This window comes from Thermus parvatiensis (assembly GCF_001535545.1).
GTDB lineage: Bacteria > Deinococcota > Deinococci > Deinococcales > Thermaceae > Thermus > Thermus parvatiensis.
Genome location: NZ_CP014141.1, coordinates 997,451 through 1,444,240, shown reverse-complemented (window position 1 = coordinate 1,444,240; position 446,790 = coordinate 997,451). Strand labels below are relative to the sequence as shown.

353 protein-coding genes, 10 tRNA genes, 1 other RNA gene, 124 pseudogenes and 4 riboswitches (2 of these 492 only partly in view) are annotated in these 446,790 nt (G+C 68.8%); of the genes and pseudogenes, 195 read left to right on the top strand and 293 right to left on the bottom strand.

Annotated elements, in window-relative coordinates:
• The 3 genes and pseudogenes from AV541_RS13155 to AV541_RS07835 all read left to right on the top strand — a co-directional run.
• Positions 1-3,745, top strand: a pseudogene (locus AV541_RS13155) (translocation/assembly module TamB domain-containing protein); it begins 4,272 nt to the left of the window's first position.
• 12 nt (positions 3,746-3,757) lie between these two features.
• Positions 3,758-4,789 (top strand): L-threonine 3-dehydrogenase, encoded by a 1,032-nt coding sequence (gene tdh, locus AV541_RS07840; RefSeq protein WP_060384638.1) that lies wholly within the window; start codon positions 3,758-3,760, stop codon positions 4,787-4,789.
• Positions 4,790-4,852: 63 nt separating this feature from the next.
• Positions 4,853-5,910 (top strand): annotated as a pseudogene (locus tag AV541_RS07835) (PQQ-dependent sugar dehydrogenase).
• Here the strand turns inward: AV541_RS07835 and AV541_RS07830 are convergent.
• Positions 5,896-6,306, bottom strand: coding sequence for an Hsp20/alpha crystallin family protein (locus tag AV541_RS07830; RefSeq protein WP_060384637.1), 411 nt, complete (start codon positions 6,304-6,306; stop codon positions 5,896-5,898). The pseudogene AV541_RS07835 and the gene AV541_RS07830 overlap by 15 nt on opposite strands.
• Positions 6,307-6,324: 18 nt before the next feature.
• On the opposite strand from AV541_RS07830, the pseudogene miaA reads away from it, so the two are divergent.
• The 4 genes and pseudogenes from miaA (at position 6,325) to AV541_RS07810 (ending at position 10,449) form a co-directional block, all read left to right on the top strand.
• Positions 6,325-7,232, top strand: a pseudogene (miaA, locus tag AV541_RS07825) (tRNA (adenosine(37)-N6)-dimethylallyltransferase MiaA).
• 7 nt (positions 7,233-7,239) lie between these two features.
• Positions 7,240-8,653, top strand: a pseudogene (gene gatA / locus AV541_RS11695) (Asp-tRNA(Asn)/Glu-tRNA(Gln) amidotransferase subunit GatA).
• Positions 8,653-9,395 (top strand): annotated as a pseudogene (locus tag AV541_RS11690) (3'-5' exonuclease). Before gatA ends, AV541_RS11690 begins: the two co-directional pseudogenes overlap by 1 nt.
• 1 nt (position 9,396) lies before the next feature.
• The gene (locus AV541_RS07810) at positions 9,397-10,449 is read left to right on the top strand and encodes a hypothetical protein (RefSeq protein WP_060384636.1); all 1,053 of its coding nucleotides are present in this window, start codon (positions 9,397-9,399) and stop codon (positions 10,447-10,449) included.
• Here AV541_RS07810 and csaB read toward each other — a convergent pair.
• The 7 genes and pseudogenes from csaB to AV541_RS12560 all read right to left on the bottom strand — a co-directional run bounded on the left by csaB (position 10,427) and on the right by AV541_RS12560 (position 15,819).
• A complete protein-coding gene (gene csaB, locus AV541_RS07805; RefSeq protein WP_008631915.1) occupies positions 10,427-11,416 on the bottom strand; it encodes a polysaccharide pyruvyl transferase CsaB in 990 nt (329 codons plus the stop codon). The genes AV541_RS07810 and csaB overlap by 23 nt on opposite strands.
• Positions 11,401-13,099: pseudogene (locus tag AV541_RS07800) on the bottom strand (DUF5693 family protein). The gene csaB and the pseudogene AV541_RS07800 overlap by 16 nt, the downstream one beginning before the upstream one ends.
• Positions 13,096-13,733: pseudogene (gene udk, locus AV541_RS07795) on the bottom strand (uridine kinase). The pseudogenes AV541_RS07800 and udk overlap by 4 nt, the downstream one beginning before the upstream one ends.
• Positions 13,734-13,785: 52 nt before the next feature.
• Positions 13,786-13,953 carry a hypothetical protein gene (locus AV541_RS12575; RefSeq protein WP_244880504.1) on the bottom strand — a complete coding sequence of 56 codons (168 nt, stop codon included), beginning with the start codon at positions 13,951-13,953 and terminating at the stop codon, positions 13,786-13,788.
• Entirely contained in the window at positions 13,944-14,201 is a 258-nt protein-coding gene (locus tag AV541_RS12570) for a hypothetical protein (protein WP_244880658.1), read from the bottom strand. Before AV541_RS12570 ends, AV541_RS12575 begins: the two co-directional genes overlap by 10 nt.
• A gap of 291 nt (positions 14,202-14,492) precedes the next feature.
• Positions 14,493-14,914: pseudogene (locus AV541_RS12565) on the bottom strand (ABC transporter ATP-binding protein); the annotation flags it as partial.
• Positions 14,915-15,510: 596 nt separating this feature from the next.
• The gene (locus AV541_RS12560; protein WP_244880503.1) at positions 15,511-15,819 is read right to left on the bottom strand and encodes a hypothetical protein; all 309 of its coding nucleotides are present in this window, start codon (positions 15,817-15,819) and stop codon (positions 15,511-15,513) included.
• Positions 15,820-15,866: 47 nt separating this feature from the next.
• Here AV541_RS12560 and AV541_RS07780 point away from each other — a divergent pair.
• Positions 15,867-16,923: pseudogene (locus AV541_RS07780) on the top strand (pyridoxal-phosphate-dependent aminotransferase family protein).
• On the opposite strand, the pseudogene AV541_RS07775 reads toward AV541_RS07780, so the two are convergent.
• Positions 16,886-17,415 (bottom strand): annotated as a pseudogene (locus AV541_RS07775) (TIGR01440 family protein). The pseudogenes AV541_RS07780 and AV541_RS07775 overlap by 38 nt on opposite strands.
• A 197-nt stretch (positions 17,416-17,612) precedes the next feature.
• On the opposite strand from AV541_RS07775, the gene AV541_RS12555 reads away from it, so the two are divergent.
• Positions 17,613-17,945 (top strand): hypothetical protein, encoded by a 333-nt coding sequence (locus AV541_RS12555; RefSeq protein WP_244880502.1) that lies wholly within the window; start codon positions 17,613-17,615, stop codon positions 17,943-17,945.
• A 230-nt stretch (positions 17,946-18,175) separates the two neighbouring features.
• On the opposite strand, the pseudogene AV541_RS07765 reads toward AV541_RS12555, so the two are convergent.
• The 8 genes and pseudogenes from AV541_RS07765 to AV541_RS07735 all read right to left on the bottom strand — a co-directional run bounded on the left by AV541_RS07765 (position 18,176) and on the right by AV541_RS07735 (position 26,037).
• Positions 18,176-19,240: pseudogene (locus AV541_RS07765) on the bottom strand (branched-chain amino acid ABC transporter permease).
• 1 nt (position 19,241) lies between these two features.
• A pseudogene (locus AV541_RS07760) lies at positions 19,242-21,094 on the bottom strand (AMP-binding protein).
• 6 nt (positions 21,095-21,100) lie between these two features.
• Positions 21,101-21,850 (bottom strand): ABC transporter ATP-binding protein, encoded by a 750-nt coding sequence (locus AV541_RS07755; protein WP_014629969.1) that lies wholly within the window; start codon positions 21,848-21,850, stop codon positions 21,101-21,103.
• A 9-nt stretch (positions 21,851-21,859) separates the two neighbouring features.
• Positions 21,860-22,635, bottom strand: a pseudogene (locus tag AV541_RS07750) (ABC transporter ATP-binding protein).
• The gene (locus tag AV541_RS07745) at positions 22,635-23,510 is read right to left on the bottom strand and encodes a branched-chain amino acid ABC transporter permease (protein WP_060384635.1); all 876 of its coding nucleotides are present in this window, start codon (positions 23,508-23,510) and stop codon (positions 22,635-22,637) included. The pseudogene AV541_RS07750 and the gene AV541_RS07745 overlap by 1 nt, the downstream one beginning before the upstream one ends.
• 50 nt (positions 23,511-23,560) lie before the next feature.
• Positions 23,561-24,745 carry an ABC transporter substrate-binding protein gene (locus AV541_RS07740; protein ID WP_008631932.1) on the bottom strand — a complete coding sequence of 395 codons (1,185 nt, stop codon included), beginning with the start codon at positions 24,743-24,745 and terminating at the stop codon, positions 23,561-23,563.
• Between the two features lie 179 nt (positions 24,746-24,924).
• Complete coding sequence (locus AV541_RS11685; protein WP_156423371.1) at positions 24,925-25,077, bottom strand: hypothetical protein; 153 nt, start codon at positions 25,075-25,077, stop codon at positions 24,925-24,927.
• 28 nt (positions 25,078-25,105) lie between these two features.
• Positions 25,106-26,037 (bottom strand): annotated as a pseudogene (locus AV541_RS07735) (NAD-dependent epimerase/dehydratase family protein).
• Positions 26,038-26,085: 48 nt separating this feature from the next.
• Here AV541_RS07735 and AV541_RS07730 point away from each other — a divergent pair.
• The gene (locus AV541_RS07730; RefSeq protein WP_060384634.1) at positions 26,086-26,283 is read left to right on the top strand and encodes a hypothetical protein; all 198 of its coding nucleotides are present in this window, start codon (positions 26,086-26,088) and stop codon (positions 26,281-26,283) included.
• Here AV541_RS07730 and AV541_RS07725 read toward each other — a convergent pair whose 3' ends face one another.
• The gene (locus tag AV541_RS07725; protein ID WP_008631938.1) at positions 26,284-26,850 is read right to left on the bottom strand and encodes a thioredoxin family protein; all 567 of its coding nucleotides are present in this window, start codon (positions 26,848-26,850) and stop codon (positions 26,284-26,286) included.
• A gap of 68 nt (positions 26,851-26,918) precedes the next feature.
• Between AV541_RS07725 and AV541_RS07720 the strand changes: the two genes are divergently transcribed.
• The 3 genes from AV541_RS07720 to AV541_RS07710 are packed head-to-tail and all read left to right on the top strand — an operon-like array spanning position 26,919 to position 30,750.
• Positions 26,919-29,336, top strand: a complete 2,418-nt coding sequence (locus AV541_RS07720) for a cation-translocating P-type ATPase (RefSeq protein WP_008631939.1) — start codon at positions 26,919-26,921, stop codon at positions 29,334-29,336.
• Positions 29,333-29,770 (top strand): CBS domain-containing protein, encoded by a 438-nt coding sequence (locus tag AV541_RS07715; protein WP_038035245.1) that lies wholly within the window; start codon positions 29,333-29,335, stop codon positions 29,768-29,770. Before AV541_RS07720 ends, AV541_RS07715 begins: the two co-directional genes overlap by 4 nt.
• 2 nt (positions 29,771-29,772) lie before the next feature.
• Complete coding sequence (locus tag AV541_RS07710) at positions 29,773-30,750, top strand: sodium:calcium antiporter (RefSeq protein WP_008631947.1); 978 nt, start codon at positions 29,773-29,775, stop codon at positions 30,748-30,750.
• On the opposite strand, the gene AV541_RS07705 is transcribed toward AV541_RS07710, so the two are convergent.
• Together AV541_RS07705 and AV541_RS11440 are read right to left on the bottom strand one after the other, a co-directional pair.
• Entirely contained in the window at positions 30,735-31,175 is a 441-nt protein-coding gene (locus tag AV541_RS07705; RefSeq protein WP_008631949.1) for a universal stress protein, read from the bottom strand. The genes AV541_RS07710 and AV541_RS07705 overlap by 16 nt on opposite strands.
• A gap of 3 nt (positions 31,176-31,178) precedes the next feature.
• Positions 31,179-31,352 (bottom strand): annotated as a pseudogene (locus AV541_RS11440) (RNase J family beta-CASP ribonuclease); the annotation flags it as partial.
• Positions 31,353-31,681: 329 nt separating this feature from the next.
• On the opposite strand from AV541_RS11440, the pseudogene AV541_RS07700 reads away from it, so the two are divergent.
• Positions 31,682-32,757 (top strand): annotated as a pseudogene (locus tag AV541_RS07700) (TRAP transporter substrate-binding protein).
• Here AV541_RS07700 and galK read toward each other — a convergent pair.
• Both galK and AV541_RS07690 read right to left on the bottom strand, forming a co-directional pair.
• Complete coding sequence (galK, locus tag AV541_RS07695; protein WP_060384633.1) at positions 32,754-33,797, bottom strand: galactokinase; 1,044 nt, start codon at positions 33,795-33,797, stop codon at positions 32,754-32,756. The pseudogene AV541_RS07700 and the gene galK sit on opposite strands and share 4 nt — an antisense overlap.
• Before the next feature lie 7 nt (positions 33,798-33,804).
• Complete coding sequence (locus AV541_RS07690) at positions 33,805-34,650, bottom strand: metal ABC transporter substrate-binding protein (protein WP_008631957.1); 846 nt, start codon at positions 34,648-34,650, stop codon at positions 33,805-33,807.
• A gap of 87 nt (positions 34,651-34,737) precedes the next feature.
• Between AV541_RS07690 and AV541_RS07685 the strand changes: the two are divergent.
• Positions 34,738-35,963: pseudogene (locus tag AV541_RS07685) on the top strand (P-loop domain-containing protein); the annotation flags it as partial.
• A complete protein-coding gene (locus tag AV541_RS13595) occupies positions 35,949-36,398 on the top strand; it encodes a hypothetical protein (RefSeq protein WP_420855394.1) in 450 nt (149 codons plus the stop codon). The pseudogene AV541_RS07685 and the gene AV541_RS13595, both read left to right, overlap by 15 nt.
• A gap of 32 nt (positions 36,399-36,430) precedes the next feature.
• Here AV541_RS13595 and AV541_RS12550 read toward each other — a convergent pair whose 3' ends face one another.
• From AV541_RS12550 to hemE, 6 genes and pseudogenes are all read right to left on the bottom strand, one after another.
• A complete protein-coding gene (locus AV541_RS12550; RefSeq protein ID WP_244880656.1) occupies positions 36,431-36,556 on the bottom strand; it encodes a TrkA C-terminal domain-containing protein in 126 nt (41 codons plus the stop codon).
• Positions 36,557-36,819: 263 nt separating this feature from the next.
• Positions 36,820-37,095, bottom strand: a pseudogene (locus tag AV541_RS13150) (chloride channel protein); the annotation flags it as partial.
• A gap of 160 nt (positions 37,096-37,255) precedes the next feature.
• Positions 37,256-37,336, bottom strand: a pseudogene (locus AV541_RS13145) (hypothetical protein); the annotation flags it as partial.
• A gap of 174 nt (positions 37,337-37,510) precedes the next feature.
• Positions 37,511-38,883: pseudogene (hemG, locus tag AV541_RS07675) on the bottom strand (protoporphyrinogen oxidase).
• Positions 38,871-39,824 (bottom strand): ferrochelatase, encoded by a 954-nt coding sequence (gene hemH, locus AV541_RS07670; RefSeq protein ID WP_060384632.1) that lies wholly within the window; start codon positions 39,822-39,824, stop codon positions 38,871-38,873. The pseudogene hemG and the gene hemH overlap by 13 nt, the downstream one beginning before the upstream one ends.
• The gene (gene hemE / locus AV541_RS07665; protein ID WP_060384844.1) at positions 39,821-40,846 is read right to left on the bottom strand and encodes a uroporphyrinogen decarboxylase; all 1,026 of its coding nucleotides are present in this window, start codon (positions 40,844-40,846) and stop codon (positions 39,821-39,823) included. The genes hemH and hemE overlap by 4 nt, the downstream gene beginning before the upstream one ends.
• Positions 40,847-40,859: 13 nt before the next feature.
• Here hemE and AV541_RS07660 point away from each other — a divergent pair, with 13 nt between their 5' ends.
• Complete coding sequence (locus AV541_RS07660; protein WP_060384631.1) at positions 40,860-41,786, top strand: peptidylprolyl isomerase; 927 nt, start codon at positions 40,860-40,862, stop codon at positions 41,784-41,786.
• Here the strand turns inward: AV541_RS07660 and AV541_RS07655 are convergent.
• The 8 genes and pseudogenes from AV541_RS07655 to panD all read right to left on the bottom strand — a co-directional run bounded on the left by AV541_RS07655 (position 41,769) and on the right by panD (position 48,483).
• Positions 41,769-42,616, bottom strand: a pseudogene (locus AV541_RS07655) (nitrilase-related carbon-nitrogen hydrolase). The gene AV541_RS07660 and the pseudogene AV541_RS07655 overlap by 18 nt on opposite strands.
• A gap of 2 nt (positions 42,617-42,618) precedes the next feature.
• Complete coding sequence (locus tag AV541_RS07650; RefSeq protein ID WP_008631971.1) at positions 42,619-43,380, bottom strand: SDR family oxidoreductase; 762 nt, start codon at positions 43,378-43,380, stop codon at positions 42,619-42,621.
• Positions 43,380-44,993 carry a long-chain fatty acid--CoA ligase gene (locus tag AV541_RS07645; RefSeq protein ID WP_060384843.1) on the bottom strand — a complete coding sequence of 538 codons (1,614 nt, stop codon included), beginning with the start codon at positions 44,991-44,993 and terminating at the stop codon, positions 43,380-43,382. Before AV541_RS07645 ends, AV541_RS07650 begins: the two co-directional genes overlap by 1 nt.
• A gap of 37 nt (positions 44,994-45,030) precedes the next feature.
• On the bottom strand, positions 45,031-45,486 hold the full coding sequence (locus tag AV541_RS07640) for a MaoC family dehydratase (RefSeq protein WP_060384630.1): 456 nt from the start codon (positions 45,484-45,486) through the stop codon (positions 45,031-45,033).
• Between the two features lie 11 nt (positions 45,487-45,497).
• Positions 45,498-46,633 (bottom strand): annotated as a pseudogene (locus AV541_RS07635) (acyl-CoA dehydrogenase family protein).
• Positions 46,605-47,195 carry a TetR/AcrR family transcriptional regulator gene (locus AV541_RS07630; protein WP_008631976.1) on the bottom strand — a complete coding sequence of 197 codons (591 nt, stop codon included), beginning with the start codon at positions 47,193-47,195 and terminating at the stop codon, positions 46,605-46,607. Before AV541_RS07630 ends, AV541_RS07635 begins: the two are co-directional and overlap by 29 nt.
• A 50-nt stretch (positions 47,196-47,245) precedes the next feature.
• A complete protein-coding gene (gene mqnP / locus AV541_RS07625; protein WP_060384629.1) occupies positions 47,246-48,103 on the bottom strand; it encodes a menaquinone biosynthesis prenyltransferase MqnP in 858 nt (285 codons plus the stop codon).
• Between the two features lie 29 nt (positions 48,104-48,132).
• Positions 48,133-48,483, bottom strand: coding sequence for an aspartate 1-decarboxylase (panD, locus tag AV541_RS07620; RefSeq protein ID WP_014510033.1), 351 nt, complete (start codon positions 48,481-48,483; stop codon positions 48,133-48,135).
• Between the two features lie 98 nt (positions 48,484-48,581).
• Between panD and bioB the strand changes: the two genes are divergently transcribed.
• Entirely contained in the window at positions 48,582-49,571 is a 990-nt protein-coding gene (bioB, locus tag AV541_RS07615; protein ID WP_011228065.1) for a biotin synthase BioB, read from the top strand.
• A gap of 130 nt (positions 49,572-49,701) precedes the next feature.
• On the opposite strand, the gene AV541_RS07610 is transcribed toward bioB, so the two are convergent.
• From AV541_RS07610 to carB, 5 genes and pseudogenes are all read right to left on the bottom strand, one after another.
• Positions 49,702-51,252: an Rqc2 family fibronectin-binding protein gene (locus AV541_RS07610; protein WP_060384628.1), complete on the bottom strand. Its 1,551-nt coding sequence runs from the start codon at positions 51,250-51,252 to the stop codon at positions 49,702-49,704.
• Positions 51,237-52,004 (bottom strand): tRNA (adenine(58)-N(1))-methyltransferase TrmI, encoded by a 768-nt coding sequence (trmI, locus tag AV541_RS07605; protein WP_060384627.1) that lies wholly within the window; start codon positions 52,002-52,004, stop codon positions 51,237-51,239. The genes AV541_RS07610 and trmI overlap by 16 nt, the downstream gene beginning before the upstream one ends.
• A 19-nt stretch (positions 52,005-52,023) precedes the next feature.
• Positions 52,024-52,890: a DsbA family protein gene (locus AV541_RS07600; RefSeq protein ID WP_060384626.1), complete on the bottom strand. Its 867-nt coding sequence runs from the start codon at positions 52,888-52,890 to the stop codon at positions 52,024-52,026.
• Positions 52,887-53,216 (bottom strand): cyclic-di-AMP receptor, encoded by a 330-nt coding sequence (locus AV541_RS07595; protein ID WP_060384625.1) that lies wholly within the window; start codon positions 53,214-53,216, stop codon positions 52,887-52,889. The genes AV541_RS07600 and AV541_RS07595 overlap by 4 nt, the downstream gene beginning before the upstream one ends.
• A gap of 66 nt (positions 53,217-53,282) precedes the next feature.
• Positions 53,283-56,366, bottom strand: a pseudogene (gene carB, locus AV541_RS07590) (carbamoyl-phosphate synthase large subunit).
• 119 nt (positions 56,367-56,485) lie between these two features.
• On the opposite strand from carB, the gene AV541_RS07585 reads away from it, so the two are divergent.
• From AV541_RS07585 to clpX, 6 genes and pseudogenes are all read left to right on the top strand, one after another.
• Complete coding sequence (locus AV541_RS07585; RefSeq protein WP_060384624.1) at positions 56,486-56,770, top strand: rhodanese-like domain-containing protein; 285 nt, start codon at positions 56,486-56,488, stop codon at positions 56,768-56,770.
• Positions 56,771-56,798: 28 nt separating this feature from the next.
• Positions 56,799-56,875, top strand: a tRNA-His gene (locus AV541_RS07580).
• Between the two features lie 49 nt (positions 56,876-56,924).
• Positions 56,925-57,009, top strand: a tRNA-Leu gene (locus AV541_RS07575).
• A gap of 37 nt (positions 57,010-57,046) precedes the next feature.
• A complete protein-coding gene (gene tig, locus AV541_RS07570; protein ID WP_060384623.1) occupies positions 57,047-58,261 on the top strand; it encodes a trigger factor in 1,215 nt (404 codons plus the stop codon).
• 65 nt (positions 58,262-58,326) lie between these two features.
• A complete protein-coding gene (gene clpP / locus AV541_RS07565; RefSeq protein WP_008631995.1) occupies positions 58,327-58,911 on the top strand; it encodes an ATP-dependent Clp endopeptidase proteolytic subunit ClpP in 585 nt (194 codons plus the stop codon).
• A pseudogene (gene clpX / locus AV541_RS07560) lies at positions 58,898-60,096 on the top strand (ATP-dependent Clp protease ATP-binding subunit ClpX). The gene clpP and the pseudogene clpX overlap by 14 nt, the downstream one beginning before the upstream one ends.
• Positions 60,097-60,122: 26 nt before the next feature.
• Here the strand turns inward: clpX and AV541_RS07555 are convergent.
• Positions 60,123-61,642: pseudogene (locus AV541_RS07555) on the bottom strand (nicotinate phosphoribosyltransferase).
• Positions 61,643-61,684: 42 nt separating this feature from the next.
• Here AV541_RS07555 and metH point away from each other — a divergent pair.
• From metH to greA, 4 genes are all read left to right on the top strand, one after another.
• Entirely contained in the window at positions 61,685-65,242 is a 3,558-nt protein-coding gene (metH, locus tag AV541_RS07550) for a methionine synthase (RefSeq protein WP_060384622.1), read from the top strand.
• Between the two features lie 73 nt (positions 65,243-65,315).
• Complete coding sequence (locus tag AV541_RS07545; protein ID WP_008631999.1) at positions 65,316-67,178, top strand: aminodeoxychorismate components I/II; 1,863 nt, start codon at positions 65,316-65,318, stop codon at positions 67,176-67,178.
• Complete coding sequence (locus AV541_RS07540) at positions 67,175-67,915, top strand: aminotransferase class IV (RefSeq protein ID WP_060384621.1); 741 nt, start codon at positions 67,175-67,177, stop codon at positions 67,913-67,915. The genes AV541_RS07545 and AV541_RS07540 overlap by 4 nt, the downstream gene beginning before the upstream one ends.
• Before the next feature lie 57 nt (positions 67,916-67,972).
• Complete coding sequence (gene greA, locus AV541_RS07535) at positions 67,973-68,440, top strand: transcription elongation factor GreA (protein WP_011172708.1); 468 nt, start codon at positions 67,973-67,975, stop codon at positions 68,438-68,440.
• Here greA and recO read toward each other — a convergent pair.
• Positions 68,427-69,091 (bottom strand): annotated as a pseudogene (recO, locus tag AV541_RS07530) (DNA repair protein RecO). The gene greA and the pseudogene recO overlap by 14 nt on opposite strands.
• Positions 69,092-69,113: 22 nt before the next feature.
• Between recO and AV541_RS07525 the strand changes: the two are divergent.
• From AV541_RS07525 to AV541_RS07515, 3 genes and pseudogenes are all read left to right on the top strand, one after another.
• On the top strand, positions 69,114-69,344 hold the full coding sequence (locus AV541_RS07525; protein WP_008632003.1) for a hypothetical protein: 231 nt from the start codon (positions 69,114-69,116) through the stop codon (positions 69,342-69,344).
• A gap of 18 nt (positions 69,345-69,362) precedes the next feature.
• Positions 69,363-70,120 (top strand): annotated as a pseudogene (locus AV541_RS07520) (TIGR00282 family metallophosphoesterase).
• Positions 70,117-72,693, top strand: a complete 2,577-nt coding sequence (locus AV541_RS07515; RefSeq protein WP_060384620.1) for a phosphoenolpyruvate carboxylase — start codon at positions 70,117-70,119, stop codon at positions 72,691-72,693. Before AV541_RS07520 ends, AV541_RS07515 begins: the two are co-directional and overlap by 4 nt.
• A gap of 92 nt (positions 72,694-72,785) precedes the next feature.
• Here the strand turns inward: AV541_RS07515 and mscL are convergent, their stop codons facing one another.
• From mscL to AV541_RS07490, 5 genes are all read right to left on the bottom strand, one after another.
• Positions 72,786-73,157: a large conductance mechanosensitive channel protein MscL gene (mscL, locus tag AV541_RS07510; RefSeq protein WP_060384619.1), complete on the bottom strand. Its 372-nt coding sequence runs from the start codon at positions 73,155-73,157 to the stop codon at positions 72,786-72,788.
• Between the two features lie 52 nt (positions 73,158-73,209).
• Positions 73,210-73,285, bottom strand: a tRNA-Arg gene (locus AV541_RS07505).
• 35 nt (positions 73,286-73,320) lie between these two features.
• Positions 73,321-73,397 (bottom strand) — tRNA-Gly (locus AV541_RS07500).
• Position 73,398: 1 nt separating this feature from the next.
• Positions 73,399-73,475, bottom strand: a tRNA-Pro gene (locus AV541_RS07495).
• Between the two features lie 71 nt (positions 73,476-73,546).
• Complete coding sequence (locus AV541_RS07490; RefSeq protein WP_008630830.1) at positions 73,547-74,671, bottom strand: transposase; 1,125 nt, start codon at positions 74,669-74,671, stop codon at positions 73,547-73,549.
• 198 nt (positions 74,672-74,869) lie between these two features.
• Here AV541_RS07490 and tatA point away from each other — a divergent pair, with 198 nt between their 5' ends.
• The gene (tatA, locus tag AV541_RS07485; RefSeq protein ID WP_008632009.1) at positions 74,870-75,031 is read left to right on the top strand and encodes a twin-arginine translocase TatA/TatE family subunit; all 162 of its coding nucleotides are present in this window, start codon (positions 74,870-74,872) and stop codon (positions 75,029-75,031) included.
• Here tatA and AV541_RS07480 read toward each other — a convergent pair.
• The 6 genes and pseudogenes from AV541_RS07480 to AV541_RS07460 form a co-directional block, all read right to left on the bottom strand.
• Positions 75,028-76,094 (bottom strand): annotated as a pseudogene (locus AV541_RS07480) (tetratricopeptide repeat protein). The gene tatA and the pseudogene AV541_RS07480 overlap by 4 nt on opposite strands.
• Before the next feature lie 11 nt (positions 76,095-76,105).
• Positions 76,106-77,355 (bottom strand): annotated as a pseudogene (locus AV541_RS07475) (ATP-dependent protease ATPase subunit HslU).
• Entirely contained in the window at positions 77,352-77,918 is a 567-nt protein-coding gene (gene hslV / locus AV541_RS07470) for an ATP-dependent protease subunit HslV (protein WP_011172716.1), read from the bottom strand. The pseudogene AV541_RS07475 and the gene hslV overlap by 4 nt, the downstream one beginning before the upstream one ends.
• Positions 77,919-77,928: 10 nt before the next feature.
• Positions 77,929-78,078 carry a hypothetical protein gene (locus AV541_RS12530; protein ID WP_244880499.1) on the bottom strand — a complete coding sequence of 50 codons (150 nt, stop codon included), beginning with the start codon at positions 78,076-78,078 and terminating at the stop codon, positions 77,929-77,931.
• Complete coding sequence (locus AV541_RS07465; protein WP_244880498.1) at positions 78,045-78,296, bottom strand: nucleotidyltransferase domain-containing protein; 252 nt, start codon at positions 78,294-78,296, stop codon at positions 78,045-78,047. The genes AV541_RS12530 and AV541_RS07465 overlap by 34 nt, the downstream gene beginning before the upstream one ends.
• On the bottom strand, positions 78,293-78,676 hold the full coding sequence (locus tag AV541_RS07460) for a HEPN domain-containing protein (protein ID WP_060384618.1): 384 nt from the start codon (positions 78,674-78,676) through the stop codon (positions 78,293-78,295). The genes AV541_RS07465 and AV541_RS07460 overlap by 4 nt, the downstream gene beginning before the upstream one ends.
• 73 nt (positions 78,677-78,749) lie before the next feature.
• On the opposite strand from AV541_RS07460, the gene AV541_RS07455 reads away from it, so the two are divergent.
• The 5 genes from AV541_RS07455 to AV541_RS07435 are packed head-to-tail and all read left to right on the top strand — an operon-like array spanning position 78,750 to position 82,251.
• Positions 78,750-80,144 (top strand): sigma 54-interacting transcriptional regulator, encoded by a 1,395-nt coding sequence (locus tag AV541_RS07455; RefSeq protein ID WP_011228083.1) that lies wholly within the window; start codon positions 78,750-78,752, stop codon positions 80,142-80,144.
• Positions 80,134-80,436 (top strand): nucleotidyltransferase domain-containing protein, encoded by a 303-nt coding sequence (locus AV541_RS07450; RefSeq protein ID WP_060384617.1) that lies wholly within the window; start codon positions 80,134-80,136, stop codon positions 80,434-80,436. Before AV541_RS07455 ends, AV541_RS07450 begins: the two co-directional genes overlap by 11 nt.
• On the top strand, positions 80,421-80,807 hold the full coding sequence (locus AV541_RS07445; RefSeq protein ID WP_008632019.1) for an HI0074 family nucleotidyltransferase substrate-binding subunit: 387 nt from the start codon (positions 80,421-80,423) through the stop codon (positions 80,805-80,807). The genes AV541_RS07450 and AV541_RS07445 overlap by 16 nt, the downstream gene beginning before the upstream one ends.
• Positions 80,804-82,027 carry a vWA domain-containing protein gene (locus AV541_RS07440; RefSeq protein ID WP_060384616.1) on the top strand — a complete coding sequence of 408 codons (1,224 nt, stop codon included), beginning with the start codon at positions 80,804-80,806 and terminating at the stop codon, positions 82,025-82,027. The genes AV541_RS07445 and AV541_RS07440 overlap by 4 nt, the downstream gene beginning before the upstream one ends.
• Entirely contained in the window at positions 82,027-82,251 is a 225-nt protein-coding gene (locus AV541_RS07435) for a hypothetical protein (protein WP_008632021.1), read from the top strand. The genes AV541_RS07440 and AV541_RS07435 overlap by 1 nt, the downstream gene beginning before the upstream one ends.
• On the opposite strand, the gene AV541_RS07430 is transcribed toward AV541_RS07435, so the two are convergent.
• The 14 genes and pseudogenes from AV541_RS07430 to AV541_RS13140 all read right to left on the bottom strand — a co-directional run bounded on the left by AV541_RS07430 (position 82,248) and on the right by AV541_RS13140 (position 95,766).
• On the bottom strand, positions 82,248-82,616 hold the full coding sequence (locus AV541_RS07430) for a nucleotidyltransferase domain-containing protein (protein ID WP_050927512.1): 369 nt from the start codon (positions 82,614-82,616) through the stop codon (positions 82,248-82,250). The genes AV541_RS07435 and AV541_RS07430 overlap by 4 nt on opposite strands.
• Complete coding sequence (locus tag AV541_RS07425; RefSeq protein ID WP_238529979.1) at positions 82,534-82,926, bottom strand: HEPN domain-containing protein; 393 nt, start codon at positions 82,924-82,926, stop codon at positions 82,534-82,536. Before AV541_RS07425 ends, AV541_RS07430 begins: the two co-directional genes overlap by 83 nt.
• Before the next feature lie 17 nt (positions 82,927-82,943).
• Positions 82,944-85,402, bottom strand: a pseudogene (locus tag AV541_RS07420) (Wzz/FepE/Etk N-terminal domain-containing protein).
• A 17-nt stretch (positions 85,403-85,419) separates the two neighbouring features.
• Positions 85,420-86,043, bottom strand: coding sequence for an exopolysaccharide biosynthesis polyprenyl glycosylphosphotransferase (locus AV541_RS13410; protein WP_338064767.1), 624 nt, complete (start codon positions 86,041-86,043; stop codon positions 85,420-85,422).
• Positions 85,956-86,759 (bottom strand): nucleoside-diphosphate sugar epimerase/dehydratase, encoded by an 804-nt coding sequence (locus AV541_RS13405; RefSeq protein ID WP_338064761.1) that lies wholly within the window; start codon positions 86,757-86,759, stop codon positions 85,956-85,958. The genes AV541_RS13410 and AV541_RS13405 overlap by 88 nt, the downstream gene beginning before the upstream one ends.
• A 117-nt stretch (positions 86,760-86,876) precedes the next feature.
• Positions 86,877-88,001, bottom strand: a complete 1,125-nt coding sequence (locus AV541_RS07410) for a glycosyltransferase family 4 protein (RefSeq protein ID WP_060384615.1) — start codon at positions 87,999-88,001, stop codon at positions 86,877-86,879.
• Positions 88,002-88,010: 9 nt separating this feature from the next.
• Complete coding sequence (locus AV541_RS11175) at positions 88,011-88,940, bottom strand: glycosyltransferase family 4 protein (RefSeq protein ID WP_476756169.1); 930 nt, start codon at positions 88,938-88,940, stop codon at positions 88,011-88,013.
• A 59-nt stretch (positions 88,941-88,999) separates the two neighbouring features.
• A complete protein-coding gene (locus AV541_RS11435) occupies positions 89,000-89,440 on the bottom strand; it encodes a hypothetical protein (RefSeq protein WP_156423370.1) in 441 nt (146 codons plus the stop codon).
• Positions 89,441-89,469: 29 nt separating this feature from the next.
• Positions 89,470-90,306 carry a hypothetical protein gene (locus tag AV541_RS11430; protein ID WP_156423369.1) on the bottom strand — a complete coding sequence of 279 codons (837 nt, stop codon included), beginning with the start codon at positions 90,304-90,306 and terminating at the stop codon, positions 89,470-89,472.
• Between the two features lies 1 nt (position 90,307).
• Positions 90,308-91,135, bottom strand: coding sequence for a glycosyltransferase family 2 protein (locus AV541_RS07405; protein ID WP_156423368.1), 828 nt, complete (start codon positions 91,133-91,135; stop codon positions 90,308-90,310).
• Positions 91,114-91,998 carry a glycosyltransferase family 2 protein gene (locus AV541_RS07400; RefSeq protein ID WP_060384614.1) on the bottom strand — a complete coding sequence of 295 codons (885 nt, stop codon included), beginning with the start codon at positions 91,996-91,998 and terminating at the stop codon, positions 91,114-91,116. The genes AV541_RS07405 and AV541_RS07400 overlap by 22 nt, the downstream gene beginning before the upstream one ends.
• Positions 91,991-93,109 carry a UDP-galactopyranose mutase gene (gene glf, locus AV541_RS07395; protein ID WP_060384613.1) on the bottom strand — a complete coding sequence of 373 codons (1,119 nt, stop codon included), beginning with the start codon at positions 93,107-93,109 and terminating at the stop codon, positions 91,991-91,993. Before glf ends, AV541_RS07400 begins: the two co-directional genes overlap by 8 nt.
• Positions 93,099-94,388 carry a flippase gene (locus AV541_RS07390; RefSeq protein WP_060384612.1) on the bottom strand — a complete coding sequence of 430 codons (1,290 nt, stop codon included), beginning with the start codon at positions 94,386-94,388 and terminating at the stop codon, positions 93,099-93,101. The genes glf and AV541_RS07390 overlap by 11 nt, the downstream gene beginning before the upstream one ends.
• A gap of 5 nt (positions 94,389-94,393) precedes the next feature.
• Positions 94,394-95,766 (bottom strand): annotated as a pseudogene (locus AV541_RS13140) (phosphoglucomutase/phosphomannomutase family protein).
• A 176-nt stretch (positions 95,767-95,942) separates the two neighbouring features.
• Here AV541_RS13140 and AV541_RS07380 point away from each other — a divergent pair.
• Both AV541_RS07380 and AV541_RS07375 read left to right on the top strand, forming a co-directional pair.
• The gene (locus AV541_RS07380) at positions 95,943-96,275 is read left to right on the top strand and encodes a hypothetical protein (protein WP_420855373.1); all 333 of its coding nucleotides are present in this window, start codon (positions 95,943-95,945) and stop codon (positions 96,273-96,275) included.
• A gap of 14 nt (positions 96,276-96,289) precedes the next feature.
• Entirely contained in the window at positions 96,290-96,784 is a 495-nt protein-coding gene (locus AV541_RS07375) for a hypothetical protein (protein ID WP_038035261.1), read from the top strand.
• On the opposite strand, the gene AV541_RS07370 is transcribed toward AV541_RS07375, so the two are convergent.
• Positions 96,781-97,377, bottom strand: a complete 597-nt coding sequence (locus AV541_RS07370; protein WP_008632047.1) for a hypothetical protein — start codon at positions 97,375-97,377, stop codon at positions 96,781-96,783. The genes AV541_RS07375 and AV541_RS07370 overlap by 4 nt on opposite strands.
• Positions 97,378-97,450: 73 nt before the next feature.
• On the opposite strand from AV541_RS07370, the gene AV541_RS07365 reads away from it, so the two are divergent.
• From AV541_RS07365 to AV541_RS07345, 5 genes and pseudogenes are all read left to right on the top strand, one after another.
• A complete protein-coding gene (locus AV541_RS07365) occupies positions 97,451-98,503 on the top strand; it encodes an Mrp/NBP35 family ATP-binding protein (protein ID WP_060384611.1) in 1,053 nt (350 codons plus the stop codon).
• A 1-nt stretch (position 98,504) separates the two neighbouring features.
• Positions 98,505-99,109: pseudogene (locus AV541_RS07360) on the top strand (helix-turn-helix transcriptional regulator).
• Between the two features lie 3 nt (positions 99,110-99,112).
• Positions 99,113-99,877: a 50S ribosomal protein L11 methyltransferase gene (locus AV541_RS07355; RefSeq protein ID WP_060384610.1), complete on the top strand. Its 765-nt coding sequence runs from the start codon at positions 99,113-99,115 to the stop codon at positions 99,875-99,877.
• A 2-nt stretch (positions 99,878-99,879) separates the two neighbouring features.
• Positions 99,880-100,566, top strand: a complete 687-nt coding sequence (locus AV541_RS07350) for a 16S rRNA (uracil(1498)-N(3))-methyltransferase (RefSeq protein ID WP_060384609.1) — start codon at positions 99,880-99,882, stop codon at positions 100,564-100,566.
• Positions 100,567-100,595: 29 nt separating this feature from the next.
• Positions 100,596-101,024: a hypothetical protein gene (locus AV541_RS07345; protein WP_038035265.1), complete on the top strand. Its 429-nt coding sequence runs from the start codon at positions 100,596-100,598 to the stop codon at positions 101,022-101,024.
• Here AV541_RS07345 and AV541_RS07340 read toward each other — a convergent pair.
• On the bottom strand, positions 100,938-101,840 hold the full coding sequence (locus AV541_RS07340) for an AEC family transporter (protein WP_081481456.1): 903 nt from the start codon (positions 101,838-101,840) through the stop codon (positions 100,938-100,940). The genes AV541_RS07345 and AV541_RS07340 overlap by 87 nt on opposite strands.
• A 9-nt stretch (positions 101,841-101,849) precedes the next feature.
• Between AV541_RS07340 and AV541_RS07335 the strand changes: the two genes are divergently transcribed.
• Positions 101,850-102,671: a Rossmann-fold NAD(P)-binding domain-containing protein gene (locus tag AV541_RS07335; RefSeq protein ID WP_141607724.1), complete on the top strand. Its 822-nt coding sequence runs from the start codon at positions 101,850-101,852 to the stop codon at positions 102,669-102,671.
• A 2-nt stretch (positions 102,672-102,673) separates the two neighbouring features.
• Here the strand turns inward: AV541_RS07335 and AV541_RS07330 are convergent, their stop codons facing one another.
• Entirely contained in the window at positions 102,674-103,582 is a 909-nt protein-coding gene (locus tag AV541_RS07330; protein WP_060384608.1) for an NADPH:quinone oxidoreductase family protein, read from the bottom strand.
• 85 nt (positions 103,583-103,667) lie between these two features.
• Here AV541_RS07330 and AV541_RS07325 point away from each other — a divergent pair, with 85 nt between their 5' ends.
• Entirely contained in the window at positions 103,668-104,705 is a 1,038-nt protein-coding gene (locus AV541_RS07325) for an LLM class flavin-dependent oxidoreductase (protein WP_060384607.1), read from the top strand.
• A 227-nt stretch (positions 104,706-104,932) separates the two neighbouring features.
• On the opposite strand, the pseudogene sat reads toward AV541_RS07325, so the two are convergent.
• The 8 genes and pseudogenes from sat to AV541_RS07285 form a co-directional block, all read right to left on the bottom strand.
• Positions 104,933-105,984: pseudogene (gene sat / locus AV541_RS07320) on the bottom strand (sulfate adenylyltransferase).
• A gap of 2 nt (positions 105,985-105,986) precedes the next feature.
• Positions 105,987-106,709, bottom strand: a complete 723-nt coding sequence (gene cobA, locus AV541_RS07315; protein ID WP_008632061.1) for a uroporphyrinogen-III C-methyltransferase — start codon at positions 106,707-106,709, stop codon at positions 105,987-105,989.
• A complete protein-coding gene (locus AV541_RS07310; protein ID WP_060384606.1) occupies positions 106,702-107,442 on the bottom strand; it encodes a sulfite exporter TauE/SafE family protein in 741 nt (246 codons plus the stop codon). Before AV541_RS07310 ends, cobA begins: the two co-directional genes overlap by 8 nt.
• Position 107,443: 1 nt before the next feature.
• A complete protein-coding gene (locus tag AV541_RS07305; protein ID WP_060384605.1) occupies positions 107,444-108,112 on the bottom strand; it encodes a phosphoadenylyl-sulfate reductase in 669 nt (222 codons plus the stop codon).
• Positions 108,100-108,747: a precorrin-2 dehydrogenase/sirohydrochlorin ferrochelatase family protein gene (locus tag AV541_RS07300; RefSeq protein ID WP_060384604.1), complete on the bottom strand. Its 648-nt coding sequence runs from the start codon at positions 108,745-108,747 to the stop codon at positions 108,100-108,102. Before AV541_RS07300 ends, AV541_RS07305 begins: the two co-directional genes overlap by 13 nt.
• Positions 108,744-109,505 (bottom strand): uroporphyrinogen-III synthase, encoded by a 762-nt coding sequence (locus AV541_RS07295; protein WP_060384603.1) that lies wholly within the window; start codon positions 109,503-109,505, stop codon positions 108,744-108,746. The genes AV541_RS07300 and AV541_RS07295 overlap by 4 nt, the downstream gene beginning before the upstream one ends.
• A 10-nt stretch (positions 109,506-109,515) precedes the next feature.
• Positions 109,516-111,258, bottom strand: coding sequence for a nitrite/sulfite reductase (locus AV541_RS07290; RefSeq protein WP_060384602.1), 1,743 nt, complete (start codon positions 111,256-111,258; stop codon positions 109,516-109,518).
• Between the two features lie 160 nt (positions 111,259-111,418).
• Positions 111,419-111,841 (bottom strand): hypothetical protein, encoded by a 423-nt coding sequence (locus AV541_RS07285; RefSeq protein WP_244880495.1) that lies wholly within the window; start codon positions 111,839-111,841, stop codon positions 111,419-111,421.
• Positions 111,842-111,899: 58 nt separating this feature from the next.
• Positions 111,900-112,009, top strand: a riboswitch (TPP riboswitch).
• 69 nt (positions 112,010-112,078) lie between these two features.
• Here AV541_RS07285 and thiE point away from each other — a divergent pair.
• The 7 genes and pseudogenes from thiE to thiD all read left to right on the top strand — a co-directional run bounded on the left by thiE (position 112,079) and on the right by thiD (position 118,000).
• Positions 112,079-112,699, top strand: coding sequence for a thiamine phosphate synthase (thiE, locus tag AV541_RS07280; RefSeq protein WP_060384601.1), 621 nt, complete (start codon positions 112,079-112,081; stop codon positions 112,697-112,699).
• Positions 112,686-112,880, top strand: a complete 195-nt coding sequence (thiS, locus tag AV541_RS07275; protein WP_008632070.1) for a sulfur carrier protein ThiS — start codon at positions 112,686-112,688, stop codon at positions 112,878-112,880. The genes thiE and thiS overlap by 14 nt, the downstream gene beginning before the upstream one ends.
• A pseudogene (locus AV541_RS07270) lies at positions 112,881-113,677 on the top strand (thiazole synthase).
• 11 nt (positions 113,678-113,688) lie between these two features.
• Positions 113,689-114,618, top strand: a complete 930-nt coding sequence (locus AV541_RS07265; protein WP_038035281.1) for an NAD(P)/FAD-dependent oxidoreductase — start codon at positions 113,689-113,691, stop codon at positions 114,616-114,618.
• Positions 114,615-115,921: pseudogene (gene thiC, locus AV541_RS07260) on the top strand (phosphomethylpyrimidine synthase ThiC). Before AV541_RS07265 ends, thiC begins: the two are co-directional and overlap by 4 nt.
• A 4-nt stretch (positions 115,922-115,925) precedes the next feature.
• The gene (locus tag AV541_RS07255; protein WP_060384600.1) at positions 115,926-117,227 is read left to right on the top strand and encodes an MFS transporter; all 1,302 of its coding nucleotides are present in this window, start codon (positions 115,926-115,928) and stop codon (positions 117,225-117,227) included.
• Entirely contained in the window at positions 117,224-118,000 is a 777-nt protein-coding gene (gene thiD / locus AV541_RS07250; RefSeq protein WP_060384599.1) for a bifunctional hydroxymethylpyrimidine kinase/phosphomethylpyrimidine kinase, read from the top strand. Before AV541_RS07255 ends, thiD begins: the two co-directional genes overlap by 4 nt.
• A 52-nt stretch (positions 118,001-118,052) precedes the next feature.
• Here the strand turns inward: thiD and AV541_RS07245 are convergent, their stop codons facing one another.
• Genes AV541_RS07245 through AV541_RS07225 form a run of 4 tightly spaced genes read right to left on the bottom strand, consistent with a single transcriptional unit; the run spans position 118,053 to position 121,756 of the window.
• Positions 118,053-118,679 (bottom strand): hypothetical protein, encoded by a 627-nt coding sequence (locus AV541_RS07245; RefSeq protein ID WP_060384598.1) that lies wholly within the window; start codon positions 118,677-118,679, stop codon positions 118,053-118,055.
• Positions 118,676-120,280, bottom strand: a complete 1,605-nt coding sequence (locus AV541_RS07240) for an ExbD/TolR family protein (protein ID WP_209440253.1) — start codon at positions 120,278-120,280, stop codon at positions 118,676-118,678. The genes AV541_RS07245 and AV541_RS07240 overlap by 4 nt, the downstream gene beginning before the upstream one ends.
• The gene (locus AV541_RS07230; RefSeq protein ID WP_008632078.1) at positions 120,277-120,627 is read right to left on the bottom strand and encodes a MotA/TolQ/ExbB proton channel family protein; all 351 of its coding nucleotides are present in this window, start codon (positions 120,625-120,627) and stop codon (positions 120,277-120,279) included. Before AV541_RS07230 ends, AV541_RS07240 begins: the two co-directional genes overlap by 4 nt.
• A 46-nt stretch (positions 120,628-120,673) precedes the next feature.
• Positions 120,674-121,756 (bottom strand): 3-oxoacyl-ACP synthase, encoded by a 1,083-nt coding sequence (locus tag AV541_RS07225; protein ID WP_060384597.1) that lies wholly within the window; start codon positions 121,754-121,756, stop codon positions 120,674-120,676.
• Positions 121,757-121,826: 70 nt separating this feature from the next.
• Between AV541_RS07225 and AV541_RS11425 the strand changes: the two are divergent.
• Positions 121,827-122,729: pseudogene (locus tag AV541_RS11425) on the top strand (hypothetical protein); the annotation flags it as partial.
• 167 nt (positions 122,730-122,896) lie between these two features.
• On the opposite strand, the gene secD reads toward AV541_RS11425, so the two are convergent.
• The 6 genes from secD to rimP form a co-directional block, all read right to left on the bottom strand.
• The gene (gene secD / locus AV541_RS07215; RefSeq protein ID WP_060384596.1) at positions 122,897-125,104 is read right to left on the bottom strand and encodes a protein translocase subunit SecD; all 2,208 of its coding nucleotides are present in this window, start codon (positions 125,102-125,104) and stop codon (positions 122,897-122,899) included.
• An 86-nt stretch (positions 125,105-125,190) separates the two neighbouring features.
• Entirely contained in the window at positions 125,191-125,469 is a 279-nt protein-coding gene (locus AV541_RS07210) for a hypothetical protein (RefSeq protein ID WP_060384595.1), read from the bottom strand.
• 4 nt (positions 125,470-125,473) lie between these two features.
• Positions 125,474-127,189, bottom strand: coding sequence for a translation initiation factor IF-2 (gene infB / locus AV541_RS07205; protein ID WP_060384594.1), 1,716 nt, complete (start codon positions 127,187-127,189; stop codon positions 125,474-125,476).
• Positions 127,158-127,433 (bottom strand): YlxR family protein, encoded by a 276-nt coding sequence (locus AV541_RS07200; protein WP_008632084.1) that lies wholly within the window; start codon positions 127,431-127,433, stop codon positions 127,158-127,160. Before AV541_RS07200 ends, infB begins: the two co-directional genes overlap by 32 nt.
• A complete protein-coding gene (gene nusA, locus AV541_RS07195) occupies positions 127,430-128,593 on the bottom strand; it encodes a transcription termination factor NusA (protein WP_060384593.1) in 1,164 nt (387 codons plus the stop codon). Before nusA ends, AV541_RS07200 begins: the two co-directional genes overlap by 4 nt.
• Before the next feature lie 17 nt (positions 128,594-128,610).
• Positions 128,611-129,084: a ribosome maturation factor RimP gene (gene rimP, locus AV541_RS07190; RefSeq protein WP_011172800.1), complete on the bottom strand. Its 474-nt coding sequence runs from the start codon at positions 129,082-129,084 to the stop codon at positions 128,611-128,613.
• Between the two features lie 113 nt (positions 129,085-129,197).
• On the opposite strand from rimP, the gene ssrA reads away from it, so the two are divergent.
• The 6 genes and pseudogenes from ssrA to pdxT all read left to right on the top strand — a co-directional run bounded on the left by ssrA (position 129,198) and on the right by pdxT (position 134,968).
• Positions 129,198-129,546, top strand: a transfer-messenger RNA (tmRNA) gene (gene ssrA, locus AV541_RS07185).
• Between the two features lie 160 nt (positions 129,547-129,706).
• Complete coding sequence (locus tag AV541_RS07180; protein ID WP_082709694.1) at positions 129,707-130,846, top strand: M23 family metallopeptidase; 1,140 nt, start codon at positions 129,707-129,709, stop codon at positions 130,844-130,846.
• Positions 130,847-130,938: 92 nt separating this feature from the next.
• A complete protein-coding gene (pdxS, locus tag AV541_RS07175; protein WP_014510110.1) occupies positions 130,939-131,820 on the top strand; it encodes a pyridoxal 5'-phosphate synthase lyase subunit PdxS in 882 nt (293 codons plus the stop codon).
• A pseudogene (locus tag AV541_RS07170) lies at positions 131,801-132,171 on the top strand (ArsR/SmtB family transcription factor). The gene pdxS and the pseudogene AV541_RS07170 overlap by 20 nt, the downstream one beginning before the upstream one ends.
• Positions 132,172-132,202: 31 nt before the next feature.
• Positions 132,203-134,257: a heavy metal translocating P-type ATPase gene (locus AV541_RS07165; RefSeq protein WP_060384590.1), complete on the top strand. Its 2,055-nt coding sequence runs from the start codon at positions 132,203-132,205 to the stop codon at positions 134,255-134,257.
• Positions 134,258-134,389: 132 nt separating this feature from the next.
• Positions 134,390-134,968 carry a pyridoxal 5'-phosphate synthase glutaminase subunit PdxT gene (gene pdxT / locus AV541_RS07160; RefSeq protein ID WP_060384589.1) on the top strand — a complete coding sequence of 193 codons (579 nt, stop codon included), beginning with the start codon at positions 134,390-134,392 and terminating at the stop codon, positions 134,966-134,968.
• 156 nt (positions 134,969-135,124) lie between these two features.
• Here pdxT and asnS read toward each other — a convergent pair whose 3' ends face one another.
• From asnS to hisS, 5 genes and pseudogenes are all read right to left on the bottom strand, one after another.
• Positions 135,125-136,441, bottom strand: a complete 1,317-nt coding sequence (asnS, locus tag AV541_RS07155) for an asparagine--tRNA ligase (RefSeq protein WP_060384588.1) — start codon at positions 136,439-136,441, stop codon at positions 135,125-135,127.
• 63 nt (positions 136,442-136,504) lie between these two features.
• Positions 136,505-137,320, bottom strand: a complete 816-nt coding sequence (locus tag AV541_RS07150) for an HAD family hydrolase (RefSeq protein ID WP_008632098.1) — start codon at positions 137,318-137,320, stop codon at positions 136,505-136,507.
• Positions 137,321-137,334: 14 nt separating this feature from the next.
• Positions 137,335-138,227 (bottom strand): annotated as a pseudogene (locus tag AV541_RS07145) (PhzF family phenazine biosynthesis protein).
• A complete protein-coding gene (gene aspS / locus AV541_RS07140) occupies positions 138,220-139,965 on the bottom strand; it encodes an aspartate--tRNA ligase (RefSeq protein ID WP_060384587.1) in 1,746 nt (581 codons plus the stop codon). Before aspS ends, AV541_RS07145 begins: the two are co-directional and overlap by 8 nt.
• Positions 139,966-139,989: 24 nt before the next feature.
• A pseudogene (hisS, locus tag AV541_RS07135) lies at positions 139,990-141,254 on the bottom strand (histidine--tRNA ligase).
• A 44-nt stretch (positions 141,255-141,298) separates the two neighbouring features.
• On the opposite strand from hisS, the gene AV541_RS07130 reads away from it, so the two are divergent.
• Entirely contained in the window at positions 141,299-141,616 is a 318-nt protein-coding gene (locus AV541_RS07130) for a hypothetical protein (RefSeq protein WP_008632105.1), read from the top strand.
• A 454-nt stretch (positions 141,617-142,070) separates the two neighbouring features.
• Here AV541_RS07130 and AV541_RS07125 read toward each other — a convergent pair whose 3' ends face one another.
• The 5 genes from AV541_RS07125 to AV541_RS07105 all read right to left on the bottom strand — a co-directional run bounded on the left by AV541_RS07125 (position 142,071) and on the right by AV541_RS07105 (position 145,807).
• Positions 142,071-143,090: an ABC transporter ATP-binding protein gene (locus AV541_RS07125; protein WP_082709658.1), complete on the bottom strand. Its 1,020-nt coding sequence runs from the start codon at positions 143,088-143,090 to the stop codon at positions 142,071-142,073.
• Positions 143,060-143,734, bottom strand: coding sequence for a molybdate ABC transporter permease subunit (gene modB / locus AV541_RS07120; RefSeq protein ID WP_060384586.1), 675 nt, complete (start codon positions 143,732-143,734; stop codon positions 143,060-143,062). Before modB ends, AV541_RS07125 begins: the two co-directional genes overlap by 31 nt.
• Positions 143,734-144,606: a molybdate ABC transporter substrate-binding protein gene (modA, locus tag AV541_RS07115; protein ID WP_060384585.1), complete on the bottom strand. Its 873-nt coding sequence runs from the start codon at positions 144,604-144,606 to the stop codon at positions 143,734-143,736. Before modA ends, modB begins: the two co-directional genes overlap by 1 nt.
• A riboswitch (molybdenum cofactor riboswitch) is annotated at positions 144,597-144,721 on the bottom strand. (Overlaps the previous gene by 10 nt.)
• A gap of 103 nt (positions 144,722-144,824) precedes the next feature.
• Positions 144,825-145,442: a uracil-DNA glycosylase gene (locus tag AV541_RS07110; RefSeq protein WP_060384584.1), complete on the bottom strand. Its 618-nt coding sequence runs from the start codon at positions 145,440-145,442 to the stop codon at positions 144,825-144,827.
• Entirely contained in the window at positions 145,439-145,807 is a 369-nt protein-coding gene (locus tag AV541_RS07105; protein ID WP_008632112.1) for a hypothetical protein, read from the bottom strand. The genes AV541_RS07110 and AV541_RS07105 overlap by 4 nt, the downstream gene beginning before the upstream one ends.
• An 80-nt stretch (positions 145,808-145,887) precedes the next feature.
• On the opposite strand from AV541_RS07105, the gene AV541_RS07100 reads away from it, so the two are divergent.
• The 7 genes and pseudogenes from AV541_RS07100 (at position 145,888) to AV541_RS07070 (ending at position 152,313) form a co-directional block, all read left to right on the top strand.
• A complete protein-coding gene (locus tag AV541_RS07100; RefSeq protein ID WP_060384583.1) occupies positions 145,888-146,952 on the top strand; it encodes a hypothetical protein in 1,065 nt (354 codons plus the stop codon).
• Entirely contained in the window at positions 146,953-147,519 is a 567-nt protein-coding gene (locus AV541_RS07095; protein ID WP_060384582.1) for a DUF3108 domain-containing protein, read from the top strand.
• A gap of 30 nt (positions 147,520-147,549) precedes the next feature.
• Positions 147,550-148,787, top strand: a pseudogene (hisD, locus tag AV541_RS07090) (histidinol dehydrogenase).
• Complete coding sequence (locus tag AV541_RS07085) at positions 148,784-149,581, top strand: helical backbone metal receptor (protein ID WP_060384581.1); 798 nt, start codon at positions 148,784-148,786, stop codon at positions 149,579-149,581. Before hisD ends, AV541_RS07085 begins: the two are co-directional and overlap by 4 nt.
• A 35-nt stretch (positions 149,582-149,616) precedes the next feature.
• Positions 149,617-151,026 carry a S8 family peptidase gene (locus AV541_RS07080; RefSeq protein WP_060384840.1) on the top strand — a complete coding sequence of 470 codons (1,410 nt, stop codon included), beginning with the start codon at positions 149,617-149,619 and terminating at the stop codon, positions 151,024-151,026.
• 35 nt (positions 151,027-151,061) lie between these two features.
• Positions 151,062-152,211: pseudogene (locus AV541_RS13135) on the top strand (LCP family protein).
• A 14-nt stretch (positions 152,212-152,225) separates the two neighbouring features.
• A tRNA-Leu gene (locus AV541_RS07070) sits at positions 152,226-152,313 on the top strand.
• A 45-nt stretch (positions 152,314-152,358) separates the two neighbouring features.
• Here the strand turns inward: AV541_RS07070 and acnA are convergent.
• From acnA to AV541_RS07030, 8 genes and pseudogenes are all read right to left on the bottom strand, one after another.
• Positions 152,359-155,067, bottom strand: a complete 2,709-nt coding sequence (acnA, locus tag AV541_RS07065) for an aconitate hydratase AcnA (protein ID WP_060384580.1) — start codon at positions 155,065-155,067, stop codon at positions 152,359-152,361.
• 105 nt (positions 155,068-155,172) lie between these two features.
• Positions 155,173-155,526, bottom strand: coding sequence for a carboxymuconolactone decarboxylase family protein (locus tag AV541_RS07060; RefSeq protein WP_060384579.1), 354 nt, complete (start codon positions 155,524-155,526; stop codon positions 155,173-155,175).
• 4 nt (positions 155,527-155,530) lie between these two features.
• Entirely contained in the window at positions 155,531-156,277 is a 747-nt protein-coding gene (locus tag AV541_RS07055) for an alpha/beta hydrolase (RefSeq protein ID WP_008632122.1), read from the bottom strand.
• Between the two features lie 6 nt (positions 156,278-156,283).
• Complete coding sequence (locus AV541_RS07050) at positions 156,284-159,583, bottom strand: efflux RND transporter permease subunit (RefSeq protein WP_060384578.1); 3,300 nt, start codon at positions 159,581-159,583, stop codon at positions 156,284-156,286.
• On the bottom strand, positions 159,580-160,758 hold the full coding sequence (locus tag AV541_RS07045; protein ID WP_060384577.1) for an efflux RND transporter periplasmic adaptor subunit: 1,179 nt from the start codon (positions 160,756-160,758) through the stop codon (positions 159,580-159,582). Before AV541_RS07045 ends, AV541_RS07050 begins: the two co-directional genes overlap by 4 nt.
• Before the next feature lie 3 nt (positions 160,759-160,761).
• Positions 160,762-161,733: a TolC family protein gene (locus AV541_RS07040; RefSeq protein ID WP_008632131.1), complete on the bottom strand. Its 972-nt coding sequence runs from the start codon at positions 161,731-161,733 to the stop codon at positions 160,762-160,764.
• Positions 161,730-162,994, bottom strand: a pseudogene (locus AV541_RS07035) (TolC family protein). Before AV541_RS07035 ends, AV541_RS07040 begins: the two are co-directional and overlap by 4 nt.
• Entirely contained in the window at positions 162,987-163,421 is a 435-nt protein-coding gene (locus AV541_RS07030) for a MarR family winged helix-turn-helix transcriptional regulator (RefSeq protein ID WP_011172829.1), read from the bottom strand. The pseudogene AV541_RS07035 and the gene AV541_RS07030 overlap by 8 nt, the downstream one beginning before the upstream one ends.
• 158 nt (positions 163,422-163,579) lie before the next feature.
• Between AV541_RS07030 and AV541_RS07025 the strand changes: the two genes are divergently transcribed.
• Positions 163,580-164,914, top strand: a complete 1,335-nt coding sequence (locus tag AV541_RS07025) for a hemolysin family protein (protein WP_060384576.1) — start codon at positions 163,580-163,582, stop codon at positions 164,912-164,914.
• A complete protein-coding gene (cdd, locus tag AV541_RS07020; protein ID WP_060384575.1) occupies positions 164,901-165,269 on the top strand; it encodes a cytidine deaminase in 369 nt (122 codons plus the stop codon). Before AV541_RS07025 ends, cdd begins: the two co-directional genes overlap by 14 nt.
• Here the strand turns inward: cdd and AV541_RS07015 are convergent.
• From AV541_RS07015 to AV541_RS13400, 3 genes and pseudogenes are all read right to left on the bottom strand, one after another.
• Positions 165,266-165,939: pseudogene (locus AV541_RS07015) on the bottom strand (hypothetical protein). The gene cdd and the pseudogene AV541_RS07015 sit on opposite strands and share 4 nt — an antisense overlap.
• A complete protein-coding gene (locus tag AV541_RS07010; RefSeq protein WP_060384574.1) occupies positions 165,927-166,778 on the bottom strand; it encodes a dihydrodipicolinate synthase family protein in 852 nt (283 codons plus the stop codon). The pseudogene AV541_RS07015 and the gene AV541_RS07010 overlap by 13 nt, the downstream one beginning before the upstream one ends.
• A pseudogene (locus AV541_RS13400) lies at positions 166,775-168,698 on the bottom strand (hypothetical protein). Before AV541_RS13400 ends, AV541_RS07010 begins: the two are co-directional and overlap by 4 nt.
• Positions 168,699-168,715: 17 nt before the next feature.
• Here AV541_RS13400 and sdaAB point away from each other — a divergent pair.
• A complete protein-coding gene (gene sdaAB / locus AV541_RS07000) occupies positions 168,716-169,378 on the top strand; it encodes an L-serine ammonia-lyase, iron-sulfur-dependent subunit beta (RefSeq protein ID WP_011172835.1) in 663 nt (220 codons plus the stop codon).
• A 47-nt stretch (positions 169,379-169,425) separates the two neighbouring features.
• Here the strand turns inward: sdaAB and AV541_RS06995 are convergent, their stop codons facing one another.
• Together AV541_RS06995 and lepA are read right to left on the bottom strand one after the other, a co-directional pair.
• On the bottom strand, positions 169,426-170,403 hold the full coding sequence (locus AV541_RS06995) for a sensor histidine kinase (RefSeq protein ID WP_060384573.1): 978 nt from the start codon (positions 170,401-170,403) through the stop codon (positions 169,426-169,428).
• Positions 170,387-172,218: pseudogene (gene lepA / locus AV541_RS06990) on the bottom strand (translation elongation factor 4). The gene AV541_RS06995 and the pseudogene lepA overlap by 17 nt, the downstream one beginning before the upstream one ends.
• A gap of 97 nt (positions 172,219-172,315) precedes the next feature.
• A riboswitch (cobalamin riboswitch) is annotated at positions 172,316-172,474 on the top strand.
• 134 nt (positions 172,475-172,608) lie between these two features.
• Between lepA and AV541_RS06985 the strand changes: the two are divergent.
• The 7 genes and pseudogenes from AV541_RS06985 (at position 172,609) to AV541_RS06955 (ending at position 177,864) form a co-directional block, all read left to right on the top strand.
• Entirely contained in the window at positions 172,609-173,463 is an 855-nt protein-coding gene (locus tag AV541_RS06985) for an ABC transporter substrate-binding protein (RefSeq protein ID WP_060384572.1), read from the top strand.
• Positions 173,460-174,486, top strand: a pseudogene (locus tag AV541_RS06980) (FecCD family ABC transporter permease). The gene AV541_RS06985 and the pseudogene AV541_RS06980 overlap by 4 nt, the downstream one beginning before the upstream one ends.
• Positions 174,473-175,225, top strand: a complete 753-nt coding sequence (locus AV541_RS06975) for an ABC transporter ATP-binding protein (RefSeq protein WP_060384571.1) — start codon at positions 174,473-174,475, stop codon at positions 175,223-175,225. The pseudogene AV541_RS06980 and the gene AV541_RS06975 overlap by 14 nt, the downstream one beginning before the upstream one ends.
• Positions 175,206-175,538 carry a hypothetical protein gene (locus AV541_RS06970; protein ID WP_060384570.1) on the top strand — a complete coding sequence of 111 codons (333 nt, stop codon included), beginning with the start codon at positions 175,206-175,208 and terminating at the stop codon, positions 175,536-175,538. Before AV541_RS06975 ends, AV541_RS06970 begins: the two co-directional genes overlap by 20 nt.
• Positions 175,539-175,577: 39 nt before the next feature.
• The gene (locus tag AV541_RS06965) at positions 175,578-176,315 is read left to right on the top strand and encodes an SDR family oxidoreductase (RefSeq protein ID WP_060384569.1); all 738 of its coding nucleotides are present in this window, start codon (positions 175,578-175,580) and stop codon (positions 176,313-176,315) included.
• Between the two features lie 107 nt (positions 176,316-176,422).
• Complete coding sequence (locus AV541_RS06960) at positions 176,423-176,698, top strand: hypothetical protein (RefSeq protein ID WP_008632157.1); 276 nt, start codon at positions 176,423-176,425, stop codon at positions 176,696-176,698.
• A complete protein-coding gene (locus tag AV541_RS06955) occupies positions 176,698-177,864 on the top strand; it encodes a serine hydrolase domain-containing protein (RefSeq protein ID WP_060384568.1) in 1,167 nt (388 codons plus the stop codon). The genes AV541_RS06960 and AV541_RS06955 overlap by 1 nt, the downstream gene beginning before the upstream one ends.
• Here AV541_RS06955 and AV541_RS06950 read toward each other — a convergent pair.
• Both AV541_RS06950 and mntR read right to left on the bottom strand, forming a co-directional pair.
• Positions 177,846-178,867 (bottom strand): annotated as a pseudogene (locus tag AV541_RS06950) (threonine aldolase family protein). The gene AV541_RS06955 and the pseudogene AV541_RS06950 overlap by 19 nt on opposite strands.
• 4 nt (positions 178,868-178,871) lie before the next feature.
• Positions 178,872-179,531 carry a manganese-dependent transcriptional regulator MntR gene (mntR, locus tag AV541_RS06945; RefSeq protein ID WP_008632159.1) on the bottom strand — a complete coding sequence of 220 codons (660 nt, stop codon included), beginning with the start codon at positions 179,529-179,531 and terminating at the stop codon, positions 178,872-178,874.
• Positions 179,532-179,554: 23 nt separating this feature from the next.
• On the opposite strand from mntR, the pseudogene AV541_RS06940 reads away from it, so the two are divergent.
• Together AV541_RS06940 and AV541_RS06935 are read left to right on the top strand one after the other, a co-directional pair.
• Positions 179,555-181,125 (top strand): annotated as a pseudogene (locus AV541_RS06940) (gamma-glutamyltransferase family protein).
• Positions 181,126-181,134: 9 nt separating this feature from the next.
• On the top strand, positions 181,135-182,325 hold the full coding sequence (locus AV541_RS06935) for a serine hydrolase (RefSeq protein WP_060384567.1): 1,191 nt from the start codon (positions 181,135-181,137) through the stop codon (positions 182,323-182,325).
• Here the strand turns inward: AV541_RS06935 and AV541_RS06930 are convergent.
• From AV541_RS06930 to AV541_RS06895, 8 genes and pseudogenes are all read right to left on the bottom strand, one after another.
• Complete coding sequence (locus AV541_RS06930; protein ID WP_060384566.1) at positions 182,322-183,035, bottom strand: hypothetical protein; 714 nt, start codon at positions 183,033-183,035, stop codon at positions 182,322-182,324. The genes AV541_RS06935 and AV541_RS06930 overlap by 4 nt on opposite strands.
• 51 nt (positions 183,036-183,086) lie before the next feature.
• A pseudogene (locus AV541_RS06925) lies at positions 183,087-183,997 on the bottom strand (DUF72 domain-containing protein).
• Positions 183,998-184,006: 9 nt separating this feature from the next.
• Entirely contained in the window at positions 184,007-185,149 is a 1,143-nt protein-coding gene (gene metX / locus AV541_RS06920) for a homoserine O-acetyltransferase MetX (RefSeq protein WP_060384565.1), read from the bottom strand.
• A pseudogene (locus AV541_RS06915) lies at positions 185,146-186,410 on the bottom strand (O-acetylhomoserine aminocarboxypropyltransferase/cysteine synthase family protein). The gene metX and the pseudogene AV541_RS06915 overlap by 4 nt, the downstream one beginning before the upstream one ends.
• A gap of 137 nt (positions 186,411-186,547) precedes the next feature.
• Positions 186,548-186,684, bottom strand: a riboswitch (SAM riboswitch).
• Between the two features lie 58 nt (positions 186,685-186,742).
• On the bottom strand, positions 186,743-187,153 hold the full coding sequence (locus AV541_RS06910) for a SufE family protein (RefSeq protein ID WP_008632164.1): 411 nt from the start codon (positions 187,151-187,153) through the stop codon (positions 186,743-186,745).
• Positions 187,154-187,162: 9 nt separating this feature from the next.
• Positions 187,163-187,867, bottom strand: coding sequence for an SDR family oxidoreductase (locus AV541_RS06905; RefSeq protein ID WP_060384564.1), 705 nt, complete (start codon positions 187,865-187,867; stop codon positions 187,163-187,165).
• Position 187,868: 1 nt separating this feature from the next.
• Positions 187,869-188,958 (bottom strand): annotated as a pseudogene (locus AV541_RS06900) (zinc-dependent alcohol dehydrogenase).
• Positions 188,955-190,015: pseudogene (locus AV541_RS06895) on the bottom strand (class II aldolase/adducin family protein). The pseudogenes AV541_RS06900 and AV541_RS06895 overlap by 4 nt, the downstream one beginning before the upstream one ends.
• A 45-nt stretch (positions 190,016-190,060) precedes the next feature.
• On the opposite strand from AV541_RS06895, the pseudogene AV541_RS06890 reads away from it, so the two are divergent.
• Positions 190,061-191,055 (top strand): annotated as a pseudogene (locus AV541_RS06890) (P1 family peptidase).
• A 64-nt stretch (positions 191,056-191,119) separates the two neighbouring features.
• Positions 191,120-192,661, top strand: coding sequence for a S8 family peptidase (locus AV541_RS06885; protein WP_038035270.1), 1,542 nt, complete (start codon positions 191,120-191,122; stop codon positions 192,659-192,661).
• Positions 192,662-192,710: 49 nt separating this feature from the next.
• Here the strand turns inward: AV541_RS06885 and AV541_RS06880 are convergent.
• The 7 genes and pseudogenes from AV541_RS06880 to AV541_RS06855 form a co-directional block, all read right to left on the bottom strand.
• Positions 192,711-193,710 (bottom strand): annotated as a pseudogene (locus AV541_RS06880) (S1C family serine protease).
• 4 nt (positions 193,711-193,714) lie between these two features.
• Complete coding sequence (gene lon, locus AV541_RS06875) at positions 193,715-196,102, bottom strand: endopeptidase La (RefSeq protein WP_060384563.1); 2,388 nt, start codon at positions 196,100-196,102, stop codon at positions 193,715-193,717.
• A 58-nt stretch (positions 196,103-196,160) separates the two neighbouring features.
• The gene (locus AV541_RS06870) at positions 196,161-196,910 is read right to left on the bottom strand and encodes an ABC transporter permease (protein WP_060384562.1); all 750 of its coding nucleotides are present in this window, start codon (positions 196,908-196,910) and stop codon (positions 196,161-196,163) included.
• Entirely contained in the window at positions 196,895-197,641 is a 747-nt protein-coding gene (locus AV541_RS06865; RefSeq protein ID WP_060384561.1) for an ABC transporter ATP-binding protein, read from the bottom strand. Before AV541_RS06865 ends, AV541_RS06870 begins: the two co-directional genes overlap by 16 nt.
• Positions 197,634-197,789 (bottom strand): hypothetical protein, encoded by a 156-nt coding sequence (locus tag AV541_RS12475; protein ID WP_226980294.1) that lies wholly within the window; start codon positions 197,787-197,789, stop codon positions 197,634-197,636. The genes AV541_RS06865 and AV541_RS12475 overlap by 8 nt, the downstream gene beginning before the upstream one ends.
• 5 nt (positions 197,790-197,794) lie before the next feature.
• Positions 197,795-198,622, bottom strand: coding sequence for an ABC transporter substrate-binding protein (locus tag AV541_RS06860; protein WP_244880487.1), 828 nt, complete (start codon positions 198,620-198,622; stop codon positions 197,795-197,797).
• An 87-nt stretch (positions 198,623-198,709) separates the two neighbouring features.
• The gene (locus tag AV541_RS06855; RefSeq protein ID WP_008632177.1) at positions 198,710-199,231 is read right to left on the bottom strand and encodes a hypothetical protein; all 522 of its coding nucleotides are present in this window, start codon (positions 199,229-199,231) and stop codon (positions 198,710-198,712) included.
• A gap of 25 nt (positions 199,232-199,256) precedes the next feature.
• Here AV541_RS06855 and AV541_RS06850 point away from each other — a divergent pair, with 25 nt between their 5' ends.
• Entirely contained in the window at positions 199,257-200,294 is a 1,038-nt protein-coding gene (locus tag AV541_RS06850; protein WP_060384560.1) for a quinone-dependent dihydroorotate dehydrogenase, read from the top strand.
• On the opposite strand, the gene AV541_RS06845 is transcribed toward AV541_RS06850, so the two are convergent.
• The 16 genes and pseudogenes from AV541_RS06845 to AV541_RS06775 form a co-directional block, all read right to left on the bottom strand.
• A complete protein-coding gene (locus tag AV541_RS06845; RefSeq protein WP_060384559.1) occupies positions 200,284-200,760 on the bottom strand; it encodes a Uma2 family endonuclease in 477 nt (158 codons plus the stop codon). The genes AV541_RS06850 and AV541_RS06845 overlap by 11 nt on opposite strands.
• A gap of 4 nt (positions 200,761-200,764) precedes the next feature.
• Complete coding sequence (locus tag AV541_RS06840; RefSeq protein WP_060384558.1) at positions 200,765-202,045, bottom strand: dihydroorotase; 1,281 nt, start codon at positions 202,043-202,045, stop codon at positions 200,765-200,767.
• Positions 202,042-202,509, bottom strand: coding sequence for a PIN domain-containing protein (locus tag AV541_RS06835; protein ID WP_060384557.1), 468 nt, complete (start codon positions 202,507-202,509; stop codon positions 202,042-202,044). The genes AV541_RS06840 and AV541_RS06835 overlap by 4 nt, the downstream gene beginning before the upstream one ends.
• On the bottom strand, positions 202,481-202,630 hold the full coding sequence (locus AV541_RS11600; RefSeq protein ID WP_167345968.1) for a hypothetical protein: 150 nt from the start codon (positions 202,628-202,630) through the stop codon (positions 202,481-202,483). Before AV541_RS11600 ends, AV541_RS06835 begins: the two co-directional genes overlap by 29 nt.
• A gap of 19 nt (positions 202,631-202,649) precedes the next feature.
• A complete protein-coding gene (locus AV541_RS06830) occupies positions 202,650-203,555 on the bottom strand; it encodes an aspartate carbamoyltransferase catalytic subunit (RefSeq protein ID WP_008632182.1) in 906 nt (301 codons plus the stop codon).
• Positions 203,552-204,097 (bottom strand): bifunctional pyr operon transcriptional regulator/uracil phosphoribosyltransferase PyrR, encoded by a 546-nt coding sequence (gene pyrR, locus AV541_RS06825; RefSeq protein WP_060384556.1) that lies wholly within the window; start codon positions 204,095-204,097, stop codon positions 203,552-203,554. The genes AV541_RS06830 and pyrR overlap by 4 nt, the downstream gene beginning before the upstream one ends.
• Before the next feature lie 201 nt (positions 204,098-204,298).
• Positions 204,299-204,628: an SPW repeat protein gene (locus AV541_RS06820; RefSeq protein WP_008632190.1), complete on the bottom strand. Its 330-nt coding sequence runs from the start codon at positions 204,626-204,628 to the stop codon at positions 204,299-204,301.
• Between the two features lie 58 nt (positions 204,629-204,686).
• On the bottom strand, positions 204,687-205,436 hold the full coding sequence (locus AV541_RS06815; RefSeq protein ID WP_008632191.1) for a sulfite exporter TauE/SafE family protein: 750 nt from the start codon (positions 205,434-205,436) through the stop codon (positions 204,687-204,689).
• Positions 205,437-205,441: 5 nt separating this feature from the next.
• Positions 205,442-206,385 (bottom strand): annotated as a pseudogene (locus AV541_RS06810) (2-hydroxyacid dehydrogenase).
• Positions 206,385-206,786, bottom strand: a complete 402-nt coding sequence (locus tag AV541_RS06805) for a type II toxin-antitoxin system VapC family toxin (protein WP_008632193.1) — start codon at positions 206,784-206,786, stop codon at positions 206,385-206,387. Before AV541_RS06805 ends, AV541_RS06810 begins: the two are co-directional and overlap by 1 nt.
• On the bottom strand, positions 206,783-207,037 hold the full coding sequence (locus AV541_RS06800; RefSeq protein WP_008632194.1) for an AbrB/MazE/SpoVT family DNA-binding domain-containing protein: 255 nt from the start codon (positions 207,035-207,037) through the stop codon (positions 206,783-206,785). Before AV541_RS06800 ends, AV541_RS06805 begins: the two co-directional genes overlap by 4 nt.
• 43 nt (positions 207,038-207,080) lie before the next feature.
• A pseudogene (locus AV541_RS06795) lies at positions 207,081-208,389 on the bottom strand (TldD/PmbA family protein).
• Positions 208,386-209,779 (bottom strand): annotated as a pseudogene (locus AV541_RS06790) (TldD/PmbA family protein). The pseudogenes AV541_RS06795 and AV541_RS06790 overlap by 4 nt, the downstream one beginning before the upstream one ends.
• A 78-nt stretch (positions 209,780-209,857) precedes the next feature.
• Positions 209,858-210,756: pseudogene (gene holA, locus AV541_RS06785) on the bottom strand (DNA polymerase III subunit delta).
• A 3-nt stretch (positions 210,757-210,759) separates the two neighbouring features.
• Positions 210,760-211,914, bottom strand: a pseudogene (locus AV541_RS06780) (acyl-CoA dehydrogenase family protein).
• A gap of 9 nt (positions 211,915-211,923) precedes the next feature.
• Complete coding sequence (locus AV541_RS06775) at positions 211,924-212,550, bottom strand: GNAT family N-acetyltransferase (protein WP_041444442.1); 627 nt, start codon at positions 212,548-212,550, stop codon at positions 211,924-211,926.
• Between the two features lie 33 nt (positions 212,551-212,583).
• Here AV541_RS06775 and AV541_RS06770 point away from each other — a divergent pair.
• Positions 212,584-213,664, top strand: a pseudogene (locus tag AV541_RS06770) (PIG-L deacetylase family protein).
• Here the strand turns inward: AV541_RS06770 and scpB are convergent.
• Positions 213,608-214,140 (bottom strand): annotated as a pseudogene (gene scpB, locus AV541_RS06765) (SMC-Scp complex subunit ScpB). The pseudogenes AV541_RS06770 and scpB overlap by 57 nt on opposite strands.
• A 3-nt stretch (positions 214,141-214,143) precedes the next feature.
• Positions 214,144-214,730, bottom strand: a pseudogene (locus tag AV541_RS06760) (L-threonylcarbamoyladenylate synthase).
• Here AV541_RS06760 and pilC point away from each other — a divergent pair.
• Positions 214,729-215,948, top strand: a pseudogene (pilC, locus tag AV541_RS06755) (type IV pilus assembly protein PilC). The pseudogenes AV541_RS06760 and pilC sit on opposite strands and share 2 nt — an antisense overlap.
• Here the strand turns inward: pilC and AV541_RS06750 are convergent.
• Positions 215,923-216,375 (bottom strand): EVE domain-containing protein, encoded by a 453-nt coding sequence (locus tag AV541_RS06750; RefSeq protein WP_060384555.1) that lies wholly within the window; start codon positions 216,373-216,375, stop codon positions 215,923-215,925. The pseudogene pilC and the gene AV541_RS06750 overlap by 26 nt on opposite strands.
• 72 nt (positions 216,376-216,447) lie before the next feature.
• Between AV541_RS06750 and AV541_RS06745 the strand changes: the two genes are divergently transcribed.
• The 4 genes and pseudogenes from AV541_RS06745 to AV541_RS13590 all read left to right on the top strand — a co-directional run.
• On the top strand, positions 216,448-216,897 hold the full coding sequence (locus tag AV541_RS06745) for a protein kinase family protein (RefSeq protein ID WP_167345967.1): 450 nt from the start codon (positions 216,448-216,450) through the stop codon (positions 216,895-216,897).
• A 9-nt stretch (positions 216,898-216,906) separates the two neighbouring features.
• Positions 216,907-218,260: pseudogene (locus AV541_RS06740) on the top strand (FAD-binding oxidoreductase).
• A 52-nt stretch (positions 218,261-218,312) separates the two neighbouring features.
• Complete coding sequence (locus tag AV541_RS12470; protein ID WP_244880672.1) at positions 218,313-218,849, top strand: hypothetical protein; 537 nt, start codon at positions 218,313-218,315, stop codon at positions 218,847-218,849.
• A pseudogene (locus AV541_RS13590) lies at positions 218,800-219,261 on the top strand (GGDEF domain-containing protein); the annotation flags it as partial. The gene AV541_RS12470 and the pseudogene AV541_RS13590, both read left to right, overlap by 50 nt.
• Here the strand turns inward: AV541_RS13590 and AV541_RS06730 are convergent.
• From AV541_RS06730 to AV541_RS06690, 9 genes and pseudogenes are all read right to left on the bottom strand, one after another.
• Positions 219,246-220,325: a prephenate dehydrogenase/arogenate dehydrogenase family protein gene (locus AV541_RS06730; RefSeq protein WP_014629770.1), complete on the bottom strand. Its 1,080-nt coding sequence runs from the start codon at positions 220,323-220,325 to the stop codon at positions 219,246-219,248. The pseudogene AV541_RS13590 and the gene AV541_RS06730 overlap by 16 nt on opposite strands.
• On the bottom strand, positions 220,322-221,356 hold the full coding sequence (gene aroF / locus AV541_RS06725) for a 3-deoxy-7-phosphoheptulonate synthase (protein ID WP_014629769.1): 1,035 nt from the start codon (positions 221,354-221,356) through the stop codon (positions 220,322-220,324). Before aroF ends, AV541_RS06730 begins: the two co-directional genes overlap by 4 nt.
• 140 nt (positions 221,357-221,496) lie before the next feature.
• The gene (locus AV541_RS06720) at positions 221,497-222,270 is read right to left on the bottom strand and encodes a VOC family protein (protein ID WP_008632212.1); all 774 of its coding nucleotides are present in this window, start codon (positions 222,268-222,270) and stop codon (positions 221,497-221,499) included.
• A complete protein-coding gene (locus AV541_RS06715; RefSeq protein WP_060384554.1) occupies positions 222,270-222,824 on the bottom strand; it encodes a YceI family protein in 555 nt (184 codons plus the stop codon). Before AV541_RS06715 ends, AV541_RS06720 begins: the two co-directional genes overlap by 1 nt.
• Before the next feature lie 65 nt (positions 222,825-222,889).
• Positions 222,890-223,704: pseudogene (locus AV541_RS06710) on the bottom strand (menaquinone biosynthetic enzyme MqnA/MqnD family protein).
• Positions 223,701-224,819 (bottom strand): aminofutalosine synthase MqnE, encoded by a 1,119-nt coding sequence (gene mqnE / locus AV541_RS06705; protein WP_060384553.1) that lies wholly within the window; start codon positions 224,817-224,819, stop codon positions 223,701-223,703. Before mqnE ends, AV541_RS06710 begins: the two are co-directional and overlap by 4 nt.
• Before the next feature lie 10 nt (positions 224,820-224,829).
• Complete coding sequence (locus AV541_RS06700) at positions 224,830-225,495, bottom strand: hypothetical protein (protein ID WP_060384552.1); 666 nt, start codon at positions 225,493-225,495, stop codon at positions 224,830-224,832.
• Positions 225,495-225,935, bottom strand: a complete 441-nt coding sequence (locus AV541_RS06695) for a YqhA family protein (protein WP_060384551.1) — start codon at positions 225,933-225,935, stop codon at positions 225,495-225,497. The genes AV541_RS06700 and AV541_RS06695 overlap by 1 nt, the downstream gene beginning before the upstream one ends.
• Before the next feature lie 9 nt (positions 225,936-225,944).
• A complete protein-coding gene (locus AV541_RS06690) occupies positions 225,945-226,979 on the bottom strand; it encodes a substrate-binding domain-containing protein (RefSeq protein WP_060384550.1) in 1,035 nt (344 codons plus the stop codon).
• A gap of 92 nt (positions 226,980-227,071) precedes the next feature.
• Here AV541_RS06690 and AV541_RS06685 point away from each other — a divergent pair, with 92 nt between their 5' ends.
• The 5 genes and pseudogenes from AV541_RS06685 to purD all read left to right on the top strand — a co-directional run bounded on the left by AV541_RS06685 (position 227,072) and on the right by purD (position 231,438).
• On the top strand, positions 227,072-227,605 hold the full coding sequence (locus AV541_RS06685; protein WP_060384549.1) for a glycerol-3-phosphate acyltransferase: 534 nt from the start codon (positions 227,072-227,074) through the stop codon (positions 227,603-227,605).
• 9 nt (positions 227,606-227,614) lie between these two features.
• Positions 227,615-228,409, top strand: coding sequence for a fumarylacetoacetate hydrolase family protein (locus AV541_RS06680; RefSeq protein ID WP_060384548.1), 795 nt, complete (start codon positions 227,615-227,617; stop codon positions 228,407-228,409).
• A complete protein-coding gene (locus AV541_RS06675; RefSeq protein ID WP_060384547.1) occupies positions 228,403-229,305 on the top strand; it encodes an MBL fold metallo-hydrolase in 903 nt (300 codons plus the stop codon). Before AV541_RS06680 ends, AV541_RS06675 begins: the two co-directional genes overlap by 7 nt.
• A gap of 29 nt (positions 229,306-229,334) precedes the next feature.
• Positions 229,335-230,188 (top strand): annotated as a pseudogene (purN, locus tag AV541_RS06670) (phosphoribosylglycinamide formyltransferase).
• Positions 230,185-231,438, top strand: coding sequence for a phosphoribosylamine--glycine ligase (gene purD, locus AV541_RS06665; protein WP_060384546.1), 1,254 nt, complete (start codon positions 230,185-230,187; stop codon positions 231,436-231,438). Before purN ends, purD begins: the two are co-directional and overlap by 4 nt.
• On the opposite strand, the pseudogene AV541_RS13120 reads toward purD, so the two are convergent.
• The 15 genes and pseudogenes from AV541_RS13120 to AV541_RS06590 all read right to left on the bottom strand — a co-directional run bounded on the left by AV541_RS13120 (position 231,428) and on the right by AV541_RS06590 (position 248,158).
• A pseudogene (locus AV541_RS13120) lies at positions 231,428-233,301 on the bottom strand (exonuclease domain-containing protein). The gene purD and the pseudogene AV541_RS13120 overlap by 11 nt on opposite strands.
• Positions 233,301-233,663: a response regulator transcription factor gene (locus tag AV541_RS06655; protein WP_060384545.1), complete on the bottom strand. Its 363-nt coding sequence runs from the start codon at positions 233,661-233,663 to the stop codon at positions 233,301-233,303. Before AV541_RS06655 ends, AV541_RS13120 begins: the two are co-directional and overlap by 1 nt.
• Complete coding sequence (locus tag AV541_RS06650; protein WP_060384544.1) at positions 233,635-236,133, bottom strand: ATP-binding protein; 2,499 nt, start codon at positions 236,131-236,133, stop codon at positions 233,635-233,637. Before AV541_RS06650 ends, AV541_RS06655 begins: the two co-directional genes overlap by 29 nt.
• Complete coding sequence (locus AV541_RS06645) at positions 236,130-236,306, bottom strand: hypothetical protein (RefSeq protein ID WP_060384543.1); 177 nt, start codon at positions 236,304-236,306, stop codon at positions 236,130-236,132. The genes AV541_RS06650 and AV541_RS06645 overlap by 4 nt, the downstream gene beginning before the upstream one ends.
• Positions 236,303-238,059: pseudogene (locus AV541_RS06640) on the bottom strand (DUF294 nucleotidyltransferase-like domain-containing protein). The gene AV541_RS06645 and the pseudogene AV541_RS06640 overlap by 4 nt, the downstream one beginning before the upstream one ends.
• Positions 238,031-238,384 carry a hypothetical protein gene (locus AV541_RS06635; protein ID WP_060384542.1) on the bottom strand — a complete coding sequence of 118 codons (354 nt, stop codon included), beginning with the start codon at positions 238,382-238,384 and terminating at the stop codon, positions 238,031-238,033. Before AV541_RS06635 ends, AV541_RS06640 begins: the two are co-directional and overlap by 29 nt.
• A 54-nt stretch (positions 238,385-238,438) precedes the next feature.
• Entirely contained in the window at positions 238,439-240,112 is a 1,674-nt protein-coding gene (locus AV541_RS06630) for a sodium:solute symporter family protein (RefSeq protein WP_060384541.1), read from the bottom strand.
• An 11-nt stretch (positions 240,113-240,123) separates the two neighbouring features.
• Positions 240,124-240,381, bottom strand: coding sequence for a DUF4212 domain-containing protein (locus AV541_RS06625; protein ID WP_008632254.1), 258 nt, complete (start codon positions 240,379-240,381; stop codon positions 240,124-240,126).
• A 276-nt stretch (positions 240,382-240,657) separates the two neighbouring features.
• Positions 240,658-241,392 carry a YebC/PmpR family DNA-binding transcriptional regulator gene (locus tag AV541_RS06620; RefSeq protein ID WP_008632256.1) on the bottom strand — a complete coding sequence of 245 codons (735 nt, stop codon included), beginning with the start codon at positions 241,390-241,392 and terminating at the stop codon, positions 240,658-240,660.
• The gene (locus AV541_RS06615; protein ID WP_060384540.1) at positions 241,361-242,914 is read right to left on the bottom strand and encodes a cation:proton antiporter family protein; all 1,554 of its coding nucleotides are present in this window, start codon (positions 242,912-242,914) and stop codon (positions 241,361-241,363) included. Before AV541_RS06615 ends, AV541_RS06620 begins: the two co-directional genes overlap by 32 nt.
• A 46-nt stretch (positions 242,915-242,960) precedes the next feature.
• Positions 242,961-243,596, bottom strand: coding sequence for a DsbA family protein (locus AV541_RS06610; RefSeq protein ID WP_060384539.1), 636 nt, complete (start codon positions 243,594-243,596; stop codon positions 242,961-242,963).
• A gap of 35 nt (positions 243,597-243,631) precedes the next feature.
• Positions 243,632-244,575: pseudogene (speE, locus tag AV541_RS06605) on the bottom strand (polyamine aminopropyltransferase).
• An 11-nt stretch (positions 244,576-244,586) separates the two neighbouring features.
• Positions 244,587-244,988, bottom strand: coding sequence for an S-adenosylmethionine decarboxylase (gene speD / locus AV541_RS06600; protein ID WP_060384538.1), 402 nt, complete (start codon positions 244,986-244,988; stop codon positions 244,587-244,589).
• Between the two features lie 40 nt (positions 244,989-245,028).
• Positions 245,029-247,626, bottom strand: a complete 2,598-nt coding sequence (locus tag AV541_RS06595; protein WP_082709656.1) for an FtsK/SpoIIIE family DNA translocase — start codon at positions 247,624-247,626, stop codon at positions 245,029-245,031.
• 40 nt (positions 247,627-247,666) lie between these two features.
• Positions 247,667-248,158, bottom strand: coding sequence for an OmpH family outer membrane protein (locus tag AV541_RS06590; protein ID WP_060384536.1), 492 nt, complete (start codon positions 248,156-248,158; stop codon positions 247,667-247,669).
• Between the two features lie 97 nt (positions 248,159-248,255).
• Between AV541_RS06590 and AV541_RS06585 the strand changes: the two are divergent.
• A pseudogene (locus AV541_RS06585) lies at positions 248,256-248,701 on the top strand (hypothetical protein).
• Positions 248,702-248,790: 89 nt separating this feature from the next.
• Positions 248,791-249,423, top strand: a complete 633-nt coding sequence (locus AV541_RS06580) for a CBS and ACT domain-containing protein (RefSeq protein WP_008630611.1) — start codon at positions 248,791-248,793, stop codon at positions 249,421-249,423.
• A gap of 7 nt (positions 249,424-249,430) precedes the next feature.
• On the opposite strand, the gene AV541_RS06575 is transcribed toward AV541_RS06580, so the two are convergent.
• From AV541_RS06575 to AV541_RS11420, 3 genes and pseudogenes are all read right to left on the bottom strand, one after another.
• Positions 249,431-251,050 (bottom strand): hypothetical protein, encoded by a 1,620-nt coding sequence (locus AV541_RS06575; RefSeq protein ID WP_060384838.1) that lies wholly within the window; start codon positions 251,048-251,050, stop codon positions 249,431-249,433.
• A gap of 98 nt (positions 251,051-251,148) precedes the next feature.
• Positions 251,149-251,242: transfer RNA gene (locus tag AV541_RS06570), tRNA-Ser, on the bottom strand.
• Between the two features lie 59 nt (positions 251,243-251,301).
• Positions 251,302-251,947, bottom strand: a pseudogene (locus AV541_RS11420) (transposase).
• Here AV541_RS11420 and AV541_RS12450 point away from each other — a divergent pair.
• From AV541_RS12450 to AV541_RS06545, 4 genes are all read left to right on the top strand, one after another.
• Positions 251,889-252,074: a hypothetical protein gene (locus tag AV541_RS12450; RefSeq protein ID WP_223966770.1), complete on the top strand. Its 186-nt coding sequence runs from the start codon at positions 251,889-251,891 to the stop codon at positions 252,072-252,074. The pseudogene AV541_RS11420 and the gene AV541_RS12450 sit on opposite strands and share 59 nt — an antisense overlap.
• Positions 252,075-252,335: 261 nt before the next feature.
• Positions 252,336-254,792: a CBS domain-containing protein gene (locus tag AV541_RS06555; protein WP_060384534.1), complete on the top strand. Its 2,457-nt coding sequence runs from the start codon at positions 252,336-252,338 to the stop codon at positions 254,790-254,792.
• On the top strand, positions 254,767-255,372 hold the full coding sequence (locus AV541_RS06550; protein WP_060384533.1) for a zinc metalloprotease: 606 nt from the start codon (positions 254,767-254,769) through the stop codon (positions 255,370-255,372). Before AV541_RS06555 ends, AV541_RS06550 begins: the two co-directional genes overlap by 26 nt.
• The gene (locus AV541_RS06545; RefSeq protein WP_060384532.1) at positions 255,369-256,028 is read left to right on the top strand and encodes a site-2 protease family protein; all 660 of its coding nucleotides are present in this window, start codon (positions 255,369-255,371) and stop codon (positions 256,026-256,028) included. Before AV541_RS06550 ends, AV541_RS06545 begins: the two co-directional genes overlap by 4 nt.
• Positions 256,029-256,119: 91 nt before the next feature.
• On the opposite strand, the gene nfo is transcribed toward AV541_RS06545, so the two are convergent.
• From nfo to AV541_RS06525, 4 genes and pseudogenes are all read right to left on the bottom strand, one after another.
• The gene (gene nfo, locus AV541_RS06540; RefSeq protein WP_060384531.1) at positions 256,120-256,932 is read right to left on the bottom strand and encodes an endonuclease IV; all 813 of its coding nucleotides are present in this window, start codon (positions 256,930-256,932) and stop codon (positions 256,120-256,122) included.
• Between the two features lie 51 nt (positions 256,933-256,983).
• Positions 256,984-257,732 (bottom strand): annotated as a pseudogene (locus AV541_RS06535) (sulfite exporter TauE/SafE family protein).
• Positions 257,729-258,385, bottom strand: a complete 657-nt coding sequence (locus tag AV541_RS06530) for a rhodanese-like domain-containing protein (RefSeq protein ID WP_008630640.1) — start codon at positions 258,383-258,385, stop codon at positions 257,729-257,731. The pseudogene AV541_RS06535 and the gene AV541_RS06530 overlap by 4 nt, the downstream one beginning before the upstream one ends.
• A gap of 57 nt (positions 258,386-258,442) precedes the next feature.
• Positions 258,443-259,879 (bottom strand): rhodanese-like domain-containing protein, encoded by a 1,437-nt coding sequence (locus AV541_RS06525; protein ID WP_060384530.1) that lies wholly within the window; start codon positions 259,877-259,879, stop codon positions 258,443-258,445.
• Between the two features lie 168 nt (positions 259,880-260,047).
• On the opposite strand from AV541_RS06525, the gene pdo reads away from it, so the two are divergent.
• Genes pdo through AV541_RS06510 form a run of 3 tightly spaced genes read left to right on the top strand, consistent with a single transcriptional unit; the run spans position 260,048 to position 261,904 of the window.
• Positions 260,048-260,737: a protein disulfide oxidoreductase gene (pdo, locus tag AV541_RS06520; RefSeq protein WP_082709692.1), complete on the top strand. Its 690-nt coding sequence runs from the start codon at positions 260,048-260,050 to the stop codon at positions 260,735-260,737.
• A gap of 1 nt (position 260,738) precedes the next feature.
• Positions 260,739-261,113 (top strand): rhodanese-like domain-containing protein, encoded by a 375-nt coding sequence (locus AV541_RS06515; RefSeq protein ID WP_008630645.1) that lies wholly within the window; start codon positions 260,739-260,741, stop codon positions 261,111-261,113.
• On the top strand, positions 261,113-261,904 hold the full coding sequence (locus AV541_RS06510) for a TlpA disulfide reductase family protein (protein WP_060384528.1): 792 nt from the start codon (positions 261,113-261,115) through the stop codon (positions 261,902-261,904). The genes AV541_RS06515 and AV541_RS06510 overlap by 1 nt, the downstream gene beginning before the upstream one ends.
• Here AV541_RS06510 and AV541_RS12445 read toward each other — a convergent pair.
• The 7 genes and pseudogenes from AV541_RS12445 to AV541_RS06480 form a co-directional block, all read right to left on the bottom strand.
• Positions 261,901-262,272 (bottom strand): annotated as a pseudogene (locus AV541_RS12445) (SpoVR family protein); the annotation flags it as partial. The gene AV541_RS06510 and the pseudogene AV541_RS12445 sit on opposite strands and share 4 nt — an antisense overlap.
• 2 nt (positions 262,273-262,274) lie before the next feature.
• Positions 262,275-262,883: pseudogene (locus AV541_RS11155) on the bottom strand (PrkA family serine protein kinase); the annotation flags it as partial.
• A gap of 61 nt (positions 262,884-262,944) precedes the next feature.
• A complete protein-coding gene (locus AV541_RS06495; RefSeq protein ID WP_008630653.1) occupies positions 262,945-263,493 on the bottom strand; it encodes a CPBP family intramembrane glutamic endopeptidase in 549 nt (182 codons plus the stop codon).
• Positions 263,490-263,768, bottom strand: a complete 279-nt coding sequence (locus tag AV541_RS06490; protein WP_008630655.1) for an Lrp/AsnC family transcriptional regulator — start codon at positions 263,766-263,768, stop codon at positions 263,490-263,492. The genes AV541_RS06495 and AV541_RS06490 overlap by 4 nt, the downstream gene beginning before the upstream one ends.
• Entirely contained in the window at positions 263,765-264,079 is a 315-nt protein-coding gene (locus AV541_RS12440; protein WP_244880484.1) for an MBL fold metallo-hydrolase, read from the bottom strand. The genes AV541_RS06490 and AV541_RS12440 overlap by 4 nt, the downstream gene beginning before the upstream one ends.
• Complete coding sequence (locus tag AV541_RS06485; RefSeq protein WP_244880483.1) at positions 264,004-264,516, bottom strand: MBL fold metallo-hydrolase; 513 nt, start codon at positions 264,514-264,516, stop codon at positions 264,004-264,006. The genes AV541_RS12440 and AV541_RS06485 overlap by 76 nt, the downstream gene beginning before the upstream one ends.
• 15 nt (positions 264,517-264,531) lie before the next feature.
• On the bottom strand, positions 264,532-265,218 hold the full coding sequence (locus tag AV541_RS06480; protein ID WP_060384527.1) for a metallophosphoesterase: 687 nt from the start codon (positions 265,216-265,218) through the stop codon (positions 264,532-264,534).
• A 17-nt stretch (positions 265,219-265,235) separates the two neighbouring features.
• Here AV541_RS06480 and recX point away from each other — a divergent pair, with 17 nt between their 5' ends.
• The 6 genes and pseudogenes from recX (at position 265,236) to AV541_RS06450 (ending at position 269,072) form a co-directional block, all read left to right on the top strand.
• Complete coding sequence (gene recX / locus AV541_RS06475; RefSeq protein WP_060384526.1) at positions 265,236-265,664, top strand: recombination regulator RecX; 429 nt, start codon at positions 265,236-265,238, stop codon at positions 265,662-265,664.
• Positions 265,665-265,667: 3 nt separating this feature from the next.
• Positions 265,668-266,111 carry a type II toxin-antitoxin system RatA family toxin gene (locus AV541_RS06470; protein ID WP_060384525.1) on the top strand — a complete coding sequence of 148 codons (444 nt, stop codon included), beginning with the start codon at positions 265,668-265,670 and terminating at the stop codon, positions 266,109-266,111.
• An 82-nt stretch (positions 266,112-266,193) separates the two neighbouring features.
• The gene (locus tag AV541_RS06465) at positions 266,194-266,466 is read left to right on the top strand and encodes a stage V sporulation protein S (RefSeq protein ID WP_008630673.1); all 273 of its coding nucleotides are present in this window, start codon (positions 266,194-266,196) and stop codon (positions 266,464-266,466) included.
• Positions 266,463-267,659, top strand: coding sequence for an RsmB/NOP family class I SAM-dependent RNA methyltransferase (locus AV541_RS06460; protein ID WP_060384524.1), 1,197 nt, complete (start codon positions 266,463-266,465; stop codon positions 267,657-267,659). The genes AV541_RS06465 and AV541_RS06460 overlap by 4 nt, the downstream gene beginning before the upstream one ends.
• A pseudogene (proC, locus tag AV541_RS06455) lies at positions 267,656-268,440 on the top strand (pyrroline-5-carboxylate reductase). Before AV541_RS06460 ends, proC begins: the two are co-directional and overlap by 4 nt.
• Positions 268,441-268,539: 99 nt before the next feature.
• Positions 268,540-269,072 (top strand): annotated as a pseudogene (locus AV541_RS06450) (hypothetical protein).
• Here AV541_RS06450 and AV541_RS06445 read toward each other — a convergent pair.
• Genes AV541_RS06445 through rpsB form a run of 8 tightly spaced genes read right to left on the bottom strand, consistent with a single transcriptional unit; the run spans position 269,059 to position 275,346 of the window.
• A complete protein-coding gene (locus AV541_RS06445; protein ID WP_060384523.1) occupies positions 269,059-269,688 on the bottom strand; it encodes a glycosyltransferase family 2 protein in 630 nt (209 codons plus the stop codon). The pseudogene AV541_RS06450 and the gene AV541_RS06445 sit on opposite strands and share 14 nt — an antisense overlap.
• A gap of 1 nt (position 269,689) precedes the next feature.
• Complete coding sequence (locus AV541_RS06440) at positions 269,690-270,700, bottom strand: M50 family metallopeptidase (protein WP_060384522.1); 1,011 nt, start codon at positions 270,698-270,700, stop codon at positions 269,690-269,692.
• Complete coding sequence (dxr, locus tag AV541_RS06435; protein WP_060384521.1) at positions 270,697-271,800, bottom strand: 1-deoxy-D-xylulose-5-phosphate reductoisomerase; 1,104 nt, start codon at positions 271,798-271,800, stop codon at positions 270,697-270,699. Before dxr ends, AV541_RS06440 begins: the two co-directional genes overlap by 4 nt.
• Positions 271,797-272,621 carry a phosphatidate cytidylyltransferase gene (locus tag AV541_RS06430; RefSeq protein WP_060384520.1) on the bottom strand — a complete coding sequence of 275 codons (825 nt, stop codon included), beginning with the start codon at positions 272,619-272,621 and terminating at the stop codon, positions 271,797-271,799. The genes dxr and AV541_RS06430 overlap by 4 nt, the downstream gene beginning before the upstream one ends.
• Before the next feature lie 39 nt (positions 272,622-272,660).
• Complete coding sequence (gene frr / locus AV541_RS06425; protein WP_014510208.1) at positions 272,661-273,218, bottom strand: ribosome recycling factor; 558 nt, start codon at positions 273,216-273,218, stop codon at positions 272,661-272,663.
• Between the two features lie 12 nt (positions 273,219-273,230).
• Positions 273,231-273,932, bottom strand: a complete 702-nt coding sequence (pyrH, locus tag AV541_RS06420; RefSeq protein ID WP_060384519.1) for a UMP kinase — start codon at positions 273,930-273,932, stop codon at positions 273,231-273,233.
• A gap of 56 nt (positions 273,933-273,988) precedes the next feature.
• Positions 273,989-274,579: a translation elongation factor Ts gene (gene tsf / locus AV541_RS06415; RefSeq protein WP_060384518.1), complete on the bottom strand. Its 591-nt coding sequence runs from the start codon at positions 274,577-274,579 to the stop codon at positions 273,989-273,991.
• Positions 274,576-275,346, bottom strand: coding sequence for a 30S ribosomal protein S2 (rpsB, locus tag AV541_RS06410; RefSeq protein WP_060384517.1), 771 nt, complete (start codon positions 275,344-275,346; stop codon positions 274,576-274,578). The genes tsf and rpsB overlap by 4 nt, the downstream gene beginning before the upstream one ends.
• Before the next feature lie 184 nt (positions 275,347-275,530).
• Here rpsB and AV541_RS06405 point away from each other — a divergent pair.
• A tRNA-Ala gene (locus AV541_RS06405) sits at positions 275,531-275,605 on the top strand.
• Between the two features lie 37 nt (positions 275,606-275,642).
• Here the strand turns inward: AV541_RS06405 and AV541_RS06400 are convergent.
• The 3 genes from AV541_RS06400 to AV541_RS06390 form a co-directional block, all read right to left on the bottom strand.
• A complete protein-coding gene (locus tag AV541_RS06400) occupies positions 275,643-276,941 on the bottom strand; it encodes an acetyl ornithine aminotransferase family protein (RefSeq protein WP_014629716.1) in 1,299 nt (432 codons plus the stop codon).
• Between the two features lie 117 nt (positions 276,942-277,058).
• Positions 277,059-277,607: an NUDIX domain-containing protein gene (locus AV541_RS06395; protein WP_014629715.1), complete on the bottom strand. Its 549-nt coding sequence runs from the start codon at positions 277,605-277,607 to the stop codon at positions 277,059-277,061.
• Positions 277,604-277,990, bottom strand: coding sequence for a GatB/YqeY domain-containing protein (locus tag AV541_RS06390; RefSeq protein WP_008630698.1), 387 nt, complete (start codon positions 277,988-277,990; stop codon positions 277,604-277,606). Before AV541_RS06390 ends, AV541_RS06395 begins: the two co-directional genes overlap by 4 nt.
• A gap of 61 nt (positions 277,991-278,051) precedes the next feature.
• On the opposite strand from AV541_RS06390, the gene AV541_RS06385 reads away from it, so the two are divergent.
• From AV541_RS06385 to AV541_RS12430, 3 genes are read left to right on the top strand one after another with little or no spacing between them, the layout of a single operon-like run.
• Positions 278,052-279,641 carry an aldehyde dehydrogenase family protein gene (locus tag AV541_RS06385; protein WP_060384516.1) on the top strand — a complete coding sequence of 530 codons (1,590 nt, stop codon included), beginning with the start codon at positions 278,052-278,054 and terminating at the stop codon, positions 279,639-279,641.
• Entirely contained in the window at positions 279,638-280,309 is a 672-nt protein-coding gene (locus tag AV541_RS12435; RefSeq protein WP_244880482.1) for a WD40 repeat domain-containing protein, read from the top strand. The genes AV541_RS06385 and AV541_RS12435 overlap by 4 nt, the downstream gene beginning before the upstream one ends.
• The gene (locus tag AV541_RS12430) at positions 280,207-280,788 is read left to right on the top strand and encodes a WD40 repeat domain-containing protein (protein ID WP_244880481.1); all 582 of its coding nucleotides are present in this window, start codon (positions 280,207-280,209) and stop codon (positions 280,786-280,788) included. The genes AV541_RS12435 and AV541_RS12430 overlap by 103 nt, the downstream gene beginning before the upstream one ends.
• 105 nt (positions 280,789-280,893) lie before the next feature.
• Here the strand turns inward: AV541_RS12430 and AV541_RS06375 are convergent, their stop codons facing one another.
• Both AV541_RS06375 and aroH read right to left on the bottom strand, forming a co-directional pair.
• Positions 280,894-281,328, bottom strand: coding sequence for a hypothetical protein (locus tag AV541_RS06375; RefSeq protein ID WP_008630701.1), 435 nt, complete (start codon positions 281,326-281,328; stop codon positions 280,894-280,896).
• A 56-nt stretch (positions 281,329-281,384) separates the two neighbouring features.
• Positions 281,385-281,753: a chorismate mutase gene (gene aroH / locus AV541_RS06370; RefSeq protein ID WP_011172959.1), complete on the bottom strand. Its 369-nt coding sequence runs from the start codon at positions 281,751-281,753 to the stop codon at positions 281,385-281,387.
• A 69-nt stretch (positions 281,754-281,822) separates the two neighbouring features.
• On the opposite strand from aroH, the gene AV541_RS11150 reads away from it, so the two are divergent.
• On the top strand, positions 281,823-282,488 hold the full coding sequence (locus AV541_RS11150; protein WP_209440259.1) for a PIG-L deacetylase family protein: 666 nt from the start codon (positions 281,823-281,825) through the stop codon (positions 282,486-282,488).
• Between the two features lie 55 nt (positions 282,489-282,543).
• Here AV541_RS11150 and AV541_RS06365 read toward each other — a convergent pair.
• The 7 genes and pseudogenes from AV541_RS06365 to AV541_RS06335 form a co-directional block, all read right to left on the bottom strand.
• Positions 282,544-283,656, bottom strand: a pseudogene (locus AV541_RS06365) (chloride channel protein); the annotation flags it as partial.
• A pseudogene (locus tag AV541_RS13395) lies at positions 283,656-284,762 on the bottom strand (amidohydrolase family protein). The pseudogenes AV541_RS06365 and AV541_RS13395, both read right to left, overlap by 1 nt.
• Entirely contained in the window at positions 284,743-285,525 is a 783-nt protein-coding gene (locus AV541_RS06355) for a GNAT family N-acetyltransferase (protein WP_060384837.1), read from the bottom strand. Before AV541_RS06355 ends, AV541_RS13395 begins: the two are co-directional and overlap by 20 nt.
• A complete protein-coding gene (gene menC, locus AV541_RS06350; RefSeq protein ID WP_008630708.1) occupies positions 285,498-286,607 on the bottom strand; it encodes an o-succinylbenzoate synthase in 1,110 nt (369 codons plus the stop codon). Before menC ends, AV541_RS06355 begins: the two co-directional genes overlap by 28 nt.
• Positions 286,598-287,863, bottom strand: coding sequence for a serine--tRNA ligase (serS, locus tag AV541_RS06345; protein ID WP_060384514.1), 1,266 nt, complete (start codon positions 287,861-287,863; stop codon positions 286,598-286,600). The genes menC and serS overlap by 10 nt, the downstream gene beginning before the upstream one ends.
• 2 nt (positions 287,864-287,865) lie before the next feature.
• Positions 287,866-288,135 carry an Asp-tRNA(Asn)/Glu-tRNA(Gln) amidotransferase subunit GatC gene (gatC, locus tag AV541_RS06340; RefSeq protein WP_060384513.1) on the bottom strand — a complete coding sequence of 90 codons (270 nt, stop codon included), beginning with the start codon at positions 288,133-288,135 and terminating at the stop codon, positions 287,866-287,868.
• A gap of 10 nt (positions 288,136-288,145) precedes the next feature.
• Positions 288,146-288,889 carry a DUF554 domain-containing protein gene (locus AV541_RS06335; RefSeq protein WP_060384512.1) on the bottom strand — a complete coding sequence of 248 codons (744 nt, stop codon included), beginning with the start codon at positions 288,887-288,889 and terminating at the stop codon, positions 288,146-288,148.
• A 21-nt stretch (positions 288,890-288,910) separates the two neighbouring features.
• Here AV541_RS06335 and mnmC2 point away from each other — a divergent pair.
• A pseudogene (gene mnmC2, locus AV541_RS06330) lies at positions 288,911-289,563 on the top strand (tRNA (5-methylaminomethyl-2-thiouridine)(34)-methyltransferase MnmC2).
• Here mnmC2 and AV541_RS06325 read toward each other — a convergent pair.
• Together AV541_RS06325 and AV541_RS06320 are read right to left on the bottom strand one after the other, a co-directional pair.
• Positions 289,460-290,652 (bottom strand): annotated as a pseudogene (locus AV541_RS06325) (polysaccharide deacetylase family protein). The pseudogenes mnmC2 and AV541_RS06325 sit on opposite strands and share 104 nt — an antisense overlap.
• Positions 290,652-291,824, bottom strand: a complete 1,173-nt coding sequence (locus tag AV541_RS06320) for an MFS transporter (RefSeq protein WP_060384511.1) — start codon at positions 291,822-291,824, stop codon at positions 290,652-290,654. The pseudogene AV541_RS06325 and the gene AV541_RS06320 overlap by 1 nt, the downstream one beginning before the upstream one ends.
• Before the next feature lie 14 nt (positions 291,825-291,838).
• On the opposite strand from AV541_RS06320, the gene AV541_RS06315 reads away from it, so the two are divergent.
• A complete protein-coding gene (locus AV541_RS06315; protein ID WP_060384510.1) occupies positions 291,839-292,522 on the top strand; it encodes a glycosyltransferase family 2 protein in 684 nt (227 codons plus the stop codon).
• On the opposite strand, the gene AV541_RS06310 is transcribed toward AV541_RS06315, so the two are convergent.
• The 4 genes from AV541_RS06310 to AV541_RS06295 are packed head-to-tail and all read right to left on the bottom strand — an operon-like array spanning position 292,470 to position 296,366.
• A complete protein-coding gene (locus AV541_RS06310; RefSeq protein ID WP_008630716.1) occupies positions 292,470-293,672 on the bottom strand; it encodes a glycosyltransferase family 4 protein in 1,203 nt (400 codons plus the stop codon). The genes AV541_RS06315 and AV541_RS06310 overlap by 53 nt on opposite strands.
• Complete coding sequence (locus tag AV541_RS11145) at positions 293,673-294,752, bottom strand: glycosyltransferase family 4 protein (protein WP_082709653.1); 1,080 nt, start codon at positions 294,750-294,752, stop codon at positions 293,673-293,675.
• Positions 294,745-295,791 (bottom strand): glycosyltransferase family 4 protein, encoded by a 1,047-nt coding sequence (locus AV541_RS06300; RefSeq protein WP_008630717.1) that lies wholly within the window; start codon positions 295,789-295,791, stop codon positions 294,745-294,747. Before AV541_RS06300 ends, AV541_RS11145 begins: the two co-directional genes overlap by 8 nt.
• The gene (locus AV541_RS06295; RefSeq protein WP_060384508.1) at positions 295,773-296,366 is read right to left on the bottom strand and encodes a pyroglutamyl-peptidase I; all 594 of its coding nucleotides are present in this window, start codon (positions 296,364-296,366) and stop codon (positions 295,773-295,775) included. The genes AV541_RS06300 and AV541_RS06295 overlap by 19 nt, the downstream gene beginning before the upstream one ends.
• A 51-nt stretch (positions 296,367-296,417) precedes the next feature.
• Between AV541_RS06295 and AV541_RS06290 the strand changes: the two genes are divergently transcribed.
• The 5 genes and pseudogenes from AV541_RS06290 (at position 296,418) to AV541_RS06270 (ending at position 305,558) form a co-directional block, all read left to right on the top strand.
• Positions 296,418-297,254, top strand: a complete 837-nt coding sequence (locus AV541_RS06290; protein WP_060384507.1) for a DegV family protein — start codon at positions 296,418-296,420, stop codon at positions 297,252-297,254.
• A 27-nt stretch (positions 297,255-297,281) separates the two neighbouring features.
• Positions 297,282-300,215: pseudogene (mfd, locus tag AV541_RS06285) on the top strand (transcription-repair coupling factor).
• Positions 300,216-300,317: 102 nt separating this feature from the next.
• A complete protein-coding gene (locus tag AV541_RS06280) occupies positions 300,318-302,609 on the top strand; it encodes a 3-hydroxyacyl-CoA dehydrogenase/enoyl-CoA hydratase family protein (protein WP_060384506.1) in 2,292 nt (763 codons plus the stop codon).
• 10 nt (positions 302,610-302,619) lie between these two features.
• Positions 302,620-303,813, top strand: coding sequence for a thiolase family protein (locus AV541_RS06275; RefSeq protein WP_060384505.1), 1,194 nt, complete (start codon positions 302,620-302,622; stop codon positions 303,811-303,813).
• 11 nt (positions 303,814-303,824) lie between these two features.
• Positions 303,825-305,558, top strand: coding sequence for an acyl-CoA dehydrogenase family protein (locus AV541_RS06270; protein ID WP_060384504.1), 1,734 nt, complete (start codon positions 303,825-303,827; stop codon positions 305,556-305,558).
• Between the two features lie 55 nt (positions 305,559-305,613).
• Here the strand turns inward: AV541_RS06270 and cysS are convergent, their stop codons facing one another.
• Positions 305,614-307,059, bottom strand: coding sequence for a cysteine--tRNA ligase (gene cysS, locus AV541_RS06265; RefSeq protein WP_060384503.1), 1,446 nt, complete (start codon positions 307,057-307,059; stop codon positions 305,614-305,616).
• A 36-nt stretch (positions 307,060-307,095) separates the two neighbouring features.
• Between cysS and hslO the strand changes: the two genes are divergently transcribed.
• The 4 genes from hslO to AV541_RS06245 all read left to right on the top strand — a co-directional run bounded on the left by hslO (position 307,096) and on the right by AV541_RS06245 (position 309,664).
• A complete protein-coding gene (gene hslO, locus AV541_RS06260) occupies positions 307,096-308,121 on the top strand; it encodes an Hsp33 family molecular chaperone HslO (protein WP_060384502.1) in 1,026 nt (341 codons plus the stop codon).
• 19 nt (positions 308,122-308,140) lie between these two features.
• Positions 308,141-308,554 carry a universal stress protein gene (locus tag AV541_RS06255; RefSeq protein WP_060384501.1) on the top strand — a complete coding sequence of 138 codons (414 nt, stop codon included), beginning with the start codon at positions 308,141-308,143 and terminating at the stop codon, positions 308,552-308,554.
• Positions 308,555-308,734: 180 nt separating this feature from the next.
• Positions 308,735-309,415, top strand: a complete 681-nt coding sequence (locus AV541_RS06250) for a zinc metallopeptidase (RefSeq protein ID WP_060384500.1) — start codon at positions 308,735-308,737, stop codon at positions 309,413-309,415.
• Positions 309,416-309,664, top strand: a complete 249-nt coding sequence (locus AV541_RS06245; RefSeq protein ID WP_008630727.1) for a TFIIB-type zinc ribbon-containing protein — start codon at positions 309,416-309,418, stop codon at positions 309,662-309,664.
• 45 nt (positions 309,665-309,709) lie between these two features.
• Here the strand turns inward: AV541_RS06245 and AV541_RS12425 are convergent, their stop codons facing one another.
• The 9 genes and pseudogenes from AV541_RS12425 to AV541_RS06205 form a co-directional block, all read right to left on the bottom strand.
• Positions 309,710-309,907, bottom strand: coding sequence for a hypothetical protein (locus tag AV541_RS12425; protein ID WP_244880480.1), 198 nt, complete (start codon positions 309,905-309,907; stop codon positions 309,710-309,712).
• Between the two features lie 18 nt (positions 309,908-309,925).
• Positions 309,926-310,159: a redoxin domain-containing protein gene (locus AV541_RS12420; protein WP_238529925.1), complete on the bottom strand. Its 234-nt coding sequence runs from the start codon at positions 310,157-310,159 to the stop codon at positions 309,926-309,928.
• 84 nt (positions 310,160-310,243) lie between these two features.
• On the bottom strand, positions 310,244-310,570 hold the full coding sequence (locus AV541_RS06235; protein WP_008630730.1) for a nucleoside triphosphate pyrophosphohydrolase family protein: 327 nt from the start codon (positions 310,568-310,570) through the stop codon (positions 310,244-310,246).
• Positions 310,560-313,584 (bottom strand): annotated as a pseudogene (locus AV541_RS13390) (AAA family ATPase). Before AV541_RS13390 ends, AV541_RS06235 begins: the two are co-directional and overlap by 11 nt.
• A complete protein-coding gene (locus tag AV541_RS06225; RefSeq protein WP_060384499.1) occupies positions 313,581-314,078 on the bottom strand; it encodes a GerMN domain-containing protein in 498 nt (165 codons plus the stop codon). The pseudogene AV541_RS13390 and the gene AV541_RS06225 overlap by 4 nt, the downstream one beginning before the upstream one ends.
• Positions 314,075-315,229, bottom strand: coding sequence for an N-acetylmuramoyl-L-alanine amidase family protein (locus AV541_RS06220; protein ID WP_060384498.1), 1,155 nt, complete (start codon positions 315,227-315,229; stop codon positions 314,075-314,077). The genes AV541_RS06225 and AV541_RS06220 overlap by 4 nt, the downstream gene beginning before the upstream one ends.
• A complete protein-coding gene (gene smpB / locus AV541_RS06215; protein WP_011172991.1) occupies positions 315,226-315,660 on the bottom strand; it encodes an SsrA-binding protein SmpB in 435 nt (144 codons plus the stop codon). The genes AV541_RS06220 and smpB overlap by 4 nt, the downstream gene beginning before the upstream one ends.
• 1 nt (position 315,661) lies before the next feature.
• Positions 315,662-316,369 (bottom strand): carbon-nitrogen hydrolase family protein, encoded by a 708-nt coding sequence (locus AV541_RS06210; protein WP_060384497.1) that lies wholly within the window; start codon positions 316,367-316,369, stop codon positions 315,662-315,664.
• Positions 316,366-316,970 (bottom strand): annotated as a pseudogene (locus AV541_RS06205) (biotin transporter BioY). The gene AV541_RS06210 and the pseudogene AV541_RS06205 overlap by 4 nt, the downstream one beginning before the upstream one ends.
• Before the next feature lie 268 nt (positions 316,971-317,238).
• Here AV541_RS06205 and AV541_RS12400 point away from each other — a divergent pair.
• From AV541_RS12400 to rnr, 8 genes and pseudogenes are all read left to right on the top strand, one after another.
• Positions 317,239-317,856 carry a hypothetical protein gene (locus tag AV541_RS12400; RefSeq protein ID WP_244880477.1) on the top strand — a complete coding sequence of 206 codons (618 nt, stop codon included), beginning with the start codon at positions 317,239-317,241 and terminating at the stop codon, positions 317,854-317,856.
• Positions 317,811-318,362: a transposase gene (locus AV541_RS12395; RefSeq protein WP_244880476.1), complete on the top strand. Its 552-nt coding sequence runs from the start codon at positions 317,811-317,813 to the stop codon at positions 318,360-318,362. Before AV541_RS12400 ends, AV541_RS12395 begins: the two co-directional genes overlap by 46 nt.
• A gap of 45 nt (positions 318,363-318,407) precedes the next feature.
• Positions 318,408-319,403, top strand: coding sequence for a type I glyceraldehyde-3-phosphate dehydrogenase (gene gap / locus AV541_RS06195; protein ID WP_060384496.1), 996 nt, complete (start codon positions 318,408-318,410; stop codon positions 319,401-319,403).
• On the top strand, positions 319,404-320,576 hold the full coding sequence (locus AV541_RS06190) for a phosphoglycerate kinase (protein WP_060384495.1): 1,173 nt from the start codon (positions 319,404-319,406) through the stop codon (positions 320,574-320,576). It abuts the gene before it with no gap.
• Positions 320,577-320,719: 143 nt separating this feature from the next.
• Positions 320,720-321,007: a ribosome-binding factor A gene (locus tag AV541_RS06185; protein WP_011172996.1), complete on the top strand. Its 288-nt coding sequence runs from the start codon at positions 320,720-320,722 to the stop codon at positions 321,005-321,007.
• A pseudogene (locus AV541_RS06180) lies at positions 320,986-321,383 on the top strand (acyl-CoA thioesterase). Before AV541_RS06185 ends, AV541_RS06180 begins: the two are co-directional and overlap by 22 nt.
• Before the next feature lie 9 nt (positions 321,384-321,392).
• A pseudogene (locus AV541_RS06175) lies at positions 321,393-322,634 on the top strand (aspartate aminotransferase family protein).
• 1 nt (position 322,635) lies between these two features.
• Entirely contained in the window at positions 322,636-324,864 is a 2,229-nt protein-coding gene (gene rnr, locus AV541_RS06170) for a ribonuclease R (protein ID WP_060384494.1), read from the top strand.
• On the opposite strand, the gene amrB is transcribed toward rnr, so the two are convergent.
• Complete coding sequence (gene amrB / locus AV541_RS06165; protein ID WP_060384493.1) at positions 324,861-325,973, bottom strand: AmmeMemoRadiSam system protein B; 1,113 nt, start codon at positions 325,971-325,973, stop codon at positions 324,861-324,863. The two genes, rnr and amrB, sit on opposite strands and share 4 nt — an antisense overlap.
• Entirely contained in the window at positions 325,927-327,243 is a 1,317-nt protein-coding gene (locus tag AV541_RS06160; RefSeq protein ID WP_008630751.1) for an HDIG domain-containing metalloprotein, read from the bottom strand. The genes amrB and AV541_RS06160 overlap by 47 nt, the downstream gene beginning before the upstream one ends.
• Here AV541_RS06160 and coaE point away from each other — a divergent pair.
• Positions 327,223-327,834, top strand: a complete 612-nt coding sequence (coaE, locus tag AV541_RS06155; protein ID WP_060384492.1) for a dephospho-CoA kinase — start codon at positions 327,223-327,225, stop codon at positions 327,832-327,834. The genes AV541_RS06160 and coaE overlap by 21 nt on opposite strands.
• On the opposite strand, the gene AV541_RS06150 is transcribed toward coaE, so the two are convergent.
• The gene (locus tag AV541_RS06150; RefSeq protein WP_060384491.1) at positions 327,803-328,306 is read right to left on the bottom strand and encodes a glycerol-3-phosphate acyltransferase; all 504 of its coding nucleotides are present in this window, start codon (positions 328,304-328,306) and stop codon (positions 327,803-327,805) included. The genes coaE and AV541_RS06150 overlap by 32 nt on opposite strands.
• 51 nt (positions 328,307-328,357) lie before the next feature.
• On the opposite strand from AV541_RS06150, the gene AV541_RS06145 reads away from it, so the two are divergent.
• From AV541_RS06145 to purH, 4 genes are all read left to right on the top strand, one after another.
• Positions 328,358-328,434, top strand: a tRNA-Pro gene (locus AV541_RS06145).
• A 76-nt stretch (positions 328,435-328,510) separates the two neighbouring features.
• Entirely contained in the window at positions 328,511-329,026 is a 516-nt protein-coding gene (locus AV541_RS06140; protein ID WP_165738668.1) for an RsmD family RNA methyltransferase, read from the top strand.
• On the top strand, positions 329,027-329,509 hold the full coding sequence (coaD, locus tag AV541_RS06135; protein WP_014629670.1) for a pantetheine-phosphate adenylyltransferase: 483 nt from the start codon (positions 329,027-329,029) through the stop codon (positions 329,507-329,509).
• A gap of 10 nt (positions 329,510-329,519) precedes the next feature.
• Complete coding sequence (gene purH, locus AV541_RS06130) at positions 329,520-331,010, top strand: bifunctional phosphoribosylaminoimidazolecarboxamide formyltransferase/IMP cyclohydrolase (protein ID WP_060384489.1); 1,491 nt, start codon at positions 329,520-329,522, stop codon at positions 331,008-331,010.
• 3 nt (positions 331,011-331,013) lie between these two features.
• Here the strand turns inward: purH and mnmE are convergent, their stop codons facing one another.
• Genes mnmE through hemL form a run of 3 tightly spaced genes read right to left on the bottom strand, consistent with a single transcriptional unit; the run spans position 331,014 to position 334,791 of the window.
• Complete coding sequence (gene mnmE / locus AV541_RS06125; RefSeq protein WP_060384488.1) at positions 331,014-332,315, bottom strand: tRNA uridine-5-carboxymethylaminomethyl(34) synthesis GTPase MnmE; 1,302 nt, start codon at positions 332,313-332,315, stop codon at positions 331,014-331,016.
• On the bottom strand, positions 332,302-333,507 hold the full coding sequence (locus AV541_RS06120; protein WP_008630769.1) for a potassium/proton antiporter: 1,206 nt from the start codon (positions 333,505-333,507) through the stop codon (positions 332,302-332,304). The genes mnmE and AV541_RS06120 overlap by 14 nt, the downstream gene beginning before the upstream one ends.
• A gap of 9 nt (positions 333,508-333,516) precedes the next feature.
• Positions 333,517-334,791: a glutamate-1-semialdehyde 2,1-aminomutase gene (gene hemL / locus AV541_RS06115; protein ID WP_060384487.1), complete on the bottom strand. Its 1,275-nt coding sequence runs from the start codon at positions 334,789-334,791 to the stop codon at positions 333,517-333,519.
• A 48-nt stretch (positions 334,792-334,839) separates the two neighbouring features.
• Here hemL and AV541_RS06110 point away from each other — a divergent pair, with 48 nt between their 5' ends.
• The gene (locus AV541_RS06110; RefSeq protein ID WP_008630771.1) at positions 334,840-335,157 is read left to right on the top strand and encodes a DMT family transporter; all 318 of its coding nucleotides are present in this window, start codon (positions 334,840-334,842) and stop codon (positions 335,155-335,157) included.
• Here AV541_RS06110 and AV541_RS06105 read toward each other — a convergent pair.
• Complete coding sequence (locus tag AV541_RS06105; protein WP_060384486.1) at positions 335,154-335,789, bottom strand: CBS domain-containing protein; 636 nt, start codon at positions 335,787-335,789, stop codon at positions 335,154-335,156. The two genes, AV541_RS06110 and AV541_RS06105, sit on opposite strands and share 4 nt — an antisense overlap.
• 51 nt (positions 335,790-335,840) lie before the next feature.
• A pseudogene (locus tag AV541_RS11140) lies at positions 335,841-336,487 on the bottom strand (transposase).
• Here AV541_RS11140 and AV541_RS12390 point away from each other — a divergent pair.
• On the top strand, positions 336,429-336,614 hold the full coding sequence (locus AV541_RS12390; protein WP_223966770.1) for a hypothetical protein: 186 nt from the start codon (positions 336,429-336,431) through the stop codon (positions 336,612-336,614). The pseudogene AV541_RS11140 and the gene AV541_RS12390 sit on opposite strands and share 59 nt — an antisense overlap.
• A 275-nt stretch (positions 336,615-336,889) precedes the next feature.
• Here the strand turns inward: AV541_RS12390 and AV541_RS13585 are convergent.
• A pseudogene (locus AV541_RS13585) lies at positions 336,890-337,980 on the bottom strand (ISAs1 family transposase).
• Positions 337,981-338,208: 228 nt separating this feature from the next.
• Between AV541_RS13585 and AV541_RS06080 the strand changes: the two are divergent.
• Together AV541_RS06080 and AV541_RS13580 are read left to right on the top strand one after the other, a co-directional pair.
• Positions 338,209-339,333: a transposase gene (locus AV541_RS06080; protein ID WP_082367395.1), complete on the top strand. Its 1,125-nt coding sequence runs from the start codon at positions 338,209-338,211 to the stop codon at positions 339,331-339,333.
• Positions 339,334-339,387: 54 nt separating this feature from the next.
• Positions 339,388-340,478 (top strand): annotated as a pseudogene (locus AV541_RS13580) (ISAs1 family transposase).
• Between the two features lie 131 nt (positions 340,479-340,609).
• Here AV541_RS13580 and AV541_RS06065 read toward each other — a convergent pair.
• The 14 genes and pseudogenes from AV541_RS06065 to AV541_RS06000 form a co-directional block, all read right to left on the bottom strand.
• Positions 340,610-341,083, bottom strand: a complete 474-nt coding sequence (locus tag AV541_RS06065; protein ID WP_244880475.1) for a Uma2 family endonuclease — start codon at positions 341,081-341,083, stop codon at positions 340,610-340,612.
• Between the two features lie 74 nt (positions 341,084-341,157).
• Positions 341,158-342,135 (bottom strand): annotated as a pseudogene (locus tag AV541_RS06060) (alpha-ketoacid dehydrogenase subunit beta).
• Positions 342,135-343,174: pseudogene (pdhA, locus tag AV541_RS06055) on the bottom strand (pyruvate dehydrogenase (acetyl-transferring) E1 component subunit alpha). Before pdhA ends, AV541_RS06060 begins: the two co-directional pseudogenes overlap by 1 nt.
• Positions 343,171-344,288: pseudogene (locus tag AV541_RS06050) on the bottom strand (pyridoxal phosphate-dependent aminotransferase). The pseudogenes pdhA and AV541_RS06050 overlap by 4 nt, the downstream one beginning before the upstream one ends.
• Before the next feature lie 20 nt (positions 344,289-344,308).
• A complete protein-coding gene (locus AV541_RS06045) occupies positions 344,309-345,220 on the bottom strand; it encodes an ABC transporter ATP-binding protein (protein WP_060384485.1) in 912 nt (303 codons plus the stop codon).
• Positions 345,220-345,971: pseudogene (locus AV541_RS06040) on the bottom strand (ABC transporter). The gene AV541_RS06045 and the pseudogene AV541_RS06040 overlap by 1 nt, the downstream one beginning before the upstream one ends.
• Positions 345,972-346,215: 244 nt before the next feature.
• Entirely contained in the window at positions 346,216-347,175 is a 960-nt protein-coding gene (locus AV541_RS06035) for a hypothetical protein (protein WP_038035326.1), read from the bottom strand.
• A gap of 247 nt (positions 347,176-347,422) precedes the next feature.
• Entirely contained in the window at positions 347,423-347,686 is a 264-nt protein-coding gene (locus AV541_RS06030) for a hypothetical protein (protein WP_008632309.1), read from the bottom strand.
• Positions 347,687-347,733: 47 nt separating this feature from the next.
• Positions 347,734-348,858, bottom strand: a complete 1,125-nt coding sequence (locus tag AV541_RS06025) for a transposase (protein ID WP_008632315.1) — start codon at positions 348,856-348,858, stop codon at positions 347,734-347,736.
• Positions 348,859-349,072: 214 nt separating this feature from the next.
• Positions 349,073-350,113, bottom strand: a complete 1,041-nt coding sequence (locus tag AV541_RS11115; RefSeq protein ID WP_008632317.1) for a hypothetical protein — start codon at positions 350,111-350,113, stop codon at positions 349,073-349,075.
• Positions 350,114-350,226: 113 nt separating this feature from the next.
• Positions 350,227-351,378 carry a hypothetical protein gene (locus tag AV541_RS06015; protein ID WP_081481460.1) on the bottom strand — a complete coding sequence of 384 codons (1,152 nt, stop codon included), beginning with the start codon at positions 351,376-351,378 and terminating at the stop codon, positions 350,227-350,229.
• Positions 351,375-352,022: an MFS transporter gene (locus AV541_RS12365; RefSeq protein ID WP_244880648.1), complete on the bottom strand. Its 648-nt coding sequence runs from the start codon at positions 352,020-352,022 to the stop codon at positions 351,375-351,377. Before AV541_RS12365 ends, AV541_RS06015 begins: the two co-directional genes overlap by 4 nt.
• A 510-nt stretch (positions 352,023-352,532) precedes the next feature.
• Positions 352,533-352,724 (bottom strand): annotated as a pseudogene (locus AV541_RS06005) (hypothetical protein); the annotation flags it as partial.
• A gap of 323 nt (positions 352,725-353,047) precedes the next feature.
• The gene (locus AV541_RS06000) at positions 353,048-354,511 is read right to left on the bottom strand and encodes an ATP-binding protein (protein ID WP_060384484.1); all 1,464 of its coding nucleotides are present in this window, start codon (positions 354,509-354,511) and stop codon (positions 353,048-353,050) included.
• Between the two features lie 162 nt (positions 354,512-354,673).
• Between AV541_RS06000 and tnpA the strand changes: the two genes are divergently transcribed.
• The 4 genes from tnpA (at position 354,674) to AV541_RS05980 (ending at position 356,958) form a co-directional block, all read left to right on the top strand.
• Entirely contained in the window at positions 354,674-355,090 is a 417-nt protein-coding gene (gene tnpA, locus AV541_RS05995; protein ID WP_019550163.1) for an IS200/IS605 family transposase, read from the top strand.
• The gene (locus tag AV541_RS05990; RefSeq protein ID WP_008632327.1) at positions 355,083-356,213 is read left to right on the top strand and encodes an RNA-guided endonuclease InsQ/TnpB family protein; all 1,131 of its coding nucleotides are present in this window, start codon (positions 355,083-355,085) and stop codon (positions 356,211-356,213) included. Before tnpA ends, AV541_RS05990 begins: the two co-directional genes overlap by 8 nt.
• A gap of 128 nt (positions 356,214-356,341) precedes the next feature.
• Positions 356,342-356,566, top strand: coding sequence for a ribbon-helix-helix domain-containing protein (locus AV541_RS05985; RefSeq protein WP_008632330.1), 225 nt, complete (start codon positions 356,342-356,344; stop codon positions 356,564-356,566).
• Positions 356,563-356,958, top strand: coding sequence for a type II toxin-antitoxin system VapC family toxin (locus AV541_RS05980; protein ID WP_008632333.1), 396 nt, complete (start codon positions 356,563-356,565; stop codon positions 356,956-356,958). Before AV541_RS05985 ends, AV541_RS05980 begins: the two co-directional genes overlap by 4 nt.
• Here AV541_RS05980 and tpiA read toward each other — a convergent pair.
• From tpiA to AV541_RS05955, 5 genes and pseudogenes are all read right to left on the bottom strand, one after another.
• A complete protein-coding gene (tpiA, locus tag AV541_RS05975; RefSeq protein WP_060384483.1) occupies positions 356,955-357,707 on the bottom strand; it encodes a triose-phosphate isomerase in 753 nt (250 codons plus the stop codon). The two genes, AV541_RS05980 and tpiA, sit on opposite strands and share 4 nt — an antisense overlap.
• A gap of 7 nt (positions 357,708-357,714) precedes the next feature.
• Complete coding sequence (locus AV541_RS05970; RefSeq protein WP_060384482.1) at positions 357,715-358,752, bottom strand: fatty acid desaturase; 1,038 nt, start codon at positions 358,750-358,752, stop codon at positions 357,715-357,717.
• Positions 358,753-358,825: 73 nt separating this feature from the next.
• Positions 358,826-359,283, bottom strand: a pseudogene (gene dtd / locus AV541_RS05965) (D-aminoacyl-tRNA deacylase).
• Between the two features lie 3 nt (positions 359,284-359,286).
• The gene (locus AV541_RS05960) at positions 359,287-360,111 is read right to left on the bottom strand and encodes a DegV family protein (RefSeq protein WP_082709651.1); all 825 of its coding nucleotides are present in this window, start codon (positions 360,109-360,111) and stop codon (positions 359,287-359,289) included.
• A gap of 1 nt (position 360,112) precedes the next feature.
• On the bottom strand, positions 360,113-360,955 hold the full coding sequence (locus AV541_RS05955; RefSeq protein WP_060384480.1) for a DegV family protein: 843 nt from the start codon (positions 360,953-360,955) through the stop codon (positions 360,113-360,115).
• An 87-nt stretch (positions 360,956-361,042) separates the two neighbouring features.
• Here AV541_RS05955 and serA point away from each other — a divergent pair.
• From serA to mpgP, 5 genes and pseudogenes are all read left to right on the top strand, one after another.
• A pseudogene (gene serA / locus AV541_RS05950) lies at positions 361,043-362,607 on the top strand (phosphoglycerate dehydrogenase).
• A pseudogene (locus AV541_RS05945) lies at positions 362,606-363,019 on the top strand (ATP-binding cassette domain-containing protein); the annotation flags it as partial. The pseudogenes serA and AV541_RS05945, both read left to right, overlap by 2 nt.
• A gap of 3 nt (positions 363,020-363,022) precedes the next feature.
• Positions 363,023-363,787 carry a hypothetical protein gene (locus AV541_RS05940; protein ID WP_060384479.1) on the top strand — a complete coding sequence of 255 codons (765 nt, stop codon included), beginning with the start codon at positions 363,023-363,025 and terminating at the stop codon, positions 363,785-363,787.
• 95 nt (positions 363,788-363,882) lie between these two features.
• Positions 363,883-365,057: pseudogene (gene mpgS / locus AV541_RS13575) on the top strand (mannosyl-3-phosphoglycerate synthase).
• Positions 365,054-365,832: pseudogene (mpgP, locus tag AV541_RS05930) on the top strand (mannosyl-3-phosphoglycerate phosphatase). Before mpgS ends, mpgP begins: the two co-directional pseudogenes overlap by 4 nt.
• Here the strand turns inward: mpgP and AV541_RS05925 are convergent.
• Positions 365,804-367,176, bottom strand: a pseudogene (locus tag AV541_RS05925) (PucR family transcriptional regulator). The pseudogenes mpgP and AV541_RS05925 sit on opposite strands and share 29 nt — an antisense overlap.
• Positions 367,177-367,323: 147 nt before the next feature.
• Between AV541_RS05925 and hpaI the strand changes: the two are divergent.
• The 15 genes and pseudogenes from hpaI to AV541_RS11410 all read left to right on the top strand — a co-directional run bounded on the left by hpaI (position 367,324) and on the right by AV541_RS11410 (position 380,575).
• A complete protein-coding gene (hpaI, locus tag AV541_RS05920) occupies positions 367,324-368,223 on the top strand; it encodes a 2,4-dihydroxyhept-2-ene-1,7-dioic acid aldolase (RefSeq protein ID WP_060384478.1) in 900 nt (299 codons plus the stop codon).
• The gene (locus AV541_RS05915) at positions 368,220-368,960 is read left to right on the top strand and encodes a fumarylacetoacetate hydrolase family protein (RefSeq protein WP_060384477.1); all 741 of its coding nucleotides are present in this window, start codon (positions 368,220-368,222) and stop codon (positions 368,958-368,960) included. Before hpaI ends, AV541_RS05915 begins: the two co-directional genes overlap by 4 nt.
• A complete protein-coding gene (gene hpaE / locus AV541_RS05910; RefSeq protein ID WP_060384476.1) occupies positions 368,957-370,552 on the top strand; it encodes a 5-carboxymethyl-2-hydroxymuconate semialdehyde dehydrogenase in 1,596 nt (531 codons plus the stop codon). The genes AV541_RS05915 and hpaE overlap by 4 nt, the downstream gene beginning before the upstream one ends.
• The gene (hpaB, locus tag AV541_RS05905) at positions 370,516-371,967 is read left to right on the top strand and encodes a 4-hydroxyphenylacetate 3-monooxygenase, oxygenase component (protein ID WP_060384475.1); all 1,452 of its coding nucleotides are present in this window, start codon (positions 370,516-370,518) and stop codon (positions 371,965-371,967) included. The genes hpaE and hpaB overlap by 37 nt, the downstream gene beginning before the upstream one ends.
• On the top strand, positions 371,964-372,413 hold the full coding sequence (gene hpaC / locus AV541_RS05900) for a 4-hydroxyphenylacetate 3-monooxygenase reductase subunit (RefSeq protein ID WP_060384474.1): 450 nt from the start codon (positions 371,964-371,966) through the stop codon (positions 372,411-372,413). The genes hpaB and hpaC overlap by 4 nt, the downstream gene beginning before the upstream one ends.
• Positions 372,401-373,360 carry a 3,4-dihydroxyphenylacetate 2,3-dioxygenase gene (hpaD, locus tag AV541_RS05895; RefSeq protein ID WP_060384473.1) on the top strand — a complete coding sequence of 320 codons (960 nt, stop codon included), beginning with the start codon at positions 372,401-372,403 and terminating at the stop codon, positions 373,358-373,360. The genes hpaC and hpaD overlap by 13 nt, the downstream gene beginning before the upstream one ends.
• Before the next feature lie 126 nt (positions 373,361-373,486).
• Positions 373,487-374,661: pseudogene (locus tag AV541_RS05890) on the top strand (ABC transporter substrate-binding protein).
• A gap of 3 nt (positions 374,662-374,664) precedes the next feature.
• Positions 374,665-375,642 (top strand): branched-chain amino acid ABC transporter permease, encoded by a 978-nt coding sequence (locus AV541_RS05885; protein WP_060384472.1) that lies wholly within the window; start codon positions 374,665-374,667, stop codon positions 375,640-375,642.
• A pseudogene (locus AV541_RS05880) lies at positions 375,639-377,101 on the top strand (branched-chain amino acid ABC transporter ATP-binding protein/permease); the annotation flags it as partial. The gene AV541_RS05885 and the pseudogene AV541_RS05880, both read left to right, overlap by 4 nt.
• Before the next feature lie 156 nt (positions 377,102-377,257).
• Positions 377,258-377,395 (top strand): ABC transporter ATP-binding protein C-terminal domain-containing protein, encoded by a 138-nt coding sequence (locus tag AV541_RS13570; protein WP_420855393.1) that lies wholly within the window; start codon positions 377,258-377,260, stop codon positions 377,393-377,395.
• Positions 377,392-378,118 (top strand): annotated as a pseudogene (locus tag AV541_RS05870) (ABC transporter ATP-binding protein). The gene AV541_RS13570 and the pseudogene AV541_RS05870 overlap by 4 nt, the downstream one beginning before the upstream one ends.
• Positions 378,115-378,519 carry a hydroxyphenylacetyl-CoA thioesterase PaaI gene (gene paaI, locus AV541_RS05865; protein WP_082709650.1) on the top strand — a complete coding sequence of 135 codons (405 nt, stop codon included), beginning with the start codon at positions 378,115-378,117 and terminating at the stop codon, positions 378,517-378,519. The pseudogene AV541_RS05870 and the gene paaI overlap by 4 nt, the downstream one beginning before the upstream one ends.
• Positions 378,476-379,810, top strand: coding sequence for a phenylacetate--CoA ligase (locus AV541_RS05860; protein WP_060384469.1), 1,335 nt, complete (start codon positions 378,476-378,478; stop codon positions 379,808-379,810). Before paaI ends, AV541_RS05860 begins: the two co-directional genes overlap by 44 nt.
• Before the next feature lie 2 nt (positions 379,811-379,812).
• Complete coding sequence (locus tag AV541_RS05855) at positions 379,813-380,235, top strand: thioesterase family protein (protein WP_060384468.1); 423 nt, start codon at positions 379,813-379,815, stop codon at positions 380,233-380,235.
• Positions 380,236-380,407: 172 nt separating this feature from the next.
• Positions 380,408-380,575 (top strand): hypothetical protein, encoded by a 168-nt coding sequence (locus AV541_RS11410; RefSeq protein WP_156423365.1) that lies wholly within the window; start codon positions 380,408-380,410, stop codon positions 380,573-380,575.
• Between the two features lie 39 nt (positions 380,576-380,614).
• Here the strand turns inward: AV541_RS11410 and AV541_RS05850 are convergent, their stop codons facing one another.
• On the bottom strand, positions 380,615-381,712 hold the full coding sequence (locus tag AV541_RS05850; protein ID WP_008632375.1) for an RNA-guided endonuclease InsQ/TnpB family protein: 1,098 nt from the start codon (positions 381,710-381,712) through the stop codon (positions 380,615-380,617).
• Positions 381,678-381,803, bottom strand: coding sequence for a helix-turn-helix domain-containing protein (locus tag AV541_RS12360; RefSeq protein ID WP_238529991.1), 126 nt, complete (start codon positions 381,801-381,803; stop codon positions 381,678-381,680). Before AV541_RS12360 ends, AV541_RS05850 begins: the two co-directional genes overlap by 35 nt.
• Before the next feature lie 213 nt (positions 381,804-382,016).
• Here AV541_RS12360 and AV541_RS05845 point away from each other — a divergent pair, with 213 nt between their 5' ends.
• The 3 genes and pseudogenes from AV541_RS05845 to galT all read left to right on the top strand — a co-directional run bounded on the left by AV541_RS05845 (position 382,017) and on the right by galT (position 385,110).
• Complete coding sequence (locus AV541_RS05845; protein ID WP_008632378.1) at positions 382,017-382,502, top strand: thioredoxin family protein; 486 nt, start codon at positions 382,017-382,019, stop codon at positions 382,500-382,502.
• Positions 382,503-382,948: 446 nt separating this feature from the next.
• A pseudogene (locus AV541_RS13375) lies at positions 382,949-383,821 on the top strand (transposase family protein).
• A gap of 234 nt (positions 383,822-384,055) precedes the next feature.
• Positions 384,056-385,110, top strand: a pseudogene (gene galT / locus AV541_RS05835) (galactose-1-phosphate uridylyltransferase).
• A gap of 43 nt (positions 385,111-385,153) precedes the next feature.
• Here galT and AV541_RS05830 read toward each other — a convergent pair.
• Complete coding sequence (locus tag AV541_RS05830) at positions 385,154-385,906, bottom strand: LamB/YcsF family protein (protein ID WP_060384467.1); 753 nt, start codon at positions 385,904-385,906, stop codon at positions 385,154-385,156.
• 72 nt (positions 385,907-385,978) lie between these two features.
• On the opposite strand from AV541_RS05830, the gene AV541_RS12345 reads away from it, so the two are divergent.
• From AV541_RS12345 to AV541_RS12335, 3 genes are read left to right on the top strand one after another with little or no spacing between them, the layout of a single operon-like run.
• Entirely contained in the window at positions 385,979-386,467 is a 489-nt protein-coding gene (locus AV541_RS12345; protein WP_244880473.1) for an alcohol dehydrogenase catalytic domain-containing protein, read from the top strand.
• Entirely contained in the window at positions 386,407-386,736 is a 330-nt protein-coding gene (locus AV541_RS12340; protein ID WP_244880472.1) for an MDR/zinc-dependent alcohol dehydrogenase-like family protein, read from the top strand. Before AV541_RS12345 ends, AV541_RS12340 begins: the two co-directional genes overlap by 61 nt.
• Complete coding sequence (locus AV541_RS12335) at positions 386,733-386,954, top strand: MDR/zinc-dependent alcohol dehydrogenase-like family protein (RefSeq protein WP_244880471.1); 222 nt, start codon at positions 386,733-386,735, stop codon at positions 386,952-386,954. The genes AV541_RS12340 and AV541_RS12335 overlap by 4 nt, the downstream gene beginning before the upstream one ends.
• Positions 386,955-387,164: 210 nt before the next feature.
• On the opposite strand, the pseudogene paaZ reads toward AV541_RS12335, so the two are convergent.
• The 11 genes and pseudogenes from paaZ to fbp form a co-directional block, all read right to left on the bottom strand.
• Positions 387,165-389,164: pseudogene (gene paaZ, locus AV541_RS05820) on the bottom strand (phenylacetic acid degradation bifunctional protein PaaZ).
• A 14-nt stretch (positions 389,165-389,178) separates the two neighbouring features.
• Positions 389,179-389,634 carry a 1,2-phenylacetyl-CoA epoxidase subunit PaaD gene (gene paaD, locus AV541_RS05815; RefSeq protein ID WP_060384466.1) on the bottom strand — a complete coding sequence of 152 codons (456 nt, stop codon included), beginning with the start codon at positions 389,632-389,634 and terminating at the stop codon, positions 389,179-389,181.
• Positions 389,628-390,373, bottom strand: a pseudogene (gene paaC, locus AV541_RS05810) (1,2-phenylacetyl-CoA epoxidase subunit PaaC). Before paaC ends, paaD begins: the two are co-directional and overlap by 7 nt.
• On the bottom strand, positions 390,366-390,881 hold the full coding sequence (locus AV541_RS05805; RefSeq protein WP_060384465.1) for a phenylacetic acid degradation protein: 516 nt from the start codon (positions 390,879-390,881) through the stop codon (positions 390,366-390,368). Before AV541_RS05805 ends, paaC begins: the two are co-directional and overlap by 8 nt.
• Positions 390,882-390,890: 9 nt before the next feature.
• The gene (gene paaA / locus AV541_RS05800; RefSeq protein ID WP_060384464.1) at positions 390,891-391,862 is read right to left on the bottom strand and encodes a 1,2-phenylacetyl-CoA epoxidase subunit PaaA; all 972 of its coding nucleotides are present in this window, start codon (positions 391,860-391,862) and stop codon (positions 390,891-390,893) included.
• A complete protein-coding gene (locus AV541_RS05795; protein ID WP_014510310.1) occupies positions 391,849-392,433 on the bottom strand; it encodes a TetR/AcrR family transcriptional regulator in 585 nt (194 codons plus the stop codon). The genes paaA and AV541_RS05795 overlap by 14 nt, the downstream gene beginning before the upstream one ends.
• 107 nt (positions 392,434-392,540) lie before the next feature.
• A complete protein-coding gene (locus AV541_RS05790) occupies positions 392,541-393,482 on the bottom strand; it encodes a tyrosine-type recombinase/integrase (protein ID WP_060384463.1) in 942 nt (313 codons plus the stop codon).
• Positions 393,475-394,452, bottom strand: coding sequence for an ABC transporter ATP-binding protein (locus tag AV541_RS05785; RefSeq protein ID WP_244880470.1), 978 nt, complete (start codon positions 394,450-394,452; stop codon positions 393,475-393,477). The genes AV541_RS05790 and AV541_RS05785 overlap by 8 nt, the downstream gene beginning before the upstream one ends.
• A 9-nt stretch (positions 394,453-394,461) precedes the next feature.
• Positions 394,462-395,619: an ABC transporter permease gene (locus AV541_RS05780; RefSeq protein WP_209440252.1), complete on the bottom strand. Its 1,158-nt coding sequence runs from the start codon at positions 395,617-395,619 to the stop codon at positions 394,462-394,464.
• On the bottom strand, positions 395,616-396,863 hold the full coding sequence (locus AV541_RS05775; protein ID WP_060384462.1) for a mannosylglycerate hydrolase: 1,248 nt from the start codon (positions 396,861-396,863) through the stop codon (positions 395,616-395,618). The genes AV541_RS05780 and AV541_RS05775 overlap by 4 nt, the downstream gene beginning before the upstream one ends.
• Before the next feature lie 211 nt (positions 396,864-397,074).
• Positions 397,075-398,166, bottom strand: coding sequence for a fructose-1,6-bisphosphate aldolase/phosphatase (gene fbp / locus AV541_RS05770; RefSeq protein ID WP_011228346.1), 1,092 nt, complete (start codon positions 398,164-398,166; stop codon positions 397,075-397,077).
• Between the two features lie 109 nt (positions 398,167-398,275).
• On the opposite strand from fbp, the gene AV541_RS05765 reads away from it, so the two are divergent.
• Positions 398,276-398,599: a winged helix-turn-helix transcriptional regulator gene (locus tag AV541_RS05765; RefSeq protein ID WP_008632387.1), complete on the top strand. Its 324-nt coding sequence runs from the start codon at positions 398,276-398,278 to the stop codon at positions 398,597-398,599.
• 1 nt (position 398,600) lies between these two features.
• Here the strand turns inward: AV541_RS05765 and bfr are convergent.
• The 4 genes and pseudogenes from bfr to nadC form a co-directional block, all read right to left on the bottom strand.
• Positions 398,601-399,081: pseudogene (gene bfr / locus AV541_RS13370) on the bottom strand (bacterioferritin).
• Between the two features lie 13 nt (positions 399,082-399,094).
• The gene (gene nadB, locus AV541_RS05755) at positions 399,095-400,576 is read right to left on the bottom strand and encodes an L-aspartate oxidase (RefSeq protein ID WP_060384833.1); all 1,482 of its coding nucleotides are present in this window, start codon (positions 400,574-400,576) and stop codon (positions 399,095-399,097) included.
• Positions 400,576-401,499 (bottom strand): quinolinate synthase NadA, encoded by a 924-nt coding sequence (gene nadA / locus AV541_RS05750; protein ID WP_060384832.1) that lies wholly within the window; start codon positions 401,497-401,499, stop codon positions 400,576-400,578. Before nadA ends, nadB begins: the two co-directional genes overlap by 1 nt.
• Before the next feature lie 61 nt (positions 401,500-401,560).
• Positions 401,561-402,420: pseudogene (gene nadC, locus AV541_RS05745) on the bottom strand (carboxylating nicotinate-nucleotide diphosphorylase).
• 50 nt (positions 402,421-402,470) lie between these two features.
• On the opposite strand from nadC, the pseudogene AV541_RS13565 reads away from it, so the two are divergent.
• From AV541_RS13565 to AV541_RS05735, 3 genes and pseudogenes are all read left to right on the top strand, one after another.
• Positions 402,471-402,898 (top strand): annotated as a pseudogene (locus AV541_RS13565) (DUF255 domain-containing protein); the annotation flags it as partial.
• A gap of 284 nt (positions 402,899-403,182) precedes the next feature.
• Positions 403,183-404,397, top strand: coding sequence for a thioredoxin domain-containing protein (locus AV541_RS13560; RefSeq protein ID WP_420855397.1), 1,215 nt, complete (start codon positions 403,183-403,185; stop codon positions 404,395-404,397).
• Positions 404,398-404,506: 109 nt separating this feature from the next.
• A complete protein-coding gene (locus tag AV541_RS05735) occupies positions 404,507-405,712 on the top strand; it encodes a thiolase family protein (RefSeq protein WP_060384461.1) in 1,206 nt (401 codons plus the stop codon).
• Between the two features lie 70 nt (positions 405,713-405,782).
• On the opposite strand, the pseudogene pxpB reads toward AV541_RS05735, so the two are convergent.
• The 3 genes and pseudogenes from pxpB to AV541_RS05720 all read right to left on the bottom strand — a co-directional run bounded on the left by pxpB (position 405,783) and on the right by AV541_RS05720 (position 409,540).
• Positions 405,783-407,265 (bottom strand): annotated as a pseudogene (pxpB, locus tag AV541_RS05730) (5-oxoprolinase subunit PxpB).
• A gap of 4 nt (positions 407,266-407,269) precedes the next feature.
• A pseudogene (locus AV541_RS13090) lies at positions 407,270-409,136 on the bottom strand (MDR family MFS transporter).
• Positions 409,133-409,540: a MarR family winged helix-turn-helix transcriptional regulator gene (locus AV541_RS05720; RefSeq protein ID WP_060384460.1), complete on the bottom strand. Its 408-nt coding sequence runs from the start codon at positions 409,538-409,540 to the stop codon at positions 409,133-409,135. The pseudogene AV541_RS13090 and the gene AV541_RS05720 overlap by 4 nt, the downstream one beginning before the upstream one ends.
• Before the next feature lie 96 nt (positions 409,541-409,636).
• Here AV541_RS05720 and AV541_RS05715 point away from each other — a divergent pair.
• Both AV541_RS05715 and AV541_RS13365 read left to right on the top strand, forming a co-directional pair.
• Positions 409,637-411,867: pseudogene (locus AV541_RS05715) on the top strand (diguanylate cyclase).
• A 302-nt stretch (positions 411,868-412,169) separates the two neighbouring features.
• Positions 412,170-414,889 (top strand): annotated as a pseudogene (locus AV541_RS13365) (HD domain-containing phosphohydrolase).
• Here AV541_RS13365 and AV541_RS05705 read toward each other — a convergent pair.
• A complete protein-coding gene (locus AV541_RS05705) occupies positions 414,886-415,803 on the bottom strand; it encodes a PfkB family carbohydrate kinase (protein ID WP_060384459.1) in 918 nt (305 codons plus the stop codon). The pseudogene AV541_RS13365 and the gene AV541_RS05705 sit on opposite strands and share 4 nt — an antisense overlap.
• Positions 415,804-415,822: 19 nt before the next feature.
• Here AV541_RS05705 and AV541_RS05700 point away from each other — a divergent pair, with 19 nt between their 5' ends.
• Together AV541_RS05700 and AV541_RS05695 are read left to right on the top strand one after the other, a co-directional pair.
• Complete coding sequence (locus tag AV541_RS05700; protein WP_008632397.1) at positions 415,823-416,809, top strand: lipocalin family protein; 987 nt, start codon at positions 415,823-415,825, stop codon at positions 416,807-416,809.
• A gap of 36 nt (positions 416,810-416,845) precedes the next feature.
• Positions 416,846-417,544: pseudogene (locus AV541_RS05695) on the top strand (HD-GYP domain-containing protein); the annotation flags it as partial.
• On the opposite strand, the gene AV541_RS05690 reads toward AV541_RS05695, so the two are convergent.
• Positions 417,512-418,939, bottom strand: coding sequence for an NAD-dependent succinate-semialdehyde dehydrogenase (locus AV541_RS05690; RefSeq protein ID WP_060384458.1), 1,428 nt, complete (start codon positions 418,937-418,939; stop codon positions 417,512-417,514). The pseudogene AV541_RS05695 and the gene AV541_RS05690 overlap by 33 nt on opposite strands.
• A 264-nt stretch (positions 418,940-419,203) precedes the next feature.
• Here AV541_RS05690 and AV541_RS05685 point away from each other — a divergent pair, with 264 nt between their 5' ends.
• Entirely contained in the window at positions 419,204-419,389 is a 186-nt protein-coding gene (locus AV541_RS05685; RefSeq protein ID WP_060384457.1) for a hypothetical protein, read from the top strand.
• Here the strand turns inward: AV541_RS05685 and AV541_RS05680 are convergent.
• The 3 genes and pseudogenes from AV541_RS05680 to AV541_RS05670 form a co-directional block, all read right to left on the bottom strand.
• Positions 419,384-421,956: pseudogene (locus AV541_RS05680) on the bottom strand (UvrD-helicase domain-containing protein). The gene AV541_RS05685 and the pseudogene AV541_RS05680 overlap by 6 nt on opposite strands.
• Positions 421,953-424,162: pseudogene (locus AV541_RS13555) on the bottom strand (PD-(D/E)XK nuclease family protein). Before AV541_RS13555 ends, AV541_RS05680 begins: the two co-directional pseudogenes overlap by 4 nt.
• Before the next feature lie 47 nt (positions 424,163-424,209).
• Entirely contained in the window at positions 424,210-424,686 is a 477-nt protein-coding gene (locus AV541_RS05670; protein ID WP_060384456.1) for a PepSY-associated TM helix domain-containing protein, read from the bottom strand.
• Positions 424,687-424,810: 124 nt separating this feature from the next.
• On the opposite strand from AV541_RS05670, the gene AV541_RS05665 reads away from it, so the two are divergent.
• The 12 genes and pseudogenes from AV541_RS05665 to AV541_RS05615 all read left to right on the top strand — a co-directional run bounded on the left by AV541_RS05665 (position 424,811) and on the right by AV541_RS05615 (position 434,277).
• Positions 424,811-425,470, top strand: coding sequence for a response regulator transcription factor (locus tag AV541_RS05665; RefSeq protein ID WP_060384455.1), 660 nt, complete (start codon positions 424,811-424,813; stop codon positions 425,468-425,470).
• Positions 425,460-426,676: pseudogene (locus AV541_RS05660) on the top strand (sensor histidine kinase). The gene AV541_RS05665 and the pseudogene AV541_RS05660 overlap by 11 nt, the downstream one beginning before the upstream one ends.
• Positions 426,677-426,710: 34 nt before the next feature.
• On the top strand, positions 426,711-427,958 hold the full coding sequence (locus AV541_RS05655; protein ID WP_244880643.1) for a TolC family protein: 1,248 nt from the start codon (positions 426,711-426,713) through the stop codon (positions 427,956-427,958).
• Positions 427,955-428,515: a TolC family protein gene (locus tag AV541_RS12295; RefSeq protein WP_244880464.1), complete on the top strand. Its 561-nt coding sequence runs from the start codon at positions 427,955-427,957 to the stop codon at positions 428,513-428,515. Before AV541_RS05655 ends, AV541_RS12295 begins: the two co-directional genes overlap by 4 nt.
• Positions 428,475-428,978 (top strand): TolC family protein, encoded by a 504-nt coding sequence (locus AV541_RS12290; protein WP_244880463.1) that lies wholly within the window; start codon positions 428,475-428,477, stop codon positions 428,976-428,978. The genes AV541_RS12295 and AV541_RS12290 overlap by 41 nt, the downstream gene beginning before the upstream one ends.
• On the top strand, positions 428,978-430,291 hold the full coding sequence (locus AV541_RS05645; RefSeq protein ID WP_060384453.1) for an efflux RND transporter periplasmic adaptor subunit: 1,314 nt from the start codon (positions 428,978-428,980) through the stop codon (positions 430,289-430,291). Before AV541_RS12290 ends, AV541_RS05645 begins: the two co-directional genes overlap by 1 nt.
• A gap of 2 nt (positions 430,292-430,293) precedes the next feature.
• A complete protein-coding gene (locus AV541_RS05640; protein WP_060384452.1) occupies positions 430,294-430,980 on the top strand; it encodes an ABC transporter ATP-binding protein in 687 nt (228 codons plus the stop codon).
• Positions 430,973-432,232, top strand: a complete 1,260-nt coding sequence (locus AV541_RS05635; RefSeq protein ID WP_060384451.1) for an ABC transporter permease — start codon at positions 430,973-430,975, stop codon at positions 432,230-432,232. The genes AV541_RS05640 and AV541_RS05635 overlap by 8 nt, the downstream gene beginning before the upstream one ends.
• Positions 432,233-432,398: 166 nt before the next feature.
• A pseudogene (locus AV541_RS11075) lies at positions 432,399-432,554 on the top strand (helix-turn-helix domain-containing protein); the annotation flags it as partial.
• Positions 432,535-432,846: pseudogene (locus tag AV541_RS11070) on the top strand (ABC transporter permease); the annotation flags it as partial. The pseudogenes AV541_RS11075 and AV541_RS11070, both read left to right, overlap by 20 nt.
• Positions 432,843-433,636 (top strand): annotated as a pseudogene (locus AV541_RS05620) (hypothetical protein). The pseudogenes AV541_RS11070 and AV541_RS05620, both read left to right, overlap by 4 nt.
• Positions 433,633-434,277, top strand: a complete 645-nt coding sequence (locus AV541_RS05615; protein ID WP_060384449.1) for an outer membrane lipoprotein carrier protein LolA — start codon at positions 433,633-433,635, stop codon at positions 434,275-434,277. The pseudogene AV541_RS05620 and the gene AV541_RS05615 overlap by 4 nt, the downstream one beginning before the upstream one ends.
• Before the next feature lie 39 nt (positions 434,278-434,316).
• Here the strand turns inward: AV541_RS05615 and AV541_RS05610 are convergent.
• Positions 434,317-434,391 (bottom strand) — tRNA-Val (locus AV541_RS05610).
• Positions 434,392-434,532: 141 nt separating this feature from the next.
• Between AV541_RS05610 and AV541_RS05605 the strand changes: the two genes are divergently transcribed.
• Positions 434,533-435,390: a sulfurtransferase gene (locus tag AV541_RS05605; RefSeq protein ID WP_060384448.1), complete on the top strand. Its 858-nt coding sequence runs from the start codon at positions 434,533-434,535 to the stop codon at positions 435,388-435,390.
• Positions 435,391-435,392: 2 nt separating this feature from the next.
• On the opposite strand, the pseudogene sdaAA reads toward AV541_RS05605, so the two are convergent.
• Positions 435,393-436,246, bottom strand: a pseudogene (gene sdaAA, locus AV541_RS05600) (L-serine ammonia-lyase, iron-sulfur-dependent, subunit alpha).
• A gap of 34 nt (positions 436,247-436,280) precedes the next feature.
• On the opposite strand from sdaAA, the gene AV541_RS05595 reads away from it, so the two are divergent.
• Positions 436,281-436,859: a response regulator transcription factor gene (locus tag AV541_RS05595; protein ID WP_011228390.1), complete on the top strand. Its 579-nt coding sequence runs from the start codon at positions 436,281-436,283 to the stop codon at positions 436,857-436,859.
• 43 nt (positions 436,860-436,902) lie between these two features.
• Here the strand turns inward: AV541_RS05595 and rplS are convergent, their stop codons facing one another.
• The 14 genes and pseudogenes from rplS to AV541_RS05525 form a co-directional block, all read right to left on the bottom strand.
• Positions 436,903-437,343, bottom strand: coding sequence for a 50S ribosomal protein L19 (gene rplS, locus AV541_RS05590; RefSeq protein ID WP_008632435.1), 441 nt, complete (start codon positions 437,341-437,343; stop codon positions 436,903-436,905).
• A 56-nt stretch (positions 437,344-437,399) separates the two neighbouring features.
• Positions 437,400-438,118 (bottom strand): annotated as a pseudogene (trmD, locus tag AV541_RS05585) (tRNA (guanosine(37)-N1)-methyltransferase TrmD).
• Positions 438,118-438,606 carry a ribosome maturation factor RimM gene (gene rimM / locus AV541_RS05580; RefSeq protein ID WP_008632437.1) on the bottom strand — a complete coding sequence of 163 codons (489 nt, stop codon included), beginning with the start codon at positions 438,604-438,606 and terminating at the stop codon, positions 438,118-438,120. The pseudogene trmD and the gene rimM overlap by 1 nt, the downstream one beginning before the upstream one ends.
• 33 nt (positions 438,607-438,639) lie before the next feature.
• Positions 438,640-438,858, bottom strand: a complete 219-nt coding sequence (locus AV541_RS05575) for a KH domain-containing protein (RefSeq protein WP_060384447.1) — start codon at positions 438,856-438,858, stop codon at positions 438,640-438,642.
• 58 nt (positions 438,859-438,916) lie between these two features.
• On the bottom strand, positions 438,917-439,183 hold the full coding sequence (gene rpsP / locus AV541_RS05570) for a 30S ribosomal protein S16 (RefSeq protein ID WP_060384446.1): 267 nt from the start codon (positions 439,181-439,183) through the stop codon (positions 438,917-438,919).
• A 4-nt stretch (positions 439,184-439,187) separates the two neighbouring features.
• A complete protein-coding gene (gene ffh / locus AV541_RS05565) occupies positions 439,188-440,492 on the bottom strand; it encodes a signal recognition particle protein (RefSeq protein ID WP_060384445.1) in 1,305 nt (434 codons plus the stop codon).
• Positions 440,493-440,589: 97 nt separating this feature from the next.
• Positions 440,590-441,062 (bottom strand): annotated as a pseudogene (locus tag AV541_RS05560) (PaaI family thioesterase).
• Entirely contained in the window at positions 441,059-441,487 is a 429-nt protein-coding gene (locus tag AV541_RS05555; RefSeq protein WP_082709641.1) for a cobalamin B12-binding domain-containing protein, read from the bottom strand. Before AV541_RS05555 ends, AV541_RS05560 begins: the two are co-directional and overlap by 4 nt.
• A gap of 10 nt (positions 441,488-441,497) precedes the next feature.
• Positions 441,498-443,153, bottom strand: a complete 1,656-nt coding sequence (locus AV541_RS05550) for an acyl-CoA mutase large subunit family protein (protein ID WP_060384444.1) — start codon at positions 443,151-443,153, stop codon at positions 441,498-441,500.
• Between the two features lie 54 nt (positions 443,154-443,207).
• On the bottom strand, positions 443,208-444,083 hold the full coding sequence (locus tag AV541_RS05545) for a cation diffusion facilitator family transporter (RefSeq protein ID WP_008632450.1): 876 nt from the start codon (positions 444,081-444,083) through the stop codon (positions 443,208-443,210).
• Positions 444,084-445,562, bottom strand: coding sequence for a lysine--tRNA ligase (gene lysS / locus AV541_RS05540; protein ID WP_011173121.1), 1,479 nt, complete (start codon positions 445,560-445,562; stop codon positions 444,084-444,086). It lies immediately after the preceding gene.
• Positions 445,563-445,566: 4 nt separating this feature from the next.
• Complete coding sequence (locus tag AV541_RS05535; RefSeq protein ID WP_011173122.1) at positions 445,567-446,037, bottom strand: GreA/GreB family elongation factor; 471 nt, start codon at positions 446,035-446,037, stop codon at positions 445,567-445,569.
• A gap of 75 nt (positions 446,038-446,112) precedes the next feature.
• Complete coding sequence (locus AV541_RS05530; RefSeq protein WP_008632453.1) at positions 446,113-446,475, bottom strand: hypothetical protein; 363 nt, start codon at positions 446,473-446,475, stop codon at positions 446,113-446,115.
• 4 nt (positions 446,476-446,479) lie between these two features.
• Positions 446,480-446,790: the 3' portion of a diacylglycerol kinase gene (locus tag AV541_RS05525; RefSeq protein WP_014510351.1), read on the bottom strand. It continues 88 nt past the right edge of the window; only the last 311 of its 399 coding nucleotides appear in the window; the start codon falls outside the window, past its right edge; the stop codon is at positions 446,480-446,482.

Below are 446,790 nucleotides of genomic sequence, written 5' to 3'. Positions count from 1 at the left end.
CCATCGCCCTCACCCTGGAGGGGGAGGAGGGGAGGCTTTCGGGGCAGGCTTGGCTTTGGCCCCTCCGGGCCGAGCTTCAGGGGGAGGCCTACGGGGAGCGGCTGGAGGTGCTTTGGGCGGAGGGCCTTTCCCTCCGCTTCGCCGGCCCCCACCTCTTCGGGGAGGCCCGGTACGGGGAAGGGCTTTCAGGGCGGTTTGCCCTCCGCTACCCCCTTCCCGGGGGGGGCCTTGGGGGCGAGGTGGACCTGGGGGAGGGGCGCTTCCTCCTCCAAGGGGAGGGGGCCTGGGAAGGGGCGTGGACGGGGAGGTTCTGCCTCCCCGCCCCCTTGGGGGCCTGTTCCGGCCTCGCCCTGGAGGCCTCGGGAAGGCTCGCCTACGGGGGGCTGGCCTTCGCGGGAGGCTACCGGTACGCCGCGCCCGAGGGGTACCTTGGGGAGGTCGTGGGGGAGGGGCGGCTTTCCACCCCCTACGGGGAGGTGCGGCTTTCGGGGCGGGGGCTGGGCCTGGACCTGGAGGGGGAGGGCCTGCCCCTGGTGGGGCGGCTTGACCTCCATCCCTTCCGCCTCGCCTACCGGTACGCCGGGGCGCTTCCCTTGGGCCTCGGGGAGCTTCGCGCAGAGGGCGTCTACCCCGGGGCCTGGCTTTCCGGGACGTACCGCTACGGGGAGGTGGTCTTGGCCTTGGAGGGGCTTCCCGGGTTCCGGGTGGGCCTTTCCGGGGAAGGGGTGAGGGGAGAGGTGGGGCCGGAAAGGGTGGCCCTGGTCCTGGAGGGGTTCCGCTACGGGCCCCTTGCCCTCTTTGGACGGGTAGAGGGGGCCTGGGGGGAGGTTTCGGGGTCGGGGCGGCTTGCCGTCTTCGGCCGCGAGGCCCGGATTTCGGGGAGGTTCGGCGCCGAGGGGCTCCGCCTCACCTTCTTTGGGGACCTCGAGGGGGAGGTGGCCTGGAAGGGGGACTGGACGGGGAGGCTCGCCTTCCGGGAGGGGTGGGTGGCCCTCTCGGGGCAGGGGGTCCCGGAGCTTGAGGGGGAGGTCTTGGGGGAGGCGGTGCGCCTCCTCTGGCCCAGGCTTCAGGTGGGGGGGCTTTGGCTGGACCTTGGGGCGCGGGAGGCCGGGGGCAGGGCGCGGCTCCTTTCCCGCCTGGTCCCGGAGGGGGTGGAGGCCTGGGGGGAGGGGGGGAGCCTCCGCCTCGCCTACCGCCTTCCGGGCCTCGGCCTTCCCCTGGAGGGGGAGGTGGACCTGAAGGCCCTTGCCCTCACCCTCACGAGCCCGGAAGGGGAGGGGGCCTTGCGCTACGCCGGGGGGAAGGTGGAGGGGAGGCTCGTCCTCGGCGTCCACGGCTTCGCCCTGGCCCTCGAGGGAAAGGGGGATCGGGTGGCCGTCTCGGGGAACCACCCCGCCTACCCCTGGTGGACGGCGGGGGCGGGGAGGCTGGAGGGGGAGGTGGACCTCTCGGGGGCCTACCGGCTCGCTTACGCCGCCGGGCCCCAGCGCCTTACCCTCACGGGACGCCTCCTGGAGGCGGCCCTCGAGGCGGAAGGACCCTACGCCTCGGGGCGCCTCACCTACCCGGCGGGCGGGGACCTTCGGGTGGACCTCCCCCTCCCGCCCCTGGAGGGCCGCTTCCGGGGCCGGGTGGGCGGGGAGGGCTACGGGGTGGAGGGGGTCTTGGAGGCCGGGGGCGGCCGGGTCCTCGTGGAGGGAAGGCTTCTTCCCCTGCGCGGGGACCTCGTTCTGGAGGAGGCCGCTTTGGAGGAGTTCGTGGCCCGGTACGTCCCCCACCTCAAGGGGAGGGTTTCGGGGAGGCTTCACCTGGAGGGCCTGAAGGCCCAGGGCGCCCTCTCGGGGCGGGTGGAGGCGGCGGGGACCGCCCTACCCTTCAGCTTCTCCGGCGACCTGGGGGCGGGGCTTGCCCGGGGGGAGGGGCGCCTTGGGGAGACGGCCTTCCGGGTGGACCTGGAGGGGGAAAGGCTGGACCTCTTCGCCGCTCCCCGCGCCTTTCCCCTCCACCTCCTCCTCGCCGCGGTGGCGGGGCCCTTGGAGGGGGAGGCCTATTGGACGGGGGTTTTGCGCCTGCGGCTTCCCCTCGGGGATCCCTTGCGGGGAGAGGGGGTGCTGGTGGGGGAAAGCCTCCGCTTCGTGGGGGGCGGGGACGAGCTCCAGGGCCGGGCGGCCTTCCGCCTCGAGGGGGGCCGCCTCCTGGTGGACGCCCTCCGCCTCACGGGGAAGGGGACCTGGGAGGGGAGGGGCTACTGGAGCCCCGAGGGAAGCGACCTCTACCTCGCCCTGCGGGACACGGTTTTCACCCCCGTCCTCCAGGTGGTGCCTGCCCTCAAGCCCTATAGGCCCGAGGGCTCGGGGACCCTGGTCTTCCGGCTCGCCGGCCAGGGGTTCCGCCTGGAGCTTCAGGGCTTCCGCTTCCGCCTGGGGCCCGTGGCGGGCTACCTCTCCCAGGGTCTCCTCGCCCTGAACGGCGGGGCGGAGGCCCAGGGAGAGGTGGTGCTGGAGGCCCCTTTTTCGGGGAGGGCACGGCTCGGCCTCGAGGGGGACCTCCGGGCCTTCCGCGTGACCGCTACGGGGGCGGCCTCCCTCCCGGGCCTAAAGGAGGACACTCCTCTGGAGGCGGTTCTGCGCTACCCCGGTTACGGGGTGGAGGTGCGCCTCGGGGAGGCCCTGGCCCAGGGGACCCTCTTCCCCTTGCGCCTCGCCGGCTACGGCAAGCTTCCCCTCTACTACCCCCAGTACTACCTGCAGGAGGGCCTCCTGGACGTAAAGAGCTTCTTCCTCTACGAGGAGGGTGGCACCTACCACCTCACCGGGGAGGCCCAGGTGGTGCGGGCCCGGCTCGCCTTCCCCGAGGAGGCGGTGCGCCGCCTGGGGGAGGAGGGGGTGGCGGCCCAGGAAGGGGGCGGGGCCAAGGTCCCCCTCGTCTTTGACCGGGTCCACCTCTACGCGGAGCGGGGGGTCCTGGTGCAGGAGAGCCTGGCCCAGGGGGAGCTGGCTGGGGACCTCTACCTCGGGGGCACGTACGGGGACCCCTACCTCTCCGGTGAGGTCTGGCCCCTCTGGGGAAGCTTCCGCCTTTGGGACGCCCTCTTCTCCCTGGACCCGGGGCAAAGCCGCCTCTACTTCAGCCCCGACCGGGGGATCCTGCCCCGGTTCGCCCTCGCGGCCCGGGCGGAGGTCCGGGGGTATCAGGTGGGCCTTGCGGTGGACGGGGAGTTCCTCCGGGAGAACGGGCGCGTCAAGGTGCGGCTGGAGCCCACCTTCTCCTCCACCCCCCCGCTTTCCCAGGCGGAGATCTACGCCCTCCTCGTCCTCGGCACCCCGGATGCGAGCCGCCTGGGGGAGGTCTTCCCCCAGGTGGCCCTGGGAGCGGCGCTGGAGAACCTGGTCCTGGGCCAGCTGGAGCGGGAGCTTTCCCGGGCCTTGGGGCTGGACCGGTTCCAGGTGGAGGTGCCCGCCATCCAGGGGGGAGTCTGGAGGAGACCCGCTTTTCCGTGGGCAAGTACCTGACCCCGGAGCTCTTTCTGGGGTACCAGGTAGACCTGCGGGGGGAGCAGACCTTCGCCGCCGAGTACCGGGCAGACGGGATCACCTTCACCCTCTCCTCCTCCTTCGGGCAGGGGGTCCTTTCCCGCCTGGCCTTCGGCCTGGGCTACGACCTCACCGACGCCCTTTCCCTGACCCTCACCCTGGAGACGGGGGACGACACCCGCTTCAGCGTGGGCGCGGCCTACCGGTGGTAGCATGGCGCCGGTATGCGCGCTTTGGCCAAGCTGGCCCCGGAGGAGGGCCTAACCCTGGTGGACCGCCCCGTGCCCGAGCCGGGCCCGGGGGAGGTTTTGGTGCGGGTGGAGGCGGCGAGCATCTGCGGCACCGACCTTCACATCTGGAAGTGGGACGCCTGGGCCCGGGGGAGGATCCGGCCCCCTCTCGTCACCGGGCACGAGTTCAGCGGGGTGGTGGAGGCCGTGGGCCCCGGGGTGAAGTGCCCTCAGGTGGGGGACCACGTGAGCCTGGAAAGCCATGTGGTCTGCCACGCCTGCCCCGCCTGCCGCACGGGGAACTACCACGTCTGCCTCAACACCAAGATCCTGGGCGTGGACCGGGACGGGGGCTTCGCTGAGTACGTGGTGGTGCCGGCGGAGAACGCCTGGGTGAACCCCAAGGACCTCCCCTTTGAGGTGGCGGCCATCCTGGAGCCCTTCGGCAACGCCGTGCACACCGTCTATGCGGGAAGCGGGGTCTCGGGGAAAAGCGTCCTCATCACGGGGGCGGGTCCCATCGGCCTCATGGCGGCCATGGTGGCCCGGGCGAGCGGGGCGGGGCCCATCCTCGTCTCTGACCCGAACCCCTACCGCCTGGCCTTCGCCAAGCCCTACGCCGACCGCCTCATCAATCCCCTGGAGGAGGACCTCCTGGAGGTGGTGCGCGAGGTGACGGGAAGCGGGGTGGAGGTGCTCTTGGAGTTTTCCGGGAACGAAAGCGCCATCCACCAGGGCCTCATGGCCCTTATCCCTGGGGGAGAGGCGAGGATTTTGGGGATCCCTTCCGATCCCATCCGCTTTGACCTCGCCGGGGAGCTCGTGATGCGGGGGATCACCGCCTTCGGCATCGCCGGAAGAAGGCTTTGGCAGACCTGGATGCAGGGCACCGCCTTGGTCTACTCGGGGAGGGTGGACCTAAGCCCCCTCATCACCCACCGCCTGCCCCTAAGCCGCTACCAGGAGGCCTTCCAGCTATTGGCCTCGGGCCAGGCGGTGAAGGTGATCCTGGACCTAAAGGCGTAGCCGGGGCTTTCCCGGACGGAGGTGCGCCTTTTGGGCTACCTTGAGGAGGAAGGGAGGTAGAGCATGGACCGGAGGCGCTTTCTCGCGGGGCTTCTCGGCCTGGGCCTTGCCCGGGGCCAAGGCTTAAGGGCGGAGGAGGTGGTGGGGGGCCTCGAGGTCCCCTGGGCCTTGGCCTTCCTGCCGGACGGGGGGATGCTCATCTCGGAGAGGCCCGGCAGGATCCGGCTCTTTAGGGAGGACAGGCTTTCCACCTACGCCGAGCTTCCCGTCTACCACCGGGGGGAGTCTGGGCTTTTGGGCCTCGCCCTCCATCCCCGGTTTCCCCGGGAGCCTTACGTCTACGCCTACCGCACCGTGGCGGAGGGGGCTTGAGGAACCAGGTGGTGCGCCTGAGGCACCAAGGGGAAACGGGGGTCTTGGACCGGGTGGTCCTGGACGGGATCCCCGCCCGGCCCCACGGCCTCCACTCGGGGGGGCGCATCGCCTTTGGCCCCGATGGCATGCTCTACGTGACCACGGGGGAGGTCTACGAGCGGGAGCTCGCCCAGGACCTCGCCTCCTTAGGGGGGAAGATCCTCCGCCTCACCCCGGAAGGGGAGCCCGCCCCGGGAAACCCCTTCCTGGGGCGAAGGGGGGCGAGGCCCGAGGTGTATAGCCTGGGCCACCGCAACCCCCAAGGGCTTGCCTGGCACCCCAAGACGGGGGAGCTTTTCTCCAGCGAGCACGGGCCGAGCGGGGAGCAGGGCTTTGGCCACGACGAGGTAAACCTGATCGTCCCCGGGGGGAACTACGGCTGGCCGAGGGTGGTGGGGCGGGGGAACGACCCCCGGTACCGGGACCCGCTCTACGTCTGGCCCCAAGGTTTCCCTCCGGGAAACCTCGCCTTTTTCCGGGGGGACCTCTACGTGGCGGGCCTCCGGGGGCAGGCCCTCTTGCGCCTCGTCCTCGAGGGGGAGCGGGGCCGCTGGCGGGTTTCGCGGGTGGAGACCGCCCTTTCCGGCTTCGGCCGCCTTAGGGAGGTGCAGCTCGGCCCCGATCACGCCCTCTACGTCACCACCTCCAACCGGGACGGGAGGGGCCAGGTGCGCCCCGGGGACGACCGGGTGCTACGCCTCCTTTAGGGGGAGGGCTGTGGCCGGCTTCTTGCGGAAGCGGACCTCCAAGACCCCGTTCCGCAAGGTGGCCTGGGCCGTCCCCTCCTCAATGGGCCCGGGGAGGTCCAGGGTGCGGCGGAAGGTGCCCATGGGCCTCTCCTCCAAGAGGTAGGTGCCGGGCAGGGGGTGGCGCACCCCGGCCAGGGTTACCCGCTGCCCCTCCTCCAGAAGCTCCAGGTCCTCGGGGCGCACCCCGGGGAGGTCCACGAGAAGGACGTAGTGCTCCTCGGTTTCCAGGAGGTCCACCCCGGGGGTCCAGGCGGCGGGCTCCTCCCCGGTGAGGAGGTAGGCGAGCTCGGCGATGCGCTCCTGCAGTTCCTTCAGCTTTCTTAAGGTTTCCAAGCGGTCGCGGCGCTCCAGCATGCCCTTAGCATAAGGGACGTGGAGGCGATCCCCGTCCTCGCGGGCCCCACGGGAAGCGGCAAGACCCTCCTGGCCCTCCGCCTGGGGGAGGAGGTCCCCGTGGAGGTGGTCTCCGCCGACGCCACCATGGTCTACCGGGGCCTGGACATCGGCACGGACAAGCCCACGCCCGAGGAAAGGGCCCGGGTGCCCCACCACCTGGTGGACGTCCTCGAGCCCGACGAGGCCATGAGCGTGGCCCGCTTCCTCGCCTTGGCCGAGGAGGCCATCGCCCATGTCCTTTCCCGGGGGAGGCTCCCCTTGGTGGTGGGGGGACGGGCTACTACATCCGCGCCCTCTCCGAGGGGCTTCACGACCTTCCCCCGCCGGATTCCGGGGTTCAGGAGGCCTTGTGGGCGGAGCTTGAGGAGCGGGGCCTCGAGGCCCTCCTCGCCGAGCTGGCCCGGGCGAGCCCCGAGGATGCCCGCCGGGTGGGGAGAAACCCTCGGAGGCTCGTTCGGGCCCTGGAGGTTTTAAGGCGCACCGGAACCCCCCCGGCCCGGTTTCCCAAAAGGCCCCCCCGCTTCCGCTACAAGAAGCTCGTCCTCTGGCCCGACCGGGCCTGGCTTTTCCCGAGGCTGGAGGAAAGGGCCAAGGCCCAGTTCGCCCGGGGGCTCGTGGAGGAGGTGCGGGGGCTCCTTGCCCGCTACCCCAGGATGCCCACCGCCCTCCAGGCCATCGGCTACAAGGAGGTGGTGGGCTACCTCCGAGGGGAGTACTCCCTGGAGGAGGCTCTCCTCAGGGACATCCAGGCGGTGAAGGCTTACGCCAAAAGGCAGTACACCTGGTTCCGCCACGAGCCCGGGGACGTGGTCTACCTGCCCCGGGGGGGCGAGGAGGCCTATGTGGGCTTCCGGGACTGGCTTCGCCTCCACTTCGGGCTATAGTGGGGGCATGCTGGCCCACGAGATCCGCGCCCGCGTGGCCCGGGGGAGGTCTCCCCCCTGGAGGTGGCCCAGGCCTACCTGAAGCGGGTCCAGGAGTTGGACCCGGGCCTCGGCGCCTTCCTCTCCCTGAACGAGGGGCTTTTGGAGGAGGCGGAGAAGGTGGCCCCCGGGCTTCCCCTGGCGGGCCTCGTGGTGGCGGTGAAGGACAACATCGCCACCCGGGGCCTCCGCACCACGGCAGGAAGCCGCCTCCTGGAGAACTTCGTGCCCCCCTACGAGGCCACCGCGGTGGCGAGGCTTAGGGCCCTGGGCGCCCTCGTCCTGGGGAAGACCAACCTGGACGAGTTCGGTATGGGCTCCTCCACGGAGCACTCCGCCTTCTTTCCCACCAAGAACCCCTTTGACCCGGAGAGGGTCCCTGGGGGTTCCAGCGGGGGAAGTGCCGCGGCGGTGGCCGCCGACCTTGCCCCCCTCGCCCTGGGCTCGGACACGGGGGGAAGCGTCCGGCAGCCCGCCGCCTTCTGCGGCGTCTACGGCCTCAAGCCCACCTACGGCCGGGTGAGCCGCTTCGGCCTCATCGCCTACGCCTCGAGCCTGGACCAGATCGGCCCCATGGCCCGCTCTGTGCGGGACCTCGCCCTCCTCATGGACGCCATGGCGGGGCCCGACCCCCTGGACGCCACGAGCCTGGACCTTCCCCCCCGCTTCCAGGAGGCCCTGGAGGGGCCCCTTCCCCCCCTGCGCCTCGGGGTGGTGCGGGAGGCCCTTGCGGGGAATAGCCCCGGGGTGGAAAGGGCCCTGGAGGAGGCCCTTAAGGTCTTCCGGGGGCTTGGCCTTTCCGTGCGCGAGGTTTCCTGGCCTTCCCTCCCCCAGGCCCTCGCCGCCTACTACATCCTGGCCCCGGCGGAGGCAAGTTCCAACCTGGCCCGCTACGACGGAACCCTTTACGGGCGGCGGGCGGAGGGGGAGGAGGTGGAGGGGATGATGGAGGCCACCCGGGCCCTCTTTGGCCTCGAGGTCAAAAGGCGCGTCCTCGTGGGCACCTTCGTCCTCTCCAGCGGCTACTACGAGGCCTACTACGGCCGCGCCCAGGCCTTCCGCCGCCGCCTCAAGGCCGAGGCCCAGGCCCTCTTTCAGGAAGTGGACCTCCTTCTCCTCCCCACCACCCCCCACCCCGCCTTCCCCTTCGGGGCCCGGCGCGACCCCCTTTCCATGTACCGGGAGGACCTCTACACCGTGGGGGCAAACCTCACCGGCCTTCCCGCCCTCTCCTTCCCCGCGGGGTTTGAGGGGCCCCTGCCCGTGGGCCTCCAACTCCTCGCCCCTTGGGGGAGGACGAGCGGCTTCTTCGGGCGGCCCTCGCCTTTGAGGAGGCTACGGCCCGGGCCCACCTCAGGGCCCCCTTGGGGGAGGCCCTCTGATGGAGGCCGCCTTCCGCTACCGCATGGCCACCCGGCTCGCCCGCAGGCTCAGGGAGGCCGGGCGCCCCCTTCCCCTCCCTGCCCTGGGGGAGGCCCTGGGGCTTCGCGGCCCTGTGGAGCGGGTGGTACGGCCCCTTCTGGACGGGAGGTTCCTCCTGGAGGAGGCGGTGGGGCTTTGGGAGTGGCGCTACCCCTTTCCCCAGGAGGGGGAGGCGGTGGTGGTTCTGGACCTGGAGACCACGGGGCTCGCCCCGGGCCTGGACGAGGTGATCGAGGTGGGCCTCCTCCGCCTGGAGGGGGAAGGCGCCTCCCCTTCCAGAGCCTCGTCCGCCCCTCCCGCCCGCCAAGCCCTTTCGTGCAGCGCCTCACCGGCATCCCCCGGGAGGCCCTGGAGGAGGCCCCTTCCCTGGAAGAGGTCCTGGAGAAGGCCTACCCCCTTCTCGCCAACGCCACCTTGGTGATCCACAACGCCGCCTTTGACCTGGGCTTCCTCCGCCCCGCCCTCGAGGGCCTGGGCTACCGCCTGGAAAACCCCGTGGTGGACTCCCTGCGCCTGGCCAGACGGGGCTTACCAGGCCTTAGGCGCTACGGCCTGGACGCCCTCTCCGAGGTCCTGGAGCTTCCCCGAAGGACCTGCCACCGGGCCCTCGAGGACGTGGAGCGCACCCTCGCCGTGGTGCACGAGGTGTACTATATGCTTACATCGGGCCGTCCCCGCACGCTTTGGGAGCTCGGGAGGTAGTATGACCGCGCGGTATGTGCTCACCAGCGCCTGTATCCAGAATGGCACCATGGCCTTGACCGTATCCCTCCGCCAGCGCCTCCTCGGGCGGGAGCAGGTGCGCTTTGTGGACGAGGACGGCGAGGCCTACACGGTGGAGGTGGACTGGAAGGCCGGGGTCCTTAGGGGCCTCGGCCCCTACTACCAGAAGCGCCGCCTCTCGGCCAACGAGACCGTCCTCCTCCTCTTCCGGGGGGAGGAGGTGGAGCTTAAGGCGGCCCCGAGGCCGGGCCAGAGGTCCCCGGCCCGGGAGCGGGAGGCCAGGCCGGAGGAGACCTCCCCCCCTCCCGAGCCCCAGAAACGCCGGGTCCGGGTCGCCCCTTACCCCAAGGAGGTGCTTTTCCCCCACGAGCCCCTGGAGCCCCCGGGGGCCACGGAGGACCTCAGGAGGCTCGGCTTCCAGCTGGAGGGGGGACCGCCTTGGGTCTACCGGGCTTTTTCCGGGAGGCGGCGGCTCACCCTCGTCCTCCTCCGCCTGGGCGAGGGGGAGGTGGAGCGCCTCAGGCCCTACCGTCTCCAGGGGGCCTACACCGCCCTCCTCGCCCCGGAGTCCCAGCGGGACCGGGTTCCGGAGGGGGTGGGCTTCGTCTCCCCCGAGGCCCTGACCCGCCTCGCCCGCCTCAAGGGGCGGTTCCCCCTCACCCCCTGGGACCTGGAGGACCTCCTCAAGGAGGGCCGGGTGGACCTCGAGGCGGTGGAGGCCCTGGAGGACCGGCTGGCGGCGGAGCTTTCCGAGCGGGGGGCCTTCGCCGCCCTCCTCCTGCTCCTTGCCCGCAAGCCCCTCGGGGAGGTCTTCCTCCTCGCGGACCTCGAGGCGGAGGCCCTGGAGGAAGGCCTCGTCCCCGAGGTGGTCCGCCAGGGGGTGGAGGTCCTCGCCCAGCCGCCCTTCCTCCTCCTCAAGCGCCTCTCCCCCGGGGAGTTCTTGCTCCGCCAAAGCGTGGAGGAGGCCCTGGAGGACCTCAGGGCCTTCGCCGAGGGGCTTGCGGGCCGCCTCAGCCGCGCCCGGAGCCTTTGATGGGGACGCCCTCCCCCAGCGCCAGGTCAAAGCTTTTCCGCGCCCGCTCCTTCAGCCGGGCCACCTTCTCCCAGTCGGGGAAGCGGCCGTAAAGGGCGGCCTTGTAGAGCTTGATGGGCTCCCCGGGGAGCTCTTGGTAGTAGGCCCCCGTCTCCTTGGCGAAGGCGGCCACCTTGGGGTCGTAGGAGAGGGCGGCGAAGGGGGTGCCCGCGGCCGCGGCCAGGATTAGGCCGTGGAGGCGCATGGAGATCACGTACCCCGCCTGGGCCGCGAGGTAGAGGAGGCGGCGGGGGTCGGAGGTGCGCTCTATGCGGTGGAGGCGGAAGACCTCGGCCACCTCGTCGTCGTAGCCGGGCTGGAGGAGGAGGACGAGGACCTGCTTCCCCTCGTGGACCAGGTGGTTGGCGGCCACGTAGAGGGTCGTGAGGGCCTCCTCCCGCACCCCCGCCCGGGGGATGACGAGGACGAGGTCCTCCTCCCGCGGCACGGGGGGCGGCGGGAGGAGGAGGGCGGGGTCGGCCCCGAGGGCGGCGGGGATCCCCAGGCGCCGGGCGTACTCCAGGGAGTCCTGGTCCCTGAGGATCACCGGCACGCCCTTGAGGGCCTTTTGCACCCGCCTCTCCCCCCAGGGGGAGAGGGGGCCCAGGGACTGGTTGAAGACCACGACCCGCTTGCGGAAGAGGCGGGCGAGGCGGAGCACGGAGAGGTAGTAGGTGAGGCTTAGGGCGCTGGTGGCGTCCTGCAGAAGCCCCCCTCCTCCGAGGAGCCAGAGGTCCGCCCGGAGGAGGGCCAGGGGGTTCAGGCGGTGGTAGGCCTTGAGGCCGTGGTCCTCGCGGGTCCTTTTGGGGTCGCCGGAGAGGGCCACCACCTCGTGGCCGCGGGCCTTGAGCTCCCGGGCGATGGCCTCGAGGATCGCCTCGTCCCCGGCGTTCCTGAACCCGTAGTACCCCGCTACGCCGACCACCATGCCCTAAGCCTCCTTACCAGGATAACCCCGACAAGCCCGAGGGAAAGGCCGAGGAGGGCGCCGTTCAGCACCCGGAAGAAGGAGATGGGGAGGGGGGTGTGGTAGTGGCTGAAGGTGTTGAGGATGGAGGCGATGCCCAAGGAGGCGAGGAAGAGGAGGCCGTTTTGCACCCAGCGGGGCCAGGGGAGGAGGAGGGCCAGGGGGAAGAGGGCGTGGCCGAAGACCTCCTTGAACCGGGGGCGGACCATGACGTCCTGGAGGAGGGCCCTAAGCTTGAGCTCCAGCTCGGGGACGATGGGGGCGTCGTTGCCGCGGCGAAGGAGGGCGAGGGCCAAAAGCCCCAGGGCAAGCCCCCCAGGGCCACCTCCCCCAGGCGGACGGGGTGGAGGAAGAGGCGGGTGAGGGCCTCCTTGAAGTTTTTTTCCAGGAAGCTGTAGGCCACGAGGAGGGGGGCACGAGGAGGGTGAGGGAGACCCCCTTGAAGGGGGCGAGGCCGGCGATGGCCTCCTCCGTGGAGCCCAAGGCGGAGAGGAAGACCGCGCCCAAAAGGGCGTAGCCCAGGCTTCTCGCCCACATCCAAAGCCCGTTCCTCGGGCCCAGGAAGCCGAGGACGGGGAAGACCAGGGCGGCGAGCAAAGGCCCCGCCTGGCTCCCCGCGTAGCCCAAGGCGAAGAGGAGGAGGAGGAAGGCCACCAGGGGCCCGTACACGGGAAGCCCCAAGGCCAAAAGCCCAAGCCCCGCCAGCACCCCCACCCAGGCGGCGTACCTCAGGGGGCTTGGGGCGAGCGCCCGCGGGCTCGGCGCCCCCAAGGGGAGGCCGCTCGCCTTGAGCTCCTCCTGGAGCCTCTTTAGGAGGCGGGCGGTGTCCTCGGGGTAGGGGTAGGGCCGGAGGTAGAGGATCTGGTGGCTTCGCTCCCGGGCGGCGAGGCCGTACTTCTCCGCCGCTTCCTCGGGCTTCAGGGTGAGGAGCCACTCGTAGCGGAGGCTGAAGAGCCTGAGGATCCCCTTGTCCCGGAAGGCCCCTAGCCCCGCCTGGGGCGTGCCCTCAATGAGGGCCACGGGGACGGGGACGAGGGCCTTGGCCTCCCCGAGGCGGTAGGGGTAGCCCAGGGCCTCGAGGCCCTGGAAGACCACGGCGTCCGCCTCCTTCGGGACCAGGGGCAGGCCCGCCTCGAGGCGGCGGAGCCTGTGGTTCAGGGGCCGGACCATCACGTAGAGGCCCATGGCCTTGGCCTGACGGAGTTCTTCCAGGTTGTAGAAGGCGGGGAGGGCCTGGACGTCCACGGGAAAGCCCAGCCACTCCCCAAGCCTTTCTGAGGGCAGGTCGTAGGCCCGCTCTAGGAGGGCGAGGAGGGCCGGGTCCCCCTTCAGGTAGTGCCAGCCGGGCCTCGCGGAAAGCCCCATCTCCACGAGCTCCCGCCCTTGGCGGTAGAGGAGGACCCCTTCCCCTACCCAGTCCCGCACCAGGCGCTCGGGGAAGGCGACGCCGTTCACCCCGAGGGCCTGGTAGCGGGCGAGGGCCGCCATGAGGTCCTCGCCCCGCGCCCGCGCCTCCTCCCGCACCGCCTCCGCGTCCAGGACCAGGGCCACGGGCCCCGGGGCCTGGGCGCGGAGCCTCGGCGCGAGGGCGAAGAGGGAGGGGAGGAGGGCGAGGAAGAGGAGGAGGTGGAGGAAGGCCCTCACGCTGCCCCCATCCGGGCCAGGCGGGCGAGGGCCTTGGCCGCGAGCATCTCCAGGGCCACGGGGTTCTGGCCGCCCCTCGGCACGATCACGTCGGCGTACCGCTTGGTGGGCTCCACGAAGTGGAGGTGCATGGGCTTGACCTGCTCCAGGTACTGGGCCACCACCCCTTCCAGGCTCCTGCCCCTTTCCAGGACGTCCCGCTTGAGCCTGCGGATGAAGCGCTCGTCGGCGTCGGCGTCCACGAAGACCTTGAGGTCCATGAGGTCCCGGAGCTCCTCGGGTAGAGGGCGAGGATGCCCTCGAGGACCACCACCGGAGCAGGGAGGACCCGCTCGGTGGCTGGGCTACGCGTGTAGGCCTTGAAGTCGTAAAGGGGCATCTCCACCGCCTGCCCGGCGAGAAGGGTTCGGGCGTGCGTTAGGTAAAGGCCAAGGTCAAAGGCCTCCGGGTGGTCGTAGTTCATCCGGAGGCGTTCGGAAAAGGGCAGGTGGGAGAGGTCCCGGTAGTAATGGTCCATGGGGAGGAGGGCCACCCGTTTCCCCAGGGCTTGGGCCAAGGCCCGGGCCAGGGTGGTCTTGCCGCTGGCCGAGCCGCCGGCGATGCCGATGACGAAGGGCTTGGCAAACCCGCTCACCCCTCCATGATAAGGGGCGGGGAGGCCTCTCCCCGCCCTAGGGCCATCCAGCCTAGCGGGCCACTGCCGCCTTCTCTTGGGCGTGGCCGATGGTCTTGTCGGTTTCCAGGTCAAAGGCGTGGAGCCTTTGGGTGTCGGCGAGGAGCTCCACCTTGTCCCCGGGCTTCACGGGGGCGTGGCCGTCCACCTTGGCCACGAGGAGGGTGCCGTTCACCGCCACGTGGATCTCCGTCTCCGCCCCAGGGGCTCCACCACCTCCACCTCGCCCCGGAGGACGTTCTCCTCCTCGGGGATCGTCGTGTACCCCTTGAGGCCTAAGTGCTCGGGCCGGACGCCAAGCCACACCTCCTTCCCGGCGTAGGGCTTCAGGGCGCTTCCCAGCACGGCGTTCGCCCGGATGCGGAAGCCGGGGGCCACGAGGTAGACCTTCTCCCCCTGGACCTCCACCCCGGCGCGGACGAAGTTCATGGAGGGGCTGCCGATGAAGCCGGCCACGAAGCGGTTGGCGGGGAAGTCGTAGAGGTTCAGGGGGGTGTCCACCTGCTGGATCTCCCCGTCCTTCATGACCACGATGCGGTGCCCCAAGGTCATGGCCTCCACCTGGTCGTGGGTCACGTAGATGGTGGTCACCCCGAGGCGCCTTTGCAGCTTGGCGATCTCGGCCCGCATCTCCACGCGGAGCTTGGCGTCCAGGTTGGAGAGGGGCTCGTCCATGAGGAAGACCTTGGGTTCCCGCACGATGGCCCGCCCCATGGCCACCCGCTGGCGCTGCCCGCCCGAGAGCTCCCGGGGCTTGCGGTTGAGGAGGTGCTCAATCTTGAGGATGCGGGCGGCCTCCTTGACTCGCCGGTCAATCTCGTCCTTGGGGTAGCGTCGGAGGCGGAGCCCGAAGGCCATGTTCTCGTAGACGTTCATGTGGGGGTAGAGGGCGTAGTTCTGGAAGACCATGGCGATGTCCCGGTCCTTGGGGGGACGTCGTTCACCAGGCGGTCGCCGATGTAGATGTTGCCCTCGGAGATCTCCTCCAGCCCGGCGATCATGCGGAGGGTGGTGGTCTTGCCGCAGCCCGAGGGGCCCACGAAGACCACGAACTCCCCGTCCTCCGTTTCCAGGTTGAAGTCCTTGACCGCCACCACCTTGCCGAAGCGCTTCCACACGTGTTCCAGCCTGACCTTGGCCATGCGGTACCTCCACGCGAACCCCGCGCTTTGAGCGCCTTTGGCCCATCGGGGGTTCCCCGGCATTTTACCCGAGGTGGGGGCCTTCCCGCCACGGGGGCGGGTCCGGTTCCAGAAGAGGAGGCCCAGGTAGGCGAGGCCGAGCTCGGGCCTGACCTCCGTGGTCACGGAGAGGGCGAAGGCGTGGAAGAGGAGGCTTTCCAGGGCGTGGCGGGGGCTTTGCCGTAGGAGGTCCTTGAGGGCGGGGCCCTGCCTCAGGGCGAGGAGGGCGAGGTAGGGGAGGTAGGGCCAGGGCCCGGTGGAAAGGCCCAGGGCGGAGGCCCCGAGGCTCAGAAAGGCCAGGGCCCGGGCCGGGGGCAGGGGGTCTAGGCCCAGGGGCTTGAGCTCGCCCCAGAGGGGTTCCTCTTCCCCGGGCCAGGGGGTTTTGAGGAGGAGGAGCCTTTTTCCCTCGTGCCCGCCCAGGTAGCTCCTGGGGTCCGGGGCCACCCCCAGGGGAAGGAGGAGGGCGGGGTTTTCCCTTAGGGCCTGGAAGAGGAGGGGGTCTAGGGGAAGGCCGTCCACCAGAAACCAGGTATGGGGCCTGCCGGAGAGGAGGAAGCCTAAGGCGCGCTCCACCCGGTGGCCCCGGTGGGCCAGGATCCCGGGCCAGGCCTCGGGGGCTCCCGGAGGAGGGCTTCCCGCCAGGAGGGCTTGGCCTGAAGGGGGGTGGTGCGGAGGCGGAAGCGGGCCTCCAGGGCCTCGCCTTCCTCCAGGGCGAAGCGGGCGAGGAGGTTGCCTTGGGCCTCGTAGACCTCGAGGGGCTTGTGGGAGAGGAAGACCTCCCCCACCTCCTGCCCCGGGAGGGTTTGGGGCAGGGGGAGGAGGTACTCCCCGCTGGCGAGGGGGCGGAAGCGGAGGGCGTAGCGCACACGCCTAGGCTACCCCGTCCGGGCCCCCTTTCCGCTACACTTCTCCCATGGACTGGCTCCTCACCCCAGGACCCGTGCGCCTGCACCCCAAGGCCTTGGAGGCCCTGGCCCGGCCCCAGCTCCACCACCGCACCGAGGCCGCCCGGGAGGTGTTCCTGAAGGCGAGGGGGCTCCTGAGGCAGGCCTTCCGCACCGAGGGGGAGGTCCTGATCCTCACGGGAAGCGGCACCCTGGCCATGGAGGCCTTGGTGAAGAACCTCTTCGCCCCCGGGGAAAGGGTCTTGGTGCCGGTCTACGGCAAGTTTTCCGAGCGCTTCTACGAGATCGCCCTGGAGGCGGGGCTGGTTGTGGAGCGCCTGGACTACCCCTACGGGGACACCCCCCGCCCCGAGGACGTGGCCAAGGAGGGGTACGCGGGGCTTCTTCTGGTCCACTCGGAGACCTCCACCGGGGCCCTCGCCGACCTTCCCGCTTTGGCCCGGGCCTTCAAGGAGAAGAACCCCGAGGGCCTCGTGGGGGCGGACATGGTGACGAGCCTCCTGGTGGGGGAGGTGGCCCTCGAGGCCATGGGCGTGGACGCCGCGGCCTCGGGAAGCCAGAAGGGCCTCATGTGCCCCCCGGGCCTCGGCTTCGTGGCCCTCTCCCCCAGGGCCCTAGAGCGCCTGAAGCCCAGGGGCTACTACCTGGACCTCGCCCGGGAGCTCAAGGCCCAAAAGGAGGGGGAGAGCGCCTGGACCCCGGCCATCAACCTGGTGTTGGCGGTGGCGGCCGTCCTCGAGGAGGTCCTTCCCCGCCTGGAGGAGCACCTCGCCCTCAAGGCCTGGCAGAACGCCCTCCTCTACGGGGTGGGGGAGGAGGGGGCCTTAGGCCCGTCCCCAAGCGGTTTAGCCCCGCCGTGGCCGCCTTCTACCTGCCGGAAGGGGTGCCCTACGCCCGGGTGAAGGAGGCCTTCGCCCAAAGGGGGGCCGTCATCGCCGGGGGCAGGGGCCCTTGAAGGGCAAGGTCTTCCGCCTCTCCCTCATGGGGGCCTACGACCGCTACGAGGCCCTGGGGGTGGCCGCCATGTTCAGGGAGGTTTTGGAAGAAATTCTTCCAGCTTCTTGAGCATCTCCTCCCGCGTGTAGACCGCGCGGGCCCCGCCCACGAGCTTGGGCCTCGTCTTGGCGGCGAGGAGCACCGCCTCGCCGATCTTCCGCACGGAAAGCCTCAGGGGCACGGCCACGGGGCGGAGGTGCATGCCGATGAGGACGCCTCCGATGTCCATCCCCCCGTGGGCCTGGGCCTTGAGGGACTCCACCATGACGGGGTCTTGAAAGCGCAGGAAGGCCGCCGTGGCCAAGGCCCCCCCGCCTTGGGGTGGGGGAAGACGGTGACCTCCTCCAGGCCAAAGGCCCGGGCGGTCTCCCGCTCCACCACCAGGGCCCGGTTCAGGTGCTCGCAGGCCTGGACGGCCACGTGGACCCCCCTTTCCAGGAGGGGCGGGAGGAGGCCTTCCAGGAGGGCGTGGGCGGCCTCGAGGCTCGGCCTCGTTCCCACCCTCTCCCCCAGGACCTCGCTGGTGGAGCCCCCGAGGACGAAGAGGCTCCCGGGCCCCATGGGGAAGGCCTGGAGAAACTCTTCCACGGCCCGCTGCGCCGCGCGCCGGATGCCTTCCATGCCTCCATGGTAGCCCGAAAGGTGCCTTGGCCCCCTTTTCCCTGGGCAGGGCGGGGGTACCCTTAAGCCATCCCGACTCAAGGAAGGCCGTTCTGGGTTTCCGCTCCCGCGCCGTCAGGAAAGGTAGGGTGAGTACGGTGAAAAGGATCCTGTGGCTGCCCTTCTTGGGCCTCGCCGCCTGTTCCCAGTGGCAGGGGGCGGACGACTCCAGGTGGCTCCTGGAGCCTGCGGGCCTCTCCTGGGTGGACTGCACCCCGGGCCCCAGGGGGGAGGCCCTGGCCTACGACTTCGTCCACGAGGAGGTGGCCGGGCGAAGCTTCGCCCCGTCCCCGGACGCCTGCGGTGGGCATTCGGGGCTTCGCATGTCGGCCTTGGAGCTGGCCCAGCTTCTGGTCTACGCCCTGCACACCGAGGTCCTCCTCCCCAAGGGGGTGCGGGAGGAGATGCTCCTGCGGCTTTGGGGCTGGTAGCTGGCGGGGCAGGAGGGGCCCTACCCCGGGGACGAGGCCACGGCCCGGGTATGGCACCCCGGGGACCTCTACGCCTCGGCGGGCCCGGAGGAGCACACCTGCGTCCTCCGCTACCCCAGACAAGTGGAGGCGGTGCTCCTCATCAACTCCGACATCTACACGGCCTTGGCGGACGTGAAGCGGCCCTGCAAGCTCCTCCAGAAGGCCTACGCCAAGGCCTTGGTCGCCCCCTAGTAGGGCAGGGGCCAGGTGCGGAAGTAGTCCCGCACCCGCCCCCAAAGCCCGACCAGGCCCAGGGGCTCGAGGACCAGGAAGAGGAGGATGAGGCCGCCGAAGACCACGTTGCGCCAGGCGGCGAGCTGGGCGGCGTACTCCGGGCCCAGGGCCCCCACGAAGCTATTGAGCACCTCGGGGATGAGGAGGACGAAGAAGGCCCCCAAGACCGCCCCCAAAACCGTCCCCGCCCCGCCCACGATGACCATGGCCAGGTACTGGATGCTCACGGAGAGGGGAAAGTACTCCGGGGTCACCGCCTTGTAGAGCCCGGCGAGAAGCCCCCCCGCCACCCCGGCGTAGAAGGCGGAGAGGGCGAAGGCGAGGAGCTTGGTCCGGGTGAGGTCCACCCCGGCCACCCGGGCGGAGAGGTCGTTGTCCCGCACCGCCCGGAAGGCCCGCCCGGCGCGGGTCATGAGGAGGCGCTTGCCGTAGAAGAAGAGGGGGAGGGCGAAGAGGAGGACCAGGTACCAGAGCTTCTCCGGGGTGTCCAGGACGAGGCCCAGGACCTCGGGGGAGGAAGGGTCCGGCCCCGGATTCCCCCGTGACCGCCTCCCAGGTCTTGAAGACATAGTCCGCCAGGAACTGGAAGGCCAGGGTGGCGATGGCCAGGTACACCCCCTTGATGCGGAGGGAGGGGAGGCCGAGGAGAAGCCCCAAAAAGGCGGCGATCCCGCCCCGAGGAGGATCCCCAAGGGGGCGAGGGGGCCCGTGAGGTGGCTTGCCGCGTAGGCCCCCACCCCCATGAAGGCGGCGTGGCCTAAGGAGATCTGCCCCGCGCCCCCCACCAGGAGGTGGAGGCCCAGGGCGGAGAGGGCCCCGATGGCCACCAGGGTGGCCACGTACATGGGGTAGGGGCCGAGGAGGAGGGGCAGGAGGAGGAGCAGGAGGAGAAAGGCGTAGAGGGCGAGGCGGCCCAAGGGGGTGCTGGCGTAGGCCTCGTCCTCCCGGTAGGTCTCCCGCACCGCCCGGGCGAAGCGCAGGCTAAAGGCGTCGGTGAGGCGCTTGGAGAGGGCGAACATCTCAGACCTCCTGGACCTCGAGGGTGGCCTCCAGCCTGCCCTCCCCCTCGAGGTAGCGGATGGGCAGGGAGAGGCTCACGCGGCCGCCCTCGCCGTAGAGGGCCTGGATCACCGGGGCGTAGCGGGCCTCCACGATCTGGCGGCGCACCTTCCGGGTGCGGGTGATCTCCTCGTCGTCGGGGTGGAGCTCCTTGGGCAAAAGGGCGAAGCGCCGGATCCTGAGCTTCTCGGGAAGGGTCTGGTTCACCATGCGGATCTCCTCGGCGATCAGGGCCTGGACCTCGGGGCGCTCCGTGAGGGAGAGGTAGGTGGTGAAGGGGATGCCCCGCCTCCTCGCCCAGTTCTGGACGTTTTCCGGGTCAAGCTCTATAAGGGCGGTGACAAAGGGCCTCCCGTGGCCTAGCACCACGGCCTCCCGGATGTAGGGGGAGTACTTCAGGCGGTTTTCCAGGAACTGGGGGGCGAAGCGGGTGCCGTCCGCCAAAGCTCCCACCTCCTTCACCCGCCCGAGGATCACCAGGTGCCCCCGCTCGTCAAAGAAGCCCGCGTCCCCCGTGCGGAAGAAGCCGTCCTCGGTGAAGCTCTCCCGGGTGGCCTTCTCCTGCTTGAAGTAGCCCTGAAAGACCTGGGGGCCCCGCACCTGGATCTCCCCTTCCTCGCTGATGCGCACCTCCGTGCCCGGAAGAGGGGGGCCCACGGTCTCCGGGGGGCGTCCCCGGTGGCGTGGGCGGTGGTGGCGGCGGCGGTCTCCGACTGGCCGTAGACCTGCCGGATGTCCAGCCCCAGGGCGCGGAAGAAGGTGAAGACCTCCGGGCCCAAGGGCGCCCCCCCGGTGACGGCGATGCGGCAGGCGGCAAGCCCAAGCCTCGCCCTCAGGGGCCTGGCGATGAGGGGGTAGAAGAGGGCCCGCTTGAGGTTGAGCCAGAGCCCCACCCTTTCCCCCCTGAACTCCCGGTTCGCCCCCTCCAGAAGCGCCCCCATCCCGGTCCGGTAGAAGAAGGCCTTGACGGGGTCGGCGTCCGCCATCCGGCTTTGGATGAAGCTCGCCATCTCCTCCCAAAGCCTGGGCGGGGCCAGGAAGAAGTCGGGCTGGACCTCCTTGAGGTCCTCCTTAAGCGTGGTGGGGTCCTCGGGGAAGTGGACGGTGGAGCCCTCCACCAGGCTCTGCACCACGGTGAGCATCTGCTCCCCGATCCAGGGGAGGGGGAGGTAGCTGAAGACCCAGGCCCCCTTCTGGAAGCCCAGGGCCTGGCCCAGGGCCTCGTGCCCCGCCAAAAGGTTGCGGTGGGAGAGCATGGCCAGCTTGCTGCGCCCGGTGGTCCCGGAGGTGGGGGCCAGGAGGGCGATGTCCTCGGGGCGGCGCCGCCTCAGGGCCCCCTCCCCCACCTTGGGGTCGCCGAAGGCCTGGCTGAAGCGGCGCACCTTCCCCCGGAAGTGGCGGCTCATGCCCGCCTCCTCCCAGACCAGGACGAAGTCCACCAGGTGCAGGTGGGGGTAGACCTTGTCCAGCTGCTCCTCGTCCGAGACCACAACCCCCCGGGCCTGGGTGAACTCCAGGAAGTACCCCACCTCCTCGGGCATGGCGTCAGCGTAGATGCCCATGGGCAGGGCGCCCAGGGTCTGGGCGGCCAGCTCCGCCTCTATCCACTCGGGGGCGTTGTGGCCCAGGATGGCCAGCACCTCCCCCTCCTTGAGGCCCAAGGCGGCGAGCCCTCCCGCCAGGCCCAGGACCCGGTCCAGGAGGTCTTGCCAGGAGGTTTTCTGCCACACGCCCAGGCGCTTTGCCCTCAGGGCGGGGGCCCTGGGGCGCTCCTTCGCATGCCGGTAGAGGTGTTCCAGCAGGGTTCCTTCCATGTTGCCTCACGCCTGACCCAAATAGGCCTCCGCCACCTTGGGGTCCTGGCGCACCCCCTCGGGGGGGCCGTAGTAGAGGACCTCGCCGTAGGAGAGGACCAGGACCCGGTCGGAAAGCTCCAGGACGGCCCTAAGGTCGTGCTCCACCCAAAGGAGGGTCACCCCCCACTCCTCCCGGGCGTCCAGCAGGAAGCGGGCCAAGTCTTGCTTTTCCTCCAGGGAAAGCCCCGCCATGGGCTCGTCCAGGAGGAGGAGCTTGGGGCGGCCCGCCAGGGCCCGGGCCACCTCCACCCGCTTCTGCAGGCCGTAAGGGAGCATCCCCGCCGGGGCGTGGCGGAAGGGGGAGAGGTGGAGGTAGTCCAGGACCTCCTCCGCCCAGGCCCTTAGGCGCCACTCCCTTTCTGCCCGGGGTAGGGCCAGGGGATAAGTGGGGAGGGCCAGCTCCGCCCCCAGCTTGACGTTTTCCAAGACGCTCATCCCCCGGAAGATCTCCAGGCCCTGGAAGGTGCGCCCCAGGCCCATGCGGGCCCTTTCCTGGGGGCTTTTCCCCCGGAGGCTTTGCCCCAGGAAAAAGACCTCCCCCCTTTCGGGCTCGTAGACCCCGGAGAGGACGTTTAAGAGGGTGGTCTTTCCCGCCCCGTTGGGCCCGATCACCGCAAAGAACTCCCCCGGTTGCACCTGGAAGCTCACCCCGGTGAGGGCCTTCACCCCCTTGAAGGCGAGGTGCAGGTCTTTGGCCTCGAGGATGGCACCCATGGTTCCCCCTCACACCCACCGCTTGCGGCGGCGATAGCGCTTGGCCTGGCGGAAGCCCACCTCTTCCTTGCCCAGGTAGAACTCCAACACATCCTGGTCCTCCTGGGCAGCTTTGGCATCCCCCTCAAACACCACCCGGCCCCGCTCCAGCACGTAGACGCGGTCCACGATGGAGAGGGCGGCCCGGGCGTTTTGCTCCACCAGGAGAAGGCTCAAGCCCTTCTCCCGCCGGAGTGCGTCCAGGGTGCGCATCACCTCCTCCACCAGCTTGGGGGAAAGCCCCAGGGAGGGCTCGTCCACCACCAGCACCTTGGGGCGGGTGAGGAGGGCCATGCCCAGGAGGAGCATCTGCTGCTCCCCCCGGAGAGGTAGCCCGCTTGCTCGTGCCGCCGCTCGTAGAGGCGGGGAAAGCGGGCGAAGACCTCCTCCATGCCCGCCTTGAGCTCCTGGGGCGAGAGGCGGTGGCCGGCGGCCACCAGGTTCTCCACCGGGGTGAGGTAGCGGAAAAGGGGGCGGCCCTCCAGGACCGCTGTGAGGCCGAGGCCGGTGATGCGCACCGGGTCCAGGTGGGTCGCCTCCTGGCCCATGAGGCGCACATGCCCGTCCAGCACCCGCCCCTCAAACTTGGGCAAAAGCCCGGCCACCGCCCGCACCAAGGAGCTCTTCCCCGCCCCGTTGGGGCCCAAAAGGGCCACCGCCTCCCCGTCCCCAAGCTCCAGGGAAACCCCGTCCAGGGCCAGGATCACCCCCCGGTAGACCACCTTGAGGTTCTCCACGGAAAGCATCACACCCTCTCAATCTGGCGTTCGCCCAGGAGGCCGTAGGGCCTCACCAGGAGGACCAGGAGGACCACCACGAAGGGCAGGGCCTCGGTGAAGCCGGGCAGGAGGGGTTCTAGGTACCTCTGGGAGAGGGCCTCCAAGGCCCCCAGCAAAAACCCCGCCAAAAGGGCCCCGCCCACGGAGTCCAGTCCCCCCAGGATGGCCACGGGGAAGACCTTGAGGCCGAAAAAGACCAGGTTGTGGCCCACGCCGCTGGCCACGGCCAAAAGGGCCCCGGCCAGGGTGGCCAGGAGGGCCGAGACCCCCCAGACCCCGGCCAGGATGCGGGCGGTGGGGATGCCCAGGGCCAAAGCGGCCACCTCCCGCTCGGAGATGGCCCGCACCAGGATGCCGTAGCGGCTTCGGCGCAGGAGCCAGAGGAGGCCAAGCCCCAGGGGCAGGGCGAGGAGGAGGTTCCAGACGGCCCTGGAGGACACGAACACCTCCCCCGCCTGGAACCCCAGGTTGGGCAGGCTCCCCGAGAGGTACTTGAGGTCGGGGCCCCAGATGAGCTGTACCGCCCCGTCCAGGGCTGCGGCCAGGCCGATGGTGGCCATAATCACCGCCACCACGTTCCGTCCAAGGAGGGGGCGCACGAAGCCCCGTTCCACCAGGAGCCCAAAGAGGAAGGCCAGGGGCAGGGCGGCCAGGATGGCCAGGGGAAGGGGGAGGAAGAGGGCGAAGGTGTAGGTGAGGTAAGCCCCCACCAGGAGGAACTCCCCGATGGCGAAGTTCACCACGCTGGTGGCCCGGTAGACCAGGACAAAGCCCAGCGCCAGGAGGCCGTAAAGGGCCCCGTTGGCCAGGCCGCCGATCAGGTAGGGTAGGAAGTCCGCCATGGTGTTCCATTCCCCCGACCGGGCCAAGCCCGGCCAGGGGAAGTCCTGCTCTAGGCCAGCTTGATCCAGTCGGTGATGGCGTTGAAGCGCCTGTCCTTGACGCTCGCCCGGTAGAGCTTGGTGTAGGGGATGCGGTGGTTCACGAACTGGTAGCCCCGCACCAGGCCCAAGGCGTTGTAGTCCCCGATTTTCTCCAGGTACTCCACCACCCCCGCCCGGGTGAGCTTGCCCGCTGCCGCCGCCCGGCGCATGGCTTCGGCCACTCCCAGGGCCACGGCCAGGCTCCCCATGTAGTAGGTGGGGCGGTAGGAGGTATCCCGGCCCTTGCGCTGGCGGAACTTGCGCATCTCGTTCACTGCGGGCACCAGGGTGTCGTACCAGTAGGCGTTGTGGTAGGTGACGATGAAGCCCTCCGCCGCCGGACCGGTCCGCTGGATGAGGGCCAGCTCGGCCGAGTAGTAGGTGCCCATGAACTGGGCCTGCAGGCCCTGCTCCCGGGCGGCCCGCACGATGAGGGGCTCCACCGAGAGGGCGTACCCCTGGAGGATGACGAAGTCGGGGTTGGCCCGCCTTAGGTTCAGCACCACCGGGGTGGCGTCGGTAAAGGCGGGCGGGGTAACCTCCTCGTGCACCACCTCCATGCCCAGGGCCTTGGCCCGCTCCTTGGCGTAGGGGATGGGGTCGCGGCCGAACTCGGTGTTGGAGTAGACCAGGGCGATCTTGGCCCGCCCCTTTTGCAGGCGGACCTGGCGCAACAGGGCCTCCACCATGTCGTTGTAGGTGGGGCCGAAGACGAAGATGGTGGGGTAGGTCTTGGGGTCGGCGAGCTCGTTGGCGAAGCTGGTGGCGGAGTAGGGTAGGCCGATGCGGGCGATCTCCGGGGCCAGGGCCTTGGAGAGGCCGGTGGAGTCCCCGTAGACGAAAAGGAGCTCATCCGCCCGCTCCCGGGAGATCACCCGGTTGAAGGCGGCTGTCCCCCGGGCCACGTCGTAGCCGGTGTCCTCCACGATGAGCTCCAGCCTTCGCCCGCCGATGCCCCCTAGGACCTCGTTCACGTAGTCCACCCCGTCCACGAACCCCTCCCTTCCGGCGTTTCCCGCAAAGGCGAAGGGCCCGGTGAGGGGGAGAAGGGCGGCGAGCTTCACGGGCCTCGCCTGGGCCAAGGCGAAGCGGGAGAAGCCCATGGCCGCCAGCGAACCCACGCCAAGCCTCCTCAGAAACTCCCTGCGCTTCATGCACGCCTCCTTTCCGGTTGTGCTTGGGGCAAAAATAGCATGCCGCCTTCCTTTTGGCAAGACCGGGGGGCCCTTAAGCGCCCGCACCTTGGGCAGATACCCCACCGCGGCGAATGCGGTGGGGCCCCAAAAAGGCCTCCCCTCAGCCCTGGTTCGGGCCTCCCATGTTGCGCAACCGGTTAGCCGGCCTGGGGTTGGCGTGGCCCCGCCGGGGCCAGCACCTCAAGCCGGAGGAAGGCGCGGAGGGGGAAGCCGAAGGCCTTCAGGGCGAGGGCCACCCCGCTTCCCCCCACGGCGGCGAACCAGGCCGGATGGCGGAACCGCACGCCCACAGAGGGTGGCATACCCCTGGTGGGTATCTCAAGCGCCCCGGAAGTGGTCCACGGTGAGGCGGATGCCCTCCTGGAACCCCACCTTGGGCCGCCAGCCGTGGGCCATGAGCTTGAGGGGGGAGAGGACGCTCCTTTCCAGGTCCCCGGGGCGCGGGGGGCGGGGTTTACCTGGGGCTCCCGGCCCGCCGCCTGGGCCACGGCCAGGAGGACCTCCCTCGTGGTGTGCCCCTCCCCGGTCCCCACGTTGTAGATCCCTTCCAGGGAGAAGAGGGCGAGGGCGTGGGCCTCGGCCACGTCCCCCACGTAGACGTAGTCCCGCACGCACCCCTCGTCCCCGGGGGTCTTCCGGGCGTAGAGGGTCACGGGCAGGCCCTTGAGGACCCGCTCGGCGAAGATGGCCACCACCCCCGCCTCCCCGTGGGGGTCCTGCCTGGGGCCGTACACGTTGCCGTACCGCAGGGAGACCCACTTGAGCCCGTAGCTTTGCCCGTAGACGGAGAGGTAGTGCTCAAAGGCCGCCTTGCTCGCGGCGTAGGGGCTTTTTGGGCGGGGGGGCCAGGTCTCCTCGGCCCTTTCCCCCTCGGGCACCTCCCCGTAGATGGCCCCGCCCGTGGAGGCGAAGACGAGCTTCTCCACGCCGTACTGGCGGCAGGCCTCGAGGAGGTTAAGCCCCCCCAGGAGGTTCACCTCAAAGTCCAGGACCGGGTCCTCCACGCTCACCTTCACCGAGGCCTGGGCCGCCTGGTGGGAGACGTGGGTGGGGCGGAACTCCCGGAAGGCCCTTTCCACCCCCTCCTTGTCCCTTAGGTCCACCTGGAAGAAGGGGACGCCTTTGGGCACGTTTTCCCGCTTGCCCGTGGCCAGGTTGTCCAGGACCGCCACCTCCAGGCCCCTGGCGAGGAGGTCCTCCACGATGTGGCTTCCGATGAAACCGGCGCCGCCCGTCACCAGCACGCGCATAAAACCTCCCGGGCCGAAGCCCGGAGGCAGTATACCACCTGGGTTAGGATGGGGGGCGTGAGGTTTGTTTCCCACCTGGCGGCCCTCTTTGCCCGGGTCTTCTCCCGAAGGAGGGGGTGCCCCGTCTGCGGCCTGCCCGAGGCCTTGGCCCGGGAGGTGAAGGCCTACCGGCGGCACTGCCCCCGGGTGGCTTTCCGGGCCTGCCCCTACGACCCGAGGCGGGGCCTTTGGCGTCAGCGGCGGTGATCAGCCGATCCTGACCTCCGGCTCATTCCCCGGCTTCCACTTGATGGTGCAGCCGATGGCGGGGGCTTCCTTGAGGGGGGGCTCCTTGCCCTGGAGGAGAGCCTCTATGGCCGCCTCGAGGTCGTGGCTTTGCACCTCGTTGGGGAACTTGGGGTTGTCGTTCACCCGGCCGTGGTAGCGGAGAAGCCTTTTTTCGTCAAAGAGGAAGACCTCGGGGGTGCGCAGGGCCCGGTAGGCCTTGGCCACCTCCTGGGTTTCGTCCAGGAGGTAGGGGAAGAAGATGCCGTGCTCCTTGGCGAAGGCCACCATGCCCTCGGGGGAGTCCTCGGGGTAGCGCTCGTAGTCGTTGGGGTTGATGCCCACGAAGGCCACCTGGCCCCGGTAGCGCTCGGCCAGGGCCACCAGCTCCCGGATAGACCCCTTCACGTAGGGGCAGTGGTTGCACATGAAGACCACGGCCAAAAGGGACTCCTGGAACTGGGAAAGCCGGTAGCGGCCGCCCCTCGGGTCAGGAAGCTCGGCGTCAATCAGGGGGCTTTCCAGGGGAAGCTCCGGATACTGCAGCATACCCCCATGCTACCGGGGAGGGTCTAGGGGGGACAATAAGGAACCCTTCTTCCTTGTATTCTGGAGCCATGCAGGGTCTTTCTTCCGAAGAGGCCAGGCGGAGGCTTGAGGAATACGGCCCGAACGCCTTGCCCGAGAAGCCCCCGGAGCCCCTTTGGCGGAAACTGCTGCGCCAGTTTCAAAATCCCTTAATCTACATCCTTCTCTTTGCCCTTGGGGTGGATTTTTCCCTTTGGCTCTACGAGGGCGCCCAGGGGTGGCCCCTGGAGTCTTTGGCCATCCTGGCCATCCTCCTCCTCAACGCCGGGCTTGGCGCTCTGCAGGAAAAGCGCTCTGAAGAGGCCTTGCGCCGCCTCAAGGCCCTGGCGGAGCCCATGGTCTGGGTGCTCCGGGACGGCCAGTTCAGGCGCCTTCCCAGCCGGGAGCTGGTGCCCGGGGATGTGGTGCGCCTCGAGGCCGGGGACCGGGTGCCCGCGGATGGCTACCTCCTGGAGGCGAGCGGGGTTTTGCTGGACGAAAGCGTCCTCACCGGGGAAAGCGTGCCGGTGGAGAAGGGGGTGGGGGAGGAGGTCTTTGCCGGGACCCTTTTGGTGCGGGGGCGGGCCCTTATGGAGGTCACCCGCACCGGGGCGAGGAGCGCCATGGGGCGGATTGCCGGCCTGCTTGCCGAGATGGAGGAGGAGAAGACCCCCTTGGAGCGCCGCCTCGAGGCCTTCGGAAACCGGGTGGCCCGCTGGGTCCTCCTCCTGGCCCTGGCCCTGGTGGCCCTGGGCTTCCTGGTGGAGGGGTTTTCCGCCAAGGTGGTCCTCTTCGCCGTGGCCCTCGGGGTGGCGGCGGTGCCCGAGGGGCTTCCCGCCATCCTCACCCTGGCCCTGGCCCTGGGGGTGGAGCGCATGGCCCGGCGCAAGGCGGTGGTGCGGCGCCTGGCCGCGGTGGAGGCCCTGGGGAGCGTGACGGTGATCGCCACCGACAAGACGGGCACCCTCACGGAAAACCGCATGGAGGTGGAAAAGGTGGTGGGGCCCGACCCGGAAGGGGCCCTGTTGGCCATGGTCCTTTGCAACGACGCCGACCTGGCCACCGGGGCCGGGGACCCATTGGAGCTTGGCCTCCTGCGCTATGCGGCCCAGCACCTGGACGTGGAGGCCCTGCGCCGGGAAAACCCCCGCCTTTCGGAAAGGCCCTTTGACAGCGCCTGGAAGTTCATGCGGGTCACCACCCCCAAGGGGAGCTACCTCAAGGGAGCCCCAGAGGTCTTGGTTCCCCGCCTGGCCCTTCCCGAAGGGGAGAAGGTGCGCCTTTTGGAGGAGGCCGAGGGCTACGCCCGCCAGGGGTACCGGGTGCTGGCCCTGGCCTTTGGGGAGGGGGAGCGGGAGGAGGGCCTCCGGTTTTTGGGCTTTGCCCTCCTCCTGGACCCTCCCCGCCCGGAGGTGCCCGAGGCGGTCCGGCGCGTCCTCAAAGCGGGGGTGCGGGTGGTGATGGTTACCGGGGACCACCCGGCCACCGCCTTGGCCATCGCCCGGAGGGTGGGGATCCCCGCGGAGACCGTGGTCACCGGTGAGGACCTGGCGGACCTTTCCGACGAGGAGCTTCTGGAGGTGGACGTGTTCGCCCGCGTCCGCCCCGAGGACAAGCTGCGCATCGTGGAAGCTCTCCAGAAGGCAGGCGAGGTGGTGGCCATGACCGGGGATGGGGTGAACGATGCCCCGGCCCTGAAGCGGGCGGACGTGGGGGTGGCCATGGGCCAGCGGGGCTCAGACGTGAGCCGGGAGGTGGCGGACCTGGTCCTTATGGACGACAACTTCGCCACCATCGTGGCGGCCATTGAGGAGGGGCGAAGCATCTACGAGAACATCCAGAAGTTTATCCGCTTCCTCTTTTCCACCAACCTCTCCGAGGTGCTGCTGGTAGTCCTAGGGATGGTCTTTGCCGCCCTCTTGGACCTGCGGGACGCTTCGGGCCACCTCCTCCTCCCCCTCACCGCGGTGCAGATCCTCTGGATCAACCTGATTTCGGACGGCCTGCCGGCCCTGGCCCTGGCCTTGGACCGGAACCCCGGGGTCCTGGACCGTCCTCCAAGGCCTAAGGAGAGCCCTCTCCTGGACCCTCCTTCCTTGCGCTTCATCCTCTTCACCGGCGCCCTCAAGGCGGGGATGGCCCTCCTCCTTTTGGGGCTCCTTCCGGGGTGGGTGGGCCTCGAGGTCGCCCGCAGCGCCACCTTCCACTTCATGGCCATGGGCCAGCTCCTCTTCGCCTACGCCGCCCGCCACACCGACCTGGTGCCCCTGCCCAACCCCTATTTGCACGGGGCCGTGGCCCTGAGCTTCCTGGCCCAGCTCCTCGTGGGGGTTTTCCTGCCCAAGCCTTTTGAGGCCGTTCCCCTGCCCCTTGGGGTCTGGGCCCTGGTGCTGGCCTTGGCCCTTCTGGCGTGGTTGTTGGCGGAGGCGGTGGACCGGATAGTATGGCGGAGAGGGAGGTACCCGTGAAGGCCAGGGAAGTCATGGTGACCCCGGTGGTGACGGTGCCCTTGGGCACCACCTTGGACGAGGTGGCGCGGCTCATGGTGGAGAAGCGCATCGGGAGTGTGCTGGTGGTGAACGGGGAGGGAAGGCTTGTGGGCATCGTGACGGAAAGCGACTTCCTGAAGGAAAAGGGCATCCCCTTCTCCCTCTACCGCGCCCCCATGCTCCTGGGGCGTTTTTTGGCCCAGGACCAGCTGGAGCGCATCTTCCAGGAGGCCAAGCGCACCAAGGTGGAGGAGATCATGTCCCACCCGGTGCACGCCGTGGCCCCGGAGGACCCCCTTTCCCGGGTGCTGGAGCTCATGCTCCTTTACGACATCAACCACGTGCCGGTGGTGGAAGGGGGGAAGCCCATCGGCATCATCTCCCGCTTTGACCTCCTGCGGCTTCTGCTATGAGTATGACCCTCCTGGCCTTCTTGGCCGTGGCCCTGGCGGTGGTGTTTGCCGGGCAACGGGTGGCCTTTTATGGGGACGCCCTGGCGGAGAAGCGGGGTTGGGGAAGGGCCTGGGTGGGGCTCATTCTGGTGGCGGCCACCACCAGCCTGCCCGAGCTCATCACCGGGACCAGCGCCGTCCTTCAGGGCCTGGTGGACATTGCCGTGGGGGACGTGCTGGGGAGCACCCTGTTTAACCTCCTCATCCTTTCCCTCTTGGATGCCGTGGGGGGGAGGATTCCCCTTTTGGGAAGGCTCCATGCGGGGCACGCCTTGGCGGTTGGTTTTGCCCTCATCTTTTTGGCCCTGCAGGGCGCGGCCCTCTGGTGGGGGGGGCCCGGGCTGGGACCGGTTTCCTGGTACACGCCCCTGGCCCTCCTCCTCTACCTCCTGGCCACCCGCCTCACCTTCCTCTACGAGCGCAGGCGGCCCGTGGCCGAGGTGGAGCGGCTGGAGCGCCTTTACGGCCATCTGGCGGAGGACCAGGTGGTCCGGGGCTACCTCCTCTGGGGAGGGATGGTGGTGCTGGCGGCCAGCCTCCTGCCCACCCTGGCCGAGCGACTGGCGGAGGAAACCGGCCTGGGGGCCAGTTTTGTGGGCACGGCCCTGGTGGGGGCCACCACCTCCTTGCCCGAGGTGGTGGTCACCCTAGCTGCCGCCCGGCTGGGGGCCTTTGACCTGGCGGTGGGCAACGTCCTGGGGAGCAACCTCTTCAACGCCCTGATCCTGGCCTGGGACGACCTCCTTTACCCGGGGAGCTTCTTCGCCGCCGCCCATGAGAGCCACCTGGCCGCCGTCCTTGTGGCCTTCGCCATGTACGGGGTGGTGCTTATCGGCATGAGCTACCAGGCCCTCAGGAAGCTGGCGGTGCTTTCCTGGGACACCCTGGCCCTCCTTGGGCTTTACCTCGTGGGCCTCTTCTGGCTTTACGCCCTGCGGTAGGGGACCACCAGCACGGGCTTGGAGGCGCGGCGTACCACCTCCAGGGTCACGCTGCCCAGAAGGACCAGGTCGGCCCCCGTGCGCCCGTGGCTCCCCATGACCACCAGGTCGTGCTTGGCCGACTCGGCCAGGATGACCTCGGCGGCCCGCCCCTCGAGGAGATGGGCCTCAAAGGGTACCCCCAGCCCTTCTGCCAGCTGGGTGGCCCGGTCCAGGGCGGCCAGGCCTTGCCGGCGCAAATCTTCCACCAGGGCATGGTAGTAGGGAAGGGTTTCTGGGCCCAGGAGGAGCCGAGAGCCCAGGGGCTCCAGGACATGGAGGAAGGTCACCCTGGCCCCCAGGGCCTTGGCCAGGCGGAGGCCTTCCGCCACGGCCCTTTCCGCTGCCTCGCTGCCGTCGGTGGGTAAGAGCAGGCTTTGGTACATGGCTCACCCCTCAATCACCACGGGCAGGATTACCGGGTCGCGGCCCGTGGCCTTCTTCAAGATATCGTCCCGTATGCGCTCCAGGGGCTTTTTCTCCCGGACCCCCCTTGGAAGGGCCTCGAGGGCCATCCTCTGCACCTCGCCCCGAAGCTTTTCCTCGTCCTTGACGAACCCTTGAGGGGACAGGCATGGGCTGGCCTTGGCTACCGGTGGCCAGGGTGCGGACCTTGTGATGGGGTGGGGTCTTTGACCTCCTCCAGAGCGTAGAGGAGGTTCTTGAACTTGAGGTAGCCGAGCTCTAGGGGGATGTGGCTGAACTTGAGCGTGCTCCGCCGCTCAGATCACCGGCCGGATGCGGTGGATGTGACGAAATCGCAACGAAGACCCGGCCCGGGGGCCGGCAAGCTCGGCGTCCGTAAGGGGGCTTTCCAAGGGAAGCGTAGGGTACTGGAGCATGGCTCCATGCCCCTCGCAAAGTGGTAGACTGGGCAACGCCGGGGGCCACGATGAAAAGGCGGAGCTTCCTCAGAAAGATGGGCGTGGGCCTTGGGGCGAGCCTCTTCTACCGCGCCTTTGCCCAGGGAAGCCCCACGGTGCGCTGGCGGCTCGTTTCCAGCTACCCGAGAAGCCTGGACACCCTCTACGGCGGGGCGGAGGAGCTGGCGAAGCGGGTGGCGGAGCTCACCGGGGGGCGGTTCCAGATTCGGGTCTACCAGGCCGGGGAGCTCGTCCCTGGGGGGCAGGTGCTGGACGCGGTGCAGCAGGGCACGGTGGAGGCCGGCCACACCTACGGTCCCTTCTACGTGGGCAAGAACCCGGCTTTGGCCTTTGACGGGGGCGTCCCCTTCGGCCTGACCTACCGGCAGCACAACGCCTGGATGCTTTTCGGTGGGGGGCTTGAGCTTCTGCGCCAGGTCTACGCCGACTTCGGCGTCCTCCAGTTTCCCGGGGGAACACCGGGACCCAGATGGGGGGCTGGTTCCGCCGGGAGGTCCGCACCCTGGAGGACCTCAAGGGCCTCAGGATGCGCATCCCGGGCCTCGGCGGCCTCGTGATGGGGCGGCTCGGGGTGGTGCCCCAGACTTTGGCGGCCGGGGACATCTACCCTGCCTTGGAGCGGGGGGCCATAGACGCCACCGAGTTCGCTGGGCCCTACGACGACGAGAAGCTGGGCTTTTACAAGGTGGCCCGCTACTACTACTACCCCTCTTTCTGGGAGCCCAGCGCCCAGCTCTCCTTCCTCGTGGCCCAGAGGGCGTGGGCGAGGCTTCCCAAGGAGTTCCAGGAGGCCTTCCAGGCGGCGGCGAGCGAGGTGAACCTCACCATGATGGCCAAGTACGACGCCCTGAACCCGCCTGCCCTGAAGCGCCTCCTTGCGGCCGGGGTGCGCTTAAGGAAGTGGCCCGCCGAGGTCATGCGCAAGGCGGAGGAGGAGGCCCGGGCCCTCTACAAGGAGCAGGCGGCCAAGGACCCGGGGTACCGCCGGGTTTACACCGCCTACTGGGCCTTCCGGGAGGAGGCCTTCCGCTGGTTCGCCGTGGCCGAGCTGGGCTACCAGGCCTTCGCCTTCCCCTCGGTTTAGAGGATTTTGAGGTTCGGGAAGTGCCGGGCCAGGGCCTCCCTGAAGGTGGGGAAGCGGCTTTCGGCCACCAGGGCCACCACGGACCCGCCGAAGCCCGCCCCCGTGAGCTTGGCCCCGTAGGCCCCGGCCCGCAGGGCCTCCTCCACCAGGGCGTCCAGCTCGGGCAGGCTCACTTCGTAGTCTTGCGCGAGGGAGCGGTGGCTTTGCGTCATAAGCTCCCCGAAGGCCTGGGCGTCCCCCCGCCTTAGGGCCTCCACCCCCCGGAGGACCCTAAGGTTCTCGCTCACCACGTGCCGGGCCCGCCGGTCCAGGGGCGAAGGGAGGCTTTCCACCAGGCAGAGGTCGGCCACGTCCCTAAGGGACCGCACCCCGAGCCTCTTGGCCGCCTCCTCCGCCTCCTGGCGGCGCCGGTTGTACCCGGCCTCCGCCAGCCTGCGCCCAAGCCCGAGGTCCAGGACGGCCACCCGCACCCCCGGGGGAAGGGGAAGGTTCTCGTAGGCCAGGGTCCGGGTGTCCAGGAAGAGGGCCTGCCCCGGCTGGCCCAGGCTTGCCGCCATCTGGTCCATGATCCCGCACCGGACCCCCACGTACTCCACCTCCGCCTTCTGGGCGAGGCGGGCCACCTCCAGGTCGCTCAAGGGGAGGCGGTAGAGGGTGCGGAGGGCCCTGAGGGCCGCCACCTCGAGGGCGGCGGAGCTGGAGAGGCCCGCCCCCATGGGGAGGTCGCTGCGAACGTAGAACCTGGCCCCCGCCACCTCGTGCCCGGCCTCCCGGAGGGCCCGGACCACCCCGAGGAGGTAGTCCAGGAAGTCCCCTTGGGGCGGGGAGGAGAGGGGGCGGGCCCGGAGCTCCCCCAGGTTCTCGCTGAAGGCCTCCACCGCCCCCTCGAGGGGGGCGGCCTCCACCCGGGTGAAGTAGGGGATCGGGGTGGGGAGGACGTAGCCTTCCTGGTAGTCCGTGTGCTCCCCCAGGAGGTTCACCCGGCCGGGGGCCTGGGCGCTGGCCTGGGGCAGGACGCCGTAAACCTCTTGGAAGCCCATGCCTCCATTATGGGCAGAGGGCCCGCAGGTTGTGGCGCAGGAGGTCCAGGTAGGTCCTCACCCGGGCGTCCAGGGTGTCGGTGTAGAGGACCGCCACCCGGGCTCCTATGGCCTCGGCCAGGGTCTTCAGGGCCTTGCCCTGGAACTGGGGCTCGGCGAGGACGAGCCTGACCCCCTCCCTCTTGGCCTTCTCCAGGAGGGCGAGGAAGCTTTGGCTTCCCGCCTCCTGGGCCCCGCCCTGGCTCAAGACCCCCACCACCTCCAGGCCGTACCGCCTGGCGAAGTAGCGGAAGGCGTCGTGCTGGACCACCACCTTCGTTCCCTTAAGCCCACAGGCCCTATAGGCCCGGTCCAGGGCCTCCACCTCCTTTTTGAAGCGCTCCAGGTTGGCCCGGTAGAGGTCCCGGCCCCCGGGGTCCAAGGCGGCGAGGGCCTCGAGGATCCGCTCGGCGTAGCGGACGGCGTAGGCGGGGTCCAGCCAGAGGTGGGGGTCGCAGGGGCCGTGGCCGTGGTCCTCCTCCGCATGGTCCTCCCCGCAGATCAGGCCCGGCTGCCCCTCCCCGAGGAGGACCACCCGGGCGTTTTTGGGGAGGAGGGCCTGGAGCTTGGGCAGGTAGGGCTCGAGGCCGAGCCCGTTGGCGAAGAGGAGGCGGGTCTGGCTTAAGGCCTGGGCCACGGAGGGAGTGGGCTCAAAGGTGTGGGGGTCGGCCCCCGGGGGGACGACCGCCACCACCGCCACCCGATTTCCCCCCACCTGCCGGACGAGGTCGGCGAGGATGGGGGTGGTGGCCGCCACCTGGACCTGGGCCAAGGCGGCGGCGAGGAGCCAGGGAAGGAGGGCTAGGGCGCGCATGGCAAAAGTGATATTGCATTATCAAACTCGCTTTGTCAACCCCCCGCGGTTGCGCCCCCCGGGGCCTTCCCCGTAGCCTGGGGGGCGATGCGGCTGGAGGACCTTTTGGACCGCCTCGAGGCCCTGGAAGGCAAGCCCTACCCCTTCTACAAGGACCTGAAAGGGATCTGGCGGGGGAGGGGGTTCGCCCTCCGCTTTGTCTACGTGCAGGGGGACCCCTTCGCCACCCCGAGCGTCCTGGAGGCGATCTACCCGGGCGAGGCCTTGGAGGCCCTCCGGGTCTACACCCGGGAGGAGGGGCGGGTGGCGGTGGAGGACTTCCTCCTCCGGGCCCTCAAAGCGCGGCTACGGGACCTGCCCCGCCTTGCGGGCTCCGGCCACTCGGGGGCCGTGCGGGTGGAGGTGGAAAGCCCCAAGGTCCTGCGCCGGGCCGGGGCGCACCTCGGCGAGGGGGAGCTTCGCCTCCGCTTCCGGGTGGGCCTCCCCGCCGCGGGAAGGCGCATCCTCGGGCGGGAGGCCAGGCGGCTTTTCCAGGCCCTCTCCCGCCACCTGGAGGCCTTCCTTCAGGAGCTGGACCGGGAGGCCCTCCTCCGCCACGTCCGCCAGGCGGAGGACTTCGCCTTCATCCAGGAACGCCTCGCCGAGCGGGGCCTGGTGGCCTTCGTGGGGGAGGGGAGCCTCCTTCCCCGGGAAAGCGGGGTGAGCCAGAGGCCCCTGAAGGGGGCGGTGCCCTTCCAGAGCCCCCCTTCCCTCAAGGTGGCCTTCCGCACCCCCCACGCCGGGGAGGTGTGGGGGATGGGGCTTCCCCAGGGCCTCACCCTGATCACCGGGGGCGGGTTCCACGGCAAGACCACCCTCCTGGAGGCCCTGGTCCACGGGGTCTTCCCCACGTCCCCGGGGACGGGCGGGAGTGGGTGGTGACGGACCCCCTCGCCCAGAGGGTTCAGTCCGAGGACGGGCGAAGCGTGAAGGGCGTGGACCTCAGGCCCTTCGTCCACGACCTTCCCCTGGGCCAGGACACCGCCTTCTTCTCCACGGAGGACGCCTCGGGCTCCACGAGCCTGGCCGCGGCCCTCCTCGAGGCCCTGGAGATGGGGGCGAGGGTGCTCCTTCTGGACGAGGACACCTCGGCCACGAACCTCCTGGTGCGGGACGCCCGGATGCAGGCCCTGGTGCGGCGGGAGACCCTGACGCCCATCCTGGACCGGGTGGGGGACTTCAAGGCCTTGGGCGTGAGCCTCGTCCTGGTGGTGGGGGGCGTGGGGGACTACCTGGACCTGGCGGACACCGTGGTCCTCATGGAGGCGTACCGCCCCCAGGAGGTGACGGCCGAGGCCAAGGCCATCGCCCGGGCCCACCCCACGGGCCGGGCCTTCGGCGAGCCCCGCTACCCCTTGCGGGCCGTGCCCCGGGCTCCCTTGCCGGCGAGCTTTGACCCCAGGCGGGGGCGGAAGGAGAAGGTGAAGGGCCGGGGCTTGCGGGAGCTCGTCTACGGGGAGGAGACGGTGGACCTCTCCGCCTTGGACCTCTTTGAGAACGCCCAGGTTCGGGCCCTCGGGGCCCTGTTCAAGCGCCTAGGGCGGCTGGCCGACGGGCGGACGCCGCTTAAGGCCCTGGTGGAGCGGGCCCTCCTCGGGGTGGAGGACCTCTTCGCCCTGGAGGAGGCCCCCGAGCTCGCCTGGGTGCGCCCCTTGGAGCTCGCCGCCGCCGCCAACCGGCTCCGGGGCCTCGAGGTGGTCCAGGTCTGAGGCCGCCCCGTGCGGCGAAGCCCCCGCGCGGATTAGGACCGGGCGGCGAAGCGGGCCACCTCCTCCTGAGGCCCGAGGAGGAGGACCCGGTCCCCGGGCTCCAGCCGGTCCTGCCCCCGGGGGGCGAGGAGGCGGGCTTGGCGGAAGACGAGGCCCACCAGGACCCCGGGGGCAGGGCGGTGTCCTTGAGGGGCTTCCCCGCCCAGGGGTGCCCCTCCCGCACCTCGAGGAGGACCGCCCCCAGGTCCCCGAGGAGGAGGGGCCGGCCCGGGGGGAGCTGGGCCAGGCCCCGGAGGAGGTCCTCGGCGTGGGCGGGGCTCGCCTCGGGGCCCGAAGGCTGGAGGGGGAAGAGGGTCTCCCGGTTGAGGGCGAAGGCCCCGAAGGCCACGAGGAGGCCCGGGACCAGGAGGGCGTAGGAGCCCGTGATCTCCACCATCTGCACCACGGCGGCGAAGGGGGTGCGGGCCGCAGCGCTCACCAGGGCCCAGGCCCCGAGGGCGGCCAGGGGGGCAAGGGCCAGGGCGAACCCCAGGGGCGGGGCCTCGAGGCCCTGCACGGGGAGGAGGGGGCGGGTGCCGAAGAAGAGGCTCTGCAGGCCGTAGCCGGAGATGGCCGCCACCGCCAGGTAGCCGAGGAGGCGCCCCTCCAGGGCCGAGCCCTGGTAGAGGACCTCCGCGGCGAAGAAAGCTGCCCCCAAGGGGGTGTGGAAGAGGGCGGCGATGGCCGCCGCCCCCCGGCGAGGAGGACGGCCCGGGCCTCGGCGGGGTTGCGGGGGCGGAGGACCTGGGCCAGGGCCCCCCCGGCGTAGAGGAGGGGCCCTTCCTGCCCCCCGCTTCCCCGAGGCCCAGGGTGAGGGCGGTGAGGAGGGCCTTCAGGGGGCCGAGGCGGGGAGGGAGGCGGCCTTGGCCCAGGTGGTAGGCGAGGAGGACCCGGTCCACCCCGCCCCCGCGGAGGTCAGGGAGCCTGCGGTAAAGCCAGGCGCTGAAAAGCCCCACCGCCCCGCCCGCGAGGGGGAGGGCAAGGGGAGGTCCAGGAGGAGGCGGAAGGCCACCGCGAGCCCCCCGCCCAGGAGGCCGGGAAAGAGCCCGAGCCGGAGAAGCCTTCTTCCCTCCTCACCGAGAAGCTCCATGGGCCTCGCCTAGGGAGAGGTGGGCCAGGGCCCTTTGCGCCGCCCGCCTCCCCGAGCGCACCACCTCGGGCAGGCCCACCCCCTGGAGGTAGTTCCCCGCGAGGAAGAGGCCGGGCGCCTTGACCAGGGCCATCTCCAGCCGCTCCACCCGGTCCAGGTGGCCCACCCGGTAGGCGGGCATCCCCTCGGGGAAGCGGAAGGCCCAGGCCCGGTGGACCCGGGGAAGGTCCGGGAGGAGGCGGCTTAGGTCCTCCAGGGCGAGCCGGATGAGGGCCTCCTCGGAAAGCCGGGCGGCCTCCCCCGAAAAGTAGGCCCGCACCAGGCTGAACCCCTCCGGGGCCCGCCCCGGCCACTTCCGGTGCGTCCAGGTGAACCCCCGGGCCCGAAGCCCCTCCCCTTTGGCCACAAGCAACCCGTGCCCCTCCACGGGGAGCGCCCCGGGGAAGGCCAGGCTCACCGTGGCCGCCGGGGTGTGGGGGATCCCCTTGAGCAAAGCGGTGGCCTCCGGGAGGAAGGGCCTGAGGAGGCCCGCCGCCTGGGGGGCGGGGATGGCGAGGACCACGGCCTCGGCGAGGAGGGCCCCTTTAGGGGTGTGGAGGCGCCACCTTCCGCGGGCTGGCTCCAGGCCGAGGACGGGGGTACCCCGCAGGACCCGCTCCCCCAGGGCCTCGGCCATCCGCCGGGTGAGGGCCTGGAGGCCCTCGGCGAAGGAGAAGAAGAGGCTGCCCCCCTCCCGGCTTCCCCGCCCCTTCCGGACCCGCATGGCCCCGAGGAGAAGGCTCCGGTGCCTTCCCTCCAGCTCCCAGAGCTGGGGAAAGGCGGCCCGCATGGAGAGGTCGTCGGGCTCCCCCCCGTACACCCCCCCGGCCAGGGGGGCCACCAGGGCCCGGTAGACCTCGGGCCCCAGGCGCCTCTCCACGAACTCCCTCAGGGTCTCGTCCTCCTTCGCCCCCCGGGGGAGGAAGAGGTCGTAGAGGGCCCGGAGCTTCCCCGGGAGGGAGAGGAGGGGGGTGCGGGCCAGGGCCTTGAGGTCCCCGGGCACCACCTGGAGGAGGCCTTCGGGCAGGGGGTGGCGCTTCCCCCGGTAGAGGATGTAGGCCGCGGGCTTTTCCGGAAGGGTGCCGATGGGCTCGAGGCCGAAGGCCTGGGCGAGCTCCAGCACCTCCTTCTTGTAGCGGACGCTGGCGTCGGGCCCCCCTCCACCAGGAAGCCCTCCTGCCGGGCGGTGCGCACCTTCCCCCCGAGGCGGAGGCTGGCCTCCAGGAGGAGGAAGTCCGCCCCCGCCTCCTTCAGGACAAGGGCGGCGGAAAGCCCCGCCCATCCCCCGCCCACCACGGCCACCCCTACCTCGGCCACGCCGCCTCCACCAGGTCTTTGAGGACCTGGATGTAGTCCAGGTCCGCGTTCAGGCTCCGGGCCCTGAGGAGCCTCAGGCCGAGCTCCCTCGCCGTGGCCTGGGCCTCGAGGTCCAGGTCGTAGAAGACCTCCAGGTGGTCGGCGGGGAAGCCCACCGCTTGGACGGCAACCTCCTCATACCCCTCCTCCTTCAGTGTGCGCAGAAGCTCGTTTATGTCGGGGCCAAGCCAGGGCTCGGGGGTGCGCCCTGCCGACTGGTAGGCCACGTAGAAGCGGGGAAGGGCGAGCCTCTTGGCGATGAGCTCCGCCGTCTTCTCCACCTGCCTGGGGTAGGGGTCCCCCTTCTCCACAGCGGCCACGGGGATGGAGTGGGCGGTAAAGACATAGGCTGCCTTCCCCGGGTTCTTCAGGCGCCAGATCACCTCCTCGAGCCTCCGGGCGTAGGCGGCGATGAGGCCGGGGTGGGCCTCGTAGCTTTCCACCCATACGAAGTCTATGGGCTCGGGGAGGGCTTTTAGGGCCGAGTCCACCTTCTCCCGGTACTCGGCCACGCTCCTCAGGGAGTAGTGGGGGGCGGCCACGATGGCCACGGCCCGCCGCACCCCGTCCTCGTGCATGGCGGCCACCGCCTCCCCGATGGAGGGGTGCCAGTGCTTCGTCCCCACGTAGACCCGGGCGGGGCCGTGGGGGGCGCGGGGAGGGAAGGGGCCCAGGAGGCGCTTGGGGTAGGGAGGGGCCTCCAGGTTGAGGAGGGCCTGGAGGCGGACCGCCTGGGCCAGGGTGATCTCGTTCAGGGGGCTTTTGCCGATGGCCTCGTACCGCTCGGCGAGCTCCTTGAGGAGCTCCTCCGAGGGGCGGCGTCCCCGGCGGATGTCCGTGTAGTAGGGCTCCACCTCCTCGGGGGCATAAGGGGTGCCGTAGGCCATGAGAAGGACGTTCATGCCGCTACCTCCTGGATGAGTTCTACCACGTAGCGCACGTTCTCCTCGGGGGTCTCGGGTACGATCCCGTGCCCCAGGTTGAAGATGTGTCCGCTTTTACCCCCGTTCTCCTCCAGGATCCTCTGCACCTCGCGGCGGATGACCCCTTTGGGGGCGAGGAGGACGGCGGGGTCCAGGTTCCCCTGGACGGGGGTGGCCCCGAGGAGGGCGCGGGCCCAGGGGAGGGGGGTGTGGTGGTCCAGGCCCAGGACGTCCCCGCCTGCCTCCTTCATGTCCTGGAGGAGCCCCAGGGTGCCCACGCCGAAGTGGATCACGGGGACCCCCGCGGGCCTGAGCTTTTGGAAGAGCCTTTCCATATGGGGCTTGACGTAGCGGCGGTAGTCCGCTGGGCTTAGGGCCCCCACCCAGGAGTCAAAGACCTGAAGGAGGTCGGCCCCCGCCTCGGCCTGGGCCCGGAGGTAGCGGGCCATGGCCTCGGTGAGCTTCTCCATAAGGCGGTGCCACAGGGCCTCCTCCCCGTACATCAGGGCCTTAACCCGGAGGAAGCGGCGGCTTGGCCCCCCCTCCACCAGGTAGCTCGCCAGGGTAAAGGGGGCCCCGGCGAAGCCGATGAGGGGAACGGGAAGCTCCCGCTTGAGGATCCGGATCGTCTCCAGGACGAAGGGGACGGCCTCCTCGGGCACGAGGGGCCTCAAAGCCTCCACGCCCCTTTCGTCCCGGACGGGGTTGTGGATCACCGGCCCCTTGTTCTCCACCAGGGAGAGGTCCACCCCCATGCCGTAGAGGGGGGTGGTGATGTCGGCGAAGAGGATGGCCGCGTCCACCCCGAGCTCCCTAACGGGGAGAAGGGTCACCTCGGCGCAGACTTCGGGGTTTCGCACGATCTCGGGGAGGGTGTAGCGCTCGCGGAGCTTGCGGTAGGCCTTCTGGTAGCGCCCGGCCTGGCGCATGAACCACACGGGGGGCCTGGGGGTGGGCTCGCCCCTTGCGGCCCGGAGGATGAGGTCGTTCACGAGGTCCATGCTAGCATGGGGCATGCGCGCGTTTCTTTTGGCCCTGGCTTTGGCCCTCGCCCCCCTGGCCTCGGCCCAGGGGGAGGTGGTGGCCCAGGTGGGCCCCGAGGCGATCACCCGGGAAGCGTTTGAACTCCGCTACGGCCTCTTCGTGCGGAGCGCCTTGGCCCAGCTTGGCCTACCCGACACGGAGGAGGCCCGGGCCCTCCTCGCCGCCTACCGGCCGGCTTTCCTCGAGGCCCTCGCCCAGGAAAAGGCCCTCCTCCAGCGGGCCCGGAAGGAGGGGCTCTACCCGGACCCCGCCGCCGTGGAGGCCCGGGTCCAAGCTCTAAAGGAGGCCTTCCCCGAGGAGGGGGCCCTGGAGGAGGCGCTCCGCCAGGCGGGCGTCCCAGGGCTTGAGACCTACCGCAGGCTCGTGGCCGAGGCCATGGCCCTCGAGGCCCTGGAGGCCCGGTACCGCTCCCGGCTCGCTGTCTCCCAGGCGGCCCTCAAGGCCCTTTGGCTCCTCTCCCCGGAGTACCGCCACCCCACCCTCTACTGTGCCCGGCACCTCCTCGTCCCCACCCGGGAGGAGGCGGAGGAGGCCCGCCTGCGACTTGCCCGGGGGGAGGCCTTCGCCGAGGTGGCCCGGGCGGTCTCCCAGGACCCGGGCTCCAAGGAGGAGGGCGGGGACCTGGGGTGCGCCCCCGAGGGCACCTACGTCCCCGCCTTTGAGGAGGCTCTCGTTCGCCTGCGGTCGGGAGAGGTTTCGGGCCCCGTGCGGACGGAGTTCGGCTACCACCTGATCCTCCTGGAGCGGGTGGTCCCGCCGGGCCGCTACCCCTTGGAGGAGGTGGCCCCGCTTCTGGAGAAGGAGGTGGCGGACCGGGCCTGGGAGAGGCTAAAGGAGGCCCTGGTCCGGGCCGTGCCCGTGCGCCTCTACCCCGAGCGCCTAGAGGCGGAGGAGTAGGGCCTCGTCCCCGGTGGGGGCCTGGGCCAGGCGGAGGGCCTCCCCGGGGGCGTAGATCCCGCTTCGCCCTTGGAAGCCTAGGCCCGCCACCTCCCCGTTCAGCATGGGGTTGAGGAGGAGGCGGAGGTGCTCCCGGCCGAGGAGGCGCGCTTGGGCCGAGGCCACCCACACCTCCCCCTCCTTGCGGGCGGGGTCGGGGGCCAAGGCCTTTCCCAGGGGGCGGGGTTAGCAGAGGGCTGGAGGAGGACCTCCGCCCCCAGGGCGTCCAGGCGGGCGAGGTGCCGCTCGTAAAAGCCGTCCAGACAGATGAGGATCCCCACCCTCCCCGCCTCGGTCTCCACCAGGTGGGGGCCGAAATGGCCCCGCCGGAGCCACCTTTCCTTGGGGGTGAGCTCCATTTTGGGCACCTGGGCGAGGAGGCGGCCCTTGGGGTTAAAGAAGAGGGCGAGGTTCTGGAAGAAGGAAGTGCGGCTGAACCGGCCTCGGGCGAGCTCCTCCTCGTAGGGAGGGGAGAGGAGGGAGCCTGTGAGGAGGTAGGCGCCGAAGGCCTTTGCGGCCTCGGCCATGACCTCGAGGAAGACGCCGTAGGCCTGCCGGGCCCGCCGCCAGGGGAGGAGGGGGTCCAAGAGGAGGGCCTTGGGGGCAAACCCGCCTTCCAGGTGGAGGAGGAGGGGGAGGCCGAAGAGCTCGGGGAAGGCGGCGAGCCTAGGAGCGGGGGTGCCGCTTAGGGGCTCGAGGAGGGCGAAGACCCGCTTCTTAAAGGCCTCCGCCGTGCGGTAGTGCTCCGGCCTGGCCTCGGCCTGGACGGCGAGCAGGGTTCGGAAGGACATGGCTAGAGGGCCGTGGCCCCGCCGTCTATAGGGAGGATGGCCCCGGTGATGTAGTCCGAAGCGGGGCTCGCCAGGAACAAGACCGCTCCCCCCAGCTCCCCGGGCCTGCCCGCCCGGCCCAAGGGAAGGGTGGCCTTGAGGAGGGCTTCCGTCCGGGGAAGGACCTTCTCTGTCATCCGGGTGGGGAAAAACCCGGGGGCGAGGGCGTTCACCCTTATCCCCCACCTTCCCCACTTCACCGCCAGGTCCCGGGTCAGGGCGATGAGGCCTCCTTTGGAGGCGGAGTAGCCCACGGCGTCCAGGACCTCAGGGTACTCCCCTTTGAGCCCGGCCACGGAGGCGATGTGGACGATCTTGCCGTAGCCCCTTTCCTTCATGCGCCGGGCCGCCACCCGGCTCGCCAGAAAGGCCCCCACCAGGTTCACTTCCAAAACCTCCCGCACCTTCTCCACGGGCATCTCCAGGGAAGGCGCCCCCCAGGTGATTCCGGCGGCGTTCACCAGGATGGTGAGGGGGCCAAGCTTCTCCTCCACCTCCTGGGCGATGGCCTCGAGGCGGGCCTCGTCCCGCACGTCCCCTTCTAAGTAGAGGGCATCTTCGCCCAACTGGGCCCGGGCCTCCTCAAAAAAGCTCGCCCGCCGGGCCATCACCGCCACCTTAGCCCCCGCCTCCTTGAGGGCCAGGGCGGCCTCGAGGCCAAGCCCCCGCGACCCTCCCGTCACCAGGGCGGCCTTCCCGTCCAAGCGGAACTTTTCCAGGAACATCAGGCGCCTCCGTAGTAGTTCTTGTACTGCTCCCTTAAGGCCCGCTTGAGGAACTTGCCCGCGGATGTCCTCGGGATCTCCTCCACGAAGACGTAGGCGTCGGGAAGCTGCCACTTGGCGAAGCCGGCCTTTAGGAGGTGCTCGTTCAGCTCCTCCGGGGTGGGCTTCTCGCCCCTGGGCACCACCACCGCCAAGGGCCTCTCCTGCCACTTGGGGTGGGGGATGGCCACCACCGCCGCCTCCTTCACCTTGGGGTGGCCCATGAGGGCGTTTTCCAGGTCCACGCTGGAGATCCACTCTCCGCCCGACTTGATGAGGTCCTTGAGCCGGTCCTTGATCTCAACATACCCCTCCTCGTCCCAGACGGCGATGTCCCCGGTGCGGAAGAAGCCGTCCGGGGTGAGGGCACTTCGGCTTGCTTCCTCGTTTTGGTAGTAGCCCTTGGTGATCCAAGGCCCCTTGAGCTGTACCTCTCCCAGGGTCTTCCCGTCCTTGGGCACGGGGCGGCCCGCCTCGTCCGCCACCCTTAGGCGCACCAGGGGGATGGGGAGGCCGGTTTTGGCCTTGAAGGCGATGCGGGCCTCGGGGGTAAGATCTTTCTCCAGGTGGCTTTTGATGAAGTTCACCACCACCACGGGGGAGGTCTCGGTGAGGCCGTAGCCCTGGCGCACCTCCACCCCCATGGCCTCAAAGCGGGCGATAAGGCTCCTGGGCGCGGCGCTTCCCCCCACCACCAGGCGCTTTAGGGTCCTGAGGCGGTGGCCCGTGCTTTCCAGGTAGTCTGCCAGGGCGAGCCAGACCGTGGGCACCCCGGCGGTGAAGGTAACCCCCTCCCCGTCAAAGAGCTCCACCAGGGAGGCGGGGTCCAGCCTGGGCCCCGGCAGGACCTGCTTGGCCCCCACCATAGTGGCGGCGTAGGGCAGGCACCAGGCGTTGACGTGGAACATGGGGACCACCGGGAGGACCACGTCCGCCTCCGAGAGGGCGGTGCCGTCCGTGAGGCTGCCCGCCAGGCTCTGGAGGACCAGGGCCCGGTGGCTGTAGACCACCCCCTTGGGAAGGCCCGTGGTCCCCGTGGTGTAGGCCATGCCGCAGGCCGCCCGCTCGGGCACCCGCACGGGGTCCTGTTCCTCCCCCAGGACCTCCTCGTAGGCCAGGTAGCCCTCCGGGGCCTGCTCGTCCATAACCACGAAGTGCTGCACCGTTTTCAGTTCGGGCCGGATGGCCTCCACAAAGGGCAGGAGGTTGGGGTCAAAGAGAAGGACCTTGTCCTCGGCGTGGTTTAGGATGTAGGCGATCTCCTTGGGGGAAAGCCTTGGGTTGGCCGTGTGGAGGACCGCCCCCATTCCGGGGACGGCGAAGTAGGCCTCGAGGTGGCGGAAGTGGTTGAAGGCCAAGGTAGCCACCCGGTCTCCCACCCCCACCCCTAGGGCCTTGAGGCCCCCCATGAGCCTCCTGGCCCTTTGGTAGACCTCGGCGTAGGTGGTGCGGTGGATTTCCCCGGTGTGGAGGCGGGAGACCACCTCCTTCCTCCCGAAAAGCTCCGCCGCCCGCTCCAGGAAGTCCCAAAGGTTCAGCTCCTCGTCCATCATGGTGCTCGGGAACGCGTTCATCCTTTCCCCCTCCATTGGGTTAGACCCAGTATAACCCTTAGGCGCCCGGGGAGGGCCTCCGCCGCACCATGGTCACGAACTCCCCTTCCTGCACCACCTCGCCCCTTTGGTTGTAGACCCTCACCCGCTGCACCAGGATGCCCCGGTCGGGCTTGGAGGTCTCCCGCTTCTCCAGGATCTCGCTTTCCCCCCGGACCGTGTCCCCGATGAAGACGGGCTTCAGGAACCTGTAGTTCCGGATCTCCAGCCAAGCGATGATCGTCCCCTCAAAGTGGCCCGCGCGCTGCCTGAGCCCCGTGAGCATGGAAAGGACCAGAAGCCCGTGGGCAATGCGCTGGCCGAAGGGGGTGGACTTGGCGAACTCGGCGTCGGTGTGAATGGGGTTGTAGTCCCCCGAGACCCCAGCGAAGTTCACCACGTCCGCCTCGGTGACGGTGCGGGCCGGGGTGGTGAAGCGCTGGCCGACCTCAAAGTCCTCAAAGTACATGGGCATGGGTTCCCTCCTTAGGCGAAGGCCCGAATCCCCGTGAGGTGGGCCCCGATGATGAGCTTCTGCACCTCGCTCGTCCCCTCGTAAAGGGTGAGGATGCGGGCATCCCGATAGAGCCTCGCCACCTCGTACTCCTCAAAGAAGCCGTACCCCCCGTGGACCTGGATGGCCCGGTAAGCCACCCGGTTGGCGGCCTCGGAGGCGAAGAGCTTGGCCATGCTGGCCTCGAGGGTATACGCCTCCCCCCTCACCTTCTTTTGGGCCGCCCGGTAGGTGAGGAGGCGGCTCGCCTCGAGGTCCAGCTTCATGGCCGCAAGGTGCTCCTGGATGAGCTGGAAGGCCGCCAGGGGCTTGCCAAACTGCTTCCTCTCCCGGGCGTAGGCGAGGGAGAGATCCAAAGCCCTTTGCATAAGCCCCACCGCCCCCGCCGCCAAGGAGATGCGCCCCGTGTCCAGGGTGGAAAGGGCGATTTTGAAACCCTCACCCTCTTTCCCCAAGACCCGCTCCTTGGGGATGCGCACCCCGTCCAGGTAGACCATCCCCGTGTCCGCCGCCCTAAGGCCTAGCTTCCCTTTGAGGGGCGCCGTCTTCACCCCGTCCTTCCGCTCCACCAAAAAGCAGGTGATCCCCTTGGCCCCCTTCTCGGGGTCGGTCTTGGCGAAGATGAGGAAGACCTCGGCCACGCCTGCGTGGGAGATGAAGGTCTTCTGGCCCTCCAGGACGTAGAAGTCCCCGTCCCGATAGGCACGGGTTCTGAGGCTTCCCGCATCCGACCCCGCCTCGGGCTCGGTGAGGCCGAAGGCCCCGAGGACCTCCCCCCGGGCCAAAGGGGGGACGTAGCGCCGCTTCTGGGCCTCCGTCCCGTAGGCAAGGAGGGGCGTGAGGACCAGGCTCTGCTGCACCGAGAGGATGGAGCGCAAGGAGGCCCACCCCCCCATCTCCTCCAAAAGGGCCAGGTAGGCAAAGAAATCCAATCCCGCCCCCCGAGTTCCTCGGGCACAAAGACGCCGAGGAAACCGAGTTCCCCCATCTTTTCCACCAGGGGCCAGGGGAAGGCTTCCTTTTCCTCGTATTCCTTTAGCCTCGGCCCCGCCTCCTGCAGGAAGCGGCGGGCCACCTCCCTAAGCGCCTTGTGCTCCGGGATCTCCATTCGCTAACCCCCTCAGGATCAGGCCGCAGTAGCCCCGGGCCACCTCCTCAGCCCGCATGGGGCCTTCGGGGCGGAACCAGCGGATCATCCAGTTGAGCATGGAAAGCACCGCCCGCCCCGCCAGGGCCACGTCCACCTCCCGGAAGACCCCCGCCGCCATGCCCCGCTTGAGGATCGCCCGCAGGTTGGCCTCGTGCCGGTCCCTAAGGCGCACCGTCTCGGCCCGGTGCTCCGGGGAGAGGCTTTGGATCCCCTGGAGCATGGCCACGAAGAAGGGGCGGTTCTCCGCAAAGTAGCGGGCGTGGGCCTCCATGAAGCGGCATAGGGCCTCCTTAGGGTCCTCCACGTTCAAAGCCTTCTCCCCCGCCGCCACCAGGCCCTCCAGGGCGAGGAGGCTGATGGCGTAGAGGATCTCCTCCTTGCTACGGAAGTGGTGGTACAAGGCCGCCTTGGAAAGCGCAAGGGCCTGGGCGATGTCCTGGACGCTGGTGGCCTCGTAGCCCTTCTCCGTGAAGAGCTTGGCGGCCTCTTGGAGGATGCGCGTGCGGGTAGGGGTGCCCATGGCTCACCGACCGGTCGGTAAGCCTAGGCTACGCCCGCCCGCCCCTCCCGTCAAGCCCCGCGGGCGAGGAGGTCCAAGACGATGAAGAAGAACATCCCCAGGCTCACGCCCACGTTGGCCTGGAAGAAGGCCACCTCCACCTTGGAGAGGTCCTCGGGGGAGACGAGGCGGTGCTCCAGGAGGAGAAGCCCTCCCACCAGGAGAAGGCCCAGGTAGTAGAGGGGCCCGGCGCCGTAGCTCACCCCGGCCCAGAGGAAGGCGAGCCAGGCCAGGAGGTGGCTTGCCCGGGCCACCCGGAGGGCCTGGGGGATCCCGAAGCGGGCGGGGATGCTCTTTACCCCATGGGCCCGGTCAAAGGCGTAGTCCTGGGTGGCGTAGAGGATGTCAAACCCGGCGATCCAAAGCCCCACCCCCGCCCAAAGGGCGTAGGCCGTGGGGGCGAAGCTCCCCGTGACGGCGATCCACCCCCCGGCGGCCGCCGCCCCGATGGTGAGGCCCAGGACGTAGTGGCACAACCAGGTGAAGCGCTTTGTGTAGCTGTAGAAAGTGAGGAAAAAGACCGCCACGGGAAGAAGCCTCGCCGTCAAGGGGTTCAGGGAAAGCCCGGCGTAGGATAAGAGGAAAAGCCCCAAAAGGGCGAGGAAAAGGGTCTCCCAAGGCTTCACCAGGCCCTTGGGGAGGTGGCGGTTCTGCGTGCGGGGATTGAGGGCGTCCAGCCGCCAGTCAATGAGTCGGTTTAGGGCCATGGCCATGGTCCTTGCCCCCACCATGGCCAGGGTGACGAGGAGGAAGGTCGGCCACCCAGGCCAGCCTCCCGCCGCGAGGAGCATCCCCCCATAGGCGAAGGGGAGGGCGAAGAGGGTGTGCTCAAAGCGGACGAGCTCCAAGTAGAGCCTAAGGCGCCTCATGTCCTCTTCTTCCCCGCGGGCGCGAGGGGTTACCCTTTGCGCACCTCGAGGATCCGGTTCCTCTCGTCCACCAGGACCACGGTGGGCTTGAGGTTCCTCGCCTCCTCCTCGTCAAAGATCCCGTAGGCCACGAGGATCACCAGGTCCCCCGGCTTCACCAGGTGGGCTGCGGCCCCGTTGATCCCGATGACCCCGGACCCCCGTTCCCCGGGGATGGCGTAGGTGGTGAGCCGGGCCCCATTGGTGATGTCGTAGATGTCCACCTGCTCAAAAGGAAGGATCCCGGCGGCGTCCAGGAGGTCCTGGTCCACCGTCACCGAGCCCACGTAGTGGAGGTCGGCCTGGGTCACGGTGGCCCGGTGGATCTTGGCGTGGAACATCACCCGCTTCACGGGGTCTAAGTTTAGGGCACGGCCGTGATTTGGGCAACGCGCCCCTTGCTTTCGTAAACTTTCTTAGTTTATTTTGGTTTACGAACATGGCGTGGCCCGATCTGGACCCTCCTCGCCTGGCCGAAAGGCCCTTGAGCCTACAGGAAGCCCTTTTTGTCCTCGAGGCCCCACCCGAGGCCCTGCCTGCTTTGGCGGAGGCGGCCATCCGGGTCAAGGAGTACTTTTTCGGACGGCGGCTCAAGCTGGTCCGTCTTCTCAACGTTAAAAGCGGCTTCTGCCCAGAGGACTGCGCCTACTGCGCCCAGTCCGCTAGATCCCAAGCCGCCATCGCCCGGTACCCCCTGCTCTCCTTGGAGGAGATCTTGGAGAGGGCCGAGGAGGCCCAACGCCTTTCTGCCCGCCGCTTCTGCTTAGTGGCCGCCTTGCGGGGGCCTACCCCTAAGGTTTTGGAGCGCCTCGGTGAGGCCGCGCAAGCCATCAAGGCGCGCTTTCCCCTTGAGCTTTGCGCCTCCTTAGGGCTCTTGGAAGAGGGTATGGCGGAGGCCTTAAAGGCGGCGGGTTTTGACTACTACAACCACAACCTCAACACTGCCCCAAGCCTTTACCCTAGGATCGCCACCACCCACACCTACCAGGACCGCTTGTGGACCTTAAAGCGGGCTAGGGAAGCGGGGCTAAAGCTCTGTTCGGGGGTCATTCTGGGGATGGGGGAAGGTCCCAAGGAGGTGTACGAGATGGCTTTGGCCCTGAGGGAACTAGGGGTAGAGAGCCTTCCCGTGAACTTTCTCCTGCCCATCCCCGGCACCCCCTTAGGGGATGGCCGCACGGTGGCGGGGCTTACCCCCGAGCGTGCCTTGAAGGCCCTGATCCTCTTCCGTCTTTTGAACCCCAAGGCCGAGCTCCGCGCCTCGGCGGGGCGGGAAAGGTATCTGGGCCCGTACGAGCCCCTGGCCTTCCGGATGGTGAACAGCATCTTCCTCCAGGGCTACCTTACCCAGCCGGGGAGCCCTTGGGAGCGGGACAGGGCCCTGTGGGAAAGCCTGGACCTTGATGTGGAGGAGGGAGCGTGCGGCTAATACCACCCCACGCTGGTCCAAAGCCTGCGGTGCGGGGCGCCTGGAGGCCCTAGGGGTTGGCGCCCGCCCGTGTGCCTAGGTCGGCTTTGGCGGCGGGTCTTGAGGCCCAGGGAGGAAGTCTAGCGGCGGGCTAGGCTTCCTCCCTGGGCTCGGGGAGAAGCCCCTCCACGAAGAGGGTCTTGGCCTTTGTGTAGAGCACCTGGCCCGGGGCGGCCTTCCTGGGCCGCCACACGTGCTTTTTCCGGGTGTAGTCCACCGGGACCTGCCTCTCCCCCCGGGCCTTGGAGTGGTAGGCGGCGAGCCTTGCGGCGAAGAGGAGGTCCTCCAGGGGCGGGTTCTTGCCCTCGGCCTTCAGGATCACGTGGCTTCCCGGCACCCCTTGGGCGTGGAACCAGAGGTCCTCGGAGTGGGCGGCACGGGTGAGGAGGTCGTTCTCCTTGGCGTTCCGGCCCACCAGGACCAAAAACCCGGAAGGGGAGGTGTAGCGGAGGCCGATCCTCGGCCCCTTCTCCCCCTTGGGCCTTTGCGCGAGGGCGAGGAGGCCCTCCAGGTCCAGGGTCCTAAGCCTTTCCTTCTCCGCCTCCAGCTCTCGGATCCGGGCCTCGGTTTTGGGGATGAGGTCCAGGGCCCTTTCCGCGAGCTCCTCCAGGCGCCTTGCCCGGTCGTAGAGCTTCCGGGCGTTTTCTTGGGGGGAGAGGGCGGGGTCCAGGGGGATTTCCACGGGCTTCCCGTCAAAGCCCTCGAGGACCACCTTATCCGCCCCCTTGGGCACCTCCTTGAGCCGGGCGAGGAGGAGGTCGGCCCGCCTCCGCAGGGCTTCGGCCTCCTCCAGGCGCTCTAGGGCCTCGTGGTAGTCGCCAAGCCTCGCCTTGAGCGTCCGGATCTCCCGGTCCAGGGCCTCGAGGAGGGGCTTCCTAAGGGCTTCCTTCTCCTCCTCGGCCCAGCGCCGCATCAGTTCCTCGGAAAGCTCGGTGCGCAAGGAGGGGTCCTCCACCAGGGTCCTTAGGGCCTGGTAGACCCGCCTAAGCCCCGCCTCGTCCAGGGGGGTTTCGGGGGTGAGGCCCGCCCTCCGGGCCAGCTCCCGCATGAGCTCCTGCCCCACCCCGTCCACGTGCCGGATCACCTCCTTGAGGGGCTTGCCCAGGAGGACCCGGAGGTCTTCCTCGGTGAGCGTCCTCGGGTCCAGCTTCCGGTAGGGGGGTGGGGGGGTGTAGGGGAGGCCCGGCCTGAGCTCCCGGTAGCGGTTCACTTCCTTGGTGATGACCCGGTCCACCCCGAGGATCCGGCCCTCCTCGTCCAGGAGGATGAGGTTGGCGTTCCGCCCCGTGGCCTCAAAGACCAGCACCGAGGGGGGCGTGTCCACGAAGCCCTTCTCCCCGGCGAAGCGGAAGAAAACCACCCGGTCCAGCTTAAGCTGCTCCGCCTCCACCAAAGGCCCCTTGACCCAGGCCTGGAGCTGGCGCTGGAAGGGGGTCTTGGGCTCCCCCTGGAGCCTCCCCGGTTCCAGGGCAAGGCTCGGGGTGGGCGGGCGGTAGTGGAGGACGAGGTTGAAGAGCCGCCCCGTCCGGCCCTTAAGGAGAATGGCCACCGTCCCCTCCTCGGGGAAGGCGAGGCCGAGGTTCTGGGCGGGGAGCTCCTTCGCAAGCTCCCTCAAGACGGCGTGGATTAGAAGGCCTTCCATCGCCTAAGGGCCACGAGAAAGGCGGTGTGCCCCACCTGCTGGAACCGGGGGTGGGCCACGGGAAGTCTTACCTCCCACTCCCGCCAGCCCACCTCCAAGACCCTTTCCAGCCGGAAAGGGTGGGCCTCGGCGGCCCGGACGAGCTCCAGGACCTGGGTGATGTTGGGCAGGTAGGCCACGAGAAACCGGTCCGGCTTCAGGGCCAGGGCCGCCTTTTCCAGGACCTTCCAGGGCTCCATCAGGTCTAGGGCCACCCCGTCGTAGGCCGCCTCCTCCAGCTCCGCCTCCTCCAGCTTTCCCAGATGGAAGCGGACGTTGTCCACCTGCCAGAAGGCCCGCACGTTCCGCTCCGCCTGGGCCAGGTGGTGGGGCCGGGCTTCGTAGCTTTCCACCAGGCCCTTCTCCCCCACGGCCCGGGCCAGGAAGAGGGTGAGGCCTCCGGAGCCCGTCCCCGCCTCGAGGACCCGCATCCCCGGGGCGAGGTCCAGGAGGGTCACCATGGCGCTTGCGTCCTTGGGGTAGGTGGGGGTGGCGCTCCGCTTCATGTGGAGGAGGTACTCCTCGAGGGTCGGGCGGTGGACGGAAAGCTCCTCCCCCAGGTGGGTCCGCACCACTCCCCCGGGGCCCGCCTCGAGGAGGGCCTCGTGGGGGACGCTCCCCTTGTGGTGGTGGAAGACGCCCCCCTCCTTGGGGAAGACCAGGTAAGCCCGGCCCTTGCGGTCTTTGAGCAATAGCGGTCCCGGCCACGCCACGGCGCACCTCCTCGGGAGGCTACAGGGCCTCGGCGAGGGCCAGATAGTCCCGGTACCGCTCCAGGTCAAAGGGGTTTGGAAGGCGGAAGGGCCCCACGAAGACCGAGGGGGTGCCGGGCAGGCCGAGCCTCTCCGCCAGCGCCCGGTCCGCCTCCACCGGGGCCCGGGAGGCGGGGTCCTCGAGGCAGGCCTGGAAGGCCTTGGGGTCCAAGCCGAGCCGCCTCGCCAGGGCCGGGTAGTCCCACCCGGACCCCGCCATGAGGAGGTCGTGGTAGGCCCAGAAGGCCCCCTGGGCTGCGGCGCACTCGCTGGCCATCGCCGCGGGCACGGCCTCGGGATGGATCTCGTAAAGGGGAAAGTGGCGGTAAGCGAGGCGGAGCCGCCCCTCCCGGGCCATGGCCTTGAGGGCGGGGAGGACCTCCTGGGCGAGGCGCTGGCAGTAGGGGCACTGGAAGTCGGAGAAGACCCGGACCACCACCCCCTTCTCCCCGAGGACGTGCCGGTCTTCCCCGAAGAGGGCCTCCTCCGTGAGGAGGGGCCGCACCTCCATCTCGGCCCAGGCCCCCACGGCGAGCTTGAGGAGGAAGGCGCCCTCCACGTTGAGCTCCACAGGGCCCTGGCGGAGGAGGACCTGGTTCTTCCCGTACCAGGCCACGAAGCCCTGGGCGTGGCCCGGAACCCCCGTGGCCGAGGCGAGGATCCGGCCCATAAGGCTCGCGTTCACCGGGCCCTCGTAACGCACAGCGTAGAGGCGGCCGGACCGGGCCTCCGTCTGGACCCGGGCCCCTTCCGGGAGGGGCCCGGGGGAGAAGCGCTCCAGGGGGGCAGCGATCTGGGCCCAGGCGGCCCCCAGGTCGAGGAGGAGGAGGACGACAAGGCGCCTCATAGCTTGACGAAGTGCTCCACGGGCAGGACGAAGACCACGGCGCCGCCCACCTGCACCTCCACCGGCTGGACCAGGAAGGGGTCGAGGGCCTCGGCGAAGGGCAGGCCCCGGGAGACGAGGCGGGTGCGGGTACGGCACTTCTCCTTGATGAGCTCCAGCACCTCGGGGACCTTCTCGTCCTCCAGGCCGATGAGCAAGGTGGTGTTCCCCTCCCTCAGAAACCCCCCCGTGGAGGCGAGCTTGGTGGACCGGAAGCCCCGCTCCAGGAGGGCCTTGGTGAGCCCGGGGGCGTCCGTGTCCTGGACGATGGCGATGACCAGCTTCATTGGGGCCTATTGTACACGGAGGGCGGGGGTTTGGGGCCGGGAGGGCCTCGCCCCGGCCCCGAAAGCCTATCCCCCAAGGGCCTTCTGGTGCCAGTCCTGAAGGCTCTGCACCCTAAGGCCGCTTTCCCGCGCCCGCAGGATGGCCTTCAGGCTCCACCACGCCCCCTCCCGGGTGGTGATGAAGGGGAGGCCCCGCTCCACGGCCCGCCTCAGCTCGGGGTCGGGGACGAGGCTTATCAGGAGGTCGTAGTCCTGGCCCTCGGTGAGGGCGAAGCCCGCCTCCCGGTAGAGGGCCTTGAGGTCCTCCAGCCCCTCCCCGATGAACCGCACCCGGCCCGAGAGGGGGAGGCGTTGCCCGGCCCCGAGCTCCGCCTTGTAGTAGGCGAGGTAGGGGTCCTGGTCGATTCCCATGCTCTCCCCCGTGGAGCGCATCTCTGGCCCAAGCTCGGGGATGACCCCGGGGAACTTGATCCAGGGGATGACCACCTCCTTGGCGGCGTAGTAGGGGGGGACGGGGTCCAGGTCGCGCACGCCGAGCTCTTTTAGGGTCTTGCCCACGGCGATGAGGGCGGCGAGCTTGGCCAGGGGGACGCCGATGGCCTTGGAGACGAAGGGCACGGTGCGGGAGGCGCGGGGGTTGGCCTCGAGGACGTACACCTCTTCCCCCACCACGGCGTACTGCACGTTCAAAAGCCCCCGCACCCCGAGGGTGAGGGCCAGGCGGCGGGTGTAGTCCCGGACCTTCTTTAGGGCCTCCTCGGAGACGTGGACGGGGGAAGGAGGGTGGCCGAGTCCCCAGAGTGGACCCCGGCCCGCTCCACGTGCTCCATGATCCCGGCCACCATGACCTCCTGCCCGTCCGAGAGGGCGTCCACGTCTAGCTCTATGGCTCCTTCCAGGAAGCGGTCCAGGAGGATGGAGGGCCTCTCCTCCAGGGGGGCGTAGACCTCCTCCAGGTAGCGCTTAAGCTCCCCCTCGTCCCGCACCACCTGCATGGCCCGCCCCCCGAGAACGTAGCTTGGGCGGACGAGGAGGGGGAAGCCCACCTCCGGGGCGAGCCTTAGGGCCTCCTCAGGAGTCTGGGCCACCCGGCCCTCGGGCTGGGGGATGCCGAGCCTTTGGCAGAGGGCGTGGAAGGCCTCCCGGTCCTCCGCCTGGTGGATGGCGCTAAAGGGGGTGCCGAGGAGCCTCACCCCGGCCTCCTCCAGGCCCTTGGCGAGCTTTAGGGGGGTCTGCCCCCCAAGGTGGCGATGACCCCGATGGGCTTCTCGTGCTCCACGATGTTGAGGACGTCCTCCAGGGTCAAGGGCTCAAAGTAGAGGCGGTCGGCGGTGTCGTAGTCGGTGGAGACGGTCTCCGGGTTGGAGTTCACCATGATGGTCTCGAACCCCGCCTCCTTCAAAGCCCAGACCGCGTGGACCGTGGCGTAGTCAAACTCCACCCCCTGGCCGATCCTTATGGGCCCGGAGCCCAGGATCACCACCTTGGGCTTCGTGGAGGGCCAGACCTCGTCCTCCAGCTCGTAAGTGGAGTAGTGGTAGGGGGTGTAGGCTTCAAACTCGGCGGCGCAGGTGTCCACCGTCTTGTAGACGGGCACCACCCCTAGGGCCTTCCTCTCGGCCCGCACCTCCTTTTCCCCCTTCCCCAAAAGCTCCCCGATCCTCCGGTCGGTGAGGCCAAGCCCCTTGTAGAAGCGCCAGTCCTCCCGGTCCTTGGGGGGTGGGTTTTGAGCCACTCCTCCGCCTCCACGATCTCCTTCATCTGGTGGAGGAACCAAGGGTCTATCCGGGTGGCCTGGTAGAGCTCCTCCACGGGCATCCCCCGCCTAAGGAGCTCCATGACGGCGTAGACCCGGTCCGGGTTGGGGTAGAGCTTCTTCTCCAGCTCCTCCGTCCTGACCCCGGCCAAGGCCCGCACGTCCCGCTCCAGGCCCCTCAGGGCCTTCATCAGCGCCTCCTTGAAGGTGCGGCCGATGGCCATCACCTCCCCCACGGACTTCATCTGGGTGGTGAGCTCGTCCTTGAGCTCCCCCAGGGTGTTCCTCAAGGGGCGGAACTTCTCAAAGGCGAAGCGGGGGATCTTCACCACCACGTAGTCAATGGTGGGCTCAAAGGAGGCCGGGGTCTTGCGGGTGATGTCGTTGGGGAGCTCGTCCAGGCGGTACCCCACGGCGAGGAGGGCGGCGATCTTGGCGATGGGGAAGCCCGTGGCCTTGGAGGCCAAGGCGCTTGAGCGGGAGACCCGGGGGTTCATCTCAATGACCACCTGGCGGCCCGTCTTCGGGTCCACGGCGAACTGGATGTTGGACCCCCCCGTCTCCACCCCGATCTCCCGGATGATGGCCTTGGCGGCGTCCCGCATCCTTTGGTACTCGGCGTCGGAGAGGGTCTGGGCCGGGGCCACGGTGATGGAGTCCCCCGTGTGGACCCCCATGGGGTCCACGTTCTCAATGCTGGTGATGATGACGACGGTGTCGGCGTGGTCCCGCATCACCTCCAGCTCAAACTCCTTCCAGCCCAGGACCGACTCCTCCACGAGGGCGGTGTGGACGGGGGAGAGGGTGAGGCCGCGGGAGAGGACCTCCACGAGCTCCGCCTCGTCGTGGGCGATCCCGCCCCCCGTGCCTCCCAGGGTGAAGGAGGGGCGGACGACCACGGGGAAGCCCACCTCCCGGGCGAAGTGGAGGCCTTCCTCCACGCTTCCCACCATCTGGCCCCGGGGAACCTCGAGGCCGATTTTGCGCATGGCCTCTTGGAAGGCCTCCCGGTCCTCGCCCTTCCTTATGGCCTCCGCCTTGGCCCCGATGAGTTCTACGCCATATTTTTGCAGGATGCCCTCTTCGTAGAGGGCCATGGCCAGGTTGAGGCCCGTCTGGCCCCCCAAGGTGGGGAGGAGGGCGTCGGGGCGCTCCTTGGCGATGACCCGTTCCAGGAACTCCAGGGTGAGAGGTTCTATGTAGGTGCGTTCGGCCAGCTCCGGGTCGGTCATGATGGTGGCGGGGTTGGAGTTCACCAGGACCACCTGGTAGCCCGCTCCCCTAAGGGCCTTCACCGCCTGGGTTCCCGAGTAGTCAAACTCGGCCGCCTGGCCGATGGTGATGGGCCCGGAACCAATGATGAGAATCTTTTTCAGGTCTCTCCGCGGCGGCATCGTGCACCCGATGGAAGAGGATAGCATGAAAGCCCGGGCGAAGGCCAGGGGTGTGGCATAAATATGCAAAAGAGCCTTGGGGCTGGACGGAGGGCGAAAGGCGGGGTAGCCTGGAAGGCGTGCGGAAGGTGCGCCCCGAGGAGCTCCCCGCCCTCTTGAAGGAGGGCGTCCTTGTGGTGGACGTCCGCCCCGCAGACCGCAGGAGCACGCCCCTTCCCTTTGCCGCCGAGTGGGTTCCCCTGGAGAAGATCCAAAAGGGGGAGCACGGCCTGCCCCGTAGGCCCCTCCTCCTGGTCTGCGAAAAGGGGCTCTTGAGCCAGGTGGCGGCCCTTTACCTGGAGGCCGAGGGGTACGAGGCCATGAGCCTCGAGGGCGGCCTCCAGGCCTTGACGCAAGGGAAGTAGCCCCGTAGAATGGCGGATGCTGAGCGCGGTGAGCGTAGCTCAGCTGGTTAGAGCACCGGACTGTGGATCCGGGGGTCGTGGGTTCAAGTCCCATCGCTCACCCCAAGCCGCCACCCCGTAAGGGGTGGTATTTTAAAGGGGGGGTCGCCCCCATGCGAGGATGGCGGAATCGGTAGACGCGCCGGACTTAGGATCCGGTGGGGCAACCCGTGCGGGTTCAAGTCCCGCTCCTCGCACCATCCGGGCGGCCCCCCTTTCATCGGGACGAGGTGAAACGTGGCGGAGATCCTGGAGCGTTCCGGCTATCTGGTCAAGGTGCGGGTGGAGGTGCCCGCTGACCGGGTGAAGGCGAGCTACGAGGCCCTGCTTAAGGACCTCGCCTCCCGGGTACGGGTGCCCGGTTTCCGGCCGGGCAAGGCTCCCCTGAAGGTGGTGGAGGCCCGCCTGGACCGGAAGGCGCTCCTCCAAGACCTCAAGGAGCGCCTGGTGGAGGAGACCTACCCCGAGGCGGTGCGGGAACTGGGCCTAAGCCCCGTGGCCGCCCGCGTGGTGGAGCAGGACCTTAAGGAGGGGGAGGGCTTCCGCTACGTGGCCGAGGTGGAGAACTACCCCGAGGTGAGGCTTCCCGACTGGCGGGGCTTCGCCTTGGAGGTCTCCCCTCCCGAGGTCACCGAGGAGATGGTGGAGAAGGCCCTTGAGGAGCTCCGCCAGCGCTACGCCGAGCTCGTCCCCGTGGAGCGGGAGGCCCAGGAAAAGGACCATCTCTTCGTCCGTACCGAGGAGGGGGCGGAGTTTCCCATTGACCTTTCCCGGGCCCTTCCCCACGTGCGGGAGGCTCTCCTCGGCAAGAAGGCGGGGGACGTGGTCATGGTCCCCGTGCTGAACGATAAGGGCGAGAAGGTGCGGGAGGTCAGGACCGAGATCCTCGAGGTCAAGACCCTGAAGCTCCCCGAGCTGGACGAGGAGTTCGCCAAGACCCTGGAGGCGGAAAGCCTCGAGGACCTCAAAAACCGGGTGCGGGAAAGCCTCAAGCGCCAGGCGGAGCGGGCCTACGAGGAGGCCAGGGAGCGGGCCTTCTTGGAGAAGCTCGCCGAGGGCCTGGAGGTGGAGATCCCCCCTTCCATGCTCCGGGCGGAGGAGCGCCACCTCCTGGAGCACCTGGCCGAGGACCTCTACCGGCAGGGGATCAGCCTGGAGGCCTACCTCGAGGCCCTGAAGGCGAAGGGGGAGCTGGAGAAGTTCCAGGAGGACCTGCGCAAGGAGGCGGAGAAGCGGGTCCGCATTGCCCTCGCCCGGGAGAAGCTCGCCGAGGAACTCAACCCTGAGGTCTCCGAGGAGGAGTGGCAGGCCTACCTTCAGGCCGCGGCCCGGGCCTACGGCGTTTCCGTCCAGGACCTTCGCCGCCAGTTCGGCGAGGAGGGCCTCGCCCGGCTTAAGGAGCGCCTCCGCCAGGACAAGGCGGTGCAGGAGGCCCTGAAGGCCCTGGGCTGAGGGCCTGGGGCATGGTGGCCCAGGGGGGTTTTCCCCCTGGGTCTGCCGCTAAACTAAGGATTGGTATGGTCATACCCTACGTCATTGAGCAGACGGCCCGCGGCGAGCGCGTCTACGACATCTACTCCCGCCTCCTCAAGGACCGCATCATCTTCCTGGGCACCCCCATAGACGCCCAGGTGGCCAACGTGGTGGTGGCCCAGCTCCTCTTCCTGGACGCCCAGAACCCCAACCAGGAGATCAAGCTCTACATCAACTCCCCCGGGGGCGAGGTGGACGCGGGCCTCGCCATCTACGACACCATGCAGTTCGTCCGGGCCCCCGTGTCCACCATCGTCATCGGCATGGCGGCCAGCATGGCCGCGGTGATCCTGGCGGCGGGGGAGAAGGGCCGCCGCTACGCCCTTCCCCACGCCAAGGTCATGATCCACCAGCCCTGGGGTGGGGTGCGGGGGACGGCGAGCGACATCGCCATCCAGGCCCAGGAGATCCTGAAGGCGAAGAAACTCCTCAACGAGATCCTGGCCAAGCACACCGGCCAGCCCCTGGAGAAGGTGGAGAAGGACACGGACCGGGACTACTACCTCTCGGCCCAGGAGGCCCTGGAGTACGGCCTCATTGACCAGGTGGTGACCCGTGAAGAGGCCTAGGCCCCACTGCAGCTTCTGCGGCCTCCGCCCCCCGAGACAGGGCGGCTTCTGGAAAGCCCCATTGAGGACGTCTACATCTGCGAGGACTGCGTGGAAAGGGCCCAGGAGATCCTGGCCCAGGAGGAGCGCCGCGCTCCCAAGGGGCCGAGCCGCCTCCCCCGGCCCCAGGAGATCAAGGCCCACCTGGACCAGTACGTGGTGGGGCAGGAGGCGGCCAAAAGGGCCCTAAGCGTGGCCGTCTACAACCACTACAAGCGGCTCCTCCACCCCGAGGCGGAGATCGGCAAGGCCAACATCCTCCTCATCGGCCCCACGGGCACGGGCAAGACCCTCCTCGCCGAGACCCTGGCCCGCTTCCTGGACGTGCCCTTCGCTATCGCCGACGCCACCACCCTCACCGAGGCCGGGTACGTGGGCGAGGACGTGGAGAACGTCCTCCTCCGCCTCCTGCAGAACGCCGACTTTGACGTGGAGCGGGCGGAGATGGGCATCGTCTACATTGACGAGATTGACAAGATCGCCCGCAAGTCGGAAAACCCCTCCCTCACCCGCGACGTCTCCGGGGAGGGGGTGCAGCAGGCCCTCCTGAAGATCATTGAGGGGACCGTGGCCAACGTCCCGCCCCAGGGAGGGAGGAAGCACCCCCACCAGGAGTTCATCCCGGTGAACACCAAGAACATCCTCTTTATCCTGGGCGGGGCCTTTGAGGGGCTGGAGAACATCGTCAAGGCCCGGGTGGGAAAGACCACCATCGGCTTCACCGGGGGGAGGAGGGAGCGGGAGGAGCCCCTGGAGGTCATCCCTGAGGACCTCATCAAGTTCGGCATGATCCCCGAGTTCGTGGGGCGGGCCCCCCTCATCGTCCAGCTCCACCCCTTGGGCGAGGACGACCTGGTGCGCATCCTCACCGAGCCCAAGAACGCCCTGGTGAAGCAGTACCAGGAGCTCTTCCGCATGGAGGGCATAGAGCTCCGCTTCACCCAGGCGGCCCTCAAGGAGGTGGCCCGGCGTGCCCTCAAGCGGGGCACGGGGGCGAGGGGCCTCAGGGCCATCCTGGAGAAGGCCATGGTGGACCTGATGTTTGAGGCCCCGGGGAGCGGGGTGCGGGAGATCGTCTTTGACCTCCCCCACCTGGACCACCCCCTGAAGGCCCTCGAGGAGGCCAGGCTCCGGCAGGCCTCCTAAGGGCGACCAAGCCCCTTTTGGGGGGCTTAGCCCTCGAGGCGCCGCACCAGCTCCTCCTTCAGGGCGAAAAGCCTCTCCGTGAGAGAGACGTGGTAGACGTGGGGGTTCACGAGCCGCCGCACCCCGGGGTCCAGGAGGGCCACGTCCCGGTCCCGGCGCTTCCTGAGTTCTTCCAGGGGGAGGGGGGGAAGAGCCTCCTTCCCCGGTAGACCTCCTCCAGGAGGGGCTCGAGCCGGAAGCTTCCCGGCCTTAAGGTGCGCCGTTTGGTGGGGTCCGTGGGGTGGCGGAGGGTGAGGGGGGCGTCCTCCCGCACCTCCTCCTCGGCCAGGGCCAAAAGGTCGGCGGTGGCGAGGCCCCGCTCGTCGTAGACCCGATAGACCCGCTTGTGCCCCGGGTTTAAGACCTTTTCCAGGGAGTTGGAGACCTTCATCGCCGGGGCCCAGGTGCCGTCTTCCCGCACCGCCACCAGCTTGTAGACCCCGCCCAAGGCCGGGGCGCCCCAGGAGACCACCATCCTCGTCCCCACCCCGTAGACCAGGCGCTTGAGGAGGCGGTCGGGGTCCACCCCGTAGCGGGGGGCTTCCTCCAGGACCTGGCTTTTGATCTGCCAGATGACGAGCTCGTCCAGGTCCCCCGAGAGGACGATGAGGGTCTCGGGAAACCCCGCCTTGTCCAGCTCCTTGGCCACCTGGATGGCGAGAAAGGCCAGGTCCCCGGAGTCTATGCGCACCCCCACGGGCCTATGCCCCTTGCGCCTAAGCTCCTCAAAGACCCGGATGGCGTGGGGAAGCCCTGAGTGGAGGGTGTCCACGGTATCCAAGAGGAGGATGGTGTCGTCGGGGAAGACCTCGGCGAAGGCCCGGAAGGCGTCCTCCTCCGAGTGGCCCAAGGCCATGAAGGCCTGAACCAGGCTGTGGGCGTGGGTGCCGGAGGCGGGAAGCCCCAGGAGGTGGGATAGGCTCACGGCGCTGCTCCGGTTCGCCCCCCCGATGAGGCTCGCCCGGGTGGCGCTCTCCCCGCCCTTGGCGGGGGCGCGGCGGAGGCCGAACTCCAAAACCAGCGCCTCCCCCGCCGCCTCCCGTACCCGGCTCGCCTTGGTGGCAATAAGGGTTTCGTAGTTGATGCGGTTTAGGAGGGCGGTCTCCAGGAGCTGGGCCTGGAGGAGGGGGCCCTCCACGCTGATGAGGGGCACCTGGGGGTGGGCCACGCGTCCCTCGGGGAGGGCCCTTAGGGTGAGGCCGGAAAACCCGCCCATCGCCTTGAGGTAGCGGAGGTAGTCCTCGGCGAAGAGGGGCTTCCCCGAGCGGCTTTTGAGGCTGCGGAGGGCCGCGACCTCCTCCTCGCCGAAGCGGGCCTCCTCCATCCAGCTCAGGAGGGGGTCCAGCCCGGCGAAGACGGTGTAGCCCGCCTGGTGGGCCCCGTAGTCGGGGTTTTTGCGGTAGAAGGCCTCAAAGAGGGCCTCCTTCTCGTGGAGGCCCATGCGGAAGTAGACCTGGCCCATGGTGAGCTGGTAGAGGTCGGTGTAGAGGATGCCGAAGGGGTCCATGGGCCTAGCATAGCCCCGCCCGGTTCGCTACACTAGCGGGATATGGTGGAGGTCCACGCCTGCAGCCCCGGATGCCGCCACCACCTCGGGGGGGCGGGCTGGGGGGATGCCCCCTTGGTGCGCCTCGGCTACAACAAGGAGGCCCGGGCGAAGAAGTTTCCCTACCTCAAGGCCCTTCTGGAGAGGCCCCTGGTCTTTGACGGGGCCATGGGTACCGAGCTCCAGAAAAAAGACCTCACCCCCGAGGACTACGGCGGGGAGGCCTACTTCGGTTGCCCCGAGGTCCTGAACCGCACCCGGCCCGAGGTGGTGCGGGAGATCCACCTCGCCTACCTCGAGGCCGGGGCCGAGGTCATAGAGACCAACACCTTCGGGACCCTAAGGCACGTTCTCGCCGAGTACGGTCTTGAGGAGGAGGCGGAAGAGCTCGCCTTCCTCGGGGCCCGGATCGCCCGGGAGGCCGCCGACCCCCACGGGGCCTTCGTGGCGGGGGCCTTGGGCCCGGGCACCAAGCTCGTCTCCTTGGGCCAGATCTCCTGGGACGCGCTCTACCGGGCCTACAAGGAGGCGGCCCGGGGGCTTCTTCGGGGCGGGGTGGACCTCATCCTCTTGGAGACCGCCCAGGACATCCTCCAGGTGCGCTGCGCCGTCCTCGCCGTACGGGAGGCCATGGCCGAGGTGGGGCGGGAGGTGCCCCTCCAGGTCCAGGTGACCTTTGAGGCCACGGGGACGATGCTCGTGGGCACGGACGAGCAGGCGGCCCTGGCTGCCCTGGAAAGCCTCCCCATAGACGTGGTGGGGATGAACTGCGCCACGGGCCCCGACCTCATGGACAGCAAGGTGCGCTACTTCGCCGAGCACAGCACCCGCTTCGTCGCTTGCCTCCCCAACGCAGGCCTCCCCCGGAACGAGGGGGGGAGGGTGGTCTACGACCTCACCCCCGAGGAGCTCGCCAAGTGGCACCTCAAGTTCGTGGCCGAGTACGGGGTGAACGCCGTGGGGGGGTGCTGCGGCACGGGGCCCGAGCACATCAGGAAGGTGGCCGAGGCGGTGAAGGGGCTTCCCGCAAGGCCAAGGCCTAAAAGCTTCCCGCCCCAGGTGGCCTCCTTGTACCAGGCGGTGCCCCTCAAGCAGGAGGCGAGCCTTTTCCTGGTGGGGGAGCGCCTGAACGCCACGGGGAGCAAGCGCTTCCGGGAGATGCTCTTCGCGAGAGACCTCGAGGGCATCCTCGCCCTCGCCCGGGAGCAGGTGGAGGAGGGGGCCCACGCCCTGGACCTCAGCGTGGCCTGGACGGGGCGGGACGAGCTTGAGGACCTCCGGTGGCTCCTTCCTAGCCTCGCCACCGCCGTCACCGTCCCCGTCATGGTGGACTCCACCTCCCCCGAGGCCATGGAGCTCGCCCTCAAGCACCTCCCGGGCCGGGTCCTCCTGAACTCCGCCAACCTCGAGGACGGCCTAGAGCGCTTTGACCAGGTGGCCTCCCTGGCCAAGGCCCACGGGGCGGCCCTCGTGGTCCTCGCCATTGACGAGAAGGGGATGGCCAAGACCTGGGAGGAGAAGGTGCGGGTGGCCCTGAGGATGTACGAGCGCCTCACGGAGCACCACGGCCTCCGCCCCGAGGACCTCCTCTTTGACCTACTCACCTTCCCCATCACCCAAGGGGACGAGGAAAGCCGCCCCCTCGCCAAGGAGACCCTCCTCGCCATGGAGGAGCTACGGGAGAGGCTTCCCGGGGTGGGCTTCATCCTCGGGGTTTCCAACGTCTCCTTTGGCCTAAAGCCCAGGGCCAGGCGGGTCCTGAACTCCGTCTTCCTGGACGAGGCCCGCAAAAAGGGCCTCACCGCGGCCATCGTGGACGCGGGGAAGATCCTTCCCATAAGCCAGATCCCCGAGGAGGCCTACGCCTTGGCCCTGGACCTCATCTACGACCGCCGCAAGGAGGGCTTTGACCCCCTCCTCGCCTTCATGGCCTACTTTGAGGCCCACAAGGAGGACCCGGGGAAGAGGGAGGACGCCTTCCTGGCCCTTCCCCTCCTGGAGAGGCTCAAGCGCCGCGTGGTGGAGGGGAGGAAGCAGGGCCTCGAGGCCGACCTGGAGGAGGCCCTAAAGGCGGGGCACAAGCCCTTGGACCTCATCAACGGCCCCCTCCTCGCGGGGATGAAGGAGGTGGGGGACCTCTTCGGGGCGGGGAAGATGCAGCTCCCCTTCGTCCTCCAGGCCGCCGAGGTGATGAAGCGGGCGGTGGCCTACCTCGAGCCCCACATGGAGAAGAAGGGGGAGGGCAAGGGCACCCTGGTCCTCGCCACCGTCAAGGGGGATGTGCACGACATCGGCAAGAACCTGGTGGACATCATCCTCAGCAACAACGGCTACCGGGTGGTGAACCTGGGGATCAAGGTGCCCATTGAGGAGATCCTGAAGGCCGTGGAGGCGCACAAGCCCCACGCCGTGGGCATGTCGGGCCTCCTGGTGAAGAGCACCCTGGTGATGAAGGAGAACCTGGAGTACATGCGGGATAGGGGCTACACCCTCCCCGTGATCCTGGGCGGGGCCGCCCTCACCCGGAGCTACGTGGAGGAGCTTAGGGCCATCTACCCCAACGTCTACTACGCCGAGGACGCCTTTGAGGGCTTAAGGCTCATGGAGGAGCTCACGGGCCACGCCCCTCCCGAGCTCACCCGGAAGGCCCCAGCTAGGCCCAAGCGGGAGGCCCCCAAGGTGGCGCCCCGCGCTCGGCCCGTGGGGGAGGCCCCCGCCGTCCCCCGGCCCCCCTTCTTCGGCGTGCGGGTGGAGGAAGGCTTGGACCTCGCCACCATCGCCCACTACGTCAACAAGCTCGCCCTCTACCGGGGCCAGTGGGGCTACAGCCGCAAGGGGCTTTCCCGGGAGGCGTGGCAGGCCCTGGTGGAGCGGGAGGCGGAGCCCGTTTTCCAGAGGCTCCTCAAGGAGGCCATGGCGGAAGGGTGGCTTGAACCCAAGGTCCTCTACGGCTTCTTCCCCGTGGCCCGGGAGGGGGAGGAGCTTCTCGTCTTCTCCCCAGAGACGGGGGAGGTGCTGGAACGCTTCCGCTTCCCCCGGCAGAAGGGCGGGGGCCTGAGCCTCGTGGACTACTTCCGCCCCCGGTTTGCCGCGCCTTTGGGGGACGAGGCGGACTGGATGCCCAAGGAGGCCTTCCGGGCGGGGGCCCGGGACGTCCTCGGGGTCCAGCTCGTCACCATGGGGGAGGCCCCTTCCCGAAAGGCCCAGGCCCTCTTCCAGTCCGGGGCCTACCAGGACTACCTCTTCGTCCACGGCTTCAGCGTGGAGATGACCGAGGCCCTGGCGGAGTACTGGCACAAAAGGATGCGGCAGATGTGGGGCATCGCCCACAAGGACGCCACCGAGATCCAGAAGCTCTTCCAGCAGGGCTACCAGGGGGCCCGCTACTCCTTCGGCTACCCCGCCTGCCCGGACCTCGCCGACCAGGCTAAGCTGGACCGGCTCATGGGCTTCCACCGGGTGGGGGTGCGCCTCACGGAGAACTTCCAGCTGGAGCCGGAGCACGCCACCAGCGCCCTCGTGGTCCACCACCCCGAGGCCCGCTACTTCAGCGTGGACTAAACCCACCAGGGGAGCTTCTTTTCGGGGAAGGCCTTGGGTGCTTGACCATCCTTGCCCTCAATATACTGCGCCTATGGCCGGGGGTCTGCTTGGGCTCTACCACGCCGCCCGGTGCTCGGGCCTGAGGCCCGCCCTCCTGGAGTCCTTGGGGCCGAGGACGCCCTTTTCCCGGCTTTCCCTCCTCGGGGTGGGCCCTGCGCACCGCCTCGAGGTCTGGGAGGGGAGGCTCTACCTGGACGGCAGGCGGGTGGGGGAGGCCCTGGAGGTCTTCCGCTACCTGGAAAGGGGCCTGGGCAAGGGCTTCTTCCCCGCCTGGATCGGGTTTTTCGCCTACGAGTTCGCCCGCCACCTGGGGCTTCCCGCCCACAACCCCCTCCCCGGCCTCCCCGAGGCCTTCTTCCTCTACTACCCCGAGGGGTACGCCCTCTTTGAGGGGAGGCTCGTGCAGGCCCCCTCCTTCCCCTTGCGGCCCCTGCCCTACGCCCCCCCGCCCCTTCCCCGCCACCCCCTGGTCTCGGACTTCCCCCGGGAGGCCTTCTTGCGCGGGGTGGAGGAGGTGCGGGAGAGGATCCGGGCCGGGGTGGTCTACCAGGTGAACCTCTCCCACCGCTTCCGCCTCCTAGGCCTCGTGGACCCCCTCCTCCTCTACGCAAGGCTTCGCGCCCTGAACCCCTCCCCCTTCATGGGGCTAGTGGAAGGGGAGGGGTGGGCCGTGGTCTCGGGGAGCCCGGAGAGGCTCTTCCAGAAGGTGGGCCCCAGGGTCTTGGCCCGGCCCATCGCCGGGACGCGGCCTAGGGGAAGGACGGAGGCGGAGGACCTGGCCTTAGAGCGGGAGCTCCTTGCCTCTACCAAGGAGCGGGCGGAGCACGTGATGCTCGTGGACCTCCTCCGGAACGACCTCGCCCGGGTGGCCCGCCCGGGGACGGTGCGGGTCCGGGAGCTTTTCACCGTGGAGCGCTACGCCCACGTGATGCACCTGGTCTCCGAGGTGGAGGGCCGCACCGGGGCCTCCTTGGGGGAGGTCTTCCGGAGCCTCTTCCCCGGGGGGACGATCACCGGGGCCCCCAAGGGAACGGTGATGGAGGCCATAAGGGACCTGGAGCCCGTCCCCCGGGGGGCCTACACGGGGAGCCTGGGGTACGTCTCGGGGCGGGGGGCGGACTTCAACATCCTCATCCGCTCCTTCCAGAGGGTGGGGGAGGAGGTCCTCTTCTCCGCGGGGGCGGGCGTGGTCATCGCCTCGGAGGCGGAGCGGGAGTACGAGGAGACCCTCCACAAGGCGCAAAGCCTCCTCCTGGCCCTGGAAAGGGGGAGGCCGGGGAAGCCCCCCGAGGTCCCGAGGTCCCGGGCCTCCTGGAGCCCGCCCATGCCCTCGAGGCGGTACGGGGCCCGGGTCCTCTTCCTGGAGAACCGGGACTCCTTCAGCCACAACCTGGTGGACTACCTGCGGGCCCTGGGGGCCGAGGTCGCGGTGGTGGACCAGGAGGAGGCCCCGGACCTTAAGGGCTTCACCCACCTGGTGGTGGGCCCCGGGCCCAAGGACCCCTTCACCGCGGGGCGCGTCCTGGAGTGGACGGAGAAGGCCCTGGCGGCGGGGCTTCCCCTCCTCGGGGTCTGCCTGGGCCACCAGGCCCTGGGGGTGGCCCTGGGGGCGGAGCTTTACCGGGAGGCCCCCGTGCACGGGGAGGCCCACGCCGTCTTCCACACCGGGGAGGGCCTCTTTAGGGGGATCCCGAGCCCCGCCCCCTTCGCCCGGTACCACTCCCTGGCCTTAAGGCGCCTTCCCCCGGGGCTTAGGCTCCTCGCCTGGACGGAAGACGGCGTGCCCATGGCCATCTGGGACGGGAGGCGGGCCTACGGGGTCCAGTTCCACCCGGAAAGCCTCCTTTCCCCTTACGGCATGCTCCTTCTCGCCCGGTTCCTGGAGGTGGGATGAGGCTTTTAAACGGCACGCCCCTCGCCCTCGCCCTCCCCGAGGCCTTCCTCTACCACGGGGCGAGCGTCTTCACCACGCTCCGGGCGGAAGGGGGAAGGCTCCTTTGGCTTGAGGAGCACCTGGCCCGCCTCCGCCGCCACGCCCTGGCCCTGGGGCTTTCCTACCCGGGGGACGAGGCCTTCCTCGAGGACCTCGAGGCCCTCCTCCGGGCCTTTCCCAAGGCGCCCTGCCTCCGCCTCCGCTTCACCGTGGGGGAGGGGGTGCGGCTCTCCGAGGCGAGGCCCTACGCCCCCCTGCCCCTTTCCCTCTACCGGGAGGGGGTCCGGGTCCGCCTCACGGGCTACCGGGTCCACCCCGACCTCGCCCGCTACAAGACGGGGAACTACCTCCCCTACCGCCTGGCCCTGGAGGAGGCCCGGAAGGAGGGGGCCTTTGAGGGCCTCCTCCTGGACGCCTTCGGTCACGTGGTGGACGGGAGCCGCACGAGCCCCCTCCTCTTCCGGGAGGGGACGCTCTACCTCCTGGAGGGGGGCCTCGAGGGGATCACCCGGGAGAAGGTGGCGGAGGCCGCCCGGGGCCTGGGCCTCCGGGTGGAGCGGAGCCTCTTTCGCCCCGAGGGGCTCCGGGGCCACCTCCTCCTCGCGGGAAGCGGGGTGGGCCTCCTCCCCGTGGGGCCGCCCCCTTCCGAGCTCCTTCCCCTCATAGAGCGCTTCCTTCCCGCCTGCTATACTGAGTAGCGGTACCGCCAGCCCAAAGGCCTTGGGCTGGTGCCCCTTTTTGCACGGGAGGAGCCCATGAAGAAGCCCGTCTACCTGACCCCGGAAGGCTACCGGCGCCTTCAGGAGGAGCTCAACCACCTGAAGACGGTGAAGCGCCAGGAGATCTCCGCCGACTTTGAGCAGGCCCTGGAGGAGGGGGACCTTAGGGAGAACGCGGGCTACGACGAGGCCCGGCGGGCCATGTGGCAGAACGAGGCCCGGATCGCCCAGCTGGAGGACCTCCTCTCCCGGGCGGTCATCGTGGAGAACGGCTCCTTTGACCAGGTGGCCTTAGGCTGCCAGGTGGAGCTGGAGACCGAGACCGGGGAGCGGCTTTCCCTGGCCATCGTGGGCAGCCACGAGGCGGACATCTTCAGCGGCAAGATCTCCGACGAGTCCCCCCTGGGCCAGGCCCTCCTCGGCAAGAAGGTGGGGGACGTGGTGGAGATCCGGGGCAAGAAGGGCGCCCAGGTCTACACCATCCTGGAGATCAAACCCCTATAGCCTCGGCCGAGCGCAAGGGCCCCAGGGCCTCCTCCGCGTGGGCCTTGAGCGCCAGGAAGAGCCGGTTTAAGGGGGCCCCTTCCAGGTGGGGAAGGGCCTGGGCCCCGGGGAGGCGGAGGGTGGCCTTTAAGGCCTCCACCCCCTCCCGCCCCAGGTAGACCCCCTCCTCCCCGAGCCTCCCCCCCTTCAGGCGGAGGCCCTCCCCTTCCAGGTTGGGCCCGACCCCCCCCGCCTTGGCCACCCGCCAGCCCGCCCAGACCAGGGGAAGGAGGGGGTCCTCGTGCTTGGCGATCCCCCGGAGGCCCGAGACCAGAAGGGGGTAGATCCTGGGGGCGGCCTCGGGGGAGGCCAGGCGGTAGGCGAGCTCGGCGAGGAAGGCGGCGAGGAGGAAGCGGCGGGGCGCCTCCAGGCCGTGGAGCCTGCCCAAAAGCTCCGCCTGGGTCAGGGTGGGCAGGCCCTCCCCTTGGCGTAGAGCTGGAAGCGCACGTGGTGGAAGAGGGAGAGCCTCCCCGTACGCCCCGTGGGCCTCTGCCCCTTCCGGACCACCGCCTCGAGGCTCCCCTTGGGCGTCACCAGGCGGAGGAGGAGGTCCCCCTGGGGCAGGGGCTTCCGGCCCACCACGATGCCCTCTTCCAGCTGGTAGCGTCCCACCTTTCCAGTGTATGCTGGAGCCATGGAGCGCACGCTGAGGGACATCCTGGAGTGGGTGGTGCTGGGGCTTTTGGTGGTCGTGGGGGTGCTCCTCGCCTTCTGGCTCGGGGGGTGGATCTTCACCTTCCTGGGCAAGGTCCTCCTCGCCCTCTCCGACCTGATCCTCCTCCTACTCAAGTACGCCGTGCCCGTCCTCATCCTGGCGGCCATCGGGTACGGGGTCGTCTACCTCCTCCAGCGGCGGCGGGCCTAAGCCGTAAGCAAGCCTCCCATGCGGGTTCTCTTCATCGGGGACGTGATGGCCGAGCCGGGCCTCCGGGCGGTGGGCCTCCACCTCCCGGACATCCGCGACCGCTACGACCTGGTCATCGCCAACGGGGAAAACGCCGCCCGGGGCAAGGGCTTGGACCGGCGAAGCTACCGCCTCCTGCGCGAGGCCGGGGTGGACCTCGTTTCCTTGGGGAACCACGCTTGGGACCACAAGGAGGTCTATGCCCTCCTGGAGTCCGAGCCCGTGGTGCGCCCCCTCAACTACCCCCCGGGAACCCCGGGCAAGGGGTTTTGGCGGCTGGAAGTGGGCGGGGAAAGCCTCCTCTTCGTCCAGGTGATGGGCCGGATCTTCATGGACCCCCTGGACGACCCCTTCCGCGCCCTAGACCGCCTCCTGGAGGAGGAGAAGGCGGACTACATCCTGGTGGAGGTGCACGCCGAGGCCACGAGCGAGAAGATGGCCCTGGCCCACTACCTGGACGGCAGGGCCAGCGCGGTCCTCGGCACCCACACCCACGTCCCCACCCTGGACGCCATGCGCCTGCCCAAGGGCACCCTCTACCAGACCGACGTGGGCATGACCGGGACCTACCACTCCATCATCGGGGGGAGGTGGAGACCTTCCTCGCCCGCTTCCTCACGGGCCGCCCCCAGCCCTTCCGCGCCGCCCAAGGCAAGGCCCGCCTCCACGCCACGGAGCTCGTCTTTGAAGGGGGGAGGCCCGTGGCCATAAGCCCCTACGTCTGGGAGGAGCCGTGAGCCAGGACCCCTTCGCCCTCCTCAAGGCCGAGGTGGACCTCCTCGGCCGCCTCCTCGGGGAGGCCATCTGGACCCTCTCCGGGGAGCGCTTCTTCGCCCTGGTGGAGGAGGTGCGGGCCCTCGCCAAGGCCCGCCGCCAGGGGGACGAGGCGGCGGGGGAGGCGCTTTTGGCCCGGGTGGAGGGGCTTTCCACCGAGGAGGCCGAGGCCTTGGTGCGGGCCTTCACCCACTACTTCCACCTGGTGAACCTGGCGGAGGAGCGGCACCGGGTGCGGGTGAACCGCCTAAGGGCCCAGGCCGAGACCCTGGAAAGCCCCAGGCCCGAGGGTTTCCTGGCCCTGGCCAAGGCGCTTAAGGAGCGGGGGCTTTCCCTGGAGGAGGCCGAGGCCCACCTGAACCGCCTGGAGCTCCTCCTCACCTTCACCGCCCACCCCACGGAGACCCGGCGCCGCACCCTGCGCCACCATCTGGAGGCCCTGCAGAGGGAGCTGGAGGCGGGGGATAGGGAAAGGCTCGCCGCCCGGGTGGCCCTCCTCTACGGCACGGAGGAGGTGCGCAAGGCCCGCCCCACGGTGGAGGACGAGATCAAGGGGGGGCTTTACTACCTGCCCACCACCCTGTGGGAGGCCGTGCCCCGGGTGGTGGCGGGCCTCGAGGCCGCCCTGGAGAGGGTCTACGGGCGAAGGCCCCGCCTGAAAAGCCCCGTGCGCTTTAGGAGCTGGATCGGCGGCGACCGGGACGGCAACCCCTTCGTCACCCCCGAGGTCACCGCCTTCGCCGGGCGCTACGCCCGGGAGGTGGCCCGGAGGCGGTTTTTGGAGGCCCTCGAGGACCTCGTGCGCGACCTCTCTTTGGCCGAGACCCGCGTCCCCGTCCCCCGGGAGGTGCGGGAGAGGGGAGAGGGGGTGGAGCGCTTTCCCGGGGAGCCCTACCGCCGCTACTTCGCCGCCCTGTACCGGGCCTTAGAGCGGGAGGAGGCCACCACGGAAGGGCTTCTTGCCGCCCTGAAGGCGGCGGAGCGGGGGCTTAGGGAGGTGGGGCTTGGCCGGGTGGTGGAGGCCTTCTTGGATCCCTTGGAGGCCCGCCTTTCCGCCTTCGGCCTGGAGCTTGCCCCCCTGGACCTCAGGGAGGAGTCGGGGAGGCTTCTTGAGGCTGCGGCCGAGCTCCTCCGGGTGGGCGGGGTCCACCCCGACTTCCTCGCCCTTCCCCAGGAGGAGCGGGAGCGCCTCCTCACCGAGGAGCTCAAGACCGCCCGCCCCCTCCTCCCCGTGGGGGAGGCCCCGGAGGGGGAGGCCCTAAGGGTGGCCCTGGGGGCCCTGAAGGCCTGGCGGGACAAGGGGGCCCACGTGGTCTCCATGACCCATCACCCGGAGGACCTCCTCGCCGTCTTCCTCCTCGCCCGGGAGGTGGGGCTCTACCGTCCCGGCCAGCCCCTACCCTTTGACGTGGTTCCCCTCTTTGAGACCCTGGAGGACCTGAGGCGGGCCCCCGGGGTGCTCCGCCGCCTTTTGGAGAACCCCGTCTTCCTGGCCCACGCCCGGGGGCGGGGCGGGGTGGAGATGATGATCGGATACTCCGACTCCAACAAGGACGCGGGCTTCCTCATGGCCAACCTCGCCCTTTACGAGGCCCAGGAGGCCTTAAGCCGGGTGGGGGAGGAGGTGGGGCTTCCCGTCTACTTCTTCCACGGTCGGGGGACCTCCACGGCGAGGGGCGGGGGCCCCGCGGGCCGGGCCATCGCGAGCCTCCCGCCCCGGAGCGTGGGGCGGAGGATCCGCCTCACGGAGCAGGGGGAGGCCCTGGCGGACCGGTACAGCCACCCCGACCTCGCCGTGCGCCACCTGGAGCAGATGCTGTACCACTTCGCCCTGGCGGCCCTGGGCCCCGGCCAGGAGCCCGAGGCGCGCTGGCGGGAGGCCCTGGCCCAGGCGGCGGAGGAGAGCACCCGCCGCTACCGCGCCCTCCTCCAGGAGGAGGGGTTCTTTGACTTCTTTGAGGCCTTCACCCCCATCCGGGAGATCGGGGAGCTTCCCATCGCCAGCCGCCCCGTGTACCGCCGGGGGCGGGTGCGGGACATCCGGGACCTCCGGGCCATCCCTTGGGTCATGGCCTGGACCCAGGTCCGGGTTCTCCTGCCCGGCTGGTACGGCCTCTCTGCTCTGGAAGAGCTTCCTTTGGACCTTCTCCGGGAGATGTACCGGGGCTGGCCCTTCTTCGCCTCCACCCTGGAGGCCGCGGCCATGGCCCTCGCCAAGGCGGATATGGGGGTGGCCCGCCTCTATCTGCGCCTGGTCCCCGAGCCCCTGAGGTTCTTCTACCGCCGGCTCGCCGAGGAACACGCCCGCACCGTGGCCCTTTTGGAGGCCGTCTTCCAGGCCCCCCTCCTCCACAACCAGAGGACCCTGGAGCGGCAGATCCGGCTCCGCAACCCCTACGTGGACCCCATCAACATCGTCCAAGTAGAGCTGCTCCGCCGTTACCGGGCCCCGGGAGGCAAGGAGGACGAGGCCTTGAGGCGGGCCCTTCTCCTCTCCATTCTGGGCGTGGCGGCGGGCCTCAGGAACGCGGGTTGAAAACGTCTGCTGGGTTGCCGGCCTAAGGCTTGGGGGCTGCTCCAAGCCGAAGCTCGGTTTGGGGTACCTGGCGTTTTTCTTCTGGGGCCGGCTCAGGTCTTTTTTCTAAGTTCTTCCAAGATCTCCCGAAGAAGCCGGATCTCCTCTGGAGGCTCCGGGGGAGGGGTTTCCTGGGGCGGCTTCCGGAGGCGCTTTTGCGCTTCCCGCATGGGCACCACCAGGAAGTAGACGGTCGTCCCCACGATCAGGAAGTTGAGCAGGGCGTTCAAGAACCTGCCCAGGGCGATGGGTCCCAACCTGATTCCGGAGAAATCCGGCACCCCACCCAGGGCGCCGATAAGAGGGGTGATCACGTCCGCCACCAGGCTGCTCACCACCTGGCTAAAGGCCGTGCCGATGATCACGGCCACCGCCAGATCCACCACATTTCCCCGCATCAAGAAGTCTTTCAAATCCCTCCACATAAATCCCCCCACAAGAAAGGCTACCCACCCCTGGGGTTTTCCAAGATAAAAATGGCGGGCCCGGAGGGATTCGAACCCCCGACCTACCGCTTAGAAGGCGGCTGCTCTGTCCACTGAGCTACGGGCCCAAACAGGGAGCCGGGGCTAAAAGCCCCGGCCAGGCTGGAGCGGGAGACGGGATTCGAACCCGCGACCCTCGGCTTGGAAGGCCGATGCTCTACCAAGCTGAGCTACTCCCGCGTGGTCGGGGCGGCCCGATTTGAACGGGCGACCCCCTGCTCCCAAAGCAGGTGCGCTACCGGCCTGCGCTACGCCCCGGGGCTTCGGCCGCCCACCCGTCAGCATAGCCCTTGCCGCCTGGCGGGTCAAGGCGTGGTAGTATCAGGGCTTTACCCAAAACTCCTTCCTCGCCCTCCCTTAGCCTGCTTCAAGAGTTCTTGGGTGACTTCATAGTTGAGCAGGCGAACCAGGCCCCTCAGGAGCAGGTACGGACCATCCCTCTCGCTGGGCAGCCCCAGCTTGCCCCCGAGCTGCAAAAGAAACCCCTTGAACGGATCCCCCAACCGCTCAACTTCCCAAAGGAACACCGCCAGCCCCAGCAAAACCGCCACCACCTTCCGGATCCGGGCAAGCCCCCGCACCTGGAAGGTCTCAAGCCCCAGCCCCGTCTTCAAAAGCCGGAAGAACCGCTCCACCTCCCACCGCCTGCGGTACGCCTCCACCACCCGCGCCGCCTCCTCCCTCCCCCTCACCGGCAAGCTGGTCAGTAGCCACCACTCCCCACGCCGCCCCAGGGCTGGCACCCGGCAGACCACCAGGTGGAGCCGCCTCCCCTCCACCTCCACCTCCCTCCATCCGAAGTGGAGCCGCACCCGCTGGTACCTGCCCCCTACCCTCAGCTCCACCTCCTCCCCACAGGGAAGGGCCAGGGAAGAAGCCACCTTCGCCAGAGAACCCCCCTCCCCAAGCTTCCGGTCCCGGTAGACCCGCACCACGAACTCCTCCCCCAGGGCCAGCACCTGCCCAAACACCTTCCGGTCGTCAAACCCCCGGTCCGCCACATACACCAGCCTCCTGCCCACGCCCCCCAATCGCTCCCGGGCCGCCTCAATGGCTCCCTCCACCTCCTTGGGCAGGCTGGCAAACCCCCTCTCCCCGTAGGCCACCAGGTGGGCGTACCCCAGGGCCAGCCGCCCCGCGGGGTCCAACCCCAGGGCGGTGAGGAGCTCGTACCCGGGCCGCCTATCCTTCCCCACCCGGGCTATCCCCTCCAGGGCCCGGGCATAGGGCTTGACCACCGGGCTCAGGTCCAGGAGGACCAGAACCTCCTCACCCTCCAGGGCAGTCGCGCTCTCCTGATAGACCCGGTCAAGGAGGGCTTCTGCCTCCACCCGTGGGTTGGACAGGAAGCGGTAAAGGGCTTTGGCCTGGTGGAAGCGGTTCTGGAGGGGAGAAGGGAGCGAGGCCACCATCTCGCTCACCCGGGCTGAGCCTGCGGCCAAGGCGCCCCGCACCACCTCTTCAAACCGTCGGTGGAGGCGCTTATCGGGGGAAAACGCTCGCAAAACGGCCCGTGAACTCCTGGAGCCTGGCCTCGGCCACCTTGAGCATGTCCATGGATCACCCCCGGTACCAGATACGGGCTGCGCCCGCAAGGGGAGATTTACCACGAAACGGAGATGTGGGTAAAGTCCTGGTGGTAGTATGGGGCCATGCACCTCGGACCCATGGAGATCATCCTCATCCTTCTCATCGTCCTCCTCCTCTTCGGCGCCAAAAAGCTTCCCGAGCTCGCCCGCGGCATCGGCCAGGCGGCCCGGGAGTTTAAGAAGGGGATCCAGGAGGAGGAGAAGAAGGAGGAGCCCAAGGCTTAGAGGCGCTTCAGCACCTCTTCGGCCTCTTTGTAGTCCGGCTTAAGCTTCAGGGCCTCCTGGCACTGGTAGCGGGCCCCCTCCTTGTCCCCGAGCTTCTCGTTCGCCAGGCAGAGGCTGTAGCGGTACTCCGCCCGCTTGGGCTCGAGGCGCACCGCCACCGTGAGCCGGCTTTTCGCCTTCGGGTAGTCCCCGAGGGCCAGGTAGACCTGCCCCAGGTAGTAGTAGGCGGCGGGGAAGCGCAAGGGAGCGAGGGCCACGGCGTTTTCCAGGGCCACCCCCGCCTCCTTGGTCCGCCCCAGGGCGAGGTAGGCCTGGCCCAGGGTGTACCAGCCCTCGGCGTTCAAGGGCTTGATCCGGTGCCCCTCCTCCAACACCCGGGCCGCCTCCTCCGCCTTCCCCTTGAGGAGGAGGGCGGAGGCGTACCGCACCCGCAGGTCTAGGTCCTTGGGGGCCTGCTCCAGGGCCTTGGCGTACTGGGCCAGGGCCTCGTCCAGGCGGCCCATGGAGAGGTAGAGCTCCGCCAGGGTGGAGCGGATCTCGGGGGTGTCCTCGAGGGCCAGGGCCTGCTTGAGGGAGGCCTCCGCCTTGTCCCGCTCGCCCAGAAGGGCGTAGACCAGGCCCCGCTGCAGGTGGAGGGGAGCGTAGCGGGGGTTGATCCGCTCGGCGTCCTTAAGGACGGAGAGGGCCTGCTCCAGGTAGCCCTTGCCCCGCTCCCGGTCCTCCGCCTGCCGGTAAAGGGCCACGTAGGCCTCGGAGAGGACCATGTAGCCCCCCAGGTAGCGGGGGTTGCGGGCCACGAGGGTCTTGCCGTTCTCCAGGGCAGGGTTCACGAGCCCGAGCTTGAGCTGGGTCCGGGCGAGCCAGTAGAGGGCCTCGGGGTCCCGGGGGTTCTCTTTTAGGGCCCGCTCAAAGAGGGTGAGGGCCGCGTCGTACCGCCCCAGGGCGTAGAGCTGGACTCCGAGCCTTAAGGGGTTCTGTTCCGCCGTCTGGGCCGCGGGGGAGGCGGCGTCTGGGCCAGCCCCCCGGCGGCGAGAAGTCCTGCGACCACCAACAGCCAGCGCATCCTTACCTCCTTCACAACACGAAACGGGTGAGGTCCGGGGAGGCGAAGACCGCCTCCAGCCGCTTCTCCACGTAGGCCCGGGTGATCTCCACCCGGCCGAGGTCCGTCTGGAAGCTCACCTCTTCCAGGACCTTCTCCAAAACGGTGGCGAGCCGCCTCGCCCCGATGTCCTCGAGCTCTTGGTTCGCCCGGTGGGCCGCCTGCGCGATGGCCCAAAGGGCCTCGTCCTCAAAGACGAGCTCGGTGCCGTCCGCCTTAAGGAGCTCCGTGTACTGTCGGATGAGGGAGTTCTCCGGCTCCTTGAGGATGCGGTAGAACTCCTCGGGGCCCAAGGGGGAAAGCTCCACCCTGATGGGAAACCGCCCCTGGAGCTCGGGGATCAGGTCCGAGGGCTTGGCCACGTGGAAGGCCCCGGCGGCGATGAAGAGGACGTGCTCCGTGGAGATGGGGCCGATCCTCGTGGAGACCACCGTCCCCTCCACGATGGGGAGGAGGTCCCGCTGCACCCCTTCCCCGGAGACATCCGGCCCCACAGCGCCCTCCTGGCGGGCCACCTTGTCGATTTCGTCAATGAAGACGATGCCCTCCTCCTGGGCGCGGCGCCTCGCCTCCTCCTTGAGCTCCTCCTTGTCTATAAGGCGCTCGGCGTGCTGGTTCTTCAGCACCTCCCGGGCCTCCCTCACGGTCATGCGGCGGCGGACCGGGCGCCGGGGGAGGAGGCCTTTGAGCATCTCCCCCATGCCCCCGAAGGCCTCGCCCCCCAGGACCCCCATGAAGGGGAGGGAGACCTCCTCCTCCACCTGGACCTCCACGAAGTGGCCGTCCAGGCGGCCCGAGCGGACCTCGGCCACCGAGGTGCGAAGCAGGGTGGCGAGCTCCTCCTCGGCGAGGGCCAGGGCCTTTTCCTCCACCCTCTTCTTCATCTCCTCCAGCACGAGCTGGTAGCTCGCCTCCGCCAGGTCGCGGACGATGGAGTCCACGTCCCGGCCCACGTACCCCACCTCGGTGAACTTGGTGGCCTCCACCTTCACGAAGGGGGCCCCGGCGAGGCGGGCGAGGCGGCGGGCGATCTCCGTCTTCCCCACCCCCGTGGGCCCGATCATGAGGATGTTCTTGGGGGTGACCTCCCGGGCGATCTCCGGGGGAGCTTCTTGCGGCGGTAGCGGTTCCTTAAGGCCACGGCCACCGCGCGCTTGGCGGCCTCCTGGCCCACGATGTGCTTGGAGAGCTCCCGGACGATCTCGGCGGGCGTCAGGTTCATGCTTCCCCCAAAGTGAGGACGGTCACCTGGCCCGAGGTGTAGAGGTCCACCTCGGCGGCGATCCTTAGGGCCTCCGTGGCGATCTCCTTGGCGGAAAGCCCCGTGTGCCGGTAAAGGGCCTTGGCGGCGGCGAGGGCGTAGGGGCCACCGCTTCCCACCGCGAGGAGGGGCTCCTCCGGGGTGATCACCTCCCCGCTTCCCGAGAGGAGGACCATGCTCTCCCGGTCCGCGGCCACGATCATGGCCTGGAGGTGGCGGAGGACCCGGTCGGTGCGCCAGAGCTTGGCCGTCTCCACCGCCCCCTTCAGGAGGTTCCCCTTGGCCTCCTTGAGCCGTTCCTCAAAGCGCTCCAGGAGGGCCATGGCGTCGGCCACGCCCCCGGCGAACCCCACGAGGACGCCTTCCCCCACCTCCAGCTTCCGCACCTTCACCGCTCCCCGCTTGAGCACGGTCTGGCCGAAGGTGACCTGGCCGTCCCCGGCGAGGGCGGTGACCCCGTCCTTGCGGACGGCGAGGATGGTGGTGCCGTGAATCTCCACGCCGCCAAGATACCCTCGGGGCATGAGAAGGGCGTTAGGCTAGGCGGCGTAGGGCCTCCCAGGCCCCCTCCCGCTCAAAGAGGAGCTTCCCTTCCCTGAGGGCGGCCGGGACCACGCCGAACCCCCCCTTGAGGCCCTCCACGGCCTCGCTCAGGGTGTAAGGGAAGACCTCCACCCGGCGCACCCCTTCCGGGCGGTAGCGCACGAGCCTTTCGGGAAAGGGAAGAGGGGTGTCCCGGAGGAGGACGAGGAGGTCTGCGTCGCTGAAGGCGGTGGCCTCCCCCGGGCCAGGGAGCCGAAGAGGACCACGGCGAGGACCTCGGAGCGCTCCCCTAAGGCCTTGGCCGCCTCGGCCACCTCCTTAAGGCGGGCCTTAGGGTCAAAGCGGAAGACGCGGGTCAAAGCTTTTCCTCCACGAAGGCCAGGATCCTTCGGGCTAGGTCCAGGGCCTCCTCCGCCTCGAGGCGGGTGTAGTGCCGGGCGGCGGGGCCCGCCGGGTGGGCGTCCGGGTAGCGGGTGGGGATGTAGTACTTGTCCAAGACCTTGGCGGCCTCCACCAGGTCCTCGGGTACGTCCACATCCTCGGGAAGGTCGGCCAGGAGGTCCAGGATGGAGTGGCCCCAGGCCACCTGGCCCCGGGCCAGATGAAGCCCCTTGAGGGCGGCCTCGGCGGCCTGTTGCGCGGCGAAGCAGGCCCAGGCGTAGTCGCCTAGGCCCAAGCTTCCCTGGGCGTGGCGCAGGTTGTGCCTCGCCTGCTCCAGCCAGTCCCGGGCCCGGTTCACCCCCTTATTATCCCACGCTCCAGGGGAACCCACGGCACACACCCCGCCTATCCCTTCCCCTAGACTGGTAAGGGTGAAGGCCAAGACCCTAGGCGAACTCAGGCGCACCTACCCCCTGGAGAAGCTCCGCCGCACCGTGAAGGACGAGGCCAGGGAGAACCTCCGGGAGAAGCTCAGGCGTGGGGAGAGGCTTTTTCCCGGCATCCACGGCTACGAGGACACGGTGATCCCCGCCCTGGTCCAGGCCATCCTCGCCAAGCAGAACTTCATCCTCCTCGGCACCCGGGGCCAGGCGAAAAGCCGGATCCTGCGGAGCCTCACGAGCCTCCTGGACGAGGAGGTTCCCGCCCTCGCCACGGAGCTTCGCGACAACCCCCTCCACCCCATCTCCCCCGAGGGAAAGCGCCTCCTGGAGGAGGCCGGGGACGACGCCCCCATCGTCTGGCTTTCCCGGGAGGACCGGTACGTGGAGAAGCTCGCCACCCCCGACACCACCGTGGCCGACCTCCTCGGGGACATGGACCCCATCAAGGCGGCCAGGCGGGGCACGGGGATGGCGGACCTGGAGAGCATCCACTACGGCCTCCTGCCCCGGGCGAACCGGGGGATCTTCGCCGTGAACGAGCTCGCCGACCTCGCCCCCAAGGTGCAGGTGGCCCTTTTCAACATCCTCGAGGAGGGGGACGTCCAGATCCGGGGCTACCCCCTCCGGCTTCCCCTGGACGTCTGGCTCGTCTTCACCGCCAACCCCCAGGACTACACCGCCCGGGGGCGGATCGTCACCCCCTTGAAGGACCGCATCGGGAGCGAGATCCGCACCCACTACCCCCGCTCCTTGGAGGAGGGCGCCCGGATCAGCGCCCAGGAGGCCTACGTGCCGGAGGGGGTCCTGGTCCCGGAGTGGGTGAGGCTTTCCGTGGAGGCCGTGGCCTTCGTCGCCCGGGAGGACCGCCGCGTGGACCAGACGGCGGGGGTTTCCCAGCGCCTCGCCATCAGCCTTTTGGAGGTGGTGGCGGCAAGCGCCGAGCGCCGCGCCCTCCTCCACGGGGGAAGGCCCGTGGCGAGGCCCTTGGACCTCTACCAGGGGCTTCCCGCCATCACCGGGAAGCTGGAGTTGGAGTACGAAGGGGAGCTCCAGGGGGCGGAGAGGGTGGCGCGGGAGATCGTGCAGCGGGCCTTCGGCCTGGTTCTTCCCCGCTACCGCTTAAGGACCGAGCCCATCGTGGCCCACTTTGAGGAGGGGAACCTCCTCACCCTGCCCGAGGGGGACGTGGAGGAGGCCCTTAAGGCCATGGCTGGGGTCCCGGGGCTTCTGGAGGCGGCCCGGGCCCTGGCCGAGGGGGAAGCCCCTGAGGTTTTGCTGTCCGCCGGGGAGTTCGTCCTCGAGGGCCTGGTGGGCCGAAGGAAGCTCTCCCGGGGCGAGGCGACCTACCAGGCGGCGGAGCGCCCGAGGAGCTATGGCAACTAGCCTGGACCGGGACAAGGAGGCGGTCCTAAGGGCCCTGAGGCCCTTCCTCCAGGGCACGGGGGCGAGGCTTTTCCTCTTCGGCTCCTTCGCCCGGGGGGAGGGAAGGCAAGCCTCCGACCTGGACCTCGCCCTCCTCTCCCCCGTACCCCTTAAGGACCTCATGCCCCTCCTCCGGGAGGCCCTGGAGGAGGCCCCCGTGGTGCGGCGGGTGGACCTCGTGGACCTCGCCGAGGCCGAGCCCGCCTTCCGGGAGCGGGTGCTTAGGGAGGGGGTGCTTTGGGCCGAGTTCTAGAACGGATCCAGGTCGCGGAGAAGGCCCTGGCCACGCTGAAGGAGCTGGCCTTCTTGGAAGACCCGAGCCCGGTGGAGCGGGACGCCGCCATCCAGCGCTTTGAGTACACCTTTGAGGCCTTCTGGAAGGCCCTCCAGGCCTACCTCCGGGAGGTGGAGGGGCTGGAGGGGGCAAGCCCCAAGGGAGTTATCCGCCTGGCCCGGGAGGTGGGTCTACTCAGGGACGAGGAAGCCCGCCTGGCCTTGGGCATGGTGGACGACCGCAGCCTCACGGTCCACACCTACAACGAGGACCTGGCCCGGGCCCTCTTCCGACGGCTTCCGGACTACGCCAGGCTCATGGAACAGATCTTGGGGAGGTTGCAACGATGAAGGCCATCCGCTATAGCCGCTACGAGGGAGGCCTGGAAGAGCTTCCCCCCGAGGAGATCCTCTCCCTCCTGGAGGACTTCCTCCTGGACTCGGGGTTTTCCGACCCCTTCCAGCGCTACGACTCGGACCCTAACCGCCAGCCCACCCTCGAGGACCTCTACGACGCCCTCCTCCAGGCCCTCCTCCAAAACGAGCTGGTGCCGGAAGACTGGCTCCGCGAGGCCCGCTTCGCCGACCGCAAGGAGGAGACGAGGCTCTACCAGGCCATCCAGGGGATGATCCGGAAACTCCAGGAGGCGGGCTACCTGCGCCTTCCCGGGGAGGACCCCACGGAGCCCGCCCAGGGCGGCTACCGGGGCGAGGCGGGGGAGGCCCGCCTGGAGCTCACGGAGAAGGCCTCGGACTTCCTCGGCCTGAAAAGCCTCCGGGAGCTCCTCGGGGCCCTGGGCCGCAACCCCCCGGGCCTCCACCCCACCCCCCACCACGCCCCCGGGGTGGAGAAGACGGGGGAGACCAAGCCCTGGGAGTGGGGGGACCCCTTGGACCTAAACGTTCCCGAGACCCTCAAGAAGGCCATGGCCAAGGGGCTGGAAGGCCTTTCCCACGAGGATCTGGTCATAGACCTCGCCGAGTACACCGCCAGCATGAGCACCGTGGTCCTCCTGGACTGCTCCCACTCCATGATCCTCTACGGCGAGGACCGCTTCACCCCGGCCAAGAAGGTGGCCCTCGCCCTCGCCCACCTCATCCGCACCCAGTACCCCGGGGATAGGGTCCGCTTCGTCCTCTTCCACGACACCGCCGAGGAGATCCCCCTGGCCAAGCTCCCCCTGGCCCAGGTGGGCCCCTACCACACCAACACCAAGGCGGGCCTGGAGCTCGCCCGGACCCTCCTTAAGAAGATGGGCGGGGAGATGAAGCAGATCATCCTCATCACCGACGGCAAGCCCTCCGCCCTCACCCTGCCGAGCGGGGAGATCTACAAAAACGCCTGGGGCCTGGACCCCCTAATCCTGGCCGAAACCCTAAAGGAGGCCACCTTGGCCCGGCGGGAAGGCATCCCCATCCACACCTTCATGCTCGCCCGGGAACCCGAGCTTCTCGCCTTCGTGAAGAAGCTTGCCCAGATCACCCGGGGCAAGGCTTACCTCACGAGCCCCAGGAACATCGGCAAGTACCTCCTCCTGGACTTCCTCAACAAGAAGGTGCGGAGGAACTGATGCGCCCCTATAGGCTAAGCCTCATCCTGGAGCGCCTTAGGCAGCCCAAGCCCCGGCCTAAGCCTCCTCCCGCCCTGGTGCGGGCCTACCCGGAGGTGCGGACCCCCCTCTCCCTCGCCCTCCCCTACTACGCCGCCCGGAGGGAGGGGGGCTACGCCCTCATCCCCTGGGACCGGTACATGGAGGAGGCGGAGAGGACGCTGGAGGAGGTGGCCCGCCCCTAGCCCTTCCGCTCGGCGAGAACCCGGCCCTCCGCCAGGGCTCGCCGGGCCAGGGGATTGGCCTCGGCCTCCTTCGGGGTGTAGACGAAAAGGTCCACGGGAAAACCCAGATCAGCGAAAAGGGGAAGGTAACGCCCGGGGCGCTCCAGGAAGGGGGGAGCCTCCCCCACGAGGAGGAGGAGGTCGGCGTCGCTCCGCGGCGTCGCCTCTCCCCGGGCCAAGGAGCCGAAGAGGACCACGGCGAGGACCTCGGGGAAGGTGGCGAGGAGCTCGGCCGCCTTTTCTTCAAGGGCCTGAAGAAGTCTCTCCCGGTCCAGCCAGAACACTTTGACCGAACCGTAGGATTTCTCCTGCACAAAGGAGCGCATCCCGAGCCTCCTCCTCTCCATAGTAGTCTAGAGGGGCACCCGCCTCCCAGCTGTCCGGATAGCGCGTGGGGATGTAGAGCCGATCCAACACCAGGGCGCAGCGCCTGAGCTCGGGGGTCAAGTTGAGCCGTTCGTGAAGACCGGCCAAGAGGTGGGTGAGCGCGTGGCCGAAGGCCTCGGCCCCCAAGGCGAAATAAACCGCTTTGAGGGCTTTCTCCGCCGCCTGATGGGCGGCGAAGCAAGCCCATTCCCAGTGGCCAAGCTCCAGGCTCTTTTGGGCGTGCTCAAGGTCCCGCTCGGCTTGCCGCATCCAGTCGCGCGCCCGGTTCATGCGCTTCCCCCGGAAGGGGCCTCCTGGGGCCTTAGGGCCTCGGCCACGAAGGCGGCCATCACCCCGAGCATCAGGCCCAAGGCCACCGCCAGGGCGAAGAGGAGGCCCCGCCTGGGCGCCACTTTCTCGTAGACGGGGTAAGCGGGGGCCAGGATGGAGGCCCAGGCCTCCTGGCTGCTGGCGATCTGGATTTCCAGGTCCGTGCGCTTCTGGGCCAGGGCCAGGTAGGCGTTCTTGGCGAGCTCCAGGGCCTGGCTTAGGGTGTCCTGCTCCACCTGAGCCCGGGCCACCCGGTCCTTGAGGACGTTGATACGGGCGTCCACCTGGGCGATGCGGGCCTGAAGGGCCGCCTTCCTGGCAAGAAGCCTCGCCTCCTCCGCCTGGGCGTCTATGAGGGCCGAGCGCAGGCGCTGGTACTCGGGGTTGGGGTTATCAAAGGCGAGGTCCTGGGCGGTGAGGGTGGCGATCTGGTCGTAGCGGGACCGGAGGGCCTCGTAGGCGGCCTTCTTGGTGTTGTACTCCAGGGTGATGGCCTCCTTCTCCCGCTCCTGAAGGGCGATCTGGGCCCGGCGCTCCTGGATGCGGCGGTCGTACTCGGCCAGGTTGCGGGTGAGGGCCGCCTTCTCCGCCTCCAGGGCCGCGATCTCCGCCTGGAGCCCCACCACCTGGTCCCGGTAGCGGAGGACGTCGGGGCTCACCTCCCGGAGGCGGTCCTTGGGCCTCGAGGCCATCTGCTTGAGGGTCTCGGCGTAGCGGTAGACGGCGTTGTACACGTCCCGGGCCACGTCCAGCTCCGTCAGCAGCCGGGCCCGCCTCGCCTCCTCCTCCGCCACCCGCGCCTGCAGGTCTTCCACCTGGGGAAGTAGCTTCCCCTCCTCCTCCCGCAAGGCCCGCTCCTCCCGGTCCAAAGCCGCCAGGTCCGCCCGCAGGTCCAAGGCGGTGGAGAGGAGCTTCTGGTGGGTGGGGTTGAGCTCCTGGTTTTTGAGCTTGAGGCCCACCAGGGCCTGGAGGTCGCCTCCGCGGGCGATGACGGCGGCCACCGCGGGGTCGGCCACGATCTCCCGCTCCAGGGCGAGGAGCTTGGGCTCTTTGGCCAGCTCGGCTTCCACGGCTTGGAGTCTGGTCTGCAAGACCGCCCTTTCCGTGGGGATCTTTTCCAGCCGCTGCCGGATCCCCGCCACCCGGTCGGCGAAGCCCCCAAGCTGCTGCTTGAGCACCGAGAGTTGGCTCTCCTTCTGGTAGGCCTGCCAGGCCGCCTCCGCCTGCTTGAGCCGGGCGTCCGCCTCCCTCAGGCGCTCGGCCACCAGGGCCTGGGCCTCCTCCACCGTGAGCCCGGCCACCAGGTTCTCCACGGAAAGGCCGGGGATCTCCGCCTTGTACTGGGCGAAGCGGCTTTGCGCCTCGGCGAGCTGGGTCCGCTTCACCGCCAGGTCCTTCTCCAGGGCGACGAGCCGGGCCTGGGCCGAGGCGTAGCCTTCCGTGTAGGCGGAAAGCTCCGCCTGCCACACGGGGATGCGCTCCCGTCCCTTGAAGGTCTCGAGGGCCTTGGCCGCCGCCAGATAGGCCTGCCGGGCCTTCTCCGTCTCTCCCTTCAGGGCGGCCTGGGCCTCCTGGAGGCGCTTGCCGATGATGGCGAGCTGCTCGGGGCTCGTGTTCAGGGGCACGAGCCGGGCCTGGCGGTCCGCCTCCCGGCTTAGGGCCTCTATCCGCCCCCGCACCGCCGAAAGGTCCCGCTCCAGGCCGGAAAGCTCCTGGTCCAGGCTCACCCGCTCCCCGGTCTTGGCCTCCAGCTCCGCCTTGTCCTGGGGGAGGGTGGTGGCCTTCTGGAAGGCCTCCCACCTCGCCTGGGCCTCCCGGTAGGCCTTCTCCGCGGGGGGTAGCTGCTCCTCGAGGGCCAGGAGGCTCGCCTTAAGGCGCTGCAGGGGGATCTCGTTCACCTTGCGCTTCACCGCCTCCACCCAGAGGTTCGCCGCCTTAGCCGCCACTTGGGGGTCGGGAGCCTTGACGGTGAAGGTCGCCACGATGGGGGGCACCTGGTTGGGGTTCGCCGCCTGGACCTTGGGGGAGATGTCCTTCACCTGGAGGTCCCGGAGCATCCGCTCCACGCCCCTGAGGTTCCCCTGGTCCTGCCAGCGGGTGGGAAGCCTCCCCTCTTGCCTTAGCACCTCCCACACCCCCCTACCACCTCCTCGGAGAGGGCCAGGGCCTTTAGGCCCTCAAAGGTGATGGGGGTGGCCTGCTGCACCTGGATCCTCTGCTCCAGCTGGGCCTGCACCTGCACCGGGGCCACGCTTAGGGTAGCGGTGGAGGCGTAGGTGGGCTCGGCGATGAAAAAGCCGTAGATGAGGGCCACCGCGCCGAAGAGGAGGGGGAAGGTCCAAAGGTAGACGCGGTGCCGCTTTAAAACCTCCACGATGTCCCGTAGGGTGATTTCCTCCTGGGGTGCTTCCATCATACGCGCTCCACTTTACCCTAGTACGCTCCCTTCCGCGTGAGCACCACCCACACCGTCCGGGCCAGGATGTAGAGGTCAAGCCAAAGGGACCAGTTGCGGATGTAGTAGATGTCCAGATTCACACGTTCCTGATAGGTGGTGTCGTTGCGCCCCGAGACCTGCCAAAGCCCAGTCATGCCTGGCTTTACTTTGATATAAAGGGCAAATTTTTCGCCGTACTTTATCACCTCATCCTGAACAATCGGCCGGGGTCCCACGAGGCTCATTTCCCCTCGCAGCACGTTCCAAAGTTGAGGCAGCTCGTCCAAGCTTGTTTGGCGCAGTATCCGTCCTATCCGTGTCACGCGAGGATCGCTCCGAAGTTTTTGATCTCGTTCCCATTCTTCGCGTAGTTCAGGGTGTTTCTCTAGATATTCCTTGAGAACCTTGTCGGCATCCTTCACCATGGAACGAAATTTCCAAGCTTTGAACCGCCGTCCGTTCTGGCCAATCCGCGTGTGGCCGTACAGTACAGGACCTGGCGAGTCCAATTTGATAAGGATAGCGATTAGTGCTAGAAAAGGTAAAAGTAACAGACCCCCAATGAGGGAAAGGCCAACGTCAATGATGCGTTTCGCAAGGCGCGGTCCCGGTAGTAGCAGCTGCTGGCGTACCTCGAGCCCCAGTATCCCCCGAGGTCCTTTGTTGTAACCCAAAGGTTGGAAAAGCCAAAGAGGTCGGGGATTAGGACTAGGTGAGGGAACGCGTGACCGTGTTGCTCTAAGACTTCCAGCAGCTTGGCCCGCGGCACCCCCGGCATCGCCACGATGGCGTGTCGCACCCTCAGTTCGCGTGCCAGCGCCGGAGCCAGATCCAGGCCACCAAGTACGGGTACGCCTTCCATTACCCCCTGTTTTTCCGGATCATCGTCCAAAACGGCCACCGGCTTCAGGCCTAGTCCCGGTTGCCGCTTGAGCGTCTGCACCACCATGCGTCCGGTTTCCCCGGCCCCGAGCACCACGGCCGGATAGCCCCACCACTTTCTGTGGGCAAAAAGGTGGCGCGTGAGGGCACGGCTTAGAGGCACCAGGACTACCGAGAGTGCCCATGCACCAAGGAAGGTTGCCCGCGAGTAGGTATCCCCTACCTTGAATAAGAAGGTTGCCGCGCCGAGTACGAGGTAGACCAGCGTCGTCGTGAGCGTAAGTTGGCGCAGCTCTTCTGCCGGGGCTTTTCCTATACCGGGGTAGAGACCCATGAGGGCGTAAGCCAACACAAAAAGCCCGATTACCGGCCAAAGCGACACGTAGAGGGCTGGGTTGAAGCTGCCGTCCCAAAGAAACCGGACCCCTACGGAGAGCCCTCCGGCTAAAACCAAAGCCCCTAAGTCCGAAGCTAAAAGAAGGAGTACGGTGAGTAGGGGGCGAGTGGTTACGTTGATGGGGCGAACGATGGTTTGGGTACGTGGCCTCGCCTGCATACTGGTGTTATGCTACTACCGGACCCCACGAACCCTTGTGAATTTTGCCCATTCGCGTTCTACCAGTTCCGCGAATTCGTGTTGAAAGCGTTTTTTTGAAAAACGTTCGGCGTTTTGGCGGAGGCGTTCAGGGTCAAACTGGTATTCCCCCGATTCAAACGCGCGTACGGTTGCAAGCAGGCTCTCCACGGTTTGCTCTTGGAAAAAGAGTCCCGTTTCCCCGTGGAGTACTGTTTCGGTCACGCCGCCCCTGCCGTAGGCGATGACTGGAGCTCCCGCGGCTTGGGCCTCCACCGGCGTGATGCCGAAATCTTCGTCCGCTGCGAAGACAAAAGCCTTGCAGCGCTCCATATAGTCCTTGACTACGGTGTCGGGCTGGTAGCCGAGCAGTTGAACGTTAGGACCAGCGATACGCTTCACCTTGTTAAAGTCCGGTCCGTCACCGATCACCACTAGCGGAAGCCCCAATCGGGTGAAGGCTTCTACGATTAGATCTATTTTTTTGTAAGGCACAAAGCGTGACACCGTGAGGTAGAAGTCCTCTCTTTGGCCCTTCGGCGTGAAGCGATCCACGTCCACAGGTGGGTAGATCACTTGTGCTTCACGTCGGTACATCTTCCAAATACGTTGAGCTACATAGTGGGAGTTGGCCACGAACACGTCCACTCGGTTTGAACTTGCCACATCCCAAAGCCGAATGTAGTGTAGGATTGCCCGAGCGATGGTACTTTTTAAACCGCGCTCTATGCCCGCCTCTTTGAGATATTGAAACTGCAGGTCCCAAGCGTAGCGGATGGGCGTGTGAACGTAGCTGATGTGAAGCTGATCCGCACGGGTGAGCACACCCTTGGCTACCGCATGGGAACTTGAGATCACCACATCGTAACCGCTCAAATCGAACTGCTCAATCGCAAGGGGCATTAGAGGAAGGTACGCCCTGTACTTTTCCCGCCCCTTAGGCAAGCGCTCGATAAACGAGGTATGCACAGGGTGCTCCGCAATCCGCGAGCCCTTAAAGCTTTCTTGCTGGTAGACCAGCGTGTAAATGGGCGCAGTAGGATAGAGCTCTAGCGCCGCCTCCAGGACCTTTTCTGCACCAGCGTATGCAGTAAGCCAGTCGTGAACGAAAGCGACAAGCATAACCCAAAACTACCCTTCCTGAGCTGCTTCTTGTAGAACTTTCCACGTGAGCTCGGCGGTCTTATCCCAGGAGAACTGCTTGGCGCGCTTAAGCCCCTTGCGCCGAAGCTCTTTTCGCAAGGAACTATCTTCAACCACTCGCCGAACACCCCAGGCAATCGATTCAACGTCGTAAGGGTCTACCAGCACCGCCGCATCCCCCACCACCTCCGGCAGCGAAGTGACGCTCGAGGTGACCACAGGAGTACCGCAGGCCATGGCTTCTAGAGCGGGCAGACCAAACCCTTCATACAGGGACGGGAGAATCAACGCTAAAGCCCCCCGATAATAAGCGGGGAGTAATTCATCGGGAATAGTCCCCGCAAAAACGACATGTTTCTCAAGACCAAGCTCTTGAATAAGGCCCCGCACCCGCGCACTCGGGGTTCCCGTACAAACCAACCGCACCTCCCCTAGAAGCCCCGAGCGAGCAAAGGCCTCCAGGAGGCGGTTGAAGTTCTTGTGCGGCTTCGTGTTCCCTACGTAAAACACATAGGGATACCCGGGTTCATATCGTTTTCCCTGAGGAGAAAACTCCGGCCCCACGCCGTTGCCAACCACCACCACCTTTTCCTCAGGCAATCCAGCCCACTCCAAAATCTCCTGCTTGGAGAACTCTGAAACGGTCAGCACTCGGTAAGCCCTAGCAGTGGCTGGCCGCACTACAAAGTGATAATAAGCGCGCTTACGCGGGTTCGTTTCCTCCGGGAAGCGCACGTGAATCAAGTCGTGGATCGTGAAAACGAGGGGAACCGGACTCCAAAGAGGGGGGTTGAACCCAGGGCTAAAGTATACGCGAGGGCGCACGCGTAGCAACAACGTGCTTAGCCAGATCGCCTCGAAGGGATGCAGGAGCGATAAGCTACCTGGGAGCGGACTAACGTGAGAAAGACGGGCTATAACCTCGCGAGCAAAGCGACCGATACCGTGCAAACCAATCCAACGTGTGTCAGCCAGAATCATCTGCGTCCTCTCACCCACTCTCGCGTTGCGAGAGCGATAGCTATGGGTAACCAGATAATTGAGTTGTAAGTTAAACTGAGGAACATCCCAGCAAAAGCAAATGCTAGGGTGAGGGTAAGAAGGGTGTTTCTCTGCACCGCAACAAACTGGCAGTTACCTCCACCCCAGAGGCCACGCAGCACAATAACCACATAACATAAAACGCTTAGTATTCCCCAAATGCCGCCTATTAGGAAAAGTTCTAAATATGTGTTGTGAGCCACGTTGTCTATTCCAACATACTCAAAAATCACACGATCTGTCTGGTAGGCTCCAACTCCTACAGTCCAGTTCTGAAGAGCAAGCGTTAGCGCTGCTTTTGCCAAAAGGGCGCGCGTTTCTGCTGAGGACAAGTGTTCAGCGGAGCTTGCACTGTTCCCTGAAACAAGGATAATCAAACCATCCCAGACTTCAGCAAACCGCCGACCTAAGTATTCACTGACGCTCGGGGAGCCCAAACATGCAGAACAAAACCCATAACTGAGACAACAAGAATAAGAACCGCCACGTTCACAAGGGCTCTAGCAAAACCTCTTCTTCCATTTAATGCCCGAACAACTGGATTGGCGATTATCAGCAGCACTGCTAAAATTAAGCCCATGCGAGAGAAAGTTCCGATAATTCCAAGGAGAATCACGCTAACCACGACAAATCGACGCCACGCTGTTGAAACATAAGACAGAGCAAATGCAAGCCCAATAACCAACATCAATGCCTGAAAATTAGGATCAAATTTTAACCCAACACCACGATATAACCCAACACCAGCCTCTCTGAATTGGAGGTGCTCTTCTGGAACGGTAAGAAAGGGGAAAACACCTACCGCCTGCAACACAGTGATTAGCGCGGTGATTACAGAAAAGGTAAGCCACGTATACGCCAGCCTGCGAAAACCCTTCTCGCCGTTCAAGGTCAATGCCGTGTACAACACTGTTGCACCTGCAAAACCTATCAGTATAACAATGAATGCAGATCCAGCCTCAGGCGGCAAATATGCGTTTGCCAAAAAAGCTATGGTATAGGAAACCAGGAGAGCAAGTGCGAACAAGACCATATACCTGCTCACACGTATGCGCCCCATTAGGATTGCAGAGAATGGATAAAGAACAGCAGCTAAAGCCTTTTGCAAAGTAATCGGAATATTGCCAATTGAGAACAGCGAAACCTCAACAAATTGAGCGACAACAAACACGACAATTGCGATCCAGATCCCTAAATCGGCCAACTTCGTGGCAGAGCCCGTCTTTACTCTTTTGATAACCACCCTAGGAGCCTCCCCCCAATACCGCCCAGTAGTACCGGGCTTTGTCCACCTTCCCCATTGAGAGAGACAGCAAGACGCCCCCCAACGGACGAAGCCAATAGTAGGCCACAAACCAAAAAGGGTAACCATGCTTGCGCAAAACCCTCCCCAGACCCAAAGCATAGCGATAAGCGGTTGTAGGTGTGGGTTCTTTGTTCGGGTGGACCACCCAAAGGTTGGGGTCATAGAAAATGCGAAAGCCGGCTTCTAAAGCCCGAATCAGGTAGTCCGTTTCTTCTCCGGAACCCCAGGGGGTGCCCGCACCAACCCCCAGGTCTTCGTCGAAGGGGCCCACCGCGGTCACCACCTCCCTCCGGAGGAACATGGTACAGGATATGCCTCTGCGCCAAACATTGTAGCGGTTCACCGCGCCTTCCTTGTTATCCCATCTCCCGCTGCTTGGAAGGCCGTTGGCGTCCACCAAGCGTCCTGTTAAGCCGTGCCATTCGGGATGTTCGTTGAACCAGCGAGCCACTCTCTCTAGAAGGTTCGGTGGATAGAGGCAGTCGTCGTCGGGGAAGGCGATAATGTCGCCGCTGGCGTGTTTGAGCCCCACGTTGCGCGCCCGCGAAAGGCCTTTGTCGGAACGTAGATGAAGAATGGGGAAATGCTTTTGGAATCTCCGTGTGAGAGGCACAAGGCGTTCGTCCTTGTTTTGATCCACAATGATTAGTTCAAAATTTGGATAACTTTGCCTGACCAAAGACTGAAGGAAGCGCTCTAGCTCCGTTGTACGCTCTATGGTACACAAGATCAAGGAGATCTTTTTTAATTTCTGGGCGCTTTCCATAATCCGTCTTTTGCTCCGAGCAAAACCACTTTCCAAGCGTTTGGAGAAAAGCTGTTAACCTTGAGGAACTGCCTTATGTCGATAAGCAAGCGAAGCCCTAGTTTAGCCTTTTCTTTGGGAGACCAAGCCTGGCTCTTTGTCAGCATCCAAATCTTGTTCCTTACCTCGTAATAAAAACGGTCAGGGGAGCTGGTGTGCAACGGGGTGTATTTTTTCTTTGTGTGATGAGCCACCTCACTCTGAGGTACCCAAAAACCTTTTTCTCGTCTAAGGATGCGAGCAGTATATTCTACGTCATCGTTCCAGATGAAGTAATCTTTTATGGGGAAGCCATAGGCTTCTACTACCCATCGGGCAACGAGTAATGAAACAAAAGAAGCGGAACGGATAGGGAGAGCCCTCATCTCTAGGGCTTCAACAAGCAACTCCCCGTCCGACACGTGCGGTGTAGGGGTGTTCATAGGGTGAAGGGATCCGTCTGTCCATCGCACTAGGCTGGCCAGGAGAGCCGTCCGGCCTAGGCGCTTCTCAAAAACCCGCGCAGCTTCCAGCAGGGCCTCGAGGGCCTTAGCCCTGGGGATGGTGTCGTCGTCCATGAGCCACAGCCAGTCAAAGCCCTGCTCGTAGGCCCGCTTCATCCCCTCGTGGAACCCCCCGGCCCCGCCCTGGTTTTCGGGGAGGCGGAGGACCTCCACCTGGGGAAACTCTTCCTGGAGCATCTCTGGGGTGCCGTCGGTGGAGGCGTTGTCCACCACCAGGACGTGGTCCGGGGGGCGGGTCTGGGCAAGCACCGCCTCCAGGCATTCCTTGAGGAGAGCCTTCCGGTTATAGGTCACGATCACCGCGCAAACCCGCTCACCCATGGGCGATCTCCTCAAAGAGCTTCAAAGCCCTGGCCACCGCCTGGTCCATGTTGTAGTAGCGGTAGTCGCCGAGCCTTCCTGCGAAGTAGACGCCCTTAAGCTTCTTGGCCTCCTCCAGGTAGAGCCGGTAGCGTTCCTCGTTCTCCTCCCTGGGGACGGGGTAGTAGGGCTCGTTTTTGCCCGGGGTGTAGGCCTCGGGGTACTCGTAGCAGAGGGTGGAGTGGGGGAGGTAGTCCTGCCCCGTGAGGTGCTTGAACTCCGTGACCCGGGTGTAGGGGTGCTCGTTGGGGTAGTTCACCGTACCCACCTCCTGGGCCCAGGGACCGGGGTGGAGTTCCATCCGGAAGCGGAGGGAGCGGTAGGGGAGGGGCCCGTGGAGGTAGCCGAAGAACTCGTCCAGGGGCCCGGTGAAGATGAGGTGCGCAAACTTGACCTCCCCTTCCACCTCCTTCCAGTCGGTTTGGAGGAGGAGCTTGATGTTGGGGTGGGCGAGCATCCTGCGGAAGAGGGCGGTGTAGCCCTCCTTGGGCATGGCCTGGTAGGCGTCCTGGAAGTAGCGGGTGTCGTGGCTCACCAGGACGGGGACCCGAGCGGTCACGGAAGGGGAGAGTTCCTCGGGGCGCAGGCCCCACTGCTTGAGGGTGTAGCCTTCAAAGACGTTTTTGTAGACATAGTCGGCGAGGAAGCGGAGGTCGGGGTCCTCTTCTTCCCGGAGGCGGAGGATGGGGACGCGGGCGCCGTAGCCGAAGCGGGCGATGAGCTTTTCTTCCAGGCGGTCGGCGAGCCTTGGGGAGAAGAGGGCGCGGAGGGTGGCGAGGCTGAAGGGGAGGGGGACCTTCTTGCCCTCCACCACGGCGCGGACGCGGTGGTAATAGGGCCGCCACTCGGTGAAGCGGGAGAGGTAGTCAAAGACCTTTTTGCTGTTGGTGTGGAAGATGTGGGGTCCGTAGCGGTGGACGAGGACCCCGTGGGGGTCCGTTTCGTCGTAGGCGTTGCCCCCGATGTGGTCCCTCCTGTCCACCACCAGAACCCGTTTGCCTGCGGCGGCGAGCCTTTCCGCCAAGGTGGCCCCGGTGAAGCCCGCGCCCACGATCAGGTAGTCAACCCTCATATGGCCTCCAGGGCAGCCGGCCTCTCCACCACAGATAGGCTAACACGGCCCCGGTCACCCAGGCTTCGGATAGGACCACTACCCAGGCCATTCCCAGGGCACCATAGCGGGGCACCACGAGGAGGGCTAGAGCGACGTTCAAAAGCCCAGCGGCAAAGATGATGGCGTTGAAAGGGCGGTCCATCTTCTGGGCCAGCATCCATTGGATGCCAAGGAAGTTGGAGAGGGCAACCAAGGGAAGCAGCCAGGCCAGGATCCGCATCAAGGGTACTGCCCCTTCATATCCGGGTCCCAAGAGCAGTCGTACCAAGAGGGGGGAAGCGTAAGTCAGAACTCCTGCCGCGGCAAGGCCCAGCAGGAGCATCATGCCGCCCACCCGTTGAGCGAGCCAGGTGGCTTCTCTCGGGCTCTTCTCCAGAAGGTGGGAGAAGCGGGGAAGAAAGAGCCGATTGAAGGGTTCCCACATGGGGATCAAGGCCTTGGTGAGCTTTTCCGCCCCCGCATAAAGGGCTACCTGGGCGGGGGGAAGGAAAAGCCCCACCAAGAGCACGTTGGCCGTGGTGTACAGGCTCACCACCGCACGAAAGAAAAAAAGGCCAAAGCCCCGTTTGAGCCAGGTCCAGGCCTCTCCGAACCGGGGCCAGCGCAACCCCACCCAAGACGCCGCCCACGCGAGGCCCACGAAACCTACCGCCAAGGACGCGAGGGCTTGGAGGTAGAGGGGCCAGGCCACCTGCGCCGGGGAGCGCACGAGGAAGAAGACACCGAGCGTGGCCAGAAGGCGGACGAAAAACTCCATGAGGGCCACCGCCCCCATGCGTTCCATGCCTTGAAAGAACCATACCGGGCTCAAGCTTATTCCCAAGGCGAGAAGAAAGCCTCCCCAAATCAGGCCGGACTCGCCCTGCAGGGGGGGGAAAAGGTAAAGGGCGAGCAGGGCAATTCCTGCCGCCGGCAAGGAAAGGAGTGCGCGGGCTCCCAAGACCCCGCCCAGGATGCTTTGGAGGGCTTCCGGCCGGTCCCGCCACCTGGCCACCTCCCGGGTAGCGGAGAGGGAGAAGCCATACTCCAGGACGATGTAGAGGTACTGGGAGAGGGCCTGGGCCAGGGCGAGCTTGCCGAACCCCTCGGGTCCCAGGACGCGGGCCAAGTAGGGCAACGTGACGAGAGGGAAAAGGTAGTTGGCCGCCTGGACGGCGTAGAGGTAGAAGAGGTTGCGCAGGGTGGGGCTTTGCCACGCCCTTCCCACCTTGGCCCAGAGGCGAGGGGTGAGGCCCACGGACGCTAGCCCTCCACGAGCTTCCGCGCCTCCTCCAGAAGCGCCCGGACGAGCTCGGGGCTTTGGGCCTCCACGTAGATCCGCACCACGGGCTCCGTGCCCGAGGCCCGGAAGAGGACCCAGGCCTCCTCGTAAAGCCACTTCACCCCGTCCAGGGTGTCCACCCCCTTGGGGGTGAGGCCGGCCAGGGGGCGGGGTTCGCGGAAGGGGGTGAGGTCCAGGGGGGCCTTTAAGGGGAGGTCCAGGCGGTCGTAGGCGTGGGTGAGGCCCGCGAGGGCCTCCACCTCCTTGAACTGCGCGGCCAGGTCCTTCCCCGTGGCGGCCACGCTCTCCAGGAGAAGGAGGCTTGTGAGGATCCCGTCCCGCTCGGGCAGGTGCTCGGGGTACCCCACGCCCCCGGACTCCTCGCCGCCGATGAAACAATCTCCTTTAAGAAACTCCTCCTTGATCCACTTGAAGCCCACCGGGGTGGTGGTGACCCCAAAGCCAAGCCTCTCCCCCAGCCGGTCCAGAAGCCAGCTCACGGCGAAGTTCTTCACCGCCCGGCCCCTATGGCCCTTGCGGAAGCGGTAGAGGGCCAGGGTGGTGAGGACCTGGTGGGGGTTGAAAAAGACCCCACCGGGGAGGACCACCCCCACCCGGTCCGCGTCCCCGTCCGTGGCCACGGCGAAGCTCGGGGGGTCTCGGGGCCCAGCACCGCCAGGGTCACCCCCAGGTTCTTGGGGATGGGCTCGGGGTTCACCCCGTGGAAGAGGGGGTGGGGCTCCTCCCGGATGGGCCTTACGGGGATCTCCAGGCCCGCGTGGCGGAGGAAGCCCTTGAGGAAGCCTGCCCCCGCCCCGCCCATGCTGTCGTGGTAGAGGACGCCGGAAAAGCCGGAGAGGGCCTTCAGGTCCAGGTGGGCCTTTAGGGCCTCAAAGTAGGCCTCCCGCAGGTCCAGGGTCTCGTAGGCCCCCTCCAGGGCCCGGGCCTCCTCGGGGACCAGGGCCTCGATGGCCTTGGCCTCCTCCTGGGCGATGGGCCCCCCGGTGGCGTCCTTGAACTTCACCCCGAGGTACTGGGGCGGGTTGTGGCTCGCGGTGAGCATGGCCCCGCCCGCCGCCTTGAGGTGGCGCACGGCGAAGGAGAGGAGGGGGGTGGGGACGGGCCCCTTTAGGAGGACCACCTTTAGGCCCATCCCCGCGAGGTGGCCCGAAAGGGCCCGGGCGAAGGCGTCCGCAAGGAAGCGGGTGTCGTGCCCCACCACCACGAGCCCGCCGCCCCGCTCCAGGAGGTGGCGGCCGTAGGCCTCGGCCAGGCGGTGGAGGGTGGCGAAGGTGAACTCCCGGGCGATGACCCCGCGGAAGCCTTCGGTGCCGAAGCGGATGGGCGCGCTCATCGGACGGTGAGTATACCACGAGCCCCCTAAAGGGGGATGGAGTAGCATGGAGATATGCCGGAAGACCGGCTTTTAGAGCGGCTAGAGAAGCTGGAAGGGATCGTGGAGGCCACGGTCCAGATGCTTCCCCCCCTGATCCAGGATCTTTCCCGGCGCATTGATGGGCTCAGGGGGAGATGCAGGGGATGGAAGCCAAGCTGGAGGGGCGGATCCAGCAGGCAGAGGCTAAGCTACAAGGGCAAATCCAACAGGTAGAGGCCAAGCTGGAAGAGCGGATCCAGCAGGTAGAGGCCAAGCTGCAAGGGCAAATCCAGCAGGTGGAAACCAAGCTGGAAGGCCGGATTCAGCAGGTGGAGGCCAAGCTGGAAGGGCAGATCCAGGAGGTGAAAAACCGCTTGGAGAGCCTACGCCAGGAGGTGAAGGCCGAGATCAACACCGCTTTCAACAAGACCATGCTCCTCTTCACCCTCATCGGGGTGGCCCTGGCCCTCTTTTCCCTGCTGCGCTAAGCAGGTTAGGTAAAATGGGTCCGATGACCCGTTGGTTGGTTCTCGCCCTGTCCCTTTTGGGCCTGGCCCTGGCCCAGGACTGGCGCCTCTACGAGAGCCGGAGCCACACCGAGGCGGGGCCTGGCCCCTGGCGCTACACCCTAAGCCCCAAGACAAAGGAGGCCCAGGAGCTTTGGCGCAGGCTCTCCGAGCAGTACCGGGACCACCTGCGGGCGGGGTACCGGGTGGACCTCGGGGGGTGGCGGGTGTACTTCCGGGGCGGGGTGCTCTGGCTTGCGCCCCACTGCCCCAAGGCGGACAACCCCGCCTGCTTCACCTTCGGGGCCCTCCCCGTGGAGAAGGCGCGGCAGGACCGCTTCCTCCTGGAGCTCGGGGCCCTCCTCGAGGAGGGCCTTGGGCGGGTCCGGGCCACGGGGGGAAGCCTCACCCTAAGCCGCCTCTTCCGGGTGGAGGTGGCCCGGGGCGCCTCGCCCCCTTACCGGGCGGCGCCTTCCGGCTGGAGGCCTTAGGCGGCCTCGAGGCTGTAGAGGTAGTAGCGGGTCTCCCCCAGGACGAAGAAGGCCTCCTCCAGGGCGAGGCCCTCTATGGGGGTTTCCGGGGGGACGGAAAGGCGGAAGCTCCCCACGGCGATCCCCTCCCCGTCCACGGCCAGGGGCCCCTCGGCGAGGAGGGCGCTTTCCGCCTCGGGGTCGTTGAGGGGGGTGGCGTGGAGGCGCACCCGCTTCCCCTCGAGGCTTTTCAGGGCGTTCTTGGGGTCGGCGAAGGGGGCGCGGAAGAGGAGGCGCTCCTCCACCTCCGCCACCTCTCCCAATAGGGCGTACCGGTCCAGAGGGAGGAGGGCCTTGCCCCGTTCCAGGAGGAGGAGGAAGCGGGCCTTGTCCTCCTCGGAGAGGAGGACGGGGGCCTTGTTCCGGCCCACCCGCTCGTCCTGGTCCAGGCGCCCCTTCTCCACAAGGGCCCGGGCGGCCTCCAGGGCCTCCTCCCGGGTGGCGTAGAGGCTATAGGGGTTGATCTTGAAGAGGAGGTCGTAGCCCCTAGGCCCCTGGACGAGCCAGGCGAGGTGGAGCTCAAAGAAGCGTCGCTTGCGCCACTCGGGGTACACGAGACGAGTATACCCGGCCTTTGTGCCTTTCGCCCTTGCCCAAAACTATCCTGGGGTATACTCTAGGCCCGGTATGGCGCTTACGGAAGAGCGGGTCCTCGAGGCCCTCCGCACCGTGATGGACCCCGAGCTCGGCAAGGACCTCGTCTCCTTGGGCATGGTGGGCGAGGTCCGCGTAGAGGGGGGGCGGGTGGACCTCCTGGTGAACCTCACCACCCCCGCCTGCCCTTTAAAAGGCCAGATTGAGGCGGACATTAAGCGGGCCCTCGCCCCCTTGGGGGCGGAGGAGGTGCGGGTGCGTTTTGGCGGGGGCGTGCGTCCCCCCGAGCGCTACGCCCTCCCCGGGGTCAAGCACGTGGTGGCCGTGGCCTCGGGCAAGGGCGGGGTGGGGAAGAGCACCGTGACCGCCAACCTGGCCCTGGCCTTAAGCCGGGAAGGGGCCAAGGTGGGCCTTTTGGACGCCGACCTTTACGGGCCGAGCCAGGCAAAGATGTTCGGCCTCGAGGGCATGCGCCTCAAGGTGGACCAGGACCGCAGGATCCTCCCCTTGGAGGCCCACGGGATCAAGGTCCTCTCCATCGCCAACATCGTCCCCCCGGGGCAGGCCTTGGCCTGGCGGGGGCCCATCCTCCACGGCACCCTGAAGCAGTTCCTGCAGGACGTGAACTGGGGGGAGCTGGACTACCTGGTGGTGGACCTCCCCCCGGGGACGGGGGACGTGCAGCTCAGCCTTTCCCAGCTCACCCAGGTCTCGGGCGGGGTCATCGTCACCACGCCGCAGGAGGTGGCCCTCATTGACGCTGAGCGGGCGGCGGACATGTTCCGGAAGCTCCAGGTCCCGGTCCTCGGCGTCCTGGAGAACATGAGCGCCTTCCTCTGCCCCCACTGCGGCAAGCCCACCCCCATCTTCGGGGAAGGGGGCGGGAAGCGCCTGGCGGAAAGGCTCCAAACCCGCTTTCTGGGGGAAGTTCCCCTCACCCTGGCCTTGCGGGAAAGCGGTGACAAGGGCGTGCCCATCCTGGTCCAGGACCCGGAAGGGGAGGAGGCCCAGGCCTTCCTCAGGGCGGCCCGGGAGCTCGCCGCTGCCCTAAGCGTCCAGACCTTCCTCACCCTGCCCATGGTCTAGCATGGCGCTTCTTTTAGAGGGCACCAAGGAACGGGTTTTGGACCTCCTCCGCGCCCGGCCCCGCACCGCCAAGGAGGTGGCGGAGGCTTTGGGGATAAGCCGCACCGCTGCCCAGAAGCACCTTCAGGACCTGGAGGCTAAGGGGCTCGTGGCCTCGGAGGTACGGAGGTGTCCGGGCCGGGGCAGGCCCTACCGGCTTTGGCGGGCCCTGGACCCCGAGGCCCCCTACGCCGCCCTCTGCGGGGACGTCCTCAAGGGCCTGGAGGCTGCCTTGGGGCGGGAGGGGGTGGTGCGGGTCCTGTTGGAGCGGAACCGGGCCCTCCTCGCCCCCTTGGGCCTCGAGGGGCTTCCCGTGCGGGCGCGGCTTGAGCGCCTCGCGGCTTTCCTTCGGGAAAGGGGGTACGAGGCGGAGGTGGTGGAGGAGGAGGGGGCCCTCTACCTCTGCCAGCGCCGATGTCCCAAGCTCGCCCTCTCCAAGGAGCACGAGGCCCTCTGCCAAAGCGAGCTTCTGGCCTACGAGGAGGCCTTGGGCCTCCCCCTGGCGCGGGAGGAGCGGATCGCCGAGGGGGGAGGTGCTGCCGCTACCGGGTGAAGCCAGTATCCTGAGGCGTGTGGGTTTACCGGCTTAAGGGCACCCTCGAGGCCTTGGACCCCATCCTCCCCGGGCTCTTTGACCGGGGGGCGCGGGGGCTTTGGGAGCGGGAGGGGGAGGTCTGGGCCTTCTTCCCCGCCCCCGTGGACCTCCCCTACGAGGGGGTGTGGGAGGAGGTGGGCGACGAGGACTGGCTCGAGGCCTGGCGGCGCGACCTTAAGCCCGCCCTGGCCCCGCCCTTCGTGGTCCTCGCCCCCTGGCACACCTGGGAGGGGGCGGAGATCCCCTTGGTCATTGAGCCCGGCATGGCCTTCGGCACCGGGCACCACGAGACCACCCGCCTCGCCCTAAAGGCCCTCGCCCGCCACCTCCGCCCCGGGGACAAGGTCCTGGACCTGGGCACGGGAAGCGGTGTCCTCGCCATCGCCGCCGAGAAGCTCGGGGGGAAGGCCCTGGGGGTGGACATTGACCCAATGGTCCTCCCCCAGGCGGAGGCGAACGCCAAGCGGAACGGGGTGCGCCCCCGCTTTTTGGAGGGAAGCCTCGAGGCCGCCCTCCCCTTCGGCCCCTTTGACCTCCTGGTGGCGAACCTCTACGCCGAGCTCCACGCCGAGCTCGCCTCCCGCTACGCCGAGGCCCTCGCCCCCGGGGGGCGGGCCCTCCTCACGGGGATCCTCAAGGACCGGGCCCCCCTGGTGCGCGAGGCCATGGCGGGGGCGGGGTTCAGGCCCTTGGAGGAGGAGGCGGAAGGGGAATGGGTCCTCCTGGCCTATGGGAGGTGAGCGTGCGGCCCCACCGCGCCTTTAGCCCCGGCCTCACGGGGGTCCTCCCCTTGCGGGAGACCCGGCACCTGGTGGAGGTCCTGAGGGCCCGGGTGGGGGACCGGTTCACCGTCTTTGACGGGGAGCGGGAGGCCCTGGCCGAGGTGGTGGACCTGGGCCCCCCCTTGCGCTACCGCGTCCTGGAGGAGCGGAGGCCCGAGAGGGAGGTGGGGGTGGAGGTGGTCCTTTACGTGGCCCTCCTCAAGGGGGATAAGCTTTCCGAGGTGGTGCGCTCGGCCACAGAGCTCGGGGCCACCCGGATCCAGCCCCTCATCACCCGGCACTCCGTCCCCAAGGAGATGGGGGAGGGGAAGCTTAGGCGCCTCCGGGCCATCGCCCTCGAGGCGGCGAAGCAGTCGGGGCGGGTGGTGGTCCCCGAGATCCTTCCCCCCATTCCCCTAAAGGCGGTGCCCGAGGTGGCCCAGGGCCTTGTGGCCCACGTGGGGGCCACCGCCCGGGTGCGGGAGGTCCTGGACCCGGAAAAGCCCCTCGCCCTCGCCGTGGGGCCGGAAGGGGGCTTCGCCGAGGAGGAGGTGGACTTTTTGGAGGCCCGGGGGTTTACCCCGGTCACCTTGGGCAGGCGCATCCTCCGGGCGGAGACGGCCGCTTTGGCCCTCCTCGCCCTCTGCACCGCGGGGGAGGGGCGGTGAGGGTCCTTCCGGCCCCGGGCGGGCCGGCAATGGCTTGGGTGGCGCTCCTCCTTCTTCTCGCCGGGTGCCGCTACACCTTCCTCCCCCTAGACCCCGGCAGGCCCCCGCCCCCCGAGCGCCCCTTCGTGGTGGCCCGGCTTCTTGCCGAAGGGGAAAGGGCGCGGCTTTCCCTCCGGGTGGAAAGGCTGGATGCTCCCGGCTACCTCCTTCTCCGGTGGTACCGGGAGGAAACCCTCCTCCAGGAGAAGGCCCTTTTCTTGGAAGCGCCTGGCACCTACGAGGCCTTCTTCCCCTTGGGGGAGGGGTACCACCGGCTTTTAGGGCTTTGGGGGGGGCGGGCGCTTTTCCAGCTGGACCTGGGCACCCCAAGCCTACCGGACCCCGATGAGGAAAAGGACCAGGGGAACGGTGAGGAAGGCCAGGAAGGTGGAGACCACCACGCTGCGGGCCACCCTTAGGGCGTCCCCTCCGAACTCCTTGGTCATGAGGAAGGCGTTCACCGCCACCGGGGTGGCCGACTGGAGGACCAGCACCTGGTGTTCCAGGGCCGGTAGCCCCAGGAGGAGGCCCACCCCATAGGCGATGAGGGGGGCAAGCAGGAGCCGTAGCCCGCTGGCCACCCCCTCAAAGGCCCCGATCTGGAAGGGGGTTTTGGCCATCTGCATTCCCAGGGTGAGGAGGAGGACGGGGATGGCCGCCTGGCCCATGAGCCGCACCCCCTCGTCCAGGCGGAAGGGAAGGGCGATGCCTAGGGCCTTGAAGAAGAGGCCCAAGAAAAGGGCGTAGAAGAGGGGAAGGCGCAGGGTGAAAAGGAGGCCTTCCCTAAAGCCACCCCCCCGGATGAAGGCCGGGCCCAGGCCGAACATGACCACGCTGGAGAGGATGAAGTAGACCACCGCCCGCCTTAAGCCTTCCTCCCCCAGGGCGAAGAAGGTGAGGGAGAGGCCCATGTTGCCGGAGTTGGGGAAGAGGCTACACACCAAAAGCCCCTTGGCGGCCTCGGGGAAGAGGCCAAGGAGCCGCCCCGCCCCCAGGATGAGGAGGTAGAGGAGGGCGTAGGTGAGGGCGAAGCCCAGGGTGAGGCCTAAAAGGCCCTCGCGGGAGTATTCCGCCCGGTACATGGCGTCAAAGATGAGGGCTGGCACCAGGAGGTAAAGGGTGAGGCGGCTTAGGGTGGTGAGGTCCATGGCCACCCGCCGCCCAAGGAGGTACCCGGAGAGGACCACCAGGGCCACCGGAACCACGGTGTTGAGGAGGGCCTGCATGTGGGGCATTCTATGGGCATGGACTATGTAAGGTTGGCGGAGGCCCTCAAGGGGGTGCTCCTAAGGGGGGCGGAGGCCCCCAGGAGGCAGACCCTTTCCCTGCCGCAGGGGCAGTTTCTGGTCATGCCGGCGACGGACGGGGAGGTGGCGGTGTGCAAGCTGGTGACGGTGGAGGCCCACCGGGAGCCGCGGGTGCAGGCGGAGGTGTGGGCCAAGCGCCTGGACACCGGGGAGGTCGTCCACCTGCCGGGGGAGGTCTTCACCCGCTGGCGCACCGCCGCCCTTTCCCTGCTGGCGGCCAGGCTCCTGGCCCCCAGGAAGGAGGGGGCGCTTTTGTTGGTGGGCCCTGGGGCGCAAGGGGAGGCCCACCTCGAGGCCTTCCACCAGGGCCTTGCCCTCACCCGGGTGTGGGTGCGGGGACGAAGGCGGGAGCGGGTGGAGGCGCTGTTGCAGAAGGCCAGGGCCCTGGGCCTAGAGGCTGAGGAATGGACGGGGGAGAGGGTGCCTTCCGAGGTGGCCTTCGTGGTCACCGCCACCCCAAGCCCCACCCCCGTTCTCCCTGAGGAGGTGCCGGAAGGGGCCTTCATCGCCGCCGTGGGGAGCTTCCGCCCGGAGATGCGCGAGGTGCCGGAGGCCTTGGTGAAAAGGGCGGCGGTCTATTGCGACACCGAGGACGCCCTCTGGGAAGCCGGGGAGCTCCAGGGCTTGGCCAAGCCGGTGGTCCCCCTGCGGGAGGCGCTTTTAGGGCGGAGGGCCGAGGGGGACCCGGTTCTCTTCAAGAGCGTGGGCCACGCCCTCTTTGACCTGGCGGCGGTGCGGGTCTATTGGGGCCTGGGCTAACCTCAAAGCCGCACCACCACCTTCCCCGTGTGCCCCCGGTCCAGGAGGGCCCGGAAGGCGGCCTCCGCCTCGGCGAAGGGGAAGACGGGGCCCACCACGGGCCTAAGCTCCCGCCCGAGCCTGGGGAGGAGGAAGCCCAGGGCCTCCTCCACCAGGGCGGCCTCCCGCAGGAGGGGGGTGAGCCAGAAGCCGAGGACGGCCAGGTTGCGGCGCATGAGGCGGAGGGGCGGGATGGGGGCCACCTCCCCCTCGGCGGCCCCGATGTAGACGAGCCTCCCCCCGTGGGCGAGGAGGCCGAGGCTTTCCTCCACCTCCTTGCCCCGCACCTCTAGCACCAGGTCCAGCCCGCCCCAGGCCTTGGCCCTTTCCGGCACCTCGGGGTAGGTCACGGCCTCCTCGGCCCCCAGGGCGAGGGGGAGGGCGAGCTTCTCGGGCCTCGAGGCCGCCGCTACCACCCTGAGCCCTAAGGCCCTAGCCACCTGCACCGCCGCCGTGCCCAGGGCCCCCGCCGCCGCCTGGACCAGGACCTTTTCCCCGGGCCGGGCCTGGGCCCGCTTCAGGGCCAGGTAGGCGGTGAGGAAGGAAACTGGGTAAGCGGCGGCCTCCTCGGGGGAGAGCCCCTCGGGCACGGGGAGGAGGGCCTCCTTGGGGACGATGACCCGCTCGGCGAGGCCGCCTTGGGGGAGTAGAGCGGCGTAGCGCCTCCCCTCCACCACCCCCACCACCTCCATCCCCGGGATGAAGGGCGGGTGGGGCCGGGTGAGGTAGGCCCCTAGGCGCATCAGATGGTCGGCGAAGTTGAGGCCCACCGCCTCTACCCGGAGGACCACCTCCCCTTCCTTGGCCTCGGGCTCGGGCAGGTCCACGAGCTCCAGGGGGCCGCCAAGCCGCTTCAGCACCCAGGCCTTCATGGGGAGAGTCTACCCTTTTGCGCGCCCGGGCGAAAGGATGGTCCAACGCACTTTAGGAAATAAAGTTCAGGCCTACCCTTAAACCATGGAGCTCGGCCTCTATACTTTTGGCGAGCGCACCCTGGACCCCGACCTGGGCCGCCCCCCCACCGCCGAGGAACGGCTAAAGCGCCTTTTGGAAGAGGCGGAGCTTGCGGAGGCGGTGGGGCTTGGGGTCTACGCCGTGGGGGAGCACCACCGGGAGGAGTACGTGGTCTCGGCCCCGGCGGTGGTCCTTGCGGCCATCGCCGCCCGCACGAAAAGGATCCGCCTCTCAAGCGCCGTGGTGGTCCTCTCCTCCGACGACCCCATCCGGGTCTTCCAGCAGTTTGCCACCCTGGACCTCCTTTCCGGGGGGCGGGCGGAGCTCATGGTGGGCCGGGGCTCCTTTATAGAGTCCTTCCCCCTTTTCGGCTACGACCTCAGGGACTACGAGGCCCTTTTTGAGGAGAAGCTCGCCCTTCTCCTCAAGATCCGCGAGGAGGAAAAAGTCTACTGGCCCGGGGGGCGCTTCACAAAGCCCATCCCCGGCCTTGGGGTCTACCCCAGGCCCAAGCAGAACCCCTTGCCCCTCTGGGTGGCGGCGGGGGGGAGCCCGGAGTCGGCGGTGCGGGCCGGGCGGCTTGGGCTTCCTTTGGTCCTCGGCATCATCGCCGGAAGCCCCAAGCGCTTCCTCCCCTTCGTGGAGCTTTACCGGAAGACCGCCCAGGAGCACGGCCACACCCCAAGGCTTGCCCTGGCTGCCCATGGCTTCCTGGCCGAGGACGATAGTGAGGCTTTTCGCCTGGCCCTTCCCGCCTTCCTCCAGGTGATGAACAAGATCGGGCGGGAACGGGGGTGGCGGCCCCTTACCCCGGAGTACTTCGCCTGGTCCAGGACCCTCGAGGGGGCCGACTTCATCGGCGACCCCGAGCGGGTGGCGGAGAAGGTCCTTTACTGGCACGAGCTCTTCCGCCCGGAAAGGCTTCTTCTGCAGCTCACCGTGGGCACCCTGCCCCACGCCCGGGTTCTGAAGGCCATTGAGCTTCTGGGCACCGAGGTCCTCCCCCGGGTGCGGCGGGCCCTGGTGGCCCAGGAGGCCTAGGGCCACGCCGAGGGCCTGCGCCAAGGGGAGGAGGACCAATAGGCCCCAAGGGAAGGGGAAAGGGCCTTTGTGCCATCGCTCGGAGGAGCTGGCGCAGGAGGCCTCCCCGGGCCAGGGCCATGGGCTCCAGGGTTCCCAGTTGCGCCTCTCAACGGGGTAAAAGGAAAAACGGGTACCAAAAAAGCCCGGCATGGGGGGAGCCCCGCGCCGGGCTTTGGGGCCTAGGGTCAGGCCACCCCTTGGCGGAGGATGGGGAGGAGCTCGGGGCGCACCAGCTCGGGGGTGGGGCCTTCCCCTCCCGGAGGAGGGCCCGGACCCGGGTCATGCTGATGGAGAGGCGCTTCTCCCGGTGCCCCTCGGGGCAGGTTCTCTCGGAGGCGATGCCGCCGCAAAGGGGACAAAAGAAGACCGCCCCCACCCGGATGATCTCTATGCCCAGGGGCGGAAGCTCGTCAAAGATGCGGTGGGCGGCGTAGGGATCGTAGAAATCCCCCACCCCGGCGTGGTCCCGGCCCACCAGGAAGTGCGTGGCCCCAAAGTTCTTGCGCACCAAGGCGTGGAAGACCGCTTCCTTGGGGCCGGCGTAGCGCATGGGGGTGGCGAGGCCGAAGAGGGCCACCCGTTCCTTGGGCAAGAACCCCTCCAGGAGGGCCTGGTACGCTCTCACGATCACCTCCGTGGGGAAGTCGTCGGCCTTCTTGGCCCCCAGGATGGGGTGGACGAGGACCCCGTCGGCCAGTTCCAGGCCGAGCCTTATGAGGTACTCATGGGCCCGGTGGGGGGCGTTGCGGGTCTGGAAGGCCACCACTTTTCTCCAGCCCCGCTCCCGGAAGAAGGCCCGGACCTCCTCCGGGGTCTTCTCCAGGAGCCCTCGAGGCCGGGGCTTTAAGACCTCCACCCTCCCTCCCAGGACGTAGGGCCCCTTGGCGTAGAGCCGGGCCACCCCGGGGTGGGCCTCGCTTTCCGTGCCGAAGACCTTTTGCGCCAGGGCCCTTAGGTCTAGCTCGTAGGCATCGGTCACATGGAGGAGGGCCACGCGTTCCCTTCCGTGCACCAGGGCCACGGTATCCCCCGGACCCACCTTGGGCCTTTCCCGGAACTGGAGGAGGATGGGGATCGTCCAGACCTCCCCCGTGGGCAGGCGCATCTCCTGGGCCACGGAGAGGGCCTCTTCCCGGGTCATGAAGCCCCGCACGGGGTGGAAGGCCCCCGTGGCCAGGTTTTCCAGGTCCAGCCTTTCGTCCTCGCCGATCGCCAAAGCGGGAAGGGTTTCCACCATGACTAACCTCCCAGGGCCAGGGCCTCCAGGGGCGCCTTGGCCTCGGCAAAGACCCGCACCACCTCGCCTAGGATCCAAAGGGCAGGAGCCTCCACCGCCACCTTCCCTTCCGCCACCTCCTGAAGCGAGGCCAGGATGCGGCGTTCTTTGGGGGTAGAAGCCCGCTCCACGAAAAGGGTGGGCTCTAGGGGGTTTCGCCCCAGGCGGAGGAGCTCCCTTGCGATCCAGACCCGCCGCTTCACCCCCATGAGGACCACCAGGGTGGGGACCCGGGCGAAGGGCTTTAGGTCCGGGTAGCCTCCCCCTTCCAGGACGCCGGAGACGGCGGCGAAGCCGTGGGCTAGGCCCCGGTGGGTCAAGGGAAGCCCGGAGGCGAGGAGGCTCGTCACCCCGGGCACCACCTCCACGGGGATCCCGTGCCTAAGGAGGAAGAGCATCTCCTCCCCGCCCCGGCCGAAGACGAAGGGGTCTCCTCCCTTGAGGCGGACCACCTTGGGGTAGGCCCGGGCGTAGCGGAGGAGGAGGCGGTGGATCTCCTCTTGCTTGCCGCTTTCCCCCTCCTCCTTGCCCACGTAGACCTTTTCCCCAGGGGCTAGGGCTAGGATCCTCTCGTCCACCAGCCGGTCGTGGAGGACCACGGGAGCTTCCTTGAGGAGGCGGTAGGCCTTGAGGGTGAGGAGCTCCGGGTCCCCAGGGCCCGCCCCCACCAGGTAGACCCTACCCATGGGCCACCCCCCGGTAGATGAGCTGGCTTCCGATGAAAAGGAGCCAAAGGAGAAGGGCAACCCTCAAGGGCTCCTTGGGAAGCCGGGTGGCGAAGAGGGCTCCAAGAAGCCCCCCCGCCACCCCGCCCGAGGCCAGGGCGAGGAGAAGCCCCGGGTCCACCTGGCCGAAATAGAGGTGGACCCCGCCCCCGAGGAGGGCCAGGACGAGGCCGAAGAGGAGGTCGGTGCCCACCACCTTTTGGGGGGAAAGCCTCGTGGCGTGGAAGAGGAGGAGGGTCCCCAAGGCCCCAGCCCCGGCGGAGGAGAAGCCCACCTCGAGGCCGATGCCAAAGGCCGCCGGGGGAAGGAGGTGGGGCCTTTCCTTTCCCTGGGGAAGACCCTTAAAGCTCCGCCAAAGCCCAAGCCCCGCCGAGAGGACCACGGTGAGGCCCACCAGGAGGAGGACCAGGTCCTTGGCCCCCTTGAGCTGGGCGAGGAGAAGGCTTCCCAAAAGCACCCCCGGGACCCCGCCTAAGAGAAGGCGGAAAAGGGCCCGATCGTCCACCTCCCCCTTGAGGAGGTAGACCCCCCCGGCGGGGATCTTCACCAGGAAGCCGAAGAGGAGCGCCGTCCCCACCGCCACCTCCGGGGGAAGCCCCAAGGCGAGGATGAGGAGGGGCGCGGTGATCGTCCCCGCCCCCACCCCCGTGACCCCGATGGCGAAGGCGATGAGGAAACCGAGGAGAAAGGCCATCCTACCCCTCCTTTCCGTGCAGGTGGATACCGCATTCCAGCTTTCCCTTCCCCGCCCAGCGGCCCGAGCGGGGGTCGGAAGGGTCTAGGGGCTTGGCGGTGCAGGGGGCGCAGCCGATGGAGAGGTAGCCCTGGTCGTAGAGGGGCAAATAGGGGAGGTCCTGGACCGCTAGGTAGGCAAAGACCTCCTTAAGCGTCCAGTCCCAGAGGGGACTCACCTTCTTCAGGCAGTGCCCCGAGGGAAGGATGGCCTCTTCCAAGGGCTTAAGGTTTGCCCGGGTGGGGGACTGCTCCCGCCTAAGCCCCGTGAACCAGGTGTCGTAGGCTTCCAGAGCGGCGAAAAGGGGCTCCACCTTGCGAAGGCCGCAGCACCGGCTGGGGTCGGTCTCATAGAGCTTGCCGTAAAGCCTTTCCTGCTCCTCCCGGGAAAGGGCGGGGGTGAGGTTGATGAGGCGGAAGCCGAGCTTTTTTTGCATCTCGTCCCGGTAGGCGTAGACCTCGGGGAAGTGGTAGCCGGTGTCCAGGAAGAGGACGGGGATCTCGGGTTTGGCCTCTAGGAGGAGGTGGAGGACCACCACGTCCTCCGCCTGGAAGCTGCAGGTGAAGCAGGGGTTTTGGCTTTGGGCCAGGGCTTCTTGGACCAGTTCCTTGGCCGCTTTCACCTTGTCCATACCGCCTCCTTCAGGGCCTCTTCCGCCTTCTCTATGGCGCGGGCAAGCCCTTCCTTGGGGTCTAGGTCCAGTTCCTCCAGGGCCTGGTCCACGATGCGGTACCAGAGGCGCTTCCGCTCCTCAAAGTCCGGGATTTGGGCGATTCTGGGCCTCAGGGTGCGGAGGAAGGCGACGAGCTCCCCGTAGGCCTCGGGGAAGAGCTGGGCGAGCCGCTCCTTGAGCCTTACGGCCAGGGCTGGGGCGGCCCCCGAGGTGGAAAGGGCCACCACAAGCTCCCCGCGCCTTAGGACGGCGGGGAGGATGGCGCTGGCGTTTTGCGGGTCGTCCACGGCCACGAGGAAGATGCCCCTTTGGTCGGCTTCCGCCTTGACCTTAGGGTGGATGGCCTTGTCCTTGGGGTGGCTGATGACCAGGAAGAAGCCCTCTAAATCTCCTTCCCGATAGCCCCGCCTAAGCCAGCGGATCTTCCCTTCCCGTTCCAGGGCTTCCAGGCCGAAGGCGTCCTCCTCGGCGAGCACGGTGAGCCGCGCCCCGGCCGAAAGCAGGGCCTGTAACTTGGCCTCCGTCTCGGGCCCCCCGGCGATGAGGAGGACGGGGCGGTCCCTGAGGTCCAGCATCAGGGGGAAGTAGGTCATGCCACCTCCTTTTGCAGGGCTTTTCGGAAGCCCTGGAGCATGCTCCCGAGGCGCTCGGTTTCGTCCACGTAGAAGGGGCTTACGCCCCACTCCCGTAGGGCGTCGGCGGTGACCCGGCCCACGGCGAGGGGCTTTACCCGCGTGTTAAGAACCTCCTTCAAGGCCTTGGGGTCCTTTGCCTCCTCAAAGAGGAACTCCACCTGGATGGCGGCCACGAAGGCGAGGGCGTCCACCTCCCCTCTGAGGAGGGCCTCCTCGAGGCGGAGGATCCCCTCGAGGTCCGGCAGGTGGCGGTAGGGCATGAGGGGAAGGACCCGGTAGCTCCTTTCCGCCAGGGCGTTTTCCAGCAGGGGAAGGGGCTTGCCGTAAAGCTGCAAGGCGGCCTTGCCGGGGCCCTGGGGGAGGAGGGGGAGGAGGCTCTTAGAGGTCCCGTCCCCCACGGCGTGGGGGGGAAGGCCGAGCTCCCTTAGGGTGCGGGCGGCCTTGGCGCCCCGGGCCAAGCGGAAGGCCCCTTCCAAGGGCTTTCTAAGGTCTAGGCCCAGGGCCTTTCCCGCCTCGAGGAGGTCTTTTACCCCCACCCCGGTGGTGGCGAGGAAGAGGTCCACCCCTTGGGCGAGTTCTCGGACCTGGTCCCGGTACTCGGGGACGGGGACCTTCTCCGTGGCCTGGACGGGGAAGAGGAGAGGGGTGAAGCCGAGCTTTTCCGCCAGGGCCTTAAACTCCTCTTTGCGCCTTAGGCCGGCGTAGGCGATGCGCATGGCCTCCTCCCTAGACGGCGCACTCCCCGCGCCCAAGCTGCACGCTGAAGGCCTCCCCTTCCGCCCCCAGGTCCTGGTAGAACTCGGGGGCCTCCTCGTAGGGAGGGACCTCCTGGAGCTCCTGGAGGAGGGGCTTGAAGGAGGCCGCCCCCACCCGGTCCAGGTAGGCCTGGAAGCTTTCCCCGTTTTGCCGCTCCGTAAGGTAGCGCTTCAGGATCCTCTCCACCGCCTCGGGGACCCGGCGGGCGGGGATCTTGCCCACCACCTGGCCGAAGCGGGCCTCCCCTTCCCGGGTCCTGCCGCCCAGGAGGAGGACGTAGTGGGGCACCTCCCTTTCCCCCACCTTACGGCTTGAGCCGTAGAAGCCGATGTCGGCGATGTGGTGCTGGCCGCAGGAGTTGGGGCAGCCGGAGATCTTGAGGCTGATGGCCTTGGCCCCGGGGTCCTGGGCCATGGGGAGGGCGGCGAGGCTTTCCCCTAGGGCCTGGGCCAGGCCGCGGGAATGGGTGATGGCCAGGTTGCAGGTGTCGGCCCCGGGGCAGCGGGTGATGTCCAGGAGGGTGTGGGCCTCAGGGAAAGCGAGCCCCGCCTCCAAGAGGGCCTCGTAAAGCCCACCCAGGGCCTCCTCGGGGACGAAGCGGAGGAGGAGGTTCTGGCTGATGGCGCTCCTAATCTCCCCGGCGTAGGTTTCCGCAATCTCCGCCAGGGCCCGGAGGCCTTCCGGGGTGATGTCCCCCAAGGGGAGGCGGACGATGGCGGTGTAGAAGCCCTCCTGCTTCTGCTTGAAGAGGTTGGTGCGCCGCCAGGCGTCAAAGCCTGGGGCAAAGGAGAAGGGCTTTTTGGGCGGGCTGGGAAGCCTCGGGGGCTCGGGCTCTGGGGGCGGGGCCCAGGCCTCGAGGTCCTCGCCGCTCGCCGTGAGCTTGACGAGGCGCCTTTCCTCCCGCACCGCCTCCCGGAAGGCGGCGATGCCCCACTTCTTCACCAGGAACTTGAGCCGGGCCTGGGTCAGGACCTTGCGGTTCCCGTAGCGGTCAAAGAGGCGGATGATGGCCAGCATGGTGGGGAGGAGGTCCTCCTCGGGGGTGAAGGGCTCCAAGAGCTCGGCGCTCATGGGGGCAGCCCCTAGGCCCCCGCCCACGTAGACGCGGAAGCCCCGCTTCCCCCCTTCCAGGGCCGCCACCACCCCGATGTCGTGGATGGGGGTGCGGGCGTGGTCCGTGGCGCACCCCTCAAAGGCGATCTTGAACTTCCGGGGCAGGTTCTGCCCCACGGGGTGGCGAAGAAAGTAGCGATAAGTGGCCTCGGCGTAAGGGGTGACGTCAAAGGGTTCCTCGGGGGAGACCCCGGCGTAGGGGCAGCAGGTGATGGCCCGGATGGAGTGGCCGCAGGCCTCCCGGGTGGTGAGCCCCACGGCGTTCACCGCCCTTAAGACCTTGGGCACGTCCCGGCGGTGCACGTGGTGGAGCTGGACCGCCTGGCGGGTGGTCACGTGGGCCAGGCGGTTTTCCGCGTAGCGCTCGGCCACGTCCGCCAGGACCCTAAGGCCTTCCGGGGTGATCCGCCCCACGGGGAGCTTGATGCGGATCATATGATGGTCGGGACGTCCCCGGATGCCGTAGATGCCGTTCTTGAGGCGGTAGACCCGGAAGTCCTCGGGGTCTTCCTCCCCGGCCTCGAGGCGGGCGATCATGGCCTCCAGGTACCCGATCTCCGCCTCCACCACCGCGTCCAGCGTCTCCCTAGCCCCGATCATCTTCCCTCCTTTCCCCGGCCCTCCGGGGGTTAGCCAGGAAGATATACCATTGAGCCTATGAAAGTCAAGGGTACAAGCGCCGGATTCCCCGCTTCCCCTAAGGCCTCCCCGCAAGCCCCAGGCCCAAGGCTATGAGCCCCGCTCCCAAAAGGAGCGCCCCTCACCCGGCGGAAGGACCCAGGGCGTCCCCCAAGAAGGCGAAGAGGGGAACCGGGAGAAGCCCCGAAAGGGCCAAGGGCCAGAGGGCAAGCCACGGGGAAGGAGGGCGGCAAGAAAGAAGGGCCCCGAGGCAAAGGAGCGCAAAGGCCACCATGGCCACCGCCAGGCCCAGGTTCATGGGGTCGGACTCAGGGCGGAGGAGGGCCACGGCCACCCAGGCGGAGGGGTTGAGGAGGAGGGCGAAAAGGAGAAGGTGGGGTAGGGGCAGGCGCCGGGCGAGGAGGCTCAGGCCGAGCCCCAGGCAGGCCCCCGCCGCGAAGGCGGCGAGGCCGAGGACGGGGGCGGGAAGGCCCAGGGCGGCCACCGCCGCCACGCCCAGGTGGAGGCCAAAGAGGAGGCTTGTGAGGGCCAGGTAGGGGCGCATGGGCTCCTCCCCAGTGTAGCCTGCCCTCTTTTCCCCGGGCGCGGGCGTGCTATAGTGGGGGGCAGGCTAGGGGTGCCCGAATGGAAGGGCTGAGAGCTGGGTTTTTCCCAGCAACCCTTGGAACCTGATCCGGGTAATGCCGGCGGAGGGAAGCCTATGCGGAAGACCCGAGTCCCCCAAAACCTAACCTCTTCCGGGCCGCGTGGGCCTTTCCTGCCGGCCTGAGGGGGTGGAAGCTTGCAGGGAAGGCTTTACCTGGTGGTGACCCCAAGGCCCGGCTGGTCTTTGGAGGCCACCCTGGACCGCACGGAAAGGGCCTTGGCGGGAGGCGTGGAGGTCGTGCAGCTGAGGGCCAAGGACTGGGAGGCGCGGCCCACCCTGGCCCTCGGGGAAAGGATGCTCGCCCTCGCCCGGCGCTACGGGGTGCCCTTCTTCCTGAACGACCGCCCCGACCTCGCCGCCCTCCTGGGGGCGGACGGGGTGCACCTGGGGCAGGGGGACCTCACCCCTTTGGAGGCCAGGCGGTTCTTCAGCGGCTTGGTGGGCCGCTCCACCCACGCCCCCGAGCAGGCCCTAAAGGCCCTGGAGGAGGGGGCGGACTACCTTTCCGTGGGCCCGGTGTGGGAGACCCCCACCAAGCCTGGCAGGAAGGCGGCGGGCCTGGGGTATGTGCGTTGGGCGGCGGAAAACCTTAAGGAAAAGCCCTGGTTTGCCATCGGGGGGATTGACCTAGAGAACCTGGACCAGGTTTTGGAGGCCGGGGCGAGGCGCATCGTGGTGGTGCGGGCCATCCTGGACGCCCCTGACCCCGAGCGGGCGGCCAGGGCCTTTAGGGAGCGGCTTTATGGTGTGGCTTAACGGCGAACCCAGGCCCCTCGAGGGCCGCACCCTCAAGGAGGTGCTGGAGGAGCTGGGAGTGGAGCTAGAGCGGGTCGCCGTCCTCCTCAACGAGGAGGCCTACCCCGGCAGCGAGCTTCCCCACCACATCCTGCGGGAAGGGGACGTGGTGGAGGTGGTGGCCCTCATGCAAGGAGGCTAGATGGACACCTGGAAGGTAGGGGAAGAGGAGCTCAAAAGCCGGCTCATCCTGGGCTCGGGCAAGTTTAAGGACTTCGGGGTGATGCGGGAGGCCATCGCCGCGGCGGGGGCCGAGGTGGTCACGGTCTCCGTGCGGCGGGTGGAACTGAAGGCCCCGGGGCACGTGGGCCTCCTGGAGGCCTTAAAGGGGGTGCGGCTTCTCCCCAACACCGCCGGGGCCAAGACGGCGGAGGAGGCGGTGCGCCTCGCCCGGCTGGGCCGGGTGCTCACCGGGGAGAGGTGGGTGAAGCTGGAGGTGATCCCCGACCCCACCTACCTCCTCCCCGACCCCCTGGAAACGTTGAAGGCGGCGGAAATCCTCCTGGAGGAAGGCTTCACCGTGCTTCCCTACATGGGGCCCGATTTGGTCCTGGCCAAGCGGCTTGCCGCCTTGGGCACGGCCACGGTGATGCCCCTCGCCGCCCCCATCGGCTCGGGCTGGGGGGTGAGGACCCGGGCCCTCCTGGAGCTCTTTGCCCGGGAGAGGGCAAGCCTCCCCCGGTGGTGGTGGACGCGGGGCTTGGCCTTCCCTCCCATGCAGCGGAGGTGCTGGAGCTGGGGCTGGACGCCGTCTTGGTGAACACCGCCATCGCCGAGGCGAAAGACCCCGTGGCCATGGCCGAGGCCTTTAGGCTTGCGGTGGAGGCGGGAAGAAGGGCCTTTTTGGCGGGGCCCATGCGGCCCAAGGAAGCGGCAAACCCCTCGAGCCCGGTGGAAGGGGTGCCTCTTGGCCCCAAGCCCGGTTGGGGGCCCCAGTGAGGGAGGTTTCCTTGAAGGCCGAGGTGGCCGTGGTGGGGGCGGGGGTCATCGGGGCTCTCGCCGCCTACGAGCTCGCCAAGCGGGGGGTGGAGGTGGTCCTCCTGGATGCGGAGAAGCCTGGGGCCGCCACCCTGGCGAGCGCCGGGATGCTCGCTCCCTACCCCGAGGGGCTTAGCGGGGAACTTCTGGAGGCGGGGCTTTTCGGCCTGAAGACCTACCCCGGGCTCCTCGCCGAGCTCAAGGAGAAGGGGCATCCGGTGGAGGCCTCTTTTGCCGGGACCTGGGTGGCGGCCTTAAGCCTTAGGGAGAAGGAGGCCTGGGAGGCCCAGGACCCCCTACCTTATCCGGTCCGGGGGGCCTTGGGGGCCCGGCGCTTCCCCGGAGGGTTCGTCCACCCCAAAAGGCTCCGGGAGGCCCTCCTTGGGGCCTTTCAGGCCCTTGGGGGGGTCTACCTCCGGGCCGAGGTGGAGGGGGTGGAGAGAGGAAGGGTCTACTGGGGAGAAGGGGACCTCAGGGCCCGAGCCGTCCTCCTTTGTGTGGGGGCCTGGGGCGGGCGGTTTGGCCTCAAGGTGCGCCCCTTAAAGGGAGAAGCCCTTCTTTTGGAGGGGGAGGCGCCCCCTGGACCCCTTTTCGCCGGGGAGGGCTACCTCCTGCCCCGGGAGGGCGGGGTCTACGTGGGGGCCACGAGCCGGGAGGGCTGGGGGGAGGGGGTGGACCTCTTTGGCCTCCGCTGGCTTGCGGACTACGCCCACGAGCGTTTTCCCCTCCTGGAGGGGGCGGCCTTCAGGGGGGTGGTCTGGGGATATAGGCCTGTGGGGGAGCTTTTCGTGGGCGAGGTGGAGGAAGAAATTTTTGCGGCGGTGGGGCACGGGAGGAACGGGGTGCTCCTCGCCCCTTGGACGGCAAAGCGGCTTCTAACGCTTTTGGGGGTGGAAGAATGACGCAGCTTGAGGCGGCAAGGAAGGGCATCATCACCGAGGAGATGGCCTACGTGGCCGAGAAGGAGGGGGTTTCCCCAGAGTTCGTGCGGGAAGGGGTGGCATCAGGCCGCATTGTGATCCCCCGCAACCCCAACCACCACACCCTGCGGGACTTCAAGGGGATTGGGGAGGGGCTTAGCGTGAAGGTGAACGCCAACCTGGGCACCTCCTACGATTACGTGAACGTGGAGGAGGAGGTGGAGAAGGCCCGGGTGGCCATCCAGTACGGGGCGGACACTATCATGGACCTCTCCACCGGGGGGGACTTGAAGGAGATTAGGCGGCGGATCCTCGAGGTGGCCACCGTCCCCTTGGGCACCGTGCCCATCTACGAGGCGGAGTTCCGGGCTGCCCGGCGCAAGAACTTCTTTGACATGTCCGCGGACGAGCTCTTCCAGGTGATTGAGGAGCACGGGAAGGAGGGGGTGGACTACATCACCGTCCACGTGGGGGTGACCCTGAAGAACCTCGAGGTCTACCGGAATGCCGCGCGCACCACGGGCATCGTGAGCCGGGGCGGGGGGCTTATGGCCGCCTGGATGCTCCATAGGGGCGAGGAAAACCCCCTTTACGCCCGCTTTGACGACCTCCTGGACATCGCCCGCACCTACGACATGACCCTCTCCTTGGGGGATGGCCTCAGGCCCGGCTCCCTGGCGGACAGCACCGACCGGCCCCAGATCGCGGAGCTTTTAACCATCGGCGAACTGGTGGAGCGGGCGCGGCGCGCCGGGGTCCAGGCCATGGTGGAAGGCCCGGGGCACATTCCCCTGAGCGAGGTGGCCACCAACGTCCAGATTCAGAAAAAGCTCACCGGCGGGGCCCCCTTCTACATCCTGGGGATGCTCCCCGTGGACACCGCCGCAGGCTTTGACCACATCGCCGGGGCCATCGGGGGGCCTTGGCGGGCTGGATGGGGGCCGACATGCTCTGCTACCTCACCCCGGCGGAGCACCTGGGCCTGCCCACCCCCGAGCACGTGAAACAAGGGGTCATCGCCTTCAAGATCGCCGCCCACGCCGCCGACGTGGCCCGGGGGAACCCCCGCGCCTTGGAGCGGAACCGGAGGATGTCCGAGGCCCGCTACCGCCTGGACTGGGAAGGGCAGTTCGCCCTGGCCCTTTTCCCCGAGGAGGCGAGGCGCCTCAAGGAGGAAAGGGGCTCCAAGACCAAGGCCTGCAGCATGTGCGGTCCCTTCTGCCCCATGAACCTGGTGGAGGCGGTGCTTAAGGGGAAGGGGCGGATGGAGCTTCCGGTAGCCTGAGGCCATGGACGCCCTCGCCCGTCTGGAACGCCTGCCCCTGGGAAGGCCCCACTACCGCCTCCTCCTGCTTCTCGGGCTTGGCTGGGCCCTGGACGCCATGGACGTGGGGCTCATCAGCTTCACCCTGCCCGCCCTTTCCCGGGACTTCGGCCTGAACCCGGTGGGGGCGGGGCTTTTGGGGAGCGTGGGGCTTCTGGGGATGCTCTTCGGGGCCCTCCTCGGGGGGCGGCTCGCCGACCGGTTCGGCCGGAAGGCGGTGGTGGGGTATAGCCTCTTCCTGGCCGGCATAGGAAGCCTCCTCACCGCCCTTGCCCCAAGCCTTTCCTGGGTTTTCCTCTTCCGCTTCCTCACGGGGCTTGGCCTGGGAGCGGAGCTTCCCGTGGCGGCAAGCCTCATGGGGGAGTTTAGCCCGAAGGCCCACCGGGGGCGGATGGTGGTTCTCCTCGAGGCCTTCTGGGCGGTGGGGTGGCTTTTGGCTGCCCTTATGGGCTACCTCCTGGTCCCCTCCTTGGGCTGGCGGATGGCCTTCCTGGCGGGGGCCTTGCCCGCCCTTTACGCCGCCTACCTGAGGCTTTCCCTCCCCGAGTCCCCCCGCTGGCTTCTGGCCCAGGGCCAGGTGGCGGAGGCGGAGGCGTTGGTGGCCGCCTGGGAGCGGGCCTTTCCCGGGCCCCTTCCCGAGCCTCGCCCTGAGCCCGCCCCGCGCCCCCTCCCCTACGGGGCCCTCTTCCGCCCGCCCCTCCTCCGGCGCACCCTCTTCCTCGCCCTCGCCTGGTTCGCCCTGAACGCGGGCTACTACGGGGCCTTCATCTGGCTCCCTTCCCTCCTCGTGGCCCAGGGCTACACCCTGGTGCGCTCCTTGGAGTACGTCCTCCTCATCACCTTGGCCCAGGTGCCGGGGTACCTCACAGCGGCCTTCCTGGTGGAAAGATGGGGGAGAAGGCCCGTGCTGGTGGGGTTTCTGGCTCTTTCCGCCTTGTCCGCCTGGCTCCTTTCCCGGGCCGCTTCCCCTTTGGAGGTGCTCCTCTTTGGGGCGCTCCTTTCCTTCTTCAACCTGGGGGCCTGGGGGGCGGTCTACGCCTACACCCCAGAGCTTTTTCCCACGGCGCTTAGGGGAAGCGGGGCCGGGCTGGTGGCGGCGGTGGGGCGGGTGGGGGGGATCCTCGCCCCCTACGCCACCGGGGCCCTCCTCCCCCTCCTGGGCCCGGGCGGGGTTTTGGCCCTCCACGGAGGGCTTTTGCTCCTGGCTGGGGTCTTCGCCTGGGGGGTGGGGGTGGAGACCCGGGGGAAGCCCTTGGAGGAAGGATGAGGGTGGCCCTTACCATTGCCGGTTCGGACTCAGGGGGTGGGGCCGGGGTGCAGGCGGACCTCAAGGTCTTCTTCCGCTTCGGGGTCTACGGGACGAGCGCCCTCACCCTGGTCACCGCCCAGAACACCCTGGGGGTGCAGCGGGTGCACCTCCTTCCCCCCGAGGTGGTCTACGCCCAGATAGAGAGCGTGGCCCAGGACTTCCCCCTTCACGCCGCCAAGACGGGGGCCTTGGGGGATGGGGCCATCGTGGAGGCGGTGGCCGATGCGGTGGGGCGCTACGGCATCGCGCCCTTGGTGGTGGACCCGGTGATGGTGGCCAAAAGCGGGGACCCTCTCCTTGCCCCGGAGGCGGTGGCGGCCCTCAAGGAGAGGCTTTTCCCCCTGGCGGCCCTCATCACCCCGAACCGCCTCGAGGCCGAAGCCCTCCTGGGGCGCCCCATCCGTACCCTTGAGGAAGCGGAGGAGGCCGCCAAGGCCCTCCTCGCCCTAGGCCCCAAGGCCGTCCTCCTCAAGGGGGGGCATCTGGAGGGGGAAAGGGCGGTGGACCTTTTAGCCACCCAGGAAGGGATCTTGCGCTTCTCCGCTCCCCGGGTCCAAACCCGGAACACCCACGGCACCGGCTGCACCCTCTCCGCCGCCATCGCCGCCCTCCTCGCCAAGGGAAGGCCCTTGGCGGAGGCGGTGGCCGAGGCCAAGGCCTACCTCACCCGGGCCCTGAAGACGGCGCCCTCCCTGGGCCACGGCCACGGGCCTTTGGACCACTGGGCCTAGGCGGGTTCCGTAACGGTGCCCAGGCCGGGGCGGTGAGGGCTTTTTGGGGTACTCAGTAGAAGGCCCCCAGGTTCACGGTGAAGGCGTAGAGGCAGTCCTTCTCCGACTCGGTGAGGAAGACCACTTCCAGGGGGCCCTTCGGGTCCACGGGCTTTCCGGAGAGGTCCAGGTAGAAGACCAGGGTGCCCGTGTACCCGTCCTCCTTTTCCTGCCAGTCGTCCAGGTAGGTGGCCCGGTAGGCCCGGACGTAGCTTTCCCCCTCCGGGGTCTTGAGCCGCACCCCCAGGGTGTAGGCGGCCCGGTGCTCCAGGCGCTTGAGCCCCGAAAGGCGCAGGTAGACCCGGAGGTGGCCGTCGGGGAGGAGGCGCTTGGCCTCCGGGAGGACCTCCTCCGCCTGGACCCGCCGGAACTCGTTCCGGGCCCTCTCGGCCAGGATCTCCACCACCTCCGCCTGGCCAGCGACCCGGGCCCACACGGGGCGGCTTCCGGGGAAGGGGAGGCACCCCTCCCCCCGGAGGACCCGGACCTCCAGGGGGGAGTGCTCCACCGCCGTGGGCAAGGGGGGGATGCGGCTGTAGGCCCCGTCCACCACCTGCCGGGCGAGCTCCAGGTCCAGGGCGGGCTGCCAGGCGAGGGCTAAAGGAAGGAAGGGAAGCAGAACCGCTAGGCCTCTTCTCACGGCTGACCTCCTTTCGCGTACAGGAAGACCATCTCGCAGAGGCTTTCCGCCGCCACCTGGATGCGGGCGGCGTCCTCTGCGCTTACCACCACGAGGTCGTGGAACCGGCTTTCCGGCGTCCGCGTCCGGGTGCCTAAGGCCTTGATCCAAAGGACCCGCCCGTAGGGCCCAGGGTCAAAGGCCCCCTGGGGGAAGAAGAGGGCGATGCCGCTCCGGTCCACCACCTCGGTGGGCACCCCCTGCACCTTGGCCGCCGGGGGCCAGACCCGCCTCCCCTCGGGGGTGAGGACCTGGGGGTTGGGGTTGGGGTCCAGGGGGAAGGGGGTGGCGTCCACCACCACGGCGCACCGCCCCCGGTCCCTCCCCCCTTGGACCCCGCCCGGGGGGAGGAGGCCTTCCCGGCCTAGCTCCCCCGCCGGGCGGGAGGGGGGGAGGGCGGCCTCCCGGGCGGGGCCCATCCTTCCCTCCGGCAGGGCCCCGGGGGCCTGGGCCGGGAGGGGAAGCGGGTTCGGGGTGCCGGGCGCGGGCGGGGCCTTCTCCGCCGCAAGCCCTCCGCCGGAGGAAGAAAGGGCCAGGGCCTCCGCTTTCGCAGGGGTCGGGGCGGAAGGCGTAGGCGCCAAGGCCTCCGCCGGGGCGGGGGTGGCCGCTTGGCCCCAGGAAGAGGCTCCCGCCTCCTCCGCCGTGGGGGCCTGGGCCTCGGGGGCGGGGGCGGCGAAGGCCTCCTGGGCCGGGCGGGCGGCCTCGAGGTCCCCCGTGCCCCGGGCCACGGGCTCGGCGGGGCCGGCCTCCCGGCCTAGGGCGGGGGCTTCCTGGGGCGGGGCGGCCTCCTGGGCCAGGGAGGCTTCTTCCCGGCTTGGGGCGGGGAGGGCCTCGGCTTGGGCTTTGGGAGCGGGGGAAGGAGAGGGGAGGAGGCGCTCCTCACCCCCGGAGGGGATGGGGGCGCGCTCCAGGCCCCGGGGGGGCGTGGGGTTCACCCGGGGTTGGGGGGTGGCCTGCTCCCTTGGGGCAGGCCGGGGCGGGGGTATTTCGGGCCTTGGGGCTTCGGCGGATCTGGTCTCAAGAGGGGGTTTGGGGGCCTGGGGCCTGGCCTCTTCGGCCTCCGTCTTCACGGGCACGGGTGCGAGGCGCACCGTGTAGCTCGGGAGGGGGAGGGCGGGTTTGTAGCGCACCACCCCCAGGAGGAGGAGGCCGTGAACCAAGAGGGCGAGGAGGAAGGCCCTCCGCTCAAGGCCGGACGCCCACCTCAACCTTCTCCCCCCCGCGCGGCGCACCGCCTCCAGCACGGCCACCACCGTGCCGTGGGGCACCTCCCGGTCCGCCTCGAGGCGGACCGCCGTCCCCTCCTGGAGGAGGGGGCTCAGGGCCTGGGCCAGGTCCTTTAGGGCCACGGGCTTCCCGTTCAGGGCGAGGCGTCCTTCCCGGTCCAGCTCCAAAAGCACCCCTCCGCTTCCCTGCCTCCCCTCCGCCCGGGGAAGGTCCACGGAGAGGGCCCGCTGGGGTAGGGCCTCGGGCCAGCGGGCGAGGAGGAGGGCGAAAAGGGCGAGGAGGAGGAAGAAGTCAATGAGGGGGATGAGGTTCAGGACCAGGGGCCGGCGGCTCACTCCTCCCCCCCTTCCATGGCCCCAAGGAGCACCCGCCCCCCGTAGGCCACCACGGCCACGAAAAGGCCCATCCCGGTGTTGGTGAGGGCCTCGGCGATGCCCTGGGCCAGAAGCTCCGGATTGCCCCCCTGGCCGAGGGCCAGGAAGGCCCGGATCATGCCCAGGCTGGTGCCGAAAAGCCCGAGGAGAGGGGCAAACTGGGCCAGGTCCCCCAGCCGGTCCAGGGTCCTCGCCGTGGCCTTTCTGCGGAAAAGGCCCACGAGGACCAGGTAGAGGGTGTAGACAGAGAGGGCGAACAGAATCCAGAAAACAGGTCCCGCTGCCCGGATGAGCTCGGCCCCGCTCATGGTCCCGCCATTTTAGGGGGGGGCGGGCGTGAAAAGGGTGAAGACCCTACCCCTTTACCGAGCCCGCGAGGAGGCCCCGGAGGAAGTAGCGGCCGAGGAGGATGTAGACGAGGAGGGTGGGGAGGGCTGCCAGGATGGCCCCGGCCATGGGCAGGTTCCACTTCACCGCCTCCCCTCCGGCGAGCTGGGCCAGGGCCACGAGGCTCCCCTCCTTGAGAAGCCCCTTCTCCCGGGCGAGCCTCAGGGAGAGGAGGGGGTCCAGCTGCCCCAGGTGGCCGAAGCGCTCCAGGTAGATGGACCGCTCCTCGGAGAGGCCGAGCCCCGCGAGCACCGCCCGGTGGGCGGAGCGCTTCATGTGGAGGAGGGCGAGGTAGTCCAGGTCGGCCTCCGTGTACCCCGCTTCCCCCAGGGCCTCCCGGATCACCCCGAGGAAGCTCGGGATGGAGGTGGCGTCCAGCCTGCGCTTCATCTCCTCGGGGTCCTCCACCCGGAGCCGGTACTCCGCCAGATTTTCCGGGGTGAGGGGAGCCCGGGTCCCCCCCACGGGGACCTTGACGGCGAGGGCCAGCCTGGGGTCCATGCGGTGGGCGAGGCCCAAAAGCTTCAGGCCCGGCCCTTCCCGGGTGAGGACCGCCGCGGCTCCCCCTGCGGCCAGGTCGTAGAGGAAGCGGGTGTGGGGGTCTTGGTAGTCCACGAGGTCGCCGTTGCGGTAGCCTCCCGCCACCAGGACCACCTCCACCTCCTTGCGGGTGGCGAAGAGGCCCCGGGCCACCTCAAGGGCCCCGATGAGGGAAGCGCACTTCTGGTTCAAGTCCAGCCCCTTGGCCCGGGAGGCCCCCACCTTTAGGGCCAGGTAGGGGGCGGTGGCCCAGACGGGGTAGTCCTTGTACTCCTCCACGATGGAGATCACCCAGTCCACCGCCTCCCCGGGTAGCCCCGCCTTCGCCAAGGCCTCCTTCGCAGCCCAGGCGGCCATCTCCGCCGGGTGGTCTTCGGGGCCGGGAACGGGCTTTTCCAGGAGGCCGAGCTTTTCCCGCACCACCTCCGGCGGCAGGCCCGAACGCCGGGCGATCTCCTCTGCGTCCATGCGCCCTTTGGGCAGGTAGACCCCAAGGCTTCTCAGGTACATCTGCCCTCAGGGTAGGGGAAGGGCGTTACACGTCCGTTACACGGGAGGCGGTCCTGTGCCCTGGGGGATAATGGAGGGGATGCCCTACCCCGTTCCCCCGTCCCGGCTCTACCCGCCCCGCACCGCCCGGGAGGTCTTGCGCATCCGCCCCTTGCGCCTTTTGGAGGAGGCCTTCGGCAAAAGCCCTGGGGTGGTCTTGGCCGCGGGGGCGGGGTACGGCAAGACGAGCCTCGCCGCGGAGCTTCCCGCCGTCTACGTCTCCCTTGCCGAGGAGGCCAAGGACCCGGCGGTCTTCCTCTGGCACCTCCTCGCCGCCTACGAGAACCGGGCGGAGCTTGTCCCAGTGAGGGCCCTTTTGGAGGCCGGGGCCTGGCCCAAGGCCCTGGAGGCCCTCCTCGAGGCCCTCGTCCCCCTGGGGGCCCACTACCTGGTCCTGGACGAGGCCCATCGGGCGGAAAGCCCGGGGGTGGTCCGGGTCCTCCAGGGCCTCCTCCGCCTCCCGGGCCTCCGCCTCCTCGTCCTCTCCCGGAAGGCGGCCCCCTTTGCCTTCCTCACCGTGTTTTCCGAGCGGGAGCTCGCCTTTGACCCCGAGGAGGCCTGCCAGCTGGCCAAGGCCCTGGCCCCGGAGCTCCCCGCCTTTGAGGTGGAAAGGGCCTTAAGCCTCGTCCGGGGCTGGCCCTTGGGGCTTAGGCTTGTCCTCCTCGCCATGCGCAAGGGCCTGAGGCCCGAGCTCGCCCTGGAGAGCGCCGAGGGGCTTCTCGCCTACCTGGGGCAGGCCCTGCCCAAGGAGGTCCTGGACCGGGCCTCCCGGCTCGCCCTCCTCGGGGAGGTGGACGAGGAAGAAGGGGCCTTCCTCCTCCCTTACGCCGAGGACCTGCTTCTGGAGAGGCGGGAGGGGCGCATCGGCTTCCACCCTCTCCCCTCCCGGGGGCTGGACCACCCCGTCCTGGACGAGGCCGCCCGGGCCTACCTGGAGGAGCGGCGGCGGGGCCTCCTGCAAAGCCCTCGCCCCGAGGACTGGCTTTTGGCCCTGCGGCTTGACCCCCTGGACGAGTCGGCTTTGGGCCGCCTCCGGGGGACGGCGCTCTACGAAAAAGGGCTCCGCCTCCGCCTTGTGGCGGAGGCGGAGCTGGAAGGGGACTAGGCCTTCTTGGCCTCTTGGGCCTTCCCGCGGTTCTTCCAGGCCACCACCAAGGCGCTCACCACGTAGATGGAGCTGTAAGTCCCCACGAAGATGCCCACGAAGATGGCCAGGGCGAAGTCCCTGAGGACACTCCCTCCCAGGAAGAGGAGGGCAAGGATGGGGAGGAGGGTGGTGAGGCTCGTCATCACCGTGCGGGAGAGGGTCTGGTTGATGGAGCGGTTGACGAGCTCGGCGTAGGGCAGGTGCCGTAGGAGCTTTTGGTTTTCCCGGATGCGGTCCGAGACCACGATGGAGTCGTTGATGGAGTACCCCACGATGGTGAGGAGGGCGGCGATGGTGGAGATGGAGAACTCCAGGCCCAAAAGGCTGTACATCCCCGCCACGATGGCCACATCGTGGGCCACGGCCAGGATGCTGGCCACGCCGAAGGTCCAGTCAAAACGGAAGGCCACGTAGAGGAGAATGAGGCCAAGCCCCACCAGGACCGCCATCACCGCGTTGCGCCTCAGCTCCTCCCCGATGGCCGGCCCCACGGTTTCCGAGGCCAGGACCGTGGCCTTGAGCTCGGAGGCGAAAAGCCTTTCCAGCTCAAGCCGCCTCTCGTCGGAAAGGGGCGGGAGCTTCACCAGAAACTCCCGGTAGGCCGCCGTGGGGGCCTGGACCTGGGTGATCACCGCCTCCTTGGCGGGGAAGCCTTTTTCCTCCAGGAAGCGCCTCAGGGTGTCCACCCCCGCCTCGGGTTCGGTGCGCAGGGTGTAGGCCGTCCCCCCGGTGAAGTCAATGGAGTAGTTGAAGCCCTTGGTGAGGGCCACGCCCGCCGCCAGGGCGGCGAGGAGGAGGCTGGCCACGGTGATGTAGCGGGCGGGGCCCATGAAGTTGAACCGCGGGTCCACAAGCCACATGGGGGGGCGGATCTCGCCCCGGTCGGCCAGCCGCTCCAGGAGGTGGCGGCTAAAGACGAGGTTGGAGAAGACGCTGGCCACCACGCCGATGGCCAGGATCACGGCGAAGCCCCGCACCGGCCCCGTGGCGTACTGGTAGAGGGCCGCCGCCGCCAGGAGGTGGGCGATGTTCACGTCCATGATGGTGAGGGTGGAATGGCGGAAGCCCTCGAGGATGGCCTGGCGGAACTTCTTTCCTGCCCGGAGCTCCTCCTTGATGCGCTCAAAGGAGAGGACGTTCCCGTCCACCGCCGCCCCTAGGGTGAGGACGAGGCCGGCGATGCCGGGGAGGGTGAGGGTGGCCCCGAGGCCCGAGAGGAGGCCCAGGATGAGGGCTGAGGTGTAGATGAGGCCCAAGGAGGCCACGAGCCCCAGGTGGGGGCCGTAGTAGGCGAAGATGAGGAGGAAGATGGCCAGGGTGCCGATGAGGGCGGAGCGGATCCCCGCCTGGATGGCGTCTTGGCCCAGGGTGGGGCCGATGGCCCGGATCTCCGCCACCTTGAGGGGGACCGGCAGGGAGCCCGAGCGCAGGACGAGGGCGATCTCGCTCGCCTCCTCCACGCTGGAAAGCCCCTCGATGACCGCCTGGCCTCCGGTGATGGCCTGGCGGATCACGGGGGCGGTGTAGACCTTGCCGTCCAAGACGATGGCGAGCCGCTTGCCGATGTTCTGCCGGGTGACCTCCTCAAACTTCTTCGCCCCTTCCGGGGTGAAGGTGAGGGAGACCTGGGGGCGGCCGAACTGGTCAAAGACCGCCCGGGCGTCGGCCAGGTCTGCCCCGGTGAGGAGGGGCGGGCCGAGGTCCTCCGGCTTGATGAGGTCCTTTTCCAGCTCCTCCCGGTTGAGCCTGGGGTTTTCCCGGAGGGCCTGGTTGATCTGGGCCACGGTGGTGCCCGTGGCCCCTTCTTTGACGATGCGGAACTCCAGGACCGCCCTCTGCCCGATGAGCTTGAGGGCGCGGTCCTGGTCGGCCTGGGAGAGGCCGGGGAGCTCCACCACGATGCGCTTCTGCCCCTGGATCTGGATGAGGGGCTCGGCCACGCCGAGGGCGTTGATCCGGTTTTCCAGGACGGTCCTGGCCTTCTCCAGGTCGTCCAGGGTGGGGTTCTCCACGTCGGCCTCGAGGACGATCCTCAGACCCCCCTTCAGGTCCAGGCCCAGGCGGACCTTGGGCTCCTCGGGGGCCCAGGGCTTCCATACGAAGAGGAGGGCGAGAAGAAACACGCCGAGCAGGAACAGGCTGGTGAGGTTTTTCCGGTTCATGCGCTTCCCCTTAGGTGCGCGTCACGCGCCGCAGTCCGTACGCCTTTTGCCGCCTTTGCCGCAAGACGTTCCCTGGGGAGTGGCGCCTAACCCCCCTCCAGCTGTAGCCGGGCGAAGAGGAGGAAAAGCTTTTCGGCCTTGGCGAAGCCCTCCTTGGCCTTCGGCCTGAAGGCCGGGGCCTTGGGCTTCGGCAGAAGCCCCCTTCGCGCCTCCGGCACGGGCAGCGCCGGGAGGAGGGGGCTTCGTTCCTCCTGCTTCGCCAGGACGGGCCCTGGGGCGAAGAGGCCCTCCGCGCCCTTGGGGGCCTTAGGGAGGCGCTCGGCCCCGTAGAGACAAAGGGCGAGGAGGAAAAGGAGGCGGAGCATGGTCTTAGGCGGGGACCTCCACCATTTGGAAGGCCTCGATCACGTCCCCTTCCCGGAAGTCGTCAAACCCGTCCAGGCCGATGCCGCACTCGTAGCCCTGGGCCACCTCCCGCACGTCCTCCTTGAAGCGCTTGAGGCTGGCGATGCGCCCCTGCCAGATCACCTGGCCGTCCCTCAGGACCCGCACCTCGGCGTTCCGCGGGATCCGGCCCTGGGTGACCATGCACCCCGCCACCTGCTTGCCCGTGGGGAGGCGGAAGATGGCCCGCACCTCGGCCTGGCCCAGGACTTCCTCTTTGTACTGGGGCTCCTTCTGCCCCTTGACCATGTTGCGGACCTCGTCCACCAGGTCGTAGATGATGCGGAAGGTTTTGAGGAGGACCCCCTTCTCCTCCGCCTTCTTCTTCACCGAGCCCGGCGGGTTCACGCCGAAGGCCAGGATGGCCGCGTTCGCCGTCTGGGCGAGGAGGACGTCGGATTCCGTGGGGGCGCCCACTTGGGCGAGAAGGATGTTGATCTTCACGTCCTCGGTGCTCTCCCGGGCCAGGATATGCTGGATGGCCTCTAAGGAGCCCTGGGTGTCGGCCCGGAGGATGAGGTTGAGCTCCTTCTTCCCCTCCTCCTGTATGGCCCGGAGGAGCTCGGCCATGGTCCGGGGGCGGCGGGCCTTCTCCTCCTCCTCCCGCGCCCTCCTCTCCTCCTTGCGCTCCTCGGCGATCTCCTTGGCGGCCTCGAGGTCCGGCACCCACTCCACCACATCCCCGGCGTGGGGAAGCTCCTGGAAGCCCAAAACCTGGACGGCGCTTCCCGGCCCCGCCTCCTTGCGCTGGTTGCCGTCGGCGTCCATCATGGCGCGGATGCGGCCCCAAACCTCCCCGGCCACCACGTAGTCCCCCACCCGGAAGGTTCCCTCCTGGACGAGCATGTTGGCGATGATGCCTGCCTGCTTGTCCAGCTTGGACTCCAGGATCACCCCCCGGGGCTCGGCGTTGGGGTCGGCCCGGTAGTCTTCCAGCTCGGCGAGGAGGAGGATCATCTCCAGGAGGTCCTGGACCCCCTGCCCCGTCTTGGCGCTGATGGGGATGACGATGGCGTCGCCGCCGTACTCCTCGGGGACGAAGCCCCGCTCCATGAGCTGCCGCTTCACCTTCTCGGGGTCCGCCTGGGGCAGGTCGATCTTGTTGATGGCGAAGATGAGCTTGGCCCCTGCGGCCTTGGCGTGGGCGATGGCCTCCTCCGTCTGGGGCATGATGCCGTCGTCGGCGGCGATGACGATGACGGCGATGTCCGCCACCTTGGCCCCACGCTGCCGGATGGTGGTGAAGGCCTCGTGCCCCGGCGTGTCAATGAAGACCACGGTGCCCTGGGGCGTTTTCACCTCAAAGGCGCCCACGTGCTGGGTGATCCCCCCGGCCTCCTTCTCGGCGATGCGGCTTTTGCGGAGATAGTCCAGGAGGGTTGTCTTCCCGTGGTCCACGTGGCCCATGATGACCACCACGGGAGGGCGCCGGGGAAGGCTTTTGCGGCGTTCCTCCTCGGCAAGCTTCTCCTGGAGTCCCCGCTGCTCCTTGACGAGCTCCCGCACCGCTTCTGCGTCCTTTTCCTCCAGGGTGGAGGCGTGGGATTTGTAGGCCACCCCCATCTGGTCCAGGAGCTCTAAAAGCTCCTGGGTTTCCATGCCCAGCTCTTTAGCCAGCTGGTAGATCCTTACCTTGGCCATCTTCACCTCCTAGGTAAGCGACCAGGGCCTCGGCCAAGGCCCTGGCCTTGGCCCCGGCGAAGCGCCGGAGCCGCTTTTCCGAGCGGCACTCGGGACTGTCGGGGCAGACGTAAGCCCCCCGTCCCGGCCGCTTGCCGCTCGGGTCGATGACGAAGCCCTCCTCCGTGACCAGGATGCGGAGAAGCTCCCCCTTGGGCCGCCTCCGGCGGCAGGCCACACACATGCGGATGGGGACGTGCTTCATCCGAGGTCACGGAAGAGCTTCTCAAACTCCTCGCGGGCCTTCCTTTCCCGGGCCTCGGCCTCCTCCTCGGCGGCGCGCCGCAAAGCCTCGTCCAGGTCGGAGATCTCCGCCTCCTCAAAGTGGATGTCGTACCCGGTGAGCTTGGAGGCCAGGCGGACGTTCTGCCCCCCGGTGCCGATGGCCAGGGAGTGCTGGTCCTTGGAGACCTTGACCCGGGCCTTCTTGGCCTCGGGGTCAAGCTCAATAGAGCCCACCTGGGCGGGAGAGAGGGCGTTGCGGATGAACTCCTTGGGGTCCTTGGACCACAGGATGATGTCCACCTTCTCCCGGCCAAGCTCGGCGGAGACCGCCTGGATGCGCTGGCCCTTGTGCCCGATGCAGGCCCCGATGGGGTCCACGTTGGGGTTGTGGCTCATGACCGCCACCTTGCTCCGGCGGCCGGGCTCCCGGGCAATGGCCTTGATCTCCACGATGCCTTCGGCGATCTCGGGCACCTCCTGCTTGAGGAGGTGCTCCAGAAGCTTCTCGTGGGCCCGGCTCACCAGGAGGGAGGGGCCCTTGGCGGACTTGTCCACCTTTTTCAGGTAGACCTTGATCCGCTGGCCAGGGTGGTACTTCTCCGTGGGGATCTGCTCGCTCCGGGGAAGGTAGGCCTCGCCCCGGCCCAGCTCCACGAAGACGTTGCCCCGGTTGTCCACCCGGGTGACCACCCCGGTGAGGACCTGCCCTTCCTTGTCCTTGTACTCGTTGTAGATCCGGTTGCGCTCCGACTCCTTGAGGCGCTGGGTCAGGATCTGGCGCAGGTCCTGGATGGCCATGCGGGAGAGCTCCTCCGGGTTGATGGGGAACTCCATCTCGTCCCCCACCTGGACCTCGGGGTCGTACTGGAGGGCCTCGGCGAGGGCGATTTCCTTGTCGGGGTCCTCCACCTTCTCCACCACCCGCCGGACCTCCACCATCTCAATGCGGCCCGAGTCCGGGTCAATGTAGACGTCCACCTCGGGGCCTTTCCCCTGGTCAATCTCCTCCTTCCTGTACCCCTTTTGCCGCTTGATGTAGGCCTTGCGCAGGGCCTCCTTGAAGGCCTCCAGGATCTCCTCCACGCTGACCCCGCGCTCCAAGGCCAAGTGCTGCATGGCTTCCACGAACTCCCTGTTCATCCCGTTTCTACCTCCTTTTATCTAGGCTCCTCGGGCCACTCCGCCAGGTTAGCCCGGAAGGTGCCGATCCTAAGGCGCCGCTCCTCGTCGCCCACCTGGAAGACCACTTCTTCCCCCTCCACCCGGAGGATCCGCCCCGTGAAGCCCTCGGGGCCCGGAACCTTGGCCTTAAGGCCCTGGAACCGCTCAAAGTGCCGCCGGGTGAAGAGGGGCCTTTTGGGCCCCGGGGACTCCACCAAAAGCCGGTAGCTTCCCGGGATGGGGTCCTCCCGGTCTAGGGCGGCCTCGATGTGGCGGCTCGCCTCCTCCAGGTCGGCCACGGTGATGGGGCGCTCGTCCTTCCGCTCCAGGCGGACGAGGAGCTCGCCCCGGGCGAAGTGGACCTCGAGGACGTCCAGCCCCAGGGGCGAAACCGCCTCTTCCACCAGCTGCCAAAGGTCCACGGTCACCTCCCCGCCCCCTTCACAAAGGAAGGGTGGGTTTACACCCACCCCCGCCCTTGGGAGCACTGCCTTTAATTTACACCCTCCCCCTCCTTGACTACAACCCCTTTAGTCCGGTATACTCAAGGCTGGTCCGGTCCGAGCCCGGCCTGAAAACCCGTGGGGGTGAAATGGTCTCGACGGGGGTCGTCGAAGGCGTGGCTGCGCGCCGAGGTGCGGGTGGCCTCGTAAAAACCCGCAACGGCATAACTGCCAAGCCTGAGCTTCGTCTCGCGGCTTAATGACCGCGACCTCGCCCGGTAGCCCTGCCGGGGGCTCACCGGAAGCGGGGACGCAAACCCGGCTAGCCCGGGGCCACGCCCTCTAACCCTGGGCGAAGCTTGAAGAGGGCTCGCTCCTGGCCGCCCGTCCGCGGGCCAAGCCAGGAGGACATGCGAAACGCGGACTACGCGCGTAGAGGCCCGCCGTAGGGACCTTCGGACGGGGGTTCGACTCCCCCCACCTCCACCACAAAGGGGCGCCTTCGGGCGCCCCTTGCCTTTTGGGGCGGGGCCCCTGGTAAAATGCGGGCGGCTTTAGGGCCTCCTGGAGGTGAAGCTTGCGGTTTGTCCGAGGGGTATTGTGCGTTGGGGTATTGTGCGTTATGGCGCTCCTGCCCGCGGCGAAGGGCATGGAGGTCAAGGTCCTTTCCCCCATCCCCCGGCCGGAGCCCAAGGCGGTGGAGGTCCCCCCGGCCCCCCACAAGGTCTGGGTGGTCTACGAGGTGAAGCCCGAGGACGCCTTGGAGGCCATCGCCAGGCGCTTCGGGGTGGATCCGCGGCACATCCTCTGGTCCAGCGGGCTGAAGAACGCCAGGCTCTACCCCGGCCAGCGCCTTCTCATCCCCATCGTGGACGAGGAGGCGGATGCTCCTCCCAGGCTTCCCCCCGGGGTGGAGGCCTACCGCGTCCGGCCCGGGGACACCCTGGAGGCCATCGCCAAGCGCTTCGGGGTGAGCCTTCTGGACCTCGTTTCCGCCAACCCGACCCTAGAGAGCCTGGACCGGCTGGTGGTGGGAAGCGAGCTTTACATCCCTCAGAAGGCCCAAGGGCTCGTGGTGGCCTTGGGGGAGGGGCAGACTCTCTTGGACTTGGCGGAGCGCTTCGGCCTTTCCCCCGTGGAGCTCGCCCGGGCGAACGGGGTGAAGGACCCCCTGGCCCTCCGCCCCGGGGACCGGGTCCTCATCCCGGGGGTCCAGGCCAAGACCACCTACGAGCGCCTCCTCGCCAAGCAGGAGGCGGAGCGGAGGGCCCGCCTCGAGGCCGAGCGCAAGCGCCAAGAGGAGCTTAGGCGCTTGGCGGAGGAGCGCAGGCGGCAGCAGGCCCTGCGCCAGGCCCAGACCCGTCAGGCGCAGGCGGTGCGCCCTCAAGTGCGCCGGGTGAGCTACCGGGAAGGGGGGATGCGCTGGCCCCTTTTCAGCTTCCGCATCACCACCTATTTCGGAGGGCGGACGCCCTTCCAGCGCTTTCACACGGGGCTTGATTTGGCCGCCCCCACGGGCACGCCCATCTACGCCGCCAAGGCGGGCCGCGTGGAGGTGGCGGGCTGGAGCTCGGTGGGCTACGGCTTCCACGTGGTCCTGGACCACGGGGGTGGCCTGGAGACCCTCTACGCCCACATGTCCCGCATCGCCGTGCGCCCCGGGCAGTGGGTGGAGGCGGGGGAGGTCGTCGGCTACGTGGGTTCCACGGGCTGGTCCACGGGGTCCCACCTCCACTTTGAGGTACGGGTCAATGGCATTGTTAAAAATCCTTTGAGTTACCTGCCCTAAGGGGGGGCTCCAGGGCCCGGGGGTGCAAGGCCCCCGGGCTTCGTAAAGGCCCCTTGACCTTGGGAGCGGTAAGCTTGAGGATGGAGGGCGGGATGGAGAAGGGAACCTTCCAGATCAAGACGGGCTTTGCCGAGATGTTCAAGGGCGGGGTGATCATGGACGTGACCACCCCGGAGCAGGCGGTGATCGCCGAGGAGGCGGGGGCGGTGGCGGTGATGGCCTTGGAGCGGGTCCCCGCCGACATCCGCGCCCAGGGGGGCGTGGCCCGCATGTCCGACCCCAAGATCATCAAGGAGATTATGGCTGCGGTGTCCATTCCCGTCATGGCCAAGGTGAGGATTGGGCACTTCGTGGAGGCCATGATCCTCGAGGCCATCGGGGTGGACTTCATTGACGAGTCCGAGGTGCTGACCCCCGCCGACGAGGAGCACCACATTGACAAGTGGAAGTTCAAGGTGCCCTTCGTCTGCGGGGCGAGGAACCTGGGGGAGGCCCTGAGGCGCATCGCCGAGGGGGCGGCCATGATCCGCACCAAGGGGGAGGCGGGCACGGGCAACGTGGTGGAGGCGGTGCGCCACGCCCGCACCATGTGGAAGGAGATCCGTTATGTCCAGTCCCTCAGGGAGGACGAGCTCATGGCCTACGCCAAGGAGATCGGGGCTCCCTATGAGCTTGTGAAGTGGGTCCACGAGCACGGCCGGCTTCCCGTGGTGAACTTCGCCGCCGGCGGCATCGCCACCCCCGCCGACGCCGCCCTCATGATGCACCTGGGCATGGACGGGGTCTTCGTGGGGAGCGGCATCTTCAAGTCCGGGGACCCCAAGAAGCGGGCCCGGGCCATCGTGCGGGCTGTAACCCACTACAACGACCCCGAGGTCCTGGCCGAGGTCAGCGAGGACCTGGGCGAGCCCATGGTGGGCATCAACCTGGACCAGCTCAAGGAGGAGGAAAGGCTTGCCAAGCGGGGCTGGTAGGGCGGTTTGCGGGGTCTACGAGGTCCACCCGAGCGGGTGGAGGTGGCCCGCGCCGCCCTGCCCGAGGAGGAGGTTTTGCAGGAGGCCACCCTCCTCCTCAAAGCCCTTTCCGACCCCACCCGCATGCGCCTCCTCCTCGCCCTGAAGGCGGCGGGGGAGCTTTGCGTGTGCGACCTGGCCCTTTTGGCGGGGGTTTCTGTTTCTGCGGTGAGCCACCAGCTTAGGCGCTTGCGCCAGGCCCGGCTGGTGGCCTTCCGCCGGGAGGGGAAGCAGGTCTACTACCGCCTGGCCGACGCCCATGTGGCCCGCCTGTTGGAGCTGGCCTTGGAGCACGCAGAAGAAAACACTTGACCATTAGCTCAAATGATGCTACCCTAGGGGCATGGAGGCTCCTAAGGTGCGCGTTTTTCGTGTGGAGGGCATGGACTGCGCCGATTGCGCCAGGAAGGTGGAAGATGCCCTGAACCGGGTCCCTGGGGTGGTCAAGGCGGAGGTGAGCTTCCAAAGCGGCAAGGCCTACCTCCAACTGGAGGTCCCCCAGGCGGAGGAGGAGGCCGCCCGGGCCCTTTCTGCTCTGGGGTACCGCCTCCGTCCGGAAGGGAAGGAGAAAGGGGGGTTACCTGGGCCCTGGCGCTGGGCCTTGGTTTCCGGAGGGCTTCTCCTGGCGGCCTTTTTGGCTTCGCTCTTCCTCCCCGGCCTAGCCCCTTGGGGCTATCGGCTGGCGGCCTTGATAGGGGTTTTCCCCCTGGCTCGTCGTGCGGTGGCTACGTTCCGGCAAAACCCCTTCAGCATGCAAACCCTGGTTACGCTGGCTACCCTGGGAGCCATGCTCATCGGGGCGGAGGCCGAGGCGGCGCTGGTGGTCTTCCTCTTCCTCGTGGGGGAGGTGCTGGAGGCTTATAGCGTGGCCCAGGCCCGCAGGTCCCTTTACGCCCTTTCCGAGCTTCTTCCCAGGCGGGCCTACCGCCTGAAGGAGGGTGGGGTGGAGGAGGTGCCCCTTAAGGCCTTGAGGGTGGGGGACCTGGTGAGGGTGCCCCCGGGGGAGCGGGTACCGGCCGACGGGGTGGTGGTGTCTGGACAGGCTTCCGTGGAGGAGGCCGCCTTCACCGGGGAGCCCTTGCCTAGGCCCAAGGGGATAGGGGACCGGGTTTACGGGGGCAGTCTGGTGCAGGAGGGGAGCTTGGTGGTAAAGGTGGAGCGCCATCCCGAGGAGGGCTTCCTGGCGGAGATGGAACGCCTGGCGGAGGAGGCCTTGCTTAAGAAGAGCCAGGCGGAGCGGGTGGTGGATGCCTTTAGCCGCCGCTACACCCCGGCGGTCCTGGCCCTGGCAGGCTTCGTGGGCCTGGTCCTTCCCCTTTTCCGGGGGGATTTCCTGGGGCATGTCTACAAGGCCTTGGGCCTTATCCTCATCGCCTGTCCCTGCGCTCTGGTGGTGTCGGTGCCTGCGGCCATCGCCGCAGGGGTGGGCCGGGGAGCCAGGGCGGGGGTGCTCTTTAAGAGCGGGGCGGCCCTGGAGCGCTTGGCTGGGGTTCGCTACGTGGCTTTGGACAAGACGGGAACCCTGACCCTGGGAAAGCCCACGCTGGTGCGGGTGGTTACCTTTGGGGTTTCGACGGAGGAGGCCTTGGCCCTGGCGAAGGGGGTGGCGGAGGGTTCCTCCCACCCCTTAGCCCGGGCGGTGCGGGAGGCTTCGGGCCCCAAGGCCTTGCCCTCGGAGGAGCATCGGGCGGTGCCGGGCCTCGGGGCCTTCGCTCGGGTGGAGGGGAAGGAGGTGGGTTTGGTGCGGCCCGAGGCCTGGGACCTGCCCCCGGAAGTAGAGGCCCAGGTGAAGGCCTTGGCGGAGGAAGGCTTCAGCCTTTCCCTCTTGGTTAGGGAGGGGGTTCCCTTGGCCCTCTTGGCCTTCCAGGATACCCCCCGCCTCGAGGCCCGGGAAGTCTTGGCCGAACTGCGCCGACTGGGCCTTAAGCCCCTCCTGCTTACCGGCGACCGGGAGACCTCTGCTTTGGCTTTGGGCACGGCCATAGGGCTTTTTCCTGAGGAAATCCGGGCTGGCCTTTCTCCCGTGGACAAGCTCCGCCTGGTGGAGGAGTTGGCAGGTAGGGGTGGCGTGGCCATGGTGGGGGATGGGGTGAACGACGCCCCAGCCCTGGCCAAGGCCACGGTAGGGCTTGCCGTGGCCGAGGGCACGGAAGTGGCCCTGCAGAGTGCAGACGTGGGGCTTCTGAGCCTTGCCGCCTTGCCCCGGGCCTTCCGCTTAAGCCGCATGACCATGGCCGTGGTGCGGCAAAACATCGCCCTGGCGGTGGGCCTTAAGGGGGTTTTCCTCCTGAGCACCCTCCTGGGGCTTACGGGGCTTTGGGCTGCGGTCCTGGCCGACAGCGGGGCTTTGGTGCTGGTGACGGCGAACAGCTTGCGCCTCCTGAGGAGCAGAGTATAGTTGACCCATGCCCAGGCGCAGGTATCCCAGGCTTCTGGAGCAGTTCCTTGCGAGTGAGGCCAAGGTGGGGGTGCCCTCCGCTTCCCTTCTGGCGGGGGGCTTCCCTTGACAGGGCGGGAGCCTAAGTCCAGGATGAGGGGCGTGGTTGGCGTTTTGGCCCTACAAGGCGATTTCCGCGAGCACAAGGAGGCCCTCAGGCGGCTTGGGGTGGAGGCCAAGGAGGTGCGCAAGCCCGAGCACTTAGAGGGCCTAAAAGCCCTCATCGTGCCTGGGGGCGAGTCCACCACCATCGGCAAGCTGGCCCGGGAATACGGAATCGAGGACGAGGTGCGCAAGCGGGTGGAAGAGGGTTCCCTGGCCCTCTTCGGCACCTGCGCCGGGGCCATATGGCTTGCCCGGGAGATCCTAGGCTACCCCGAGCAACCCCGCCTGGGTGTCTTGGACGTGGCGGTGGAGCGGAACGCTTTTGGCCGCCAGGTGGAGAGCTTTGAAGAGGACCTCTTCATCCGGGGCTTTTCCGAGCCCTTCCACGGGGTCTTCATCCGCGCCCCCCTCTTTCGCCGCCTGGGGGAGGGGGTGGAGGTGCTGGCCGAGCTTTCCGGCTTCCCCGTCTTGGTGCGGCAGGGGAAGGTTCTCGCCAGCAGCTTCCACCCCGAGCTTACCCAGGACCTAAGGGTTCACCGCTACTTCTTGGAACTGGCCGGGGCCTAGTGCCCGTAAACCAGGCTGGGTAGCCAGGTGGCGAGCCCAGGGAAGAGCATCGCCAGGATAAGCCCTGCAAGTTGCAGCAACAGGAAGGGTAGCGCTGGAGAACACAAAACCCCCGTGGCTGTCAAGAGCCAGGGGGTGTGTTCCGCTATGCCGAACCTAGGGGCGCATGCGGGTGTACATTCGGGGGAAGGGGATGGCTTCCCGTACGTGGCTTAGGCCGCAGATCCAGGCCACAGTGCGCTCGAGGCCCAGGCCGAACCCCGAGTGGGGGACGCTGCCGAAGCGGCGGAGGTCCAGGTACCAGTCGTAAACCTCCTCGGGGAGGCCGAACTCCCGGATCTTGCGCTTAAGGAGCTCCAGATCGTGGATCCTCTGGCTGCCCCCGATGATCTCCCCGTAGCCCTCGGGGGCGAGGAGGTCGTCGTTTAAGACGAGCTCGGGGTCTTCGGGGTCCGGCTCCATGTAGAATGCCTTGATCTTTGCGGGGTAGCGCTCCACGAAGACCGGGCGGTCAAACTGCCGGCTTAGGGCGGCCTCGTGGGGGGCGCCGAAGTCCTCGCCGTAGGGAAGGGGGGGTACCTCGGGGTCTTGCTCCGCCAGGCGGTTCACCAGGGCTACCGCCTCCTTGTAGGTGAGGCGGGGGTAGTTCCCTTCCGCGGCGGGTTCCAAGGCCTTGGGGTCCCGCCCGAGCATCTCCAGCTCCTTGGCGCGCCGTTCCAGCACCCGGGCTACGAGGTAGCGCACCAATTCCTCCTGGAGGGCCATGTTCTCCTCGTGGGTCATGAAGGCCACCTCGGGCTCCACCATCCAGAACTCCAAGAGGTGGCGCCGCGTCTTGGAGCGCTCCGCCCGGAAGGTGGGGCCGAAGGTGTAGACCTTGGCGAAGGCCAAAGCTCCCGCCTCGGCGTAAAGCTGCCCCGACTGGGAGAGGTAGGCCTTCTCCCCGTCAAAGAGCTCCACCTCAAAGAGCTCCGTGGTGCCCTCCACGGCGCTTGGGGTGAGGATGGGGGCGTCAAAGCGGAGGAAGCCCCTTTCCCCGAAGAACTCGTGGATGGCCCTTTCCAGCTCGTCGCGGATGCGCATCACGGCGAAGGGGCGGCGGTGGCGGAGCCAGAGGTGGCGGTAGTCCATGAGGAAGTCAATGCCGTGCTCCTTGGGGCCGATGGGGTACTCCCCCTGGGGGCGGCTCACCACCTCGAGGCCCCGCACGGCGAGCTCAAACCCCCCCGGGGCCCTCCGGTCCTCCCGCACCCGGCCCCACACCCTTAGGGCGGTTTCCTGGGGGAGGTGGTCCGCTTCCCGGAAGACCGCCTCCGGCACCTCCCCCTGGACCACCGTGGCCTGGAGGAAGCCGGTGCCGTCCCGGAGGATGAGGAAGTGGATCTTGCCCTTGGAGCGCCTCTGGTAGAGCCAGCCCCTGAGTTCCACCTCCTGGTCCACGTGGCGGGCGATCTCGTCAATGAAGACGCGCATACCCCTCCCAGTCTACGCGTTTGCCGGGCGTTTATCCCCTTGGGCCTTCCGTGAGGGCCTTTCCTAACCCCGGAGGAGGCGGAGGGCCTCGGCCAGGCCGCAGGCCTCCACGGGGGCGACCACCCTTTGGGCCGCCCGCTTCACCGAGGGGGGAGCGTTCCCCATGGCGATCCCCACCCCCACGGCCCGGAGGAGCTCCAGGTCGTTCTCCCCGTCTCCCACCATGGCGCACTCCGACAGGGGGAGGCCGTAGGCCTCGGCCACAAGCCGGGCGGCGCTGAGCTTGCTCACGCCCTCCTTGGTGAGGGAGACGAAGCGGACCCCCGGCATCTTGGGGCTTTCCGCCACGTGGGCCTGAAGTCCCGGGGGAAGCGCCTCCAGAAGCCGCTCCACGGGGGCTTCCCCCTCGGCCAGGACCTGGAGGCGCACCAGGGGGGAGGAAAGGCGGAGGAGGTCGGCCCCTTCCGCCTCCACCCCGAGGAGGCGCTGGTGGGCCTCGAGGAGGGGGCTATCCCCTTCCACGAAGAAGCCCCCGTCCGCCGTGTAGCCCTCGAGGGGAAGGGCGAGCCTGCGGGCGAGCCGGACGGCCTCCCGGGCCGCTTCCTCCGGCAGGGCCTCCACGTGGAAGGGCCTCGCGGGGGGCTCGTGGAGGTCCTCTTCCAAGGCCAGGACCACGGCCCCCGACTCGTAAACGTGGAGGCCCGTGGGGGCGAGCCTCCGGGCGAGGAGGAGGGCCTCTCCCCGGCCGGGCCGGCCCGTGACCAGGGCGAAGCGGACCCCCAGGGCCTTCAGGGCCTCCACCTCGGGCCAGACGCAGGGGGGCACCCCCTCCCGGCCCACCAGGGTGCCGTCCACGTCCACGAAGACCAGGCGGACCATGGGCTTCCCCGCGCTCAAACCTCCCCCGTCTGGACGATCACCGCCTCGCCCCCGATCTGGACGCTGTAGGGCTCGCCCGTGGGGCTGTACTCCACCTGGACCTCCACCACCCCCGGGTTGCCTAGGTGGTGCCCCTGGTAGACGGTGAGGAGGACCTTTCCTTCCCGCCTAGGCACGACCCCGGCCCGGGCGAGGAGGGCCCCCAAGGCGGCGTTGGCCGAGCCCGTGACCGGGTCCTCGGGGATGCCGAGGAGGGGGGCGAAATCCCGGGCGTAGAAGCTCCTCGGCCCCATGGGGGCGTAGGCGTGGATCGTGGCCACGTCCAGCCGGAAGCAGAGCGCCTTGAGCCGTTCCATCTCCGGTTCCAGGGCGTCCACCACCCCGGGGGCGATGAGGGGCACAAAAAGGCTCCAAAGCCCGGTGAAGGCCACCCCGTAGGGGAGGCCCCGGTGGAGGTAGCGCTCGTCGGAGCCCAGGGCCTCGAGGACCTCCCTCAGGGCCCGGTAGGGGGGAAGGTCACGGAACCGGGGGGCGGGGCCTCTGACCCAGGCCTTGCGGGGTTCTCCCGCTTCCAAGACGAGCTCCACGGGCAGCACCTCCGTGGGCGTGTGGAGGTAAAGGCGCGTCGTCCCTTCCGGCATCAGGCCGGTGCGGGCCGCGGTGAGGCCCACGGCCACGGCGGCGTGCCCGGAGAACTCCACCTCCCCCCCGGGGTGAAGAAGCGGACGGAGAGGGCCAAGCCGGTGCGCTCCAGGAGGAAGGCGGCCTCGGCCGTCCCCAGGCTTTGGGCCACCGCCCGCATCTCCTCCGGGGACATCCCCCGGGCGTCCAGGACCACGGCCACCCGGTTGCCCGCCCCGGGGGCGGGGGCGAAGACGTCCACCAGGACGTAGGGGATCCTAGCCATGGCGGATCACCTGAAGCCCCAGCTCCCTAAGCTGCTCCTCGGGCACGGGGCTCGGGGCTCCGGTCAGGGGGTCCTTGCCCTCCTTGTTCTTGGGGAAGGCGATGACCTCGCGGATGGAGGGGCTTCCCGTCATGAGGGCGAGGAGGCGGTCCAGCCCCCAGGCGATGCCCCCGTGGGGCGGGGCCCCGTACTCCAGGGCCTCGAGGAAGAACCCGAACTTCTCCCTTTGCTCCTCCTCGCCGATGCCGAGAAGCCGGAAGACCCGGGCCTGGAGCCTGGGGTCGTGGATGCGGATGGACCCCCCGCCCACCTCCACCCCGTTGAGGACGAGGTCGTAGGCCAAGGCCCGCACCCTCCCCGGCTCCTGTTCCAGGAGGGGCAGGTCCTCGGGGTGGGGGCTCGTGAAGGGGTGGTGCATGTAGGTCCAGGCCTCTTCCTCCTCGTCCCACTCCAAAAGGGGAAAGTCCACCACCCAGAGGAAGGACCACCCCTCCCGCTTGAGGCCCAAGAGGTCCGCCGCCCTAAGCCGCACCGCCCCCAGGGCCGTGGCCGCCACCTTGCGGGGCCCCGCCACGAAGAGGAGGGTGTCCCCGGGCCTGGCCTCCGTGGCTTGGAGCAAAGCTTCCCGCACGGGTTCTAAAAACTTGGCTACACCTCCGGAAAACCCCCCCTCCTCCACCCGGGCCCAGGCGAGGCCCTGGGCCTTGTGGCGCTTGGCCACCTCCTCCAGCTCGGCGATCTCCTTGCGGGAGAGGGCCTTGGGGGCGGCCAGGGCCTTGACGCTTTCTGCCTCCCGGAAGACCCGGAAGTCCCCCTGGCGGAAGAGGGGGCCCACCTCCTTGAGCTCCAGGCCGAAGCGGAGGTCGGGCTTGTCGGAGCCGTAGCGCTCCATGGCCTCCTCGTAGGAAAGCCGGGGGAAGGGGAGGGGAAGCTCCACCCCCAACGCCTCGCGGAAGACGTGGGCCATGAGGCGCTCGTTGAGCTCCAGGACGTCCTCCACCTCCACGAAGCTCATCTCCAGGTCCAGCTGGGTGAAGTCGGGCTGGCGGTCGGCGCGGAGGTCCTCGTCCCGGAAGCAGCGGGCGATCTGGAAGTAGCGGTCCAGCCCCGCCACCATCAGCATCTGCTTGAAGAGCTGGGGGGACTGGGGCAGGGCGTAGAAGAGGCCGGGCTCGTGGCGGTAGGGCACCAGGAAGTCCCGGGCCCCTTCCGGGGTGCTTTTGGTGAGAAAGGGGGTTTCCACCTGGACGAACCCCTCCCGGTCCAGGAAGTCCCAGATGGCCTTGATGACCCGGTGGCGCAGGCGCAGGTTCTCCTGCATGCGCCGCCTTCTTAGGTCCAGGTAGCGGTACTTGAGGCGGAGCTCCTCACTTGCCTCCTTCTCCTCCTCCCCCCGCCAGCCCGCGTCCACGGGGAAGGGGGGCGTCTTGGCCTCGGCGAGGACCTCGAGGGAAGAGAGCTCCACCTCCACCCGCCCCGTGGCGAGGCGGGGGTTGGGCTCGGGGCGGAGGCGCACGAGGCCTTTGGCCCGCACCACCCACTCGGGGCGCACCCGTTCGGCGGTGGCGTAGGCGGGGCTAGCGGGGTGGGCCACGAGCTGGACCAGGCCCTCCCGGTCCCTGAGGTCTAAAAAGATGAGGCCCCCGAGGTCGCGGCGGCGGTTGACCCAGCCCTCGAGGACCACCTCCTCGCCCACGTGGGTTTCCCTCAGGCTTCCGGCGTAGTGGGTGCGACGCATAATCCTCCCAAGCTTACCGGATTCTCACCCGAGGGCCTGGAGGAGGTAGCCCGGAACCTCCTCCCGGCTTAAGCGCACCTGCTCCCCGGTGGCGAGCCTCTTCAGGGTCACCTCCCCCGCCCGGAGCTCGTCCTCGCCCAGGAAGCCCGCGAAGGCCGCCCCCCGCTTCAGGGCCTCCTCCAGGCCCTTGGCCGGCTTCCTGGGGGCGAGGGCGTACTCGGCCCGGAGGCGGGGCCTCAGGGCCTCGGCCAGGTAGAAGGCCTCCTCCACCGCCTCCTCCGTGAGGGGGATGAGGTAGAGGTCGGGGCCCTTCTCCTCGGGGAGGCCGAAGCCCTCGGCCTCGAGGGCCAGGGCCACCCGCTCCACCCCGAAGGCGAACCCCACTCCCGGCACCCGGGGCCCCCCAGAAGCTCGGAAAGCCCGTCGTACCGCCCCCCGCCTCCCAGGGCGGACTGGGCTCCGATCTCCTCGTGGTGCACCTCAAAGGCGGTGCGCACGTAGTAGTCCAGCCCCCGCACCAAGGCGGGCTCCAGCTCGTAGGGGACGGAAAGCCTTTCCAGGTGGCGCTCCACCTTGTGGAGGTGGGCCCTCGCCTCCTCCCCCAGGAAGTCCAGCATGGGCCTCACCCCGAGCTCCTTGAGGAGGGCCTGGTCTTTCTCGCTTTTGGAGTCCAGGATGCGCATGGGGTTGAGCTCCAAGCGCTCCTTGGAGTCCTCGGAGAGGGCCTCCTTGTGGGGGGAGAGGACCTCCTTTAGGTAGGCGTTGTAGCGCGCCCGGTCCTCGGGGTCCCCCACGGAGGAGAGCTTGACCTTGAGGCGCCTAAGGCCGAGCTCCTTCAGGCACTCGTAGAGGAGGACCACGGCCTCGGCGTCCAGGATGGGGTTTTCCGAGCCCAAGGCCTCGTAGTTCACCTGGTGGAACTGGCGGTACCGCCCCTTTTGGGGGCGCTCGGCCCGGAACATGGGCCCCGCCATCCAGAGCCTCACGGGCTGGGGCCAGACCTTCATCCCGTGCTCCAGGTAGGCCCGGACCATGGCGGCCGTGCCCTCGGGGCGCAAGGTTAGGGAGCGCCCGCCCCGGTCCTGGAAGGTGAACATCTCCTTGCGCACGATGTCCGTGGCCGCCCCCACGCCCTTCTCAAAGACCTGGGTTTCCTCAAAGATGGGGGTGACGAGCTCCAGGGCCCCCGCCGCCTCCAAGACCTTGCGGGCGGTGGCCACGATGCGCTGGTGCATCCTGAGCTCCTTGCCGAAAAGATCCTTGGTGCCCCGCACGGCCCGAGCGGTCATACCCTTCCACTTTACGGGAAAGGGGGCCCTGGTATCCTGAGGCCGTGCCGGGGTGGAAGAGGCTCGGGCTCCTCGCCCTTTACGTCCTCCTCACCCTGGTGGCCTCCACCGGGGTGGCCCTCCAGCTCTACCTCATGGAGCGGCAGAACCCCGCCCTCCAGGCGGACTGCCGCGCCCCGGGAGAGGAGGTGCACCACAGCCTCCTCTGCGGCCTCCAGCTCGCCCCGGGCCTCCCCCCCGTGGACCCGCCCGCCCCGCCGGGGCCCATGGCCTTCTTTAGGGTCCGGCCGGAGGCCCGGGCGGGCTTTCCCCCGCCTTTCCCGCTTCCCGGCCCCCCGCGCGCCCCGCCCTTCCTCGCCTAAAGGCCAGGACGGAGGACTTTCGGCCTTGGACGAAAGGAGGTGCGCGGTGCGCGTGGTGGTGTGGACGGACGACCTTTCCCTTTACGCCCGGCTCGCCCCGGCGCTTTGGGCGGCGGGCGTGGCGGTGTCCTGGCGCGAGGCGGAGGGGCTTGCTCTGGCCGACCTCGCCCACCTGGAGCGGGGGGAGGTCTTCTTCTGGCCCACCCCGTGGGGCCTGCGGGTCTACGACCCCAGGCGGCGGGCCTTCCTCACCCGCAAGGACGACCCCAAGACCCTGGCCGAGGGGCTTCGCGGCCGGCTCGGCCTGCGGCTCACCGGGCGGGAGGCCGGGGTCCTGGAGGCCCTCGGTCGGGGGGTGGAGCCTAGGCCTTCCGCCTTGGGCCGGGCCCTGGGCCTCGCCCCCTGGCAGGCCCGCTTCGCCCTCCAGGGGCTTGCACGGAAGTTCGGCCTGAGCCTAGAGGCCCTCCTTTGCCTCGCCCGGCATCAGGTGCAGGTAGCGGGGCTTCAGGACCACCTTGATCCGCCTCCCGGGCGCGAGGTGGAGCCTGGCCTGCACGTGCCGGGGGAGGAGGAGGGTGAGGGCGAGGGGGCCCTGGAAGCGCCCCCGGTAGGCCAGGCCCTGGGGGTAGAGGCTTTCCAGTAGGCCTTCCAGGACGTTTTCCGGGGGTGGGGGGCGGTCCTCCCGCACCACGATGACCTCGGCCGCCCGCACCCCCACGTAGACCCGGCCTCCCGGCCGGGCCCAGGGGGGGAGGGGAAGGCGGAGGCGGACGCCTTCCGCCTCCACCCCGCCCTCCACCACCCGGGCGGGGAAGAGGTTCTCAAAGCCCAGAAGCCGCGCCGCGCTCGCCGTGCGCGGGGCGGCGAGGACCTCCTCCGGGGGGCCTTCCTGGAGGATCCGGCCCCCCTCGAGGACCACCAGCCAGTCGGCCAGGCCCGCAAGCTCCGGGTCGTGGCTCACCGCCAGGGTGGGCAGGCCCTCCTTGCGGATGAGGGCGGCGAGTTCCGCCAGGACCTGGTGCTTGGTCAGGGGGTCCAGGGCGCTTGTGGGCTCGTCCAGGAGGAGGAGTTCGGGCTTTCGCGCCAGCGCCCGGGCCAGGGCCACCCGCTGCCTCTGGCCCCCGGAGAGCTCGCCCGGCCGCTTGTGGGCCTCTTCCAGCAAGCCCACCCGCCCGAGGAGGGCGAGGGCCCTCGCCTTCCGGTCCCTGCCTTTTAGGGGAAAGGCCACGTTCTCCCAGGCGGTCATGTGGGGGAAGAGGGCGAGGTCCTGGGGCAAATAGCCCACGGGCCGCCTTTCCGGGGGAAGGCCGCCGAAGGGGGTGCCCTCTGCGGGGAGGAGGCCCGCCAGGGCCTTGAGGAGGCTGGTCTTGCCCGCCCCGCTTTGCCCTAGGAGCACGGTGAAGCCCCGCACCTGGAAGCGGGCCTCGAGGCGAACGGGCCGGTTCAGCTGGTAGTGGACCTCCAGGAGCGCCACCTCCCTTCCAGGGCCCGCACCAGGGCGAGGAGGAAGAGGCTTAGGCCGAGGAGGACCAGGCTCGCCCGGACCGCCTCGGCGAAGCGCAGCGCCTGGACCAGGTCGTAGAGGTAGATGCTCACCATCTGGGTCTTCCCCGGGATGGAGCCCCCCACCATCAGGACCACCCCGAACTCCCCCAGGGTGTGGGCGAAGGCGAGGAGGGTGCCGGAGAGGAGGCCAGGCCAGACCAGGGGGAGGACCACCCGGGCGAGGATCCGGTGGCGGGGGACCCCCAGGGTGCGGGCCACCTCCAGGAGGTTCGGGTCCAGGGCCAGGAAGGCCTCCCGGTAGGCGGTGAGGGCGAAGGGGAGGCTGAAGAGGACGCTGGCGAGGACCAGGCCCTCAAAGCGGAAGGCCCAGGACGCCCCAAAGAGCCTCGCCCACGGCCCCTCGGGCCCAAGGAAGAGGAGGAGGTAGAAGCCCAGGACAGTAGGAGGCAGGACAAGGGGAAGGAGGAAGACCGCTTCCAGCAACGCCTTCACGGGAAAGCGGCGGAAGGCGAGGAGCCAGGCGAGGGGCGCGCCCGCAAGGAGGAGGATCCCCGAGGCCAAGGCGGCCACCCGGAGGGAGAGGAAGAGGGCGTCCCAGAAGAGGGGGTCCATCACTCCCCGGGAAGGAGGAAGCCGTAGCGCCGGAAGACGGCCCGGGCCTCGGGGCTTCCCACGTAAGCGTGAAAGGCCAGGACCTCGGGGCGGCCGCGCCCCTTGAGGACGAGGTAGTCCTGCTCCAGAGGGAGGTGGCTCCCGAGGGGGGCGAGCCAGTACGCTCCCGCCCCGGAGAGGCTTTCGTGGACCGCCAGGGAGAGGGCGAGGAGGCCCACCCGGGTGGCGGCGAGGGCGAGCTGGGCCGTCTGAGAGATGTTCTCCCCGTAGACGAAGGCGAAGCGGGGCTTCCCTTGGCGCAAGGGCGTGGCGTCCCAGTAGGCCTCCACCCCCCCGGTGAGCCTTTCCCAGGGGATCTCCTCCCAGGAGAGGAGGGGGAAGGGCTTGGCCAGGCCGGGGAGGGGGACGTCCTTGCGCCGCAAAAGCCCCAGGTGCTCCAGGAGGGTGACGGCGGCCCGGCCGTAGGGGGCGTGCACGGGGTTGGCGAGGGCGAGCTGGGTCACCCTCGGGTCCTTCAGGGCCTCGGGGCCGGGCTTGAGGCCGAGCTTTTTGTCCACCCAGATGACCACCCGCCCGACGGCGTAGGGCTTCCGGGTGCCGGGTTCGGCGAGGCCTTTCCGCTCCAAAAGCTCGGGGTAGGCCTTGTCGGCGGAGAAGAAGAGGTCGGCCTCGAGGCCCTGGATGAGCTGGGCGTAGAGCTTTCCGGAGGAACCGAAGACGAGCTCCACCTTCACCCCAGGGGTTTTCCGCTCAAAGGCCTGGGCGACCTCGGTGAGGGCGTACTGGAGGTCCGAGGCCGCCACCACCCGCACCGCTTTCTGGGCGAAGGTGGGGAGGAAGAGGAGGAGAAGGGCCACCAAGCGTCTTCCCATGCGCACCTCCTTTGCGACCGCGGCAGGCGGCGGGGTTGCCCCCGCCACCCCGGGGCCCAAAGGCCCGGCCCGGAAGGCCCGGGGGGTCTTTCCGGGCTCGGAGGCAAGGCCATCCTACAAAACCGCTCCCAGGGGCGGAAGCCCCGGGAAAGCGCCCTGCCTGGGCTCGGGACCCCGCCCCCGGTAAGAGCGTCCCAGGGGACGGGGGCGAAGGGCGCTTAAAAGAGGGGCTCCTGGCTCACCGCCTTCACCGGGCGCCGCTCCTTGGGGGGGAGGGCGTCCAGGGCCCGCTTGACCTCTTGAATGTCCAGCCAGGTGAGGTGCTTGGGGCTTCCCGGGGCCCGGCTCGGGTTCCTGAGGAGGTAGGCGGGGTGGAACATGGGGAAGACCTTGATCCCGTGCCACTCGTACCACTTCCCCCGCACCTTGGTGATGGAGACCTTCTCCCCCAGGAAGAACTCGGCGGCCACCGCCCCCAAGGGGACGATGATCTGAGGGGCGATGAGCTCAATCTGCTTGAGGAGCCACTTGTCCGTGCAGATCTTGGCCTCGTCGGGAAGGGGGGCGCGGTTTTGCGGGGGGCGGCACTTGACGATGTTGGTGATGTAGACCTCCTCCCTGGAAATCCCCGCCGCCTCCAGGATGCGGTTTAGAAGCTGCCCCGCCTTGCCCACGAAGGGGCGGCCCGTCTTGTCCTCTTCTTCCCCGGGGCCTTCCCCCACGATCATGAGGTTTGCGTCCGGGTTTCCCTCCCCGAAGACCACCCGGGTCCGGCCCTCCGCGAGGCGGCAGGCGGTGCAGTTTTGCGCCTGGGCCTGAAGCAGTTCCAGGGTCATTGCAGGGGCTTGCGGGCCTTGCGGGCCTCGCGGCGGACCTTGGGGTCCAGGCCGATCATCAGGAAGAAGTTCTCCAGGGCGTTTTCCTGGCCCTTGATCTCGGGGTACTGGTCCTCGGGCGTCCCGGTGACGAAGGGCAAGGAGCGGTAGAGTTCCAGGGCGTAGGCCACGGCGGCCTCCGGGCCCTCGCGCTCCGCCACCTCGGCCAGCTTGGCGTAGACCTCGCGCCGGGCCTCGGCGTGGCGGCGGAAGACCTCGGGGTTGGGAGTCTCCGGCGCCCGCAACACGTCCTGCTTGGCGATGCGGCGGTAGTGCTTGAGCCCGCGAACGATCTCTTCCGTGGTGAGCGTCACCTTGAACTCCATGCCCCCTCCTTTTCGGGTCCTGGGACCCGGCCTCGCCCCGATTATAAATCCCCTCATGGGGGGTGCGTATACTTGGAGGGATGGAGCTTCTCGGGTCCTACTGGCTAAGGCGGGCCTTGGCCCGCCTCGCTTCCCTGACCGTTTACGAGGGCCAGGACACCCGGACCGGGATGCCGGTGATGGTCCTCGTGGGGGCGAAGGGCGAGCCCGTGGAGGCGGAGGGGAGCCTCAAGGTCCTGGACCGCCTCGAGGACGCCCTCGTCCTGGAATGGCCCCTAGGGGCCGTCCCCTTGAGCCAGTACGCGGGCGTGGCAGACCCCGACCGCCTCGCCCACTGGGTGCGGGAGATCGCCAAGCGCCTCGCCGCGCTTGAGGCCCAGGGCATCCGCTACGCCCCCCGGGCCGAGCTCGTCCTGGTGAAGGGGCGGAGCGTCTGGCTCGTGGGGCCGGGGCTCGAGGCCCTTGCGGGGGAGGCCGCTCCCGCCCTCTTGGAGCTCGCCCGCCTCCTCGCCGGGCCCAGGTGGGAGGAGTTCCCCTTGCGGGAGGTCCTCGCGCGCCTCGCCCGGGGGGAGGTGGGGCTGGAGGCCCTCTGGGCGCCTCCACCGGAGGAGGCCCCCGCTCCCGAGGCGGCCAAGGAGAAGGAGGCCGAGGCCAGGCGGCTTCCCGTGGAGGTGGAGGCGGCGGAGGCCTCCCCGCCCGCTTCGCCCGGGCCGCCGCGGGAGGAGCCCACGCCGAGCCGCCCCCGGGTCATCCGCATTGAGGAGCCCGAGGACCCGCCCTTTCCCGTGGTGGAGCCCCGGCCCTCGAGGGGAGGGCGGCGGGCGGTGGGCCTCGTCCTCTTCCTCCTTCTGCTCCTGGGGGCGGCCGGGGCCTACATGGGCCTCTTCCGGCCCCAGGGAGGGGCGGCGCGGGACTACCCCATGGAGTTCCGCACCGACCCCCCCACGGAGAAGGCCCTGGTCTACGTCCTGGAGGCCCCCGAGGGGGCGGGGCTTGAGCCCGGGAGCCTCCTCCTCGAGGCCCCGGGGCGGGTGCGCTTCCCCGTCCCCGGGGTGTATCGGCTCCGCATCCAAGTGCCGGGGCGGGAGCCCGTGGACTACCTCCTGGAGGTGCCGGGCCCGCCCCTCACCATCAAGGTGCGCTAGATGAAGGAGGTCTACCGCTACGCCTACCACTACGCCGGCCGGCCCGTGGGGGAGGGCCGCCTCGAGGTGGAGCGGCGCAAAAGGGGGGTGCGGGCCAGCCTCCAGGCCGAGTTCCTCCCCCCCTTGCCCCCCGGGCGCCAGCGCTGGCAGACGGAGTTGGACGCGGAGGGCTTCTCCCTCCGCTTCCAGGAGCGGGTGGAGGGGAAGGAGGTCCGCGTCTTCACCGTGGAGCGCCTGGAGGAGGAGGGCGTGGTCCTGGTGAGCCAGGGGAAGGAGAGCCTGGCCTACCCCTACCTCGCCCCCTACCACGACCCCCTCTCCCTCTTTCTCGCCCTCCCGGGCCTCGCCCTCGAGCCCGGGGAGGTGGTCCGCTTCCCCATGCCCGGGGGCCGGGTCTACGTGGAGCGCCTCCCCGACGTGGAAGTGGAGGGGAAGGCGCGGCGGCAGTACCGCCTGCGCCCCGGCCTCTCCCTGGTCCAGGTGGAGGAAGGGCGCCTGGTGCGCGTGGCCCAGCAGGTGGGCCGGCACGTCTTTGAGGCGGTCCTCCTGGAGGCGGAAGGCCCCTGAAGCCGTTTCCCGCGCTGGTATAGTGGGGGCATGATCTACGCCGCCGAGGAGGTGCGGGCCCGCTTCGCCCGCCGGGGCCTCTCCTTTGACCCCACGGTGGAGGAGATCGTGCGGGGCATCCTGGAGGCGGTCCGGGAGGAAGGGGACGAGGCCCTGGACCGGTTCAGCCGGGACCTGGACGGCTACCCGGTGGAGGAGGTCCCCAAGCGGGCCTGGCGGGAGGCCTACGAGGACTTGGACGAGGACCTCAGGGACGCCCTGGAGACGGCCCGGGAGCGCATAGAGGCCTTCTACCGCGAGGAGGCCCGGGGCGGCTTCCTCCGGGCCGAGGTGGGCGGGGTGCTGGCCCAGCTCGTCCGCCCCCTGGAGCGGGTGGGGGTCTACGTCCCCGGGGGAAGCGCCCCCCTCCTCTCCACCCTCCTCATGACCGTGGTCCCGGCCAAGGTGGCGGGGGTGCGGGAGGTGATCGTGGCGAGCCCCCCAAGGTCCACCCCGGGGTCCTGGCCGCCGCCTGGGTGGCGGGGGCCGACCGCCTCTTCGCCATGGGCGGGGCCCAGGCCATCGCCGCCCTGGCCTACGGCACGGGGCGCGTCCCCCGGGTGGACAAGATCGTGGGGCCGGGGAACCGCTACGTGGTGGCGGCGAAGAGGCTCGTCTACGGCACCGTGGGCATTGACGGCCTCGCCGGCCCCACGGAGACCATGATCATCGCCGACGGCTCCGCCTCCCCCAGGCTCCTCGCCGCCGACCTCCTGGCCCAGGCGGAGCACGGCCCCGACTCCGAGCCCTGGCTCCTCTCCCCGGACCGGGCCCTGTTGGAACGGGTGGAGGCCGAGCTTTCCCGGCAGCTCCAGGACCTCCCCCGGGCCGAGGTGGCCCGCCAGGCCTTGGAGAAGGGCGGGCTCGTCCTCACCAAGGACCTGGAGGAGGCCTTCGCCCTCGCCAACCTCTACGCCCCCGAGCACCTCTCCCTCGCCCTCTCGGACCCCCTCCCCTGGCTGGAGAAGGTGCAGAACGCCGGGGGGGTCTTCCTGGGGGAGGGGAGCCCCGAGGCCTTGGGCGACTACATCGCCGGGCCCAGCCACGTCATGCCCACCTCGGGGACGGCCCGCTTCCAGGGGGGGTTGGCGGTGCGGGACTTCCTGAAGGTGATCCCGGTGGTGGGCCTTTCCGAGGCCGCGGCCCGGGAGCTCGCCAAGAAAGGGGCGCTTTTGGCCCGGGCGGAGGGCCTCGAGGGCCACGCCCGCTCCCTGGACCTCAGGCGATGAGGCTCTTCCACGAACTCTTAGGCCCCCTGGAGCTTCCCGACCGCTTCTCGCGCATCGTCTCCCTGGCCCCTAACCTCACCGACGCCCTCTTTGCCCTGGGGCTTGGGGACAGGCTCGTGGGCCGGAGCGCCTTCTGCCACCGCCCGGCCCCCGTCCTCGCCCTCCCCGTGGTGGCCTCCTACACCAAGACCCGCCTGGAGCTCCTGAGGAGCCTAAAGCCTGACCTCGTCCTCCTTTCCACCGGGGTCCAGCGGGGGCAGGCCCTTAGGCTCAAGGAGGAGGGCTTTCCCATCTACGCCGTGCCCCTCCCCACGAGCCCTTACGGCATCCTGGAAAACCTCTCCACCCTGGGCCACCTCCTGGACCTGGAGGAGAAGGCCACCGCCCTCGCCCACGAGCTCGCCCTCCGCTACGCCGCCCTTCGGGGCCGCTTTGACCTCACGGTCTACTTTGAGATGGACCTGGGCGGACCCATCACCGTGGGCCGGGGAAGCTACATCGCCCAGGCCCTTTTGCACCTGGGCCTTAAGCCCATCTTCCTGGACGTGCCCCAGGCCTACTTCACGCCGGACCTGGAGGAGGTGAGGCGGAGGGCCCCGGACCTCTTCCTCTACGAGCCCAAGCCCTGGGGCAAGAACCCCCTGGAGAAGGCGAGGGCCCTGGCCCGGGAAAGGGGCTGGGACTTCCCCGTGGCCGCCACGGACGGGGACGAGCTCGCCCACTACGGGCCCATGTTCTTTGGCTTCTTAGAGAAGCTCGCCCGGAGGGTGGAGGAAACCTTAGGCCAGGCTTAAGGCGGGGCCTGGGGGTGCGGCGTATAGTGGAGGCCATGAAGCGCCTGCTCTTTGGGGCCCTTTTCCTCTCCACGGCCCTTCTCCTCACGGCCTGCCCCCAGAATCCGCCTCCCCCGCCACCTCCTCCGCCGTCCACCTGTGTTCCAACTCCCCAGGGCCTCGTCTCCCAGAGCCTTTTGCACGAGCCCCAGGGCTTGGGAGATTTCTCGGCCCCCCACGTGCCTGGGGAACTTTTAATCCTGCCCGGGGGGATCACCCCTCAGGGTCTTGCCAACCGCGTGAAGGGGGTAAGGCTTGTAGAGGGTATTCCCGGAGGTTTCGTTCGTGTACGGGTTGCCCCTGGGGAGGAAAGGGGGAAGGCAGAGGCCCTGCTCCGGGCCGGGGCACGATGGGTGCAGCCCAACTACCTTTACGATCCTCTTTACGTGCCGAACGATCCCCTATACCCAGCAAGCATGCTGGACGCTTCAAGGCTCCAACCCTACTATCGGGCTATCCACCTTGAAGCGGCTTGGGATCGCCTAGGCACCCTTCCCTGCACCCCCATAGTGGCCGTTTTGGATACTGCCTTCAACCTAGACCATCCTGATGTTCAGGGCAACTTTCTGTCAGGGCGGAACCTCACCCCAGACGGCCTGGGCCCCAACGACCTGAGCCCGTCCCCGCCCCCCCAGGGGTATGCTTATACTGACCAAGACAACCCTGACCACGGCCAGGGGGTGGCGGGGCTGGTGGCGGCCGTGGCCGACAACAACCGGGGGATTCCCGGGGTGGGCCTGAACCGGGTGAAGGTCCTCCCTCTCAAGGTCTTCTACTGGGTGGAGGGGAGCTATTCCTCCACTTCGGACGTCCTCGCGAGCGCCCTCCGCTACGCCGCCGATCAGGGGGCCGCAGTGGCCAACCTTAGCCTGGGGAGTCCCACGCCCCTGGATGGGGTAGTGCAGCAGGCCCTGGACTACGCCCTCTTCAAAGGCACCCTCCCCGTGGCCGCTTCGGGGAACGACGGGAGGGACGGGCTTCGTTACCCAGCGGCCTACCCGGGGGTTTTGGCCGTGGGCTCCGCCAAGCTAGACGGGACTCGTTCCGATTTCTCCAACTACTCCACCCAGCCTACGGACCTGGTGCTGGCGGCGGCGGGGAACAGAAACCCGCTTGAGATCCTCTGGTCCTTAGCCCTAGGGCGGAACTACCCCTATTACCAGACCCTCGGCGAGTACGATTATAGGTGGGTTGGCACTTCCTTTGCCGCGCCCCAAGCCAGCGCCTTGGCGGCGCTCTACGTGGCCAAGCACTACGCCCGCTACGGCCGAGGGCCAAGCCCCGACCAAATCCGCCTCTGCTTGACCCAAACTGCGGCCAATGGAGGCAACTACGACCCCCAGACGGGCTACGGCCTCCTCCGGGCCGACCGGGCGATGACGGACACCACCTACTGCTTCCCCTAATCCGCCTCACCCAAAGGGGGCTACACTAGGGCTTCGTGCGGCGCCTAGCGCTCCTTTTCCTGGCCCTCGCCCTCCTCGTGGGGGTTTGGGCCTTTCCCCTTTTGGGCCCCCTCTTCCGGCACGGGGCGGTCCCTAATCCCTTCGCCCTGAAGGAGCCCTTCACCCTTTTGGTCTACGGCTCGAGCCCCGAGTACGTGGGCTACCACAAGAGGGCCCCGGAGCGCTTCCGGGGCCTGGCGGACGCCATCCTCCTCGTGCGCTTGGACCCTGGGGCCAACCGGGTGGTGGTCCTCTCCATCCCCCGGGACGTTTGGGTGAACCTTCCGGGCTACGGCTGGCACAAGGTGAACGCCGCAAGCCCCCTCGGGGCCCCGAGCTCATGCGGGAGGCGGTGCGCCGCATCACCGGAGTGGCGGCGGAGCGCTACTTGGTGGTGAGCACCGAGGCGCTTCGCAAGGGGGTGGACGCCCTGGGGGGGGTGAGGGTCTGCGTGGAGAAGGCCATGCGCTACCGGGACACCGCCGCGGGCCTGGATATCCATTTGGAGCCGGGGTGCCAGGTGCTCAATGGGGAGCAGGCGGAGGGGTACCTGCGCTTCCGCAAGGACGCCCTGGGGGACATCGGCCGGGTGCAGCGGCAGCAGGCCTTCTTCCACGCCCTCAAGGACCAGATCCTCTCCCCGGCGGGCCTCTTGCGCTTGCCCCGGGCGGTGGCGGCGGTGGAGCCCTACGTGCAGACCGACCTCACCCGGGGGAGAAGGGGGCCATCCTGGGCTTCGCTACGAAGCGACCCGAGCTGGTGAGCCTCCTCCTTCCCGGCCGCTTCGCGGGTGGGGGCTGGGCGGTGGACCAGGAGGCCTTGGGGAGGCTAATAGCCCTCTACTTTCAAGGGAAAACCCTGGGGGAAGAGGCTTCCTTAGAGGGTCGGCTCGTGGCCCTGGTCTATGGCCCAGGGCAGGAGGCTTTGGTGGAGGGGGCCAAGGAAAGGCTCCATGCCTTAGGCCTAAGGGTCCTCCTTCACCCCGTGGACCTGGTTCCCGAGCGCACCGAGGTCCTGGAAAACGGCCCCGGGGCCCTGGCCGGGGCTTTGGGGAGGGCCCTTGGGGTGCCTTACCGGGTTTCGGGCGAGGCGGTCTTGGGGGCGGACCTCACCCTGCGCCTTGGCAGGGAGGGGTTTCCCCGCTAGGATGAGAAAGGCCCGCCGGGGTGGCGGAACGGTAGACGCTGCGGACTTAAAATCCGCTGGGGGGTAGCCCCCGTACGGGTTCGAGTCCCGTCCCCGGCACCAGAACGCCCCGGGCTGTAGGCCCGGGGCGTTTTCCCTCGCGTGGGCTTACTCCGTGGCCTTGGCCTCCTTCAGCATGTTGAGGAGCACGGTCTGGAGGATGCCCCCGTTCTTGTAGTAGTCCACCTCCACGGGGGTGTCCAGGCGGGCGATGGCCTGGAAGCGGATTTCGCTCCCGTCCTCCCGCTTCGCCACGATGTCCACGAGCTTCCTGGGCTTGAGGTCCTCGAGGCCCAGGATGTCGTAGACCTCGTACCCCGTGAGGCCCAGGGTCTCCCGGTTCTCTCCCGGCAGGAACTCCAGGGGCAGGACGCCCATGCCCACGAGGTTGGAGCGGTGGATCCTTTCAAAGCTTTCCGCGAGCACCGCCTTGATGCCGAGGAGGTAGGTGCCCTTGGCGGCCCAGTCGCGGCTAGAGCCGGTCCCGTACTCCTTCCCGGCGATGACCAAAAGGGGCGTGCCCTCGGCCTTGTAGCGCATGGCGACGTTGTAGACGAAGTCTACGTCCCCCTCGGGGAGCTTCTTGGCGTAGCCCCCTTCGATTCCGTCCAGCATGAGGTTCTTGATGCGGATGTTGGCGAAGGTGCCCCGCATCATCACCTCGTGGTTGCCGCGCCGGGAGCCGTAGGAGTTGAAGTCCTCCGGCTTCACCCCCTTGCTGATCAGGTACTGGCCGGCGGGGCTTTTCACGGGGATGGCGCCGGCGGGGGAGATGTGGTCCGTGGTCACGGAGTCGCCGAGGACGAGGAGGACCCGCGCCCCCCGGATATCCTCCACCTTCCGCTCGCCCAGATCCTCAAAGAAGGGCGGGTTTTGGATGTAGGTGCTCTCGGGGTCCCACTGGTAGAGCTCCCCGGTGGGGGCGGGGAGGGACTGCCAGCGCTCGTCCCCCTCAAAGACCTTGCTGTACTCCTTCTTGAAGAGCTCGGGGTCCAGGGTCTTCCTTATGGCCTCCCGGATCTCCTCCATGGAGGGCCAGATGTCCTTGAGGTAGATGGGCTTGCCGTTGGGGTCAAAGCCCAAGGGCTCCGTGGTGAAGTCAATGTCCATCCGGCCCGCCAGGGCGTAGGCCACCACCAGCATGGGGCTTGCCAGGTAGTTGGCCTTCACGTGGGGGTTGATGCGGCCCTCAAAGTTGCGGTTCCCGGAGAGGACGGCGGCCACCACCAGGTTCCCTTCCTCCACGGCCTTGGCGATGTCCTCAGGGAGGGGCCCGGAGTTGCCGATGCAGGTGGTGCAGCCGTAGCCCACCAGGTGGAAGCCCAGGGCCTCGAGGAAGGGCGTGAGCCCGCTCATCTCCAGGTAGTCCGTCACCACCTTGGAGCCGGGGGCGAGGGAGGTCTTGACCCAGGGCTTCCGGTCCAGGCCCGCCTCCACCGCCTTCTTGGCGAGAAGCCCCGCCCCGAGCATCACCGTGGGGTTGGAGGTGTTGGTGCAGCTCGTGATGGCGGCGATGACCACCGAGCCGTGGGTGAGTTCAAACTCCTCGTCTTGGCGCTTGACCAGGACCTTCCTCTGGAGCTGGTCCTCGGAGAGGCCGAAGCCCCGCTCCTTCACGGGCTTGGTGAGGTGGGCGAGGAAGCTCTCCTTCGCCTCCTTGAGGGGCACCCGGTCCTGGGGCCGCTTGGGGCCCGCCAGGGAGGGCTCCACCGTGGAGAGGTCCAGCTCCAGGTACTCGGAGTACTGGACCTTCTCCTCCGCCTCCGGGGTGCGGAAGAGACCCACCGCCTTGGTGTAGGCCTCCACCAGCTCCACAAGCTCCTCGGGCCGCCCCGTCTGGCGGAGGTAGTTCAGGGTTTCCTCGTCCACGGGGAAGAAGCCCATGGTGGCCCCGTACTCGGGGGCCATGTTGGCGATGGTGGCCCGGTCGGGGGTGGAGAGCTTGGCCACGCCGGGGCCGTAGAACTCCACGAACTTGCCCACCACCCCGTGCTTGCGCAGGATCTCGGTGATGGTGAGGACCAGGTCGGTGGCCGTGGCCCCCTCGGGAAGCTCCCCGTAGAGCTTGAAGCCCACCACCCTAGGGGCCAGCATGTAGTAGGGCTGGCCCAGCATCACCGCCTCGGCCTCGATGCCCCCCACGCCCCAGCCCAGGACGCCGAGGCCATTCACCATGGTGGTGTGGCTGTCCGTGCCCACCAGGGAGTCGGGGAAGGCCAGGGTGAGCCCGTCCCGCTTGTCCGTCATCACCACCTTGGTGAGGTACTCAATGTTCACCTGGTGGACGATGCCCGTGCCCGGAGGCACCACCCGGAAGTTCTCCAGGGCGTTCTGGGCCCACTTGAGAAGGAGGTAGCGCTCCCTATTGCGCTCGTACTCCTTCTCCACGTTGTAGAAGAAGGCGTAGGCGGTGCCGAAGGCGTCCACCTGCACCGAGTGGTCAATGACCAGATCGGCGGGCACCACGGGGTTGATGCGCTTGGGGTCCCCGCCCCGTTTGGCCACCGCATCCCGCATGGCCGCCAGGTCCACCACCGCCGGGACCCCGGTGAAGTCCTGGAGGATGACCCGGGCGAGCTTCAGGGGCACGTTGATCTCCCCGGGGTCCGGCCGCCAGCGGGCCAGCGCCTCTATGTCCTCTCGGGTGACCTGGTAGCCGTCCTCGTTGCGGAGGAGGCTTTCCAGCATCACGCGGATGGAGAAGGGGAGGCGGGAGACCTCCGTCACGCCCTTCCTTTCCAGCTCCTGTAGGTCGTAGTAGCCGTAGGTGCCGCTTTTCGTGGTCAGGGTCTTTAGGGTTTGGAAGCTGTCCTTCATGGTCCTCCTTTCCCTTCCCCCGCGAGGGCAAAAGGGCAATCCTGGACGCTTGCTTTTGGGGGAAGATTCCGGTCCGAGGGGGGGCGCCCGCCCCGGCTATCTCCACTATAGCACTTCCAGAAGGGGCGCGGCGTGGCCCAGGACGGCGTTGGCCTGGGCCTGCCGGGCGATCTTCAGGGTCTCCAGCAGGGCCTCCTTGGAAAGGCCCAGGCGCTTGGCCCGGTGGGCCATGGCCTTCACGCAGGCCTCCGAGCCCGTGGCCAGGGCGATGCCGAGGAGGATCAGGGTGCGGGTTTTCTCGTCCAGGGCCCCCTTTTCCGGCATGGCGAAGGTCCAGTTCCGCCCGTGCTCCAGGAGGAGGCCCGGCGCCTTCTCCGCAAGGAGGGGGATGGCCCGGGGCAGGCCCTCCCCCAGGTTCTCCGCCATGGCCTGTAGGATGCGCTCGTGGGTCCGGTCCATGCCCCTAGCGTAACGCCCTCGGGGAGGGAGGCGTGTCCCACCCCAGGCCCTCGAGGAAGAGGAGGACCTCCTCCCGGACCTCTTCCCACAGGGCCTCCCGGGGGCGTGTGGCGGGCCTGTCCCCCCTTTGCGGGCCGTAGGCCCCGAAGCCCGCGTGGTTCAGCCCCTCCACGAAGACCACCCGGGCCCCCTTGGGCAGGCGCCTGGCCTTTTCCCGGGCCTCCTGCGGGGGAAGGAGGCCATCCTCCGTGCCGAAGAGGGCCAGGGTGGGGAGGGCCTTGCCGGAGAGGTCCCCCTCGGGGTAGGCGGCGAAGAGGAGGAGGGGGAGCCCTTCCCTTTCCGCCAGCTCCGCCGCCGCCACCCCTCCTAGGCTATGCCCTCCCACCACCAGGGGGAGGTTAGGGTGGGCCCTTTGCGCCTCGAGGGCCCGCTCCTTTCCCAAAAGGGCGATCCCCGAGGGCACCTTGAGGAGGGCCACCCCGTACCCCGCCCGGGCCACGGGGGCGAGGACGGGGGCGTAGGCCAAAGGCTCCACCCGGGCCCCGGGGTAGAAGGCCAGGAGGGCCTTGGGGGCTTGGGGCAGGAGTTCCAGCCCGTAGGGCCTTTCTATCACCCTTAAGCCCCGAAGGGCTTCCCGGGCGATGGGCTCGGCCTTTAGGGGCCTCAGGTAGTAGAAGGCCACCCCCACCACCCCCCCGGCGAGGAGGGTGGCGGCGAGGAGGAAGAGGAGAAGAAGCCGCTTGGCGTCCATGCCCCCTCACCTTAGCACGGGCTCCTTGGCCCGCCGCCCCTCAAAGGCGTAGAAAGCGGCGGGGACCACGAAGAGGGTGAGGAGGGTGGAGGAGAGCATCCCACCCAGGATGACCACGCCGAGGGGCCTCCGGTACTCCGACCCCTCCCCGGCCCCGAGGAGGAGGGGGAGGCTGATGATGAGGACGGTGAGGGTGGTCATGAGGATGGGCCTCAGCCTGAGCCTGGCCGCCTCCACCAGGGCCTCCTTGAGGGGCTTTTCCCGCATGCGGCGGGAGGCGAAGTCCAGGAGGAGGATGGCGTTCTTGGTCACCAGGCCGATGAGCATCACCACCCCCAAGACGCTGATCACGTCCAGGCCCGTGCCCAGGAAGTAGGTGAGCCAGAAGGCCCCCACCAAGGCCAAGGGCACGGGGAGGAGGAGGTAGAGGGGGTAGCGCCAGGCGTTGAACTGGCTGGCGATGACGAGGTAGTTGAGGACGAGGGCGAGGCCGAAGGCGAGGGGCGCGAGGGAGGCGAGCTCCTCCGTGAAGCTCCCAAGCCCTGAGGCCACGAGCTCCACCCCGTCCCCAAGGAGCCCTGCCGCCTTCAGGTCCTTTTCCAGCTCCGCCTGAACCTGGAGGGCGCCAGGGGCATCGGGCTTGAGGTTGATGTTGATCCCGGCGGCGTAGGCCTGGTTGCGGCGGGAGATCAGGGTGGGGGAGGGGCGCTCCTCAAACCGGCCGAGGCTTCCTAAGGGCAGGAAGGCCTGGAGGGCGGGGGCGTAGACGGGGAGGGAGAGGAGGCCGCCCTCCCCGGAGTAGAGGAGGGGGTCGGCCTGCACCACCACGGGGTACTCCTCCCCGCTCCGCCTGGCCGTGGCCGCTTGGGTCCCGGAGAGGTAAAGCCTCAGGGCCTGGGCCACGTCCTGGGGGGTGAGGCCGGTGCCGGAAAGCCGGGCGGGGTCGGGAACGAAGACGCGCTCCCGTTGGATGGACTCCAGGGTGCTCTTCACGTTCAGGACGTAGGGCTTCTTTGCGATCCGGTCCACGATGGCCTGGACCCGGGCCTCCAGCGCCTCCCGGTCGGGGCTGGTGACAAAGAACTGCAGGTCGGCGTCCCCTGCCTCGGGGCCGGTCTGGGCCAGGACGCGGAGATCCGCTCCGGGGAAGTCCTTTAGGACCTCCTTGCCCTCCCGATTGAAGACCTCGGTGAGGGTGAAGATGTCCTCCCGCTCGTGTTTGGGTTTAAGGACGATCTGGAGCTGGACCCGGGAGGGGTCCCCCACCTGGGCCCCGCCGGTGGCGCTCGCCCCCACGGTGGTCACCACCCGCTCCACCGCCGGATGGGCGAGGAAGTAGGCCTCCAGGGCCCGTGCTGCCCGGTCGGAGACGGCTAGGGGTGTGTCCTTGGGGAGAAGGAGGGTGGCGGTGAGCACCCCGGTGTCCGCGCGGGGGGTGAAGTTGAAGGGGATCTGGGGCAGGATGGGGAAGACGGAGAGGAAGGCGAGGCCCGCCAGGCCCAGGACCAGGTAGGGCCGGGCGAGGGCGGCCTCCAGGGCCCGGGCGTACCCCTCGGTGAGCCTTCGCACCCCCCCCTCCGTGGCCTCGTGCAGGAGCCGGGCCAGGGCCCCGGCGAGGTCCAGGAGGAGCCTCCCCAGGTAGCGCCCGAGGCCGAGGAGGGCCGGGTAGAGGGCGAGGAGGAGGAGGTGGAGGGGGCCTTGGCGGTAGAGGAGGAAGGCCACGCCGAGGCCGAGGAGGAGGCCCAAGGCGGTGCGGAAGCCCCGGCGGTAGGCCCAGGCGAGGTCCTTGGGGAGGAGGAGGGCCGCCCGGAGGGCCTCCTTTAGGGTGGGGGGGTCGGGGTCGGGGAAGTAGGCGAGGCGGACGGTGAGGAAGAGGAGGGCCTCGAGCCAGCTCACGCCGATGGCCGCCGCCATGCCCAGGCCGAACTGCTGGAAGATCTGGCCGATGAGGCCGGGGAGGAAGCTGATGGGGAGGAAGACGGCGAGGAGGCTTAGGGTGGCCGCGGCCACGGCGGCGCTCACCTCGCTCGCCCCCTTGAGGACCGCCTCTTTAAGGCCGAGCCCCATGCGGCGGTAGCGGTCAATGTTTTCCGCCACCACGATGGAGTCGTCCACCACGATGCCCACCGCCACGGTGAGGGCGAGGAGGCTGATGAGGTTGTAGGTGAAGCCCAGGACGCCGAAGAGGAGGATGGCCCCGGAGAGGGTGATGGGAATGGCCAGGATGACGGAGAAGACGGAGTTGAGCTTCCCCAGGAAGATAAGGACCACCAAGGAAACGGCCAGGGCGGCCAAAAAAGCCTCCCGCACCGTGTCCTCCACCGCGGCCTGGATGAAGCGGGTGGTGTCCAGGGCGACCTCCGCCCGGTACCCGGGAGGGAGGGAGGTCCCCTCCAGGGCCCGCTTCACCCCCTGGGCCACGGCCACGGCGTTGGCGTCCGGCGTCTTGACCACGGCCAGGACCACGGTGGGGCGGCCGTTCACCCGGTTCAGGGTGGTGGGGGCCTCCCGGGCCTCCACCACCCGGGCCACGTCCCGCACCCGGATACCCCGGCCCGGGTCCACCAGGACCTCGGCCACCTCCGAGGCGGTGCGGGGGGCGGCGCGTAAGGTGTAGACCAGGCGCCGCTCCTCCTCCGTGAGGGCCCCCAGGGGGAGGTTGAGGGCCGAGGCGGAGAGGGCCTGGACCACCTGGAGGGGAGGGATCCCCAGGGCTTGGAGCCGGTCGGGGTCCAGGTAGACCTTGATGGCCGTCTTGGGGGCGCCCGTGAGCCGGATGTCGGCCACGCCGGAGACCAGCTGGAGGCGGGGCTTGAGGGTCCTCTCCGCGTAGCGGAGGACCTCGGCGAGGTCCTCCCCCGGGGCCTCGAGGGCCAGGTAGAGGATGGGGCGCGCCGAGGGGTCAAACTTCTGCACCACGGGGGCGGAGGCGTCCTTGGGGAGGGTGCTCCGGATGGCGGCCACCTTCTGGCTCGCCTCCACCGCCCCCTGGTCCACGTCCACCCCCTGCTTGAACTGGACGAAGACCAGGCTGAACCCCTCCGTGGAGCTGGAGCCGATGACGTCCACCCCCGTGAGGGTGGAGAGGGCGTCCTCCAGGGGCTTGGAGACCTGCTCCGCCACCTCCTCGGGCCCGGCCCCGGGGTAGCTGGTGGAGATGGCGATGACGGGGACGCTGAACCGGGGAAGGAGCTCCACCCCAAGCCCGAGGCCCAGAAGGAGCCCCACCAGGACCATGCCCACGAAGATGGAGGTGGCGAAGACGAAGCGCTCCACGAAGAAGGCCACCAGGGGGTTTTCCCTCACGGCACCACCTCCACGGGGTCGCCGTCTTCCAGTCCCTCGGGCACCGGGTAGACCACCGCCTCCCCCGCCTCAAGTCCCGCCACGGCGGCCTGGCCTCCCTCCTGGGCGAGGAGCCGGACGGGCCGCTTCCGCGCCCGGCCCTCCTCCACCACGTAGACGAAGGCCTCACCGTCCTCGGTCCGCACCGCCCCCGCAGGAAGCAGGAGGCCCTCGGCCAGGACCTCGGGGTAGCGCACCTCCGCCGCCCCGGGGAGGAGGGGGCCTGTGGGCCTCAGGGTCACCTCCACCAGGCGGTTCTGCCCGGGGAGGTCGCTTTTCGCCTGGAGGCGGGCCTCCACCTCCTTGCCGTTTTGGCGGACGCGGAAGGCCGTGTCCTCCGTGAGGGCGGCCGCCCGCTCGGGGGGGAGGTAGACCTTGACCAGGAGGCGGTCGGTGGTGGCCAGGCGGAAGGCCCGGCTCCCCGCCCCGGCGAACTCCCCTTCCTTCACGTAGACCTCCACCACCTCCCCGGCGAAGGGGGCCCGGACCACGCTCTCCTTGAGGTTCCGCTCCGCCTGCTGCACCTGGAGGCGGGCGGCCTCCACCTGGAGCCTGAGGAGGCGGAGGTCGTCCTCCCTTTCCAGGCGGGCCAGGGCCTCCTTGGCGTTCTCGTAGGCGCTTTGCGCCTGGAGGTACTGGGCCTCGAGGCCCTTGAGCTCAAGGGGGGCCAGGGCGCCCAGGGCGAGGAGGGCCTTCCCCTCCTCGTAGCGGCGCCTGGCCGCGGCGAGCTGGGCCTCGGCGGCGGCGAGCTGGGCCTCTAGGGCCTTCCGGTTTCCCTCCGCCTGGGCCTCGGCCCGGGCCAGGTTCTCCTCGGCCTGGCGCAGGGCGAGCTTGGCCTGGGCCAGGGCCTCCTGGAAGGGGGCGGGGTCCAGGAAGACCACCCCCTCCCCGGCCCGCACCCGGGTGCCCGCGGGGAGGGTCCGGACCACCCGGCCCGAGGCCCCCGCCGCCACCAGGCTCTCCTTCTCGGCCACCACGCCCGCCGAGGCCCGGGCCTCCCGGGTGAGGAGGCCGGGCTCGGCCTTGAGGGTCCGCACCTGGGCGCGGAGGGGGGCGGTGGTTTGGGGGGCCTCCGCCTCCGGCTTGGGGGCGCAGGCGAGGAGGAGGAGGGGGAGGAAGACGAGGAGGCGCTTCATGGCTCACCTCGTGGCGAGGAGGCCGTAGTAGGCCTTGAGGTAGGCGTGCTTGGCCTGCTCCAGGGCGAGCTCCGCCTGCAGGAGGTTGAGCTCCTGCTGGAGGAGGGCGAGGCGGCTTGCGAGCCCCGCCGCGAAGCGCGCCCTTTCCGCCTCGTACCGCTTCTTCGCCGCCTCCAGGGCCTCCTCCGCCCGGCGCACCCCCTCGAGGAGGGGAGGAAGCCCGCGGAAGCGGGCCTCCAGGCCCACCCGGAGGGAGGAGGCGGCGCCGTCCAGCTGGGTCGCGAGGGCGGCGATCTGGTCCTCCAGGGCGTCAATGTCCTTGCGGGCGGCGAAGCTCTCGTCCAATAGGGCCCGCTGGGCCTTAAGGAGGGCGAGGGAGTGGCGGAGCTGGAGGAGGTCGGCGTTCTCCTCCAGGAGGGTTTCCACGAGCCCGGCCTCGGGGAGCCCGGGGAGGTCCGCCACGGGCTCGGGTTCCCAGGGGCCCACGAGGTTGGCGAGCTGCGCCTGGGCGCTCTTCAGGGCCCTTTGGGCCTGGTCCAGGTTCTTCCGGGCCTCCTGGGCCCGGTTCTGGGCCTCGAGGAGGTCCAGGCTGGTGGCCCCGCCGCCCTTCACCCGGACCTCCGTGGCCTTGAGGGAGAGCTCCGCCACCTCCAGGGCCTTCTCCAGGACCCGGACCTGGAGCCTCGCCTCCACGACCTGGGTGTAGGCGGCGACGATCTCGTTTTCCGCCTGGGCCAGGGCGCGGCGGAGCCTGGCCTCGGCGAGCTCCAGGGCCTGGCGGGCCTGGAGCTCGTCCAAGGCGGTGCGCAAGGGGTCCTTCAGGGTGCGGTCCAGGTCCCGGGCCTTGGCCTGGACCTCGAGCCGGGCGTTCACCACGGCGGGCGCTTCCTGGGCCTTCTTGAGGGCCTCCGGCAGGGGCTGGGCGAGCCCCAGGGCCGTGAGGCCAAGGGCGAGGGCGAAGAGGGGCTTCTTCACGGGTTCACCTCCAAAAGCTCTCCGTAGAACTGGTAAAGCTCCATAAGCCGGTTCCTGAGGTTGTTTTCCGCCTGGAGGAGGCCGAGCTCCGCCTGGAGCAGGTTGAGCTCGGCCTGCAGGACCCCGAGGGGGCTTTCCAGCCCCAGGGCGAGGCGCTTTTTTGCCTCCTCCAGGGCCTTTTCCGCGGAGGCCTTGCGGCTTTGCGCCAGGGCCAGGGCGGACCGGGCGCCCAAAAGGCCCGCCTTGAGGCTCTCCTCCTGCAGGCGGGCCTGGCGGGAGGCGGCGAGGAAGGCCTCCTCCGCCCCCCGGGCCTGGGCCTGGGCGGCCTCCAGGGCGGCGAAGAGGCCGGGGGAGAGGGTGAGGGAGAGGCTTAGCCGAAGCTCCTCCGTGGCCCGGTAGCGGCCGCCCCCGGGCAGGGCGGTGGCCGCCTGGGCCGGGTTCTGGCGGGTGTAGGCCAGGGTGGGCTGAAGGGTCTTGCTGGAGAGGGAGAGGCTTAGGGTGTCGTTGCCGCTGGGGTAGCGGGTGTAGCTCCCCTGGAGGGTGGGGAGGAGGCTCCTTTGCGCCGCCTCCAAGGCGATCTGGGCCTCCAGGAGGTTCAGGCGGGCCTCCTCCAGGCTCAAGGGGGTCGTCCCCTTGGGTTCGGGGATGGGGGCAGGGGGGCTTCCGGGTCCACCAGGTCCCGGGCCGCCTCCAGGGCGAGGGCGAGGCCCCTCTGCGCCTCCTCCAGGCGGTTTTGCGCCTCCTCCAGGGCGAGCTCCGCCTCCCTGAGCTCCTTGGGGTTCGCCTGGCGCTTCCTGGCGGCCTCCAGGGCCTTTCGCGCCAGCTCCAGGCCCTTTTCGGCGATCCGCACGCCGAGCCTCGCCTCCTGGTAGCGGCCGTAGGCGGCCACCGCCTGGGCCTCGAGGCCTGCCCGGGTCTTGCGGTAGGCGAGCTCGGCCCGCCTGAGGGCGATTTGGGCCCGCTCCACCCCGTCCGCCACCTCCCCGAAGGGGAAGGGGGTGAGGACGAGGGCGAGGGTGAGGCTCTGGGCCGACTCGGGGAGGCTTGTGCAGACCGCCTCCGGCTCGCAGGTGTAGCCGTAGCGGAGGTAGTTCCCCTGGACGTTCAGGGCGAGGGGGGCGGCCTGGGCCTCGAGGGACTTGCGGGCGGCGAGGAGGTAGGCCTCCGCCTGCTTGAGGAGGGGGTGGTCCTTGAGTGGGCTTAGGGCGGACTGGGCCAAGGCGGGGAGGGTGAGGAGGGGAAGGAGGAGAAGCCTACGCATCCTCCACCTCCGTGAGCTTGCGCAGGATCCGGAGGAAGGCGGCCTGCTCCTCCGGGGAGAGGCGGGCAAGCCTCCGGCCGAAGACGGCGAGCCAAAGCGCCTCGGCCCGGGCCGCCGCCTCCCGCCCTTTGGGCGTGAGGAAGAGTTTCACCTTGCGGCGGTCCTGGGGGTCGGGGCTCCGCTCCACCAGGCCCTCCTCCTCCAGGGCGGCGAGGAGGTGGGAGACCTGGGAGGGGTGGACCTCGAGGAGCTCGGCGAGCTGGGAGGGGAGGTCCACCCCCTTGGCCAGAAGGCCGAGGAGGTGGGCCTTTCTCGGGGAGAGGCCCTCCTTGACGAGGAGCTCCTTGGCCTCGGTGTAGAGGGCGTGGGTCAAGGCGTACCCCAACGCCGCCAGCTCCTGGACCAGGGGGGGCGGTGGTCCGTTCATACCGGGAAAAGGTTAAGTCAAGTCAACTATTTAGTCAAGACAACCTCTGCCCGCCTTGTGCGCGCCTGGGTTTCGCCCCGTGGGATGCCCGGGCGAGGGCCGCGGGAGACCCTTTGGGGTACGTGGCGGCGGGCCTGGTGTAGAATGGCGGAAGGCGTATGGATCGTCCTCCGAGTCGGTGGCTTCTTCTTTTGGCCCTCGGTACCCCGGCTTTGGCGCAAGGCGAGGCGGCTTCCCCGGAAAACCCGTGGCTTTGGGCGGTCCTCGTTCTCCTCCTTGCCCTTTCCGCCTTCTTCTCCGCAAGCGAGACGGCCATCACCACCCTCTACCCGTGGAAGCTGAAGGAGCTCGCCGAGAGCAAAAACGGTCCCTTCCGCCTCCTTGCCGAGGACATCACCCGCTTCCTCACCACCATCCTCGTGGGCAACAACCTGGTGAACATCGCCGCCACTGCCCTGGTCACGGAGCTCGCCACCCAGGCCTTCGGCTCCGCGGGCGTGGGGGTGGCCACGGGGGCGATGACCTTCCTCATCCTCTTCTTCGGCGAGATCACCCCCAAGTCCCTCGCCGTCCACCATGCGGAGGCCATCGCCCGGCTGGCCGCTTGGCCCATTTACGGCCTCTCCGTCCTCTTCTACCCCGTGGGGCGCTTCTTCAGCCTCGTCTCCGGGGGGCTTCTCCGCCTCCTCGGCCTGGAGCCCCGGGGCACCCCTTTGGTCTCCGAGGAGGAGCTTAAGCTCATCCTGGCGGGGGCCGAGGAGTCCGGGGCCATTCAGCCCCAGGAGGAGGAGATGATCCACTCCATCCTGGAGCTGGAGGAGACCCCGGTGCGGGAGATCATGACCCCGAGGGTGGAGATGGTGGCCATAGAGGACGAGGCCACCCTGGAGGACCTCCTCGCCCTCTACCGGGAGCACCGCTACAGCCGGGTGCCCGTCTACCGGGAGAGCGTGGACCACATCGTGGGCGTGGCCTACGCCAAGGACCTCCTGGACTACTACTGCGAGGAGGACTTGAAAGGACGCACCGTGGCTTCCATCACCCACCCTCCCTACTTCGTCCCCGAGAACATGGACGCCTGGAGCCTTCTCAAGGAGCTCAGGCGCCGCAAGGTGCACATGGCCATCGTGGTGGACGAGTTTGGGGGCACGGCGGGCCTCGTGACCCTCGAGGACGTGATAGAGGAGATCGTGGGGGAGATCTACGACGAGACCGACGAGCCCGAGGACGCCGCCATCCGGCGCCTCCCGGACGGTTCGCTGTCCATCCAGGCTCAGACTCCCATAGACGAGGTCTCCGAGGCCCTGGGGGTGGAGCTCCCCGAGGGGGAGTACGACACCCTTTCCGGCTTCCTCTACGCCCTCTTCGGGCGGATCCCCAGCGTGGGGGAGAGCGTGGAGTGGCAGGGCTTCCGCTTCGTGGTGGAAAGCGCAGACCAGCGACGCATCGAGCGGGTGCGGGTGGAGCGACTGGTGGAGCATGGAGAGGGTTAGGGAGATCCTGCAGGCCCACGTGGGGCGGGCCTACGCCCCCTACTCGGGCTTCCCCGTGGTGGCCCTGGTGGAGGCGGAAGGGGAGGTGTTCCTCGGGGTCAACGTGGAAAACGCCTCCTTCCCCCTCTCCCAGTGCGCCGAAAGGAACGCCGTGGCGGCCATGGTCCTCGCGGGGAAGCGCCGCCTGGATCGGGTGCACGTCTATAGCCCCAAGGGGCCTATCCCCCCTTGCGGGGGGTGCCGGCAGGTGCTCATGGAGTTCGGGGGGCCGGAGGTGGAGGTGGTCCTCCACGGGCCCGAAGGGGAGGTGCGCACCACGTTGGGGGCCCTCCTCCCCCTGGCTTTCCGCCTTTAGAGGTCCAGGACCAGGGTCTGGCTGAGGAAGCCGGGGACCTCGAGGCGAAGCTCCAGCCGTCCCCTCCCCCGCTCAAGCCCGGGCCTCAGGCCCACCACCTGGACCCGCGCCTCCCCCTTCGCCGGGAGGTCCGCCCGCACCAGGAGGCGCTGGCCCAGAAGGACCAGGGTGCCCTCCGCCCGAAAGGGGATGGGGTTAGGGTTTTCCAGGAAGAGGTTGACCCCGGCCCGGCGTACCCTTACGGGCTCCAGGGGGAAGGCGAGGCGGGCCTTGAAGAAGGTGAGGTCTTGGCTCAAGGTTCGGCCCTCCAGGGCCACCTCCGCCCCTTCCCGGGAGAGGAGGGCCAAGGCGGTGGCCAGGGCCTCCTTCGGGGTGAGGCGCACGGGAAGGGAGGCCTCGGTTTCCCCGGGGGGAGGGTGAGGTCCAGGGGCACCCTCACCTCCCCCACCCGAAGCCGCGTCCCGAAGGTGGCGAGGGGAAGGGGAAAGGGGTTGGGGTTCTTGAAGGCGACCCGCACGGCGAGGAGCAGGGCGGGCTCGGGGGAAAGCTCTAGGCCCCGGATCTCCGCCCCGAGGTAACGGGCCTCGGGCGGAAGGGGCCTTGGGGCGCAGGCGGCGAGGGCCAGAAGGCCGAGGAGGAGAAGCCCAAGCCCTCGCGCTAGAGGACCCATCCCTCCTCCTTTAGGCCCTCCAGGACGGGGAGGAACCTCTCCCAAAGGGGGCTTTCCGCCGGGTAGGGGGGCCTGGGGTAGCCCGCGGGGAGGCCCAGGTGCCGGAGGGCCTGCTTTAGGAGGGGCACCCCGCCCTTGGCGAGGAGGTCTCCCAGGGGGAAGAGCTTCTTCTGGAGCTCCTGAGCCTCGGCGAGCCTTCCCTGGCGGAAGTGGTCCAAAAGCGCCCTATAGGCCCGGGGGGCGAGGTTGGCTGCGGCCAGGATCCCCCCTTCCGCTCCAAGGGCTAGGGCGCCGAGGAAGGTGGGGGCGTGGCCGGTGTAGACCCGGAACTCCCGGAGGCGGGCCTGGTAGAAGGCGATCCGGCTGAGGTCGCCGCTGGAGTCCTTGATGCCGAGGACGTTCGGGTGCGGGGCCAGAGCCTCCACCGCCTCGAGGGGCAGGTCCACCTTGGTGTTCTGGGGCACGTGGTAGAGGAAAATGGGCGTCCTCTCCGCCAGGGCCTCGTAGTAGCGGAGAAGCCCCTCCCCCAGGCTTCCGTGGTAGTAGCGGGGTGGGGTGGCGAGGAGGGCCAGGGCTCCCGCCTCCTGGGCCTCGAGGAGGGCCCTTTGGGCCTGGGGCAGGGTCTCCTCCATGAGGCCCACGAGGAAGGGCTTCTTAGGCCTAAGGGCCCGGAGGCCCCGGGCCCTTTCCTCGGGGGTGAGGTGGACCCCTTCCCCGTTGGAGCCGTAAACGAGGAGGCCGTCCGCCAGGGGCTCCAAGGCCTGGGCCAGCTCCCGGAAGGCCTCTTCATCCAGCCTTCCTTCCCGGTCAAAGGGGGTGGGGATGGGGGGCAGGATCATGCGCGCCTCCAGGCCCTTGAGCTTAGCACGAGGAGGAGGTGGAGGCCGTAGGCCGCGGCGAGGTAGAGGTAGCCCTGGTCTTGGAGAAGGGCCCACAGGCCGTAGGCGGCGAGAAGCAAAAGGACCACCCCAAGCCCTCCGCCCAGGCCGAGGCTTCCCGGGAGGAGGAGGCGGAGGAAGAGGGCGTAGGCGGGGGAGGGCTGGCCTTGCCTTCTGGGGAGGAAGAGGGTGAGGAGGTGGTAGAGGGCGAGGAGGAGGAGGGCGGCGAAGGCCCAGGCCCGGTACCCCTCGGGAAGGGGGAGGGGGAGTTGGGAGAAGCCGCGCCAGGGGTCCTCGGCCAGGCGCCGCGCCTCCGCCTCGAGGAGGAGGGTGTAGAGGGTGCGGAGGGTGGGGGCGGGCTCCCGTGGTCCCCAGGGGTCGGCGCCGAGGCCGAGGAGGCTTCGCACCGGGCCGGACCAAGGGGCCTTCTCGTAGGCCAGGACGAGCTCCTTCTCCCCCAAGAGGGCGAGGGCGAAGGGCAGGGGCGCCCCTTCCCTGAGCAGGGCCCGGGCCTGGGTGGGGTTGTCCCGGAGGAGGGTGTACCCCTGGAGGGCCTTGGCCCCGGGGGTGGGGGGCAGGGACCGGGCCCAGGCCTGGGCTGCCGGGGTGAAGAGGGTCCCCTGGTCCAGGGGCGGGGCCCAGAGGGCGGCCCGGGCCTTGGCGTCCAGGCCGTAGAGGAGGAGGGCGGCGAGGGTGGCGAGGAAGAGGAGGAGGGCGAGGAGCCTTTCCCCTAGGCCAGCGTAGGCCAGGTGGAGGTGGCGCAGGCGCAGGAGGGGGTGGCGGAAGAACCCGCCCAGGTAGCCGCCGATGGGCCTCAGGTCCTTGAGCTGGGCGGGCAGGTAGAAGAGGAAGAGGTAGAGGAAAAGGGCCAGGTACGCCGTCCCCAGGACAAAGAAGGCGGGGGCGAGGAAGCCCAGGTCCGGCGGCCTCCAGGGGGCGGAAAGGGCTAGGGCCTCGCGCAGGCGGAGGGCGGTGGCCACCTCCCCCTGGGCCTCGAGGGCCTCGGCCATCTCCTGGAAGAAGGCCTCGGAGCCGGGGAAGAGGGGGGTGTAGCGCAGGAGGGCGAGGGTCAGGGCCTTGGCCCGGGCGGGGTCCTCGCCGAGGAGGGCGCGGGCCGCCTCCGCCATCCGCAGGACGCCCTCCTGGCCGAAGGGAAGCTCGGGCCGGTGGCCCCGGGCCCGGAGGTCCTGGCCGTAGGCGGCGAGGTCCTCCTCGCTCAGGGTCTCCGGGGGAGGGCCCAGTAGGCGAAGTAGGGCCAGGGCCTGGGGGGGTTCAGGGCCAGGAGGAGGGGCCTTAGGGCCTCTAGGTCTTCCTCCTTGCCCTGGAAGGGGACCGGGGGAAAGGGGATGGGCAGGACCCGCTCCCCCTCCAGGAGGGCCTCGGGGCCCGGGCGGAGGGCGAGGACCTTTGCGGGGGCGAAGTGGTAGCGAACCGCCTCCTCTTTAAGGCCCGCCTCCACCACGAGGAGCCCTTGGGCCACGTAGACCCGGTCCCCCTCCACCAGGGGGCCCACCCAGGGGCCCTGGGGCAGGGGGAGGAGCCCCCAGGGGAGCTTGAGTCCCTCGGGGGTGAGCTCGGGCGGCGTGGGGGCGAGGAGGAGGAAGCGCCCCTCCAGGGCGCCCGAGGGCAGGTTGAGCCGCACCCGGTACTCCCCGGGGGCCTCGAGGGTGAGGGGGAGGGCGAACCTCCCTCCCTGGACCTCCACCTCCTCCACCCGGCTGCCCCCGGGGCCTTCCAGGGCCAGGGGGTAGCGCCCGTCGGGAAGCCCTTCTCCCGAGAGGGTGAGGGGCCCCCCGCCACGGCCCCCTCCGGCAGGACGAGGCGCTGGCCGAGGCCTACCCCCAGGGCGAGGAGGAGCAAAAGAGGCCAGAAGCTCCGCATGGGCGTATTCTATCAGCATGGGCCTTTTGGACATGATCGGTCCCGTGATGGTGGGGCCTTCCTCCAGCCACACGGCGGGGGCCTGCCGCCTCGCCCTCCTCGCCCGCCACCTCCTCGGGGAGAAGCCCAAAAGGGTGGAGTTCGGCCTCCACGGCTCCTTCGCCAAGACGGGGAAGGGGCACGGCACCCACCTGGCCCTGGCTGCGGGGGTCTTGGGCCTCACGCCCGACGACGAGAGGCTCAAGGAGAGCCTTTCCCTGGCGGAGCGGGAGGGGGTGGAGGTGGTCTTCAAGGAGGTGGAGCTCGGGGACGTCCACCCCAACACGGTGCGGATGGTCCTCGAGGGGGAGAAGGGGCGCCTCGCGGTCACGGGCAGCTCCCTCGGGGGGGGTCTCGTGCGCGTCTTTGACGTGGACGGCTTTGAGGTGCGCATCACGGGGAGCGCCCCCACCCTGGTGATCAAGAACGTGGACACGCCCGGGGTGGTGGCCCGGGTGGCCCGCATCCTCGCCGACGACGAGGTGAACATCGCCTACCTCACCGTGAGCCGGAAGAAGCGGGGCGGGGAGGCGATGATGAGCATAGAGGTGGACCGGCCCCTCTCCGAGGTGCCCTTGCGCTACCTGGAGCACCTCTCCTACATCCTCTGGGTGCGGCAGATCCCCCCGGTGATGGGCTAAGCGTTCGTTCCCCGCCCAGGCTTTTCCCAAGCCCGCATGGGGTGGCCTTAGGCCCCCTTGGGGAGTTCCAGGCCCAGGCAGGCCCCTCCCAGGGTGCCCTCGCAGGGGAAGAGCCTGCCCCCGTGGGCCTCGGCCACCCGCTTGGCGGTGTAGAGGCCCAGGCCCGCGCTTCCCCTCCTGCCCTCCCCCTGGAGGAAGGGGCGGGCGAGGGCTTCCAGGGGCAGGGGAAGGCCTGCGCCGTCGTCCTCCACAAGGAGCACCCCTTCCCCCACCCGGAGCCGGACGCGGCTTTTGGCGTGGCGGAGGGCGTTTTCCAGGAGGTTGGCGAGGGCCCTTTCCACGAGGAGCCTTTCCCCCCGGGCGAGGCCCGCCCCTTCCACCTCCACGAGGAGCCCCCGCCTCTTCGCCTCGTCCCGGTAGCGGAGGAGGAGGTCCTCGGCCAAGGCCCTGAGGTTCAGGGTCTCGCCCCGGGGGGGGCGGGCCTCGAGGCGGGCGAGGGCGAGGAGGTTTTCCGTCAGGCGGTAGCCGCGGGAAAGCTCCTCCCTCAGGGCGCGGAGGAGGGCGATGCGCCTTTCCTTTCCCAGGTCGTCCGCCCGCTCCAGGTAGTCCAAAAGGCGCAGGGCGGAAAGGAGGGGGGTCTTGAGGTCGTGGGCCAGGGCGGCGTACAGGGCCTCCCGGGCCTCCAGGAGCTCCTTGAGCCGGGCGAGAAGCTCGGAAAACCGGGCGCGGAGGAGGGCGATCTCCTCCGGAGGGGGCTCCTTGGGGGTGGGGAGACGGAGGGCCTCCAGGGGCCCCTCTTTCAAGGAGAGGTAGGCCAGGGTCCGGGTGAGCTCCTCCAGGGGCCTGAGGAGGCCCTTCGCCAGGAAGTAGCCCACGAGGCCCGAGAGGAGGGCGAGGAAGAAGAGCCACAAGAGGAGGGGAAGCCAGGGACCCTCCCCTAGGGCTCCCAGGGTGAGGACCAGCACCAGGTTGGGCAGGAAGGCGAGGAGGGCGATGACCAGGGCGAGCCTAGCCCTTAGGCTCATCGCGACCCGCCGAAAGCACCGCCAGGAAGGCCTCTTGGGGCACCTCCACCTTGCCGATGGCCTTGAGGCGCTTCTTGCCCTCCTTCTGCTTTTCCAAAAGCTTCTTCTTTCGGGTCACGTCCCCGCCGTAGCACTTGGCGAGCACGTCCTTCCTTAGGGCCTTCACCGTGGCCCGGGCGATGATCTTCCCCCGATGGCCGCCTGGATGGGCACCTCAAAGAGCTGGCGGGGGATGACCTCGGCGAGCTTGTCCACGATGGCCCGGGCCATGGTGTAGGCCTTCTCCCGGTGGGCGATGAAGGTGAGGGCGTCCACCACCTCCCCGTGCACCAGGACGTTCACCTTCACCAGGTCCCCGGGCCGGTAGCCGATCTGCTCGTAGTCCATGGAGGCGTACCCGCGGGAGACGCTTTTCAGGCGGTCGTGGAAATCGTAGAGGATCTCGGCGAAGGGGGCCTCGTAGACGAGTTCCACCCGTTTCTGGGCCCCGGGGAGGTAGGTCATGTTAACGAGGCGGCCCCGCTTCTCCTGGAGGAGCTGCATGAGGCTGCCCACGTACTCCTCGGGGGTGAAGATGGTGAGCTTCACGTAGGGCTCGAGGATCTCCTCTATCCGCGTGGGGTCGGGGAGGTCGGCGGGGTTGTGGACCTCCACCTCCTCCCCGCTTTTGAGCCGCACCTTGTAGACCACGCTGGGGGCGGTGGCGATGAGTTCTAGGCCGAACTCCCGCTCAAGCCTTTCCTGAACGATCTCGGCGTGGAGGAGGCCCAAGAAACCGCAGCGGAAGCCAAAGCCCAAGGCGGTGGAGGACTCGGGCTCAAAGGTGAGGGCGGCGTCGTTAAGCTTGAGCTTCTCCAAGGCGTCCCGAAGCTTCCCGTAGTCCCCGGAGTCCACGGGGTAGAGCCCGGCGAAGACCACGGGTTTGGCGGGGCGGAAGCCGGGGTAGGGGGAGGGGGTGGGGCGGTCCGCCAGGGTGATGGTGTCCCCTACCTGGACGTCGTGGATGTCCCGGATGGCGGCCACGAGCCACCCCACCTCCCCGGCGCTAAGCCTTTCCGTGGGCACAAGGCCCTGGGGGGTGAAGACCCCCACCTTGTCCACGCTGAACTCCTTGCCCGTGGAATAGATGCGGATCCTATCCCCCGGGCGCACCTCCCCTTCAAAGAGGCGGAGGTAGGGGATCACCCCCTGGTAGGCGTCGTAGACGGAATCAAAGATGAGGGCCTTTAAGGGGGCCTGGGGGTCGCCCTGGGGTGGGGGGATGCGCTTCACGATGGCCTCGAGGATCTCCTCCACGCCCTCCCCCGTCTTCCCCGAGGCGAAGATGGCCTCGTCGGCGGGAAGGCCCAAGACCTCCTCCACCTCGAGGGCCACCTCCAAAGGCCGGGCGTTGGGGAGGTCTATTTTGTTGATCACCGGGATGATCACGTGGTTATGCTCCAAGGCCATGTAGAACTTGGCCAGGGTCTCCGCCTCCACCCCCTGGCTTGCGTCCACCACGAGGAGCACCCCCTCCACCGCCGCCAGGGCCCGGGAGACCTCGTAGGTGAAGTCCACGTGCCCCGGGGTGTCGATGAGGTGGAAGACGTACTCCTCCCCGTCCTTGGCCCGGTAGGTTACCCTGACGGCGCTCGCCTTGATGGTGATGCCCCGCTCCCTCTCCAGCTCCAGGGAGTCCAAGAACTGCTCCCGCATCTCCCGGTCGCTCACCGCGTGGGTGAGCTCCAGGATGCGGTCGGCCAGGGTGGACTTGCCGTGGTCCACGTGGGCGATGATGGAGAAGTTGCGGATGCGGCTTAGGTCCATCCTCACCATCCTCCGGGCTCCTTCGGGCAAAGTCAAGGGTACCTCGGGGTTGCGCGGGGAGGGGGTTTGCCCTAGCCTGGAAGGCGAGGCCCGCTAGGGCCGAAAAGCCAGGTCCCGTAGCCCTGGTGCCTGGGCGCGTAGTCCAGGCTTAAAGTGGGGAAGTCCGGTGCAAGTCCGGCGCTGTCCCGCAACGGTAACCGGTCCGTCGTCGTGCCCCGCTTCGCAGACCGGAAGCCCGAATGCCTGCCAGGGCCGCCCGCCAGACCCCATGGGCGGGCACCTCACGCGGATGGGGGGAGCGATGGGGGCTAAAAGGCCTTTTACGCCCCTGCCGCCCTCCGGCAGGGGCGTTTCCCTACCTCCCCCGGGCCTGGCCCTAGCGGCCTTAGGGAGGTAGGCATGCGGAAGATCCTGGCATTCCTTTCGGTTCTCTGGGCGCTGGCTTTGGCCTTTCCCTTCACCCTCACCGACGACCTGGGGCGCACGGTCACCGTTAAGGCCCCGCCCAAGCGGATCGTCACCATGTTGCCCTCGGTGACGGAAACGGTCTGCGCCCTGGGGGCCTGCGACCGCATCGTGGCCACCGACGACTACTCCGACTGGCCCGAGGCGGTGAAGCGCCTGCCCAAGGCCGGGGGGCTTTACAACCCCAACCCGGAGCTGATTGTTTCCCTGAAGCCTGACCTGGTGCTGGTGTCCAAGTACGGCCGCCTTTATGAAACCCTGGAGCGGGCGGGGCTTACCGTGTACGCCGTGCGCACCGAGACCTACGAGGACATCTTCCGCACCGTCCGCACCTTGGGGAGGCTTCTCGGCCTCGAGGCCGAGGCCGAGCGGCTCGTGGCCCAGATCCAGAAGGAGGTCTACCAGGAGGAGGCCCGGGCGGCCAAAGCCAGGTCTCGCCCCCGGGTCTACTACGAGATTGACCCCACCCCCTACACCGTGGGCCCCGAGAGCTTCATCGGCGTCCTCATAAGTAAGGCCCGGGGGGTGAACATCGTGCCCAAGGAGCTCGGCCTCTTCCCCAAGATCAGCCCCGAGTTCGTGGTGGAGAAGGACCCCGAGGTCATCGTGGCCACCTACCCGAACGCCCTGGAGACCATCCGCTCCCGCCCCGGCTGGAGCCGCATCCAGGCGGTGCGCACGGGCCGGATCTGCGTCTACACCGGGGGTGAGGACAGCCTCCTCTCCCGCCCCGGTCCCCGGGTGGCCCAGGGGCTTAGGCTTTTGGTGGACTGCTTCCACGGGCGATGACCCGCGCCCTGCCCCCCGCCCTCGCCCGGGGCCTCGTCTTCCTCTGGCTTGTGGCCCTCCTCCTTGGGGCCGTGGTCCTGGGGGTGGGGCTTGGCGCCGTGGCCGTGCCTCCGGAAGGGGTGGTCCGGGCCCTCCTGGGCCTGGAGGAGAACCCCATCGTCACCGAGCTTAGGCTCCCCCGGGTCCTGGCCGGGGTCCTGGTGGGGGCGGCCTTGGGGGTCTCGGGGGCCGCCTTCCAGGGGCTTTTCCGCAATCCCCTGGCCGACCCCTACCTCATGGGCTCCGCCTCGGGGGCGGCCTTCGCCGTGACCCTCTTCGCAAGCCTCTTGGGGGGGCTCTCCCCGGCCTTCGCCCAGCACGCCGTCTTCCAGCACCTCCCCCTCTCCGCCACCTTCTTCGGCTTCGTGGGGGCCCTTTTCGCCACCCTCCTCACCCTCGTCCTGGCGGGGGGGTGGCCCGCACCGGGGAGCTCGTGCTGGCTGGGGTGGTGGTGGGGAGCGTCCTCACCGGGCTCACCACCTACCTGATGATGCAGGATGCCGACCGGGTGCGGGCGGTCTTCGCCTACACCCTGGGCAACCTGGCCTTCGCCGGGTGGGAGGGGGTGCGGGTCCTCGCCCTCTTCTTTGCCCTGGCCTTCCCCCCCTCCTCTTCCTGGGCCGGGTGCTGAACGCCCTGGGGCTCGGAGAGGAGACGGCGAAAAGCCTGGGGCTTCCCCTCGAGGCCCTGAAGCTCCTCCTCCTCGGGGCGGCGAGCCTCCTCACCGCCTCCGCCGTGGCCCAGGCGGGGATCATCGGCTTCGTGGGCCTGGTGACCCCCCACCTTCTCCGCCGCCTCCTGGGGGAGGACTACCGCCTCCTCCTCCCGGCCAGCGCCTTGGGGGGCGGGGCGCTCCTCGCCCTGGCCGACCTCCTCGCCCGCACCCTGGCCCGGCCCGCCGAGCTTCCCGTGGGCGTGGTCACCACCCTCCTCGGGGGGCCCTTCTTCCTCTACCTCATGTGGAGGCGCCGTGGGCGGGCTTGAGGCCAGGGGGATCGTGGGGCCCTTCGCCCTGAAGGGCGTGGATCTCCTTTTGCGCCCCGGGGAGTGGCTCGCCCTCCTCGGGCCCAACGGCTCGGGGAAGACCACCCTCCTAAGGGTGATGGCGGGCCTCCTTAGGCCCAGGCGGGGGGAGGTGCTTTTGGAGGAAAGGCCCCTTAGGGCCTACGGCAGTTACGAGCGGGGCCGCCTCCTCGCCTACCTCCCCCAAAACGGCCCCTACCCCGAGGGGCTTTTGGTGGAGGAGGTGGTGCGCCTGGGGAGGCTTCCCCACCTCGGGCTTTGGGGGCGGGAGGGGGGGGAGGACCGGGAGGCGGTGGACTGGGCCCTCGAGGTCACCGGGGCCTCCGCTTTTCGGGGAAGGCTCCTCGGCACCCTCTCGGGCGGAGAGCGGCAACGGGTCCTTCTGGCCCGGGCCCTGGCGGGAAGGCCTAGGTACCTCCTCTTGGACGAGCCTACCACCTTCTTGGACCTGGCGCACCAGGGGGTGGTGGTGGGGCTTTTGCGGCGGCTTGCCGGGATGGGCCTTGGGGTGCTTTCCGTCCTCCACGACCCCAACCAGGCGGCCCTCGCCCACCGGGTGGCGGTGCTGGAAGGGGGAAGGGTGGTGGCGGAGGGGGGGCCTGAAGCGGTCTTGCAGGAACCCCTCCTCGCCCGGCTCTACGGGGCGGGGGTCCGGGTCGTCCGCCTGGGGGAGAGGCCCCATGTCTACCTGGACCCATAGGGCCAGGCTCTTCGTGAGGCGGCGGGCCTTCCTCCTGGACCTGGGGGAAGAAGTCCTCTTCTACACCGAGGGGGGGCCGCGGCGGGCCCGCTACCTCCTGGTGGGGCGGGTCTCCCCGCCCGAGTGGCTGAGGCTTGGCCTCCCCAGGGAGGCCGTCCTCCACTACCCCCTGGAGGTGGACCCCCTGGCCTTTGAGTGGGAGGGGGAGACCCTGGTCCTGCCCGGGCTTCGGGTCTACCTGGGAGGCCCCCCCGAGTTCGTGGAGACCCCCTACTACGCCTGGCCCTTGACGGGGCCCCGGGGCCGGGAGTAGGGTGGGCTTACCGACCGGTTGGTCGTCTGGAGGTGCGGGATGCGGCTCAAGGACAAGGCGGTGCTCATCACGGGGGCGGCCCACGGCATCGGCCGGGCCACGCTGGAGCTCTTCGCCAGGGAAGGGGCGAGGCTCGTGGCCTGCGACGTGGAGGAAGGCCCCTTAAGGGAGGCGGCGGAGGCCACGGGGGCCCTGGCCATCCCCATGGATGTGGCCAACCCCCCTTCGGTGGAGGAGGGTTTCCAGAGGGCCCTGAAGGCCTTTGGCCGGCTGGACGGGGTGGTGCACTACGCCGGGATCACCCGGGACAACTTCCACTGGAAGATGCCCCTGGAGGACTGGGAGGTGGTGCTCAGGGTGAACCTCACGGGGAGCTTCCTGGTGGCCAAGGCGGCCAGCGAGGCCATGCGGGAGAAAAACCCTGGGAGCATCGTCCTCACCGCGAGCCGGGTCTACCTGGGGAACCTGGGGCAGGCGAACTACGCCGCCTCCAAGGCGGGGGTGGTGGGGCTTACCCGGACCTTGGCCCTGGAGCTTGGGCGGTGGGGGATCCGGGTGAACGCCCTGGCCCCGGGGTTCATTGAGACGCGGATGACGGCCAAGGTGCCGGAGAAGGTGCGGGAGAAGGCCATCGCCGCCACCCCCTTGGGCCGGGCGGGGAAGCCTTTGGAGGTGGCCTACGCCGCCCTCTTTTTAGTCTCCGACGAGTCTAGCTTCATCACCGGCCAGGTCCTCTTCGTGGACGGGGGGAGGACCATCGGGGCGGCCCCGGCCTAAGAGCACCCCATGCGGGCCCAAGCCCGCATGGGGGCCCCGAAAAGGCCTCGCCTTCGTTCGGGCATCAACCATGGTGCGGGAGGCGGAAGAGGGTGTAGGCTTGGGGCATGCGGGTCCTAGGCTGGTTCCTCCTCCTTGTGGGGCTCGTCCTCGCCTGGTTCCTCCTGAGCCCCGTTGTGGCCCTCATCCTCGCCCTTTTCGCCCTTCCCCTGGTCCTCCTCCTCGCCGCCTTGGCCCTCCCCGTGGGCCTCTTCCTCGCCCTTTTGGGGGCCGTCCTCGGCCTTTTAGGCTTCTTCGTGAAGTGGCTTCTGCCCTTGGCGCTTCTCCTCCTCGCCCTCTGGCTCCTCCTGAGCCCGAAGAGGCCCGTTCCTGAGGGGTGGTGATGAACCTAAGGAGGCTTGACGCCTACTTCCGGCGCCTGGTGGAGGAGGGCCTCCTCCCCGGGGCCGTGGTCCTCGTGGCCCGGGGTGGGGAGGTGGTTTTCCAGGGGGTCTACGGGTACCTGGACCCGGGGCGGGGGCTTCCCATGCGGGAGGACGCCCTCTTCCGCCTCTACTCCATGACCAAGCCCTGGGTCTCCGCCCTGGCCCTGAGCTTCGTGGAGGAGGGAACCCTTTCCCTTTTGGACCCCGTGGAGAAGTACCTGCCGGAGTTTTCCGGGCTCCGGGTGGGGCGGGAGGTGGGGGAGGGGATCGTCTACGAGCCTCTGAAGCGCCCCCTCACCGTCTACGACCTCCTCCGCCACACCGCGGGGCTCACCTACGGGGTCTTCTTCCGCTCCCCGGTGAAGGGGCTTTACCTCGAGGCCGGGGTGGACCGCTTTGACCTGAGCCGGGAAGCCTTTTTGGAGCGCCTCACCGCCCTTCCTTTGCGCTTCCAGCCTGGGGAAACCTTTGAATACGGCCTCGCCACCGACCTCCTCGGCCACCTCCTGGAGGCTTTGGCGGGGCGGAGCCTGGCGGCGCTTTTGGAGGAAAGGCTTTTCCGCCCCCTGGGCATGAAGGACTCGGGCTTCCAGGCCAAGGACCCCGCCCGGCTGGCCCAGCCCTTCCCCAAGGATCCGGAGACGGGCCGCAGCCTCCGCCTCCTCCCGGTGGAAACCCCCCCGCCCCGCTACGCCGGGGGGATGGGGGGCGTGAGCACCGCGGCGGACTACCTCGCCTTCCTCGAGGCCCTCCGCCTGGGGCGGGGTGTCCTCTCCTCCACCATGGCGGGCTTCATGGTTCAGGACCACCTGGGAAGCCTCTACCCCGAGGCCCTCAAGCGGGGGCCCGAGTACCTTCCCGGACCCGGGTACAGCTTCGGCCTCGGGGTGGCGGTGCGGGTGGAGCCCATGGGCTACTCCCCGGCCTCTCTGGGGGAGTGGACCTGGGCGGGCTTTGGCGGGACCTTCTTCTTCGTGGACCCCTTCCAGGAGATCACCGCCCTCTACCTCGCCCAGGCCCCGAACCTCCTTTCCGTCCTGGAGCCGGAAAAGGCCCTCCACTCCCGGCTTGGGGCCAGGCTCCAGCACGCCTTCCGCACCCTGGTCTACCTGGGCCTGGAGTGAAGGAGGTTTTGGATCCTCTCCAGGGCGAGGGGGATGTCCTCGTCCCTGAGGTCCCGGTAAGTCACGAACCGCACCCTTCCCCCCACGGCCCCCGCGAGCACCCCCCGGGTCCTTAGCCCCTGGAGAAAACCCTCGGGGTCTTCCACCTCCAGGTAGACCATGTTGGTCTCCACCGCCCCCAGGTCCACGGCGAGCCCCAGGCGAAAAAGCCCCTCCGCCAGGGCGCGGGCCATCTCGTGGTCGCGCCGGAGGTGCTTGGGGCCTTCCTCCAGGGCCAGGATCCCTGCCGCGGCCAAGACCCCCGCCTGCCGCCACCCGCCCCCCAGGAGCTTCCGGTAGCGCCGGGCCTCAGGGAGGAGGTCTTTGGGCAAGAGAAGGAGGCTTCCCACCGGGGCCCCCAGGCCCTTGGACAAGGAAACCATGGCCGTGGTGAACCCCTGGACCAGTCGGGAGGGTTCCACCCCCAAAAGGTGGCGGCGTTGTGGAGGCGGGCCCCGTCCAGGTGGGTGGGGAGGCCCCGGGCGCGGGCCAGGTCTTGGACCCGCCTTTGGACCTCCAGGGGCACCACCCGCCCCCCGGCCAGGTTGTGGGTGTTCTCCAGGGCGAGTAGCCCGATGGGGGCCTGGAAGGGGCCCCGCCTTAGGGCCTCCTCCAGGGCCTTCAGGTCCGGCCTCCCCCCTGGGGCGGGCACGGGGCGGACCAGGGCCCCGGCGAGGAGGGCCGGGGCACCGAGCTCGTACTCGTAGAGGTGGGCTCCCTCGGGGGCCAAGACCTCGGCCCCCCGCCGCAGGTGGAGGAGGAGGGCCACCTGGTTGGCCATGGTGCTCGAGGGCAGGAAGAGGGCCCGCTCAAACCCGAGCCTTTCCGCCGCCAGGGCCTCGAGGCGGTTCACCGTGGGGTCCTCGCTGTAGACGTCGTCCCCCACCTCCGCCTCCGCCATGGCTTTGCGCATGGCGGGGGTGGGGCGGGTGAGGGTGTCGCTCCTCAGGTCCACGAGGCGCATGCCCCTAGCCTAAAGGCTCCACCCCCACCGCCTGGGCGAGGGTTTGGGGCAGGAGGTAGACCTCCCCCTCCACCTCCACCCGCACCCCCTCTCCCTTCTCCAGGATCCGGAGGGGCTTTCCCGGCACCAGGCCGAGCCGGGCGAGGAGGTTCAGGGTGCCCCGGTCCTGGGCCAGGGCGCGGGCCACCCGGGCCCGCCCCAGGGGGGCCTCGGTGAGGGGGAGGGCCTTGGAGGAGGGAAGGGTCAGGTCCTTGGTGGGGATGGGGTCCCCGTGAGGGTCAAAAGGGGGGTGGCCCAGGTATTCGGCGATCCTCTCTTCCAGGTCCTCGCTGATCACGTGCTCCAGCCTTTCCGCCTCCTGGTGGACCTCCTCCCAGCCGTAGCCCAGGGCCTGGTGGAGGTAGGCCTCGAGGAGGCGGTGGTGGCGCAGGACCTCGAGGGCCACCCTCCTTCCCCGCTCCGTCAGCCGGGCCCCCCGGTAGGGCTCGTGCTCCAGGAGGCCCAGGGCCTTGAGCTTTTTCAGCATCTCCGTCACGGAGGGGGGCTTGACCGAAAGGCGCTCCGCCAGGGCCTGCGTGGGGACGGGCCCCCCGAGGGCCTCCTCCAGAAGAAAGAGGTGCTTTAGGTAATCCTCCTGGGCCTCGGTGAGGGGCGGCCTTGCCATCCCCCTAAAGGTAGCATGGGAGCATGGACCTCACCCATTACCCCTACCCCTCCCGCCGCCACGTGGTCCTCGGGGGGCGGGGCGCGGTGGCCACGAGCCAGCCCTTGGCGGCCCTCGCGGGGATGGAGATGCTTCAAAAGGGGGAAGCGCCGTGGACGCCGCCATCGCCATGGCCGCCTGCCTCACCGTGGTGGAGCCCACCTCCAACGGGATCGGGGGGACCTGTTCGCCCTGGTGTGGGACGGGGCCCTCCACGGCCTGAACGCCTCCGGGAAAAGCCCCATGGCCCTTACCCCGGAGAGGCTTCCCGGGAGGATGCCGGAGCGGGGCTGGCTTCCCGTGACCGTGCCGGGGGCGGTCTCGGGCTGGCGGGCCCTCCACGAGCGCTGGGGCAGGCTTCCCTTCGCCGAGGTCCTCGCCCCCGCCATCCGCTACGCCGAGGAGGGCTTTCCCGTGGGGCCGGAGACGGCGAGGAGCTGGCGGCGGGCGGAGGGCGTCTTCCTGCCCCTAGAGGGGCCGGAGTTTAAGGCCTTCCAGGAGGTGTTTTTCCCCGGGGGAGGGCCCCAAGGGCGGGGGAGGTGTGGCGGAGCCCCCTCCACGCCAAGACCCTTAGGGAGATCGCCGAGACCCACGGGGAAAGCCTCTACCGGGGGGCTTTGGCCGAGGCCCTGGCCCGCTTCAGCGGGGACACCGGGGGCTCATCACCCTCGAGGACCTTAAGGCCCACGCCCCGGAGTGGGTGACGCCCCTTTCCACGGAGTACAAGGGGCTCACCGTCTGGGAGCTCCCCCCAAACGGCCAGGGGGTGGCGGTCCTCCTCGCCCTGAACCTTTTGGAGGGCTTTGACCTGAGGCCGGAGGACCCCGTTAGCTACCACGTCCAGATTGAGGCCATGCGCCTTGCCTTGGCGGACACCTACCGCTTCGTGGCCGACCCCCGCCACATGGAGCTTGACCCCAAGGCCTTCCTCTCCAAGGCCTACGCGGCGGAAAGGAGGAGGCTTATCGGGGAAAAGGCCCTTCCCCGGGTCCTTCCCGGGCTAAGGCCTGAGGGGACGGTCTACCTGGCGGCGGCGGACGGGGAGCTCATGGTCTCCCTCATCCAGTCCAACTACCAGGGGTTTGGCTCCGGGGTCTTGGTGCCGGGGACGGGGATCGCCCTGCAGAACCGGGGCCTGGGGTTTTCCCTGGAGGAAGGCCACCCGAACCGGGTGGGGCCGGGAAAGAGGCCCTTCCACACTATCATCCCGGGCTTTCTCACGAGGGAAGGAAAGCCCCTTGGGCCCTTCGGGGTCATGGGGGGGTTCATGCAGCCCCAGGGGCACGTCCAGGTGGTGGTGGCCCTGGCGGACTTTGGCCTGAACCCCCAGGCGGCCCTGGACCGGCCCCGCTGGCAGGTGGTGCCGGGGGACGAGGTGCTTCTTGAGCCTGGCATCCCCCAGGCCACGGCCCTCTTCCTCAAGGACCTGGGGCACCGGGTGCGCTACGAGGCGGAGTACGGGCTTTTCGGCCGGGGGCAGGCGGTCTTCCGCCTGGGGGAGGCCCTCGTGGGGGCGAGCGACCCCCGGGCCGAGGGGCTCGCCCTGGCGTGGTAGTATGGAGCCATGAAGGCAAAGAGGGTTTTCTTGGGGCTTCTCGCCCTCCTGGGCGGGCTCGGCGGGGCGGAGGGGCTTGGGGATCCCATGGGGGGGCTGGAACGGGGGGCGGAGGTGCTCCTCCGCCTCTTTACGGAGGAGGTCCGCGAGGAGGCCTTTGCTCCGGGCTTCCTCGCCCAGGTGCCCGCGGCCCAGGTGGCGGCCATCGTGGCCCAGCTGAAGGCCAATCTGGGAGAGCTCAAAGGGGTGCAGCCCCTGGATCCGGAGAGGTACCTCTTGGAGCTTGAGCGGGGGTACGTGCCCGCCCGCATCAGCCTGGACCGGGAAGGGCGCATCGCGGGCCTCTTCTTTGAGCCCCCCATAGCCAAGCTGGGAAGCCTCGAGGAGGCCCTGGAGGCCTTCCGGGCCCTCCCGGGGCGGGTGGGGCTATGGGTGGAGCGGGACGGGAGGCCCGTCTTGGCCCTGGAGGAGGACACGCCTTTGGCCGTGGCCTCGGCCTTCAAGCTTCTGGTCCTCGCCGCCTTGCGCGAGGAGGTGGAGGCGGGGAGGCGGGCGTGGGACGAGGTGGTCCGCCTGGAGGAGGCGTGGAAGAGCCTACCTTCCGGTTTGCTCCAGAGTTGGCCGGAAGGAAGCCCCTTGACCCTCCACACCCTGGCGGCCCTCATGATCTCCCTCTCCGACAACACCGCCACGGACGCCCTCATCGCCCTCCTCGGGCGGGAGCGCCTCGAGGCCCTCTCCCCCCGCAACCGCCCCTTCCTCACCACCAGGGAGGCCTTCGGCCTCGCCGCCCGGGGAAACCGGGACCTCTTGGCGGCCTTCCGCGACGGGGACCTGGAGGCCAAGCGCCAGGCCCTGGAGGCCCTGAGGGCCCGAGGCCTCCCCTCGGTGACGGACCTGCCCTTAGACCCTGGAGACTGGCCGCCCGAGGCGGACTGGCGCTTTACCCCGAGGGAGCTTTGCCGCTGGATGGCGAAGGTGGCGGACCTTCCCCTCATGGGCATCAACCCCGGGGTGGCCGCCTTCGGCTGGGACCGGGTGGCCTACAAGGGGGGCTCGAGGCCCGGGGTGCTGAGCCTGGTCCACAGCCTTTCCCGCGGCGACAACCGCTACTGCGTGGCCTTCGTGTGGAACGGGGAGGAGGTGGACGAGCTCAAGGCCTTCACCCTCTACGGGGGGCTTTTGGACCTCCTTCCCTAAAGCGGATAGGCAAACCCCAGGAGGCTCTTCGCCCCGATCCGTTCCTGTAGGTCCCGGGGCATGGGAGAGAGGCGCGCCTTCTGCAGGGCAAGGTGGGCCTTGAGCCCTTCCTCCAAGGCCCTTCGCCAGGAGGGGGGTGCGGCCTTGCCCAGGTTGAGGTAGGCCCGGACGGGTCTTCCGGCGAAAGCCCGCCCCCAGAACTCCGCGAAGGCGGCGGGAACCTGGCCTTCCGGCACGGGCAAGGGGGGTAGGCGGAGGTGCTCGCCCTCTAGGGCGAAGAGGGCGTGGAAACCCAGGCGCATGACCAACTTTCCTCCCGGGGGAAGCCAGCCTTGGCGTCCTAGGGCCTCGGGGTCGGCGGAGGCCAGGTATAGGCGGCCTTCCCGTTCCATTCGCCGTAGCTCGGCGAGCACGTCCTCCGGCTCCGCCTTGCCGAGGAGCTCCTCGGCCCGTTCGTGCAGGGCCTGGAGGCCCGGGCCGAAGAGGGGGGTGGCGTGGAGGAGGAGGCGTCCTGGGTACCGTTCCCGAAGGGCTTCCGCCAGGGCCAGGTGGGCGCCGAAGGGGGGTCGGGTCATCAAAAGAAGGACGCGGTCGTAAAGGGCGAGAAGCCGCTTGCAGGCCCCTTCTAAACTCTCCTTGATTGGATCCCAGATAAAAGGATCGTTCTCCCTGGAAAGGCCTCCTCTTTCCAAAAGCAAACCCAGCTCCATACAAAGAGGAGTCTAAGCGGCGGTCCAGGGGACAAATGTCCTGGACTCGGCCTAATAAAACGGCCCTTCGGTCCAGGGAGGCTTCCCAAGACCCAGAAGGCGCTTGAGTCCCAAAGCGGCCTCCACCCCCTGGGTGCCGTAGTTGTTGTTGAAGATGACGAAGACCCGTTCGGCCCTTTCCGCCAGGGTGCGGGTGGCCTCGGCCAGGTCCAAAAGCTCCTCCTCGGAGTAGCGCCAGTTGAAGCGCTCGTAGGGCTTCGTGTGGGGGCCCTTCCAGGCCTCGGCGTTCCTCCCGTGGCAGCGGAGAACGGCCACCTCCCGGGTGGGCTCCAAGACCCTGGGCGGGGCCTCGGGGTGGGGCGGGGCGTCCACGCTCACGTGGACGAGCCCGAGGGTTTGGAGCAGGGGCTTCACCCGGTCCCAGGCGGCGTACCACCTGGGGTTGCGGAACTCCACGGCCACGAGGTGGCCTTCGGCCCGCTCCGCCAGGCGCTCCAGGTACCGGAGGTTTCGGGGCGTGGGCCCGGCCCAGGGGGGAGGCCGAAGTGGAGGTAGCCGAGCTTGCCGGCTTCCTTCAGGGGGGCCACTCCTTCCAGGAAGCGCCGCCAGGCCTCCTCCACCACCTCCTTGGGGACCTCCCGCTGGGGGAGGTGGCCCTCCGCCTTGGGGAGGAGGGCCTTGAGGTCCTTGGGGAGGGCGCCAGCCTCCAGCCCGTGCCCGGTAAGGGCGGAGTAGGCTTTGACGTTGAAGAGGAAGCCTTCCGGGGTCCTCTCCGCCCACTTCTGTGCCACCTCGGGGCGGGGGAGGGCGTAGTAGGTGCTGTCCACCTCCACGGTGTCAAAGTGCTTTGCGTAGTAGCGGAGGCGCTTTTCCGGGTGGTTTTTCACCTCGGGGGGGTACCAGCCGGAGGCGAGAAGGGTAGGGTCGGTCCAGCTGGCCGTGCCCACGCGGATCTCCGCCACGGCCCCAGTCTACGGGAGGAAGGCGTCCAGGATCTCCTCCACCTGGTCCGTCTCAATGAGGAAGGCATCGTGCCCGTGGGGGCTTTTGATCTCCCGGTAGCGGGCCCCCGCCAGCCGGGCCGCCTGGCGCACCTCCCAGGCGGGGTAGAGGAGGTCGGTGTCAATCCCTACGAAGAGGGAAGGGATCCCCCGGAGCCGCTTGAGGGCCTCCTCCACCCCGCCCCGGCCCCGGCCCACGTCGTGGGTGTCCATGGCCCGGGAGAGGACCAGGTAGCTTTCCGCGTGGAAGCGCTTTAGGAACTTCTCCCCCTGGTAGTCCAGGTAGGTTTCCCCAAGCTCGGGCTCCGCGCCCCAGCGGGCCTCAAACCCCTCGGGGGCCCGGTAGCTCATCATGGCGATCCCCCGGGCGAGGGCCAGCCCCTTGGGGGCGGGGTTTCCCTTTTGGTACTCCGGGTCTTGCAGGATGGCCTGGCGGGCCAGGTGGTTGAAGGCCCTGGCCCAAGGCCCGTGCCGGGCGGGGGCAGCCAGGACCACGAGCTTCTTGACCCTCTCCGGGTACATGAGGGCGAACTCCAGGGCCACCATCCCCCCGAGGCTTCCCCCGATGACGGTGGCCCTTTCCACCCCCAGGTGGTCCAAAAGCCTCGCCTGGGCCCGGGCCAGGTCGCGGATGGTGAGGGGCGGGAAGTCCCGGCCGTAGGGCCTGCCCGTGCGGGGGTCTAGGGAAAGGGGACCGGTGGAGCCGTAGCAGCTTCCCAGGTGGTTAGCGGAGACCACGTAGTAGAGGGCGGGGTCCAGGATCCGCCCGGGGCCCACGAGGCTATCCCACCACCCCTCCTTCCCGAAGGCCTTTTCCAGGGGGGAGAGGCTTTTAAAGGTTTCCTCGTCGTAGGTGCCTGCCAGGTGGGCGCTTCCCGTGAGGGCGTGGAAGACGAGGACGGCGTTATCCCGCCTGCGGGAAAGCCGCCCGTAGGTCTCAAAGCGGAGGCGCACCTCGGGGAGGTACCCGCCGAGCTCCGTGTAAAACCCCTCCCGCCGGGGGAAGAGGACGGCGGTGCGGGGCTTGGGCGGGGGGATGGAGAGGGGGGAGCGGGGAGGTTTGAGGAGAAGGGCCTCGTGCTCCCCCCAGGCCTCGAGGGCGATCTCGCTCATGCCAACGCCTCCTTGAGCTCGGCCTTTAGGTCTTCCACGTGCTCCAGGCCCACGCTAAGCCGCACCATCTCCGGCGAAACCCCGGCCTGGGCCTGCTCCTCGGGGGAGAGCTGGGAATGGGTGGTGGAGGCCGGGTGGATGGCGAGGGTGCGGGTGTCCCCCACGTTCGCCAGATGGGAGATGAGCTTGAGCCGGGAGATGAAGCGCTTCGCTGCCTCGTACCCACCCTTAAGGCCGAAGGTGAGGACGGCCCCGGGCTTCCCCTTGAAGTACTTTTGGGCGCGGTCGTGGTGGGGGTGGTGGGGAAGCCCCGGGTAGTTTACCCAGGCCACCTGGGGCTGTTCCAGAAGCCAGTGGGCGAGGTGGAGGGTGTTTTCCACGTGGCGCTCGGCCCTTAGGGAGAGGGTCTCCATGCCGAGGAGGACCACCCAAGCCTCAAAGGGCCCCAGGGCCTGCCCCTGGTCGCGGAGGCCGTCCACCCGGGCCTTGACGATGAAGGCGAGCTCCCCGAAGGCCTCGGTGAGCCTCAGGCCGTGGTAGCCGGGCTGGGGCTCGGTGAGGAGGGGGTAGCGGCCATTTTCCCAGGGGAAGTTCCCCCCGTCCACCAGGCCTCCGGCGATTACCGCCCCGTGCCCCCCCACCCACTTGGTGAGGGAGTGGGTGACCAAAGCCGCCCCCCACGCCAGGGGCCTCAGGAGGTAGCCCCCCATGCCGAAGGTGTTGTCCACAATGAGGGCCACCCCCTTTTCCCGGGCGGCCTGGGCCAGGGCCTCGAGGTCGGGGATGTTGAGGGCCGGGTTCCCGATGGACTCCACCCACCAAGCCCGGGTCCTCTCGTCGGTTAGGGCCAAGAACTCCTCAGGGGCCTCCTCCCGGGAGGTGAAGCGCACCTCAATGCCCAGCCTTTTCAGGGTCACCTTGAACTGGTTGAAGGTGCCCCCGTAGAGGTTAGGGGTGGAGACGATGTTGTCCCCCGCCTGGGCCAAGGTGGTGAGGGCCAGGAACTGGGCGGCGTGGCCGCTTGCGGTGGCCAGGGCCGCCTTGCCCCCTCCAGGGCCGCCAGGCGCTTTTCCAGCACGTCCACCGTGGGGTTCATGATGCGGGAGTAGATGTTCCCGAACTCCCTTAGGGCGAAGAGGTTGGCGGCGTGCTCGGGGCTTTTGAAGACGTAGCTCGTGGTGGGGTAGATGGGGACCTGGCGGCTTAGGGTGGTGGGTTCGGGCTCGTAACCGGCGTGGAGCTGGAGGGTCTCAAACCTCATCCTTGGCCTCCTTTCCAAAGTCCCGGCCAGGGGCATTTGGGTCACGCAGGGGCGTAACCTTGAAGGGGCCAAAAAAAGCCCCTTCCCGGCGTCCGTTCTCTCGCCAAGAAGGGGTTGGGCGTGGCGCTTACCCCCCTCTCTTATCGTCCCCGGGCGTTTCCCCCACCCGGGCCGGCGTTGGCACCAGCCCCGCCCGCATCCGGCCATGAAACGGAAGGGGCGGGAGGTTGCCGCGGCTTCACAGGGCCGTACCCTCCACCGCTCTGGATAAGAGAACGGGCTGGTTTTCGCCGCGCCCCGGCGCGGTTAGCCCCAAGTGTAGCCTTTCCGGCTTAGGAGGTCAAGGCCTTGCGCACTTGGGCTTGGAGCCGGAGGAGGGCTGCCTCCAGGCCCCGCAGGCGCAAAGGGGTGAAGAACTCCTCCAGGCCGTAGCCCCGGTAGAAGCCCGGGGGCACCTCGAGGACGGCCTCAGGGCTTTCCCCCTCGAGGCCCTCTCGGAGGAGGCCGGCGAAGGCCTTGACCGTGGGGGCCTCATCGGGGACGTGAAAGTAAAGGCGCACCTTCCCCCCCTCCACGTCGGCGTGAACGAAGAAGGGCGTTTGGCACTCGTGGACCCTCTCCAGCTCCACCCCGGGCGGGGGCGGGGGGACCTTGGCCGCGTACTCCAGGAGCACCTGGGAGCGGAGCTCCTTGGGAAGGCTTTTGAAAAGCTCCAGGGCCTGCTTGAGCTTGGGCGGCACCATGCCTCCACCTTACCGCGGGCCGGACGGGGGCCGGGTGGGCCGGAGCTCAATCTCGCTCACCATGGCGTGCCCGGGCATCTCCAGGGCGAAGAGGACCGCTTGGGCCACGTCCTCGGGCCTTAGCTTCCAGGCCTGGCCTGGGGTGTTCCCGGCGAAGCCGGTGTCCACGGAGCCCGGGAGGACGTTCACCACCCGGATGTTCGCTTCCCGGAGGTCCAGCATGGCGGCCCCGGCGAGGCCCAAAAGGCCGAACTTGCTGGCGTTGTAGGCGGCCCCGCCCTTGAAGGGGTTCTTCCCCGCGAGGCTCCCCACGTTGACGATGGTACCGCCGCCGCGGCGCAGGAGGGCGGGGACGGCGTGGCGGATGCCGAGGAAGGCCCCCGTGAGGTTGGTGTCCAGCACGAGCCGCCACTCCTCCAGGGTGAGCTCGTGGACGGGCTTCATCACCCCGACCCCGGCGTTGTTCACCAGGGCGCTAAGCTCCCCGAAGGCCTCCTCCATGGCGGCCACGGCCCGGGCCCAGTCCCCCTCCTCCCGGACGTCCCCGGGAAGGGGTAGGGCCCCCTCCAGCTCGGCGGCGAGGGCCTGGAGCCTCTTTTCGTCCCGGGCCATGAGGCCCACCCGGTACCCCTTGGCGTGGAGGAGGCGGGCGGTGGCCTCGCCGATGCCGCGGCTCGCTCCCGTGATGAGGACGGCGCCCTTCATGCCCTCCATCCTACCCTTTGGGCCGGAAGAGGGCCTTCCCCTTCGCCACAAGGGCCTCGGGCCAGGCCTCCAGGGGGTAGACGCCCCCCACCAGGCTTTCCAGGCCCTCTAGCTCCGGGAGAAGCCCCACCGCCTCCCGGAACTCCTCCCGGGTGTAGGTGTAGCTCCCCCAAAGGGCCACCTCCTTGAACCAGAAGGGGGAGAGGTCCACAACCTCAAGCCCCGGCGCCCCCAGGAGGAGCACCTTCCCTCCTTCCCGGGCGAGGGCGAGGGCCTCCCGGAAGCCCCGGCCGCTTCCCGAGGCCTCCACCACCGCCTCGTACCCGCCCCTATGGCCCTCAAAGAGGAGGTAGCGGTAGCGCCGGGCCCGCGCCAAAAGGGCCTCCTTCGCGCTCCCGTAGACCCCGTCTGCCCCGAAGGCCTTGGCCCTTTCCGCCTGGTGGGCGTACTTGGCCACGGCGAGAAGCCTCCCCCCGTAGCCCAGGGCCCTTAGGAGCCTGACCGCCAGGAGGCCGATCGTGCCCATCCCTAGGACCAGGACCTCCTCAGGCCAGGGCTTGAGTTTGTTTAAGCCCCTTAGGACCACCGCCAGGGGCTCGGCGAAGACGGCCCTTTCCTCGGGGACCCCTGGGGGGATGGGGTAAAGCCGTTCGGGGCGGGCCAGAACCCACTCCCCCACCCCCCGGGGAGGTCCCGGTTGTAGCCCAGCATCCCCGGGGCCAGGCTCCCTTCCGCCACGTTCTGGCAAAGCCCCTCCTCCCCCTCCTGGCACCTAGGGCAGGGGGGAGGCCGCGGTCAGCGCAGGCGAGGAGGGGGTTTACTGCCACCAGGCTCCCCTCGTACTCCCCCAGGATCTCGTGGCCCAAGACGGCGGGGAAGGAGAAGAAGGGGCTGATGGCAGGGGGGCTTTTGCCGTAGAGGAGGGCGAGGTCCGAACCGCAGACCCCGCTTAGGCGCACCCGGACCCGCAGGAACCCTTCCCGCTCGGGAAGAGGCACTTCCTTTAGGGCCAGGGGCAAAAGCCCCTTGGGAAAGCGCTTTTCCAGCGCCCTGGCGGCGAAGAAGCGGGGGAGGGATGGGGTGTAGAGGAGGGCCTTCATACCATGGGCACGGTGCGGATGAGCTTGCCCTCTATGCGCTCCAGGATCTCGTCCAGGCTTCTTCCGGTGATGGTGAGGCCGTGGTTCTTGAGCCCCACCACGGCCCGGGCGGGGTCGGGGGCCTCCCTCACCTTCTCCGCCACCGCCTGGGCGAGCTCGTAGGTGCCGCAGGGGTAGTTGAAGGCGGTGGCGGGCACGCCCTCCATCCAGGCGTGCACGTGGAGGATGGCCCCCACCTCGGGGTGCTCCCGGTAGATCATCCAGTGCTCAATGGCGTCCACGCTCACCCGCCTCGGCTCCACATGGGGAGGGACGGAGAGGAGGATGGCGTTTCGCTCGGGGTCGTAGTCCTTGACCATGAGGATGTCCCGGCCGATCTCCCGGAGGTTCGCCTTGTCCACCCCGCTTGCCGACATCCAGAAGCGTTTCTCGTCCTTGCGCACGGAGAGGTTTCCGTAGGAGAGCCCCCCGATGCCGTAGAGCCTTTTCACGTGCCTCAGGTCCTCGGGGGGAGGATCTCCTCAATGGGGAAGGGGGCGGGGAGGAGGTCCCACTCCTTGAGCTTCTTCCCTGCCCGGTACATGCTCTCCGTGAGCTCGTCCCCCTGCCAGAGCTCGGGCTCGAGGTCCGGCTCAAAGATGTTGTTGATGACGAGGCGGCTGCAGGCGATGGGCCTTAGGCGCGCCGCCACCCGCTCGTAGAACCCCTCGCCCTCGGGCTCCCCGTAGTGGCCGAGCTCCAGGGTGAGGAACTTGACGCCCTGGCCCGGCACGTAGGCCAAGAGGACGTTGGAAAGCGCCCGGACCAGGTAGGGGTAAAGCTCCCGCAGGGGGTCTTGGGGAAACTCGGGAAGCTCCAGGACCGAGGCCACGAAGGTGGCCTGGGCCCTGCGGCGGTAGGGCCTTGGGTTTTCCGGGGTGATGGCGTTGAGGACGAGGTTCGGGGCTTCGGACTCGGGGTTATAGCGGAAGCCTTGGGCCTCGAGGGCCTTTCCGACGCCCTCCAGAAAAGGCTTGAGCCTGGGCGTGGGTTCGCCGTGGATGAGGTATTCCCACATGCTGCCCTCCTTGTCCTGGCCCCTAGCCTACCCCATACTGGGGCCATGGCGGAAGCCTTGTGGGGAAAGGAGGCCTTGCTTCCCGGGCTTAGGGTGGGCCACTTCACGGACCGGGAGGCCCTCACCGGGTGCACCGTGGTCCTGGCGGAAGAGGGGGCGGTGGCGGCGGTGGACGTGCGGGGGGCGGCCCCGGGGACCCGGGAGACGGACCTCCTTGCCCCCGAGAACACCGTGGAGCGGGTCCAGGCGGTCCTCCTCACCGGGGGAAGCGCCTTGGGCCTTGCCGCCGCAGACGGGGTGGTGCGCTACCTCCGGGAGCGGGGAAAGGGCTTCCCCACGCCCGCGGGCGTGGTGCCCATCGTGCCCGCCGCGGTGCTTTACGACCTGGGGCGGGGCCAGGCCTTCCGGCCCCCGGGCCCGGAGGCGGGGTATGGAGCCTGTCTCGCCGCAGGAAGCGAGGTGGCCGAGGGGAGCGTGGGGGCGGGCACGGGGGCCGTGGCGGGCGGGGTGAAGGGCGGGGTGGGCCTTGCGGGCTACCTCCTGGAGGAGGGCTTTAGGGTCATGGCCCTCGCCGCGGTGAATAGCCTCGGCCGCCCCTTTGACCCCCTCACGGGGAGGCTCTACGCCGAGGGCCTCCTCGCCCCGGAGGAGCGGGCGCTTCTCCCCGACCTCTCCCGCTACCGGGGAAGCCCCGAGGACTATCGCTTTCCCTTCCTCCTCGGCCAGAACACCACCCTGGCGGTGGTGGCCACGGACGCCCCCCTCACCAAGGCCCAGGCCAAAAGGCTCGCCATCATGGCCCAAGACGGCCTCGCCCGGGCCCTCCGCCCCGCCCACACCCCTTTGGACGGGGACCTGGTCTTCGCCCTGGCCCTGGGGGACGGAAGGGGGTGGACCCCATGACCCTCCTCCGCCTTGGGGCCTACGCCGCTGACGCCCTCGCCCGGGCCATCGCCCGGGGGGTGCTCTTGGCGGAGGGGGTGCCGGGGGTGCCCGCCTACAGGGAGCTTGTGCATAAAGGTGGAGAAATAACCGAATAAAATTTTTCTTGATTCTTGGTCATCCTTGTGATAGATTAACCTCGCTCAAACCACGGAGGATCGTATGAGGAAAACTTATTGGCTGGTAGGGCTTTTCTCGGCTCTCCTTTTGGGCGCTTGCCAAATGTCTTCCAAGCCTAATCCAACCCCTACCTTGGCTGAGGCCTTCTGGCCTAAGGAAGCCCCCGTCTATGGCTTGGATGACCCTGAAGCTATCCCGGGCCGGTACATTGTGGTTTTTAAAAAGGGAAAGGGTCAGTCTCTGCTCCAAGGTGGAATCACAACCTTGCAGGCACGGCTGGCTCCTCAGGGGGTGGCGGTGACCCAGGCCTACACGGGTGCTCTCCGGGGATTTGCGGCGGTGATGGCACCCCAGGCCTTAGAGGTCTTAAGGCAGGATCCTGACGTGGAATTCATAGAGGCGGACAAGGTGGTGCGGGCTTGGGCTACCCAGAGCCCCGCGCCTTGGGGTCTGGACCGGATTGACCAACGGGACCTTCCCCTTTCCAACAGCTACACCTACACCGCTACGGGAAGAGGGGTGAACGTCTATGTGATTGACACCGGAATTCGCACGACCCACCAGGAGTTCGGCGGCCGTGCCCGAGTGGGTTATGACGCCTTCGGAGGAAACGGCCAGGATTGTAACGGCCACGGCACCCATGTGGCAGGGACGATCGGCGGGGTGACCTATGGGGTAGCCAAGGCGGCCAACCTCTACGCTGTGCGCGTCTTGGACTGCAACGGTTCTGGCTCTACCTCTGGGGTCATCGCTGGGGTGGACTGGGTCACGCAGAACCACCGCAAGCCGGCCGTCGCCAACATGAGCCTAGGGGGTGGAGCCTCCACAGCCTTAGACAACGCCGTGAAGAACTCCATCGCCGCGGGGGTGGTTTACACTGTGGCCGCGGGGAACGACAACGCCAACGCCTGCAACTACTCCCCAGCCCGGGTGGCCGAGGCCCTCACCGTGGGCGCCACCACATCTTCCGATACCCGGGCCAGCTTCTCCAACTACGGTAGTTGCGTGGACCTCTTCGCCCCAGGGGCCTCCATCCCCTCGGCCTGGTACACCTCGGACACCGCCACCCAGACCCTCAGCGGTACCTCCATGGCCACCCCCCACGTGGCCGGGGTGGCTGCCTTGTATCTAGAGCAAAACCCTTCGGCCACACCGGCCGCCGTTGCTAGCGCTATCCTCAACGGAGCCACTACGGGGCGGCTTTCGGGGATCGGTTCGGGGTCTCCTAACCGCCTCCTTTACTCCCTGCTCTCCTCGGGGGGTGGTTCCACAGCCCCATGTACCGACTGCAGCTATTACACGGGCAGCCTTTCCGGTCCCGACGACTATGACTTCCAACCCAACGGCACTTATTACTACAGCTCTGGAGGTACCCAGAGGGCCTGGCTTAAGGGCCCTGCCGGGACGGACTTTGACCTCTACCTCTGGCGTTGGAACGGCTCCCGTTGGGTGACCGTGGCCAGCTCTACGGGGCCTACTTCGGAGGAAAGCATCAGCTATAGCGGAACCGCTGGCTACTACGTCTGGCGCATCTACGCCTATAGCGGCTCTGGGACGTACGAGTTTTGGCTCCAGCGCCCCTAGGTCAAGGGGTTCTGCCTCCCCTAGGAAGCACCTGGGGGAGGTTTTTCCTTTAGCGCCCGGGGAAGGGGGCGAGGACCACCTCCACCGGGAAGACCTGGCCTCTCCGCCGCACCGTGAGCTGGACCCTGTCCCCCACCCTGTAGCGGCGCACCTCCCGGAGGAGGTCCTCAAAGGCGTTCACGGGGACGCCGTTGACCTCCAGGATCACGTCGGGGACGCCGCCCGACTCCACCCCTCTAAGCCCCGCCCTGTGGGCCGCCCCGCCCGGGACCACCTCGCCCACCAGGACCCCGCCCGGGGTAGGCTAAGCTCCCGGGCAAGCTCCGGGGTGAGCCCCCTGGGCCCCCTCAGGCCCAGGTAGGGCCAGGACTCCTCGAGGCCCGCCCGGAGGGCCTCCAGGGTCCTCTCCCAGCCGAAGAAGGGGGTGAAGTAGCCGCGGAAGCCCTCCTCCGTGGCCCCGATGGCCACGGCCACACCCAGGACCCTCCCCTCCCGGTTGAGGACGGGCCCCCCGAGTCCCCGGGGGCGAGGGGGAGGGAGGTTTCCACAAGGCCTTGGGGGAGGAAGGGGGAGGGGGAGGCCTCGAGGCGGAGGACGCGGCCGTACCTCGGGGCGAGGAACTCGCCCCGGCCGTTCCCGATGTGGAGGACGGCTTCCCCAGGGCGGGGAGGGGTGAGGGGGCCCAGGGGGAGGGCCCTTGGGCCTTCCCCTTCCGCCTTCAGGTAGGCCAGGTCCCGGGGTTCGGAGAAGCCCACGACCCGGGCCTCGAGGCGCGTCCCCGCGGCGGTGTAGAGGACGACCTCCCGCTTTCCGGCCACCACGTGGTAGGCGGTGAGGGCCTCGTCCTTGCCCACGAAAAAGCCCGTGCCCCGGGGGCCTTCCGCCACCTCCACCCGGAAGACGGCGGGGTGGGCCTCCCGGTAGACCCGCTCCAGGGCCTCGCCCTCCGCCCCGGCGGGGAGGGTCCAGAAGACCCCAGGGGTAGCCCGCCAGGCGAGGAGGGCCGCGAGGAGGAGAAGCCCGAGGAGGCCTAGCCGGAGCCGGGCCACGGTCCTAAGCGCCCATGCCGGGCTGGGGGCGGTCCGGCTGGACCGCCGGGGGCGGGGGAGGGGGGAGGAGGAGGAGCTTCAGGACCTCGCCCACCTCCTCCACGAAGTGGATCTCCAGGTCCTTGAGGATCTCCTCGGGTACCTCCTTGAGCTCGGCGGCGTTCTCCTTGGGGAGAATGACCCGGTGGATCCCCGCCTGGTGGGCGGCGAGGAGCTTTTCCTTCACCCCGCCGATGGGGAGGACCCTGCCCCTTAAGGTGATCTCCCCGGTCATGGCGATGTCCATGCGCACGGGCCTTCCGGTGAGGGCGCTTGCCAGGGCGGTGGCGATGGTGATCCCCGCCGAGGGGCCGTCTTTGGGGGTGGCGCCCTCGGGGACGTGGATGTGGAGATCGTAGTCCTTGTGGAAGCCCTCCGGGAGCCCCCACTCCTCCCGGTGGGCCCGGAGGTAGGTGAGGGCGGCGTGGGCCGACTCCTTCATGACCTCCCCCAGGTTCCCGGTGAGGTTCACCTTGCCCGTGCCGGGGACGGCCACGGCCTCAATGGTGAGGAGGGTGCCCCCGTAGGGGGTCCAGGCCAGGCCCTGGGCCGCCCCCACCTGGGGCTCCTTCTCCGCCCGGTCGGGGCGGTACTTGGGGACGCCCAGGTAGGCCTCGAGGTCCTCGGCGTCCACCACCCTGACCCCTTCCCAGGGCCTTTCCAGGTAGTCCTTGGCGGCCTTCCGGGCCACCTTGGAAAGCTCCCGGTCCAGGTTGCGCACCCCGGCCTCCCGGGTGTACTCCTGGACGATGCGGTCTATGGCCCGGTCGGTGATCTCCAGCCTCCCTTCAAGCCCCGCCTCCTTCACCTGGAAGGGCCAGCGGAAGTGGCGGGCGATGGCGCGCTTCTCGGGCAAGGTGTAGCCGGGGATCTCAATGACCTCCATCCGGTCCAGAAGGGGCCTCGGGATGGTGGAGAGGGTGTTGGCCGTGGTGATGAAGAAGACCTTGGAGAGGTCGTAGGGCACGTCCAGGTAGTGGTCGGTGAAGGTGTGGTTCTGCTCGGGGTCCAAGACCTCGAGGAGGGCCGCCGCCGGGTCACCCCGCCAGTCGGAGGAGAGCTTGTCGATCTCGTCCAGGAGGAAGACGGGGTTCACCACCCCCACCTGCTTCATCCCCTGGATGATCTTGCCGGGAAGGGCCCCAATGTAGGTGCGGCGGTGGCCCCGGATCTCCGCCTCGTCCCGCACACCCCCCAGGGAGATGCGGTGGAAGCGGCGGTTCATGCTCCGGGCGATGCTCTTGCCCAGGGAGGTCTTGCCCACCCCCGGAGGCCCCACGAAGCAGAGGATGGGGGCGTGCCCCCTCACCTCCTTTTCCTTGGTGAGCTGGCGCACCGCCAGGTACTCCAGGATGCGCTCCTTGACGTCCTTCAGGCCGTAGTGGTCCTCGTCCAGGACCCGCTTGGTCACGGAGATGTCCAGCACCTCGGGGTCGGCCTCGGTCCAGGGGACCTCTAGGAGCCAGTCCAGGTAGGTGCGGCTCACCGTGGCCTCGGGGGAGCCGGGCTGCATGCGCTCCAGGCGCTTGAGCTCCTTGAGGGCCTTTTCCTTCACGGGCTCGGGCATGCCCTTCTTCTCAATGCGCTCGCGGAGCTCCTCAATCTCCGTGAGGAAGTCCTCCCCGCCCCCGAGCTCCTTCTGGATGGCCTTCATCTGTTCCCGGAGGTAGTACTCCCTCTGGTTCTGGTCCATCTGCTCCTTGACCCGGGCGGCGATCTTCTTGTCCAGCTCAAAGCGCTCCAGGTCGCGGAGGAGCAGGGCCAGCACCCGCTTCAGGCGCTCCTCCACCTCCGGGGTCTCCAGGATGGTCTGCTTCTCCTCCAGGGTCCAGGTGGCGTGATGGGCCACGAGGTCCGCCAGGATGGCGGGGTCCCGGGTGCTCTTGACCGCCTCCTGCTGGTAGCGGTCCAGGCGCAGGGTCTTGTGGTTCTGCAGGTAGCGCTCAAAGGCCTCCTGGACCTCGTTCACCAGGACCCGGGCGAGCTCGGGATCCTTTAGGGGAGGCTCGGGGATGGCCTCGCCCACGGCCCTGAGGTAGGGGGCGGCCACGTAGGAGAGGAGCCGGGCCCGGCTTCTCGCCTCCACCATAACCTGGAGGGTGCCGTCCGGCAGGCGCATGGCCTGCTTGACCACGGCCAGGGTGCCCACGGCGTAAAGGTCCTCCGGGGCGGGGTCGTCCACCTCCGGGTCCTTCTGGGTCACCAAGAAGAGGAGCCGGTCGGCGGAGAGGGCCTCCTCCACCGCCCGCTTGCTCTTGAGGCGCCCCACGTCCACCCCGGTGGTGGTGTGGGGGAGGACCACGGTGTTCCGAAGAGGGAGCACGGGGAGTTCTAGGCGCAGAAAGTCCTTCATCTGTCCCTATGATACCCCCCTTTCAGGAAACAAAGGCACCCCGGGGCACAATAGGCGCTCAGGCCTTGACCGGGGACTGCGGCCGCCAGCGGAGGAGCCGGGCCTCGAGGCGGCCAAAGAGATAAAAGAGAAGAAGGACGAAAAGGACCACCAGGGCGATGAGGGCCAGGGAAAGCCGGGCGTTGTAGGTGCTTTGGGCGAAGGAGAGGAGGTAGCCGAGGCCCCGGCTCGCCGCCACGAACTCCCCCACCACCGCCCCCGTGAAGGCGAAGCCCACCGCCACCTTTAGGGAGGAGAGCACCCAGGCGGTGAGGGAAGGGAGGTAGACCTCCTTTAGAAGCCAGTACCTTCCCCCGCCCAGGGTGCGGACCCGCTCCAAAAGCCTAGGGTCCACCTCCTTGACCCCGCCGTACACGGCGAAGAACATGAGGACCGAAACCAGCACGAGGCTTAGGGCCACCTTAGAGGCCAGGCCGATGCCGAGCCAGATGACGAAGAGGGGGGCGAGGATCACCCGGGGAATGGCGTTCAAGAGGAGCATGATGGGCTCCAAAAGGTCGGAGAAGAAGGGGCTGAGGGCGGCAAGAAGCCCAAGCGCCCCTCCTAGGAAAACGCCCCAGAAAAGGCCCAGAAGGGCGGCGGTGAAGGTGGCCTGGAGGTGGGGCCAGACCTCGCCCGTGGCGAAGAGGTCCCAAAGGGTCAGGAGGACCTGGTGGGGCGGAGGGGCGTAGAGGGGGTTCACAAGCCCCAAGAAGGCCAGGGCCTCCCAAAGGAGGAGAAGGGCGAAAAGGTTTAGGGCGCGGCGCATAAGGACACCCCCTCGAGGTCCTGCCAAAGCTTCCGGAAAAGGGGCCCGAACCTGGGGTCGGCCTTCACCGCCACCGGATCCCGGGGCCTGGGGAAGGGGACGGAGTAAACCTGGGCGATCCGGGCCCTGGGGCCTTTGGAAAGGAGGTAGACCCGGTCGGAAAGGGCAAGGGCCTCCTCTAGGTCGTGGGTGACGAGGAGAACCGCGATCCCTTCCCCTTCCACCTGGGCCAGGAGATCGCGGGTGATCTGGGTCCTGAGGATGGCGTCCAGGCTGGAAAAGGGCTCGTCCATGAGGAGGAGCCTGGGCCTCAGGGCCAGGACCTGGGCCAGGGCCACCCGCTTCCGCTGTCCCCCGGAGAGCTGGTGGGGGTAGCGGTCCCCAAAGCCCGCAAGGCCAAGCCGCTTGAGCCAGCTCTCGGCCTCCTCCAGGGCCTTCCTCTTGGGCATCCCCCGGATCCTTAGGCCCAGGGCCACGTTCTCCCGGGCGGTGCGCCAGGGAAGGAGGGCGTCCTCCTGGAAGAGGAAGCCCAGGGCCTCCGGGGGAAAGCCCCGCCGGATCTCCCCTGCCCAGGGGCTAAGGAGGCCCGCCACCGCCCTAAGCAGGGTGCTCTTGCCGCTTCCCGAGGGGCCCACCAGGCTCACGAACTCCCCCGCTTCCACCCGGAGGTCCACGCCCTCTAAGGCGGGCACGGCCCCGTAGCCCAAGGTGAGGCCTAGAACCTCAAGCACCCAAAACCTCCAGGTCCAGAAGCCCCTCCAGGCGGAAGGAGGGAGGGAGGAGGCCGGCCTCCTGCTGGCTTTCCACCACCCGGCGGGCGGCCTCGAGGTCAATGCGGACGTCCTCGGGATAGAGGTCCTTGCGGTAGCGCTGGATCACCGCCTTCAGCCTCTCCTCGTCCCCCCGGCGATGAGGGCCTTGGGGAGGGTGTCGGCGATGAGGCGGGCGTCGGCGGCGTGGATGAAGCGGAGGGCCTTGGCCAAGGCCCGGGAGAGGGCCCGCATCTCCTCCAGGCGCTCCTGGCGTTCCTCCCGCCGCACCGCCACCCCCATGAACTCGTAAGGCCCGCCCAGATAGGTCCGGGCCTGCCTCAGGTCCATGAGGTTCACGAGCTCCCTTCCCCCGGCCTCCTTGAGGAGGGAGAGGGCGGGCTCCTGGACCATCCCCGCCTCCACGTGCCCCGCCTTCAAGGCCTCGTAGAGGTTGGGGCCGAGGGTGGCGTACTGGACGCGCTTAGGGTCCACTCCCGCCTTCTTGAGGAGGTAGACGAGGAGCACGTGGTCGGCGTTCCCCAGGGCGGAGACGCCTACGGTTTTGCCCTCGAGGTCCCGCACGCTTTTCACCGGGCTCTTGGGCCCCGCCGCCAGGGCAAAGAGGGGAAGCCTCCCCGTGGAGGCGAAGCGGAGGATGGGGGCCCCCCGGTGGTAGGCCTGGAGGGCGGCGTCCAGGCTGGTGGCGGCGTAGTCCACCGCCTTGCCCACCAAAAACTGCAGGGCCTGGCTTCCCCCTCGGGCGTAGACGAGCTCCACCTCGAGGCCCTCCTCGGCGAAGTACCCGCGCCTTTGGGCCACCTCGTAGGGGACGATGCAAAGGAGCTGGGAGCAGAAGGCCAGGCGCAGCTTCTTCCTGCCCCTTTGCCCCAAAGCCACGCCCCCTAGGGCGAGCCCCGCGATGCCTTGGATGACCTCCCGGCGGTCCACGCAGCAGCTCATGCCCCTATCCTTTACCCCTAAGCCTTATATTGTCAAGGGTATGCCATCCTTTCGCCGCGCCGCTTCCGGTGCCCACCCGGGGTAGCGCTAGAGGCCCACGGTGACCCGGGCCTTGAGCTCCTCCAGCCGGATCTCGCCGAGCCCCGGGGGAAGGGCGCCTTTCACGCGGAGGCCGAACCAGAGCTTCCCCTGGCGCACCCCCTGGGTCAGGGTCTCCCCCTCTAGGGCGAAGGGGGCCTGGTCGCCGCCCTGGAAGGCGATCTCCCCAAGCCCTTCCCCGGCGCTCGCTTCCGGGCAGAGGACGAGGTCCCCTAGGGAATAGCACCCCGGGTCCTCGCGCGGGTCCTGGAGCCTTCCGTACACCGCGAGGGTCGCGTCCAGGGGTACGTCGGCCACGGCCCGGCCCTCGAGCCGCACCCCCCGCACCACGTCCACCGGGGGAGGATTGAAGGTCTGGGGGTCCTTGGGGAAGACCACGTAGGCGTCCCCGGGAAAGGGGCTTGTGGAGGGCAGGCCGCTCAGGTTCAGGGTCATGGAGCCCAGGTCCACGGTGAGGGTGTAGCTGCAGGCAGCAAGGAGGAGGGCCAGAGGGAAAAGCAGGCGGCGCATGGGGAAAGTCTATCATGGGTGGGGGATGCACCGCTTCCTCTTCGCCCTGGACCCCGAGGCCGCCCACGGGCTCGTCTTGGGGTTTCTCGCCTTCTGGTCGGAAAGGGGGCCCTTGCTGGAGGTTCCCGCGAGGCTTCTTCGGGTGGAGGACCCCCGCTTCCGGGTGGAGGCCTTTGGGGTCTCCTTTCCCAATCCCTTGGGCCTCGCCGCGGGGATGGACAAGGACGCGCGGGCCCTTGGGGCCTGGTGGGCCCTGGGCTTCGGCTTCGCCGAGGTGGGGACCCTCACCCCAAGACCCCAGGAGGGAAACCCGAGGCCGAGGCTTTTCCGCCTCCCCGAGGACCGCGCCCTCATTAACCGCATGGGCTTCAACAACCGGGGAGCGAGGGAGGCCGCCACGCGCCTAGGGCGCTTCCGCAAAAGGGGGCTTCCTCTCCCCGTGGGGATCAACCTGGGGAAGAACCGGGACACGCCCTTGGAGCAGGCGGCGGAGGACTACCTAAAGGCCCTCCGCCTCCTGGAGCCTTTTGGGGACTACTTCGTCTTGAACGTGAGCTCCCCCAACACCCCGGGCCTTCGCGCCCTCCAGGAAGGCCCCTTCCTGGACGAGCTCCTTGCCCGCCTCCGCCCGGCCACAAAGAAGCCCCTCCTCCTCAAGGTGGCCCCGGACCTCTCCCCCAAGGCCTTGGACGAGGTCCTCGCCCTGGCCAAGAAGCACCGCCTCCAGGGCCTGGTGGCGGTGAACACCACCCTGGCCCGGGAGGGCTTGAAAAGCTCCCTCGCCGGCGAGGCCGGGGGGCTTTCGGGACGGCCCCTGAATCGGAGGGCCCTGGAGGTCCTCCGCCACCTGGCCGAGGGGGCGGAGGGGCTTGCCCTGGTGAGCGTGGGGGGGGTGGAGACCCCTCTGGACCTCTGGGAGCGGCTCAAGGCCGGGGCAAGCCTCGTCCAGGTCTACACCGGCTTCGTCTACGGGGGGCCCCTCTTTCCCCGGCGGCTTCTAAAAGGGCTTCTTTCCCTGATGGCCGCCGAAGGGGTTTCCCGCCTCGAGGACCTCACACGGTGAGGGTGCAGCCGCAGGCGAGGTCCAGTTCCACCGGGGAGACGTGGCGAAAGGCCCCGTCCGGGCGCAGGTGGAGGACGAGGAGGGTGTAGGGGTCAAAGACCACCACGTCCTTCACCCCTTGGGAGAGGTAGAAGCGGGGGGCGATCTCCAGGTCCTTGGCCTCGTAGCCCCGGTTCACCACCTCCACCACCGCCTCGGGCAGGAGGGTGATGGCCTCGTCCAGCTCCTCGGGTTCCCGGCAGAAGATAGCGATGTCAGGCCTTTTGTAGGAGCCGTCGGGGAAGCGCACGTAGACGTCGGCCACGTGAACGCAGGGGCACCCGCCCTCTTTGGGACGGATGCTTTGCCGGATCCGGTCTACTGCCTTTTGGTGGCGGTAGGTGGGGTGGGCTTCCCAGAGGGGAAGCCCACCAACCCACTCCAACCGCAGACCGATGGCGTCCGCTTCCAAAAGCTTATCCAGCACACCCCTATTCTAGCGCCTCGTGGACTATGCGCCCTTCCACCAGGGTGAGGACGGGCCAGCCCCCAAGCCGCCACCCGGTCCAGGGGGAGAAGCGGGCCTTGGAGGCGAAGCCCTGCGGGTCCACGGGGCGCTCCTTGGGGTCTAGGAGGACGAGGCTCGCCTCGGTCCCTTCCTCTAGGTGCAAAGGGGGGAGGCCCAGAACCCTCCGGGGGCCATCGGTGAAGAGTTCCACCAGGCGCCTTAAGGGGAAGCCCCGCTTGAGGTGAAGCTCGGTGTAGAGGAGGGGGAAGGCCACCTCGAGGCTCGGGATGCCGAAGGGGGCCCTTAGGAGGTCCATCTCCTTTTCCGCCAGGGTGTGGGGGGCGTGGTCGGTGGCGATGGCGTCCAGGGTGCCGTCAAGAAGCCCCTCCAGGAGGGCCTCCCGGTCCTCTTCCCCCCTGAGGGGCGGGGCCACCTTGAAGAGGGGGTCAAAGGTCCTCAGGGCCTCCTCGGTGAGGGTGAGGTGGTGGGGGGTGGCCTCCGCGGTCACGGGGAGGCCCGCCCGCTTCGCCTCCCGGACGAGCTCCAGGCCCCGCTTCGTGGAGAGGTGTTGGACGTGGAGCCTGGGGGTGGCCGGGCTTCGCCTCAGGGCGTAGCGCAGGACCTCGAGGTCCCGGGCGATGCGGGCGGCCTCGGCCTCGGTGGGGTTGCCCGGCAGGCCCAAGAGGTCGGCGAGGGGGCCATCGTTCATGACCCCGTTTCGCCTGAGGCCCGCGTCCTCCGCGTGCACCGCCACGGGGAGGCCCAAAGGCGCGGCCATGAGGAGCCCCGCTGCCAAGACCCCGGCGTCCTCGTTGGTGCGGCCGTCGTCGGTGAGGAGGACCGCCCCCGCCTCCTGGAGAAGCCCCGCCGGGGTGAGGGTCTTCCCCTCCTGCTTTTCCGTGAGGGCGGCCGCGGGGTGGAGCCTTGCGAGGCCCAGGGCCTTGGCCTTCTCCTTCAGGGCTCGCACCGCCTCTGGGGTGTCCACAGGGGGCTTGGTGTTGGGCATGGAGACGAGGTCGGTGTACCCTCCCCGCACCGCCGCGAGAAGCCCAGAGAAGAGGTCCTCCTTCACTTCCTCCCCGGGCTCCCGCAGGTGGGCGTGGAGGTCTAAAAACCCCGGGGCGAGGAAGCACCCCGTGCCGTCCACGACCTGCTTCGCCTCGCCGCCTTCTAGAGAGAGGATCCTCCCTTCGCCGATGAGGACGTCCAGGGGGCCGCGTTCCCCCATAGCGTCCACGAGACGTACGTTTCGGATCAGGATCATGCTTCCTCCAGTTCGGGCACAGGGTAGGTGGGCACCAGGACCTTGGCCACCCGGTATTGCCTGCGGTCCAGGGTCAAAAACACCCCCGAAACCTGGCGAAAAAGGGCCAGGGCCGCCGCCAGGTGGACGGCGTCCGCCCCCCGCAAGGGATACTCGCGGGCAAGGAGGCTTGCCGCCTGCATCAGGGCCAGGCTGCTTTCCACGAGGTAAAGGCTCGGGACCAGCTCTTCCGGAGACCGAACCGCCTTCTGAAATCCCCTCGGGCTCAGGTGGCCCCCGTCCCGGCGCCCCCTTAGGGCGGCCACGGCTTCCGGAAGAAAGAGGTCGCAGGCCGCCAGGGGGGCCTCCCGGAGGAGGCCCCGAACCCAGGCAAAGGGCTCGCCGGGGTGGTCCACCACGAGGTAGAGGAGGGCGCTGGTGTCGGCGAAAAAGACCTTAGCGCCGTTCCTGGGTGAGGAGCTCATGGAGAGGGGGGGTTTCTCCCTTCAGGAGCACCGGCTTGGGACGCTTCCTGCGGGCCTTTTGCGGGGGGCGCACCCGCACCCGGTTGAGAAGCTCCGCCAGGGCTTCCTCGGCCTTCACCATGGCCTCATGGTACCCCACGTCACCTCCCTTTTCCCACCAAAAGGTGGTAGAGCACCGCCATGCGCACCGCCACCCCGTTCCGCACCTGGCGGTTCACCAGGCTTCTTTCCGAGTCCGCCAGGGTGCCTTCCAGCTCAATGTCCCGGTTCATGGGGCCAGGGTGGAGGAGGAAAGCCCCTGGTTTGGCCTTCTTCAGACGCGCTTCCGTTACCTGGTAATGGGCAATATAGTCCTGCAGGTGGATGAGGCCGGCTTCCATGCGCTCCTTCTGGAGCCTCAGCACCATAACCGCATCCGCTTCCGCCAAAGCCTCGTCCAGGTGAGGGGTGAGCCTGGCTCCGGGAAGGCTTTGGGGGAGAAGGGTGGGGGGGCCTGCCACCCACACCTCAGCCCCGAGAAGAGGGAGAAGCTCCACGTTGGAGCGGGCCACCCGGGAGTGAAGGATATCCCCCACGATGGCGATCTTCCTGCCCTCCAGGGTTCCCAGGGCCTCCAGGAGGGTGTAGGCGTCCAGAAGAGCCTGGGTGGGATGGGCCCGGCGGCCATCCCCCCCGTTCACCACCACTCCCTTTACCCAGCGGGTGGCCTGGTGGGGGACCCCGGCGCTGTCGGCGCGGATGATATAGGCATCTATGCCCATGGCCTCGAGGGTAAGCAGGGTGTCCTTGTAGCTTTCCCCCTTTTGCAGGCTGCTGGCCTGGGCCGCGAAGGACACCACATCCGCGGACATGCGCCTGGCTGCCAGTTCAAAGGAGATGCGGGTGCGGGTGGAGGGCTCAAAGAACACCGTGGCCACGGTGAAGCCCTGGAGGGCGGGCACCTTCTTCACCGGCCTTTCCAGCACCTCGGCCATCACCCTAGCGGTGTCCAGGGTGTTTTCCACCTGGGCTTTGGTCCAGCCCTGGAAATCCAGGAGGTGCCTCATGCTTCCTCCCTTTCCCAAAGCTCCACCCGGTCCTCCCCGTCCACTTCCTCCACCTTCACCTTCACCACCTCGTTTTTGGCGGTGGGCACATTCTTGCCCACGAAGTCAGCCCGGATGGGGAGTTCCCTGTGCCCCCGGTCCACCAGGACTGCCAGGTAGATGCGCCTGGGACGGCCTAGGTCCATGAGGGCGTCCAGGGCGGCCCGGGCGGTGCGGCCCGTGTAGAGCACATCGTCCACCAGGACCAGGGCCTTCCCCGTGAGGTCAAAGGGGATCCGGGTTTCCCGCACCTGGGGCCTAACCCCGATCTCGGAGAGATCGTCCCGGTAGAGGGTGATGTCCAGAATCCCCACCGGCACCTCCTTGCCCTCAAACTCCCGGATGTACCGGGCGATGCGCTCCGCCAAGGGGATGCCCCGGGTATGGATGCCCACCAAGGCCAGCCCCTCTACCCCCTTGTTGGCCTCCACGATCTCGTGGGCGATGCGGTAGAGGGCCCGGCGCATCTCCTCGGCGTTTAAAAGCTCGGCCTTAAAGCGCACGGTTCACCTCCAAAAAGAAGCGGAGGCCAAGGCCTCCGCCCAGCTTCTTTCTTTTGCCGTTCTGGTATCGTTCCATTTTCCCCCTTTCCGGCCTCGCGGGACCGGTTTAAAGGCTACCCCTACCTTACACCCCCTGACCCGCCCAGACAAGGGGAACCCCCGCCCGAGCGAGACCCCGGGCAGGGGCCAGGCGGCCTAGGCTTAGGCTGCCTTGGGCGTTTCCCGGGTGGCGCTCAAGGCCAGGGCCCCTACCAGAACGCCCACGATCACCGCGTTCCACAGGGCGTTGGCCATCCCGCTAAACCCCAGGATCCAGGGGGAGAGGATGAGCCAGATGCCCAGGACCACGTTCACCCATTCCTCCCAAAGGGGGCCACCCCGGAGGTGCATGAGGGCCATGAGCCCCACCACTACCCCCACGATGACCGCGTTCCACATGGCGGCGGGGGTGCCGCTAAAGCCCAAAAGCCACGGGGAAAGGATGAGCCAGACGCCAAGGACAAGGTTAGCCCAGTCCTGCCAACGCCGCATACACCCTCACCTCCTTCCAGCCGAAGCTTAACCTCCTTGAGTCCAACAAATAGTGAGATTACTTACTTTCTCCGGCTGGGGAGCGGAGGTACCGCCAGGAAGTCCATAAGAGCACCATGGCGAAGACCAAGCGCAGGGTGGCCTCGGGTAGAAAGTGGGCGGCTTCGCCTCCCAAAAAGGTGCCCAAGAGTACCCCAGGTACCAGGCCAGGGGCCAGGAGGGTATCCACGTTGCCCAGGCGGTGGTGGGTATAGGCCCCCACCAGGCTGGCGGGGACCATGGCGAGAAGGCTCGTGCCCTGGGCAGTGTGCTGGTCCATGCCCAAGACCAGGACCATGGCCGGAACCATGATGGTCCCTCCCCCCACCCCCATCATGCCCGAGAGGAAGCCGGTGAGGCCTCCCGCCAGGAGAAGGGTGAGATCCTCCCAAACCTCGCCCCGCACCAGGCCCACGGGGGCCAGGTAGGGTTTCAGGAGAAGCAGAAGGGAAACAAAAAGGAGGAAAAACCCAAAGGCCCGCTTGAGGTCCTTTTCCGCCAGGCTGTGGGCGTAGCGGGCCCCTAGGCGGGCGGTGAGGATGGCGGTAGCCGCCAAAAACAAGGCGGCCTTGAGGCTCAAGGACCCCTGGAGCCCGTAGGTGAGGGCTCCCATGAGCCCGGTGAAGAAGACCGCCACCAGGCTGGTGCCGTGGGCCTTGTGCTGGGAAAGCCTGAGAATCCCCACCATCAGGGGGATCATCACCGTGCCTCCCCCAAGCCCCACGAGCCCCCCAAAGCCCCCACCGAGAAGGCCGATGACGAAGCTCATGGGGCTCATACTACCGGGTTTGGTGGCTCCCTGCCCTCCAGGGCAAAGAGGAGGTTCTCCACCGCTATCTCCGCCATGTGTTCCCGGGTTCGCCTTCCTGCCGAGCCAATGTGGGGGGTGATGACGGCGTTGGGAAGGGTGTAAAGGGGATGCCCTGGGGGCAGGGGCTCGGGATCGGTGACGTCCAGGCCAGCTCCGAAAAGATGCCCCTTTAGGGCCTCCACCAGGGCTTCCGTGTCCACGAGGCCTCCCCGGGCGGTGTTGATCAGGATGCTTCCCGGCCTCATGGCGAAAAGCCTTTCCCGGTTCATGAGGCGGTGGGTTTCGGGGTCAAGGGGGTGTGAAGGCTCACGATGTCGGATGTGGCCAGGAGTTCCTCCAGGGAAAGGTGAGGGTAGGGGAGGGGCTTTGGAGCACGGCTCGTATAGACCACCTTCATCCCGAAGGCCTCGGCCCTTTGGGCCACCGCCTGGCCGATACGGCCCATGCCCACGATGCCCAGGGTGGCGCCCTGGAGGTCCATTCCCAGAAGGAGTTCGGGATGCCAGGCCCGCCAAAGGCCCCTTCGGGCGTAGTCCACTCCCTCCACCACCCGCCTGGCCACCGCCAGGAGAAGGGCCAAGGTGAGGTCAGCGGTAGCCTCAGTGAGCACCCCGGGGGTGTGGGTCACGCGGATGCCCCGGGCTTTGGCCGCCTCGAGGTCCACGTGATCCACTCCCACGCTGTAACAGGCGATGACCTTAAGGCCTGGGGCGCGGTCCATGACCTCGGCGTCGATCCGGTCCTCCACGGTGGGGATGAGGCCTATGGCTCCCTCCACCCTCTTGAGGAGATCTTCCCGGGGAAGGAAAAGCCCTTCGTGGACCTCCACCTGGTAACCTGCTTCCCGTAAACGGTCCAAGGCCTTTCCCGGAAGGCTACGGGTTACAAAGATTTTTCCCTTGGGCATCAGGGCACCACCTCGAGCTCAGGGAAGGCAAGCCGGTAAGGCCTGGGGTCAAAGGTGGCCAAGCGTAGGCCGTGGAAAAGGGCATGGGAACCAATAAGGAAGTCGGCTAGGATGCGGCGGGGCAAGCGGGCTTTTCGCCTCTTTTGAGCGTAAAGGCCAAAGCGCTCGCCGGCCAGTTCCCAGACCGGAAGGGGCATCCCATCTTGCAGGCGGATACTGAACTGGTCAAGGAAAGCCTCTACTAAGGACCAACCGGGTCCGGCCCGCAGTTCAGCGTAGACCGGAGGGCTGACAAAAAGGGCTTGCCGGGATAGCCCATCCAGCAAGGCGATGGCCTTCTCATGTTGGGCATCCTTGGGGTCCAGGGCAGAAAGGATGACGTTGGTGTCCAGGCTGGTCATCCCTTACGCAGTTTCCGAATATAGCCCACGGCATCGTGCCCTGTGGTCTTTTGCAGGGCTTCGGCCTCATCGGGATAGGCCTCGAGAAGTTCCTGCAAAAGCTGCCGCACCGGTGGGCGCCAAGGGCGTAAGCGGATTTCTCCTTCCACCACTTCCACCAGGAGCTTTTCCCCGGGATGGAGCCCCAAAGCCTGCCGAACCTCGGCGGGAAGGGTGATCTGGTATTTGGGGCTGATGGTGACCGTGGCCATGCCTTTAGCTTAGCAAAAACCACTAAGCGTATTTTGCTTTACCCTATGCCCCGGCAAAGGAGAGCTCCGCCACCGCCACCGTGGGGCTACCGTAGGCGGCGTCCAGGAGGGTCCAGTCCAGGTCGTCCCCCACCGCCTCCACCCCCTGGAGAAGCTCCAGGAGGTTCCCGGAGACGGCGAAGTTCTCCACCGCATAGCGCACCTCTCCCTCCTCCACCCAAAGCCCTAGGGCCTGGAGAGAGAAGTCCAGGCTCACGGGGTTCGCCCCGGCGTGGAGGCCCATGAACTCGGTTATCAGGACCCCCTTTTCCAGGCGCAGGTTGCCCACGGGTTCCAGGTAGAGGTTGGTGGGAGCCACGTCCAGGATTCCGCGGTAGGTGCGGAAGGCGTGGCCGGTGTTCTCCTGGCCCAAGGCCCTGGCGGTTTCCGCGTTGTGCAGGAAGGTTTTGAAGATTCCCTTCTCCACCACCACCGTGCGCCGGGCCGGGGTGCCTTCGGCGTCAAAAGGACGGGAAACCAGGCCCTTTTCCAGGGTGGGGTCGTCCACCAGGGTGACCCACTCCGAGGCGATCCGTTCCCCTAAGCGGTTCAGGAGGCGGCTTTTGCCCTCAAGGGCGCTTTTGGCGGAAAGGGAACGGGAAAGCACGTAAAGAAGCCCCGCCATGGCCTTGGGCTCCAGATAGGCCCGGTAGCGGCCCGTGGGGAGAGGTTTGGCGTTCAAAAGCCTCGCGGTCTTCTCCCGGATCTCCAAGGCGGTGCGGCCGGGGTCTAGGGCGTGGAACTCCTTGGCCAGCTTGAAGTCCCAGCCTTGCTTGAGGCTTGGGCCATCCCCCATCACCAGGCTACCCCCCAGCCCAGCGAGTCCAGTGCGGAGGGCACCCTCGGCCCCTAAGGTGCTGGAGAGGGCCATCCGGACCTCCTTTTCCATGTAGCCCCCCATGAGGACGCTTCGGGTTCGGGGGTCGTCCCGTAAGGCCCTTTCCAGTTCTAGGGCGCTTTGCTTCTTGGCTTCCAGGGGGCAGAAAGGCCCTCTCCCAGAAGGTCGTGGCTTCCCAAAGCCTGGCCCGGGGGATGAAGCCCTCCTTTCCCGCAAGAAGGGCGTTATCCCTGGCCTCCGATAGGGCCCACTCTAAAGCCTCCGGGGAAAGCTCTTCCGTGTAGGCGTAGCCCACGTGGCCTTGGACCACCACCCTGAGGCCGATTCCCCCCTGGCGGGCCTCCTTGATCTCCTCCAGGGTACCTTGCCGGGCCCTTAAGGAAAGCTCCCGCTCCTCCTGGAAGAGGACTTCCGCCTCGAGGCCCAGTTCCTTCGCCCGTCTTAACAGGTACCGCTTGGCTTCCTCCAGCGTCATGCCCTACCTCCCACCACGATCTCGGAGACCAGCACATGGGGCTGGCCCACCTCCACGGGCACCATTCCCGAGAGGCTCCCGCACATCCCGGGGGCGTTTTCCCAGTCCTTGGCCACGGCCACCACCTTCCTGATGGTCTCCGGCCCCTTGCCCACCAGCATGGCCCCGCGCACGGGTTCTTCCAGGCGCCCGTGGCGGATGATGTATCCCTCCTGCACGGCGAAGTTGTACTCCCCCGAGCCCGGCTTCACCTGGCCGCCTCCCAACTCCTTGGCGTAGAGGCCGAACTCCACGCTGGCGATGAGGTCTTCCACCTCCTTGTCCCCCGGGGCGATGAAGGTGTTGCGCATCCTCGAGGTGGGGGCGAAGGTGTAGTCCTGCCTGCGGCCCGAGCCGGTCATGGGGTAGCCGGTGAGAAGGTGGCCCAGGCGGTCCACCATGTAGCTTTTGAGGATGCCCCTTTCGATGAGCACCGTGCGCTCCGTGGGGCGGCCCTCGTCGTCCACCTCCGTGGAACCCCAGGCGTGGGGGAGGGTGCCGTCGTCGATGTAGGTCACCGCGGGGCTTGCCACCTCCTCCCCAAGCCTATCGGCCAGGACGCTGGCCTTTTTGGCCACACTGGTGGTTTCCAAGAGATGTCCCAGGGCCTCGTGGAAGATAACCCCGCCGAAGGCGTTCCCCACCACCACGGGCATGGTCCCGGCGGGGGCGGGCTTGGCCCGCAGGTTGGTGAGGGCCTGGCGGGCGGCCTTGGCCCCCACCTCCTTGGGGGGAAGAGGTCGAAGAGTTCCAGCCCCACGCTCTTGCCAGGGGCCGCGTAGCCCGTTTGCACCTCCGTGCCGTCTTGGGCCACCGCCAGCACGAAAAGCCGGGTGCGGACCCTCTTTTCCTCGGCCCACGTGCCCTCCGTGTTGGCGATCAGGACTTCCTGCTCCCATTCCTGGAGGCTGGCCTCCACCTGCCTGATCTCCGGGGCGATCCTGGCGCCGGCCTCCGCCTCCAGAAGCCTTTCCAGACGGTAGCGCTTGTCCTTTTCCCCGTAGGGTGTCCTGGGGGTGTGAAGGCCCTTGGGGAGAGCCTTGCGGAAGTCCAGGCCCCCGGCACCCCGTTCGTCCACCTGGCCCACGGCTCCCTTGGCCCGGAGAAGGGTTTCCAGGGCTTCCAGAAGGCCTTCGCGGGTGAGCTGGTTGGTGTAGGCGTAGACCACCTCGGTGCCGAAGAAAAGGCGGAGGCCCGCCCCGTAGTCCAGGCCGGAGATGGCCTCCTCCAGGCGGCCCGAACGCACGATCATGCGCCGCCTCCGGGAGCGCTCCGCATAGATCTCGGCGAAGTCGGCCCCGCCCTTTAGGGCTTGCCGCAGGAGGGTTTCCACCAGATCTGGGCTTAGCATGGAAGGAGGCTAACCCAGGACTGACCCGCGGGTCAACTCCTTGGGGAAGGATTCCCTGGAGGACTCCTTTGGGGGGTGTCACGCAGGTTCTGCCGGGGTGAGGTGGAGGAGGGTGTAGACCGCCCTTTCCAGGGCCAGCCAGGGATCCTTGCCCTCCTTGGCCCGGCGCTCTGCCTGGATCAAGGCGTCCAGGCTGGCCTCGAGGGCTTCCTTCGAGAGGCCTCGAGCCAGCTCCAGCGCCCTCTTGGCCGCGTAGGGATGGGCCTCGAGGCGGGCGAGGTCGGCTTCCGTGGGCCTGGGGTTTTCCTCAAGGAGCATCCAGGCCCTGGCCAGAAGGGAAAACTGCCAGGCGAAGGCCCCAAGGAGCCTTAGGGGCTCCTCCCCCTCCTCCCTTAGCCGCCTTAGGTGGCGAAAGGCGGCCTTGGCCTCCCCTTCCAAAACCGCCCGCACCAGGTCAAACCCGCTTACGGGGGCTTTAGGGCCACCACCCGTTCCACCTTCTCCAGGGTGAGGGGAGGTGGGAGAAGGGCGAGCTTCTCCAGCTCCCGTTCCAGGGCCTCGAGGTCCCCTTCCAGGGAGGCCAGGTACTGGGCGATGCCGGCGGGTAGCCTGAACCCCAGCCGCTTGGCCCGGTTTTCCAGGTGGCGGACGAGGTCCTTGCCCTTCGGGGTGGGGAAGTCCCGCCGCTCCCGGGTGCGGTAGAAGGCGGCCCGGGCGGTGGTGGGCTTGGGATCAAGGATAAGCACGGCCACCTCCTCGGGGACGTTTTCCAGAAGGGGCTTTAACGCCTTCCACTCCCCCTCGCTCACCTCCCTCAGGTCCAGCATGGCCCCGGCTTGCCCGAAAAGCCCGGGGCTTAGGGTCTCCGCCAGGGCTTCCGGGGTGGGTTCGCTGAAGTGGGTGAGGCCCCGAAGGGAGGCCTCCTGGAGGAGGGCCTCCTTGGCCAGAAAGGGATCCCCTGTGAAGGCGATGACCATGCTTTAGAAGGCGCTCAGCCCCGTGGCCTCCCGCCCCAGGACCAGAGTGTGGATGTCGTGGGTGCCCTCGTAGGTGTAGACGGTTTCCAGGTTGAGCATGTGACGGATGGCGTGGTACTCCAGGGTGATGCCGCTTCCCCCCAGGATGTCCCGGGCTAGGCGGGCGGCCTTAAGAGCCTTCCACACGTTCTGCCGCTTGGCCAGGGAAACCTGGGCCGGCTTGAGCTTCCCCTCGTCCTTTAGCCGGGCCAGGCGCCAGGCGAGAAGCAGCCCCTCCGTGTGATCCGCCAGCATCTCCGCCAGCTTGGCCTGCACCAGCTGCTTTTTGGCGATGGGCTCGCCGAAGGTGCTCCGGCTTTTGGCGAACTCCACTGCCTCGGTGTACACCGCCTCCAAGGCTCCCAGAACCCCCCAGGCGATGCCGAAGCGAGCCTGGGTGAGGCAGGAAAGGGGGCCTTGAGGCTCTCAGCCTTGGGCAGGCGCAGGGCCTCGGGCACTCTCACCTCCTCCAGCACCAGCTCGCTGGTCACTGAGGCCCTCAGGCTCATCTTGTGCTTCACCTCCTGGGCCTGGAAGCCCGGGGTGTCGGTGGGAACGATGAAGCCCAGAACCCGCTCCTCCTCGTCCTTGGCCCAGATGATGGCGATATGGGCCAGGTTGCCGTTGGTGATCCACATCTTGGTGCCGTTCAGGACCCAGGTGTTCCCCTCGAGGCGGGCTTTGGTCTTCATGTTGCCGTAGGGGTCCGACCCCCCATCGGGTTCGGTGAGGCCGAAAGCCCCCACCATCTCCCCCCGGGCCAGCTTGGGCAGGAACTCCCGCTTCTGCTCCTCGCTGCCAAAGGCGTAGATGGGGTACATGACCAGGGAGCTTTGCACGCTCACGAAGCTCCTAAGCCCCGAGTCCACCCGTTCCAGCTCGTAGGCGATGAGCCCGTAGGCGGCGCTCGTCACCCCCGCCCCCCGTACTCGGGGGCAGGGTGGGGCCCAGGAAGCCGAGCTCGGCGAATCTGGGGATGAGGTGGACGGGGAAGACCCCTTCCTCCCACCAGTCGCGGATGTAAGGCAGGGCCTCCTTTTCCAGGAAGCGGCGGGCAGCCTTCTGGACCTCCTTCTCTTCCGGGGTGAGGAGGTCCTCCAGGGCGTAGAAGTCCAGCATGGGCTCAGTCTACTCCAGGTCCCGCACCCAGACCTCGTGGATCAGGGGCCGGCCCAGGTAGGGGGCCCAGAAGGGGCTCGCCCGCTTGGCGTACACCCGAAACCCCATGGCCCGGTAGAGGCCCCGGGCGGCGCGGTTGGCCCGGGTGGTGGCGAGCTGCACCCCCGGTACCCCCTTTTCCCGCAAGCACTTGAGGAAGGCGGCGAGGAGGGCCTTGCCCACCCCGTGGCCCTGGGCCTCGGGGGCTACGGCGATGTGCAGGTGGGCCGGGTAGCGGTCCTTGGGGGCCTTGGGCCCCGGGTAGCGGAGGAGGCGGAGGAGGTAGCGGAGGTGGGGAAGGGGAGGGCCGAACCGCCCGAGGAGGAGGCGGGGAAGGGCCCAAAGCAGGCGCTTGGCGAAGGCGAGGGCGAGGGGCCGGTCGGCGCAGGCCCCGAGGATGTAGCCCACCACCCGGCCTTCCTCCTCGGCCACCAGGTTGCAGCAGCCGGCCTCCAGGTAGGGGGCCACGAAGAGGGCTCCCCAGAGGGTTTCACTGGGGAAGACCTTTGGGCCTTCCCTGCCGAGGAAGAGGGTCTGGTGGGAGAGGCGGGCGATGGCCGCGAGGTCTTTGAGGTGGGCCTTTCGCACCTGGGCCACGCCCCCAGTCTATAGGCCCCGTAAAATGCCCCCATGCGTCGGCTTAGGCCCTGGCAGTGGCTCGTCCTCCTCCTCGTCCTCTACCTGGGGGTGGCGGAGGCGGCGCGCCTGTGGCTGGGCCTCCTCTGGGCGGAACGGCTCATGGTCCTGGCGGCGGCCCTCGGGGTCTGGGCCTTCATCAACGGCCGCTTCCTCTTCGCCGGCTACCACGCCCTCGTGGCCTCGGCCCGGGTCCGGCGCCTCCCCCTTTTTCCCCCGCCCCTTTCGGGCGAGCGCCTCCTCGTGCTCGCCCCCCACCCCGACGACGAGGTGCTGGCCGCGGGGGGCTCATGGGGCGGGTGGCGCGGGAAGGGGGGGAGGTGAGGGTGGTCTACCTCACCTCGGGGGACGCCTTTGACCTGGCGGCGGGAAGCCCGCTTCCTTCCCCAAAGGCCCTGCGCCGCCTGGCCCTGAGGCGGATGGTGGAGGCCAGGCGGGGCCTCGAGGCCTTGGGCCTTCCCCAGGAAAGCGCCCTCTTCCTGGGCTTTCCCGACCAGGGCCTCTACCCCCTCTTTACCACCCACTACTACCTGCCCTACGAGAGCCCCTACACGGGGCTTAAGGCGGTGGCCTACCCGGGGTGCCACCAGCCGGGCCTCCCCTACACGGGGAAGGCCCTGGAGGCCCTCTTGGTGGAGGTCTTGCGGTCCTTCAGGCCCACCCGGATCCTCCTGCCAAGCCCTTTGGACGCCCACCGGGACCACCAGGCCACGGCCTACTTCGGCATGCGGGCGGCGGCCCTTCTCGGCTTGGAGGACCGCCTCCTCTACTACATCGTCCACGGGGGTACCAGTACCCTTTGCCCAAGGGCCTCCACCCCAGGCTTCCCCTCTACCCGCCCCCTCGAGGCCGGGGGCTTCCCTGGCAGCGCTTCCCCTTGAGCGAGGAGGAGGTCCGCCTCAAGGAGAAGGCCATCCGGGCCCACAAAAGCCAGATGCGCCTCTTGGGCCGCTTTCTCCTGGCCTTCGTGCGGCAGAACGAGCTCTTTAGCCCCCTCCCCGTCCCCGCCCGGGAGGCCCTAGCCGCGGAGGAGGAGGGGTGGGCCGTCCTCCCTGAGCGGGGGGAGGTCTTCTAGGCTCTCCAGGCCGAAGACCTCCAGAAAGCGCTCCGTGGTGCCGTAGAGCTTGGGGCGGCCGGGGGCTTCCTTCTCCCCCACCACCCGGACGAGGCCCCGTTCCAAGAGGCTTTCCAGGACGCCCTCCACGCTCCTTCCCCGCATGGCCTCAAGCTCCGCCCGGGTCACGGGCTGGTGGTAGGCCACGAGGGCCAGGACCTCGAGGGCCGCCCGGGAGAGCCTGGGCGGGGAGGGCTTAAGGACGCGCTCCACCGCCTCCAAGGCCTTGGGGTGGACCACGAGCCGCCACCCCCCGCCACCCGCTCCAGGGCCACGCCCAGGTGGCCGGCCTCGAGGTCCCGCTCCAGGGCCTTGAGGGCGCGGAGAACGGCCTCCTCGGGGTGGCCCAGGGCCCTAAGCTCCTTGAGGGCCACGGGCCTTCCCGCGGCGAAGAGGACGGCGAGGAGGAGGGTTTTGAGGCTCGGGGCTTCCTCCATGGCCTACCGGAGGTAGGCGAGAAGGGCCTCCTTGGGGATCGCCCCTTCCCGCAGGACCTCCCCGGTGCGGAGGTCCACCACGCTGGAGGCGAGCCCCCCCGCCTCCCCGGGGAAGACGTAGTCCACGGCAAAGGTCCGGGCCTCGGCCTCCGTGCGCACAGGGGGCTCGCCGCTCCGGTTCAGGCTGGTGGCGGCCACATGCCCCCCCACCCGGCGGAGGAGTTCCCGCAGGGTCTCGTGGGCCGGCATCCTCAGGCCCACGGAGCCGTCCCGGCTGATCCAGGGGGGGTGGCCTTCCCGGGAACCACCACGGTGAGCCCGCCGGGCCAGAAGGCTTTCGCCAGGCGCAGGAACTTTTTCTCAAGGGTTCCAAGCTCGGCGAGCTTCAGGGCGCTTTCCAGGTCCGCCACCAGCACCTGCAGGGGCTTGCTCTCGGGCCTACCCTTGACCTCGTAGATCCTCTTGCAAGCGGCCTCGTCCTCCATGAGGGCGAGCACCCCCCAGACCGTGTCCGTGGGGAAGGCCACCAGACCCCCTCCCTTGAGGGTCTCCGCCGCTTTGGCCAGGGCCTCCTGGTATACTCTTTCCATGCCGGTCTACCAGTATAAGGCCCGGGACCGCCAGGGCCGTCTGGTGGAGGCCACTATTGAGGCCGAGGACCTCCGCACCGCCGCGAGGCTCCTCCGCGACCGGGGCCTCTTCGTGGCCGAGATCAAGGAGCCGGGGAAGGGCCTGCAGGCGGAGGTGCGCCTTCCCGCCTTGGAGAGGGGCCCCGGCCTCAAGGACCTCGCCATCTTCTCCCGGCAGCTCGCCACCATGCTGGGGGCGGGCCTCACCCTTCTTCAGTCCCTGGCCATCCTGGAGCGCCAGACGGAGAACAAGAAGTTCCGGGAGATCCTCAAGCAGGTGCGCGCGGACATAGAGGGCGGCATGGCCTTCTCCGAGGCCCTCTCCAAGCACAAGCTCTTCTCCCGCCTCTACGTGAACCTGGTGCGGGCGGGGGAGACCTCGGGGGCCTGGACGTCATCCTGGACCGCCTGGCAACCTTCCTGGAGAAAGAGCTGGAGCTAAGGGGCAAGATCCGGAGCGCCATGACCTACCCGGTCATCGTCTTTGTCTTCGCCGTGGGCGTGGCCTACTTCCTCCTCACGGGGATCGTGCCCCAGTTCGCCCAGATCCTCACGGATTTAGGCTCCGAGCTTCCCCTCCTCACCCGCTTCCTCATCGCCGTCTCCGACCTTCTTAGGGCGGCCACCCTGCCCCTTCTCCTCCTCGCCTTGGCCCTCTTTTTCGCCTACCGCTGGTATTACGGCACCCCCCAGGGGCGTAGGGTCATTGACCGCCTTAAGCTCCGCCTCCCCGTCTTCGGCGACCTCAACCGCAAGACCGCGGTGGCCCGCTTTTCCCGCACCCTGGCCCTCCTCCTCTCAAGCGGGGTGAACATCGTGGAGGCTCTGGATATCACCAAGGGCACGGCGGGCAACCGCGTGGTGGAGGAGATCGTGGAGGCCGCCAAGCTCAAGATTCAACAGGGCGATCCCCTGAACCTCACCCTGGCCCAGCACCCCTTCGTCTTCCCCCCCATGGTGAGCTCCATGGTGGCCATCGGCGAGGAGACGGGTGCCCTGGACACCCTGCTCTCCAAGATCGCTGACTTCTACGAGCGGGAGGTGGACGAGGCGGTGGCGAGCCTCACCGCGGCCATTGAGCCCCTCATGATCATCTTCCTGGGCGTCATCGTGGGCATGATCGTGGCGGGGATGTTCCTGCCCCTCTTCAAGATCATCGGGACCCTCTCCGTGCAATAAGGGCTTCCGCCACCTCCGGGGGAACCGGCATCACGGAAAGCCGGTTTCCCCGCTTCACCAGGGGGTGGTCCGGGGGGAAGAGGGCCTTGAGCTCGGCGAGGGGGACGAGGGGCCACTTCTCCACGAAGGCCACCTCCACCGTGTACCAGCGGGGCTTCTCCGGCGTGGCCTTAGGGTCGTAGTAGGGGCTTTCCGGGTCAAACTGGGTGGGGTCGGGAAGGCGGGTGGCCACCACCCGGCAGAGCCCCACGATGCCCGGAGGGGTGGCGGACGAGTGGTAGAAGAAGCAGAGGTCCCCTTCTTGCATCTCCATCAGGTAGTTCCGGGCCTGGTAGTTCCGCACCCCGTCCCAGATGGCCCGGCCTTCCCGCTCAAGGTCCTCAATGCCGTACACCTGGGGTTCGGACTTCAAGAGCCAGTAGGCCATGCTTCGCAGTCTAAAGGCGGGTTTACCCGCTTCCAACTCCCCGGGGACCTCAAAGGGGCATATGCTGAAAATATGCGGACCTTAGGGCTTTTCGGGATCGGCCTTTTGCTCGCCGCCTGTGCCCTTACGGTGGAGGTGCGCTTACCCTACAAGATCGTGCGCTTGGAGACCCAGCCCACCTACTGCACGCAAGGGAACACCCAGTTGGACTTCCGCCTCACCCTGGACGGCTGGGTGGAGGGGCTTTTGTTTTACTGGGTGCCCGACGGCACCCCTCCCTCCGAGGCCTTGGAGGAGGAGACCCTATACCTTGAGAGGCCTTTCGCTGGGCCCGAGGTCCGGGGTTTTCTCACGGTGAGCCCCGAAGGCCGGGTGTTGGGGGCTGGGACGCAGGGTATAGAGGTGAGGCCCGATAGGCGCCTCTGGGTGCGGGGAGTGCGGGGCGGAGTCCTGGGGCCTTATGTGGGCGCCGTGAACGTGGTGAGGCCCGATTCCACGTCCTTTTGCGACCCCTCCTGGTAGCCTAAGCCCATGGCGCTTTCCCGGGCGCAAGGGGTTCTGGACGAGCTCAAGGCGCTTTTCGGCCCCCGGGCCCTCCTTTCCCGGGCGGCGAAGGAGGTCTACCGCTACGACGCCATCCTGGTGGGGCCTGAACCCTTGGCCGTGGTCCTGCCCGAAAGCCGGGAGGAGGTGGCCGCTTTGGTCCGCCTGGCCCGGCGGCACGGGGTGGCGCTGGTGCCCCGGGGGCGGGAAGCGGCCTCTCCGGCGGGGCGGTCCCGGAGGAGGGGGCCATCGTGGTGGCCTTCACCCGGATGACCCGCCTCGAGGTGGACCCCCACACCCAGACGGCCTGGGCCGAGCCCGGGGTGACCACGGCCCGGGTCTCCGAGGCGGCGAGGCCCTATGGCCTCTTCTACCCCCCGGACCCCGCCTCCTACCGCACCAGCACCCTGGGGGGAACCTGGCGGAGAACGCCGGGGGGCCCCTCTGCTTCAAGTACGGGGTTACCGGGGACTACGTTTTGGAGCTGGAGTGGGTGGACGACGAGGGCGGAATCCAGCGCCAGGGGCGCGCCGCCTACGACCTGCCGGGCCTCCTCATCGGCTCGGAGGGGACCTTGGGCCTGGTGACGGGGGCGAGGCTCCGCCTCCTCCCCTTGCCCCGGCACCGGGCCGCCCTCCTGGCCCACTTCCCCGGGGTGGAGCCCCTGGCCGAGGCGGTCTCCGAGGCGGTGGCCTCGGGGGCCGTGCCTGCCCGCATGGAGTTCATGGACCCGGCCTGCGCGGGCGCCGTGGAGGACTACCTGAGGATGGGCCTGCCCCGGGGCCGGGCCCTCCTCCTGGTGGAGACGGACGGGGAGGAGGCGGACCTCGTGGAGGAGGAGCTTTCCCTAGTGGAGGCGAGCGCCCGCCGTCACGGGGCCGAGGTGGTCCGCGCGGCGGGCGAGGCGGAGGCCGAGGCCCTCTGGCGGGCCAGGCGGGCGGTGAGCCCCGCCCTGGGCCGCATCCGTCCCAAGCGGGTGAACGAGGACATCGCCGTGCCCCGCTCGGCCCTGCCCCAGGTGGTGCGGGAGATTGAGGCTTTGGGGAAGGCCTTCGGCCTCGTGGTGGTGCAGTTCGGCCACATTGGGGACGGGAACCTCCACCCCAACATCCTCTTTGACCCCAGGAAGGAGAGTGAGGAGAAGGTCTGGGAGCTCGCCCACGAGATCGCCCGGGTGGCCTTGAGGCACGGGGGGGTGCTCTCCGGGGAGCACGGCATCGGCCTCATGAAGCGGGACTTCATGCTGGAGGCGGTGGACCCCGAGACCCTGGGGGCGCTCCACCGGGTCAAGGAGGCGCTGGACCCCCTGGGCCTCTTCAACCCAGGGAAGGTCCTTCCCTAAGCCCTGTTTGTTTTTCACGGCGTTTTGACGGCGGGGAGGCCATAATGGGGCCATGGAAGGCCTCTACCGCCTCTTTTATGTCCTCGCCTGGGTGGGCCTTCCTTTGGGCATCGGGCTTCAGCTCTTCTGGCATCCGCCTAGGGGCGGGGAGTGGGGGGTTTACCTTCTCTTCGCCCTCCTTTTTGGGCTCGCCCTTCTCCAGGGGCCGAGGCGGGCCCCTCGCCTCTTGGCCCACGCCCTGGGGGCTTACCTTCTCTTTGAACTTTGGCGAGGAAGGGACTTCCCCTGGGCGGTGGGCTTCTGGTCTCCCTCCCTCTACCTCCTCCTGGCCTTCGCCTACCCTCTCCCCCCGGCCTTGGCCTTGGGCCTCCTTTGGGCGGCGCTCCTCTCCGCCTTCGCCCTTTGGGCCGCGGGGGGCCCACCTGGCCTTGGGGGCACTTCGCTTCAAGCCAGCCCGTCCTCCTCGCCCTCACCCTGCTCCTCGCCCGCTTCCGGGAGCTCTACGGCCAGGTGCGCTTCTGGCGGGAGCGGGCCCTCACTTGTCCCCTCACGGGCCTCCCCAACCGCAGGGCCTTGGAGATGGCCCTAGAGCGGGAGGCGGCCCGGGTGGAGCGGGGCGGGCCCCCCTTCGCCCTGGTCCTTTTGGACTTGGACGGCTTCAAGCAGGTAAACGACGAGCGGGGCCACAAGGAGGGGGACCGGTACCTCAGGCGGCTGGCCCAGGCCCTGGTCTCGGGGGTGCGCCGGGGGACCTCGTGGCCCGGTGGGGCGGGGACGAGTTCGCCGTCCTCCTCCCGGGGACGGGAGAGAAGGAGGCGGTGGAGGTGGCGGAGCGGCTTGGGCGCCGCCTCCGGGAGGAAGGGGTCTCGGCGAGCCTGGGGGTGGCCGTGTACGCGGGGGACCTCGAGGACCTCTTCCTCCGGGCCGACCAGGCCCTCTACCGGGCCAAGGCTCTGGGGAAGGGCCGGGTGGTCCTCGCCCCGCCTCAGGGCAGGCGGTAGCCCGCCTCCTGGAGGACGCGCCGGGCCCTTTCCCGCTCCTCCCGGGTGGCGAAGGAGAGGCGGAGGGCCCCCGCCGCCTCCCGGATGGTGAGGACCTCTATGTCCTTGATGTTCACCCCCGCCTCGCCCAGGGCGGTGGCGATCCGGGCGATCTCCCCGGGCCGGTCCGGCACCTGGACCACGAGGTCGTGCATCTCGGGGAGGAGGCTTCGGCGCACGATGGGGAGGCTGTCCCGGGTGCGCTTGGCCTCCTCCGCCGCCCGAAGCAACCCTTCGGGCTCATCCAGGAGGCCTTCCAGCTCCAGGAGGACCTCCCGGAGCTCCTCTATGGCCTCCTTCAGGGCCTCCTTGTTCTCCACCACCATGTCCCGGCTCATCCTGGGGGAGCCGGAGGCCACCCGGGTGAGGTCGCGGAAGCCCCCGGCGGCCAGGAACATGAGGAGGTCCTTGTGGGGGCTATGGGCCACCAAGCGGTTTAGGGCCACGGCGAGGAGGTAGGGGAGGTGGGAGATGCGGGCCACGAGCTCGTCGTGGAGGAGGGGAGGGACCTCGAGGGGGTAGGCCCCTAGGGCCTCCACGAGCCGCCGCACGCCCTCCCGGGCCCTGGGGCTCGTCCTTTCCGTGGGGGTCAGGACCCAGACGGCGTTCTGCAAAAGCCCGGCGTGGGCGTTCTCCACCCCGGCCCGTTCGCTTCCCGCCATGGGGTGCCCCCCCAGGTAGTGGGGGAGGAGGCCTTCCAGGGCGGCCACCACCTTGGCCTTGACGCTTCCCACGTCGGTCCAGAGGCTCTCCGGGTGGGCCCAGGGGGCGAGGGCCTTCCCCAGCTCGGCCAGCGCCCCCACGGGGGCCGCGAGGATCCCCAGGTCAAGCTCCCCCACCCAGGGGCCCACCTCGGTGTGCACCCGGTCGGCCACGCCGAGAAAGAGGGCCTTCTCCAGGGCCATAGGGTCCTGGTCGTAGGCGTGGACCTCCTCGGCGAGGAAGCGCTCCTTAATCCCCAGGGCCACGCTCCCGCCCAAAAGGCCCACGCCGAAGACCCCGACTTTGCCGAAGAGGGGCCTCATCCCAGGACGGGGGCGGCGAGGGTCTTGTCCAGGGCGGCCACCAGGCGGCGCACCTTGTCCATGAGCTCGGCGAACTCGTGCTCGTGGAGCTGCTGGGCGGCGTCGGAGAGGGCCTTTTCCGGCTCGGGGTGGGTCTCCACGATGAGGCCGTCCGCTCCCGCGGCGAGCCCCGCCAGGGCCAAGGGGATGACCCAGTCCCTCTTGCCCGCCGGGTGGGAGGGGTCTATCCAGACGGGGAGGTGGGTCCAGCTCTTGAGGACGGGCACGGCGGCGACGTCTAAGGTGAAGCGGGTGGCCTTCTCAAAGGTGCGGATGCCCCGCTCCACGAGGATCACCCGCATGTTGCCCCGGGAGAGGATGTACTCCGCGCTCATGAGGAACTCTTCCAGGGTCATGCTCATCCCTCGCTTGAGGAGGACGGGCTTCCCCGCCTCCCCCACCGCCTGGAGCAGGGGAAAGTTCTGGGCGTTCCGCGCCCCGATCTGGAGGACGTCGGCGTACTCGGCCACGAGCTCCACCTGCTCCGGGGAGAGGACCTCGGTGACGATGGGGAGGCCCGTCTCCCTCTTGGCCTCGGCGAGGATCTTCAGGCCCTCGAGGCCCAGGCCCTGGAAAGCGTAAGGGCTCGTGCGGGGTTTAAAGGCGCCCCCCCGGAGCATGTGGGCCCCGTGGGCCTTCACGTAGTGGGCGGCCTTGAGGGTCTGCTCCCGGGACTCCACCCCGCAAGGCCCCGCCGCCACCATCACGTGGCCGCCCCCCGTCTTCCCCGTGGGGAACTCCAGGACCGTGGGGAAGGGCTGGACCTCGAGGCTCGCGAGCTTCCAGGGCTTGGAGATGGGGATGACCTCGGCCACTCCCGGCAGGGCCCGGAAGTGCTCCATGAGCTCGGGGGTGGGCCCCCGGCCGATGGCCCCCACCAGGGTGGTCTCCACGCCCCGGGAGACGTGGGGCCGGTAGCCCACCTTCTCTATTTCCCGGACGACCTCCTGAAGCTCCTCCTCCGTGTGCCCCCGCTTCATCACGATCAACATGGCTTCCCTCCCAAAAGCTTTGGGCGCCCCCTTTAGGGGGCGCCCTTTTCGCGGTATGGCCTACGCGGACCGCAGGGCGCCCCCGGCGGGGTAATAAAAGCCGAAGTAGCGCCCTAGGGTCCACATAGTTGGTCTAGAGTCTACGGGGAGGGAGGGGGCTCCGTCAAGACCCGGGCCAAGGCCCCGGTGGGGTCGGGGTGCTCCCCGGGGGGAACGCCGGGAGGGGCAAGGAGGGTGTAGTCCAGAAGCCCCGTGGCCCCAGGGGGCGCCTTGCGCCTTCCCGCCCAGGTGTTCGCCCCCACGTGGTGGTGGTAGCCGTCCCAGGCGAAGAAGAGGGCCCCGGGGTAGGTGCGCAGGGTCACCTCCATGCCGAGCTTCCCGCTAAAAAAGGCCTCCGCCGCCGCCAGGTCCTCCACGTGGAGGTGGAGGTGTCCAAGAAGGGTTTCGGGGGGAAGAGGGGTGGGGTCCGGGTTTTCCGCAAGGAGCTTCTCCAGGTTCAGGGGCGCCGTGAACATGAGGGGGCCCTTGGGCCACGCTTCCTTGGGGCGGTCCCGGTAGAGCTCGAGGCCGTTCCCCTCGGGGTCGCGGAAGTAGAGGGCCTCCGAGACCCCGTGGTCCGCCGCCCCCTCAAAGTGGGCCCCCGCTTCTAAGAGCCTGCGGAAGACGCCGGCGAGGGCCTTGCGGTGGGGCAGGAGGAGGGCGAAGTGGTAGAGGCCCACGGAGGGGTAGGGCCTTAAGGGGGCCCCGGGGTCGTGAAGAAGCTCCAAGAGGAAGCCCCTCCCTTCGGGGAAAAGCCGATAGCGGGGCGGGTCGGCCTCCACCTTTAGGCCCAGGAGGTCCCGGTAGAAGAAGAGGGCGGCTTCCAGGTCCTTGACCCTTAGGCTCAAGGAGAGAAGCCGCCGGGGAAAGGCCATTACTGCGCCACCGCCTCCTTGACCTTCACCGCCTCGGTGTCCACGCTGAAGCGCACCTCCTCGCCCACGAGAAGCCCCCCGGTCTCCAGGGGCATGTTCCAGGTGAGGCCGAAGTCCTTCCGGTTCAGCTTCCCCTCAAAGTGGGCGGCGATGCGCTCGTTCCCCCAGGGGTCCTTCGCGGGGCCATGGGTTTCCACCTCAAAGGCGAGGGGCCGGGTCACCCCCCGGATGGTGACCTCCCCCTCCACCCGGTAGCGGCCCTCCCCCAGGGGGGTGATCTTCTCGCTCCGGAAGACGATCTCCGGGTGGTTGGCCACGTCCAGGAAGTCCGAGGAGCGGAGGTGGTTGTCCCGGTCGGCCACGCCGGTGTGGATGCTCGCCGCGTCCAGCCGGGCCTCCACCCGGATGGGCTTCCCGGTCTCGTCGGTCTCCACGTACCCCTCCTTGAGGTTGATCGTTCCCCTCACCGTGGCGATCATCATATGCGTGGCGATCATCATATGCCGCACGGCGAACTCCACGCTGGTGTGGGTCGGGTCCAGGTTCCAACGCATGCGCACCTCCTCTGGGCCTTGCGCCCAGGTCGGATGATACCTCAAGCGCTTTATGATGTCAAGTGCTACTCAGGATAAAACAGAGGGGCGAAGGGGAGGCCGAGGGCCTCGGCGAAGGCCTTAAGCCCCAGGCGGTCGGGCTCCTCCAGGTGATAGCGGAAGTTCCAGAGGTAGTGCTGGAGGAGGAGGGGATGGACGCCGAGCCTTCGGGCCTCGGCCTCGGCCACCTCCCTAAGCCGTCCCAGGCCCTCCCGCCGGGCCTCCCTAAGGGCTTGCACCAGGGCCTTGGGGGAGGGTTTTCCCGCCTGTAGGCCCAGACGGCGAAGACGAAGGGGAGGTGGGTCTTTTGAAACCACAGGGTGGAGAGGTCCGCCACCTCCACCTCCCCGAAGCGGGTGGGGAGGGCGTGGGGCGTTTCCGGGACTTCCGGAAGAAGGGCGGCGTAGGCCTTTATGGCCTGGTCGCCGATGAGAAGGACGCCGTCGTAAGCGGAAAGGAGCTCCAGCCCCCCCTTCCGCCGTTCGTAGCGGGGCCCGGCCCCGGCCTCCTTCAGAAGGAGCTTTAGGAGGGCCACGCTGGTGGCGCTCTCCGTGGTGAGGGCCACGCGGGCAAGGTGGGGGAGCGCTCCCTTGTGAAAGAGGTTCACCGAGTAGACCCTTCCCAGAACGGCCACGGAGAAGTCGGGGAGGAGGCCCAGCCTGTCCTGGTGCTTGAGGTAGAAGTAGCTGGAGACCAGGGAAAGCCCCACCTCCCCCGAGAGGAGGAGGCGGTTGAGCTCTGCGGGGACGGCGTGGAGAACCCGGAAGCCCTCGAGCCTCAGGAAGTGGTGGAGGGGGGCGACGTTGGCGTAGCGGGGAAGGCCCAGGACGTAGGGCCTCACGCCTCCACCCGGTCCCAGACCCGCACCTCCCGGTAGAGGGCGTCCCGCTCCACGGGGATCCGCCCCGCCATGAGGATGATGCGGGCGAGCTCCCGCTTGGTGAGGCCCTGGGGCGTGGGGCTGCCCGCCATGTGGACGATCCTCTCCTCAATCAGGGTACCGTCCACGTCCGTGACCCCCCAGTCCAAGGAGACCTGGGCGAGCTCGGGGGTTAAGGTGGCCCAGTACCCCTTGATGTGGGGGAAGTTGTCCAGGTAAAGCCGGGCCACGGCCAGGTTTCTAAGGTCGTCCAGCCCCGTGGTGAACTCCTTCTTGCCCAGCTCCCGGGCGAGCTGGTTCCCGTCCGGCTGGAAGGCCAGGGGGATGAAGCTCATGAAGCCCCCGGTTTCGTCCTGGAGGCGGCGGAGGCGGTCCATGTGGTCCAGGCGTTCCTCCAGGGTTTCTATGTGCCCGTAGAGCATGGTGGCGTTGGTGGGGATGCCAAGCTCGTGGGCGGTGCGGTGGATCTCCAGCCACCCTTCCGCCGAGACCTTGGCCCGGGCGATCTTCCTGCGCACCCTTTCGGCGAAGATCTCCGCCCCGCCTCCCGGCATGGCGTCCAGGCCCGCCTCCTTTAAGGCCTGCAAAACTTCCCGGTAGGGGAGGCGGGCGATCTTGGAGAAGTGGTGGATCTCCGCCGCGGTCCAGGCCTTCACCTGGACCCCGGGGAAGTTCTCCTTCAGGGCCCGTACCAGGTCCAGGTAGTAGGCGAAGGGCCTTTTGGGGTGGTGGCCCGCCGTGAGGTGGATTTCCGTGAGCCCCGGCTGGTAGCGCTCCTTTACCCAGGCCACCACCTCGTCCACGTCCCAGTCCCAGGCCCCTTCCTCGCCGAAGCGCCTCTGGAAGGCGCAGAAGGTGCACCCCACGTAGCAGATGTTGGTCTGGGAGACGCGGATGGAGTGGACGAAGTAGGTCTTGTGCCCGTGCTTCCTTTCCCGCACCAGGTTGGCGAGGCGCATGAGGGTGGGGAGGTCCCGGGTCTCGTAGAGCACGAGGCCGTCCTCAAAGGAAAGCCTTTTCCCCTCCATCACCTTCTCGGCGATGGGGAGGAGGCGGGGGTCCCGGATGCCTCTCACGCCCCGGAGTCTACTCCTCTAAGAGGCGCCGGACCAGGGCCTCCACCTCTTTCCTCCGCCCCCCCACGCTCTTCTCGGGGAGGAGGTTTCGCAGGTAGCGGTCGGTGAGGAGGAGGTCCACGTAGGGGTAGACCGTGGCCGCCATCACCGCGTCCAGGAGGTCGGAGGGGCGGGGCCTGCGGTGGCTGTCGGAGGCCATCCGGGCGAGGAGGCGGGCGAGGAGCCGCACGAAAGGCACCTCCTCAAGCCCGGTCCGCTCCCGGATCTCCTTTAAGGCCAGGGCGTGGGCCTCCCCGTAGGGCAGGCCGCGGAGGGCCTCGGGAAGCCCCTTAAAGGGGGAGAGGTCCGCCGGGGTCTCCCAGCTTCCCTCCTCGGAGAGGAGGTCCTCCCGGTGGAGCCCCCAGCGCTGCCTTGCGGCCACCTCCTGCCAGGGCCGGACCCAGTAGCCGCCCGAGAGGGCGGCGAAGACCTCCTTGAGGGCGGGGAGGAGGTAGCCCGCCTTCTCCTCGGGGCCCCTTTGGGGAAAGAGGGTCTCCAGGACGTGGAAGGGGCTTGGGGGGGCGATGGCCCTCCCCTTGAGGGCCAGGAAGAGCCTGCCGAAGGCCTCGTGCCCCCTTTGCCCCAGGAGGTGCTTGGCCATGCGGCTGGCGTGGTTTTGGTCCAGATAGACCAGCACTACTCCCGGGCGGAGACCCAAAGGGCCCCGGCCAGGAGGGCGACCCCTCCCGCGAAGAGGAAGAAGTCCAGGGCCTCTTTGGGCTGGAAGGCGAGGGCCTTTTCAAAGAACTTCACCACCAGGATCATGACGATGACCTGGCCCAGCTTGGCCTTGAGGTCGGCGAGGCTTTTCACCCGGAGGACGTTGTCCAGGGGAAGGTCCAGCTTGTGGATGAAAAGCTCAAAGAGGCCCAGGCCGAAGATGAGGAAGACGGCGGAGAGGAGGGCCAGGTCCACGGCGCCCACCAGGGCGGGGAGGGCGGCCTCGAGGCCCTGGGACAACCCCTTGACGGCCTCCAGGAGGGCGTGGAAGGCGAAGTAGAAGGAACCCAGCAACAGGCCCAGGACCGGGAGGACCATGACCCAGCGCACCCCGTGGGCGACCCGCTCCCACCCCATGGGCCTAGTTTACGGCACGTAAAGGGCGGCGGGCGGGGTGCCGGTGGAGGCCCGCTCCACGAGGACGGGCTCAAAGCGCACCTCCCGGGGCGGGCCCTGGTAGCCCCGCATCCTCTCCAAGAGGAGCTGGGCCGCCCGGGCCCCCATGGCCTCCACGGGCTGGGCGATGGTGGAAAGCCCCACCTCTTCGGCGAAGGGGTGGCCGTCAAACCCCAGGACCCGCACGTCCCTCCCGGGGGTGAGGCCGAGCCTTACCGCTTCTTCCAGGACCCCGAGGGCCACCTGGTCCGCCCCGGCGAAGACGTTGAGGGGCGGGGAGGCCTTCTCCAGGAAGTGGCGGAGGGCGAGGCGCCCCCCCTCCTGGGAGTGGCGGGTGGTGTAGAGCCGGTCGGGGGAGAAGGGGCGGCCGGCCTCCTTCAGGGCCTCCTGGAAGCCCGCCATCCGTTCGGCGAAGACCGTGCGGCTGAAGGCCCGGTCGGGCTCCTCCTCCACGGTGATGGCGAAGATGGGCCCCGGGAAGCGGGCGAGGTAGGCCCCGGCGAGCCTTCCCCCCAGGCGGTTGTCCAGGTAGACGGAGTCGTAGCGGGGGTTTTGCGCGTCCACCAGCACCACGGGGCGCTCAGTGGGCAACCTTCCTTCCTCAAAGCGCTCCGTGAGGTCGTAGGAGGCGAGGATGAGGCCGTCGGTGAGGTAGGCCAGGGTGGTGTTCTCCAGGTAGCGCTTAAGCCGGGCCAGGGAGAGGATGGGGAAGAGGGCGAGGTCGTAGCGCTGCTCCAGGAGGACGCCCTCAATCCCCTCCACGAGCCTGCGGTAGAACTCGGTGGCCACGAAGGGGAGGAGGACGCTCACCGTGTAGCTCCGCCCCCCCGCGATCCTGCGGGCGTGGGGGTTGGGCGCGTAGCCCAGCTCCTCCATGGCCCTAAGCACCCGGGCCCGGGTCTCGGGACGCACCGCGGGGTGGTCGTTGAGGACCCGGCTCACGGTGCCGAGGCCCACGCCCGCCTTGGCCGCCACGTCGTGGATGGTGGGCTTTTTGCGCTTCATCGTTCCCTCGGGTGGAAGCGGTTCACGGAAACTTCCACCTCCTAGCATAGGCCACCCCGCCCAAGGGGGCAAGGCCCTGGTAAGATCCTCCCGTGGCCCACCTGGTTTTCGCCTACCTTGTGGGCTCCTTGGTGGCCGGGCTCCTCTTCTTCCCGGAGGTGCGGGGGAAGGACCTCCCCGGGGGCTCGGGGGTCTTCCGGAGGAAGGGGCCCTGGGCGGCCCTCCTCGCGGTGGCCTTTGACCTGGGCAAGGGGGCGCTGGTGGCCCTTTTGACCCCGGAGGCCTACCTTCCCTGGGCCGGGGCCTTGCTCGTGGCCGGGCACACCTGGCCCGTTTTCTTCCGCTTCAGGGGCGGCGGCGGCATCGCCCCCTCCCTCGGCTTCTTCCTCGTCTGGCGGCCAGCGGAGACCCTCTGGGCTACCCTCTTCGGCCTTGGGGTGGCGGGGCTTTACCACCTCCTCTTCTGGAGGAGGCGGCGCAAGGGGATCTACCCCATCCCCTTCGGGGCCATCTTCGGCTACCTCCTCCTCGTCTATCTCCTCTCCGAGGAGGCGAGGCTGGGGGCGCTTCTCGTGGCGGGGGTCGTCCTCCTCCGGGGCCTGCAAATCCTGGCGGGCAGGTGGTAGCTTAGGGGCATGAAGATCCTGCGCTTCAACGAGGGGAGGTGGGGGGTCCTCGAGGGCGAGCTCGTCCTGGAGACGGACGGCCCCGGGGGGAACCCCACGGGAAGGCGGTACGACCTGGCCTCCGTCACCCTGCTGCCCCCGGCCACGCCCACCAAGATCGTCTGCGTAGGGCGGAACTACCGGGAGCACATCCGGGAGATGGGGCACGACTTCGGGGAGGACCTGCCCAAGGAGCCCGGCCTCTTCCTCAAGGGGCCCAACGCCCTGGCCCGGCCCGGGAACCCCATGGACCCCTGGGGCACCGCCGAGCCCGTCCCCTACCCCTTTTTCACCGAGGAGCTCCACTACGAGGGGGAGCTTGCCGTGGTCGTCGGGGACAGGATGCGCCATGTCCCCCCGGAGAAGGCCCTGGACCACGTCCTGGGCTACACCGTGGCCGTGGACATCACCGCCCGGGACGTGCAGAAGAAGGACCTGCAGTGGGTCCGGGCCAAGAGCGCCGACAAGTTCCTGCCCTTGGGCCCCTGGCTGGAGACGGACCTCAACCCCCAGGACACCTGGGTGCGCACCTACGTGAACGGGACGCTGCGGCAGGAAGGCCACACCTCCCAGATGATCTTCAGCGTGGCCGAGATCCTCTCCTACATCTCCACCTTCATGACCCTGGAGCCTTTGGACGTGGTCCTCACCGGGACCCCCGAGGGCGTGGGGGCCCTGAGGCCCGGGGACCGGCTGGAGGTGGCCGTGGAGGGCGTGGGGACCCTCTTCACCCTCATCGGGCCCAAGGAGGAGAGGCCGTGGTGAAGGTCTTGGACCTCCGCTTCCAGGGGGCGGAGCGGGTCATCGCGAGCTTTCTCCTGGACTCCGGGGAGGGGCCCGTCCTCGTGGAGACGGGGCCGGAAAGCTGCTACCCGCGGCTTGTGGACGCCCTGCGGGCGGAGGGGGTGGCCCCCGAGGAGGTGCGCCACGTCTTCGTGACCCACATCCACCTGGACCACGCGGGGGCGGCCTGGCGCTTGGCGGAGCTTGGGGCCACGGTCTACGTCCACCCCAGGGGCGCCCCCCACCTGGTGGACCCCTCCAGGCTCCTCGCCTCGGCGGAGAGGATCTACGGGGACCAGCTTGGGGTCCTCTGGGGCGAGGTTCGGGGGATCCCGGAGGAGAGGGTGCGCCCCCTCGCCGACGGGGAGGTGGTGGCTCTGGGCGGCCTCGAGGTCCAGGCGGTGGAGACCCCGGGGCACGCTTCCCACCACCACGCCTACCGGGTGGGGGACCTCGTCTTCACCGGGGACGTGGCCGGGGTGCGGATCGCCCCCGGGCCCGTCCTCCCGCCCACCCCGCCCCCGGACATCCACCTGGAAAGCTGGTACGCCTCCTTGGACCGCCTCCTCGCCTTGAGGCCCAAAGCCCTCTACCTCACCCACTTCGGCGCCTACGAGGACGTGGAGGCCCACCTCCAGGGGCTCAAGGGGGTTCTGGAGGCCTGGGCGGGCTGGGTGCTTCACCGCCTGAAGGAGGGGCTTTCCGAGGAGGAGATGGTCCGGCGCTTTGAGGCCTACTGGCGCGAGGGCCTTAGGGAGGCCGGGGTGGACGAGGCGGGCATGCGGCTTTACGCCCTCGCCGACCCCCCCTTCATGAACCTCCAGGGCCTCGTGCGCTACTGGCGGAAGCACCACCCGGAGGCCTTGGAGGGCAGGTGACGCCCTTTCCCTTGGGGCGGCCCGCCCGGATGGCCGTCTTCGCCTCCGGGAGGGGGACGAACCTCGAGGCCCTCCTCCAGGCCTTCCCCAAAGGGCACCCCTTGGGGGAGGTGGTCCTGGTGGTCTCCGACAACCCCGAGGCCCTGGCCCTGGAGCGGGCAAGGAGGCGGGGGGTAGAGGCCCTGGCCCTCCCCTGGCGGGGGCGGCGGGCCTTTGAGGAGGAGGCCTTGGGGCTTTTGGCGGCGAGGGGGGTGGACCTCGTCCTCCTCGCAGGCTTCATGCGTCTCCTCTCCCCCGGTTCGTGGAGCCCTGGTACGGCCGCCTCCTCAACGTCCACCCCTCCCTCCTCCCCGACTACCCGGGGCTTCACGTCCACCGCCGGGTCCTGGAGGCGGGGGAGAGGGAGACGGGCTCCACCGTCCACTTCGTGGACCAGGGGATGGACACGGGGCCCATCCTCCTCCAGGGGCGGGTGCCCGTCCTTCCGGGGGACACGCCGGAGGCCTTGGAGGCCCGCGTCCTCCGCCTGGAGCATAGGCTTTACCCCAAGGCCGTCCGCCTCCTCCTCCGGGGGCTCGCCTTCCCCCCGCCCCCGGACCTCGAGGCCCGGCTTGGGCGGGAGGCGGCGGGGGCCTTCCGGGCCCTTTCCCCGCGGGAAAGGCCCCTGTACCTCAGGGCCTGGGCCCTCCTTCGCGCCTGGGGACAGGAGGCGCTGGTAGGCCCCGCCTTCCTGGGGCAAGGGGGGGAGTGGGGGCGGGGCGCCTTCCTCGCCGCCCACCTCCTCGCCGAGCCCAGCCCCGTCCTCCTGGAGGAGGTGGCGGGGCTTCCCGAGGAGGTCCGGGCCCGGGCGGAGGAGGCGTTGCGGGTAGAATCCTCACCATGAAGGTCCTCGTGGTGGGCAGCGGGGGGCGGGAGCACGCCCTCCTTTGGAAGGCGGCGCAAAGCCCCCTGGTGGAAAAGCTCTACGCCGCCCCCGGGAACGCCGGCATGGCGGCCCTGGCGGAGCTCGTCCCTTGGAACGGGGACGTGGAGGCCCTGGCGGACTGGGCCCTGGCCGAGGGCATAGACCTCACCCTGGTGGGCCCGGAGGCCCCCCTGGTGGAGGGGATCGCCGACGCCTTCCAGGCCCGGGGGCTTTTGGTCTTCGGCCCCACGCAGAAGGCGGCCATGATTGAGGGCTCCAAGGCCTTCGCCAAAGGCCTCATGGAGCGCTACGGCATCCCCACGGCCCGCTACCGGGTCTTCCGGGAGCCCCTGGAGGCCCTGGCGTACCTGGAGGAGGTGGGGGTGCCTGTGGTGGTCAAGGACTCGGGGCTTGCCGCGGGAAAGGGGGTCACGGTGGCCTTTGACCTGCACCAGGCCAAGCAGGCCGTGGCCAACATCCTGAACCGGGCCGAGGGGGGGGAGGTGGTCATAGAGGAGTACCTGGAAGGGGAGGAGGCCACGGTCCTCGCCCTCACCGATGGCGAGACGATCCTCCCCCTCCTCCCTTCCCAGGACCACAAGCGCCTTTTGGACGGAGACCAGGGCCCCATGACGGGGGGGATGGGGGCCATCGCCCCTTACCCCATGGACAGGGCCACCCTTAGGCGGGTGGAGGAGGAGATCCTAAAGCCCCTTGTCCGGGGCCTAAGGGCGGAGGGGGTGGTCTACCGGGGGGTGGTCTACGCCGGCCTCATGCTAACCCGGGAAGGCCCCAAGGTCCTGGAGTTCAACGCCCGCTTCGGCGACCCCGAGGCCCAGGCGCTCCTGCCCCTTTTGGAGAACGACCTGGTGGAGCTCGCCCTGAGGGTGGCCGAGGGGAGGCTTGCGGGGACGAGGCTTTCCTGGAAGGAGGGGGCGGCCGCCTGCGTGGTCCTCGCCGCCCCGGGCTACCCCGAAAGCCCCAGGAAGGGGATCCCCCTCCACGTTCCCGAGCCCCCGGAGGGGGTGCTGGTCTTCCACGCCGGGACCCGGAGGGAAGGGGGCAGGCTCGTGAGCGCCGGGGGGCGGGTCTTGAACGTGGTGGGCCTGGGGAAGGACCTCAAGGAGGCCCTGGAGCGGGCCTACGCCTACATCCCCCAGGTGGGCTTCCCCGGGGCGGTGTACCGGAGGGACATCGGCCGAAGGGCCCTCGCCCGGCTCAGTACCTGAGCCGGGCCAAGGGGAGGCGGCGGCAGGCCTCCACCACGTCCCATAGCCGCTTAAGCCCCCGCTCAAAGAGGAGGGGCTGCATCCTCACGAAGACCTCCGCCGTCATCAGGGCGTCGCCCAGGGCGGTGTGCCGCCCGGTGGCGGGGACGCCGAAGCGGTGGGCCAGGGCCTCGAGGCGGTAGTCCTTGAGGTCGGGGAAGAGGAGCTGGGCGAGGAGGAGGGTGTCCAGGAGGGGGGGCTGGTCCAGGCCCGCCCGGCGCAGAAAGGCCAGGTCAAAGGCCCCGTTGTGGGCCACCAGCACCGTGTCCTGGACGAAGGCGCGGAAGGCGGGGAGGACCGCCTCTAGGGGAGGCTTGTCCCGGAGCATCTCCGCCGTGAGGCCGTGGACCGCCGTGGCCGCGGGGGAGATGGGGCGCCCCGGGTTCACCAGGGCCTCAAACACCTCCTGCCGCAGGACCCTCCGGCCCAGGACGTGGACCCCGGCGAGGGCCACCACGGCGTCTTGCTCGGGGTCCAGGCCCGTGGTTTCCAGGTCAAAGGCGGTGTAAAGGAGCTGGTCCAGGGTGACGTCCTCCAGACCTGCAGGCACCTGGAGGAGGGTGAGGTCGTAGACCAGGGCCCTGGGGGCTGGGGTCTCTTTGAAGGCCTCGGGGGGCGCCTTACGGGCGGGGAGGAGGAGGACGAGCCGGCTTCCCTCCCGCCAAAGGCTTCCCGTGGCCTCGGCGGCCTCGGCGAGGAGGGGGTGGGGCCTGGGGGCTTCCCGGGGAAGGAGGACGGTGAGCCGGAAGAGCCCCTCCCCCTCGGCTCCTCCCCGGAGGAAGACCTCCTCGGTGCCCTCCAAGGTCTTGGCGAGCCCCTCCGCCAGGGCGAAGGTGTCCGCTTGGACCAGAAGCCCTTCCGCCTCCGGGTCCAGGGTCCACCCGGGAGTGAGGGCGAGCCGCGCCTCCAAGCGGCCCGCCAAAAGGCGGAGGAGGTCTTGGGCCAGCACCTCCTCGTGGGGGCTTGGGGCGAGGTCCTGGAGGAGGCCTTGGATCTCGTCCAGGGCCTCCCGGGCCACCTGGAGAAGCCGCTTCGCCTCCCCGGTGGTTTCCCTTTCCAGCACCTCCACCAGGGCCCGGACCCCCGCCGCCTTGTCCTTGAGGCGGTGGAGCCGCTCCCGGCTCGGTCCCTCGGGGAGGGCCTCCTCCAGGAGAAGGAGAAACCCCTCCTCCAAAGCCCGCGCCTTCAGGCGCAAAGGCCCCTTGGGGCCCTGGACCAGGAAGGCGGCCTGGGGCAGGGACTGGGCGTGGAGGAGGAGGGACCGGTCCAGGAGGCCGAAGAGGCTTTTCCCCACCCCGAGCCCCTCCCCCAGAAGGGCCCGGGCCTTGGGGTTGTAGAGGAGGACGAGCCCCCGCTCGTCCGAGAGCACCACCCCCTGGGGGAGCTGGGCCAGGACCCGGGCGAGGCGCTCCCGCTCCGCCTCCACCAGGTCCTTGGCCTGGGCCGCCTCCTCCTCAAGCCTTTGCTCCAGCCTCTCCTTTTCCTCCGCCAGCCGGTTGATGAGCCGGGCCAGGTGGCGGAGCTCCCAAGGCCCCGGGGGGTGAGGCGGTGCCCGGGGTGGGCGAGGAGGACCTCGCTTTCCTGCCCCAAGGCCCGGGTCAGGGCCAGGTAGCCCAGGAAGGGCGGGTAGAGGAGGAGGGAGAGCGCCCCCAGGAGGAGGAGGCCCGTGAAAAGGGGCACCATGGGCCGGGCCCGCACCGCTTCCCAGAGGGCGGCCTGGGCCTCGGGGTTGCCTTCCAAGAGAAGGAAGAGGCCAAGGGCGAGGCTTCCCGCCACCAGGAGGAGGCCGAGGAGGAGGGCGCCGAGGAAGCGGAGGGCGTTCATCATCCTTCTTCCAGGAGGCGACGCGCCTCCGCCATGAGGTCCTGGACACCAAAGGGTTTGGCCAAGAAGGCGTCCGCCCCCAAGGCCCTGGCCTTGGCCCGGTCCGCCTCCCGCCCCCTGGCGGTGAGGACCAGGACCTTGGGGGCGGGGGTGCGGGCCTTGAGGGCCTCGAGGACCTGGAACCCGTCCACCCCCGGGAGCATGAGGTCCAGGACCACGAGGGCGTAGGGCCTCTCGGCGAGGCGGCTTAGGGCCTCCTCCCCTGTCCTTGCCAGCTCCACCCGGTGCCCGGCCTTGCGGAAGAGGAACTCCAGGGGCACCAGGATGCTCTCCTCATCGTCCACGATCAGCACTTGGGCCATAGCCTCCTCTCAAGGGTAACGCAAACACGAAGACCCCGCCTTCCCCGTCTTCCAGAAAGAGCCGTCCGCCCAGGGCTTCCGCCAATCTCCGGGCGATGGCGAGGCCGAGGCCCGTCCCCCCGGCGTAGCTGTGGAAGGGGGCGAAGATGTGTTCCCTCAGGGCCTCGGGGACCCCGGGGCCGTCGTCCACCACCCGGAAGCGGGCCTCCCCCGCTTCCGCCCTAAGCTCCAGGACCACCCGGCTTCGGGCGTGGCGCAAGGCGTTGGCGAGGAGGTTCAGGAGGACCTGGAGGGCCCGGTCCCGATGGGTCTGGACCCGAAGGGGCTGGAGCCGGGCCTCGAGGCGGAGGCCCCGTTCCCGCGCCAGGGGCTCCGAGAGGGCCAGGGCCTCCCGGGCCAGGGCCTCCAGGTCCACGGGGGCCGGGGGCTCCTCGGGGCGGGCCTCCAGGCGGGTGTAGGCCAGGATCTCCTCCACGAGCCGGGAAAGGCGGGCCGCCTCCTGGGCGAGGAGGGCGGTGAAGCGCCGCCTTTCCTCCTCCCCCACCTCCTCCTGGGCCAGGATCTCCGCCAGGGCCCTCACCGCGGTGAGGGGGGTCTTGAGCTCGTGGGAGACGGTGGCCAAAAACTCGTCCTTTAGGCGGTCCATTTCCTCCAAACGCCGGTAGGCGGCTTCCAGTTCGCGCCGGGCGGCCTCCAGGGCCTGGGCGTAGGCCCGCACCCGCTGCGACTCCCGGGCCGCCGCCTCCACCGCCTCCCTGGGGACCTCCCGGGTGGCGGAGAGGAGGAGGAGGCGGGCGGTGGCGGGTCCCAAGGCCCCGGCGAGGAGGGCCTCCGCCCGCTCGGCGAGGCGCTCCGCCTTGTCGGGCCCCTTGAAGGTCCTCGCGTAGGCCCTCAGGTTCTCCCGGGCCTCGGGGCCCAAGAACCTTTCCAGGAGGTCGGCCAGCGCCTCCTCCTCCCCGGCCCGGCCGGAGGGCGGGGGGGAGGGGGTTTGCCGTAAGGAGACGAGGAGGTGGAGCCCCGTGTTCGCGAGGAGGCTTGCCAGGAAGCCGTGAACCACAGGGTCAAGCCCCCGCACCCCAAAAAGCCCCTCCGGGTGGAGGAAGGAGGGAAGGACGGCGAAGAGGTCCTGGGGGAGCCACCCGGAGCGGACGAGGGCGGGGAGGAGGAGGGTGTAGGCCCAGACCAGGATGCCCCCGAAAAGGCCCGCGAGGGCCCCTTCCCGGGTGCTCCCCTGCCAGAAGAGGCCGAGAAGCCCCGCCGGGGCGAGCTGGGCCACGGCCACGAAGGAGATGAGCCCCATGCCCACCAGGGCGTAGGCCTCCCCCGCCAGGCGGAAGTAGAGGTAGGCGAGGAGGAGGACGGCGAGAACCGTGCCCCGCCGGAAGAGGAGGAGGCGCCCGAGGGCTTGGCGGCGGAGGAGGGGGGCGAGGAGGTGGTGGGAGACGAGGATGGAGAGGGCGAGGGTTTCCACCACCACCATGGCCGTGGCCGCCGAGACCCCGCCCAAAAAGGCGAGGAAGGCCAGGGCCGCGCCGCCCTCCCGGGCCACGGCGAGGACGTAGAGGTCGGGGGGCACCTCCGGGTGGTGCAGGCGGCCTAGGAGGGCCAGGGGGAGGATGGGCAGGTTCAGGAGGAGGAGGTAGAGGGGGAAGGCCCAGGAGGCCAGGGCCAGGTGGCGCTCGTCCGTGTTTTCCACCACGGCCACGTGGAACTGCCGGGGGAGGAAGAGGAAGGCGAGGAGGGCGAGGAAGGTGAGGCCGGTCCAGGCCAGGTGGCCCTCGAGGCCCTGGGGGGGAAGGAGGAGGGGGTCAAGGCCCCGGCGGACGGCCTCGCGGAAGGGCTCGGCCCCGTGCCCAAGGAGGGCGTAAAGGCCCAGGACCAGCATGGCGAAGAGCTTCACCCCCCCCTCAAAAGCCACGGCCAGGACCAGGCCCGGGTGCCGCTCCGTGGGGTCCAGGCGGCGGGTGCCGAAGAGGACGGTGAAGAAGGCGAGGCAAAGGGCGGTGTAGAGGGCCACGTCCCCCAGGGGGCGCACCTCCCCGCTCAGGAAGAGGAAGGCCTGGGCGATGGCTTTGAGCTGGAGGGCGAGGTAGGGGAGGAGGCCCAGGACGAGAAACCCCGCGGCCACCGCCCCCAAGAGGGGGTCCCGGCCGTAGCGCAGGTAGAGGAAGTCGGCCCAGGAGGTGAGGCGGTGGGCCCGGGCCAGGCGCAGAAGGCGCAGGTGGAGAAGGGGCCAGAGGGCCAGGGCCAGGGTGGGCCCCAGGTAGATGGTGAGGAAGAGGGGCCCCGAGGTGGCGGCCCAGCCGGCGCTGCCGAAGAAGGTCCAGGCGGTGGCGTAGACCCCCAGGGAGAGGGTGTAGGTCCAGGGGCTTTGGAAGAGGCGCCCTCCCCGCTCTTCCCCCAGGCGGGCGAGGAGGAAGAGGAGTCCCAGGTAGAGGAAGAAGCCAGCGAGGAGGGCTTCCGGGTTCATGGCCTCCTGGCGTTGAGGAAGAGGAGGAGGACGAACCCCGCCCAAGCGAGGAAGAGGTAGAGGTAAAAGGGTGGGAGTCCCCCGGGCCCTGAAGGCTCGGGGAAAAAGAGGGCGAAGGGGGAGGCGAAGAGGAGGAGGCCGAGGAGGAAGAGGGCCAGGCTTCGCGCCTTCATAGCCGGATCTGGAAGCGGAGGGCTAGGGCCTCCTGGGCCTCGAGGATGGCGCGGAACCCCTCGAGGGCCCGGCGCCTTTCCAGGGGGGAGAGGGCCTTGTAGACCACGCGGTTGCCCGGGGGCCGGCCCTCTTTCAGGGCCTGGAGCTGGGCCTTGAGGCGGAGGTGGAAGAAGAAGGCGTAGGCCTCCTCCAGCCTCTCGGCGAGCTCCAGGCTCAAGGCTCCCTTCTCCACCCCCTGCTTAAGCCGCTCCGTTGTGCGCCGCGCGGGGCTTCCCGTCATGAGGGCGTAGACCCGGGCGAGGCTCACGATGGGGGCGAGGGCGTGCTGCTTGAGGTCAAGAAACCCCTCCTCCGTGCGCACCCGGCCGAAGAGGCCCAAGGGCGGGCGGAAGGCGAGGGCGGCCTGGGCCAGGTGGTAGAGGAAGACCCCGCTCTTGGCCTTTTCCTGGATGAGCCGCTCCAACGGGGCCAGGGAGAGGGTGCCTCCCACGGGGCGGAGGTCAAAGAAGATCTGGGCGTCCAGAAGGGCCTGGGGCTCGGGGGCTTCCATCCAGCGGGCGAAGACCTCCTGCCAGCGGGCAAGGCTTAAGCGCCAGCGGGTGGCCATGTACCCCCCGGGGCAGGGGGGGATGCCCGCCGCCACGAGCCCCTCCACCACCCGCTCGGCCAGGGCCTGGAAGTAGGCCTCGTGCCCCTCTTCGGCCAGGGCCAGGGCGTTGTCCTGGTCGGTGAGGAGGGCCTGCTCCTTCCTGCCCTCGGAACCGAAGACGAAGAAGGCGTAAGGGACGGGCGGGGGGCCCAAGGCCCGCTCCGCTTCCTGGAGGAGGCGGCGGATCAAGGCGTCGTTCAGCCCCGCCACCACCCGTCCGATCTCCAGGGCCGGGACCCCCGCCTGGAACAGGCCCGCTACCAGCCGGGCCACCTCCTCCCCGTAGCGGCCGAGCTCCAGCCGTTCCACCCGCCGGAGGAGGGCCAGGGGGCTTTGCGCCTGGTGGGCGAGGAGGTCCGTGTGGGTGACCACCCCCACCACCGCCTCCCCCCGGGTGAGGGGGAGGTGGTGGATCCGGCGCTCCAGCATGGCGGCTACCGCCTCCAGGAGGGGGGTGTCGGCGGGGAGGGTGAAGGTGGGCCGCGTGGCCACCTGGCCCACCGGGGTGGAGGGGGGAAGCCCCTCGGCCAGGACCCGGTTCCTCAGGTCCCGGTCCGTGAGGATGCCCAAGGGCTCTCCCCGGACGAGAAGGCTGGAGATCCCCTCCTCCCGCATGCGCCGGGCCGCCTCCTCCACGGAGGCGGTGGGGTCCACGAAGACGGGGGGGCGCTGCACCAGCTCCCCCACGGGCCGGGCGAGGCCTGGCTCCAGGACCCTCTCCGGCCGCAGCCTAAGGTGCTCCGCCACGCCCCGGCCGAAGAAGCGGGCCGCCTCGGGGTAGGCGAGGAGGGCCTCAAAGGCTTCTTTGGGGAAGCGGAGGAGGCGGGTTTCCCCCCGGGCCCGCACGGTGAAGACGGGGCTTGTCCCGGAAAGCAGGGAAGGGTAGCCGAAGAAGCTCCCGGGGCCAAGCCGCTCCACCTCCTCGCCCTCTTCCTCCAGGGCCACCTCCCCCTCGAGGACCAGGTAGAGATGGGTTGCAGGGGGCCCTTGGGCCTCGAGGAGAACCTCCCCTTCTTCGGCTGCGACCTCCTCCCCCGGGCGAGGAAGGCCCGGACGGCTTCCTCGGGGAGGGCGTCAAGGGGTGGAGGAAGGGGCCTTTCCATAGTCGGGAGTGAGCCAGGCCAGAAGGGGCACCAGGTAGGGCAGGGCCACCTGGGCCTGGAGGAGGACGAGGAGGCCGATGCCCAGCATGAAGGCGGGGGGGAGGAGGACGAAAAGCCGCACCACCCGGCCAAGCCCAGGAGGGGGGAGGGGCCATACCCGGTGGTAAACCGCCCCAAGCCCCACCCCTGCCCCTGCGCCGAGGGCCAGGTGCAGAAGGGTGGTGGGCGTGGGGAAGGGGAAGCCCAAAAGGTAGTGGCCGAGAAGGTAGAAGGCAAAGAGCGCGGAGAGGCTTCCCAGGTAAAACCTCAGGTAAAGGAGGGGCATGGCTTCAGTTTAGAGCCCCACCCCGGCTTCCCGGGATGGGGCCTTCCTTTGGGCTTAGTGTTCCAGGGCCGAGCCCGCGCTGCCCTTGGGGATGCGGATATCGTCCACCAGGTGCTGGATCTCCTCAGGAGGCGGCGGCGTGGCCCGGGAGACCAGGTAGGCCACCACGAAGTTGAGGAGCATCCCGATGGCGCCGATGCCTTCGGCGGTGATGCCGAAGATGAAGTTCGGCCAGCCCAGGTACGAGGTGCCGATGATGTAGGTGGCGGTGAAGACCAGGCCCACCAGCATCCCGGCCACCGCGCCTTGCATGTTCATCCTTCGGTCAAAGATCCCGAGGAGGATGGCGGGGAAGAAGGTGCTCGCGGCAAGCCCGAAGGCGAAGGCCACGAGCTGGGCGATGAAGGCGGGCGGGTTGATGCCGAAGGGCGCCGCCAGGACCACCACCAGGAAGATGATCACCCGGGCGATGAGGAGCTTGGTGGCCTCGGAGGCCTGGGGGTTGATGAGCCGGGTGTAGAGGTCGTGGCTGATGGCGCTGGCGATGACGATGAGGAGCCCCGCCGCCGTGGAAAGCGCTGCGGCCAGGCCCCCTGCGGCCACCAGGCCCACGATGAAGGGGGAGAGCTTGGCCACCTCCGGGGTGGAGAGGACGATGATGTCCCGGTCTATGGTCACCTCGTTGACCTCGCGGTTCCCGCTCATCTGCAGGATGCCGTCGCCGTTTTTGTCCTGGAGCTTCAGGAGGCCCGTCTGCTCCCACTTCTGCACCCAGTCAATCTGGCGCACCTCCTCTATGGGCTTGTTGGCCAGGGTGGTGAGGAGGTTGTACTTGGAGAAGACGGCCACGGCAGGGGCGGTGGTGTAAAGGAGGCCGATGAAGAGGAGGGCCCAGCCCGCGCTCCAGCGGGCGTCGGAGGCCTTGGGCACCGTGTAGAAGCGGATGATTACGTGGGGCAGGCCCGCCGTCCCTACCATCAGGGTCAGGGTGATGAGGAAGACGTTGAGGGCGGAGAGGTTCTGGAAGGGGGCGACGTACTCCTTGAAGCCCAGCTCCACCTGGAGCTCGCTCAGCCGCACGGCGAAGTCGCTGAAGGTGAAGGCCAGCTGGGGGATGGGGTTGCCGGTAAGCAAGTTGGACAGGGCGATGCCGATGATCAGGTAGGCGATGATGAGCACGGTGTACTGGGCCACCTGGGTCCAGGTGATGCCCTTCATCCCCCCGATCACCGCGATGAAGGCGGTGACGATCACTGCAGCCCAGACCCCCGTGGCCACGTCCACCCCCAGGTAGCGGGAGAGCACGATGCCCACGCCTCGGAGCTGGGGCACCGCGTAGGTGAAGGAGACGAAGATGGCGGCGATCACCGCCACCACCCGGGCCAGGTTGGAGTAGTACCGGTCCCCCACGAACTCGGGCACCGTGTACTTGCCGTACTTCCGCAGGTAGGGGGCCAGGAGGAGGGCCAGGAGCACATACCCCCCGGTCCAGCCCATCAGGTAGACCGCCCCGTCGTAGCCCAGGAAGGAGATGAGGCCCGCCATGGAGATGAAGCTGGCGGCGGACATCCAGTCGGCGGCGGTGGCGGCCCCGTTGGCTATGGGGGGTACCCCGCGCCCGGCCACGTAGAAGCCGGCGGTTTCCCGCACGCGGGCCCAGTAGCCGATGCCGAGGTAGAGGGCGAAGGTGGCCAGCACGATGATCCAGGTCCAGACTTCAGCGCTCATGGGCGTTCCTCCTAGTCCTCAAAGCCGTACTTCCGGTCCAGGGCCGCCATGCGGCTGGCGTAGTAGAAGATGAGGATGACGAAGACGTAGATGCTCCCCTGCTGGGCGATCCAGAAGCCCAAGGGTGGCCCGCCGAAGAGGCGGATGCCGTTCAGGGCGGGGGCGAGGAGGATGCCCAGCACGTAGGCCACCACCGCCCAGACCACGAGGAGGTTCCGGATAAGGCTTAGGTTCTTGGCCCAATACGCTTCCAGGTGCTCCCGGTCCATAAGCTCCTCCCCCGCGAGGAAACGCCTTAGGGTCTTTCCCTAGGTGAGGCGCCCCTTCCTCGCGGTTAGGGGAAGCTTAGGGCAGGGTGAGGGAGGCGGTCAAGAAAAGCCCCTTTTGCGGCTATGCGCAAAAGGGGCGGTTTTGCTTTCCACACCGAAGCCCCCGTGCGGGGGCCTCGGGGGTCTTGGACCACCCCATGCCGACTTCTGCCCGCATGGGGGCCCCGGCAAAAAGCTTAGCCAGGGTTCCGTGTTGCGGAGCCCGGGCAGGGGGGCTTAAGCCTCTACCTGGAGGCTCTCGGGGTCCAGGTTGGTGTAGACGTGCTGGACGTCGTCCAGGTCTTCCAGGGCCTCCACGAGCCGCATCACCTTCTGGGCTTCCTCCGGGGGGAGGGCGACGGTGTTCTGGGGGTGCTGCACCACCTCCACCGCCTCCACCCGCACCCCCTTGACCTTCAGGGCCTCGGCGATCCGGTAGGCCTCCGTGGGCTCGGTGTAGACGGTGAGGTTTTCCCCTTCCTCCTCCAGGTCCAGGGCGCCGAGCTCAATGGCCGCCTCCTGGGCCGCTTCGCTGTTCTCGCAGACCAGGACCCCCTTGCGCTCAAACTGCCAGGCCACGCTCCCCGTGGTGCCCAAGGAGCCCCCGTACTTGCCGAAGACGTGGCGCACCTCGCCCGCGGTGCGGTTGCGGTTGTCCGTGAGGGCGTAGACCAGCACCGCCACCCCTCCCGGGGCGTAGCCCTCGTAGACGATCTCCTCGTACTGCTCGGCGCCTTCCCCGCCCCCCTGGAGCTTCTGCAGGAGGCGTTCAATGTTCTCCATGGGCACGTCGTCGGCCCGGGCGGCCTCAATGGCGTTTCTCAGCTGGACGTTGGCCTCGGGGTAAGGGCTTCCCCCGGCGCGGGCCGCCGCCTGGATGGCCCGCAGGTGCTTGGAGATGAGCTTGCCGCGCTTCAGGTCGTTCGCGGCCTTCTTGCGCTTAATCTGAGCCCATTTGCTGTGACCGGCCATAGTTCACCTTACCCATTATAGCGAGGCTCTCCAGGACCCGCTCCCCAAGCCTTTCCCCCGCTTCTTGGAACGGATGGAAGATGAGGTGGGCCCCTTCCTGGGCCAGCACGGGGTCCTCCTCGGGGAAGTAGCTGGTGGCGGCCACAAGCCCCTGGAAGCCCCGCTCCTTGAGCCAGCGGGCGGCGAGGGCCTTGGCCTCCAGGTCCGGCAGGGCGAGGACCACCGCCTTAAGCCCCGAGAGGTCTAAGCGCTCCCAAAGCTCCGGGTCCTCCGCGTCCCCGTAGAGCACCCGCCTGCCCTTGGCCCGGTGGCGCTCCACCTTCTCGGGGTCGGCGTCCAGGCCGAAGGGCCTTTCCCCCCTGGCCTCCAGCACCCGGTAGACCGCTCCCCCCGTGCGCCCCATCCCCACCACCAAGGCCGTGGCCCTGTCCAGCCTTTCCGGTTCCTGGTCCGGGTGGCGCCCCGGGCGCTCCAGGCGGAGGAGGAAGGGTTCCAGGCGCTTGTAGAGGGTGTGGCTTGCGCGGGCGAGGGGGGCGGAGAGGGCCATGGAGAGGGCCACCAGGAGGGCCAGGGTGCCGAGGCCCAGGGGGAGGAGGCCCGCCTTTCCCAGGGCCACCCCCACGATGAGGGCGAACTCGGAGTGGTTGCTCAGGTACATCCCCGCCACGAAGGCGGTGCGGGCCCGGTAGCCTACGAGAAGGAGGACGAGGAAAAAGAGCGGGGCCTTGAGGAGGAAGAGGAGGGTAAGGCCCGCGGCGAGGCCCAGGTCCAGGCCCTGAAGCCCCTCCCTCAGGCCGATGTCCAGGAAGAAGGCCACGAGGAAGGCCTCCTTGAGCGACCAGAGCCCCTTGGTGAGCTCGGCGCTCTTGGCGTGGCCCGAGAGGAGGGCCCCGGTGAGGAGGGCGCCGAGCTCGGGGGAAAGCCCCACATGCTGGAAAAGCTCGCCGCTTCCCAGGGCCATGCCCAGGCCGAAGAGGACGAGGAGCTCTTCATGGCCGCTTTTCTCCAGAAGCCAGGCCACCCCCTGGCGGAGGAGGGGGAAGAGGAGGACGAGGGCGGCCCAGGGGCTCACCCCCTCGCCCCCGTAGAGGGTGAGGAGGCCCACGGCCACCAGGTCCTGGAAGACCAGGATCCCGAGGGCGATCCTCCCGTGGTAGGAGGTGAGCTCCTTCTTGTCCTCCAGGACCTTGGCCACCAGGACCGTGCTGGAGAAGCCGAGGGCGATGGCTAGGGGGAGGTTTTTCGTGTAGAGGAAGGCGAGAGCGGCGAAAAGGCTGAGGTGGAGGCCCCCGGAGAGAAGCACCCTGGGGTCCAGGAGGTCCTTCAGGCGGAGCTTCAGCCCCACGCTGAAGAGGAGGAGGAGGACCCCGATCTCGGCGATCTGGTGGAGGAAGGTCGTTTCCCGGATGCCGGCCCCCGCGAGGAGGAACCCGGCAACCAGATAGCCCACGAGGGGAGGGAGGGTGAGATGGTTCGCCAGGAGGCCCAAGGCGAAGGCGGCGGCGACCCAGAGCGCTTCCATGCTTTTATGGGTAGTAGACCCCTTCGCCTTGGGCCTCTTTGAGAGGCTACTCTGCCTTGGCCAGGGCCTCGTCCAGAAGCCGCTTCCACTCCTCGTAGGGGAGGAAGCCCGTGTGCTTCTCCCCGTTGATGAAGAAGGTGGGGGTGCCGGTGAGGCCGAGGTCGGTGGCGAGCTTCTGGTCGGCGAGGACCTCCTCCCGGTGCCGGCCCGAGGCGAGGCAGGCCGCAAAGGCCCCTTCCTCCAGGCCGATCTGGCCCGCCAGGTCCACGAGGTACCGGTCCAAGGCCTCCCCGGTGAGGTTCCCCCAGGCGCTGGCGGTCCGGAAGAGGGCCTGGTGGTAGTCGTAGTAGCGTCCCTGCTCGGCGGCGCAGGCCGCAGCTTCGCTTGCCCGGATCACGTTCGCCTGCCCGGGGAAGGGGAAGTCGCGGAAGAGGTAGCGCACTTTCCCCGTGTCGATGTACTCCGCCTTGAGCCGGGGGAGGACGTTTAGGGCGTGGTTTTGGCAGTGGGGGCAGAGGTAGTTGGAGAAGTCCACGACCACGACGGGGGCGTCCTCCCGCCCCAGGGCGAAGCGGGCCCCTTCCGCAGGGTCCAGCCCCGCCTTGCCCTTGGGCCCCCAGAGGATCCAGCCGAGGCCCAGGAGGGCCAGGGCCACCACTACGAGAACTATAGCGCGCGGCATGGGCTCACTCTACCACGGCCCAAGGTGAGAAGGCCTCAGCCCTTGTAAGGGGCCTGCCGGGCCTCCCCTCGGGGGTGACGTAGAAGGGGTTTTGGTCGGTGGAGACCATGGTCTCCTTCTCCAGGGCCTCGAGGAGGTCCTTGGGCAGGACGAACATGGCCTCGAGGTAGGGGGCGGTGAGGTGGCGCAGGGGGAGGTTCCGCTCCCGGATCCGGGCCTCGAGGATCCCCTCGGAGAAGGCCGCGGGGTCAAAGGCGTCCGAGGCCAGGAGGAAGCCGAAGTTCAGGAAGAAGCCCGGGATGTGGTTCTTGTAGCTCCGCACGTAGCGGAAGGCCTCCCGCACCGTGCGGTGCACCACGGGGTGGACGCGGTGGTGGGTGAGGAGGATCATCCCCGCCTGCATCCCCATCACGCCTCCCGGGTTCAGGTGGGCCTTGACCAGGCGGTAAAACTCCACGGTGTAGAGGAGCCTCGCGGGGTTGTCCTCCCCCACGGGGTCGGTGAGGTCAATGATGATGACGTCGTACCGTTCCTCCGTGCGCTCCAGGTAGGCCCGGGCGTCGTCAATGACGAGGACGGTCCTGGGGTCGTCAAAAGCCCCCTGGTGCCACTCGGGCATGTGGCGCTTGGCCACCTCCACGAGCTCTCCGTCAATGTCCACCATCACCGCTTGTTCCACCGTGGGGTGTTTGAGCACTTCCCGGAGCGTGGCCCCCTCCCCGCCCCCCACGATGAGGACCCGCTTGGGCTCGGGGTGGGTAAGCATGGCGGGATGGACCAGGGTCTCGTGGTAGATGTACTCGTCCCGTTCCGTGCTCTGGACGTCCTTGTCCAGGATGAGCACCTTGCCGAAGCCCTGGGTTTCAAAGAGGAAGTAGTCCTGGAAGGGGGTCTTGCCCGAGGCGATGACCCGCTCCATCCGCCGCGCCAGGGTCTCGTAGGGGGTGACGTGCTCGAAGAAGTACATCCCGTAGTCCATAGGTCCTCCTTCTACTCGGCCTTTCCCGCGCCGAAGCCGCGGCGCCTGATGGCGTGCTCCGTGCCCCGCCAGTAGCGGAAGGCGGACTCCTCCTTGGCCCCGAAGGCCCGGGTGAGGCCTTTGAGCACCTCCTCCGGGTCCACCCCGTCCCGGTAGAAGTAGAGGTCCAGGGTGGCGGAGGCGTTGTCCTCGGGCCAGGTGTGGATCATCACCGCGGCCACGGGGCTCACCACCGCGGCCGAGAGCCCCTGGGGGTGGAACTTGTAGACCACCGACTGGGCCGAGCCCTTAGGGGCCCCGAGGCGCATCACCGCGTCCAGAAGGGCCGCTTCCACCATCTTGGGGTTTTCCAACACGGAGAGGTCGCACCCGTAAATCTCCGCTACCCAGCGCCCGCCCGGCACCGCTTCCACAAGGGCCTATCATAGCCCCCCTCCCCCCCGGGGGCAACCCCTAGCCGAAGAAGTCCTTGAGCTGGTCCTTGGTGACGAGGACCTCCCGGGGTTTGGAGCCTCGAGGCGGGCCCACGATGCCCATGGCCTCGAGGGCGTCCATGAGCTTCCCCGCGCGGGCGTGGCCGATGGAAAGCCTGCGCTGCAGGCGGCTCACCGAGCCATACCCCTCCTCCACCACGATCTCCGCCGCCTTCTTCAAGAGGGGGTCGGAGAAGTCCACCTCCCCCGGGCCTCCCCCTTCCAGGGCCTTCGGGGGTTCAAAGTCGGCCCCGTAGGCCTCGGCGAAGCGGTCCTCGTAGCTTTGGCCCCGGAGGAAGCCCGCCACCCGGGCCACCTCCTCCTCGGAGACGTAGGGCACCTGGAGGCGCACGGGCTTGGGCAGGCCCGGCTGGTGGAAGAGGGCGTCCCCCTGGCCGATGAGCCTTTCCGCCCCCTGGGCGTCCAGGATGGTGCGGGAGTCAAACCCGCTGGAGACGGCAAAGGCCAGGCGGGCGGGGATGTTCACCTTGATGAGAGAGGTAAGGATGTCCACGCTGGGGCGCTGGGTGGCCAGGATGAGGTGCATCCCCGTGGCCCGGGCCATCTGGGCCAGGCGTAGGATGGCCGCCTCCACCTCCTTGGGGGCGGTCATCATCAGGTCGGCGAGCTCGTCCACCACGATGACCAGGTAGGGCAGGGCTTCCTCGGGCCCCACCTTGGCGTTGTACTGCTCCAGGTTCCGGGCCCCCACCTGGCTCATCATCCGGTAGCGCCGTTCCATGTGGGCCACCGCCCCCTGCAGGACCCCTGCGGCCTCCTCGGGGCTCGTCACCACGGGGCGGATGAGGTGAGGGATCCCCTCGTAGGGGGTGAGCTCCACCATCTTGGGGTCAATGAGGAGGAGGCGCAAGGTCGTGGGCAGGTGTTTGAAGAGGAGGCTGTGGAGGAGGACGTTGATGGCCACGCTTTTCCCGCTTCCCGTGGAGCCGGCGATGAGGAGGTGGGGCATTCTGGCGAGGTCCTTCACCCAGATCTCCCCTTCGATGCTCTTCCCCAGGACCAGGGGGAGGAGGGCTTTGGCGTTTTGGAAAGCGGGGGAGAGGACGGCCTCGGAGAGACGGACGAGCTCCCGCTTGGGGTTGGGCACCTCGAGGCCCACGGTGTTCTTTCCGGGGATGGGGGCCTCGATCCGCACCGCCCCCACCGCCAGGGCCCGGGCCAGGTCGTTCTGCAGGCTCTGGATGCGGCTGATCTTCTCCCCCGGGGCGGGGAGGATCTCGTACCGGGTGACGCTGGGCCCCCGGGCGTGGCCCACCACCTCCGCCTGGACGCCGAAGTGCCGGAGGGTCTCGGCGATGGTGCGCTTGAGCCGCTCGGCGTCCTCCTCCAGGCCCCGGCTCCGCTCCTTGGGCTCGGGGGGGTCCAGGAGGTCGGGGGTGGGGAGGGCGAGGCGGCCGGGGGCAGGCGCAGGGGGCGGGGAGGGGGCAGGCGGAGGGGCGGGCCTTTCCGGCTCGGGGAAGACGAGGTCCAGGTCAAAGGCCTCGGGCTTGGGCTTTGGGGCTGGGGGAGGCGCGGGCGGGGGGCTTTGGGTGAGGAGGGCCCGGAGCCCTTCCTGCTGCCTTTCGGGGTTGGCCTCGAGGAAGGCGAGCCAGCGGGAGAGCTCGTCAAAGCGGGCTTCCAGGTCCTCAAGAAGCCCCGCCACCTCCTCCCAGCGGGCGCGCCGCTCCTCCCTTAGCCTCCGGGCGCGGAGGAGGCCGGAAAGGGTGGGGGAGAGGGCGGGGAGGGTGGAGAGGGCCGCGATCCGGGCGGCGAGGGCCGAGGCCTCGAGGAGAAGGGCTGCCCGGCGCTCCTCCAGGGCGTCCCGCAAGGGGCCTTCCCCGGGCACGGGGGCCTTCAGGGCCTGGAGGAGGGCTTGGACGCGGGGCTCCAGGGGCCTTTGGTCTTCCCGCATCCTCCTGGCGTACTCCTCCACCCGTTCCCGCACGAAGGCCCGGAGGGCCTCCTCCACCTTGGGAAGCTCCTCGGGGGCGAGGCTTTGCGCGAGGGCCTTCAGGGCGGTGTGTTCCGGGTAGAGGCGGGCGAGGAGGCCGAGCCGCCGCCTGAGGGCGAGGCGACGGAGGCCCAGCCGGGCCCGGCGCACGAGCCCCACCCCGAGGACGAGCCCCCGGCGGAGGAGGTCCCAAGGGGGCCTTCCCCGCCAGAGGTCCACCAGGGCGAGGGCGGCGAGGAGGGGCAAGGCGAGGCCGGGCCAGCCGAGCCAGGCCTCCAGCCCGGCCCGCATCCTGGCCCCTAGGCGTCCTCCCAGCGCCTCCCCTAAGAGGGGAAGGAGGGCAAAGGCCACCAGGTAGGCGAAGAGGAGGTGGCGGAGGAACCCCTTGAGGGGGCGGCCCCGGTAGACGAGGTAGGCCAGGGCGAGGAGGCCCAAGGGGGTGAGGTAGGCGGGAAGCCCCAAGGCCCCATAGAAGGCCTCCCGCAAGAAATCCCCCACGGCTCCCGTCCCCGGGAGGAAGCCCGAGGCCAGGAAGAGGGCGAAGGCGCCGAGAAGGAGGGCCCGGGTCTCCCCGCTCCGGTTGGGCTTGTTGCGCTTGGCCGCGCCTCGCTTGGCCATCAGAGGCATTATAGGGGGGCGGTCCGCCCCCCTATTGGGCCTTGGGCCGCTAGCGCTTGAGCTCCTTGATCACCGCCTGGGTCAGGTCCGTGTCCTCGTCGGCGTAGACCACGAGCCCCGACTGGGCCGCCACCTGGCGGCTCATCACCACGGAGAAGCCCTGGGCCTTGGCCACTTTGGCGATGGCCTTGTCCACGTCCTCGAGGATGGGCTTGAGCACCTGGTTCTGCCGGTCCTGCCACTTCTTGAGGGTGGCCTGGTAGGTCTTGGCCAAGGCCTCGTAGTCCTGGCGCTCCTTGGCCGTGGCCTGGCCCGAGCGCACCTTCTCGTCCAGGGGCTTGAGCTTCTCCTCCAGGGGGGCGAGCTCTTTGCGGGCCTGGGACTGGACCTCCTGGACCTTCTTGTAGTCAGGGTGGGCCTGGACCAGGGCGTCCGCGTCCACGAAGCCCACGCGGCTCGCCACCGTCTTGTTCTGGGCCAGCATCGGGGTAAGGAGGGCGCCGAGGGCGAGGAGGGCACCGATCAAGGGTAACCTCTTCATGCCGCCAAGCTTAGCCTCTTTGGGTGAAGGGCTTGTGAGAGAAAGGTCTATGGCGGGCTTAGGCCAAACCCGTTAGGCTTGGCCTCGGAGGTTGGGTATGCGTAAGGCGTTTGGGCTTGTGGCGCTTTTGGGGGCGCTTCTTTTCTCCACGGCCTTGGGGCAGCGGGCGGTGGGCTTCCGGCTCGTCCTTCCCCTGGGGGGGCGGGGATCGGCCTTGCCATCGAGGCCCCCCTGGAGCGGAGCCTGGCCTTCCGGGCCTTCGGCGACCTCTTCCCCTCGGGGCCCAGCTTCCTGTTGGGGGGAGAGGTCCTCTTCAAGCCCGACCTCGGCCAGCTGGACCGGGACCTGAGGGGGATTAGGCCCTACTTCGGCGGGGGCCTTGGGGCCAGGATCGCGGGCGCAAGCTCCGTGGGGGTGCACCTCTCCTTGGGGGCGGAGGTCCTCTTTGACCCCCGCACGGGCGTTTTCCTGGACGGGGAGTACTACTACCCCTTCAGTGGGGGCGGGTTCAGCCGGGTCGTCCTCGGCGTGAACCTGCGCTGAAGGAAGAAGGCGTGCCTTCCCGCCCCCACGGGGGCGGGACATTTTTCTCTGGATTTCGGGCGTAGACTTGCCCCATAGGAGGTGGCAGGATGCTGGTCAGGGACTGGATGACCAAGGACCCCGTGGTGGTGGCCCCGGACACCCCCGTCCTGGAGGCCATTCGCCTCCTCAAGGAGAAGGGCTTCCGGCGCCTTCCCGTGATGGAGGGGGAAAGGCTCGTGGGCCTCGTGACCGACAAGGACCTCAAGGACGCCATGCCCTCCAAGGCCACCACCCTCTCGGTGTGGGAGATGAACTACCTCCTCTCCAAGCTCACGGTGCAGGAGGTGATGGCCAAGCCGGTGATCACCGTGGGGGCCGATGAACCCCTGGAGAAGGCCGCCCTCCTCATGGAGGAGCGGAAGATCGGCGGCCTTCCCGTGATGGAAGGGGAGAGGCTGGTGGGGATCATCACCGTGACCGATGTGCTGCGGGCCTTCATTGAGGTGCTGGGCCTGAGGCTTGGGGGCCTCCGCATCACCGTGGACATCCCCGACGTCCCCGGGGCCCTGGCCCAGATGGCCCAGGCGGTCCCCCCGGCCAACATCGTCTCCATCGCCACCGCGGCCCACCTCCCCGGCTACCAGCGCCTGGTGATGCGGGTGGTGGGGGAGGACGTGGAGGGGGTCCCCAAGAGGCTCGAGGCCGCCGGGGAGCGGGTGGTGGACGTGCGCCCGGGGTAAGGTTCGCTTAGCGCAGGGTGAGGCCGAAGCTTAGGGTGTAGCCCGTGGCCTCGTCGTGCTGGCCCTGGAGGACCCGGGCCGCCCGCACCTCGTAGGCGAAGCAGCCGTCGTAGTAGCGCAGGGTGAGGCCGTAGCGGCTTGGCCCCTCGGGGCCCAGGCCCAGCTCGGGGGCGAGCCACAGGGCCTGGCAGCAGGTCCTTTGCGGCAGGGGCGAAGCGTAGGCGAGGCGCCACTCCGCGTAGCTTCCCCGCACCCAGGCCAGGGCCAGGCGGCCGAGGCCCTCCGCCGCGTAAGCGGCCTCCACCCGGTCCACCCGGTCCCCCAAGGGGTTTTCCAGCCGGTAGAGGAGGCTTACCTCCGCGAAGCCTGCCTCCACCTGGAGGCTTTGGAACTCGGCCCGCTCCTCGTAGGCGAAGGCGGGGGTGGGGCTTAGGGCGGCGTACCGGCCGGCGTAGAGGAGGCGGGCCCGGAAGGGGCCTTCGCCGTAGCCCACCTCGGCGCTCCCCCCGAGGACGAGGTAGGGGTCGTGGCCGAGGCCGGGGTAGAGGGCGAGGAGGGCGGAGGGCGTGAGGGCGAGGCGGAAGGGCCCTTCCCGGACCTCGAGGCGGTAGCTCCCCTCCGCCCCCAGGGTGAGGCCCGTCCGCGCCCCGGTCTCGGCGTAGCGGAGGAAGGGGGTGAGGGCAAGGCCCTCCAGGCGGAGGGAGGGGGCGTAGCGGGCCTCGAGCCTCGGGGTGGTGGTATCGGGGGGGTTGGGGGTGTAGGCCAGGTAAACGCCTTCCCCGAAGGCCCGCACCCCGGCGGCGTAGCCCAACTGGACCTCGGCCCCGAGGCCTCCCTCCTTGAGGCCCAGGAGGAGGGCGGCCTGGGGGGAGTTGAGGCCCGTCCCCATGACGGTGAGGCGGCGGCTCCAGCGGCCGACCTCCTCCCCGGGTTGGGGGAGGGGGAGGTCTTTGAGGCCTAGGGTGAGCCCTTCCTCTTCCGTGGTGGAGAGAATGAAGGGGCTCGCCAGGCTCGGCCTCCGGTGGACGTTGAGGCGGGCCTCCTCCAGGGGCACCTCGAGGCCGAAGAGGCCCAGGGCGGCGTCCCCCACGAGCTCCCCCGTGTCCACCCGGAAGACGGCCTCCTCCATGACAAGCCGCAGGTCCTCGCCGCAGGGGCAGGGGGTGGCGAGGAACCCCTGGAGGCGGGCCTCCTCCCCGGTGAAGGTGGCCCGCTCGGCCCGGACCCGGTAGGCCGGGGCCTCCAGGAAGACCTCCTCCCCCATGGGGGGGCGTTCCAGGAGGAGGCGCTCCGCCTCCGCCCGGAGGCTCCCCTTGGCGAGGCGCACCCGGAGGAGGGCCTTGCCCTCCATCCCCTCCGCCTGAAGCCGCCACCCCTCCACCTCCCCGGAAAGGCTCGGGGCGAGGAAGCCCCCCTCCTCCTCCAGGTAGCGGATCCAGGGGGCCTCGAGGGCGAGGCCCGGACGCTCCAGGCAGGCCCGGCCCTCCACGAGGAGCACCCCCTCCTCGTAGCTCAGGTTCTCCCCGCCGAGAAGCCCTTCTTCCGTCTCCAGGACGTAGGGTCGGTCCGCGCAGGCGGCCCAGGCCGGGGCCGCAAGCAGGGGCAGAAACAGGAGCCAGCGCCGCACGGGAGAACCATACCATTTCCCGCGCTTAAAGGGCCCCGGCAAGCCCTCCCCTAAGGACGCGGCGCGAAAAGGAAGCCCCGGCCTTCGCCGGGGCCTTTTGGCGGAGAGGGCGGGATTCGAACCCGCGAGGGAGGTTTAAGCCCCCCTACACGATTTCCAGTCGTGTCCCTTCAGCCACTCGGGCACCTCTCCAAGTGCCAAAAAGGAGTGTACCAGCGCCGTCCGCCCCCGTCAAGGTAGACTGGGCTTGCCTAGTAAATTGCCTTGTACCCCGGAGGGGGCGGGAGAAGGGAGAGAAGAACCCTAAGGCCGTAGGCGATGAGCTCCAAAAGCGCCCGCGCCATGGCCGTCCAAGGCTTCCGCTCCCAAAGGTACCCCCCACCCAGCCGCGTCTTCATCCCCCCAAACACCCCCTCCACCACCCCGCGAAACCGGTACACCTCGGGGTCCCACCCCTCCCGCGCCCGCACCCGCGCCTCCTCCCTGGCCTCGCCCCCGCCCCGAAGCCGGATCACCGGCCGCACCCCCGCCTCCCCAAAACCCCCCACACCTCCTTCCCGTCAAACCCCGCGTCCGCCAAAAGCCACCCCCGGGAAGGAGGAAACCGCCTCAGCACCTCCCCCCAAGCCGGGGGTCCGGGGCGTAGCCCTCCCCCACCACTCCACCCCAGGGCCATAAGAGCCGCCTCTCCCTATCCCACCGCATCAGGGCCAGAAGCCGCGCGTGCCCCCGCACCCGCCGCACCTCCTTCCCCCGACGAAAGCGGAGAAGCCGGTCCTTGCTCCGGTAGGCCAGCCCCGTGGTGTCCATGAGGTAGAGGGGGGGAAAGCGCCGCCAGGTGTGCCGGCGCCTCGTCCGAAGCCGCTTCGCCTTCCGGCGAGGACTCCGGGGCGAGATGGGCCTCCAGTTCCCGGGAAAGCCTCTCCAGGAGGGCCTCAAGGAGTTTGGGGTCCAGGTGCTTGAGGGCGTAGCGGGCCAGGGACTGGTGGGAAGGGAAGGGGCCTTCCATCAGGTCCTGGAGTGAGGCCTCCGTCTCGCGGTAGGTGAGGTGGAAGAAAGCGCGGAAGAGAAGGAGGGCCAGGTAAAGGGCGTGGCTGTAGCGCCAGGGGCGGCCCCGCTTGCCTTTGGGGGTGGGAGGGGCCACCTCCCGGGCCAGGCGCAGGCAGTGTTCCAGGACCTCCTTGGGGCTTGCCTCCCTGCGAAGGAAGCCTCGCTTGCCCATCAGGAGAGAGATATACACCCGTCCTCCTGACCTTTGCAAGGCAAGCCCAGGTAGACTGGGGCCGTGCGGGTCGTGGCGGCCCACGAAAACCTGGACTTTGATGCCCTGGGCTCCATGGTCCTGGCGGGGCGGCTTTACCCGGGGAGCGTCCTCGCCCTGGTGGGGGGCGTGGAAGGGGTTTTAAGGGAGGTCCTTCCCCTTCTTGAGGACCGGTTGGACCTGGTGCCCGCAAGCGAGATCCCCCTGGACCGGGTGCGGGAGGTGGTCCTCGTGGACAACGCCCGCCCCGAACGCCTCGGCCCCCTCGCCGCCCTGGTGGGCCGGGTGCCCTTCCTCGTCTACGACCACCACCCGAGGACCCCGGGGGACGTGCCCGCCGTGGGGGGGAGGGTGGCCCCGGTGGGGGCCACGGTGAGCCTCCTCGTGCCCCTCCTCCTTGAGCGGGGCGTGGCCCTGGACCCCTTGGAGGCCACCCTGGCCTACGCTGGCCTCTGGGAGGACACGGGGGGGTTCAGCTTCCCCTCCACCACCCCGGAGGACCTCGAGGCCGCAGGCCACCTCCTCCGGCAGGGGGCTGAGGTTGCCCGCGTCCGGGACTGGGTCCGCCCCCGCTTCGGCGAGGAGGCCCGGGAGATCCTCTCCCAGCTTCTGAAGACCGCCCATCTCGTGGAGCGGAAGGGGTTCAGGCTCCTCGTGGCCCGGGCCCGGGAGAAGGGGTACGTGCCCGCCCTCGCCCCCCTCGCCCACACCCTGCTGGACCTCTACGAGGCGGACGGGGTCCTCCTGGCCTTGAGGCTCGGGGGGGACACCCTCCTCATCGCCCGGAGCAAAGCCCGGCTGGACGTGGGGCGGTGGCTCGGCAGCTTGGGCGGGGGTGGGCACGCCCGGGCGGCCTTCGCCCGGGTGCGGGGCAAGGGGCGGGCCCTGGCCCGGCTTCTGGAAACCCTGGAGGCCTTCCTGGACCCCGAGCCCACCCTGGGCCAGGCGATGACCGCCCCCGTGGAGACCCTCCGCCCCACCTCCGTGCGCGAGGCCCTCCGCCAACTGGAGGAGCGGGGTTACGGGGCCATGCCCGTGGTGGAGCCTGTGGGCGAGGGGGTTAGGGTGCTGGGGCTTGCCCGCAGGCGGGACCTGCGTAAGGCGGTGCGCCTGGGGTTCGGCGACCACCCGGTGGAGGGGTTTCTGGCCCGGGCGGTGGTCCTTCCCCCCTCCACCCCCCTTTCCCAGGTGGAGCCCCGCCTCCGGGAGGCCGGGGGACGGGTGCTCGTGGGGGAGCGGGTGGGGGAGGGGTGGCGGCTTCTCGGGATCTACACCCGGACCGACCTCTACCGGAGCGCCCCCAGGCCCGAGCCCACCCTGGCCGAGCGGGTTCTAAAAGCCCTTCCCAGCGGGGTTTTGCGGGTAGTGGAGGCCCTTAAGGAGGCCTTCCCCGAGGGGATCTACCTGGTGGGGGGGGCGGTGCGGGACGCCCTTTTGGGCCGGTCTGGCCCGGACCTGGACCTCGCCGTGGGGCCCGGGGTGGAGGTGGCCCGGGTGGCCCAGTTCCTGGTGGACCGCTTCGGCGGAAGCTACGGCCTCCACTACGCCTTCGGCACCGCGCGGGTCCGCCTCCCCTTCGGGCTTGTGGTGGACCTGGCGGAAAGCCGCGAGGAGGTTTACCCCTACCCCGGGGCTCTTCCCCAGGTGCGCCGGGCCCCCATCGCCCGGGACCTGGAGCGCCGGGACTACAGCGTGAACGCCATGGCCGTGGACCTGGGCGGTCTCACCTTTTTGGACCCCTATGGGGGGCTTAGGGACCTGGAGGCCCGCCTCCTCCGCCCCCTCCACCCCCTCTCCTTCGTGGAGGACCCCACCCGCGTGGTGCGGGGGGCGAGGCTAGCCGCCCGCCTGGGCTTCCGCTTCGCCGAGGAGGTGCCGCGGCTTCTTGCCCCCGCCCTCCTTCCCGAGGTGGTGGCGGGGGCGAGCCGGAGCCGCCTCCGGGAAGAACTCCTCCTCACCCTGGAGGAGGAGGCCTTCTACCGGGCCTTGGCCCTCCTCGCCGAGCTCGGGGCCCTTAAGGCCCTCTACGGCCTGGACCTTCCTCCCGAGGCTCCCTTCCGTAGGCTCCGGGCCGAGGAGGGCCTCGCTGAGGCCCGGCTTCTCCTCCTCCTCTTCCACCAGAAGGACCCCCTGGAGCGGGCGGCCTGGCTCGCCCTTCCCGGGAGGCTAAGGGAGGGGCTTGCCCTCCTCCTCGCGGCCTCCCGGGGGGAGGAGGTGCCCAAGGAGGCCTTGGGGCGGGAACCCGTTCGGGCCGCCTTCCTCGCCCTCTTCCCGGAAAAGGAGGCTTGGCTCAAGGCCGAGCGGCGGGTCCTCATGGGTCGGGACCTCCTCAAGCTCGGCTTGAAGCCGGGCCCCAAGGTGGGGGAGATTTTGCGTCAGGTGGCCGAGGCCCGCAGGCGGGGAGAGGTGCGGAGCTTTGAGGAGGAGCTGGCCTTAGCCCGTAAACTGTTGGACGATGGGACTCTTGCCCTACCTGAATGATCCGCCGGTCTTCCTCCTGGCCTTTCTCCTCGGGGCCTTAGGGCTCATCCTCCACAACCTCTTCCAGGCCTGGCTCGCCGACCGCTACGGGGAGGTGGCCCCAAGGCGGTACGGCTTTTTGCGCCTGGACCCCCGGGTCCACCTGGAGCCCTTAGGCCTCGTCCTCCTCGCCCTTCTGGGCTTCGGCTGGCCCCGGTTTGTCCCGAGCCGCCTTCCCGGGCGTAAGGGGGCGATGGTGGCCCTGATGGGGCCCTTGGGCTTCCTTGTGGCCGCGTTTGTGTACGGCCTTCTCGCCCGCTTCCTGCCCTACCCCTTCGGCGAGGGGCTTGCTTTGGGCCAGCGCCTGATGCTCCTCCACGCCGCCATCTACCTCTTCCCCGTACCCCCCTTGGACGGGGCCAGGGCCCTTTACGCCGTGGGGGGCCTCGAGGCCCGCCGCTTCCTGGACCAGCTCGCCTCCTACGGCCCCGTGGGCTTCCTCGTCATCTTCCTCCTCCTTTCCTACACCGGCGTGACCGACGCGGTGGTCCAGGGGCTTTCCGGCCTCCTCGCCACCCTCTACCGGGCCCTCGGGCTATGATCGCCCTCCTCCAAGAAGACCCCCTCGCCTTCCTCCTCGCCTTCTTTGCCCTGGTGATGAGCCTCGTTCTCCACGAGGTGGGCCACGCCTACGCCGCCCACCTCTTTGGGGACGACACGGCCAAGCGCCAGGGGCGGCTCAGCCTGAACCCCTTGCGGCACCTGGACCCTTTGGGAACCCTCCTTCTTTTCCTCGTGGGCTTCGGCTGGGCGCGCCCCGTTCCCATCCACCCCCCCGCCTTCCGGGCCTACCGCCTGGGCCTCTTCGCTGTCTCCGTGGCGGGGATCCTGGTGAACCTGGTCCTCGCCGTCCTCTTCGCCTTGGCGGTGCGGGGCCTCTTCGCCCTGGACCCGGAGGGGGTCTATGGGGCCTTCCGGGGGAGCGGGGGCTCCGCCCTGGGGCTTCTGGCCCTTGCCGCCTACGTGACGAGCTCCATCAACCTCGTCCTCGCCGTCTTCAACCTCCTCCCCATACCCCCCCTAGACGGCTCCAAGATCCTCCAAAGCCTTCTCCCTTTGGCCTGGCACCCTTGGCTTTGGCGGCTGGAGCAGTACGCCTGGCTTTCCTTCCTCCTTATCCTCACGGTCCTCAGGGGGCCCATCCAGGAGGTCTTGGCCTTCGCCCGCCGGGTCTTCTTCACCCTCCTTTTGGGCTAGGCGGCCGCGTGTTGGTTTCGCCACATGGCGTGCCCGAAACGGGGCTTGGGAAGTTCCTTTTTGGACCCCACCTGGTGGAAGCCTGGGGTACTTAGGCCTCCTCGAGCCAGGCCCTAAGGACCCGGAGGTTCCAGGCGTCCTCCTCCGGTCCCCTGGGAGTTTCCAGGATGAAGACCCGGTCCTTGAGCCTTGGGTCCAAGAAGACGCGCTTGAGCCCCTCCCCGATCTTTCCCTGGAGAAGGTGGGCGTGGTGGTCCACGCGGCTTCCGAGGCCGCCCACAGAGTCGTTAAGGTGGACCACGGGCACCCGCTCCAGGCCCACGGCCCGGTCCAGGGCGTCAAGGACCCCTTGGGGATCCTCGGCCACGTCGTACCCGGCGGCGAAGGCGTGGCAGGTGTCCAGGCAGACCTGGAGGGGGGTGTCCGCCACAAGCCAGGCGAGCTCCTCAAACCGCGCCCCCACCTTCTCCCCGCCTCCGGCGGCGTTCTCCACGAGGAGGACGGGGCGGGAGCGGACGCCGGCGAGGCGCAGGGCCTTGAGGGCCCCTTCCTTGACCCGCTCGGGGCGGCCCGAGCCGGGGTGGACGACCACGTACTCCACCCCGAGGAGGGCGGCCTTCTCCAGGTCATCCGCCAGGCTCGCCACGCTCTTCTCCCAAAGCTCCCCCTCCGCCCCCAGGTTGACCAGGTAGGAGGCGTGGATCACGGCGGGGAGACCCCCGGAAGCCTCCCTTAAGGCGCGGAAGGCCTCCACCTCGGCTGGGGAGAGGGCCCTTGGGCGCCAGCTCCTCGGGCTTTTGGCGAAGATCTGGAAAGCGGTGAGGCCGAGGGCGGTGGCCTCCTCCACCGCCCCGGCCACTCCCTTTTTTCCGGCGATGGAAAGGTGGAACCCGTAGCGCGGCATCCCCCGAAGCCTACCACAGGGACGCCAGGGCCCCAGGGTTGGGAGGGGCGCTTAGTCCAGGTTCTGGACCAAGATGAAAACCCCTGCGGCCACCAGGAAGAGGGCGAAGCCCCGCTTTAGGCTCTCCTGGGGCAGGCGTACCGCCACCCTCCCCCCGAGGAGGCTTCCGAGGAAGCCCACGAGGACGAAGAGCCCCGCCACCTGGTAGTTCACCGAGAGGCCGAGGGCGGGGAGAAGGTGGAGGTACTTGTAGAAGCCGGCGAAGGACTTCATGGCGATGATGAAGAGGCTCGTGCCCACGGCGAGGTGTATGGGGAGCCCTCCCAGGAGGACCAGGGCGGGGACGATCAAAAACCCGCCCCCCACCCCACGAACCCGGTGAGGGCCCCCACGAAAAGGCCGTCCAGGACGATCTTCCAGGGCTTACGCCCGCCTTCTTGGCGCTTCAGGGGAAGGGGCCTCGCCATGAAGTAGGCGGCAAGGAGCATGACCAGGGCGAAGGTGAGGAGCTGGACCTCTCCCGAGACGAAGCGGGAAAGCCACGCCCCGAGGTAGGTCCCCGCCATCCCCGGCAGGCCGAAGAAAAGGACGTTGCGGAAGTCCACAAGGCCCCTCAGAGCGTAGGGGACCGCCCCGAGGAGGGCGATCCCGCCCACGATGAGGAGGCTTTCGGCGATGGCCTGCTTGGGAGGCTCCCCCAGGAGGTAGACCAGGACCGGTACCGTCAGGATGGAGCCCCCCGAGCCCAAAAGGCCCAAGGAAAGGCCGATGAGGAGGGCGCCCAGGAGGGCGAGGCTCATCGCTCCACCGGAAGCCCCGCAGCGGCCCAGGCGTAGGTGCCGCCTTCCAGGTTGTAGATCTTCTCCCCGTCAAAGCCCTGCTTCACCAGAAAATCCGCCGCCACCCCCGAGCGGTTGCCGGAGTTGCACACGAGGAGGATGGGCCGGTCCTTGGGGAGCTCTTGGAGCCTTTGGGGGAGTTCGGAAAGGGGGATGTTCACCGCCTTGGGGATGTGGCCTCCCTGGTACTCCCAGGCTTCCCGCACGTCCACCACCCAGGCTTCCTCCAGAAGCCCCGCTGCTTCGTGAGGGCCCACCTCCTTATAGGGCGTGGTGGCGTAGCCCATTTCCACCGGGGTGGTGTCCACGGGGAGGCCTGCCCGGTACCAGCGGACGATGCCGCCCTCGAGGTTGTACACCTGGTAGCCCTGGGCGCTGAGCCAGGCCGCCGCCTGCCAGGAGCGGTTGCCCGTGCGGCAGTAGAGGACCACGGGCTGGTCCTTGGGAATCTCCCCGTAGCGGGCCATGAACTCGGAAAGGGGGAGGAGTCGGGCCCCGGGGATCCGGGCCTGGGCGTACTCCTCCACCTCGCGCACGTCAAAGAAGGGCACCCCTTGGTCGTACAGCCGCTTGGCCTCTTCGGGGGAAAGCTCTTGCACCTGGGTCTCGTACATGGAAGACCTCCTTGGGGTCTGGGAGACCCACCCCGGCCTAGGCCGGGGTGGGTTCGCTTAGGCCTGCACCAGTTCCTCGCCCTGCACCAGGGGGAAGCCCGCCTCCCGCCAGGCCTTGATGCCCCCGGTGAGGTTCAGGGCGTTTTGGAAGCCGTGGGCCAAAAGGGCGCTGATGGCGGTGCTGGAGCGGTCCCCGCCCACGCAGTGGACGATGAGGGGCCTGTCCTTGGGGAGCCGGTCCAGGTGGGCGAGGACGCGGCCCGCGTGGATGTTTTGGGCCCCGGGGATGTGCCCCGCGAGGTACTCGTCCCGCCCGCGCACGTCCAGGACGAAGGCCTTCCCCTTCTCCCAGAGCTCCTTGGCCTCCTTGGCGGTGACCTGGGGGACGGTTTCCAGCTCGCCCTGGGCGTAGCCCTCGAGCCCCGGGATGTACCCCACCACCTCATCTAGGCCGATGCGGATGAGGGCCCGGGTGAGGGCCTCCACCTCCTCGGGGCGGGCGAGGAGGACGAGGGGGCGGTCGTAGGGGAGAAGCCAGCCCGCCCAGGTACTAAAGTTCTTCCCGGCGGGGATGTTGATGGCTCCCTTCAGGTGCCCCCCGGCGAAGGCGAACTTGTCCCGGGTATCCACCAGGATGGCCCCCTCTTTCAGCCAGCGGGCGAACTGGGCCTTGGTGAGGCGGCCCGGGTGGGGAAGGCCGCCCAGGATGGCCATCCCGTCCCGGTTCAGCCGCTTCATCTCCTTGAAGTAGGTGGGGGCCTCGGGCTGCCCTTGGAGGAGGGCCTTCACGAAGCCTTCCTCGTCGTCTTTCTCCAGGTACTCCGCCCACCAGGCGTGGCGGCGTTCATACCCCACGGTGGTGGCGGGAAGGGCACCAAGCGCTTTCCCGCAGGCGCTTCCCGCCCCATGGCCGGGCCAGACCTGGACGTGGTCGGGGAGGGTGAGGAACTTCTCCTTGAGGCTCTTAAACATCCGCCTCGCCCCGGGCTCCGCCGTGCCCCGGATCCCCGCCGCCTCCTCCAAAAGGTCCGGCCGGCCCACGTCCCCCACGAAGACGAAGTCCCCCGTGAGGAAGAGGAGGGGCTCGTCCGTCACCGCCCCGTCCGCCACCAGGAAGGAGAGGTGCTCGGGGGTGTGGCCCGGGGTGTGGACCGCCCGGACGCGGATGTTCCCCACCTTGAACTCGTCCCCGTCCTTGAGGAGGACGTGGGGGAAGCCCTCAAGGCCCTTGTACTTCCAGTTCTCGTCCCCCTCGTCGGAGAGGTACAGGGTGGCTCCCGTGGCCCGGGCGAGCTCCCGTGCCCCCGAGAGGTAGTCGGCGTGGATGTGGGTTTCGGCGATGGCGGTGATGCGGAGACCCAAGGACTGGGCTAGGTCCAAATAGACGTCCACGTCCCGCCTGGGGTCTACCACCAGGGCCTCCCCGGTGGCGGCGCAGCCCAGGAGGTAACTCATCTGCGCAAGGCCTTCCTCGTAGATCTGGCGAAAGATCATGGCTTCACCTCCGGTGAGGGACCTTTGTCCCTCCTCGGGAGGAGTATACCCATGGGGGGTAATGGTGTCAAGCCACAGGAACGTGAAAGTGTACTCTTTCCTCGGGCTTCTTTATCTGATATAGTTAAAGCCTGGATGTACCCCTACCGGGGTATTCCGGAGGTGAACATGGCGCTTTTGGGACCCAAAGAGCAAGAGATCGTGCGGGAAAGGCTTGCCAACCTCAGCCGGGACGTGGAGATGGTGCTCTTCACCGACTCCTCCACCTTGATCGCCCCGGGGAAGGAGCCCTGCCTCTACTGCAAGGAGACGAAGCAGCTTCTGGAGGAGCTTTCCGCCCTCTCCGATAAGCTCCACCTGGTGGTCTACGACCTGGCCACCCCTGAAGGGAAGGCGAAGGCCGAGGCCTACAAGGTGGAGGCCGCGCCCACCCTCATCCTTCGCGAGAAGGGCTCGGAGGCCATCAACCTCCGTTACCGGGGGATCCCGGCGGGCTACGAGTTCGCAAGCCTCCTCGAGGACATAGAGATGCTGGGCCGGGACGGGCACGGCCTCCCCGAAAACGTGGTCCAGGAGCTCAACGACCTCCCCGAGGAGGTGGTCCTCCAGGTCTTCGTCACCCCCACCTGCCCCTACTGCCCCCAGGCGGTGCGCACCGCCCACCGTCTGGCCTACGCCTCCCCCAAGGTCTGGGGCGAGATGATCGAGGCCAACGAGTTCCCCGCCCTCTCCGACCGCTACCACATCCACGGGGTGCCCGACACCGTCATCAACTACGGCAAGGAGCGCGTCCTCGGGGCCCAGCCCCTCTCCCAGTTCCTCCAGGCCATCCGGAAGGCCGTAGGGGTCCGGGCCTAGCATGACCCGCCGCGCCCTCTTCGGTTTCCTCGTCCTCCCTCTTCTCCTTGCCGCCTGCGGCAGGGGGAGCTACCAGAACGTGGGCCCGGATGAGCTTTACCGGGCCCTCTCCCAGGGGGCTTTGGTGGTGGACGTGAGGACGCCGGAGGAGTTCGCCCAAGGCCACGTCCCGGGGGCGGTGAACCTCCCCGTGGAGGAGGTGGCCCGCTGGGCGGACCAGATCCCCAAGGACAAGCCCGTCTACCTCTACTGCCGGAGCGGCAACCGTAGCCGCCAGGCGGCGGAGTACTTGAAAAAGCGGGGCTACACCAACCTCTATAACGTGGAGGGAGGGGTAAGGGCCATCCAGCAGGCGGGGTATCCCCTGGTGCGCTGATGGACGGGGTGCAGCTTGGGCCCTTCACCATCCCCTGGGTGCGCCTGGGGGTAGCCCTGGCCCTTTTGGCCCTCGTCCTGGTGGCCGAGCTCCTGGCCCGGCGGGTGGACCCCAGGTTTTCCCCCTGGGCTACCGGGGCTGTGCTGGTGGGGCTTTTGGGGGCACGGCTTGGGTTTGTGCTGGAAAACTTTTCCGTCTTTGCCCGGGACCCTCTTTCCGTCCTCTACGTCTGGCAGGGAGGGTTTACCCCGGCCTGGGGTATTCTGGCAGGAGGAGGGTACACGCTGATGGTTCTGCCCAAGCACCTTTGGCGCTACGCCCTGATGGCGGTCCTGGCCGCGGGTCTGGTGGCGGGGGTCTTCCTCACCCGGGGGCGGGGGGCGGAGGCGGTGGGCCTCCCGGAGGTCCAGCTCACCAGCCTAGGGGGCACGCCGGTGAGCCTCGAGGCCTTCCGGGGTAAGCCGGTGGTGCTGAACCTCTGGGCCACCTGGTGCCCCCCCTGCCGCCGGGAGCTCCCCATGATGGTGCGCCTGGCCCAGGAGAACCCGGAGGTGCGCTTCGCCTTTGTAAGCCAGGGGGAAGGCCCTTTGGTGGTGAAGAACTTCCTGGAGGAAAGGGGCCTTTCCCCAGAGTGGGTCCTCTTGGACCCCGAGACCCGGCTTGCCCAGGCCTTGGGCGTTCAGGGGCTTCCCACCACCTTCTTCTTCGACCGGGAGGGGCGCCTTGTGGCCCGGCACCTGGGGGAGCTTTCCGAGGCCCTTCTCCTGGGTTACCTGCGGGCCCTCCGCTAGCTTCCGGCGGAAAGCAAGACCTCCTTGCCCCCCACCACCGTCTTCAGGTGCACGGGGCGGCCCCAGAGGCGGTGCAGGTTCTCCAGCACCGCCTTGGTCTTCTTAAGGTCCAGCTCCACCCCCTCGTAGGCGTGGGCCAGGAGGAGTTCGCCCCGGTTGCCGTGGTTGGCGTCCAGGAGCTCCACCAGGGGCAGGGCCTCGTACTCCGGCCCAAACCGCCCCTTATCCCAGCGCTCTTCCACCTCCTTGAGGAGGAAGTAGCCCAGCCGGTAGGGGTTGAAGCCGTGGGCCGCCAGGAGGCCCGCCTGCATCTCGGCGAACTCCAGGGCTTCCTCGGGGGTGAGGAGGGGGAGGAGGAGGCGGGTGTGCCCTCAATGAACTCCACCAGGCCGCGGTTGGCGATATTGAGCTCCCCGTCAAAGTTGAAGGCCCGGGGGTCGGAGTCCGAGCCGTAGAGGGCCACCTTGCGGTAGTTGATGTCCCCGGTGAGCTCGGTAGCGTCCTGGTTTTTCTCGTCCTTGGGCTGGAAGGTGCCGATGCCCACCCGCTCCTTCTCCGAGAGGACCAGGCGTTTCACCACCACCTCGTTCTCCAAGACGGCGGCCAGGTCCCCCTCGTAGCGCTTTAGGGCCTCCCGCATCTGGAAGCGGCACACGGGGCAGAGCTCCCCCTCCGCCTCGAGGGGGTAGGGGTAGTCGGGGTGGAGGGCCCTGAGTTCCTCCAGGAGGGCCTCCCGGAGGTCCTGGGGCAGGAGGTGGAGGGGTTCCTCGTGCATGGGGCAGGGGAGGGGGCCCTCCTCGGTTTTCCAGTAGAAGGTGTAGAGCCTGCCTTCTTCCGTGCGGCTGTAGGCCTCGAGGCCCTTCTTCAGGAGGCGGGCGATGGTGCTCTTGGCCGAGCCCACGGGACCGTGGAGGAGGAGGATGCGCCGTTCGGGGCCCAGGCGGTGGGCGGCTGCTTTGAGCGTGGCCACCAGGCGCACATTGTAGCACGGGAATGGCAGGGATTGTGAGCCTACACCTTGACTTTTGGGAGGGTTTTTGCTACGCCTCACGCCAGAGCCCGTAGAAGCCCTTGGCGTTGTGGAGGAAGTGGGCGAGGACGCCCGGGACGAGGCTTCCCGTATAGAGGTAGGCGAGGCCAAAGAGGAGGCCCGCCAAGGCGGTGTAAAGGGGGTAGGCCCAGGCCCTTAGGGGGGCGGGGTGGAGGAGGGCGAAGAGGAGGGCCTGGACCCAAAGGCCTAAGCCCCCAAGCCAGGCCATAAGGAGGCTTTGGAGGAACCCCCGGAAGAAGACTTCCTCCCCCAGAGCGGCGGCGAAGGCGAGGGCGAGGAGGAAAGGGGGACTTGCTCCCGAGCGTTTCAGGGCCAGGGCGAGCTCGCGGTGCAGGGCCTCGGCTTCCCGGAAGGAGGCAGGGAAGAGGCGGCGGAAAAGGGCCTCGAGGCCCTGGAGGGCAAGGAGGAGGGCAAAAGCCCAAAAGCCCGCCCCGCCCGCGTCCCGGGCGAGGGGAAGGCCAAGCCAGAGCATCCCGCCCCCGCCCACGAGAAGGAGCCCCCCCTGGAGGGCGAGGAGGAAGAGGAAGGGGGGCTTCACTCCTGCCCCAGGGCGAAGCCCTGATCCAGAAGCCGCCTGGGGTAGGCGCGAAAGGCCAGGAGGGTCTCCGTCCGTTCCACCCCTTCCAGGGAGAGGATTCCCTGGGTCACCACGTCGTCCAGCTCTTCCACGTCCTTCAGGCGCACCAGGGCCACGAGATCGTAGGGCCCCGTTACCGAGTAGACCTCGGCCACCTGGGGCAGCTCGGCGATGGCCTCCCCCAGGGCCTGGACGCGGTTCCCCCGGGCCCGGATGAGGACGAAGGCGGTGATCATGACTCCATCATAAGGGCCTCCACGAAGGCGAGGCGGCTCATCTCCCCGCCGGAGAGGAGGGCCAAAGGGCTTTCCCCTCCGAAGAGGCGCTGGAGGGCCTCTTTGGGGGTGAGGCCTCGGGCCTTGAGGCGGAGGGCCTCCTCCCGCTTCCCCTCCAGAAAGTCCAGCTTGGCCTGAAGGGCTTCCAGGGGGGCTTGGAGGGCCCCTGCGTGGGCGCAGAAGAAGGCGCGGGGCTTTAGGGCGAGGACCCTCCGGAGGCTTTGGAGGAGGGCCTGGAGGTCAAACCCCGGGGTGGCGAGGCTCGCCCGCACTCCCAGGAAGAGGTCCCCCCGAAGAGGAGACCGGCCCCGGGGTCGTAGAGGGCCACGTGGTCGGGGGCGTGGCCCGGGGTGGGAAGGAGGTGGAGGGGGCCCACCCGTTCGGCCACCTCCACCCGTGCGGGGCGGGGGTTTCCCCAGACCAGGCGGCGGTAGAGGCGGAGGGGCTTGGGGGCGGCGACCAGGGCGGCCGTCAGGGCGCTTCCGTAGACGGGGAGGCCGAGCCGAAAGGCTCCTCCGGCGTGGTCCTCGTGGGCGTGGGTAAGGAGCGCGCCCTCGGCCTCGGGGGCGAAGGGGCGGGCCTTAGGGGGGCCCGTGTCCACCAGAAGCCACCGGTAGCGGTACACGTAGACCCCGTACCCCACGCGGCGTCCCAGGGGCGTGGCCAGGTAGAGGGCCTCCACCCCATGCCCCACAGGTCGCCAAGGCATGTACTTAGTATAACCTCAGTCCACTTCCAGAATCAGCTTGGGCCGGAAGCGGAGGGCGTCCGCCGCCACCAGATGGAGGGGGATGCCCTGGTAGCTTTGCGGGAGCTTCCCGGGGTCGGCCCCGTGGAGGTGACCGTAGACGATGGCCTGGGGATGGGCCTCTGCGGCGAGCTCCAGGAGGGGGGAGGCCTCCCCCCCGGGGCCGAAGGGGGGGAAGTGGAAGGCCACCACCAGGTGGCGGTAGGGTTTGCCCTCGAGGGCTTTCAGGGAGAGCTTAAGGCGCTCCACCTCCCGGGCGAAAACCTTCTCGTCCTCCGGGGTCTGGGGCGGGTACTGCCAGCCCCGCGTCCCGGCCACCGCCACCCCATCCACCACCAGGGCGTCGTTTTGGAGGGCGTACATCCCTGGGGGTAGGGCGGCCCGGAGGCGGCTGATGGAGGGCCACCAGTAGTCGTGGTTGCCCTTGAGGAGGACCTTCCTCCCGGGCAGGCGGGCGAGGTCCAAGAGGTCCGGGATCGCCTCGGAAAGGCGCATGGCCCAGGAGATGTCCCCGGGGACCACCACCAGGTCCTCCTCGCCCACCACCTCCCGCCACCCCCGGAAGAAGGCCTCCGGGTGCCCCTCCCAGCCCGCTCCGAAGACGGTCATGGGCTTGGGGTGGACCCGGGAGAGGTGGGGATCGGCGATGGCGTAGACGCGCATGGCCCTAAGATTATCCCATGGGGAGCGAGGCTTTGGCGTACGCCTTCCGCCTTCTCGCCCGCAAAGGGTATAGCCGGGCGGCCCTAAAGGCGAAGCTCGCCGCCCGCTTCGGCGAGGCGGAGGCCGAAGCGGCCCTCGGGCGCCTGGAGGCCATGGGCTACCTGGACGACCGGGCCTACGCCCAGGCCTTTGTGGAAACCCGGGCCCGGCGGTACGGCCCGAGGAAGCTTAGGGCCCTTCTCCTCGCCCGGGGGGTGCCGGAGGAGGTGGTGGAGGAGGTCCTGCCCGAGGCCCGGGTGGAGGAGGCCTTGGAGGTCCTCCGCCGCTACCGCCACCGGGGGGACAAGGCCCGGGCGGTCCGCTTCCTCGCGGGGCGGGGCTTTCCCCTGGGGGTGGCCCTGGAGGCCTGGCGGCTTGCCAAGGAGGAGGAGGAACAGTATAAGTAGGCCATGCCCGAGGTACGCGCCGAACGCTACATCCCGGCCCCGCCCGAGCGGGTCTACCGGCTCGCCAAGGACCTGGAGGGGCTCAAGCCCTACCTGAAGGAGGTGGAGAGCCTCGAGGTGGTGGCCCGGGAAGGCACCCGCACGAGGAGCCGATGGGTGGCGGTGGCCATGGGGAAGAAGGTCCGCTGGCTGGAGGAGGAGGAGTGGGACGACGAGAACCTCAGGAACCGCTTCTTCTCCCCCGAGGGGGACTTTGACCGCTACGAGGGCACCTGGGTCTTCCTCCCGGAAGGGGAGGGGACCCGGGTGGTCCTCACCCTCACCTACGAGCTTAACATCCCCATCTTCGGCGGGCTTTTGCAGAAGCTTGTGCAGAAGCTCATGCAGGAGAACGTGGAAAGCCTCCTCAAGGGATTGGAGGAGCGGGTCCTGGCCGCTTCCTCTTGAACCGGGAGGGCCTCTGCTCTAGGATGGACCTGAGCCGCCCCAAGACGCTTTGAGGGTGGCCGGGAGCTCATAGGAGGTCAAAGTGGAAACGTTGCGCGTCTCTTCCAAGTCCCGCCCCAACTCCGTGGCCGGCGCCATCGCGGCGCTTCTTCGCACCAAGGGCGAGGTGGAGGTCCAGGCCATCGGGCCCCAGGCGGTGAACCAGGCGGTGAAGGCCATCGCCATCGCCCGGGGCTACATCGCCCCCGACAACCTGGACCTGGTGGTGAAGCCCGCCTTCGTCAAGCTGGAGCTGGAGAACGAGGAGCGGACCGCCCTGAAGTTCAGCATCAAGGCCCACCCCCTGGAAACTTGAGGGCCGGGACGCCTCGAGCCCTGGCGGTGTCCGTCCTCCTCGAGGTGGATCGGGGAGGGCGGGCCCAGCATCTTCTGGACCGCGCCTTGAGGCGGGCCCCCTGGCCCGAGCGGGACCGGGCCTACGCCACTTTCCTGGTCTACGGGGCCCTCCGCCGCCTCCGCCTTCTGGACCACCTCCTCGCCCCCCTCTTGCCCCGGCCCGAGGGCCTGCCCCCCGAGGTGCGCTGGATCCTCCGCCTGGGGGCCCTGGAGTGGCTTGAGGGCAAGCCGGACCACGCCCGGGTGAGCCCCTGGGTGGAGGAGGCGAAGCGCCGCTACCCGGGCCTCGCCGGGCTGGTGAACGCCGTTTTGCGGCGCCTTTCCCCTAGGGAGGCCCCGGAGTGCGTGCGCCTTTCCCTCCCCGACTGGCTCTGCGAGGCCTGGCGGGGCTTCTTCGGGGACGTGGCCTTCGCCGAGGGTTTCAACGAGCCCGCCCCTCTCTTCGTCACCGCCTACCGGGAGGTGGACCTAAGGCCCGGTCCCGTCCCGGGAAGCTACCTTTGGGAAGGCCCCAAGACCGACTTTTCCGCCCTCGGCCTCCAGCCGCAAAACCCCGCTTCTCTCTTTGCCGCAAAGCTCCTCGCCCCAAAGCCCGGAGAAAAGGTGCTGGACCTCTGCGGTGGGGCCGGGCTCAAGGCTTTCTACCTCGCCGCCCAGGGGGCGGAGGTGATCTCTTACGACCTTAACCCCAGGCGGCAGGAGGCGGGGGCGAGGACGGCGCGGCGGCTCGGCTTCCGGGTCCACTACCGCACCCAGGACCTGACCCGGCCCGTGCCTGAGCGGGCGAAAAAGGTCCTCCTGGACGCCCCCTGCACCGGGACCGGCACCTTCCGCGCCCACCCCGAGCTTCGCTACCGCCTAGGCCCCGAGGACCCCAAGGCCATGGCCGAGCTCCAGCTCGCCCTCCTGGAGACGGCGGCCCAGGCCACGGAGGAAGGGGGGGTTCTCGTCTACAGCGTCTGCACCCTGACGGAGGAGGAGGGGGAAGGGGTGGTGCGGGCTTTCCTCGCGCGCCACCCTGAGTTCCGCACCGAGCCCGTCCACCCCCCCTTTCCCCTCCTCGCCCGGGGGCTTGGGGTCTATGTGGACCCAAGGGGAGGGCTGGACGGCTTCTATTACGCCCGGCTTCGGAAGGTAAACTCTCAGGCATGAAGCTGGTCTTTGTGGGTCTCGGCAAGATGGGCCGGAGCATCCTCAAGGGGGCTCTGGAGCGGGGCTTTTTGCGCCCGGAGGAGGTGGGGGTCTTGGGGCGGACGCCCGAGCGGGGCCGGGAGCTCGCCGAGGCTTTTGGCGTTCGCCCCTTGACCCGGGCGGACCTGGGCATGGCCGAGCGGGTCCTGATCGCGGTCCAGCCTCGGGACTTTCCTGCCTTGGCCCCGGAGATCGCCCACCACCGCCTGGGCTACATCTCCATCATGGCGGGGATCTCCACCTCGGTCCTCGCCCGCAGGCTGGACAACCGCCGCGTAGTCCGGGCCATGCCCAACCTTGCGGTGGTCATCGGGGAGAGCTCCACCGCCCTCACGGCCCTGCGGGAGGCCAGGGAGGCGGGAGACCTCGCCTTCGCCCGGGCCCTTTTCGCCACGGTGGGGGACGTGTACGAGATCCCCGAGCACCTCTTCGACGCCTTCACCGGCATGTCCGCCTCCGCCCCCGCCTATTTGGCGGTGGTGGCCGAGGCCTTGGCGGACGCAGGGGTGAAGATGGGCATGCCCCGGGCCCTGGCCCTCCGCCTCGCCGCGGACGCCCTGGCGGCCACGGGGGAGCTTCTCAAGGGCAGGCACCCCGCCCAGGTCAAGGACGAGGTGGCGAGCCCGGGGGCACCACCATCCACGGCCTCCACGCCCTCGAGGCCCGGGCGGTGCGGGCGGCCTTTTACGAGGCGGTGGAGGCGGCCACCCAGAGGGGGCACGAGCTCGGCGAGTCGGAGTGATCCCACCCCATGCGGGCTTGCGCCCGCATGGGGGCCCCGGTAGAAGGTTTGGTGGGGATTTTGGGCGGCAGGAGGGCGAACAAAGCGGGAAAGAAGGGTATGGGGGTGGTGGCGCGGCTTTTCGGCCTTGGCCTCCTCCTCGGCCTGGCCTGGGCCCAGATCCTCCCCCCTGAGGGGGGCTTTACGTCTACAGCGACGGCACGGTCCAGGCGCTCGAGGCGGTGGAAGGGGGGTACCGCCTCGCCTACCGGCGGGACGGGAAGGTCTTCCGCGAGGACCGGCTCCGCTTCGGCGCGGAGGGGATCTACTTGGAAGGGGTCGCGCTCCCCGAGGGGTTCTTCCCCTTCGTCCCGCCCCTCCTCCTCTACCCGAAGAGGCTTGTCCCGGGCGCTTTTTGGTCGGGGAACGCCCGCTTCCAGGAGCAGCGGGTGGCCCTGGCGGTCCGGGTGGAGGGGGTGGAGGGGGTTAGGGTGCCTGCGGGGCGCTTCAACGCCTACCGCCTGCGGGTGGCCTTCACCACGGAGCGGGGCGGGGCCGACGTGAAGCTCCTCTACCTTGTCCCCGGCCTCGGCGTAGTGGCCTTCCGGGCGGGGGAGGGCCTCGTGGGCCTCGTCCGCTTCAGCGCGCCCTAAGCCGGTAGCGCAGGATCTCCCAGTACATGCGGAGCCGGTGGCCGAGCCCGGCGAGAACCCCCCGCTTCTCCTCCTTCATCACCTGGCTTACCCCCTCTAGGGGCACGTACACCACGGGCCAGCCCGCCTGCTTGGCGTGCCGGGTGAGGAGGAGCTCCAGGTCGTAGCGGGCCCTTTCCAAGCCGGGCACGCTCCTCAAGTCCTCCAGGCGGAGGGCCCTTTGGCCCGAGAGAAAGGGGGTGAGGCGCATGGCCAGGTCCGTGGAGGCCCGCCCTCCCCGGAAGACCCCCACGGCCATCCGGGCCTCCCCTTTCTTGAGGGGCTCAAGCAGGGCGAAGAGGTGCTCTGGACGGAGCCCGAGGAGGTCGGCGTCCAGGAGGAGGACGAAAGGGGTTTCCACTGCCTTAAGCCCCTCGGCGATGGCCCCGCCCTTCCCCCGGTTCTCCTCTAGCCGCACCACCTCGGCCCCGGCCTCCCGGGCCTTTCGGGCGGTTTCATCCCTAGAGCCGTCGTCCGCTACCACCACGGGAAACCCCGCCTCCCGGGCCACCCGCACCACCCGGCCCACGGTGGCCTCCTCGTTGAAGGCGGGGATCAGGACCGTGGCCTCCGCCACCTCACCCCCCGAGAAGCCGCCTCAGGTCCTGGAAGGTGACCAGGAGGAGAAGGAGAAGGAGGAAGAGGAAGCCCAGGTAGTGGACGGTGGCCTCCTGCTCGGGCCGGAGGCGGAGGAAGCGGCCAAGGAAGAGGAGGAGGATGCGGCCGCCGTCTAAAGCGGGGATGGGGAGGAGGTTGAAGAGGGCGAGGGAGAGGTTGATGGCGGCGGCGAGCTCCACCAGGCGGAAAAGCCCTTCCTGGGCCGCCCGCCCCGTTTCCGCCAGGATGCCCACGGGGCCGAGGACGCCGCTATCGGGGTTCCCCGCGAGAACGCCGACAAGCCCCCCCACCAGGGCCCGGACGAGGGCGGGCCCGAAGGCCAGGGTACGCCCTGCGGCGAGGCCGAGCCCTTCCAGGAAGCCCACCTTGCGGTAGATCACTTCTGGCTGGTAGACCACCCCCAGGCGCTCCATCCCCTCCTCCCATGTGAGGGAGAGGGCCACCTCCTCCCCCTGGCGGAGCACGGCCAGGGTATGGGCGCCTGGGGTCTTGAGCCGCTCAATCTCCTGGGGCCTTTCCAAGGGCTTCCCGTCCACGGCGAGGAGGATGTCCCCAGGCTTAAGCCCTGCTTCCTCGGCCACGCTTCCTGGCAGGACCTCGAGGATCACCGCCCGGCCCGTGGCCTCGGGCACCCCCTGGGCGCTGAAGAGGTAGGCGAGGAGGCCCCAGGCGAGGAGGACGTTCATGGCCACCCCCGCCACCAGGACGAGGAGCTTCCCCAGGAAGGGGAGGGCGTCGTACCCCCGCCCCTTTTCCTCGGGGAGGAGGCCCTCGATGTCGGCGTACCCCCCTAGGGGGATGGCGGAAAGCCGCCACTCGGTTCCCCAGGCCTCCCTTCGCCAAAGAATGGGACCGAAGCCAATGCTAAAGGCCTTGACCCGCACCCCTTGAAGCCTCGCCGCCAGGTAGTGGCCGAGCTCGTGGACGAAGACGCTGACGCCGATGATGATCAGAAACCAGAACAGGCTCATGCCCACCTCTTGGCCTCCTCCCGGGCCCAGGCGTCCACGGCGAAGAGGCTTTCCCATGTTAGCGGCTCTGCGGGGGTGGCTTCCAGCACCCGGGCCAGGATCTCGGGGATGCGGGGGAAGGGGATTTTCCCCTGGAGGAAGGCCTCCACCGCCACCTCGTCGGCGGCGGAGACGGCCACCTGGGCCAAGCCCCCCCGCCTTCCCGCCTCGTAGGCCACGGCGAGGGCGGGAAAGCGCTTGAGGTCGGGCTCTAAGAATTCCAGGACCCCGGGGATGGGGAGGTCCTTCAGGGGGGTCTCCGCCCGCTCGGGGTAGGTGAGGGCGTACTGGATGAAAAGGCGCATGTCCGTGGGGCCGAGCTGGGCCTTCAGGCTTCCGTCCACGAAGCGCACCAGGCCGTGCACGTAAGCCTGGGGGTGGATGAGGACCTTGACCCTCTCCAAGGGAAAGCGGAAGAGCTCCTTGGCCTCCAGGACCTCGAGGCCTTTGTTGAAGAGGGTGGCGGAGTCCACGGTGACCTTGGGGCCCATCCGCCAGCGGGGGTGGCGGAGGGCCATCTCCGGGGTCACCTGGGCGAGGTCCTCAGGCTCCCTGAGGAAAGGCCCCCCGCTTGCCGTGAGGATGAGCTCGGCCACGTCCTCCCGCCTCTCCCCGAGGAGGGCCTGGAAGAGGGCGGAGTGCTCCGAGTCCACGGGGAGGATCTCGGCCCCGTGGGCCTCCGCCTCCTGCCAGAGGAGGGGCCCCGCCGCCACCATGGCCTCCTTGTTGGCGAGGGCCACCCGTTTCCCGGTCCGCACCGCCATGCGGGTAGGGGCGAGCCCGGCCAAGCCCGGGATGGCGGCCACGGCCACCTCCGCCTCCAGGGCGGCCACCTCCTCGGCCGTGGCGAGCCTAAGCCCGGGGAAGCGGGCCTTTAGCTCGGCGTGGAGGCTTTCCTCCGCCGCCACCAGATGGGGTTTCCAAAGGGCGATCTGCCGGGAGAGGGCCTCGAGGTTTTTCCCGGCGGCGAGGCCCACCACCTCGTAACCCCTCAGGCGGCAGACCTCGAGGGCCTGCTTTCCGATGGAACCCGTGGATCCGAGGACGACGACCCGCTTCATGTGAAAAGCACCACCAGGAAGTACGTGAGGGGGAAGGCGAAGAGGAGGCTATCTATCCGGTCCAGAAGACCGCCGTGCCCGGGGAGGAAGCTCCCTGAGTCCTTCACCCCGGCGAAGCGCTTCAGCATGGACTCAGCGAGGTCCCCGAGCTGGGCCCCTAAGGAGAGAAGGAGGCTGAAAAGCCAAAGCTCCAGTAAACCGAAGGGGAAGACCTCCCGCACCAAGCCGGTGTAGACCACCAGGGCGAGGAAGCTCACCACGATCCCCCCCACCGAGCCCTCCACCGTCTTCCCTGGGGAGATCTCCGGGGCCAGCTTCCGCCTGCCGAAAGTCCGTCCGATGAAATAGGCCCCGATGTCCGTGGCGAAGCTGGCCACGATGGGTAGGGAGAGTGTCCAAAGGCCCATGGCCGCGTCCGGGGTCTCCCTGAGGAGGAGGACGTACCCCAGGCTCCAGGGCAGGTACAAGAAGGCCATGAGGCCGAAGGCGAAGCGGGGGAGGTTGGCCCCAAAGAGTAGCTCGTAGCTGAAGCTGGCGAGGAGGAAGAGGCCCAGGGCCACCTCCCGCCAGGGCACCTGGGGGAAGTGCCAGTAGAGCTGGGGCAAGGAGAAGAGAAAGACCAAAACCCCTCCCGCCAAAAGGAGGGGGGTGTTGAGGGCGATCCCCCTCCTCGCCAGCATCTCCGCGAGCTCCCGGGTGCCGAGCCAGTGGACAAAGAGGAGGGTGGGGAGGATGAGGGGGATGCCCCCCCAAAGGACGAGGAGGAGGAGAAGAGCCCCGGCCAGGGCGGAGAAGACGCGGGTGGGGAGGTGGTCCGTCATTCCTCCCCCTTGGGCAAGCGGGGGCGCGGCATGCCGGGGTCAGCCCAGAATCTCCTGCTCCTTCTTCTCCGCAAGCTGGTCGGCCTTGGCGATGAACTCGTCGGTGATCTTCTGGATCTCCGCCTCCGCCCGCTTGGTCTCGTCCTCGGAGAGATGGAGTTCCTTGGCCAGCTTCTTCAGCTTGTCCAAGGCCTCGCGGCGGATGTTGCGGATGGCCACCCGCCCCTCCTCGGCGTACTGGCGCACCGCCCGCACCAGGTCTTTTCGCCTCTCCTCGGTGAGGGGCGGGATGTTGATGTAAAGGGCGTCCCCCTTGTTGCTGGGATTAAGGCCCAGGTCCGAGTCCCGGATGGCCTTCTCTATGGCCTTGAGGGCGTTCTGGTCCCAGGACTGGACCACGAGGGTTCGGGCGTCCGGGGCGGTCACGGTGGCGATCTGGTTCAGGGGGACGTGGGTGCCGTAGTACTCCACCTTCAGGTGCAGGAGGAGGGCGGGGTTGGCGCGGCCGGTGCGGAGGCCCGCCAGGTTGTGCTCCAGGACCTCGAGGCTCTTTTGCATGTGGCTTCGGGTTTCCGCGTAAAGCTCCTTCAGGGTCATACCGCCTCCTTTCTAGTGGATGAGGGTGCCCACTTTTTCCCCCTGGATAATACTCACCAGGGCGCCGGGTTTGAAGATGTCAAAGACCACGATGGGAAGCCCCGCCTCCATGCACAAGGTGATGGCCGTGGTGTCCATCACCTGGAGGCCCCGGTTCAGGACCTCCAGGTAGGTGAGCTCGTCAAAGCGCACGGCCTCGGGGTTTTTGCGGGGGTCGTCGGAGTAGACCCCGTCCACCTTGTTCTTGGCCATGAGGACCACCTCGGCCCCCACCTCGAGGGCCCTTAGGGCGGCGGCGGTGTCCGTGGAGAAGAAGGGGTTGCCCGTCCCCCCGCCGAAGATCACGATCCGCTCCTTCTCCAGGTGGCGGAGGGCCCTGCGGCGGATGTAGGGCTCGGCCACCTGGGTGATGGTGAGGGCGGTCTGGACCCGGGTGGGGACGCCCAGGGACTCCAGGGCGTCCTGGAGGGCGAGGGCGTTCATGATGGTGGCCAGCATGCCGATATAGTCGGCGGTGGCCCGGTCCATCCCCACCCCCTGGCGGGCGCCCCGCCAGAGGTTGCCCGCCCCGATGACGATGGCGAGCTGGACCCCGGTGTCGTAGGCGGCCTTGATCTCCCGGGCCAGGGCCTGGGTGGCCTCGGGCTCGATGCCGAAGCCATTTCGGGTGAGGAACTCGCCGGAAAGCTTGAGGAGAACCCGCTTGTACTTCATGGCTTCATGGAAAACCGGGGCCCCGGAAACGCCGGGCCCCGGTGCGCCTTCATGGCTTACGCCCCCAGCTCAAAGCGGCAGAAGCGTCGGACCACGATGTTCTCGCCGATCTTGGCGATGGCCTCTTGGATGAGCTCCTTCACCTTGACCTTGTCGTCCTTGACGAAGGGCTGCTCCAGCAGAACCACCTCCTCCAGGTACTTCTTGAGGCGGCCTTCGGCGATCTTCTCGGCGATCTGCTGGGGCTTCCCCTCGTTCAGGGCGGCCTGGATGTAGATCTGCCGCTCTTTTTCCAGCTCCTCGGCGGGGATCTCCTCGGCGGAGACGTAGCGGGGGTTCATCATGGCGATGTGCATGGCGAGGTCCTTGGCCAGGTTCTGGAAGAGCTCGTTCCGGGCCACGAAGTCCGTCTCGCAGTTGAGTTCTACCAGGACCCCAACCCGCTGGTTGTGGTGGATGTAGTGGCCGATGATGCCCTCGCGGGCTTCCCGGTCCGCTTTCTTGGCGGCCTTCATCGCCCCCCGCTCCCTAAGGAGCTGGACCGCCTTCTCCTCGTCCCAGCCGGCGTCCTCGAGGGCCCGCTTTACGTCCATCATGCCGGCCCCCGTGGCCTCGCGCAGCTTCTTGATGAGTTCGGTCTGGCTCATGCTTCCACCTCGCTTTCGCCCTCGGGCGTCTCGGTGGCTTCCGCCTCCTGCACCAGGGCGTAGGAGGGGGAGGGCTCCACCACCCCGCCCCGGGCCTGGATGATGAGGTCCACCGCCCGGGAGAGGATGAGCTGGATGGAGCGGATGGCGTCGTCGTTGCCGGGGATGATGTAGTCCACCAGGTCGGGGTCGGAGTCCGTATCCGCCAGGGCGATCACGGGGATGAAGAGCTTCCTCGCCTCCCGGACGGCGATGGCCTCCTTGGTGGGGTCCACGACGAAGACGGCGTCGGGGAGGCGCTTCAGGAGGCGAAAGCCGGAGAGGTACTTCTGAAGCCGTTCCAACTCGTGCTTCAGCCGCACCTGCTCCTTCTTGGGGCGCTCCTCAATCTCCGGGGAGGCGAAGAGGGCCTCCAGCTCCTCCAGCCGGTGGACCCGCTGGGAGATGGTCTTGAAGTTGGTGAGCATGCCGCCCAGCCAGCGTTGGTTCACATAGGGCATGCCTGCCCGCTCCGCTTCCATGCGCACGATGTCCTGGGCCTGCTTCTTGGTGCCCACGAAGAGGATCGTCCCGCCGCGCATGGCCAGGTCCTCAATGAAGCGGAACGTGCGCTCCAGCTCCTCCATGGTCTTCTGGAGGTCAATGATGTGGATGCCGTTCCGCTCCGCATAGATGTAGCGGGCGAACTTGGGGTTCCAGCGCTTCCTCTCGTGGCCGAAGTGGACACCGGCTTCCAGGAGCTCCTTAACCGTGATCTCTACGGGCATATTCCTCCCATCGGGGAAGGTTGGGCTTAGGTCTACGCCTTCGCTAGGACGGCGTGCGGGCGCGCCGGCCTCTTTCCCGCGGGACCTTCCCCTGCCCGAGGGCTGGTCCGGCGCACCTTCCCGATTATAGGCCCAGGGTCCCCTTTGCGAAACCCCCTCCCTTGGGCTATACTCCCCTAGGCCTGGGGCGGTAGCTCAGAGGGAGAGCACCCGCCTTGCAAGCGGGAGGTCCGGGGTTCAAATCCCCGCCGCTCCACCAGATAGGCCCCCCCGGCCTCGAGGCCGGGGGGTTCGCCTTAGAGGGCGCGGAAGACCTCCTCCAGGATCTCAAGCCCAAGGGCGGCCTCCTCCTGGGTCAGGACGAGGGGTGGGGCGATGCGGAGGGCGGAGGGCCCGGCGGGGAGGAGGAGGAGCCCTTTCTCAAAGGCGAGGCGCACCGCCTTGTCCCTGAGGTCGGGCCGGGGGTGGTCCGGGTCGCCGAAGTCCAGGCCGATCATCAGGCCCCGGCCCCTCACGTCCCCCAGGAAGGGGAAGCGGCGCTTGAGGGCGCGAAGCTCCTTGAGGAGGAACTCCCCAAGCCTGGCGGCGTTCTCCTGGAGCCCCTCTTCCAGAAGGTCAAGGGTGGCGTGGGCCGCCGCGGCCGCCACCGCCTGTCCGCCGAAGGTGGTGCCGTGGGCCCCGGGGGGCCAGCTTCCCAGTTCTTCCCGGAAGAGGACGGCACTTATGGGGTACCCCGAGGCCAGGCCCTTGGCCAGGACGTACACGTCCGCCTGTACGCCTTCGTGTTCCAGGGCGAAAAACCGACCCGTGCGCCCCGCCCCGGTCTGGACCTCGTCGGCCACCAGCAGGATGCCGAAGCGGTCCAGAACCTCCTTCAGCCGGGGGATGAACCCGGGGGGCGGCACCACGTACCCGCCTTCGCCTTGGATGGGCTCGAGGAACAAAGCGGCTACCTCCTCGGGCGGGAGGACGGTCTGGAAGAGGTGCTCCAGGTGCTCCAGCACCGCATCTCCCACCTCTTCCGGGCGGGCCCCCAAGGGGGGGCGGAAGGGGTTGGGGAAGGGAAGGTGGACCACGCCGGGAAGGAAGGGGGCGAAGCCTTGGCGGTAGGCGCTCTTGCTGGCGGTGAGGGAGAGGGCGCCGAGGCTCCTGCCGTGGAAGGCCCCGGTGAAGGCCAAAAGGTAGGGGCGCCGGGTGTGGTAGCGGACGAGCTTGATGGCCGCCTCCACCCCCTCGGTGCCCGAGTTGCCGAAGAAGACCCGGTAGCCCCTGCCCAGTTTGCCCACGAGCCGCTCCGCCAGGGAGAGGGTGGGCTCGTGGGTGAAGTCGGAGAAGCAGACGTGGGCGAAGCGCTCCGCCTGGGCCCGGACCGCCTCCACCACCTTGGGGTGGGCGTAGCCCGTGGTGTTCACCGCGATGCCGGACATGAAGTCCAGGAAGAGGTTGCCGTCCACGTCTTCTAAAAAGGCTCCCTGGCCCCTTGCGGGCACGAAGGGGTAAGGGCGCACGTAGGAGGGGGAGAGGACCTTTTCTCCCCGCTCCAGGAGGGCCCGGGCCTTGGGCCCGGGAAGAGGAGTGCGGACGCTGGGCTTCATACAGGGCCAGTCTACCGGGGAAAGGAAGGGGATCCTAGCCCGAGTTTATGCGCCAGGCCTCGGCTTTTATACCCCTGCCGGCCCGGGAAGCCCCTAGGCGCCCTTTGCGGTACGGGATTAGAGCAGGCCCAAGCGCTTCAGGTGAGGTTCCGCGTAGAAGAGGGTGAGGGCGGTGGAGGCGTCCTGGATCTCGCCTTTGGCGAGGAGGGCGTAGACCTCGGTGAGGGGAAGCTCCAGGCTCTCCAGAAGCTCTCCCTCTTCCAGCGTGGGCGGGGCGACCACCCGGGACTTCAGGGCGAGGAAGGGGTGGAAGACCACCGCCGTGAAGGAGGGCTGGGGGTGGAAGGAGGGCAGGGGGATGAGGGTTTCCGCCTCGGCCCCCACCTCCTCCCTTAGCTCCCGCCTCGCCGCCTCTTCCGGGGTTTCCCCCTCGTCCACCTTCCCCGCCGGAACCTCCAGGAGGAACTTGCCCGTGGGGTGGCGGTACTGACGGACGAGGAGGGCCGTGCCCCTCTCCGTCACGGGGAGGACGAAGCTTGCGGCCACGGGGCCCGGGCGGTAGACGTAGGTGAGCTCCCGGCCCGTGTGCGTCCGTACCCGTTCCTTCACCAGGCGGACGGGCTCGGAGAGGATCTCCTCGAGGAGGATGCGCTCCCAGGGGCTCATCGCGTGAGGCGCTCGATGACCTTGCGCACCTTCTCCCCCGGGGCCTTGGGCCCCAGGGCCTTGGTGACCACCCCGATGGCCGCGAGGGGGTTTTTGAACTGGGAGAGGTCCACGTGCTCCCGGATCCAGGCCTCCAGCTCCTCCTCGGACATCTCCTTGGGCAGGAAGCGGTCCAGAAACTCCGCTTCAAAGTCGTTGCCCTGCTCCAGGGCGATCTCCTTGAGGGCCTTCAGCACCTTCACCGCCTCCTCGTCGGGGAGGGGCTTCCCGTCGCCCTTGCGGTCCAGCTCCGCCTTGACCACCCGGGCGAAGGCCAGGGTCCTTTCGTCCCGGGCCTTCATCGCCTCCTTGATCGTGGCCTGGATGGCCTCGTAGATGCCCATGGGACCCAGTTTACCCCGGGGGCGGCCGTGGAGAGGGTAAAATCCCCTACGGAGGTCCCCGATGCGCAAAGTAGCAAGCAAGTACGGGAACACCTTGGAGTTTGGCCACCTCGTGGGCGGGGAGGAGGCCCTCGAGGGCCCCCTTCTGGAGCGCCGCAACCCCTCGGACCGGGAGGACGTGGTCGCCCGCTTCCCGGAGGCTTCCAAGGACCTGGTGCGCAAGGCGGCCCTGAAGGCCCAGGCGGCCTTCGCCGAGTGGAGCCGGACCCCCGCCCCCATCCGGGGCCAGGTCCTCTTCAACCTGGTGAAGATCCTGGAGCGGGAGAAGCCCACCCTCACCCGGCTCATGGTGCGGGAGGTGGGCAAGACCCCCAAGGAGGCGGCGGGGGACGTGCAGGAGGCCATAGACACCGCCCTCTTCTTCGCCTCGGAGGGCCGGAGGCTCTACGGCCAGACCGTCCCCAGCGAGATGCGGGACAAGGAGCTTTTCACCTTCCGCAGGCCCTTGGGCGTGGTGGGGATCATCACCGCCGGAAACTTCCCCATCGCCGTCCCCAGCTGGAAGCTCATCCCCGCCGTCCTCACGGGGAACACCATCGTGTGGAAACCTTCCGAGGACGCCCCCACCCTCTCCTACGTCTTCGCCAAGCTCTTTGAGGAGGCGGGCCTGCCCCCGGGCGTCCTCAACGTCGTCTTCGGCGGCGGGAAAGGCTCCACGGGCCAGTGGATGGTGGAGCTCATGGACGAGGGCCTCTTCCAGAAGTTCGCCTTCACCGGCTCCACCCAGGTGGGGCGCTGGATCGGGGAGGTGGCGGGGCGGAACCTGATCCGGCCCACCCTGGAGCTTGGGGGCAAGAACCCCCTGGTGGTCATGCGGGACGCCGACCTGGACCTCGCCGTGGAGGGGGCCTGGTGGAGCGCCTTCGCCACGGGAGGGCAGCGGTGCACCTCCGCGGGGAACATCCTGGTGGACGCCCCCATCTACGAGGAGTTCAAGCGCCGCTTCCTGGAGCGGGTGGAGGCCACCCTGGTGGGCAACCCCCTCCTCCACCCCGAGGTCACCTACGGGCCCTTCATCAACGAGCGCTTCTTCGCCCGCTGGCAGGAGCACTACCGGGTGGGGGAGGCGGAGGGGGCGAGGCTCCTCTTCGGCCGGGGCCGGATCACGCGGGAAAACCCCTACCCCCGCTTCCTGGGGGACCCGGAGGCCGGGCTTTACGGCTGGCCCACGGTCTGGGAGGTGAGGCCGGGGACGCGCCTCTTCACGGAGGAGGTCTTCGGGCCCACGATCAACCTCGTCAAGGTGGACGGGATTGAGGAGGCCATAGCGGTGGCCAACAGCACCCCCTACGGCCTTTCCAGCGCCATCTACACCAACCACCGCCACTGGGCCTACCTCTTCAAGGTGGGGATCCGGGCGGGGATGACCAGCGTGAACAACACCACCGTGGGCGCCGAGGCCCACCTCCCCTTCGGCGGGGTGAAGGCGAGCGGCAACGGGGGGAGGGAGTCGGGGATCTGGGTCTTGGAGGAGTACACCTACTGGCACGCCGTGAACGAGGAGTACTCGGGGAGGCTGCAGCTCGCCCAGATGGACACGGGCTACGTGAGCCCCAAGGCGCCCACGCCTTGGGAGGAGGTGTTGGGATGAGGGCGCTGGGTCTCCTCTTCCTACTCCTTCCGGCCCTGGCCCAGAACCTGGCCCCGGCCTTTCAACTGGACTGCCGCTTCCGGGGGGAGGCCAGGCCCGCCCAGGTCTTCTGGGACGGGAGCCCCTTGGGGACCTGCCCCCTCGAGGTCCGGGCCGCTCCGGGCCGCCACCTTCTCCGCCTGCGCCTCGAGGAGCCCGGGGGGACCTACCTGGCCTACGAGGCCCGGGTGGAGGTGGGGGAGGGGGGCCTGGGGGCCTTCACCGCCGAACTCCTGCGCTATGACCCCCGGGGGGAGGCCCTGAAGGGGGGCAAGGGCCTGGTCTACGCCCTGGCCTACGGCCCCAAGGGGGTCTTGGCCCTGGGGGACGCGGCCGGGCAGGTCCGCCTCCTCCCCCCGGGCCGTCCTCCCTTGGACCTCAAGGGGCACGCCTCCTACGTGCGCGACCTGGCCTTTAGCCCCGACGGCCGCTACCTCGCCTCGGCCTCGGGGATGGGACGGTGCGCCTGTACGAGGCCCAGGGCCGCTTCCTCCGGGCTTTGGGCAAGGGCCCGGCCTTCCTCAAGGTGGGCTTTGACGCCCAGGGCCGCCTCTTTGGCCTCCAGCTCCGGGGGAACCTCACCCTGTTTGACCCCGCCACGGGCAAGGTCCTGGCCGCCCGCCCCCTAAGCCCCTACCTCTTCTCCGCGGCCCAGGGCCCCGGGGGGAGGGTCCTCGCTTTGGGGCTTTCCGTGGGCCGGGTGGAGGTGTGGGACCTCGCCCTCCCGGGGAAGCGGGGGGAGGTCCGGGTCCCGGGAGGTCCCGTCTACGCCCTGGCCTTCAGCCCCGACGGCCGCTACCTCGCCGTGGGTTCGGCGGACGGGGGAGTGAGGCTTTTGGACCTCCTGGCCCCGGGCGGGCCCGAACCCCGGCTCCTCTACGCCCACAAGGACCTGCCCCTGGGCCTGGCCTTCAGCCCTGACGGCCGCTATTTGGCCTCCGGAGGGCAGGACCGGGAGGTGCGCCTCTACGACCTCGAGGCGGGCCTTTTGGAGCGGGTTTACGTGGGGCATACCGGTGCGGTGTACGGGCTGGACTTTAACCCCCAAACCCCCGCCCTGGCCACGGGCGGGGGGGAGGGTCGGGTCCTCCTCTTCCGCCTGCCCTAGACTTATACCCTTGCTTCCGGTTTTCTTCACCCTAGGGGCCCTAGGAGGCCCCTAGGAACCTTGCGCCAGGGCCTTCATGCTGGCGCAAGCCAGCATGGGGTGGTATTACTGGCCCGCCTCCACCGCCTGGGCCTGGGCCGCCCAGCGCTCCGCCTCGGCCCGGTCCCCGCGCTGGTTGGCGTAGAAGGCCAGGGTACGGGCCACCTTGGCCGCCGCCTGCCTGGCGGCCTCGTCCCAGGTGCCTCCCTTCTCCCGGTAGTTCATCCAGGCCTCCCAGGCGCGGATGGCCCACTGGGTCTCGGTGTAGATCTCGGCCAGAAGGCGAAGGGCCCGGAGGTCGTTGGGGTTCTGCTTCGCCAGGGCCTCCGCCGCCTCCAGGGCCCGCTTCCAGGGGGCGAGGTCCACGAACCCCACGGGGTAGGCCTTCCGGGCCTCCTGCCGCAGGGCTTCTACCCCCTCCAGGGTGAGGCCTCCCGCCTGCTGGGCCACTCCCAGGCTAATAAGCGCCGCCATCCCCCAAACCAGATACGCCTTCTTCATCCCGCACCTCCTTTAGCCTTTTTCAGGATACGCCCGGGGGACCGGCGTGTCAAGGCTCATTGGGCGCTTTCCAGATCAGGCCGGAGCCGCACCGCTTCCCTCAGGTAGACGTGGCGCACCCGGTCCTGGGGGGTGTCCGTGTTCCAGAGGGCGAGGACCCGGATCACCCGGGGGAGGCTTCCCGGCACCGGCACCTCCCGGGCGGAGAGGAGGGGGACCCGGTGCATGCCGATCTGCCGCGCGGCCTCGGCGGGGAAGGCGGAGGTGAGGTCCTCGGTGACGGTGAAGATGACGGCGGCGAGCTCCTCGTAGCTCTGGATGCCGTTCGCCTCCAGCATCTTCAGGAGGAGTTCCCGGGTGGCCTGGTGGATGGCCTCCGGGGTGTCCTCTTCCACGGTGATGGCGCCGCGGATGCCCCGGACCATGGTTACGGCCTATCCTAAGGGGTTTTGGGCCGAGGGGCAAGCCGGTGTAGACTGGCCTTCGTGAACCTCATGGCCGTCTTTGCCCACCCGGACGACGAGATCGGGGCGGCCGGCACCCTCGCCCTCCACGCCCAGAAGGGGGACCGGGTGATGCTCGTCTGGATGACCCGGGGGGAGCTCGCCAGCCAGTTCGGGGACGCGCCGCCCGAGGAGGTGGCCCGGGTGCGGGAAGGGCACGGGGCCCACGTGGCGGGGCTCATCGGGGCCGAGCCCCGCTTCTTGCCCTTCCGGGACACCCTGCTCACCGGGGGCCGGGAGGAGGCCCTGGCCCTGGCCCGGCTCATGGCCGAGTTCCGGCCGGACGCCGTGATCACCTGGGACCCCCTGGACGTCCACCCGGACCACCGGGCCACCCACCAGGCGGTGCTTTCCGCCCTGAAGCTCTGCCGCATCCCCAAACTCGTGGGAGAGGCCCACAGGAAGCCCGTGCGCCTCTTCCACTACCCTCGGGAGGACCTCGCGCGGCCCTGGGTCTACGTGGACACCACCCCCACCCAGGAGGTGGCGGAGGCGGTCTTCAGCTTCTACCAGGCGTTCTACCGCTGGCCCTTCACCCTCGAGGACTTCCGGGCCCGGAGGCGGCTTCTGGGCCAGAGGGCGGGGGTGCGGTTTGCGGAGGCGTTTCAGACGGAGGCGCCGCTTGCCCTTCCGGGCCTAGGCTTTGGGCCTCGGTGAGGGCGTAGCTCACGAAGACCGCGGGGAGGACGAGGGGCAGGAGGGCGTAACCGCCCCACTCCGCCGCGAGGACGAGGGCGGCGAAGGGGGCCCGGGCCACGCCCGCAAGCAGGGCGGCCCCGGAGGCCAGGGCCAGGGCCTCCGGCCCGGGGAGGGCGGCGGGGAGGGGGAGCTTGCCCACGAGGGCCCCCAGGAGCCCCCCGAGGACGAGGGCGGGGGTGAGGAGCCCCCCAGGAGCCCGGCTCCCCAGGGCCAGGACGAGGAGGAGCCCCTTGGCCAGGAGGAGGTAGAGGACCGCCTCGGGGAAGAGAAGGGGGGTGGTGGCCAGGGCAAGCCAGCCCGTCCCCTGGCCTAGGGCCTCGGGGGCGAGGAGAAGGGCGAGGCCCAGGGCGAGGCCCAAAAGGCCGTGGCGCAAAGGGAGGGAAAGGCGGGAAGACCCCCGCTCCAAAAGCCCAGCCCCTTGGAGCCAGAGGGTGCCGAGAAGGGCGGCCCCGAGGCCCAGGCCGAAGCCCAGGGGCAGGGCGCCCCAGGAGGCCTCCGCCCGGACCGGGACCAAGGGGGCGTAGCCCAGGAGGGCCCCGTAGACGGTGAAGCCGGCGAGGGCCCCGAGGAGGGCGGGGGCCAGGGCCTGGGCCTCGAGGCGGAGCCCCCGGTAGCGCATCTCCGTGGCGAGGAGGGCCCCGGCCACGGGGGCGTGGAGGCTTGCCCCAAGTCCCGCTGCCAAGCCCGCGAAGGCCAGGACCTGCCCGATGCGGGAAAACCTCTTTCCCAAGGCTTCCCCCACCCAGAGGCCTAGGCCGCCGAAAAGCCCCTCCCGGCCCAGGGGGGAGTAGGCCCCAAGCTGGACCAGGGCGGCGAGGTAGGCCCGGGCCCGGGGAAAGGCCCCGGGAAGGCTTGCCAGCCAGCCGGAAAGGGCGAAGAGGGCGGGGAGAAGGAGGAGGGGAAGGAGGGGGGAGGAGGGGCCCGTGAAGGCCTGGCCGAGCCCACCCTCCCCGGGGGGGCCAGGGGGGAGGTACCCGAGGAGGCCGCCCACCTGCACCTCCACCGCCTTTAGGGCTAGGCTTGCAAGGAGGGCCGCGCCGCCCGCAAGCCCTCCTGCGAGGAGGCTGTAGAGGATGAGGGGACCGGTCTGAGCCTCGCCCTCCGCCGGGGAAGAAGGCCGCCGCATCACAGGAAGTGTACCAAAGAAAGGGGTGTCCCCCGGGTGAGCCTGGGCGTGGGGAGGCCCAAGGCCTTATACCCGCCCCGGGTTAAGGCCCGGACCAGGAGGCGGGGGTCGGCCTTCTCCCAAAGGAAGAGGGCTTCCTGGCGCACGTCCAGATTGGGGCTACTGGCTTTGGAGTCCGTGCCCAGGGCGAGTTCCACCCCGTGTTTGGCGTAGAGGGCGATGGGGGCTTCCCCCACCTCGAGGTTGGCGTTGGAGCGGGGGCAGAGGACCACCTTGGTGCCGGTCTCCGCCAAAAGCCCCGCCTCCTCCTCGTCCACCTGGACCCCGTGGACGAGGAGGGTGGTGGGGCCCAAGACCCCGAGGGCGTGGAGGTAGCGGACGGGGGTGGTGCCCGGGGGGTCCAGGGGGTCTTGGCGAAGCGCCCGTACACCTCCCGCAAGGGGCCCTCCCCCGGGCGAGGAAGGCCACTTCCTCGGGGCTTTCCGCTGCGTGGACCATGAGGGGGAGGCCCTCGGCCCTGGCCCACTCCGCAAGCCGCTTGAGGAGAGGGGGGCTCACGGAATAGGGGGCGTGGGGGGAAAGCCCCACCTTCACCTTGCCCTCCCGCCTCCGCCAGGCCTCCACCTTCCGCCGCACCGCAGCGAAGGTTTCCTCCGCCAGGGAAGGCTCCGGGGCGAAGACCTCGTAGAAGGCCACCCCGGGGAGGGGGCTTTCCGAAAGGAGGAAGTCCATCACCTCGTCCTTGAAGACGATGTCGGCGAAGGCCCCCGCTCCCGAAGCCAGAAGCTCCTCCAGGCCCCTTTTCGCCCCCTCGAGGCCACGCCGTTCCCGGTGGGCCACCACGTGGGAGAGGAAGCCCGCGAAGGGCCCCCGGTAGAGGGGGAGGAGGGAGAGGTCCAGGTGGGTGTGGGCGTTCACCGGGGGCGGGAGGAGGGCAAAGCCCTTGTGGACCACCTCTCCTTCGGGGAAGCGGGCCCTCAGCTCCTCCAGGCTCCCCTGGCCCACCACGAACCCGCCCTGCACCGCCAAGGCCCCCGGAGCATGGGGGTACCGAAGCCGGTGTAGACCACCTGGGCGGTCCAGAGTTCAGTCCTTAGCCAGGACATAGCGGTTGGGGTGGCGGACGAGGTCCACCAGGCGGTAGCCCCGGGCGAAGTAGTGGGGGAGGACCAGGCGGCTGTGCTCCCGCCACTTCAGGGCGAGGCCGGGGTCTTCCCGGAGGATCCTCCCCCAGTCCTCGGGGATCTGGAAGAGGAGCCTCTCGGCCTCGAGGTCAAGCCTCGCCTCAAGAGGCACCTCCCTTTCCACCCGGTTCACCTGGGGGAGGCCCGCCGCCTCGGGCTCGGGCGGGGGGGCGTAGAGCCGGGCGTAGACCCTTTCCGAGAGGAGGTCCCACTCGGCGAGGAGCCGGTCCGAGGGGGCCCCGGCGTTGATGCCCGACATGGGGCCGTAGTGGTCGGGGAGGTAGGTCCTGGCCGTGGCCCCGAGCTTCCGCAGGTTGAAGTTGGCGTTCACCCCCCGCATGGGGTCAAAGGTCCAGACCACCTTGCGGATGCCCCGGGCCAGGCACCAGTCCCTTTGGAAGCGCTTGAGGAGGAGGGCCGCCCCCGTGCCCCTATAGGCCTCCAGGACGCCCAGCATGTGGGAGTGGTGGAGGGCGGGGTCCTTCGTGGGGAAGCCGAAGACGAAGCCCACCATCCTCCCCTCGGCGAAGGCCCCGGCCACAAGCCCCCCCTCGTCCTGGACGGCGATGAGGAGGCCCCGCGGCACCAGGTCGCTTTCCGCGCGCCCCCAGACCTCCCGCTGGAGGGCCACCACCTCCTCCATCTCCTCCCAGCCCTTTAGCTCGCGGACATGTACCTCTGCCATAGCGTGACCCGCTCCACGAAGGGAAGCTTCAGGTGGACCCCGATGCCCACGCCCTCCGGCACGGGCATGAGGCCGTCCTTGGCCTCGAGGGCCTCCTCTATGAGGTCCTCCTCCCAGTAGCGGCTCGCCGAGCTCACGTCCCCGGGCTTGGTGAAGCCGGGAAGGGTCGCCAGGTGGAGGTTGTGGGCCCTCCCCACCCCCGCCTCCAGCATCCCCCCCATCCAGAGGGGGATCCCGGCGCTTTGGGCCAGGGCGTGCACCCGGAGGCTCTCCCCGTGGCCGCCGAGGCGGGCGGGCTTGACGTTGAAGACCCGGCCCGCCCCAAGCTCAATGGCCTTCCTCGCCTTCTCCGCCCCCGTGAGGCTCTCGTCCAGGCAGATGGGGGTGGCAAGCTCCCGCTGGAGCTTGGCGTGGTCCAGGAGGTCGTCGTAGGCCAGGGGCTGCTCTAGGTAGTCCAGCCAAAGCTCGTCCAGGCGCTTGAGCCGGGCGAGGTCGGCAAGGCTATAGGCGCTGTTGGCGTCGGCGGTGAGGGTGGCCTCGGGGAAGGCCTCTCGCACCGCCTTCAGGACCTCGTAGTCCCAGCCCGGCTTGATCTTGAGCTTGATGCGGCGGTAGCCCTCCTCGAGGTGCCGCTCCACGACCTTAAGCGTGTCCTCCACCGTGGGCTGGATGCCCAGGGAGACCCCCACCTCCACCGCCTGCCGCACCCCGCCCAGGACCTGCCAAAGCGGCCTCCCCAGGGCCTTGGCCCAGAGGTCAAAGAAGGCCATCTCCAAGACCGCCTTGGCCATGGGGTTGCCCCGGAAGGGCGCAAGGGCTTCCCTGAGGGCCTCGGGGTTGGGGAGGTCCCGCCCCAGGACCCGGGGCAGGAAGACCTCTTCCAGGAGGTACCTGGCCCCCGCCACCGTCTCCTCCCGGTAGAGGGGAAGGCGCTCCATCACCCCTTCCCCGAGGCCCTCTAGCCCTTCCCCGAAAAGCCTTAGGAGGAGGATGGTCCTCTTGGTCTGGACCCCGAAGCTCGTCTCAAAGCGGAACTTCAGGGGAAGCTCCAAAATCCTGAGCTCGGCCGCCTCTATCCGCACGGTTCCAGCACCTCCTTGCCCATGTAGGGGACGAGGGCCTTGGGGACCCGCACCCGGCCGTCTTGGAGCTGGTGGTTTTCCAGGAGCATGGCCAGGATGCGGGGGGTGGCGAGGGCGGTGTTGTTCAGGGTGTAGGCGTACCGGACCCGGCCTTCGGGGTCGCGGTAGCGGAGGTTCGCCCGCCGGGCCTGCCAGTCCAGAAGGGCCGAGCAGGAGTGGGTTTCCCGGTAGCGCCCCTCCGAGGGCAGGTAGACCTCAATGTCCACCTGCCGCCACTTCCCCGGGCCCATGTCCCCCGTGGCCACCTCCACCAGGCGGTAGGGGAGTTCAAGAAGCCCCAGGATCTCCTCGGCGTTTTGGAGGAGTTCCTGGAAGGCCCGGTCGGAGGCCTCGAGGCTGGCCTCGGTGAGGACGTACTGCTCCACCTTGTGGAACTGGTGGACCCGCATGAGCCCCCGCACGTCCTTTCCGAAGCTTCCCGCCTCGGAGCGGAAGGCGGGGGCGTAGCCGGCGTAGCGCAAAGGAAGGGCCTCGTAGGGGAGGATCTCCCCGGAGTGGAGGGCGTTCAGGACCACCTCGGCGGTGCCCGTGAGGTAGAGGTCGGTCTCGGCGATGGCCCATACCTGGTCGCGGTAAGCGGGGAAGTGGCCGGTGCCGACGAAGGCCTTCTCCCGGGCATAGGAGGGGAGGGTCATGGGGAGGAAGCCCCGCTTCGCCATGAAGTCCATGGCGAAGCGGAGGAGGGCGAGCTCGTAGAGGGCGAGGTCCCCCCTTAGGGCGTAGGAGCGGCTCCCCGAGACCCGGCTGATCCTGGGCTCCCACCAGCCGTTCTTCTCCATGAGGGCCACGTGGTCCAAAGGAGGGAAGGAAAACTCCGGCGGGGCCCCTACCCGCTTGATCTCCCGGTTCGCCTCCTCGCCCCCCACGGGCGCCCCGGGCCAGGGGGGGAGGGGGACCTGGAGGAGGAGGGCCTCAAGCTGCGCCTCCTTCTCCCTTAGGGCCTCCTCCAGTCGCTTCGCCTCCTCCCCCAGGGCCTTGCCCTGGGTGATGAGGACCTCCTTCTCCTCCGGGGGGGCCTTCGGGACCCGCTTGGCGATCTGGTTGCGCTCGGTCTGGACCTCCTGGAGGCGCTTTTTCAGTTCCTGGACCTCCCGGTCCAGGGCGAGGAGGGCTTCCAGGTCCAGCGCCACCCCCTTTTCCCGGATGGCCCGGTGGAAGACCTCGGGCTCCTGGCGCAGGCGCTTGAGGTCCACCATGGCTACTCCAGAACGGGGGGCACGCGGAAGAAGCCGTCCTCCGCCTCGGGGGCCAGGGCCAGGGCCTCGGCCTGGGGCAGGGAGGGTCTGGGCTCGTCCTCCCTCAGGCGGCCCCAGGCCTCCTCCGCTTCCCCTTCCTCCACCCGGGGAAGGGCGTCCACGAAGTCCAGGATCCGCTTGAGGTCCTGCAAAAGCAGGGCCTCTTCCTCGGGGGAGAGGCGGATTTTGGCGAGGGTTTCCAGCTTGCGGAGAAGCTCGGGGGACAGCTCCATACCGGGCATTTTAGCCGAGCCAGTCCGCGAGGGCCCAGACCAAGGGGGCGAGGAGCAGGGCGGGGAGGAAGGAGGCCACCCGCACCCGGGTGAGGCCTAAGAGGTTGATGCCGATGCCCAGGATCATGAGCCCGCCCACCCCGGTCACGAGGAGGACCCTGGGGTCTTGCGCGGGGTCGGGAAGGGCTTGGCTCAAGGTGCCTGCCAGGAGGGCCACACCCCCCTGGTAGAGAAGGATAACCAGAACGCTGAAGCCCACCCCCACGCCGAAGGAGCTGGTGAGGGCGATGGCGGAGAGGCCGTCCAGGGTGGCTTTGAGGAGGAGGAGGCTCGGGTCGCCCACGAGGCCGTTTTGGATGGCCCCGAGGAGGGTCATGGGCCCCACGCAGAAAAGGAGGCTTGCCGCCACGAAGCCCTCGGTGAAGCTTCCCCCGCCCTGCACCGCCTGTTTGATCCTCTCCCCGAGGCCCTCGAGGCCTTCCTCCAGCCGGGCCCACTCCCCGAGAAGCCCCCCCAGGACCAAGGCGACGAGCCCCAGGACCACCCCGTCCACCGCCCCGCCCTTCGCCCTCCCCAGGGCCTGGGCCATGGAGAGCCCGATGAAGAGGGTGGTGAGCCCCACCCCTTGCACCATGATCCGGGCCATCCGCTCGGGAAGCTTTCCCCTTAGGACGAGGCCGAGCCCCGTGCCCAGGGCCACGGTGGCGGCGTTCGCCAGGGTTCCCGAAAGCTTCTCCAGAAGGGTGAGCTCCATGGCGGCTATTCTAGCCAAAGGATGGAGCTTCGCCTCACCCAAGACGGCACCCTCACCCTCTTCCACCCGGGGTACGGGGAGGCCTACCACCCCAGGCAGGGAGCCCTCCTCCAGGCCCGAAGGCTCTACCTGGAGAAGACCCTCACCCACCTCCACCCCGCCCCCAGGGTGCTGGAGGTGGGCTTCGGGCTAGGGGTGAACTTCCGGGTGGCCCTGGAAAGCGCCCTCCAAAGGGGGGTGCGGCTTTTCTACCTGGCGGTGGAGCGGGAGCCCTTGCCCAGGGAGGTCCTGGCGCAGATCCTTCTCCCCTTGCCCCGGGCGGAAGCGGTCTTCGCCGCCCTCCTTAGGGCCTGGCCCACCCCCCGCTTCCTCGGGCCCTGGGGGGAGCTTCGGCTCCTCTTCCTGGACGTGCGGGAGGCGGTCCTGCCCCCCGCTGGGCCACGGCGGTCTACCTGGACCCCTTCAGCCCAAAGGCCAACCCCGAGGCCTGGTCCCTCCCCGTCCTCCTCAAGCTCCGGAAGAGCCTGAAGCGGGGCGGGAGGCTCGCCACCTACTCCGCCCAGGGGGCCTTCAGGCGGGCCCTTCGGGAGGCGGGGTTCGCCGTGCACCGGGTTCCGGGGGTGGGGAAGCGGGAGTGGACGGTGGGTATCGCGCGAGAAGCTCCTCCCGGCTGAGGTAGGCCATCCGGGCCGGGGGCCTTTTCCGCTTGGGGAGCTCCCCCGGTAGAGCCAGAGGAACCAGGCGCTGGCGAGCCCCGCCACGAGCCTCGGCCAGAAGGGGAGGTCTTGGGTCTTTAGGCCCAGGATCCTCCCCCCGTCCGCCAGGTAGGTGTACCCGTAGACGAGGCGCACCTCGGGGTCTTCGGCCACCCTCTCCGCCACCTTCCCGAGGCTTCGCCGCAGGAGGCGGACCGCCTCAAAGGGGGTGAGTTCCATAAGCCTCTGGCTCTCCAGGTGGAGCTCAAAGGCGGGGACGCCCGGGGGAAGCCCGGGAAGGGCGGGGCCGGGGAAGGGCTTCTTCTCTATCCGGAAAAGGTCAAAGGGGCCAAGCCCCGCCCGGACCACCCGGTGCTTGGCGTTGTAGCGCTCCTCAAACCCCTGGAGGCCCCGGATGAGGGCGAGCCTCGGGGTGAGGGGCAAAGGGGCGAGGTCGTCCAGGGTGGTGGGCCGGTACCCCAGGCGGAGCATCTCCGGCAGGGCCCGCTCCAAAAGCCTCAGGGTGCGCTCCGGGCCGTCGTGGAGAAGGACGATGGACCCGGGGCGCAGGTAGAAGAGAAGCCGTTCGGCGAGCTCCTCGGGGGGGAGGTTCAGCCAGTCCTTGCTTTCCAGGTCCCAAAGGACGACCCGCTTCCCCAAAAGCCGGGCGAAGAGGCGGGTGAAGGGGGTGTGGAGGCCGTGGGGCGGGCGGTAGTAGCGCCCGGGGTTTTGCGCCATGTGCCGCCACTCCACCCAGGGGAGGAAAAGCCAAAGGGGGCGGTGCCCCTCCCCGTGGTCCTCCACCTGGTGGCCTTCCCGCCTTATGGCCTCCACCAGGTCCGGCCTTCTCTTGGCCTTTTCCCCGGTGAGGAAAAAGGTGGCCTTGACCCCGTGCCGGCGGAGGAGGGCGAGGAGGGCCTCCGTCCTTTCCGAGGGGCCGTCGTCAAAGGTGAGGGCCACCTTGGGCTCCCGCCGGCTTCCGTGGGCGTAGGCCCCTAAGCCCAGGAAGCGGAAGAGGAGGTCGGAGAGGCCAAAGAGGAGGAGAACGGCGCCGAAAAGCTCCGCCATCATCGCCTCCAAAGCCCGCGCGCGCGGAAGAGGAGAAGGTAGAAAAGGCTAAGGGCCAGGAAGATGCCCGAGCCCGCGAGGAAAGGCGCCCGGAGGCCAAAGGCCTCCCACAAGAGCCCCCCCGTCACCGGGCCCAGGGCGAGGCCGAGCCCCTCCACGGTCATGAGGCTACCCCAGATGGCGGCCCGGTTCTCCTGGGGCAGGTTTTTGGCGAGAAGCCCATTCCACCCGGGGAGGAAGAGGCTGAACCCGAGGCCCCCGAGGAGGGCGGCGGCGGGAAGCTCGTAGGGGTGGGGTCCGGTGCCGAGCCGGGCCATGACCAGGGCGAGGAGGAAAAGCCCGAGGACGAGGGCCGCCTGGTAGCCCCTCCGGTCCACCAGGCGGCCTGTGAAGGGGAGGAGGAGGAAGGCCGCCCCGCCCCCCAGGACGAGGAGGCCCCCCAGGGCCAGGGGCTCGAGGCCGAGCTCCTCCTTGGCGAAGCGCAGGAGGAAGAGGGAGACGAGCCCCGGGGCGAAGGTCTGGCCGAAGGCTGCGGGCACGAAGAGGAGGAGGCGGTAAAGGGGGTAGCGCTCCCTGGAGGGGGGCGGGACGGGGATGCGGAAGCGCACCAGGCTTAAGGCCACGAGGAGGGCGAGCCCCTGGGCGGCGAGGAGGAGGTGGAGGGCCTGGAGGGGGTGCCTTTGGGCCACCTGGCCCACCCCCACGAGGCCGAGCCCCACCCAGGGCATCACCAGGCTCAGGGTAAAGGCCAGGGCCCGGGCGTCCATCCCGGGGCGGGCGATGCGGCTCGCCAGGGTCATGAGGCCGGGGTAGAGGGAGGAGAAGGTGAGGCCCCATAGGGCCCCGAGGGCCCATAGGATCCAGGCCGCGTCCGCCCTTGGGGTGAGGAGGAGGGCGAGGAGGCCCGTGGCGGTGGCCACGGTCACCGTGAGGCCGTAGCCGAGCCGCTCCGCCAGGAGGCCCCCGGCGGTCTTAAAGAGGTTTTCCGCAAGCTGGTGCAGGGTGAAGGCCAGGGTGAAGGCGGCGGGCCCCAGCCCCAGGTGCTCCGGGGCGTAAAAGGGGAGCAACCCGGCGAAGTAGCCGCTCCGCACCCCCTCCAGGAGGCCCACCACGAGGACGAGGCGGAGAAAGGCGGAAAGCCCTTCCCGCTGCCACGGGAGAAAGCGAAACACGCTAGAGTATACCCGTGCGCGTCAGCGTGGTGATTCCCGCCCGGAACGAGGAGGCCTACCTGCCCGCTGCCCTGGAGGCGGTCTTCGCCCAGACCCTTCCGCCCTTTGAGGTCATCGTGGTGGACAACGCCTCCACCGACCGGACCCGGGAGGTGGCGGAGGCCCTGGGGGCGCGGGTGGTCTTCTGCGGCAGGAGGGGGGTGGCCTACGCCCGCCAGGCGGGGCTTTTGGCGGCGCGGGGAGAGTGGGTGGCCATGACCGACGCCGACTCCCTGCCCACGTCCCGCTGGCTGGAAAAGCTCGCCCATAAGGCCCCGGGGGCGGTGGCTGTCTACGGCCCCTTGCGCTTCTATGGGGTCTCCCCCCTGGAGGCCGCCCTCTCCGAGTGGGGCTACCGGGCCTTCCTCAACCTCATGGCCCTCCTGGGGCGGCCCAACCTCGCCGGGGCCAACATGATGGTCCTGAAGGAGGCGGCCCTGAAGGTGGGGGGCTTCCCCGAGGTGGAGGCCCGGGAGGACGTGCTTTTGGGCTACCGGCTTGCCCGCTTGGGTCCCGTGCGCTATGTGCCCGAGGCTTTGGTCCTCACCTCGGCCCGCAGGCTTAAGGGGGGGTGGATTCCCTTCCTCCTTCGCCAGGCCCGGAACCTCATGGGTGATCCTCGAGGCTACTTCGGGGAAGCCGGGGAAAGGGAAAGATGAGTCTTCTCGGCTCCACCCGCAGGATCTCGCTCGCCTCGTCGTAGACGGCCACGATCTCTTCGGCGATGCGCTCCGCCGAGCGCTCCAGGGCCCAGGCCCGGGCCTGCAGGCTGAAGCGCCTGCGCCGCTCCTCGTCTTTGAGGAGCTCCAGGGCCTTGGCCGCCAGGGCGCGGAAGTCCCCCGGCGGCACCAGAAAGCCCGTCTTCCCGTCCTCCACCCCTTCCAGAACCCCTTCCGCCCCCACCGCCACCACCGGAACCCCCATGGCCTGGGCCTCCCAGACGACCAGGCCCTGGGTTTCCGTCTCGCTGGCGAAGAGGAAGAGCTCGGCCAGGCGGTAGTACCCCCCGATCCTTCTGTAGGGCACGGGGCCCAGAAAAAGGACCCGGTCGGCGATCCCGAGCTCCTTAGCGAGGGCCTTGAGGTGGGGAAGCTCCAGGCCTTCGCCGATGTGCACTAAGAAAACGTCCTCTTCCTTGGCGAGCTCCGCCACCGCTTTGAGGACCACGTCAAAGCTCTTCTCCTTCCCAAGCCGCCCCACGGTGATGAGGCGCCTTTTCCCCTCGGGCCAGGGGGAGGGGGAGGGGAGGGGGGCTTCTTCCAGGAGGCGGTTGTCTATGCCGGTGGGGATGACCCGGATGGGGCGCTCTATGCCGTAGCTTTCCGCCAGGCGCTTCACGGGCTCGGTGGGGGCGATGACCACCTCCACCCGGTTGTAAAAGGCCTTGGCGAGGCGGGGCACGATGCCCGTGTACTTGTCCAAAAAAGCGAGCCCCGGCACGTAGTGGGCGTACTTCTCGTAGTGGGTGTGGAAGGTGGAGACGTGGGGAAGGTTTTTGTTGCGGGCGATCCTCAGGCCCCAGACCCCGAGGGTGAGGGGGGTGTGGGTGTGGATGAGCTCAAACTCCGTGGGAAGGTGGCGGGCCGAGGGGAGGGCGATCTGCTGGCCTTCATAGAAGGGGTAGGGGATGGAGGGCACCCGCACCACCCCCTCCTCCCCCTCCGGGGCCTCGGGGTGGGCCGGGGCGATGACCCAGGCCTCGTGCCCCATGCGCCGGAGTTCCCTTAGGAGGAGGTAGACGCTCGTCGTCACCCCGTTGGGGTTGGGGAAGTAGACGTCGGTAAAAAGGCCTACGCGGTAGAGGCGCATCTAGGGGGATTGTACACCCGTGGTTTCGTACAGGCATGCCGCTAAGGCTTGGGCGGTATGAAGGGTGGTCCGTTGGGTTACCACTCTTTCCCGGCCACGCTTGCCCATGGCTTGGGCTTCGCTTGGGTGGTCCATGAGCCAACGGATGGCCTCGGCCAAGGTGGAGGGTGTGGGGGGCACAAGGCGCCCCTCGAGCGGGGAGATGACCTCCGCTTGGGGAGGAAAGGGACTGGTTATGACGGGAAGCCCTGTGCTCATGCCCTCTAGGATGACCAGCCCAGGGTTGTCGGCAAGGGTAGGGAAAAGAACGGCGTCACTGGCTCGGTAAACTTCGGCTATATCCCATCGGTTTCCAAAGAAGCGCACATTGTTCAATTTCCAAAGGATTGCTAAAGTCTTGATAAGCCGTGCCAGTTCGCCATCACCGGCCAGTACGAAGTCCACATCAGGTAGGCGCTTGGCGGTTTGCAGGATCACGAGGTGGTTCTTTTCTAGGGTGAAACGGGCTGGAGTCAAAACGGTAAAGCGGTGAAAACCGAACCTGGCCCTAAGGCCCTTTCGCTCGGTGGGGGTTGGGGGCCGGAAACGTTCAGGGTTGACCCCACTAGGTACCGTGTGGGCATTGAGACCAAAGTGACGCGATAGGTAATCGGCGGCCCAGTAGGTTCCTACCAGGATCCGGCTAGCGAGGCGGATCCGGTGGGCCTTGGTATAGCGGTAGATGGCGCGATAGAGGCGGTCAAGCCCAAGAGGATAGTGGTACTCCAGTTGGTCGTGGATGTAGACCAGACGAGGTTCAGGAAGATGCCTCAAGAGGTTATAGGTGTTGGGGAACCAGGCTTGGAGGACGCGGGCATGAAAATTTTTGAGATCGCCAAGGACTTTGGCCAAGCTAGGATACTGAACGACCGGTATGCCGGCCTGCTCAAAGCGTAGGGCTAAGCCCCGGAGGGCAGGGGACTTGGGCAGGAAGACTGTGGGGTGGATGCCGAGGCGGGGAAGAAGAGGCAGTACTTCTAAAAGCCAGATCTCGCTGCCGGCCACGCGGGGGGCGTCGGTGAGGAAGGCTACTTCAAGCACCGGCCACCTCCCTTAAGGCGACCATGAGCCGCAGGGCGGCCTGATCCAGGGTGTGAGTTGCTTCCACAAAGGCCCGCGCCCGAAGGCCCAGCTCCGGGGTAGCCTCCTTGAGGGCCTGGGCGAGCCTAGGAGGCCAGGGGGGGACGAGCCTCCCGGTGAGGCCGTCTTGGATGAGCTCGGCCTGGGCGGGGATGGGGGTGGTGATGACGGGAAGGCCGGAGGCCATGGCCTCGAGGGTGGCCAGGGACTGGTTTTCCCCCAGGGTGGGGAGGAGCATGGCGTCGGCGGCCCGGTAAAGCCCCGGCATGTCCTCCCTCCGGCCCAGGAAGCGCACGTTTTTCAGGCCAAGAAGCCGCGCGGTCTTCTGCCAGATGCCTAAAAGCTCCCCCGTGCCCACGAGGAGAAAGTCTACCTGAGGGAGGAGCCTCGCTGTGAGGAGCACCGCCAGGTGGTTCTTCTCCGGGCTCATCCGGGCGGGCACCAAAGCGGCGAAGCGGCTCAGGCCGTACGCCTCCCGGAGGGCGGCCTTCTCCTCGGGGGTGGGGGGGCGGAAGCGCTGGGTGTCCACCCCGTTGGGCACGGCCAAGACCCTGGCCACCCCGTGCACCTCCCGAAGCCAGCGGGCGGCCCAGCGGGAAACGGTGAGCACCGCCTTGGCCCTTCGGAGATTAGGGGCCTGGAGGAGGCGGTAACCCAGGCGGTAGAGGTACCGCCCCCCTAGGGGATAAAAGATCTCTATCTGGTCGTGGACCAAGGGGATGAGGCCCGGGTAGCGGCTGAAGAAAGCCTTGTAGCTTTGGGGGTACCAGGCCGAGGCCACCACCAGGTCAAAGCCCTGGGGCAGGGCCTGAGGGCGGGTATAGGCGTGGACCGGGACCCCCGCTTCCTCCAGGGCCCGGCGGACGGGGAGGTTTCCCGGGGCCTCGGGCAGGGCGGCCTCCGGGGCAAGCCCCAGGGCCTTGAGCCGGGGGAGCATCTCCTTGAGGTAGACCTCGCTTCCCCCGATGGTCTGGGCGTCCGTCAGGAAGAGGACCCGCACAGCGTTTCCAAGAGGAGGGCCACCGCCCGGGCCTGTTCCCTAAGGGGCATGTAGGCCCCGCCCCGCTCCAGGGCCAGGGTCTCGTCCGGGGGGAGGTGGAGGAAGCCCACGGGAACTTCTTCCGGCAAGTGGTAGAGGGAAAGATAGAAGGCTTGGTTGCAAAGATAGCTCCCCGCGGAGAGGCTTGCCCTTCCGGGGATGCCCGCCTTGCGCCAGCGGGCGAGGACGGTTTTCACCGGGAAGCGAGCGGGAAGGGCCAGGGGGCCTCCAGGGACAATGGGGAGGTCCTCGAGGACCCGGCCCCGGTTGTCGGGGCGGGAGAAGTCCAAAAGGTTCACCGCAAGCCTTTCCAGGGTGAGGACGGGCCGGTCCTCCGCGAGACCCAGGTGGAGAACGGCCTTGGGTCCCTCCCGGTGGAGGCTCTCCAGGACCTCCACCAGGGCCTCGGCGTCCACGGGGAGGACGGCTTTCCTCAGGAGTCTTCCGCCCACCTCGGAGGGGAGGAGGTCAAGGAGGGCCTGGGAAGGGTTGTGTTCCAGGCGGCCAAAGGGTTCAAAGCCGGTGACGAGGATCATGGGCCAGGGAGCATTATAGCCGGGGCTTGGACGCGGTATACCATAGGGGGCGTGGAGCTTGGCCTTGTAACCGACACCGCCGCGGACCTTTCCCCCAAGGTGCTCCAGGAGGAGGCCATTGGCCTCGTGCCCATTTACGTTCGCCTGGGGGAGAAGCGGTATAAGGACTGGCAGGAACTCACCCCGGACGCCCTCTACCAGGCCATGCGGGCCGGGGCCGAGCCCGTGACTGAGCCCCCGGAGGTGGAGGACTTCGTGAAGGTGTACGAGCGCTACCTCCAGGTCTACGACCGCCTCCTTTCCGTCCACGTCTCCGGGGAGCTTTCCCAGACGGTGGCCCGGGCGCGGGAGGCGGCTCTCAGGGTGGCCCCGAACCGGATCCGGGTGGTGGACTCGGCGATGGTCTCCGCGGGGCTTGGGGCGATGGTGCTCCGGGCGGCGGAGATGCTCCGGGACGGCGCCGACGAGGAGGACGTGGTGCAGGAGCTGGAAAGGCTCAAGCGCTCCAGCCTCTATTTCAGCGTGGCCGACCTTTCCCACCTGGCCCGAAACGGCCGCCTGCCCCGCCTCGGGGAGGTGGTGGGGAACCTCCTGGGCCTTAGGCCCATCCTCCGCATAGAGCGGGGCCACATCCGCTTCCTCCGGGTGGCCCGGGAGGGGAGCGTCCCCGAGGCCCTGGCCCGGCTGGTGGCGGAGGAGCTAGGAGGGAGGACCGTCCGCGTCGCCATCGCCCACTCCGACGCCAAGCCCGAGTGGCTCGAGGGCCTCAAGCGGAGCCTGGAAAGCGCCTTGCGCCTGGAGCGGGGCAGGGTCACCCGCTCCGGGGCCACCATCGCCGCCAACGTGGGCCTGGGGGCGCTCGCGGTCCACGCCTACGCGCTAGAATAGTCCTTGGCCCTTCGGGGCCGTGGCGGCATGGAAATCGCGCTAGAGAGGATCTACGGCCACCGCCTGGCCCTTCCGCAGGTGGGGGCGGCCCTGCTTTTCTCCCAGGAGGTCCCCCCGGCCCTCCTCCTCGCTCCCGAGGCGCGGCTTCGGCGCTACCGGGACCTTTCCGCCTTCGGGGCGCGGGTCTACGTGAACCCCGGCCTCGAGGCCCTAGAGGAGAAGGCCCTCTTCGTCTTCTCCTACGAGGAAGCCCTGGCTCCCTTCCCCGAGGACCCCTCTGCCTGGCGGCTTCTTCTGGAGGTGGGCCGCGCCTACCCCCGGGAGGCCCTTCTTTCCCGCCTCCTCAAGCTGGGCTACGCCCGGGACGAGGACTACCGGGTCCTGGGGGAGGTTTTGGAGCTTGGGCCCTTGCGCCTGGAGTTCTTTGGGGAGGAGCTGGAGCGGCTCCTTTGGGAAGGCGAACCCCGAAGGCGCCACGTCCTCCTGCCCAAGCCGGGCAAGGCGGAGGGGTTCACCTCCAGGAAACTCCGCCATTTTCCCGGCCCCGTCTACCTGGACACCCCGGCCCTGGCCCCCAAGGAGCTTTTCCCCCTTCTGGCCGGGCGGCCGGTGGTGGCCCTGGGGGTGGGGTAGACCTTCCTCCCTGGGAGCTTGGCGTGAGGCCCCTCCCCCCTACCGGGGGAGCCTCAAGGCCTTGGAAAAGGACCTGGCCCGCTGGTTGGCGGAGGGGCGGCGGGTCCACCTCTTCGTGGGCCACGGGCGCACCCTGGAGTACCTCAAAAGGCGCCTCCAGGCCTTCTCGCCCCTCATCCTGGACCGTTTTCCCGGCCCCAAGGGGCGGCTTGCCCTCCTCTTTGGGGACTTTGAGGGCGGGGCGGAGTGGGGGGAGTGGGTCCTCCTTACTGAGGCCCTGGTCTTCGCCACCGGGGGGTGCGGGCCCGGGTCCGGGTAGGGGAGGGGCTCAGCGACCCCGGGGCCCTTTCCCCAGGGGACTACCTCATCCACCCGGAGCACGGCGTCGGGCAGTACCTGGGCCTGGAGACCCGGGAGGTCCTGGGGGTCAAGCGGGACTACCTGATCCTGCGCTACAAGGGGGAAGGGAAGCTCTACCTCCCCGTGGAGCAGCTTCCCCTCCTCAAGCGCCACCCCGGGACCACCGACGACCCCCCGGAGCTTTCCTCCCTGGGCAAGAACGAGTGGCAGCGGGCCAAGGAGAAGGCCAGGAAGGACGTGGAGGAGCTCGCCGGGCGCCTCCTCGTCCTCCAGGCCAAGCGCAAGGCCACCCCGGGCCGGGCCTTTCCCCCCTTGCCCGAGTGGGACCCTCTGGTGGAGAAGGGGTTCCCCTACGAGCTCACCCCCGACCAGAAGCGGGCCCTGGAGGAGGTCCTCCGCGACCTGGAAAGCCCCCACCCCATGGACCGCCTGGTCTCGGGGGACGTGGGCTTCGGCAAGACGGAGGTGGCCCTGAGGGCCGCCCACCGGGTGGTGGGGCACGGGGCCCAGGTGGCCTTTCTCGTGCCCACCACCCTCCTCGCCGAGCAGCACGGGAAGACCTTTAGGGAGCGCTTCCAGGGGCTTCCCGTGAGGGTGGCGGTCCTCTCCCGCTTCACCCCGCCTAAGGAGGAGGAGGCCATCCTAAAAGGCCTCGCCGAGGGCACGGTGGACATCGTCATCGGCACCCACCGCCTCCTCCAGGAGGACGTGCGCTTCAGAGACCTCGGCCTCCTCATCGTGGACGAGGAGCACCGCTTCGGCGTGGCCCAAAAGGAGAGGATCCGGGAGCTTAAAGCGGAGGTGGACACCCTCTACCTCTCCGCCACCCCCATCCCCCGCACCCTCTACTCCGCCCTGGTGGGCCTCAAAGACCTTTCCAGCATCCAGACCCCGCCCCCGGGGCGCAAGCCCATCAAGACCTTCCTCGCTCCCTTTGACCCCCTCTTGGTGCGGGAAGCCATCCTCTTTGAGCTGGAGCGTGGGGGCAAGGTCTTCTACGTCCACGACCGGGTGGCCTCCATAGAGGCCAGGCGGCGCTTTCTGGAAAGCCTCGTCCCCGAGGCCCGCATCGGGGTGGTCCACGGCCAGATGCCCGAAAGCCTCATTGAGGAGACCATGCTCCTCTTCGCCGAAGGGGCGTACGACGTCCTCCTCGCCACCACCATCATTGAGGCGGGCCTGGACGTGCCCGAGGCGAACACCATCCTCATTGAGCGGGCGGACCGCCTGGGCCTCGCCACCTTGTACCAGCTCCGGGGCCGGGTGGGGCGGAGGGAGGAGGAGGCCTACGCCTACCTCTTCCACCCGCCTCGCCTCACCGAGGCCGCGGAGAAGCGCCTCGCCGCCATCGCCGACCTCTCCGATCTGGGCTCGGGCCACCTCCTGGCCGAAAGGGACATGGAGATCCGGGGCGTGGGGAACCTTTTGGGGCCGGAGCAGCACGGGCACATCCGGGCGCTTTCCCTCGAGGTCTACACCGAGCTTCTGGAAGAGGCCATCCGTAAGCTCAAGGGGGAGGTGCGGGAGGAGAGGCCCCACGTGACCCTGGACCTTTCCGTTTCCGCCCGGCTGCCCGCGGAGTACGTGCCGAGCCTCGAGGCCCGAAGCCGCTACTACAGCCGTTTTGCCGAGGCGAAAAGCCTCGCCGAGCTTTCCCGCCTGGTGCGGGAGCTCAAAGCGCGCTACGGGCCTCTCCCTGAGGAGGCAGAGAACTTCGTGGCCCTCGCCCGGCTCCGCCTGGTGGCGGAGAGGAAGGGGGTGGTGTCCATTACGGAAGGCCTCACCCACCTGGAGGTGGTCTTCCCCCGCTACCCCTTGGACTACGACGCCCGCGGCCTCAAAGGGCTTCCCTACCGGGTAGAACTTACGCAGTACCCGCCCGGGTTCCGCCTGGAGAAGAAGGGCCTGAGGCCCCGGGACTACCCCGAGGCCCTGATGGAAGCCCTTTACCTCTTCGCCGACCGCTAGCCGCCGAGGCCCGGTTTGGGCTGGAAGCGGCCCAGGGTGGCGCCGCCCTTTGACAGGCGGGGAGCGGAGGGTTAAACTTTGACTCAGTATAAGGAGGTGGCCATGATCAAGAAGGTAGGCGTGGTGGGCGCGGGGACCATGGGAAGCGGGATCGCCGCCCTGGTGGCGAGCGCCGGGGTCCCGGTGGTCCTCCTGGACATCCCCGGGAAGGAGGACCGCAACGAGTACGCCAAGCGGGGCCTGGAGCGGGCGCTAAAGGCCAAGCCCGCGGCCTTCATGGACCCCGAGCGGGCCCGGTACATTGAGATCGGCAACACCGAGGACGACCTGGAGAAGCTCAAGGACTGCGACTGGGTGGTGGAGGCCATCATTGAGAAGCCCGAGCCCAAGCAGGCCCTCTATGCCCGCCTGGAAGGCCTCCTGAAGCCCACCGCCATCATTAGCTCCAACACGAGCGGCATCCCCATGAGGGTGCTTCTGGAGGGGCGCTCCGAGGGCTTCCGCCGCCGCTTCCTGGGCACCCACTTCTTCAACCCCCCCCGCTACCTCCACCTCCTGGAGCTCATCCCCACCCCGGAGACCGACCCCAAGGTCCTGGAGGAAATCCGCCGCTTCGGGGAGCGCATCTTGGGCAAGGGGACCGTCCTCGCCAAGGACTCCCCCGGCTTCATCGCCAACCGCCTCGGGGTCTACGGGATGGTGCAGGCCGTGCGCCTCATGGAGAAGCACGGCCTCACCATTGACGAGGTGGACGCCCTCACCGGGCCCCTCCTCGGCCGCCCCAACTCCGCCACCTTCCGCACCGCCGACCTCACGGGCCTGGACGTGCTCAAGCTCGTGACCGAGGAGCTCGCCCAGGCCACCGGGGAGGACTTCGCCCTGCCCGAGTGGGTCCACCGGCTCGTGGAGGAGGGCCGCCTAGGGGAGAAGGCGGGGGCCGGGTTCTACAAGCGGGTGAACGGGGAGATCTACACCCTGGACTACCGGACCCTGGATTACGTCCCCCGGACCAAGCTTGAACTTCCCGAGCTTCGCGCCCTCCGGGACCTTCCCCTGAGGGAGCGCCTTGCCAAGGCCTTGGACCTTCCCGGCAAGTACGGGGCCTTCCTCCGGGAGCTTTTCGCCAAGACCGCCCACTACACCCTGGAGAAGGCTCCCGAGATCGCCTACGACCTCGTCTCCGTGGACCAGGCCCTGGAGTGGGGCTTCGCTTGGGAGGAAGGCCCCTTCAAGAACATGGACGCCGTGGGGCTTTCCCGGGTGGAGGCCCTTTTCGCCGAGCACGGCTTGGAGGTTCCCGGGCTCCTTAGGAAGGCCCAGGGGGCCTTCTACAAGGACGGCGCCTACCTGGGATTTGACGGGGCCTACCACCCCTTGACCAAGCGGGAGGGCGTCATCTCCCTAAAGGCCCTCAAGTCCGAGGGAAAGACCCTTTTGGAAAGCAAGGAGGCGGCTCTTCTGGATCTGGGAGACGGGGTGGCCCTCCTGGAGTTCCGCACCAAGATGAACGCCATCGGGGAAGGGGTCATCCGCATGCTCCAGAAGAGCCTGGAGTACGTGGAGGAGAAGGGCTATCTGGGCCTCGTCATCGGCAACGAGGACCCGAGGGCCTTCTCTGCTGGGGCCAACCTGGCCCTCATCCTCTCCCTGGCCCAGGAGGGGGACTGGGACGAGCTCTCCTTGGCCGTGCGGCAGTTCCAGAAAGCCTCCATGTCCCTCCGCTATAGCCCCTTCCCCGTTGTGGTGGCCCCCTTTGGCCTCACCTTAGGGGGCGGGGCGGAGTTCACCCTGCACGCCGACGCGGTTCAGGCCCACGCCGAGCTTTACATGGGCCTGGTGGAAGCGGGAGTGGGGCTTCTGCCCGCGGGGGGCGGCACCAAGGAGATGCTCCTCCGCTTCACCCAGGAGCTTGCCCCTTACGAGGAGGCCGACCCCTTTGAGGCGGTGAAGCGGGCCTTCAACCTGATCGCCTTGGCCAGGACCTCCACCAGCGCCCTCGAGGCCAAAAAGATGGGCTTCCTCCGCGACCGGGACCGCATCAGCATGAACCGGGACTTCCTCATCGCCGACGCCAAGCGGCGGGTGCTGGAGCTGGCCCCGGACTACCGTCCGCCCCTTCCCCCGAGGATCCGCGTCCTGGGGAGCGAAGCCCTGGGCAACCTGCGCTACGCCGTCTGGGCCTTCCGCGAGGCGGGGGAGATCACGGACCACGACATGCGCATCGGCCTGGAGATCGCCTATGTCCTTTCCGGCGGGGAAGGCCCGGCGCGGGAGGTTTCTGAGTGGGACCTTCTGGACCTGGAGCGCGAGGCCTTCTTGAAGCTCCTCGGCACCCGGAAGACCCAGGAGCGCATCGCCTACACCTTGAAGACGGGCAAGCCGCTTAGGAACTAAGGAGGAGAAGATGCGGGAAGCGGTCATCGTAAGCGCAGTGCGGAGCCCCGTGGCCCGGGGCAAGAAGGACGGGGCCTTGGCCACCTTGCACCCCGTGGACCTCTCCGCCCAGGTGATGCGGGCCGCGGTGGAGCGGGTGGGCCTGGACCCCAAGGAGCTCGAGGACGTCCTCTGGGGGTGCGCCATGCCCGAGGCGGCCCAGGGGTTGAACATCGCCCGCCTGGCCCTCCTTCGGGCAGGCTTCCCGGTGGAGGTGGCGGGGGCCACCATCAACCGCTTCTGCTCTAGCGGCCTTCAGACCATCGCCATGGCCGCCCAGGCGGTGATGACCGGGATGGCGGACGCGGTTTTGGCGGGGGGGGTGGAGATGATGAGCCAGGTGCCCATGTCCGGCTACCACACCCGCCTCCACCCCGAGCTTACCCCCACGGAGTGGAGCCCCGAGACCTACTCCACCTACATCGGCATGGGCTTCACCGCCGAAAGGGTGGCGGAACGCTTCGGCATAACCCGGGAAGACCAGGACAAGTGGGCCTTGAGGAGCCACCAGAAGGCGGCCCAGGCCTGGGCCGAGGGGCGCTTTCCTGAAGTGGTCCCCATCCGGGTGCCTAAGGTTACTTACCGCGGGACCAAGAAGGAGGTGGAGGAGGTCGTCTTTGATCGGGACGAGACGGTCCGCCCAGAAACCAGCCTCGAGGCCCTGGCCAAGCTGAGGCCCGCCTTTAAGAAGAACGGCACCGTGACCGCGGGCAACTCCAGCCCCTACTCCGACGGGGCGGCGGCGGTGGTCGTCATGAGCCGGGAGAAGGCGGAGGCCTTGGGGCTTAAGCCCCTGGCCCGTTTCGTGAGCTTTGCCGTGGCCGGGGTGGAGCCCGACATCATGGGGATCGGCCCGGTGAAGGCGGTGCCCAAGGCCTTGGAACGGGCGGGGCTTACCTTGGACCAGATTGACCTCATTGAGTTCAACGAGGCCTTCGCCGCCCAGGTCCTAGCGGTGATGCGCACCCTGGAGATGCCCGAGGAGAAGACGAACGTCAACGGCGGGGCCATCGCCTTAGGCCACCCCCTGGGGGCCACGGGGGCCAAGCTCACCGCCCAGCTCTTGAGCGAGCTATCCCGGCGGGGTGGGGGGTACGGCCTCGTCACCATGTGCATCGGCGGCGGCATGGGCGCTGCGGGCGTGTTTGAGGTCTACCCGGCTTAAGGAGGAGAATCATGACCGAGGAAAAAAAGCTCTGGCAAAAAGGCGGCGGCTGGCTTTTGGAGGTCCCCGAGAGGGTCTACACCCCGGAGGACTTTGACGAGAGCGTCAAGGAGATCGCCCGGACCACCCGTACCTTCGTGGAGAAGGAGGTGCTTCCCCTCCTGGAGCGGATGGAGCACGGGGAGCTTGAGCTCAACGTGCCCCTGATGCGCAAGGCGGGGGAGCTCGGGCTTCTTGCCATTGAGGTCCCTGAGGAGTACGGCGGTTTGGACCTCCCCAAGGTGATCTCCACCGTGGTGGCCGAGGAGCTTTCCGGAAGCGGGGGCTTCTCCGTCACCTACGGTGCCCACACCTCCATCGGCACCCTGCCCCTTGTGTACTTCGGCACCGAGGAGCAGAAGCGGAAGTACCTGCCTAAGCTGGCCAGCGGGGAGTGGATCGCCGCCTACTGCCTCACCGAGCCGGGCTCGGGCTCCGACGCCCTCGCCGCCAAGGCCCGGGCCACCCTTTCCGAGGACGGGAAGTACTACATCCTGAACGGGGTGAAGCAGTTCATCTCCAACGCGGGCTTTGCCCACCTCTTCACCGTCTTCGCCAAGGTGGACGGGGAGCACTTCACCGCCTTTTTGGTGGAGCGGGACACTCCCGGCCTTTCCTTCGGCCCCGAGGAGAAGAAGATGGGCATCAAGGCCTCCAGCACCCGGCAGGTGATCCTGGAGGACGTGAAGGTCCCGGTGGAGAACGTCCTCGGGGAGATCGGCAAGGGGCACAAGATTGCCTTCAACGTCCTCAACGTGGGCCGCTACAAGCTGGGGGCGGGGGCCGTGGGCGGGGCAAAAAGGGCCTTAGAGCTTTCCGCCCAGTACGCCACCCAGAGGGTGCAGTTCGGCCGCCCCATCGGCCGCTTCGGCCTCATCCAGCAGAAGCTGGGGGAGATGGCGAGCCGCATCTACGCCGCCGAGAGCGCCGTCTACCGCACCGTGGGCCTCATTGACGAGGCTCTAGAAGGGAAGAAGGGCGCCGAGGCGGTGATGGCGGGCATTGAGGAGTATGCGGTGGAGGCCAGCATCATCAAGGTGCTGGGCTCTGAGGTCCTGGACTACGTGGTGGACGAGGGGGTGCAGATCCACGGGGGCTACGGCTACATCCAGGACTACCCCATTGAGCGGGCCTACCGCGACGCCCGCATCAACCGCATTTTTGAGGGCACCAACGAGATCAACCGCCTCCTCATCCCCGGCATGCTCCTCCGCCGGGCTCTGAAGGGCCAGCTTCCCCTCATACAGGCGGCGCAAAAGCTCCAGAAGGAGCTCCTCGAGCCTAGCTTTGAGGAGCCCGAGGATGTGGAGCTTCACCAGATCGCAGGCCTTAAGAAGCTCGCCCTCATGGTGGCGGGCCTTGCCGTGCAGAAGTACGGCCAGCAGGTGGAAGAGGAACAGGAAGTTCTGGGGGCGGTGGCCGACATCCTCATAGACGCCTACGCTGCGGAGAGTGCTCTCCTGCGGGCCAGGAGGCTTGGCGGGGTGGCCCAGGCCATGACCCGGATCTACCTGGTCCAGGCCCTGGACCGGGCCCAAAGCCTGGCCCTTTCCGTCCTTCCCCGCCTGGTGGAAGGGGACGAGGCCCGGGTGGTCTACTCCGCTGCCCGCCGCCTCACCAAGCACGAGCCCGCGGACCTCGTGGCCCTGCGCCGGGAGGTGGCGGAGGCGGTCCTCGAGGCCCAAGGCTACCCCATCCCCCGCTAGGCCCTGGGTGAGGAAAACCCCCGGGATCGGCCCGGGGGTTTTGCCCTTGGAGAGGCTAAACCGCCTCCAGCCGCCACTTGGGGCCTTCCTTGGTGTCCTCCACGATAACCCCGAGGGCCCTTAGCCTTTCCCGGATGCGGTCGCTTTTTTCGTAGTCCTTGGCCCGCCTTGCCTCCTCCCTGAGCTCCAAAAGGAGTTCAATGAGGCCCTCGAGGAGGGGCCCGGAAAGCTTTTCCTCCAAGACCCTTTCCGGGAAGATTCCCAGGATCTCCTCGCCCAGGGTATGGAAGACCGCCTCGGCCCGGGCCAGGCTTTCCCCCTTGGCCTCGGGGAGGAGCTTGTGGAGCTCGGGCAGGAAGGTGAAGAAGGCGGCCAGGGCCTCGGGGGTGGAGAGGTCGTCCTCTATGGCCTCCATGAAGGCCTTTTCCAGGGCGTCCAGGGCCCTCTCCAGCTCGGGGGTGGTGCCGGGGGGTGCGGTCTTCTTGCGCCCCCGCACCTCCCGGTAGGCCTGGAGGAGGCGGGCGTAGCCCCGCTTGGCGGCCTCTAAACCTTCCCAGGTGAAGTCCATGGGGCTCCGGTAGTGGGTCTGGAGGAGGTAGAAGCGAAGGGCCATGGGCTCGTGGGCCTTGAGGAGGTCGTGGAGGAGGACGAGGTTCCCCGTGCTCTTGGCCATCTTCTCCCCCTGGAGGAGGACGTGGTTGTGGTGCATCCAGTGGCGGGCGAAGCGGAAGCCCGCCGCCTCCGCCTGGGCGATCTCGCACTCGTGATGGGGGAACTGGAGGTCTATGCCCCCTGCGTGCAGGTCAAAGCCCTCTCCCAGGTACTTAAGGCTCATGGCGGTGCACTCAATGTGCCACCCGGGGTACCCCTCCCCCCAGGGGCTCTTCCAGCGCATGATGTGCCCCGGCTCGGCCGCCTTCCAGAGGGCGAAGTCCAAGGGGTCTTCCTTCTCCTCCCGCACCTCCACCCGGGCCCCTGCCCTGAGCTCTTCCAGCCTTTTCCCGGAAAGCTTCCCGTATTCGGGGAAGGCCCTCACCCGGAAGTAGACGCTCCCCTTGCGTTCGTAGGCCACGCCCCGCTCCAAAAGCCTTTGGGTGAGTTCCAGCATCTCCGGGATGTGGCCCGTGGCCCTGGGGGTGATGGAGGGCCTGAGGACGTTCAGGGCCTGCATGGCGTCAAAGTAGCTCCACATGTACTTGTCGGCCACCTCCATGGGCTCGAGGCGTTCCAGCTTGGCCCGCCTCACGATCTTGTCCTCGCCCTCGTCGGCGTCGTCGGTGAGGTGGCCCACGTCGGTGATGTTGGAGACGAAGCGGACCTTGTACCCCTTGTGGAGGAGGTAGCGCCTTAGGACGTCGTAGACCACGGGCCCACGGGCGTGGCCCAGGTGGGGGTCGGAGTAGACCGTGGGGCCGCAGACGTAGATCCCCACATGGCCGGGGACCGCCGGCTCAAAGGGCACCTTGCGCCGCGCCAAGGTGTCGTAGATCACGAGGCCCATATGGGGGATTATAGGCCCATGGCATAATGGCGGGGTATGGGAAGGATCCTTCGGGGCTTGGCCGGGGAAGGGAATTTGCGGGTGGTGGCCGCCGAGACCACGGATGTGGTGGAGGAGGCGAGGCGCCGCCATGGCCTTTCTCCTACGGCCACCGCCGCCCTCGGCCGCGCCATGACCGGGGCGCTTCTTCTAGCGCAGCTTCTCCTAAAAACCCCCAAGGAGCGGATCACCCTTCGCGTGGAGGGGGCAGGGCCCTTGGGGGGAATCGTGGTGGAGGCCGACCCCCAGGGGAACGTGCGGGGCTACGTGAAAAACCCCAAGGCGGAAGTGCCCTTGCGGGAAGACGGCAAGCTCAACGTGGGGAAGCTCGTGGGGGCCGGGGTCTTGCGGGTGGACCGGAGCCTCCCTAACGGGGAGGTCTACACCAGCACCGTTCCCCTGGTCTCGGGGGAGATCGCCGAGGACCTCGCCCACTACCTTTGGCAGTCGGAGCAGATCCCCTCGGCGGTGCTCCTGGGCGTCCGGGTCAAGGGGGAAGGGGAGGTGGAGGTGGCGGGGGGTGTGGCCGTCCAGGTGTTGCCGGGGGCGGGGGAGGAGGTCTTGGGCCGCCTCGAGGCCAACCTGAAGGACCTCCCCGGCCTCACCCCCCTCCTTCGGGAAAAGGGCCTGGAGGGGGCCTTGGAGGTCCTTTTGGCGGGCTTGGGCTTTGCGCGCACCGACCTAAGGGCCTTGGGCTACCTCCAGAACGAGATCCCCGCCCGCTTCCGCTGCCGCTGCAACCGGGAAAGGGCCCTGGAGGCCCTGGTCTTCTTCACGCCGGAGGAACGGGAGGAGATGATCGTCAAGGACGGGGGGGCCGAGGTGGTCTGCCACTGGTGCGGGGAGGTCTACCGCTTTAGCCCGGAGGAGGTCCGCTCGCTGGTGGCTGAGGTGCGCTGCCCCGACTGCGGGGCGCTTTGGCTCTACCCCAGGGCGGACGGGACGGTTTTCCGCATAGAAGGGGAGACCTGCCGCTGCGGCCGCAAGGTGGAGCTTCCCTCGGAGACCCGCCCCCAGGCTTAAGTTGGGGTAAGCTTAGGGCATGTTCCGGACGATTCTTCTCGCCTACGACGGCTCGGACCACGCCAAGCGGGCGGCGGAGGTGGCCAAGGCCGAGGCCAAGGCCCACGGGGCGAGGCTTCTCGTGGTCCACGCCTACGAGCCCGTGCCCGACTACCTGGGGGAGCCCTTCTTTGAGGAGGCCCTGAAGCGGCGCCTGGAGCGGGCGGAGAAGGTGTTGGCCGAGGCGGTGGCCCTCACCGGGGTTCCCAAGGAGGACGCCCTTCTCCTGGAAGGGGCGCCCGCTGAAGCCATCCTCCAGGCAGCCCGGGCGGAGAAGGCCGACCTCATCGTCATGGGCACCCGGGGGCTTGGGGCCTTGGGGAGCCTCTTCCTGGGAAGCCAGAGCCAAAGGGTGGTGGCCGAGGCCCCCTGCCCGGTGCTCCTCGTCCGGTAGTTGCAGGAGGGGCGGCTTCTTGCTATAAAAGGTTCCGGGGAGTAGCCGCCCCCAGACGGGGGCCAGCCGGCCGTCAGTACGGGAACCTTCCCCGGTCGGCTGGGGCGCCCAAGGCGCATGGCGAGACCACCTGAAAGGTGGCCTCGGCCTTTTGCTACCGCCCGCAAGGAGGGAGGAACCATGGACGTTCTTGCGCTGGTGCTCATGGGGTTGGTCTTTGTGGCCAGCCTGGCCATTCAGGGAGGGTTACAGGCCACCTTTGCCCGCTACAGCCGGGTGGCCAACAGCCGGGGGCTTACGGGGGCCCAGGTGGCCCGGGCGATCCTGGACGCCCACGGCCTGACCCATGTGCGGGTGGAGCCCGTGCCTGGGGTGCTCACGGACCATTACGACCCCCAGGCCAAGGCCGTGCGGCTTTCCGAGCCCAACTACGCCTCGCCTAGCCTTGCCGCTTTGGCGGTGGCCGCCCACGAGGTGGGGCATGCGGTCCAGGACGCCCATGGCTACGCCTGGCTTAGGGTGCGGGCCAGCCTCTGGCCGGCCGCTAGCCTGGGGAGCAACCTGGGTCCCATCCTGGTGATCCTGGGGCTGGCCCTTGGGGCCTTTGGCCTAGCGAAGCTTGGGCTTTACCTCTACCTGGCGGTGGCCCTCTTCCAGCTCATCACCCTGCCCGTGGAGTTTGACGCCTCGAGGCGGGCCCTGGAGTTCCTGCGGCGGATGGGCTTTCTCTCCCAGGGCGAGATAGGCCCCGCGCGTCAGGTCCTCACCTGGGCGGCCCTCACCTACGTGGCGGCCCTGGCTAGCTCCCTGGCCACCATCCTCTACTACGCCAGCCTCCTCATGGGCCGGAGGGAGGAGTAGATGCCCCTGCTCCTTTGCCCTCAGTGCGGCGTGGGCATGCGGGAGGTGGAGCGCCGCGGGGTGCAGATAGACGTCTGCCCCCAGTGCGGTGGGGTTTGGCTCGATCGGGGGGAGTTGGAAAAGCTCCTCACCGAGGCCAAGGAGGTGGAGCGGGCCTACGAGGAGGAGCGGGAGACCTACTACCGCAAGGAGGGGAAGCCCTACAAAAAGAAAAAGGGCTTCCTGGAGCTTTTTGACCTCTTTGACTGAACCTGGAGGCTAACCCCCCGGGCCTGCCCGGGGGGTTAGCCTTTCCTAATCGGCCTTCTTCAGGCGCAGGTACCAGCGGCGGTACTCCGTGTACTCGCCCTTTTTGGCCTCGTCGGCCTTGAGCTCGGCCAAGGTGGCGGGGGCTTGACGATGGCGGGCTCCCCGGGCTGCCAGTCCGTAGAGGTGGGAGACCTTCATGTCCAAGTCGGCGATCACCGGGAAGTTGATGGTGACGCCCGACATCTCCTCGAGGTCCTTGAGCTAGGCCAGGTGGGCGTGGATGGAGTCGATGGAAAGCCCCACCAGCTGAACCCCCAGGGCCTCAAACTCCTTCTGCCGCTTGGCGAAGGCTAGGAACTCCGTGGAGCACACCGGGGTGAAGTCGGTGGGGTGGCTGAAGAGCACCACCCACTTCCCCTTCAGGTCCGAAAGCCGGAGTTCCCCCGCGGTGGTCTTGGCCACGAAATCGGGGGCAGGCTCGTTGAGACGAGGCATGGAAAAGGTCTCTTGCATATGGCACTTCCTCGGCTGGGATTGCCAGCAGATCCCTATAGGGGTAATAAATGCAAGCGATAATCGTTAGCGATTATCTCCTGAGCCCCCCAACTGGCCCCGTTCCTGGCGGGAGCGGAGCTTGGCCAGGTTCTGCTGGGCCACCCTTTCCAGGGACACCCCCAGGTCCGTGGCCACCTGGGCCACGTACCAGAGCACGTCCCCGAGCTCGGCCAAGATGGCCTCCCGCGCCTCCTCGCTGAGGCGCCCCCCGTGGTCGCGCAGGACCTTCTTCACCTTGTTGGCGAGCTCCCCGGCCTCCCCCGCGAGGCCCAGGGCAGGGTAGACCAGGCGGTAGGCCTCGGGGTAGAGGGCGGTCTTCTGGGCTTCCTTTTGGTACTCCTCAAGGGTCATGGACCACCTCCTTGCGGATGGCGTACACCCGGCTCACCCCATCCTCGCTGGTGACGCCGTAGAGGGCGTGGCAGGCCTCCATGGTCCGCTTCTGGTGGGTCACCAGGAGGAACTGGCGCCCCGAGCGCAAAAAGCGCGTGAAACGCAGGAGGTTCGCCTCGTCCAAGGCGGCGTCCACCTCGTCCAGGATGGCGATGGGCAGCCCCCCTTGGAGCTCCCCCAGGGCGAAGAGAAAGGCCAGGGCCCCAAGGGTTTTCTCCCCCAGGGAGAGGAGACGGAGGTCCTGGGTGCGCTTCCCGGCCGGGGTGACCACGAGGCCCAGCCCCCGCGCCGTCCGGCGCACCTCCGCCCGCCCGCCGAGCAGGGCCTCCCCGTAGCGGCGGAAGGCCTCCTGGAAGCGGGCGAAGGCTTCTTGCAGGCGCCTTTGGTACTCGGCCTCCACCCCCTTGGCCTCGGCCTCGAGGCGGAGGAGGGCTTCCATGGCCTCGTCCAGCTCTCGCTGGCGCGCCTTAAGCTTTTCCTCGGCCTCGGCCAGGGCCTTCTCCGCCAGGGCGTTCACCGGGCCCAGGGCCTCTAGCTCCGCCTCCGCTTGGGCGAGGCGGGCCTGGAGGGCGCGTGGGGTTCCTTCCAGGCGGGGAAGCTCGGGAAGCTCGGCGAGCTCCCGCTCCACCTCTTCCCAGGCCGCCTCCCGCCGGGCCAGGGTGAGGCGGAGGTGCTCCCGCTCGGCCAGGAGGTGGTTTTGCCGGGTGAGGTGCCGGGTTTCCTCCTCCGCCAGGGCCTTGAGCGCCTGCCGGAGTTTTCGCGTTTCTTCCTCAAGGGACCGGGCCCTTTCCGCCAGGGGGCGAGTGGTCTCTAAGGCCTTTTCCAGCTCCGCAAGCCGGGCGCGGACCCGGGCCGCCTCCTCCTGAAGCCTCTCCCACTCCTCCCAGGCTCGCTTCCTCTCCAGGAAGCGGGCATAGGCTTCCGCCTTCTGGAGGAGGGCCTCGAGGCGGGCCGCCTCCTCGCGTAGGGCCTCGAGGTCCTGAGCCTCGGGCGCTTCCGGGGGCTCCGGGGGCTTGGGCTCGGGGGGAGGGGCCTTTCCAGCCGGGCCCGCAAGGAAAAAAGCCGGGCCTGGGCCTCCTCGAGGGCCTTAGGGAGGGGGAAGGCGGAAAGCCTTTCCCTAAGGGCCTGGGCCTCCTGGGCGAGGGCCCTTTCCTCCGCTTCGGCCTCATCAAGCCGCCGCCGCAGGAGGAGGGCCTCCCCCCCGGCGCGCAGCCTCCCGCCGGTGATAGCCCCGGTGCGCTCCACCACCTCCCCCTCCAGGGTCACAAGGCGTTCCCCTCCCCCTGCCCTCAGGTAGGCGAGGGCCCGGTCCAGGTCCTGGAAGACCAGGGTGTCCCCGAAGAGGACGCCGAGCACCGCCTCCTCCGGCAGGCCGGGAAGGCGCAGGCGGGCCAGGGCGCGGGCGGGGCCCAAGAGGCCGGGGAAGGGCTTGGGCTCGGGGAGGGGGCGGGGGCGGAGGAGGGTGAGGGGGAGGAAGGTGGCCCGCCCCCCCACCCGCTTCAGGTGGGCGATGGCCCTCTTGGCCGCCTCCTCGTCCTCCACCAGAACCCACTGGAGCCTGGGGCCCAGGGCCGCCTCCAGGGCTTGCTCCAGCCCGGGCTCGGGGCGGAGGAGGTCGGCCACCACCCCGAGCACCCCCGAAAGGCCCCGGACCCGCCTAGGCCCCTCATGGAGGTCGGCGCCGCTTTCCACCAGGCGGTGGAGGCGCTCCCGCTCTTTGGCCACGCCCCTCTGCTGGGCCTCCACTTCTTTAAGCCGCACCTCCAGCCTCTGCCTTTCCTTAAGCCTTGCGGTGAGCCGGGCCACCTCCTCCTCCAGGGCCTCCACCTCGGGCCTTAGGGCCTCCCGCTCCTTTAGGGCCTCGAGGCGGGCGGCGAGCCTTTCCTCGTACCGGGCCCGCTCGGCCTCGTATCGGCGGCGCGCTTCCTCCGTCCTTTGGACCTCGGCCTCTTTGCGCCGGATCTCCTCCCTGAGGCTGCGGAGCCGGGCCCTCAGGGCCTCCGGGGCCTCCTCTGACCTTGGGGGCTCGGGGCCGGGTTCGGGAGGAGGGGGCCGGTCCAGGGCCTGGAGGACGCGACGCAAGGACCCGGCCTCCCCCATAAGCCCCTCCCGCTCCTTGAGGGCGAGGTGGGCCTCCTCCAGGGCTTGGCGGAGCCCTTCTTCCTCGGCGAGGAGGTCCCGTTTGCGGGCGAGGAGGGCCTCCATGGCCTCCTGGAGCCCTTGGAGCTCGGCCTCCAGCGCCTTAAGGCGGGACCGGATCCCCTGGGCTTCCTCCGCCAGCGCCTCCTTCCGGGCAAGGAGGAGGCTCCGCTTGAGCCTGAGCTTAAGCAGGCTCAGCTCCCGGGCCCTTCTCGCCCGGTCGGCCTCCCGCGCCAGGGCCTCCACCTCCTCCTTCAGGGCCTTTAGGGCCCTTTCCCGCTCCTCCACCAGGGCTTGGGCCTGGGCCAGGCGCTCCTCGGTGAGGCGGACGGCCTCGGCCACGGGCCTGAGGCCCGCTGCCTCCTCCAAGTGGGCGAGGAGCTGGGCCTCGGGGGACTCCAGCACCGCGCCCACCTCCCCCTGGCCCACCACGGCGTACCCGCCCCGGCCGAGCCCGGTGCCCGCGAGGTGGAGGGCGAGGGCCTTGGCGCTTGTGGGGCGGCCGTTCACCCGGAGCTGGCTCCTGTCCCCCTCAATGCGCCGCTCCACCACCAGGCGCTCCCGGCCCCGGGAGAGCTCCAGGCGCACCTCAGCCACGCCCTGGGGGGGCGGGTCTTGGCGCCGTGGAAGAGGAGGGCCTTGAGCTCCTCCCCCCTCAGGTCCTGGGCGCGGCTTCCGGTGACGAAGCGGATGGCCTCCACCAGGTTGCTCTTGCCGGAGCCGTTGGGGCCGATGATCCCCGTGACGGGGTCGGGGAAGTCCAGGAGGGTCCGGTCGGCGAAGGACTTGAACCCCTGGAGGACGAGGCGGTCCAGGCGCCAGGTTTCGCTCATGGCAGGCGTACGGGGACTTCCAGGTCCAGGTGGGCGAGGCCGGGGCTCGGCTGTCCTTCCACCAGAAAGCGCACCTCGCTGCCCTCGGGGAAGGTGGCGAGGAGGGTGTAGGCGAGGCTGTAGAGGCGGTAGACCTCCTCCTCGGTGTCCAGCCCCCGGGCGAAGTCCTTGGGCAGGTCCACCACGAGGCGCCCCTCCGCCGCGAAGAGGCCCAGGGGGGTGGGGCTTCCCGTAGCCTGGGCCCAGGCGAGGAGGGCCTTTTCGTAGGGGTTTTCCCCCAGGCCCACCTCGAGGACCACGGGCTCTCGGAGGAAGCCCTGGGGCGGGTCGGGGCGGTAGAGGTTCAGGGTGAGCTTCTCCTCCCGCGCGGCCTCGTCCGCGGGTAGGGGCAGGGCCTTGGGGGGGTTGGGGACGGGGCTTTGCCAGTAGACGAAAAGCCCCAGGGCGAAGACGAGAAGGCCGAGGAGGTTGTAGACGCTCAGGTACTTCCTCACGGCGCGCCCCCCTCGAGGTAGGCCCGGATCCCCTGGGCGATGGCCTGGGCCACGAGGGCGCGGGCCTCCTCCGTCCCCAGCCTTTCCGCCCCCACCTCCAAAAGCACCGCCGCCCCGTCCACCCGGGTCAGGGCGTAGGGCCCCTCGGCCTTGGCCACGGCGAACCCCTGGTCGGCGAAAGCCCGCTCCAGGGCCGCGGCGAGGCGGGCGGGATCCCCGGCGTAGGCCCGAAGGAGCCTCGCCCGCTCCTCGGGAAGGTCGCCGAGGCGGGCGAGGCTTTGGGCGAGGGGGCTCGTCCGGTCCTTGGGGAGGTAGAGGCGCACCTCACGCCCCCGGGCCATGTGGAGGGAGACCACCACGGAGGCGGTGCGGGCCAGGGCAAGGCGCGCCTCCAGGGGAAGGGTCTCGTCGCCCTGCCGGGTGAGCCGGGCGCCCGGAAGAAGGGCGGCCACGCGGCGGGCGAGGTCTAAGGTGGCCTCCTTCTCCACCAGCCCTTGGACCTCGAGGCCCGGGTCCTCCCCGCCGTGCCCCGGGTCCAGGAGGACGGTGGGGGAGGGGAGGGGGAGGGGGGTGAGGCCCACGGCCACCTGGCCGCCCCCGGGGTAGTAGACCCGCTCCGGGGGGCGGGAGAGGGGGAGGAAGAGGCCCATGGCCTCCTGGACCAGGGAGGGGTGGCTCCCCTGGGCCATGGGGAAGAGGACGCCCCCGGGCCGCACCACGGCGTTCACCTCCCGGCTGAAGCGGAGGAGGTAGCCTTCGGGCCGGGCCTCCACCTGGAGGAGCCGGGCCCAAGGGAGGTCCAGCTGGATGCCCACCTGGGCCCGGTAGGAGAGGCCGAGGGCGTCCGCCAGGGGGCGCAGGGGCACGTAGACGCGCCCGTCCTTGCGCCAGGCGGCGAGGCTGGAGGCGGCCTTGGCCTCGTCCGCTTCCACCGGGAAGGTCCGGTAGCGGGCCCCAAGCCCGAGGGCCACCTGGCTTTCCCCCTGCCAGAGGGCGAGGCCGAGCCCCCGGGCCACGAGCCCCACCTCCCCGTAGGACACCCCCCGGTTTCCCGGGTAGAGGGCTTCCCCAGTAAGCTCCCCCACCTTCAGGGGCTTAGGGGCCTGGGCCAGGGCGAAGGGGGCGAGGAAGAGGAGGAGAAGGGCCCTCATAGCTCCTCCAAGGCGCGGCGCACGGCCTCCTTTTTGTCCTCGCGCCGCTTCTCGTAGGCCTTTTTCCCCCGGGCGAGGCCCAGGAGGACTTTGGCGTACCCCCGCTCGTTGAAGTAGATCTTGAGGGGGACCAGGGTGAGGCCCTTCTGCTCCACCTTGCCGAGAAGCCGCCTAAGCTCGTGTTTGTGCAGGAGGAGCTTCCGCTTCCTCCTCGGGTCCACGTTGGCGTAGGAACCCTTCTCGTAGGGGGCGATGTAGAGGTTTTCCAGGTAAAGCTCGCCGTCCTCAAAGCGGGCGAAGCTTCCCGTGAAGTCCACCTTCCCTGCTCTCAGGGACTTCACTTCCGTTCCCTTGAGGGCGATGCCCGCCTCGTAGGTTTCCAGGATCTCGTAGTCGTGCCGCGCGCGGCGGTTCTCCAGCACGGGGGCCATCTTACCAAAGCCGGTAGAGGTCTTCCCGGCGGTGGCGGAGGAGGGGGTACTTCTTGCGGTAGGCCTCGAGGAAACCCCAGTCGGGCTCGGCGACGAGGAGGCCCTCCTCCTCCCTTCGCCCCAGAACCTGCCCGTCGGGGGCCACGAAAAGGGAGGGGCTTCCCGTGTCCGCGCGGCTCGCCAGGAAGAGGTAGGCCTGGTTTTCCGCCGCCCGGGCCCGGGCGAGGACCTCCAAAAGCTCGGCGTACTCCCGGGGCCAGGCCGCTCCCACGAGAAACCCTTTCGCCCCCTTCAGGGCGTAGGCCCGGAAGAGCTCGGGGAAATCCAGGTCGTAGCAGAGGGCAAGCCCGAAGACCTGCCCCTTCCAGGGGAGGAGGACGGGCCTTTCCCCGGGGCTTAGGCCCTCGTCCCCCTCTTCCCCCTCCGCCCGGTAGAGGTGGAGCTTGGCGTAGGTGGGGCCTTGGGGGAAGGCCTGCAGGCGGTTTTTCCCTTCCGCGAGGTGCCCCGCGAGGAGGAGAAGCCCCGCTTCTTCCGCAAGCGCCCTAAGGGCCTGGGAAAGCCCGGGGTCTTCCCGCTTGCCCAGGACGAGCTCGGGGAGGAGCAAAAGGGAAGCCCCCCGCTCCCGGGCCTCTTGGGCCAGGGGGCGGAGGGCCTGGAGGAGCTCCCTTAGGCTTTCCCGCTTGGCGAGATGGGCTAGGGCCAGCCTCACTTCCGGCCCAGGAAGCGCCAGGCGGTGGGGAGGAGCAGGGCTGCCAGCACCGCTTTCACCAGGTCCCCGGGGATGAAGGGGAAAAGCCCCATGGCCAGAAGGGCGGAAACGCCCCCGAACTTCCCCGCCCCCATGAGCCAGGCGGCAAGCCAGGGAAGCCCCACGAGGTAGAGGAGGGCGTTCCCCAGGAGCATGGCAAGGAGGGTGCCGAAGAAGCTCCGGTCCAGGCCGAAGCGCTCCACCAAAAGCCCCACCAGCCCCGCGGCCAGGGGGAAGGCGAGGAGGAACCCCCCGGTGGGGCCGAGGATTTTGGCGATCCCGCCCGTTCCCCGGCGAAGACCGGGAGGCCCATGGCCCCCTCCAGGAGGTAGGCGAGGAGGGCGAGGAAGCCCAGGCGGCTTCCCAGGGCCGCCCCCACCAGGAGGACGCCCAGGGTCTGGCCGGTGATGGGGACCGGGGTGAAGGGGAGGGGGAGGGCGATCTGGGCGGTGAGGGCCACGAAGAGGCTCCCCGCGAGGATGAGGAGGAGGTCCCGGGCCAGGGTCCTTTGGGGCCAGAGGGTCTTCATAAGGGGCGTGTAGGGCAACACCTCGGTCTTCACGCCTTTGCCTCCTTTCCCCGCCCTTGGCTTGGCGGGCGTTAACCAACCTAAGGGTTTTCGGTTGACGTGTCAAGGCGAAGGCTAAGCAGGACTTTACCCACATCTCCGTTTCGTGGTAAATCTCCCCTTGCGGGCGCAGCCCGTATCTGGTACCGGGGGTGATCCATGGACATGCTCAAGGTGGCCGAGGCCAGGCTCCAGGAGTTCACGGGCCGTTTTGCGAGCGTTTTCCCCCGATAAGCGCCTCCACCGACGGTTTGAAGAGGTGGTGCGGGGCGCCTTGGCCGCAGGCTCAGCCCGGGTGAGCGAGATGGTGGCCTCGCTCCCTTCTCCCCTCCAGAACCGCTTCCACCAGGCCAAAGCCCTTTACCGCTTCCTGTCCAACCCACGGGTGGAGGCAGAAGCCCTCCTTGACCGGGTCTATCAGGAGAGCGCGACTGCCCTGGAGGGTGAGGAGGTTCTGGTCCTCCTGGACCTGAGCCCGGTGGCCAAGCCCTATGCCCGGGCCCTGGAGGGGATAGCCCGGGTGGGGAAGGATAGGCGGCCCGGGTACGAGCTCCTCACCGCCCTGGGGTTGGACCCCGCGGGGCGGCTGGCCCTGGGGTACGCCCACCTGGTGGCCTACGGGGAGAGGGGGTTTGCCAGCCTGCCCAAGGAGGTGGAGGGAGCCATTGAGGCGGCCCGGGAGCGATTGGGGGGCGTGGGCAGGAGGCTGGTGTATGTGGCGGACCGGGGGTTTGACGACCGGAAGGTGTTTGGGCAGGTGCTGGCCCTGGGGAGGAGTTCGTGGTGCGGGTCTACCGGGACCGGAAGCTTGGGGAGGGGGGTTCTCTGGCGAAGGTGGCTTCTTCCCTGGCCCTTCCCTGTGGGGAGGAGGTGGAGCTGAGGGTAGGGGGCAGGTACCAGCGGGTGCGGCTCCACTTCGGATGGAGGGAGGTGGAGGTGGAGGGGAGGCGGCTCCACCTGGTGGTCTGCCGGGTGCCAGCCCTGGGGCGGCGTGGGGAGTGGTGGCTACTGACCAGCTTGCCGGTGAGGGGGAGGGAGGAGGCGGCGCGGGTGGTGGAGGCGTACCGCAGGCGGTGGGAGGTGGAGCGGTTCTTCCGGCTTTTGAAGACGGGGCTGGGGCTTGAGACCTTCCAGGTGCGGGGGCTTGCCCGGATCCGGAAGGTGGTGGCGGTTTTGCTGGGGCTGGCGGTGTTCCTTTGGGAAGTTGAGCGGTTGGGGGATCCGTTCAAGGGGTTTCTTTTGCAGCTCGGGGGCAAGCTGGGGCTGCCCAGCGAGAGGGATGGTCCGTACCTGCTCCTGAGGGGCCTGGTTCGCCTGCTCAACTATGAAGTCACCCAAGAACTCTTGAAGCAGGCTAAGGGAGGGCGAGGAAGGAGTTTTGGGTAAAGCCCTGGAAGGCTAAGGGGTATAATGGCCCGAGGAGGTGTAGGCATGAAGGTCGGTATCAACGGATTCGGCAGGATCGGGCGGCAGGTTTTTAGGATCCTCCACGAAAGGGGCGTGGAGGTGGCCCTGATCAACGACCTCACCGACAACAAGACCTTGGCCCACCTGTTGAAGTACGACTCCACCTACGGCCGCTTCCCCGGGGAGGTGGGCTACGACGAGGAAAACCTCTACGTGGACGGCAAGGCCATCCGGGCCACCGCCATCAAGGACCCCAAGGAGATCCCCTGGAAGGAGGCGGGGGTGGGGGTGGTGGTGGAGTCCACGGGCGTCTTTACCGATGGGGAGAAGGCGAGGGCCCACCTCGAGGCCGGGGCCAAGAAGGTGATCATCACCGCCCCCGCCAAGAACGAGGACATCACCATCGTCCTCGGGGTGAACCAGGACCAGTACGACCCCGCCAAGCACCACATCATCTCCAACGCCAGCTGCACCACCAACTCCCTCGCCCCCGTGATGAAGGTCCTGGAGGAGGCCTTCGGCGTGGAGAAGGCCCTCATGACCACGGTCCACTCCTACACCAACGACCAGCGCCTTCTGGACCTGCCCCACAAGGACCTGCGCCGGGCCCGGGCCGCCGCCCTCAACATCATCCCCACCACCACGGGGGCGGCCAAGGCCACCGCTTTGGTCCTTCCCTCCCTCAAGGGGCGGTTTGACGGGATGGCCCTGAGGGTGCCCACGCCCACGGGGAGCATCTCCGACATCACCGCCCTCCTCAAGCGGGAGGTGACCGCCGAGGAGGTGAACGCCGCCCTCAAGGCCGCGGCCGAGGGCCCCTTGAAGGGCATCCTCGCCTACACCGAGGACGAGATCGTCCTCCGGGACATCGTCATGGACCCCCACTCCTCCATCGTGGACGGGAAGCTCACCAAGGCCATCGGCAACCTGGTCAAGGTCTTCGCCTGGTACGACAACGAGTGGGGCTACGCCAACCGGGTGGCCGACCTGGTGGAGCTCGTCCTGAAGAAGGGGGTCTAGATGCGGACCCTTCGCGACCTGGACCCTAAGGGCAAGAGGGTCCTGGTGCGGGTGGACTACAACGTTCCCGTCCAGGACGGGAAGGTCCAGGACGAAACCCGGATCCTGGAAAGCCTCCCCACCCTGCGCCACCTCCTCGCCGGGGGGGCTTCCCTCGTCCTCCTCTCCCACCTGGGCCGCCCCAAGGGGCCGGACCCCAAGTACTCCCTGGCCCCGGTGGGGGAGGCCTTGAGGGCCCACCTCCCAGAGGCCCGCTTCGCCCCCTTCCTTCCGGGCTCGGAGGAGGCGAGGCGGGAGGCGGAGGCCCTAAGGCCCGGGGAGGTCCTCCTCCTGGAGAACGTCCGCTTTGAGCCCGGGGAGGAGAAGAACGACCCCGAGCTTGCCGCCCGGTACGCCAGGCTCGGGGAGGCCTTCGTCCTGGACGCCTTCGGGAGCGCCCACCGGGCCCACGCCAGCGTGGTGGGGGTGGCCAGGCTCCTCCCCGCCTACGCCGGCTTCCTCATGGAGAAGGAGGTCAGGGCCCTTTCCCGCCTCCTCAAGGACCCGGAGAGGCCCTACGCCGTGGTGCTCGGCGGGGCCAAGGTCTCGGACAAGATCGGGGTCATTGAGAGCCTTCTTCCCCGCATAGACCGCCTCCTCATCGGCGGGGCCATGGCCTTCACCTTCCTCAAGGCCCTGGGAGGCGAGGTGGGGAAGAGCCTGGTGGAGGAAGACCGCCTGGAGCTGGCCAAAGACCTCCTGCGCCGGGCGGAGGCCCTAGGGGTACAGGTCCACCTGCCCCAGGACGTGGTGGCGGCGGAGCGCATAGAGCCTGGGGTGGAGACCCATGTCTTCCCTGCGGACGCCATCCCCGTCCCCTACATGGGCCTGGACATCGGCCCCAAGACCCGGGAGGCCTTCGCCGAGGCCCTAAAGGGGGCAAGGACGGTCTTCTGGAACGGGCCCATGGGGGTCTTTGAGGTCCCCCCCTTTGACGAGGGGACCTTGGCCGTGGGGCAGGCCATCGCCGCCCTCGAGGGCGCCTTCACCGTGGTGGGCGGGGGCGACTCGGTGGCGGCGGTGAACCGCCTGGGCCTTAAAGGGCGCTTCGGCCACGTCTCCACCGGGGGCGGGGCGAGCCTGGAGTTCCTGGAAAAGGGCACCCTGCCCGGCCTCGAGGTCCTGGAGGGCTAGGCCGAATGGGGCTAAGCGCCCCGCCTCGGTTTCGCCCCCGCCCTGGCTAAAGCCTGAGCGGGGGGCGCAAAACCGGGGGACGCCTGTGGAAACGTCCCTCCGCCGGGGCTTAGAATGGGCCTGGGGCGTGGAGGCCCCAGGCCATGGCTTACGGTAAGGCCCACCTCGAGGCCCAGTTGAAGCGCGCCCTCGCGGAGGAGATCCAGGCCCTCGAGGACCCCAGGCTCTTCCTCCTCACCGTGGAGGCGGTGCGCCTTTCCAAGGACGGGAGCGTCCTCTCGGTCTACGTGGAGGCCTTCCGGGAGGAAGAGGGGGCCCTGCGGGCCCTCTCCCGGGCCGAGCGCCGGCTTGTGGCCGCCCTTGCCCGGAGGGTCCGCATGCGCCGCCTGCCCCGCCTGGAGTTCCTGCCGTGGAGAGCGTCACCCGCATAAAGGTTCGCTACGCCGAGACGGACCAGATGGGCGTGGTCCACCACTCGGTCTACCCCGTCTACCTGGAGGCGGCCCGGGTGGACTTCCTGGAAAGGGCCGGCCTTCCCTACCACCGGGTGGAGGCGAGGGGGGTCTTCTTCCCCGTGGTGGAGCTCGGCCTCACCTTCCGCGCCCCCGCCCGCTTCGGGGAGGTGGTGGAGGTGAGAACCCGCCTGGCCGAGCTCTCCTCCCGCGCCCTCCTCTTCCGCTACCGGGTGGAGCGGGAAGGGGTCCTTTTGGCCGAGGGCTTCACCCGCCACCTCTGCCAGGTGGGGGAAAGGCGGCCCGCATCCCGGAGGACATCCACCGGGCCTTGAGCGTGCTACACTTAAAGTAGCATTGGGGCATGGACTTGGACGCCTTCACCCTCTTTGAGCGGCACATCAACCCAGGCCTCGCCGGGCTTCTCCGCTTCACCGGGCTAGACCGGGTGGAGTCCCACGCCGAAGGCCCCTACGTCTGGGACACCCAGGGCAAGCGCTACCTGGACTTCCTAGGCCTCTACGGCACCCTGAACCTGGGCCACCGCCACCCCAAGGTGGTGGAGGCGGTGAAGCGGCAGCTTGACCGCATGCCCATGTCCGTGCGGGTCCTGGTCTCCGAGCCCACGGCGAGGCTTGCCGCCAAGCTCGCCGAGATCACCCCTGAGGGGCTGGAGATGGTCTTCTTCGGCAACTCCGGGGCGGAGGCGGTGGAGGCGGCCATCAAGCTGGCCCGGGCCTACACCGGCAAGCCCGGCATCGTCACCACCCAAGGGGGGTTCCACGGCAAGACCATGGGGGCGCTCTCCCTGACCCCCAAGCCCGAGTACCAGGACCCCGCAAGGCCCCTCCTCCCCGGGGTCAAGGTGGTGCCCTACGGGGACCTGGAGGCCCTCGAGGCGGCCATAGACGAGGAAACCGCCGCGGTCATCGTGGAGCCCGTCCAGGGAGAGGGGGGCATCCGGGTGCCCCCCGAGGGGTACCTGAGGGGCGTGCGGGAGCTTACCCGGGAAAAGGGCGTCCTCATGATCGCCGACGAGGTGCAGACCGGCCTCGGCCGTACGGGGAGGCTTTTCGGGGTGGACTGGGAGGGGGTCTCCCCTGACCTCATGACCCTGGCCAAGGCCCTGGGGGCGGGGTGATGCCCATCGGGGCCTGCGTGGGGCGGCGTGAGGTCTTTGAGGTCTTCAAGAATAACCCCCTCTTCCACTCCTCCACCTTCGGGGGAACCCCCTGGCTGCGGCCGCCGCCCTTGCGGCCATTGAGGTCACCCTGGAGGAGGACCTGCCGGGCCGGGCCCTGGAGGTGGGGGCCTACCTGATGGACGGCCTAAAGGCCCTCAAGGAGCGGCACCCCCATCTGATAGAGGACGTGCGGGGGAGGGGGCTCATGGTGGGCGTGGAGTTCACGGACGCCGACATCGGCGCCCTGGTGGTGGCGGAGATGGCGGAAAGGGGTGTCCTCACCGCCTTCGGCCTCAACAACCCCAAGGTGGTCCGCCTCGAGCCCCCCTGATCATCGGCAAGGAGCACGTGGACGAGGCCCTCGCCGTCTTCGCGGAGGCCCTTAAGGCCACGGAAAAGGCCCTCGAGGGCCTTCTAGGTTGAAATGCAGGAAACGCTTTTAGAGTTTTTCAAGAAGACGGGAAGGCCGCACCGACTGGAGGAGATCCTGCACCGGTTCGGCCTGGAGAAGCGGGAGGCCAAGGCCCACCTTAAGGCCTTGGTGGCGCGGGGGCTTCTGGAGAAGAAGGGAAGCCGGTACTTCCTGGCCAACCGGGTCCAGGGGCCCTTAAGCCTCCACCGGGACGGGTACGGCTTCGTCCGCCTCCCCGATGGGGACCTCTTTATCCCCCCGGGGTATACGGGGGACGCCTGGCCGGGCGACCTGGTGGAGGCCCGCGTCATGCCCTCGGGCCGGGACGGAAGGCCTTGGGGGGTGGTGGAGCGGGTCCTCAAGCGGGCGCGGGAGCGGCTTGTGGGGACCCTGGACTTCCGGAAAGGCCGCGCCCTGCTCCTCCCCGACGAGCCCAACCTCCCGGAGCTTCCCCTCGCCCCCGAGGGGCTTGAGGGCCTGAAGCGGGGAAGCCGCATCGTGGTCCAGGTCCACTACGGCAAGCGCCCCTACGGGACCTTCCTTGCGTACCTGGGGGAAGGGGAGGCCCCCGAGACGGAGACGGAGGCCGTCATCGCCAAGTACGGCCTCCGCGCCGAGTTTCCCGAGGAGGTCCTGAAGGAGGCGGAGGCCATCCCCTTGGAGATCCCCGAGGCGGAGCTTAGGCGGCGGGAGGACTTCAGGGGCCTTCGGGTCTTCACCATAGACGGGGTGGACGCCAAGGACTTTGACGACGCCATCCACGTGGAGCGCCTGCCTGGGGGCTACCGCATCGGGGTCCACATCGCCGACGTCTCCCACTACGTCAAGGAGGGGAGCCTCTTGGACCAGGAGGCCTTCCTCCGGGGCACCAGCGTCTACCTCCCGGGGCGGGTCCTCCCCATGCTTCCCGAAAGGCTTTCCAACGGGGTCTGCTCCTTGAGGCCGGGGGAGGACCGCCTGGTCCTCTCCGTGCTCGTGGACCTCACGGAGGACCTAAAGGTCAAGCGGGTCCGCTTCCGGGAAGGGGTCATCCGGAGCGTCGCCCGCCTCACCTACACGGAGGTGGAGGCCTTCGCCGAGGGCTTTGGCTTCCCTGAGGCGCACGCCTTCCTGGCGGAGGACTTGCGCCTCCTCTTGGACCTCACGCAGAGGATGCGGGAGAAGCGCCTAAAGGAGGGCGCCTTGGACTTCGCCTTCCCCGAGGTGAAGGTGGAGGTGGGGGAGGAAGGGGAGCTCCACCTCATCCCCCAGGCGGAGCCCAAGGCCAGAAGCCTCATTGAGGAGCTGATGCTCCTCGCCAACCGACTGGTGGCGGAGTACCTGGTGCAAAAGGGCCTCCCCGGTCTTTTCCGCGTCCACGAGGAGCCGGTCCAGGACGCCTACGAGAAGCTCCGCCAGGCCCTCGCCCGCCTGGGCTACACCCTCCCCCCCAAGCTTTCCGGCCACGCCCTGCAAAAGGCCCTCCTCGCCTCGCGGGGCCGCCCGGAGGAGCCCGTGGTGGCCTACCTCGTCCTCCGCTCCTTGCGCCTGGCCCGCTACGCCCCGGAGAACCTGGGCCACTTCGGCCTCGCCATGGAGCACTACCTGCACTTCACGAGCCCCATCCGCCGCTACCCGGACCTGGTGGTCCACCGGGTGCTGAAGGCCGCCTTGCGCCGGACCCTCACCCCGGCGCGGAAGGCGCGGTGGCAAGAGGCCTTTCCCGCCATCGCCGAGCACGCTTCAGAGATGGAAAGGAAGGCGGAGGCCGCCGAGAGGGAGCTCACCAAGTACTACATGGCCAAGTGGGCCGAGCTCCACGTGGGGGAGCGCTTTTTGGGGAAGGTCACCGGGGTGGCGAACTTCGGGGCCTTCGTGACCCTGCCAAATGGGGTGGAGGGCCTGGTGCGCCTCGAGGCCCTGGGGCCCTACACCTACAGCGAGGAGGCCATGGCCCTCCTCGGCCCCAAAGGGCGGAGGATCCGCCTCGGGGACGAGATGGAGGTGCGGATCGCCGGGGCCAACCCGAGGCTTAGGCAGGTGGACCTCCTCCCCGTGGAGGAGGCCCCTAAGAAAAAGAACGGGAAGGCAAAGGCTAAGGAGGTAGAGATGCGCAAGGTGGTGGGACCCCCCGAGGAGAAGGCGAAGCCGAGCCGCCCCGAGCGGCTCACGGTGCACACCATGTACATCGGGGAGTGGCGCCCCAAGGACGCGCCCCCGGAGGAGGCCCCGAAGGGCAGGCGGCGGAAGCGGCGCCGCTAGAGGACTAAAGTCCCCGCCCCCACCGCGCTTAAGGTGGGGGCCTCGAGGTCCAGGCGGTGGGCCAGGACCTTCCCCTTCCTTTCCCGGAGGAGGGGGAGGAGGCTTGCCACCACCTCCACCCCGTCGATGCGGGTGGGGTTGGCCCCCAGGAAGGCGAGGGCGGCCTCCGGCTCCCCTTCCGCGAGCCTTTCCAGGAAGCCCAGGTCCCGCCTCCGCGCCTCCTCCGCCAGGGTGCGGGTGAGGGGAGTGTCCCCGAAGCGGGGCCCCACGTGGGAGAGGTCCACGGCGAGGACGAGGAGGCCCGGGAAGTCCCGCAGGACCACCTTCAGGGCCTCCCCAAGCTCGGCGCTGCGCCTGGCCACGAGGAGGGGGAGGACACGGGCCTCGGGGAACCGCCCCTTCAGGAAGAAGAGGGGAAGCTCCAGGCTGTGCTCCTCCCGGAAGGCGAGGGGCGTGTTGAAGAGCTCAAAGGGAAGGAGGGCGTCTAAGGCCTGGAGGGCGGGAAGGTCCGGCAGGGCGGGGCCAAAGGGGGTCTGGAAGGGCACGGGGAGGGCGGCGGCCTTTTCCTTCAGCGGCCTGTGGGCGACCCCCACCAGGTAGATGCGCTCAGGGGGCGGGGTCTTCTCCAGGGCGGCGAGGGCCGCCCCGTAGACCTCGGGGACGCGGGAGGGCTCCAGGTGGGGCATGAGGAGGGCCCGGGCCTCCTCGCCTTCCCCCGGGTAGCTCGCTCGGAAGGCCTCGAGGAAGGCCCGGGCCTCCCGCTCTCCCTCGGGGTAGGAGAGCCCGGCGAGGCGCATGGGCCGCTCCCGCTTGAGCTTTTCCTCCTCCTCTTTGAGCCTCGCCGCCACCTTTTCCGTGAGGAGGAGGCCGGCTTCCTCCAGGGCCTTGGCCAGGTCTTCCAGCTCCTTCCTGGGCACCAGGACCCCGTGGCGCTTGAACACCTCCTCCTGCACCTCCTCCAGGGTCCTCCCCTCCATGAGGGAGAGGAGGAAAAGCCCGCCCTCGGTGAGGGCCAGGGGCTTCTCGTAGACCCCGTAGGGGTCGGAGACCAGAAAGCCCCCCTCAATGGGGGTGATCTGGGGTTCCCGAAGCCTGAGCCTCCCTTCCACCCCTCCAATATAGGAGAAAGGCCCGGGCCTCCTCCTTGGTCCCCACCCGGCCTTCGGCCTGGGCCTCGAGGAGGGCCTTCAGGGCCCTTCCCACCTCAGGGCCTTCCCGCAGGCCCAGAAGGGCCATCACCTCCTCCCCGGAGAGGAGGGGCCTTTGCGGCAGGGGGTCTTTCAGGGCCTCTTCGTAGCGCCCGAGCACCTCCCAGGCCTCGGTCTCCACGCCCCTCGTGGCCAGGCGGTCCGCCGCCATCAGGTAAACGAGGTCGGGGAGGAGGTCCTGGCGCCTCAGGAAGAAACGGCGCAGGGCCTTCCTCTCCTCGGGGAGGCGGTCCATGTGGCGGCGCACCAGGCCCGCCGCCCGCTCCACCGTGTCCTTGGGAAAGCGGAGCCAGGTGAGGCTCGCTCGGGCGATCTCCGCCCCCACCTCGGCGTGCCCCAAAAAGCGGAAGCGGCCCACCTCGGGGTCAAAGCGGCGGGTGAGGGGCTTGCCCACGTCGTGGAAGAGGGTGGCGAGGCGGGCCTCCAGGGGGGCCTCGGGCCAGAGCCAGAGGAGGTGGTGGACCGCGCTTAAGGTGTGGTCCCAGGCGGGAAGGTGGTGCACCCCGCCCTGCTCCAGGCCCACGAGAAGGACAAGCTCGGGGAGGTAGACCCCAAGAAGCCCCACCCTTTCCAGGAGGCGGAGACCGTAGGCCGCCTTTGGGGAGAGGAGGAGCCGGGCAAGCTCCTCCTTGACCCTTTCCCGCGCGGGGAGGGCCTCGGGGTGGGCCTGGAGGAACCGGGCGTGGCGGGCAAGGGCCTCCCGGGTCCTCTGGGGAAGCCCGAAGCCCAAGGTGGCGGCGAGGCGCACCCCCCGGAGGCTTCGCAGGTGGTCCTCGTAGAGGTTTTCCTCCCGCACGGGGACGAGGAGGTGCCGCCTCAGATCCTCCTCCACCCCCAGGAGGCCGAAGACGGCGCCCTGCCTCCAGAGGAGGGCGTTCAGACGGTAGTCCCGCCGGAGGAGGTCCTCCTCCAGCCTCCCCTCCAAGGGGGTGAAGTCCAGGGTCCTCCCCCTGAGGGCCAGGCGGTAGTGGCCCCGCTCGGGGTCCAGGGGGAAGAGGCTTCCCCCAAGGCGCCTCTTTGCCTCCTCGGCCGCCTTTTCCGGGTCCAAGGCGGCGTAGTCCAGGTCCGTTGGCCTTCTCCCCAGGAGGAGGTCCCGCACCGCCCCGCCCACGGGAAAGGCGTCCTTGGGGGTATAAAAGGGGAAGTCTATATGGGCCACGAGGCGAAGCACCCCATTATTATCGGCATCACCGGGAACATCGGCAGCGGCAAAAGCACCGTGGCTGCCCTCCTTAGGTCCTGGGGCTACCCCGTTTTGGACCTGGACGAGCTCGCCGCCCGGGCCCGGGAGAACAAGGAGGAAGCGCTGAAGCGCCTCTTCCCCGAGGCGGTGGTGGGGGGGAGGCTGGACCGGAGGGCCCTCGCCCGGCTCGTCTTTTCCGACCCGGAGAAGCTCAAAGCCCTCGAGGCCGTGGTCCACCCGGAGGTTAGGCGGCTTCTTATGGAGGAGCTTTCCCGCCTAGAGGCCCCCCTCGTCTTCCTGGAGATCCCCCTCCTCTTTGAGAAGGGGTGGGAGGGGAGGCTCCACGGAACCCTCTTGGTGGCGGCCCCCTTGGAGGAGCGGGTGAGGCGGGTGATGGCGCGCTCGGGGCTATCCCGCGAGGAGATCCTGGCCCGGGAGCGGGCCCAGATGCCCGAGGAGGAGAAGCGCAAGCGGGCCACCTGGACCTTGGAGAACACGGGGAGCCTCGAGGACCTGGAAAGGGCCTTGAAGGCGGTCCTGGCCGAGCTCACCGGGGGGGCCAGAGGAGGGCCAGGCTGACCCCGAGGGCGAAGAGCAGGTGGGCCGGGCCCCCACCGAGGAGGAGGGCGGCAAGGGGCAGGGCTAAGGCGAAGGCGAGGAGGGCGGGGTGGGCTTTGCGGCTTCCGAGGAGGAGGACGCCTGCGGGAAGGCCTGCCAGGAGGATGAGCCTCGGGTCCACGGCGAAGAGGACCCCCAGAGGGGCGAGGAGGCTTCCCGCCCGCCGAAGGCCGAGCCAGGGGCTTAGGGCGTGGGCGAAGGCCGCGGCCACCCCCGCCGCCAGGCCCCCGGCGTAGCTTTGGGCCAGGAACTCCCCCAGGGCCACGGCGAAGACCCCCTTGGCGAAGTCCAGGAAAAGGACGAGGCCTGCGGGGACGGGGCCGAGGCGCCAAAGCGGCTCCTTCCCCGACCACCCCTTGCCCTGGAGGGCGGCGAACCAGAAGGCGAAGGGAAGGCTTCCCATGAGGTAGCCCGCAAGGACCGCGGCGGCCATGCCCCCATGCTAGACAAAAGGCGCCCCTTCCGCCTATACTGGAGGGCGCTGCGGGGAGTAGCGCAGCCCGGTAGCGCACCTCGTTCGGGACGAGGGGGTCGCTGGTTCAAATCCAGTCTCCCCGACCAAGGGCCGGCCCTAGGGCCGGCTTCCTTTTTTCGGGTGGGGTTTGCGAAGCCCCCTTGGGGCGGTAAGCTGAAGGGCGTGGTGCGGATCCTGGGCGGCAAGGCCCGGGGCGTGGCCCTGAAGGTGCCCGCCTCGGCCCGTCCTTCCCCGGTGCGGCTGAGGAAGGCCCTTTTTGACTACCTCCGCCTCCGCTACCCGCGGCGAGGGCGCTTCCTGGACCTCTTCGCGGGGAGCGGGGCCGTGGGCCTCGAGGCCGCCAGCGAAGGCTGGGAGGCGGTTTTGGTGGAGAAGGACCCCGAGGCGGTCCGGCTCCTCAAGGAAAACGTCCGCCGCACGGGCCTCGGGGCCCGGGTGGTGGCCCTCCCGGTGGAGGTCTTCCTCCCCGAGGCCAAGGCCCGGGGGGAGCGGTTCACCGTGGCCTTCATGGCCCCGCCCTACGCCATGGACCTCGCTGCCCTCTTCGGCGAGCTTCTCGCAAGCGGCCTGGTGGAGGCGGGGGGGCTTTACGTCCTCCAGCACCCCAAGGACCTCTACCTCCCCTTAGGGGAGCGGCGGGTCTATGGGGAGAACGCCCTCACCCTGGTGGAGGTTTAGATGCACGTGGTCTACCCTGGGAGCTTTGACCCCCTGACCAACGGCCACCTGGACGTGATCCAGCGGGCGAGCCGGCTTTTTGAGAAGGTGACCGTGGCCGTCCTGGAGAACCCGAGCAAGCGGGGCCAGTACCTTTTTAGCGCCGAGGAGCGCCTGGCCATCATCCGGGAGGCCACGGCCCACCTGGCCAACGTGGAGGCGGCCACCTTCTCCGGCCTCCTCGTGGACTTCGTGCGCCGGGTAGGGGCCCAGGCCATCGTGAAAGGGCTTAGGGCGGTGTCCGACTACGAGTACGAGCTCCAGATGGCCCACCTGAACCGCCAGCTCTACCCGGGCCTCGAGACCCTCTTCATCCTCGCCGCCACCCGCTACTCCTTCGTCTCCAGCACCATGGTCAAGGAGATCGCCCGCTACGGGGGGGACGTCTCCAAGCTCGTACCCCCGGCGACCCTGAGGGCCCTGAAGGCCAAGTTGGGCCGGTAGAATGCGGTCTATGTGGGCCCTTCTTTCCGTCGCGGACAAGCGGGGGATCGTGGACTTCGCCCGGGGGCTTTTGGAGCTCGGCTTCCGCCTCCTGGCCACGGGGGGGACCTACCGCACCCTCCACGAGGCGGGGCTTCCCGTGACCTACATCTCCGAGTTCACCGGCTTTCCGGAGATCCTGGAGGGGAGGGTCAAGACCCTCCACCCCAAGGTGCACGCCGCCCTCCTCGCCCGTCCCGACCAGGAGGAGGAGCTTAAGGCCTTAGGGTTGGAGCGGATCGGGGTCTTGGCGGTGAACCTCTACCCCTTCCGGGAGACGGTGGCCCGGGGGGCTTCCTTTGCGGAGGCCCTGGAGCAGATAGACATCGGGGGTCCTGCCATGCTCCGGGCGGCGGCCAAGAACCACCAGGCGGTGCTTCCCGTGTGCGACCCCGAGGACTACCCCCGGGTCCTGGAGGCGCTCAAGGCGGGGCCCTCCCCGGACTTCCGCCAAAAGCTCGCCCGCAAGGCCTTCGCCCACACCGCCCTCTACGACGCCGCCATCGCCGAGTGGCTTTCCGGGGAGAAGTTCCCCGAGGAGAAGCTTTTGGCCCTCAGGCGGGAGGCCGCCTTGCGCTACGGGGAGAACCCCCACCAGGAGGCGGCCCTCTACCGGGTGGTAGGGGAGAGGGGGCCCCTGCTCGAGGCCCAGGTGCTTCAGGGGAAGGCCATGAGCTTCAACAACTACCTGGACGCCGAGGCCGCCTGGAACCTGGTCTCCGAGTTCGCCGAGCCCGCCTGCGTGGCCGTGAAGCACCAAAACCCCTGCGGCGTGGCCCTGGGGGAGACCCCCCTGGAGGCCTACCGGAAGGCCTACGAGGCCGACCCCGTCTCCATCTTCGGGGGCATCGTGGCCTTCAACCGCCCCCTGGACGGTCCCACCGCCGAGGCCATGAGCGGGGTCTTCCTGGAGGTGGTCCTGGCCCCGGGCTTCAGCGAAGAGGCCCTTGCCCTTTTCGCCCGGAAAAAAAACCTCCGCCTCCTCGAGGTGCCCTTCCCCGCCCAGGGGCCCTACCTGGACTTAAGGCGCCTCCGGGGCGGGGTGCTCCTCCAGGACGCGGACGCCCAAGACCCCATAGACCCCAAGGTGGTGACCCAGAAAGCCCCCGAGGAGGCCCACTGGCGGGATCTCCTTTTCGCCTGGAAGGTGGTGAAGCACGTGCGCTCCAACGCCATCGTGGTGGCCAAGGGGGGGCAGACCCTGGGGATCGGGGTGGGGCAGACGAACCGCCTTGCCGCCGCCCGGCACGCCCTGGAGGCGGCCGGGGAGAAGGCGAGGGGGGCGGTCTTAGCCTCCGACGCCTTCTTTCCCTTTGACGACGTGGTGCGCCTTGCCGCCTCCTACGGCATCGCCGCCATCATCCAGCCCGGGGGGAGCGTGCGGGACGAGGACTCTATACGGGCCGCGGAGGAGGCAGGCATCGCCATGGTCTTCACCGGCGTTCGCCATTTCCGCCACTAAGGCCTACTTCCCCACGCAGAAGTTCTGGAAGACCCGGGCCACCACCGCCTCGGCTACCCGGCCCTCCCCCCTGAGGGAGGCCAGGGCCTCGAGGACCTCCTCCAAGGCGAGCCCCATGAGGTCCTGGGGCAGCCCCAGGGCCTCCTTTAGGCGTTCCCTGGCCCTAAGGAGGGCCTCCACCTGACGCTCGGTGAGGAGGACTTCTCCCCCCTCCTTCCCCAAAAGGGCCTCTTTCAGGGCTTCCTTGAGGCGGTCTAGGCCTTCTCCCGTGAGGCTGGAGACGGGGATAAAGGCCGGGTCCTCCCAGGCCGGGGGGAGGTCGGCCTTGGTGGCCACCTTCAGGGTCCTTTCCCAGGGCAAGGGGGGCGGGGCGGGCTTGGGCAGGGAGCGGTCCACCACGTAGAGGACGAGGTCGGCTTCCTCGGCGATCCTTAGGGCCCTCTCCACCCCCATCCTCTCTAGGGGGTCTTCCGTCTCCCGCACCCCGGCGGTGTCCACGGCCACGAGGGGGATGCCGAAAAGCTCCAGGGGGGCCTCGAGGTAGTCCCGGGTGGTGCCGGGGATGGGGGAAACCAGGGCCCGCTCGTAGCCCAAAAGGGCGTTGAGCAGGGAGCTTTTACCGGCGTTAGGGGCCCCGATGAGGGCCAGGCGGGCCCCCTTTTGCGCCAGGCGCGAGGCCCGGGCCTGGCCCAGAAGCCCCTCCACCTCGGCCAAGGCCTCCCGAAGGACCCGCTCGGCCTCCAAGGGCTCCACCCCCTCCTCGGGGTAGTCCAAAAGGGCCTGGATGTGGGCCAGGAGGTCCAAAAGCCTCTGCTCTAGGGCCTCAATCTTGCGGGAGAAGGCCCCTTCCAAGGCCCTAAGGGCCTGCCTGCGAGCGAGCTCCCCTTCCGCCTCCACAAGGGCCAAGACCGCCTCCGCCTGGGCCAGGTCCAGCTTGCCGTTCATGTAGGCGCGGAAAGTGAACTCCCCCGGCCCCGCAAGCCGGGCCCCCGCCTCGAGGAGGACCTCCAAAACCCGCCTCAGGACCGCCGGGGAGCCGTGGGTGTGGAACTCCACCAGGTCCTCCCCGGTGTAGGAGCGGGGGGCACGGAAGACGAGGAGGAGGGCCTGGTCCAAGGCCTCCCCCGTCTTTGGGTCCACCACCTCCCCAAAGGTGAACCGCCCTCCCTTAAGCCCCCTGGGGTCCTTCCCCCGCCAGACGCGGGCGGCCAGCTCCAGGGCACCCTCCCCCGAAAGCCGCACCACCCCGATGGCCCCCTTACCCGGGGGGGTGGCGATGGCACAGATGGGGTCACGAAGTCGCATCCGCGGCCTCCTCTTCCAGCCCGAGCCACCGGGCCGCAAGCATCAAGGTGGGCCCCTGCAGGGCCACGGAAAAGAGCACGATGAAGAAGACCAGGTTAAAGAGGGTATGGGCCTCAGGAACCCCGGCCAGGAGCGGGTAGGTGGCCAGCACGATGGGCACCGCTCCCCTTAGGCCCACCCACCCCACGAGGAGGACCTCCCGCCAGGACCACCGTAAGGGGAGAAGGCAAAGGGCCACCGCCAAGGGCCGGGCCACGAACATGAGGAAGAGGGCCACCAGGGTCCCCTGGAGGGCCACCCCGGGAAGCTGGGAGGGGAAGACTAGGAGGCCCAGCACCAAGAACATCACCACCTGCATGATCCAGGCCACGCCGTCATGGAAGAGGAGGAGCTCGTCCTTGTCCCTCAAGGAGGCGTAGCCCACCACCAACCCGGCTACGTACACGGCGGCAAAACCGCTTCCCCCCAAGACGGCGGTAAAGCTGTAGGTGAAAAGGACCAGGGCAAAGCTCAGAAGGAGCCTCAAGCCCCGGTCCAGGAAGCTGAACCGGTCCCACGCCCAAGCGCTGGCCCGGCCCAGGGCGTACCCCAAGGCCAACCCCAGGCCCAGCTGCTTGAAGCCCATCCACACCAGGTCCTGGGGCTGGGCCATGTCCAGGAGAAGCGCGGTGACGCCCACGGTGAGCAGGATGGCCATGGGGTCGTTAACCCCCGACTCCAGCTCCAAAAGGGCCTTTAGCTGTTCCCGAAGCCGCACTCCTTGGGCCCTAAGCACGCTGAACACGGCGGGCGCATCGGTGGAGGCGACGACGGACCCCAAGAGGAGGCCAAGGAGCGGGGGAAAACCCAGGACCAGGCTGGCGAAAAAGCCCACCAGCCAGGCGGTGAGGAACACCCCCAGGGTGGCGAGCACCAGGCTAGGAACCAGGACGGGGCGTACCTTGGCCCAGTCCGTGTCCAGACCGCCGGCAAACAGGATGAAGGCCAAAGCCATCACCCCAAGGCCTTGGGCTAGGCGGGCATTGTCAAAGTAGATGCCCCCAGGGCCGTCGGAACCGGCCAGCATCCCCAGGACGAGAAAGAAGAGCAGGGAGGGGATGCCAAACCGCTGGGAGACCCGGCTCAGAAGGATGCTTAAAAGCAGGAGAACCGAGCTCCCAAACAAGAAGAGGTCGGCGGAAGCGCCGGCCATACCCCCATTCTAAAGGGCTTCCTCCAGAGCCCGAAGGGTCTTTTCCACCTCCACCTCCGTGTGAGCTACGGAGAGGAAGGCCGCCTCAAAGTTGGAAGGGGGCCAGTAAATGCCCCGGTCTAAAAGGCCGTGGAAGAAGCGCTTGAAAAGCTCCGTGTCCGTGCGTTTGGCGTCCTGGAAGGTGACCACGGGGCCCTCGGTGAAGAAGACGGTGAGCATGGAGCCCATGCGGTTCACCGCGTGGGGAACGCCCTTTTGCGAGAGCACCTCCCTAAGGCCCGCCTCCAGCTTAGCTCCCAGGTCCTCCAGGTAGCGGTAGTAGCCCGGGTTTTCCTCCAGGATCTCCAGGGTGGCGAGCCCCGCCGCCATGGCCAAGGGGTTCCCGGAAAGCGTCCCCGCTTGATAGACGGGGCCCAAGGGGGCCACCTTCTCCATGATCTCCCGCCTCCCCCCGTAGGCGGCGGCGGGAAGCCCCCCGCCCAGGATCTTGCCCAGGGTAATGAGGTCGGGCTTTAGGCCGAGCCGTTCCGTGGCCCCGCCGAAGGCCAGGCGGAAGCCCGTCATTACCTCATCGGCGATGAGGAGGACGCCGTAGGCCTTGGCCTCGTGGAGGGCCTTTAGAAAGTCCTCCGTGGGGACCAGGACCCCGGCGTTGCCGACCACAGGCTCAAAGATGATGGCGGCGATCTCCTCGCCCCGCCGCTTCAGCACCTCCCGCAGGCCCTCGGGGTCGTTGTACTCCAGGACCAGGGTGAGCTTGGCGTATTCCTCGGGCACCCCGGCGCTAGAGGGCACGCCGAAGGTGAGCGCCCCCGAGCCCGCCTCCACCAAGAGGCCATCGGCGTGGCCGTGGTAGTTGCCCCGGAACTTCACCACGTACTTCCGGCCCGTGTACCCCCGGGCGAGGCGGATGGCGCTCATGGTGGCCTCGGTCCCCGAGTTAACGAAGCGCACCAGCTCCATCTTTGGGTAGGCCCGCTTCACCGCCTGGGCCAGCGCCACCTCCAGGGGGTTGGGGGCTCCGAAGGTAAGGCCCTTCTCCGCCACCTCCTTCACCCGGGCCACCACCTCGGGGTGGGCATGGCCCAGGATGAGGGGACCCCAGCTCATCACATAGTCCAGGTATCGGTTCCCGTCGGCATCCCACACATACGCCCCCCCCCCCCGCACCAGGAAGGGGGGGGTACCGCCCACGGCCTTGAAGGCCCGCACGGGGCTACTCACCCCGCCCGGGATGTGCCGCTTGGCCTCGGCAAAAAGCCGCTCGGAAGTGGGCCGCTCCATGCCCCCTACTCTAGCGGCTTTTCCCCGGGAAAGGGTAGCCTCGGAGGGATGAGCGGGTGGACCTACCTCTTCCTCGCCATCCTCTCCGAGATCCTGGCTTCCAGCGCCCTCAAGGCCTCCCAGGGCTTCAGCCGCCTCCTCCCGAGCCTCGTGGTGGTGGGAGGCTACGGCCTCGCCTTTTACTTCCTGAGCCTCTCCTTGAAGACCGTTCCCCTGAGCCTGGCCTACGCCGTCTGGGCCGGGGTGGGGACGGCGGCCATCGCCCTCATCGGGGCCTTTTTCTTCGGGGAGGCCATCTCCCCCAAGGGGTGGCTCGGCATCGCCCTGGTAGCGGCGGGGGTGGTTCTCATCCACCTAGCGGACTAGGGGCGAATGGGCCTAAGCCCCAGGGCCTCGAGGTGGGCCAAGAGCGACCTCAGATCCAAGGCCCCTACGTAGAGAAGCGTCCGGAAGCCAAGGCCTCCGGCCTCCCGGAAAAGGTGGAGGCCGAGGAGGGGCGTCCGGGTGGCTTCCAAGGCCTCCAAGAGCGCCCTCAGACGGGGAAGGTCCGGCACCAGGACCTCGAGGGGGCTTGCCGGGGCCCCAGGGCGTAAGTGGTCTAGGAGACCCCTGAGCAGGTCAAAGGCCGTGACCAAGCCCACCAAGACCTCCTCTTCCACCACCGGCAGGGCACCCACCCGGGCGGCTTCCATGCGGAAGGCCGCCTCCTCGGGAGACTCCTCCGGGTGGGCTTTGGGGAACTCCTGGAGGAAGCGGGCCACGGGCGCTTCCCACTGGGCCTGCACCGAAGCGGGGGCCCAAGGAGCGAGGAAGGGGCGGAGGTACCTCTCCCCCACCATGCCCCGGTAACGGCCCCCGTCCACCACGGGCAGGTAGCGCACCCCCGTCTGGACCAGAAGGCGGTGGGCCTGCCCTAGGGGCACCTGGGGCCCTACCACCACGAGATCGGTGCGCATGAGGTCCCGCAGGACCGGGGTCCGGGCCAAGGGCTCTCTCATAAGTGCATGATGGGTTACTGTTGGCCTAATGTCAAGTGTATTGGGGCTTGCCTAGTAAATTGCCTTGTACCCCGGAGGGGCGGGAGAAGGGAGAGAAGAACCCTAAGGCCGTAGGCGATGAGCTCCAAAAGCGCCCGCGCCATGGCCGTCCAAGGCTTCCGCTCCCAAAGGTACCCCCCACCCAGCCGCGTCTTCATCCCCCCAAACACCCCCTCCACCACCCCGCGAAACCGGTACACCTCGGGGTCCCACCCCTCCCGCGCCCGCACCCGCGCCTCCTCCCTGGCCTCGCCCCCGCCCCGAAGCCGGATCACCGGCCGCACCCCCGCCTCCCCCAAAACCCCCCACACCTCCTTCCCGTCAAACCCCGCGTCCGCCAAAAGCCACCCCCGGGAAGGAGGAAACCGCCTCAGCACCTCCCCCCCAAGCCGGGGGTCCGGGGCGTAGCCCTCCCCCACCACTCCACCCCAGGGCCATAAGAGCCGCCTCTCCCTATCCCACCGCATCAGGGCCAGAAGCCGCGCGTGCCCCCGCACCCGCCGCACCTCCTTCCCCCGACGAAAGCGGAGAAGCCGGTCCTTGCTCCGGTAGGCCAGCCCCGTGGTGTCCATGAGGTAGAGGGGGGGAAAGCGCCGCCAGGTGTGCCGGCGCCTCGTCCGAAGCCGCTTCGCCTTCCGGCGAGGACTCCGGGGCGAGATGGGCCTCCAGTTCCCGGGAAAGCCTCTCCAGGAGGGCCTCAAGGAGTTTGGGGTCCAGGTGCTTGAGGGCGTAGCGGGCCAGGGACTGGTGGGAAGGGAAGGGGCCTTCCATCAGGTCCTGGAGTGAGGCCTCCGTCTCGCGGTAGGTGAGGTGGAAGAAAGCGCGGAAGAGAAGGAGGGCCAGGTAAAGGGCGTGGCTGTAGCGCCAGGGGCGGCCCCGCTTGCCTTTGGGGGTGGGAGGGGCCACCTCCCGGGCCAGGCGCAGGCAGTGTTCCAGGACCTCCTTGGGGCTTGCCTCCCTGCGAAGGAAGCCTCGCTTGCCCATCAGGAGAGAGATATACACCCGTCCTCCTGACCTTTGCAAGGCAAGCCCAGTGTATTGTCACAGGACAGACTTGACCGCTATACCGCATAGAGCCTCAGGAAGCGCAGGGCGGAGAGGGGGTTGAAGGAGAAGGCCTCCAAGGCCGCCTTCTTCTCCCTGACCCCTTGGCGGTGAAGCATGGAGACCAGAAAGGCCCGGAGGGCCGCCAAGACCTGTGCCCCCACCCCCCGCACCTGGCAGGCATCCTCGTGGAGGAGAACGTCCCGTACCCAAAAGGACCGGTTCTCTACCTCCCACCGGTAAAGGAGAAGCTCCCCAAGCCGCCTCGCCTCCGCCACCTCCGGCCCCAAGCTGGTGAGGGCGTAGCTCACCGTCCGCCGCACCTCCCCCGTCCCCTTGTGCCTCACCTCCCGCTCCATCCGCACCACCTGCCGGCACCCGGGAAAGGCCCGCACCTCTTCCGGCAGGTAGGGGGAAGCCCAAACCCGGTAGGTCCACACCTCCCCATCCCGCACCAGATTCCACACCGCCTCGGTCTCGCCAGGAAGCCGCCTCTCCTCCATGCCCTTGAACACCTCCAAGGCCCACTCCAAAAGTTCCCCCTGGTTAGCCTTCAGGACAAAGAGGTACGCCCCCCTTTTTGCACCACCTTCCCCGCTAACTCCGGGTACAGGTACCCCGCGTCCCCCACCACCACCTTCCCCTTGAGCCCCTCCGCCCCCAGGCGGTCCAGGAGCTCCAAAAGGGCTTGGTCCTCCCTCCCCTCCGCCCGGGCCTGGGCCAGGGTGGTATGGAGGTGCAGGGCCAGGACCTCCACCAGCTTCACCTGGGCGCTTTTCCCCTTGCCGCTTCCCCGCAGGTGCTTCCCGTCTACCACCAGGACTTCCCCAAGGTCGGCTTCGGGGAAGACCTGGAGGAGGGCCGCTTGGAGCTTTTCAGGATCCAGGCGGTGAAGGAGAAGGGTGATGGCGGTGTGGCCTGGGGCCTTGCGCAGGCCCAGGTGGGGCAAGAGGTGGGGGTTGGCGCGGGCGAAGCGTTCCACGCCCCTCAGGGAGTCCACGCGGGAAAGAAAAGCCACCAGGATGAGGGCCAGGAGGCCCCAAAGGGGGTACTGCCGGTTGCGGGCCCGGGGGTCGGGGATCTGGGACAGGGCTTCGCGCAGGGTCATGCCCCCTCTTTACTCCAGGAGCCGCATATAGGTCAAGTCTGTGTCACAGGACTTTACCCACATCTCCGTTTCGTGGTAAATCTACCCTTGCGGGCGCAGCCCGTATCTGGTACCGGGGGTGATCCATGGACATGCTCAAGGTGGCCGAGGCCAGGCTCCAGGAGTTCACGGGCCGTTTTGCGAGCGTTTTCCCCCGATAAGCGCCTCCACCGACGGTTTGAAGAGGTGGTGCGGGGCGCCTTGGCCGCAGGCTCAGCCCGGGTGAGCGAGATGGTGGCCTCGCTCCCTTCTCCCCTCCAGAACCGCTTCCACCAGGCCAAAGCCCTTTACCGCTTCCTGTCCAACCCACGGGTGGAGGCAGAAGCCCTCCTTGACCGGGTCTATCAGGAGAGCGCGACTGCCCTGGAGGGTGAGGAGGTTCTGGTCCTCCTGGACCTGAGCCCGGTGGCCAAGCCCTATGCCCGGGCCCTGGAGGGGATAGCCCGGGTGGGGAAGGATAGGCGGCCCGGGTACGAGCTCCTCACCGCCCTGGGGTTGGACCCCGCGGGGCGGCTGGCCCTGGGGTACGCCCACCTGGTGGCCTACGGGGAGAGGGGGTTTGCCAGCCTGCCCAAGGAGGTGGAGGGAGCCATTGAGGCGGCCCGGGAGCGATTGGGGGGCGTGGGCAGGAGGCTGGTGTATGTGGCGGACCGGGGGTTTGACGACCGGAAGGTGTTTGGGCAGGTGCTGGCCCTGGGGGAGGAGTTCGTGGTGCGGGTCTACCGGGACCGGAAGCTTGGGGAGGGGGGTTCTCTGGCGAAGGTGGCTTCTTCCCTGGCCCTTCCCTGTGGGGAGGAGGTGGAGCTGAGGGTAGGGGGCAGGTACCAGCGGGTGCGGCTCCACTTCGGATGGAGGGAGGTGGAGGTGGAGGGGAGGCGGCTCCACCTGGTGGTCTGCCGGGTGCCAGCCCTGGGGCGGCGTGGGGAGTGGTGGCTACTGACCAGCTTGCCGGTGAGGGGGAGGGAGGAGGCGGCGCGGGTGGTGGAGGCGTACCGCAGGCGGTGGGAGGTGGAGCGGTTCTTCCGGCTTTTGAAGACGGGGCTGGGGCTTGAGACCTTCCAGGTGCGGGGGCTTGCCCGGATCCGGAAGGTGGTGGCGGTTTTGCTGGGGCTGGCGGTGTTCCTTTGGGAAGTTGAGCGGTTGGGGGATCCGTTCAAGGGGTTTCTTTTGCAGCTCGGGGGCAAGCTGGGGCTGCCCAGCGAGAGGGATGGTCCGTACCTGCTCCTGAGGGGCCTGGTTCGCCTGCTCAACTATGAAGTCACCCAAGAACTCTTGAAGCAGGCTAAGGGAGGGCGAGGAAGGAGTTTTGGGTAAAGCCCTGTATTGTCAGACTTGACCTATATGCGGCTCCTGGAGTAAAGAGGGGGCATGACCCTGCGCGAAGCCCTGTCCCAGATCCCCGACCCCCGGGCCCGCAACCGGCAGTACCCCCTTTGGGGCCTCCTGGCCCTCATCCTGGTGGCTTTTCTTTCCCGCGTGGACTCCCTGAGGGGCGTGGAACGCTTCGCCCGCGCCAACCCCCACCTCTTGCCCCACCTGGGCCTGCGCAAGGCCCCAGGCCACACCGCCATCACCCTTCTCCTTCACCGCCTGGATCCTGAAAAGCTCCAAGCGGCCCTCCTCCAGGTCTTCCCCGAAGCCGACCTTGGGGAAGTCCTGGTGGTAGACGGGAAGCACCTGCGGGGAAGCGGCAAGGGGAAAAGCGCCCAGGTGAAGCTGGTGGAGGTCCTGGCCCTGCACCTCCATACCACCCTGGCCCAGGCCCGGGCGGAGGGGAGGGAGGACCAAGCCCTTTTGGAGCTCCTGGACCGCCTGGGGGCGGAGGGGCTCAAGGGGAAGGTGGTGGTGGGGGACGCGGGGTACCTGTACCCGGAGTTAGCGGGGAAGGTGGTGCAAAAAGGGGGGCGTACCTCTTTGTCCTGAAGGCTAACCAGGGGGAACTTTTGGAGTGGGCCTTGGAGGTGTTCAAGGGCATGGAGGAGAGGCGGCTTCCTGGCGAGACCGAGGCGGTGTGGAATCTGGTGCGGGATGGGGAGGTGTGGACCTACCGGGTTTGGGCTTCCCCCTACCTGCCGGAAGAGGTGCGGGCCTTCCCTGGGGCCAGGCAGGTGGTGCGGATGGAGCGGGAGGTGAGGCACAAGGGGACGGGGGAGGTGCGGCGGACGGTGAGCTACGCCCTCACCAGCTTGGGGCCGGAGGTGGCGGAGGCGAGGCGGCTTGGGGAGCTTCTCCTTTACCGGTGGGAGGTAGAGAACCGGTCCTTTTGGGTACGGGACGTTCTCCTCCACGAGGATGCCTGCCAGGTGCGGGGGGTGGGGGCACAGGTCTTGGCGGCCCTCCGGGCCTTTCTGGTCTCCATGCTTCACCGCCAAGGGGTCAGGGAGAAGAAGGCGGCCTTGGAGGCCTTCTCCTTCAACCCCCTCTCCGCCCTGCGCTTCCTGGGGCTCTATGCGGTATAGCGGTCAAGTCTGGTGTATTGTTGACAGTTGAGCATCACTTACAAGGCTGATAGTAACTAGACAGCCCGAACGCTCTCCCCAAGCCCCCGACATAATGCGCAACTGGCGCACCTAAAGTGCGCTCCCCAGGCTTACTGGCCGAAAAGGGCCTCCAAGGGCAACCGGAAGCCCGGTAGGGCCTCTCCCCCTTCCAGCGCCTCGTGGGCGCGAAGAAGCCGCCCTGCCCCGCCTCGCCCGTAGACCTCCACCGCCTTGAGCTCGGGGTAGACCAGCCACACCGCCTTGGCCCCCGCCTCCAGGTAGTCCAGCACCTTGGCCAAAAGCTCCTCCGCCTCCTCCCCGGGGGAGACCACCTCCACGGCGAGGTCCGGGGCCCCCTCGTAGAACCCCTCCCGGGCCACCTCCTTGAGCCTTTCGTGGGAGAGGAACCAGACGTCGGGGCTTCGCACCCGGTCGGGATCCCGGCGGAGGACGAACCCCCCCTCCACCCCAGCCACGCCGCGCCCCGTTTCTTCCAGCCAACGCATCAGGTGGTAACCGATCCGCAAAGCGATCCTTCCGTGCTCCGGCTTGGGCGGCCTCTCCTCCCGGACCTCCCCGTCCACAAGCTCCCCCGCTCTAGAGGCAGGGCGAAGAACTCCTCGGCCGTCAGGCGGGTCTTGACCATGGGGCCTCCTCCTTAGTAGGTTAGCGCCTTCCTCAAGGCGGCGAGGACCCTCCTCGCGTTTGGCCGGTAGAGGTGCTCAATGGCGCTGAAGGGCGGGTAAGGGGCGTCGTAGCCCGCCACCCGGAGAACCGGGGCCTGGAGGTAGTCTATGGCCCCTTCGGCGATGCGGGCCGCGATCTCCGCCCCGAAGCCCCCGGTGCGCATGGCCTCGTAGACCACGATGGCCCGGCCCGTCGCCCGCACGGCCTCGAGGAGGGTCTCCTCGTCCGGGGGACCAGGGTCTCCAGGTCCACCACCGTGACCTCCACCCCCTCCCTTTGGGCCACCTCCGCCGCCTCCAGCATCACCTCCACCATGCCCCCATAGCCGATTAAGGTGGCCGCCTTTCCCTCCCTAAGGACCCGGGCCTTCCCCAGGGGCAGGGTGTAGTACCCTTCCGGCACCTCCGCCCTCGCGCCCCGGTAGAGCTTGATGGCCTCGAGGAAGAACACGGGGTCCTCGTCCTCAATGGCGGAAAGGAGAAGCCCCTTGGCCCTTTCCGGGCTTGAGGGGATCACCACCTTGACCCCCGGGGTGTGGCAGAGGAGGGCCTCGGGGGAGTCGGCGTGCTGCTCCGGGGTGTGGACGCCCCCGCCGTAAGGGGCCCGCACCACCACGGGAAGCCCCACCCGTCCCCGGGAGCGGTGCCGCCAGCGGCCGAGGTGGGAGAGGATCTGGTCCAGGGCGGGGTAGAGGAACCCGGCAAACTGGATCTCCGCCACCGGCCGCATCCCCCCATGGCGAGCCCGATGGCCATCCCCAGGATGCCGCTTTCCGCCAGGGGCGTGTCAAAGACCCGCTTCTCCCCGTACTTCGCCTGCAGGCCCTCCGTGACCCGGAAGACCCCCCGAGCCGCCCCACGTCCTCCCCGAAGACCAAAACCCGCTCGTCCCGGGAAAGGGCCAGGTCCAGGGCCTCGTTGATGGCTTGGACCATGTTGAGGACGCGCATCACTCCACCTCCTCCACGTGGAGGCCTCGCCTGAGGGCCTCCCAGGCCCGCCTCTGGTCGGGGCCCATCTCGGCGTAGACATGCTCCACGATCTCCTCGGGCCTGGGCTCGGGGGCTTCGTCGGCCAGGGCGAGCTCCCTCTGGAACTCCTCCTCAAGCTCAAGAAGAAGCGCCTTCTCCGCCTCCTCGTCCCAAAGGCCCCGCCCCTCCAGGGCCTTCCGCAGGCGGAGGATCGGGTCCTTGGCCCGCCAGGCCTCCTCTTCCTCTTTGCTGCGGTAGCGGGAGGGGTCGTCGGAGGTGGTGTGGGGGGCGAGGCGGTAGGTGAGGGCCTCGAGGAGGGTGGGGCCCTCCCCCTTCCGTGCCCGTTCCACCGCCTTCCTGGCCTCCAGGTAAACGGCCACGGCGTCGTTGCCGTCCACCACCACCCCGGGAATCCCATACCCCTCCGCCCTCCTGGCGATGAAGTCCACCCGCATCTGCCGGCTCCGGGGCACGCTGATGGCGTAGCCGTTGTTCTGCACCAGGAAGAGGACCGGGGCATCAAAAACCGCGGCAAAGTTAAGCCCCTCGTGGAAATCCCCTTCGCTGGTGCCGCCATCCCCGATGGAGGTGGCCACTACCCAGTCCTCCCCCCGGTACCGGCCCGCCAGGGCCAGACCCACCGCCTGGGGAATCTGGGTGGCGATGGGGATATAGGGATTCACCGCCCGTACCTCCTCGGGAAAGCGCCAGCCTGCGGGGTGGGCCCGCCAGTAAAGGATCAGAACGTGGATGGGAAGCCCCCGGGCCAGGAGCAGGGCGGACTCCCGGTAGCTGGGCACCACCCAGTCCCTCTCCCCAAGGCCAGGGCCACCCCCACCTGGGCCGCCTCCTGGCCCATAAAGGGGGCATAGACCCCAAGCCGCCCCTGGCGCTGAAGAAGGAGGGCCTTCTCGTCGAAAAACCGGGCCCGGCGCATGGCCCGGTAGAGGGCAAGGGCTTCCCCCTCCTTAAGGGGAAGCTCTCCCCTATCCAGGTACTGGACTACCTTGGGTTTCACGCAGGGGAGTTTACCACGGCGGCCAGGCGGTCCAGGGCCAGGGAGATCTCCTCCTCGCTCTTGCAGAAGGCAAAGCGGAAAAGCCCAGGAGGAGGGTCTTCCCGGTAGAAGGCGCTGGCGGGAATCAAGGCCACCCTGGCTGCTTCCACCAGCTGGAAGGCATCAAAGCCGGGAAGCTCGGCCATGAGGAAGTAGGTACCCTCAGGCTCGTAAACCTTGAGGCCCATGGACCTGAGCCCGGAAAGGAGCAGGTCCCGCCTCTTCCGGTAGCCTTCCCGCAAGGCCTCGTAAAACCCCTCTTTCCGGGCCAGCCTCAAGGCCTCCGCCACCCCCGCCTGCAGGGGGGTGGGGGCGGAGAAACTCGTCCACTGGCGCATCCCCGCCAGGGTGGGCATGAAGGCCTTGGGGCCCACAATCCAGCCCACCCGGTAGCCGGTGGCCTCGAGGCGCTTGCCGGCACTCCCCACGGTGAAGGTGCGCTCCGGGGCAAAGTCCCGCAGGCGCCTGGGCCTTTCCCCGTAGTAGAGCTCGTCGTAGACCTCGTCGGAGACCAGGAAGAGGTCGTACCTCCGGGCCAGCTCGGCCACGGCCCGAAGCTCCTCCTCGCCGAACACCAGGCCCGTGGGGTTCATGGGGGCGTTGAGGAGGAGGGCCCGGATGCGCGGGGTGATGGCCTCTTCCAGGGCCTTTAGGTCCAGGCGGAAGCCCTCCTGGGTAAGCCCAAGGCGCACCAGCCGCACCCCGGCCCCGGCCAGGAAAGCGTCGGGCAGGTACACGTCAAAGAAGGGCTCCAGGACCACCACCTCCTCCCCCGGCCCCACCAAGCTCTGGAGGAGGACATAGAGGGCCTCCGTGGCCCCCGAGGTCACCACCACCGCCTCCGGCTCCACCCCGAACTCCTCCGCTAGGGCCTCCCGCAAGGGGGGAAACCCGGCGGGGGAGCGTACTGGTCGTAGCGGCCCAGGGCCCGCCGCACCGCCTCGAGGAGAAAGGCCGGAGGAGGGTTGGAGGGAAAGCCCTGGCCCAGGTTTACCGCCCCAAGGCGCTGGGCCAGGGCGCTCATCTTGGGGAAGATGCTCTCCTTGGCCGCCTCGGTGCGGGGGTGGAGGCGCATGGGGATAGGGTAGCGCAAAGTTATGCGCTGTGGGAAGGGCGGGCCTCCCCGAAGAGGTGGAGGAAGAGGGCCTCGAGGCTCGGCGTCCCCCGGGAGACCTCCAACACTTCCACGGGGAGGGTTCCCAAGACCTCCCGCAGCGCCTCCCACGGCCCCAGGAAGAAGAGGACCTCGGGGCCTTCCGCACTCCAGCCGGGGCCCAGGGCCTTGAGGAGGGCCTCCGCCTTGGGCTCGGCGAGGCGCACCCGGTACCCCTCCCCGGCCCAGTCCCGGAGGAGGGCCCGGGTGGGGCCCTGCCGCCGCACCTCCCCCCGGTGGAGGAAGGCCACCCGGTCGCTCACCCGCTCCACCACCTCGAGGTCGTGGGAGGTGAGGAGGATACCCCAGCCCTCCTTCTTAAGCTCCAGGAGGATCCCCTCAAACTCCCTCCGGCTCACGGGGTCCAGGCCCAGGGTAGGCTCGTCCAGGAGGAGGAAGCGGGGCTTGAGGGCCAGGGCCAGGGCCAAGGCCGCCTTCTGCTGCATGCCCCGGGAGAGGGAGGCGAGGGGGGCGTGGAGGCGGTCCTTTAGGCCGAAGCGCTCCAGCCAGGCCTCAAACCGGGGGCGGACTTCCTTTGGGGGAAGCCCCCGGATGCCCCCGAAGTAGAGGGCGTTCACCAGGAGGCTCAGGTTGACGTAGAGGTTGCGGCTTCCCTCCAGGAGGACGCCGAACTCGTGGCCCTGGGGCCTGCGCCGCGCCCCGCCCTCTTCCAGGACCACCTCTCCCGCGTCGGGGAGGAGGAGGCCGAGGACGACCTTGATGAGGGTGGTCTTGCCCGCCCCGTTGGGGCCCAAAAGGCCCAGGATCTCCCCGGCCCCAAGCTCCAGGCTCACCCCCTTGAGGGCCTCCAGCTTGCCGAAGCGCTTGTGGACGTTCTGCACCAAAAGCCGCATCAGTACCTCCCTAATAGGCCCCTCCGCCGCACCGCCGCGTAGACCCAGGCCATGGCGAAAAGCCCCGCCCCGAGGAAGAGGAGGGCTTGGACCAGGGCCAGGAGGAGAAGCCCCGGAGAAACCTCCTCCCCTGTGAAGGCGAGCCGGAGGAGGTAGGCCCCCGGGGCAAAGGGCAGGTGGGCCATCCAGGGCTCAAACCGGACCAGATAAAAGAAGTAGGGCAGGAAGAGGAACTGGACGATGGTGAAAAACTCGTCCACCTGCTTGAAGTACAAGGCAGTGGCCCCCATGAGGAGGCCGAAGCCCAAGGCGGCCAGGAAAAGGGGCAAGAACCCCAAAGGCCAGCGGGCCAGGGGGCCTAGGGTCACGCCGAAGGCCAAGGCCAAGGGTAGGAGGACCAAAAGGCTCCAGAGAACCCCGAATAGGCTTTGCACCAGGGCCCGAAGGAGGAGCTGGCGCAGGAGGCCTCCCCGGGCCAGGGCCATGTGTTCCAGGGTCCCCAGTTGCGCCTCGCCCTGGACCGTGTAGGCGATGGACTGGAAGGTGAACAAGGTGAGGTTGAAGGCCGTGAAGACCAGAAGCAGGGGGCCTGGGTCCAAGAAGCGGGCCTCCTCGGGGGTAAGCCGGCTAAAGCCCAAAAGGATTGCGTAGAAGTAGAGGAGGCTCCCCCCAGGTTTGCCAGCGTGTTGAACCAGTAACGCCGGGTTCGGGCCCAAGAGAGCAGGAACTCGCTCCAAAGCGGCCAGAGCATGCAGACCTCGCTAAAGATGTGGATGACAGCAGGAAGTTTCTTGGCACCTGGTAGCCTGCTGCCATCCAGGTCTTGGCTACATTAGCCCTATTATCTTTGAGGGCAGGGCGCGGGCATCCTTCCACCGCAACCCGGGTCACCCAAGGGCTGCACCCGGGAAGGCTTTACAATCCACCGCATCTTCCTCACCTCCTTTCCCTAGCCCGTGCAGGGCCGAGGTGCCGGCTCCGCCTCGCCTGCGCGTTCAAAAACACCTGGAGTTAGACGAAGAACGCCTGCTTGAGTAAATCCTAAGGTCTGTCCACTGGTAATAGTAACCTGCCCAGGCTGAGCTGTAGCACCCCATACTCCCGTAGGCCACGCTCATGCACTGGGAAGTGGGCCAACCCGAGTCGTAGCAGGGTGGAGGCCAGTCGTTTGCCGCCTTGGCGCTGGTTCGGGTTTCCACCTGGCCCCAGATGATGCTGCCCGTAGAGCAGCTGGCGAAAGCGTAGGCCTTAGCCCCAGGAGAGGCTGTGGTGGGCAGGGCCGAGGCCGCCAAGCTACAGGACGGAAAAAGGGACTGGGGGCCCAGGTGCTGGACCAGGAGGGGAAAAGTATCCAGACCCACCACCATTCCCCCATCAGAGGTCTTGAGCTCCGGGGGCAAACCCTGGAAGTCTCCACCCCAAGGGAGGTTCTCCGGACCGTACCGTTTCATCTGTCCCACAATTTCCCCCAGCTTCGCCCTAAGTTCCTGGCGTTGCGGTTCCTTCAGGGGGAGAGGGATCCTCTCCAAGAAGGCCCTTTCCAGGACGCTTACCACAAGCTCCTCGTCGGACCAAAGAGCCTGCTGCTCCTTCACAAAGCGCAGCTGTTCCTCCCAGAATGCCTTTTCCTCGGAGGTGGCTTGGGCCATCCTTCCCTGGGCGTATTCAGCGAACTTCCGCACGCTTTCCTCGCTCAAAAGAGGTGGCGCTATATCCAGGGAAACCCTCCCCTCCCCCTCCCGGTACCGGATTCCGGGGGCGAGTTCCATCCAGGCAGCGGATTGATCGGGGGATTGGGAAGGCGTTGCGGTTGCCGCTCCCCGCCCGCAGCCCGCAAAAAGACCAGAGAGAACGACCAGGAGCGCCAAGGGCACTCTTGAATTCCAGGCGAAGGGCCTCACGTGGACCCGCCGCGTCCGGCCGACGGCTTTGACCTCCTGCACGTCCTTGAGCATCGCCTCCACCCCCTTCCGGGTTAGCCTCAGGGTAGCAAGAGGAAGGTAACGCCCGCGTAACTCAGGAAGCTCTCATAAAGACTCTAGGGCGTTACGCGGAGGTTACATGGGCCGGGGTAGCCTTCAGGTGTGCGGCTCCTGTGGCTTCTCCTCGCCCTACTCGGGGGCTCTGGGGTCCTTCCCCAATGCCTCGCCCCCACTGCCCGCCCCCGGGGCCGGGGCTTTAAGTGTCCGTACTAGCCTGCCTTCACCGCCACCCCCCTCCCGCCCAGGAGGCGAAGCCGAGGAGGAGCCCCCCGGCCAGGAGGAGGAGCCTTCCCCTGGGCCACCGGTCGGCCAGATGCCCCCCGTAGAGGGCGAAGAGGGGCTCGGCCAGGAGGCAGAAGGTCAGGGCTGAGCTCGCCTCTAGGGGGCACAAGGCCCCAAGAGCGGTGAGGGCGGCGTGGGGGAAGTAGAAGAACCCTGCTCCAAAGAGGCGGAAGGCTTTCAGCCAGAGGAGGGCCAGCGTCATACGCCTACAGGCTAGCCGGAAACGGGCCAAAAACGAGAAACAGGGCTTTACCCAAAACTCCTTCCTCGCCCTCCCTTAGCCTGCTTCAAGAGTTCTTGGGTGACTTCATAGTTGAGCAGGCGAACCAGGCCCCTCAGGAGCAGGTACGGACCATCCCTCTCGCTGGGCAGCCCCAGCTTGCCCCCGAGCTGCAAAAGAAACCCCTTGAACGGATCCCCCAACCGCTCAACTTCCCAAAGGAACACCGCCAGCCCCAGCAAAACCGCCACCACCTTCCGGATCCGGGCAAGCCCCCGCACCTGGAAGGTCTCAAGCCCCAGCCCCGTCTTCAAAAGCCGGAAGAACCGCTCCACCTCCCACCGCCTGCGGTACGCCTCCACCACCTGCGCCGCCTCCTCCCTCCCCCTCACCGGCAAGCTGGTCAGTAGCCACCACTCCCCACGCCGCCCCAGGGCTGGCACCCGGCAGACCACCAGGTGGAGCCGCCTCCCCTCCACCTCCACCTCCCTCCATCCGAAGTGGAGCCGCACCCGCTGGTACCTGCCCCCTACCCTCAGCTCCACCTCCTCCCCACAGGGAAGGGCCAGGGAAGAAGCCACCTTCGCCAGAGAACCCCCCTCCCCAAGCTTCCGGTCCCGGTAGACCCGCACCACGAACTCCTCCCCCAGGGCCAGCACCTGCCCAAACACCTTCCGGTCGTCAAACCCCCGGTCCGCCACATACACCAGCCTCCTGCCCACGCCCCCCAATCGCTCCCGGGCCGCCTCAATGGCTCCCTCCACCTCCTTGGGCAGGCTGGCAAACCCCCTCTCCCCGTAGGCCACCAGGTGGGCGTACCCCAGGGCCAGCCGCCCCGCGGGGTCCAACCCCAGGGCGGTGAGGAGCTCGTACCCGGGCCGCCTATCCTTCCCCACCCGGGCTATCCCCTCCAGGGCCCGGGCATAGGGCTTGGCCACCGGGCTCAGGTCCAGGAGGACCAGAACCTCCTCACCCTCCAGGGCAGTCGCGCTCTCCTGATAGACCCGGTCAAGGAGGGCTTCTGCCTCCACCCGTGGGTTGGACAGGAAGCGGTAAAGGGCTTTGGCCTGGTGGAAGCGGTTCTGGAGGGGAGAAGGGAGCGAGGCCACCATCTCGCTCACCCGGGCTGAGCCTGCGGCCAAGGCGCCCCGCACCACCTCTTCAAACCGTCGGTGGAGGCGCTTATCGGGGGAAAACGCTCGCAAAACGGCCCGTGAACTCCTGGAGCCTGGCCTCGGCCACCTTGAGCATGTCCATGGATCACCCCCGGTACCAGATACGGGCTGCGCCCGCAAGGGTAGATTTACCACGAAACGGAGATGTGGGTAAAGTCCTGGAGAAAGGGTAGATTCTCCTTGTCCAAGATTCCTACTCTGCTTCTTCTTGCCTTAAGGCCTCCAGTCGCCTAGGGTGCAGGGGTCCTAGGGCGAAGGGAAGAAGGACCAGGAATCCCAAGGTTCCTAGGAGGAGGGGCAGGGTTGGATTCCCCTTGCCCAGGACCCCCGCCCCCAGGCCCCCCAGGGCCCCGGCCCCGTAGAGGAGGGCGCGGATGGCGGCGAGACTTGGGGCCAGGCCCTCCTTGGGCAGGAGCCAGCCCCGCACCGCCCGCAGGTGGGTGCTGAGGAGGGCCACGGCCAGGCCTAAGAGGGGAGGGGCGGCGAGGAGGAGGGGAAAGGGCAGGAGAAAGCCCATCCCCCCGAGGGCTGCCCCTAGCGGGCCTAGCCTAAAGGCCAGGGCCGGTGGGACCCGCCCGGCAAAGTAGCTTCCCAGAGTGTACCCCAGGCTTTGCAGCGCGAAGACCAGGCCGAAGAGGGCTTCCGGGGTGCCCGCCCGGAGGGCCAGAAGGCCCAGAAGGGCGGTGGTGAGGGCATGGGCCAGGGTAAAGAGGAGGGAAAGAAGGAGATAGGGCCTGAGGGGAGCATAGGCCAGGAGGCGACGGAGGGACCGCCCCAAGGCCTCGGGCCTCGTCGCCTCCTCCCTCTCCCCCTTCTCCCTTGTGAGGGTGGGGCGGAGGAGGGTCCAGGCCAAGAGGAGGATCCCGGCGGCAAGGAGGTAAGGGAGGGCGGGATGGAGGGCGAAGAGGGCGGGGCCGAGGCCTACCCCCACCAGCCCCCCCACCTCCCAGGCGGCGTAGAGCTTGCCGCTCCTTTCCGCCAGCCTGCCCCGGCCTCTCCGCACCAGGAGGCCTTCCCAGGCCACGATGGCCAGGTCGGTGAGGACCATAAGGGGGTAAGCGTAGAAGACCAGGAGGGCGGCTTCCCGCGGCAGGAAGGGAAGGGGGAGGAAGAGGAGGCCCCGGGCCAGGCGCAACTCCAGGAGAGCCCGGGCCAGGCCTCGCCGCTCCACCCAGGGGCTGAGGAGGAGAAGGGGCCCTAAGGTAAGGTAGCCCAGGGCGGCGAAGAAGCCCACCTAGAAGGCTTCCCCCGTGCGGGCTACTTCCAGGGCGAGGGCACTAAAGCCAATGGAGGCCCCGACGTCGCTCAGGGCCTCGGCCCAGAGAGGCGCGTTATGCAAAGGAAACCTCACGGGGACCTCCCCTCCCTCAAGGCGAGGAGCCGCCCGCACCCCAGGGGCCCCAAGGCCAAGGGCAGGAGGAGAAGGAGGCCCAGGAGGGCGGTAAGGAGGGGCACCCGGGGGCCAAGGGTTCCCAAGCCCCCCGCCAGGAGGGTGCCGAGGAGGCTCCCCAGGGAGAGAAGGGCCACCGCCCCCGCCTGCACCCGGCCCAGGAGGGCCTCCGGCGCGAGGCGCTGCCGGTAGGCCCGTAGGTGGACCCCGCTTAAGGCACCGCCTCCGCCCACAAGGAAAGCGCCAAGAGGCCCGAAAGGAAAGGGCAGGAGGAGGAGGGCAAGCCCCAAGACCCTCAGCCCGTGCCCGCCCCAAATCCCCAGGCAAGGCCCTACCCTCCCCGCCGCGAGGCTTCCCAGGAAGCCCCCTAAGGAGAGGCCCAAGGGGTAGAGGCCGTAGAGGGCAGGGGGCGTCTCCTGGGCCAGGGCCAGGAGGGGCAGGAGGGCCAGAGCTAGCCCGGAGAGGAAGCTCAGGGCCAGGGCGTAGAGGGTAAGGGGAAGGAGCCGCCTGTCCTCGAGGAGGAAGGCGAGCCCCGCGAGAAGGGCCCCCAAGGTAAGACCCTCCCCCTTCGCCGCCCGTGGAGGCGGGTAGGCGGGGAGGTCCCGGAGGAGAAGGCCCTCCCCCGCGAGGAGGAGGCCTCCCAGGGCAAAGGGCAGGGGCTTGGCCAGGAGCAGGAGGGGGGCGGCTAGGAGGTCCCCCAGGCTGTCCCCGAGGAGCTGGGCCGCTTGAAGCCTCCCCCCTTCCCGCTCTAGCCTGCCCTGGGCCAGGCGGACCAGGAGGGCATGCCAGGCGGGGAGGTCCAGGGCCAAGACGGCTTGGAAGAGGAAGGCCAGGGGGAGGAGGAAGAGGGGTTCTTTGGGAAGGAGGGCGAAGAGGCCCAGGATCCCAGCCCTAAGCCAGACCCCTGCGAGGAGGAGGGTCCTGCGGTCCAGCCGGTCCAGGAGGAGGCCGGCGAGTAGGTCCAGGGGCAAGGTGAGGAAGGGGAGGGCGGCGAGCAGGGCCAGGGTCCAGGGGTTGCCCCCCAGGCCCAGGAGGAGGGCTAGGGCGGTGAAGGCCAGGCTTCCCCCAAAGACCCCCAGGCCCTCGGCTAGAAGGTACTGGCCCCTCACCGCCACCCCCTGCCCACCAGGGGCACGAGGCCGAGGAGGAGGGCTCCGGCCAGGAGGAAGGGGAGGGGGAGGGCCAGGCCCGCCAGGGCCCCGCCCAGGAGGGAACCCAGGGGGGCGAGGAGGCTGGACACAAAGCCCACCCCGCCCATACCCCGGCCTACCAGCTCCTCGGGCAGCTCCCGGTAGAGGAGGCTGGTCACCAGAAGGCTCCAGAACTGCTGCCCGAGGCCGAACAGGAAGAGGAGCCCCACCGCCAGGGGCCAGGGGGGTAGGAGGGTCAGCCCCAGGAGGGGGGCTCCCAGGAGGAGGAGGCTCCCCCGGGCCAGGTTCCCCCGGCCCAGGGGAAGAAGCTTTTCCAGGAGGAGGGCCCCTGCGGCCGCCCCCAGGCCCCAGGCGCCCGAGAGGAGGCCGTAGACCCAGGCCGGGGCCTCCAGGCCCCGCAGGGTGTAGAGGGGTAGGAGGGCGAAGGTGGCCCCGTGCACCAGGCCGTGGACCCGGGCGATGAGGAAGACCCGGCGGAGGAGGGGGTGGTTCCAGAGGAAGCCGAGCCCGGCAAAGGCCTCCCGCAGGCGGAAGGGCCCGCCGGGCTTGGGGGGAGGGGCGGGGGGAAGGCGGCGGTAGAGGAAGGCGGAAAGGAAGAGCAGGGGGCCCCCAGGAGGGGAGGCAGGCCGGGGTTTCGGGCGTAGGCGGCCCCGGCCACGGGATCGGAGAGGGTGTCCGCGGCGAAGTGCAGGGCGGAGAGCCGGCCCAGCTTGCCCTCGTAGGCCTCCTTGGGGACGAGGGAGCGGAGGTAGAGGCCTGCGGCCAGGGCGCGGAAGCGGTCCAGGAGCTCGAAGAGGAGGAGGAGAAGGAGGAGGTACAAAAGGGGCAGGAAGGGGGCGGGAAAGAGGGCCAGGGTGAGGAAGCCCTGGCCCAAGGCGGTGAGCACGAGGACCCGGCGCCGCTCGAAGCGGTCCAGGAGGGCTCCGACGAGCAGGCTTGCCAGTCCCGCGGCGTAGAGGAAGGTTTGGGGGAGGACGGCTTCCAGGGGAGCGCGGGCCTTTTCCGCCGCCAGGAGGTACAGAGGAAGGTAGAAAAACCCCGCCCCGAAGAGGCGAAGCCCCTCGGCGGCGAGGAGGAAGGCGTAGGGCTGCGGCACTGTACTAGTCGACACTGGGCTTGGCCTCCTCCATGTCCCCGCCCTTGGTGGCGTCCTTCACCTTGCCGGTGGTGCGCTCCACCACCAGGAGCCTGCCGTCCGGGGTCCACTCCATGTGGGTGGGCGCGTGCAGGTTCCAGGCAAAGGGCCGCACGTGCACCCGCCGGGTCCGGCCGCCGACCTTGACCTCCTGCACTTCCTTGAGCATCTCCTTCACCCCCTTACGGGTTAGCCTCAGGGTAGCAAGAGGAAGGTAACGCCCGCGTAACTCAGAAAGCTCTCATAAAGACTCTAGGGCGTTACGTGGAGGTTACATGGGCCGGGGTAGCCTTCAGGCGTGCGGCTCCTCTGGCTTCTCCTCGCCCTCCTCGGGGGCTCTGGGGTCCTTCCCCAGTGCCTCGCCCCCCACTGCCCGCCCCCGGGGCTTGGGCTCTAAGCGCCACTTCGGCTTTGCAACATGGGATGCCCAAGCCGGGGCTGTGGGAATACCTTTTGGGGCCCCCACCGCGGCCAAAGCTGCGGTGGGGTACCTTAGAGGCCCCACTCCCTCCTGAGCCTTTCCACCCGGGCCTGGGCGATGGGAAGGCGGGGGTCTTGGGAGGGTAGCCTCTCCAGGAGGGCCTCCCAGACCCCCAGGTCCTCCCCCAGGCGCTCGGCCAGGAGGAAGAGGCTTTTCACCTCGCCCTGGGCCAAGACCGCCCGCCTCAGGGCCTCTTCCAGCTCCGCCCTCAGGGCCTCCACCCCCGGGGCCTGGCTCTGGGGGAGGAGGGGGCCCCGGTAGCGGGCAAGGGCCCCGCTCAGGTCTCCTTGACGCAGGGTCCCCCATACTTCCAAGAAGTCCGCCTGTAGGGCCTGGGCCAGGCGGTAGGGCCGGCTTTTCACGGCAAGCCCCCGTTGCCTCAGGCGGAGCACCTCCATGCGGAGGGCGGGCCCGTTGGCCTCCCCGTAGAGGGCCAGGGCCAGCTCCTCCCCCCTCCACCCCTCCTTCCGGGCGAGGAGGAGGACGAGGAGCTCCGCCTGGCGCAGGGGGAGGGGCTTGCCCCCAAGCCTTGGCTCTCCCAGGGCCTGGAAGTGGGCCGAGGGGCTTGCGGCCCAGAGGAGCTCCTGCCCCCTCCGGGAGAGCTCTCCCAGGAGGGGGTGGGGCCTTCCCAGGAAGAGGAGGCCCCGCATGGCCTCCTCCGCCACCTCCTCCAGGAGGAGGGGCAGGGTCTTGGCCACCCCTTCCTCGTCCTCCCGGTAGAGCCCTTCGGCCAAGGCGAGGAGGGCCTGGGTGAGGGGCTCCTTGGCCCAGGGCCTCGCCGCCAGGAGGAAGGGGAGGACCTCCTTCCCCAGGAGGCGCACCCCGGCGGGGGCGAGGTAGGGAAGGGCGGGAAGAGGGGCCTCGCCCAGGGCCTTCCGCAGGTAGGCCCTCCCCGAGGCCTCCTCCCCCTGGAGGAAGCGCAGGTGGGCCATGAGGAAGCGGGCGTAGAGCCCCGTGCCCCCCTCCAGGGCCAGGAGTTCCACCTGCCGGAGGAGGTCGGGGAGGGGAGGGTCCTCCTCGGCGAGGAGGGCGAGCCAGGCCCACTCCAGGAGGGCGAAGGGGCCAAAGCCCCGGGCAAGGGCAAAAGCGGCGTAGCCCAGGGCCTCCCTGAGGCGGCCAAGCCCCCTTAGGGCGCGGGCCAGGGCGAAGGCGAGGCGGGCCTCGGCCTTGGGGTCTCCCTGGAAGCGGTGGAGGGCCTCCTCCAGGGCCAGGGCCCCCGCCTTTGGAGGGAGGGCCAGGCCCAGGTGGTAGAGGGTGAGGGGGGTCTGGGCCCTTCGGGCGGCCTCCAGGGCCAGGGCGCGGTAGGCCCGAAGGTTCCCCTTACGGGCCTCTACGAAGCCTAGAAGGGCCAGGCGCTCGGCCTCCGGGAGGCCTTCTTGGGAAGTTTGGAGGAGGGCTTCCGCCTCCCGGTCCCGCCCTTCCTCCAGGAGGCGGAGGGCGGGGGCCAGGGGGCTTGCCGGGAAATCCAGGGCCATGGAGCCATTTTAGAGAAAGGAAGGGGTGTGGGGGAGCTATAATCCCCCGGTTTGCAAGATACGGGCTCTGCCCGTGACCAAACCGGGGATACATGGACTCCCCCACGTGCCCCTTTGGGGCACACAGCATGGTGGGCGGTCATTTTGTGGTATCATGTGTAAGTGCCGGAAGAGCGCACTACACGTCACAGCCATTACAACCTGAACTACCATCTGGTATTCACCCCCAAGTACCGCAGACATGCCTTCTTTGGCGAAGTGCGCGAACGGCTGATGCAGGTGTTGCGGGAGACGTGCTTGATGAGGGACTGGGTAGTGCTGGGAATGGAGGTCATGCCCGACCACGTGCATCTGTTCCTCTCCGTGCCGCCCAAGTGGGCCCCCTCGGACGTGGCGAAGATTCTGAAAGGCGTATCGGCTCGGCGCATCCTGCAAGAGTTCCCAAAGCTACGGCGGGGCAGGGGCGGCGGTCATTTATGGACGCCCTCCTTCTATGTGGGCAGCGCCGGGAACATCTCGGCTCAGGCCATCCAGCGCTACATCGAGTCCCAGCGCAAATACCAGGACGACGATGCTTAAAGCTTTCAAGTACCGCCTCTATCCGACCCAGCCCCAACTGCGGGACTTGGACCGGACGCTGATGCTGTGCCGCAGCCTGTACAACGCGGCCTTGCAGGAGCGTAGAGAGGCCTACCGCAAGGCGGGCAAGACGGTCGGCTTCTACGAACAGAAGAGGTATCTGCCCGAGATACGCACCGAGCTGCCGGAGTACAAGGGCGTCCACTCCCAGGTCTTGCAGAACGTCATCGAGCGGGTGGACAGAGCCTTTCAGGGCTTCTTCCGGCGGGTCAAGGCGGGACAGAAAGCGGGATACCCCCGCTTCAAGGGGAAGGGGCGCTACGACAGCTTCACCTTCCCCCAGGCGGGCACCACCGGGGTCAAACTCCAGGGGGGCGGGAAGCGGGTGCTCCTCTACGGCATCGGCTCGGTGAAGGTCAAGCTGCACCGCCCCTTGGAAGGCAGGCTCAAGACCGCCACGGTCAAACGAGAGGGAGAGCATTGGTACATCGTGTTTACCTGTGAGGTGGAGCCCAGACCCCTTCCCCCCAATGACCAGGCCATCGGGATCGACCTGGGCACCAACCCCCACTTCCTCGTCACCTCGGAGGGGGAGAGGGTCGAGGCCCCTCGGTACTTCCAAAAGGCGCAAGCCAAACTCGCCGCCGCCCAGCGCAGCCTTGCCCGTAAGAAGCGGGGCAGCAATCGCCGCAAGCAGGCCAGAAAGCGGGTTGCCAAACTGCACCGGAAAATTGCCAACCAGCGCAGGGACTTCCACCACAAGCTGGCCCGAAAACTCGTCAACCACTATGGAACCATCGCCCATGAAGACCTGAATATCCTCGGCTTGGCCCGCTCCCGCACCGCTAAGGGGGTGCTGGATGCAGGCTGGGCGCAGTTTCTTGCAATCCTCGCCTACAAAGCGGAGGAGGCTGGTAGGCGGGTCATTGGGGTAGACCCCAAACATACAAGCCAGGACTGTCCAGTGTGCGGTCATCGGGAAAAGAGGCCCCTGTGGGTCAGGGAGTACACCTGCCCCCAGTGTGGAACACTTCTCCATCGGGACGTGGCCGCAGCGCGAAACATCCTGGCTAGGGCTCGGACGGAGCCTGCGGGGACATGGGCGGCGTGGGCCGTCCCATGAGAACCGCGAAGCCTCGGACTTCAGTCCGAGGAGTCGTCACACGTGTGAGGGCCTGGGCTTCCGCCCCTGCGGCTCTGACCCTCGAGGTCCGCTGACGACACCTACCATATAAGGCGTACAGTGAAGACATGGAGAAGACGACCCTCTACCTCCCCCCTGAGCTTCACCGCGCCCTAAAGGAGGCCGCGCGGCGGGAGGGCAAAAGCCAGGCAGAGCTCATCCGGGAGGCCTTGGCCGCTTACCTTACCCAGCGCCAAAGACCCGCCTTTCGTTCCCTAGGCGTGGGCGAGGACGAGGAGCTCTCCGGGCGCGCCTCCGAGGGGTGGCTGGAAAGGGTCTGGTCCGAGCGATGATCACTCTGGACACCTCCGCCCTCTTCGCCCTCCTGAACCGGAAGGACCCGGACCACGGCCGCGTTAAGGCGCTCCTTCTTTCTGATCCAGGTCCCTACCTGGTGCCCATGGGCATCCTCGCCGAGATCGCCTACCTCGCGGAAAGGCGCCTGGGCCTTGGGGCCCTCGAGGCCTTCCTCCAAGACCTCGAGGCCGGGGCTTTCTCCCTGGAATGCGGGGAAGAAGACCTGCCCCGGGTCAGGGCGCTCGTGGCCCGGTACCGGGACCTGCCCTTGGGCTTTGCCGACGCCGCGGTCGTCGCCGTAGCCGAGCGGAACGGGGGCCTGGTCCTAAGCTTGGACCGGCACCTTCACGTGGTGGCGCAGGAGGGGACCATCCGGGTACTCCCCTAACCCGCGATCCGGAGGAGGGCGAGGAAGCTTTCAAGCTCCAGGCTCGCCCCGCCCACGAGCCCCCCGTCCACGTTGGGCATGGAGAGGAGGTCGGCGAAGTTCTTGGGGTTCACGCTCCCCCCATAGAGGATGCGCACCCGCTGGGCAAACCCCGGGCCGTACCGCTCCGCCAGGGCCTGGCGGATGGCCTGGTGCATGGCCTCGGCGTCCTGTGGGGTGGCGTTCCGCCCGGTGCCGATGGCCCAGACCGGCTCGTAGGCAATCACCAAGGCCTCAGGACCCGGGGGGTTCACCCCCTCGAGGCTCCCCCTCAACTGGGCCAGGGTATAGGGCACCGCCTCTCCCCTTTCCCTCACCTCCAAGGGTTCCCCCACGCAAAGGATGGGGGTAATCCCCTCCTCCAGAAGCCTTTTGGCCTTTTCCGCCACCAGGGTATCCGTCTCGTGGTGGTAGCGCCGCCTCTCCGAGTGGCCCACGATGGCGTAGCGGCAGCCGAGGTCGGAAAGCATCCGGGCGGAAACCTCCCCCGTGTAGGCCCCCTCCTTGTGGGCGGAGACGTCCTGGGCCCCGTAGGCGATCTGGGTTTCCGAAAGCACCTCCTTGGCCACGGGGAGGATGGGAAAGGCGGGGAGAATGGCGGCCTCCGACTGCAAAGGGGGAAGGAGCCTCTTGAGCTCGGCGAACCACACCCTGGCCTCGGAGGGCGTCTTGTGCATTTTCCAGTTGCCTGCCACCAAGACGCGCCGCATGCCTTTTTTATACACTCTCGGGGGCGGCGCTTTCCTCCCGGAGGAGGCGGTGAGCCTCCTTGAAGCCCACGAGCTTGCGGCGCTTCTCGTCGTGGAGGTGCATATCGGCGAAAGCGATCTTGAAGGCGTCCTTTAGGGTCACTGTAGGGGCCACCTTCACCAGGTCCACCTCCTCCTGCACCTTGGGCAGGTGGTAGTTGGGGATCTTGGGGGCCAGGTGGTGGATGTGGTGGAAGCCGATGTTCCCGGTGAGCCACTGCAGGACCCTGGGGAGCTTGAGGTAGGTGCTCCCCTCCATGGCGGCCTTAAGGTGCTCCCAGCGGGGGTCGTGCTCCCAGTAGGCGTCCTCAAACTGGTGTTGCACGTAGAAGAGGAAGATGCCTACCATACCGGCGAAGTACTGGATGGGAAGGTAGACGAGAAGAAGGGTCTTGAGGCCGAAACCGAGGTAGATGCCCGTCCAGAGCAAGACCAGGAAGAGGTTGGTGAGGGCCACGGAGTTGCGCACCGAGGGCTTCTCCGAGCCGTAGCCCAAGGGCAGGCGGTAGGAGAGCATGAAGACGTAGATGGGCCCCAGGAAGAACATGACGAAGGGGTTGCGGTAGAGGCGGTACCTGAGCCTTTCCCATGGGGTAGCCTTCAGGTACTCGTCCAGGGTCATGGTGTAGATGTCCCCCACGCCCCTTTTGTCCAGGTTGCCGCTTGTGGCGTGGTGGCGGGCGTGGGAGAGCTGCCAGTGGTGGTAGGGCACCAGGGTGAGGACCCCGGCGAAGAAGCCCAGGAGGTCGTTCATCCACTTCTTGGGGAAGAAGGAGCCGTGCCCGGCGTCGTGCTGGAGGATGAAGAGGCGCACCAGGAAGAGGGCCGCGACGAAGTCCAGGGCCAGGGCGAGGAGGAGGGAGGCGGAGAGGGCCTTGTGGGCGAGGTAGAAGAGGGCAAGGAGGGGAAGGAGGGTGTCGGCCACCTGGCGGAGGCTCCGGGCCACGCTGGGCTTGGTGTAGGGCTTGATAAGGGGAATCCAGTCTTTGGGTTGAACCTTTTCCATCTTTTACTCCACGCCGAGTGGGGCGTTCCTGCTAGTTTACCCGGTAACGTGGGCAAAAGTCAAACGGCGCCCCTCAGCGTGGGCGGAAGCGTTCCTCCGAGTCCAGGAAGAGGGTGACGGGTCCATCGTTCACCAGGTGGACCCGCATGTGGGCCCCATAGACCCCGGTCTCCACGTGCACCCCCTGCTGGAGGAAGGCCTCGAGGGCCATCTCGTAAAGCCTTTTCCCCTGGTCTGGGGGGGCGGCTTGGACGAAGGAGGGGCGGTTGCCCTTGCGGGTATCGGCGTACAGGGTGAACTGGCTGACCAAAAGCACCTCCCCCCCACTTCCTTTAAGGAAAGGTTCATCTTGCCCTGGTCGTCGGGGAAGACCCTTAGGTTCACGATCTTCCGGGCAAGGTAGAGGGCGTCCTCGAGGTTATCCTTCTTTCCCACTCCGAGGAGGACGAGGAGGCCCAGCCCAATCCTCCCCACCACCTCGCCCTCCACCTCCACGAAGGCCTCGGAGACCCGCTGCACCACCGCCCGCACGCCTCACCCCCTGGGCCCGGCGAAGGCCGCCACCGTGCCGGGCCCCGTATGCACGCTCACCGCCGCCCCGGCGGGGAGGACCCCCAAAACCTCAACCCCCTCGGCCTTCAGGGCCTCGGCCAGGGCCTTGGCCCCTTCGGGGTTTCCTGCGTGGGCCAGGTAGACCCGGGCCCCCTCCGGGAAGTCCCGGCGGAAGAGGGCCGCCACCTTGCGTATCCCCTCGGCGAAGCCCCGGACCCGGGGCCCTGGATGGACCCGGCCCTCCCGGACCTCGAGGACGGGAAGGATCCGGAGGAAGCCCCCCACAAAGCGCTGCAGCCCGCTGATCCTTCCGGAGCGGTGGAGGTAGTCCAGCGTCGCGGGAAGGACATACCCCCGGACCCGCTCGCGGTAAGGGGCGAGGGCCTCCTCCAGGCGTTCCCAGGCTACCCCTTCCCTCAGGAGCTGCCTCGCCCTTTCCAGCACCAGGAGGAGGCCGCCGCTTAGGGACCAGGAGTCCAGGACCTTGACCCGGTCCCCGAAAGTCTGGGCCACCTTTTTCGCGGTGTCCACCGTCCCGGAAAGGAGGCCCGAGACGTGAACGGAGACCACGCGCCCGTGGGTCCTGAGCAACGCCTCGTAAAGCCTCCTCAGGTCCTCCGGGGCCACCTGGCTCGTGGTGAGCCTCTCCCCGCTGCGCAGGAGCTTCAGGACCTCCCCGGGGGTGATCTCCACCAGGTCGCGGAAAGAGCGCCCCTTATGGAGCACCTGCTGGGGCACCACGTGGATCCCCAGGCTTTTGGCCTCCTCGGGAAAGAGGCCGAGGGTGGAGTCGGCCACGAAGGCCACGCTAGAGGCTGTAGGCGTAGAAGCCATAGGTCCCCGGTCCCGTGTGGCTCGCGATCACCGCGCCGAGCTCGCTCACCAGGGCCTCTTCCACGGGCAGGCCGGAGGCCAGGACCTCTTGGCGGAGCGCCGCCACCGCGTCCTCGTCCCCGCTGTAGAGGAAGTAGGCCCGGATCCGCTTCCGGCCCTCCGCCCAGGCCCGGAAGGCCTTGAGGATCTCCTCCCGGGCCTTCCTTTCCCCCCGGGCGCGGCCTGCGGCCTCCACCCGGCCCTCCTTCAGGGTGAGGACGGGCTTCAGGTTGAGGAGGGTTCCGAGGAAGGCCTGGGCCCCGCCGATGCGCCCACCCCGCTTCAAAAACTCCAGGGTGGCCACGCTGAAGCGGACGAAGTGGTCCTGGCGGATGCGCTCAAGCTCGGCGAGGACCGCCTCCAGGCTTTGGCCTTCCTCCAGGAGCTCCTTGGCCCTGAGGACCATCATGCCCACGCCCAGGGAGGCGGCCTGGGTGTCCACCACCGTGACCCGCCCCGGGAACTCCTGGGCGGCAAGCTCCGCCGACTGCACCGTCCCTGAAAGCTTCCCGGAGATGTGGAGGGAGAGGACGTGGTCGGCTTCCTCCAAGGCCTCCCGGTAGGTCCGGGCGAAGTCCTCGGGGGAGGGCTGGCTCGTGGTGGGGAAGGCCGCCCCCTCCCGGACCTTCTGGAAGATCTCGGTGGGGGTGATCTCCTCCCAGTCCCGGTAAATGGCCCCGCCCAGGTTCACGTAGAGGGGCACCACCCGGACGCCGAGGCGCCCCCTCAGGTCCTGGGGCAGGTCGGAGGTGGAGTCGGTTACAAGGGCAATGCGCATCGCCGCACCTTCGCGAGAGAGGATACCACGGGTGTAGTGTAGGGGGGGAAGTTGCCCTGGGCCCCGCTTGGTGCTACTTTTGGCCCTATGTGGAGGGTCCTGGTCTCGGACGACATGCGCCTGGGGGAGGCGCGGTACCCGGGGGTGATCCTGGACTACCGCCCCGGCATCGGCCGGGAGGAGCTTTTGGAGATCATCCCCGCCTACGATGCCCTCATCACCCGAAGCCGCACCCGGGTGGATGCGGAGCTTCTCCAGAGGGGGAAGCGCCTTAAGGTGGTGGGCCGGGGCGGGGTTGGGGTGGACAACGTGGACCTGGAGACGGCAAGCCGCCTGGGCATCCTGGTGGTGAACGTCCCCGAGGCCAATACCCGTTCCGCCGCCGAGCTCGCCTTCGGCCTCCTCCTCGCCGCCGCCCGGGGCATCGCCCTTTCCGACCGGAAGATCCGGCAGGGGGAGTGGGACCGGAAGTTCCTGGGCCTGGAGCTCAAGGGAAAAACCCTGGGGATCGTGGGCCTGGGGCGGATCGGCAGCCAGGTGGCCCGCTTCGCCAAGGCCTTTGAGATGCGGGTTCTGGCCTACGATCCCTATATCCCCAAGGCCCGGGCGGAAAGCCTCGGGGTGGAGCTTCTGGAAAGCCTCGAGGACCTCCTCAGGCAGAGCCACTTCCTCACCGTTCACACCCCCCTCACCGAGGAGACCCGGGGGATGATCGGCCGGAGGGAGCTCTACTTGCTTCCCCGGGGGGCGGTGGTGGTGAACGCCGCCCGGGGGGGATCATCGACGAGAAGGCCCTTTTGGAGGTGCTGGAGGAGGGGCACCTCTTCGCCGCAGGCCTGGACGTCTTCGCCCAGGAACCCCCGCCCAAGGACCACCCCCTCATCCACCACCCCAAGGTGGTCCACACCGCCCACCTGGGGGCGAACACCTTTGAGGCCCAGGAAAGGGTGGGGGAGGCCATCCTGGAAAGGGTGGTTAGGACCCTGGAGGGGGACCTCTCCTACGCTCTCAACACCGGCTTTGACCCCGAGGCCCTGGAAGCCCTAAGGGGTTTTCTCCCCCTGGGGGAGGCCTTGGGGAAGCTCCTCGCCCAGATCACCCGGGGCAGGCCCGAGGCCATCGAGGTGCGCTTCCTGGGCCAGTTTGAAAAGGACCCCGAGCCCATCGCCAGCGCCGTGGCCAAGGGCCTCCTCGCCAAGGTCCTGGGGGAAGGGGCGGTGAACCTGGTCTCGGCGAGGCCCCTCCTCAAGGACCGGGGGATTGGCCTCACCACCTTGCGCTCCGAGGAGGCGGGGGAGTACACCCGGCTCGTGGAAGCCAGGCTTATCACCGACCAGGAGACCCGCCGGGCCCGGGGGGTGGTGATCGGGGGGAAGCCCCGCCTTGTGGGCATTGACGACTACGCCCTGGAGGTGGTGCCCGAAGGGTACATGCTGGTCTGCGTGAACTACGACCGCCCCGGGGTGGTGGGCCAGGTGGGGACCCTCTTGGGGGAGGCCGGGGTGAACATCGCCGGGATGCAACTTGGGCGGGACGTCCCCGGGGGCCGGGCCCTCTTTGTCCTCACCGTGGACCAGAAGCCTTCGCCCGAGGTCCTCGAGGCCTTAAGGGTCCTTCCCGTCCTAGAGCGGGTGGACCTGGTGGAGCTTTAGGCTGGAGAAGGTGGGCCTCGTCTTCCAGGCCTACAACCTCCTTCCCGTGCTCACCGCTTTGGAAAACGCCGCCTTCGTCCTGGAGCTCAGGGGCGTCCCCAGAAGGGAACGGGAGGAGAAGGCCCTCGCCGCCCTGGCCGCCTTGGGCCTAAAGGACAAGGCCCACCGCTACCCCAGGCAGCTTTCCGGGGGGGAGCAGCAACGGGTGGCCGTGGCCCGGGCGTTGGCGGCCGAGCCCACGGCCAACCTGGACTCCCGCTCGGGCCTCGCCCTGGTGGAACGGATGAAGGCCCTGAACCGGGAGCTCGGCGTCACCTTCCTCCTCGCTACCCACGATCCCAGGCTACTGGAGCATGTGGGCCGGATCGTCCGCATGGAGGACGGCCGGGTGGTGGGGGAGGAGAGGCGCTAGCCCATGCGGCGTCTTTTCGTGGGGATAGGCCTCCTTTTGGGCTTGGCCTTGGGCCAAGGCCTGGAACTGGGGGCCTTCGGCCCCGGCCCTACCCTCTACGCCCGCCTGCACGGGGCCCTGGCCCTGGAGGGGGCCGAGGTCCAGTTCGCCCTCGCCCCTTACGCGGGGCTTCGCGCCTCGGGGGTGGCGGTGGAGGACCTCCGCTTAGGCGTGGAGGAGGGAAGCTATGCCTTGGAGCTCGGCCGCTTCCCCCTGACCCCGGGGGAGGGACGGCTTTTCCCCTACACCTGGAACCGGCCTGGGCCCGCCCTTGCGCCCAAGGGGGTGTGGGGCGGGCACCTCACCTGGTACGGGGAGGCCTTGCGGCTTAGGGCGGGGTACGCCTGGGAGCGGGGGGCCTTCCTGGAAGTGGCCCTCCCCGAGGGGCGGGCCTTCCTTTCCCGGGAGGCGGTGGGGGCGGGAGGCGCCTTCCGGCTTGGCGGCTGGGTGGTGTACGGGGACGCCTTCTGGACCCCCGGGGGCGGCCTGGGGACCCTGGGGGCTACGGGCTTCTGGGACGGGGTGCTTTGGACCGTGGAGCTGGCCTACCCCGGCAAGGCGAGGGTGGAGGCCCGGCTTTTGGGCGAGGGTTGGGAGCTGGGGCTCGCCCTGGTGCGGGATGGGGATCTGGGGGCCCGGCTTGTGGCGGGCCTCGAGGGCGCGCGGGGCTGGATTTTCCTCAGGGAACTAGGGGTGGCTTGGGGCGTGGGGATGGGGTGGAGCCTCTAACGACCGCCGGGTGCGTGGGCGTTTAGTGGGGAGAGAAGTCACAAGCTAGATAAATCGTGAACAAAATCACGAGAAGAGCCTTGTACACTGGGGGCATGCGTCTGGAGATCCCCAACCACACCGAGCGCTTCGGCGTCGTCCGGCTCCACGAGGTGCAGCGCATTCTGGAGCTGGACTCCGGGCGCGTGCGGGACGAGTCCCCAGCCGTGGGGCTGCGCCGGCTGGACGACGCCGACCTCAGGGACGTTCTGGAGCAGACGGCCATCGTGGTGCCCACGCGAAACGAGCGCCTGAAGCTTTTGGAAGGCGTCCTCTCCGGAATCCCCCACGAGGCCCTCATCCTCGTGGTCTCCAACAGCAGCCCCGACCGCTTCCAGATGGAGCGGGACCTCCTGGAGGAGTTCGCCCACCTCACCGAGCGGCCGGCCCTTATCTTCCACCAGAAGGACCCCGCCCTCGCCGAGGCCCTGCGGGCGGGGGCTACCCTCACCCCATCGGGGAGGACGGCCTCGTGCGGAGCGGGAAGGCGGAGGGGATGATCCTGGCCTTGATCTTCGCCGCCCTTTCCGGGAGGCGCTACGTGGGTTTCATTGACGCCGACAACTACTTCCCCGGGGCCGTCTGGGAGTACGCCCGGGCCTACGCCGCAGGCTTCCTCATGGCCAAGACGCCCTTCGCCATGGTGCGCATCCTCTGGCGCTACAAGCCGAAACTCACCGAGGACGAAGGGGTGGTCTTCCGCCGCTACGGCCGGGTCTCCGAGCGGAACAACCGGGCCTTGAACCAGCTCATCGGCGGCGTGAGCGGCTTTGAGACGGACGTGGTCAAGACGGCGAACGCCGGGGAGCACGCCATGAGCCTCGGCCTGGCCTTCCGCCTGCCCCTGGCCTCGGGCTACGCCGTGGAGCCCCAGGAGCTGGTCTCCCTCTTGGAGCTCTACGGCGGGGTCTTCCCCTTGGAGGACGAGGAGGTGTTGCGGCACGGGGTGGAGATCTTCCAGATTGAGACCCGGAACCCCCACCTCCACGAGAACAAAGGGGACGAGCACATCCGCGACATGCTCCTCGCCTGCCTGGCCACCGTGTACCACTCCAAGCTGGCCACGGAGGAGGTGCGGCAGAGCGTTCTGGAGGAGCTCCAGGCCGCAGGCGCCCTAACTCCCGGGGAGGAGCCTCCGCCTCCCGTCCTCTACCCGCCCCTCTCCAGCCTGGACCTCCAGGCGGTGCGCAAGGCGCTTCGGGGCCACCTCTCCCGCTTCCGGGTGCCATGATCGTCTTCACCGACCTGGACGGAACCCTCTTGGACGAGCGGGGAGAGTTCGGCCCCGCCCGGGAGGCCCTGGAGCGCTTACGGGCCCTAGGGGTGCCCGTGGTGCCGGTTACGGCCAAGACCCGAAAGGAGGTGGAGGCCTTGGGCCTCGAGCCCCCCTTCATCGTGGAAAACGGGGGAGGCCTCTACCTCCCCCGCAACTGGCCCGTGCGGGCGGGAAGGCCCAAGGGGGGTTACCGGGTGGTCTCCCTGGCCTGGCCCTACCGGAAGGTGCGGGCCAGGCTAAGGGAGGCCGAGGCCCTGGCGGGGCGGCCCATCCTGGGCTACGGCGACCTCACCGTGGAGGCCGTGGCCCGCCTCACCGGGCTTTCGCGGGAGGCGGCGCGGCGGGCCAAGGCGCGGGAGTACGACGAGACCCTGATCCTCTGCCCCGAGGGGGTGGAGGCGGTCTTCAAGGCCCTGGAGGAGGTGGGGCTGGAGTGGACCCACGGGGGGCGCTTCTACCACGCCGCCAAGGGGGCGGACAAGGGCCGGGCGGTAGCCCGGCTCAGGGCCCTTTGGCCCGACCCCGAGGAGGCCCGCTTCGCCGTGGGGCTTGGAGACAGCCTGAACGACCTTCCCCTCTTCCGGGCCGTGGACCTGGCGGTCTACGTGGGCCGGGGGGCCCCCCGGAGGGGGTCCTGGCCACGCCGACGCCGGGCCCCGAGGGGTTCCGCTACGCGGTGGAGCGCTACCTCCTCCCCCGGCTCAGCCGGCGAGGAGGGAGCGGGCCCTGAGGGCGAGGTGGACCCGGGCCAGGGTCTCGGGGGCGCTCAAGGGGCCGATCCGCTCCTCCACCCGCTTCAGGCGGTAGCGGAGGGTGTTGGGGTGGATGTGGAGGGCCTGGGCCGCCTCCTCCAGGGTGGCGCTTTCCATGTAGACCTCCAGGGTGCGGAGAAGCTTAGGGGGGAGGGGGAGGAAGCGCTCCACCAGGGCCTTCAGGTCCTCGGGGGACTGCTGCAGGAGGACGAAGGCCACGGGGTCCAGGCCCGCGAAGGAGAGGGCCTCGCCGGGACGGGCGGCCTTGAGGGCGATGAGGGCCTCGCGGTAGGCCTCCTGGACCTCGCCGCCGGCGTGCACCGCCGAGTAGCCCAGGCGGCTTCCCGGGGATAGGGCCTCGAGGAGGGCCTCCGCCTCCCGCCTCGGGTTGTGCACCTGCCACATGGCGGCCACCCGGTTTCCCCGGGCCGTGAGGAGGTAGGGGACGCCGAGCCGGTCCAGGTAGGCCCCAACGCGGCGGCGGAGCTCCAGGGTGGCCTCCCGCCTCCGCTCTTCCGCCAGGCGGTGCCGCCCCAAGACGGCGGGCGGCTCCACCAGGGCGAGGACCCACTCCACCCCCTCCACGAAGCCGAAGGCGAAGAGCCTTTCTGGGTCGGCCTCGCCCAGGATGAGCCCTTCCAGCAGGGCCCCCCCAGGGTCTCCTCCTGCATGCGCTCCACGCTCCGCTCCCGGGCGCGGAGCCTTAAGAGCCTCGCCACTACCTCCAAAAGCCCCCAGGCCCGGAGGAGGTCTTCCTCCTCCCCGTAGGCCACGAGGAGGCCCTCCCCCGCCTCGAGGGCAACCCAACCCCTCCCCGTGCCCGGTTCCTTGGGGTGCCGGGCGGGGACGGGCCCGGCGAAGCCCAGGACCTCCCCCCAGGGGGCCACGTGGGCCAGGGCGAGCCCCGTGGCCTGGTGCAGGACCTCCAGAAGGGCGCGCTCGGGGAGCTTCAGGAAGAGGTCCAGTAGCCCCGCCAGGGCCATCCCGGGGGCCAGGGCGAAGAGGCGGAGGGCGAGGGCCCGCTCCAGGCTTTCCCGCTTGAGCCAGGGGGGGTAGAGGGCGAAGCCCAGGCCCTCCCGCTCGGCGAAGGCCAAAAGCTCGGGGTCCGGCTCCGGGAGGAGGAAGCCCGCGGCGTTGCGGTAGCGGTAAAGCCCCTCCTGGGGCCGGAAGAGGAGGAGGGCCCCTTCGGGGGAGAGGAGGGGCCTGGGCGCCGGGAGGAGGTAGAGGACGGGCCGGGAGGAAGGGCGGAGGACCTCGAGGCCCAGCCCCCCCACCAGGGCGTCAAAGGAGGTGTCTTCTGGAACAAAGTTTTCTCCTTTCATTGTCGCTTTCCACGATACCACGGCCCCTAAGGGATGCGGGGGCGGGGAGTTTTGTACGAAAAGACAAACTTTTCCGCGTTTTTGTCTAAATCGCCGGTTGCCCCCGGCGGCCTGCCCCCGCATCCTGGGAAGCGAAAGGAGCCCAGCATGTTCCGCGGTTCCATACCGCCCCTACCCACACCCTTTCGGCGCGGCCAGTTGGACGAGGAGGCCCTAAGGCGCCTCGTGGAGCGGGTCGTCCAGGGAGGTTCCCACGGCGTGAGCGTGGGGGGCACCACGGGCGAGCCCGGCACCCAGACCCTGGAGGAGAGGAAGCGGGCCATAGAGGTCGTCCTGGACCAGGTGGCGGGCCGCGTTCCCGTGATCCCGGGGACCGGGGCGCTTCGCCTGGAGGAGACCCTGGAGCTCACCCGCTTCGCCAAGGAGGCCGGGGCCCAGGGGGCCATGGTCATCGTCCCCTACTACGTCAAGCCCAACCAGGAGGGGATGTATCGCTACTTCGCCGAGGTGGCGAGGACCGTCCCCGACTTTCCCCTCCTCATCTACAACATCCCGGGAAGGGCCGGGGTGGAGATCGCCCCCAAGACCGTGGGGCGCCTTAGGCGGGACTTCCCCAACATCGTGGGCCTCAAGCACTCCTCCAAGGACCTGGAGTACCTCTCCCACCTCTTTTTGGAGGCGGGGCGGGACTTTCTCGTCTTCTGCGGCCTGGAAAGCCTCACCCTCCCCATGATGAGCCTGGGGGCGGTGGGGACCATCGCCGCCACCGCCAACTGGCTCCCCAAGGAAGTGGCCCTCCTTTGCGAAAAGGCCCTCGCCGGGGACTACCAGGGGGCGCGGGAACTCCACTTCTACCTCCTCGAGGCCAACGAGGCCATCTTCTGGGACACGAACCCCATCCCCCTGAAGACCGTTCTTTCCTGGATGGGCCTGTTGGAAAAGGAGTGGCGGCCCCCCTTGGGCCCCACCACCCCGGAGGTGGAGGAGAGGCTTAGGCGGATGGCCGAGCGCTACGGCCTCCTCCCCAAGGAAAAGGAGGTGGCGTGAAGCTCGCCCGGTTTCTCGCCAAAGGCCGGGTCCACCAGGGGGTTTACCGGGAGGGCCTCCTCCTGGACGAGGCGGGGGAGGCCCACAGGCCCGAGGACGTCACCTGGCTCCTCCCCTTCACTCCGGGGAAGGTCCTGGGCGTGGCCTTGAACTACGCCGATCACGCCGAGGAGCTCGGCCTAGCGCGCCCTGAGGAGCCCGCCCTCTTCTGGAAGCCTAACACGAGCCTCCTCCCCCACAAGGGGGTGGTCCTCTACCCCAAGGGGGCCAGGTTCGTCCACTACGAGGTGGAGCTCGCCGTGGTGGTGGGCCGCCTCATGAAAAAGGTCAAGGCCAAGGACGCCCTGGACTATGTCCTGGGCTACACCATCGCCAATGACCTCGTGGCCCGGGACTACGTGAAAAACACCTTCCGCCCCCCCATCCGGGCCAAGGGGCGGGACACCTTCCTCCCCCTGGGGCCCTTCCTCGTGGTGGAGGAGGTGGAAGACCCCCAGGACCTTTGGCTAAGGGCCTACGTGAACGGGGAACTCAGGCAGGAGGGGCACACCTCGAGGATGCTCTACTCCGTGGCGGAGCTTCTGGAGTTCATCTCCGAGTTCATGACCCTGGAGCCCTACGACGTCCTCCTCACCGGCACCCCCAAGGGGATCAGCCAGGTGCGGCCCGGGGACGTGATGCGTTTGGAGATTGAGGGCCTTGGGGCCCTGGAGAACCCCATAGAGGAGGAGCCATGAGGTACGCCGACCAGGTTGCGGGCATCCCTTGGGAAACCATCGAGGCGGTGCGGCGGCGCCTAAAGGAAAAGCCCGCCCTCCACTTCATCGCCGGGGAGTTTTCCCCTTCGGAAAGCGGGGAGACCTTTCCCTCCCTAGACCCCGCCACGAACGAGGTCTTGGGCGTGGCGGCGAGGGGCGGGGAAAAGGAGGTGGACAAGGCGGCCCGGGCGGCCCACGAGGCCTTCCCCAAGTGGAGCCGCACCAAGGCCAAGGAAAGGAAGCGCTACCTCCTCAAAATCGCCGAGCTCATAGAAAAACACGCCGACGAGCTTGCCGTGATGGAGTGCCTGGATGCGGGGCAGGTCTTAAGGATCGTCCGGGCCCAGGTGGCCCGGGCGGCGGAAAACTTCGCCTTCTACGCCGAGTACGCCGAGCACGCCATGGAGGATAGGACCTTCCCCGTGGACCGGGACTGGCTCTACTACACCGTGCGGGTTCCTGCAGGCCCCGTGGGGATCATCACCCCCTGGAATGCCCCCCTAATGCTCTCCACCTGGCGCATCGCTCCCGCCCTCGCCTTCGGGAACACCGTGGTCCTGAAGCCCGCGGAGTGGAGCCCCTTCACCGCCACGAAGCTCGCGGAAATCCTAAAGGAGGCGGACCTCCCCCCGGGGGTCTTCAACCTGGTCCAGGGCTTTGGCGAGGAGGCGGGGGCGGCCCTGGTGGCCCACCCCCTCGTCCCCCTCCTCACCCTCACCGGGGAGACGGAGACGGGGAAGATCGTCATGCGCAACGCCGCAGACCACCTCAAGCGCCTCTCCCCGGAGCTCGGCGGCAAAAGCCCCGCCCTGGTCTTCGCCGACGCCGACTTGGAGAGGGCCCTGGACGCCGTGGTCTTCCAGATCTTCTCCTTCAACGGGGAAAGGTGCACGGCAAGCTCCAGGCTCCTGGTGGAGGAGAAGATCTTTGAGGACTTCGTGGGGAAGGTGGCGGAAAGGGCCCGGGCCATCCGGGTGGGCCACCCCCTGGACCCCGAGACCGAGGTGGGACCCCTGATCCACCCCGAGCACCTCCAAAGGGTCCTGGGCTACGTGGAGGCGGGGAAGCGGGAAGGGGCGAGGCTCCTCGTGGGCGGGGAGCGGGCCAAGACCTCCTTCCGGGGGGAGGACCTCTCCCAGGGGAACTACCTCAAGCCCACCCTCTTCGTGGGGGAGAACCACATGAAAATCGCCCAGGAGGAGATCTTCGGGCCCGTCCTCGTGGCCATCCCCTTCAGGGACGAGGAGGAGGCCTTGAAAAAGGCGAACGACACCAAGTACGGCCTCGCCGCCTACGTCTTCACCCGGGACCTGGAGAGGGCCCACAGGCTCGCCTTGGAGCTCGAGGCGGGGATGGTCTACCTGAATAGCCACAACGTCCGCCACCTGCCCACGCCCTTCGGCGGGGTGAAGCAAAGCGGGGACCGGAGGGAGGGCGGCACCTACGCCCTGGACTTCTACACCGACCTCAAGACCATCGCCCTTCCCCTCCGTCCCCCCACGTGCCCAAGTTCGGGAAGGAAGGGAGGTAGCCCATGGCAAGGACCGGAGCGGAGTACCTCGAGGCCTTGAAGACCCGTCCCCCCAACCTCTGGTACAAGGGGGAGAAGGTGGAGGACCCCACCACCCACCCCGTCTTCCGGGGGATCGTGCGCACCATGGCCGCCCTCTACGACCTGCAGCACGACCCCCGCTACCGGGAGGTCCTCACCTACGAGGAGGAGGGGAAGCGGCACGGGATGAGCTTCCTCATCCCCAAGACCAAGGAGGACCTGAAGCGGAGGGGGCAGGCCTACAAACTCTGGGCCGACCAGAACCTGGGGATGATGGGGCGGAGCCCCGACTACCTCAACGCCGTGGTCATGGCCTACGCGGCGAGCGCCGACTACTTCGGGGAGTTCGCCGAAAACGTCCGGAACTACTACCGGTACCTCCGGGACAAGGACCTCGCCACCACCCACGCCCTCACCAACCCCCAGGTGAACCGGGCCAAGCCCCCTTCCGCCCAGCCCGACCCCTACATCCCCGTGGGGGTGGTGAAGCAGACGGAGAAGGGGATCGTGGTCCGGGGGGCGCGGATGACGGCCACCTTCCCCCTGGCGGACGAGGTCCTCATCTTCCCCTCCACCCTCCTCAAGGAGGGGCCGGGAAGCGAGAAGTACGCCATCGCCTTCGCCCTTCCCACCTCCACCCCGGGCCTCCACTTCGTCTGCCGGGAGGCCCTGGTGGGCGGGGACAGCCCCTTTGACCACCCCCTCTCCAGCCGGGTGGAGGAGATGGACTGCCTGGTGATCTTTGACGACGTCCTCGTCCCCTGGGAGAGGGTCTTCATCCTGGGGAACGTGGAGCTCTGCAACAACGCCTACGCGGCCACGGGCGCCCTGAACCACATGGCCCACCAGGTGGTGGCCCTGAAGACGGCGAAGACCGAGGCCTTCCTTGGGGTGGCCGCCCTCATGGCCGAGGGCATCGGGGCGGACGTCTACGGCCACGTCCAGGAGAAGATCGCCGAGATCATCGTCTACCTCGAGGCCATGCGCGCCTTCTGGACGAGGGCGGAGGAGGAGGCCAAGGAGAACGCCTACGGGCTTCTCTGCCCAGACCGCAAGGCCCTGGACGGGGCGAGAAACCTCTACCCGAGGCTTTACCCCAGGATCCGGGAGATCATCGAGCAGATCGGGGCTTCGGGCCTCATCACCCTCCCCTCGGAAAAGGACTTCAAGGGGCCCCTCGGCCCCTTCCTGGAGAAGTTCCTCCAGGGGGCGGCCCTCGAGGCCAAGGAGCGGGTGGCCCTCTTCCGCCTGGCCTGGGACATGACCCTCTCCGGCTTCGGGGCCCGGCAGGAGCTTTACGAGCGCTTCTTCTTCGGCGACCCCGTGCGCATGTACCAGACCCTCTACAACGTCTACAACAAGGAGCCCTACAAGGAGAGGATCCGCGCTTTCCTCAAGGAAAGCCTCAAGGTCTTTGAGGAGGTCCAGGCGTGAAGGAGGCCTTCAAGGAGGCCCTCGCCCGCTTCGCCAGCGGGGTCACGGTGGTGGCGGCCAGGCTTGGGGAGGAGGAAAGGGGGATGACGGCCACCGCCTTTATGTCCTTGAGCCTCGAGCCCCCCCTCGTGGCCCTGGCGGTGAGCGAGCGGGCCAAGCTCCTCCCCGTCCTCGAGGGGGCGGGGACCTTCACCGTAAGCCTCCTTCGCGAGGGGCAGGAGGCGGTCTCCGAGCACTTCGCGGGAAGGCCCAAGGAGGGAATCGCCCTGGAGGAAGGGAGGGTGAAGGGGGCCCTCGCCGTCCTCCGCTGCCGCCTTCATGCCATCTACCCCGGGGGGGACCACCGGATCGTGGTGGGCTTGGTGGAGGAGGTGGAGCTCGGGGAGGAGGGGCCTCCTTTGGTCTACTTCCAAAGGGGCTACAGGAGGTTGGTATGGCCATCGTGAGGGTGGGGTTTGTGGAACTTTGGGTGCGGGACCTGGAGAAAAGCCTGGAGTTCTACCAGGGGCTTCTGGGCTTCCGCCTGGAGCACCGGGAGAAGAAGGCGGCCTACCTCCGGGGCTACGAGGAGCTGGAGTGGAGCCTCAAGCTCACCGAGGCCCCCTTCCCCGCGGTCCGCACCCTGGGCTTCAAGGTGGACTCGGAAGAGGGCGTCCGGGCCCTCCAGAACCTCGCCGCCAAGGAGGGGTGGCCCCACCGCCTCGAGGCGGACTGGGGAAGGCCCGAGGTCCTAAAGGTGCAGGACCCCTTCGGCTACCCCTTGGCCTTCTACTTCCAGGCGGAAAAGCTTCCCCGGGTCCTGCAGAACTACCACGAGCACCGGGGGCCCGGGATCCTGCGCATAGACCACCTCAACGTCTTCTCCCCCGTGGTGGGGGAGGCCACGCGCTTCTACCAGGAGGTCTTCGGCTTCCGCCTTACCGAGTACACGGAGGACGAGGAGGGGAGGCTTTGGGCGAGCTGGCTCCACCGCAAGGGGAACGTCCACGACATCGCCTTCACCAACGGGGAAGGCCCCAGGCTCCACCACTTCGCCTACTGGCTCCCCGACCCCCTCGCCGTGCTGAAGGCGGCGGACATCTTGGCGGGGGCCCTGCGCACGGACCAGATCGAGCGGGGCCCCGGGCGGCACGGCATCTCCAACGCCATGTTCCTCTACCTCAAAGACCCCGATGGCCACCGCCTGGAGCTCTACACCTCCGACTACCTCACCGTGGACCCCGACCACCCCCCGGTGCGCTGGAGCCTCAACGACCCCCGCCGCCAGACCCTCTGGGGGCACCGCACGCCCAAAAGCTGGTTTTTGGAGGGGAGCACCCTTTTGGACCTTGAGGAAAACCCCGTGCCCACGCGCCCCTCGGCCTTGCAGGGCCTCCCCGAGCACGTGACCTAACCGAGAGGCCCCGGTCCCAGCCCGGGGCTTGACAGGACAAAGGTCCCTTCCTAGACTGGGAGGCGAACCGAACGGCCGTTAGTTTGGTCCAAACCGGGCGGGCCCGGTGTTGGAGAAAGGAGGTTCATGGTGAAGCGTGCGTTGGCTTTGGCGGCGTTTTTGGCGTTGGCGGCTTTGGCCCAAGGCGCCCTGAAGGTCGGGGTCGTGGTCTCGGCCACGGGGCCGGCGGCCTCCCTGGGCATCCCCGAGCGGAACACCTTCCTCCTCATCCAGGAGATGCTGGACCGCCAGGGGGGTGTGGCGGGGCGGAAGGTGGAGTTCGTCATCCTGGACGACGCTTCCGACACCACCCAGGCGGTGCGGAGCACAAGGCGCCTGGTGGAGGAGGGCGCCGTGGCCATCGTGGGCACCACCACCACCCCCGCCTCCTTGGGCATGATCCCTGTGGTGGCGGAAGCCAAGGTGCCCATGATCTCCCTTGCCGCCAGCAAAGACATCATCTACCCCGTGGACGCCCAGCGTTTCTGGGTTTTCAAGACCCCCCAGACGGAGGAGCTCATGGCCCGGGCCATCGTGGCCGACATGGTGGCCCGGGGCGTGAAAAGGGTGGGCTACATCGGCTTTAACGACGCCTACGGGGAGGGTTGGGCCCGGTACTTTGAGGCAGAGCTCAAGGCCAAGGGCCTCCAGCTCGTGGTCAGCGAGCGCTACAACCGCACGGACACCAGCGTCACCGGCCAGGCCCTTCGCCTCATCGCCCGCAGGCCCGACGCCATCCTCATCGGGGCGAGCGGCACCCCGGCGGTCCTTCCCCAGCGCACTCTGAAGGAGCGGGGCTACCGGGGCCTCATCTACCAGACCCACGGCGTGGCCAACCCCGACTTCCTCCGGGTGGGCGGCAAGGACGTGGAGGGGACGTTGCTTCCTGCCGGGCCCATCCTGGTGGCGGAGCAGCTTCCCAGCACCTTCCCCCCAAGCGGGTGGCCCTGGACTACATCCAGCGCTACGAGGCCAAGTACGGGATCGGCAGCTACTCCACCTTCGGCGCCCACGCCTGGGACGCCTGGCTCATCCTGCGCCCCGCCCTAGAGCGCGCCCTCAAGAAGGCGGACCCCGACAAGGACCTCGCCGCCTTCCGCGCCGCCCTGCGCGACGAGATCGAGGCCACCAAGGGCGTGGTGGGCACCCACGGCGTCTTCACCTTCACCAAGGAGGACCACCTGGGCCTCCGCTTTGAGGACGCCGCGGTGATGGTGCGGGTGGAGAACGGCCGCTGGAAGCTGGAGCGGGTCTTCCGTTAGGCCATGGACGCCACCATCCTCGGCCTCCTCCTTCTGGACGGCGTGCAGAACGGGGTCATCTACGGGCTTCTCGCCCTGGCCATGGTCCTCGTCTTCGCCGTGACCCGGGTGATCCTGGTGCCCATCGGGGAGCTCATGATGTTCGCCCCCCTCTCCTTCGTCTGGCTCCAAGGGGGGAAGCTCCCCGGCACCCTGTGGCTCGCCCTCGCTCTGGGGGCCCTTTGGGCCCTGTTGGAGCGGGGAAGGGGCCGGGGGCTCCCCCTCCTCGGAGGGGTGGGGCTTCTCCTCCTCTTCCTCCTCGCCCGGGGAAGCCCGGCCCTCGCCTATTTGGCGGCCCTCCTCCTCGTGGTCTACCTGGGGGTGGCCACCTACCGGGTCTTCTTCCAGCCCATGCGGGAGGCCACGGTCCTCGCCCTCCTCATCATGGCCGTGGGGCTTCACGTGGCCTACCAGGGTCTGGGCCTCGTCTTCTTCGGCCCGGAGCAGTTCCGCCCCGACCCCCTTCTCCAGGGGGAGGTGGTGGTGGGCCTCACCTGGCAGGGCGTCTTGGTCCTGGCCTTCGCCCTCTTGAGCGCCGCCGCCCTCTACCTCTTCTTCCGCCGTTCCCTCTTTGGGAAGGCCCTTCTGGCGGCGGCGGAGAACCGGCTTGGGGCGAGGCTTTGCGGGATCCGCCCGGAGGAAGCGGGGATGGTGGCCTTCGCCATATCGGGCCTCATGGCGGCCCTTTCGGGGCTTCTTTTGGCGCCACTCATCAACGCCGCCTACTTCATGGGCTTTATGCTGGGGCTCAAGGCCTTCGTGGCGGCCATCCTGGGTGGGCTCGTGAGCTACCCGGTGGCCTTTTTGGGCGCGGTCCTGGTGGGGCTTTTTGAAAGCTTCACCAGTTTCTACGCGAGCGCCTACAAGGAGGCCCTGGTGTTCCTCCTTCTGGTGCCGGCCCTCTTCTACCAGAGCCTCCGGGCGAAGGGGGTGGAGGAGTGAGGCGGTACCTCTGGTTTGCCCTGCTCTTCCTTCCCTTTCTCCTCGTGCCCTTCCCCTTTTACCTCACTCTCCTCAACTTCTTCGCCATCGCCGCTTTGGTGGCCCTCTCCCTCTACGTCCTCACGGGGCTTGGCGGGATGACGAGCTTCGCCCAGGCGGCCTTCATGGGGGTGGCGGCCTACGCCACCGCCCTCCTCACCACGCGGGCGGGGGTTTCCCCCTGGGCGGGGCTCGCCCTGGGCCTCGGCCTCACCCTGGCCTTCGCCTTGGTGCTGGGCCTCCTCACCGTCAGGCTCAAGGGGCACTTCCTCCCCCTTTCCACCATCGCCTGGCAGGTGGCCCTTTACATCCTCGCCGGAAACCTGGTGGGGCTTACCGGAGGGCACACGGGGCTCACCGACCTTCCGGCCCTCGCCCTCTTCGGCCTCCCCCTGGACAGCCCCTTCCGCTACGCCTTCTTGAGCCTCTTCCTCCTCGCCCTCCTCGTCCTCGCCCTCCATAACCTCCGGGAAAGCCGCCTGGGCCGGGCCCTTCTCGCCCTTAGGGGGGATGCCCTCACCGCGGCGAGCTTCGGGGTGGACCCGGCGGCCCTCCGCCTCAAGGCCTTTTTGCTTGCGGGGGGGATCGCGGGGCTTGCGGGGTTCCTCTACGCCCACTTCCTCCGCTTCGTGAACCCCACGCCCTTCTCCCTGGAGGCCTCCATCAAGTACCTGGTCATGGCCGTGGCGGGCGGCGTGGGCACGATCCCTGGGGTCTTGCTGGGGTCCGCCCTCTTCACTGGGCTAGAGGACTGGCTCAAGGACCTCCTTCCCCTCCTCCTCGGGCGCCAGGGGAACTACGAGACCATCGCCTACGGCCTGGTCCTCGCGGGGATCCTCCTCTTCGCCCCCCAGGGGCTCTGGCCCCTCCTTGCGGGGAAGCGCGCCTTCGGGCGGCCGGCCCTCCCCGAGGCGAAGCCCCTTCCCCAAAGGCCCCCTTCGGGCCGGCGGGGGGAGGTGGTCTTGGAGGCGAGGGGCCTAAGGAAGGCCTTCGGGGGGCTTCTTGCCGTAAACGGCGTCTCCTTCGCCCTAAGGCGCGGGGAGATCCTGGCCCTCATCGGCCCCAACGGGGCGGGGAAGAGCACCACCTTCAACCTCGTCACCGGGGCCATCCCCCGGACGGGGGGCAGGTCTTCCTCTTCGGCCAGGAGGTCACCGGGCTTCCCCCCTACCGCGTCCACCCCTTGGGCCTGGGCCGTACCTTCCAGCACCCCCACATCTTCCCCGAGATGACGGTCCTGGAGAACGCGGCCCTGGCCACCTACGCCCGCACCCGGGCGGGGTTCTTGCAGGTCCTCTTGGGCCTTCACAAGAAGGAGGAGGAAAGGGCTTTGGCCACAGCCTACGAGGCCCTTAAGCGGGTGGGCCTGGGGGAGCTCGCCTTGGAGCGGGCGGACCGGCTCACGGCGGGGCAGCAGCGCCTTTTGGAGCTCGCCCGGCTCCTCGCCTCGGGGGCGGAGGTCCTCCTTTTGGACGAGCCGGGGGCGGGGCTTCGGGCCGGGGAGAAGCGAGAGCTCGCCCGGCTGCTTCAGGCCCTCGCCCGCGAGGGGTACAGCGTCCTCATCGTGGACCACGACATGGACCTCGTCATGAGGCTTGCCGACCGGGTGGTGGTGATGAACTACGGGGAGAAGATCGCCGAGGGGACGCCCGAGGAGGTGCAGAAGAACCCCCTGGTGCGGGCGGCCTACCTGGGGGAGGTGGAGGCGGCATGAGCCTTTTGGCCGTGCGGGACCTCACGGTGCGCTACGGGGCCCTGGAGGCCGCGCGCGGGGTCTCCTTCGCCCTGGAGGAGGGGGAGGCCCTCGCCCTCATCGGCCCCAACGGGGCGGGGAAGACGAGCGTCCTCAAGGGGATCCTCGGCCTCGCCCGGGCCGAGGGGGAGGTGCGCCTTGGGGATACGCCCCTCCCCCATAGGACTCCCGAGGCCCTCCTTCAGCAAGGCGTGGTCCTTGTCCCCGAGGGGCGGGCCCTCTTCCCCGGGCTATCCGTGGAGGACAACCTCCTCCTCGGGGGTTTCGCCCGCTTTAGGAGGGGGGAGGACCTTAAGGCGGACCTCAAGCGGGTCTACGCCCTCTTCCCCGCCTCGAGGAGCGGCGGCGCCAGCTTGCGGGGACGCTTTCCGGGGGGAGCAGCAGATGCTCGCCATCGGCCGCGCCCTCATGGCCAGGCCCCGCCTCCTCCTCTTGGACGAACCCTCCTTGGGGCTCGCCCCCCTCATCGTCCAGGAGATCTTCCGCACCCTCGCCGCCCTCAAGGGGGAGGGGGTGACCCTTCTCCTTGTGGAGCAGAACGCCAAGATGGCCCTTTCCCTGGCGGATCGGGGGGTGGTCCTGGAGGCGGGGGAGGTGGCCCTTTCCGGGCGGGCCGAGGAGCTTAGGGCAAACCCCCGGGTGGTGGAGGCCTACCTTGGGGCGGCGCGGGAGGTGGAAGGGTGAAGGACCCCTTCATGGAGGCCTTGGGCCTCAAGGTCCTTCACCTCGCCCCGGGGGAGGCGGTGGTGGCGGGGGAGGTGCGGGCGGAGCACCTGAACCTCCACGGCACCGCCCACGGGGGCTTTCTCTACGCCCTGGCGGATAGCGCCTTCGCCCTGGCCTCCAACGCCCGCGGCCCCGCCGTGGCCCTTTCCTGCCGCATGGACTACTTCCGTCCCCTTTCCGTGGGGGCGCGGGTGGAGGCGCGGGCAGTGGAGGTGAACCTCTCCCGCCGCACCGCCACCTACCGGGTGGAGGTGGTGTCGGAGGGTAAGCTCGTGGCCCTTTTCACGGGCACGGTGTTTCGTTTAGGGGGTGAGGATGTACCAGCCGGAGTTGGAAACCCTTCCCAGGGAGAAGCTTAGGTCCTTGCAGGAGGAAAGGCTACGCCAGGTGGTGGCCTACGTTTACGAGAGGGTCCCCTTTTACCGGAGGCTTCTGGACGAGGTGGGGGTGAGGCCGGGGAAGATCCGGGGTCTCATAGACCTCCCCAGACTCCCCTTCACCAAAAAGAGCGACCTGCGCGACCACTACCCCTTCGGCCTCTTCGCCGTGCCCAGGGAGGAGGTGGCGCGGATCCACGCCTCTAGCGGCACCACCGGCAAGCCCACGGTGGTGGGCTACACCAAAAACGACCTCAAGGTCTTCGCCGAGGTGGTGGCCCGCTCCTTGGCCGCGGCCGGGGCAAGGCCCGGGATGATGCTCCACAACGCCTACGGCTACGGCCTCTTCACCGGGGGCCTCGGCCTCCACGGGGGGGCGGAGGCCTTGGGGATGACGGTGGTGCCGGTCTCCGGGGGGATGACGGAAAGGCAGGTCATGCTCATTCAGGACTTCCGCCCCGAGGTGATCTCCTGCACCCCCTCCTACGCCCAGACCCTGGCGGAGGAGTTTAAAAAGCGCGGGGTTTCCCCGGAGGCCCTCTCCCTGGAGTACGCCGTCCTGGGCGCCGAGCCCTGGACGGAGGCCATCCGCAAGCAGGTGGACGAGGGGCTTGGGGTGAGGAGCACCAACATCTACGGCCTCTCCGAGATCATCGGCCCCGGGGTGGCCAACGAGTGCGTGGAGGAACGCCAGGGAAGCCACATCTGGGAGGACCACTTCCTCCCCGAGGTGGTGGACCCGGACACGGGCGAGCCCCTCCCCGAGGGGAAGGTGGGGGTTTTGGTCTTCACCACCCTCACCAAGGAGGCCATGCCCCTCCTCCGCTACTGGACGGGGGACCTCACCTTCCTCACCTCCGAGCCCTGCACCTGCGGCCGCACCCACGTGCGCATGGGGCCCATCCTGGGCCGCACCGACGACATGCTCATCATCCGCGGGGTGAACGTCTACCCCACCCAGGTGGAGGCCGTCCTCCTGGAAATCCCCGAGGTGGAACCCTACTACCAGATCGTGGTGAAGCGGGAGGGCACCCTGGACGAGGCGGAGCTCAAGGTGGAGGTCACGGAGGACTTCTTCCGGCAGGTGGGCCAGGAGGTCCTCTCCGACGAGGTGGTGGAAGCGGACCACCGCCTCCACGCCCTGAGGGAGAAGATCGCCCGGAAGATCAAGGATACCATTGGCGTGAGCATGAAGGTGACCCTCCTCGCCCCCGGCCAGGCCCCAAGGAGCGAGGGAGGGAAGCTAAGGCGGGTTCTGGACCTGAGGAAGTAGCCATGCGCCCCATCCCCGAAGGCTTTGAGGCCACCTTTGAGACGGTGGTTACCCCGGAGATGACCGTACACTTTGAGGAGCTCGGGCCGGTCCACCCCGTCTACGCCACCTACTGGATGGCCAAGCACATGGAGCTCGCCGGGCGCAAGATCATCCTGCCCTTTCTGGAGGAGGGGGAGGAGGGGATCGGGAGCTACGTGGAGGTGCGCCACCTGGCCTCGGCGCTCCCGGGGATGCGGGTCAGGGTCGTGGCCCGGCACGAAAGGACCGAGGGAAACCGGGTCCACGCCACCATGGAGGCCTACAACGAGCTCGGCGACCTCATCGGGGTGGGGCGGACCGAGCAGGTGATCCTTCCCAAGGCCAAGGTGGAGGCCCTCTTCCAGAGGCTCAGGGAGCGCTGGGAGGCCCAAAGATCTTCCTGATCCACCTCCTCGGGGCCCTGGCCCCGCCCCTTCTCCTCTTTTCTCCCTGGCTTCGGGCAAGGCTTTCCCGGAACCGGGTGGTCTTGGCCCTCTCCCTCCTGGCCTGCCTTAGGACCTGGGAGGCGGGGCTTTCCGTGGTCCTCGAGGCGATGGTGGTGTGCCCCTAGGGGGTGTGGCCCCCTTATCCAACCTCTGGACGGGAAGGCCCAAGGAGGCCTGGGCGGACTACCGCTTAGGGGCGCTTGCAGCCTTGCCCTGGGCCGTGGGGGTCTTCTTGTTCTGGATGAGCGTGGGGGGAAACACTCCCTTGGGCTTCCTGGGGCCTTGCTGGCGGGGATAGGGTTTATCCCGGTCTTCCTCACCGTGACGACTCCCCGCTTTAAAAAGCGGGGCTTCGCGGTTCGTGCGGTATCACACTCTCCGCAGGCTCCGTCCGAGCCCTAGCCAGGATGTTGATGGCCGCGGCCACATCCCGGTGAAGAGAGGCCCCACAAGCGGGGCAGGTGAACTCCCTGACCCACAAGGGCCTCTTTTCCCGGTGCCCGCACACCGGGCAGTCCTGGCTGGTGTGTCTGGGGTCTACCCCCACCACCCGCCTACCAGCTAGAACCTTACCGCTTACGCGGTGACCTTCCGCTTTGTAGGCGAGGATTGCAAGAAACTGCGCCCAGCCCGCGTCCAGCACCCCTTTGGCGGTGCGGCTTCGGGCCAGTCCGAGGATGTTCAGGTCTTCGTGGACGATGGTTCCATAGTTGTTGACCAGCCTCCTGGCGAGCTTGTGGTGGAAGTCTTTGCGCTGGTTAGCGATTTTCCGGTGGAGCTTAGCAACCCGTTTCCTAGCCTGCTTGTAGCGGTAGCTACCCTTCCTCTTACGAGAACAGCTGCGCTGGGCGGTGGCTAGCTTTTCCTGGGCCTTCTGGTAGTACCGGGGAGCTTCCACCATCTCCCCGTCGGAGGTAATGAGGAAGTTGGGGTTGGTGCCCAGGTCTATCCCGATGGCCTGGTCGTTGGGGGGAAGAGGCCTAGGCTCCACCTCGCAGACAAAGACGATGTACCAGTGTTCGCCTTCCCGCTTGAGGGTGGCGGTCTTGACGGTTCCTTGGAGGGGGCGGTGCAGCTTCACCTTCACCGAGCCGATGCCGTGGAGGAGCACCCGCTTCCCGCCCCCCTGGAGTTTGACCCCGGTAGTCCCCGCCTGGGGGAAGGTGAAGGAGTCGTAGCGCCCCTTCCCCTTGAAGCGGGGGTAGCCCGCTTTCTGCCCCGCCTTGACCCTACGGAAGAAGCCCTGAAAGGCTCTGTCCACCCTCTGGACCACGTCCTGGAGCACCTGGGAGTGGATGCGGTTGTACTCCGGCAGCTCAGCCCGTATCTGGGGTAGCCAACGCTTCTGCTCGTAGAAGCCGACCGTCCTCCCGGCCTTCCTGTAGGCATCCCTGCGCTCCTCAAGGTAGCCCTTCGGGCTGACGCAAGGCCGCATTGTACAACTGGCGGCACAGCTCAAGGGTGCGCTCCAGGTCCTGTAGCTGGGGTTTAGTAGGGTAGAGGCGGTACTTGAAGGCTTTACGCATCGTCTTCCCTGGCGTATTTAGTTTACCAGACAGCCTGGGAACGGATCGGCCTCTCGCATTAGATGACGGCGTGCTTGGGAAGGGGCTGTGTCCGCCTCCGGCGGACGTGGGGGAGTCCATGTATCCCCGGTTTGGTCACGGGCAGAGCCCGTATCTTGCAAACCGGGGGATTATAGCTCCCCCACACCCCCTCCTTTCTCTAAGATTAGGGATATGGACCCGGTGGCAGCGCGCTTTTACGAGGGCTTCACCTACTTGGACCTCCTCCCGAGGCTTCGCCGGAACCGGGAGCGGGTGGAGGCCTTTTACCGGGGGCTTCCTCCCCTTCCTCCCCTGCCCGCCTCCCGGGCTTTGGTCCTGGTGGAGGACTGGTGCCCGGACTCGGTCCAGGCCATCCCCGTTTTGGCCCGGCTTCCCCTCGAGGCCCGTTTCTTCTTCCGCGACGAAAACCCCGACCTCGCCGAGGCCTACGCCAAGGGGGGAAAGCGCATCGTCCCCACGGTGGTCTTCCTGGACGGGGCCTTTAGGGAGCTTTCCCGCTGGCACGGTCCGCCCGAGGCGGCCAAGGCTTTCCTAAGGGAAGCCAAGGAGGAGGGCTTGCCCCCGGCCGAGCGCCTTCGCCGCTACCACGAGGCCTTCCCCCGCTTCGCCGAGGCTATGCTTTCCGAGTGGCGGGCCCTTTTGGGGGGAGAGGGTTAGCCGCCAGCCCTCAATTTCCCCCTGAAGCTCCTCCCCTTGAAACGTCCCTTCGGCCTCTAGGTAGCGGATGGTAGAGGCTTCTAGGTAGAGCCCTTCCCGCTCCAAGCAGGCTTGGCCCTCAAAGACCAGGACCTCGCCGTCGTAGCTCATCTCCTGGCCCCCTAGGAGGCCCTCTTCGGTTTCCAGGGTGTAGGGCCTCCCCCCGCAAGGGCCTGCCAGGGCCAGGCTCAGGAAAATCCCCAAAACCAGCAGCCACCGCATATCTGGAAGTCTATAGGAAGGCACTTGGGATTTAAACACATAGGCGGAGGGCGTAGTATCCTCACTTTGAAGGAGGGGGAATGCTGGAGCTGTCCAAAACATCCCTCGTGGAAGAGCTTAAGCAAAAAATCCCTTCGTGTGCTACTTGATCTGGACCCTCGGGATGTGAAAAAAGAGGGGGTGCTATGCAGCAAGATCGTGAGCACCCCCTTTACTATCTTGACGCGGAAACCCTTCTGGTGGCTACCTACATTTGGGTGGATGACGAACTCAAGGCCTTGCAAGCTCAGGACTTCAAGCTCCCCCCAAAGCAAAAGCACCAGAAGGCTACCCTGGCCGAGCTCCTAACCCTCGTCATCTTTCTCCTTTTGCAAGGCCAAGACCTCGCCAAAGGCTACTTGGCCGCCAAGACCACCCTCAAGGCCTACTTCCCCTCCCTCCCCCACCTCTCCCGCTTCTACCGGGTCCTTCAGAAGGCCCAGGGGTTGTTGGCTCACCTGGCCATGAGGCTCTCTGGGGGACAAGGCCTCCTGCAGGTGGTGGACCTCAAGCCTATCCCCCTGGCCCACGGCCACCGCATCCACGGCCTCTCTCTTCCCGAGGCCGCGATGGGGGTAGGACCTCTGGGGGCTTTCGCGGGCTACGTCCACAAGCTGTTTCCCTGACGGGAAAGCATCATGCCAGTGATGAACGAGCGGGGTCTCTTCTTTCGTTGGGCCATTCTCCCCGGTAATGCCCGGGAGACCTGGGGGAGGGACCTGCTGGACGGTCTGCCCGCGGTTCTCGGGGACCGGGGCTTTCGTTGGGTCCAGGGAGTCAAGACACCACCCTATCGGGTCAGGGGAGGAAGGGTGGTGGAGACGGGGTGGAGAGGGTGGATGGGAAGGGTACGGAACTGGATAGAGACTCGCTTCAGCGTGATGGTGCGGTCTTTGGGGCTTCATCGGATAGAGGCCCGGTCCTACTGGGGGCTGGTGGCCCGGGTGAACCTCATCCTGCTTGTTCACAACCTCATACGTAGCCGGGTGCTTCTCAGGATGGCCGGGGTGGAGCTATGAGGTAGCACACGAAGGAATATCCAGATCGCCAGCAACCAGGAGGCCTGGGCCTCCATCCTGGCTCCCGCCTACCCCATCTACGAGAAGGTGGCCCCCAAGCGGGGGCTCATCTTCGCCCTGGCGGTGGCGTTGGGGCTCATGCTGGGGGTGATGGGGGCTTTTGTGGCGGAGGCCCTGAGGCCCAGGGAGACGCCCGCCCAGGTTTAAGTCAAAGATCCGTAGCCGGTGTGGACCATGCCCCCCTTCTTTAAACGCCTCCACCGGAAGAAGGACGGCCGGGAGCTATGGCTTTACAGCCTTACCCTGGAGGAGGCTTCCCCCCTTCCCGAGCTCCAAGAGCCCTTCCACCCCACCCCCCACCTGCGCTACCACCCCCTTCGGCGGGAGTGGGTGGTCTACGCCGCCCACCGCCAGGGGCGCACCTTCCTCCCCCCAAGGAGCACTGCCCCCTGTGCCCGAGCCGGGAGGGGGGCTTCCCCACGGAGATCCCCTTTGCCGCCTTCCAGGTGGCGGTCTTTGAGAACCGCTTCCCCTCCTTGGTCCAAGCACCTCCTTCCCCTCCCAATGGCCTCCCCGTGCCGACAAAGGCCGCCCTGGGCCGGTGCGAGGTGGTGGTCTACACCCCTAGCCACACGGGAAGCCTCGCCACCCTCACGGAGGAGGAGAGGCTTCTTCTCGCCTGGGTCTGGCGGGACCGCTACCAGGCCCTTTACGCCCTTCCCGGGGTGCGTTTCGTCATGCCCTTTGAGAACAGGGGAGAGGCGGTGGGGGTGACCCTCCACCACCCCCACGGGCAGATCTACGCCTACCCCTTCGTACCCCCCGTTTTGGAGCGGGAAAGCCAGGCTTTCCGGGAAAGGCCCGTCCTTTTAGAGCTTTTCCCCCACCTGGACCCCTACCGGGTGGACGAGGAGGGGGGCTTCCTCGCCTTCGTGCCTCCCTTTGCCCGCTACCCTTACGAGGTCTGGGTGGCCCCAAAGGCGCATCACCCGGGGCCTTGGACCTTCTCCGAGGTGGAGATGGCGGCCTTCGCCAGGCTCTTGGGCCGGGTGGTGGCCCGGTACGATGCCCTTTTTGGGGAGCCTTTCCCCTACGTGATGGTTTTCCACGCCGCTCCCTTGGGGGAGGAGGCCACCTTCCACTTCCACGTGGAGTTCTACCCGCCGAGGCGCACCCGGGACAAGCTCAAGTATTTGGCGGGCACGGAGCTTGGGGCGGGCACTTTCGTGGTGGACGCCCTTCCCGAGGAGACGGTCAAGGCCTTGCGGGAGGCTTTGCGGGGGGCCTAAGCGGCCGCGCGGGGGTTTCGCATCGGGGCCCCCGCTTCGGCGCTTAGAAAGCCCTCACCTCCACCCCCTGGGCTTCCAGGGCCTTTCGCACCGCCCGTGCCACCTCGGGGGCGTTGGGGTTGTCCCCGTGGATGCAAAGCGTGTCGGCCCGCACCTCCACCTCTCCGCCGTCCAAGGCCTCCACCTTTCCCTCCAGCACCATGCGCACCGCCCGCCGGGCCGCCTCCTTCGGGTCCGTGATCCAAGACCCCGGCATAAAGCGGGGGGCAAGCTGCCCGCTTTTCAGGTAGGCCCTTTCGGGGAAGGCCTCGAGGACCACCCTAAGCCCCGCCTCCCGCGCCTCCTCCTCGTAGACCGTCTTCGGGAGGACCACCAGGGGAAGCCCCGGGTCAAAGGCCTTCACCGCCGAGGCGATGGCCCTCGCCGTCTTTCGGTCCTTGCAGGCCTTTAGGTAAAGCGCCCCGTGGGGCTTGACGTGGTGGAGGGGAAGGCCTTCTGTCCTTAGGAAGGCGTAGAGGGCCCCAATCTGGTAGAGGACATCGGCGTAGACCTCTTCCGGGGAGAGGGCCATCTCCCTTCGGCCGAAGCCCACGAGGTCGGGGAAGCCGGGATGCGCCCCCACGGCGACACCGTGGGCCTTGGCCAGGCGCACCGCCTCCAGGATCCGGCCCGGGCTTCCCCCGTGGAAGCCGCAGGCTAGGTTCGCCGAGGTCACCAGGGGGAAGATCTCCTGGTCGTGCCCGTAAGCAAAGGCCCCGTAGGACTCGCCCGCATCGGCGTTCAGGTCCACGGTCATGCCCCTAGCTTAATCCCCGCCCGGAGCCCCTCGGGAAGACCTCCGCAGGGTGGTCATAATGGGGGTATGACCATGCGGGCCATGGTGCTCACCGAGGTGGGGCGGCCTCTGGTCCTTCGGGAGCTCCCCGTGCCCGCGCCGGGCCCGGGCGAAGTCCTCCTGCAGGTGGAGGCCTGCGCCGTCTGCCGCACCGACCTCCACATCGCCGACGGGGAGCTTCCCCCGCCCAGGCTTCCCCTGGTCCTGGGCCACCAGGTGGTGGGCCGGGTGGTGGCTTTAGGGGAGGGGGTAGAGGGGCGGCTTGGGGCGCGGGTGGGGGTAGGGTGGCTGGCCTCGGCCTGCGGGGCCTGCAAGTTCTGCCGGAGGGGAGAGGAGAACCTCTGCCCCGAGGCCCGCTTTACCGGCTACCACCGGGACGGGGGGTATGCGGAGTACACCCTGGCCCGGGCCGCCTTCACCTACCCTTTGCCCGAGGGGACCCCGTGCGCCTCGCCCCTTGGATGTGTGCCGGGCTTATCGGCTTCCGGAGCTACCGCTTCGTGCGGGACCGGGACCCCATAGGCTTTTACGGCTTCGGGGCGGCGGCCCACCTCCTGGCCCAGGTGGCCCGCTACGAGGGGAAGCGCTTCTACGCCTTCGTGCGCCCCGGGGACGAGGCGGCCAAGGCCTTCGCCGAGGCCTTGGGGGCGGCCTGGGCGGGGTATTCCGACGAGGAGCCCCCGGAGCCCTTGGAGGGGGCGATCGTCTTTGCCCCGGTGGGGGCCCTGGTGCCCAAGGCCCTGAAGGACCTCGAGCCCGGGGGGTGTTGGTTCTCGGGGGGATCTACATGAGCCCCATCCCCTCCATGCCCTACGCCCTCCTTTGGCTGGAGCGCCAGATCCGCTCCGTGGCCAACCTCACCCGGGAGGACGCCCGGCTTTTCCTGGAGGTGGCCCCCAAGGTTCCCGTGGTGCCCGAGGTGGAGCGGTACCCCCTGGAGGCGGCAAACGAGGCCCTCGAGGCCCTGCGCCAGGGACGGCTTCGGGGCTCGGCGGTGCTGGTTCCTTGAGAGGAGAGTTTGATTACGAGCAGGTTTAATCGTGAAAAAGCTAACAAACATCCCACACCACCCGCCCCCAGGCGCACAGCCACCACCCAGAGCTCCCCACCCAAAACCCCCTTCCCCGTCCGTGGAAAACGGGCGGGGAAGGGGAAAAGCCTAAAGGCCGCCTCCTCCAAGGGTACCCCTAGGCCATTACCGGCCCAGGGTGGGGATCCTTTAAGCAGGCTCGCCTTCCCCCTTGCGGGCCACCAGGGTGAGAACGGTGTAGGTGGCGACCGGCTTCCTTTCCTGGTTCACCACCTCCACGGCCCACTCCACCACCCCCGTCTTCGCGTCCCGGGGGCGCTTGCGCTTCACCGTGAGGCGGGCTTGGAGGGTGTCCCCGGCCCCCACGGGCTCCAGAAAGCGCAGGCCCTCGAGGCCGTAGTTGGCCAGCACGGGCCCCGGGGCCGGGTCCACGAAAAGCCCCGCCGCCGCTGAGAGGACGAAGTAGCCATGGGCCACCCGTCGGCCGAAGAGGCTTTCCTTGGCGGCGATCTCGTCGGTGTGGGCGTAGAAATGGTCCCAGGAGAGGTGGGCGAAAAGGGCGATGTCCGCCTCCGTGACCGTGCGGCGGTGGGTCCAGAGGGTTTCCCCCACCTCCAGCTCCTCGTAGGTCTTGCGGAAGGGGTGCACCCTGGCCGGGTGCTCCGCCCCCTTGGCGTACTCCCCGGTGAGGGCCTGAAGGGTCTGGGGGTCGGCCTGGAGGGCCAGGCGGGCCAGGTGCCGCCGCACGGCCAGCATGCCCCCAAGCTCCTCTCCCCCTCCCGCCCGCCCCGGCCCCCCGTGGAGGAGGCGGGGCAGGGGGAGCCGTGGCCGGTGGAGGCGTGGGCGTTGCGCCGGTTGAGGACGTGGAGCCGGCCCACCTCCCCCGCCAGGCCCTGCAGGTAGAAGCGGGCCTCCTGGGGGTCAGGGGTGGCCAGGGTGGCCACCAGCATCCCCCGCCCAAGCGCAGGAGGCGCAGGGCCTCCTCGGGGGTGCGGTAGGGGAAGAAGGTGGCCACGGGGCCGAAGGCCTCCACCTGGTGGAGGGCAGGGGGGCCGGGGTCCTCCGCCAGGAGGAGGGTGGGGGGGAAGAAGGCCCCCTCCGCGGGGCCGGGGTGGCGCCAGTGGACCCGGGCTCCCCCCTGGACGAGGGTCGCCACCGCCCGCTCCACCTCCTCCTTTTGGGCCGAGGAGGCCAGGGGACCCAGGTCCACCCCCTCCGCCCGGGGGTCCCCGAGGCGCAGGGGCTCCAGCCGCGCCCGCACCGCCTCCAGAAGGGGCAAAAGGCGGTCTTCGGGGGCAAAGACCCGGCGGATGGCGGTGCACCGCTGCCCGGTTTTGATGGTGAGCTCCTGGGCGATCTCCTGGGCGAGCCTTTCCAGCTCCTCCTCCCCCGCCTCGAGGCCCAGGAGGGCGGCGTTTAAGGAGTCCGTCTCCCCGTTGAAGAGGGCGCCCCCTTCCAGGAAGGCGGGGTGGCGCCTCAAGCGGTCCGCCGTGGCCTTGGAGCCCGTAAAGTACACGCTGTCCCGGTGGTCCAGGGCGTCAAAAAGGTCTCCCACGCCCCCCACGAGGAGCTGGAGGCTTCCTTCGGGGAGAAGGCCCGACTCCAGCATCATCCGCACCAAGGCCTCGGCCACGTGGGCCGTGGGGGTGGCGGGCTTCGCCAGGGTGGGCACCCCTGCGAGGAAGGCGGGGGCGAACTTTTCCAAAAGCCCCAGACGGGGAAGTTAAAGGCGTTGATCTGGACGGTGATCCCCCCCTTGGGGGCGAGGACATGCCTCCCCTGGAAGGAGAGGTCCTTGGAGAGGGGAAGGAAGTCGTCCTCGGGGAGGAGGTTGCCTTCGGGGAGGTGGCGGGCGAGGGAGCTATAGGTGTAGAGGACCCCGATCCCCCGTCCACGTCGTACCAGGCGTCCCGCCTCGTCCCCCCCGTGGTGGCGTAGAGGCGGTAGAGCGCCTCCTTCCTTTCGGAAAGGTGCTGGGCCAGGGCCCTAAGCCTTCTTCCCCGTTCCTGGAAGCCCAGGGCCAGAAGGGCCTTCCCGCCCACCTCCCGGCCCCAGGCCACGGCCTCCTTCACGGGGAGGCCTTCCGCCGTCACCCGGGCGAGGACCTCCCCCGTGCTCGCGTCCCGCACCGGAACGCCCTCGCCCCGGCCTTCCCGCCACTCGCCCATGAGGTAGCTTTGGAGCTTCATCGCGCGTCCTTTCCCTAGACGGTCTTGAAGGCCTCAAAGACCTCGCCGCAAGTCTGGCACTGGTAAAGCATCTTGCAAAGGGTGGCCCCGAAGGCGTTCTTCAAGGCCACCTCCCGGCTTCCGCACCGGGGGCAGGGAGGGTCTTCCCCGGCCATGGGGAGAGGGAGGGGCGGGGCGATGCCGTAGCGAAGAAGCTTCTCCCTGGCCTCCTCCGTCATGGCCTCGGTGGACCAGGGGGTGCGGGCCTCCTCCACCTCCACCTCCTCGGCCCCGGCTTCCTTCAGGGCCTTTACGATCTCCTCCCGAATGAGCCTTAGGGCGGGGCAGCCCGAGAAGGTGGGGCGGAAGCGCACCTTGACCCTTTTCCCCTCGGCCTCCACCCCCAGGACCATCCCCATCTCCACGATGTTGAGGACGGGGATCTCCGGGTCCTTCACCCCCTTTAGGGCCTCCCAGTACCGCGCTACCACACTTTCGCCTCCCGGTCCCACCGGGCCACGGACTGCATCTCGGCAAGCAGGGACCATAGGTACTCCGTGTGCTCCTTGCGGCTTTTGGGCACGTACCCCCCTTCCGGCACCTTAAGCCCCGAGCGCTCCAGGTGGCGGGTGGCCTCCTCCAGGTAGGGTGCCTCCAGGGCCTTTAGGTCCGGCACGTACCCCGCCGCCCAAAGCTCCTCCTCCCCCGGCAAGGGCACGAAAAGCTGCTTGGCGTAGGGGAAGAGCATCTCCAGGGCCTTCTGGGCCCGGGCGTGGCTCTCCTCCGTGCCCAGGCCCAGGCGCTCCACCCAGAGGGCGGAGTGCTTCAGGTGGAAGCGCTCCTCCTTGAGGATCCTTTCCGCCGCCTCCGCAAGGGGGGGTAGGCGCTCCTTCGCGCCTCCTCCAGCCAGAGGTTCTCGTAGAGGTCAAAGAGGTACTGCCGGACCATGGTGAAGGCCCAGTCCCCCTTGGGGAGCTCCACCAAGACGGCGTTTTGATACTCCAGGGGGTCGCGGAAGAAGACGAGCGCGTCGGGGTCGGAACCGTCCAGCTCCCGCCTCAGCTTAAGGTAGAGCTTGGCGTGGCCCAGCTCGTCCTGGGCCAGGTTGGCAACGGCGATGTCCTCCTCGAGGATGGGGGCGTGGGCCACCCACTCGGAAAGGCGCTGGGCGAGGACCACCTCGTCGTCGGCTAAGGCGGTGAGCTTCTCCACCAGGAGCTTCTCAAGCATGGCGCTCCTCCTTGGCGGTGATGAGGCCGTAGTAGCTTTGCAGGCGGTAGGTCTTGTCCTTAGCCGGGGCGAACCAGCTCTCGATCACCTCCTCCTTGGGCTCGGTCCCCACGACCACCCTTTCGGGAACCGCCCAAAAGGCGACCCCCGGGGTCTGGAGGAGGGCCTCGAGGACCGCCCCTTGGGGCCCCTTGGCGAGGAAGCGGCCCACCAGGTCCCCGTAAACCATGCTCCGGCGATGGCTTCTTTTGGCGAAGACCCAGTAGGGCTCTTCCTGGCCCTCCTCCTCCGCCTTGAGGTCCTTAAACCCTTCCTGGCTCACGTGGAAGAAGGCCTCGGCGGGGGCCACGAAGAGGGCGTAGGCGGAGGGCCTGCGCACGAAGACATGCCGGGCTACAAGGAGGGCGTGCTCGGGATCGGTGGCGTGGACCGAGCCCACCATCTGGGGCACGCTTTTTTCCGTGTCCTGCTTGATGACCTCGTACCTAGGCCACTCGGTTCCCCACATGCCGCCTCCTTAGTCCGCCGCCTGGGCGAGCTTCCTCCTGGCGTACGCCTCCATGGCCTCCCGCACCCAGCGCCCCTCCTCGTGGGCTCGCCTCCGGGCCATGAGCCGGTGCCGGTTCATGGGGCCTTCCCCGTTGATCACCTTCCAGAAGTCGTCCCAGGGGATCGGCCCGTGGATCCAGTTGCCCGTCTTCTCGTCGTAGCGGAGGTCGGGGTCGGGGATGGTGAGCCCAGCGTCCAAGAGTTCGGGGACGTGTTCGTTCAGGAACTCCTGGCGCACCTGGTCGTTGGTCTTGGTCTTGATGCCCCACCGCAGAAGGAGGGGGGTATGGGGGGAGTCGGTGTCGTGGGGCCCGGCCATCATCAAGGTGGGCCACCACCAGCGGTTCAGGGCATCCTGGACCATCTGGCGCTGCTTTTTGGAACCCCGGGCGTAGAGGAGGACCGCTTCCTTCCCCTGCTTGTGGTGGAAGGTCTCCTCGGCGCAGATGCGCACCATGGCCCGGGAATAGGGCCCGTAGGAGCACTGGGCCAGCATGGTCTGGTTCTTGATGGCCATCCCGTCCACCAGCCAGCCGATGATGCCCACGTCCGCCCAGGTGAGGGTGGGGTAGTTGAAGATGTTGGAGTACTTGGCCTTCCCCGAAAGGAGGGCCTCCACCATCTCCTCCCGGGTGATGCCAAGGGTCTCGGCGGCGTGGTAGAGGTACTGGCCGTGCCCGGCCTCGTCCTGGACCTTGGCGAGGAGGATAAGCTTCCGCCTCAGGGAGGGCGCCCGGGTGATCCAGGCCCCCTCGGGGAGCATGCCCACCCACTCGCTGTGGGCGTGCTGGGAGATCATGCGGATAAGCTGCCTCCGGTACTCGGCCGGCATCCAGTCCCCGGGCTCGATCTTCTCCCCCCGGGCGATCCTTTCCTCAAACTCCGCAAGCCTTTCCTGGTAGTCGGGGTCCTCGGGGTAGCCGATCCTAAGCTTCACCATCCTCGCCTCCTTCCCGCACGCCAAGGGCCCTTAGGACCAGCTTGGCGTACTGTTCCGAAAGTTCTTCCAGAGAAAGGGGGCCGTCGGGCCGGTACCACTGGTAGGTCCAGTTGAGGGCGGAAAGCACAAAGAGGGTGGCGAGGCGGGGGTTTTCCACCTGGAACACGCCCTTTTCCACCCCCTCCCGGATCACCTCTTGCACCCCCTCCTCGTAGCGGCGCCTCAGGGCCTTGGCCTCCTCGAGGAGGGGAGGGGAGAGGTGCTTCCACTCGTGGAAGAAGACCGTGGCCCGGGGAAGCTCCTCGGCGATGACCCGAAGGTGCCCCTTGACCAGGGCCTTCATCCGGGTCACGGGGTCTCCCGAAGGGAGCTCCTCCAAGACCTTCTGGAACCGCTCCGCCGCCTGGCGCACCACCTCCAGGAGGAGCTCCTCCTTGGACTGGATGTGGGCGTAGAGGCTTCCCCCTTGGAGGTTCAGGTGGCGGGCGAGCTCCCGCATGCTGGTGGCGTGGTAACCCCTCTGGCTGAAGAGGTGCCCGGCGATGGTGAGGATCTGGCTCCGGCGGTCCATGGCTAACGATCGTTTGTTAGGTTAGCACAACCCGGGCGAAGGGACAAGTGTCCCCACCACCCTGCCGGGCCCCGGCGCCGGTTTGGGCCAGCGTGGAGCGGTGTTTTTCAGAGTTCGGGGAGCCTCGAGGCCGCCTCTTTGAGGCGCTCCCTGGAGGCGTGGAGGTAGATCTGGGTGGTGGCGATGGACTCGTGGCCCAGGAGGTCCTTCACGGCGTCCAGCTCCACGCCCGCTTCCACGAGGAGCGTGGCGTAGGCGTGGCGGAGCTTGTGGGGGGTGAAGCGCCTGGGGTCCAGGCCCGCCCTTAGGGCGGCCTCCCGGAACTTGGCCTCCACCCAGCGGGCCGAGGGGGTGCGGCCTTTGCGTTTTCCCCCCTCAAAAGTGAATATGTTCACATTTCCGCGGGGCGACCCCAGCTCCAAAAGCACCGCCTGGGCGGTTTTAGAAAGGGGCACGAGCCTTTCCTTGTTGCCTTTGCCTACTACCCGAACCGCCACGGGGTGGTTGCCCTCCAGAACCAGGTTTTTTCCCTGAAGGGCCAGGGCCTCGGAGATCCTGAGCCCGGTGCCGTAGAGGAAGCGGGCCAAGGCGGTGAGGAGCCGGGCCTCCTTTTCTTCTTCCAGGGCCTTGAGAAAGCGCCGCAGCTCCTCGGGGTTCGGGTAAAAGGGGAGCCTCCTTCCCGCCTTGGGCCGGCCGATCCCCTCGGTGGGGTCCTCCTTGGCCTCGCCCTTCACCTCCTTGAGGTAGCGGTAGTAGCTCCTTAGAGCGGCCAAAAACCCCTGGACCCTGCGGGGGGCCCAGCGCTCCCTGAGGAGGAGGGCCCGCACCGCCTCGGGGCCCGGGGGGAGGGATTCGGCCTCGAGGAAGCGGAACCAGAAGGCGAGGTCCTGGAGGTAGCGGCGCACCCCTCGGGGCGAGTACCCCCGCTCCAGAAGGAGGTATTCGGCGTAAGGGGCGAGGGGCGCGAGGGCCTTATCGGGCCTTCTAAGGCCGATGGTTTTCCAAATAAAGGGGATGGTGGCGCCTTCCGGCATGGGGGCATTATACATGCGCGAAATGTACCTTTCGCGAAGGTAGGGGGGACGGAGGGGAATCCGCCCTCAGGCAAGGGCTTTCCCCGTCTTCGGGTTGAAGAGGCTCCACCACCAGGACGCGGGCGCGGAAAGCCCCCTCCGTCTTCTCCTTGGCCACGCGGAGGTCCTCGGGCCGGACGCCCACGAGGACCTCCCCTTCCTGGGGGCTGGGCACGCTGAAGCCCTCGAGGACCACCCGCCCCCCCTCGGCCCTGGCCCGGAGGAAGTTCATGGGGGGGTTGCCGATGAACCCGCCCACGAAGGTGTCCGCCGGGGCGTGGTAGATCTCCGTGGGCGTGCCGAGCTGGACGATCTCCCCCTGGCGCATCACGGCGATGCGGTCGGCCAGGCTCATGGCCTCCACCTGGTCGTGGGTCACGTAGAGGGTGGTGGTCCGGGTCTCCTTGAGAAGGCGCTTGAGCTCGGCCCGCATCTCCAGGCGCAGGAGGGCGTCCAGGTTGGAGAGGGGCTCGTCCATGAGGAGGACCTCCGGCTCCACCGCCAAAGCCCGCGCCACCGCCACCCGTTGGCGCTGCCCGCCGGAAAGCTGGGCGGGGTACCGGTCCAGAAGCTCCTCAATGTGGAGGAGGGCCGCCACCTCGCCCACCTTCCTCCGGATCTCCTCCTCGGGGCGCCGCTTCATCCGCAGGCCGAAGGCCACGTTCTCGTAAACGGTGAGGTGGGGGAAGATGGCGTAGTTCTGGAAGACCATGGCGATCCCCCTAAGCCTCGGGGGCAGGTGGGTGACGCGGCGCTCCCCGATGTAGACCTCCCCGGAGGTGGGGGCCTCGAGGCCCGCCACGATGCGGAGGAGGGTGGTCTTCCCGCACCCCGAGGGCCCGAGGAGGACGAGGAACTCCTGGTCCCGGACCTCGAGGTCCACCCCCTTCAAGGCCTCCACCTTGCCGAAGCGCTTGCTGACCTTTTCCACGCGGATCCCGGCCATGATGCCCTCCTAGCGGCTCGCGATGCCCCAGAGGGTGAAGAGGTAGCGCCGCACGGCGAAGATGAAGACCAAGGCGGGCACCACCAGGAAGAACCCTCCGGCGAACTTAAAGGGCAGGGGCGACTCGTCCAAGAGGGAGAGGAGGAAGGCCGTGAGCGTCTTGTTCTGCAGGGTGAGGACGCTTGCGGCGAAGACCTCGTTCCAGGAGGTGATGAAGGCGAAGATGGCGGTGGCGGCGAGGCCCGGCAGGGCGAGGGGCAGGACCACCTTGAGGAAGGCCTGGCTCCGGGTGCACCCCAAGGTCCAAGCGGCCTCCTCAAGCTCCTTTGGGATGGAGAGAAAGAGGCTTGCGCTCACCATCACCGAGAAGGGCAGGGTGAGGGCGGTGTGCACCAGGGCCACCCCCAAGGGGGTGTCGTAAAGCCCCACCCGCAGGAAGAGGACGGCGAGGGGCAGGACCAGGACCACGATGGGGAAGGCCCGGGTGAGGATGAGAAAGACCCGGAACAGGTCCCGCCCAAAAAAGGGGTAGCGGGCGAGGGCGTACCCCGCGGGCGCCCCCAGGAGGAGGGGGAGGGTCACCTTCCGGAACCGGACCCAGGGCGTGGCCCCGAAGACCTCGGCCGCCTCGTGCAGCTCCCTGGGGATGAGCTGGAGGCCCGCCACCAGGATGACGAGGACCAAGGGCGTGGCCCGCCAGACCTCCGCCGCCACCACGGCGAGGAAGAGGGCCGTGGGGTGCTCGTAGGTGAGCCAGCCCACGGGCTCCTCTAGGACCCCGAGGGCGTGGAGGAGGGTGTTGAGGTAGCCCCGCTCGGTGAAGATGGAAAGCCACACGATCCCCGCCGCCAGGTCCGAGATCCCGAGGGGCACGGTCCAGAAGGAGAGGAAGAGGTCGCGCCCGCGCCCGAGGCGTTCCAGCAGGAGCCCCATGGCCAGGGCCAGCGCAAGCTGGAGGGGGACCACGATGGCGGTGAGGAGGAGGGTGTTCCGCAGGGTGTCCCCAAAGTAGAGGTCCTGGGCCATCCTGCGGAAATTGCCCAAGCCCACCCCCTCCCCTTCCCGGAAGGCGAGGACCAGGGCGCTGAGGAAGGGCCAGCCGAAGAAGACCAGGAGGAAGAGGACGGAGGGAAGGATCAGAAGGTAGGGAAGGTACCGGTCCTTCATCGCGTCCAGAAGAGGGCCAAGGCGGCGCTCCAGGAGAAGCCCTCACCCCCCCTCCCCTGCCCCGTCAGGGGGTCGTAGTACTCCCGGAAGCCCTCCCGCTCCATGAGGGCGAGGGCGTCCGCCTTGAGCCTTTCCGCCAGGGCGGCGAAACCGTAGTCCCTAAACCCCTCGGCCACCATCCAGTTGACGTTGATCCACACCGGGCCCCGCCAGTACCGCCTGGGTTCAAAGAAGGGGCTCGTGGGGTCCACGCTGGGGAGGAGGTAGCGCGCCTTCTCCCCCCAGCGCTCCGCCTCCTGGGCGAGGAGGCTTGCCCGCCCCTGGTGGGGCGTTCCGGCGAAGAGGGGCAGGAAGCCCGCCGAGGTCTTCACCGCGATGGGCTCCCCGGCCACGAGGTCCCAGGAGAAGTAAAACCCCGCCTCCCGGTCCCAGAGGGCCTCGAGGCCCACCTCCCCCCGCACGATCCACTCCTCAATCTCGTAAGGATCCTCCTGAAGGAGGACGGCGAGGGCGTAGAGGTCCCGGTTGGCCCGCTGGAGGATGGCGTTGAACCCCACGTCCACCACCTTGAAGGGGGACTGGCGGTAGATCTCCCGGGGGTCGTACTCCAGGCGGCGGAAGAGGTAGAGGAGGGAAAGGTAGCGGTCGTAGTCCTCCTTCCTGGGCCGCTCCTCGGGGTTCACGTGCTTCACGTCCCGCCGCTCGTAGGGGGGGAGGTTCTCCACGGGCACCCGGCTCAGGGGCTTGTCCCAGGCAGGGCTGTTGTCCATGCCCGACTCCCAGGGGTGGACGATGACCACGAGGCCGGTGCGGTAGGGGTCGCGGGCGTGGTAGAGCCAGCGGTGGAAGGCGAGGAGCTTGGGAAAGAGGTACCGGGCCCGCTCCCGGGCCCGGGCCCGGTCCGGGTCCTTCTCGTAGAGGTAGCGGACCACCGTGGCCACCACCGGGGGCTGGGTGATGCCGGAGGTGGCGGGCTGGGCCCGGGCCTCCCGGCCCCAGACGTCGGGGCCGGGGAAGTAGTCCCGGCTCTGCTCGTGGAAGACGATGTGGGGGAGCATCCCGTCCGGGCCCTGGCCGTAGTCAAAGAGGCAGAGGAGCTCCTGCCAGGCCCGCTCCCAGTCCACCTGGGTCCACCCCAAGGCGATGAAGGCCGAGTCCCAAAGCCACTGGTAAGGGTAAAGCCCGTGCGCGGGGACGGTGAAGGCCCCCCGGCTGTTGCGCTGGAGGACCTCCACCGCCTTCATCCTCAAAGGCGCCACGGGCTCAATCTATCACTCCACGGGGCAGGCGCCCGTGCTCGGGGCGTCGGGCGGCCAGCAGGGGGCGCCCGTCTCCTTTCTTTGCGGAAGAGCATACCCCCCTTTCCCGCCTCCCGTCAAGGTTTTTTGAAACCCCCTCCACGGGAAAGCGAAGAAGCGGGCCCCGGGAGCCTCCCGGGGCCGCCCCTAGCGGCCTTTAACTGAACTCCCGCTCCAAAGCCTTCAGCCGTTCGGCGATCCCCGTGTACTCCAGCTCCTCCATGGGAAGCATGGCGGGGCCGTAGAAGCCCTGGCGGCGCATCTCCTGGGCCTTCTCCACCACCTTGGCCCGCACCGCCTCCCACACGGGGTCGGCGAAGAGGTCCACGGGCTCGGAAAGCCGCCCCTCCCGCAAGGAGAAGGCCAGGCCGCACACCATGGGCACGCAGAAGAAGGTGGAGGCCGGGGTGTTGGCCCGCACGGGCATCAGGGGCATGTGGTGGCTTCCCCGGGTGTCCCCCGCCACGTAGGGGGCGAGGGCGAAGACGGGGCCGAACTCCTCCGTGGCGGGGAAGATCTTCTGGGTGCGGACGATGGCCACGGGATCGTCCTTGCCCACGTAGCGCCCGGCGATGTTCCTCAGGCGCGTGGTGCTCACCACGGCGGCCTGCTCCCCGTGCTTCCGGGACCAGATGGACTCTATGGCGAAGCGGTGGGAGTCGCGAAGGAGGGTGGCGATGTCGTAGAGGCGCTCGGGGGCGTCCAGCTCAATGTAGCTGTCCCGCTCCGTCTGGGCCAGGTCCATGATGCGGAAGCGGAAGCCGGGCCTAAGCTCCGGGGAAAGGAGGAGGCCCGAGGAGTACATGGGGTCGGCGAAGGCCAGGTAGAGGGGGAGGTTGAAGGCCCCGGGCTCGGTCTTGTCGGCGGCGAGGACCATGAAGGGCTCCGCGGGGCGCTCGGTGAACTCCATCTCCGCCACCTGGGGCCCAAGGCCGTGGAGGTTCCCCGTGAAGGCGTCCTTAAGGAGGTCCTGGCCCGCCCCGTAGAGGCCTTCGGCCTTGGCCACCTCGGTGCCCTCACGGAAGGCCTTCCAGGCCAGGGCGTGCACCTCCTGGTTCCGCACCCCCCGGGTGTGGGATAGGAGGAGGACGATGTCATCGCCGATGTGGAAGACGTAGGCGTCCAGGAGGAGGCGGCCCACCTCCTCCCGGACCACCTCCTCCACCTTGGCGAGGACCTTGCGGCTGGGCAGGGTGTGCCCGCCCACCGAGCCGATGTCCGCCTTGAGCACGCTCAAGGTGACCTTCATAGCCTCACCTCCTTCGTTTCCATGTTTCCACACCCGGGGCCCCGGCGCAAGGGCGCCCCCCTTTCGCTTTACCGGGCAAAGCGCTTACCCCATGTGGTACCATGGGGGTATGGCCGAGGCCTTCTGCCCCGTCTACGCGGCCCTGAACCTCCTCCAGGAGAAGTGGACCCTGCACATCATCCGGGCCCTCCTGGAGGGGCCCAAGGGGTTCAACGAGCTTTCCCGGGCCGTGGGGGGCGTGAACCCCGCCACCCTCTCCCAGCGCCTGGACCAGCTGGTCCGCCTGGGGGTGGTGGAGAAGCGGGTGGAGTCCTACATGCCGCCCCGCACCCGCTACAGCCTCACCCCGGCGGGCGAAGAGCTGGAGGAGGTGGTCCAGGCCATAGAGCGCTGGGCCAGGCGGCACCTCAAGGCCCCGGACCCGGCCCGGTAGGCTACTCGGAAAACTCCCCGGCGAGGTACTGCAGGTAGGCCGGGAGGCCCATGCGGCTGAGGAGCTCCCGCTGCGTCTCCAGCCAGTCCACGTGGGCCTCCTCGTCCTTAAGGATCTCCGCGATCATCTCCCGGGTGCCGTTGTCCCCGAGGCGTTGGGCCAGGTTCATGGTCTCGTTGTACCCTTTGACTGCCTGGACCTCCCCCTCGTAGTCCTTGAAGAGGATCTCCTCCACGTTTCTGCCGATCTTGGTCTCCCCAATGCGGCTCACCTCGGGGAAGCCCTCGAGGAAGAGGATGCGCTCCAATGTGCCGTTCGGCGTGGCGCATCTCGGTGATGGCGTGGGCCTTGAGGTGGCGGGCCAGGGCCTTGAGGCCCCAGTTCTCCGCCAGCTCGGCGTGCACCATGTACTGGAGGATGGCGGCGAGTTCCTCGGAAAGCCGTTCCTGCAAGCTCTGAATCACCTCGGGGTGCCCTTTCATATGGCCTCCTCCCCTACTCTACACCCACGGGAAGGAAACCGAGGCGCCACCCCTGGAAGAGGCTGTGCCTGGGGCGGTCTTCCAGGGGGAAGTCCTCCCGGAAGTGGGCGCCCCGGCTCTCCTCCCGGGCCAAGGCGGCCCGGGCGAGGAGGCGCATGAGGAGGAGGAGGCTTCCCGCCTCGAGCCGGTCTCTGCTGGCCTTTTCCACCTCCTCCAGGGGCACGGCCTCCGCCCGGCGGAGGAAGGCGAGGAGGGCCTCTTTCCGCCGCACCACCCCGAGGGCCTCCCCCGCTTCCTCCCTTAGGGACGCCACCGCCTCGGGTGGGGCGGCGAGGGCGGGGAGGGGGGTGGCGCTTGGGGGAAAGGCCAGGTCCTCCAGGGCCCTTAGGGCGGCCCGCCACCCCACCACCAGGCCCTCGAGGAGGCTGTTGGAGGCCAGGCGGTTCGCCCCGTGGAAGCCGGTGGAGGCCACCTCCCCCGCGGCGAAGAGCCCGGGGATCCCCGTGTGGCCGAAGGCGTCGGTCCTCACCCCGCCCATGGCGTAGTGGGCCGCCGGGGCCACGGGAAGGGGCGCCCTCAGGGGGTCTAGGCCCAAGGCCCGGGCCTGGGCCACCACCGTGGGGAAGCGCTCCTCCAGGTGGGGGATGGGCCGGAGGTCCAGGTAAACCCCGCCCGTGCCCTCCCTCTCCCGGAAGACGGCCCGGGCCACCACGTCCCGGGGGGCGAGCTCCGCCAGGGGGTCATAGCGGGGCATGAACCGCTCCCCTTGGGCGTTCAGGAGGAGGGCCCCCTCCCCCCGGCAGGCCTCGGAGACCAGGGCCCCGTTGGGAAGGGCCGTGGGGTGGAACTGGACGAACTCCAGGTCCCTAAGCACCGCCCCCGCCCGCCAGGCGAGGGCCATCCCGTCCCCCGTGGCCCCTTGGGGGTTCGTGGTCACGGGGAAGAGCCGGCCAAACCCTCCGGTGGCGAGGAGGACGGCCCCGGCCCGGACCTCCCAAAGCCCTTCCGGCCCCCAGAGGAGGGCCCCGGCCACCCGGTTCCCGGAGACGAGGAGGCTTAGGGCCTGGGCGGGAACCACGGGGGCGGAAAGCCGCTTGAGGAGCCCCTCCAGGAGGAGAAGCCCGCTCCGGTCCCCGCCCAGGTGGAAGACCCTCGCGCGGGAGTGCCCCCCTTCCCGGGTGGGCTCGGGGTGGAAGGGAAGACCGAAGGCGCGAAGCCTCTCCAGGTGGCGGGGGGCCTCCTCCAGGATGGAGCGGGCCACCCCTTCCTCCACGAGGCCCCGGCCGGCCACGAGGGTGTCCCGGAGGTGGGCCTCGAGGTCCTCCTCCCCCACGGGGAAGGCCACCCCCCCTTGGGCCCAGGGGGTGGAGCCCGCGGGGAGGGGGTCCTTGCTCACGAGGAGGACCCGGGCTCCCCTCTCCTCTGCGGCCAAGGCGGCGTAGACCCCCGCCACCCCGGCGCCCAGGACGAGGAGGTCTGTGCTACGGCGCTCCATCACCCCACGGCCACCATGGCCTCGAGGGCCCGGCGCGCCTTCCTCGCCACCTCCTCGGGCACCCGGACCACGTGGCGCATCTCCTTCAAGGAGAGGTAGACCTTCTCCAGGGTGATCCGCTTCATGTACTCGCACACGGCGTCGGGCTTCACCGGGAAGAAGGCTTTTTCCGGGGCCTCCTTCTTGAGGCGGTGGAGGATCCCCACCTCCGTGGCCACCACGAACTCCCGGGCCTCCGCCCCCTTGGCGTAGCGCACCATCCCCTCCGTGGAAAGCATCTTGGCGTCGGGCTTGAGGTAAAGGCACCCGCTGCCGCAGCCGCACTCCGGGTGGATGAGGAACTCCGCCCCCGGGTGGGCTTCCAGGAGGGCCTTCAGGTGCTCCTCCCGGATCCCTGCGTGCACGTGGCACTCCCCAGGGAAGAGGTCCAGCCTCCTCCCCGTGACCCGGGCCACGTGGGCTCCCAGGAACATGTCGGGGACGAAGTAGATGGGCCGGTCCTGGGGAAGCTGGGAGACCACCTCCACGGCGTTCGCGCTCGTCACGCAGACGTCCGCCAGGGCTTTGACCTCCGCCTTGGTGTTCACGTAGGCCACCACGATCCCGTCGGGGTGCTTTGCCTTCCAGGCCAGGACGTCCTCGGGCCGGATGCTGTCGGCGAGGGAGCAGCCGGCTTCCAGGTCGGGCAGAAGCACCGTCTTCTCGGGGTTCAAAATGGCGGCGGTCTCCGCCATAAAGTGGACGCCGCAGAAGACGATGACCTCGGCCCGCGTCCTTTGGGCCTCGCGGGCGAGGCCCAGGGAGTCCCCCACGAAGTCCGCCACCTCCTCCACCTCGGGGAGCTGGTAGGAGTGGGCCAGGATGACGGCGTTCCGCTCCCGCTTGAGCCTGAGAACCTCTTGCGCCAGGGCTTCCCCACGCATCCTACCCATTATGCAGGGCCTCCTGAGGTGGTGGACCAGGGCCCGGACCGCCTCCACGCCCTCATGGACGCACCACCAGGAGGGAGAGGTCCAAGGCCTTGGCCGAGTGGGTGAGGGCCCCCACGGAGACGTAGTCCACCCCGGCCTCCGCCGCCGCCTTCGCCCTTTCCAGGGTCATGTTCCCGCTCGCCTCCAGGGGAACCCTTCCCCTCACGCGGCGCACCGCCTCCCGGAGGGCCTCGAGGGGGAAGTTGTCCAGGAGGACGAGGTCGGCCCCGGCCTCCAAGGCCTCCTCCAGCTCGGCGAGGTCCCGGACCTCCACCTCCACCTTGAGGTAGTGGGGGGCGCGGGCCTTGGCCCGCCGCACCGCCTCGCCCACGCCCCCCGCCGCCCGGACGTGGTTCTCCTTGATGAGGATCCCGTCAAAGAGGCCGTAGCGGTGGTTCCTCCCCCGCCGACCCGCACGGCGTACTTCTCCAGGGCGCGAAGCCCCGGGGTGGTCTTGCGGGTGTCCAGGATCTGGGCCTTGGTGCCCGCGAGGGCCTCCACGTAGGCCCGGGTCAGGGTGGCGATTCCCGAAAGCCTCTGCAGGAGGTTGAGGGCGAGCCTCTCCCCGGCGAGGATGCCCCGCAAGGGCCCCCGGATCCGGGCCACCTCCGTCCCCTCCGCCACCCTCGCCCCCTCCGCCACCAGGGGGGTGAAGGCGGTGCGTGGGTCCGCGAGGGCGAAAACCCGCTCCGCCACCCAAAGCCCCGCGAGGACGCCCTCCTCCTTAGCGAGGATCACGGCCTCGCCCTCGAGGTCCTCCGGAACCACCAAAAGGCTCGTGAGGTCCCCCTGCCCCAGGTCTTCCCGAAGCCAAGCCCTTAGGGCCTCTTCCAAGTCGCCTTGCCAAAGCGCCTCCCCGACCACGCCCCCCATTGTAAGGAGGAGGCTTTTCCCCTTCGGCCTCCCGCCCTAGCCTGGAGGGGATGGGAAACCGCCTAAAAGCCGCCCGCAGCCCCTACCTCCTTGCCCACGCGGAAGACCCCGTGGACTGGTACCCCTTCGGCGAGGAGGCCTTCCGCAAGGCCCAGGCCGAGGACAAGCCCATCTTCCTCTCCGTGGGTTACGCCAGCTGCCACTGGTGCCACGTGATGCACCGGGAAAGCTTCCAGGACGAGGAGGTGGCCCGCCTCCTCAACGCCCACTTCGTCCCGGTGAAGGTGGACCGGGAGGAACGGCCCGACGTGGACGCCGCCTACATGCGGGCCCTCGTGAGCCTCACCGGCCAGGGGGGCTGGCCCATGAGCCTCTTCCTCACCCCGAGGGCAAGCCCTTCTTCGGGGGCACCTACTTCCCCAAGGAGGACCGGATGGGCCTTCCCGGCTTCAAGCGGGTCCTTGTGGCCGTGGCCGAGGCCTGGGCGGGGAAGCGGGAGGCCGTCCTGGAAGAGGCGGAGCGGCTAACCCGGGCCCTCTGGAAAAGCCTCACCCCGCCCCCGGGCCCCCTTCCCGAGGGCGCGGAGGAGGAGGCCCTGGACCACCTGGAGCGGGCCTTTGACCCCGAGTGGGGAGGGTTCCTCCCCGCCCCCAAGTTCCCCCAGGGGCCCCTCCTCCTCTACCTCCTCGCCCGGGCCTGGGAGGGGGAAGAGCGCGCCGCGCGCCTCCTCCGCCCCACCCTGAGGGCCATGGCCCTCGGGGGGTGTACGACCAGGTGGGCGGGGGGTTCCACCGCTACAGCGTGGACCGCTTCTGGCGGCTACCCCACTTTGAGAAGATGCTCTACGACAACGCCCTCCTTGCCCGGGTCTACCTCGGGGCCTACAAGCTCTTTGGCGAGGACCTCTTCCTGCGGGTGGCCCGGGAGACCCTGGACTGGCTCCTCTCCATGCAGCGCCGGGAGGGCGGCTTCCACACCGCCCTGGACGCGGAAAGCGAGGGGGAGGAGGGGCGCTACTACACCTGGACCGAGGCGGAGCTTAGGGAGGCCCTGGGGGAGGACTTCCCCCTGGCCCGGCGCTACTTCGCCCTGGGGGAGGACCTGGGGGAGAGGTCCGTCCTCACCGCCTGGGGCGAGGCCGAGGTGAGAGAGGCCCTGGGGGAGGGGTTTTTCGCCTGGCGGGAAGGGGTGCGGGCGAAGCTCCAAGGGGCCCGCAGGCGGCGCATGCCCCCCGCCTTGGACGACAAGGTCCTGGCGGACTGGTCCGCCCTGGCGGTTAGGGCGCTGGCGGAGGCGGGGAGGCTTTTCGGGGAGGAAGCCTACCTCGAGGCGGCCAAGAGGGGCGCCCGCTTCCTCCTCGCCCACATGTACCGGGGAGGCCTCCTGCGACACACCTGGCGGGGAAGCCTGGGGGAGGAGGCCTACCTCTCCGACCAGGCCTTCGCCGCCCTGGCCTTTTTGGAGCTCTACGCCGCCACGGGGGAGTGGCCCTACCTGGACTGGGCGCAGAGGTTCGCGGAGGCGGGCTGGAGGCTCTTTAGGGAAGGCCCTTCCCTCCCCCTCCCCGCCAAGGAGGTGGAGGAGGGGGCCCTCCCCTCGGGGGAAAGCGCCTTGGCCGAGGCCTTGGTCCGGTTGGGGGCCGTTTTCGGCGGGGACTACCGGGAGCGGGCGGAGGAGGTCCTGGCGGAAAAGGCCCGTTGGTTGGCCCGCTACCCCCACGCCCTCCCGGGGGCGCTCCTGGCCAAGGCCCTTTGGGAAAGGGGCACGGAACTCGCCCTGCCCCTGCCCTCCCCTCTCCTCGAGGCCGCAAGGGGGGCCTTCCTGCCCCTCACCCAGCTGGTCCTGGGACCCGCCGGGGCGCTTCCTGCCCTCGAGGGCCGGGAGCCGGGGAAGGCCTACGTGTGCCGGAGGGGGGTCTGCCTCCTCCCGGTGGAGCGGTGGGAGGAGGTGGAGGCCCGGGTGCGGGGAGATGGTTAGTGAGGCTTTTCACGATAATATCCGCTTGTGCGTTCTTTCTCCCCTTGTTGCTTGACCCCGCCCCGCCTTCCGGCTAAGCTACTACCGACCGTTCGGTAAGGAGGACCCCATGCCCGAAGCCTGGATCGTGGAAGCAGTAAGGACCCCCATCGGCAAGCACGGAGGGGCCCTCGCCTCCGTGCGCCCCGACGACCTCCTCGCCCACGCCCTCTCCGCCCTCATGGACCGCTCCGGCGTCCCCAAAGAGGAAGTGGAGGACGTCTACGCCGGCTGCGCCAACCAGGCCGGTGAGGACAACCGCAACGTCGCCCGCATGGCCCTCCTCCTCGCCGGCTTCCCCGTGGAGGTGGCGGGCTGCACCGTAAACCGCCTCTGCGGCTCCGGCCTGGAGGCCGTCGCCCAGGCCGCAAGGGCCATCTGGGCCGGCGAAGGCAGGGTCTACATCGGCAGCGGCGTAGAGTCCATGTCCCGCGCCCCCTATGCCGTCCCCAAGCCCGAGCGAGGCTTCCCCACCGGCAACCTCGTCATGTACGACACCACCCTGGGCTGGCGCTTCGTCAACCCCAAAATGCAGGCCCTCTACGGCACGGAGAGCATGGGCGAGACCGCCGAAAACCTGGCGGAGATGTACAAGATCCCCCGGGAGGAGCAGGACCGCTTCGCCCTCCTCTCCCACCAGAAGGCGGTGCGGGCCTGGGAGGAGGGACGCTTCAAGGACGAGGTCGTCCCCGTCCCCGCCAGGCGCGGCAAGGAAGAGGTCCTCGTGGAGCAGGACGAGGGCCCCAGGCGGGACACCTCCCTGGAGAAGCTCGCCGCTCTCCGGCCCGTCTTCCGCGAGGGGGGCACGGTGACCGCAGGGAACTCTAGCCCCCTAAACGACGGGGCGGCGGCGGTCCTCCTCGTCTCCGACGACTACGCCAAGGCCCACGGCCTGAGGCCCCTCGCCCGCATCCGCGCCATCGCCGTGGCCGGCGTACCCCCAAGGATCATGGGGATCGGCCCCGTGCCCGCCACGGGGAAGGCCCTGGAGCGGGCAGGCCTTAGCCTCTCCGACCTCGGCCTCATTGAGCTCAACGAGGCCTTCGCCGCCCAAAGCCTCGCCGTCCTTCGGGAGTGGGGCCTAGACATGGAGGACCCCCGCCTCAACCCCAACGGCGGCGCCATCGCCCTGGGCCACCCCCTGGGGGCCTCCGGGGCCCGCATCCTCACCACCCTGGTCCACGAGATGCGGCGGCGAAAGGTCCAGTTCGGCCTCGCCACCATGTGCATCGGCGTGGGCCAGGGCATCGCCGTGGTGGTGGAGGGGATGGGCTAAGCCTTAGGCCCCTCCCCTCCCCGGGGGCTGGAGGGGGGTCTTCGGCCATCTTGTGCTTTTATTCACGATTTCACCCGCTTGTGAAGCATATCTCCACCCCGGGCCGGACCTGCCCCAGGAGCCAGAGGTCCCGGGGGTCCACCAGGGCGGGCTTGGCGTACCCCCCGAGGCTCCCCTTGTCGGCGAGGAGCACCAGGGGCCTCCCCGAGGGGGGCACCTGGACCCCGCCGAGGGGGGTGGGCTCGGAAAGCCCCTCCCCGCCAGGGACCTCCGGCCCCAAAAGCTCCACCCCCACCCGGTCCGCCCGCGCCACCCGGAAGGGGCCGGAGCAAAGGGCCCTAAAGGCCTCCCCCGCAAACTGGGGCCCGGGGAGGAGGCGGAGGCGGAAGGCCTCGGGGAGCGGGCGCTGGGGAAGGCCCTCCCGGGGCGGACCGGGCGAAGCGCCTCGAGGCCCAGGAGATCCCCTGCCCTCAAGGGCCTCCCGATCCTCCCCCGGAGGTCCGGGGAGGCGGAGCCGAGGAAGGGCCGGACCTCGAGGCCCCCCGCCACCGCCAGGTAGCCCCGCACCCCCGGGCCCCGGGGGCGGAAGCGGAGGGTCTTGCCCCGGGGCCAGAGGAAGCTTTGCCCCGGGGGGATCTCCTCCCCTTCCAGAAGGGCGACGAAGCCGTAGCCCGCGAAGGCGGCCACCAGGTCGCGGAGGGCGGTGAGGACGGGGCCTTTGTAGGCGAACTCCAAGAGGGGCGCCCCCGCCCCGTTGCCCACAAGCCGGTTGGCCAACCGGGCGGAAGGGGCGTCCAGGGGACCGGAGCGGGCGAGGCCGAGGTGCCCCCCGAGGAAGCGGCCCCCGTCCACCACCAGGTCCAAAAGCCCCGCCTCCTCCACCCGGATGGCGGGAAGGCTCGGCTCCTCGGGGAGGAGCTCCAGGGGGCGGGGCTCGGGCGGCGTGGGCCCCTCGGCCTCCAGGAAGCGCACCCGGTCCCCGGGGCGGAGGAGGAAGGGCGTCTCGCGGTGGGGGTCGTAGACGGCCACCAGGCTGGTCCCGATCAGGTTCCAGCCCCCGGGAGAAGGAAGGGGGTAGATCCCCGTCTGCACCCCCGCCACGGCCACGGCGTGGGCGGGCACCCGGGGCCTCGGGTGGGGCTTCCGGGGAAGGCGCAAGGCGGGCTCCACCTCCGCCAGGAAGGGGAAGCCCGGGGTGAACCCCAGGGCGTAGACGCGGTAGAGGGGCTTTTGGTGGAGGGCCTTCACCGCCTCGAGGGAGAGGCCCAGGCGGGAGGCCACCTCGGGAAGGTCCTCCCCGTCGTAGCGCACGGGGATCTCCACCACCCGCCCCTCCTCGGCCCGCTCCTGGGGAAGCCCCTTAAGAAGGCGCAAAAGCCGCCCTCGGGAAAGCCGCCTGGGGTCGTACTCCAGGTAGAGGATACTGTAGGCGGGCACGGCGTCCAGAAGCCCCGGAGGGGGGCGCGGAGGAGGGCCTCGGCCAGGGCGAGGGCCCTGCGGTTCGCCTCCTCAGAGACCCCCTCGCCGAAGCGCAGGTAAAAACCCCGGACCACCCCCTCACTCTACCGGAGCGGGCCTCCCCTTGAGCTCCCGGTCGGGAAGGAGGAGGACGAAGAACAAGGCCCCGAGGATGAAGAGGGCGCTATAGAGGAAAATCCGCCGCAGGGCCTCGGTGATGCCGAGACTCAAGGCCTCCTTGAGCCGGGCCTTCGCCGCCTCGAGGCCCGCCACCGCCTGCCGCGTGGCCTCCTCCAGGGCCCGCGCCTCGGCCTGGGCCAAGGCGGCCTCCACCGCCTCGGGCCCCAAGGCGCCCCGGGGAGCCCGGAGGAAGGCCTTTAGGTCCTCGGGGAGGGTGGGGTCCTGAAGGAGGGCCCTCCGCGCGGCCTCGTCCCCGGCCAAAGCGGCCCGCACCTCCTCCTTCAGGGCGGCGAAGCGGGCGGGGATCCCCCCGGGGGAGAGGCCCTGGAGGTAGGCCTTGGGGACCATGGGGTCCTGGAGGAGGGCCCGGTAGGCCGCCTCGTCCCCCCGGAGGGCGCGGGCGAGGAGGTCCTCGAGGCGGGCGAACTCCCGGTCCAGGTCCAGGGCCATCCCCTCCCCGCCCCGGGCCAGGGCCGGGGCGCCCGCCGCCCCTTGAGGGAAGGCGGCCTTCAGGTGGTCGGAGAGGGCGCCGGCGAGGACGGTGCCGAGGAAGGCCACCCCTATGGTGGCGCCGATCTGGCGCATGAACTGCACGGCGCTCGTGGCGCTCCCGAGGCGGTTCATGGGCACGTCGTTCTGGGCGGCGATGTTGAGGAGGCTCTGGGCCGGGCCCAGGCCGAGCCCCGTGAGGAAGAAGAGGAAGACGGCCAGCCAAAGGGGCGTGTCCACGCGGAGGAGGAAGTGAAAGAGGAGGAAGATCCCGAGGAGGAAGAGGGCGCTCCCCAAGACCAGGCCCTTGTACCGCCCGTGGCGGGCGGCGAGCTGCCCTCCGCCCACGCTCCCCAGGATCACCCCGAAGGTGAGGGGCAGGACCGTCACCCCGCTTTGGCTCGCCGAGACCCCCTTGACCACCTGCAGGTAGAGGGGCAAAAAGGCCACCGCCCCAAGAAGGCGGGGCCGTAGAAGAAAGCCGCCAAGGCGGAGAGGGAAAAGGTGGGGATGCGGAAGAGCGAAAGGTCAAAGAGGGGATGGGGGGACCGAAGCTGCGAGGCCACCCAGACCCCCAGGCCCACCCCTGCCCCCAAAAGGAGGCCCAAGACCACCGGACTCCCCAGGGGTAGGTGCTCCCGCCCCAGGAGAAGGCCAGCATCAAGGGCACGGTCCAGAGGACGAGCAGAAAGGCCCCCAGGAAGTCAAAGGGCTCCCGGTGGGCCGGCTTCAGCCTGGGCATGTAGCGCAGGATGAACCAAAGGGCCACCGCCCCCACGGGCATGTTGATGTAGAACACCCAGCGCCAGGAGAGGTGGTCGGTGAGAAGCCCCCCAAGCCACGGGCCCACCGCCGAGGAAAGCCCAAAGATGGCCCCAAAAGCCCCCGCCAGCCGCCCCCGCTCCCGAGGAGGGAAGAGCACGGCGATGGTGGTGAGGGCCAAGGCGAAAAGCGCCCCGCCCCCTACCCCCTGCAGGCCGCGGAAAAGAATGAGCTCGGCCATGTTCTGGGAAAGGCCCGATAGGGCCGAACCCAGGAGGAAAAGGCCCACTGCCCAAAGCAGGATGGCCTTGCGGGAAAAAAGCTCCGTGAGGCGGCCGAAGATGGGGGCCGAGACCGTGGAGGTGAGGAGGTAGCTCGTGGTGACCCAGGCGTAGTACTCGGCCCCCTTGAGCTCCCCCACGATCCGGGGCATGGCGGTGGAGACGATGGTCTGGTCCAGGGCCGCCAGAAAAAGCCCCAGCAGGATGCCCACCATGGTGTAGCGCACCTCTTTGGCGTTCGGGGTAGGGTTCATTCCGCGTCCTCCTCCAGCTTGGCGAAAAGGCGCAAAAGCTCCGCCCGCTCCCCCTCTTGGAGGCGGGAGGCCCGCCGGGCGAAGGCCTCGGCCATGAGGGCCTCCGCCCGCCTCAAGGCCCTCGCGCCCTTCGGCGTGAGCCGGAGGCGGTGGCGGCGGAGGTCCTCCGGGTCCGCCTCCCGGGCGAGAAAGCCCGCCCGCTCCAGCCGGCGCACCATGTGGCTCACCGTGGGCGGGGGAAGGCCCATGGCCCGGGCCGCCTCCGAGGGGTAGGGGCGCTGGGAGAGCACCTTGAGGAGCCAGGCCTCGAGGCCCGAAAGCCCCAAAGGCCCAAGCCGCGCCTCCACCTCCTGGCGCAGAAGCCGCTGGAGGCGGAAGAAGCGGGCGAGGAGCTCCCAGTCCACGGGCGGCACTTTATTTCAGGGGAAACTTTTTGAATGTGAATCACCGCACCCTCCCCCGCTCCCCAAGCCCAGGCCGTGGTAGCATAGAACGGAAACATGCGCTGGCCCCTCTACGTCGCCCTGGCCGCCCTCGCCCTGGGGGCGGCGCTCGCGGGACTTCGGGAGAGCGCCGCCGTGCCCTGGCTCATGGTGGCCGTGGGCCTCGTGGCGAGCGTCTTCGGGCTCGGGGCGGGGCTTGCCGCCCTGGGCCTCGCAAGCCCCCTCCTCGCCTTCCAAGGGACCCTGGACCCCTCCTCCCTCGCCGCCCTCCTCCTCGCCGCCCTCCTCTCTGAGGGGGTGGGGAGAAGCCTGCGCCAGGCCCACCGCCGGGCCGAGTACCTGGCCCATACCCACAGGCTCCTCGCCGAGGCTCTGGAGGCCCTTCCCAAGGCCCAGAACCGGGAAGAACTCCTGAAAAGCCTCCCCGAGCGCCTCGCCCGCCTCGGGGAGCGGGGGCACGTGGGGGTGTGGGTGCCCGAGCGGCAGGGCCTCCGCCTCCTCGCCGCCCGCCCCTCCCTCTCCGTGGAGACCATCCCCTACGGGGGCGTGGTGGGCCGGGCCTACCGGGAGGGGAGGCCCGTGTACGTGCCCGACGTGCGCCGGGACCCGGACTACATCGCCCCCCGGACCACAAGGCCCTCGCCGAGCTCGCCCTTCCCCTCCGGGAGCGGGGGGAGGTGGTGGCCGTCCTCAACCTGGAGCGGGACCGGCCCTTCCCCGAGGAGCTCCAGGAGGACCTTAAGCGCTTCGCCCAGGCGGTGAGCCTCCAGCTTTCCCGCCTGGCGGACGAGGAGGAAAGGCGGCTCGTGGCGGAGCTCTCCCTCGCCCTGCAAAGCGCCTCCCGCCTCGAGGAGGCGGCGGCCAAGGCCCTGGCCCTCCTGGTGCGGGCCTTGGGCCTCGAGGCCGGCGCCTTCTGGGAGGTCCGGGGCGCCCGCATGGTGAGCCTCGCCGCCCACGGCGTGGAGGAGCCCGCCCTCCGCAAGGTCCTGGAGGAGGGCCTCCCTTACGGCGTGGGCCTCGCCTGGCGGGTCTACGAAACGAGAAGCCCCCTCTTCACCGCCCGCTACGCCGAGGAGGACCGGACCGTCCCCGCGCTAAAAGCCCTGGACTGGCGCACCTTCGCCGCCCTCCCCGTCCCCACCCCGGGGGCGCCCCGGGCGAGGCGGATTTTTGTGGTGGGCCAGAGGGCGGAAAGGCTTTGGCGGAGAAGCGAGGTGGACCTCCTCCTCCTCGCTTCCCGTACCCTGGGCCTCGGTCTGGAACGCCTCACGGAAAAGGCCCGGCACGAGGCGGTCAACCGGATCTTCCTGGAGCTTTTGGAAAAACCCCCGGAGGAGCTCTACCAGGCGGTCCTGGAAGAGGCCATCCGCCAGGTCCCGGGAGCGGAGGCGGGAAGCCTCTTGGTCTGGGAAGACGGGGCCTACCGCTACAAGGCGGCCTTTGGCTACGACCTGGAGGGCCTAAAGGCCCTGGCCTTCACCCGGGAGGCCCAGCTCAAATGGTACGGCCTGGGGGAGGAAAAGGCCCGCCAAGGGGAGCCCCGCCTCCTCAGCGTGGAGGAAAGGCCCATCGCCGAGATCAGCCACGAGACCGCCCCGCCCGAGGTCATAGACGCCGCCGGGAAGGCCCAGGAGATCCAGGCCAACCTCTGCCTCCCCATCCCCTACAAGGGGGAGGTCCTGGCCTACCTCAACCTGGACAACCTCCACGACCCCAACGCCTTCGGCGAGGACTCCCTGGAGGCCGCCCGCTTCTTCGCCACGCCCCTCGCCACCCTCCTCCACGAAATCCGCACCCGGAAGCTCCTGGAAGAGGCCGCCCTCACCGACCCCCTCACGGGCCTGCCCAACCGCCGGGCCTTTGACCGCTTCTTGGAAGAGGAGCTCAAGCGGGCGGAGCGCTACGGCTACCCCCTCTCCCTAGGGGTGATGGACCTCCGGGGCTTCAAGCAGGTGAACGACCGCCTGGGCCACGCCGTGGGGGACCTCGCCCTCATGAAGGTGGCCGAGGCCCTGCAAAGGGAGAGGCGGAACGGGGACCGGATCTTCCGCTGGGGCGGGGACGAGTTCGCCGCCCTCTTCCCCCACACCGGGAAGGAAGGGGCCATCAAGGCGGCCCTCCGCTACGCCCGGGCCATAGAGGCCCTCTGCTTTGAGGGGCTCTGCCTGGGGGTGAACATCGGCCTCGCCGCCTTCCCCGAGGACGGCAAGACCCCCGACGAGCTCCTCTCCGCCGCCGACAGCCGCATGTACCAGGCCAAAGCGCGAGGGCTCGCCGTCTTGGCTTGAGTCCGGGGAAGACCGGGCCCGGGGAGGGGAATCAAACGCGTACGAACCATGCCGCACAGGGTGCCTTCCCCTCTTGTCACCCCGTCCTCCTGACCCTCCTCCGGAAAGGGTTAAAGAGGTTGCCGGAGGCCTTGCGCGGTCGCGACGAGGCCCTGGAAAGCCCCTCAGACCGAAGGGATTGGGGACGAGGCCACCCTGGCCTACCTAGGCTTCCTCCTGGGGCGCCCCAGGCCTCTGCCCCAAAAGGGCAGAGGGGATGTGCTACCCTAAAAGGGGTACCGCTGTTTCGCCCAGGAGGTAGCGTGGCAAAAAGCACGCTGGTCGGCTTCCAGGCCCTCGTGGAAAACGCGAGGGACCTGGTCTACGTCCTGGACGCGGAGGGCGTGATCCGCTACGCCTCCCCCAACGTGCGCCAGGTCCTGGGCTACGACCCGGAAGGGTACGCCCGCGAGACGCTTTACGCCCTGGACTTCGTCCACCCCGAGGACCGCGCCTACGCCGAGGCCGCCCTAGAGGACCTCCTCCGCCACCCCGGGAAGACCCGGGAGTTCCGCCTGCGCCTCCTGGACGCCTGGGGGCGGGTGCGGAAGGTGCGGGTCTGGGGAAGGAACCTCCTGGAGGACCCTGCAGTCAGGGGGATCGTCATCAACGTCCACGACGAGACCGAGCTGGAAGAGGAGCGCGCCCGGCTGAAAAGCGTGCTGGAAGCTCTCCCAGGCGTGGTCTACCAGGCCCGGTTGGAGGAGGGCCAAGACCCCGCCTACGCCCCCTAATCTACGCCGCCCCCAGGCAGACGCGGGGGGTTCTGGGCTACCCGGCGGAGGCCCTCCTGGAAGACCCCGCCTTTTTCTTCTCCAAGGTCCACCCGGAGGACCGGCCCAGGCTGGAGGAGGCCGTGCGCCGGGCCGTGGCCCACCCGGGGGAGGTCCAGATCGCCACCTACCGCTTCCTCCACGGGCAGAAGGGGGCCTACGTTTGGCTCCGGGACACCGTGGTCTACGACCCCAAAACCCGGCTCCTCACGGGCTACACCTACGACGTGAGCGAGGAAGTGACCCGGGAACGGGCCCTAAAGGAGTCCGAGGCCCTCTTCCGCACCCTGGCGGAGACCGCCCCCGCCCTCATCCTGCTCTGGCAGGCGGAAGACCCCAAGGACCCCACCAGCGCCCGCCTCGCCTTCGCCAACCAGGAAGCCCTGCGCCTCACGGGCTACAGCCTGGAGGAGCTCAAGGCCAGGCCCATATGGAAGTTCGTCCATCCCCAAGACCGGGAGGTGGTGCGCGCCCGGGGCCTCGCCCGCCTAAAGGGGGAGGCCCCACCCACCCGCTACACCTTCCGCGTCCTCACCAAGGAGGGGCAGGTGCGCTGGCTGGACTACTCCGCCGCCCGGGTGGAGGTCCAGGGCAGGCCCGCCGTGCTGGGCGTGGGCCTGGACATCACCGAGGCCAAGGAGCGGGAAAGGACCCTGGAGGCCTTCGCCCAAGTGGCCCTCGCCCTCCGCCAGAGCGAGAACCTGAAGGAGATGATGGAGAGCGCCCTGGACGCCGCCTTGCGGATCACCGAGGCCGGCGCGGGCGCCCTCCTCCTCTACGAGGAAGACCCCCGCGCCTCACCGAGGAGGCCGCCCGGGGTTTCATCAGGCGCCTTCCTGGAGCCCCCAGGCTGGAGGAGAAAAGCCTTACGGGCCTCGCCCTCAAGGGCCAGGTGGTGTTGAGCCCCGACCTCAAGAACGACCCCCGCCTCCGGGAGGCCGCCCGCCCCACATCCCCGAGGGCTGGGCGGGCCTCGCCCACCCGCTCCTTGCAGGAAAGAACCCGGTGGGGGTCCTCCTCCTCGCCTGGCCCGGGGGGCGCCTTCCCACCCCGCCCGAGCTGGAGAGGATCCAGGTCCTGGCCGAGACCATCGGCAACGCCGTGCGCCGGGCCCAGCTTCGGGAGAAGCTCGCCAAGCGGGTGGCCCACCTGGAGGCCCTACGGCAGGTGAACCAGGCCATCCTCGCCTCCATGGACCTGGCCCCGAGCCTGGAGATCCTCCTGGACAAGCTCTTCCTCCTTCCTTTGGACGCCGCCGCCTTCTTCCTCTACGCGCCTCGGGAAAAGACCCTCCGCCTCGCCGCCCACCGGGGCTTCCGCACGCCGGTCCCCCCCAAACCCTCTTCCTCGGCCAGGGGCACGTGGGCCGAGCCGCCCTCACCGGGGAGAAGGTGGCGGTGGACGACCTTCGCCGGGAGCCGGGAAGCCACCCGGAGTTCACCCGCGAGGAGGGCCTGGTGGCGGAAAGGGCCTACCCCCTCCTCGCCCGGGGAAGCCTCCTCGGGGTGCTCGCCGTCTTCACCCGCAGGCCCTGGGACCTCCTGGGGGAGGACGAGGCCTTTCTGGAAGCCCTGGTGGGGCAGAGCGCCCTGGCCCTGGACAGCCTCAGGGTCCTCCGGGACCTGCAGAAGAGCCAGCGGGAGCTGGAGGCCACCTACGAGCTCACCCTGTGGGGCTGGGCCAAGGCGGTGGAGCTCCGCGACCAGGAGACGGCGGGGCACACGGAGCGGGTCACCGCCCTCACCCTGCGCCTGGCTGAGGCCTTGGGGGTGCCGGAGGAGGACCTGGACGACCTGAGGCGCGGGGCCATCCTCCACGACGTGGGCAAGATCGCCATCCCCGACAGGATCCTCCTCAAGCCCGGCCCCCTCACGGAGGAGGAGTGGGCGGTGATGAAGTTGCACCCCGTCTACGCCTACGAGTGGCTCTCCGGGATCCCCTTCCTCAAGAAGGCCCTGGAGGTCCCCTACGCCCACCACGAGCGCTGGGACGGCTCGGGCTACCCGAGGGGGCTAAAGGGCCTGGAGATCCCCCTATCGGCCCGCATCTTCGCCGTGGCGGACGTGTACGACGCCCTCACCTCGGACCGGCCCTACCGCAAGGCCTGGCCGAAGGAGAAGGCCCTGGCCTACATCCGGGAAGAGGCGGGCAAGCAGTTTGACCCCGAGGTGGTGGAGGCCTTTCTGAAGCTCATGGCCGAGGAGGCCTAGCCCGCAAGCCACCGGGCCCGCCAGGCGGCGAGGCCCTCCTCGGGGAGGCCCGCCCCCCGGACGGTGCAGGCCAAGGCGGAAAGGGCCACGGCCGCCTCCAAAGCCTCCCGCAGGCCCTCGAGGTCCAGGCCCTCCAAAACCCCCCCGCCCCGCCTGAGGAGGAGGGCGAGGAGGCCCGCCGTGAAGGTGTCCCCCGCGCCCACGGTGTCCACCACCCGCACCCGCACCCCGGGAACCCGCACCTCCCCTTCCCCGAGGAAGGCCAAAGCCCCCTCGGGCCCCAGGGTGAGGACCTTGAGCCTGGAAGGGAGGCGGCGCACGGCCTCCAAGGGCGCCTCGGGGAAGAGGAGGCGGGCGTCCTCCAAGGAAAGCTTCAAAAGGTCCACCCGCCCGAGGTAGGCCTCTACCCGGGCCCTTTCCTCGGGCGAGGGGAGGCCCCTGAGGTTGGGGTCGTAGGAAAGGAGGGCCCCCGCCCTCGCGGCCTCCTCCAAAAGGGCGGCCACCCCTTTCGCGGTGCGGGCCTCGAGGGCGAAGAGGGAGCCGAAGTGGAAGGCCCCCACCCCCCGCAAGGCGCCCGCCTCCGGCAGGAAGGGGGCCTGGAAGGAGCGGTGGAAGCTGTAACGGGCGTTCCCCTCCGGATCCAGACGGACGAGGGCCAAGGGCATGGGGCCGGGGTGGCGCTGAAGCTTTGGGTTCAGGCCCCTCCGGGCCATCTCCGCCTCGCTCCAGGCGGAAAGCCAGTCCTCCCCCACCTCGGAAAAGAAGCGAACGGGGTAGCCGAGCCGGGCGAGGACCGTGGCCGTGTTCAGGACCGAGCCGCCTAAGGCCCCGGTGAAGGTAAGGGGGCTTTCCCCCTCCAGGACCAAGTCCACCAGGCTCTCCCCCACGAGGGCGATGGCGGGCTTCTCCACCATGCGCCTATTATGGAGGAAAATGCGCCCCTTCCGGACCGCCTGGCTCGCCCTCCTCCTCGCGGCCTGCGCCCCCGCCCTTCTCGCCGTGGACCCGGGCCGCCTTCCCGAGCCCGAGGACTGGGACCCCAAGCCCGCCCAGCTGGAGTGGTGGTACGCCTCGGGGTGGGCGGAGCCCTACGCCTTCCACTTCGCCTTCTTCAAGGCCTACGCCCCGCCCTCCTACCGCATCCTGGGCCTCCCCGGAAGCCTCTTCGGGCCCTTCCACGCCGCCCACCTCGCCCTCACCGACCTCCGCACCGGGAAGCGGCGCTTTTTGGAGGTGGCGGACCAGGACCTCTTCGCCAAGAGGGGCGAGGCCCTGCCCGGCCCGCGGCTGGCCCTCATGGGGTGGCGGTTTTACCGGGAGGGGGAGGGGTTCCGCCTCGAGGCGCCGGGCGTGGACCTCCGCTTCCGTCCCCTGAAGCCTCCCGTGGTCCACCCCCCCTCGGGCACCGCGGAGACGGGGCGGATGCACTACCAGTCCTACACCCGGGTCGCCGCCTGGGGGGAGGTCCTGGGGGAGGAGGCGCGGGGGGAGGCCTGGCTGGACCACCAGTGGGGGGAACAGCTCTCCGGGATTGCCGCCACCTGGGACTGGTTCGGCCTCCACCTCTCGGACGGCTCCGAGCTCATGGCCTACCGGGTCAAGGGGGCCTCGGGGCGGGTGGTCCAGGTCCTGGCGAGCCGGGTGGACCCCCTGGGCAACAGGGAGGACCTCGCCCTGGACTTCCTTCCCTTGGAGACCTGGACGAGCCCCTCGGGCCGCGCCTACACCCTGGCCTGGCGCCTGGAAGGGCCGGAAATCGCCTTGGTCCTGAGGCCCCTCTTCCGCGAGGGGGAGATCCTCTCCCGCACCACCCGGGTGGCCTACTGGGAAGGGCCCGTGGCGGGGGAGGGCCGCTTCAGGGGCTACCGCGTCCGCGCCCGCGGCATGGGCGAGTTCGTGGCCGGGGCCTTCCGGCCGTAAGGGTTTTTACACGGTTTTCACACTCTCCCCCTACCTAGGGGCCTGGAGGCGGAGGCCGACGACTTCCTGAACCGCCCCTTTGACCTCACCGAGCTCCGGCTCCGGGTGAAGGGGCATCTGGAGCGGAGGCGGCTTCAAGAGAAGCTGGCGGACCTGGAACGGGCCCTCCTCGCCCTGGTGCGGGCGGTGGAGGCCAAGGACCCCTACACCGCAGGCCACGCGGAGCGGGTCGCCCGCTACGCCCTCCTGGGGGCGCGGGAGCTTGGGGCCGGTGAGGAGGAGCTCCGGGACCTCCACATGGGGGCGCTCCTCCACGACGTGGGCAAGATCGGCCTGCCCGACCGCATCCTTCGGGGAGAGGCCCCGCTTTCGGAAGCGGACTGGCGGCTCATCCAAGCCCACCCCGTCAAGGGGGACGAGATCCTCACGCCCCTGAAGGCCCACCCCCGCCTCCGTCCCTATGTGCGCTGGCACCACGAGAAGCTGGACGGCTCCGGCTACCCCGACGGCCTCACGGAGATCCCCCTCCTGGTCCAGGTCCTGAGCGCCGCCGACATGTACGACGCCCTCACCAGCCGCAGGACCTACCGGAAGGCCGTAAAACCCGAGGAAGCCCTGGAGGCCCTGGAGCGGGAGGCCCGGGAGGGGAGGCTCGCCCTCGAGGCGGTGCGGGCCTTGCGGTCGGGCCTCCGGCGCGGGGCCTCAGAGGCCGAGGGACACGTACTTCACCTCTAGGTACTCCAAAAGGCCCCACTTCCCCCCTTCCCGGCCGAGCCCCGAGCGCTTCACGCCGCCGAAGGGGGCCTGGGGGGTGGAGGGCACGCCGTCGTTCACCCCCACGATGCCGTACTCCAGGGCCTCGGCCACCCGGAAGGCCCGGGAGAGGTCCCGGGTGAAGACGTAGGCCGCAAGCCCCACGGGGAAGCCGTTGGCCCAGCGCACCGCCTCCTCCTCTTCCCGGAAGACCGTGAGGGGGGCCACCGGGCCAAAGGTCTCCTCCCGGAAGAGGAGGCTTTCGGGCCTCACGTCCAAAAGCACCGTGGGGGCGAAGAAAAGCCCCTTGGCCTCACCCCCGGCCACGAGCCTCGCCCCCTTGGCGAGGGCGTCTTCCACGTGGGTCCGCACCTTTCTAAGGGCGGCCTCGTTCACCAGGGGGCCGATGTCCGTCTCCTCCGAAAGGGGGTCCCCCACCTTCAGGGCCTGGACCCTTCTCGCGTAGGCCTCGGCGAAGGCCTCGGCCACCTCCGCCTGGACGAAGATCCGGTTGGCGGCCACGCAGGACTCCCCGGCGTTACGGAACTTGGCCCGAAGCGTCTCCTCCACCGCCCGCTCCAGGTCGGCGTCGGCGAAGACCAAGACGGGTGCCCCACCCCCAAGCTCCAAAGAGACCCGCTTGAGGGTCTTGGCCGCCTCCTCGTAGAGCCTCACCCCCACCTCGGTGCTCCCCGTGAAGGTGAGCTTGCGGACCCTTTCGTCCTCCAGGAAGGGGCGGGAGACCTCGGCAGGCCTGGAGGTGGGGAGGACTTGGAAGACCCCAGGGGGGCCCCCCGCCTCGAGGAAGAGCTTCGCCAGGTAGAGGGCGGTGAGGGGGCTTTCCTCCGCGGGCTTGAGCACGAAGGTGCACCCCGCCGCCAAGGCCGGGGCCACTTTTCGGGTCACCATGGCCGCGGGGAAGTTCCAGGGGGTGATGCCGTAAACCGGCCCCACGGGCTCGTAGCGCACCAGGATCCGCTTGTGGGGGAACTGGGAGGGGACCGTCTCGCCGTAGACCCGCTTCGCCTCCTCGGCGTACCACTCCACGAACCCCGCGGCGTAAGCCACCTCGGCCCGCCCCTCCTTGAGGGGCTTCCCCATCTCCAGGGCCATGAGCCGGGCGAGGGGCTCCTTGTGCTCCAGGATGCGCTCGTACCAGCGCCTGAGGACCTGGGCCCGCTCGTAGGCCGTGGCCCGGCTCCAGGCGGGGAAGGCCAAAACCGCCTCCTCCAAGGCCTCCCGCGCCTCCTCCTCCCCGCAGTCCGCCACCTCGGCCACCCGCTCCCCCGTGGCCGGAGAGACCACGGGGAACCTCCGCTCCAAGCGCCGCCACGCCCCGCCGATGAGGGCCTCCGTGGGTGCTTCCTTGACCTCCATACCCTAAGGCTACCCGAGGAAAGCGCCCCCCACCGTAACGCGGCCCCTTAGATCCGGAAGACCTTAGGGGAGAGAAAGGCCCTAAGGACCACCTCCCCGGGCCTGGGCCGGCCTTCCAGCCAGGCCACGCCCCCTTCTTGAAGAGGAAGCGTTCCGCCAGGGCCTCCCGGGCCGCGTCCTTAAGGCCCCGGACCACCTTGCGGCCCGGGCCGCCGCCTTCCGGGCCGGGGGGAGTGGCGGGTCTACCTCACCAGCGCCGACGCCATGCCCCGCAACTTCCAGAACCGCTTTGAGCTCCTCTTTCCGGTCTTGGACAAGGAGGCCAAGAAGAAGGTCCTCAAGGTGCTCAAGCGCCAGGTCCGGGACGACCGCAACAGCTTCTTCCTCACCCCCGAGGGAGAAAAGCGCCTCTGGGGAGGCCGCCACGACGCCCAGCGCCTGGAGCTATGAGGGGAGGGCCGCCAAGGCCTCCTCAAGCTCCGCCTCGCCGAAGGCGTGGACCCGCCCGGCGCGCAGGTAGACGAGCCGGGCCTCGGCCCTTACCCCCCAGGCCTCGAGGAGGGCCCGCCGGTAAAGGGCGAGCTGGAGGCGGTAGGCCTCGGGCCGGACCTCCCGGTCCGTCTTGTAGTCGTCCAGGTACCAGCGGTCCCCCACCCGGTAGACCCGGTCCAGCACCCCGTGCCAGACCGTCCCCTTGAGGGGAAGGACAAGGGGAAGCTCCCGGTAATCCTCCGCCCGCGCCTCCAGGGCAGGAAGCTCCCGCCCCAGCATCCCCCGGTAGCGCCGAAGCAGGGCCCGGACCTCGGCCAAAAGCCTCTCCCTCTCTTCCTCAGCGAAGGGGAAGGCCACCTCCTGGTGGAGGAGGGCCCGCATGGCCCTCCCGTCCTCCGGGTCCAGGTCCCGGGCGAGGGCGTAGTGGACCAGGGTGCCGAGGGCGCGGGCGAACCCGGAGACGGCCTCCCCCTCCAAGGCCTCGGCGAGGGGCTTGGGCTCCGCCTTCAGGTGGGCGCTCGGGGAGTGGACGAGGGGGAGGGGCTTTGGGGGAAGGAGGTGCTCGGCGTAGGGGGCTGGAGGCCCTTCCCGCCTCGCGGCGGGCGCCGGGCGGGGCGGCCTCCAGCCCTGGGGCACAGGGTGGCGCGCCACCAGGGGGTCCTGGCTTTCCGGGCCCAGGCCGAGCCTTTCCAGGGCCTGGGCCCAGGGGCTTTCCCGGCCCGAGCGGCTTCCGGTGACGAGGAGGACGTCCCGGGCCCGGGAGAGGGCCACGTAGAGGAGGCGGACCGCCTCCTCCCTCTGGGCCTGAGCAAGCCTTTGGGCGAGGTCCCGGTGGGCCCGAGTCCCCGCCACGGCCACCTCCCCCTCAGGCCCCACGAGGACGGGGGAGGCCGGGCCTGGCTCCCCTCGGGCCACGTCGTAGACGGCCACCACCGGCCACTCCAGCCCCTTGGCGGCGTGGACCGTGAGGAGGGCCACCCCTTCCCCACCCTCGGGAAGCTCGCTCGCCTCGGGGTCCAGGGCCCGGAGCCTGAGCCACTCCAGGAGGGCCTCCAGGTCGGGGAAGCGCTCCAGGCCCGCGAGGAGGAGGAGGGCGTCCAGGTTGGCCCGGGCCCGGGGGGAAAGCCGGGAAAGAAAGACCTCGTCCCGCACCAGGGCCTTGAGGGCCTCGAGGGGCCGCTTCCCGGCGAGGCCCCTCAGCCAGGCCACCCGGTCCCGCACCGCCTGGGGGAGGTAAGGAAGCGGGTCTTCCCGGAGGAGGGCCTCCTCCACCTCCCCGAGGTCAAGCCCCACGAAGGGGCTTCGCAGAAAGGCAAGGAGGGAGCGGCGCTCCTCGGGGCCCGGGGGCCCCTCGAGAAGGGCGAGCCGCAGGGCGTGGTAAAGGTCCCGGACCTCCAGGCGGTTGAAGAAGCTCTGCCCCCGGCGAAGGACGTAAGGCACGCCCCGGGCGCGGAAGGCCCGCTCCAAAAGGGGAAGGCTCGTGCGGCTCCGCACCAAGACGGCCATCTCCCCAAAGGCGTAGCCCTCCGCCTTCAGGGCGAGGAGGCGGCGGGCGAGGAGGTCGGCCTCAAACCGCCTCCTTTCCTCAAGCCCCGCCCCCCCTCCACCCAGTGGACCTCCACCCGGCCCTCGGCTTCCCTAAAGGGCCGCACCTCCACCCGCTCCTCCTCGGGAAAGAGGGCCACGAAGCGGTTCAGGAAAGCGGCCACCCTCCGGGCGTGGCGGCGGGTCTCGTCCAGGACCAAGACTTCCTCCGCCCGCTCCAGGGCCTCGCGGAAGACCTCCAGCCGGGCGTTGCGGAAGAGGTAGATGGACTGCTTCGGGTCCCCCACGGCCACCACCCGGGCCCCCGCCTCTTCCAGGGCCCCGAAGAAGCGCCCCTGGAGGGGGCTTGTGTCCTGGTACTCGTCCACGAGGACGTGGGGGAAGCGCGCCACCACCCGGGCGAGGGCCTGGGGGTGGCGGAGGAGGCGGAGGGCGAGGGCCTCGAGGTCCCCCGGGCCCAGGACCTCCTGGGCGCGGCGGCGGTACCGGTCCAGGGCTTTGCCGAAGAGGCGGACGAGCCCCTCCGCCCCTTCCAGGGGCCGAAAGGCCTCGGCCAGGGTCCGCCCCTGGTAGAGGCGGCGGAGGAAGGCCTCAAGCCCCGGGTCCTCCCCCAGGAGGTAGAGGAGGCTTCGCGCCTCCTCCAGGAAGAGGGCCTCGGCGAGGAGCTCGTCCACCACGGCGAAGTCCGGGTCCAGGGAGAGGAAGGGGGCCGCGTGGCGCAAGGCCTCCGCCATGAAGCCGTGGATGGTGCCGAAGACCGCCCCGTGGACCTCCCGGACCGCCCCGCCAAAGCCCGGCTCCTCCCGGGCCAGGGCCTCCACCCTCTTCCTCGCCCGGGCCCGAAGCTCCTCCGCCGCCTTGCGGGTGAAGGTGACGGCGGCGATGCGCCTTAGGGGCACGCCCCCCTTCACCAGGGCCAAAAGCTCCTCCACCAGGGTATGGGTCTTCCCCGTGCCCGCCGAGGCCACGTAGAGCTTCACTCCTCCTCCTTCCGGCAAAGGTCGGTGAGGCCGCAGGCGTGGCAGTGGGGCCCGGGCCTCGGGGGGAAGGCGCCCCAGGACCGGAGGGCCTTCTCCAGAAGGGGCTCCACCTCCTTGAAGGCGGGAAGCGCGTCCCCCTTGCGGTAAACTCCCTTCCCCACGGGCCTGGGCCTGCCCAGCCAGGGCCAGGCCCAAAGGTGAACGGCCTCCACGTCCTCCCGCTGGAGGAGGGCCTTGAGGGCGAGCCACTCCGTCCAGCGCCGCTTGGGGCTTAAGTCGGGCTCGGCCCCCTCGCCCAAGAGGCGGTAGAGGTGGACCGCCCGTCCCTCCCACCGCACCCCGTCCAGGCGGAGCCGGTAGCGCCGCCCGGGCCAGAGGACGTAAAGCCTCAGGCCCTGGAGGTGGGCCCCGTGGGCGCGAAGCCAGGGCCCCACCCGCCCGTCGGCGAAAAGCCCCCCCAAGGCCCCCAGGTCCACGGGGGAAGGCAGGGCGCGCCAGGGGCTTTCCTCCCCGTCCCGGAGGGGATAGCGCTCCAGGTAGGCCCTAAAGGGACACTCCAAATAGCGGCGGAGGGCCTCCACGTGGGGCGGGGAGGCGGGCGAGGTGGGGTGGGCGGGGCGGAAGGGGGCCTGGGGCAGGGCCTCGAGGCGGCTCGCCGGGGGCAGGGCCTCGGGCCGCTCCCCCGCCGCCAAGGGCTCCACAGGCCCCCCGGGCCCGGCCTCGGGGTAAAGGAGGACCACCTCCTCCCCCCGGGTGGAAAGCTCCTCCAAGAACAAGGGGTCAAGCCCGCGAAGCCGCCGGGGAAGGCCCTTCAGGAGGCCCTGCTCCCGCAGGTCCTCAAGGAGGAAGTAGTCCTCCCGCTCCCCCAGGGTGTACCGGCCCGCCACCCACTCCAGCACGTAGGCCCTCCGGGCCCGCACCCCCGTGGCCCTCAAGGGGGGGAGGACGGCCACGCCCCGGCCCACCTCCGGGGGCAGAACCTCGTCCAGGAGGAGGCTCCGCCACCAGGCCAAAGGCTCGCCCCGGTCCACCCGGAGGGCCATGCGGAAGCGGGAGAGGAAGACCTCTTTGGCCTCTACCCCCAAGGCCTCCAAGGCCGCCTCGGCCCAGGCCTCCGGGTCGGGGCCCGGGGTGCGGAGGCGCAAAAAGGCCTCCCACTCCGCCTCCAAACCCTCCCGCTCCGCCAAGGCCCTTAGGGCCTCCTCCCCGGCAAGCCCGAGCCTGAGCGCCTTCCGCCCCAAAGCGGAAAAGCCCAGGGCAAGAAGGTCCCGCCCCGTGGGGAAGGGGTTGAGGAGGGCGAGGACCCGCTCCCCTTCTTCCGTCTCCGCCAGGGCGCGCTCCCGGCCGTCCTCGAGGGGAAGGCCGTACTCGTCCTTAAGGAGCATGAGCCCGCCAATGCGCTCCGGCGGGGCCACCACGAGGACGTCCTCCGGGGCAAGCCCCTCCCCCCGAGCGCCTTGGGCGCCAGGGCCCGCTTCAGGGCCCGGAGGAGGTAGCGGGCCTCCTCCACGGGGTTGGCGAGGCGGAAGACCCGGCGGGCGACCGGACGGGCCTCGAGGACGCGGTGGGGGGCGCACCCCTCGGGGAGCACCTCCAGGGTAAGGAGGACGGGAACCCGTTCGGAAAGCCGCCGGAGGAAGCGGAGGTCCAAAGGCCCCACCTCCCGGAACCCGTCCACCACCACGAGGTCGGGCCAGGGGAAGAAGCGCAAGGGGGCTTTTAGGGCCCGGTGCCGGAAGTCGTCGTAGTCCAGGCTTCCCGCCTTCAGGCGCTCGTAGAGGCGGTAGACCCGCCTAAGCCGCCCGGCCTCCCCCTCCCTGGGCAGGGCGAAGGGGGAGATCCCGTACCGCTTCAGCTCGGCGATGGCCCGGGCGAAGAGCCGGGCCTCCCCCGGGGCCACGGGCCCCTCCCCGGCCCGACGCAAGGCCTCCCCCACCAAGGCCACCCGCCCCGCTCCGGGAAGGAGGGGCTTAAGCCACCCCGCCTCGGCCAAAACCCGGTAGTAGAGGGCCTGAAAGGAGAGGAACTCCAGGCCCAAAAAGGCCCCTTCCTCGGCCAGAAGCCGGTAAACATAGGCCCGCTGGTGGGGAAGCCCCACCCAAAAGACCCGGCCCCGCCTCCCGAGGACCTCCAGGGCCCACGCCAGCGCCAGACGGGTCTTCCCCGAGGCGGGCGGCCCCTGGACGATATGGAGGCCGGGCTTCATAGCGGCTCCATTCTACCCGGCCCCCGGCGGAAGCCGCGGTGGGGGATTTAGCGGGCGGCGTAGAGGGCGAGGGCGAGGAAGAGGAGGCCCCCTAGGCCGAGGACGAGGAGGGCCGCCCTGCGGCTTTTGGGAAGGAGGACGCCGAGGAGAAGCCCCGTGAGGCTGACCAGGGCGAGGAACAGGGCGGAGAGGTCTAGAAAGAGCTTCCACCCTCCGGGCGCGTCCCGCCCCTTGTGCAGGTCGTTGAGAACGGCCACGAGCCCGTAGTCGGTGACCACCATGCGGTAGGCCCCCGTCTTGGGGTCCACCTGGGCGTCGGCGGCGTAGCCGGGGGCGCGGAAGGAGATCCAGACCTCCTCCCCCGCCTCCCCGCGGTCGGCGACCCGCCCCCTGAGGCCCAAGGCCCTAAGGTCCTCCGCCAGGCGGAGCCAGTCCACGGCCTCGCCCTCGAGGTAAGGGGCCCCGGGGAGGGTCCCGGAAAGCTTCCTCGGGGCCTTCTCCCCGAACCACTCCGGGTGGTTCAGGGTGAGGCCGGTGGCAGTCCAGTTAGACGGCCGTTAAGCGTCCCCACCTGGGTTTCGCAGCATGGGGTGGCCTCAGCGCCCCCAGGGTAACCCCCGCCTAACCGGGCCGGTCCATACTGGAAGGGTGCAGGTGCTTCTTTTGGAGGACGAGCCCCGCCTGGGGCAGGCGGTGGCCCGGGCCCTCGCCGCCCAGGGCTACGGGGTTCGCTGGGCCAGGAGCCTGGGAGAGGCCCGGGAGGCCTTCCTGGAGCTGGAGCCCGACCTCATGGTCTTGGACGTGCGCCTTCCCGAGGACGAGGACGGCGGCTTCCGCTTCGCGGAAGAGGCGCGGGAAGCGGGCTACAAGGGGCCCATCCTCTTCCTCACCGCCCGGGACGCCTTGGAGGACCGCGTTTTGGGCCTGGACCTGGGCGGGGACGACTACCTGGTGAAGCCCTTCCACCTGGAGGAGCTTTTGGCCCGGGTCCGGGCCCTCCTCCGCCGGGCCTCGGAGGTGAAGGCCTCCCGGGTACGGCTTGGCCCCTTGGAGGTGGACCTGGCGGGGCGGGGGGTCTACGTGGCGGGCAGGCGGGTGGACCTCTCCCTTAAGGAGTTCGCGCTCCTGGAAACCCTCCTCCTCCACCCGGGCCGGGTCTTCGCCCCCGAGGAGCTCGCTGAGCGGGTCTTCGGCGACCCCGAAAAGGTGGGGGCGGTGAAGGTCTACGTCCACTACCTCCGGCAGAAGCTCTTCCCCGAGGTGGTGCGCACCGTGCCCGGAGGATACCGGCTCGGCCATGAGCCTTAAGGCGCGGCTCGCCCTCTTCTTCACCCTTTCCATCGGGCTCGCCCTCTTCTTCCAGGGGGCCTTGAGCTACGTGGCCTTCAAGGGGCTCCTGGAGGCCGACCTGGACCGCTCCCTCCTCTTCTACGCCCGCGCCCTCGCCGAGGGACGGCCTAGCCCCCGGGGCGAGTTCGCGTTCCGGCTCGTCCAGGGCGGGGCGGAGACCAAGAGCCCAAACTTCCCCGACCTGCCCCCCTCGCCCCGGGGCGGTACTGGAAGGAGGGGTGGCGGGTCTGGGTAATGGAGGCGCCCGGGGGCACCCTCACCGTGGCCCGGTACGAGCCCGAAGCCCTCCTGGCCCTCTCCCGCTTTCGCCTGGCCCTCTTCGCCTCGGGAGCGGCCCTCACCTTGGCCTTTGCCCTCCTCGCCGGGCACCTCGCCGGGGTGGCCTTGAGGCCCCTCTCCCGCCTCACGGAGGTGGCGCGGCGGGTGGCCGACTCCCAGGACCTCTCCCACCGGGTGCCCCCCGAGGGAGGCGGGGAGCTCAAGACCCTGGCCGAGGCCTTCAACCACATGCTGGAGCGCCTCGAGGCCTTCCTGGAGCGGGAAAAGCGCTTCACCCGGGACGCGGCCCACGAGCTCAGGACCCCGGTGGCCGCCGCTTTGGCCCAGCTGGAGGCGGCGGAAGGGGGCTACCTGTCTGAGGGCGAGGCCCTTCAGGCGACGAAGGAGGAACTCCTCCGCATGAAGCGCCTGGTGGAGGCCCTCCTCGTCCTGGCGAGGGAAGGCCGGGTGACGCCCGTGCCCTTGGACCTTGCCGCCCTCGCCCGGGAGGAGGCCAGGGCCTTCGGGGTGCCCTACCGGGGGCCCGAAACCCTCCCCTACGAGGGCGACCCCCTCCTCCTCGCCCAGGCCCTGCGGAACCTCCTCAGAAACGCGTTCCTCCACGGGGAGGGAAAGGGAGTGGAGGTGCGGCTTTCCCAGGAGGGGGAGGACCTCGTCCTGGAGGTGAAGGACGAGGGCCCGGGGATGCCCGAGGAGGCCCTGAAGGAGGCGGGCAGGCCCTTTTTCCGGGCCTCCCCCAAACCCGGGGAGGGCCTGGGCCTCTCCGTGGCCAAGAAGGTGGCCGAGGCCCACGGGGGTGCCCTCGTCCTCGTTCCCCGCAAGCCCACCGGGCTCACGGCCCGCCTCCTCCTGCCGGCTAACCCCCGGCTAACGGGGACGCCCTAGCCTTGGGCAGCGAGGAGGTGGTCGTTTGCGCAAGGTGTGGTGGATCCTTTTCCTCTCGTCCGCCCTGGCCCAGGGCGCGGAACTGGCCTCTTGGGTGCGGGAAAGCCCGGGCTACGCGGCCCTAAAGGCCCAACGCGCGGAGGCGGCGCTCGCCCTGGAGGCGGCCCGGGCCGGCCTTCTGCCCACCCTCGCCCCCCAGGTGGACTACGCCAAGACAAGCCTTTCCGAAAGCCTCTCCCTAGGCCTTGGGGGAAGCCTCGCCGTCCTACCCTGGAGCGACGCCCAGGACGCCTTGGCCGCAGCAGCGCGGGCGCTAAAGCAGGCGGACCTGGAACTCAAGGCAGAGGGGAACGCCCTCTTCCTGGAGGCCTTGGGCCGCTACCTCGAGGCCAGGCTGGCCGAGCTGGACCTGGCCCTGGCCGAGAAACGGGTGGCCCTAAACGAGGCCCAGCTCGCCGCGGCCAAAGCCCAGGAGGCCCAGGGACAGGCCACCTTCAAGGACGTGCTGGAGGCGGAAAGCGCCCTGGCGGAAGCAAAGGCGAGCCTCTTCGCCGCCCAGAACGCCCGGGCGCTGGCCTCGGCCCGTCTGGAAAGGATCCTGGGGCGGGCGGTGGCCCCGAAAGCCCTCCCCCTTCCCCAGGACCCCCCGAGCCTGGAAGAGGCTTTGGCCGCCCTGGAGAACCGCCCTGACGTCGCCCTGGCCAGGCTCCGGCTGGAGGAGGCCGAGGCGGCCCTGGCCCAGGCCTCCAGGGACCGGGCCCTTCCCCAGGGAAGCTTTTCCCTGAGCCTGGTCCAAGGGGGCTTGGACCTCAGCCTCAGCCTGGACCTGGGGGCGGGCGCCCTGGGCTACGCCCTGGGGTACACCGCCTTGGGCGCCGCCGAGGGCACGAGCCTCCGCGCCGGGGCCAGCCTTCCCCTCTTCGCGCCCGTCCAGGAGGCGAACCAAAAGGTCCTGGAAAACCGCGTGGCCCAGGCCAAGCTCCCCCTGGAAGCGGCCCTGAAGGACGGGGAGCTGGACCTCAGGCAGAAGCACCAGGCCCGGCTCCTCGCCGAAGCGCAGCTCGCCGCCGCGGAAACGTCCCTCAAGGCGGCCGAGGCCTCCTTGGAAACGGCGAAGAAGCGGCTTCAGGCGGGGACGGGGACCCGGCTCGAGGTCCTCCAGGCCGAGGTGGGCCTCCTCCAAGCGCAAAGGACCCTGGAGCAGGCGAAGGCGAACCTCCTCCAGGCCCACTACGCCCTCATGGACGCCATGGGAATAGACCTTTTGGGAGGTGAACGGTGAAGCGTTGGTGGCTTTTCTTGTTTTTCGGACTGGCCCTGGCCCAAGGCGCCCTGGACGCGAGGGAGGCGCTCCGCCTCGCCCTCGCGCAAAACCCCACGTACCAAAACGCCCGGGAAGCCCTGCAGACGGCCCAGCTTGAGCTGGAAGCCCTCAGGGCGGACCCAAGCACCCTCATCCTTCCGCTGACCCAGGCGGAGCACGCCCTCGCCCTCGCCGAGGTCCAGGCCAAGGCGGCGGCCCTCTCCCTGCTTGAGGAGGTGCTCTCCGCCTACACCGCCCTCGCCGAGGCCCAAGGCCAGGAGGCGGTGCTCCTCAAGAAAAAGGCGCTGCAAGAGCGGAACCTGGCCGTGGCCCGGGCGAAGCGGCAGGCGGGCAACGCCACCGAGCTGGAGGTGATCCGGGCCGAGGCCGCCCTCCGGCAGGCGGAGGAGGACCTGAAGGCCGCCCTCGCCCTCCGTCCCGCGCGGGTGAAGGCCCTGGAAGCGGCCTTGGGCAAAGCGGTGGACGAGCCCCGGCTTGCCCCTCCCCGAGCCCCAGGCTTTGGGGACGGAGCTTGAGGCCCTGCGGGAGGGCCTAGAGGAGCGGCTTCCCGCCCTCGTGCAGGCCCGTCAGAACCTGGCCCTCGCCGAGCTGGAGGTGCGCCTCGCCGACAACGACTACACCCCCCGGCTCACCCTGGAAAAGGCCCGGGCGAACCTGGAGAGTGCCCGCCGCGCCCTGGCGAACGCCCTGGCCCAGGCCGAGGCGAACCTGGAAAGCGCCTACGCGCAGGCCCAGGCCGCCTGGGGGCAGGTGGAGCTCGCCCGGGAAAACCGGAAGGCGGCGGAGCGCAGCCTGGAGAACGCACAAAAGGCCTTCGCCGCGGGAACCTTAAGCCAGGTCCAGCTCCTGGAAGCGGAGGTGGCCTTGGCGGAAGCGGACTTTGCCCTCCTCCAGGCGAAAAACGCCTACCTGAGGGCCTTGGCCGCCCTGGGCGTGGCCGCCGGGGTTGACCTCACGGGTCTCTTGGAGGTGGAGTGATGCGCGCCCGGCGGCTCCTCTGGATCCCCCTTCTCGCCGTTCTGGTCGCCCTCGGCTTCTTCCTCCTCCGCCCGAAACCGGAGGAAAGCCAGGCGACCGGCTTCCAAGTGGTGGAGGCGACGCGGGGCGACCTCCGGGTGACCGTCTCCGGCTACGGCTGGCTCTCCCCCTGGGAGACCCTGGAGGTCCGCCCCGAGATCACGGGGACCCTGGTCTGGCTCGCCGAGGAGGGCCAGGAGGTGCAAGAAGGCGAGGTCGTGGCGCGGCTGGACCCCACCCCCTTCGCCCGGGCCCTCGCCGAGGCCGAGGCGGAGGTGCGCCGCCAGGAGGCCAACCTGGAAAACGCCCGCCTCGAGGGGCAAAGCGCCCTCGCCTCGCTTACGGCCTCGGTAAAAAGCGCCGAGATCGCCTACGCGAACGCCAAGCAGGACCTGGAAACCGCCCGGCAGAACCTCGAGGCCACCCGGCTCGTCTACGAGGCGGGCGGGGCGAGCCGCCAGGACCTCCTCGCCGCCGAGGCCGCCTACGCCGCCGCCGAGCGGGCCCTGGAGAACGCCGGGGCGGCCCTGGCCGCACAGAGGAAGGCCTTGAACCTCCGCGAAGCCCAGCTCGCTAAGGAGCTTGAAGCCCTGCAGGAGGCCCTCCGCCAAGCCCAGCTCACCCTGGCCTCCGCAAGGGAGGACCTAGAGGCGGTGGAGGTCAAGGCTCCCTTCTCCGGGGTCGTCCTGTCCCAAGAGGCGAGCCTCGGCGCCCAGGTCTCCCCAGAGACCGCCCTCCTCACCCTGGGCGACCTCTCCGCCTTCCGCCTTGTACTCCAGGTGGACGAGACCGAGATCGGAGAGGTCCAGGTGGGGCAGAAGGTGGCCGTCACCCTGGACGGCCTCCCCGGCGAAACCCTGGAAGGGGAGGTGGTGGCCAAAAGCCCGAAGGCAGAACTGGTCAACAACATCCCCGTCTTTGAGGTCACCGTCCGCCTCCCCGCCGACCCCCGCCTCCGCCCCGGGATGAGCGCCGACGGGGAGATCGTCGTCCAGGAGGCTAAGGACGTCATTCTCCTGCCCAAGGGGGCTGTGCGCCGGGGGCCCAGGGGAGCGTCCGTCACCGTCCTACGCCCCGACGGCTCCACGGAGACGGTGCCGGTGCGCCTGGGCCTCGAGGACAGCACCCGGGTCGCCGTCCTCGAGGGCCTCCAAGAGGGGGACCAGGTGGTCCTCCCCCAGGGAACAGGGGGCTCCCGTGGCACGGGAAGCCCTGGCCCCGCTCGGCCCGGCCCCACAACCCCCATCCCCTTCGGGCCCCCGCCCGGGAGGTGAGGATGCTCCTCGCGCTCAAAGGGATCCGAAAGGTCTACCGCATGGGCGACGTGGCCTTCCCCGCCCTGAAGGGCGTGGACCTCGAGGTGGAGGAAGGGGAGATGCTCGCCATCATGGGCCCCTCGGGTAGCGGGAAGAGCACCCTCCTCCACATCCTGGGCCTCCTGGACCGACCGACGGAGGGGGAGTACGTCCTCATGAACCGGCCGACCTCGAGGCTCGCCGAGGACGAGCGGGCCTTCCTGAGGAACCGCTTCATCGGCTTCGTCTTCCAGGCCTTCTTCCTCCTCCCCCGGCTTTCCGCGCTGGAAAACGTGGAGGTGCCCCTGGCCTACGCCGGGGTACCTCCCGGGACGCGGAGGCGGCGGGCCTTGGAGCTTTTGGAGCGGGTCGGGCTTTTGGAAAAAGCGAACAACCTGCCCAATCAGCTCTCCGGCGGCCAGCGCCAGCGGGTGGCCATCGCCCGGGCCCTCGCCCTGAACCCGCCCCTCCTCCTCGCCGACGAGCCCACGGGAGCGCTGGACACGCGGACCGGCGAAGAGGTCCTCGCCCTCTTCCAGGCGCTAAACCGCGAGGGCACGACGGTGGTGATCGTGACCCACGAGCCCCACGTCGCCGAGAAGACGAACCGGATCGTCCGGGTCCTGGACGGGGAGATCGTCGCCGACGAAAGGAGGCGCCATGGCTGAGGAAAAACGCATCGGGCTTAGCCTCGCAGAGACGCTCCGCATCGCCTGGAAGGCGATCGCCGCAAACCCCCTTCGCTCCGCCCTGACCGCCCTCGGCGTGATCATCGGCGTGGCGGCGGTCGTGGCCCTCACCATGGTGGGCCAGGGGACGACGCGAAACGTCACCCAGCTCCTGGAGGGCCTCGGGACAAACCTCCTCACCGTGGGACCGGCCCAGGGGAACCGGGGCCCGGGAGGCGGCCTGGTGCGGGCAGGAGGTCCCGAAACCATCCCCCTCTCCGACGCCTACGCCATCCAGGAGGCCTTCGCCGAGGAGGTGGTGGGCGTGGCCCCGGTGGCCCAGGGGCGGTTCCAGATCCGCAGTGGGAGCACGAACTTCCAGGCGACGGTGGTGGGCACCTGGCCGGACTTCGCCAAGGTGCGGAACGCCGAGCCCGAGAAGGGGAGCTTCTTCACCTGGGACGACGTGACCGCCAAACGGCGGGTCGCCGTCCTCGGCTACGGCGTCGCCGAGGACCTCTTCGGAACCGACGACCCCCTGGGGCAGCGGATCCGCATCAACGGGATCCCGTTCACCGTCGTCGGCGTCCTCCCGGACAAGGGGGACCAGGGCTTCGTCAGCACGAACTACCAGGTCTTCGTGCCGCTTTCCACCTACCTGCAACGCCTCGCCAGGCCCGAGGCCGGGGAAGCCAAGGTGAACACGATCTACCTCCAGGGCGCAAGCCGCGACCGGCTCAAGGACCTGCAGGAACGGCTCACCCGCTTCCTCGCCGAGCGCCACGGCCTGACCGACCCAAACGACTACGACTTCTCCGTCGCGAATCAGCAGGACGCCCTGGAGAGCGTGAACGCCACGACGAGGACCCTCACCCTCTTCCTCGGGGGGGTCGCGGCGATCAGCCTCCTCGTCGGAGGGATCGGGATCATGAACATCATGCTCGTCTCGGTCACCGAGCGGACGCGGGAGATCGGCGTGCGCAAGGCCCTGGGGGCGCGGCCCCGGGACATCCTGGCCCAGTTCCTCGCCGAGTCCGTCGTCCTCTCGGTCGGCGGGGGCACGCTCGGCGTCGTGCTGGGCCTGGGCCTCGCCGGGGCCGTGGGGCGGGCGCTCACGGTCACCCCGGTCTTCTCGCCGGGAAGCGCGGTCGTGGCCTTCTTCTTCGCGGTCCTCGTTGGGATCTTCTTCGACCTCTACCCCGCATGGAGGGCCGCCCGGCTGGACCCCGTGGAGGCCCTGCGCTATGAGTGACGCCCTTTCTCCCGGGCCCGGATGACCCAAAAGAAGCCCCCAGGGAACCTCTTGCCGGGGCCCCCATCCGGACCCCAGGAAGCCGAGATCCCTCGGAACCCAAGCGCCCTGAAGGACGGGGAGTTGACGCGCTGGGGAAAGGGCGCTTAGCCTCAGGGAAGAAAGTATGCGCTTGCTTTCAGAGGGGGACCCCATCCAGCGCCGCCTCTTCCAAGCCGCCTTGGAGCTCCTCGCGGAGCGGGGCTACCGCGGGGCCACCACCCGGGAGATCGCCCGGCGGGCGGGGGTGAGCGAGGTGACCCTCTTCCGCCGCTTCGGTTCTCATCTCCACCCTCGCGCGGACCCAGGTGCAGGCCGTCTTCGGAACCTACGCCTACGGCTTCCCCGCCATCTTCCTCTCCGGCTTCGTCTTCCCTATAGAGGGCATGCCCCCCTTCTTCCAGGCCCTCTCCTACCTGGTCCCCGCCCGCTACCTCATTGAGGTCCTGCGGGGGGTGATGCTCAAGGGGGTGGAGTGGGAGGTCCTCTGGCCGGATCTCCTGGCCCTGGCCCTTTTCGCCGTCCTCGTCCTCTTCCTGGCCTCGGTCCGCTTCAGGAGACAGGTGGCGGTATGAAGGGAAAAGCGGTTTTCCTCACGGTTCTTCTAGGTTTCGCCCTCGCCCAGGGCCGCCTCGAGGCCGGCCTCTACGCCGCGCCCCCGGGGCTCGCCCCGGCCCTCGAGGCCGGCCTCTCCCTGGAGGAGGGGGAGGTCTTCCTCCGCCTGGCCCCCTTCCGGGCCGCCTTGGGCTACGGGGGAAGCCTCGCCCTGGGGCCCTTAGGCTTCTTCGCCTTCGGCCTCCAAGGGGAGGTGGGGGAAGGGGGCCCCGGCGGGGTGGCCTACGGGGAAGGGGGCGCGGGGCCCTTCGCCCTGGAGGGGCGGATCGGCTACCGGCCTAAGCGGGCCCTTCCCCTCTTCCCGGAGGAGGGCCTTTTCGGCAGGCTCGCCCTGCGCTACCGCCCGGCCCCTAAGGAGGTCCTGGGCCTGGAGCTCGCCCGGGCCACCCCCCCAGGCCCCTCTCCTTCGGGCTCCAGCCGGGCCTTTCCCCCTGGCGCCTGGAGGGAAGCTACGCCTTCCGGGAAGGGGCCACCTATACCTTTGGCGCGGGCCTCGCCCCGGGGCCCTACGCCCTTTTGGGTTGGAAGGGGGAGGTGGGGGAAGGGGGCGAGGTGCTGGAGCTTTCCCTCCGCCTCGGAGGGACAAACCGCCTCGAGGGGGCCCTCTTCTTAGGGGAAGCTAGCCTCTTCCTCACCCTCTCCTACCCTTGGGCGGGTAGCGTGGTGGCGTGGCTTGGGGACCTGGGCCTGGAGGCGGGGTACGAAGGCGCCCCCTACGCCTGGGTCCGCTACGCCTGGAGGTGGCCATGAGAAAGCTGGCGGCGTTTTTGGGTTTGGTCGGGTTGCTCTCCCTAGGTCTGGCGCAGTCGGCGCAGGAGATCCTGGACCGGGTGGAGAAGAACCTCTCCACCCCCTGGCAGGCCACGGTCCAAGGCCGGATCCAAGGTCCGGGCGGAGAGGAGGAGCTCCTTGCCCGGGTGTACGCCCTGCCCCAGGCCCGGCTCTTCCGGGTGGAGTTTTTGAAGCCGGGCTCCCTGGAGGGGAACTTCACCGTGATCACCGAGAAGGAGGTGTGGAATTACCTCTACCTCACCAACCAGCTGGTCATCTCCCCCAGGGAGAAGGCCAAGATCCAAGGCCTGGGCTTCGCGCCCCAGGGCTTGGGCGACCTGAAGGCCCTCTCGGAGCAGGTGAACCTCCGCCTCGAGGGCGAGGTGCGCCTACCGGAAGGGGTGGCCTGGAAGCTCGTGGGCCGAAGCAAGGAAAACCAGGGCTTCGCCGCAATGGAGCTATACATCCTCAAGGCCGACCCCAGGCCCCTTCGCTTCGTCTTCCTGGACGAGAAGGGAAAGGTCCTCGCCGACCTCAAGGTGGTGGAGTTCAAGCGGACCAACCTCACGGAGGCCCAGCTCAAGCGCTACCCCAAGGACGCCCAGGTGGTCCGCCGCTAAAAACCGGCTCCCCCCGCCCGAGGGCGGGGGGAGTTCCTTTGGTGGGCGGCGTAGGACTTGAACCTACGACCTCTCGCGTGTGAGGCGAGCGCTCTTCCACTGAGCTAGCCGCCCGCAGCCGCTAGATAGCCTAGCATGCCCCCTTCCCCCTGTCAAGCAAACCGGCGTGGCCAGGCGCCTTTCCCAAAGGCACATTGTGTCCTCCGTCCTTTAATACTCACAGACTCAAGGGTATAGTGCACCCGGGAGGTGGTTATGGGATACGCCCATCCCGAGGTTTTGGTGAGCACGGACTGGGTCCAGGAGCACCTGGAGGACCCCAAGGTACGGGTCCTCGAGGTGGACGAGGACATCCTCCTCTACGACACCGGGCACATCCCGGGGGCCCAGAAGATTGATTGGCAGCGGGACTTCTGGGACCCCGTGGTCCGGGACTTCATCAGCGAGGAAGACTTCGCCAAGCTCATGGAAAGGCTTGGCATCTCCAACGACACCACCGTGGTCCTCTACGGGGACAAGAACAACTGGTGGGCCGCCTACGCCTTCTGGTTCTTCAAGTACAACGGCCACAAGGACGTGCGGCTCATGAACGGCGGGCGGCAAAAGTGGGTGGCGGAAGGCCGCCCCCTCACCACCGAGGTCCCTTCCTACCCCCCGGGGCGCTACGAGGTCCCCTACCGGGACGAGTCCATCCGGGCCTACCGGGACGACGTCCTGGAGCACATCATCAAGGTGAAGGAAGGGAAAGGCGCCCTGGTGGACGTGCGTAGCCCCCAGGAGTACCGCGGGGAGCTCACCCACATGCCCGACTACCCCCAGGAAGGGGCCCTCCGCGCCGGCCACATCCCCGGGGCGAAGAACATCCCCTGGGCCAAGGCGGTAAACCCCGACGGCACCTTCAAAAGCGCCGAGGAGCTCCGGGCCCTCTACGAGCCCCTCGGGATCACCAAAGACAAGGACATCGTCGTCTACTGCCGCATCGCCGAGCGGTCCAGCCACTCCTGGTTCGTCCTCAAGTACCTCCTGGGCTACCCCCACGTGAAGAACTACGACGGCTCCTGGACCGAGTGGGGCAACCTGGTGGGGGTGCCCATCGCTAAAGGCGAGGAGTAGGGCTACGTCTTCTTCAGCGCCTCTTCCGCCAGCCTCCGGCCTGTGGGAGTGTCCGCCAAGCCCCCCAGGCCGGTTTCCTTGAGCTCCAGGGGAAGGAGGCGGCCGATGCCCGCCATGGCCAGGACCACCTCGTCGGGCGGGATCACGCTCCGGATCCCCGCGAGGGCCATGGAGGCGGCGCTCACCGCATGGACGGCGTAGAAGCCGTTCCGCATCACGCAGGGCACCTCCACGAACCCCCCCACGGGGTCGCAGACCAGGCCCAGGGTGTTCTGCAGGGCCAAAGCCGCCGCGTGGGCGCAGGCCTCCGGGGTGCCGCCTAAAAGCTCGGTAACGGCCGCCGCGGCCATGGCGGCGCTGGAGCCGATCTCGGCCTGGCATCCCCCGCTCGCCCCGGCGATGTGGATCACCCGGCCGATCATCTTCGCCACCCCCCGGCGAGAACCAAGGGCATGAGGAGCTCCTCGTCGGGGATCCCCAGGTGGTCCGCCACGCCCAGAAGGGCCCCGGGAAGGGTGCCCGCGCTTCCCGCCGTGGGAGCGGCCACGATCCGCCCCATGCGGGCGTTCTCCTCGTTCACGGCCATGGCGTAGGCCTGTACCCGCTTGAGAAGGGGGTCCCGCAGGGGGTCAGGGGCCTCCCAGAGGGTCTTGGCGTTCTTCCCCACCAGGCCCGCCACGCTGGGCGCATCGGAAACGAGGCCCCGCCGCACCGAGTCCCGCATCACGGCGAGGCGCTCCCTTAAGCGGGCCAGGATCTCCTCCGCAGGCGTCCCCGTTTCCTCCACCTCCTCGGCGAGCACGTGCTCCGAGGCCCGGCCGGAAAGCTCGGCCAGCTGGTTCAGGGTAAGGGGCATGCCTTGAGTATACGCCAGGGCTTAGGATGGAAGCGTGCGCCTCCTCGTGGCGGACGACCACCCCCTCTTCCGCCTGGGGCTCAAGGCGGCCCTCGAGGCGGAGGGCCTCGAGGTGGTGGCGGAGGCAGGCACCGGGGAGGAAGCCCTGGTCCAGGCCCTGGAGAAGGCTCCCGACGCCGTCCTCCTGGACCTGCGCATGCCGGGGATGGACGGCCTCACCTGCGCCCGGCGCCTGCGGGAGATGGGCTACCGCGGCCTCGTCATCCTCCTCACCACCTACCAGGAGCCCGCCCTGCTCCTGGAGGCCTACAAGGCGGGGGCCGACGCCTACCTCTCCAAGGAGCTCTCGGCCCCGGAGCTCAAGCGGCGGCTTCTCCGGATCCGACAGGGCGAGGAGCGGCTCACCGCCCCCGACATCCCGGCCCTCACCCCGCGGGAGGAGGAGGTGCTCCGCCTCCTGGCCGAGGGCCTTTCCACCAAGGAGATCGCCCGGGCCCTTCGCCTTTCCCCGGAGACGGTGCGGAGCCACCTGGAAAGCCTCTACGCCAAGCTGGAGGCCCGCAACCGGGTGGAGGCCCTCTCCCGGGCCCGGTCCTTGGGCTTCCTTCCCTAAGCCGAAGGGGGGCGGCCTGGCCGCCCCCCACCCCGCGCTCCCTTTACTCCTGGGAAGCCTCGGGCTCCTGGGCCTTCTGGGCCTCCTCCTTGGCGGCCCGCTCGGCGGCCCGGTCCTGGTCAATCCGCTTCCGGTCGGCCCGGAGCTTGCGGCGGATCTCCCGGTCGGAGAGGTTGCGGATGAAGTAGAGCTTGGCCCGGCGCGCCCGGCCCCGCTGGACGATGTCAATCTTCTGGATGAGGGGGGAGTGCAGGGGGAAGATGCGCTCCACGCCCACGCCGTAGCTCACCTTCCGCACGGTGAAGGTGGTGTTGAAGCCGTTGCGGCGGATGCGGATCACGATGCCCTCAAAGTCCTGGATGCGGGTGCGGTTGCCCTCCTTGACCTTGTAGGACACCCGGACGGTGTCGCCGGGACGGAACTCGGGAAGGTCCGTGCGAACGTAGCGGGACTCCACCAGCTTGATGAGCGCTCCTCGGTTCATGCTCCCTCCTTCCCCAGAGGAACCCTCGGCGGGTTCATGGGCAAACAGCCCCAAGTTTACTCCTCCCGGTCCATTTCCGCAAGCAAGCGGGCCTCCAAGAGGCTAAGGGGCGCCCGGGCGACGAGCTCGGGCCGCAGGGCCAGGGTGCGGCGCAAGGCCTCCTGCCGCCGCCACCGCTCCACCTCCTGGTGGTGGCCCGAAAGGAGGACCTCGGGCACCCTAAGCCCCCGGAACTCGGGGGACGGGTGTACTGGGGGTAGTCCAGAAGGCCGCGGACGAAGGAGTCCTCCCGGTGGCTTTGCGGGTCCCCGATCACCCCGGGGACGAGGCGGGCGGTGGCCTCGAGGACCGCCAGGGCCGCCACCTCCCCTCCCATGAGGACGTAGTCCCCGATGGAGAGGATCCGGGTGGCGAAGGCCTCCACCCTGGCGTCAAACCCCTCGTAGCGGCCGGCCAGGAGGACGAGGTGCTCCTTTCGGGCAAGTTCCTCCGCCACCTTCTGCGTAAAAGGCCTCCCCGCCGGGGAGAGGAGCACCACCTCGTCCGCCGGGAGCGCCCGCTCCAGGGCCGCCACCGCCACGTCGGGACGGATCACCATCCCCGCCCCGCCGCCGTAAGGGGTGTCGTCCACCGTGCGGTGCCGGCCGAGGCCGAAGGCCCTGAGGTCCACCACCTCCACCTGGATGAGGCCCCGCTCCAGGGCCTTCTTCAGGAGGGACTCCTCCAGCCAGGGGCGGACGAGGTTGGGGAAAAGGGTGATGACGGTGTAGCGCATCAGTCAAAGAGGCCGGGAATGGGGTCCACGTGGATGCCCCCTTCCTCCACCCGCACGTAGGGGGCCTGCAGGGGCACGAGCCGCTCGGCCCGGTCCCTGAGCCTCTCCCCTACGCCCCGGATGATGAGGACGTCCTGGGCCCCGGCGTCCAGGATGTCCACCACCTCCCCCACCTGCCGCCCCTCCACGTACACGGGCAGGCCGATGAGGGCGAAGTAGTAGTACCGACCCTCCTCCAAGGGGGGGAGGTCGGCCACCTCCGCGTAGACGCGAAGCCCCACCAGGGCCTCGGCCAGGGTGCGGTCGGTGACGCCCGCCAGGTGGACCACCAGCTCCTCCCCCACCCGGTAGAGGTCCTCAATGGCCCGCCACCCGTGGCCTTCCACGTAGACCCGCTCCAAATGGAGCACCACGGGCTCTCCCCGGAACCTGAGGCCCCCTTTCAGGGCGTAAGGGGCGCCGAACCGGCCGATCTCCACCAGGCGCATACCCTCATTATGCCAGGTCCTTCCGCCGCGGCGTCAGCGCACCTCCACGCCCACCTTGCGCTTGGCGTACGCCCGGACCACGGTGCGGAGGGACTCAATGACCCTCCCCCCCTTGCCGATGAGCCGCCCCTTGTCCTCCGGGGCGACCTCCACCAGGTAGACTATGCCCTCCTTGCCCCTGCGCACCTGGACCCGCACCGCCTCGGGGCGGTCCACCAGATAGCGCACCAGGTACTCCACCACGTCCTTCATACGTCCATGCTAAACGAAAGGCCCCGGGCAGTCCCCGGGGCCTTGGCCGGCACTCCCTTTAGGCGCTCTCCTGGGCCTCCTGCCGGAAGACCCCCGCTTGGCGGAGGAGCCTGCGGGCGGTGTCCGTGGGCTGGGCGCCCACGGAAAGCCAGTACCGGGCCCGCTCCACGTTCACCTTGAGCCAGTCGGGCGTGGTCTTCCGGGGGTCGTAGTAGCCGATCTTCTCAATGTACTTGCCGTCCCGCTTCCTGCGGGCATCGGTGACCACGATGCGGTAGTGGGGGTTGTGCTTGGAACCGAACCGAGCCAGACGGATCTTGACCATGCGCTTACCTCCTGAACATTCCCATGAGTCCCCGGCCCTTGCGGCGCTCCAGGGACTTCATCAGGGCCTTGGTCTCTTCAAAGGCCTTGACCAGCCGGTTGACCTCCTGAACCGTGGTGCCACTTCCTTTGGCGATGCGCCGCCTGCGGGAGGCGTTGAGGATCCGGGGGTCCTTGCGCTCCTCCGGGGTCATGGAGAGGACGATGGCCTCCAGGCGCTTGAAGGCCCGCTCGTCCACCTGAAACCCCTGGGGCAGGGCCCGGCCCACCCCGGGAAGAAGCTTTAGGAGCTCGGAGAAGGAGCCTAGGCGCTTGAGGTTCTGCATCTGTTTGAGGAAGTCCTCCAGGGTGAGCTCCTTGACGGACTTGGGCGCCTCGGCCTCGAGGCCCGCCTGGCGCACCTTCTCCGCCAGGGTGGCCACGTCCCCCATGCCGAGGATCCTGCCCGCGAGGCGGTCGGGGTAGAAGGGCTCCAAGCCCTCCGGCCGCTCGGAAACCCCGGCGAAGTAGATGGGCTTGCCCGTGACCCGCCGCGCGGAGAGGGCGGCCCCGCCCCGGGCGTCCCCGTCCAGCTTGGTGAGGACGAGGCCCGTGACCCCCACCCGCTCGTCAAAAGCCTGGGCCACGGAGAGGGCCTCCTGGCCCGTCATGGCATCCAGGACGAGGAGGACCTCGTCGGGGCGCAGCGCCGCCTTGAGGCGCACGAGCTCCTCCATGAGGCGCTCGTCAATCTGGAGGCGGCCGGCGGTGTCCACCAGGACGAGGTCCCGCACCTCCAGGCGGGCCCGCTCCTCCACCCGCCGCCGGATGGACTCGGGGCTTTCCCCGTCCTGGACCTCGAGGACCGGTACCCCCACCTTCTCCCCCAGGACGCGGAGCTGCTCCCGCGCCGCCGGGCGCTGGGTGTCCGCCGCCACCAGGAGGGGGCGCCGCCCCTTCCCCTTGTAGTAGAGGGCGAGCTTGGCGGCGGTGGTGGTCTTCCCCGACCCCTGGAGCCCCACGAGGAACCAGACGTTCCGGTCCTTGAGCTGGGGGTGCTTGGGCTCCCCGCCCAGGGCCTCCTTCAGGGCCTCGTAGACCGTGGCCAGGACCACCTCGGCCGGGGTGAGGCTCTCCAGGACCTTCTGCCCCAAAGCCCGCTCCCGCACCTCCTCCACGAAGGCCCGGGCCACCTCCAGGTTCACGTCGGCCTCAATGAGGGCGCGGCGGATCTCCCGGAGGGTCCCCTTCAGGTCCTCCTCCGTGATCCGGCCCCGGCCCCTGAGCCGGTCAATGGCCTCCTGGAGTCGTGCGGCTAGCTGCTGGAACATATGGCTCCCCGGCCCTTAAGGCCGGGGTCCAGGATAGACCAAGGGGGTTGAGCGTGTCAACCGCAATTTTTCTGATGTGTTTACCGGGCCTCGAGGGCTAGCCCGCCCCGCCGCCGAAGCCCTCGGCGATCTGAACCAGGACCGCCTCCCCCCGGACCGTGAGCGTTCCGGCCGCGTAGAGCTCCGTCTCCACCACCACCTTCCTCCCCTTCACCTCCTTGGGCCGGCCCACGAGGCGGAGGTCCGGCCCCAGGGGGGTGGGCTTGAGGAAGTCCACCTTGAGGCTCGCGGTGACGAAGCGGAGAGGGGTGGCCTCCAGGGAAAGCCCCTCGGCCTGGGCCTTGGCCGCGGCCGCGGTGGCGGTGGAGTGACAGTCCACCAAGGAGGCGAGAAGCCCCCCGTAGACGAAGCCGGGGATGGCGGTGTGGTAGGGGCGGGGCGTGAAGCGGGTCTCGCTCTCCCCTTTCTCCGGGTCCCAGTAGGTCTTTATGTGGAGCCCGTGGGCGTTCAGGTAACCGCACCCGTAGCAGTGGGCCCACTCCGGGGGTAGTAGAGCTGGATGGCCTTCATGCGAGGCCCTGGGCCTTCCAGCGCTCAGGCACAGCCCGCTTCAGGAAGTCCACGATCTCCTGGGTGCTGGTCCCGGGGCCGAAGACGGCGGCCACGCCCAGCGCCTTCAGCTTGGGCACGTCCTCGTCGGGGATGATCCCTCCGCCGAAGAGGAGGATGTCCGAGGCCCCCTGCTCGTCCAGAAGGCGCTTCACCTCGCGGAAGTAGTGCATGTGGGCCCCGGAGAGGATGGAAAGCCCAATGGCGTCCACGTCCTCCTGGATGGCGGCGGAGACGATCATCTCCGGGGTCTGGCGGAGCCCGGTGTAGATCACCTCCATCCCCGCGTCCCTCAGGGCCCGGGCCACCACCTTGGCCCCGCGGTCGTGCCCGTCCAGGCCCGGCTTGGCGATGAGCACCCGTATGCGCCGATCCACGCCCTGCATCTTACCCCTCCTACACGTAGGCCGGCTCCTGGTAGGTGCCGTAGACCTCCCGAAGCACGTCCATCATCTCCCCCAGGGTGCAGTAGGCCAGGGCGCACTCCACGAAGTGGGGCATGGTGTTCTGCCCCTCTACCGCAGCGCGCCTTAGGCCCTGAAGGGCCTCCTCCACCCGCTTGGGGTCGCGCTCCCGCCGCACCCGGGCGAGGCGCTCCGCCTGGACCCTTTCCACCTCGGGGTCCACGAGCTGGATGGGCACCTTCAGGGGAATCTCGTCGGTGAAGGCGTTCACCCCCACGATGATCCGCTCCTTCCGCTCCACCTCCTGCTGGTAGCGGTAGCTGGCCTCGGCGAGCTCCCGGAGGAAGTACCCCTCCTCAATGGCCCGCACCACGCCCCCCATGCGGCGGATCTCCTCAATGATCTCCATGGCCTGCCGCTCCATCTCGTCGGTGAGCCACTCCACGTAGTAGCTGCCCGCCAGGGGGTCAATGGTGTGGGTGACCCCGGTCTCGTAGGCGATGATCTGCTGGGTCCTGAGGGCGATGGTGGCGGATTCCTCCGTGGGCAGGGCCAGGGCTTCGTCGTAGGCGTCGGTGTGGAGGCTGTTGGTACCCCCCAAAACGGCAGCCAGGGCCTGGATGGCCACCCGGGCGATGTTGTTCAGGGGCTGCTGCGCGGTGAGGGAGACCCCGGCGGTCTGGGCGTGGGTGCGGAGCATCCAGCTTTGGGGGTTCTTGGCCTTGTAGCGGTAGCGCATCTCCTTGGCCCAGATGCGCCGGGCCGCCCGGAACTTGGCGATCTCCTCAAAGAAGTCGTTGTGGACGTCAAAGAAGAAGCTGATCCTTGGGGCAAACTCGTCCACGTCCAGGCCCCGCTTGAGGGCGGCCTCTACGTACTCAAAGCCGTCCGCCAGGGTCCAGGCGAGCTCCTGCACCGCCGTGGAGCCCGCCTCCCGGATGTGGTAGCCAGAGACGGAGATGAAGTTCCACTTGGGGACGTTCTTGGGCCCCCACTCGAAGGTGTCGATGACCAGCTTCACGCTGGGTTCGGGAGGGAAGATGAACTCCTTCTGGGCGATGAACTCCTTGAGGATGTCGTTTTGGATCGTGCCTCCGAGCTTCTTCCAGTCGTAGCCCCGCTTCTTGGCCACCGCCAGGTACATGGCCCAGATGGCGTTGGCAGGGCTGTTGATGGTCATGGAGGTGGTGACCTCCTCGAGGTTGATCCCCTCAAAGAGGATCTCCATGTCGGCGAGGCTAGAGACCGCCACCCCGCACTTCCCCACCTCCCCCTTGGAGAGGGGGTGGTCGGAGTCGTAGCCCATGAGGGTGGGGAGGTCAAAGGCCACGCTGAGGCCCGTCTGCCCCGCCTTCAGGAGCTTCTTGAAGCGCTCGTTCGTCTGCTCGGCGGTGCCGAAGCCGGCGAACATGCGCATGGTCCAGAGCTTGGACCGGTACATGGAGCCGTAGACCCCCCGGGTGTAGGGGAACTCCCCGGGGAAGCCCCGCTTCTCCTCGTACTCCGGGTCTAAGACCCCGATGTCCTCCGGGGTGTAGAGGGGGTCGGGGGCGATATTGGAGAGGGTGCGGTGGGCCACGGGGCGCTCGGGGATCTTCTCCAGGCTCTTCCTATAGGTTTCCCTGAGCCAGTCGTGCTTCCTGCGCATGGGGGCCTCCTTTGCCCCATAGTTTACGCTTTTTTGCCGGGAAGGAAAAGAGCGTCAGGGGTTTGCCCGCTTCCGCTCGCCCTCGGGCTCCACGTGGATGGTGGCCTGCAGGCCGGGAAAGGCCTGGGCCAGGGCCCTTTCCAGCTCGTCGCAGAGGCGGTGGGCCTCCTCCACGGGGGTGTCCCCCCGCACCACGAGGTGGAACTCCAGGAAGCTCCTGGGGCCGGCCCTTCGGGTCTTGAGGTCGTGGACCTCGAGGGCCCGGCCCCGGATGCGCTCCTGGAGGAAGGTGCGGATGCGCTCCACCTCCTCCGGGGGAAGGCCCTCGTCCATAAGCCCTCCCACCGACTCCCGCACGATGCGGTAGCCCAGGAAGAGGATCTGGCCCGCCACCGCGAGGGCGAGGAGGGGGTCCAAGATCCAAAGGCCCGTGAGCCCGGCGAGGCCCACGCCCAGGACCACCCCCAAGGAGGTGAGGACGTCGGAGAGGACGTGGTACCCGTCGGCGGTGAGGGCGGGGGAGCGGTGACGGCGGCCCTCCCTCAGGAGGTGGTAGGCCAGGAGGCCGTTGAGGAGGGAGGCGAGAAGGCTTACCCCAAGCCCCAAGCCCAAGCCCTCGAGGGGCACGGGGTGGAGGAGGCGGGGCAGGGCCTCCTTGGCGATCCAGAGGGCGGCCAAGACCACCAGCACCCCTTCCAGGACGGCGGAAACGTACTCGGCCTTGGTGTGGCCGAAGGGGTGGTTCTGGTCCGGCGGCTTGCGGGCGACCCGGAGGGCGAGGAGGGCGGCGAGGGCCGCGGCCACGTTCACCAGGGACTCGAGGGCGTCCGAGAGCAGGGCCACCGAGCCCGTGAGGAGGTAGGCGAAGGCCTTGAGCCCCAAGACGAGGAGGGCGACGACGAGGCTCAACCGGGCGGCGCCTTCGGCCATCTAAACCCCTTCTTCCACCGCCTCCTTCTTGGGCTTGAGGAGGGGGAAGAGGAGGACGTCCCTTAGAGAGGGCTGGTCGGTGAGGAGCATGGCGAGGCGGTCTATCCCGAGGCCCAGGCCCGCCGCCGGAGGCATCCCGTACTCCAGGGCCAGGAGGAAGTCCTCGTCGGGCTCGGGGGCCTCCTCGTCCCCCTCCTTGCGGCGCCTCGCCTGCTCCAGGAAGCGCTCCCTCTGGTCCAAGGGGTCGTTGAGCTCGGAGTAACAGGGGGCAAGCTCCATCCCCCCGGCGTAGAGGTCCCAGCGCTCCACGAGGCCCGGCTTCTCCCGGTGCCTTTTGGCCAGGGGGCTGATGGCCAGGGGGAAGTCAAAGACAAAGGTGGGGTCCTGGAGCTCGGGCTCCACGTAGATGCCGAAAAGCTTGTCCAGAAGCTTATAGTTCGGCACCTGGGAAAGCTCGGGGTGGTGGGCGTCGGCCCAAAGCCTTAGGCGCTCCAGGTCCAGGGGGTCAAAGGGAAGGCCCGCTTTCTCCTTCAGGGCCTCCACGAAGGAGATGCGCCTGAAGGGCGGCTTGAAGTTCAGCACCCGCCCTTGGTAGGGGACCTCGTGGCTCCCGAAGAGGTGGAGGACGAGGCCCGAAAGGAGCTCCTCCACCAGGCCGGCCATGTCCTGGTAGTCGGCGTAGGCCCAGTAGGCCTCCAGCATGGTGAACTCGGGGTTGTGGTTGTGGTCAATGCCCTCGTTGCGGAAGTTGCGTCCGATCTCAAAGACCTTCTCGTACCCCCCGACGAGGAGGCGCTTGAGGTAGAGCTCCAAGGAGATACGGAGGTAAAACTCGTGGTCTAGGGCGTTGTGGTAGGTCTTGAAAGGCCTGGCCTCCGCCCCGCCCGTGGTGGGCTGGAGGATGGGGGTCTCCACCTCCAAAAACCCCTTGGCCTCAAAGAAGCGCCGGATGTAGCGGACGATCTCCGAGCGGCGGCGGAAGACCTCCCGCACCTCGGGGTTGACGATGAGGTCCAGATAGCGCTGGCGGTAGCGGACCTCCTTGTCCCGGAGGCCGTGCCACTTGTCGGGGAGGGGGTGGAGGCTCTTGACCAGGGGCGTCCAGTCCAGGACCTTGACCGTCACCTCCCCCGTCTTGGTGGTGAAGGGGTGCCCCCTCACCCCCAGGATGTCCCCCACGTCCAGCTTCTTGAGGAGCTCGTACTTGGGCGTGAGGTCCCTCTGGAAGTAGAGCTGGATCCTTCCCGTCTCGTCCAGGAGGTGGGCGAAGGTCACCTTGCCCATGCGCCTCAAGGCCACGAGGCGCCCGGCCACGGCCACCTCCTCCTCCGGCCACTCGGACTCAGGGGGGGCGCCCCGCTTGGCCTTGAGGATGGCCTCGGCGCTGTGGGTCTTGGGGAAGCGGTAGGGGTAGGGGGCAAACCCCGCCTCCACCAAGGCTTCCAGGTTGAGCAGGCGCTGGCGGGTCTGGTCGTTCATGGTCTCAACCGTGGATGGCCACCACCCGGAACTCCCGCTTGCCCTTGGGGGTGTCCAGGGAGAGCACGTCCCCCACCCGGTGGCCCAGAAGGGCCTTGCCCATGGGCGAGGCGTCGGAGATCTTCATGGGCGTGTCCAGGACGTTGGCCTCCGCCGGGGAGACCACCTGGACGGAAAGCCGCTCCCCGGAAAGGGGGTCTTCCAGCTCCACCACCGAGCCCAGGCCGATGACCTCCCCGCTTCCCTCCTCCAGGATCACGGCCCGGGAGAGGATGTCCTCCAGGGAGTCAATCCGGGCCTCAATCCGGGCCTTCTCCTGCTTGGCCGCCTCGAGGCCCGAGTCGTCGTAGTCGTCGCTGGACTCCATCAGCTCCTGCAGGATCTTGGTGGCCTCCTGCAGGCGCTCGCGCTCGCGCTCCAGCTGCTGCATGAGCCGCTCGTAGCCGGCCTTGGTGAGCTTCACCTCGCGCGCCATAGGTCACCTCGCTAACCCCTACTGGCAAACGGGAGGCCGGCGGCTGCCGACCTCCGCGCGGCCCTGGGGCCTTTCTCAGGAGAGTATACCCCGAAGAAGGATCTCCCTCAAACGCCCGGGTGGGGCATGGCTGGCGCAGCGGGCCGTGTCCTGGCAGAGGACCAGGTAGCGCAGGTGCCTCGGGTCCCCTCCCACGGTGTGGCGGAAAAACCCGGCCGCCTGCCCGGAAAGGTGGCGGTGGCAGGCCTCGCAGACCTGGGGGGTGGCGGGGCTTCCCGGAAGGGGTTCCAAGACGAGCTTGAGCTCGGGCGGGCCCTTCTCCAGGATCACCACCCGGCCCTCCTCGTCCCGGTAATAGAGGATCTCCCCTATGGGCAGGAGGTCGGGGGAGGTTCCTGGAAAGAGCTCCAGGATCAGCTCCCTTTCCTCGTATTCCATACCCCTAGCTTAGCCCAAGCCGGGCCCAAAGGGCGGGAAGAAAGAGATAGGCCCCGAGGCCGAGGGCAAAAAGGCTCGCCAGGAAGACGGCCGCCGCGGCGGTGTCCTTGGCCCGCTTGGCCAAGGGGTGGTAGACAGGGCTTACCAGGTCGGTGAGGGCCTCGAGGGCCGTGTTGACGAGTTCCAAGGAAAGGACCAGGGCGGCCACGAGGAGGATGGGCACGAGGTCCACCCCAAGCCAAAGGCCTAGCCCCAAGGCGAGGAGGCCCAAGGCCACCTCCACCCGGAAGTTCCGCTGGACCCGCCAGGCGTAGG

Coding starts and splice junctions, on each gene's coding strand:
- AV541_RS06935 (WP_060384567.1), top strand. CDS start 181,135: ATGAAGGCAAAGAGGGTTTTCTTGGGGCTTCTCGCCCTCCTGGGCGGG.
- lon (WP_060384563.1), bottom strand. CDS start 196,102: ATGAAGGACTTTCTGCGCCTAGAACTCCCCGTGCTCCCTCTTCGGAAC.
- hpaD (WP_060384473.1), top strand. CDS start 372,401: ATGGCCATCGTGAGGGTGGGGTTTGTGGAACTTTGGGTGCGGGACCTG.
- AV541_RS06510 (WP_060384528.1), top strand. CDS start 261,113: ATGGACGGGGTGCAGCTTGGGCCCTTCACCATCCCCTGGGTGCGCCTG.
- AV541_RS07595 (WP_060384625.1), bottom strand. CDS start 53,216: ATGAAGCTGGTCATCGCCATCGTCCAGGACACGGACGCCCCCGGGCTC.
- AV541_RS06000 (WP_060384484.1), bottom strand. CDS start 354,511: ATGGCCCTGGATTTCCCGGCAAGCCCCCTGGCCCCCGCCCTCCGCCTC.
- AV541_RS12425 (WP_244880480.1), bottom strand. CDS start 309,907: ATGTCGGGCGTCACCATCAACTTCCCGGTGATCGCCGACTTGGACATG.
- AV541_RS06295 (WP_060384508.1), bottom strand. CDS start 296,366: ATGATCCTCGTCACCGGCTTTGAACCCTTTGGCCGCCTGGAACACAAC.
- AV541_RS07830 (WP_060384637.1), bottom strand. CDS start 6,306: ATGCTGGAGCGCCGCGACCGCTTGGAAACCTTAAGAAAGCTGAAGGAA.
- AV541_RS07810 (WP_060384636.1), top strand. CDS start 9,397: ATGACCGCGCGGTATGTGCTCACCAGCGCCTGTATCCAGAATGGCACC.
- infB (WP_060384594.1), bottom strand. CDS start 127,189: ATGGCCAAGGTAAGGATCTACCAGCTGGCTAAAGAGCTGGGCATGGAA.
- AV541_RS07435 (WP_008632021.1), top strand. CDS start 82,027: ATGCGCCCCTATAGGCTAAGCCTCATCCTGGAGCGCCTTAGGCAGCCC.
- mntR (WP_008632159.1), bottom strand. CDS start 179,531: ATGGCAAGGCCGCCCCTCACCGAGGCCCAGGAGGATTACCTAAAGCAC.
- smpB (WP_011172991.1), bottom strand. CDS start 315,660: ATGGCCCCCGTGCTGGAGAACCGCCGCGCGCGGCACGACTACGAGATC.
- AV541_RS07305 (WP_060384605.1), bottom strand. CDS start 108,112: ATGGACAAGGTGAAAGCGGCCAAGGAACTGGTCCAAGAAGCCCTGGCC.
- AV541_RS05830 (WP_060384467.1), bottom strand. CDS start 385,906: ATGACCGTGGACCTGAACGCCGATGCGGGCGAGTCCTACGGGGCCTTT.
- pdxT (WP_060384589.1), top strand. CDS start 134,390: ATGAGGGGCGTGGTTGGCGTTTTGGCCCTACAAGGCGATTTCCGCGAG.
- AV541_RS07725 (WP_008631938.1), bottom strand. CDS start 26,850: ATGCTGCAGTATCCGGAGCTTCCCCTGGAAAGCCCCCTGATTGACGCC.
- cobA (WP_008632061.1), bottom strand. CDS start 106,709: ATGGGTAGGGTCTACCTGGTGGGGGCGGGCCCTGGGGACCCGGAGCTC.
- AV541_RS06275 (WP_060384505.1), top strand. CDS start 302,620: ATGCGGGAAGCGGTCATCGTAAGCGCAGTGCGGAGCCCCGTGGCCCGG.
- AV541_RS05855 (WP_060384468.1), top strand. CDS start 379,813: ATGCGCCCCATCCCCGAAGGCTTTGAGGCCACCTTTGAGACGGTGGTT.
- secD (WP_060384596.1), bottom strand. CDS start 125,104: ATGAACCGGAAAAACCTCACCAGCCTGTTCCTGCTCGGCGTGTTTCTT.
- mqnP (WP_060384629.1), bottom strand. CDS start 48,103: ATGAGGCGCCTTAGGCTCTACTTGGAGCTCGTCCGCTTTGAGCACACC.
- AV541_RS06530 (WP_008630640.1), bottom strand. CDS start 258,385: ATGTACGAGACCCAGGTGCAAGAGCTTTCCCCCGAAGAGGCCAAGCGG.
- bioB (WP_011228065.1), top strand. CDS start 48,582: ATGGCGTGGCCCGATCTGGACCCTCCTCGCCTGGCCGAAAGGCCCTTG.
- AV541_RS06105 (WP_060384486.1), bottom strand. CDS start 335,789: ATGAGAGAGCCCTTGGCCCGGACCCCGGTCCTGCGGGACCTCATGCGC.
- AV541_RS05860 (WP_060384469.1), top strand. CDS start 378,476: ATGTACCAGCCGGAGTTGGAAACCCTTCCCAGGGAGAAGCTTAGGTCC.
- AV541_RS06610 (WP_060384539.1), bottom strand. CDS start 243,596: ATGCCGCGCGCTATAGTTCTCGTAGTGGTGGCCCTGGCCCTCCTGGGC.
- modB (WP_060384586.1), bottom strand. CDS start 143,734: ATGGACCCCCTCTTCTGGGACGCCCTCTTCCTCTCCCTCCGGGTGGCC.
- purH (WP_060384489.1), top strand. CDS start 329,520: ATGTGGGCCCTTCTTTCCGTCGCGGACAAGCGGGGGATCGTGGACTTC.
- AV541_RS06655 (WP_060384545.1), bottom strand. CDS start 233,663: ATGGCCCAAGTGCTGATCGTGGACGATGAGGAGAGCATCCTGGTGCCC.
- AV541_RS06635 (WP_060384542.1), bottom strand. CDS start 238,384: ATGCCCCTCCTTTACCTGAGGTTTTACCTGGGAAGCCTCTCCGCGCTC.
- AV541_RS05985 (WP_008632330.1), top strand. CDS start 356,342: ATGGAGAAGACGACCCTCTACCTCCCCCCTGAGCTTCACCGCGCCCTA.
- AV541_RS06850 (WP_060384560.1), top strand. CDS start 199,257: ATGCACCGCTTCCTCTTCGCCCTGGACCCCGAGGCCGCCCACGGGCTC.
- metX (WP_060384565.1), bottom strand. CDS start 185,149: ATGAGCGAGATCGCCCTCGAGGCCTGGGGGGAGCACGAGGCCCTTCTC.
- AV541_RS07150 (WP_008632098.1), bottom strand. CDS start 137,320: ATGGTCCGCCTGGTCTTCGTGGACGTGGACGGCACCCTGGTGGGCCGG.
- AV541_RS07740 (WP_008631932.1), bottom strand. CDS start 24,745: ATGAAGCGCAGGGAGTTTCTGAGGAGGCTTGGCGTGGGTTCGCTGGCG.
- AV541_RS07730 (WP_060384634.1), top strand. CDS start 26,086: ATGGGGGGCGTGAGGTTTGTTTCCCACCTGGCGGCCCTCTTTGCCCGG.
- AV541_RS07295 (WP_060384603.1), bottom strand. CDS start 109,505: ATGCGCATCGCCTACGCCGGCCTAAGGCGCAAAGAGGAGTTTAAGGCC.
- hpaI (WP_060384478.1), top strand. CDS start 367,324: ATGTTCCGCGGTTCCATACCGCCCCTACCCACACCCTTTCGGCGCGGC.
- frr (WP_014510208.1), bottom strand. CDS start 273,218: ATGACCCTGAAGGAGCTTTACGCGGAAACCCGAAGCCACATGCAAAAG.
- AV541_RS12345 (WP_244880473.1), top strand. CDS start 385,979: ATGCGGGCCATGGTGCTCACCGAGGTGGGGCGGCCTCTGGTCCTTCGG.
- AV541_RS06730 (WP_014629770.1), bottom strand. CDS start 220,325: ATGAGGCCCCTCTTCGGCAAAGTCGGGGTCTTCGGCGTGGGCCTTTTG.
- AV541_RS07600 (WP_060384626.1), bottom strand. CDS start 52,890: ATGAGGCGCCTTGTCGTCCTCCTCCTCCTCGACCTGGGGGCCGCCTGG.
- AV541_RS06250 (WP_060384500.1), top strand. CDS start 308,735: ATGGACGTTCTTGCGCTGGTGCTCATGGGGTTGGTCTTTGTGGCCAGC.
- galK (WP_060384633.1), bottom strand. CDS start 33,797: ATGGGCTTCCAAGAGGTTTACGGCGTCCTGCCCCAGGCCAGCGCCCAG.
- hemH (WP_060384632.1), bottom strand. CDS start 39,824: ATGAACGTCCTTCTCATGGCCTACGGCACCCCTTATGCCCCCGAGGAG.
- AV541_RS06840 (WP_060384558.1), bottom strand. CDS start 202,045: ATGATCCTGATCCGAAACGTACGTCTCGTGGACGCTATGGGGGAACGC.
- sdaAB (WP_011172835.1), top strand. CDS start 168,716: ATGGGCCTTTTGGACATGATCGGTCCCGTGATGGTGGGGCCTTCCTCC.
- AV541_RS07705 (WP_008631949.1), bottom strand. CDS start 31,175: ATGTACCAAAGCCTGCTCTTACCCACCGACGGCAGCGAGGCAGCGGAA.
- AV541_RS05700 (WP_008632397.1), top strand. CDS start 415,823: ATGCGCCCCTTCCGGACCGCCTGGCTCGCCCTCCTCCTCGCGGCCTGC.
- AV541_RS06720 (WP_008632212.1), bottom strand. CDS start 222,270: ATGGCCTTTCCCCGGCGGCTTCTCTCCTTGAGCCTAAGGGTCAAGGAC.
- AV541_RS07180 (WP_082709694.1), top strand. CDS start 129,707: ATGGAGGTCAAGGTCCTTTCCCCCATCCCCCGGCCGGAGCCCAAGGCG.
- mnmE (WP_060384488.1), bottom strand. CDS start 332,315: ATGCGACTTCGTGACCCCATCTGTGCCATCGCCACCCCCCCGGGTAAG.
- gap (WP_060384496.1), top strand. CDS start 318,408: ATGAAGGTCGGTATCAACGGATTCGGCAGGATCGGGCGGCAGGTTTTT.
- AV541_RS05955 (WP_060384480.1), bottom strand. CDS start 360,955: ATGCGCATTGCCCTTGTAACCGACTCCACCTCCGACCTGCCCCAGGAC.
- rnr (WP_060384494.1), top strand. CDS start 322,636: ATGCAGGAAACGCTTTTAGAGTTTTTCAAGAAGACGGGAAGGCCGCAC.
- modA (WP_060384585.1), bottom strand. CDS start 144,606: ATGGGAAGACGCTTGGTGGCCCTTCTCCTCCTCTTCCTCCCCACCTTC.
- AV541_RS05535 (WP_011173122.1), bottom strand. CDS start 446,037: ATGGCGCGCGAGGTGAAGCTCACCAAGGCCGGCTACGAGCGGCTCATG.
- AV541_RS07645 (WP_060384843.1), bottom strand. CDS start 44,993: ATGAACGCGTTCCCGAGCACCATGATGGACGAGGAGCTGAACCTTTGG.
- glf (WP_060384613.1), bottom strand. CDS start 93,109: ATGAGGGTTGACTACCTGATCGTGGGCGCGGGCTTCACCGGGGCCACC.
- tatA (WP_008632009.1), top strand. CDS start 74,870: ATGCACCTCGGACCCATGGAGATCATCCTCATCCTTCTCATCGTCCTC.
- AV541_RS05705 (WP_060384459.1), bottom strand. CDS start 415,803: ATGGTGGAGAAGCCCGCCATCGCCCTCGTGGGGGAGAGCCTGGTGGAC.
- AV541_RS07335 (WP_141607724.1), top strand. CDS start 101,850: ATGGACTATGTAAGGTTGGCGGAGGCCCTCAAGGGGGTGCTCCTAAGG.
- AV541_RS07690 (WP_008631957.1), bottom strand. CDS start 34,650: ATGCGCGCCCTAGCCCTCCTTCCCTGGCTCCTCGCCGCCGCCTTGGCC.
- AV541_RS06820 (WP_008632190.1), bottom strand. CDS start 204,628: ATGCGGCGTTGGCAGGACTGGGCTAACCTTGTCCTTGGCGTCTGGCTC.
- AV541_RS05555 (WP_082709641.1), bottom strand. CDS start 441,487: ATGCAGGGCGTGGATCGGCGCATACGGGTGCTCATCGCCAAGCCGGGC.
- AV541_RS05790 (WP_060384463.1), bottom strand. CDS start 393,482: ATGTATAATGCCCCCATGCCGGAAGGCGCCACCATCCCCTTTATTTGG.
- AV541_RS12360 (WP_238529991.1), bottom strand. CDS start 381,803: ATGCGTAAAGCCTTCAAGTACCGCCTCTACCCTACTAAACCCCAGCTA.
- hemE (WP_060384844.1), bottom strand. CDS start 40,846: ATGGACCTCGTGAACGACCTCATCCTCCGGGCCGCAAGGGGCGAGCCC.
- AV541_RS07755 (WP_014629969.1), bottom strand. CDS start 21,850: ATGGGTGCCATCCTCGAGGCCAAAGACCTGCACCTCGCCTTCAAGGGG.
- AV541_RS12420 (WP_238529925.1), bottom strand. CDS start 310,159: ATGCCTCGTCTCAACGAGCCTGCCCCCGATTTCGTGGCCAAGACCACC.
- AV541_RS06620 (WP_008632256.1), bottom strand. CDS start 241,392: ATGGCCGGTCACAGCAAATGGGCTCAGATTAAGCGCAAGAAGGCCGCG.
- AV541_RS07230 (WP_008632078.1), bottom strand. CDS start 120,627: ATGAGCGGGGCCGAGCTCATCCGGGCAGCGGGACCTGTTTTCTGGATT.
- thiS (WP_008632070.1), top strand. CDS start 112,686: ATGGTGTGGCTTAACGGCGAACCCAGGCCCCTCGAGGGCCGCACCCTC.
- thiD (WP_060384599.1), top strand. CDS start 117,224: ATGAGGGTGGCCCTTACCATTGCCGGTTCGGACTCAGGGGGTGGGGCC.
- AV541_RS07745 (WP_060384635.1), bottom strand. CDS start 23,510: ATGGCGGACTTCCTACCCTACCTGATCGGCGGCCTGGCCAACGGGGCC.
- tdh (WP_060384638.1), top strand. CDS start 3,758: ATGCGCGCTTTGGCCAAGCTGGCCCCGGAGGAGGGCCTAACCCTGGTG.
- pdo (WP_082709692.1), top strand. CDS start 260,048: ATGGCGCTTTTGGGACCCAAAGAGCAAGAGATCGTGCGGGAAAGGCTT.
- AV541_RS06860 (WP_244880487.1), bottom strand. CDS start 198,622: ATGAGCTGCTGCGTGGACCGCCGGGAGGTCATCCAAGGCATCGCGGGG.
- AV541_RS07545 (WP_008631999.1), top strand. CDS start 65,316: ATGGCCGGGGGTCTGCTTGGGCTCTACCACGCCGCCCGGTGCTCGGGC.
- csaB (WP_008631915.1), bottom strand. CDS start 11,416: ATGGTGGTCGGCGTAGCGGGGTACTACGGGTTCAGGAACGCCGGGGAC.
- AV541_RS05530 (WP_008632453.1), bottom strand. CDS start 446,475: ATGGAATACGAGGAAAGGGAGCTGATCCTGGAGCTCTTTCCAGGAACC.
- AV541_RS07400 (WP_060384614.1), bottom strand. CDS start 91,998: ATGGGTGAGCGGGTTTGCGCGGTGATCGTGACCTATAACCGGAAGGCT.
- AV541_RS06480 (WP_060384527.1), bottom strand. CDS start 265,218: ATGCGCGTCTACGCCATCGCCGATCCCCACCTCTCCCGGGTCCACCCC.
- AV541_RS07710 (WP_008631947.1), top strand. CDS start 29,773: ATGACCCTCCTGGCCTTCTTGGCCGTGGCCCTGGCGGTGGTGTTTGCC.
- AV541_RS07300 (WP_060384604.1), bottom strand. CDS start 108,747: ATGACCTACTTCCCCCTGATGCTGGACCTCAGGGACCGCCCCGTCCTC.
- AV541_RS07540 (WP_060384621.1), top strand. CDS start 67,175: ATGAGGCTTTTAAACGGCACGCCCCTCGCCCTCGCCCTCCCCGAGGCC.
- AV541_RS06185 (WP_011172996.1), top strand. CDS start 320,720: ATGGCTTACGGTAAGGCCCACCTCGAGGCCCAGTTGAAGCGCGCCCTC.
- AV541_RS05795 (WP_014510310.1), bottom strand. CDS start 392,433: ATGGACCGCCGGAGCCAGATCCTCACCATCGCCGGGCACCTCTTCAGC.
- AV541_RS06515 (WP_008630645.1), top strand. CDS start 260,739: ATGACCCGCCGCGCCCTCTTCGGTTTCCTCGTCCTCCCTCTTCTCCTT.
- AV541_RS07165 (WP_060384590.1), top strand. CDS start 132,203: ATGGAGGCTCCTAAGGTGCGCGTTTTTCGTGTGGAGGGCATGGACTGC.
- AV541_RS06220 (WP_060384498.1), bottom strand. CDS start 315,229: ATGAGGGCCCTTCTCCTCCTCTTCCTCGCCCCCTTCGCCCTGGCCCAG.
- AV541_RS07110 (WP_060384584.1), bottom strand. CDS start 145,442: ATGACCCTGGAACTGCTTCAGGCCCAGGCGCAAAACTGCACCGCCTGC.
- paaA (WP_060384464.1), bottom strand. CDS start 391,862: ATGGTGAAGCTTAGGATCGGCTACCCCGAGGACCCCGACTACCAGGAA.
- AV541_RS07380 (WP_420855373.1), top strand. CDS start 95,943: ATGCAGGGGATGGAAGCCAAGCTGGAGGGGCGGATCCAGCAGGCAGAG.
- cysS (WP_060384503.1), bottom strand. CDS start 307,059: ATGGGCCTCGTGATCTACGACACCTTGGCGCGGCGCAAGGTGCCCTTT.
- nusA (WP_060384593.1), bottom strand. CDS start 128,593: ATGAACAGGGAGTTCGTGGAAGCCATGCAGCACTTGGCCTTGGAGCGC.
- AV541_RS06400 (WP_014629716.1), bottom strand. CDS start 276,941: ATGAAGCCCAGCGTCCGCACTCCTCTTCCCGGGCCCAAGGCCCGGGCC.
- acnA (WP_060384580.1), bottom strand. CDS start 155,067: ATGAAGGACAGCTTCCAAACCCTAAAGACCCTGACCACGAAAAGCGGC.
- AV541_RS06525 (WP_060384530.1), bottom strand. CDS start 259,879: ATGATCTTTCGCCAGATCTACGAGGAAGGCCTTGCGCAGATGAGTTAC.
- rimM (WP_008632437.1), bottom strand. CDS start 438,606: ATGCGCCTGGTGGAGATCGGCCGGTTCGGCGCCCCTTACGCCCTGAAA.
- AV541_RS06970 (WP_060384570.1), top strand. CDS start 175,206: ATGTCTACCTGGACCCATAGGGCCAGGCTCTTCGTGAGGCGGCGGGCC.
- AV541_RS07045 (WP_060384577.1), bottom strand. CDS start 160,758: ATGAAGCGCCTCCTCGTCTTCCTCCCCCTCCTCCTCCTCGCCTGCGCC.
- AV541_RS06590 (WP_060384536.1), bottom strand. CDS start 248,158: ATGAAGAGGTTACCCTTGATCGGTGCCCTCCTCGCCCTCGGCGCCCTC.
- AV541_RS06835 (WP_060384557.1), bottom strand. CDS start 202,509: ATGAGCTCCTCACCCAGGAACGGCGCTAAGGTCTTTTTCGCCGACACC.
- AV541_RS07290 (WP_060384602.1), bottom strand. CDS start 111,258: ATGATCGGGGCTAGGGAGACGCTGGACGCGGTGGTGGAGGCGGAGATC.
- pyrH (WP_060384519.1), bottom strand. CDS start 273,932: ATGAAGTACAAGCGGGTTCTCCTCAAGCTTTCCGGCGAGTTCCTCACC.
- AV541_RS07010 (WP_060384574.1), bottom strand. CDS start 166,778: ATGATCCTGCCCCCCATCCCCACCCCCTTTGACCGGGAAGGAAGGCTG.
- AV541_RS07430 (WP_050927512.1), bottom strand. CDS start 82,616: ATGCGCTCCTTTGTGCAGGAGAAATCCTACGGTTCGGTCAAAGTGTTC.
- AV541_RS06235 (WP_008630730.1), bottom strand. CDS start 310,570: ATGACCCTTGAGGAGTACCAAAAGGAAGCCCAGAAGACCGCCCTCTAC.
- AV541_RS06490 (WP_008630655.1), bottom strand. CDS start 263,768: ATGATCACCGCCTTCGTCCTCATCCGGGCCCGGGGGAACCGCGTCCAG.
- AV541_RS06395 (WP_014629715.1), bottom strand. CDS start 277,607: ATGAGCCCCTGGGAGCGCATCCTCCTCGAGGAGATCCTCTCCGAGCCC.
- AV541_RS06335 (WP_060384512.1), bottom strand. CDS start 288,889: ATGGAGCTCACCCTTCTGGAGAAGCTTTCGGGAACCCTGGCGAACGCC.
- AV541_RS05635 (WP_060384451.1), top strand. CDS start 430,973: ATGGCTGAGGAAAAACGCATCGGGCTTAGCCTCGCAGAGACGCTCCGC.
- AV541_RS11600 (WP_167345968.1), bottom strand. CDS start 202,630: ATGGTGAAGGCCGAGGAAGCCCTGGCGGAGCTTCTCAACCGGGTGCGG.
- AV541_RS07285 (WP_244880495.1), bottom strand. CDS start 111,841: ATGCGCCCCTACCTGGCCCTCACAAGCCTCCTCTTTGGCCTCCACCTG.
- AV541_RS05640 (WP_060384452.1), top strand. CDS start 430,294: ATGCTCCTCGCGCTCAAAGGGATCCGAAAGGTCTACCGCATGGGCGAC.
- AV541_RS06960 (WP_008632157.1), top strand. CDS start 176,423: ATGCGGGTCCTAGGCTGGTTCCTCCTCCTTGTGGGGCTCGTCCTCGCC.
- mscL (WP_060384619.1), bottom strand. CDS start 73,157: ATGTGGAGGGATTTGAAAGACTTCTTGATGCGGGGAAATGTGGTGGAT.
- AV541_RS07310 (WP_060384606.1), bottom strand. CDS start 107,442: ATGGCCTTTCTCCTCGGTTTCCTCATCGCCTTCGCCATCGGGGTCACG.
- AV541_RS06430 (WP_060384520.1), bottom strand. CDS start 272,621: ATGACGGACCACCTCCCCACCCGCGTCTTCTCCGCCCTGGCCGGGGCT.
- AV541_RS05575 (WP_060384447.1), bottom strand. CDS start 438,858: ATGAAGGACGTGGTGGAGTACCTGGTGCGCTATCTGGTGGACCGCCCC.
- AV541_RS07440 (WP_060384616.1), top strand. CDS start 80,804: ATGAAGGCCATCCGCTATAGCCGCTACGAGGGAGGCCTGGAAGAGCTT.
- AV541_RS07025 (WP_060384576.1), top strand. CDS start 163,580: ATGGATCGTCCTCCGAGTCGGTGGCTTCTTCTTTTGGCCCTCGGTACC.
- AV541_RS06930 (WP_060384566.1), bottom strand. CDS start 183,035: ATGGAGCTGGGTTTGCTTTTGGAAAGAGGAGGCCTTTCCAGGGAGAAC.
- AV541_RS05605 (WP_060384448.1), top strand. CDS start 434,533: ATGGGATACGCCCATCCCGAGGTTTTGGTGAGCACGGACTGGGTCCAG.
- hpaE (WP_060384476.1), top strand. CDS start 368,957: ATGAGGTACGCCGACCAGGTTGCGGGCATCCCTTGGGAAACCATCGAG.
- AV541_RS05970 (WP_060384482.1), bottom strand. CDS start 358,752: ATGGAAAAGGTTCAACCCAAAGACTGGATTCCCCTTATCAAGCCCTAC.
- AV541_RS07525 (WP_008632003.1), top strand. CDS start 69,114: ATGGAGCGCACGCTGAGGGACATCCTGGAGTGGGTGGTGCTGGGGCTT.
- AV541_RS06270 (WP_060384504.1), top strand. CDS start 303,825: ATGACCGAGGAAAAAAAGCTCTGGCAAAAAGGCGGCGGCTGGCTTTTG.
- tpiA (WP_060384483.1), bottom strand. CDS start 357,707: ATGCGGCGCGTCTTGGTGGCAGGCAACTGGAAAATGCACAAGACGCCC.
- AV541_RS07450 (WP_060384617.1), top strand. CDS start 80,134: ATGGCAACTAGCCTGGACCGGGACAAGGAGGCGGTCCTAAGGGCCCTG.
- AV541_RS06580 (WP_008630611.1), top strand. CDS start 248,791: ATGCTGGTCAGGGACTGGATGACCAAGGACCCCGTGGTGGTGGCCCCG.
- AV541_RS06830 (WP_008632182.1), bottom strand. CDS start 203,555: ATGAGGCACCTCCTGGATTTCCAGGGCTGGACCAAAGCCCAGGTGGAA.
- AV541_RS06750 (WP_060384555.1), bottom strand. CDS start 216,375: ATGGCCTACTGGCTCTTGAAGTCCGAACCCCAGGTGTACGGCATTGAG.
- AV541_RS05780 (WP_209440252.1), bottom strand. CDS start 395,619: ATGAAGGACCGGTACCTTCCCTACCTTCTGATCCTTCCCTCCGTCCTC.
- AV541_RS06650 (WP_060384544.1), bottom strand. CDS start 236,133: ATGAACCCGGAAGCCCTCCTCGCTGGCTTCTTCCTCTACCTGGGACTC.
- AV541_RS13595 (WP_420855394.1), top strand. CDS start 35,949: ATGGAGGCGTACCGCCCCCAGGAGGTGACGGCCGAGGCCAAGGCCATC.
- AV541_RS07210 (WP_060384595.1), bottom strand. CDS start 125,469: ATGCTCCGCCTCCTTTTCCTCCTCGCCCTTTGTCTCTACGGGGCCGAG.
- AV541_RS05735 (WP_060384461.1), top strand. CDS start 404,507: ATGCCCGAAGCCTGGATCGTGGAAGCAGTAAGGACCCCCATCGGCAAG.
- AV541_RS06440 (WP_060384522.1), bottom strand. CDS start 270,700: ATGAGCCTGTTCTGGTTTCTGATCATCATCGGCGTCAGCGTCTTCGTC.
- AV541_RS06375 (WP_008630701.1), bottom strand. CDS start 281,328: ATGAAGAAGGCGTATCTGGTTTGGGGGATGGCGGCGCTTATTAGCCTG.
- AV541_RS06625 (WP_008632254.1), bottom strand. CDS start 240,381: ATGGACCGGGAGCACCTGGAAGCGTATTGGGCCAAGAACCTAAGCCTT.
- ffh (WP_060384445.1), bottom strand. CDS start 440,492: ATGTTCCAGCAGCTAGCCGCACGACTCCAGGAGGCCATTGACCGGCTC.
- AV541_RS13570 (WP_420855393.1), top strand. CDS start 377,258: ATGGACCTCGTCATGAGGCTTGCCGACCGGGTGGTGGTGATGAACTAC.
- nadA (WP_060384832.1), bottom strand. CDS start 401,499: ATGCGTGGGGAAGCCCTGGCGCAAGAGGTTCTCAGGCTCAAGCGGGAG.
- AV541_RS05765 (WP_008632387.1), top strand. CDS start 398,276: ATGGCCGAGGCCTTCTGCCCCGTCTACGCGGCCCTGAACCTCCTCCAG.
- AV541_RS06245 (WP_008630727.1), top strand. CDS start 309,416: ATGCCCCTGCTCCTTTGCCCTCAGTGCGGCGTGGGCATGCGGGAGGTG.
- AV541_RS06035 (WP_038035326.1), bottom strand. CDS start 347,175: ATGCTCAAGGACGTGCAGGAGGTCAAAGCCGTCGGCCGGACGCGGCGG.
- AV541_RS07660 (WP_060384631.1), top strand. CDS start 40,860: ATGCGCGCGTTTCTTTTGGCCCTGGCTTTGGCCCTCGCCCCCCTGGCC.
- AV541_RS07200 (WP_008632084.1), bottom strand. CDS start 127,433: ATGAAGCACGTCCCCATCCGCATGTGTGTGGCCTGCCGCCGGAGGCGG.
- dxr (WP_060384521.1), bottom strand. CDS start 271,800: ATGAAGCGGGTCGTCGTCCTCGGATCCACGGGTTCCATCGGAAAGCAG.
- AV541_RS06800 (WP_008632194.1), bottom strand. CDS start 207,037: ATGGCCACGGTCACCATCAGCCCCAAATACCAGATCACCCTTCCCGCC.
- AV541_RS05885 (WP_060384472.1), top strand. CDS start 374,665: ATGGACGCCACCATCCTCGGCCTCCTCCTTCTGGACGGCGTGCAGAAC.
- AV541_RS07080 (WP_060384840.1), top strand. CDS start 149,617: ATGAAGCGCCTGCTCTTTGGGGCCCTTTTCCTCTCCACGGCCCTTCTC.
- AV541_RS05690 (WP_060384458.1), bottom strand. CDS start 418,939: ATGGAGGTCAAGGAAGCACCCACGGAGGCCCTCATCGGCGGGGCGTGG.
- AV541_RS06690 (WP_060384550.1), bottom strand. CDS start 226,979: ATGAAGCGCAAAAAGCCCACCATCCACGACGTGGCGGCCAAGGCGGGC.
- AV541_RS06255 (WP_060384501.1), top strand. CDS start 308,141: ATGTTCCGGACGATTCTTCTCGCCTACGACGGCTCGGACCACGCCAAG.
- aroF (WP_014629769.1), bottom strand. CDS start 221,356: ATGTTGATCGTGATGAAGCGGGGGCACACGGAGGAGGAGCTTCAGGAG.
- recX (WP_060384526.1), top strand. CDS start 265,236: ATGGGGAGCGAGGCTTTGGCGTACGCCTTCCGCCTTCTCGCCCGCAAA.
- AV541_RS06120 (WP_008630769.1), bottom strand. CDS start 333,507: ATGGCCGGCGCTTCCGCCGACCTCTTCTTGTTTGGGAGCTCGGTTCTC.
- AV541_RS06190 (WP_060384495.1), top strand. CDS start 319,404: ATGCGGACCCTTCGCGACCTGGACCCTAAGGGCAAGAGGGTCCTGGTG.
- AV541_RS06985 (WP_060384572.1), top strand. CDS start 172,609: ATGCGGAAGATCCTGGCATTCCTTTCGGTTCTCTGGGCGCTGGCTTTG.
- AV541_RS05550 (WP_060384444.1), bottom strand. CDS start 443,153: ATGCGCAGGAAGCACGACTGGCTCAGGGAAACCTATAGGAAGAGCCTG.
- hpaB (WP_060384475.1), top strand. CDS start 370,516: ATGGCAAGGACCGGAGCGGAGTACCTCGAGGCCTTGAAGACCCGTCCC.
- AV541_RS06905 (WP_060384564.1), bottom strand. CDS start 187,867: ATGGAGGGCATGAAGGGCGCCGTCCTCATCACGGGAGCGAGCCGCGGC.
- AV541_RS06885 (WP_038035270.1), top strand. CDS start 191,120: ATGAGGAAAACTTATTGGCTGGTAGGGCTTTTCTCGGCTCTCCTTTTG.
- coaE (WP_060384492.1), top strand. CDS start 327,223: ATGGGCCACGAGGCGAAGCACCCCATTATTATCGGCATCACCGGGAAC.
- AV541_RS05805 (WP_060384465.1), bottom strand. CDS start 390,881: ATGTGGGGAACCGAGTGGCCTAGGTACGAGGTCATCAAGCAGGACACG.
- AV541_RS06815 (WP_008632191.1), bottom strand. CDS start 205,436: ATGAGCTTCGTCATCGGCCTTCTCGGTGGGGGCTTTGGGGGGCTCGTG.
- AV541_RS06390 (WP_008630698.1), bottom strand. CDS start 277,990: ATGGGCATCTACGAGGCCATCCAGGCCACGATCAAGGAGGCGATGAAG.
- AV541_RS07365 (WP_060384611.1), top strand. CDS start 97,451: ATGGCGCTTACGGAAGAGCGGGTCCTCGAGGCCCTCCGCACCGTGATG.
- AV541_RS05615 (WP_060384449.1), top strand. CDS start 433,633: ATGAGAAAGCTGGCGGCGTTTTTGGGTTTGGTCGGGTTGCTCTCCCTA.
- AV541_RS05940 (WP_060384479.1), top strand. CDS start 363,023: ATGCGGCGTCTTTTCGTGGGGATAGGCCTCCTTTTGGGCTTGGCCTTG.
- metH (WP_060384622.1), top strand. CDS start 61,685: ATGGTGGAGGTCCACGCCTGCAGCCCCGGATGCCGCCACCACCTCGGG.
- AV541_RS05980 (WP_008632333.1), top strand. CDS start 356,563: ATGATCACTCTGGACACCTCCGCCCTCTTCGCCCTCCTGAACCGGAAG.
- AV541_RS07425 (WP_238529979.1), bottom strand. CDS start 82,926: ATGCGGCAAGCCGAGCGGGACCTTGAGCACGCCCAAAAGAGCCTGGAG.
- hslO (WP_060384502.1), top strand. CDS start 307,096: ATGGGAAGGATCCTTCGGGGCTTGGCCGGGGAAGGGAATTTGCGGGTG.
- AV541_RS06545 (WP_060384532.1), top strand. CDS start 255,369: ATGATCGCCCTCCTCCAAGAAGACCCCCTCGCCTTCCTCCTCGCCTTC.
- AV541_RS12570 (WP_244880658.1), bottom strand. CDS start 14,201: ATGAACTTCGTCCGCGCCGGGGTGGAGGTCCAGGGGGAGAAGGTCTAC.
- AV541_RS06695 (WP_060384551.1), bottom strand. CDS start 225,935: ATGGGGTGGGAGCGGGTCGCCCACGGGGTGCGCTGGGTCATGGTCCTC.
- AV541_RS06995 (WP_060384573.1), bottom strand. CDS start 170,403: ATGAGCCTAAGGGCTAGGCTCGCCCTGGTCATCGCCCTCCTCGCCTTC.
- AV541_RS07630 (WP_008631976.1), bottom strand. CDS start 47,195: ATGGGCACCCCTACCCGCACGCGCATCCTCCAAGAGGCCGCCAAGCTC.
- AV541_RS06910 (WP_008632164.1), bottom strand. CDS start 187,153: ATGGTGCCGCCCAAGCTCAAGCAGGCCCTGGAGCTTTTCAAAAGCCTT.
- AV541_RS06645 (WP_060384543.1), bottom strand. CDS start 236,306: ATGAAGGCGCGAAGCCTGGCCCTCTTCCTCCTCGGCCTCCTCCTCTTC.
- AV541_RS07325 (WP_060384607.1), top strand. CDS start 103,668: ATGGAGCTCGGCCTCTATACTTTTGGCGAGCGCACCCTGGACCCCGAC.
- AV541_RS07100 (WP_060384583.1), top strand. CDS start 145,888: ATGGAGCTTCTCGGGTCCTACTGGCTAAGGCGGGCCTTGGCCCGCCTC.
- AV541_RS06630 (WP_060384541.1), bottom strand. CDS start 240,112: ATGAGCGCTGAAGTCTGGACCTGGATCATCGTGCTGGCCACCTTCGCC.
- AV541_RS06280 (WP_060384506.1), top strand. CDS start 300,318: ATGATCAAGAAGGTAGGCGTGGTGGGCGCGGGGACCATGGGAAGCGGG.
- AV541_RS07650 (WP_008631971.1), bottom strand. CDS start 43,380: ATGTTCCTGGAAAAGTTCCGCTTGGACGGGAAGGCCGCCCTGGTGACG.
- rpsB (WP_060384517.1), bottom strand. CDS start 275,346: ATGCCCGTAGAGATCACGGTTAAGGAGCTCCTGGAAGCCGGTGTCCAC.
- AV541_RS07060 (WP_060384579.1), bottom strand. CDS start 155,526: ATGGACCGGACCCACGAGCGCATCCTACAGGCCATGGCGGAGAACCTG.
- AV541_RS07375 (WP_038035261.1), top strand. CDS start 96,290: ATGGGTCCGATGACCCGTTGGTTGGTTCTCGCCCTGTCCCTTTTGGGC.
- hemL (WP_060384487.1), bottom strand. CDS start 334,791: ATGGAGCGGCCCACTTCCGAGCGGCTTTTTGCCGAGGCCAAGCGGCAC.
- AV541_RS06550 (WP_060384533.1), top strand. CDS start 254,767: ATGGGACTCTTGCCCTACCTGAATGATCCGCCGGTCTTCCTCCTGGCC.
- AV541_RS06385 (WP_060384516.1), top strand. CDS start 278,052: ATGCGCAAAGTAGCAAGCAAGTACGGGAACACCTTGGAGTTTGGCCAC.
- AV541_RS07345 (WP_038035265.1), top strand. CDS start 100,596: ATGGCTTGGGTGGCGCTCCTCCTTCTTCTCGCCGGGTGCCGCTACACC.
- AV541_RS06485 (WP_244880483.1), bottom strand. CDS start 264,516: ATGCCTTGGCGACCTGTGGGGCATGGGGTGGAGGCCCTCTACCTGGCC.
- AV541_RS05785 (WP_244880470.1), bottom strand. CDS start 394,452: ATGGCCGGGATCCGCGTGGAAAAGGTCAGCAAGCGCTTCGGCAAGGTG.
- AV541_RS07405 (WP_156423368.1), bottom strand. CDS start 91,135: ATGGAAAGCGCCCAGAAATTAAAAAAGATCTCCTTGATCTTGTGTACC.
- AV541_RS06355 (WP_060384837.1), bottom strand. CDS start 285,525: ATGGCAGAGGTACATGTCCGCGAGCTAAAGGGCTGGGAGGAGATGGAG.
- AV541_RS07255 (WP_060384600.1), top strand. CDS start 115,926: ATGGACGCCCTCGCCCGTCTGGAACGCCTGCCCCTGGGAAGGCCCCAC.
- AV541_RS07030 (WP_011172829.1), bottom strand. CDS start 163,421: ATGAACGGACCACCGCCCCCCCTGGTCCAGGAGCTGGCGGCGTTGGGG.
- hslV (WP_011172716.1), bottom strand. CDS start 77,918: ATGCCCCGAGGGTATCTTGGCGGCGTGGAGATTCACGGCACCACCATC.
- AV541_RS06745 (WP_167345967.1), top strand. CDS start 216,448: ATGCGGACCTTAGGGCTTTTCGGGATCGGCCTTTTGCTCGCCGCCTGT.
- AV541_RS06045 (WP_060384485.1), bottom strand. CDS start 345,220: ATGCGGCTTTTGGTGCAGAACGTCCACAAGCGCTTCGGCAAGCTGGAG.
- AV541_RS06805 (WP_008632193.1), bottom strand. CDS start 206,786: ATGACCAGCCTGGACACCAACGTCATCCTTTCTGCCCTGGACCCCAAG.
- AV541_RS06310 (WP_008630716.1), bottom strand. CDS start 293,672: ATGCGCCTCTACCGCGTAGGCCTTTTTACCGACGTCTACTTCCCCAAC.
- AV541_RS06965 (WP_060384569.1), top strand. CDS start 175,578: ATGCGGCTCAAGGACAAGGCGGTGCTCATCACGGGGGCGGCCCACGGC.
- AV541_RS07610 (WP_060384628.1), bottom strand. CDS start 51,252: ATGGAAGGCCTTCTAATCCACGCCGTCTTGAGGGAGCTTGCGAAGGAG.
- AV541_RS11150 (WP_209440259.1), top strand. CDS start 281,823: ATGGCCGTCTTTGCCCACCCGGACGACGAGATCGGGGCGGCCGGCACC.
- AV541_RS12335 (WP_244880471.1), top strand. CDS start 386,733: ATGAGCCCCATCCCCTCCATGCCCTACGCCCTCCTTTGGCTGGAGCGC.
- AV541_RS06680 (WP_060384548.1), top strand. CDS start 227,615: ATGAAGATCCTGCGCTTCAACGAGGGGAGGTGGGGGGTCCTCGAGGGC.
- AV541_RS12435 (WP_244880482.1), top strand. CDS start 279,638: ATGAGGGCGCTGGGTCTCCTCTTCCTACTCCTTCCGGCCCTGGCCCAG.
- AV541_RS05850 (WP_008632375.1), bottom strand. CDS start 381,712: ATGCGGCCTTGCGTCAGCCCGAAGGGCTACCTTGAGGAGCGCAGGGAT.
- AV541_RS12470 (WP_244880672.1), top strand. CDS start 218,313: ATGGAAGGCCTCTACCGCCTCTTTTATGTCCTCGCCTGGGTGGGCCTT.
- panD (WP_014510033.1), bottom strand. CDS start 48,483: ATGTTCCACGCCAAGATCCACCGGGCCACCGTGACCCAGGCCGACCTC.
- nfo (WP_060384531.1), bottom strand. CDS start 256,932: ATGCCGCGCTACGGGTTCCACCTTTCCATCGCCGGAAAAAAGGGAGTG.
- AV541_RS07410 (WP_060384615.1), bottom strand. CDS start 88,001: ATGCTTGTCGCTTTCGTTCACGACTGGCTTACTGCATACGCTGGTGCA.
- pdxS (WP_014510110.1), top strand. CDS start 130,939: ATGGAGAAGGGAACCTTCCAGATCAAGACGGGCTTTGCCGAGATGTTC.
- AV541_RS07640 (WP_060384630.1), bottom strand. CDS start 45,486: ATGCCCATGTACTTTGAGGACTTTGAGGTCGGCCAGCGCTTCACCACC.
- cdd (WP_060384575.1), top strand. CDS start 164,901: ATGGAGAGGGTTAGGGAGATCCTGCAGGCCCACGTGGGGCGGGCCTAC.
- AV541_RS07225 (WP_060384597.1), bottom strand. CDS start 121,756: ATGTACCTGAGAAGCCTTGGGGTCTACCTGCCCAAAGGGCGCATGGAC.
- AV541_RS06595 (WP_082709656.1), bottom strand. CDS start 247,626: ATGCCTCTGATGGCCAAGCGAGGCGCGGCCAAGCGCAACAAGCCCAAC.
- asnS (WP_060384588.1), bottom strand. CDS start 136,441: ATGCGCGTCTTCATTGACGAGATCGCCCGCCACGTGGACCAGGAGGTG.
- AV541_RS05990 (WP_008632327.1), top strand. CDS start 355,083: ATGCTTAAAGCTTTCAAGTACCGCCTCTATCCGACCCAGCCCCAACTG.
- nadB (WP_060384833.1), bottom strand. CDS start 400,576: ATGGAGCGCCGTAGCACAGACCTCCTCGTCCTGGGCGCCGGGGTGGCG.
- AV541_RS05685 (WP_060384457.1), top strand. CDS start 419,204: ATGCCCCGCAACTTCCAGAACCGCTTTGAGCTCCTCTTTCCGGTCTTG.
- clpP (WP_008631995.1), top strand. CDS start 58,327: ATGGTCATACCCTACGTCATTGAGCAGACGGCCCGCGGCGAGCGCGTC.
- coaD (WP_014629670.1), top strand. CDS start 329,027: ATGCACGTGGTCTACCCTGGGAGCTTTGACCCCCTGACCAACGGCCAC.
- greA (WP_011172708.1), top strand. CDS start 67,973: ATGAAGAAGCCCGTCTACCTGACCCCGGAAGGCTACCGGCGCCTTCAG.
- AV541_RS07085 (WP_060384581.1), top strand. CDS start 148,784: ATGAGGCTCTTCCACGAACTCTTAGGCCCCCTGGAGCTTCCCGACCGC.
- serS (WP_060384514.1), bottom strand. CDS start 287,863: ATGGTGGACCTCAAGCGCCTGCGCCAGGAGCCCGAGGTCTTCCACCGG.
- rplS (WP_008632435.1), bottom strand. CDS start 437,343: ATGAACCGAGGAGCGCTCATCAAGCTGGTGGAGTCCCGCTACGTTCGC.
- AV541_RS07720 (WP_008631939.1), top strand. CDS start 26,919: ATGCAGGGTCTTTCTTCCGAAGAGGCCAGGCGGAGGCTTGAGGAATAC.
- rpsP (WP_060384446.1), bottom strand. CDS start 439,183: ATGGTCAAGATCCGTCTGGCTCGGTTCGGTTCCAAGCACAACCCCCAC.
- AV541_RS06150 (WP_060384491.1), bottom strand. CDS start 328,306: ATGGCCGCCGCGGTCCTTGCGGGCTACCTCATGGGAAGCCTTCCCTTC.
- AV541_RS06110 (WP_008630771.1), top strand. CDS start 334,840: ATGAGCGGGTGGACCTACCTCTTCCTCGCCATCCTCTCCGAGATCCTG.
- AV541_RS07055 (WP_008632122.1), bottom strand. CDS start 156,277: ATGGACGCCAAGCGGCTTCTTCTCCTCTTCCTCCTCGCCGCCACCCTC.
- AV541_RS06470 (WP_060384525.1), top strand. CDS start 265,668: ATGCCCGAGGTACGCGCCGAACGCTACATCCCGGCCCCGCCCGAGCGG.
- AV541_RS06855 (WP_008632177.1), bottom strand. CDS start 199,231: ATGCGCCGCCTGCTTTTCCCTCTGGCCCTCCTCCTTGCTGCCTGCAGC.
- AV541_RS06870 (WP_060384562.1), bottom strand. CDS start 196,910: ATGCGCCGCGCCCTAAACCTTTTCGCCCTTCTCCTCCTTTGGGAGGCC.
- fbp (WP_011228346.1), bottom strand. CDS start 398,166: ATGAAGGTCACCTTGAGCGTGCTCAAGGCGGACATCGGCTCGGTGGGC.
- AV541_RS06715 (WP_060384554.1), bottom strand. CDS start 222,824: ATGCGTTGGAACCTGGACCCGACCCACACCAGCGTGGAGTTCGCCGTG.
- AV541_RS06615 (WP_060384540.1), bottom strand. CDS start 242,914: ATGGAAGCGCTCTGGGTCGCCGCCGCCTTCGCCTTGGGCCTCCTGGCG.
- AV541_RS05545 (WP_008632450.1), bottom strand. CDS start 444,083: ATGGCCGAAGGCGCCGCCCGGTTGAGCCTCGTCGTCGCCCTCCTCGTC.
- aroH (WP_011172959.1), bottom strand. CDS start 281,753: ATGGTCCGGGGCATCCGCGGCGCCATCACCGTGGAAGAGGACACCCCG.
- AV541_RS07340 (WP_081481456.1), bottom strand. CDS start 101,840: ATGCCCCACATGCAGGCCCTCCTCAACACCGTGGTTCCGGTGGCCCTG.
- AV541_RS12340 (WP_244880472.1), top strand. CDS start 386,407: ATGTGTGCCGGGCTTATCGGCTTCCGGAGCTACCGCTTCGTGCGGGAC.
- AV541_RS06955 (WP_060384568.1), top strand. CDS start 176,698: ATGAACCTAAGGAGGCTTGACGCCTACTTCCGGCGCCTGGTGGAGGAG.
- aspS (WP_060384587.1), bottom strand. CDS start 139,965: ATGCGTCGCACCCACTACGCCGGAAGCCTGAGGGAAACCCACGTGGGC.
- AV541_RS07105 (WP_008632112.1), bottom strand. CDS start 145,807: ATGGAGTTCAAGGTGACGCTCACCACGGAAGAGATCGTTCGCGGGCTC.
- AV541_RS05775 (WP_060384462.1), bottom strand. CDS start 396,863: ATGAAGGCGGTGGAGGTCCTCCAGCGCAACAGCCGGGGGGCCTTCACC.
- gatC (WP_060384513.1), bottom strand. CDS start 288,135: ATGGAGCTGTCCCCCGAGCTTCTCCGCAAGCTGGAAACCCTCGCCAAA.
- lysS (WP_011173121.1), bottom strand. CDS start 445,562: ATGAACGACCAGACCCGCCAGCGCCTGCTCAACCTGGAAGCCTTGGTG.
- AV541_RS07330 (WP_060384608.1), bottom strand. CDS start 103,582: ATGAAGGCCTGGGTGCTGAAGCGGCTTGGCGGCCCCCTGGAGCTCGTG.
- AV541_RS06030 (WP_008632309.1), bottom strand. CDS start 347,686: ATGACGCTGGCCCTCCTCTGGCTGAAAGCCTTCCGCCTCTTTGGAGCA.
- AV541_RS05845 (WP_008632378.1), top strand. CDS start 382,017: ATGGACCCGGTGGCAGCGCGCTTTTACGAGGGCTTCACCTACTTGGAC.
- purD (WP_060384546.1), top strand. CDS start 230,185: ATGAAGGTCCTCGTGGTGGGCAGCGGGGGGCGGGAGCACGCCCTCCTT.
- tsf (WP_060384518.1), bottom strand. CDS start 274,579: ATGAGCCAGACCGAACTCATCAAGAAGCTGCGCGAGGCCACGGGGGCC.
- AV541_RS07095 (WP_060384582.1), top strand. CDS start 146,953: ATGAAGGAGGTCTACCGCTACGCCTACCACTACGCCGGCCGGCCCGTG.
- AV541_RS05645 (WP_060384453.1), top strand. CDS start 428,978: ATGCGCGCCCGGCGGCTCCTCTGGATCCCCCTTCTCGCCGTTCTGGTC.